The following is a 461373-nucleotide window of genomic DNA, read 5'->3' as shown; positions in this document are numbered from 1 at the left end:
GGGTAGCTCGGGTCCAGTGGCACGTACGCGCCGCCCGCCTTCAGGATGCCCAGCGTCCCCACCACCACGTCCGCCGTGCGCTCCACGCACAGGCCCACTCGTGACTCCGGGCCCACGCCCAGCTTGCGCAGCCGGTGCGCAAGTTGGTTCGCCTTTGCCTCCACCTCCCGGTACGTCAGGTGCTGCTTGCCGCTCACCACCGCCACGGCTTCCGGGGTGCGCTTCACCTGTGCCTCGAAGAGCTGCGGAATCGTCGCTTCGCGCGCGTACTCCACCTGTGACTGATTCCACGTCACCAGCACCTGTTGGCGCTCTGCCTCGGTCAGCAGCGGCAGCCGACCCACTGCTTCCTCCGGCTTCGCCACCACGCCTTCCAGCAGCATGCGCAGGTGCTCCACCATCCGGCGCACCGTCGCCGCTTCGAACAGGTCGGTGCTGTACTCCACCGATCCACTCAACCCCTGCGGCGTCTCCGTGAAGAAGAGGCTCACGTCGAACTTCGACGTGCGGCCCTCGAAGTCCACGGGCTTGAGCACCAGGCCGGGGAGCCTGGACTCTTCAAGCGGCACGTTCTGGAGCGACATCAGCGACTGGAACAGCGGCGTGTGGCTGAGGCTTCGCTCCGGCTGCAGCGCCTCCACCAGCTTCTCGAACGGCACGTCCTGGTGCTCATACGCGCCCAGCACCGTCTCCCGCACCTGGGCGAGCAATGCCCGGAAGGACTGGTCCCCCTCCACCTGCGCGCGCAGCACCAGCGTGTTGACGAAGAAGCCGATGAGGCCCTCCACCTCCGCGCGCGTACGGCCCGCGATGGGCGACCCCACGCTGATGTCCGTCTGCCCCGAGTAGCGCGACAGCAGCACCTGCCAACCCGCCAGCAGCACCATGTACAGCGAGGCGCCTTCACGCTGCGCGAGGCCTCGCAGTCCCTGGGACAGTGACTGCGGCCAGAGGAAGCCCTGGGTCGCACCCGCGTTGCCTCGCACCGCGGGACGCGGACGGTCCGTGGGCAGCTCCAGCATCGGGGGCGCACCGGCCAGCTTCTGCTTCCAGTAGTCCACTTCCCGCTGGAGCGTCGTGCCCTGCAACCAGCCGCGCTGCCACGCCGCATAGTCCGCGTACTGCACTGGCAGTTCCGGCAGCGACGAGGGCAGGCCATGCACGAAGGCTGCGTAGAGCGTACTGACCTCGCGGATCAGCACGCCCAGCGACCATCCGTCCGACACGATGTGGTGCATCGTGACGGCGAGCACATGCTCGCGGGCATCGAGCTTGAGCAGCAGCGCCCGGATCAACGGGCCATGTGCCAGCTCGAAAGGCCGCAGCACCTCGTGCTCCACACGCCGCTGGAGCCCGGCGGTGTTCGACGGCAGGTCGTCCACCACCAGGGTGAAGGCACTACCGGACGCGGCCCGCTGCACCGGCTCCGGGCTCCCCGCCACGAACGTCGTGCGCAGGGCCTCGTGACGGCGCACGACCTCAAGCAGAGCCCGCTCCAGGGCTCCGACGTCCAGGTCGCCCTCCAGCCGCACCGCCACGGGAACGTTGTAGAGCGCCGTCCCCGGCTCCAACTGGTCGATGAACCACAGCCGCTGCTGCGCGAACGACAGCGGCAGCGGTGCTTCCCGTGACACGCGCACGAGGGCCGGTGCCTTCGCGCGTCCGGCGCTCTCCAGCCGGCGAGCGAGGGACTCCACCGTGGGCGCTTCGAACAACGCGCGCAGTGGCAACTCCGCGCCCGTCTCCGCGCGCACCCGTGACACCACCTGCGTCGCCAGCAGCGAGTGGCCACCCAGCGCGAAGAAGTCGTCCTTCACGCCCACCCGTGGGACTCGCAGCACTTCCGCCCAGATGGCCGCCAGCTTCGCTTCCGTCTCCGTGCGCGGCGCTTCGTATGTGCTTCCAGCCTTGGGGGCCTCCGGCTCCGGCAGCGCCTTGCGGTCTACCTTGCCGTTGGAGTTGAGCGGCAGTGCCTCCAGCACCACCACCGCCCCGGGCACCATGTACTCCGGCAGCCGCTGACGCAGGCTGGCCTTCAGGGCCTCTGCCTCCAGCGTCGCGCCTGCCTTTGGCGCCACGTACGCCACGAGCCGCTTCTCCGCGCCCTCCCCCTTCGCTACGACGACGGCTTCCTTCACCGCCTCCTGCTGGCGCAGCGCGGACTCCACTTCGCCCAGCTCGATACGGAAGCCTCGCACCTTCACCTGGAAGTCCACCCGGCCCAGGTACTCCAGCACGCCGTCCGCCCGGTACCGCACCCGGTCTCCCGTGCGGTACATGCGGCTGCCCGCGGGCCCGTAGACTTCCGGCAGGAACTTCTCCGCCGTCAGCTCCGGCCTCAGCAGGTAGCCGCGTGCCTGACCCTCTCCCGCCAGGTACAGCTCTCCCGCTACGCCTACGGGCACGGGCTGGAGATACTTGTCCAGCACGTACGCCCGCGTGTTGGTGAGAGGCCGGCCGATGTTCGGCACCTCTGCGCGTCCCACCAGCGACCATGTCGAGTACGTCGTGTCTTCCGACGGGCCGTACAGGTTGTAGAGCTTCTTCACCGTCGGCACCGCGTACACGGCCTTCGCCAGCGTCTCCGGCAACGCTTCGCCCGCGAGGTTGATGACTTGCACTGACGGCGGCACCGCGCCCAGGCGCACCAGTTGCGCCATCGCCGACGGCACCGTGTTGATGAGCGTCACCTCTGCTTCGGGCTTCTCCTCCGCCAGATGCAGGGCGTTGCGGACCACGACCACGCTGCCGCCTCGCACCAGCGGCGCGAAGAGTTCGAAGACGGAGAGGTCGAAATTCAGGCTCGTCGCCGCGAGCACCGCCTTCGTCTCTTCCTTCGTGAACGTCTCCGTCGCCCACGCGAGGAATGCCACGGCGTTCCGATGCGTCACCGCCACGCCCTTGGGGCGGCCTGTGCTCCCCGACGTGTAGATGAGGTACGCCACGTTCTCCGGGCGCACGTCCGGCGCCACCGGGCAGCATGACTCCTCCGCCCACTCCTCTTCACGGTCCAGGCAGACTGCCTGCGCGGTGAAGGGGGGCAGCGACTCCAGCAGGTGCGAGTGCGCCACCAGCGCTGGGCCCTGGGCGTCTTCCAACAGCCAACCCAGGCGCTCCTTCGGGTAGCTCGGGTCCAGCGGCACGTAAGCGCCGCCTGCCTTCAGGATGCCCAGCGTCCCTACCACCACGTCCGCCGTGCGCTCCACGCACAGGCCCACGCGCGACTCTGGGCCTACTCCCAGCTTGCGCAGCCGGTGCGCCAGCTGGTTCGCCTTTGCCTCCACCTCCCGGTACGTCAGCCGCTGCTTGCCGCTCACCACCGCGACAGCGTTCGGAGTGCGCTTAGCCTGCGCTTCGAAGAGGTGCGGAATCGTCGCGTCGCGCGCGTACTCCGCCTGCGACTGGTTCCACGTCACCAGCACCTGCTGGCGCTCCACGGGTGTGAGCATGGGCAGCCGGCCCACCGCTGTCTCCGGCTTCGCCACCACGCCTTCCAGCAGTACCTTCAAGTGCTCCACCATCCGGCGCACCGTCGCCGCTTCGAACAGGTCGGTGCTGTACTCCACCGATCCACTCAACCCCTGCGGCGTCTCCGTGAAGAAGAGGCTCACATCGAACTTCGACGTGCGGCCCTCCAGGGCCAGGGGCTTGAGTACCAGCCCCGGAAGCTGGGCCTCATCCATCGGCACGTTCTGGAGCGACATCAGCGACTGGAACAGCGGCGTGTGGCTGAGGCTTCGCTCCGGATGGAGCGCCTCCACCAGCTTCTCGAAGGGCACGTCCTGGTGCTCGTATGCGCCCAGCACGGTCTCCCGCACCTGGGCGAGCAACGCCCGGAAGGACAGGTCTCCCTCCACCTGTGCGCGCAGCACCAGCGTGTTGACGAAGAAGCCGATGAGGCCCTCCACTTCCGCGCGCGTGCGGCCCGCGATGGGCGAACCCACGCTGATGTCCGTCTGCCCCGAGTAGCGCGACAGCAGCACCTGCCATCCCGCCAGCAACACCATGAACAGCGACACGCCCTCCTTCTGGGCGAGCGCGCTCAGTCCGTGCGACAGCTCCGGGGACAGCATGAAGCCCAGCGTCGTGCCGGCGTTGGTGCGCACCGCCGGACGCGGGCGGTCCGTGGGCAGCTCCAGCACCGGCGGCGCCCCCGTTAGCGACCGCTTCCAGTAGTCCACTTCGCGCTGAAGCGTCTCATCCCGCAGCCAGTCCCGCTGCCAGGCCGCGTAGTCCGCGTACTGCACCGGCAGCGGAGGCAGGCTCGCCGCCAGCCCCCGTGACAGCGCGACGTACAGCGTGACGAGTTCCCGGAGCAGGACGCCCACGGACCATCCATCGGAGACGGAGTGGTGCATCGTGACGACGAGCACGTGGTCGCGCGCGTCCAGCCGCACCAACAGCGCGCGCAGGAGCGGGCCCCGCATCAGGTCGAAGGGCCGGGCCATCTCCTCCATCACCCGGTGCCGGACCTCCTCCTCCGTTGCCGCGCCAGACGTCCCCAGGTCCACGAGGCGCAGCGGCACGTCCACGGACGCGTGGATGCGCTGGACCGGCTGGCCCGCTTCCTCTTCGAACGTCGTGCGCAGGGCCTCATGGCGGCGCACGATCCCGTGCAGGGCCTGCTCCAGCGCCGAAGCGTCCAGGTCGCCCTCCAGCCGCACCACCGTCGGCACGTTGTAGAGCGGGCTGCCCGGCTCCAACTGGTCGATGAACCACAGCCGCTGCTGCGCGAACGACAACGGCAGCGACGCGGGACGCGCTCCGGCGCTCAGCATCGGCACGCCGGAGCGCCCCAGCTGGGACAGCCGCAGCGCCAGCGCCTCCACCGTGGGCGATTCGAACAACAGACGCAAAGGCATCTCCACGCCCAGCGCCATGCGGATGCGCGACACCACCTGCGTCGCCAGCAGCGAGTGGCCTCCCAGCGCGAAGAAGTTGTCCTTCACGCCCACGCGCTCCAGGCGCAGCACCTCCGCCCAGACGGCCGCGACCTTCGCCTCCGTCACGGTGCGCGGGGCCACGTAGGCGTCGCCCATGCGGGCGGCCTCCAACTCCGGCAGCGCCTTGCGGTCCACCTTGCCGTTCGCGTTGAGCGGCAGGGCGTCCAGCACCCTCAGCGCCGAGGGGACCATGTACTCCGGCAACCGCTGACGCAGGCCCGCGCGCAGCGTGTCCACGTCCAGCGCGTGGCCTTCCTTCGCCACGACGTAGCCCACGAGCCGCTTGTCCGCGCCGTCGCCCCGCACCAGCACCACGGCCTCGCTCACGCCCGGCTGCCGCGCCAGCGCGGTTTCGACCTCGCCCAGCTCGATGCGGAAGCCGCGCACCTTCACCTGTGCGTCGGTGCGGCCGACGAAGTCCAGCTGACCGTCCGCGCGCCAGCGCACGACGTCGCCTGTGCGGTAGAGCCGGGCGCCCTCGACACCCGAGAAGGCGTCCGGCACGAAACGCTCGGCGGTCAGGCCCGGACGTCCCGCGTACCCACGCGCGACGCCCACGCCACCGATGTGCAGCTCACCGCGCACACCCACCGGCACCGGCTGCCCATGCGGATCGAGCACGTAGACGCGCACGTTCGCCAACGGCTTGCCGATGGAGGGCACGCTTCCATCCGCGACCGCCTGTCCGAACGTGGCGATGACGGTGGCTTCCGTGGGCCCGTACGTGTTGATCAGACGCCGCCCCGGAGCCCAGCGCGCGACGACCTCCGCGGGCAGGGCCTCTCCGCCGGAGATGACGGTGCGCACCTCCGGCAGTTCCTCGGAGGACGTGGCCGCGAGCGCAGCGGGCGTGAGGCTGACGACGGAGAGCTGTTGCTCCCGCAGCAGCACCGGCAGGGGCTCGCCCGGCATCAACTTCTCCAGCGGGGCGAGCACCAGCGTGGCGCCGTTGCAGAGCGTGGTGAAGACCTCTTCCACCGACAGGTCGAAGCTGAGGCTCGCGAACTGGAGCACGCGACTGCCGGGCCCGATGCCGTACGCCAGCGCCTCGTGGGTGACGAGGTTGGCGACCCCGCGGTGCTCCACCGCCGTGCCCTTCGGCGTGCCCGTGCTGCCTGATGTGTAGAGCAGGTACGCCATGTTCGCGGGCGTCACGCCCGTCCCGGGCGCGTCCGTCGGCTCCTCCGCGAGAGCGCCGTGCTCGGTGTCCAGGCAGAGCGCATGCTCACGCAGCCCCTCCGGGAAGCGGTCCACCAGCCCCTGCCAGGTGACGAGCACCTGGGCGGCGCTGTCCTCCAGCATGAAGGACAGGCGCTCACGGGGAAGCAGCGGATCCACGGGCACCCAGGCGCCACCGGCCTTCAGGATGCCGAGGAGGCCCACGACGATGTCGAGTGAGCGCTCGACGCTGAGCGCGACGCGGACCTCCGGGCCCACGCCCCGACGGCGCAGGGCATGCGCGAGCTGATTGGCGCGCGCATCCAGCCGCGCATACGTCAGCTGCGTCCCCTCGAAGACCGCGGCCACGGCCTCTGGCGCGCGACGGACCTGGGCCTCGAAGAGCGAATGGATGCACGCCTCGGGGAACGGCGCGCGCGTGGCGTTCCAGTCCACCAGCACTTCGCGGCGCTCGGGGGCGGTCAGCAGGGGCAGGCGGGACACGCGCGTGTCCGGACGCTCCACCGCGCCTTCGAGGAGCGTGAGCCAATGCGTGACCATCCGCTGGACGGTGCCCGCGTCGAACAGCTCCGTGCTGTACTCCAGGGAGCCCGTGAGCCCGCGAGGCCCCTCCATGAGCGTCACGCTCAGGTCGAACTTCGCGATGGGGCTCTCCGCCTCCACCGGCTTGAGGGCCAGGTCCGGCAGCCGCAGCTCGCTCATGGGCACGTTCTGCAGGGCCAGCATCGTCTGGAAGAGCGGCGTGTGGCTGAGGCTGCGCTCCGGCTGCAGCGCCTCCACCAGCTTCTCGAACGGCACCTCCTGGTGTTCGTACGCGTCCAGCACCGTCTCGCGCACCTGGGCGAGCAGCTCGCGGAAGGACAGGCGGCCCTCCACGTTCGCGCGCAGCACCAGCGTGTTGACGAAGAAGCCGATGAGCCCTTCCAGCTCCGCGCGCGTGCGCCCCGCGATGGGCGAGCCCACGCTGATGTCCGTCTGCCCGGAGTAGCGCGCCATCAGCACCTGCCATCCGGCGAGCAGCACCATGTACAGCGACGCGCCCTCACGCTGGGCCAGGGCGCCAAGGCCCTCAGCCAGCCGAGGGGACAGGGTGAAGGCGTGCACCGCCCCCGCGATGCCCCGTTCGGCAGGACGCGGACGGTCCGTGGGCAGCTCCAGCACCGGCGGCGCGCCCGCGAGCTTCTGCTTCCAGTAGTCCACCTGCCGGGCGAGGACGTCGCCCTGGAGCCGGCCGCGCTGCCAGGCGGCGAAGCGCGTGTACTGCACGGGCAGCTCCGGCAGGGGGGACGGCTGCCCCGACGTGAAGGCCGCGTACAGCGCCCCCACTTCGCGGATCAACACGCTCAGCGACCAGCCGTCCGACACGATGTGGTGCATCGTCACCACGAGGACGTGCTCGCGATCCCCGAGTGTGAGCAGCCGGGTGCGGATCAACGGCCCGCGGCCCAGGTCGAACGGACGGAGCATCTCCTGCTCCACCTGCCGGTGGGCCTCCGCCTCGCGGTGGGCGGCGTCGACGGCGCGCAGGTCCATCCGGCCCAGCTCCAGCGACAGGGTGGGATGGATGACCTGGATGGCGTGACCGGCGCGCTCCTCGAAGGTGGTCCGCAGGGAGTCATGCCGGCGGACGACCTCATTCAGGGCCCGCTCCAGGGCCGCGACATCCAGCGCGCCCTCCAGCCGCACCGCCACGGGCAGGTTGTAGAGCGCCGTCCCGGGCTCCAGCTGGTCGATGAACCACAGCCGCTGCTGTGCGAAGGACAGCGGCGGTTGCGTGCCCACGTGCGTGTCGTTCAGGTGGGCGCCCTGGACACGGTTCGCGTTCTCCAGCCGTCGGGCCAGGGCCTCAAGGGTGGGAGCATCGAACAGCGCGCGAAGAGGCAGCTCCGCGCCCGTCTCCGCGCGGATCCGCGACACCACCTGCGTCACCAGCAGCGAGTGGCCACCCAGCGCGAAGAAGTCGTCCTTCACGCCCACTCGTGGGACTCGCAGCACTTCCGTCCAGATGGCCGCCAGCTTCGCTTCCGTCTCCGTGCGTGGTGCTTCGTACGTGCGGGTGGAGGCCGGTGCCTCCGGCTCCGGCAGGGCCTTGCGATCCACCTTGCCGTTGGAGTTGAGCGGCAGTGCCTCCAGCACCACCACTGCCCCGGGCACCATGTACTCCGGAAGCCGCTGACGCAGGCTGGCCCTCAGCGCCTCTGACTCCAGCGTCTTGCCTGCCTTTGGCGCCACGTACGCCACGAGGCGCTTCTCCGCCCCCTCCCCCTTCGCCACGACGACGGCTTCCTTCACCGCCTCCTGCTGGCGCAGGGCTGCTTCGACTTCTCCCAGCTCGATGCGGAAGCCTCGCACCTTCACCTGGAAGTCCACCCGGCCCAGGTACTCCAGCACGCCGTCCGCCCGGTACCGCACCCGGTCCCCCGTGCGGTACATGCGGCTGCCCGCGGGCCCATAGACTTCCGGCAGGAACTTCTCCGCCGTCAGCTCCGGCCTCAGCAGGTAGCCGCGCGCCTGGCCTTCGCCCGCCAGGTACAGCTCTCCCGCCACGCCCACCGGCACTGGCTGGAGATACTTGTCCAACACGTACGCCCGCGTATTCGTCAGCGGCCGGCCGATGTTCGGCACCTCTGCGCGTCCCACCAGCGACCAGGTCGAGTACGTCGTGTCTTCCGACGGGCCGTACAGGTTGTAGAGCTTCTTCACCGTCGGCACCGCGTACACGGCCTTTGCCAACGTCTCCGGCAACGCTTCGCCCGCGAGATTCACCACGCGCACCGACGGCGGTACGGCATTCAGCCGTACCAACTGCGCCATCGCCGATGGCACCGTGTTGATGAGCGTCACCTCCGCATCGGGCTTCTCCTCCGCCAGATGCAGGGCATTGCGCACCACCACCACGCTGCCGCCTCGCACCAGCGGCGCGAAGAGTTCGAAGACGGAGAGGTCGAAGTTCAGGCTCGTCGCCGCGAGTACCGCCTTCGTCTCTTCCTCCGTGAACATCTCCGTCGCCCATGCCAGGAAGGCCACGGCGTTCCGATGCGTCACCGCCACGCCCTTCGGACGCCCCGTGCTCCCAGACGTGTAGATGAGGTACGCCACGTTCTCCGGGCGCACCTCCGACGTCAGCGGGCAGCACGACTCCTCCGCCCACTCCTCTTCACGGTCCAGGCAGACGGCCTGCGCACTGAACGGGGGCAGCGACTCCAGCAGGTGCGAGTGCGCCACCAGCGCAGGGCCCTGCGCGTCCTCCAACAGCCAGCCCAGCCGCTCCTTCGGGTAGCTCGGGTCCAGCGGCACGTATGCGCCGCCCGCCTTCAGGATACCCAACGTCCCCACCACCACGTCCGCCGTGCGCTCCACGCACAGGCCGACTCGCGACTCCGGGCCCACTCCCAGCTTGCGCAGCCGGTGCGCCAGTTGGTTCGCCTTTGCCTCCACCTCCCGATACGTCAACCGCTGCTTGCCGCTCACCACCGCCACGGCTTCCGGGGTGCGCTTCGCCTGCGCCTCGAAGAGCCGCGGAATCGTCGCGTCGCGCGCATACTCCGCCTCCGGCTGATTCCACGTCACCAGCACCTGCTGGCGCTCCGACTCCGTCAGCAGCGGCAGCCGGCCCACTGCTTCCTCCGGCTTCGCCACCACGCCTTCCAGCAGCACTCGCAGGTGCTCCACCATCCGGCGCACCGTCTGTGCTTCGAACAGGTCGGTGCTGTACTCCACCGCGGCGGTCAGTCCGTCCGGCGTCTCCATGAAGAAGAGGCTCAGGTCGAACTTGGACGTCCGGCCTTCGTAGGCCACGGGCTTGAGCGTCAATCCCGGCAGTCGCGTTTCGCTTTCAGGCAGGTTCTGGAGGGCCAGGAACGCCTGGAACAGGGGCGTGTGACGTCGATCACGCTCGGGCTGGAGCGCCTCCACCAGCTTCTCGAACGGAATCTGCTGGTGCTCCTGCGCCTCCAGGACCGTCTCGCGGACCTGGTTCAGGAGGGCGCCGAAGGCAGCACCGCCCGCCACCCGGGCACGCAACACCAGCGTGTTGACGAAGAAGCCGATGAGCCCTTCCACCTCCGCGCGCGTGCGCCCCGCGATGGGCGAGCCCACGCTGATGTCCTCCTGTCCCGAGTAGCGCGACAGCAGCACCTGCCACCCCGCCAGTAGCACCATGTACAGCGACGCACCCTCACGCTTGCCCAGTTCTCGCAGCGCCTGGGCCAATGCTCGAGGCCAGTGGAAGCCCAGCGTCGCTCCGGCGCTACCGCGCACCGGCGGGCGCGGATGGTCCGTGGGCAGCTCCAGCACCGGCGGCGCGCCCGTGAGCTTCCGCTTCCAGTAGTCCACCTCTCGCTGGAGCGTCGCCCCCTGCAACCCGTCGCGCTGCCAGGCCGCGTAGTCCGCGTACTGCACGGGCAGCTCCGGCAGCGGTGACGGACGTCCTTCCGCGAAGGCCGCGTACAACGCGCCCACTTCACGCACGAACACGCCCAACGACCAGCCGTCCGACACGATGTGATGCATCGTGACGACCAGGACGTGCTCCGAGTCCCCCACCTTCAGCAGCAGTGCCCGGAGGAGCGGACCGCGCGACAGTTCGAACGGCTTCAACATCTCCTGCTCGATCCACTGCCGGGCCAGTTCCTCCCGTTGCAGCGCATCCCCCTCGGACAACTCCACCCGCTCCAGGCGCAGGGCCATGTCCGAGTGGATGACCTGGATGGGCTGACCGTCCTGCTCCGCGAACGTCGTCCGCAGCGTCTCATGGCGCCGCACCACTTCGCGCAACGCCCGTTCCAGGATGTCGTGCCGGAGTGTTCCCTCCAGCCGCACCGCCACGGGCATGTTGTAGAGCGCCGTGCCCGGCTCCAACTGGTCGATGAACCACAGCCGCTGCTGCGCGAACGAGAGAGGCCGGGCGGCATTCCCCTGCCTTCGCGCCAGCGTCGTCATGTTCGAGGACGCGGCCTTCTCCAGCTGACGGGCGAGCAACTCCACCGTGCGCGCTTCGAACAACGCGCGCAGCGGCAACTCCGCGCCCGTCTCCGCGCGCACCCGGGACACCACCTGCGTCGCCAGCAGCGAGTGGCCACCCAGCGCGAAGAAGTCGTCCTTCACGCCCACCCGTGGGACTCGCAGCACTTCCGCCCAGATGGCCGCCAGCTTCGCTTCCGTCTCCGTGCGCGGCGCTTCGTATGTGCTTCCAGCCTTGGGGGCCTCCGGCTCCGGCAGCGCCTTGCGGTCCACCTTGCCGTTGGAGTTGAGCGGCAGCGCCTCCAGCACCACCACCGCCCCGGGCACCATGTACTCCGGCAGCCGCTGACGCAGGCTGGCCTTCAGGGCCTCTGCCTCCAGCGTCGCGCCTGCCTTTGGCGCCACGTACGCCACGAGCCGCTTCTCCGCACCCTCACCCTTCGCCACGACGACGGCTTCCTTCACCGCCTCCTGCTGGCGCAGCGCGGACTCCACTTCGCCCAGCTCGATGCGGAAACCCCGCACCTTCACCTGGAAGTCCACCCGACCCAGGTACTCCAGCACGCCGTCCGCCCGGTACCGCACCCGGTCTCCCGTGCGGTACATGCGGCTGCCTGCGGGCCCATAGACTTCCGGCAGGAACTTCTCCGCCGTCAGCTCCGGCCTCAGCAGGTAGCCGCGCGCCTGGCCTTCGCCCGCCAGGTACAGCTCTCCTGCCACGCCTACCGGCACCGGCTGGAGGTAGCGGTCCAGCACGTACGCCCGCGTGTTGGTGAGGGGCCTGCCGATGTTCGGCACCTCTGCGCGCCCCACCAGCGACCACGTCGAGTACGTCGTGTCTTCCGACGGGCCGTACAGGTTGTAGAGCTTCTTCACCGTCGGCACCGCGTACACGGCCTTCGCCAGCGTCTCCGGCAGCGCTTCACCTGCCAGGTTGATGACTTGCACTGACGGCGGCACCGCGCCCAGGCGCACCAACTGCGCCATCGCCGACGGCACCGTGTTGATGAGCGTCACCTCTGCTTCGGGCTTCTCCTCCGCCAGGTGCAGGGCATTGCGCACCACCACCACGCTGCCGCCTCGCACCAGTGGCGCGAAGAGTTCGAAGACGGAGAGGTCGAAGTTCAGGCTCGTCGCCGCGAGCACCGCCTTCGTCTCTTCCTCCGCGAACGTCTCCGTCGCCCACGCGAGGAAGGCCGCCGCGTTCCGGTGCGTCACCGCTACGCCCTTCGGGCGGCCCGTGCTTCCTGACGTGTAGATGAGGTACGCCACGTTCTCCGGACGCAGACCTGCCTCCGGCGCCTCTTTGGGCTCCATGGCCAATGTCGCATCCGTGTCCAGGCACACCGCCTGCGCACTGAAGCGGGGCAGCGACTCCAACAGGTGCGAGTGCGCCACCAGCGCAGGGCCCTGCGCGTCCTCCAACAGCCAACCCAGGCGCTCCTTCGGGTAGCTCGGGTCCAGCGGGACGTACGCGCCACCGGCCTTCAGGATGCCCAGCGTCCCCACCACCACGTCTGCCGTGCGCTCCACGCACAGGCCGACTCGCGACTCTGGGCCCACTCCCAGCTTGCGCAGCCGGTGCGCCAGCTGGTTCGCCTTTGCCTCCACCTCCCGGTACGTCAGCCGCTGCTTGCCGCTCACCACCGCCACGGCTTCCGGGGTGCGCTTTGCCTGTGCCTCGAAGAGCCGCGGAATCGTCGCGTCGCGCGCGTACTCCACCTCCGACTGATTCCACGTCACCAGCACCTGCTGGCGCTCTGCCTCCGTCAGCAGCGGCAGCCGGCCCACTGCTTCCTCCGGCTTCGCCACCACGCCTTCCAGCAGCACTCGCAGGTGCTCCACCATCCGGCGCACGGTCCCTGCTTCGAACAGGTCGGTGCTGTACTCCACCGATCCGCTCAATCCCTGCGGCGTCTCCGTGAAGTAGACGCTCACGTCGAACTTCGACGTGCGGAGCTCCAGCTCCAGTGGCCTCATCGTCAGCCCCGGGAGCCGCGCCTCTCCGTCAGGCGTGTTCTGGAGCGCCAGCATCGTCTGGAAGAGCGGCGTGTGGCTGAGGCTGCGTTCCGGCTGCAGCGCCTCCACCAGCTTCTCGAACGGCACCTCCTGGTGCTCGTAGGCCTCCAACACCGTGCCTCGCACCTGCTTCAGCAGCTCACGGAAGGATGCCTCCCCATCCACCTGCGCGCGCAGCACCAGCGTGTTGACGAAGAAGCCGATGAGTCCCTCCAGCTCCGCCCGCGTGCGCCCCGCGATGGGCGAGCCCACGCTGATGTCCGTCTGCCCCGAGTAGCGCGACAGCAGCGCCTGCCACCCGGCCAGCAGCACCATGTACAGCGACGCACCCTCGCGGTGCGCCAACACGCGCAGCGCCTGGGCCAGCGACGACGGCAGCAGGAAGGAATGCACTGCTCCGGCGTTGCCTCGCACCGCCGGACGCGGACGGTCCGTCGGCAGCTCCAGCACCGGCGGCGCTCCCGCGAGCTTGCCCTTCCAGAAGTCCACTTCCTTCTGGAGCGTCTCTCCCTGCAACCAGCCGCGCTGCCATGCCGCGTACCCTGCGTACTGCAAGGACAGCTCGGGCAGCGGCGACGGACGGCCTTCCGCGAAGGCCGCGTACAGCGCTCCCACTTCGCGGATCAGCACGCCCAGCGACCAGCCGTCCGACACGATGTGGTGCATCGTGATGAGCAGCACGTGCTCGGTGCTCTCCAGCCGCAACAGGCTGGCCCGGATGAGCGGCCCCTTGTTCAGGTCGAAGGGCTCCGCCAGCTCCAACCCGAGCCGGCGCCGGACCTCCTGCTCCCGCTGCTCGCGGGTGAAGCCCTCCAGGTCGACGTCCGCCAACGGCAGGCGCGCATGCGGATGGATGCGCTGCACGGCCTGGCCTTCGTGCGGCTCGAACGTCGTGCGCAGGGATTCGTGGCGGCGGACGACTTCGTTCAGGGCTCGCACCAGCGCGCCCCGCTGCAAGATGCCTTGCAACCGGACCGCCACCGGGACGTTGTAGAGCGCGCTGCCCGGCTCCAACTGGTCGATGAACCACAGGCGCTGCTGCGCGAACGACAGCGGCGGCGCCTCATCCCTTGCGATGGGCTCCAGCGCCGCGGGCAGCGGACGCGTCGCTGTTCCCAGCCGTTCAGCCAGGACTTCCAGGACGGGCGCCTCGAAGAGGACTCGCAGCGAGAGCTCCACTCCGAGCTCCGCGCGAATCCGCGACACCACCTGCGTCGCCAGCAGTGAGTGACCCCCGAGCGAGAAGAAGTTGTCCTTCACGCCCACCCTGGGCACCCGCAGGACCTCCGCCCAGATGGCCGCCAGCTTCCGCTCCGCCTCCGTGCGGGGCGCCTCATAGGCCGTCTCAGCCTCGTGCGCGTCCAGCGCCGCGAGGACCTTGCGGTCCACCTTGCCGTTGGCCGTGAGCGGCAGCGCGTCCAGCACGCCCATGGCCGACGGCACCATGTACTCCGGCAGCCGATGCCGCAGCTCCAACTCCACCGCCTTCGGGTCGATGTTCTGACCCGGCTTCGCCACGAGCCAGGCGATGAGCCGCTTGTCGCCGCCCACCTCCCGCACGATCACCGTGGCCTCCGCGACCCCCTCCTGCCTGAGGAGCGCGGCTTCCACCTCGCCCAGTTCGATGCGGAAGCCGCGCACCTTCACCTGGAAGTCGGTGCGTCCCAGGAACTCCAGCGTGCCGTCCTCCTTCCAGCGCGCCTTGTCGCCCGTGCGGTAGAGGCGTGCACCGGGCTGCGTGCTGAAGGCGTTCGGCACGAAGCGCTCCGCCGTGAGGTCCGCACGGTTGAGGTAGCCCCACGCAAGGCCCGCACCGCCCACGAACAGCTCACCCGGCACGCCCACGCCAGCCACGTCCCCACGCGCATCCAGCACGTACGCCGTCGAGTTCCCAATCGGCTTCCCGATGGGCACCGAGGCGGTGAGCGATGAATCACGCGTCAGCGTGTACGTGGTGGAGAACGTCGTGTTCTCCGTCGGGCCGTAGCCGTTCACCAGCACCGCGCCTTCCGGCAGGTGCTTCAGGTGCTCACGCACGCGCGGGGCCGGCAACACGTCACCGCCCGCCAGCACCTGCGACACGCCGGCCAACGCCTCCACCTGATGCAGCGCCATCTGCTCGTACAGCGCCGCCGTCAGCCACAGCGTGCTGATGCGCTCCTGCTTCAGCAGCGCGCCCAACTCCTCCAGCGTCAGCGCGTGCGGCGGGGCCAGCACCAGCTTCGCCCCGTGCAGCAGCGCACCCCACAGCTCCAGCGTCGAGGCGTCGAAGGCCACCGGCGCCAGTTGCAGCCAGACCTCCTCCGGCCCGAAGCGCAGGAAGCCGTTGCCCACCACCAGCCGGGTGATGCCCCGGTGCGGCACGCTCACGCCCTTCGGACGGCCCGTGCTGCCCGACGTGAACATCACGTACGCCAGGTCCTCCGCGCTCACCTCTCCCTCCGGCGCAGTCTCCGGCTGGCGGGCAAGCTCGCTCCATGCCGTGTCCAGCGTCAGCGCCCGGCCCGCACTCGTCGGCAGCTTCTCCACCAGTGACCGCTGCGTCAGCGTCACCTCGACGCCCGCGTCTCCCAGCAGTAGCGCGATGCGCTCCGCCGGGTAGTTGCGGTCCACCGGGACGTATGCGCCTCCCGCCTTCAGGATGGCGAGCAGCCCCGCCACCATCTCCAACGAGCGCTCCACGAACACGCCCACCCGCGTGCCGCGCTTCACGCCCTGGCTTCGCAGGTGGTGCGCCAGCTGGTTGGCCTTCGCGTCCAGCTCGCCGTACGTCAGCGTCCGCCCGTCCTGCGCCTTGAGCGCCACCGCGCCCGGCGTCTTCCGCGCCTGCTCCGCGAAGAGCACGTGCACCGGCGAGGTGTTCGGGGCCTCCGCGCTCATGCGGTTGCCACCGTCGAGGATCCGCTGCCGCTCCTCCGCGTCCACCATCGGCAGCCGGGACACGGCCTGCTCCGGACGCGTGAGTGCCGCATCCAGCAGGACTCGCAGGTGCTCCACCATCCGGCTCACGGTCGTGGCGTCGAACAGCTCGGTGCTGTACTCGAGCGTGCCCCGCAGCCCTTCGCCCTCCTCCACGAAGAAGACGCTCAGGTCGAACTTCGCGGTGCGGCTCTCCATCATCACCGGCTTGAGCGTCATGCCTGGCAACCCCAGGTCGCCCTGCGGCACGTTCTGGAGCGCCAGCAGCGTCTGGAACAGCGGGGTGTGGCTCAGGCTGCGCTCGGGTTGCAGCGCTTCCACCAGCTTTTCGAACGGTACGTCCTGGTGCTCGTAGGCTTCCAGCACCGTGCCCCGGACCTGCTTCAGCAGCTCACGGAAGGGCGCCTCCGCGTCCACCTGCGCGCGCAGCACCAGCGTGTTGACGAAGAAGCCGATGAGCCCTTCCAGCTCCGCCCGCGTGCGGCCCGCGATGGGCGAGCCCACGCTGATGTCCTGCTGGCCACTGTAGCGCGACAGCAGCACCTGCCAGCCCGCCAGCAACACCATGTACAGCGATGCCCCCTCGCGCTGCGCCAGCGCGCGCAGCCGCTGCGTCATCGAGGGAGACCACTGGAAGAAGTGCATCGCGCCCGCGTTGCCGCGCATCGCCGGACGCGGACGGTCCGTGGGCAGGTCCAGGGCGGCGGGGGCGCCTTCGAGCCGGCCCTTCCAGAAGGCGACCTCGCGTTCAAGCGCGTCCCCCTGAAGCCAGCCGCGCTGCCAGGCCGCGTAATCCGCGTACTGCAAGGGCAGCTCTGGCAGGGACGACGGCTGCCCCTGCACGAACGCCGAATACAGCGCGCCCATCTCCCGCACGAGCACGCCCAACGACCAGCCATCCGAGATGGCGTGGTGCATCGTGAGCGCGAGCAGGTGGTCCTGCGCGTCCAGCGTCACCAGCTGCGCGCGGACCAGCGGCCCGCGCAGCAGGTCAAAGGGCCGCTGCCCCTGCGCCATCACGCGGCGGCGGGCCTCGTCCTCTCGCAGGCCCGCCTCCAGGCCTCGCAGGTCCTCCACCTCCAACGGCATCGCCGACGGCGGATTCACGACCTGCGCCGGGGTGCCTTCGTGCGCGGTGAACGTCGTGCGCAGCGCCTCGTGGCGGCGCACCAGCTCATCGAGCGCCCGCTGGAGCACCGCGACGTCCAACCGCCCCTCCAGCCGGACCGCGAGCGGAACGTTGTAGAGCGCGCTGCCCGGCTCCAGCTGATCGATGAACCACAGGCGCTGCTGCGCGAACGACAACGGCAGGGACTGCTCGCGCGAGACGGGCACCAATGGCGGGACGGCGGAGCGCGTGGCGCGCTCCAGGCGCAGCGCCAGTGCCTCCAGGGTGGCGGACTCGAACAGCTCCCGCAGGGGCAGCTCCACGCCGAACACGGCCCGGATCCGCGAGGCCACCTGCGTCGCCAGCAGCGAGTGACCGCCCAGCTCGAAGAAGTGGTCCTTCACGCCCACCTGGGGCACGCGCAGCACCTGCGCCCAGATGTCCGCCAGCTTCGCTTCCGTCTCCGTGCGGGGCGCCTCGTGGACCTTCTCCGAGCGCGGGGCCTCCGGCTCCGGCAGCGCCTTGCGGTCCACCTTGCCGTTGGCGTTGAGCGGCAACGCGTCCAGCACCACCACGACGGCGGGCACCATGTACTCCGGCAGCCGCTGCCGCAGGTGTCCCCGGAGCTCCGCCACGTCGAGCGTCCGCCCCGGCTTCGGCACTCCGTACCCCACCAACCGCTTGTCCCCGTCCAGACCGCGCACCACCACCGCGGCCTCCGCCACGTCGGGGTGCTGGATGAGGGCAGCTTCGATCTCGCCCAGCTCGATGCGGAAGCCACGCACCTTCACCTGGAAGTCGGTCCGCCCCAGGAACTCCAGCGTGCCGTCCTCCTTCCACCGCGCCTTGTCGCCCGTGCGGTACAGCCGTGCGCCGGGCTGCGTGCTGAAGGCGTTCGGGACGAAGCGCTCCGCCGTGAGGTCCGCGCGGTTGAGGTAGCCCCACGCCAGACCCTCGCCGCCCACGTACAGCTCACCGGGGACGCCCACGCCCGCGGCGGCGCCGTGCGTGTCCAGCACGTACGCCGTCGAGTTCCCGATCGGCTTGCCGATGGGCACCGCGGCGTCGAGCGCCGTCCGCCCCGTCATCGGGTACGTGGTGGAGAAGGTGGTGTTCTCCGTGGGGCCGTACGCGTTCACCAGCACCGCGCCTTCCGGCAGCCGCTTCAGGTGCTCACGGGCTCGCTGCGCCGGCATCACGTCGCCGCCCGTCAGCACCTGCGTCACGCCCGCGAGCGCATCGGCCTGGTGCAGCGCCATCTGCTCGTACAGCGCCGTCGTCAGCCACAGCGTGCTGACGCGCTCCTTCTTCACGAGGCCGCCCAGCTCCTCCAGCGTCAGCGCGTGCGGCGGGGCCAGCACCAGCCTCGCCCCGTGCAGCAGCGCGCCCCACAGCTCCAGTGTCGAGGCGTCGAAGGCCACCGGACCTGTCTGCGACCAGACCGCGTCCGGCCCGAAGCGCATGAAGTCGTTGCCCACCACCAGCCGGGTGATGCCCTGGTGCGGAACGCAGACGCCCTTCGGGCGGCCCGTGCTGCCCGACGTGAAGATGATGTACGCGAGGTCCAGGCCTCCGACCTCCACGTCCGGCGCCGTCTCCGGATGGCGGGTGACTTCGCTCCACACCGTGTCTACGCAGAGCGGTGCCCCCGCGCCGGCCGGCAGCTTCTCCACCAGCGCCTGCTGCGTCAGCGTCACCCCGACGCCCGCATCCTCCAGCAAGAGCGCGATGCGCTCCGCCGGGTAGTTGCGGTCCACCGGCACGTACGCGCCTCCGGCCTTCAGGATGGCGAGCAGCCCCACCACCATCTCCAGCGAGCGCTCCACGTACACGCCCACCCGCGTGCCGCGCTTCACGCCCAGCTCTCGCAGGTGGTGCGCCAACCGGTTCGCCTTCGCGTCCAGCTCGCCGTACGTCAGCGTCCGGCCATCCGCGCCCTGCACCACCGCCGCCCGGTCCGGCGTCTTCCGCGCCTGCTCCGCGAAGAGCGCGTGCACCGGCCGCTCCCGCGGATACGCCGCCTGCGTCCGGTTCCAGTCCTCGGCCAGCAGGCGCTGCTCGGCGGAGCCCAGCATGGGTAGCCGGGCCACGGGCCTGCCGGGGTGGGCCACGGCGGCCTCCAGCAGGCCGCGCAGGTGCTCCACCATCCGCGCGACGGTGGCGGCGTGGAAGAGGTCGGTGTCGTACTCCACGTAGCCGCTCAGGCTCCCGTCCGCCTCCGTGAGCTGGAGGAGCAGGTCGAACTTGGCCGTCCGCGTGTCCACCTCCATCGCGTTCAGCTTCAGGCCCTGCACGGCGACCGGGCCGCGCGGCGCGTTCTGCAGCGCGAACATCACCTGGAAGAACGGCGTGCGCCCCGAGTCGCGGTCCGGCTGGAGCGCCTCCACCAGCCGCTCGAAGGGCAGGTCCTGGTGGTCCGTCGCGCCCACCATCGTCTCGCGCACCTGGCGCAGCAGCCCCCGGAAGGACAGCTCCGGCGTGAAGCGCGCGCGCAGCACCAGCGTGTTGACGAACATGCCGATGAGGCCTTCGAGCTCCGAGCGCGTCCGGCCCGCCATGGGAGAGCCCACGCTCACGTCGTCCTGCCCGGAGTAGCGCGACAGCAGCGACTGCCACCCGGCCAGCAACACCATGAACAGCGTCGCGCCCTCCTGCTGCGCCAGCGCCCTAAGCGCGTCCGTCAGCTCGCGCGACCACTGGATGGGCGTGCGCGCGCCCCGGAAGCCGCGCGCCGCGGGTCGGGGCTTGTCCGTCGTCAGCTCCAGCGCGGGCGGAGCCCCGGAGAGCTGACCGCGCCAGTACGCCAGCTGCTTCTCCAGCGTCGCGCCCTGCAAAGTCTCCCGCTGCCAGGCCGCGTAGTCCGCGTACTGCACCGCCAGCTCCGGCAGCGGCGACGGCTGGCCCTGCAGGAACGTGGCGTAGAGCACCGCCACCTCGCGCACGAGCACGCCCAGCGACCAGCCGTCGGAGACGATGTGGTGCATCGCCACCAGGAGCAGGTGATCCGCGTCCGCCAGCTTCACCAGCACCGCGCGCATCAGCGGGCCCGTGGCGAGGTCGAAGGGACGCAGCGCCCCTTCCCTCACCCGGCGCCAGGCCTCCGCGTCCCGGGCTTCCGGCGCGAGCGCGCTCACGTCCGTCCGCTCCAGCTTCAGCACGGGCGCGTCCGCGAAGTGCTGCACCGGCCCGCGCTCCCCGCCCTGGAAGGTCGTGCGCAGCGCTTCGTGCCGCCGCACCACCTCCCGCAGCGACCGCTCCAGCACCGCCACGTCCAGCGCGCCCTCCAGCCGCACCGCCACGGGCACGTTGTAGAGCGGGCTGCCCGGCGCCAGCTGATCCATGAACCACAGCCGCTGCTGCGCGAAGGACAGCTCCGCCGGCCGCGAGCGATCCCTCAGCGGGAAGGAGGCCCGGTTCGCCGCGCCCGCGACCTGCTTCTGCGCGGCCATCTTCTTCAGCAGCTCCGCGCGCTTTTCCGGAGACAGGTTCGCGATTCGCTTCGACAGATCACCGCTGCTGCTCATCGAATTGACTCCGCACTCTGGACGCGACACGGCCCTGAAGGACGCCCGGAACTCCGGACGCAGGGCCTTCGGGTCAATGTCGCCAAATGTCGATCACGCGCGGCCTGCCGCTCGTCGCGCGAGCAGCGTGGGGGAGGCCATAAAACCTGCTGTTCACATTATTCGGTCGAACAGCGGCCTGCCATGCGTTCCATGCCGCGCGGCCTGCCTGCTCTCCAGCGGGGCTGGAACAGGCACGACACATCCCGCGACAGGGCGAATGAAACAGGTGTTTCAGCCCCGTCCCAGGATGGACGGGGTGGGTTCCACGCAAGCAGGCTCAGTGACCCGCGGAGCCGGGTGGCTCGACGCGCTCCACCTGCTTCTGGACGGCGGCATCCGACGCCACGTCCGCGCCCAGCTGCAGGTACGTCAGCAGATAGGTGCGCCCCGTCGCCGGGCCCTGGGCCGCCGCCGTGCGGGCCAGCGCGTCGCGCCGGGACTCGAAGGAGGTCAGCGTCTCCTGGAGCGAGCGGCGCGTGTCCTCGTTCTGCTCCGCCTTCAGGCGCTCGCGCACCCGCGCGATGTTCGCCTCCACCATGCGCTGGTTCTCCCGGGCACGGTTCGCCTCGGACAGGTCGGTGAAGGGGGCCGTCCCTTCCACGGACACCTCCAGCTTCGCGACCTGGCGGCCCCGCTCTCCGGGCGGAATCAACGTGGACACGCCCTGGCGCTGCGCCATGCCCACGCCCCGGCCGTCGTGCGACTGCACCACGAAGTCCACGCCCTCGGCGCCCTGGGCCAGCTTCACGGCCTCCACGTAGGGCACCGCCGCGAGCAGCACCACCAGCCCCACCTGCTCCTTCTGGCGCAGGCGCTTCACCTCCGCGGCCACCGCGGGTCCCACCGGCAGCCCCCGGACGCCCTCGGGCAGGAAGGCCGTACCGTCCGCGCTCCCGGCCGGAGCCTTGGGGTCCTCGGACGCGGGCGACACGCCGATGACGCCCACCTTCAGCCCGCCCACGGTCGTCACCACCGAGGCGGGAAAGAGCGGCTGCCCCTTCGCGTCCACGAGGTTCGCGGACACGAGCTTCAGCTTCGCGCCCTTCGTCTTCTTCTTCAGGAAGTCCACGCCCAGCACGAGGTCGCGCTGGCCCACGGCCATGGCCGCGTAGCCCTGCGCGTCCAGCTGCTCCAGGAGCAGCTCCGCGCGAGGCTTCGCCGTCGCATCCTGGCCGTCCGCCAGGGTCTTGAAGAGCGCGTTGCCCGCGTCCAGTGCGAGCACCGGCACGCCCTTCGCGCGCTCCTGCGTCAGGACCGTCTTTCGTCTGGCCAGACCGCCAGACGGGTTGTGGCGTCAACCACAGGGGGCGACTTCGCCCCCGTTGTCTCCCGTGAAGAGCAGCACGAGCTTCTTCGGCGCGGCCCCCGCCACGAAGGGCAGCAGCAACAGCAACGCCAGGGCGGCGAGCCGGGGGGCGCGGGGGCTCACTTCTTCCCCTTCTTCGGAGCGGGCGCGGCCTTCTTGTCCAGGTCCGCCAGCTTCGTCTTCGCCGTCTTGGCCGCGTCCGACTTGGGGTAGCTCTTCACCAGCTCCTCCAGCGCCAGCTTCGACTCCTCCTTCATCTTCAGCTTCTGGAAGCAGTCGGAGGAGCGCAGGTACGCGTCCGGCGCGGACGCCGTCTTCGCGAAGTCCTGCACCACCTTGCCGTACTCGAAGAGGGCCTCGCGGCACTTGGACTCGGTGAAGTACGTCTCGCCCAGGCCGAAGTGCGCCTCGCCGACGAGCGCGTCCTTGGGCCACTTCTTCACGAACTCGTTGTAGAGCTGGCGCGCGACCAGCGCGTCGCCGGCCTTCGCCTTCTCCTGCGCGAGCGCGAGGAACTCCTTCTTGTCCGTGGGGCGCTGGAGCTCCTCGGCCTTCTTCTTGGCCTCGGCCTCCTTCACCGCCTCCGTGCCCTGGAGCGCCAGCAGCCGCTGGTTGGTCTCCTCCGTGCTCTTGCCGAGCGCGGACTCCAGTTCGGCGATCTTGTAGAGGTACGTCTCCACCTGGCCGCGCAGCTGCGCCAGGTCCTCCACCGTCTTCTGGAACTGCACGCCGATGTCCGCGTCCTTGCGGCGCGCGGCGGTGTCCAGGCTCTGCAGGGCCTGGGTCACCTGGGCGATCTTCTCGTCGATCTTCGGCTGGGTGGCGGCGAGCTGGTCGCGCGCCTCCTTCAGCTCCGTGGCCATTTTCGCGTTGTCCGCGCCCAGCCGGTCCACCTTGGCTTCAAGGGCACGGCCGCGGTCAGCGGGGTAGAAACAGCCGGGAACGGCGGCGGTCAACAGGGCGAAGAGCACGAGCCTGCGCATGGGCCGGGCATCCTAGGTCCAAAGCGCCCCGCGCGCCGCTCCTGTTTCGCCCATCCGGACGGCAGGACAGGCGGGCGAGCCACCCCCTGCCCCCCTCAGCGCGGCCCCTCGGCCTCCAGCCGCTCCACCGCCCGGGCGCAGGCCACCCGGAGCCGGGGCAGGTTGAGGAAGAAGGGCACGGGCCGCGCACGCCCGGACTCCACCGCCCGCAGGGCCCGGCGGTACGCCTCCAGGGCCGCGCCGGGCTGGCCGCACTGCTCCAGCAGCAGCCCCAGCAGGTAGCGCGCGGCGACGTGGTCCGGATCCAGGTCCAGGCACCGGCGCAGGTCGCGCTCGGAGCGCTCATCCGGGACGCCCGTGGAGGCCCCGTCGAGCACGCACGAGAACAGCCAGTCCGCCTCCGCCCTCGCGGCCTCGTCCGGGGGCACGGGCGCGTCCGGCCTGGGCGCGGCGGGTCCGGCGGCGCTCGGGCCAGCGTCCCGCTTCGCCCGGGGCGCCTCCACGGCCGGGGCGTCCTCGCGCACGTAGAAGAAGGCGTGCTCGCTGGGCAGGAGCCGCAGCTGTGGCGGGACCTGGAGCAGGGGCTCCGCGGCGGACAGCACCAGCACGCCCCCGGGCGCGAGCCTTTCGCTCAGGCTCCGCACGGTGCGCTGGAAGGCATCCGGGGTGAAGTAGATGAGGACGTTGCGGCAGAAGATGACGTCGAACCCGCCGCCCCCGGGGGCCTCCGGGTACGGGGCCTCCATCAGGTTGTGGCGCCGGAACTCCGCCTGCGTGCGCAGCGATTCCACCAGCGCGTGGCGCCGGCCCCGGGGCTCGAAGTAGCGCGCGCGCGGCCCCTCCGGGACGCGCCGGAGCGCCTCCGCCGGGAAGCTCAGCTCGCGCGCCCGGGTGAGCACCTGTTCGGAGATGTCCGTGCCCAGCACGCGGCTGGCCGGGTCCGCGCCCTCCTGCGCCATCAGGAGGAGCAGCGTGGCGACCTCCTCCCCCGCCGCGCAGCCCGCGCTCCACACGCGCAGCGGCGTCCTCGAGCGCTGCACGCGGGGCGACAGCACGTGCGCGCGGAAGGCGGCGAGCTGCACGTCATCCCGGAACACCTCCGACGTGTGCACCGCCACCGCGTCCACCAGCCGGACCAGGTCCGCCGCGCCCGACGGGGAGCGCAGGTGCGCCACCAGCCGCGCCGGGCTTCCACCGTGTCCCAGCGCCTCCAGCCGCGCGTCCAGCCGCCGCCGCTGGGCCCCGCTCAGCGCCATGCCCGTGTGCGCCTGAAGCCAGGCGTGGACGGGAGCCCAGCGCTCGGAGGAGGACGTCATCGCGCGCTATCAGCGGCTGACGGCCAGCGACTCTCCGCGCGCCAGCCGCGCCAGGGTGGCCGCGACGTCATCGCCGTGGATGAGGTGGTCCACCGCCTTGCGCTCCACCGCCGCGCCCGGCATGCCGAACACCACGCAGGACTCCTCGTTCTGCGCCAGCGCCAGCCCACCGCCCTGCTTGATGGCCAAAAGCCCGTCCGCCCCATCCGCGCCCATGCCGGTGAGCACCACGCCCACCGCGCGCCGGCCGTAGGCCTTCGCCACGCTCTCCAGCAGCACGGTGCCGCTGGGCATGTGCCCGTCGCGCTCCACGCCGGCCTTGAGCGCCACGCGCCCGCGCACGGGCACCACCATGTGCTGATCCGGCGGCGCCACCAGCACCAGCCCCGGCGCCAGCGTGTCACCGTCCCCGGCCAGCCGCACCTTCAGCTTGCTCGCGTTGGCCAGCCAGCTGGCCAGCGACTCCGAGAAGGCGGCGTTGATGTGCTGGACGATGACGATGGGCGCCGGGAAGTCCGCCGGCAGCTCCGACAGCATCCGGTAGAGCACCTGCGGACCGCCCGTGCTGGCGGCCACCGCGACGATGCCCATGGAGGCGGCGGGCAGCACCGGGACGGGCGCGTGCGGCATCCCGGGCGCGCCGCGCTTCTGGCCGCGCACGTGGCGGATGACGCGCACGGAGGAGATGAGCTTCACCTCCTTGGTGAGGTTCCACGCGTCCGGCCCCGCGTCGATGGAGGGCTTGATCTGCAGCGCCAGCGCGCCCAGCTCCAGCGCGCGGTACGTGAGCGCGGGGGCCTGCGAGCGCGGATCCCCCGTCAGCACCAGGATGGGGGTGGGGACCTCGGCCATGATGTGCTCCACGGCCGTGAGCCCGTCCATGACGGGCATGTCCACGTCCATGGTGATGACGTGGGGGCGCAGCTCCTTCGTGAGGGCAACGGCCTCCTGGCCGTTCGCGGCGGTGCCGACGACCTGGATGTCCGGGTCGTCGCTCAACGCCGCGCTGATGAGCTGGCGGCAGATGACCGAGTCATCGACCACCAGCACCGACACTTTCTTGCCCATGACCGTTCAATACCCCGTACGCGCCGCGGGAGTATAGCAATGCGAGGGGGGACCGGGCGTCTCCGGGCGTCCACGAGCGTTTGGGGACTTTCAGGCCAGCAGCCGACCCACGACGTCCACCAGGTCCTGCCGGACGAGGTCGCCCTTGGTGATGTAGCCGTCCGCCCCGGCCGCCAGCCCACGCGCCCGGTCCGCCTCCCCTCCCCGGGTGGTGAGGATGACGACGGGCAGGCGGCCCCGGGCCGGGTCGGCCTTCAGGCGCCGGGTGAGCTCCACGCCGTCCATCTCCGGCATCTCCAGGTCGGTGACGACCAGCTCCACGTGCGGGCCCGCCTGGTCCAGCAGGTCCAGCGCCGAGGGGCCGTCCGCCGCCCGGAGGGTGTCGTACCCCACCGCCTCCAGCAGGTTGGCCACCAGCTCGCGGGTGAGCGGCGAGTCATCCACCACGAGGATGCGGCGCCGGCGCGGCGCGGGCCTGCGCACCGGCGGCCGGGCGAGCTTCAGGGGCGTGATGCCGTGCACCCCCGCCGCCAGCGCGGCCGCGGACAGCACCATGGCCAGCCGGCCGTCCGCGAGCGACGTGGCGCCGGTGAGGTGCGTGAAGCGCGCGAGGATGCCCTTCAGCGGGAGGATGGCCTGGACGCGCTCCTCCAGCACCCGGTCCACCGCCAGTGCGGCCTCCATGCCCTGGCCCTTCACCACCAGCACCAGCTCCCCCTCGCGGGCGGGGCGCTCGGTGGCGTGCCCCAGCAGGGACGCCAGCGAGGCGAAGGGAAGGACGCGGCCCTCCATGCGGAGGGTGGGACGGCCGGCGACCTCTCCCACCTCGGAGGCGTCCACCTTGAGGGCGCGGGAGACGTGCACGGCGCTGAGGGCGAGCGTCTCGTCGAAGACCTGGACGAAGAGCAGGGGCGCCACGGTGAGGGACACCGGGACGCGCAGGGTGAAGATGGTGCCCCAGCCGGGCGCGGACTCCACGCCCACGTCGCCGCCCAGGGCCTGGAGGGACGTGCGCACGACGTCCAGTCCCACGCCCCGACCTGACAGGTCGGTGACCACCTCGCGCGAGGTGAAGCCGGGCAGGAAGACGAGGTCGCGCGCGGCGGCGTCGGACAGGGCGTTGGCGGCGGGTTCGTCCAGCATGCCCCGGCGCACGGCCACGCGCCGCAGGAGCGCCGGGTCCATGCCCGCGCCGTCGTCCTCCACGCGCAGGACGATGCGGCTGCCCTCGCGGGCGGCGCGCAGGGTGAGGCAGCCTCGGGGGTGCTTGCCGGAGGCGACGCGGTCCACGCGCGTCTCCAGGCCGTGGTCCAGCGCGTTGCGGACCAGGTGCATGAGGGGTTCGCGCAGGGCCTCCACGACGGAGCGGTCCGCGCGGGTGTCCTCGCCGTCCACGACGAGCTCCACCTCCTTGCCCAGCTCCCGCGCGAGGTCGCGGACCATGCGGGGGTAGGGTTCGAAGAGGACGGAGAGGGGCAGCATGCGCAGGCCCTGGATCTCCTCCGACACCTGGCTCAGGTCGCGCAGCTCCGCGTTGGCGAGCAGCTTGGCCTCGCGGTGCAGGGTGGCGGCGACCTCCTTGGCGCGGCCCAGGCGCTCGGCGAGCGCGACGCCCGCGGGGCCCAGGTCCTCCGCGGCGCGGGCCAATTCGCTCAGCTCGCGCACCAGCTCCAGGCGGCGCGCGGTGGCCAGCTCGCGGCGGCGGGCCACCTGGCCCAGGTTGGTGACCGCGCTGGTGAGCATGTCCAGGCTGGCCACGCCGATGCGCACGGCCGTGTCCATGCGGACGTCGCCGGTGCGCACCGTGCCGGGGCCGGCCTTCGGCGTGGCGCTGGCGGGCGGGCGCGAGCGCGCGGTGTCGGCCAGGCGCGTGCCGGGCGATGGGCTGGGGGACGCGGTGGGGTGCGTGTTCGGAGAGGTGCCCGTCGCCGGGCTCACGAGGTGCGAGCCGCCCGGGCTTCCGGCGGCGCTGCCCGGGTGCGAGCCCGCGCTTCCGGGAGCGGGCGCCACGAGGAGCGAGCCTCCCGAAGCACCCGTGGCGGAGCCCCCCGGGTGAGCACCGAGCGAGCCCGATGCTGCTCCGGTGGCGTGGGGGGAGCTTCCGAGCGCGGCCCCGGCAGCGGCCCCCTCGCCGTGGCCTCCCGCCGAAGTCCCTGACGGCTCCGCGCGGAGGGCCGTCGCGAGGAACTGAGATGCGGTGGCTGCCGGAGACGCGCCTCCCGCGGGTGCTTCCGTGCGCGTGGCCGGCACGCCCCAGTGCGCGGGGACCACCACCGCCCCTGACGGCTCCCGGCGGTCCGTAACGATCAGGTGCGACGCGCCCTGCGTCCCCTCCCCCTTCGCGGCCCGGGCGCCATCGTCCGGACGGGAGGTTCCCGGCGACCGCGCGGACTCCACGACGACCTGCTGCTGCAGCGTCGCCACCAGCGTCTCCACCGCCAGCAGCGGCTCTCCCGCCTGGAGCGCGCCCGACAGCGCCAGCACCGTGTCCGCCGTGGCGAGCAGCGCGTCGGTGGACTCGGACGACAGGCGGTAGCGCTGCGGCTCCGCGCACCGGACCAGCTCCTCCATCTCGTGCGCGAGCGTGTTGATTTCACTGAAGCCCATCATCCGGGCCTCGCCCTTGAGCCCGTGCAGCTCGCGCAGCACCCGCTGCCCGGCCTCCAGGTTGCCCCCGGACTCCAGCTCCATCAGGGAGCGGTTGATGCGCTCCAGACGGACCGTGACCAGGTCGCGGAACTGCTTGAGGAGCCGTTCGCTGGGGTTCACCCGCCGCCCCCCTTGCGCAGGGTCGCCTGGTGGATCTGGAAGCGCTCCACCACCCCACGCAGGTCCTGCGCCAGCCCCAGCAGATCGCCGTTCGCCGCGCCCACCTGCTTCGTCGCGTTGAGGCTCTGCTGGGTGATGCGCAGGATGTCCGCCATCGTGTCCGCGAGCTGATCCGTGCCCGCCTGCTGCTGCTGCGTGGACCGGGAGATGATCCGCACCGCGTCCGACGTCTGCCCCGCCAGGCTGACGATCTGCCGGAGCGACTCCGACACCTGCTCCGCCAGCCCCGTCCCCGTCTCCACCGCGCGCACCCCGCCGCCCGTCACCGTCACCGCCGCGGCGGAGGCCTCCCGCACCTCCTCGATGAGCCCCTCGATCTCCTTCGTGGACTCCAGCACGTTCTCCGCCAGCCGGCGCATCTCCGCCGCCACCAGCGAGAAGCCCCGCCCCACCTCGCCCGCCTTGGTACCCTCCAGCTCCGCGTTGAGCGCCAGCAGGTCGGACTTGTCCGCGACGCCGTTGATGAACTCGACGATCTTCCCAATCTGCTGCACGCGCTTGTTGAGCCGCGCCACCGCCGAGCCAATGGCCTGGTTGTCCTGGCGCATGCGCGACATGGCGCCCAGGAACGACTCCGCGCTGCGCTGTCCGCCCTGGGCGGCCGCCAGCGTGCGCTGGGCGATCTCCGCCACCGAGCTCGCGTTCTCCGCGATCTGCTTCGCCGAGCGCGCCAGCTCCTCCGTGGTGGCGCTCGTCTCATCCAGGCTGCTGGCCTGCTCCGCTGCGCCCGCCTCGTAGCGCCCGGAGGTGCTGAGGATCTCCTCCGTGGTGGCCGAGATCTGCGAACCCGCGCGCTGCAGCTCCGCGAGCACGTCCGCCAGGTGCGTGCGCATCGTGGTGAAGGCCGCGGACACCGCCCACACCTCGTCCTCCGCGGGCACCAGCCGGGGGCTGGCCAGGTCCCCCGCGGCGATGCGACGCGCCTCGCCGGACAGCTCCCGCATGGGCCGCCCCAGCAGCGTCCCGCCCAGGTACGCCGTGGCGAGCGCCAGGCCGAACACCACCGCGCACAGGAGCGCGCTGGACGTGAACGCGTCCAGCCGCAGCGTGTCCACCAGCACGCCCTGCGCGTCCGGACTGCCCGCCTCCAGCAAGCGTGAGAAGAGGCGGTCCGTCAGCGCCGTGACGACCTGCGCGCACATCACCGCGGGCGTCACCACGCAGATGGCGGTGAAGGCCACCAGCCGCGCGCGGATGCGCGAGCGCCGGGGCAGCGCGGCGATGACCTGCGCATGCGTCAGCCCCTGATCCGCCACCCACAGCACGCCGCGCCGCGCCCTCAAGGTCACGAGCCCGTACACGAGCAGCGACGTGAGCGGGCCGAACAGCGCCCCCAGCCCCGCGACCCGCAGGGTGACGCCGCCCGGCAGCTGCATCACCGACCAGAGCGTCATCGCCACCACGCCGGTGGTCAGCCCCCACAACCCCAGCGAGCGGAAGAACGCCTCGCCCGGCGCGCGCGCCACCTCGCCCACGGCCAGCGCCAGGTGCTCGGGCGTGGGCGACAGGGCCCCGCGCTCCAGGGCCCGCAGCCGGGGGAAGCGGCGCAGGGACACGCCCGCGCCCAGGAGCATGTGCAGCGCGCTCACGCCCACCACCAGGCTGACGAGCGCGCCCAGCCGCAGCCGCGGGTCGTCCACCACGAGCGACGCGAAGTGCAGCCCCAGCGTGGAGCCCACCAGGTTCGCCAGCGGCACGGGGAACATCAGCTGCCGGCTGAAGTCGGCCCGGCGGGGGGCCTCCTGTGAAGGCAGCGCCATGTCACGCACCTCCCGTCGCGCCGGACGCGCCGGGAGCCGCGGTGGGCTCGCCACCGGGCACGGGCTCCACGTGGAAGCGCTGCACCACGTGTTGCAGGTCCGCCGCCAGGGCGGACAGGTCCGCGTTGGCCGCCACCATCTGCTTGGTGGCCGCGGCGTTCTGCTCGGTGACGCGCAGGATGTCGCCCATGGCCGCCGCCAGCTGATCCGTGCCCGTCTGCTGCTGGAGCGTCGCCAGCGAGATGCTGCGCACCGCGTGCGACGTCTGCCGCGCCAGCTCCAGGATGAGCCCCAGGCTGTCGTCCACCTGCGCCGCCAGCAGCGTGCCCAGCTCCGTCGTCTTGAGGCCCGCCTCCGTGGCCATCACCGCGCCGTTGGTCGCGTCGCGGATCTCCCCGATGAGGCCTTCAATCTCCTTCGTGGAGCGGATGACGTTCTCCGCCAGCCGACGCATCTCCGCCGCCACCAGGGAGAAGCCCCGCCCCACCTCGCCCGCCTTCGTCCCCTCCAGCTCCGCGTTGAGCGCCAGCAGGTCGGACTTGTCGGCGATCTCGTTGATGAACTCCACCACCTTGCCAATCTGCTGCACGCGCTTGTTGAGGCGCACCACCGCGTCCGCGATGGCCTCGTTGTCCTCCTTCATGCGCTGCATGGCGCCCAGGAAGGCGGTGGCGCCGCGCTGGCCGGACTGCGCCGCGCCGAAGGTCGTCTCCGCGATGGCGGACACGGACTCCGCGTTGTCGGCGATCTGCTGCGCGGACCGGGCCAGCTCCTCCGTGGTGGCGCTGGTGGCGTTGAGCGCGCCGGCCTGCTCGTCCGCGCCCACCTCCTGCTCCGTGCTGGTGGCCACCAGCTGCTCCGTCGTGGAGGAGATTTGGATGCCCGCCCGCTTGAGCTGCGACAGGGCCTGCACCAGCTGCACCTGCATCTGGGTGAAGGCCGCGGAGGTGGCCCACACCTCGTCCTCGGCGTGGATGACGCGCGGAGGCCGCACCTCGCCGCGCGCGATGCGCGTCGCGTCCTCGGTGATGGCGCGCAGGGGCTCCGCCAGCGCCGTGCCCGCGAGCGCCGCGGTGCCCAGGATGAGCAGCGTCACGAGCCCCGCGATGAGTCCCAGCGGCGGCTCCTCTCCCTTGCGCGCCCGCGCAATCACCTCCGCCCGCTCCGTCGGCGTGGTGGCCTGGGCCCACGCGTCCACCACCGTCACCGTGCGCGTGAAGGCCACGTCCAGGATGAAGAGGGACGGCCCCAGGACCGCGATGGCGGTGAACACCACCAGCCGGCGGCGGATGTGCATGCGCCGGGGCGGCAGCGCGGCCAGCACCTCCAGCGGCGACGGCCCCAGCTCCACCAGCCGCTCCAGCGTGGCCCGCGCGCGGCGCACCACCATCAGGTAGACGAGCATCGCGCTCAAGGGGCCGATGGACAGCCCCAGCACCGTCACCCGCAGGCCCTCCGTCCACGGCACGTGCGCGAGCGTGGGGAAGGCCAGCGCCACCGTCAGCGTGCCGCCCAGCCACCCCTGCATCACGAACCAGAAGCTGCGGCCGGGGATGGCCGCCACCTCCTGGACCGCCACCAGCAGGTGCTCCGACGTGACGGGCAGCCGCCCCTCGCCCAGCGCGAACAGCGTGCGCAGGGCCCGCGTGTCGCGCGCGTACCCCACGCTGATGAACAGCGCGAGCGCGCAGAACATCAGCCACGTCAGCGGCGTGCGGCCGGCCTCCGGCAGCGTGTGCGACAGGTGGATGTGCAGGAACGCCACCCCCACGCCCAGGCAGCTGCCCGGGATGCGCGGCCGCGTCGTCCAGCGCCCCAGCGAGCGAAGCTCCGGCGGCGGCGTCATGCGCCCTCCGCGGCCAGGTCCAGCAGGTAGCGCTGGAAGGCCTCCAGGCGCAGCAGCGGCCAGAGCACCCCGCGGGTCAGCACGAAGCCGCGCAGGCTGCCCCCGGAGGCCCCGGCCACCACCGGCGAGGGCGGCAGCACCGACAGCACCTCCGAGTCAATCTCCAGCCCGTCCACGCCCACCGTTCCCCCGGTGGCCGTCACGAGCACGCGCTGGGCGCCGCCGGCGCCCTGGAAGGCCCGGTGGGCGCACACCATGCCCGCGTCCGGCGCGGCGATGGAGGCCACCTCGCCCGCCTCGAAGGCGATGCGGTGCGGCCCCACGTGGCACAGGAGCGTCCCCTCGACCCGGCCCGCGGGAAGCATGGGGCTAGCCGCCCTGGCTGAGGTGGTCGAAGAGGCCTTCCGGGTCGATGACGGCCACGTCGCGCGAGCCGCTCTTCACGGGGCCGCGCAGGTGGACGTGCACGCCGGAAGGGCCCAGGGGCTCCAGCGGTCCCATGAGGGCGGACACGCCGGCGACGTTGCTGGCGGTGAGGGCCAGCGTGCCGCGGGACAGCCGCACCAGGACGGCGCGGCGGGACCCGGCGGTGACCCCGCCCACCAGCAGGCTCATGTCCACGACGGGGATGACTTCACCCCGGTGCGCGAACACTCCCAGCAGGTGGGGCGGGGAACCCGGTACCCGCGTCAGCTCGGGGAAGGTGACGACCTCCGCCGCGGCTTCCGCGGGCACCGCGTACCAACTGCTTCCACACGCGAAGACGAGATAGGACTGGCGTGTTTCCGACTCTAGGGCGGCCATGCGCCCCAGAGCCTACCCCAGAACTAGCGCTGGAACTCCACGCGGCGGTTCTCCGCCCAGCCTTCCTCGGTGGCCGCGCTGGACACCGGGCGGGTCTCACCATAGCCCACCGTGGACAGCCGGTTGCCCGGCACGCCCAGGTCGGTCAGGTAGCGCTTCACGGCCGCGGCGCGGCGGTTGGACAGCTGGAGGTTGTACTCCTCCGTGCCGCGCTCGTCCGCGTGGCCGCCCAGGGTGATCTTGCCCTGGCTGGCCTTGATGCAGGCCGCCAGCTCACCCAGGCGCGACTGCGCGCTGGAGTCCAGGGTGGACTCGTTGAAGCCGAAGCGCACCGGCGAGTAGTCGCACTTGGAGCTGGCGTCCGCCGTCACGCACTTGCCGGACTGGCACTCCTGGCCCTCACCGCAGTCGGTGCTGGCGGTGCAGGTGTCCTTGGGGGCCTGGCAGCGGCCGGCCTGGCACTTGCCACCGTTGCACGCGGAGTCGTCCTTGCACTGGGCCTCGGCGCACTTGCCGGCCTCGCAGATGCGGCCGGTGCCACAGGCCGTGTCCGTGGTGCACTCGGGCGGCTTGGGCGCGCACTTGTTGGCCTGGCAGGTGAAGCCCTCACGGCAGTTCGCGTCCGTCGCGCACTCCTGGCACTGGCCCTGGACGCAGACCTCGCCCTTCTCCTGGCACTGCTCGTCGTTGTTGCACTTGGGGTAGGTGGGCGGGCACCCGGTCAGCACGGCCACGGCGAGGGCCAACCCGGCCCAAAGCGAAATCCGACGCATCATTCCTCCGACAGCAACCACGGGAAAAGAGAGGCCCACAGGGGATGGGCCAGGCTGTCGCGTGTAGTCGGACCCACCGGGGAGAGTCAAAAGATTTGTCTTTTCCTGGCCCCGGGGGGCGGCACGAGACCCTTGAAGCCCCGATTATTTCCGTGAGAGTGTGAGCGGTTTGCCCATGCCCGCCGCCGTCCTCATCGTCGATGACGAGAAGAACATCCTCCTCACCCTGAGCCAGTCCCTGCAGCTGGCGGGCTACCGCACGGAGCTGGCCAGCAGCGGGCAGGTGGCGCTGGACGTGGTGAGCGCGCGCCCCGTGGACGCGGTGTTGATGGACGTGAAGATGCCGGACATGGACGGCCTCACGGTGCTGGCGAAGCTCACGGCCCTCAAGCCGGACCTGCCCGTCATCATGATGTCGGGCCACGGCACCATCGACACCGCGGTGAAGGCGACGCAGCTGGGGGCGCGCGACTTCCTGGAGAAGCCCCTGGCGAGGGACCGGCTGCTGGTGGCGCTGCGCAACGCGCTCAAGCACCAGGCGGCGATGGAGGAGCTGCAGGAGCTGCGCGCGCAGCTGGGCCGCTTCGACATGGTGGGCGGCGGGCCCGCCATGCAGCGCATCTTCTCCCTCATCCAGCGGACGGCGCCCAGCGAGGGGCGCGTGCTCATCACGGGTGAGAACGGCACCGGCAAGGAGCTCATCGCGCGCGCGCTGCACCAGCACTCCCGGCGCAAGGGCGGCCCGTTCGTGAAACTCAACTGCGCCGCGGTGCCGCACGACCTCATCGAGAGCGAGCTGTTCGGCCACGAGAAGGGCGCCTTCACCGGCGCGGTGAGCGTGCGGCGCGGCAAGTTCGAGCTGGCGCACGAGGGCACCCTCTTCCTGGACGAGATCGGCGACATGCCGGCCGCGATGCAGTCGAAGCTGCTGCGCGTGCTCCAGGAGGGAGAGCTGGAGCGCGTGGGCGGCGCGGAGACGCTCAAGGTGGACGTGCGCGTCATCGCCGCGACGAACAAAAATCTAGAGAAGGAGATCGCCGCGGGGCGCTTCCGCGAGGACCTCTACTACCGCATCAACGTCGTGCAGATTCACTCCCCGCCGCTGCGCGAGCGCCGCGAGGACCTGCCGGACCTCATCGACACCTTCCTGCGCGAGGCCTGCGCGAAGAACGGGCGGCGGCCGCTGGCGCTGTCGCCGGACGCGCTGGCGGTGATGAGCGCGTATGACTACCCGGGCAACGTGCGCGAATTGCGCAACCTGGTGGAGCGGCTGGCCATCCTGTGCGAGGGGCCCATCGTCTCGCGCACGGACGCGCTGGAGCTGCTGCCCCGCGGCCGTCCCCTGCCCCCCATGCCCGAGCCCACCGTGGGCGGTGACGTGCCCGCCGCGCCGCTGGCCGCCGCGACCGTCCCCGCCTCCGGGCCCGTCACGGAGCCCGCCGCGGCGAACCCGGGCGGATGGAAGCCGCGCGTGGACCAGACCTTCCGCGAGCAGGTGGAGGACGCGGAGCGGGAGATCATCCAGCGGGTGCTCGCCCACACGCACGACAACGTGACGGAGGCCGCGCGGATCCTCGACCTGGAGCGGGGGCACTTCTACAAGAAGATGAAGGCCCTGGGCCTGCGCCGCGGCCAGTCCGAGGCGTGAGCCCCCCGTTCAGAACTGGCCCATCAGCCCGCCCACGACGGCGCCCTGCTTCGACATGCCAAGCACGGGCGTGACCCGGGCGCCCGGGAGGCTCGGGGTCGAGGGAGGCCACGCGTCCTGCGTGCCACCTCCTTGGGACAGCCCGTAGCCCAGGAACGAGCCCACGAAGGGCATCACCACCAGGCCGATGACGCCCACGGTATGCAGGGCGCTGTCGTCGCTGAGGGTGAGCAGGGCGGAGGGCACCGCGCCCAGGGTGGCCCCCAGCAGGGTGAGGCCGTAGCTCCCCTGCCCTCCCGACATGTTTCCGGCGAAGTAGACGGGAATCGAGGTCCCGATGGCCGCCCCCAGCCCCACGGGGACGAGGCTCATGGCGGAGCCCGGGCACCCCAGCGCATCACACCGACGGTCCAGCCCGATGCCGACGAACAGGCCAGTCAGCGCGCCGCTCACGAACCCGGCGCTCCCCATCAGCGTTCCCAGGGCCAGGTGCTTGCCCACGCGATAGTCCGGCGAAGCCTTCGCGGATGCGGAGACGGACGTGGGGGCGAAGGCTGGCTCCGGCGCCATGCCGGGGGGCGCCAGGAGGTTCAGCGACTCCGGATCTCGTGAAGCAGGGCTGCCCTGGCCTCGTGCGGCTTCGGGTCTGAACGCCAGCCACAGCATCAGCAGGACCCCTGGGTATCGACGCATCACTGCCCCCCTGCGCGGTGGAACCACCCGACAGCCCCGGACGGTATCAGCGCGCGCGCCGCCCCACCGGGCCGCCGGCCACGCCGCGCCTGCCTGCCCTCCAGCACACGCTCGCGTGCGACCCGGGGCCCGTTGCGTGGCGCGTTGACGGCCGCGGGACGCGTCTGGTCTATTCGTCCCACGGGTGCCGAGGGGTGCCCGCCGCCCGGAAAGACGACGTCACCCTCGCCGCACCCGCTGTCGCCAGGCTCCTGATGCAGTCCTTCCACGGTCCCCCAACGGGTGAGGGCCAGCACCGGAGGATTCGTCATGGGAACCGGCAGCACCCTCCCCGTCACGCTTCATGAATACAAGGTCCGCGCGTCCCTGCTCATCAAGGACCTGGACTCGTCCGACACCGCCCGCGCCACGCGCGCCGCGGAGCGGATGCGCGCCCTGCCCTTCTTCGCGGCCCTGTCCCTGGGCGACGTGCTCGCGCGCCGGGACACCGTGCGGCACAAGCACGGGCTGGCCGTCGTCGCGCGGGAAGCCGGCCACGCCACCTGGACCGACCTGAAGCAGGCCCTGGAGGACGGGGCGCGGCGGCTGGACACGCGCGCCTTCTTCCGGAAGGTCCAGGCCGTGTTCCTCAACCGGTGGTTCTCCACCTACGAGGACGCCGCGCGTTCGCTGGAAGCGCAAGGGGGCTTCCTCTTCCCCTTCCGCGCGCAGTGCTTCGTCTGCGAGGCCGACTTCCTCCAGGCGCTGGGTGTCGACCCGAGGGACGCGGACTGGGAGCGGATGGGCCGGGACTGGGTGCGCCCTCGCGACCGCGCCGCGAAGGAGCGGCTGGAGGCGAAGCTCGTCGCGCTGGGCTACGGAGGCCACCATGTCCGGTGAGGACTCGCGCGCGTCCCGCGCCGAACGCAAGCGCGCGTACAAGGAAGCGGACGTGCCCATGGGCATCTACGCCATCCGCTGCCACGCCAACGGCAAGCTCTTCGTGCACCACGCCCTCAACCTGACCGCGATGTTCAACCGCCTCCGGTTCGAGTTCGCCCAGCGCATGCACCGCGTCCCCGAACTGCAGGCGGACTGGGAGCGCTACGGCGAGGCGGCCTTCTCCTTCGAGGTGCTGGACAAGCTGCCGCCCCGCGAGGAGCCCGGCGGGCCTCCGCCCCTGGAGGAGCTGAAGGTGCTGGAGGAGATGTGGCTGGAGCGCCTGAAGCCCTACGGCGACGCCGGCTACAACGCGCCGCCCGGCCCCTGAGGCCCTCGCGCCTCGCGCGGAGCGTCCCGTGACGGAGCCCGAAACAATCCGTCACGGCCGTGTAACGAAGAAGTCACGTCCCCCCTTCAAGGTCCGGAATCGCAGTGCCACGGCGGAGACCCCGCTCCGCCGTGGCCGTGAACCCCCGCACCCGAAAAGGGACCCCCATGGCCTTGCCTCGTCCGCGCCTGTCCGGCGCCTTCGCGTTGTTGGCGTTCGTCCTTGGCGCCTGTGGCAGCGACCGCCCCGACACCTGGACCGACGCCTCGCACGGGAAGCACGCTCCACCGGCCTACGACGTCGTCTTTCCCAAGGGAAAGGTGCAGCGCCTGGACATCGTCGTCACCTCCGAGGACTGGACGACGATGCAGGACGACATGACGTCCATGCTCGGCGAGTTCGGCGCGGGTGGAGGCGTCGGACCCGGTGGGCCTCCGGACGGTGGCATGGGGGGTGGCGGGGGATTCCCCGCGGAGTTCGAGGCCGCGTGCGTGGGCAAGGCGGCCGGTGAGGCCTGCACCGCCACCTTCAACGGCAGCACCTTCACCAGCACCTGCGCCACGTCCCCCATGGGCGGCACGCTGGCGTGCCTGCCGACGATGGGCGGTGGCGGCCCCGGCGGTCGTCCCGACGGCGGAGGGCTGGAGCCGGGCGGCGGTGGCGGGGGCGACATCATCCCCAACACGCCGGTGTACGTGCCCGCGACGGTGAAGTTCGAGGGCAAGGCGTGGCACTCCGTGGGGCTGCGTTACAAGGGCAACTCGTCGCTGTCCCAGGCGTGGCGGAGCGGCGTGGGCAAGATGCCGCTGCGCTTCAACTTCGACAAGTTCGAGGACGCGCACCCTGAAATCGAGGGCCAGCACTTCTACGGCTTCGGCAAGCTGTCGCTGTCCAACGCGGTGGCGGACGCGTCGCTCATCCGCAACAAGGTGGCCACGGACCTGTTCCGCGAGGCGGGCGTCCCGGCCAGCTACACCGCCTTCGCGGCCGTCTACCTGGACCACGGCGACGGGCCCCGGTACTGGGGGCTCTACACGCTGGCGGAGGACCCCGGTGACCCGCTGCTCGAGCGCTCCTTCGGGGACGACAGCGGTCCGCTCTACGAAGCGGACGGCAACGGCGCGCGGCTCCAGAGCTTCGACGAGGCCTCCTTCGAACCGGACAACAAGGCGGCGGAGACGGCGGGCTGGGGCAGCGTGCAGGCGCTCATCACCGCGCTCAACTCGGACCGCGCGGACTCCGTCGCGTGGCGCTCGCGGCTGGAGGCGACGCTGGACGTGGACGGCTTCCTCAAGTGGCTGGCCTACAACACCGTCATCGAGAACTGGGACGCGTACGGGGCCATGTCCCACAACTACCTGCTGTATTCGCACCCCGGGGAGAACGGCCGGCTGCACTGGGTGACGTGGGACCATGACCGCTCGTTCCAGGACGGCCTGCGCGCCACGTCGCTCTCGCAGGAGTCGGTGGACGCGACCTGGCCGCTCATCCGCTACCTGATGGACGACCCCGTCTACCGGCCCGTCTACGAGAAGTACGCGCTGGAGGCAGCGGACGGCCTGCTCGCCCCCGGCCCGCTGGAGGCGCGCTTCCGCGAGGAGCACGCGCTCATCGCCCCGTGGGTGGTGGGGGAGAACGCGGAGCAGCCGGGCTTCACGTTCCTGAGCGGCCCGCAGGCGTTCCAGGACGCGCTCACCGGGCCCAACGGCCTGGTGGACTTCGCGACGAAGCGGCAGGCCGAGGTGCACGCGACCTTCGGTACGAGCCCATGACCGCGACGGCCCGGGTGCAGGACCCGGACCAGCCCGCGCCTTGCGCGGAGCAGGACCGGGAGCGGCGCTTCCAACCGTCGCGAGAGGCGCTGGCGTCCTTCCTGGGCGCCGTCCAGGGCTGGACGTCCCGCCACCTCCACGACCCGGGCCTTCCCGTGGCCTACACGCGCACGACCTACCTGGACACCGACGGCCTGGACTTCCTGGGCTCGTGTCACTCGGGCCAGGCGGAGCGGCTGCGCCTGCGGGAGTACGCGGGCGCGGCCCACCTGGCGGAGGCGCCGGTGCTGACGGGGAAGCGCTTCCTGGAGCTGAAGCGCAACCACGGCGAGCGGCGCACCAAGGTCCGCGTGCCCGTCACGGAGACGGAGGCCCGCGCGGTGCTCACCGGCCAGCCCCTGCCGGTGGAGGGCGGCGCCGCGCGGCTCTTGCGGCAGGCGAGCCTTGCGCCGGTGCGGCCCCGCGTCACCGCGTGGTACCGGCGCACCACGCTGGCCACGGTGTCCTGCGACGTGCGCATCACGCTGGATGAAGGGCTGGTGTTCGCGCTGCCGCCGGACACGCCCGCGGCCGCGGCGCTCGCGGCCCCCACGCGGCTCGTGGGCCGGGCGCCGCCCGCGACCGTCGTGGAGGTGAAGTGGAAGCACGACGCTCCCGCCTGGCTGGAGCAAGCGCTGTGGGGGCTGTCGTCCCATGAGACGGCCGCCTCGAAGTTCGAGCAGGGCATGCGCGCGCTCCTGGAGGACGCGCGCCCCACGAAGTGACTCCCCCCGAAGGAAATCCCCTCAAGTGCCCCCCAGACTCCGCCCCCCTCCTGGCCGTGCCATGCCCGCGCGCGGGCTGCTGCTGACCTGCCTGCTCTGCTGCGCGTCCGCCAACGCGCGGGCGGCTGACGCCTCGCCTTCCACGGGCGCGACGCCAGCTCCCTCCGCGCCGTCGCTGCCAGAGCCTCCTCCCGCCACCGTGGCCCCGCCGCCTCCGCCGGACGACGACACGGGGTCGGGCCTGCCGCCGCCCACCGTGCGGCTCCCCGCGGGCTCCGGGGTCATCGAGGTGGGGGGCCGGCTGTCGGTGCGGGAGACGGTGGACTCGCGCCCGGACAAGGTCTGGTCCGGACGGCTGTCGCTGCCGGCGACGCGCCTGGAGGCCACCTACCGCTTCAAGAAGAAGCTCAAGGCGGTGGTCGAGTTCGACGTGCAGGACGGCCTCAAGGACGCCTACGCCTGGCTGGACCTGCCCCATGGCTTCGCCCTTCGCGCGGGCCAGTTCAAGGTCCCCCTGTCGCTCATCGAGCTGGAGTCGTCCCGGTCGCTGCCGCTCGCGCGACGGGGCCTGCTGCGGGACGTGCTGCGCGACGCGCTGGCGCTCACCGGCCGCAGGCCCGGCGCCCAGCTGGAGTGGAAGTGCAAGGACTGCGCGGTGGACCTGAAGCTGCGCGCGGGCGTGTGGCAGACGGGCAACGACACCGGCAAGGTGGACCTGTCCAAGGGACTGGGCGTGGTGCCCGCCTTCCGGGGCACGCTCACGCTGGGCACCGTGGAGCTGGGCGCGTCCGCGCTCCTCCAGCCCGCGGGCACCATCGACGGCGGCTCGCACACGGGCTGGACGGCGGGGCTGGACGTCCAGCACGCGCTGCCCGTGGGGCACGGCGCGCTGCGCACCTGGGGCGAGGTGCTGGTGGGCCGCACCGAAGTGCTCACCGGCCTGGAGGGCCCCTTCCTCACCGCGCGGGCGCTGACCGGCTGGCGCCTGGGCGGAGGGGCGCAGGGCGCGCTGTTCGTGGAGCCCTTCGTGATGCTGTCCGCGCTGGATCCGGACCGCACGCTCCACCAGGACCTGGTGTGGGAGGGCACCCTGGGCCTGAACGTCGGTCAGTTCCGCCACTGGCGCCTCCAGGCCCAGGCGGAGGTGCGCGAGGCCGGCGCGGCGGTGCCCGCGGTCGTCACGTCCCTGGAGAACAACCTGGCGTCGCGCAAGAGCGTGCTGCTGCAGATGGAGGTCGCCTTCTGATGTTCATCGTGTTCGAGGGAATCGACGGTTCGGGCAAGACGACGCTGTCCAACCGTGTGGCGCGCGAGCTGCGCCGGGCCGGGCTCAGCGTGCGCCACGTGCGCGAGGACGGCCGGCTGGCCTCGCCCGTGTCGGAGGGGCTGCGGCGCTTCACGCGCGACCCGCTGCACCTGGCGCTCACGCCGGTGGCGGAACTGCTGCTGTACGCGGCGCGCGAGGCGCAGCTCCTGGAGGAGGTGACGCGGCCGGCGCTGGCGGAGCATGACGTCGTCATCGCCGACCGCTTCCTCTACACCGCCGAGGTGCTGGCCCGCTTCGGCCGGGGCCTGCCGGAGGCGGAGGTGCGGCCCGTGCTGGACACCTGCCAGCGCGGCCTGCACCCGGACCGCGTCTTCCTCATCGACGTGGACCCCGCCATCGCCCGCGCCCGCCGCCGCGCCTCCAAGCTGCTGGCGAAGGACCGCTCCACGCCGTCGCGCAAGGGGCTCACCGGCGCCGGCCTCCAGGCCCGCCTGCGCGCCGGCTACCGCGCCCTGGCCGCCGCGCACCCGGAGCGCTGGAGCGTCGTGGAGAACACCGACGTCCCCCTGGACGAGCAGGTGACGCGGCTGGTGGAGGACGTGCTGCGCGCGCGCCGCGGTGAAGCCCCCCTCTTCCACGCGGGCCTGACGCGCCCCACCGTCCCGGTGCGCTCGCTGCCGGAGGCTCGCGGCCGGTTCCTGGCCCGGCTGGATGGGTGGACCGTGGACGAGCCGGGCCTCGCCGCGTGGTTCCTCGCGGGAATGGAGGGCCAGGACGTCGAGGCGCGCCGCGCGCTGCTGGCGGAGCGGTGCCCGGAGCTCATCGCCCACGGGCTGGCCGGCCTCACCCACCCCAGGGCGTGGGAATGGCGCCAGCGCCTGGAGGCCGCCGCGCCCGAGCACGTGCTCGCGTCCCTCACCGACGACGCCAGCGACGCGCCGGAGGCCTGGCGCCTGCGCGAGCGCTGGGAGCACCGGGCCCCGGAGGCCGTGGCCACGTCGCTCACGGGCCTGGACTCCGAGCGCGCCTGGCTCATGCGCGACCGGCTGTCACGCGCCGCGCCGGAGCCGGTGATGGAGTCGCTCTCCGGCCTGGACAGCGCGCGGGCCTGGAACGAGCGCTGGCGGTGGTTGTCCTCGCGCGGCGGCGACGCGGCCTTCGCGGACGAGGGCGTGGCCCGGGCGCTGTGCCGGTCGCTGCGGGGCGTGGACAGCGAGCGGGCGTGGGAGTGGCGCGAGCGCGCGATGGCCGTGGCGCCGGACGCCGTGCTGCGCTCGCTGGAGGGCCTGGACAGCCCCCGTGCCTGGGCCCTGCGCGAACAGCACGCGGCGCGCGCGCCCAAGGCGGTCATCGGCTCGCTCATGGGGCTGGACGTGCCCGCCGCGTGGAAGCTGCGCGAGGCGTTCGGCGTGGCGTGCGAGGAGGTGCTGGACTCGCTCACCGGCATGGACGTGCCCGCCGCGTGGAGGTTGCGCGCGGTGCTCGCGGACACCTGGCCCTCCGCCACCGTGAAGAGCCTGGGCCTGCTCGCCGCGACGGCGCGAGGACAGGCCCTCACGCTGGAGCTGCTGGAGCGTCACCCCCACGACTTCGCCCTCCTGCGCCAGGCGGCGCGGACGGTTTCCCAGGTGGAAGAGGAGCCTCGCCATGGCGTCGCATGATGTGTTCAGCGCGGGCGCGCAGGCGCCCGTGCACGGGCTGCCGCTGATGGACGTGCTGGAGCGGCTGGGCTTCGCGCTGGTGCTGGGCGCGCTCCTCGCCTTCCGGCCCTGGCGCCGGTGGATGCCCCGCGCGCCGGTCATGGCGCAGGAGACCATCCACACGCAGCTGCTCATCGCCATCGCCGGGGCGGTGATGACCACGGTGATTGGCGACAGCATGTCGCGCGCCTTCGGGCTCGTGGGGCTGGGCGGTTTCATCCGCTTCCGCTCCGGCATCAAGGACTCGCGCGACGCGGCGGTGATGTTCGTGATGATTGGCGTGGGCATGGCGTGCGGCCTGGGCGCCTTTCCCATCGCCGTGTGCGCCACGCTCTTCTTCGGCGCCGTGCTGCTCGCGCTGGACTCCACCCTCCAGCGACACCCGCAGCGGCTGAAGCTGTCGCTGGACGTGGACGACCTGGGCGCCGCCCTGCCCCCCTTGCGGCTGCTGCACCCGGAGTCCCGGGTGCTCACCCTGGAGCAGTCCTCCGCCACCGCGGGCGGTACCGCCGTGGTGGAGCTGGCCGTCCCCGACCGCACCGACACGTTCCTCCTGCTGGAGAAGCTGCGTGGCGCGCTGCCCGGCGTGCGCGCGGCGTCCATCGACCCCGAGTAGCCCCTCCCTCGCCTGGAGCCCCCATGTTGCAAAGACTGATGCCCCGGTCGGATGGCTTCTTCGACGACTTCGACGCGCAGTGCGCCACCACGCTGGAGGGCACGCGCATGCTGCACGCGCTCCTCAGCGACTACCGGGACGTGGGCAACCGGGTCCGGGCGCTGAAGGCCGTGGGCCATCAGGGCGACGCGGTGGCGAAGGCCGCCTTCACCCGGCTCCACCGCGAGTTCATCACCCCCTTCGAGCGCATCCACATCCACGCGCTGCTGTCGCGCATCGACGAGGTGCTGGACTTCGCGCACGCCACCGCGTCGCGCCTGCATGCCTACGAGCTTCCGGAGTGCCTGCCGGAAGCCACGGAACTGTCGGGGCTGCTCGTGCTGTGCGCGGAGCAGGTCCGCGACGTGGTGACGTGCCTGCGGACCATCAAGCAGCCCGAGCGCATCCTCACGGGGTGTGAAGCCCTCAAGCGACTCCGGGCACAGGCGGACGAGGTGCTGGGCGCGGGCCTGGGCCGCCTCTTCCGGAGCGGCGTGGACCCCCTCACCGTCATGAAGTGGAAGGGCGTCTACGACCTGCTGGAGACCGCGCTGGACCGGTGCGTGGACGTGGCCCACGGCGTGGAGGGCGTCGTCCTGGACCACTCCTGAGCACCTCCTCCCCACCTGGCGGGCCGTGCCGGGTGCCCCGGCGCGGCGGGACGTGCGAGGATGGGGGCCTCTCATGAGCACGAGCGCCGCCCCCATCCTCGGCATCGACTTCGGGACCACCAACACCGCGGCGGCCTTCTTCGACAAGGCGAACAAGCTGCGCGTGGTGCCCATCGCGGAGAAGAGCCTCACGCTGCCCTCCATCGCGTGGTTCCACGCGGGCGACAAGGCCATCGTCGGCCCCGCGGCGCGGCGGCAGATCATCGACGACCCGCGCCACACCATCTTCGGCGCCAAGCGCTTCCTGGGCCGCCGCTTCCAGTCCGAATACGTGGCCCGCCACCGCGACCGCTTCGCCTTCGAACTGGTGGAGGGCGCGGACGGCTACACCGCCGTGCAGGTGTACGGGAAGGTGACGCCACTCATCGACGTGGCGCACTTCATCCTCAAGCACATCCACACCCTGGCCACGCACGCGGCCGGAACCAGGTTCGAGGAGTGCGTGCTCACCGTGCCCGCGCACGCCAACATCCGCCAGCGCGAGGCCATCCGCCGCGCGGCGGAGAAGGCGGGCCTGCGCGTGCGCGCCATCGTCAACGAGCCCACCGCCGCGGCGCTCTACTACGCCAACCTGCGCAACCCCGAGCAGACGGTGATGGTGTTCGACCTGGGCGGCGGCACCTTCGACGTCACGCTCATGTCCGTGCAGAACCGCGTGGTGAAGGTGCTGGCCACCGGCGGCGACGCGTTCCTCGGCGGCGCCAACTTCGACGAGGCCATCGTGGAGGCGCTGGTGGAGGACTTCCGCCAGCAGCAGGGCATCGACCTGCGGGGCAACAAGGTCGTGATGCAGCGGCTGGTCTTCGCCGCCGAGTCCGCGAAGATGGCGCTCTCCAGCGGCACGTCCGTCCCCATCCGCATCCCCTGCATCACGCAGAAGGACGGCGCCTTCGTGGACTTCAACGTCATGCTCACCCGCGAGCGGATGGAGGCCATGGTGTTCCAGCTCATCGAGCGCACCGCCGCCGCGTGCGACGACGTGCTGGAGAAGGCGGGCCTGAAGCCGGACGCCATCGACGAGCTGGTCATGGTGGGCGGCCAGACGCGCATGCCCGCCATCCGCAAGCGCCTCTCCCACTTCAAGAAGCTGTCGTCGGACAAGGAGGTGCACCCGGAGCTGGGCGTCGCCGTGGGCGCGGCCATCCTCGGGCGCAACCTGGCGCGCGGCATCAGTGGCCTGTCGGACGTGGTGCCCATGCCCATTGGCGCCATGGTGCCCGGCGGCGGCCAGCACGAGGTGCTCCCCGCCAACACGCCCGTGCCCGGCACGCGCACCGTGGACCTGGAGCTGCCGCCCTGGCCCGGCCCGGTGCCGGTGGCGCTGTTCGAAGCGCTGGACCGCACCACCGTGGAGCGCGAGCTCTTGGGCACCGTGCGCATCGAACCGGACTGGCGCGTGGCCCACCCGGGCCCCACCACGCTGGAGCTGCGCATGGGGCCGGACTTCGCCCTCACCGCCAGTCTCGTCGCGAAGGACGGGAGCAGGCAGCCGCTCACCATCAGCGACCCGAACGCGCCGCAGCGGGCTTGAGCGACGCTCAGCGCACCGTGCGCTTGAGCTGCTCCAGGAGCTGGCGGCTCTCCTCCAGCGCCTCCTGGCAGTGGGCGACGAGCGGCTCCAGCCCCTCCAGCACCCGGGCGTCCGCGCGCTGCTCGATGTCCCAGCACAGCGACTCCAGCGTGGCCGCCCCGAAGTAGGCCGCGTTGGACTTGAGCGTGTGCGCGGCCCGCGCCAGGTTCTCCAGCTCGCCGCGCGCGAGCGCCCCCCGCGCGTCGTCCATCAGCCGGGGCATGCTCTCCAGCGCGGTGTCCACGAGCTCCGGGAGCATCCGCTCCACCTGCCCGTCCAACGACTGCCACAGCCTGTCCAGCGCGCCCGCCTCCAGCCCCCGGATGCGCGGGACGCCCATGCGCGGGGCCTCCGGGACGTGGGCGATGGGGGCGGCACCGGGCTCGCGCGGCAGGCGCTCCCAGGCGCGGCGCAGCGCGGAGATGAGCTCCTCCACGCGGATGGGCTTGCTGAGGAAGTCGTCCATGCCCGCGTCCAGGCACTCGCGCCGGTCCGCCGTCATCGCGTTGGCCGTCATGGCGATGACCCACGGCTGCTCGCTCATGGGCACGTCCTTGCGCAGCTGGCGCGTCGTCTCCAGGCCGTCCAGCTCCGGCATCTGGACGTCCATCAGCACGACGTCGTAGCGGCTGCGCGCCAGCAGGTGGAGCCCCTCGCGGCCGTTGTTCGCGGTGTCCGCCGGGTAGCCCAGCCGGTCCAGCACCAGCAGCGCCAGCTTCTGGTTGGTGGGGTTGTCCTCCACCAGCAGGATGCGCAGGGGCATCTGCTCGCCGGGGCGCGTGTTGAACACGGAGCGCTCGCGCGTGGCGGGCGCGGGGGCGGGCGGCAGGGGCCGGGCGGAGATGAGGTCCTGGGCCAGGCACGTCATCAGCGCGTCGTGCAGCTGCGACGCCTTCACCGGCCGGGGCAGCACCGCGGTGAAGAGGCCCGGCGGCTGCGCGTCGCGCTGGTCATACGACGTGAGCAGCAACAGGGGCAGCTCGCGCGCGTCGCGCTGCTGGCGGATGTTCGCCGCCAGCGTGGGGCCGTCCATCAGCGGCATGCGGTGGTCCAGGATGGCCAGGTCGAAGCGGGCCCCGGACTCCAGCTTCGCCAGCGCCTCCGCGCCGGAGCCCACCTCCACGATGGCCATGCCCCACGCGGCCAGCTGGCGGCCCAGCAGCTTGCGGTTGATGGCGTTGTCGTCCACCACCAGCACGCGCCGGCCGTGCAGCTTCAGCGCGTCCGGGCGCAGGGCCTCCGCGCTGCGCGGGGCCTCGCGCGCCTGGAAGGTGAAGTGGAACGTGGCGCCCCGGCCCGGGACGCCCTCGCTCTCCATCCACAGCCGCCCGCCCATCGCCTCCACCAGCCGCTTGCTGATGGCGAGCCCCAGGCCCGTGCCGCCGTAGCGGCGCGACACGGATTCGTTCAGCTGGTTGAAGGGCTGGAACAGGCCGCCGCGCGCGGCCTCGGTGATGCCCAGGCCGGTGTCCTGCACCGCGAAGTGCAGCTCGAAGAGGCCGCCCGGCGCCAGCGGCTGGCGCGGGGTGTCCACGGAGATGGACACGCCGCCGCGCTCGGTGAACTTCACCGCGTTGCCTACCAGATTGAGCAGCACCTGCCGCAAACGCGCGCCGTCGCCCACCACGGTGACGGGCGTCTCGTCGGTGACGTGGTAGCCCAGGTCCAGGGACTTCTCGCTCGCGCGCATGGCGAGCAGATCCAGCACGGACTCCACGCACTGGCGCAGGTTGAAGGGCTGCTGCTCCAGTTCGACCCGGCCGGCTTCGATCTTGGAGAAGTCCAGCATGTCGTTGAGCAGCCCCAGCAGCGCGTCGCCGCTCTGGCGGATGGTGGACGCGAAGTCGCGCTGCTCGGGCGTGAGCGCCGTGTCCATCAGGAGCCCCGCCATGCCGATGATGGCGTTCATCGGCGTGCGGATTTCATGGCTCACCGTGGCCAGGAACAGGCTCTTGGCCTGGTTGGCGTGCTCGGCGGCCTGGCGCGCCCGCTGGAGGTCGGTGACGTCGTGGTAGATGGCGATGAAGCCCATGGACTGGCCGGCCACCGTCACCGGCAGGGCGCGCAGCTCCACGTCCACCACCGTGCCGTCCTTGCGCACGCGCTTGGTGACGACGTGCACGCGGTCCTTGCGCAGCACTTCGCGCGACGTCTCCTCGGCCTCCGGACGGATGCCGTCCGCGTTGGCCACCAGCTTGAGGATGTTGCGCCCCAGCGCCTCCTGCGGCGTGTAGCCGAAGAGCCGCTCCGCGGCGGGGTTCCACGTCATCACCTCGAAGGCGCGGCTGATGGTGATGATGGCCACCGGGCTGTGGCGCACCACCGCCTCGAAGAACTCCTTCTGCTGCCGGAGGATGGACTCGGCCGCCTGGGCGGCGTCCATGCCCCGGAGCAGCAGCATCCAGCCTGCGTCCTGCGGCACGGCCAGCACGTGCACCGGGTGCACCGGGCCCACGTGGCACTCGGACTCATGGGGAGCGTCACCCGGCAAGGGGACCTGGGGAGGCGTCCAGCCCGGCAGCAAGGCCTGCACCGGCTGGCCCACCAACAGGTCACGGGGCCCCAGCAGCGCCTCCGCGGCGCGGTTCACGGCCACGACCCGCAGGGTCGGGTCCAGGACGAGCACGCCGTCTCGCGTGTGCTCGAACAAGGCCGGATACGCGCTGGGTGGCAGTTCGGGCAAACTTCCCCCTCCGTTCAAGAACTGTAGGTCAGTCCAGGCGCCAGTTCCATGTCATCCACGGAAAACCGTGGAGGTGGGCAGGCGCAGGCCTTTTGACGGCGCTTCGGGGACGGCGATTCAGGGGGTTGGAGTGCTTGCCTGGCCATGGAGACGGTCGGGATGTTTCGGTTTGTTTTCACCTGGCGGTGGGAGGTCTCCCAGGGCGCTGGCGAGGACGCCCCAGGCGATGCGTGAGCGAAGCCAACGGCCGGGCGGCCCGGGTATCCATGCCACGGAGGAGGCCAGGGTGGACAGGCCCGAAGCAGGGTCGCGCAGCGTCACACTCCGCGTCCGGACCTCGTGCGCGGCGAGCGTGGGGCAGCCGGCCTCCGCCAGGTCGCGGTCGAGCGCGGCGGAGGCCTCTGTCAGGGCCGGGGCCGCGAAGGGCTCCAGCAGCCGCGCGTGGAAGGCGGTCTCAGTGAGGGCGATGCACCGGTTCGGCCCTGTCGCGCAGCGGCGGGCCTGACGGGCCACGTCCGGAGGCGCGGCGAGGCCGGCGAAGCGGGGGCCCGTCTGGAGCAGGGCGCTCATCCGGGCCGTCTGCCCGGCGGGCATGGGCGTCCAGTCCGCGGGGGGTGAGGACATGGCGTCGTGGGCCAGCCGCTCGATGTCGAGCAGGTTGACGGCGAGGGAGCCGCCCGCGAGCGAGTCCGTGCGCAGGCTCAGCCACGCGAGGTGCCGCACCTGCTGCGCGGCCTCCAGCGGGTGGCCCGTCCGCATCCCATGGAGCATGCGGAACTTCGCCCAGCGCTGGAGCAGGAAGAGGTCGGGGACCTCACCGGCGACCCAGTTGAAGCGTCCCTCCGTGCTCAGGGGGCTGCCGTTGAACAGGTCCCACCGGTCATACGCCAGCAGCCGGACCATCCAGTCGAAGTCCAGGCGGGACACGTCGATGTTCGCGGTGAGCCAGCGGCCCTGTCTCAGGTCCAGGGCCTCCTCGCGCAGCGCTTCGGGGAGCACCAGCGGCGAGCCCTCGGGCGGCGCCCGCTTCAGGTCGCGCGACCAGGGCAGCCATGCGTTGAGCAGGAGCCCCGCGTCGCCTTCCGTCCGGCCTTCGTGGAACCAGGGGTCGGCGTCCAGCGCGGCCTCCTGCGCGCAGTAACCCTCCACGTTCGCGGCGAGCGCCTCACGGTGCAGGCGCAGCGGCGCCTCGACCTTGCGCTGGAACCACGCCTCCGCGCCCACCCCGCAGGCGCCGGCCAGCACGAAGAGCCCCGCGAAGGAGGTCCCGGCGATGCGCCGGCCCCTGTTCTGCACGGCCCTGTCGGAGGACTTCATGGCCCGAATCCTAGGAGGCTTTTTCCAGGGGACCCAGGAAGTGTCCGCGGCCGCCGCGCCACTGTTTCAGGGTAGACGGCCAACCAGCCCCCTGCCCTATTGGCAGTGACAGGGACCGCCGACCTGGAATCAATGGCGGACCCTGGGCAGTGCGTCGCCTGGGCGACCTAGCTTTCTTTCGAACACATGGAAGAGAGAGCCGTGCCCGACACGACGACCCCGCCCCTGATTCTCATCATCGATGACGAGCCGGAGCTGGAAGTGATGGCCCGGTACCTCGAGCTCGAAGGCTACTCCGTCCTGACGGCGTCCAATGGCGAGGAGGGACTGCTGGCGCTGGCCTCGTGTCGCAAGCCCTGCATCGTGCTGCTGGATTTGATGATGCCGGTGATGGACGGCTACGGCTTCCTCCGGCGCCTGCACGACGATGCGACCCTCTGCGGCCTGCCGGTCTTCGTGCTCACGGCCAGCTTCCAGACGGAGCGGATGGCCGGCGTCGTCGGGCTCTTGCGCAAACCCCTGCACATGGAGTTGCTGCTGGAGGCGGTCGCGCCGTACTGCCCGCCTCCGGGCGAAAAGGAGACCTCCACGGCGGGTTAGCCGGGCCAGGTCAGGCGGCGATGCGGGCCACGCACTCCGGGCTGTCGTTGGCGGGGGAGTTCACCCCGCGCGCCACCTCGTGGACGTCCAGCGGCGCCTCCGGCGCGGGCACGAGCAGCGGCAGGAGGACGGACGCCTCCTGGGGCTCCGGGCGCAGCCACACCGACTGGCCTTCCGGCGACAGGATGACGGGCATCCGGTCGTGGATGGGCGCCATCAGCGCGTTGGGGCCGGTGGTGATGATGGTGCAGGTGCGCAGCACCTCGCCGGTGTCCGGCGCGGTCCACTCCTCCCAGAGCCCCGCCAGCGCCAGGGGCTTTCCGTCGCGGTGGTGGAAGAAGTACGGCGTCTTGGGCTTCGTGGACTGCTTCCACTCATACCAGCCGTCCACCACCACCAGGCACCGCCTGCGCTTCAACGCGGAACGGAAGCTGGGCTTCTCCGCCACCGTCTCACCGCGCGCGTTGATGAGCTTGTTGCCGATGGACGCGTCCTTCGCCCAGGACGGGATGAGCCCCCAGCGGAACACGTCCAGCAGCCGCGCGCCGTCGTTGGGCACCACGGGCAGCAGCTGCGTGGGACAGAGATTGAAACGCGCGCGCTCCAGCGTCGCGCGCGCGCCCGCGAGCTCCAGCTCGGCGACGAGCTGCGCGGGAGAGGTCCGGACGGTGACTCGGCCACACATGGGCCCAAGCGTAGCGCCCGGCGGCCGGGCCCGCACGTTCCGGACGCCCGGCCGGTGGGGGACCGGGCCCCCTCCTCCGGTCCCCGCGCGGCCTACTGGAACAGCCGCCAGCGGGACTCCTTCGGGGCTCCCGCGGGGAGCACGACGGGGACTTCCCAGGTGATGTGGTACTCGGTGTCCAGCAGGCCCAGCTTGCGCCCCTGGACGCGGGGGTTCCGCGCCCCCACCATGGAGAGCACCTCGCGAAGGACGCCCTCGTGGTACGCGGCCGGCATGAAGTCGCGCCGCATGACGAACAGCGCGTCCCCCGCCCCCTTCCAGTCGACGGAGCGCTCCCCGTAGCTCACCGCCATCTGGTAGCCGGACGGCAGGTTCGTCACGAGCTTGCGCGCGTCCCCCGCGGCCAGCAGCAGGAAGGTGCGCCCCACCGCGGACTCCAGGAAGCTGCGCGTGGCCTGCATGCCCATCTGCCGCAGCGCCTCGTCGAACCCGCCCCACCGTGGCGACAGCAGGCGCGCCGCCACCTGTGACAGCTTGAGGAAGCTGGCCACCGGGTAGTTGAAGAAGCCCACGAAGCGGCGCTCGTCGGTGACGGCCCGGCAGGTGGCCACCGCGTCCTCGCCCACGCCGGTGCGCACCGACTCCAGCACCCCCAGGAAGAACATGCCCCGGGCGGTGTCCAGCTCCGTCGCCGCCATTCGCCGCACCGCCCAGTCCGCTTCCACCGAGCCTGCCTCCGGGAACGGCTTCGCCTGTGCCTGCATGTGCATCCTCCATGTCCGCGTGGGCCCACGCCCCACGGCGATTCGCCAACCTGCCGCTGCACTCTCTTCAGGGATGCGCCACCACCCCGGTCGTATGGAGAGACGCGTCCGGGAAGAGGACTGTGAAGCGCGAGCCATGGCCGAAGTCGCTCTCCGCCTGGATGCGCGCGCCGTGGCCCTGCACCAGGCGCTTCACGATGGCGAGCCCCAGCCCCGTGCCGCGCAGCTTGGTGGTGAACATGGGCTCGAAGATGCGCTCCAGGAGCGGCGCGGGGATGCCCGGCCCGTCGTCCGTCACGCGCAGGCTCCAGCCCCCCTCGCCCCGCGCGTCGGCGTGCACGCAGACCGTCCCGGTGCGCTCCGGCGGGATGGCCTCCACCGCGTTCTGGATGAGGTTGACCAGCACCTGGCGGAACTGCTCGCGGTCCAGGTCCGGCACCGGCAGCCCGTCCGGCACCTGGTTGTTCACGCGCACGCCCTCGCGCCGGGGCACCACGCTGATGGCCTCCTCCACCAGCGGCTTGAGCGGACAGGGCGTGCGGCGCGGAGGCCGGCCCTTCGCGTAGTCCAGCAGGTCGGAGATGATGACCGAGCACGCCTGCAACTCCCGGTCGATGATGTCCAGGAAGCGCGGGATGCGCGGGTCGGACGGATAGGCCTCCGCCTTGCGCAGCCGGCGCAGGACGAACGCGTGCGCGGTGCGCGCGGCCGCCAGCGGGTTGCGAAGCTCGTGGCTGACGCTCGCGGTGAGCTGCCCCAGCGACGCCAGCCGCTCCATCCGCTCCGCGTGGTCGCGGAAGGCGTGCACCTCGCGCACGGCGGCGTCCAGCTGCCCCGCCCGCAGCGCCAGCTCCTCTTCATTGGCGGCCTCCGCCAGGGCCTGGCGCCCGGCCCGCTCCCCCAGCTCGCGCAGCGCGTCCCGGCAGGCGACGAGCAGCACCGCGTCGATGACGGCCACCCAGAAGGCGTGCTCCAGGAAGCGCCACCACTCCGGGTGCAGCTGGCCGTAGACGGACTCCGGCCACAGCGCGCCCCGCATGCAGTGGTCCACGACGATGGCCAGGCTCGCGGTGAGCAGCACCTTCGGGTCCCGGTAGAAGGACAGCACCGCCAGCGACCCGAAGATGTGGAAGTGCGTCTCGATGCGGCCCCCCGTCAGGTGGATGAGCAGCGCGGACCAGAGCATCTGGCTCACCGCCACCACGTGACGCGTCACCGCCTCCCCCGGGCGCAGGCGCGTGAGCATCACCGGGAACACGCTCAACGCCGCGCCCAGCAGCACCGCCGTCTGCACGTGCAGGTGCAGCGCGCGCACCTTGCCCTCCCAGCCATAGGGAGACACGAACACCGCCACCAGCACCGCGGCCACCCACTGCCCCAGCATCAGCCAGGCGAACAGGTCATCCACCCGCTTGCGGGAGTCACGCAGCTGCAATGCCAGAAGCGCCGCCGCCCGTCCTTCCAGACCTGGAGAGACCTTCACCGGAGCATGAAAGGAATAGACTGGCATGGACGAAGTCATCTCTTCACCCGACCGGAATGGTGGCGGAAGCGATTAACCCTGTAAAATATGAACTACACGGAAATCGCTGAACCAACCATGCTGCCCGAGGGCACGAGGAGTGCCCTGGCCTGAACACTGCCGGCTCCCACCCAAGCCGACGGTGTGAGACAGAGCCAGGGTGGCTCCGTCCCGTGCATTCGCAGCCAACAATGACATCCCGGCCATCCCCGCGTCCATGGAACCGGGCGCATCCGGGACCGGAGTACGAGGCCCGCGCTCACGTCCGTCCACTGGGAGCGCCCCGGGTCTCAAGGGGGCACAGGGGCCAGCGGCGTACACGCCCCGCGGGGCAGCTTCAGGAGGCGGCGGCCTGGGGCTGCCGGGGCGCTTCGAGCGTGGCGTCGGTGTCGCCCCGGGGCAGCTCGCGGGCGGCGGGGATGAAGGTCATGGCGCGCTCGGCGAGCGCGGTGATGGTGAGAGAGGGATTGACGCCCGGGTTGGCGGAGATGGCCGCGCCATCCACCACATACAGCCCTTCATAGCCATACAAGCGGTGGCGCGAGTCGATGGCGCCTGTCTTTGGGGAGTCCCCCATGCACGCGCCGCCCAGGATGTGCGCGGTGGTGGGGATGCCCATGAGCGTCTCACTGACCATGGTCATGGGGTAGCCATCCAGCTTGTCCGACACGCGCTTCGCCAGGTCGAAGGCCTCCGGCATGTTCGCGGTGGGCGCGGGGCCCTCCTGCAGGCCGGTGGTGAGGCCGGAGCGGAAGCCGGTGGTGAGCGCGCGGCCGCGGCGCATGCGCAGGTGGCCCTCCATGGTGCGCATGTACAGGAGGATCATCGTGCGGCGCGCGAAGTCCGGGACGAACCACGCCTGGAGGAAGCGCAGGGGCTTTCGCGCGAGCAGCCCCACCAGACGGGCCACGCGCGTCCACGCGGTGGCGCCGGGGACGTGGGGGGCCATGAGCAGGCGGAAGAAGCCGGAGCCCTCCGGGTAGCGCACGGGCTCCAGGTGCGAGTGTTCGTCGGTGTGGAGGATGGAGCCGATGGCGATGCCCCGGGACAGGTCGCGGTCCTTCTGCTTGCCGCCGCTGACGATGCCGATGAGTGCCTCGGAGTTGGTGCGCACGCCGTCGCCCACGCGCTCGGAGAGGTGGGGCAGGCCGTCCTTCGCGTCCTTGAGCTTGAGCAGCAGGTCCAGGGTGCCCAGCACGCCGCCCGCGAAGATGACGTGCTTCGCGGTGAAGCGGCGCGTCTTCCTGAAGAAGCCGGTGCCCTGCTTCGCCGTCACCTCGTAGCCGTCGCCGCCGGGCAGGGGGCGCACCCACGTCACCTCCGTGTCCGCGTGGAGGGTGAGGCCGCGCTTCTCCGCGAAGTAGAGGTAGTTCTTGTCCAGCGTGTTCTTGGCGTTGTTGCGGCAGCCCAGCATGCAGCCGCCGCACGCGTTGCAGCCGGTGCGGTCCGGGCCCTCGCCGTTGAAGTAGGGGTCCTTCACGGTGACGCCGGGCTCGCCGAAGTAGACGGCCACGGTGGTGGGCTGGAAGTCGGTGCGGCCCAGGTCCTGGCCCACCTCCTTGAGCACCTGGTCGGGGAAGGTGTTGAGCGGGTTGACGGTGGCGCCCAGCATGCGGCGCGCGGTCGCGTAGTGCGGCGCGAGCTCCTGCTTCCACGGCGCCAGGTGGCCCCAGGAGGAGGCGTCGAAGAAGTCGTCCTTCGGGATGGGCAGCGTGTTCGCGTAGACGAGCGAGCCGCCGCCCACGCCGACGCCGGACAGCACGGTGACGTGGCGGAAGAAGGTCATCTTGAAGAGGCCGCGCCACCCGAGCTGGGGCATCCACAGCCAGCGCTTCAGGTTCCAGTTGGATTTGGGGAAGTCCTGGCCCTGGAGGCGCCGGCCCTTCTCCAGCATCACCACGCGATAGCCCTTCTCGACGAGCCGCAACGCGCTGACGCTGCCGCCAAACCCCGAGCCGATGATGAGCCAGTCGCAGTCCATGACGTCCTCTCCGTTCCCGGGGCGCGCGAGTCCCGCGCCCGGGAGGTCCGCACTCTATGCCACGAGCGCGGGCCGTCCTCGCGGGACCTGTCGCACGCCCTCAGGAGCGGGAAGACGCGGCCTGGCGCTTCGTGGCCTGCTTCCTCGCCCGGCGTGCGGCGGGCGTGTTGGCGACGAACTGGCGGCCCGCTCGCGAGCCCGCGCGCTTGCGGCGCTCGGTGGCCTTCTTCTGGGCCGGGCTCAGGTGGGCCCAGGCCTTCTTGGGGAGATAACGCGCGGTGGTCTTCCCATGCCGGGCGCGGGTGCCGCCGTCCTGGGTGCCCCACTCCTCCTTCGTCCAGGAGGACAGGTGGCGCTGCGCGGTGCCACGCCCGCCCCGGTAGCCGCCGCCGGCCTTCTTGTACTCGGCGGCGAGGAGCTGGGCCTTGCGCGCGCTCCACTGGCCGGCGCGGCCGCCCTTGTCGCTCTTCAGGATGCGCTTCTTGAGGCGCTCGCGGAGCGCGGGGTTCGTATACCGGCCGCTGGCGCTGGCGGACGCGTGACTCTTGCGGGCCGCGCGCTTCGCGGGCGTGGCGGCGGCGTGCTTGCGGCGGGGCGCGGCGTGGGTCTTCCGACGGCTGGCCATGAGGCCTCCTTTGCTTGGGACAAAGGTACGGATGCCCGCACGGGGTGCCTTTCGAGCCCCGCTGCCTGCTTGCAGACAGGGGCTACGTGGGCGCGGCGCCGGGCTCGCGGGGGCGGAACAGCGTGCACGCGCGCACCGGCTGGGGTGCGTACTTCTGGGGCAGCAGCGGGCACATGATGAAGGTGGAGGTCCGCGTCTCGACGTAGCGGGGCGGCGCGGCGCAGCGATGGCAGAGGCTGTCCGGGAACGGCAGCGGGACCGGGGGCGGCGTCATGGCAGTGCACAGCATCGCACGGGCCCGGGAGGAAAGGCGGGTGCGGGCCACGCGTGCTCCCTAGATTGCGAGGCATGCACGTCACTGACGCCCACGTCGAACCCTCCCGGCTGCGCCTGTCCGGCCGGCACGCCGTCCTGGAGGTGTCGTGTCCGCTGCCCGGGGTGCTGCGGCTGCGGCACGCGCCGGTGTCATCGGAGGTCGGCTTCCTCCATCCCGAGCTGCCCGGCAAGCGTTCCTGGTCCGTCGTCGCGGAAGGAAACCACGCGCTGACGGTGGAGCGCGACGGCGACCGCGTGCGCGTGAAGGCGGAGGGCGTGTCCCTGGAGGTGGACGCGGAGTCGGGGACGTGGCGCTTCCGGGACGCGCAGGGGCGGGAACTGGCGCGCTGCGTGGACGTGTCCGGTGAGGTGCAGGCCGCGTATCCGATGAGCCGGCAGCGCGCGCGGCTGGCGCTGCGGTCGTCTCCGGGAGAGCGCTACATGGGGTTCGGCGAGAAGGTGGGGCCACTGGACAAGCGCGGCATGCACTTCACGTTCTGGAACACGGACGTGGTGCCGCACCACCCGGACACGGATCCGCTCTACCAGTCCATCCCGTTCTTCGTGGGCCTGCGCGACGGCGTGGCGTGGGGCTTCTTCCTGGACGAGTCCTGGCGCTCGGAGGTGGACGTGGCGCTCGCGGACGCGTCACGGGTGGCGTGGGAGTCGTGGGGGCCGGAGCTGGACTGCTACCTGTTCGCGGGGCCCCTGCCCGCGGACGTGGTGAGCCGGTACGCGGCGTTGACGGGGCGGCCTCCCCTGCCCCCGCTGTGGAGCCTGGGCGCGCAGCAGAGCCGCTGGGGCTACGAGAACGCGAACGACATCCGGGGCGTCATCCAGGGCTACCGGCAGCGGGGCCTGCCGCTGGACTGCGTGTATCTCGATATCGACTACATGGATGGGTACAAGGTCTGGACCTGGGACGGGGCGCGCTACCCGGACCCCGCGGGCCTGGCGCGCGAGGCGGCGGCGCAGGGCGTGCGGCTGGTGCCCATCATCGACCCGGCCTTGAAGCTGGAGGCGGGCTGGAGCGTGTACGAGGAGGCGAAGGCGCGCGACTACCTGGTGCGCTACGACCGGGGCGGCGTGCTGGTGGGCGAGGTGTGGCCCCGGCCTGCGGTGTTCCCGGACCTGACGCGGCCGGAGGTGCAGCGCTGGTGGGGCAGCCTGCACCGTGACTTCGTGGCGCTGGGCATGGCGGGGTTCTGGAACGACATGAACGAGCCTTCGTGCTTCGCGGTGCAGCCGGACGTGGGCATCCTCACGCTGTCGAGCGAGCGGTCGGAGGGCGTGGGCAAGGTGGAGGGCAACACGCTGCCGTACGACGCGCGCCACGGGGACAAGCGGCACCTGGAGGTGCACAACGTCTACGCGCTGGGCATGGCGAAGGGCGCGTTCGAATCGCTGCGCGAGCTGCGTCCGGAGGCGCGGCCGTTCCTGCTGACGCGGGCGGGGTTCGCGGGCATCCAACGGTACTCGGCGGTGTGGACGGGGGACAACTCCAGTCACTGGACGCAACTGGAGACGTCGTTGCCCATGTTGATGGGCCTGGGCCTGGCGGCGGTGGCGTTCACGGGGGTGGACATCCCGGGCTTCATCGGCCGGGCGAACGGTGAGCTGCTGGTGCGCTGGATGCAGACGGGAACGTTCTACCCGCTGATGCGCAACCACGCGGGCAAGGGCACGTCGCCGCAGGAGCCGTGGCGGTACGGAGAGCCGTACCTGTCGCTGGCGCGCGCGGCGCTGGAGCGGAGATACCGGCTGTTGCCCACGCTGTACACGCTGATGCACGAGGCGTCGGAGACGGGGATCGCGCCGCTGAGGCCGCTGCTGATGGAGGCACCCGGGGACGCGGAGGCGGCGGGCGCGTTTGATCAGTTCCTGTTCGGGAAGGACCTGCTGGTGGCGCCGGTGGTGCGGCCGGGCCAGACGAAGCGGCTGGCGTATCTGCCGGCGGGTGCGTGGATGGAGTGGCCGGGGCTGGAGTGGACGGGAGCGGTGCGCGAGGGAGGACAGCACGTCATCGCGGACGGGCCCCTGGACACGGTGCCGGTGTGGCTGCGCGCGGGAGGCGCGGTGGCGCTGACACGGCCCGCGATGCACACCACGGACGCGAACTGGAAGCACCTGGAGTGGCACGTGCACGCGGCGCCGGAGGTGCAGGGCCGGCTCTACGAGGACGCGGGAGACGGCTACGGCGAGTCACGGCTCACGGTGCTGCGCGGCGGGGTGACGGGCGGAGTGCTGCGTTTGGAGCGGAGCGAGACGGGAGCGCTGGCGCGTGCGCGGACGGAGGAGACGATCCGTGTGTATGGATTGAAGTCCGTGAAACACGTCACGGGAGCCCGAGCACACCGTTTCGAGAACGGTGTGCTGGAGCTCCAGGTCGCCGCGGACTGGACGCGGCTGGACGTGGAGCCGTAGGTCAGAGGACGGGGAGTTCCTTGAACACGACGCCTTCGAATCCAAGCCGGTTCACGGCGTCCACGAAGCGCTCCGTGGCGATGATGATGGTTGTGTAGTCCGTCAGCCGGAACAGGTCCAGGTCGCCGGTCAGGGTGCGTCCATCGAGGATGGGCGCATCTGGATAGCTGCCGCCCTGTCGCCCGCACCGTTCACAGGGGCGTTCCCGTCCACCCGGGAAACAGCTGTCATGCAGACGGCCCCGGCAATGGATTTCGATCTCTCGTAAATCCACCTCGGTCTTGCCCCGGAAGCGCAGGTCCATCTTGCTGGCGCGAAGGGCGATGCCTGCCCCACGCAGTTGGTCCACGGCCTCACTCCGCATCACCAGGGTCCAAGGACTCGAAAGATCGAGGGCACTCCATTTGCCCGAGGCCTTTCCGCTGAGGGGCCCGAATTCGGAACCTGGACGCAGTGGTGCCTCGAAGGGTACCTGGGCCCTGAGCAGATCACGCAGCCGCTCGTACTCCTCGAGTGATACTTGTCTTGCCTCCTCAAGCTCTCGCCTGAGGCTCCAGCCAGAGAGATCCACGGAGGGATAGGCCTCTCCCAGTCCACCAGGACTGGCCTGACACACCGGACACAGCCCGCCCGGCAATCCCCAGCGGTGCGCTCCATCTATGAAGCTGGTGAAGCGCGGGCCTTCCGCAGCATTCACTTCAAAGAACCTCACGGGTCCTCCCGGCGGCTAGCGAAGCTGGTAGTAGGAGACAATGGGACCCATGATGTTGAAGTCAACGATCATCCGAGCCAGTTGATCCTGGATCTCCTTCGGTGTCGCATTCGCGTTCTTGCGAGCGAAGTCACGCCACGCCTGATTCCATGGACCGCCCCGTCCTCCCGGCCCATGGATTCGCACGTGCTCCGCGCGGGGAATCACCATCGTGAAGTCATGCACGTTGATTCTTCCCTGTCGCCAGAAGAACAGGGCGAGGTCCGCAGCCTGCGGATAGAGGTGATGCTTGACCCATCCGGAGCCCGAGGGCTTCCTGCCATCCGGCGGCGGAGTCGGAGCGGGATGGTTGTACCAACGGATGACGAAGATGGCCTCGCGGTCACCCGGAAGCGACTGCGCACTGCCCCAGTTGCGCCGGGGACCTGAACCGGGCGCCGCTGACGACACGGGAGGCCGGATGCCTCCCCGCGCCAGCAACACACCGGTGTCCTCGCAGCGATAGAGGCCACAGAGGTCATCCGCGCAGACCAGTGCCACGCACCGGTCGTCGCCCTCGCAGGCGTGGTCTTCCTCCGCCGCGCCCCAGTCCTCCAGCGCGGGCAGGGGCGCGGATGCGCAACCTGCCAGCAACACGCACAAGCCGAGCGTGAAGAGCCTCGTCAACGCTCGGCTCACCACAACGGCGCCATGTTCTCCACGTACTTGAAGCCCGTGCCCGTGTTGAACACGACCACGGTCTCTTCCGGCTTCACGTCCCCGGCCGCGTGCAGCTTCTTGAGCGCCGCCACGCACGCGCCACCTTCCGGCGCCACGAACAGCCCTTCCGCCGCGGCGATGTCCTTCGTGCCCTGGACGATCTCCTCCTCCGTCACCGACACCGCCGTGCCGTGGCTGTCCTTCACCGCGCGCAGGATGAGGAAGTCCCCCAGCGCCTTGGGCACCCGCAGGCCGTGCGCATGCGTCGTCGCGCCCTGCCACATGGGCGCGTCCGGCTTGCCCTCCGCGTGCGCCTTCACGATGGGCGCGCACCCTTGCGCCTGCACCGCCACCATGCGCGGCCGCTTCGCGCCGATGAGCCCCATCGCCTCCATCTCCTCGAAGGCCTTCCACATCCCGATGAGCCCCGTGCCTCCGCCCGTCGGATAGAGGATGACGTCCGGCAGCGTCCACCCGAGCTGCTCCGCCAGCTCGTAGCCCATCGTCTTCTTGCCCTCGACGCGGTACGGCTCCTTCAGCGTCGCGCACTCGTACCAGCCGTGCTCCTTCGCCAGCCCCGCGCACACCCGGCCCGCGTCGGAGATGAGCCCGTCCACCGTCTCCACGTGCGCGCCGTACGCCCGCGTCTCCATCAGGAAGAGCGACGCGATGTCCTTCGGCACGAAGACGTGCGCCTCCAGCCCTCCCCGCGCCGCGTACGCCGCCAGCGCGCTGCCCGCGTTCCCCGCGGAAGGCAGACACACCGCCTTCGCGCCCAGCGCCTTCGCCATGGACACCGCGGCGGACAGGCCTCGCGCCTTGAAGGAGCCCGTGGGGTTGCCGCTCTCGTCCTTCACCAGGACCTGCTTCAATCCCAGCCACGACCCCAGCCGGGGCGCGGGGAGCAGCGGCGTGAGGCCCTCGCCCAACGTCAGGCGGTGCGCCGGGTCGTCCACCGGCAGCACCTCGTGGTAGCGCCACATCGAACGCTCACGCCCGGGCAGCGCTTCCTTGCGCAGCGTCTTCGCCGCGCGCTCCAGGTCGTAGCGCGCGAACAACGGCGCCTGACACGCCGTGCACAGGTTCCACACCTTGCCCGGCGCGAACGTCTGGTCACACTTCGTGCATTCAAGTCGGAGGACGGACATGCCTCCGACTCTACTCAGTCCTTCAATTCCAGCCACACCGGCGCGTGGTCCGACGGCTGCTGTCCCTTGCGCTCCTCGCGGTCCACGTCACACGCCGCGAGCCGGGGCACCAGCGGCGCCGTGAGGAACAGGTGGTCGATGCGCACGCCCTTGTTCTTGGGGAACATCAGCATCCGGTAGTCCCACCAGGAGAACTTCTGCACGTCCGGGTGCAGCTTGCGGAACGCATCCGTGAGCCCGAACGCGCACACCTGCTGGAGCGCGTCCCGCTCGCGCACCGTGAAGAGCGTCTGCCCTTCCCACTGCGCCACGTCGTACACGTCGATGGGGTCCGGCGCGATGTTCCAGTCCCCGCCCATCACCACCAGGTCGTCCGGCTTGTGGCGCGTGTCCAGGTAGTTCCGCAGGCGCCGGTACCACTCCAGCTTGTAGACGTACGCGGGCGAGTCCACCTGCTGCCCGTTGGGCGCGTACGCGCTCACCACGCGGATGCCGTTCACCGTCGCGGAGATGAAGCGCGCGTGCGTGTCATCCACCCCGTCCGACAGGCCCCGCACCACGTCCGTGGGCTCCGTCTTCGCCAGGATGGCCACGCCGTTGTACGTCTTCTGCCCGTGCACCGCGGCGAAGTAGCCCGCCTCCTTCACCGCGTCGAAGGGGAAGTCCGCGTCGGTGCACTTGAGCTCCTGAAGGCACAGCACGTCTGGCTGGGCGCTCTTCAGCCAGTTGACCAACCGCTGCTGCCGGGCCCTTACCGAGTTCACGTTCCAGGTCGCGATTCGCATGCGGCGCGGACCGTCGCACGCGGCCCACGCCCCTGCCACGCTTTTCCCCTCCCGCCTGTGGCCCCAGGGACACACCCGCGCGCCTCCCAGAGGGGAAAACCGTTGGCACACCGGTCGCAATAGGAGGTCCCGGGCCGCCACCACCGCGGCCCCGGGCCGCCGCTCCAGGCGCCCGCCGCCGAGCCAGAGCAGCCCCGAGGGGATTGCCATGAACCCGAAGACGCGCACCCGGTCCCGCCACCCCGCCTCCTTCCGGCGCTTCACCGTGCCGCCCGCGCTTCGCAAGGCCCTCGTCCCCGCCGCGCTCGCCGCCCTGGGGCTCGCCGCCTGGGAGGACGTCCCCCTGCCCCGCCTGCTCAAGCCCTGGCTCGCCCACGCCGTGGAGACCCGCTCGGCCCAGGCCCCTGTCGCCGCCGCCCCCACCCTTCCGTTGGAGGCCGCGAGCCACGAGCCCTCGCTGATGGCCGCCCCGCGCCTCGTGGACGAGGCCGCCCCCGCCGAGGCGCGGGTCGACGCTCCGGTCGCCGGTGACGCCCTGGCGTTGCCGCACACGCACGCCCGCCGGGTGGACCACGTGGCCCGCGCCCAGGGCCTGCGCGACCTGGGCGACCTGTCCGGGGCGGTGACGGAGCTGCGCCGCGCGCTGCACGACGACCCGGGCGCCACGGACGCCCTGGCGCAGCTTGGGCGCACGGCGCGGCTGGCCGGGGACACGAAGCTCGCCATCGCCGCGTATGCCCGGCTGGGGCAGGTGGAGGCCTCGGACGCGGGGGCGCTGGTGCAGCAGGCGCGGCTGCTGGTGTCGGAGGGCCGCTTCGCGGAAGGGGTCCACGTGGGAGAGGAGGCGCTCCTGCGCGACCCGGAGGACCCGGAGGTGTACCAGGTGCTCGGCCGCGCCCACCTGGGTGCCAACGAACTGGCCTCCGCCATCCTGCGCTTCCAGCAGGCGGTGCACCTGGACCCCGAGCACGGCCACGCGCTCAACAACCTGGGCTTCGCCTACCTGCGCGCCAACGACAACGCCCGCGCCGTGGAGGTCCTCACCCAGGCCGCCGCCCTGCTGCCCCACGTGGCCTACGTGCAGAACAACCTGGGCGTCGCCTGCGAGCGCCTGGGCCGGCTGGAGGAGGCCCGCGCCGCCTACTCCGCCGCCACCCGGCTGTCGCCCCGCTACGTGCAGGCCCGCGTCAACGCGGAGCGGGTGGGCCGCGTGGCCCGGGCCGACCCCACGGGTCAGGTCCTGCCGGAGCCGCTCCCGCCCGTCGCGCCGTAGGGCGGGCGACCAGGAAACACCGCCAGTCCCGGGGGGAGGGCCCGCATGGGTTCACCCCGCCCGCCCCCCGGTCTAACCTCCAGTCCTTCTCCCCGCCTTCACGAGCGTCATGACTCCGGCCCGACCGATGCCCCCACCTCCCGAGCCCCTCCCCCCGGCCCCGACCGGAGCCCCGCCGCCCCGGAAGGGCGGCTTCGGCGCCGCGCTCTGGCGCTGGACGAAGCGGCTGCTGGTGCTGGGCGTCGTGGGCCTGCTGCTCCTCATCGGCGTGGGCGTGGGCACCTACGTCTACTTCAGCCGCGACCTGCCTTCCGTGGAGTCGCTGCGCAACTACCAGCCGCCACAGGTAACGAAGGTGACGTGCGCGGACGGCTCGCTCTGCGCGGAGTACGCGCTGGAGCGCCGCACGCTCATCCGCATCGAGGACCTGCCCCCGCACGTGCGCAACGCGTTCCTCGCCGCCGAGGACGCGGACTTCTACAAGCACGAGGGCCTGGACCCCTTCGGCATCCTGCGCGCGGGCGTGAAGAACCTCATCCCCGGCAGCCGCAAGTCCGGCGCGTCCACGCTCACGCAGCAGGTGGTGAAGAACATGCTGCTCACGCCCGAGCGCAGCCTGGGCCGGAAGATCCGCGAGTGGATCCTCACCCCGCGCCTGGAGCAGGCGCTCACCAAGGATCAGATCCTCAGCCTCTACATCAACGGCGTGTACTTCGGGCAGCGCCGCTACGGGCTGGAGGAGGCCGCGCTCTTCTACTTCGGCAAGCACGCGAAGGACCTGTCCGTGGGCGAGGCCGCCGTGCTCGCGGGCACCGTGCAGTCTCCCCACCGCATCAACCCGGTGGCGAACATCACCCGCGCCAAGGCGCGCCAGCGCTACGTGCTGGAGCAGATGGCGGGCCAGGGCTTCGTGCCGCGCGCGGTGGTGGACGCGGAGAAGGAGAAGCCCATCGTGCTCGCGCCGCGCAAGCCGGTCAGCGCGGGCGCCTACTACGCGGAGGAGATCCGCCGCACGCTCATCGAACGCTACGGCGAGAAGATGGTGATGGAGGGCGGCCTGCGCGTGGACATCGCGCTCGTGCCCAAGCTCCAGGCCACCGCCGAGCAGGCCGTGCGTGACGGCCTGGAGGCCCTGGACCGCCGCCAGGGCTACCGGGGCGCGCAGGGCAAGCTGGATGAGGCGCAGTGGAAGCGCTACCGCGAGCTCATCGTCCAGCGCATCGAGGAGGCCGGCCGCCGGCAGAAGGACCAGGGATATGTCGCGGACCTGGCCCCGCTCGCCCAGCCGCTCGCGGCTCCGGCGCCCAAGACACCCACCGAGCAGGAGGTGGAAGGCGCCGAGGAGCAGCGCCCCGCCGCCCTCGCCGCGGACACGGACGTGGAGGAAGAGGAGGCCCAGTCGCCGGAGCGCGTGCGCGTGGGCCAGGTCATCCTCAAGCCGATGGAGGAGGGGCTGCGCCTCACCGGCTACGTCACGGAGGTGGACCCGAAGCGCGACGTGGCGCGCGTGGACCTGGTGGGCCGCACCGCGGAGGTGTCCTTCTCCTCCGTCGCCTGGGCGCGGCAGAAGAACAAGAAGGCGCCCAAGGGCATCGCGGACGTGTTCACGCCCGGGGAGCTGGTGTTCGTGCGCGTGCTCAAGGCCCCTCCGGCGCCGGCCTTCGTGGAGGCCACGTTGGATCAGGTGCCCGTGGTGCAGGGCGGGCTCGTGGTCATCAACCCGGCCAACCGCAACGTGGTGGCCATGGTGGGCGGCTACGACGCGGAGCGCTCGTCGTTCAACCGCGCCACGCAGGCGAAGCGGCAGCCGGGGTCGTCCTTCAAGCCCTTCATCTACGGCGCGGCGCTGGCCAGCGGCCGCTTCACGCCGCTCTCCATGGTGAACGACGCGCCGGAGTCCATCCGCGACCCGTACACGGGCAAGACGTGGCGGCCCAAGAACTTCGACGGGCGCTTCGAGGGGCCCATGACGCTGCGCACGGCGCTGAGCAAGTCGAAGAACACCGTGTCCGTGCGGCTCATCGAGGCGATTACCCCCGCGACCGCCATCGACTTCGCGCGCCGGGCGGGCATCCGCTCCGCGATGCCGGAGAACCTCACGCTGGCGCTGGGCACCGGCGAGGTGACGATGCTGGAGGCCGTCAACGCGTACGCCACGCTCCAGGCCAACGGCCGCTACGCGGAGCCGCTGACGCTCCTGCGAGTGCAGGACGCGAAGGGCACGGTGCTGGAGGAGCACCAGCCGGCCTTCGAGGAGACGCTGCCTCCGGCCGTGGCGTACCTCACGACGTCGCTCATGCGCAGCGTGGTGGAGGACGGCTCGGCGCGAGCGGTGCGGGAGCTGAACCGGCCCGCGGCGGGCAAGACGGGCACCACCAACGAGTCCAAGGACACGTGGTTCAACGGCTTCACGACGGACTGGGTGGCCAGCGCGTGGGTGGGCTTCGATGACAACACGCCGCTGGGCAGCAGCGAGACGGGCGGCCGGGCCGCGCTGCCCATCTGGCTCAACTTCATGCGGGTGGCGGAGGAGGGCCTGCCCGCGCGCGACTTCGAGGTGCCTCCGGGCGTCACCCAGGTGCGCATCGACCCGGCGACGGGGCTGCTCGCGGGCAACGCGGTTCCGGGCCGGATGGAGCCCTACCTGGAGGGCACCCAGCCCACCGCGGAGGCGCCGCCGCCCGGACAGGTGACGCCGGACAACTACTTCCTGGAGGAAGGTGGCAAAAGGGGCCTGTGAGTCGCTCGCTCCTTCCGCTGGTCCTCGCGCTCGCGTTCGCCCTGCCCGCTCCCGCGGAGTCGGACGAAGGCGCGCCTCCCGCCTCCGCCCGGCTGGCCCTGGCCGTGGCGGACGCCATTCGCGGTGCGCCCGCTGAAGCGCCCGTGGCCCTCTGCCTGTCCGGAGGCTCCGCCGAGCTGCGCCGGGCGTTCGGGACGCTGCTGGCCGCGCGGCTTTCGGCCATGAACCTGGGGCCGGTGGTGCTGGACGTCCCGCCCGAGCGCGCCGAGGCCGCCGCCCGCGAACAGGGGGCCCGCTCGCTGGCGCGGCTCACGCTGGACGTGGAGGGCGGCGAGCTGGTGGCGCGAGGCGACGTGCTGGGCACGTGGGTGAACTTCTGGTCCGGCCGCACGCCCACGCGCCCACCGAAGCCCGCCGCCGCCGTGGCGGAAGGCGTGGAGGCGGACGCTGCGGTGCTGGCGCTGGCCGCGGTGGGGACGCCGTCGTCGGGAACGCCGGGCCCGGGTCCCCAGCAGCGGCGGCCGGTGCGCCTCTTGGGCGCGGTGTTCGCGCGGCTGGAGACGCCGCTGGGCGCGCTGGCGGCGGGGGACCTGGACGGCGACGGCCGCGACGAGGTGGCCGCGCTCACCGAGCACGAGGTGGTGGTGTTCGGCGCGGACGGCCGGGTGCTCGCGCGGCGGGAGCTGGAAGGAACGCCGGCGGCGGCGACGACGCGTGAAGCCTTCGGAGCGCTGGCGGTGCTGACGGGCCCGCCGAGGCTGGCGGCCTGGAGCACGCGGTACGCGCGCGGCGAGGTGCTGGTGCTGGACAAGGCGAAGGGGACGCTGCGCCCGTCGGGGACGCTGGACGCCGCGCCGCTGGGGACGGCGGAGCGGGGAGCGTTCGTGCCGGGGCAGACGGTGTTCGCGCCGGAGGTGCGGCTGGCGGACGGGAGGACCCTCACGGTGCCCGCGCCCTTCGGCACGGCGAGCTTCGCGTCCCCGCGCATGCTGTTCGTGCATGCGGACGGCACGGCGTCGCTCTACGCGCGTCCCGCGTCCGCGCCGGCGAAGGCGTCCGGGCTGGGAGCAGGCAGCGCGATGGGAGACCTGGATGGCGACGGGATGCCGGAGCTGCTCACCACGTCACCGCAGCTCCAGCCGACACCGGATGTGCTGCGGGTGTTCTCGCTGACGTCCGACGCGCCCCTGGCGCATGAGCCCCTGTGGCAGGGAGCGCTCCCGCCGGGCCGGGCGCTGTACGTGGTGACGGCGGACCTGGATGGCGACAAGCGCCGCGAGGTCCTCGTGGGTTCATGGAAACCGGACGGCACGAGCGAGCTGTTCCTCCTGCGCCAGGGTGCACCGTGATGATCCGCTCCGCCCTCGCGGGCCTCGTGCTTCTTTCCTCCGCGCCCGCTCTGGCGGCCAGCCGTCCCCGCTACGGCGGCGAGCTGCGGGTGGCCCACGCCGGCCCGCCGGAGATCGGTGAGCCCGCGCTCGCCGATACGCCGATGGAGGCCGCGCTGCTGGGCCTGCTGACGCGGCCCGTGTGTCGCGTGGACGCCAACGGGCAGGTGCATGCGACGCTGTCGCGTGAGCTGACCCGGCCCTTGCCGCAGGCCCTGCGCGTGGCGATGCCTTCCGCCGCCAGTGCCACCGCCCTGGCCCGCGCCTGGACGCGGCTGTCGTCCACGGAGTCGCCGTCTCCGTACCGCGCGCTGCTGTATCCGCTGCGCGGTGAGGGTCGGCAGGTGACGTCCACGGGCGCCACGCTGGACCTGGCGCTCGCGTTCCCCTGGCCCGACCTGGAGCGCTCGCTGTGTCACCCTGCCCTCGCGACGCCGCCGTCGCCCGCGTCGGGCCCGTTCAGCGCGGCGGGCAGGGGCGTGCTGGAGGCCCAGTCCACATGGCCCGAAGGTCGGCCGTACCTGGACCGGCTGGCCCTCACCGCCACGGATGAGCGGGGCCTCACGCGGCTGTGGGCCGCGCGGCAGGTGCAGGTGGAGCTGGGCACGCCGCCGGACAACGACACCCTCACGGGCGCCGCGCTGTACGCGACCTATCTGGCGTACTCGCCCCGGAAGGTGCCCGCGGACTTCCGTCAGGCCGTGGAGAGCGCCATCGACCGCGAGGACCTCACGCGGCTGTTCGTGAAGGGGCCCGCCGTGCCCATGGCGAACCTGCTGCCGCCCGCGTTGATGCCCCTGGCCCCCAAGGCCCGGCCCGGAACGCCGCCAGCGGGTGCGACGCGCAAGGTGACGCTCGCCTATGACGCCGCGCTGGCGGATCAGCGCGCCGTGGCCGAGCGCATCCAGGTGAAGCTGCACGACCAGGGCTACACCGTCGCGCTGGAGCCCCAGTCGCGCGCCGCGCTGCGAAGCCGTCAGGCCAGGGGCGACTTCGAGCTGATGCTCAGCGCGTTCCTCCTGCCGCCCATCCCCGGCCCCGCGCTGGCGGTGGTGCTGGAGGCAGGCGGCCGCCGGGACCTGCTCGGCGTGGAGCTGCCGCCCATCGGAGCGCTCACGGACGCCGGAGCCCGCGATGCGCGAAGCCGCGAACGGGCCCTGGCGCTCGCCCCTTCCGTGCCGCTCATCCCGTTGTACGCCCAGGGACTCGCCCTGCGCGCGGCGCCGGAGGTGACCGGGTTGGTGCTGGATGCCCAGGGCCTGCCGGTGCTCGAAGGCGCCTGGCTCGCGCCCGTCGAGGCCACGGGTGGCGGAGGAAGGCCATGAGCCCCTCGCACGCGACGCGGCACGCAGTGGACCCGGTGCCGCACGTACAAGCCAGCCGTGAGCCCCGCCAGCCTGTCGGTATCCGCGGCGGACGTGACTCCAGAAGCCCGGGGTCAGCCTTGATCCTGGCCGACGCGACGCCGCGCGCAGCGGATCCGACGGCCCCCAGGAAGGACCGGCCCGCATGCGGCTGAGGACCCGGCTCGCGCTCGCCTTCGCGCTGCTCGCGCTGGTGCCGCTGGCGATCGTCGTTCCCCTGACGCTGACGCGCCTGCGCGACACGCTGTCGCGCGAGCTGGACGCGCGCATGACGGCCGCCACCACCTCCGCGCAGGAGTCCCTGGAGCGCTCCGCCGCCAACGCGCGCCGCGCCGTCGAGGAGCTGGTGGAGAGCCCCGCCATGGAGGACCTCGTGCGCGAAGCGCGCTCCGCTCCCCTGCGCGCCATCCAGGCCAACACCGCCGAGGGCCTGATGAAGAGCCGCGGCCTCACCGTGCTCACCCTCTTCGACCGCAACGGCACCGTGCTGTCCTCCGGCCACCTGCCCGCCCGGCGCGGAGACCCGGACCCCGTCCTCTTCGCCGTGACGAAGGAGAGGTCCCCCAAGCCCGTCCCCGTGCGCGTGGACGTGCGCGGCGACGCGGGCCTGCGCCAGGTCCCCGCGCTCGTCACCGCGCGTCCCGTGGACTACGGCGACGTGCGCCTGTGGGCCGTGGGCGGCGTGGTGCTGGATGACGGCCTCGCGCAGCACCTGGCCCGCCTCACGCAATCCGACGTGACGCTCCTGTCCGGTGACACGCAGGTCGCGCACGCGGGCAGCGCGGCCCCGCCCACCGTGGAGCAGGTGCTGCCCCTGGGCAACGCGGCCTCCGTGCGCCTCACCTTCAGCCGCGCCGCCGCGCGTGAAGCCGAGGAGGGCGTCATGCGCGCGTTCCTCCTCCTCGCCGGCCTGGGCCTGGGCTTCGCCGCGCTCCTGGGCCTGCTGGTGTCACGCTGGATGACGCGGCCCGTGGAGGCCCTCACCTCCGGCGCGCGCCGCGTGGCCGAGGGCGCACTGGACGTCCAGGTGACGGCCCGGGCCACCGGCGAGGTGGGCGAGCTGGTCCGGACGTTCAACCACATGACGTCCGAGCTGAAGAACACCACCGAGCGCCTGATGGCCACCGAGCGCATCGCCGCGTGGCAGGAGGTCGCGCGGCGGCTGGCGCACGAAATCAAGAACCCCCTCACCCCCATCCGCATGTCGCTGGAGACGCTGATGGCCGCCCACGAGGCGCGCCACCCCAGCTTCCCCACCCTCTTCAAGGAGAGCGCGGGCGTGGTGCTGGAAGAGGTGGAGCGCCTCAGGCGCATCGTGGACGAGTTCAGCCGCTTCGCGCGCCTGCCCAAGCCCCAGCTCGCCCCGGTGGACCTGGGCGAGCTGACCCAGAGCATCCTGTCGCTGTACGCCGCGCCGCCCGAAGGCATCCGGCTGGAGCCCGCGGTCCAGGCCGGCGTGGTGGCCCGCGCGGACCGCGACCAGCTCACGCAGGTGCTCGTCAACCTGGTGAAGAACGCGGAAGAAGCCATGACGGGCAAGGGCGGCGCGCTGCGCGTGCGCGTGAAGGGCACCGACGCGGACGCCATCGTCGAGGTGGAGGACGAAGGCCCCGGCATCCCCCTGGAGCACCGCGCCCGCATCTTCGAGCCCTACTTCACCACCAAGGACGGCGGCACCGGCCTGGGGCTCGCCATCGCCGCGCGCATCCTCCAGGAGCACGGCGGCCGCCTGGAGGTCGGCGGAGAGCCGGGCCAGGGCGCCCGCTTCAGCGTCGTGCTCCCGCGCGCGAGCTGACCGCAAAGACGGCCCCACGTGAAGAAGGCCCGGCACCTCACGAGGAGGTCCCGGGCCTTCGGGCACCGCACGGTGGCGGGGGACGTCAGTCCTTGACGGGCGTCGCCTTGAGGGCGGCCTTGCCCTCCTTCACGTAGACCTGGAAGCGCACCGTCTTGCACGCGTACTTCGTGACGAGCTGCTCCTTGTTCTTGCGCAGCTTCTGCACGAACTTGTCGTACGTCAGGCCATCCGCCTGCTCGCCGCAGCGCTCACGCGTGGTGACGAACTCGCGGAAGACGTCCTGGAAGTGCTGCTCCTCCGACAGGGCCACCGCCGCCGCGCTGTTGACGCCCGGCATGGGCAGCGGCACCGCCTGCGGCGCGTTGGAGCGCGGGGGCGGCATCGGGATGGCCTCCGACGTGGGCCGGGTGCTGGCCTGGAGCAGCTCGCGCGGGATCGCCGCCACGCGCGTCGTCTCCGGGGACTCCGGATCCGAGGTCTGCGCCGCCGCCAGCGCGAACGGATTGGCCGCCTGCTGGAGCGAGTACGCCGCCGTGGGCTGATCCTCGAAGGCGAACGCGCCGTGACGCGGCGCCGCCGGAGCGATGGGCTCCGGGGCCGGGTGCTCGAAGGGCATCGCTCCGCCCTGCGCGTACGCCGGAGGCGGCGTGAACGGCTCCGCGGCCGGCGGCGGGTAGGCCGCGGGCGCCGAGGGGAACGGGAACGACTCCACCCCGGCGAACGGATCCGCCATCGGCGCGGCGGCCTGCGCGGGCGGCATCCCGAACGGATCCGCCATCGGCGCGGCGGCCTGCGGAGGCGGCATCCCGAACGGATCCGCGGCCGGAGCCGGCGACCCCGGGAAGGGGAACGCATCCGGGCCGGAGAACGGATCCGCGGCCGGCGGCGCGGCCGAGGCGAACGGGTTGGACAGGGGCTCCGCGTGCGCGCTCGACCCGAACGGATTGGACGCGGGCTCCGCGTGCACGTTCGACCCGAACGGATCCGCCGCCTGCGCGGCCACCGGCGCCACGGCGGCCGGAGCCGGGGGCGAGGTGGTCACGGGCTGCGCGGCCGGCGCGGTCTGCGCGGCGAGCGCCGCGGACCAGCCCAGCGTGTCCGAGTTGCCCGACACGGCCTCCTCGTCGGAGGACTTCTTGCCCCCACCCATCAGCGCCGTCCAGACGAGGCTCAGCACGAACAGGCCCGCGAGCGCGAGCAGCGCGGTGCTCTGGTACGCGGCCAGCGGGGCCAGCGTCGCCGCCGTGCTCGCGAGGACCACGACTTCATACGGCGTGCCCGTCAGCGCCTGGCGGGAGCCCACGAACAGCGGCGCCTGGCCGCCCATCGCGTCGCCGCTGGTGAAGGCGGGCAGCTGCACCGGCCCCAGCGCCTGGAGCGAACCCGACTCCAGCACCGTGTCCTTCGCACCGGCCGGCAGGCGGGGCAGCGCGCCATCCAGCCGCGCCTTCTCCGCGCCCACTCCCCCCACCACCTTGTCGCCCTGCACGAGCCCCACCGCGGCCGCGCCGGACGCGTCCAGCGCGCCCTGCAGCGCGGCGTCGGCGGCGAGCGGCGCGCCCACCACCAGCGTCACCGCCGGAGCAGGAGTCCCGTCACCGCTCCACGCGAGCGGCACGGACGCGAACACGTGCGGCGCCCCGAAGGCGTCCACCACGGACGTGCCCGCCTTGGCGAGCGCCGCGACGTCCAGCGCCGCGGTGTCGGAGGAAGGCTCGGCGCCCGCGCGCGCATGGAAGCTCGCGTCGCCGGCGACGACCGCGACCACCGCGCCCTGGAGCTCCTTGGGCAGGCCGGCTTCCGCGGCGGTGCGCAGCGCGCCGAAGCGCTCGGCGGTGAGCGGCAGCAACCCGGCCGTCTCCTCCGCGTCACGGTTGGAGCCGCGGTCGCGCGGGGACTTCGCCGCGGGCGCGGGGGACAGCGCGTGCACGGCGGCGGCCACCTGGGGGCTGCCGGCCAGCTTCAGCGCCAGGGACTGGACTTCGGCGCGGCGTGCATCCACGCGACGCGCGACCTCGCCGGTGCCCGACGCGGCCTGGAGCGCCGCACCATCCACCGCGCGCGCACGCTGGGGCGCCGACAGCATCGGGAGGTGAGCGAGGCCCAGTCCGAGGACCAGGAGTGCGAACAGCAGGAACTTGAGGCGGACCATCGCCGTCCTTTAGCCCAAGGGTGAGGGGTCCGCTTATAGCGTCCACCGTTCGACCCCAGCAAGGAACTGGCCCGAAGGAACCCGGGGGCCGGATGCCTGGCTGGCATCCGGAATTCCCGGGCCCTTCGCTCTTTCCCACCGCGCTACAGCTTGATGCCTAGTAGTTCGTCGCGTCCGCGTTCAGGTCGAACGGCATGCCGCTGTTGCCCGCGCCCTGACGACGGCGCTCCACCGCGCGCTTGATGGCCTTCTCCAGCCGATCACGCGTTGCGTCGATGGCCTGGAACAACGTCTCGGACGTCTCCGTCACGTGCACTGCTTCCAATCCAGGCATGCGCACCGTCACCCGGCACTCCTTGTCCACGCCTCCCTTGGGCCCGTTGATGTCCACGAGCGCGATGTCGATTTCCGACGCCTCGTCCTCGGCGAACCTTTCGATGTGGGCCACCAGATGGGTGTCCACGTACTGCTTCAGGTTGTCGTTCAGCCCCAGATGCACTCCACGCAACAGCACCTTCATGGAATCACCTCCGGGCATAAACATGGGCAGTCCCCCGCCCGCCCGTGAGGGGCTGTCGCAAGCCTTCCCGCCTGCCCTCCCCCGAAGCAGCCGGCCGGACGTCACCGCGCCCGGGACGCGTTGGACGAATCCCCCGTGGCACCGGGTTGCTCTAGTCGCATGGATGGCGAGCGAATCAAGGTCCTGCTGGTGGAGGACGACGGGGACAGCCGGGAACTCCTCGCGGAGCTCCTGGAGGACGACTTCGAGGTCACCACCGCGTCCGACGGCGTGGCGGGACTGAAGGCGTTCGAGGCCACGCACCCCGACGTCGTGGTGACGGACGAATCCCTGCCCGGAATGAACGGCACGGAGCTGGCGCAGCAGGTGAAGGAGCGTGAACCCAATGCCCGTGTCGTCCTCGTGTCCGGCTACGCCCAGGTGGAGAACGCGGAGTACTGCGACGCCGTGCTGCGCAAGCCCATCGACGTGGAGCGCCTGAGCCGCATGGTGGGCGAGCTGGGAGACGCGGCACGACACTGACGGAAATTCGCGCGGGGGGCCGCCTGCCATCCGCGCGAGCCGTTCCTAACTTTCCAGCCATCGCCCAGGAGGGCTTCATGAGGTACTGCGCACGGTGTGGCTCGGAGTATCAGGACAGTGTCGTGGACTGCACGGATTGCCCCAACCACCCACCGCTCGTGTCGGCGGAGGAGATGCGCGAGCGCGGGCTGCCCCTGCCCCATGAGCTGGATCAACGCCGCTTCGTGAGGGCGGGCATCGCGGACGACCCCGTGACGGCCCAGGTCTTCGCGGACGTGCTGGAGGAGCACCGCATCCCGCTCATCGTGCGCCCCGGCCGCTCGGGCGTGGTGGACGAGCTGACCACGGGCAACCTGCTGCCCTGGTGGGAGCTGCTGGTGCCGGACACCGCCCAGGCACGCGCCGCCTTGCTGCTGGAGGAGGTGAAGGTCCAGTCGCTCGCCTCCGCGGACGAGGCCGGCCGCGCGGCGGAGGAAGAGGAACTGGAGGACGAGCAGTCGCGCCAGGCCTCGATGGACAGCGCGCCGCCGGCCCTCTAACGGCGCAGCGGCATCAGGGCGCGCCCACGTCCGCGCTGCCCCGGGCGGGCGCGGGCTGGGACGCGACCGTGGGGGGCGGACGCCGGGCCTCGAAGAGGCTCACGCCCGTCACCCTCCACTTGTCGTAGCGCGCGTTGCGGGCGAGGAACGTCTCCAGGTCCTCGTCCACCACGCGGTTGTAGCCGCCCTTGGACGCGTGGCGCAGGTACGTGCGCTTCTTCTTCTGCACCACGAAGCCCAGGTGCGTGATGCGCGTGGCCTTGAGCGGCAGGTCCTCTCGCATCACGACGAGGATGGTGCCGGACGCCACGCCGCGCGCGTGCTCCAGCACCTTCTCCAGCGGAATCATGTCCAGGGTGAAGGTGCCCACGGGCTGACGCTCGCGGGGCAGCTGGAGCGCCATGGAGGACTTCGACTGCCAGGTGCGCGCGGTGAGCGTCTTGGTGACGGTGACGGTGTCCTGCTTCGCGTACTTGCGCGTCACGTCCACCAGCAGGCCCTTCTTGATGTTGTTGGGCAGCCACTGCGCTTCCATCAGGTGGTTGCGGTCCTCGTAGCTGGGCGTGCTCGCGTAGCGGATCCGCTCCAGCAGCGCCGGCACCTCCGGCTCGCCGTGCGCCATGCCCAGCGCCAGCGTCTCCTCCACGAAGGTGAGGCAGTCCACCGCGTCCAGGCGGAAGGTGGGGTCCGGGTCCACGCCCTGGCCCTCGCCCAGGGGCGACAGGACGTAGGGCGTGTTGAGGAACTTCTCGCTCATGCCCAGCAGGCGCTCCGACAGCGGGGACTCGGCCCGGTCCGCGATGAGGGCCGCGCGCTGCTCAGGCGTGAGCGCGCTCCAGCCGTTCTCCCGCAGGGGCTGCGCCGCAGGGGCCGCCGCCGGATGCGCGGGCGCGGTGAGCGACGCGGGCACCGCGCGCGCGGGGGGCACGGCCGGCGCGGCGGCGGGAGCCTTCACCGGGGCCTGGGACAGCAGCGCGAGCGCGCACACTCCCCACAAGCTCACGGCGCCACCCCGGCCTTGCGCAGGATGGCCTTGCGCCGGTCGTCCGCGAGCTGGAGCGTCTCCAGCTCCTTCTCGTAGACGAGCTTCTCCTCGCCCTTGGCGTTCCACGACGCCAGCACCAGCCAGTCCAGAGACGCGGCATCGCCGCCCTGGTACAGCACGCGCGCGGCGGTGGCGGCCAGGGTGCGGTCCGCGTCCTTCAGGAGCGGCGACAGCACGGGGCTGGCCTTCTTGGCCGGCACGCCCTCGAAGAGCACCAGCCCCTGGCGGCGCACGAACTTGTCGCTGTTGCCCAGCAGCTTCTGCGCGAAGGCGAAGCCCTCCGGGGCGCCCAGCCGGCACAGGCCCCGGGCCGCGGCGAAGCGCGTGCTCTCCGAGTCGCTGTCCAGGTACTTCTTGAGCGCGACCTTCTGCTTCGCGTCACCGCAGGCGCCCGCGGCCTCCAGCAGCGCCGCGCGGACCTCCAGGTCCTGCTCGTCCTTCGCGGCGGCCATCAGCGGCTTGCCCATCTTCGGGTTCCTGGAAGCGCCCAGGGCCCGCGCGGCCTCGCGGCGCACGCCGCTGCTCTTGTCCTGGAGCAGCGGCAGCACGGCGCCGGTGTTGCGGCTGCCCAGCCGGGCCAGACCCTGCGCCGCGTACATCCGCACGGTGCTGTCGCCGTCCGACGCCAGCTTCACCAGCGTGGACTCGCCGGTGCGCGCGCCCAGCGACGCCAGGAGCGCCACGAGGTTGCGGCGGGTGCGCTCCTCGTAGGTGGTGCGCAAGAGCGGGCCAATCTCCTCGGCCGCGTAGGCCTCCTGGCGCAGGAAGCGCAGGCGCGACGTGGCGGTGGGGACGGGGGCGCCGTTGGCCACCTGGGCGAGGACGGTGTCCGCCTCCGCGCGGCTCTGGGCCTTCTTGGACGCGGCCCCCGGTCCGGCGAGGCCGGTCAGGGGCAACAGCAGCACGACGAGCAGGGCACGGACGGACGAAGGACGCACAGGGGCGGAACGATGGCAAGCACGGCCCCCGCCGTCAAAGTCCACCCCTCCGCCCGGCCCCCTGCTTCACGCCAACCGCCCGATTCTTGACCCCCCCGGAGGCGATTGATACGACCGGCGACCAGTCTCTCCGCTCTGTTGACCGAGGCCCCAGTGATGACGAAGCAGTCGCTCCTGTTGGCGTTCGCGGGCGTGCTGACCGCATGTGGCCCCGTGAAGTCCACGTCCAACATCCTCGACGCCGAGGTGCAGATCCAGGCCGCGCGCACCGCCGGGGCGGAGAAGGAAGCCCCCTACGAGTGGACGGCCGCCAACCTCTACCTGCAGAAGGCGCGGGAGGAGGTCGGCTATTCGGACTACCAGGCCGGCGTGGACTTCGCCGTGAAGGCCTCGCGCTTCGCCAACGAGGCGCGGGAGAAGGCCATGTCCGCGGCCAACAGCGGCGACTCCCAGGGCCGCCCCCAGAACCCGTGACGCCCGAGCGCTCCCCGATGAAGCGTCTGTCCCAGTCCGCGCTTTTCACCCTGCTGTTCACCTCCCTCGCCTGCGTCAGCGGCAACAAGATCCGCGCTGACACGGAGGTGCTCACCGCCGACGTGGAGCGCGCCCGCCGGGGCGGCGCCCTGCGCTGCGCCCCCGCGGAGCTGGCCGCCGCGGAGGCCAACCTCGACTTCGCCCGCGGAGAGCTCAGCCAGGGCAACAGCAGCCGCGCCGCCCAGCACGTGCGCAACGCCGACACCGCGGTGAAGCGCGCCCTGGAGCTGTCCAAGAACTGCGGCCCGCGCCAGGTGCTGGTGCGCGACCGCCCGGAGACGCCTCAGCAGCCGGAACAGCCCCAGCAGCCCACCCAGCCCCAGCAGCAGGTGGTGGTGAGCATCGAGGAGACGGACAGCGACGGCGACGGCGTGCTCGACAAGGACGACCCCTGCCCCGAGCAGGCCGAGGACGTGGACGGCTTCCAGGACCAGGACGGCTGCCCGGACAACGACAACGACAACGACGGCGTCCTCGACGCGGCGGACAAGTGCCCGCTCATCCCCGGCGTGGCGGAGAACAACGGCTGCCCGCCGGAGGCCCCCAAGGACCGCGACGGCGACGGCGTGCTCGACAACGTCGACAAGTGCCCGGATCAGCCGGAGGACAAGGACGGCTTCCAGGACGACGACGGCTGCCCGGAGATGGACAACGACCTGGACGGCATCGTGGACGGCACGGACAAGTGCCCCAACGAGGCGGGTCCGCTGCAGAACCTGGGCTGCCCCATCGTGGACAAGGACGGGGACGGCATCAACGACGACAAGGACAAGTGCCCGGACGAGCCCGAGGACAAGGACGGCTTCCAGGACGAGGACGGCTGCCCGGACCTGGACAACGACAGCGACGGCGTGCCGGACGCGCAGGACAAGTGCCCGGGTGAGACCGGTCCTCAGGAGAACGGCGGCTGCCCGGATCCGGACCGCGACGGCGACGGCGTGGTGGACCGCCTGGACGCGTGCCCTGACGACCCGGGCGTGAAGGAGGAGCGCGGGTGCGCCAAGCAGTACAAGATGGTCATCGTCAAGAAGGACCGGATTGAGATCAAGAAGCAGATCCTCTTCGGCACCGGCTCCGCGAAGATCATCGGCAAGCAGAGCACCACCATCCTGGACGAGGTGGCGCAGGCGCTGAAGGACGCGCCGTGGATCCGCAAGATGCGCATCGAGGGCCACACGGACTCGATGGGCAACGACACGGCGAACCTGAAGCTGTCCCAGAAGCGCGCGGACGCGGTGATGGCGCAGCTGCTCAAGCGCGGCATCGACCCGGGCCGCATGGAGGCCGTGGGCTTCGGTGAGACCAAGCCCGTGGCGCCGAACAACACCAAGGCGGGCCGCGCGCTCAACCGCCGCACGGAGTTCAACGTCATCCGGCAGTGACGTGACGCCCCACCCCGCTTCCGTCACGACGGAAGCGGGACCCGCGGTCCCTTCGCGCCTCCCGGGCCTCGAGCCCTGGGAGGCGCGGTCGTTTCAGGGGGTGGCTCAGCCGTCCTTGAGCAGTTCGTGCAGCACTTCGGTGGCGTAGGCGCCACGCGGCAGCTCGAACGTGAGCAGCGCGTCCTCGCCGTCCACCGTGAGGTCCGGAGCGCCCAGGCGCACGCGGTACGGACGGCGCGTGCCCTCCGTCTCGTCCCCGCCGCGCTGGAAGTCGCTCAGCGTGACGCCCGCTTCAACGAGCAGCCGCGCTTCCGCCTCCGCCACCTCGCCCTTCGAGGCGGTCATCTTCGGGCCGAACATCGGGCCCGCCGGGCTCACCTCGAACGCGGCGACACGGGGGCCGTCCACGTCCGGCGCCTCGCAGACGAAGAGGCCGCCCGTCTCCTCCTTGCGCAGCACGTCGCCCAGGAGCGCCGTGGCGAAGGTGCCCGCGGTGAGTCGCGCGGCCAGCGCCTGGTTGAAGAGGCGCGACTGGAAGGCGGACAGGTACAGCTTGCGCTGGAAGCGGTCCGGCCGCTTCGGCAGCCGCTGTCCCAGGAGCAGCATCCGGCCCAGGTCCGCGTTGTCGCCGGCCCGTCCGAAGCGCTGCTCCCCGAAGTAGTTGGGCACGCCTTGCGCGGACAGCCGGGAGAAGGACTCCCGCGCCGCGCCCAGGTCCTGCACGCCGCGCAGCCGCAGCCGGAAGCGGTTCCCGCGCAGGTGGCCGGTGCGCAGCTTGTTGCCGTGCCGCTTCACCTCCAGCACGCGGACCCCGTCGAGCGCGAACTCCGGCACGCGGGCTTCCGCGTTCGCGGGCACGGACAGCCACTGCCGCGTCACGGCCTGCCGGTCCTTCATCCCCGCCGAGCCGATGTCGTCCTCGCGCACGCCCAGCGCGGTCGCCAGCGCGCGCACCACCTCGCGCGTGTCCCGGCCACGCTTCTCCACCCAGAGGTACAGGTGCGTGCCCTCGCCGGACGGCAGGTACGCGGGCAGCTCCTCCACCTCGAAGTCCTCGGGCGTGAGCTTGAACGCGCCACCACACCCGGGCACGCCCGCGGTCAGCCTCGGGAAGCCGGTGTCCGTCACGGTGCCTCGAGCGTGGCCAGGAGTTCCTTCACCCGGCGGGCCAGGTCTTCGTCCGCGCGCGACTCCAAGAGCTCCCCCGCCTGGAACAGCAGGAAGAACATCACGTCGCTCAGCGCCTGGCGGAACGAGGCCAGCGGCTCACTGCCCAGGTGGGCGCGGTGCTTGTCGAAGGCCTCCATCAACCGGCCTTCCGGAAGGCTGCCATCCGCCGCGAACGCCAGCCCCTCCAGCACCGGCGACGACGACAGCGCCTGGTTGGCCAGCGCCGCGTTGGCCGCCGCGATGAACTCGCGGTCCATGCCGGAGCGGGCCACCTCGTCGCGGATCTCCCGGAAGATGAAGTTGAAGACGCGCGCCACCGGGCGGGCATCCACCGGAGCCACCGTACGCACCGGAGGACGCACGCGCGGCGTGGCCGCCTTCTCCGGCGCCACGGCGGCGGCCGGAGCCCCCACCGGCTTGTCCGTCAGCCCGGCGAAGCCACCCTCCAGCAGGCGGAAGACGACCTTGGTGACGTCGAACTCGGACAGCCGCGCCGCGTGCCCCAGCTCCAGCACCGTGCGCCGACCGTCCAGCATCGCCAGCACGCGGTCCTCGTCCTCCTCCAGCTTGCCGTCGGACGGACGCTTGCGCGCCACGTACATGCGGCCGTGGGGGATGCGCTTCCGGAAGTGCGCCATCTCGTCGATCTTCCGGATGCTGTCCATCAGCAGGCTCTGCGTGGACAGCTGGAGGGAGTGGCCCGTCTTCTCGTCCAGCGGCTGGTCGATGAGGAAGAACGCCCCCTCGCGGCACAGCACGATGGCGTGGAAGATCTCACTCACCTGGTGGGTGACGCACTTGAACAGGTCGTGCGCCTGCAGCACGCCCTTCTCCACCAGCGCCCGGCCCAGCTTCGAGTGCGACTGCTCGCGCAGCACCGCCTCCACCTGCGCGCGGTCCGCGTAGCCCAGCCGCACCAGCACCTCGCCCAGCCGGTCCGCGGGCTCCTCGGAGGTGGCGCCGCGCACCTCGCCCTCGCGCAGCGTGAGGGAGCGCTCGCCGCCCGGCGTGTGCACGCGGATGACGCCGCTCCAGCGAGACTGGCTGAGGAACGCGATGAGGTCGGACAGCGGGAAGCCGCCCGCGTCCCCCGCCAACACCACGCGCGGCGTGGGGATGGAGCCCCCTTCCGGCGGCGTGCGGGAGAACACGAGCAGGTCGGGCGCGGTGGGCATCAGCGCGTACGTCCCCGACCGTCCCGCGAGCGCGGGGATGCCGGACCGGTCCTCGGGGACCAGCCGCGTGGCGCCATCGATGCGGAAGCGTTGGCTCATCGAAGGGTCAGTCAGCGGCCCACGCGTTGTTGTTCGCGCGCCACTCCACCTCGTCCTCCATGCTGTGCTCGAGCTGACCTTCCTGGAAGCCCAGCTCGTAGGCACGTCCGTTGAAGAACACGGACGGGGTGCTGTTGATGGAGGCCATGCGCCCCTGCGCCTGGAAGCCGTCGATCTCGTCCTTGTACTGGTCCGTCTTCAGCACGGCGGCCAGCTTGTCCCCGTCCAGGCCCACCGACTTCGCCAGCGCGGGCAGCGCCTCCGGCTTGAGGTTCTCCTGCTGGCCGAAGAGGGCGTCGTGCATCTGCCAGAACTTGCCCTGGTCGCGCGCCCACAGCACCGCCTGCGCGGCGGGGATGGCGTTGGCGTGCATGGAGAGCGGGAACGGCAGGTAGCAGAAGCGCACCTCGCTGGGGTGCTTCTTCGCGAAGCCCTCCAGGATGGGCCGGGCCTTGCCGCAGAAGGGGCACTCGAAGTCGGAGAACTCCGTCACCGTCACGGGCGCGTTCGCGTCGCCCTGGCACATGCGCGGATCCACCTTGAGCTGCACGCGCGGCTCGCGGAAGGACGCGTAGTACTTCGACAGCGTGACGATGACCTCGCTCGCGGGGCCGCCCTCCGCCACCAGCCGCGCGGACAGCCGCGCCATCCGCTTCGCGTGCTTGCAGGGCGTGTGCTGCTTGAGGCACGCGCCCAGCGAGTGGGGGCAGCCGCAGTAGCAGAACTCGTCGCTGAACACCGTGGCCAGCTCGCGCTTCGCCGCCGGGGGCAGCGCGGAGAAGTCCATGCCGGGGATGCCCGTCAGCGCCTGGGCCGGATCCGACGACGCGGCCTCCGCGGCGGGGGGCGCGGCTGGAGCAGCGGCCGGGGCCGGGCTGGCGGCCGGCGGCGGGGCCTTGGCGGTGGCCGGGACTTCCGCGCTCTTGGTGCAGCCAGCGCCCATCAGGGTCGCCGCGGCCAGCACGGGAGCAACACGCATCCATCGAGGGAAGAGCACGGCTCCGGGGTTTAGCCATGCGCGCAGGGCTTGTAAAGCAAGGCGGCCTTTGGCAGGGAGGCCCTCGCCCATGCCCAGAGTCCTGCTGCTTCACACCGGAGGCACGCTCGGAATGGCCGGTGGCCGGCCCTCCGCCCTGCGTCCCGCTGCCTTCTTCAAGACGCTCCGCAAGCGAGCCCCGGAGCTGTTCCAGCTGGCCGACATCGAGCTCGAGCTGTTCTCCAACCTGGACAGCTCGGAGATGCAGCCGGAGCTCTGGAGCCGGATGGCCGCCCACCTCCACCGTCGACTGCAGGACTTCGACGGGGCGGTGGTGACCCACGGAACGGACACGCTCGCCTTCACGGCCAGTGCACTGTCCTTCATGTTGCGAAACCCGCCCTGCCCCGTGGTGCTGACGGGCTCGCAGCGTCCGCTGGGGGAGATCCGCTCCGACGCGCGGCTGAACCTCATCGACGCGGTGCTCTCCGCGCTCCAGGGGCCGCGCGAGGTGACCATCTGCTTCGACTCGCACCTGTACCGGGGCAACCGCACGCGCAAGGTGAAGGTGGCCGAGTACGACGCATTCGAAAGCCCCAACTTCCCCGTGCTGGGCACGCTGGGCGTGGACGCCACCTTCGAGAAGGGCCTCGTGTCGCGAGGCCCCTTCCGGCTCCACGAGAAGCTGGATCCGCGCGTCTTCCTCCTCAAGGTGTACCCGGGGCTGGACCCCGCCCTGCCCCTGCAGCTCCTGCCGCACGTGAAGGGGCTGGTGGTGGAGGCGTACGGCGCGGGCAACGTGCCCATCGCGCCGGAGCTGGGCCGCTCGCTGCTGCCGCTCTTCGTCCAGGCCCGGGAGCGGGGAATCCCGGTGTTGGTGGTGAGCCAGGCGTACCGCAACGGGGTGGACCTCACGCTCTATGAGTCCGGGGCCCAGTTGCTGGCGGAGGGGGCGGTCGGCGGTGCGGACATGACCCCGTCGGCGGCGCTGGTGAAGCTGATGCAGGGGCTGGCGGAGCACCCCCGGGGGGGCGAGGCCCTCTCGCGCTTCCTCCGGACGCCCGTGGCGGGCGAGCTGTCCGTCGGGCGGCCGACAGTTCCTCCACCGGAGAAAAAGAGGCGCCGGCCGGCGCGGGTGGGGCGGGTCGGCTGACACCGGGTGCGTGAAAGGAGCGTGGGTGTGCTTGCCGCCGTGAAAAGGCGGCCCGTAAGAAGGGAGGTGCGATGTCCGAGGAGAAAACTTCCGTCCATTCCATTTCGGACCTGCTGGGCAGCGCCCAGCAGCAGAGCGCGTATCTGATCGTCATCAGCGCCAAGTCCGCCGCCGGCATCGGGCGGATGTTCAAGCTGGACCGCTTGGAGGTGGTGCTGGGCCGCAGCTCGGAGGCCCAGTTCCAGGTGGAGGACGACGGCATCTCCCGCAAGCACGCGAAGGTCGTCGCCATTGGAGACGGCCGCTTCCAGCTCGTGGACCTGGGCAGCACCAACGGCACGTACCTGAACGGCCTGAAGGTGAGCGCGGCGCCGCTGTACGACGGCGACAAGATCCAGATCGGGTCCAACACGGTGCTGAAGTTCAGCATCCAGGACGCGCTGGAGGAGCAGTACCAGCGCAGCATCTACGAGTCCGCCACGCGCGACGGCCTCACCCGCGTCTACAACAAGAAGTACTTCATGGAGACGGTGCGCAAGGAGTTCGCGTACTGCCTGCGCCACCGCGTGCCGCTGTCGCTGGTGCTCTTCGACGTGGATCACTTCAAGCGCATCAACGACGTGTACGGCCACCCGGCCGGCGACTTCGTGCTGACGCGCATCGCGCAGCGGGTGGCGGACACGGTGCGCACCGAGGACCTGCTCGCGCGCTACGGCGGCGAGGAGTTCGCGCTGATGCTGCGCGAGTCCGCGGAGGACGCGGCCCTGGCGTGCGCGGAGCGCTGCCGCGTGGCGGTGGACCGCGCGGACTTCATCTTCAGCGGCACGCCCATCAAGGTGACCATCAGCCTGGGCGTGGCGACGCTGCTGGACTCGGACTTCTCCCAGCCGGAGGACCTCATCTCCGCCGCGGACAAGTACCTCTACCGGGCCAAGCACGCGGGCCGTAACCGCGTGGACGCCAAGGCCGTCAGCGGCCCCTGAGCGTCGGCACCGAGGCTCGGCAAGGCTCGGCGACGCTTGGATGGAGGCCTGATCCCCGGGCCTCCCGCCGTCTCCGCGTCCCCCAGCCGTCAGCGCCCGAAGCCCAACCGGCGCAGCCCCTCCTCCGACACGTGCTTCACGTGCGTGTCCGCGTCGTGCGCCGCCGCCTCGCTCAGCGCCGCCACGGCGTGCGGCCCCCCCAGCGCGGACAGCGACCTCGCCGCCGCGACGCGCACGTCCGCCACCGGGTCCCCGCGCAGGCGCTCCGCCAGGACGCGCACGTGCCCAGCGCGGCCCACGAACTCCAGCGCCCGCGCCGCCGCCGCGCGCACCACCGGGTGCTCCGACTCCAGCAGGCCCGCCGCCTCGTCCCCTCGCGACGGCTGCCGGTAGGCGGACAGCACGTCCAGCGCGGCCACCACCACCTCCGGCGCTCCGTCCTCCAGCGCCTTCGCCGCCAGCGACATCGCGTCGCCGTTCCGGGGCAGCGCCCCCAGCGCGCGCACGGCCCCCGCGCGCACCGGCGCCACGGGCGACGCAAGGAAGGGCGCCAGCCGCCGCGTGGGGGGCGGGCCTTCCGCGCAGTCCCCCAGGAGCGCAACCGCCTCCCCCTGTATCTCCGGCGTCCGGGCGTCGCGCCCCTCGGCCACGTCCCGCAGGAAGGCGAAGCACCCCTTCTCGCGCGCCATCGCGCCCAGCCAGGGCCGGGCGGCCTCCGCCGTCTCCGCGTCCTTCACGCCCTGGACCGCCGCGTCCCGCAGGGGCTTCCCGGCCGACTCCGCCAGGCCGCGCGCCGCCAGCTCGCGGATCCGCGCGTCCTCGTCACCCAGCATCCCCTCCAGCTCCCGCTTCGCCAGCGGACCGTACCGGCGCAGGGTGGCCACCGCCGTACGCCGGCGCTGCACGTCACCGGACGCAAGCTCCGGCCGCAGCGCGTCCAGCTCCCGCGAGTACACGGCGAAGAGCCGGTTGATGACGGCCTCGTCCGGGGGCTTCGCCTCCGTCAGGAGCAGCCGGCCCACGGACGCGCGCTGCCGCTCGGCGACGGCGGAGAGGAGCTCCGCCATCACCGCGTCCCCCGCGACGGGCCGCGACGCCACCGCGTCCAGCACCACGCGCGTCGCCGAGCGCCCCTGGAAGGTGGCCAGGTGCAGGAGCGCGGGCAGCCGCACGGACGGCTCCTGCGAGAACATCTCCAGCGACAGCGACTGGCGGACGGCCTCCCGCTTCGCCCACACCCGGGCGGCGGCGGAGGGCCCTCGCGCCCCCGCCTCCCTCAGGAAGTCCGCCGTGGAGCGGCCGGTGTCGGCGGCGGCACGGACGGCGGTGAGGCAGGCCCCCAGGTCCGCGTCCGGCGGGGTGTCCATGATCCAGTCCGCCAGGGCCCGCCGCTCCGTCAGGCCCCGGCTCCGGGCCCCGGCCCGCACCGCGGCCCAGCGCACCCGCCAGCTGCCGTCCGTGAGCGCCGACTCCAGGGCCCGCTGCGCCTCTACCCCGCCCGTCCCCAGGGACGCCACCCAGCTGTCCACCCGGCCCCCGGTGACGCAGGCCCCGCAGGTCCGCGCGCGCAGCGACGGGTCGGCGACGTGGCGGCGGCAGGCGGCCCAGCACTCGGAAGCGACCGTGCCGGCCCGGGAGGGGCTGGCCGCCAGCAGGAGCACCAGGAGGAGGAGACGGGACACGCGCCGGACACTCTAGCCCACCCGGGCCCATCCTTTCCGTGCGGGTCTCCTTGCCTTTTGCGGTCCGCTGCGCCATACCCCCCGACCCTCTGAAGATTTCCAGATTGCATCCAGCTAGGCGGAAGGAGGTGACTGCATGCCCGGTATTCGAGTGAAGGAAGGTGAGTCCATCGAAAGCGCTCTCAAGCGCTTCAAGAAGGCCACCGAGAAGGCCGGAATCCTTTCCGAGATCCGCAAGCGCGAGCACTACGAGAAGCCTTCCGTGAAGCGGAAGAAGAAGGCCCTCGCCGCCAAGAAGCGCGCTGTGAAGAAGGCCCGCAAGTCGTACTAGCGGTCCCGCAGTGAGGAGCCGGGGCGCCTTCAAGCAGTCAGGTGCCCTGGTTCCCGCCGTCCCATCCGCTGGCGCGGCGACCCTTTTCCCCGCCCGTGAGGAATCCCGACATGACCACCCTGAAAGAGCGCCTGACCGCGGACCTGAAGGACGCGATGAAGGCCAAGGACGAGCTGACCCTGAGCGTGGTGCGCATGCTCAAGAGCGCCGTGAAGTACAAGGAGGTCGAGCCGGGCGCCAGCGAGCTGGACGACGCGGGCGTGCTCCAGGTCATCGCCGGCCTCATCAAGCAGCGCCGCGACTCCATCGAGCAGTTCAAGGCCGGTGGTCGCCCGGAGCTGGCGGACAAGGAAGAGCAGGAGATCTCCGTCCTGCAGCGCTACCTGCCCAAGCAGCTCACCCCCGAGGAGCTCACCGCTGCCGTCCAGGCCTCCATCGCCGAGGTCGGCGCCAAGGGCCCCAAGGACATGGGCGCGGTCATGAAGAACGTGAACCCCAAGCTCCAGGGCAAGGCCGAGGGCAAGGCCATCTCCGAAGAAGTGAAGGCCCAGCTGTCCAAGCTGTCCTGAAGCACCGTGGTTTCCCCGGGAAGGGGCGCCGGGAACGTCTCCCAGGTGCCCTTCCCAGCCCGGGCTCGAGCGGATTTTTTGATCCCTCGCCCGCTGGCCATTAAGCGCTGATCCCAAGGCCGTCCGCCCGTCCCCCACCCCGGGAGGCGAGCAGCCGGCCTTCAGGAGTGCGCGCCGTGTCCCAGCCCCCGTCTGTCTCCGCGCCCCGTCCGCGTCCGTTGGCCCTACCTGCCTGGGAGGGCGGGCGGGGAAGCGGCGGTGCGGGCCGCGTCAGACCGGGGCGTCAGGATTGCGGGCGGAAGGCCGCGCTCATGCGGATGGATGGAGGGGCGTCGTGATTCCGGAGCACAAGATCCAGGAGGTCCTCGACCGCGTGGACATCGTGTCGCTGGTGTCCCGTCACGTGGAGCTGAAGAAGGCCGGGCGCGAGTTCAAGGGCCGCTGCCCCTTCCACCAGGAGAAGACGCCTTCGTTCTACGTCGTCCCGGAGAAGCGCTTCTATTTCTGCCATGGCTGCCGGGCGAGCGGCGACGCCGTGTCCTTCATCCAGCGCTACCTGGGCAAGACGTTCCAGGACGCGGTGCGCGACCTGGCCCAGGAGGTGGGCATCGACCTGGAGGCCGCGCAGGACCCGGGCCTCAAGGAGCGTCAGCAGGTCAAGGAGGCCACGGACTTCGCCGCGGAGCACTTCCGCGGCCTGCTCTGGCACGAGGACGAAGGCCGCGCCGCCCGGGCCTACCTGGCCAGCCGCGGCGTGTCCGAAGAGGTGGCCCAGGGCTTCGGCCTGGGGTGGGCGCCCGCGCAGTGGAGCCTCTTGGCGGACCGCTTCCAGAAGAACGGGATGCTGGAGTGGGGCCTCAAGGCGGGCCTCATCACGAAGCGCAACAGCGGCGACGGCTGCATCGACTTCTTCCGCAGCCGCCTGATGGTGCCCATCCGCGCGCCGGAGGGGCGGCCCATCGCCTTCGGCGGCCGGCTGGTCGCGGCGGAGGACGGGCCCAAGTACCTCAACTCGCGCGAGTCCCGGCTCTACAACAAGAGCGAGACGCTCTTCGGCATGGACCAGGCGCGCGATGAGATCCACAAGCGCAAGACGGCCGTGCTCGTGGAGGGCTACTTCGACTGCATCGGCCTGCATCAGGTGGGCGTGCGCCACGCGGTAGCCCTGTGCTCCACCAACCTCACCGCCGGCCACCTCCAGGTGCTCAAGCGCGCGGAGGCCCGCGACCTGGTGCTCCTGCTGGACGGAGACTCCGCGGGCCTGGCCGCCGTGGAACGCCTGGCCGGTCCCCTGCTCGCCGCGGGCGCCCCCACCCGGGTGGCGCTCCTGCCGCAGGGAGATGACCCGGACGTGTTCGCCCGCCGCGAGGGCACCGACGGCGTGGAGCGCCTGTTGGAGGGCGCCCAGCCCCTCACCGCCTACCTCTTCGCCACCCTGCTGCCTTCAGGCAGGCAGGCGAGCTTCGAGGAGAAGATGGCCGCGCTGGAGCGGCTCAGGCCCGTCACCTCCCAGGTGCCTCCGGGCCTGACGCGGTCGACGCTCATCAGCGCGCTGGCCGGGCACTTCGGCTGGATGCCGGCGCAGATTGAGTCGTCGCTCCAGTACAAGCCGCCCCCCACGCCCAAACCCGCCGTCGCGCCCCAGGCGCACGTCGTCCCCGCCCAGGCCGCGCCGCGCCCCGTGCCCAAGCCCCAGGCGGAGCGCCCCCCGCCGGAGGCCGAGGCGCTCTATGTGGCCGCAATCCTTCGGGATTCCCGGCTGCTCGCCCGGGACAGCTTCCGCGTGTGTGATGAGCTGTCGCACATGGGGTTGCGGATGGTGCTGGCGCAGACCACGTCCGGGCAGGGGCTGGAGGAGGCGCTCTTCGAGGCGTCGGAGGTCGTCAAGCGGACGCTCCTGGAGGCCGGCCGCCGGCTCTCGGCGGGGGGAATGGAACTCGAAGCGGAGTTCATCCTCACGTGCCGCGACATCATGAAGAAGCGCATTGACGAGCGGCTCGTTTATATAAAGCGGGCGACGGAACAGACGCAGGGGGCTTTTGATTTGACAGAGGAGACGCGGTTGCTCCTCTCCGAGCGCAAGGAGCTGCTGGCGCTCCGCAAGCGCGTCCTGGATGAGCTGACCCCCGCTTCCTCGGCAACGGGAACAAAGGGACCAATGCAACCGGTTTGAGTTCGCGTTTGTAAGAAAGCTCGACTTTGCGGTAGATCGGCCGGCTCGCCCAGGCCAAAGCACCTGATTTTCTTAAGGAGAAGTACCCGAATGCCGACGCAGAAGCCCCCCAAGGCATCCGTGAAGCCCACCAAGAAGAAGGTGGATCCGGTGATCCGCAAGAAGAAGGCCCCGGACAGCCCTGCGGCGAAGGTCACGAAGGCAGCGGAGCCTGAGGAGAAGGAGCTGCTGGCGAAGGACGCCCCCGCCGAGGCGCCCGAGAAGATCAAGAAGAAGAAGGGCGTCGCCGCCATGGCCGACGACGTGGACCCCGAGGAGGCCGCGGAGGAAGCCGCCGCCGCCGTCCAGGTGGACCCGGACGCCGTGGAAGACGACGTGGAGGAGGATCCCGTCGCCGAGCGCAAGGAGGTCAAGGACCTGCTGGCCGCGGGCCGCGAGAAGGGCTTCCTCACCTATGACGAGGTGAACGACGCCCTCCCCGCCGACATCGTGTCGTCCGATCAGATCGACGACGTGATGAGCATGTTCGGCGACAACGACATCGAGATCGTGGACGCGCAGAAGGCCGCGCAGTCCAACGAGATCAAGCCCACCGTCGCCGTCGAGGAAGAGAAGGAAGACCAGGACGAGGACGAGAAGGACGAGGACGACGAGCCGGGTGGCAAGTCCAATGACCCCGTCCGCCTCTACCTGCGCAAGATGGGCAGCGTCAGCCTCCTCACCCGCGAGGGCGAGGTGGAGATCGCCAAGCGCATCGAGGAGGGTGAGAAGGAGGTCCTGCGCGCCCTGCTCGCCTGCCGCGTCGCGGTGGCGGACATCCTGGACATCAGCAACCGCCTGAAGACGGGCAAGCTGCGCGTGCGCGACGTCATCAAGGACGCGCCCGAAGAGGCCCAGTCGGAGAACGCGGAAGAGCCCGCCGAGGAAGCAGCCGAGGGCGAGGCCCCCGCGCAGCTGGCGCAGAGCGAGCTCAACAAGATCGAGCAGATCTCCAAGCAGATCGAGCGCTTCCGCAAGTTCGCCAAGGACTGCGAGGTCCTGGAGGAGGAGCTCTCCGGGAAGAAGAAGCTCACGGAAGTCCGCAAGAAGGAGCTCAAGCAGGAGGTGAAGGACCTCCGGACCAAGATGATGGAGGTCCTGGAGGAGATGCGGCTGAACAAGAAGCAGGTGGACCGCATCGTCGTGAACCTCAAGGGCCTCATCGAGCGCGTGGAGAAGGCGGAGGAGGAGCTCGGGGACCTGGAGCGTCGCTACCAGGTCAACATGAAGGACCTGCGCCCGCAGCTCAAGGAGTCGCGCGAGAACCCGAACATCGCCAAGAAGCTCCAGAAGCAGCTCAACTTCACGCCCGAGCAGCTGGAGGTCCTGGACCGCGACGTGCGCACGGCGGTGCGGAAGATCAAGCGCGTGGAGGAGGAAGCCAACCTCCCCGTGGACGCCCTGCGCCGCAACTACGACGCCATCCGCCTGGGTGAGAAGCGCGCCGAGCGCGCCAAGAGCGAGCTGGTGGAGGCGAACCTGCGCCTCGTGGTCTCCATCGCGAAGAAGTACACGAACCGCGGCCTGCAGTTCCTGGACCTCATCCAGGAGGGCAACATCGGCCTGATGAAGGCGGTGGACAAGTTCGAGTACAAGCGCGGCTACAAGTTCTCGACGTACGCCACCTGGTGGATCCGTCAGGCCATCACCCGCGCCATCGCGGATCAGGCCCGCACCATCCGCATCCCGGTGCACATGATCGAGACCATCAACAAGCTCATCCGCACGAGCCGCTACCTCGTGCAGGAAATTGGCCGCGAGCCGACGCCGGAGGAGATCGCGGAGAAGATGGAGCTGCCGCTCGACAAGGTGCGCAAGGTCCTGAAGATCGCCAAGGAGCCCATCTCCCTGGAGACGCCCATCGGCGAGGAAGAGGACAGCCACCTGGGCGACTTCATCGAGGACAAGAGCCTGGTGTCGCCCGCGGACGCGGTCATCAACATGAACCTGGCCGAGCAGACCCGGAAGGTGCTGGCCACGCTCACGCCGCGCGAGGAGAAGGTCCTGCGCATGCGCTTCGGCATTGGCGAGAAGAGCGACCACACGCTGGAAGAGGTGGGCCAGGACTTCGAGGTGACGCGCGAGCGCATCCGCCAGATTGAAGCCAAGGCGCTGCGCAAGCTGCGTCACCCCAGCCGCTCCAAGCGCCTGCGCTCCTTCGTGGAGAGCTGAGCCCCGGAGTCCGCTGACCGTTGAGCCCTGAAGGCCTCCGTTCCCTCAAGTGGACCGGGGGCCTTCGTCGTTTCGCCCGTCCCGAGTGAGGTGCGCCGTGGCCGCGAAGAAGCCCGTTGAGAAGCCCCTGCCCTTCTCCGACAACGTGATGAAGCAGGTGCGCTCCATTCCCCGCGGGGAGGTGCGCTCGTACGCGCAGGTGGCCATCTACGCGGGGAGGCCGGGCGCGGCGCGCGGCGTGGGGCGGGAGTTGAAGCACCTGCCGGGGCAGGCCACGCAGGTGCCCTGGTGGCGGGTCATCCGTTCGGACGGGACGCTGGCGCCCCTGGTGGCGCACGAGCAGGCGAAGCGCCTGCGCGCGGAGGGCGTCACGGTGAACGAGAAGGGCCAGGTGTTCCGCGTGGTGAAGAAGGACGGCAAGGCCTGACACGCGGCGGCGCTTGCCAGGCGCGCGCGGGCGGAGAGATAGTCCGCCTCGCGTCTGGCGTCAGAGACATGAGGGCCCTTAGCTCAGCGGTTAGAGCTGTCGGCTCATAACCGATTGGTCCCTGGTTCGAATCCAGGAGGGCCCACTCCCCTCAATCCCTTGCAGCGCCTCTAAAATCATCTCCGAGGCACCGGGGCGAAAATCCGCCTCCGCCGAGTTCCGCACCACCGGCGTACCATGCGGGCCGCCCACGGCCAACGGGAGCACCGCTGCAAGGGGCGCCTCGGCGGTCCGGAAGCTGAGCTGCTCCAGGCCCGCGCGCATGTCCTCGACGTCGAGATGGCCGTAGACTGAGAGCCCCCCACTTCCGTGGACCCCTCACAATGCGGTGGAGGCCCTAGAAATGAGCGGCGAGTTCCCCGAAGATATCGTCCTGTTCTCCTGGGGTTCCCACCGATTGCCTCTGGTCATGTGGGCACTCGGGGGAATGAGGGCCCAAGAGACTCCCATGAAGCGCGCGTGCAAGGGGCGCAAGGGCACAAACAAGACGGCGCGCGGAACCGCGTCAGAGTCCTCCGAGGTCTCCAAGGATGGAAGCCTGCGGGAATCCGCGCCGTCCGCTTCTGAGTCCGCTGACCCGGAGCATCAGAACGGGTGACGCTGACGCGGGACCAATGCGTGTGGATGATCCATTGGTCTCTGCTTCAGGAGCCTAGAAAGCTCCGGGAGCAATGGGTGGATGCCCTGGGATGCGGTTCCCCAGATTCCGCCGGTTTCCCTCAGGCTCAAGGGACGCGCGTCCCGGTGCCCGGCCGAGTCAGCATCTTCGCCCGCAGTTCCTCGATGGTGAGCGTGATCCCGCGCCTTCTGTGAACCATGCAGTGGCAGTTCGCGCAGAGGGGCCTGAGATCCTTCGTGGGGTCCGTGGCGCGCTCTCCGTCAGCGATGGGCAGGAGGTGATGGACCTCGATGAAGCCCGCTCCCCATTCGCCATAGGTATCACCGAAGGAGAACCCGCAGACCACGCAGCGCGCCCCGTGCAACCTGATGGCAGTGGCTCGAAGCGAAGGGTCCCGCTCCGCTACATTCGAGAGGCGGACACGCACTCTGCCCTCGGTGCGAGAGAGGACCGTCACAGGCTCATACCAATCGGGTGCGCCCGGCACCATTGCGCCCGCGCTGCCCCTCGATAGGAACTCCTCGATCTGTTCGAGAGGGACGTTCAGCCCCGAGAAGAACAGTCGAATCTGCCGAATTCCGTTGCTCCTTTGTGCGCGCGAGATGTGCTTCCTCACCTTGTTGGCATCGGCAGTCCGCAGGTCCATTGGGGGCACATCAAGCACCCGATGCTCGCGGCCGGTTTCCAAGTGCACCTCATCAAGCCGAGCCCCCCCGGAACCCAAACGACCGATGAGAACCTCCAACCCAACGTGGTAGTCCGGATTGCGCGCGCCGGGCAGGTCGGATTTCCCACCCCGGCTGTAGAACAGGGTCGTTGTTTTCCCGTCGCGCAACTGGAAGTTGAAAGTTGCTTTGAGTGGCGTGCCGTCGTCTTCAAAGACTTGGGCACGGGAAGCAGACGCGGAGCTTTGGCTCATGCGCGCAGATTACCCAGACCGGCACCGCGCGGCGTCCCCCGGTAGGAGGAAGGACCAGCGACAGGGGCATCGGCGGGGGACAGATGCTGGAGGCTCCAATACGTCCTGCGGTTGTCCCGTGGAGCGTGGCACCCGTTGCCGCCCAGAGGCACTGGAGGCCCCACCTTCATCCCCACTTCAGGCTGTTTCCACCCAGTTTAAGAAGCCTGTGCAGGTGCCATCAGGGCTTCACTGACTTTTGCCCAAACTCGCCAGTTTTTGCGAGGAGCGCAGGAAGAAGAGAAGATACGGGTCGACGATCGTCAACGTCTCGACGCTCGCATTCTCGTCCCACTCGATGATGCGTTGGGCTGGGTAAGCATTAAGAGCGATCGCGCTGATCTGCTTACATGCCTCGGCGTAGCTGCTACCAACCGGGGTTGTCCCACCCGCACAGACATTCTCGATGCGCTTGCTGATCTCGGCCCACGGAAAATCCATCCGAGGAGGATCGTCAGCGAGCGCCAGCAGCACGGCCCTGTAGACGTCGCCTTTCGAGCCGTCCTTGAATATGAACTCCTTCCTCTCGGTGCCGCGCGTCTTCGGCCCTTGATGCATTTGACCAACGAGGGAACTGTAGTCGCACACTGTCGAGGTGGCCTGGAGAATACGGCGCTTCAAACTAGTGTTGAGTGTCAGAGACTCCTGCTTCGCCTGCTCCTCCTCAGTACCGGTGATGAAGCAGGTTTGGAGGCAAAGCGACTGCATGATCTGCGGTGACCCGCACGCCTCGGTAGCGAAGAACGTCGCGTCGGCATCGGTGATCGTCACGTTCAGTTTCTTAAAGCCGACGCGCGCGATTTCAGCTAGCTGGTCCGGCCCCCAGAAAGCAGTGTCAATGTTTGCCGTGCGTCCCCTCAACTCCGGATTTGACCGGACAACGTCATCAGCGCGGTGCGGAACTGACGCAACACAGATCCGCACGCCACGTTCGGCCGCTGCCTTGATCTGCTGGGCAGCTGCGACCTGCACTCCTCGATCCATGTAGTGAAAGTCATCGACAAAGATGACGAACGCACTGGCAGCAATTTCCTTCTCAACTTGCGCCAGTCCCCGGCGCTGTAACGTCGCAGCGGTCGTCTCCGCCTTAGCCTTGGCGTATTGGTACCCGGCCTCACCTGACGCCTCAGTTAGGAACGGAACCCCTGCCTTGCCGCCGCCTCTGACCGAGGCTTGATGCGTCGAGGTTGAACCCGCCTGTGCGACCTCGCTGTGTGGAACCTCCATCCAGTCGAGGACGAGATTCCAGAGGTCATCCGGCTCCTTGATCATCGCTCCAGAGATCTGGATCAGGTTGTCCTTGCCCACGACCTTCTCTACGAGCACGGTTTTCCCAGACTTGGAGGGCCCCGAGAGAGATACCACCTGCTTCGGAGTTGCGAGCGCTCGCCGCAGTTGCCCTTCGAGATCCTCCCCTGCGCGCTGGATGTACGTATGAACAGGGAAGTCGTTGGGCGTGAAGACGTCAGTTGCTTTCAGAGGCATTGCTTACCTCTCCCCACGGAAGGCCAATAAGGGGAGGGAGCATAGGACAGATTGAGGCCCTGTTGAGGAGAGTTGGTGCGGCGCGGTGGAGGGCGATGATGCCGGGGGCGAGCAGGCCGTACGCATAGACGGTGCGGCCCTCTTGGGTAACGAGCCCACGCCCAGCCGCCGTCCCAGCAGGTGGCCCTGGTACTTGCGCGGTTTGGTGGCTACGGCTGGCAGCGCGTGGCTTGCGACAGGGACGGTGCTCGGAAGGTTCCGGTTCCCGCTATAGGGGGGTGGGAACCGGGAACCACCGGCCCGAGCATCAGCGGCGTCCCCCGGGCGAGGAGCGCCTCCAGCGACGCGGCCGAGATGCGGATAGAGCCCCCAACCCACACCCGCTCCAGCGCCCCGCGTTCTAGGAGCGCGTAGACGGTGGCCCGGCACACTACCAGAGCCTCCGCTACCTCGCGCACCGTGAGCATCGGCGGGGCCCCGGCCGCACCACGTTCCGCACCACCGGCGCACCACGGCGAGTCGAAACCGTGGAAGCGGTGCCAACCGGCGCCCCCCCGCGCCCTGGAGAGTCTCAATCCTTTACGCAGGTTGCGAGGCGCTGACAGGGCCTGCGAACCCCTGCCAACCCGCCCCCCGGCTCCTCTACCGTCGCGGCAAAGGCGGGGCTCTCCTACCCTGGCCCTGGCTTCGCCCCGGCTTGAGGGAACGAGCAACGGCACCTGGTCCACGGCCTGCTCGTGCTTCGTCTGCCGCCGGGCCAGCAACCCGTTGAGGAGGGGGACCAAGAGCTGGCTCACCGCGAGCACGATGAGGGCGGTCTCGATCGAGGGGGGCATGCAGAGCGAAAAGGGGCGGCGTTACCCGGAAGCCAGGGACGGGTAGAGTCCCGGGCATGAACCCGAACGACACCACCGCCAAAGCACGAATGGGGTCCGAGTGGATCGAGAACAGTGCTGCCACCGGAGAGGGCACCGCCGGCCGGACCATCTGGAAGGTGGTTGCCTGCACCGGGGCCACTGTCGACATTCCGGAAAAGGACAGAATCCTCACCGTCAAGCTTATGGCTGACGGCTGCAGACCCCGGGTCGTCACGGTGCGTGACTTGATGGCCAAGTACACGCCCTTCAAAGATAAGGACGACGCAGAGAGCTGACCTCGGCGGTGCAGGCGCAGGGCGTAGTCAGCGCCCGCCTCGCCGGGAGGTCCGCGCCGTTGGGGGCGTCAGGGTGCACTCGAAGCGGCCCGGGCGGCCATCCTCGAGGACGCACGTCACCCAACCCAACCTTCAAGCGGGCCGCCGTCGATGACGTCGAGGCAGCCGTTGATGAGGCCGAGCGCGCCCACCGTACAGGAGTCGTCAGCCTCACGCGTGACCTGGACTAAGGGCAGGGCGAGAGGGGCGGCGTTCGCCGAAATACAGGGACGGGTAGAGTTCGGGGCATGAGCTCACTCAACGCAGCCACGCAGGTGTACGTCGGGTCCCGATGGGTCGAGAATTCCGCTCCCGCGGGCGGTCCCTGGACGGTGACGGACGTCGACTTCAAGGGCGTCGATGTGCCCGGCAAGGGAAAAGTCCACCACCTCACGCTCGCGCGCGGACCGGACGAGTTCCGCCGGATCACCACGGCCACCCTGATGGCCAGCTACACGCAGGCGACAGAAGACGCGAAGGCGTGACGCGGCGCCGAACCCCCTTGCCAACGGCAATGCTAATAGGAAGGAGCCAATAGGAAGGATGAGGGCACTGTTGCGGGGAGCGGCGATGCGGCCATCCTCCGCTCGTGACAAACGCTCCAGTGCCAGCGCACCCCGTGCTCCGTAGCGGCATCGCCGCTCCAACCGGAGAATCAGCGCCGCCCTCGGGCAAGGAGCGCCTCCAGCGACGCGGCCGAGATGCGGATAGAGCCCCCAACCCACACCCGCTCCAGTTCCCCGCGTTCAAGGAGCGCGTAGACGGTGGCCCGGCAAACGGCCAACTCCTCCGCCACCTCGCGAACCGTGAGCATCGGCGAGGCCACCGGCCGCACCATGTTCCGCACCACCGGCGCACCACGGCGAGTCGAAACCGTGGAAACGGTGCCAACCGGCGCCGCCCCCGTGCCCTGGGAAGCCTCAGTCCTTTCCGCAGGTTGCGGGCCAGTGCCAGGGCCTGCGAGCCCCTGCCAACCGGCCCCACCCTGGCTCATAACCGATTGGTCCCTGGTTCGAATCCAGGAGGGCCCACTCCCCTCAATCCCTTGCAGCGCCTCGGAAATCTCTCCGGAGGCGTCTGCGCGTGGAGCCGGCTCCGTCAATGTCTGACTGGGTAATACCAGACCTCGCCCAGCGCTGAGTCTTTCCGGAAGACAATGAATTACACGCTTTGAAGTCCGGGCGTTGTCCTTTGTGAAGCCTGGGGGGATGGGATGGCAGGCGCCGCGCCTGTTAGGCTGCTGTTCATCCTCACATGACTACCCTGCTCTTCGCCGCGGCGACGGACCCTGGCCTGCTCCCCGGCAATCTGATCTGGATCCTTCTCCTTCTCTTCGGCCTCTTCAAACACCGCGAGGCACTTCGAGAAGCCTCCACGAACCGCAAGGCGATCTATTCGCTGGTGGTCGTGGAGATCGCCGCGCTGGTGATGCTCGTCTCAAGCTTGATCACGCCCGTGCTCGACTTCCCTTTCCGGGCCGTCCTGGTGCCCCTGGTCACGTTCGTCCTCTTGCTGCTGGGACTGTTCCTCGCCGTCACCAGCCTGCTGGAGCTCCGCTCCGACAAGGAACGGCGGCTGAAGGGACGCACGCACGCGGGGTGGGCCGTCGCGCTCTCGGTCCTCCTCCTCGGCGGCATGGGGTTTGGCTTCTTCAACGCCCTCTCACGGCGGGATGAAATCCCCGCGGATTTCCGGGCGGAGAAGCCCGACGAAGGCATCCGTGACGAGGAGTTCAACTTTGCCTTCCAGCATCCAGGCAGCCCCTGGATAACGATGAACGCCCCACGGCTCAACAAGCTTGCGAAGTTCGCCATGGCGCGCGGTGGCAAGGCCCAGATGTTCTTCATCATCATCCCGGAGAAGTCCGCGGACGGAGAAGCCCCTGGCGGTGAGGACAGCACCGAGCTGATCGCTGACGTGGTGGCCGCCAACCTCGAGAGCGGCCTGGGCGCGGTCGAAAAACTGTCGCGCGAACCCCATGCCGTCGGTGCGCTCAAGGGCATCCGCATGCGCACCCGCGCCCATCACAAGCAGATGCCGCTGACGTACGTGCAGTGGGTCTACTCGCACGAAGGATACGCCTATCAACTCATGGCGTGGGGCAGCACGAAGGACGAGAAGGAGCTCTTCGAGGAGGCGGACCGCCTGTTCTCGCGCTTCTCCATGGTGGATCCCCAGCGCAAGTCCGCCCCCGCCGCGGCCGCAAGCCCCCTGACGGGACAGTCCACGGAGTATGGCTACTCCGTCGAATTGGACGGGCGGCTCTGGGAACGGCCCAACAACCTCGCGACGGAGTTTCCCGAAGCGGACTTCGGCGCGGTTGGAGACAACACCAGCATGCTCGTCGTCCCCATCTGGCTCTTCGGGGAGGAGCCCTCTCCGGACGCCCTGGCCCACGGCCTGCTGAACGTCCTCGCCGTCGACTCTGACGAAGCCACGGTCCGCAATGCCCGCGAGATCACCTCGGACAAGCTCTCGGGCCGGGCCTTCACCTACGAGACCCAGAACGAAGAGGGAGCGGTCGACGAGTACGAGCTGCGCGTGTTCCGGGATGGGGACATGGCGTACCTGCTCGCCGGATGGTGGGCCAAGAACCAGCCCACGCTGGGCACCCGGGTCCGCTCGGCGCTGGATGCCGTCAAGCTCAGCGCCCCTTCGACGGCGCCCCGCTCCGCGGCGGTGGGCAAGGCCTCCGCGACCACTCACGCGAAGGTCTTCGACAGCATCGCGCGGTACTACTCGGACCGGGATGACTTCGCCTCGGCCCTGCCCTGGTTCAAGCGCGCCTTCGAACTGGAGCCCGGAGAGCCGATGCTGCTCGTCAACGCCGTGGCCGCGTACAGCGGCGCAGGGCGGTACGAGGAGGGGCTTACGCTCATCAACGCCCACGCGAAACGGTTCCGGGGGGAGCTGCGGCTGGAGTCCTGGCGGGCCTACCTGCTCGTGCGCAGCGGCCGCGAGGCCGAGGGGTTCCAGGCCTACGCCTCGGTTTTTCCATCCCGCCTCACCAACGAGTCCCACCTGCGTCGGTATCTCTCGCTGCTCGAGGAGAAGGGCCGCGTCGCGCAGGCGCTCCAGGTCATCCAGCAGTACCGGAAGCGAGCCGACTCGACGGGCGCCACGCTCATGCACGCGGACATCCTGCGGCGCAAGGGCGCCCCCGCGCAGGCCGCCGCCCTCCTGGGTCAGCGGCAGAAGCGCGAGGGCTACACGCTGGAGGTCTCCGAAGCCCTGGTGGACACGTGGTTGGAGGCCAGGAAGCCCAAGCTCGCCCTGGAGGTCGCCGAGCAGATGGTGAGCAGGTCGGCGCAGTCCTCCAGGAGCTACCAGGTCCGGGCCCGCGCCGAGTACGCGCTCAAGCGCTATGCGGAGGCCAAGTCCTCCCTGGAGAAGGCGCTCGAGCTGGAGCCCTCCTCCGCGGACACGCGCCAGTTTCTGGAGCATGTGTCCGGCACGCTGGGCCAGGGGGTGAACTCCGTGCTCAAGACGCCCATCGAGGAGGTCGCGCTGCCAGCGGAGCTGCTGGCCCGGAGTGACAAGCCCGCCAAGGCGCCGGGCCACAATGGCCAGTACCTCCTGCGGGCCACCGCCATCTCCTTCGTGAAGGGAAAGGAGCTGCGCACCACCGACCTGCGCCGGGTCCAGGTGCACAACGCGGCGGGCGTGGAGCGCTTCAACACCTTCGAGTTCGAGCTCAACCCGCTGTCCGAGGAGATCTTCGTCAACCGGGTGGAAGTCCGGGATGAGCGGGGCCGCGTGGTGGCCAGGGGCAAGGTGGAGGACTGCTACGTCTCCGACAAGGCCTCCGCGCAGCAGGGCACCCAGCGCCGCACCCTGGTGGTGCCCGTGCCGGGCCTGAAGCCCGGGCACACCGTCGACGTGGTGGTCACCCGGCGCGACCTCACGCCGCCGCGGGCCATGCGCTTCCTCGAACATGACTTCTTCGCGAGCATCCCCACGTCACACGCCGTGCTCTACGTCCGCGGCGACGTGGACGCGATGCAGTGGCGAGCCTCGCCCGGCCTCAAGCCCCTCCAGACGCCCGATGCATGGACCTTTGTCGTCGAGCAGCCCGCCCTCTACCGCGAGGAGGGCATGCAGCCCGACTACCAGGAGTACCTGCCCATGGCGTGGCTCGCCCCCGTCGGCACGACGTGGGAGGCCGAGGGGACCGACTACCTGAAGTCCATCGCCGCGCAGCTCGCGCCCGTGGCCACCGTGAAGGCGCTGGCCGCCAAGGAGGGGGGTACGTCCAAGGATGAGGCGACGCGTGCCGCCGCGCTGGCCCGCTGGGTCCAGAAGAGCCTGACGTACCGGGGCATCCTCTTCGGCGCCCGGGCCCGCATTCCGCACGCCGTGGACGAAATCCTCGGCAACCGCACCGGCGACTGCAAGGACCACTCGCTCCTCTTGCACCAGCTGCTCGGCGCCGCCGGGATTGCCTCGCAGCTGGCGCTCGTGCGGACGGGCGGCCCCGTCGTCGCGGACACGCCCTCGTTGGACCAGTTCGACCACATGGTCGTCTACCTGCCGACGGTGGGCGGGGGCACCTTCGTGGACGTGACGAACAAATCCATCGCGCCCATGAACAGCGCGGAGATTGGATTGGGCGGCCGGGAGGCGTTGGTGCTGGATGGCACGAAGTCCCGGCTCGTGCGCATTCCCGAGCCCTCCCAGAGCCAGGTCCGCGCCGAACGCCATGTCCGCCTCCAGGGGACGACGCTGCACGTGAAGGAGCAGGTGACGCTGACGGGAGGCCTTGCCTCCGCCCTGCGCTACTACCTCTCCAGCGAAGAGCCCTCCGAGCGCGCGGAGCTGATGGCCTCCGTGATGGGAGGCACCCGGGCGGGCGTGAGCGTCACCACCCTGGAGGCCCCCGACCTGGAGGAGCCCGAGCGCCCGCTGGCCTTGAACATCGAATATGTCATGCGCGGCCGCTTCGCCTCCGCGGGCGGCGGCATCGTGGGGCAACTGCCCTCGCCCTGGGAGCACAACTTCCTCAGCCTCCGGGAGACGGAGCGACGCGACTCTCCCTTTGAAATGAGGGCGCCCCTCGTCATCGAGAGCGTGACCCATTTCGAGGTGCCCTCGGGCCAGGACCTCACGGCGCAGGACCTGAAGGAGCGCTCCGGCACCACGGACTACGCGGAGTGGAAGCTGGCGTCCCGGCTGGCGGATGGCGTGCTCACGCAGGACTTCCGCATCCAGCGGGCGAAGGGGCGCTACGAAGCCTCCAGGTACACGGCGTACAAGGACGCCGTGCAGGCCGCGCTCGGGGCCCTGGAGCAACGCGTGTCCCTGCGTGGGCCTACGTCCGCGGCCGTCCAGGAGTAGGCCGACGTGCAAACGGCAGGAAGTCCGAGCCGGATTCCCTGCCCTGCACGCCGGAGACGTCAATCCCTTGCATCCCTCCTGCATCGTTTGCGCGGCCGGGAACTCCTGGAGAAGCCCTCTTCCGGGCGCAGGGAGCCCCTATGCGCAATCCGTCGAAATCCACCGCAGCCGTGGCTGTCCTTCTCGTGGGCCTGCTCCTGGGGGGCCCTGCCGCCGCGCATGATGCGCTGCGCGAGCGGATTGAAGCCTTCGTGCGCGCGGAGCAGAAACGGCAGGGAGTGCCCGGCCTCGCCGTGGGCGTCGTGAGTCACGGGCGGGTCGTGTTGGCGAAAGGGTATGGCTTCGCGAATCTGGAGCACCAGGTCCCCGTGGAGGCGGACACCCTCTTCCAGTCCGGCTCCGTGGGGAAGATGTTCACCGCGATGGCGGTGATGCTCCAGGTGGAGGCCGGCAGGGTGGTGCTGTCCGACAGCATTACCAAGTACTTCCCCGACGCGCCCGCGACGTGGCGGCCCATCACGGTGCGCCACCTGCTGACGCACACCTCCGGCGTCGGCGACATCTACGACGTGCTCGACCTGCGGCAGGACTACACGGACGCGGACTACCGGCAGATTGCCTATGGGCGCCCCCTCCAGTTCCCCGCCGGCCTGCGCTGGAACTACAGCAACACGGGCTACGTCCTGCTGGGCATCCTGGTGAACCAGGTCGCGGGCACCTCCTACGTCAACGTCCTGGGGTCGCAGGTCTTCCGGCCCGCGCACATGTCGACCGCGCGAGGCATCAGCGAAGAGGACGTCATCCCGAACCGAGCGGCCGGCTACAGCGTGGTCGACGGCGTGGTGAAGAACCAGAAGTGGGTTTCGCCGTCGTTGAATCGCAACGCGGACGGTTCGCTCTACTTCTCCTTGAAGGACGTGCTGGCCTGGGACGCCGCCGTGGATCAGCGGGCCATCCTGGGCCGGGGGAGCTGGCAGCAGATCCTGTCACCCGTGAAACTCAACAGCGGGGCCTCCTATCCGTATGGCTTTGGCTGGATGCTCCAGGAGCGCGCGGGCAAGCCGCTGCATCAGCACACCGGTGGTTGGCAGGGCTTCGTCTGCGTCTACTCCCGGTTCCTTGGGGACGAGCTGTCCATCGTGGTGTTGATCAACTCCAACACCGCGAACCCCACGGCGTTCTCGGACGGGATCGCGGCCCTCGTGAACCCCGCGCTCGCGGTGCCGCCCCTGGCGCCCATTCCCGACCAGGAGCCGGCGATGACGGCGCGGTTCACGGCGATGCTCGAACAGCTCCGCAACGGGACGCTGGATCCGGCAGACTTCGCGTACCTGCCGAGCTGGTTCTTCCCGGAGGCCGTGCCTTACTACCAGGACCTGTTGCAGGACCTGGGGCCGACGGGGCCGCTCGTCCTGGTGAAGCGCGAGGTGCTGGGCGATGACCGCGTCTACACGTACCTGGTGAAGTTCGGGACCGCGACCTGGCGCTACAAGGTAAGCATCATCCCGGATGGCCGCGTGACGAACCTCGGCCTGGCTGAGAACTGAACCAACCGGCGGGGCGGCGGCGCATAGGATGCGCCGACATGGACTTCCAGGCGCGACTCGAGGCGCTCACGCACCAGCTCCGGCCCTGGTCCCCGCTCTGGTCCCACTCCATCCTCCAGGGCTGGCCGGGGTCCGGCGCCGCCTATCCCGAGGACTGGCGGGCCTATACCCGGTCGCTCGATGAAGCGGGCGAGCGGCTGCTGGACCAGGGGGTGCTCGTGGGCGTTCCGCCTCCGTCCCTGGACGCGCTCCTGGGCGCGCTCCAGGAGCTGACGACGCTGCCGTGGCACGAGGGCCTTCACCCGCTGACGGTGACGGAGACGCAGGGGCTCAGCGCAAAGAAGACCCACGAGCTAGAGCGGGTGCTCGCCCTGCTCGCGCCGAGAACGCGCTTCGTCCGCCAGGCGGTCGATATCGGCGGGGGCATGGGACATCTGGCCCGCCTCTGTGCGCGGACGTTCGGGTGGACCTTCCACAGCATCGACCGGGACGCCGCGTTGCAGGACAAGGGTCGACGGTGGCTGGCGAGACAGGGCGGGGACACCGTGAGTTTCATCCAGGCCTCCGTCGAGGACGGGCTCCAGCCGGGGATTGATCCGCTCTTCTCAGGCCGGGATCGGGCTTCCATCGGGCTGCACACCTGCGGGCCGCTCGCCCTCACGCAGCTGCGCAAGAGCCAGGAGGCGGGCTTCGTCCTGAACATCGGCTGCTGCTACGACAAGCTGGAGGCCCCGCGGGACTACCCCGTCTCCCGCTTCGGGGGCGCACATCCGCTGCCCTTCACCCCGCATGCCCTGGCGCTGACGACGCGGGGACGGCATCACAAGTCCGAGGCGGAGTTCGCACGGATGAAGCGGGTGTACGCGTGGCGCTTCGCGTTCGATCTCCTGACGAGGCAGCGCTTTCCCGAGCGCGGCTTCGTGCGGGCCGGGGACGCGCCCCGAGCGCTCTATGACGGACCCTTCGCCGTCTACGCGCGCGACCGCCTGGAGCGCCTCGGCCTTGAACCCGGCATGACGGACGCAGAGCTGGAGGACTTCGAGGTGTCCGTTCGCGCCGAGACACGTGACCTCTTGCTCTGCCATCTGCTGCGGGATCGCTTCGCGAGGGCGTTGGAGGTCGTGCTCCTGCTCGATCGCGCGCTCCTCCTGGAGGAACTGGGCTTCCAGGTCGAGCTCCTCCAGCTCTTCGACCCGCGCCTGTCTCCGCGCAACCTCGCGCTCATCGCGTCGCGGAGCGCTTGAGCACGTGCCGGGCCGGTCGCGCCCCCTGCGGAGTCACCCGGTGAAGACGCCCCAGCAGAGGTCGTTCCGCGCCCGCTGGTCTTCCAGGACGAGTTCACGGAGAGAGGTGGGAATCCGCTTCCGCTGCCATCCGATTTCCTTCAGACGGGCCGCTTCCGCGTCACCCTCGGCGACCGACGCGGTGGCGGCCCGGAGGGCGTACGCCGCCGCGCCCAGGTAGTGCGCGGCGACATGGGCAACGGCCACCGCCTGGCCTGCCGCGAGCGCGGCGAATCTGGCCGGGTCAGGCAACCCACGCCCCGCGGCGTTGGCCACGAACGCGGTTCTGTGGGCCTCACGCATCGGCACCTCGCCCCGGATCCACGCCCGTCCCACGGCGATGGCGTCACGGGGGCGCGTGTCCTTGGGGCATGCGTTCTCAAAGAACGGCAGGACGTGCTCCGCGCAGACGGCGGCCCACTCCGCGAGCAGGTGGTGGTCCTCGTCGGTCAGGCTCCCGCCACGACGAATCGTGATCAACCGAGGGTCGCGCTCTTTCGGCAGGATCGGCATGGACAGATTTTCGCTCAGCCTGCTCGCCGGCGCGATGGGATCGTCGATCGACGGCACACGTGGACCTGCGTCGATGCTTGAATATCGAAGCGGGCACGGGGTGACGCCCTCGGCCCATCCCTCCCCTCACCCGCCCCGCTCCGTTCCTATCTTCAAGGCCCAGGGCTCGCGGGTGCCTCCTCCCGGCATCGCGCGGGGCCACCCCGGGCAGGCAAGCCGCGTTACGGTGCGCTGAAGCCTTGAATGGACTCCGGGAGGCCTGTCGCCACGGGAGGCGCGCCATGAGCACCGGAGCATCCATCCCCAAGCCCGCCGACGCGGTCCCCCGCTACGTGCTGCAAGGCCGGGTGGTCACCCTCAACTCCCAGGACGAAGTGCTGGAGCAGGGGCGCGTCCTCGTGCGCGGCAGCCGCATCGTCGCGGTCGAGCCGTCGGGCGGCCCCCTCCCCGAGGCCTTCCGGGACGCGCCCCTCATCGACACCCAGGGGACGCTGTACCCGGGGCTCATCGACCTGCACAACCACTTCGTCTACGACGTGCTGACGCTGTGGCGGGTGCCGAAGCGATACCTCAATCGCACGCAGTGGCCGCGCCACGCGGACTACGCCCCGCTCATCTCCCTGCCGGTCCGCGTGCTCGGCGGGCAGGCGCCTTCGGCCCGCGCCATCGTCCGCTACATCGAAGCCAAGGCGCTGCTGGCTGGGACCACCACCGGCCAGGGGATCCGGACCCGGGTGTCCGGCGGAGAGGCCCTCTTCCGGGGCGCCATGCGCAACATCGAGGAGCCCCGCGACGACCACCTGCCCGCGGGCAGCACCCGCGTGATGGACCTGCATGACGACGCCGAGGACATCGAGTCTTTCCGCGACGCGCTGGACTCCCACGCCGCGTACTTCTACCACCTGGGCGAAGGCGTCGATGACTACGCCCACCGCCGCTACCTGGACCTGGCGGGCCATGACCTCATCCAGCCGTCACTGGTTGGAATCCACAGTCTGGGATTGCAGCGCCCGGAGCTGGACCGGATGGCCGGCAGTGGCGCCAAGGTCGTGTGGTCCCCCTTCAGCAACCTCTTGCTGTATGGGCAGACCTTGCAGGTGTCGGACCTGCTCGGCGCGGGCGTGACGTTCTCGCTCGGCTGTGATTGGTCCCCCACCGGCAGCAAGAACCTCCTCCAGGAGCTGAAGGTCGCCCGCCACGAAGCGGCGCGACAGGGCGCGTCCCTGTCCTCACGGGCCCTGGTGCGCTCGGTGACGGCGGACGCCGCCCGGGTCGCGGGCTGGCAGACCCAGGTGGGCACCCTGCGCGCCAACGCCCTCGCGGACCTGCTGGTCATCGCGGGCACCGGCGGCGACCCCTACGACACGTTGATCTCCGCCACGGAGAAGCAGGTGCGCCTCGTCACCGTGGATGGCGTTGCCCGCTTCGGAGACCGCGCGCTGATGGAGCCGCTCGCCTTCGACCCGACCCATCCCTCCGAGACCTGGACCGTCGACGGCGCCGAGAAGGCCTTCTACCTGTGGGCGGAGGACTCCCCCCTCAACGACCTGGGCTTCGAAGCGGCGCGCGCCCTCCTCGAAGAGGCCATGGCGGACCTGCCGGACTTCCAGCGGCGGATGGAGCTCGCGGAGCGCGAAGGCGTGGGCCCCGCGCCCTTCACGCTCGTGCTCGACAATGAGCCGCAGGACGTCTTCGCCACCGGGCCCGAGTCCTCCGCGTTCGTCACCGACGTCCACCGCGTCGCCGGACGCATCACGCTCGACGCCCCCACCGTGGGCGGGCCGGACTACTGGGAGCTGCTGGCCGCACAGAACAACCTGGATGACACACTCAAACAACAACTGCGGCAGGACTATGCGTGAAGGACGCCCGGAGCGGAGCCCCCTCCCTTCCCGGCCAGGAAATAAATGCCCCTGACGGCGTAACCCCGGTGCGGCGGCGGCACCGGACAGGCCGGAAGGGACATCTCGAATGAATCACAGCGCGCGGAAGGCTGGGTGGGCGGCACTGCTGGCGGGTGCCCTGCTCGTAGGCGGTGGGGCCTGCGGGGGCGACGACGGGCCCTCGGATGGCAACCCATCCCCGGATGGGGGGACGCAGACGGACGCGGGCACGCAATCCGATGCCGGCACGAAGCTCCCCGCCGAGGAAGGCCGGGCGCTCGCGGTGTCCAACGGTGGCCTGGTCGTGGTGGGCTCCACCGAGGCGAACCTGGCCACCACGGGCGTGGACCTGCTCGTGCGGCGCTACACCGCAGCCGGTGAGGTGGACACGACGTTCGGCACGCAGGGTTCCGTGGTGCTCGACTTCGAGGGTCCCGCCAAGGGCCCCATCTCCGGCCAGCGGGAGCAGGATGACCGCGCGGACACGGTGGCGGTGCTCGCGGATGGCAGCCTCCTGGTCGCGGGCTTCGCGCGGGGCGGCAGCGCTTCGGATTCACGCGACTTCGCGGTGGTGAAGCTCAAGGCCAATGGCCAGCTGGACACGGGCTTCAACAAGACGGGCAAGTCACGCCTGCACTTCGGCGAGGAGAACGCCGTCAACTTCGTTGGCACGATCCGCAGCCTCCTGCCTCTGAACGACGGCCGCTTCTACGTCGGCGGCTTCCTGACCAAGTCCGACGGGCTCGACGAGGACTTCGCGCTGATCCGCTACAACGCGGACGGTTCGCTGGACACGACGTTCAAGTCCGCGGGCAGTCCATCCGGCAGCTGGATTGGCGGCGCGTACACGAACGCCGAGTCCGTGCAGGGCATGGTGCTCCAGGGCTCCAACGTCGTCCTGGGTGGGGGTGACGACTTCGCGGCCGTGCGCATCACGTCCAGCGGCAGCCAGGACCTGACGTTCGGCACCTCCGGTCTCGCGAAGAGCGAAGGCGGGCAGGCCCACGCCCTGGTGGCCCGGCCCAATGGCGGCTTCCTGCTCGCGGGCGAGCGGCAGGACGTGCAGGTGGGCGGCACGAAGCACGGCGTGCTCAAGCTCGTGGCGTACACGGCGGACGGCAAGCCGGACGTCACCTTCGGCCCCGGGGGAGTGCGGGAGTTCACCGCGCCCGCGGGCGTGCTCGGCGTGGTGGACGTCAGCGGCCTGCGCGTCCAGGCCGACGGGAAGGTCCTCGTCTACGCGGACGTGTACGCGAAGCCCGTGCTCTTCCGGCTCCAGGCCAACGGCGACCTGGACACGTCCTTCGGCACGGACGGCATGGTGCGCTGGCCCGAGACGCAGGTGCCGGTGCCGCTGTTCATCCGCTCCACCACCGGACCGAAGCTGGCCATCCTGGGCGACAAGGCCTTCGTGACGGACGCGAACATCTACTCGGCCGGGTTCTTCCCCGATGAAGCCCGGGTGCTGTTGAAGAGCACCGGGCTGTAGGCAGCCCAACGCGCCCACCCCGCAGGCGCGCCCGTCTGCCTCAATGCATCCGCACCTTCACGCTCATGCGCCCCCTGGGGATGTTCAGCGTCGACCTTGGCTCCGGGGCTGGGGGCGTCGCCGTGTGGAAGGGGCCCGCCGCGGGAGCCCGGGGCGGAGGCGTGAAGGGAGCGCCCCGGGCATCGTCACGGTGATTGGCGTCGTAGCGCTGGCGCTTCGCCGCGTCACCCAGTTCCTCGTACGCGGCCTGGATGCGCAGGAAGTGCTCCGTGGATTCAGGCCGGGGGTCCAGGTCCGGGTGGTACTGCCGCACCCGTCGCAGGTAGGCGCGCCGGATGTCGCGTGCCTCTGCGGTCGTCTCCACGCCAAGCACCGCATACAGGTCCACCATGGACCGGAACCTGGAGACGGTGCGCGCGCACGGCAAACGGGCCGCGAGGCTCAATCATCCGTCCGGTCCCTCACGTCCGGCGCGTCGATGCGAGCCTGGAGACCGCGTGCGCGCGGGCCCGCCCAGGCCCGCGCGCATCCTTTCAACAGGTGCTTAGCGATCCGGGCGCTGCGTCACCCGGATGGCATTGATGAGCGGCACTCCGAAGCCCTCACGCGGAACCAGCCGCAGGTTGAGCTGGCCGTCGGTGACGGTGAGGAAGAAGCTGTGATCATCCGCCGTCAGCTGCCCCACCTCGTTGGCGATGTCATGCGCCGGCAGCACCAGCTGGGTCTCCGCCACCACGTCGTAGACGCGTCGCAGGCGCGGCTGGTCCTGGATCTCCGCGAAGCGCAGCTCCAGCTGGTACACGCCCGCGGGCAGGTTGTCGAAGCGGTACTCGACGAAGCCCCGCCGTCCACGCTGGTAGAGCGGATCCTCCACCGTTCCAGCGATGGGGCGGTTCGTCGCGACCCGCTCCGAAGGATCCAGGTAGCCCCAACCATTCTGGCGGTAGCGCTGGTCCGCGGCCCACCTGTCCCCGAGCCGGTCGACATACGGGGCGCCGCCCGCGTTCACCGCCTGCTGGTAGGCCGGGACGAGGAGGCTGACCCGGACCTGCAGCAGCGGCTGCCGCCCGCTGTTGGTCCGGACGAACAGCGTGGCCTGGTAGATGCCCGGCGCCAACCCGGTCGTATCGACCGTGACCGCGACGTCCTGATGCTGGCCGGGGGCCAGGGTGCCTCGCTGGGGCCGCTCCGACAGCCAGGGCACGTCCGTGAACGCCGGCACGCCGCTCTCCAGCAGGTACACCTGCCGGGTGCCCTGGGCCACCATCCACAGGTTGCCGTGCTCATCCATCTCCAGGCCTCCACCGTTGAAGCCCGGGGTCGGGTGCGCCAGCGTGTTCAGCACGGTGCAGGTGGCGGGGTTGAGCTCGTAGAGCGTGTCCGTGGGGCTGTTCGTCGCCGCCCAGAGCACTCCGAACGAGCCGTTCCAGGCCAGGCCGGAGATGGCGCTGTCCGGGGGGCTGCACTGCCCGATGACCGCGCCCCGGTCCGGATGGGAGAGGCCCTGGACGTGGTAGATGATGCCTTCGTTCCAGCCACCCACGTAGAAGGTGTCGTCATCCGGGCGGTAGGCCAGGCCCCGCTGGGAGATGCCCGTCCACGGGAACGCGCCGGTGATGGAGTCCATCTCCACGCCCGTGAGCGGGTCCCAGCAGTGGATGCCATTGTCCCCGCCCACGGCCAGCTGGCACATCCATCCACGCGTGGCGTCGTAGGCCATGTCCGCGGGCCACTCGCCCGACCAGGGCGTCGCCCAGGTCAGCCCCGTGGCCGCGCCCGCCACGGTGAACTCGTGGTTGAAGCGCTGGGCCGCATCCGAAACCCAGACGTTCTGCGTGTAGCCCACGCCCCAGGGCACGTCGAGCCCGGTGGCGGGCCAGCTCTTCAGCACGTCCCCGGCCAGGCTCGCGGACCAGCCGGGCGTGGCCGTAAGGCCCAACTGCCGCCGCGCGGTGCGGCCGTTCGGTTCAGCCTTCGCGTCGCGGACCCGCGTGTGCAGCGGCGTGGGCCGCATCTGCTCGCCACCCGCCTCGGCCATCTCCCACCGCAGCGGCGCCGAGCCGGTGTTGCTCAGCGTCAGCGTGCGGACCCGGCGCTGCCCCGGCGGGACGATGAGCTCCAGCACCTGGGGCGAGACCGCGGCGCGGGCGGTGCGCAGCGCCCAGTCGCGGTTCACGACCTCGTCATCCACCAACAGCCTGACGCCGCCGGACTGCGTCTCATAATTGACCGCGGACACCGCGAGCCCGTACGTCCCCAGCGGTAGCTGCATGCGGTAGCGGCCCTGCGCGTTCGTCGTGACGCTCCGGAACACGCTGTTCCCCCGCAGGGCGCGCACGGTGGCGTCCGCGACAGGCAGCCCGTCATTCGCATCCGTCACCACGCCCTGCACGAAGCCGCTGGGCGGCAGGTCGAAGCGGATGGCCCGGTCCGAGCTCAATGAGGGCATGTTGAACGACGTCATGAGCGCGGTGGTGCCGGACTCGTTCTCGATGCCCACCGTCGCCGAGCCGCCCTGCTCCAGCGCGCTGTTGGCGTCGATGTCGCGGTACTGCATGAGCACCGCCCCGTTCTCGGAGAGCACGACCTCGAAGCTCACGCGCTGGCTCTGGTCCGTGAGGAAGGCGACGTTGCGCCACTCGATGACGAACTCGCGGGCGGGCGCCACGCCCCGTTCGAGGATCCGGACGCTGGCCGCCGCGTCCACGTAGAGGTCGTCCCAGAGCGCGTAGATGGCCGCGTTGGGGACCGCGACGTCCGGTATCGGGGTGTTGCTGAAGTACGCGTTGTGCTCGAGGAAGTTCAGCGTGCCATTGGTCGAAACGAAGACCTTGTCGTACGTCTGCCCGTAGAAGGTGAACGGGAAGGGCAGCGGCAGTTCGATGGATGCGTCGTCCCCCGACAGCGGGACGACCGTGGTGGCGTCGACGTAGCTGGGGCTCTGGACGCGGCAGAAGTAGCCGAACGCGTCCGACCGGCCGCTCAGCGCGAAGTCCAGCGTCTCGTCGCCGTCCACGGTCAGCGTGCGCGTCAGCGGCTCGAAGCACCCGCCCGCCTCCACCTGGACGTCATACGTGCCCTCCGGCACCTGTTCGAACCGGTAGCGCCCGTCCGGACCGGTGATGGCGGGCGGCAGCGGCGTGCCCAGCACGGTGACCGTGGCGCCGGGCACCGGCGTGCCCGACGGGTCCGTGACGCGGCCCGCGACGGCGTGCGAGGGCACCTGGGCCAGGGAGAAGTCCTGGGTGACGGTGCCCCCCTCGCTCACCACGACCCCGGTCACGGTGACCGGCGCGCGGCCGAACAGGGTGGCGGACACCGTGTAGGTGCCCACGGGAAGCACGAGGGAGTAGCGCCCCACGTCGTCCGTCACCGTCGTCCTCTCGCTGGGCCCCGTCACGTCGATGCGGACCCCTGGGAGCGCGGCGCCCGTCTCCGGGGCCGTGGCAACGCCCGTGAGCAGCCCCGTCGGTCCGCGCGGAGAGAGCTCGACGGCGCGGAAGGCATCCAGGGTCCCTTCGCCCCAGACGTTGTTGTCGCCGGGCGCGCCCCCGCAGCTGAGGTCTTCCCGGTCCACCGCCGTCGCGTCCAGCAGCGCGCGCGTGGCGGCCACGTCCCCCATCAGCGAGGGGGCCGCCGACCACATCAGTGCGACCGTGGCCGCGACGTGGGGAGCGGCCATGGAGGTGCCGCTCCAGGCCTCGTAGCCCCCACCTGGGACGCTGCTGCGCACGTTCACGCCCGGCGCCGCGACGTCCGGCTTGGTGATGCCGCCAAACGCCGAGGGACCCCGGCCGGAGAACGGCGCGATGGCGTCATTGATGTCGAACGCGCCCACGCTGTAGGACTCCGGATAGGCGCCGGGGATGCCGGAGGTGCCGCACCCCAGCTCGCCCTCATTGCCATTGGAGAAGACCGGAAAGATGCCGGCGGCGATCCAGGTCTGCACGATGGGCTGGAAGACCGGATCCGTGGGCCCGTCCCCCCAGGAGTTGTTGATGATCTGGGGCCGCAGCTCCGGGCGCGGGTTGTTGCCCGTCAGGTCCGTGGGAGCCAGCATCCACTGCGCGGCAGCCAGCAAGGCGGACGTGGAGCAGCTCAAATCCTCGCACCCCTTGGCGGTCATCCACCGCACACCCGGTGCCACGCCAATCTGGTTCTCTCCCGGATCGCCGTCGTCGCCCACCATGGTGCCCATCGTGTGCGTGCCGTGCCCCACGTTGTCACAGGGTGTCAGCGACGGGCTGCCGCACACCTGGGACGGGTCGAACCAGTTGTAGTTGTGGTCCACGGTGCCGTCCGGCAGGCGCCCCCGGTACTGGCGGGCCAGCGCGGGATGGTCGAACTGGGCGCCGGTGTCGATGCTGCCCACGGTGATGCCCTCGCCGCGGGTGCCCAGGGACGCCCAGACCTCCGGGGCCCTGACCCGGGCGATGTTCCACTCGATCGCGGTGGGGTGGACCGTGGGGCCGGGGAGGGGCTTGGGAATCTGGAACCGCACGTCCCGCACCACCCGCTCGACGTCGGGGTGCTGGGACAGCGCCTTGGTGGTGGTGGCGTCCGCGTCCACCCGGATGGCATTGATGATCCAGGCGGACTGGTACTTCAATCCGCGGCGGGTCAGCTCGTTGCGCAGGTTCGTCTGACTGTCCTGGGCCACTGTCTGCAATTGATGGGTGACGAAGCGGCCCCGGGCGGCCCAGTCCTTGATTCCAGGGGCCGCGCTCAGGTCCGCCTTCTGCCGGAGCACCAGCCAGACGGCGTTGCGCTGGCCCGAAGGAGGCTCATGGGCAGACGCCCCCGCTGGCGGCACCTGGGACGAAGGGGCTGCGGCGAGGAGCGGCACCGAGGCGAGCACGACCAGGGCGAGCGCGAGCGCACCCCAGCCCTTGGGGTGTCGAATGAAGGCTTTCATGGCGGGTCCTCAGTCGGCGCCCACGGGCTGGGCAAGCCGGAGCGATTGGGTTGACACTGACGACGCCGTGATTTGCGCTGACAGACGCAGCGCGGCCATTGTTCGTTGGAAGGGCGGATGGACCGACTGGTGAACAGCCCTGGAGTGCGACAGGGATTGCCGAGGGGATGGACCGACGCGCTACAGGATGACGATCTTGTCGTACATGACGTCCGCGCCTGAGTTGCTTCCCATGCTCAACTGGGTGCCATTCCGGTCACGGGTTTCGACGAGTGCCTTTCCCTGGGTGATGTTGTTCAGGTCCCCACCCACGCTCACGTAATCACAGTCCTTCAACTCCTTGGCCAGGAGGTTCTCCTTCTTGTTGAGAAGGTGGGTGAAGGCATGCAACTCGCCGTGAGGGCCATACTTCACGGTGAGGAGGTTCTGCCGGGTGTCCTTGCCCACGCTCAGCAGGCTCGCTTCCAGGCTGACGCCAGGGGCGGGGTTCTGGGTGTTGAGGAAGAGGTACCCCATCAAGGCATGGACGCCCAGGCCCGAGTCGTCGGTCCCGTCGGCCTTCGGCTTGCCCGCATTGACGACCTTCAGGTCGTAATTCAGCGCCTGCGTCTTGGCGCCGTGGACGTTGACGGAGCTTTCGGAGATGCGGCGGATCTGCGTCCAGTCCGTCGGATCCTGCGCGACCTGGAGGACCAGGTCGAGGATGCCCTCGTGGATCGCGAGCGTGCATTCTCCGACGACCACCAGGACGTTGCCCTGCTGCGCGCTGGCGAGCGTCATCAGCGCGTTGAGCTCTCCCGGCAGGTTCTTCAGATAGGCCGCACGGTGGTCGTGGATCGCCAGGGTGGACTTTTCGGGGCTGGTGCCCCCGGTTCCGAAGACGGGCAGGTGAAAGCCCGGCTGGGAGCCGTAATTCCAGGCAGTCCGGGTGGTGGTGTGCTGATTCCCGTGCTCCAGGGAATGATAATAGACAAACAAGGGCGGACAGCCCTTGGTGGAGAAGCTGGCGACGAAGCCCGCGTGATCGCTGAAGACGCTGGTCTCGAACTTCGGCTGGACCTGATACAGCATCTGGATCGTCGTGTCGTCGTCGGTCACATTCCGGGTCACGAGCTGCTTGGAGTTGTTCGTCTGGGTCGTGAAGTCCATCAGGTGACTGAGCGTCTTCTGCTTGTTCCTGTAGACATTCTTCCCCTTCAAGAGCGGGAGCAGGACCTGCTTGGGTGCGAGGCTGTCGAAGTTGCTGACGGCTCCGGTGTTGATGTCGAGCAGGCGCCGGTAGTCGACGTTGTATTTCTTGAAGAGTGCTTCCAGGAGTTGGAGCTTGGTGGGGACGTCGGTGTTCATCCCGATGATGGCGTTCGCAGCGGCGTGAACGACCTGCAGGCTTTCGTCGCGGAGAACGGCGTAGCAGCGCTCGATTTCATCCATGGCCTGCTGGAAGCGCTCGGCCGTCTGCCGGCTCTTCTCGAGCACGCCCTCGAGCTCCGGGCCATAGGGTTCCTCCTCTTCCTTTTCGATGGATTGCGCGGCCTCGAAAAGGGCCCACAGCTGCTGGCTGTAGGACTCGGTGAGGTCCGCCATCTTCAAGCCGATGGCCCTGGGGATCCTCGCGCGCTCCACGAGGAACCCGAGCTTGGGCACGCCGTTCGGGAGGGGGTTGTTCTGCTTGATCTGCTGAGCCTGTTTGTCGAGCCGGTCCTTGAGGATCTTGTAGGAGCTTTCGGTCAGCGGCTTGGTGGACTTCGCGCTCCCTGACATGCCCTTGAGGAAGGTCGCCGTCGGCGCCGACGGGTTCGTGAGGCTGGAGGATTGGGGCAAGGGCTTCACGGGCATCAGGGCCTCCTTCGCGGCTTCAAGAGGAAGAGGGAGCATGACTCTGGCGAAGCACGAGCAACCGGAGTTCCGTCATGTCCTCGATGGCGTACCTTACGCCCTCGCGGCCCAGCCCGGAGCCCTTCACGCCGCCGTAGGGCATGGTGTCCACCCGGAAGCTGGGCACATCACCGACGACGACCCCGCCCACCTCCAGCTCGTCCCAGGCCCGCATCGCGCGTGACAGGTCCTGCGTGAAGAGGCCCGCCTGGAGGCCGTACCGGCTGGCGTTCACCCGGCGCAGCGCCTGGTCGAAGTCGCGGAACGGCTGGAGCAGCACCACGGGACCGAAGGCCTCCTCCGCGCACAGCGCCGCGTCCTCGGGGACGCCCTCCAGCACCGTGGCCTCCAGCAGCGCGCCGCGCCGCCCGCCTCCGGTCAGCACCCGGGCTCCGCGCGCCACGGCCTCTTGAATCCATCCCTCCAGCCGCCGCGCCGCGGGCTCGTCAATCAGCGGTCCGAGCGTGGTGGACTCGTCCCTTGGATTACCCGCGCGCAGGGCCCGCGCCCTCGCAACAATCCGCTCCCGCAGGGCGTCGTACAGCGACTCGTGCGCGAGCACGCGCTGCACCGAGATGCAGCTCTGCCCCGCCTGGAAGAAGGCGCCCTGGGCGATGCGCTCCGCGACGAAGTCCAGGCGCTCCGCCTGGTCCGCGTCCACCACGCAGGCGGCGTTGCCGCCCAGCTCCAGCACTACCTTCTTGCGGCCGGCGCGGGCCTTCAGGTCCCAGCCCACCTTCTCCGAGCCGGTGAACGACAACAGCTTCAACCGGTCGTCCTCGATGAAGGGGCCCACGTCCTCCAGGCACGTGGGCAGCACCGAGAAGGCGCCTTCCGGCAGGGCCGTCTCCGCGAGCACCTCCGCCATGAGCAGCGCGCTCACCGGCGTGCGGTCCGACGGCTTGAGCACGAAGGGGCAGCCCGCGGCGATGGCGGGCGCCACCTTGTGCGCCACCAGGTTGAGCGGGAAGTTGAACGGCGTGATGAACGAGCACGGCCCCACCGGCACGCGCTGCGTGAAGCCCCGGTAGCCCGCCGTGCGCTGTGACACCTCCAGGTTGAGGACCTCGCCACCGCCGCGCACCGCCTCCTCCGCCGCCGCCTTGAAGGTCTCGATGAGCCGGACGACCTCCGCCCGCGCGTCGCGCAGCGGCTTGCCCGCCTCGATGCAGAGCGCGAGCGCGAACTCCTCCGCGCGCTCCTGGAAGCGGCGCACGCAGTGCTCCAGCACCTGCTGCCGCGCGTAGGGCGCCAGCTTGCGCATGGGCTCTGCCGCGCGCACCGCCGCGGCGATGGCCTCCTCCACGGCGGCCGCGTCGGCGACGGCGACGCGCGTGACGACCTCTCCCGAATATTTGTCGGTGACGGCCAGCTCCGCGTTGGGCTGCCTCGGGCGGTTGGCCAGATAGTACGGGTAGCGCTCAGCCAGCATGGGGTGCCTCTCCTTCGCGTGGGTGTCCATGGCTCACGACTCCACCAGTGCGCCGGCACCGAGCGCCTGCGCGGTGTCCGTGTAGTCGATGGGCAGGTCGATGACGTGCACGCCGCCCGACTCCAGGCAGCGGGTGAGCGTGGCGCCGAACTCGGTGGCGCTCGCCGGGCGGTGTCCGCGTGCACCGTAGGCTTCCGCGTAGCGGACGAAGTCCGGGTTGCCCAACGTCATCCCGAAGTCGGGCAGGCCCAGCTCCTCCTGCTTCCAGCGGATCATCCCGTAGCCGTCGTCGCGCACCACGACCACGGTCAGGTCGAGCTTCAGCCGCACCGCCGTCTCCAGCTCCTGCGAGTTCATCATGAACCCGCCGTCACCGCAGACGGCCACGACCTTGCGCCGGGGATGGACGAGCTTCGCGGCGATGGCGGACGGCAGGCCCGCGCCCATCGTCGCGAGCGCGTTGTCGAGCAGGAGCGTGTTGGGCCGGCGGCAGCGGTAGTAGCGGGCGAACCACAGCTTGTACATGCCGTTGTCCAGGCACACGACGCCGTCGTCCGGCATGGCGCGGCGCACCTCCGCGACGAGCCGCGCGGGGTAGATGGGGAAGCGGTCGTCACCGGCGCCGCTCACGAACTGCGCGTCGAGCCCCGCGCGCGAACGCTCGAAGGGCGTGAAGTCCCAGTGCGAGCGCGGGCCCACGCCCTCCGCGATGCGCCACACGGCGTTGGCCAGGTCTCCCGTCACCTGCACCTGCGGGAAGTACACGGGGTCGACCTCCGCGGAGGAGAAGTTCAGGTGGATGACCGTGCGGCGGCCGTCGCGCATGACGAACGGGGGCTTCTCGATGACGTCATGGCCCACGTTGAGGATGCAGTCCGACGCCTCGATGGCGCGGTGGACGAAGTCGCCGTCGGACAGCGCCGCGGTGCCCATCCACAGCGGGTGCGTCTCATCCACCACACCCTTGCCCATCTGCGTGCTGAAGAAGGGCAGGCCCACGCGGTCCACGAACGCGCGGAGCATCTCCGACGTCAGCTTGCGGTTGGCCCCCGCGCCAATCATCAGCAGCGGACGGCGCGCCGACGCGAGCGCCTCCACCGCCTGCGCGATGGCGCCCTCGTCCGCCACGGGCCTTCGCGGGAGGCCCGGCGACAGGGGCACGGCGTCGGTGGACTCGCGCGCCACGTCCTCGGGCAGCTCCAGGTGGGTGGCGCCGGGGCGCTCCTCCTCCGCGCGGCGGAAGGCCTCGCGGACCGCGGAGGGGACGTGCTCCGCGGAGACGAGCGTGCGGGTGGACTTGGTGAGCGGCCGCATCATCCCGACGACGTCGACGATCTGGAAGTGCCCCTGCTTGCCCGCCTTGATGGGCTTCTGCCCGGTGAGCATCACCATGGGCATGGCGCCGAGCTGCGCGTACGCGGCGGCCGTGACGAGGTTGGTGGCTCCCGGCCCCAGCGTCGCCAGACACACGCCCGCGCGTCCGGTGAGCCGTCCTTGCGTGGCGGCCATGAACCCGGCCGCCTGCTCATGGCGCGTGACGACCAGGCGCATGCCCGCGGCGCGCATGGACTCGAGCAGGTCCAGGTTCTCCTCTCCGGGGAGTCCGTAGACACAGCGGACGCCCTCGGCTTCGAGCGCCTTCACGAACAGATCCGATGCCTTCATGGGGTGCCTCTCCTTCGTGGCGAGGAAGATGTACCCGCGGGCCTCGATTCGTACATTCGTCTGTTTTCATCGACCCGATAGATGCCGTCTATGATGTCGCAATGGAGCTCCGACACCTCCGCTACTTCTCCGCCGTCGCCGACACGCTGCACTTCGGGCGCGCCGCGCGGCGGCTGCACGTCTCCCAGCCCACGCTGTCGCACCAGATCCACCAGCTGGAGGAAGAGGTCGGCACGCCGCTCTTCGAGAGGGCGCGGACCGGGGTGCGGCTGACGCAGGCGGGGGAGCTGTTCCGCACCTATGCCTCGCGCGCGCTGGAGGACGTGAACGCGGGCCTGTCCGCGGTGGGCGCGCTGCGGGGGCTCGCCACGGGGGCCCTGCGCGTGGGCTATCCCCCGAGCATGCGCGGCCTCGTGGTGCCGGCGTTGGCGGCGGTGCTCCGCAGGCACCCCGGGCTGGCGTTGAGCGCGCAGGAGGCCGTCGTCCGGAAGCTGGAGCGGCAGCTGGCGGCCGGCAGGCTGGACGTGGGACTGGGCTATGCCCCCGCGCGCCTGGCGGACCTGGATGCGGAGCCCGTCTTCGACAGCCGGCTCACGCTCGTCGTCGCGCGGGGACATGCGCTGGCGGGCGCGGAGTCCGTGGGGATGAAGGCGCTCGCGGAGGAGCCCTTCGCGCTGCTGTCACGCGGCCTGCGGGTGCGCGCCCGGGTGGACGCGCACTTCGCGGCCATGCGGTTCGCGCCCCGCATCGCGCTCGAATCGAACGCGGTGGCCACCGTGCTGGCCATCGTCCGCGCGGGCCTCGCCGTCACGGTGCTTCCCGAGCCACGGCTCGCGGACGCGGAGCGGCTGGTGGTGAAGCGGCTGTCTCCCGCGCCCCGCTCGGAGCTCGCGGCGCTCCTCTGGCGCAAGGGAGCCCCGCGCACGCCCGCGGCGGAGCTGTTCGCGGCGGAGGTCCGGGCACGGGCGAAGGAGGACGCGGGATAGGTGACGGCTTCAGCCCCAGGGCCGCAGCCAGAGCACCCAGCCGGCCAATCCCAGCTGCACGGCCAGCGTCAGCACCGCGCCGGCCGCCTGGATGGGGCTTCCGCGCAGCAGCCCGAAGGCGTGCGCCAGGCGCGCCACCAGCAGCGCTCCACCGAAGACGTGGAGCGCCGTCGAGTTCCCACCGCTCAGCTCCGCCAACAGCAGGAGGATGAGCGCCAGGGGAACCTGCTCGACGTTGTTGCCATGCGCGCGGATGGCGGCCCCGAGTCCGGCATGGCCTCCGTCGCCCCGGAACACATTGTGCTTCGTGCGGACCCGGCTGACGTTGGCGGAGAGCGCCAGCGTGAGGAAGGCGTTGAGCGCGGCGTAGAGCGACGTCACCGGGACCAGGAACAGCGATGTGCCGAGCAAGGGAGTCGTCAAAAGGGAGGCCTCCAACCACGAGAGGCCCGGGACCGTAGCTGTTTCATGACGCCCATGGGTGCCCCTCGCGCTTCGTCGCTGGCGCCAGCAACCTTGCACCGGCGTCCGCGCTCGCCGAGCATCGGCGCGTGTCTCCCCTCCCCTCCGAATCCCCCCATCGCGTCCTGGCTGACGGCTTCGTGCGCACCCGCGCGCAGGAGGGCGCGCTCGTCCTGGGCGCGGCGCTCTGCACCGCGCTGCTCGCCCAGGTCGCCATCCCGGTGCCGGGGTCGAAGGTGCCCATCACGGGACAGACGCTCGCGGTCGTCCTCACGGCGGCCGCGCTCGGGCCCCGACGAGGTCTGGCCGGGCAGTTCGCCTATCTCCTACTGGGGGCAGTGGGACTGCCGTTCTTCGCGAAGGGAGCCAGCGGCTGGGGCGCGCTCGCCGGGCCCACCGGCGGCTTCCTGGTGGCCTTCCTCCCAGCGGCATTCCTCTTGGGTCTCGCGGCGCGCCATGGCTACGACCGGCGGTGGTGGACGGCGGGTCCGCTGTTCCTCGCGGGCCAATTGCTCATCCTGGCCATTGGGGTGTCCTGGCTCCGCGTGAAGGCCGAGCTCGACTTCGCCACGGCCTTCCAGAAGGGCTTCGTTCCCTTCATTCCTGGCGGGCTGCTCAAGGCCGCCATCGCGGGCCTGGTCATGCCGCTGGCCTGGAGGTTCGTCCTGAAGCGGCGCGACTGACTTGTGGAGGCATTGCGGCCACGAGCCCCATGACACCCGCGTCCGCTGGGTGCCTGCGCGCGCGTGCCGGTTCTGGCACGTTCCTCCCCGTCACGAGCGGCGTCACGCGTCCCTCCGTCGCGCAAGCGCCGGAAGTGACTGGGAATCCGGTGCCCTCCGCGCCCTGGCGCAAGGGTTGCTCAAGGGGTGCGCGTCGCGCCGGAAAGGACCGGCGCGCAAGACCCCGAGTGCCATTGCATGCATCGCGCACCCCCGTGGAAGCAGTCGCTCCGTTCCCTTCTCATCGCGCCGCTCGTGGCGGGGCTCGTCCCCGGCTGTGATGGCGGCGAAGCAACGCCACAGCCAGCCCCGTTGGCGAAGGCGCGGGCCACGCCGCTCATGGCGGTCCCCTCGCCCAAGCAGCTCATCCTGGAGCCGGAGGCGGACACCTTCGTCCGGGCCAGTGCCCCGGGAGTGAACTACGGCACCGAGCAGAACCTGTACGTCGACTCCACCAAGGAAGAGACCTACCTGCGCTTCAACCTGAGCGGCATCCCGGCCGGCGCCCACATCGCCTCGGTCATGCTGAAGGCCCTGGCCTACAGCGGCGCCTCCCCCGGAGGTGACGGCAGCGTCTACGCGCAGCTCGTGCCGGACGACACCTGGAGCGAGACAGGCATGACCTGGAACAGCCGGCCCGCGGTGACCGGCGACAGGCTGGGCTCCTGGTGGCTCTGGAACCCCAACACCACGCCCAAACCCTTGCAGGTGGCCGTCAACTTCGACCCGAAGCTCAAGGCGCCCGTGCAGCAGGCGTTGGACTCGGATGGACTCGTCTCCTTCCGGCTGACGTCCCCCGGCTACCAGACGGTGTATCGCTCGCGTGAATACAGCGTCGCCAGCGAGCGGCCCCAGCTCATCATCAACTACTTCGAGCCCGGGGATCCGCAGGTGACCACCGACCTCCAGGTCGTGGCCCTCTACCCGCAGGCGGACGCGCAGGTCCTGGCGAGCAACCCCACCACGAACCAAGGCAAGAGCTCCGTCCTGACCGTGGACCGGACCGCGGCGGAGACCTTCCTGCGCTTCGGCCTGGGCAGCGTCCCGGTCAACGCGCAGGTGGTCGCCGTGTCCCTGGTGGCCACGTCTTATGACGGCTACGCCTATGACAACGCGGACGGCAACGTCTACACGCGCCTGGTCTCCGACAACACCTGGAGCGAGACCGGCATCACCTGGAACACAAAACCCGCTGCCTCCAGTGACGACCTGGGCTCCTGGCTGCTGTGGAACCGCAATGGCCAGTACACGACCCAGGTGGGCATCAACTCCAGCCCGAAGCTGGTCGCGCCCGTGCAGCAGGCGCTGGAGTCGGACGGGATGATCTCCCTGCGGCTGGACTCGCCGGGGTATCGGACGCTGTACCACTCGCGCGAGTACACGAACACGGAGGTCCGCTGGCCCCAGCTCCTCGTCTCCTACTTCGTGCCGCCCCCCTGCCCCACGCCCGAGGAGCTCCCCGCGCCCAAGCAGGTGGTCCTGGAGCCGGAGGCGGACACGTACGTCTGGTCCGAAAACCCGAACACGAGCTACGGCGCCAACCAGAACCTGTGGATCGACGACAAGAAGGGGGAGGCCTACCTGCGCTTCAACCTGGGCAGCCTCCCGGCCGGAGCCCACATCGCCTCGGTCCGCCTGGAGGCGCTCGCCTACGACGGCTACGCCAACGGCGGTGACGGCAGCGTCTACGCGCACCTGGTGCCGGACGACACCTGGAGCGAGACGGCCATGACCTGGAACACCCGCCCCGCGGTGAGCGGGAGCGACCTGGGCTCCTGGTGGCTCTGGTACAACGCCAGCACGCCGAGGCCCCTGCAGCTGGGCGTCAACGCCGACGCGAGGCTCAAGGCGCCCGTGCAGCAGGCGCTGGATTCGGATGGGCTCGTCTCCTTCCGCCTGAAGTCCGCGTACAAGACGGTGTATCGCTCGCGGGAGTACGGCGTCGCCAGCGAGCGGCCCCGGCTGGTCGTCAGCTACTTCGAGCCCGGCGATCCGCGGGTGACCTCGCACCTGGAGGCGGCGTCCTTCTTCCCGGTGGCGGACAGCTCCGTGTGGTGGAGCAACCCGAACGCGAACGCGGGCACGTCCATGGGCCTGACCGTGGACCGGGCCGACGCGGAGACCTTCCTGCGCTTCAACCTCGCGGCCCTCCCGCCTGGCGCCCAGGTGGCCTCCGTCGTCCTCGTGACCACGTCCACGGGCGGCAACGTCACCGCCGGCGCGGACAGCAACGTCTACACGCGGTGGGTGCCCGACAACACGTGGAGCGAGACGGGCATCACCTGGAACACCAAGCCCTCCGTCTTCAGCTGCGAGCTGGGCTCCTGGCAGTTCCCGACCCGGTCCGTGCCGTACACCACGCAGGCGGGCATCAACGCGAGCCCGCTGCTGGTGCCGGTGGTGCAGGAGGTCCTGTCCATGGACGGGCTGCTCTCCTTGCGGCTGGACTCGCCGGGGAGCCGCTCGACGTACGACTCGCGCGAGTACTCGAACACCTGGGCGCGCTGGCCTCGGCTCATCGTCTACTACTCCCTCCCCACGGCCACGCCGTGACGTGAGGACGGCCGGCTGCCACGGTTCATGGGTGGCAGCCGGCTCAGGGCGTCCGTGGCGTGACGGCCACGCGCTGGCCCACGGCGCCGAACTCCAGCTGCGTCACCTTCGCGCGGGGCGGGCCCACCGTGGGCAGGATGAACCACGCCGCGCCCCTCAGGGCCTGCGGATTGCGCAGCGTCGCCCCTGGCTCCAGCACCCGCTCCACGATGCCGTCGGCGCCGTGGAAGGTGATGCGCAGCGTCTGGGGCGGGCCGAGCGCCCGGACGTAGAAGGCGTAACGGTCCCGGTCCGGGCCTGCCTTGCCGGCCGCGAACCCGAGCACCTCCAGGTTCCCCTGTCGTACGGACAGCGGCGTGATGCCGTCGGGCAGCGGCGCGGGCTGGGGCAGCGGCGCCTCCAGGTCATAGGCCCGCAGCGCGGCCTGGGGAGGCACGCCGGGCACGGGGGCGAAGGGCTCCGCGAGGGGCGACACGAGATAGGGGTGGTATCCCCGCTCGCGGGCCAGCGCGACGTCCGGAGCCCGCCGGTACGTCATGCGCCCGCTCCAGAACATGAGGCTCAGGTTCTCGAAGCTGAGCGGCGGGTCTGAGTCCAACGCGGCGAAGACGACGCTGCGCTCCGGCGTGTGCCGGGACAACGCCAGCCCCACCTCGCGCGAATGGCTGACGTACAGCTCGTCGACGTGCTCGTCCTCGTAGCGCGCCCTCTCCACCGGCAGCGTGACGGCCAGGTGCCAGGCGAGCCCCGCCGAGGCCAGGAGCCCCAGCTCCAGGGACATCCACCGGGGCCTGCGCGCCAGCCGGAAGACCACCGCCGTCAGCACCGCCGCGCAGGAGGCCAGCACCAGCCCCTCGGCGAGCCCCGGGAGGGTCCGCGTCTGGTCCCACGATGGGGGCAGCGACTCGCGCAGCCGGGTCAGGACGGGCAGGTGCTCCATGGCCAGCGGCGTGCCGAGCCCCGCCAGCAACATCGCCGCGAGCACCGGATGGCGCCACGCGTCCGAGCCCGCGATGGCGAGCGCGGCGAGGACGGCGGGCACGGCGCCCCAGGCGATGGCCGGGACCTTCACCGTGCCCAGCGACAGGACGAGCCACGTCGCCCCCACCCACAGCGCGAGCCCCACCGTCTCCAGCTCCCGCTTGCGCGCGGCCCGCACCAGCAGCCAGCAGAACGCGAGCAGGGGCAGCACCGTCGGGAGCGGTTGGAAGCTCGTGCGGTTGACCTCGTTGATGACGGCGTCCAGCGGGCGGCGCCAGGGCCCCACGTCCACGGTCGGATCATCGAAGAGGTGCGCGCGCGTGACGCGCGACTCCAGGTCATGCAGCTGGGGCCAGCGCCACGCGGAGTAGAGGCTCCACGGCGCAGCCACCACTCCGGCCGCGGCCACCATGGCCACCACCGTCGCGAGCCTGGGGCCCGGGCAGAAGCGCAGCCGGCTCAAGGCCCACAGCGTCGCGGCCACGCCCAGCGGGGTCAGCGCGAGCCCCGTCTTGCAGAGGAAGCCCAGCCCCACCACCGCGCCCGCCGCCAGTCCCCACCGCCAGGAGTCCTGCCGGGTGGCGTGGAAGAGCAGCGCCACCGCCACGGCGTTGCAGCCCGCCAGCGTGCAGTCCGTCACGTCCCCGAAGAAGCGCCCCTGCACGAGCTGCCAGCCGAAGGGCAGCGCCAGGAAGCCCATCGCCCCCAGCGTGGCCCACGGCCGCCCCGCGGGCCGCCGGGCGATGAGGTAGATGGCGGCCCCCGCGGCCAGGTGGCCCAGGAGCGACGCCAGCCGCAGCGCGAGCGGCGTCACCCCCACGACGTGCATCATCAGCGCCCCGAACCAGAAGGGGCCCGTGGGCTTGTGCATCCAGACGTTCGCGGCCCACCAGTGCCGGATGTCGCTCGGGTAGAGCGGGTCCTTGTAGATGTGCGGCGTGAAGAAGGTGTCGTGCGTGCCGCGCGCGGCGGCCTGATGCATCGCCTCGTCCCAGTTGTAGATGGCGGGATGGGCCAGATGCGGCGCGAGCTGCGCGAGCCCCCACAGGACCAGCGCCACGAGGATCAAGCCGTCGAGCTTCGTCCGTGCGGGGTCAGGGGTAGGGACGGCCTGGAGGGGGGCGCTCATCGGAAGGGGCGGAATTCACCACCCGCGTCCTGGGACCGCAAGCCTACCCGCTGTCCGCCCGGTCTGATTCCGGAGCGGGGCCAGCAGGGGGTGTGAGCCACCGCTTCACCGCCTCCCGGATGGCCTCCGTGGCTTCCGCCCGCTTCGCCTCCCCGTCGGGCACGAAGGGCTGCCGCGCGTGGCCCTTTGCTCGGTAGCGGCCCTTCTCGTCCATCCGCGCCCGCTGCACCGCATCCACCTGCAATCCGAAGTGGGCCAGGAGGTGACTGTGCACCATGCCGGGCAGGCGCGCGTAGTCCACCCACAAGCACCTGGGCCCTTCGTGCTCCCGTGCCTTCCGCGCGTAGCGCGCCAGACACCCCGCGAAGAACGCTTCAGGCGCGTCCGGCTCCTCGCCGGGCCAATCCGGGAAACACGTCTTGAACCACGGCTCCCGGCTCCGGTACCACCGCAACGGCGCGGAGGGGTTGCGGAAGTTGGACGCCATCACCTCCGTCGCGTCCCGCGTCAGGAACACCCAGGGCACCCCTGGCAGGGCGTCGAGGATCCGGTCCAGGAACAGCACGTTCCATGACGAGAACTTGATCACATACCGCCCCCCAGGCCCCGCCCCCCGCCCGAAGGCCTTGATCAACCGGCGGAACGCCTCCGCGTCGAAGGCGCAGGCGCCCTGGGCGCAATGAAGCAGGTAGAGCGACAGCGCCTCCGGTTCGCTCACGCCCCTCACCCCCGGGAGCGTCCCCAGCATCTGGGTCACCAGCGTGCTCCCGCACCTCGACACGTGGAAGATGAGACCCGCCGGCAGTGCGCCCTCCTCCGGCAGGTCCTTCACCGGACACGACACGGCGGAGCGCGCCGCATCCCCTTCCGCCAGGGCCTGGCGCAGGCCGTCTGACAGGAAGGGCGCCTCGTAGACCGAGGCAGGCAGCCGCACCGTCTGGAGCATGGCCTGTCCATCCTGGAGATACAGGCGGGTGGGGACGGGGACGCGTTCCATGTCACCCGACCCCGGAGGCGACGGCCCGGACGTGCGGCCTTTCCATCTGCGCGAAGGACCGCGCCAGCCTGTTGATCCCGGCGGAAGCGCTCCCGTTCGCATGACGGCCCAGGTACTCGTCCACCAGCCCCTCCAGCTTCGCGTCCAACCCCGCCATCACCGCGGCCTTCAGCTGGTCCTTGAACGCAGTCAGTTCCCCCTGCTGCCAGACAGCCAGCGGGACGGTGTTGCGCATGAAGTCCTCCTTTTCGAGCACCTCCACCACCCGCCGGAACAGCGCCTGCCAGGGGCTGGTCAGGAGGCCCACCGTCAGGTGCAGGGAATGCACGTCCGTGGCGGTCACGTCGTGGAAGTGCCCCCGGGGCACGTACAACAGGTCGCCCTTGCGCAGCACCTCGTCGAAAACACAGTTCAACGTGGGGCGGTGCTGCTCCGGGTTCTGCATCGGTTCGCCGTCATAGGGCAGGTGAATGGGCTTGTCATACAGCCGCCAGCGCTTCTCGCCTTCCAGTTGCAGGATGAAGGCATCGTGCGTGTCGTAATGGAGCGTGAAGCCCTGACTGCCCGCGGGCGTCATGTACAGGTTCGCCTGCACCCGCACCCGCCACTCCCGCTCCAGCGTGTCGCAGAACCGCCGGAGGGGGTCCAGGGCCGTCTGCGCCTGATAGACAATCACCGAGTGGCCCTGTTCCAGGAACAGGCGCGACACGCGCTCCCGGTTGATCAGGTGATTGAAGTTGACCCGCGCCTCTTTGTAGGACACGGACGAGGAGAACTCGCTGTACGCCGTCTCACGCCCCTCCTTCACCATCCGCACGTTGGGATAGGCGTTGTTCTCCTTTTGCAGGAACGACAGCATCTCCTCGATGCCGAAGAGCCCTGAGTAATATCCAGCGTCTCCCCGGCGGATCAGCAGACGCTCCCGCTCGAAGTACGTTCGCAGGAACGCTTCCGGGGAGACAGGCTTCAGCAGGTGCTCGGTGTCATATTTCATGGCGTTCCCTCCCCCGGAAGCAAGCACAAGGGCAGCGCACGGGTGTGCGCTGCCCAGGGGCTCCGTCAGTCGTTCAGCGAGCCCTGCTCGTCGTTGGAGATGGCCTGCGTGTACGGCGTGACGCCGTAGCGGGCGCTGATGGTGTTCGCCACCTTGTAGCGCAGGGCCTTGTCGGGGATGAGGTTGATGACGGGCTCCAGCACGAGGGTGTCGATGATGTGCCAGCTCACGTAGTTGCCATTCAAGGACGCGGCCCAGGCCGGGTACTTGCCCATCAGCGAGCCGTCGCCGCCGATGACGTTGATGGTGACGTTCTTGTCCGCTTGCGTGGAGCCGTCGTTCGAGGACGAGCCATGACCGTCACCGCCGCTGCCGCCGCCGGAGATGGGCACGTCCTCCAGCTCCAGGTTGGCCTGGAAGCCCGCGGAGACGCTGTCCGAGAAGCTGTGCCCCTGGCTCATGCTGGTGACCTTCCGGGTGTCCGTGCCGTACAGGAGGCCTCCCAGGTCCAGCTGCTTCACGTAGTAGTGGCCCCACGTGTTCAACACGTTCGTCACGTTGTCGTAGCTGCGAGGGTCATTGACGCCGGGCTCCACGGCCTGCGCCAGTGCCTGGATGAAGTCAGCCGTCAGCGTCATCGCGCCGTCGCTGAAGCCGATCTGCAGCTTGGGGACACGGTACATGCTGGTGACGTAGTAGTCCGTCTCCGAGAACGACTGGTCGTTCGAGTACTGGTGTTCGTGCTGGAAGTTCACGCTGAAGATGCCGGGGATGCCGATGTCCGCCTTCTCCACGTCGTATCCCTGCGAGTGGTAGGTGTGCACCGTCTGGAAGAAGGTCTCCACCGTGTGCAGCTGGGCGGTGATGTTCGGGACGAGCCACTGGAACGTCGCGTGGTTGTCCGGGTGGAGCGGGTCCGGGAGGATGAGATCCCCGGTGAGCTGCAGGCCCTGGTGGATGCTGAAGACGTTGGTGGGATTCTGCTGCTGCGTGATGACCATGGCGTGGAAGAGGCCACGGTCCTCGAACAGGTGGAGCCAGTCCTGGGCGGTGAAGTCATGCGGATCGCTGGGCAGGTCCGCGTTCTTGAGCTTGGGCATTGTCTTTGATTCCTTGCAGGAGTGTCGCTTCTTCGTGAGGACATCAACCCGGCATCGCTAGTCGTTCAGGCCGTCGCCGCCATTCGACTGGAAGAGCTCATAGGTCTGCGTGGTGTAATATTTCTGATTGACCACGAACACGTCGAACACCATGGAGACAGACTGGCTGTCCATCGTGTAGCCCTGGCAACCGCCATACGTTTCGCCAGAGGTGCCCGAGCCGGTGACCGTGCCACCGTGGACGTTGATGCCGCCGCCGTCTCCCGCCGCCATGACGCCTGGCAGCTGCGGCGGGTTCGAGGGGGGATCCAGGTTCGGCCTGTCCACGGAGTACGTGTTGCCGTTGCTGTCGGTCCAGGAGCGCACCGGAGTGCAGGTGATCCGGATCTGGTAGGAGTTGGCCGCTATCTCCTGCCCCAGCGAGTGCGTCCCGAAGTTGTTGTCATAGACATAAATCATGTCGCCGTTGTAGTTGTTGCTGGCGAAGAACGCGTACTGACCCGCGACAGCCCACTGGTTGGTGGACGGGACGGACGCCCGGGGCAGGATCAGGGAGTTGTTGTCCACGATGGCGATGGAGCTCGGGAGGATCTCGATGCCAAAGCCGAACCCCACCTGGCAGCCGAAGCCAATCTGGAAGGCCAGATAGGTGTCCGGGGGGACGATGACGCCCTTTCCATTGTCAACCAGGGAGCCGTTCTTCAGGTTGGTGACGTTCTCCACCATCAGGGGGGTGGAGAGGTCCGGCAGGCCGGAGATGCCCGAGTAGGCGGCGATCTGGCGCTCATTCGCGGCCTTGGCGACGGCGTCGGCCATGTTGTAGGCGACCTTGACGGTCATGATGCCTTGCTGAAAGAGCTGATTCTGCGCATTGCAACTCACGAGTGACATGCGTGCATCCTCACGGCATCCAATGGCTGTTGTGGGCAGGCGAGAGACTTCGTGGCGAAGCGCGCGGCACCCATGCCTTGCTCATGCCAGTCAGGTCTCTCTTCATGCACGACAGGCCTATCGCAAGGGCAATGCCAGCCACCCGAGGCCGCGAAGGCGCTGGAATCACTGCAAATTCCAGCAAGACCAGGATGTCGAGAATGGACCGCTGACGTGTCAAGGCCTGTCCTTGACGCGTCAGCGGCCCCGCGCTCCGGTCACCCGGCTGGCGCTAGAGGCGTCGCAGGCAGCCCAACGTCACCCCGGCCATGAGCGACGCGTAGCCCACCAGCGGCCACGCAGTGTCGCCGTCGAGCAGGACGACCATCAGCGTCCCCAGGACGCCCACGAGGAGGCTCTGGATGCAGAAGTAGAGCGCGACCGCCGTTCCCGCCACGGCGCCAAAGGCCTGGAGCGCGCCATTGGCGGTGACGGACACGGCGAACACGATCCCCGCCGCGATGACCCACATGGGCACGACGAACGTCCAGAAGGACGGCGCCGCGAGGAGCTGCCCCGCCGTCAGCAACCCCGCGCCCAGGAGCAACAGGCCCATGCCTCGGGCAAGGCTTCCCGCGAGCTCCCAGCGGGCCACGAAGCGCTTCGCGAAACGCGTCGTCACCATCATGGCGAGCGCGGCGGTGGCGAAGGCCAGGCTGAAGCCGAACGCGGAGAAGCCGGCCCGCCCCATGAGCACCCGGGGCGCCGTGGAGAAGAACACGAAGAAGGAGCCCATCGCCGCGCTGAAGCCCAGGGTGTACGTCCAGAACGCGGCGCTGCGAAGGATGGGCTGGAGCGCCATCCCCCGACGGGGCTCGCCGGAGGGTCGTGTTTCAGGCCAGCGCGGCAGAGCCTGGAGCATCGCCGCCGTGGCCAGGATGCCGAGCGTGAGGAAGAGGACCCGCCATCCGAGCTGTTTCGCGAGCAGGGCCCCGGCGATGGGGCCGAGCGCCGGAACGAAGGCCAGCATCGCGCTGAACAGGCTGTAGATGACCGCGCCTTCCGGCCGCTCCGCGTAGACATCCCGGACGGTCGCGAACGTGGCGACGAGGGTCGCGGACGCGCCAATGCCTTGCAGCAACCGGAGCCCGACGAACGTCGCGGCCTCCGAGGTGCCCGCGAGCAGGAAGGAACTTGCGGCGAACAGCAGCGCGCCGCCCAGCAGCACCCGGCGCCGTCCGAGGCGGTCCGAGAGCGGGCCGAACACCAGCTGCCCGAGCCCGAGCACGGCCATGTAGAGGCTCAGCGTGAGCTGGACGATGGCCGGAGTGGTGCCGAGGATCCCCGGCATGGCCGGGACCACGGGCAGGTAGATGTCCATGGCCAGCGAGGCCAGGAGGTCGAAGGGGGCCATCAGCAACAGCGCTGCTGGCACGGAGTGATTCCACGACAGGGTCTTCGGGTCAGACATGAAGGCATCCGCGCAAATGAGGAACATCTGGCGGCGATCTGCCTCTCCACGGGGACCGGGATGAGCTGGGGCAGAGGGCCGCGGCAACGGTGGACGTGTCGCCGCGGCTCACTCATCTGCGGAACTGGGGTCTCCCATCCGGTGGGCTCCTGGGTGCGTCAGGTCCGGGCGGGACGAAGACACCGGGCCGTTCCTGACAGGAGCTTTCACGTCGTGGCGCGGCGCAGGGAAGCCCTGCGCCTGGCCCGCCAAACGCGCGACGCGTGACAGCCTCGGGGTTCAGCTCCGCTGCGCGCGATAGGCCGGGAAATAGCCCGTGCCGCTGCCGCCCCCCGAGAGGCGCGCGTACACCGCGGGTTCGCAGATCAGCTCATGGGTGCAGAGGTGCGAGCTGGCGTTCGAGAAGCTCCGCTTGAACTGCTCCAGGCCGTCACCGGGCCGCACGCCGCCCCCCAGATGGAACGGCAGCCCGAGCTGCGTGGCGAGCTCCACCAGCGCCCCGAAGACGGTGTTCTTGGCCGGCGAGCGCGCCAGGTCCGCGTCCGCCGTCCCGCCCAGGTAGTAGTGCAGCACGCCATCGCTGCGGACCCCCACCCCGGAGGAGGCGATGTGGCCGTCCGGCGCGCGCGTCGTCGCGAGCCAGGCTTCCGGCGAGGAGAACATCTCCTCGAAGTACGCATCGGAGAAGAAGTACCGGGCCTGCGCCCTGTCGCGGACCATGGTCTGCCGGTAGACGTCCTTGAAGCCCTCCCGCTCCTCGTGCGTGGCCTCGCGCACCGGGCAGCAGGTGCTCACGAAGCCCAGCCGGGTGTTGCGCCGCATCTGCCGGCGGGCCTCCGGCTGGAACTCGATGGGCAGGCGCGGGTCGATGAAGAACACCTCGTTGCGCTCCGTCCCGCCCACGAAGCAGCGGGGACCCGCGACGCGGTCGCGCACGAAGAGGCTGACCAGCCCCGTCCCCTCCCAATCCACGGCGTCCTTGGGCACCTCGCTCAACCCATCCAGCCGTCCGCCGGGATAACCGTAGGGGGAGATGGCATCGCGGTACGGCGTTCCCTCGATGGGCCGCACGATGAGCGGCACCCGCAGCGCGCGCCCCTCGCCGTCCTCGATGAGCAGCGTGTGCGTCACGCCTTCGGCCCGCAGGTGGTGCGCGGAGCGGAAGTAGTCCTCCGACACGGAGGACCGCCCCTCGTCAGGCACCAGGGCGGCGCGGCAGGGCTTCAGGCCGGGAGACGTGAGCCGCGAGGCTTCGGTGTGGTTCATCATTCGAGCGCATCCTTTCAATGAGCGACGCAACGCCCGCCATCCCCTGCGCCCACGTCGAGCGCACGGAGGCCCTCATGCGATGTGGGAGGGGACCGCTGTCCGAGCCTGGGCCTTCCGCCGCCACTGCCGGAAGGCTCGCAGCGCGGGCTGCTCGACGCGGTAGGTGATGAAGACGGCCAGCAGGAACCCGACCGCGAATGCGATCGCGATGGCCGCCTCGGGACGCCAGCCCGCGGCCTCGAGCCGCCGGATGATGACGTAACCGATGTTCTGGTGGACCAGGTAGAACGGGTAGGAGATGAACCCCATGAAGAGCAGCGGGCGCCAGGTGAGCCAGCGCAGCGCGCCCCGGGACAGCGCCCAGGTGATGCTCAGCACCACCCCGAACACGGGCACGGGCGCCTCGCTCCCGACAAGCACCTCGTGCGCCAGGCTGACGCCCACGAGCGCCAGCGCGGAAGGGAGGGCGACCTCACCGCGGCTTTGCTTGAAGGCCAGCACGCCCAGCGCGAAGTATTGCAGGTGCGGCCGGCTCGCGAGCCGCGAGAGGAAGGTCATGCCCAGCGACTGGGCGGCCAGCTCGGCCAGGGTCTGCACCACGACGAGCACGATGAAGATGGGGATGATTTTCGGGAGCGTCCGCGTGTACGCGAGCACGAACATCAACAGGTAGAAGGACAGCTCGATGGTCAGCGTCCAGTACACGGTGTCCACGTGCGGGACGCGAAGCAGCTCGTGAAACATGGTCAGGTTGATCAGGGCCGTCTGGAAGCTGAACTCACGCTCCGGCAGCCCGAACAGCGTCACCACCGTGAAGGTGAGCGCGACGGCCGTCCAGTAGGACGGGTAGAGCCGGGCCGCGCGGCTCCACACGAAGTCCCGGACCCGTTCGACGCGCTCCAGCGACATCAGGATGACGAAGCCGCTGATGGCGAAGAAGAGCTGGACGCCGTACTTCCCGAAGCGCAGGTCCCAGAGGGGAACGGAGTGCCCGTAGAGGTCGCTGTATTCCGTCGTGAAGTGATACAGCGCGACCGCCAGCGCCGCGAGTCCCCGGAGCGCATCCAGCTCCACCAGGCGTGGTGGGCTGGCATCCGGAGTGGCAGCAATGCTTCTCATCCGAGTTCACCCTTCCTGGCCTTCTCCGGTCAGCATTCGGAGCGAGCCGAACGGTAGGGTTCACCGGGTGTCCTCACCATGCCCCCCGGGGTCCCGGGCGGGTGTCAGGTCCCCCGCATCCAGCGGCCCTCGCGTCGGAGGGACCGCGGGGCGAGGCTCAATGGCGTGGCGCGCGGTAGGCTGGGAAGAAGTCGCCGCTGACGTGGCCTTCCGCCAGCTGGGCGTACACCGCCGGTTCGCAGATCAGCTCATGCGTATGGAGGCGGGAGCTCGCGTTGGCGAGGCTCCGCTTGAACTGCTCCAGGCTGTCACCCGGGCGGACGCCTCCGCCCAGATGGAGCGGAACGCCCAGCTGCGTGCACAGCTCGGCCAGCGTCCCGAAGACATTCTTCGCCGGCGACCGGGGCAGGTGCGCATCCATCGTTCCGCCCAGGTAGTAGTGCAGCATGCCGTCGCTGCTGACGCACAGCGCGGAGGAGGCCACGCCGCCCTCCGGCGCACGGGTCGTCACCAGCCAGGCGCTGGGGGATGAGAACAGCTCCTCGAAGTAGGCGTCTGAGAAGAAGTACCGGGGGCTGGCCCCTTCGCGGACCATGGTCTGACGGTAGGCCGTCAGGAAGCCCTCCCGCTCCTCGCGCGACACCTCGCGCACCGGCCGCGCGGTGCTCACGAAGCCCAGCCGGAGGTTGCGCCGGATGTGCCGGTAATGCATCTCCCGGAACTCCACCGGCAGGCGCGGGTCGATGAAGAACACCTCGTTGCGCTCCGTCCCGCCCGCGAAGCAACGGGGGCCGGAGACCCGGTCGCGCACGAAGATGCTGACGAGCCCCGTCTCCTCCCAGTCCACCGCCTCCTTCGCCACCTCCCGCAGCCCGTCCAGCACGCCTCCGGGAAACCCATACGGTGAGATGGCGTCGCGGTAGGGCGTTCCCTCGATGGGCCGGACGATGAGCGGCACCCGCTGCGCGTGACCCTCGCCGTCCTCGATGACCAGCGTGTGCGTCACACGTTCGGCCCGCAGGTGGTGCGCGGAACGGAAGTAATCCTCCGATAGCGCCATCGCCCCCTCGTCAGGCACGAGCACGGCCCTTGTTCGCATCATCCGCATGTCTGCGCCCCCGGTGCTGCCTGCGTCCGCGACCGGTCCGAGCCGCCATCCCCCGGTGGCTCGGACTGAATCCAGACGAAAACGGCGATTGCCTGCCTGTTTCGCTAAGATGTATTTCCGTTTGTTACCGGCGTTCCCGTTGCAGGGTAGCCTTCAAGCCCTTCCGCTGGAGCCGCCCCCCGGGACATGCCAGCTGTTGGAATCCTGGCGTCGAAGCCCCCTGGCCTCGCCCTGGCGTCGTGGTGACCCAGCGCGACGGCCGGCGTGACGCGCCACACCTGCTGCTACGCTCTCCGGTCCCCTCCCCGGAAGCCCCCGAGCCGATGAAGCGCGTCCTCCTCGTCCTGCCCACCCTCGTGTTGCTCCTCGCGGGCGTCCTCGTCGTCCGCACGCTGCGCTTCACTTCGCGGCAGGTGTCCGCCGAGCCCGCCGAGCCCTTCCCCGTGGATGCCGCCGCCGCGGCGGGCCGCCTCGCCGAGGCGCTGCGCCACCGCACCATCGCCGCGTCCGACGGCATGCGCGCGGACGACGCCGCCTTCCAGGCCCTGCACGCCGCGCTCGTCACCGGGTTTCCCCGCTTGCACGCGCAGCTCGAGCACGAGGCCGTGGGCGCGCACGCACACCTCTACACGTGGAAGGGCACGGAGCCCGACCTGCGGCCCGTGCTGCTGATGGGCCACCTGGACGTGGTGCCCGCGGAGGCGGAGGCCACCTGGAGCCACCCGCCCTTCGGCGGCGTCGTGGCGGACGGCTATATCCATGGGCGCGGGACGCTGGACGACAAGGGCAGCGTGCTCGCCATCCTGGAGGCGGTGGAGGGGCTGCTCGCGCAGGACTACCGCCCCCGCCGCACGGTGCTGCTCGCCTTCGGCGCGGACGAGGAGGTGGGCGGGCACGACGGCGCGGCGCTCGTGGCCCAGCGGCTGCGCGAGCGGGGCGTGCGCCTCGAAGCGGTGCTGGACGAGGGAGGCCCCATCGGCGTGGGGCTGGTGCCTGGCGTGACCGCGCCGGTGGCGCTGGTGGGCGTGGCGGAGAAGGGCTCGGCGCGCGTGGAGTTGAAGGTGCGCAGCGCGGGCGGGCACGCGTCCATGCCGCCGCGCCAGACGGCCGCGAACGTCCTCGCCCGGGCGTTGGTGCGGCTGGAGGAGAGCCCCTTCAAGCCCGAGCTGCGCGGCGGGACGCGGGCGCTGTTCGAGTACGTGGGGCCGGAGATGGGCTTCGGCATGCGCCTGCTCTTCGCCAACACCTGGCTCTTCGCGCCCCTCATCGAGCGGCGGATGGCCGGGGCCCCCTCCACGGACGCCAGCATCCGCACCACGACCGCGGCCACCATGTTGGAGGGCAGCCCCAAGCCCAACGTGCTGCCCGCGCAGGCGCGCGCGGTCCTCAACGTCCGCCTCCTGCCGGGCGACAGCCTGGAGGACGTACGCACCCACGTGCGCAAGGTGGTGGACGACACCCGCGTGGAGGTGGCCGCCGAGGGCGACGAGGCCTCGCCGGTGTCGAGCCTGGACACGGAGGGGTGGCGCCAGTTGCAGCGCAGCATCCGCCAGGAGTTCCCGGACGTGCTGGTGGCGCCCTTCCTCACCGTGGCGGCCACCGACGCCCGCTACTTCCATTCCTTGAGCGACAGCGTGTACCGCTTCGTGCCGGTGCGCATGAACCGCGAGGACCTCACGCGGATGCACGGCCGCGACGAGCGGCTCTCCGTCGACGAGCACGCCGCCGCCATCCGCTTCTACGCGCAGTACCTGCGCAACACCACGCGCTAGACAGCGTCTGACCGAGCGAGCAGCTGTTGGTCCCATGATCGCCCGTCAGCCCCTGCGCATGTCGAGATGCGGGATGCCGTCCTCGTCGTAGATGTCGCTCATGGCCACGAAGCCGAAGCCCTCGTAGAAGCGCTGCAGGTATGCCTGCGCCCCGATGCGCACGGGCGCGCCCGGAAAGCGCTCGGCGAGGAAGCGCAGGCCGTGCTCAACCAGCTCGCGGCCCTGCCGTTGCCCGCGCAGCGCCGGCGCGGTGACGACGCGGCCGAGGCTCGCCTCGGGGAACTTGAGGCCGGGAGGCAGTGCGCGAAGGTAGGCGCCCAGTTGCTCCGTGCCCGGAACGCGCCCGAGCAGGTGGAAGCACGCGGCGTCCAGGCCGTCCGCATCGAGATAGATGCTCTTTTGCTCCACCACGAAGACTTCGGAGCGCAGCGCGAGCAGCCGGTACAGCTCCTCGAGCGTGAGTTCACTGAAGCGCTTCCACTGCCAGTCGAGAGAAGAGGGGGCCATGGTGTGCCGTAACCCTAGCGACAGCGGTACGAGAGGGCTACGCGTTGGGCGCCGGGGAAGCGGGTGAAGGCTTGCCCTACTCGCGCCACCTGCATCCGTCAGACGCGGACTGGCAGGCCCCCGGCGCGGGCGGGCATGCGCACGCGCTGCCCCGGTCTTGGAAGCGCCTACGCCGCGACGGCGCGCAGCAGGTCATCCAGGCGGGTGAAGACAACCGTGGGCGCGCGCGAGCGCAGCAGTGCCTCCGTCGCGTAGCCCCACGTCACCGCGGCGGTGGCGATGCCCTCGGCCGCCGCGGCCTCGATGTCGCGCACCTCGTCGCCCACGGAGAGGGCCTCGGTGGGGCGTACGCCCGCCGCCTTCAGCACCTTCCGGAACTTCGCGCGCTTTCCGAAGAGGCCCGCGCCGCAGGCGTAGTGGCGGATGCGCGCGGACGCCACCGGCCCGAGCACGCGCCGCACATTCTCTTCAGCGTTGGAGCTCACCACGGCGAGGATGATTCCCCGCGCCTGGAGCTGTTCGAGCATGGCCTCCACGCCCGGGAAGAGCGGGATGCGGTGCGCGTCTCGCGCGACGAGCTTGCGCATGTGCGAGGCGATGAAGGGCATCTTCCACATCGGCACGCCGAGCCGCTCGATGATGGCCCGGCTGTCCTGCCCGCGCAGCGACTCCAGTTCCTCCGCGCTGACGGTGCGAAAGCCGTAGCGGAGGGCCACCTCGTTGAAGACGCCGCGAAACCAGTCCGCGCTGTCCGCGAGCGTCCCGTCGAAGTCGAAGATGATCAGCCGGTATCCCATGGGCCTCAGTTCAGCGTCCCGCAGTCGGCGATGCGTTGCACGCGGAGCGCGGCCAGCCGCGCCAGGGGGGCCGCGGCCTCCGGTCCTTCGAGCAGGGCCACCGCGCGGGCGACGGCATCCAGGGTGGACATGCCGGCGGGATGCGAGGGCTCGCGGAGCCGGAGCATCCCGGGCTCCGGCGGCGGCAGCACCAGCCGGGGAAGTGCCCGCAGCTCGGGGAGCCGCTGGGTCATCCGCCGGGCCTGCGACCAGTTCGCGTCCAGCACCACCAGCTGCCTCGGCGCGGGGGCATCCGGTGGCGCGGTGGGCCCGTCGGGGAAGAGCAGCCAGGTCCCCGGTTCGGAGAGTACCTCCATGTCGAAGGTCCCGGCCCTGGCACCGTGGATGAGCAGCCGCGCATTCGCGAGCGCCAGCGCCGCCACGCCCCCGGTGTTGCTCCGCTTCGAGACCTCCATCACGTGCTGGAGGAAGAGGAACCGGGTGCGCGTCTCCACCCGGGGAACCTCCGCGCACAGGCACAGGTGCTTCGCGAGGTTGCAACGCTGGCAGCGGGGTGGGCGGGCGGCGCGGGGAGGCATCCTCTCGTCATCCTGTGCTGGCCTCCACGGGAAGAGAAGCCTTGGTTGCCCCGGGCCGCCAGCCCATGGCTTGGACGGCTCCTGGCTGCCAAGCCCGCCCACGCCCTCCTCACTCCGCCTTGCCCTTCGCGGCCGGCCACCGCTGGGCCGAGGTGTAATTGGTCGGGACCCACCGGTAGCCCTTGCCGTCCGCGGCAAGCCGCCCCAGTCCGGGGAAGGGCATGTGGTCCAGCCCCACCAGGTCGCCGCGCTCCGCGGCCTCCGCGAACACCCGCGCGCGCTGGGTCGCGGCCGCACGGGAGTCCACGTCGTAGGAGACCGTCACCGCGGGCTCGCGCAGCTGGACCGGGCCGAAGTGCATGAGGTCCCCCCACAGGACCAGCCGCTGTCCCTGGCTTTCAACGACGTAGATGGAGTGCCCGGGCGTGTGCCCCGGCGTCGGCACGGCCCGGATGCCCGGGACAAGGACGTCCTTGTCCCCGAACGGCTTCAGCTTCCCCGCGTCCTGGTACGGCCCCACCATCGCCCTCGCTTCCTCGAAGAACCTCCGCGCATCCCCGGCCTTCGCCATGTTCTCCGGGCTGAGCCAGTAGTCCGCCTCCCGGGCGTGCACCCGGAGGACGGCGTTGGGGAACGCGCGGCTCGCGCCCGTCATGAGCCCCCCGGAGTGATCGGAATGGATGTGCGTGAGCAGCACCACGTCGATCTGTTCGGGCTGATAGCCCGCGGCCCGGAGGCTCTGCTGGAGCCGGCCGCCGACGTCAGGACCGAAGAGGTTTCCCACACCCGTGTCCACGAGCACGAGCGACGTGCCGGTGTTGATGAGGAAGGCGTTGATGGACGTCTCCACCGGGTCCTGGAGGTAGTCCCGCGCGAGCAGGGCCGTCACCCGCTCCGGCGTCGTGCGCGTCGCCACCTCGCGGATGGTCTGCGGAACGGTGCCGTCGGAGAGCGCGGTGACCTCGAAGTCACCGAGCATCATCCGGTAGTAGCCAGGAGCCTGGGTGCGCACCTGGGGCGCCGCCGCGTGGACGGCGGACGGAATCAGCGGCGCGACAGCAAGTCCTCCCAGCGCGAGGACGCGAGCGAGGGAAAGGGAGACAACACCACGGCGGAGGAGCGGTCTTTTCATGCGCGAGGAGATAGCGACCGGCCTGCCCTGCGATAAACAGGCGCTCGGCACACACTCCGTTTCACCCCTGAAACAATGAGGTGGAGGATGGACAGGTTCGCGGCGATGGAGGCCTTCGTCCGCGTGGTGGAGAGCGGCACCTTCACCAAGGCGGCGGACGCGCTGGGCCGTCCGAAGGCAGCGGTGACCCGGCTCATCCAGCAACTGGAGGCACAGCTGCGGGTGAAGCTGCTCCACCGCACCACGCGCCGCGTGACGGTCACTCCAGAAGGCATGACCTACTACCAGCAGGCGCTGCGGCTGCTGGGCGAGGTGCGGAACCTCGAAGCCACGCTGACGCAGACGCGGCGCGGCCCACGGGGACGGCTTCGGGTGGAGTCGAGCGGCACCATCTCCCGGCTGCTGCTCGTCCCTGCCCTGCCGTCGTTCTGCGCGCGCTACCCGCAGCTGCAGATCGAGCTGGGGGTGAGCGACCGCGTGGTGGACCTCCTGTCGGACAACGTCGACTGCGCCATCCGGGGCGGCGCCGTGAAGGACGAGTCCCTGGTCGCGAAGCACCTGGGCGACCTGGATTACTGGGCCTGCGCGTCACCGCGCTACCTGGAGCGCCACGGCCCGCCGCACCATCCGCTGGAGCTGGCCGGCGCGTCGCACGCGATGGTGAGCTACTTCGCGTCGCCGAGCGGCAAGCAGCTCCCCTTCACCTTCCAGCGCGGCGCGGAGCGGCTGGAGGTCCAGGGCCGCGGCCCGCTCCTGCTCAACGAGACCAACGCGTACCTGGCCGCGGGGCTCGCCGGCCTGGGCGTCATGATCGCCCCCCGCTTCGTGGTGGAGCCCTACCTGGCCACGGGGGAGCTGGTGCCCGTGCTGGAGGGATGGCAGCCCGAAGCCCGGCCCATCTTCCTGGTCTACCCACCCGCGAGGCAGCGGGACGCCGGCCTGCGGGTGTTCATCGACTGGGTGGTGGAGCTGTTCGCGAGCCGCACGAACGTCTGGCGGCGTGACGGATAGCAGCCGTCACTTCGACCCGGTCGTGCGCTCGACCCGGGACTGATCAAACCCCGGCACGCTGGAGGAGCACCGCGCGCGCATCCACGTTGAGGACCTGGGTTCCGCTCGCGAGCGTGACGAGGGGCACCTCCCAATGACAGTGCCCGCAGATGACGAGGAGCCTGCTCCAGGGCTCCACCGCCTCGCGGATGACGGCGCTGCCGCGCAGCCCCGTTCCCGGCGCGTCCGGGCCTTCGTGGAGGACCAGCACCTCCGGGTCCTGGAGCAACACCGCTTCAATCCGCTCCAACTGGGCGGACTGTTCACGCCGGTTGAGCTTGTCCGGGCGTCCGATGATGTAGCTCACCCCACCCACCGTCAGTCCATCCGGAGCGACGACGCCGCCATCCAGCAGCTCCCGTCCGGGCTCGAGGAAGAAGCGCTCGCGCTCCCGGGCAGGACCGAACGTGTCGTGATTCCCCGCCACGCCGACGACCCAACGGAAGTTCCGGGTGAAGGCACTCCAGACGCTCCGCACGTCCCCTGAAGCGCCCCGCTCATCCGCGGTGGAGTTGGAGAAGAGGTCTCCCGCCAGGACGATGCCGATGCGGCTCGCGGGAGGGAGATCTCCCGCTTCGCCCATCATCGCCAGCTCGTCGGCCACGACTTCGCCCAGGAGCGCCGCGGCTCCGTCCTGCAAGGCATGCGGCGCCATGCCCTGCAGGTCCGAGAGCGCGATGACCGCTTCCAGGTCTCCAGGCAGGGCGTCCACCTGGCCGCGCAGCAGGGGCAGTCGCTCCGCGCGACTGCCGCCACGGGGCGCCGCGTTCAGGTACCACCACTCATGAAGGGGCTTGTCATCCACGGCCAGGATTCGCATGCGCCCCGGACGAGGCCTGTTCGTGGGTCTGACAGGGGCGGGGCTCGAGCCGCTCCGGGCTGAGAGTGACTTGCACGCGGGCCGCCTGGCGCGGGAGCCTTCCGGAATGACCCCTCGGTTCTCCCTCGCGGCCGTCCTCGTGCTCGGTGTGTCGGGCTGTGCTGGCGGCCAGAAGGCGCCTCCTGCTGCTCCTGCCGGTACCGTCCGCTTCACCACGCAGGCGCATTTCAAGGACTGCGACATCGTGGCGACCGCGCGCCCCCTGGCGGACGCCCAGGCGGTGGACTGCGGTGAAGCCCGGGCCAGCGAAGATCGGCTCAAGGCAAAGGCGTGCGTCGAGGCAGCGGAGGCGGCTGGCAAACCCTTCATCGCCATCTTCCACCTGCCCGGCATCGACTCCGCCATCTCCCAGGCCCTGTTCCGCTCCGCGAACGGGGAGCGCTTCCAGCTCTGGTACGACAGCGACTCGAGCGGCGGCAACGGCCGCTTCCGGTCACGCATCAGCCGCAGGGCCTGCGAGCGCTTCGTGCCCGATCCAGAGTTCGAAGAGGATCTGCGCTGCGAGTCACAAGCCGAGGGGACCACCTTGTGCCTTGGCACGGAGTACGACCTGGGTCCTCTTCAGTCCGCCGCAGGCATGATGTGCGTGCCCGACGAGAGATACCGCCCAGGTGTCTTTGACTGCGCATGGATGAAGCCCACCCAGCTCCTGAAGGACCAGGGCATCAAGCCAGTCCCTGCGGACACCCTGCTTGCATGCAAGTCAGAGGGACCGGGCTCCTTCAGTTGCTCCTCCACCTCCCAGACGGACGAAGTGGTGGGTGTCCGCTTCGAACGGGAACCGCCCCCGGACGCGTCTCCGAAGGGCGGTCCCTGAACACAACGGTCCGTCAGGCCTTGGCGCCCTTCGGGGCCTCGTGCTCGTCGCGGCCGTGCGCGGTCGCCACGGGGCTGGTCGCCTCCACGGCGGAGAAGGTCTCCAAGATTTTGTACGTGTGGCTGGCCCCGCGCGGCACGAGCCAGGAGTCGCCGGGGTTGAGCACGAGCACCTGCCCCTCCAGGTGCAGCTCCGCGCGGCCCTTGAGCACGAAGCCCACGGTCTCGTAGTCGCGGGTGCTGGCGGGCTTGGCCTCGGCGGGCGGCTCGTCCTCCCACAGCCGCATGGCCACACGGACGCCGGATGCGAGGTACTTCTGGCCCATCTCCCCCTTGGGGGAATGGCGGCTCTCGACCTTCTTCACGCTGGTGTCGCCCATGTTCGCCTCTCCTTGGGAGGCGGCGTGCGGCGCCGCGCTCCTCCTGGAGAGAAGGTAGGGAAGACCCCGGGCGCTGGCGGATCGCGTCGTGCGGTCGCCTGCCTGCCCTGCGTCCAAAAAGACGAAAGCCCAGCCTCCCTTGGGGAGACTGGGCTTCGATGACTCACCACTGGGGGTGAATCAGAGTTCGGCTAGATCAGGCGGCGCGAACGTTCTGCGCCTGCAGGCCCTTGGGGCCCTTGGTGACTTCGAACTCCACCTTCTGGCCTTCAGCCAGGGTGCGGAAGCCATCCATGTTGATCGCAGTGTGATGGCAGAAAACGTCCTCGCCATTGTCCTGCGCAATGAAGCCGAAACCCTTCGCGTCGTTGAACCACTTCACGGTACCGAATGCCATTGTGAGTCTCTTCTCTTTCTCTGCTCTGTACAGGTGACAGGCTCGCGCCTTCCACCGGTGCTGGAACGAACACCGCCCCGGCACGCCGGGCACTCTACCCACTTCCTGCGGGAACACCACTCCTGAGGGTGGATTCTCGCCGGAAGCCGTCCTTCATCCGACACAGCGGCTGAAGTCGAGGCCCGTTTTTGGAACATCCGGTGCCCCCCGGGGCATTCCGGAGGCCTTCACACTTCTTCACCGCCCCCGGGCGTGGGCTTCACACCCGCCTTCTACCTTGAGCTCCGTCAGAAACGACACGGGCCCCCCTGGTCGGTGCCCGACCTGCCTCCTGGAGCCAAGCACATGTTCGGATTCCTCTTCGGTACCGCCTGCCTCGCCGGTCTCTTCGCCACCCTCCGCCGGGGGCGCTACGGCCATCACCACTCCCACCACGGCGGCCGCTGGAACACCCGTCCCCGGCTGCGCTGGCTCTTCGAGCGGCTGGAGACGTCGCCCGGCCAGGAGAAGGTCATCGTGAAGGCCGTGGAGAGCGTGCGCGAGGCCTTCGCCAAGGTGAAGGACCAGTGGGGCCCCAGCCGCACGTCGCTCGCGGGCTCGCTGCGCGGCGAGCACTTCGACGGCGCGATGCTGCGCGAGCTGTTCAGCCGCCACGACGTGGCGCTGGAGACGCTGCGCAACGCCGTGCAGGACGCCCTGTCCCAGGTGCACGAGGCGCTGGAGCCCAACCAGCGCCGCGAGCTCGCGGACATCATCGAGCACGGCTGGGGCCAAGGCTGGCGCGGCGAGGGCCGGGGCTGGCACGGGCGGCGCTGCGGCGGGTACGGCCGCTGGGGTGGCCGTCCGCACAACGATGACGGCCCCACGTCCTTCGTCTGAGAACCCCTGCCCTCTCTTCCTGGAGACCTCCCATGAGACACCGTCTGCTCGTCGTCCTCCTCGCCGCGGGGACCCTCGGAGGCTACGCCTCCGGCTTCGCCAGCCTCGCCCGCCACCACCGCTCCGCCTGCCACCGGGGCGACTGGGGCGGCCCCTCCTACCGGAACGGGATGCCGCCGTACTGGGACTGGCACGCGCCCAGGCCCCAGGACACGTCCGGACCCGCCGACGCACCGGGAGCGCGTTAGGATTCACCCCCGCCCATGCCCACCCGCGTCCTGCTCATCGATGACGACACCCGGATGTTCGAGTTGCTCGCGGAGTACCTCGGGCAGAACGGCATCACCGTCAGCCACGCGCCCGATGGAGGCCGCGGGCTGGCGGCGCTGGAGGCGAGCGCCTTCGACGCCGTGCTCCTGGACGTGATGATGCCGGGCATGGACGGCCTGGAGGTGTGCAAGCGCATCCGGGCCAAGAGCCGCATCCCGGTGCTGATGCTCACCGCCAAGGGCGACGAGACGGACCGCGTGGTGGGGCTGGAGCTGGGCGCGGACGACTACCTGCCCAAGCCCTTCGGCCCGCGCGAGCTGCTCGCCCGCCTGCGCGCGGTGCTGCGGCGGGCGCAGCCGGCGGCGGTGGCGGACCGGCTCGAGTCGAGCGGCGTCTCCATCGACGTGTCCGGGCGCGAGGTGAAGGTGGAGGGCAAGGCGGTGGAGCTGACGGGCCTGGAGTTCGACCTGCTGCTCGCGCTGGTGCGGCGCGCGGGCCGGGTGATTCCCCGCGACGCGCTCCTGGGCGAGGCCGGCCGCAACGACACGGTGGTGAGCGAGCGCACGGTGGACGTGCACATCTCCCACCTGCGCCAGAAGCTGGGCGACGTGGGCACGCGCCTCATCAAGACGGTGCGCGGCGTGGGCTACGTGTTCGCCAAGGAAGGCACCTGATGGGCTGGGGCCACTGGCATCCCGAGGACGAGCCCTGCATCCCGCGCCCCCCGCGGGGCTTCGGGCGCCACGCTCGCGCGCACCATCACCACCACCGGCGCAGGTTCCACCTGGGCCGGCTGGGGTCCTTCGTGCAGGCGCGGCTGCGGCGCCGGCTGTTCGTCATGTTCGGCATCACCATCCTGGTGACGGTGCTGGTGGTGTCGTGGGTGATGAACCTGACGGGCGGCAACACCTGGCGGCAGGAGACGGAGCGCGCGCGCTCGTTCGTGGGCCACCGCTTCGCGGAGGTCTGGGACGCGCCCGCCGCGCGCGAGTCCCTGGTGCGCGGCATCTCCGACGACCTGGACGTGGACGTCGAGCTGACGGACCTGTCCGGCGCGGTGGTGGCCCGGGGCGGCTCGCCGTGCGCGAAGCCGGACGCGACCATCCCGGTGATGCGGCAGGACACGCAGCTGGGGACGCTGCACGCGTGCTACCTGCAAACGCGCTCGCGGGGCCCCTGGCGCGCCGTGCTGCCGCTGGGCATCGCGGTGCTGGTGCTGTGGACGGCGGCGGGCGGCATCTCGTTCCGGCTGGCGCGGCCGGTGGACACGCTGGTGAAGGCCACGCAGGAGCTGGGCGAGGGCCGGCTCGGCGCGCGGGCGAGCCTGGACCGCCACGCCACCGGGGAGTTCGCGGTGCTCGCCGAGTCCTTCAACGACATGGCCGCGCGCATCGAGAAGCAGCTGGCGGACCAGCGCGAGCTCTTGGCGGCGGTGTCGCACGAGCTGCGCACGCCGCTGGCGCGGCTGCGGGTGCTGACGGAGCTGCTGCGCGACGGCGGGGGCAACCCGCGCACGTTGGATCAGGTGGACCGCGAGGTGGTGGAGCTGGACGCGCTGGTGGGCGAGCTGCTCGCCAGCTCCCGCCTGGACTTCGGGCAGCTGACGCCCAAGGCGCTGGAGGCGGGCGTGCTGGGGGCGCAGGCGCTGGAGCGCGTGGGGCTGTCCGCGACGCTGTTGCAGCCGGAGACGGACGACGTGGCGCTGATGGCGGACGCGACGCTGCTGGGCCGGGCGCTGGTGAACCTGCTCGACAACGCGCGCAAGCACGGGGTGGGCGTGGAGGCGCTCCGGCTGCAGGAGCACGGCAAGGAGCACCTGGCCTTCAGCGTGGAGGACCGGGGCCCGGGGCTGCTGCCCGGCGAGGAGACGCGCATCTTCCAGCCGTTCTACCGCAAGGACCGGGGCGGCGAGGCGCGCGAGGCCGGCTCCCTGGGGCTGGGGCTCGCGCTGGTGCAGCGCATCGCCCGGGCCCACGGCGGAGAGGCCTTCGCGGAGAACCGCCCCGGCGGAGGCGCGCGCGTGGGCTTCACGGTGCGCAAGGCCGGGCCGCCGGGGCCCGCGTCGAACCCGCTGGCCTGACGGCGGCGCAAGGCGTCCATCCCGGACGCCAGCGCCCTCAAGCCGGGACTACTGCTTCGCCTGCGCGTCCGTCGCGGCGAAGGCGAACGTCGCCTCCGCGGGCGCGCCGTCCTTCACGGTGACCTCCGCCGTCTTCGTGCCCAGCGTCTCGTGCCACGCCTCCAGCGTGTACGTGCCCGCGGGCAGGCCCGTCAGCGTGAAGGTGCCGTCCGCGGCGGTGGTGGCGAAGTACGGGTTGGGGTTGCTCACCACGTAGGCGGTCATCCACGGGTGCACGTCGCACTTGAGGCGCAGCACCTCCGCGTCCGACGGCAGCGGCTTCTGCACCGGCGCGCCCGAGGGCGGCTGCGCCACGTTGAACACCGGCCGCGTGCCCACCACGCCGCGCACGTTGTGCAGCGTGCCGTCGCTGTTCTTGAACATCACCTGCTGGCCCGCCACCGCGCCCTGCACGCGCGGCACGTAGGTGCACTTGGACTGGTCCACCACCACCGGCGTGGACGGCGCCGCGGGCGCGCCCGCGACCGGACCCTTCACGCGCACCAGCACGTTCTGCAGCTTGCCGTCCTTCACCAGCACGGCCTGCTCCTTCTCCGGCCGCCCGTCACACGCGGGGTCCGCGCTGGGCGCCAGGTCCGCCATCACCGGCGGCGTGCCGGTGAAGGACACCGTGCCCTTCACCACGCCGTTGCCCGCGGGCGCCGGAGCCGCCGCCTCGCCCGTCCCCGCGCCCGCCGTGGGCGCCGGAGGCACGGCCTGCTGCGTGGGCGTCGCCGGACGCGCGGTGGGCGCCTCGGCGGAGGGCGTGGGCGCCTCCTCCTTCTTGCACGCGGGCAGGGCCAGCAGCCCCGCGACACCGACCATCGACAAGCCAAGCAGACGCAGCTTCATGAGGCGGTCTCCTCCGGAGGATGCTTCGTGATGCGGTGCCCGCCGTCGTAGTGGAAGGCACCGGGCAAGTCCAACAACCCACAGCGCACGGGCTACTCGCGGCGGCTCACGCTGAACGCGGCCAGCCCCACGAACACCGCGGCGAACGCCAGGAGCGCGGGCACCTCCCACCCCACCGTCACCCCACCCTGCGAGCCCACCGCCACCGACGCCTGCGCCCCGTACAGCGCGCGGCGCACGCCCTCCACGGAGAAGCGCATGGGGTTGAGCGTCATCACCCACGACAGCACCGGCCCGGCGCCCTTGACCGGGAACATGGCCCCGGAGAGCACCCACATGGGCAGCATCACCAGGCTCATCACCGCGTGGTAGCCCGCGCTCGACTTCACCCACCACGCGAGCGCCATGCCCATGCCGGTGAGCGCCAGCGCCGACAGCACCATCACCGCCGCGAGGAGCGGGTAGTCCACCGCCTTCACGTCCACGCCCGCCAGCGGCGCGAAGAGCAGGAACAGCGACGCCTGCATGAGCGCGATGGAGGACGACCCCAGCGCCTTGCCCAGCACCACCGCGAGCCGCGACCCCGGCCCCGCCAGCACCGCCTGGAGGAAGCCCTCCTTGCGATCCTCGATGACGGTGATGGTCGCGAAGATGGCGCTGAAGAGCACCACCATGGTGACGACGCCCGGGAAGAAGAACTGCTGGTAGCCCAGCCCCTGCGCGCCCTCCACGCGGAACGACCCCGCGAAGCCGGAGCCGATGACGAACCAGAACAGGATGGGCTGCGCCAGCGCGCCAATCACCCGGCTGGGCTGCCGGAAGAAGCGCACCACGTCGCGCGACAGCAGCACCCGCACGGTGGCCCACTGGAGCGCCAGCGCCCCGGGCTCGCGGCGCGGGGCCTCGACGGCGGGCGCCTCCAGGGAGGAGGACGGAACAGGGATGTCGGCGCTCATCGGCGTTTCCTCGGCGCGGGCGTGGGCGCGGGGGCATCCGCCCCCAGGGCCTTCCCGGTGAGCTGGAGGAACACGTCCGCCAGCGTGGGCCGGCGCAGCGACACGGAGGCGAACCGTCCCGGGGGGAAGGCCTCCACCAGCCGCGGCACCAGCGCGTGTCCCTGCGAAGCCTCCACCTGCACCCGCCCCTCCACCACCTTGGCCGGAAGTCCCAGGCGCTCCGTCACCTGCGCGGCCAGCGCCTCCGGCTCCGGGCCCTCCAGCGTCAGGATGTCGCCGCCCATGCGCGAGGCGAGCGCCCGGGGCGTGTCGCACGCCACCAGCTTCCCGGCGTCCAGCACCGCCAGCCGGTCACACCCTTCGGCTTCATCCGCGCGGTGCGTGGTGAGCAGCACGGTGACGCCCTGCGCGTCGCGCAGCCGCTTGAGGTGCGTCCAGAACGTGCGGAAGGCCGCTTCATCCAGGCCCTGCGTGGGCTCATCCATCAGCACCACGCGCGGCTGGTGCACCAGCGCCCGCGCCAGCTCCAGCCGCCGGCGCATGCCGCCCGACCAGGTGCCCACCTTCTCATCGCCCCGGTCCAGGAGGCCGATGAGCGACAGCATCGTCTCCACGCGCGCCTTCGCGTCCGCGCCGCCCAGCCCGTACAGCCGCGCGCCCAGGAGCAGGTTCTCCCGGGCCGTCAGCAGGTCGTCCAGGCTGCTGCGCTGGAAGATGATCCCCATCTGGCGCCGCAGCGCGGGGTCGCTCAGGGACAGCACCCTGCCGGCGAAGTGCACCTGCCCCGCGTCCGGCGCGAGCAGGCCCGCGAGCAGCTGGAAGGTGGTGGACTTGCCGGCGCCGTTGGGCCCCAGCAGGCCCAGGATTTCGCCCGGCTGCACGGACAGCGACAGCCCGTCCACGGCGGTGCGCCCGCCAAAGCGGCGCGTGAGCCCCTCGATGCGCAACAGCGGCGGGGGCGGGGTCGGAACGGAGGTGTCAGGCATGCGAAAGGCGGCCTCGCGCCTGGACGCCGCGCGAGGGCGCTAGCCGCGGGGGATGCGGTCCAGCGCCATCACGGCGAACAGGCCGGTGAGATACACGAGCGAGTACAAGAACGTCTGGCGCGCCCAGGGCTTCCCCAGGTGCTTGAAGAAGCCCCACGCTCCCAGCCCGAGGAAGCCCAGCCCCAGCACCACCGCCGCCGCCAGGTACCACGTGCCGGCGATGTGCAGCTGGAACGGCAGGAGCGTCATGGGCACCAGCGCCACCAGGTAGAGCACCACCTGCGCGCGGCTGGACTCGTCCCCGCGCTCCAGCGGCACGGACTTGAGGCCCGCGGCGGCGTACTCGTCCTTGCGGAACAGCGCGATGGCGATGAAGTGCGGCATCTGCCAGAGGAACATGATGGCGAACAGCGCGAAGCCGCCCGCGTCCATCTGGTCCGTCACCGCCGTCCAGCCCATCAGGGGCGGCAGCGCGCCGGGAATCGCGCCCACCAGCATGGCCGCGGACGTGCGGGCCTTGAGCGGCGTGTAGGCCAGCACGTAGCTGAGCAGCGCGATGAGCCCCAGCACGCCGGTGAGCAGGTTGGCGCCCATCACCAGCGCGGGCAGCGACACCGCCGTCAGCGACAGGCCGAACCACAGCGCCGTGTTCGGGTCCATGCGCCCGGCGGGCAGCGGCCGGTTGCGCGTGCGCGCCATGAACTGGTCGCTGTGGCGCTCCAGGTAGCAGTTGAACGCGTTCGCCGCGCCCACCGTCCCCGCCGTCGCCAAGAGCGTCACCAGCGCCCGCACCGGCGTGAAGTGCCCCGGAGCCAGGAACATGCCGCCCGCCGCGGTGATGAGCACCAGCGACGACAGCCTCGGCTTGGTGAGGGAGATCAGGTCGGACGCGGTGGAGGACTGGGACAGGGCACGCGCGCTCAAGCGGACTCCAGCAGGAGGCCCCTGGACCGCGGTCGCTACCGGCTACCGGTCAAGGGGGTGTGGGGTGGACCCTCCCATACCGTCACCCGGCAGGGGTGGCAAGGCTCCGGCATCCCGCCACATCAGCCTGCCTTGTCGTCCCCCTTCAAAAACGAAGCGCCGCGAATGCCCGGAAGGGGCACCGCGGCGCTTGAGGGGACAGCGGGAGGCGGGGGTCAGTTCCCCGCGAGCCGCTGCGCGTCGGCGAGGAACTCGCCCTTGGGCTCGCGCCGCACGTACTCCTGGGCCAGCGTCTTGACCTTGCCCGACTGCTTGGCGTCCTTGGAGAGCAGCGACGCGTAGAAGTAGTACACCGGCGAGTAGTTCTCGTCGGCCTGCAGCGCGCGCTGGTAGGTCTCGTCCGCCTTCGCCGTGTCGCCCTTGCCCTGGTAGACGCGGCCCAGCTCCGTGAGCGCGTTGGCGACGCGGTCCGGCTGTCCGAAGAACTCCTGGCTGGCCTTCTCCAGCTGCTCCTTCGCCTTGTCCCACTCCGAGCGCTCCCGGTAGATGGCGCCCATGGCGAGCCGGGCCTCCGGGTTCTTCGCCTTGGGGTCCTTCACCGCGCGCTGGTACTGCGTGAGCGCGTCATCCAGCTTGTTCTGGCGGCGGTAGGCGTTGCCCAGCATCACCACCAGCTTGGGGCTCTCGCCCATCGTCTTGAGCGCGGTGACCAGGGCCTCGGAGGCCTCCTTCTCACCGCCCGGCTTGCCCATGAGGGCCTTGGCCAGCTCGACGTGGAACTGCGCGCGGCTGCCGTCCACGCGGATGGCCTTGCGGATCTCCTCCGCGGCCGCGTCGAAGTTGCCCTCCGCCAGCAGGCGGCGGCCCTTGATGAGGTTCAGCTCCGGGTTCTGCTTGTCCAGCGCGAAGCCGGTCTCCTCCGCCTTCGTGACCTCCTGCTTCGCCTTCGCCGGATCCGCCGGCACGCCCGTCGCTTCCGTCATCTTCTGCTGCATGTCCGGCTTGAGCGTGGGCATGGCCAGCGCCACGCGGGCGATGAGCAGCGAGCGCGCGAGCTGCGCGGCGGCGAGCTGGCGCGGGCTGGGCGGCGGCTCCGCCTCCAGCAGCTTCTTGATGTCCCGGCTGGCCACCGCGTAGTTCGGCTCGTCCTGCTCCAGCATGAGGAGCGAGCGGCCCAGCAGCGACTCCGGGTGGTCCTTCTCGTAGCGCAGGGCGAAGTCGTAGTTCTTCCAGGCGGTGTTGTCCTGGCCCAGCCGGCGGTACACCGCGCCCAGGCCCGCGTAGACGCGCGGATCATCCGGCGCCAGCGCCTGCGCGCGCTCCAGGCTGTCACGCGCGCGCTCCAGGTCACCCGCGTTCATCTGGATGAGGCCCAGCGTGAGGTACAGCAGCGAGGACGCCTTGTTCTGGTCGTTGAGCTCCTTGACCTGCGTCTCCAGCGAGGCCAGCGCGCCCTTGCCGTCGCCGCTGTACGTCTTGATCAGCGCCTGCGCGGCGATGAGGTGGCTGGACAGCTCCTTGCCCTTCTGGGCCGCGGCCAGGTGCTCCTCGGCCTGCCGGCGCGCGTCGTCGCCGCCGCCGTGCTCACCCCAGCGGATGGCGTACGCGTACGCGAGGTAGCCGTGGGCCGCGGTGGAGTCCGGGTCCACCTCCAGCGCCAGGTCCGCCGCCTCGCACGCCTTCTTGTAGCTGGCGAACGAGTCGTGCTTGAGCTGCTCGGTGGCGACGTCCAGGTTCTTCTTGAGCTCGCGCCCGCGCTTCTTGGCCTGCGCCGAGTAGAAGCCGTATCCGCCCGCGAACAGCGGGATGAGGATGAGCAGGACCAGCGACAGCATCTTGCTGCCCTTGCCCTTGGACCCACCCTGGCGGCGCGGCGACGGCTCGTCGTCGTCGTCCTCCACCTCTTCCACCACCACCTGCGGGCGGCGCTGGACGGGGCGCGGGGCGGAGTCGTCGGAGGTCCGCGCCGTGCGGGCCGCCTGCTGCGACGGGGCGTTGATGCGGCCCACCGGCGTGGCGGCCGGCTGCGTGGCGGCGGGCGGGGCCGTCACGGGGACGGTCGCCGCGGCGGGCGCCTCCGCGGCGGCCGGGGGCGGCGCGGCCACGGGCGCGAGCACCGGGACGGGCGCCGCGGGGCGGGGGATCTCCACCTTGTACTGCTGGAGGAGCGTGACGGTCTCCGGATCGCCGGGGTCCGCCTGGTAGGCCTTGAGGAGGTTGCCGCGGCCGACCTCGGCCTCGCCCCCCTTGATCTGCAGCACGCCCGCCATGCGCAGGGCGGCCTTGTCCTCCGGCTGGACCTGGAGCGCGCCCATCACCTCTTCGAGCGCCTTCTTGTCCTTGTTCTGCGCGGCGTAGACACGCGCCAGCAGGAGGCGGGGATCGGCCGCGGTCGGGTGCGCCTTGACGCCCTTCTTGCAGACGACCATCGCCTCCATGAAGCGGCCCAGGTCGAGGTACGCCTCCGCCAGGGGCTTGTAGGCATCCGACGACGGGTCGGAAGCGAACGAATGCTCAAGCTTCGCGAGCTCGGTGGGGCTCAACGTCTTCGATGGGGAGGTGGACATGAACCAGAAGGGGGCCCGGTAATTGGCCGGGAAGGATGCGGTACCGGAAGGCGGTTTTTATGGCATCCACAGTGCGGCACGTCAATCGCAGGGTTGGTGCCGGAAACGAGCTGCTTGACAGCAGGGTGGGGCTCCGGTACTAGCCCACTCACTTCGCGGGACCCAACGCCCGCGAGGCGCAGCAGGCAGCCTGTAGTCCCCATGTGGGGGTGTAGCTCAGTTGGGAGAGCGTCGCGTTCGCAATGCGAAGGTCGTCGGTTCGATCCCGTCCACCTCCACCATGAAGAACCGAAGGGCCTCACGGGAAACCGTGAGGCCCTTTGCATTTCAGGCCATTGGCGAATTGCAAAGGCTTCCGGCTTTGTTATCCGGGGCCGATGACCGACCCGTCCGCCTCCCTGTCGTTCTTCGCCCGCTTCTGGCTCGCCTGGCTGTGCTTCTGGCGCTGCCTCGTGTCCCGCGAATTCGCGCAGGCCGTGCTGCCGACCAGCCGCGCCTATGACGCTGGCCAGCTCAAGGAGCTTCCCTCCGGGGACACGGCGGCCCCACCGCCCGTGAAGACGCCGGCCGTCCAGGCCCCCGTGGCGCCCCCGCCCCTGGCGCCCGAGCGCGAGCACGCCAGCGCCCTGTCGCTGTTGGCCATGCTCCAGCGCGAGGGCCGCTTCCTGGACTTCGTGCAGGAGAACGTCGCGGCCTTCCCGGACGCGGACGTGGGCGCGGCGGCCCGCATCGTCCACGAGGGCTGCCGCAAGGTGGTGCACCAGTACCTGACGCTCCAGCCGGTGCTGCCGCAGGGCGAGGGCGACAAGGTGACGGTGCCGCCAGGCTTCGACGCGCAGCGCATCCGGCTGACCGGCAACGTCGCCGGCCAGCCTCCCTATGGCGGCACCCTGCGGCACCACGGCTGGGTGACCACGGAGGTGAAGTTCCCGTCCGTCAGCCCCGCCATGGAGCCGCGCGTGCTGGCCCCGGCGGAGGTCGAACTGGCCTGACGCCCGCCCGGGCAGCAGGCGGCGCGTCCTTCGAAGTCCCCTTCCCTTCAAGGAACCACAAGGCCCCCCAAAGGGGTTCCTGACCGATATGGCCCGATACGCAATCGGCATCGACCTGGGCACCACGCACTCCGCGGTGTCCTACTTCAACCTCGAAGACGGCAAGCCGCGCGGCCCCTCGCAGTCCATGCTGCCCGTGCCCCAGGTGACGGCGCCCGGCACCGTGGAGGCGCGCCCGCTGCTGCCCTCCTTCCTCTACCTGCCCAGCGCGCAGGAGTTCCCGGAGGGCAGCCTGGCGCTGCCGTGGAGTCAGGAGCCGGGCGTCATCGTGGGTGACTTCGCCCGCGCGCACGGGGCCAAGGTGCCCACGCGGCTGGTGTCGTCCGCGAAGAGCTGGCTGTCGCACCCGGGCGTGGACCGGAGGTCCGCGCTCCTGCCCTGGCAGGCGCCGCCGGAGGTGCAGCGCGTGTCGCCGCTGGATGCGTCCGCGCGCTACCTGCGCCACCTGAAGGAGGCGTGGGACCACACCTTCGCGCGCGCGCAGGAGGAGTCCGGCAACGCGCTGTCCCAGCAGGAGGTCATCGTCACCGTCCCGGCGTCCTTCGACGCGGCGGCGCGCGACCTGACGCTGGAGGCCGCGAAGGCGGCGGGCATCGAGCACATCACCCTCTTGGAGGAGCCGCAGGCCGCGCTGTACGCGTGGCTGGAGGCGATGGGGGAGAACTTCCGCAAGCAGGTGCAGCCCGGGGAGGTGATTCTCGTGGTGGACGTGGGCGGCGGCACGTCCGACTTCTCCGTCATCACCGTGAAGGACCGCGAGGGCGACCTGGAGCTTCTGCGCGTGGCGGTGGGCGACCACATCCTGCTGGGCGGCGACAACATGGACCTCGCCCTGGCGCACACGCTCAACCAGCGGATGGCGGCGGACGGCCGCAAGCTGGACGCGTGGCAGTTCAACGGCCTCACCTACGGGTGCCGTCAGGCGAAGGAGACGCTGTACGCGGACGCGTCCCTGGACCGGGTGCCCATCGCCATTCCGGGCCGGGGCTCGTCGCTCATCGGCGGCACGCTGCGCACGGAGCTGACGCGCGAGGAACTGGACCGCGTCCTCACGGACGGCTTCTTCCCGGTGACGCAGGTGGCGGACCTGCCGCGCACCGCCCGGCGCACGGGCCTGGCGCAGATGGCGCTGCCGTACGCGCAGGACCCGGCGGTGACCAAGCACCTGGCGGCGTTCCTCACCCGGCAGGCGCAGGCGCTGGCGGCCAGCGCGGACTCGCCGGTGGACGTGACGGGCAAGGGCTTCCTGCACCCCACGGCGGTGCTCTTCAACGGCGGCGTCTTCAAGGCCGGGCCGCTGAAGGGCCGCGTGATGGAGGTCCTCAACCAGTGGCTCGCGGCGGAAGGGGCGCCCCCGGCGAAGGAGCTGGAGGGGGCGGACCTGGACCTCGCGGTGGCGCGGGGCGCGGCGTACTACGGCTGGGTGCGCCAGGGGCACGGACTGCGCATCCGCGGCGGCACGGCGCGCGCCTACTACGTGGGCGTGGAGACGGCGATGCCGGCGGTGCCGGGCATGGAGCCGCCGGTGAAGGCGCTGTGCGTCGCGCCCTTCGGCATGGAGGAAGGGACGCAGGCGGACGTGCCGCCGCAGGAGTTCGGGCTCGTCACCGGCGAGCCCACGAGCTTCCGCTTCTTCGCGTCGTCCGTGCGGCGTGACGACCGGGTGGGCGAGATGGTGGAGGACGTGGAGTCGGAGCTGGCGGCGGGGGGGCTGGAGGAGGTGGCGCCCATCGAGACGACGCTGCCCGGACAGGCCACGCCCTTCGGCGACCTGACGCCGGTGAACCTCCAGGCGGCGGTGACGGAGGTGGGCACGCTGGAGCTGCGGTGCCTGGAGAAGAACGGCTCCGGACGCTGGAAGCTGGAGCTCAACGTGCGCATGAAGGAGTAGAAGGGGCCCCGCACACCGGAGGCGTATGCGAATCGTCGGCATCGACCTGGGCACCACCCATTGCGCGGTGGCATCCGTGGATCCAGGCAGGGGCGCGGGGGCACCCGTCGAGGACTTCCCCCTGCCCCAGCTCGTCCGCCAGGGCGAGGTGGCGCCGCGTCCGCTCCTGCCGTCCACCGTCTACGTCCCCGCCGGCCACGAGCTGGCCCCGGAGGTCCTGCGCCTGCCCTGGGGCGACGACGGCGGCCCGTATGTCGTGGGCGAGCTGGCCCGCTGGCAGGGCGCGCGCGTGCCCGGCCGGCTCGTGTCGTCCGCGAAGAGCTGGCTGTGCCACCCGGGCGTGGACCGCTCCGCGCCCATCCTCCCGTGGGGCGCGCCCGCGGACGTCCAGAAGCTGTCCCCGGTGGACGCGTCCGCGCTGCTCCTCACGCACATGGCCCGTGCGTGGGATTACGCCCACCCGGACGAGCCGCTGTCGAAGCAGGAGGTGGTCATCACCGTCCCCGCTTCGTTCGATGAAGCGGCGCGCGCCCTCACGGTGAGCGCGGCGCGCAAGGCGGGGCTGGAGAAGTTCACGCTGCTGGAGGAGCCGCAGGCGGCCTTCTACGACTACACCGCGCGCCACCGCTCCGACCTGGAGCAGACGCTGTCCCAGGTGCGGCTGGTGCTGGTGGTGGACGTGGGCGGCGGCACCACGGACTTCACGCTGGTGCACGCGGGCGTGTCGCCCGAAGGCCCCATGCTGCGGCGCCTGGCGGTGGGTGACCACCTGATGCTGGGTGGCGACAACATGGACGCGGCGCTCGCGCGGCGCATGGAGGAGAAGCTCACCCAGAACGGGCGGCGCCTGTCCGCGACGCAGTGGACGCAGGCCATCCAGGCCGCGCGCACCGCGAAGGAGGAGCTGCTGGGGCACGCACCGCCGGAGAAGTACGGCATGTCGCTCATCGGCGAGGGCAGCCGGCTCCTGGGCGGCACGCTGTCCACGGAGCTGGGCCGCGACGAGGCGCACGCGCTGGTGCTGGACGGCTTCTTCCCCCTGTCCCCTCCCGGGGACCGGCCCCGGCGCTCGGCGCGCATGGCGCTCCAGGAGCTGGGCCTGCCGTACGTGCAGGACCCCGCCGTCACCCGGCACCTGGCGGCCTTCCTCGCGCAGCACGCGGCGGCGGGCTTCGCTGCGCTGGGCGAGACGCCGTCGCACGAAGGCGCCCTGCCCCGCCCGGACGCCATCCTGCTCAACGGCGGCGTCTTCAACTCGCCGCAGATTTCCGCGCGGCTGGTGGACGCGCTGTCCGCGTGGTGGCCGCAGGCGCCGCGCATCCCGCTCCTGAAGCACGAGTCGCTGGAGCTCGCGGTGGCCCGCGGCGCGGCGTACTACGGGCTGGTGCGGCGCGGGCACGGCCTGCGCATCGGCGGCGGCGCGGCGCGCGCGTACTACGTGGGCCTGCAGCGCGGCCCGGACAGCACGGAGCAGCCCACGCTGTGCCTGATTCCTCGCGGCTTCGAGGAGGGCCAGAAGGTGGACCTGGGCGAGCGCCCCTTCACGCTCACCCTGGGCCGGCCGGTGCAGTTCACGCTCTTCTCCACGACGAGCGACCGCATCGACAAGCCGGGGGACCTGGTGCCGCTGGCGGAGGACCTGAAGCCGCTGCCGCCCATCCACACGCTGCTCAAGGGCGCGTCGGGCAAGGTCAGTGAGGTGCCGGTGCACCTGCAGGCGGCGCTCACGGAGATTGGCACGCTGGAGCTGTTCTGCGTGTCGGACGTCGCGGACGAGCGCTGGCGCCTGGAGTTCGAGCTGCGCGGCACCGGCGGCTCGCACGAGCTGACCGTCACCGAGTCCATGCCCGCGCGCTTCGCCGAGGCGAAGGACAACGTGGAGCGCGTCTACGGCAACAAGCCGCTGCCCCTGGGCCCCAAGGACGTGAAGCAGCTGTCGCGCACGCTGGAGAAGGTGCTGGGCCCGCGCGACACGTGGCGCGTGCCGGTGCTGCGCGAGCTGTGGAGCACGCTCTACGCGGGCGCGAGCAAGCGCCGCCGCTCCGACGACCACGAGCGCGTCTTCTACAGCCTCACCGGCTTCTGCCTGCGCCCCGGCTTCGGCTACCCGCTGGACGGCTGGCGCGCGGAGCAGACCTTCAGCCTCTTCGACGCGCTGGTGCAGCACCACCAGGACAAGGCCGTGTGGACGGAGTTCTGGGTGATGTGGCGCCGCATCGCGGGCGGCCTCACGGAAGGACAGCAGCAGAAGCTCTACGGCTACCTCCAGCCGCACCTGTCCCGGCGCGTGCCCCCGGAGGCCCCCACGGGCCCCAAGCTCAAGGGCATCCAGCCGGAGGGGCTGGACGAGATGGTCCGCACCGTCGCCTCGCTGGAGCACCTGGCGCCGGGCGACAAGGCGGAGGTGGGCCGGTGGATCGCCGCGCGCTTGAAGGCCGAGTCCCGCTCCGGTGGCCCGTGGGCCTGGGCCCTGGGCCGGCTGGGCGCGCGCGTGCCGCTGTACGGCAGCAGCCACAAGGTCGTGGACGTGGAGACGGCGGAGGCGTGGCTGGAGCTGCTCTTGTCGCTGGACCTGCGCAAGGTGGACGGCGCGCCCTTCGCCGCCGCCCAGCTCGCGCGCCTCACCGGCGACCGCACGCGCGATCTGGACACCGCGCTGCGCGAGCGCACGGCCCAGGCGCTGGTGGCCGCGAAGGCCGCCGACACCTGGGTGCGGATGGTGCGTGAGGTCGTCGCCCTGGAGGCGGCGGACGAAGCCCGGGCGCTCGGCGACACGCTGCCGGCGGGCCTGCGGCTGTTCTGAGCAGGAGGCGGGCCGCCCGGCGTGCACCGGGCGGATCCATCCCGTGCGGGGCGCGAACCGTGCGCGCCCCAGCAGGGCGGATCATCCCGGGCCGTGGATCAGACCTGGGCGGGGGCCGTCACGTCGACCGCCACCGGGGCGTCGACGAGCGTCGGCGCCACGGGAGCGGCGTCGAGCGGCACGGCGGCGACGACCTGGAGCACGGGTTCCGCGGCGACGGCGGGCACGCTGACGGTCACGGTGACGGTCTGCGACTCATCCTTCTTCGGCTTCTTCGTGCCCGCGCCCGAGCGGCAACCCCGGCACCACGGCTGGTTGCGGATGGCGCCGTCCGCCATCTTCCGCAGCCCGAACTGCGCCAGGGGCTTGAGCGTCTTGCACTTCAGACACATCAGCGAGATCAGCACCTCGTGGCCGTCGGCGTCGTAGACGGAGGACTTGCGCCGCTTGCGCGGCTGGCCCGGCTCCCGCGCCTCTTTCTTCTCGGGCGCAACGGGGACCATCATCGGGGTCACTTTGTAGAGCATCTCTTCTGTCCCTCCCACGCACGGGCTCCAACTTGCTCGCGCTGGCTGGAGGGCCGCGCCTGCAAGGGATCTCGCGTGCCCTAGAGTAGGGAGGTTTCCCTCCGTTGGAAACTGATCCCAGGCCGAAAATTCGGCCCAGGACGCCTTCCGCTGATCTTCCGCTGGGTTGCGCCGCGATCCAGCCCCAGCGGATCAGCACGGAGAGAAAATTTCCAACGGCGGTCGCCCCTTTTTCAGGGCTTCGCGTCCGCGCAGGGCCCCGCCGTCTTCGCCTGATGCACGCGCCCGAGCGCCGGGGGCTTCAGCGCGTTGCCGTGGGCGCGGCCGTACACGGTCAGCACCTCGCGCAGGTCCTGGCCCTGCAACAGGTTGATACGTTCCCGTGGCAGCGTGGACGTCAGCGGCCCCACCCCGTCGCCGCCTCGCAGGAGGAAGTCCGGCACCGCGACCCGGTAGGTCCCCTTCGCCTTCAGCGGCTTGCCTCCCGGCAGCGTCACGCCCTGGAAGCGCTCCGGCCCGGGGCACGCGCCCAGCGTCACCTCCAGCCCGGACACCGCGAAGACGCCCTTGCGGCCGCCGTAGGCCAGCGACAGGAAGCGGCGCAGCTCGTCCGCGCTCAGGTCCAGCACCGCGAGCGTGTTGTCGAAGGGGAGGACTTCGTAGAGCTTCCCGAAGGTGAGCGGCCCCTGCGGCAGGTCCGCCCGGATGCCGCCCGCGTTCATCACCGCCGCGTCGGAGCGGGCCGTCTCCCGCATGGCGTCCGCGATGAGGTTGCCCAGCGCGCTCTCGCCCTCGTACACCTGGGGCATGCGGGCCTGGATCTCCACGCCCACCGGGCGGCGCTGCTCCTCCTCCACGCGCGCCTCCGCGGGGGCCACCAGCGCCTGCACGCTCGCGTCCGGCGTCACCGGCTGGCCCAGGAACGTGGCCGGCACCAGCCGCACGTCCTTCGCGTCCTTGAGCTTCAGCGCGTCGCAGGTCTTCAGCGTGGCGTCCACGGCGCCGCACACCGGGATGGCGGCCTGGATGCGCGTGCGCTCGGGCAGCACGCGGTGGCTCACTGGATCCACGAAGAGGTCCACCACGCCGAACGAGCGCGCCAGGCCCGTCGTCTCGATGACGGGCACGTCGCCGAAGAAGTGCCCCATGGGCTGGTGCGTGTGGCCCGCCACCACCGCGTCCACCGCGCCCTTCGGCAGCGCCTCCAGCACCGCGTAGATTTCCCCGTCGTCGCGCACGCACCCGGACGTGTCGCGCGGGTTCGCCAGGTCCGTGCACTTGCCGCCCGCGTGCGCGATGGCGACCACCACCTCCGCGCCCTGCTCGCGCAGCGACTTCGCGGCCTGCGTCGCGGCGTCGGCCAGGGACTCGAACTTCAGGCTGGCGACGTTCACGGGGTTGGTTGTCTGCGGCGTGGACAGCGTGGTCAGGCCCAGCAGGCCCACCTTCACGCCCTTCACCGTGACGACCGTGGTGCCGTCATTGCCCAGCCACGCCGGGTGGCGGCCGTCCCGCTCGCGCACGTTGGCGGACAGGAAGGGGAACCTCGCCTGCCCCACGCGGGCCTTGAGCGCGCCCAGCGGATCCTCGTCCGGGCGCCGGGCCACGGGCTCCGGGCCCACCGGCCCGTAGTCGAACTCGTGGTTGCCGATGGCGACGGCCGCGTAGCCCAGGTGGTTGTACACGTCGACGACGATGGCGCCTTCCACCAGGTTGGACGCCAGCGTCCCCTGGAACAGGTCCCCGCCGTCCACCAGCAGCACGCCGCCCGGGTTGTCCTCGCGCAGCCGCGCCACGTAGGACGCGAAGAGCGCCGCGCCCCCCTCCTCCACCTTCTGCCCGTCCGGCAGCGTGGCGCGGTGGGGCATCACCCAGCCGTGGAAGTCGTTGGTGCCCACCAGCGTGAGCCGCACGGGCTCGGCGGCGGGAGGCGCGGGGGGCGTGGCGGCGGGAGCGGGCGTCGGGCCGCCCTTGCAGGCGGAGGCGAGCACCGCGAGCGCCAGGGCGGTGGAGCGGAAGGAGCGCATGGGGCGCGCACTTCATCCCGCCCCCCTGTCGCTTTCAACCCGCTTCGCGTCTCAGCTCCGGCGCCGGCGGCCCAGCAACGCCATCGCCAGCAGGCCCAGCGTCGCGACGGCCGGCACCGACGCGCTGGTGCAGCCGCAGCCGCTGTCGTCATCGCCGCCGCCACCACCGCCAATCGGGTTGCCCTCTCCCGGATTGATGATGACGCCGCCACCGCCATCCGTGCCGGTGCCGCCGTCTCCCCCCGTCCCGGCGTCCGCCTGCGGCTGCGCCGCGATGATCAACGGCGGCGAGAACGCCCGGGCCACGTTGCCCCAGGAGGTGAGCTTCAGGTTGTCGCCCAGCGTGCTGCTGCTCATGCCGTCGTGCGCGACGAAGAGCCCTTCCGGAAAGGCCGTGCCCAGCGCGCCGGAGAACGCCACCAGCCCGCGCGACTGCTCCACCGCGTCCGTGCCGCCGTCCTGCACCAGCTGGAACGCCCCCACCCGGCCCAGCGTGCGCCGGTCGAAGACAACGAAGGTGTTCGCGTTCGGGTCGGACGCCACGAGGTAGCCGTCCACGCCGGAGGCCTCGTACAGCGCGATGCGCCCCACGGACGTCAGGCCGCCGTCTCCCAGGCCCACCACCTGCGTGCCCGTCGTCCCGGCGTCCGCGTCCGCGCCGTAGCGGTAGAGCCCCTGCCCCTGCTGCGCCACGTAGAGGGCGCGGTAGGCCGGGTCCACCACCATCCCCAGCGCGGTGCCGGCCGGGATGTCCCGAAGGGGGGTCGCCGTGACGCCGCCGTCGGTGGGCGTCAGCGCGAACTGCCGGATGCCGCCCGCCGCCAGGCCCCCGAAGGCCTGGAGGCTCCCATCCGCCCCGCGGACCAGCCGGACCGTCCCGTAGCTGACGCCCACGTCCAGCGGGGCCGCCGTGGGCGACAGGCGGGTGAGCCCGCCGCCATCCGCCGCGGAATCCATCACGTAGGGCACCAGCCCCGTCAGCGTGGGGTTGGCGCTGAGCACCAGCGCCGCGGACCTGCCGCCCGCGAGCGGGAAGCCGCCCAGCACGTCCACGCTCGCGGACGTGCCCTCGGTGACGGCCTGCACCTCGCCGCCGTCCAGGGCGTAGGTGAACAGGCCGTTGTTCTGGTCCGCCGTGATGAGTCGGCTGGCGGCCGGGTTGGCGGGGTCCACCCACAGGGCCACGTCGTTCACCGTGCCGCCTCCGGAGCGGGCTCCGGGCTGGGTCTGCACGGTGTAGGGCACTGGCACGGGTGCCGTCTGAGCCCCCGCCGCCGTGCTCACGAGCACGGCCGTCAACGCGGGGAGGGAGAGGTTGCGCATGGGCGGCTCCTGGGCAGGTCGCTCCCTACCTAGGCACGGGCCCGTCCCCGTTCAAGTTCCCTGAAACCCTGGGACTGTTGGCAGACGGCGAAAGCCTCGGGTACAACGAACAGCGTCTTCCAGCGAACAGACAAGGGCCATGGCCAAGCGCGCACTCATTACGGGCATCACGGGGCAGGACGGCAGCTACCTTGCGGAGCTGCTGCTCAAGAAGGGCTACGAGGTGCACGGCATGGTGCGCCGCTCCTCCGAGGAGAAGTTCGAGCGCATCGCTCACCTCCAGGGGAAGGTGCAGCTGCACCAGGGCGACCTGCTGGATCAGTTCTCGCTGGCGGCCCTGCTGAACCTCACCCAGCCGGACGAGGTCTACAACCTGGCGGCGCAGTCCTTCGTGCCCACCAGCTGGAACCAGCCGGTGCTCACCGGTGAGTTCACCGCGCTGGGCGTGACGAAGATGCTGGAGGCCATCCGCCACACCCGCCCGCAGGTGCGCTTCTACCAGGCGTCCTCCAGCGAGATGTTCGGCAAGGTGCTGGAGGTGCCGCAGTCGGAGGACACGCCCTTCTACCCGCGCAGCCCGTACGGCGTGGCGAAGGCGTACGGCCACCACATCACCGTGAACTACCGCGAGTCCTTCAAGCTCTTCGCGGTGAGCGGCATCCTCTTCAACCACGAGTCGCCCCGCCGCGGCCTGGAGTTCGTCACGCGCAAGGTCACGTACAACGTGGCGCGCATCAAGATGGGCCTCCAGGACACGCTGCCCATGGGCAACCTGGACGCCAAGCGCGACTGGGGCTTCGCGGGCGACTACGTGGACGCCATGTGGCGCATGCTCCAGCAGGACACGCCGGAGGACTTCGTCGTCGCCACCAACGAGACGCACACCGTGCGGGAGCTGGTGGAGATCGCCTTCGCGCGCGTGGGCCTGGACTACCAGAAGCACGTGAAGATCGACCCCGCGTTCGTGCGCCCCGCGGAGGTGGACCTGCTCATCGGCAAGTACGACAAGGCCAAGGAGAAGCTCGGCTGGGAGCCCACGGTGCGCTTCAAGCAGCTCGTGGAGATGATGGTCGACGCCGACCTGGAACGCGTGAAGGCAGGACAGCGGTAAGATGCGCGTCCTCGTCACGGGAGCGGATGGATTCGTCGGCCGGCATGCCTGCGCAGCCCTTCGGGCGGCCGGCGACGAGGTGGTGGAGGTGCACGGGCCCCGCGGCGAGGGCATCAGCAGCACCGCCCTGCACTTCGACATCGCCGACGAGGCGAAGGTCAAGGCGGCGGTCTCCGAGGTGAAGCCGGAAGCGGTGCTGCACCTGGCCGGCTTCAGCTCGGTGGCCAAGAGCCACCAGAACCCCGCGCGCGTCTTCGCGGTGAACACCATGGGCGTGGTGCACCTGCTCACCGCGCTGCGCGAGAGCGCCCCCAAGGCGCGCGTGCTGCTGGTGAGCTCCGGTGAGGTGTACGGCCCCGTCGCGGAGGGCACCCGCGCGACGGAAGGGCACCCGCACGTGCCGCTCAGCCCCTATGCCGCGTCGAAGTCCGCGGGGGAGCTGGCCGGCGAGCAGTTCTTCCGCAGCTACGGCATGGAGGTCATCCTCGCCCGGCCCTTCAACCACCTGGGCGCGGGGCAGGACCCCACCTTCGTGGTGCCGTCGTTCGCGGCGCAGCTCCGCGCCATCGCGCTGGGCACGGTGGACCCCATCCTGCGCACGGGCAACCTGGACGCCATCCGGGACTTCTCCCACGTGAGGGACGTGGTGGACGCGTACCGGCTGCTGCTGCTCAAGGGCGAGGCGGGGCAGGCCTACAACGTGGGCAGCGGCGAGGGCCGCACCATCCGCAACGTGCTGGAGGAGATGATCAACCTCTCCGGCGTGCAGGCGCGCATCGAGCTGGACCCCGCGCGGCTGCGCCCCTCCGACATCCCCAGCCTCGTGGCGGACACGACGAAGCTGCGCGCGCTGGGCTGGGCCCCGAAGCTCACCGTCGCGGACGCGCTGCGCGACGTGCTGGGCCCCCGGGTGGGCTCGCAGCACTGAAGCGGCGGCTGGCCGCGCCTCACGCGGGGCGCGCCAGCGACTGCCACGCCTCCAGGCGCCGGTCCAACGCGGTGAGGGCCCACAGGTCCGCCGCGTTGCCCGGCTTCACGGCGGCCAGGTCCCGCTGGCAGTACTCGCGGGCCTTCACCTCCCCCCACTCCGACAGGATGCGCAGGGCCATCAGCGACGGCTTGCGCGCGACCAACCGCAGGAGCACGTCCGTCACGCGCGGGCTGCGCTCCGCGTCCGCCAGCCGCTGAACGGCCTCGTGACGGGCCTCCGGCGTGGAGTCCTCCGCCTCCAGGGGCGCGGCCAGCTCCTCGAAGCGCGCCTCGTCCAGCAGGGCCGCGGGCCGCCGGCTCTCCCAGTGCTCCACCGTCACGGTGGTGCGCCCCCGGGCCACGCACTCGCGGCGGATGCCGTCGTTCTTGAGCACGGCCAGCACCCGCTCCGGCGCGGGCGTGCCGCCCTCCACCGTGCGCAGCGCGCGCTGGGACAGCATGGGGGACTGCCCCAAGAGGTGCGTGCGCAGCACCGTGGCCTCCACCGTCTTCTCGTCGCCGGGCGGCACGCGGTCCCACTTGAGGAACACCTCCGCCAGGCCGCGCTCGCGCACGTACCAGCGGTACTCCAGCCACACCGCGCCACCGCGCTCCGCGAAGCGCGGGTCGGACGGCTCGTGCAGGCGGGGCGCGCCCTCCCGCGTGCCGGAAAAACAACGGTCCAACAGCTTCTGGGCGTCTTGAAGTCGCATGGGGAGCGGGCGGCCATTGTAGAGGCCTGCGTCAGGTTCCTCCATCGCCGCACGTTCGTGTCATAACTACACCAAGACTTCTGGAGGCCTGCGATGCCCACGTCTTCGTCGCCGCGGTTCACGTTCTTCTGGAAGGAGGACTCCTTCTTCTCGCAGTGGCACCCGTCCGTGTTCGAGGTGGGCGGCGTGCGCTACACCTGCGCGGAGCAGTACATGATGGCGGGCAAGGCGCGCCTGTTCGGCGACACGCGCGTGCTGGAACAGGTGCTGCGCGCCGCCGCGCCCAAGCAGCACAAGGCGCTGGGCCGCAAGGTGAGCCCGTTCGACCCGGCCCTCTGGGAGCGCGAGCGCGAGCGCATCGTCTACGAGGGCAACCACGCGAAGTTCACGCAGCACCGGCACCTCCTGGAGGCGCTGCTCGCCACCCGGGGCACGGTGCTGGTGGAGGCCAGCCCCCTGGACCGCATCTGGGGCGTGGGGCTGAACGCGGAGGACCCGCGCATCCAGGACCCGGCCACGTGGCGGGGGCTGAACCTGCTGGGCAAGGTGCTGACGCGCCTGCGCGAGGACCTCCTCGCGCAGGGGCAGGCACCGGTCAGAACTTGAAGCGGGCGGACTGCTCCGGCACGCCGTTGAAGTCCAGGTGGAGCGTGGCGTGGTCGCCGTTGCCCTTCTCGCTCCACTCCTGCTGCAGCGTGGACAGGTCGAACGCCAGGTCCTTGTAGACCAGGGCCTTGCAGCGGTCGTTGTTCGCGTCGTGCAGCAGGGTCAGCTCCGCGCGCGGCTCGCCCTCCGCCGTCTTCGTGAAGCGCCCGTCCCACGCCAGGCCGTAGCGGTGCTCCTTGCAGCCGCCGCCGTGGCGGACGTGGAGCGTCAGCACGGTGCCCTTCACGCTCATCGATTCAATGGCGAGCGGGTCGCGGGGCGCGGGCGTCTCCGTGACCTCCAGCGGCATGACGATGGCCGGCTCCTGGTTCTCCGCCTCCGCCGCGGGCGACTGCGCCTGCTTCTCCGGAGGCGTCACGGGGGTGGGCGGCGCCTCCTGCTCCGCGGTGGGGGCGGGCTGCTGGGCCTCGTCCTTGCGCGCCGCGTTCGACCCCGCGCACCCGAGCAGCATTCCGCAGACGATTCCACTCCACACGAGCAGTCGCATGTTCCTCCAGGGGGCCCTTGGCGGGCCGGTTGGCGTGACGCCCCTTCCACCGGAAAATGCCTACCGGTGGCGCAGCGCCGCATCGTAAGCGGCCCGCGTCCCTTCCGCGGTGCGGGCCCAGGTGAACTTCGCGGCCTGACGCTGGCCCGCCTCCGACAGCGCGCGGCGCTCCTCCGGCGAACGCAACAGTCGGTCAATAACTGCCGCCAGCCCTTCCGCGTCGTCCGGATCCACCGCGGGCGCGGCGCTCCCGCACACCTCCGGCAGCGAGCCCGCCGTGGACACCACCGTGGGCGTGCCCAGGCGCATGGCCTCCAGGGGCGGCAGGCCGAAGCCCTCGTAGCGCGAGGGGAAGACGAACAGCGCCGCGCGGCGCATCAGCGCGTAGAAGATGGCCGGGGTCTGGTAGCCCAGCGCCCGCACGTCCAGCCCCTCCGAGCGCAGCCGCGCGATGCGCGTCTCCACCGTCCCGGAGCCGAACCAGCTCTGCCCCGCGAGCACGAGCGAGAAGGGCCGGCCGCGCGCGTGCAGCCGCTCCTGCGCGTCCAGCACCAGGTCCACGTTCTTGCGCACGTCGAGCGAGCCCGCGTACAGCACGTAGTCCTTCGGCAGGTTGAGCGCGTGGAGGAAGTCCTCGTCTGCCGCGTCCAGCGTGGGCGCGTTCACGTGGTCCACGCCGTTGGGCACGACGACCGTGCGCGGCTCCACCTGGGGGAAGCGGCGCACCAGGTCCTGGCGCGTGCACTCGCTGATGCACACCAGCCGGTCCGCGAGCATCAGGCTGCGCGCGAGCCACAGCCGGAACTGCCACCGGAACGGCGTGGACACCGTGTGCGGCAGGTCCAACGGCACCAGGTCGTGCACGGTGAGCACGTACGCGGTGCCCGGCGTGCGCCGCAGCGGCAGGTTGAAGTTGCTGAGCGCGTGGTAGACGGGCGGCGGTGAGGCCTTGAGCAGCTTGGGCAGCGTGGCCAGCGTCCACGGCGTCCGCTTCTGGACGCCTCGCGGGTGCTCACCGGACCTGCGCGCGCCCATCCGGTCCAGGTGGACGCCCTGGGCCTGGAGCGCTTCCGCGAGGCAGCGGGTGTAGAGGCCGATGCCGGTGGTGGGTTCGTCCCACAGGGTGGCGTCGAAGGCGATGGGTCCGGGGGTCGACACGGGCCGCCTCATACCATGCCGTGTGCTACATACGGCCCCCCATGGCGGTCCATCAGTTGATCCCAAGCTTCGGCCCCGGCGACGCCTCCGGTCAGGCCGCGCTGCACCTGCAACTCCTGCTGCGCCGCATGGGGCACGCAGGCGACATCTACGCGGAGGAGGTCGCCGGAGGGCTGCAGGGCCTGGCCCGCCACGTCTTCACGCTGAAGCCGAAGCCGGATGACCTGGTGCTGTACCACCACGGCATCGCGTCGCCCTTGAGCGGACGGCTGATGCACCTGGACTGCAAGCGGGGCGTGGTGTTCCACAACATCAGCCCCGCGCGCTTCTACCGGGACACGCCGCTGGAGCACGCGCTGGTGGCGGGCCGCGCACAGATCGCCGCGATGGCGCCCTTCCTGGACGTGTCCATCGGGGACTCGGACTTCAACGGCGCGGAGCTGCGCGTCGCCGGCCACCGCAACGTGCACACCGTGCAGCTCTTCATCGAGAAGGAGCGCTTCGCCGCGTCCGTGGCGGATGGGAAGAAGCTCGCGGAGCTGTCCGGGCCCGGCCCCACCCTTGTGTCGGTGAGCCGGGTGATGCCGCACAAGCGCTTCGAGGACCTGCTCGCGCTGCACCGCGAATTGCTGCGCATCCGTCCCCAGGCGCGCCTGCTGATTGTCGGCGGCTACGAGCCAGGCAGCCGCTACTTCAAGCTGCTTCAGCGCGAGATGAAGGACCTGAGCGGGGTGCACTTCCTGGGGCGCCTGTCGCATCCGGAGCTGGTGGCGGTGTACCGCTCCGCGTCCGTGTTCGTCTCCATGAGCGAGCACGAGGGCTTCAGCGTCCCCATCATCGAGGCCATGGCCTCCGAAGTGCCCGTGCTCGCGTACGCCGCGGCGGCCGTGCCGGAGACGCTGGGCGGGGCGGGCATCGCGTTCGACCAGAAGCGCTACGCGTTCCTCGCGGAGCTGGCGGTGGACCTGAGCGAGGACCGCGACCTGCGCAAGGCGGTGCTCGAAGGCCAGGCGCGAAGGCTCCAGCACTTCTCCCCCGCCGCCGCGCAGGTGTCGCTGACGCGTGCGCTGGAGGGCGTGGTGGCGCCGCCGCCCCGTCCGCGCAGGGCCCCGGCGAAGCGGCCGCGCGTGGCGCTGGTGGTGCAGCGCTACGGCGAGGTGACGGGCGGCGCGGAGAGCCACGCCGCGCAGGTGGCGGAGCACCTGGCCCCGCACTGGGACGTCACGGTGGTGACGACCTGCGCGAAGAACCACCTGACGTGGGAGAACGCCTTCCCGCCCGGCGAGGACCGGGTGGGCCGCGCGAAGGTGCTGCGCTTCCCGGTGACGCGCACGCGCAACATCCACGCGTTCAACGGCCTGTCTCGGCAGGTGTTCGGCCACGGCAACGAGCGGCTGCGCGAGGAGCAGTGGGTGGCCGAGCAGGGCCCGCTGAGCCCCGGACTGATTGACCATCTGGCCACCACGCAGGACGCGTACGACGGCTACCTGTTCTTCACGTACCTCTACGCGCCCACGGCGTGGGGCCTGCCGCTGGTGGCGGACCGCGCGATGCTGGTGCCCACCGCGCACGACGAGCCGCCCATCCGCTTCGGCGTCTACGCGGACGTGTTCAACCGGCCCCGGGTGTTGATGTGCAACACGCCGGAGGAGGTCGACATGCTCGGGCGCTTCCACCCGGACCATGCGCGGGCGCGCGTGGTGGGCGTGGGCGTGGAGGCGCTGCCGGCGGTGCCCGACCGCTTCCGGGCGAAGTACGGCGTGCACGGCCGCTACCTGCTCTACGTGGGCCGCCTGGAGCCGGGCAAGGGCGTACCGGACCTGCTGACGTTCCACCGCAAGCTGCGGGCGAAGTACCAGGACGCGCCGGAGCTGGTGCTCGCGGGCGAAGCGAACATGGACGTGAGCGGCGAGGGCGTGCGTCACGTGGGGCGCATCTCCGAACAGGACAAGCACGACGCGCTGGCGGGAGCGCTGGCGGTGGTGGTGCCGTCGAAGTTCGAGAGCCTGTCGCTCCTGACGCTGGAGGCGTTCGCGCAGGGGACGCCGGTGCTGGTGAACGGGCACTCGGACGTGCTGGTGGGACAGGTGGAGCGCAGTGGCGCGGGCCGGGTGTACCGGGGGCTGGCGTCGTTCATCGAAGGGCTGCGCGAGGTGGGTGAGTCCCGGGACGTGATGGGCCAGCGGGCCCGCATCTACGCGCAGCGGCACACGTGGCCCCAGGTGGTCACGGCGTACCGGGAAGAGATGGCGCGCATCGTGGAGGAGACACACCGATGAAGCTGCTCGGACGGGACATTCCCACGGGGGCCCTGGTGGCCCGCATCGAGGAGCGGCTGCGCGTGCGCGGGCTGCCCACGTCGGAGCCGGCGGAGGTGCCGGAGGACGGCGTGGAGCCGCGCGTGGATCCGCTGACGTTCAACATGCACGCGCTGGAGGAGAACGCGGACACCACGCGCGCCCTGCCGCTGCACACGCACCGCGCCGGCATGGGCCAGGCGGTGCTGGTGGCCAAGTGGGCCTTCCGCAGGACGTGCCAGGTGTTGATCAACGAGACCCTGGGCCGCCAGCGCGTGTTCAACGGGCTGGTGCGAGACTCCTACGCCCAGCTCTCCGCGGAGGTCCTCCGGCTGCGCCGCGAGGTGGACACGCTGAGGGCGCAGGCCGCGAAGGCACAGCCGCCAGCAGAAGCCCCCAGGCCGCCGAAGCCGCTCCCGCCCGCCGCCTACGGCCGGCCCGCGCCCCGTGCGCCGGCTGACGAGGAAGCGGAAGGCCCACCGCCCAGGACGAGGCCGCTACCGGCCATCGAGTACGGCCGTCCGCCGAAGCCTCCGCATGGCGAGCAAGGCCGTCCGCCGAAGCCGTCACACCCGGAGCAAGGCCGTCCGCCGAAGCCGCCGCGTGACGAGCAGGGCCGTCCGCCGAAGCCGTCACACCCGGAGCACGGCCGTCCGCCAAAGCCTGCTCCTGGAGCGCAGGGCCATCCGCCCAAGCCCCCGCGTAACGAGCAGGGCCGTCCGCCCAAGCCTCCGTCGGCAGTTGCCGCCGAGCGGCCCGCGAACCCGCGGCTTGAGGAGCAGCGTCGTCCGCCGAAGCCGCCATCCGCCTCCGGGCAACAGCGTCCCGTGGAGCCTGCGTCCACGGAACAGGTCCGTCCGCCGTTGCCTCCACGCATCGACCTCAGCGGGTCATCCCGACCGGCGCAGACGGACGAGCGCCGTCGTCCGGCGAAGCCCTCCCGCCCCAAGAATGCACGGCCCGCGAAGCCCTCTCGCGAGCAGACGCCTCGGCCGGAGGGCACGCCTCGTCCCCCTGCGTCACGTGGCTCTCGCCCGAAGCGCGGCGGACCCAAGAAGCCCTGAGCCCGCGGACAGGACACCTCCCGGCGGCGGCGCACCGCGAACTGGTCCGACAGTCGGACCAGTTGGGCGGACCGGCGCCGGCAGAGCCCTCCGCGGCTGTTCCGACAAGCAGACCGGTGGGCGCCGTGTCGGACAGGTGGTGTACAGCGTGGTCGTCCGGGGCCTAGCGTCGCGGTCGGTGCGGTCGCGTACCGCAAGGGGGAACCGCCATGCGTCCATCCATCGTCGTCCTGGGCCTGCTGGCCCTCACCGGGGCCTTCCGCGCTGAAGCCGGGGACAAGCCCGCCGCGCTCATCTGGAAGGGCTCCAAGGACAAGGCCGAAGCGGAGGCGCAGCAGGCCACCTGGCCCGAGCTCGAGAAGCTGCTCGAGAAGACCGGCCTCACCCTTCCCGAAGGCCACCCCAGGCTCGTCGCGAGCAAGACCGTCCCGGGCCTCAAGCCCGGCTTCTGGGTCTGGCTCCTGGGCACCTGCGCGGCTGACGAAGCGGCCCCTGTCCTCGAGCACCTCAAGCTGCTCGCGCCGGGGACGTACTCCCGCGAGGTGAAGCTCCCCGCGAAGAAGCTCGCCTGTCCCAAGGGGCCGGACTCCCCACTGGAGGCCCGGGACGAGGTCCTCAAGATCTCCTCGGACGCGACCCTGCGCGTGTTCACCCAGGAGGAGTCGGAGTCCCCCGACGAGGAGGGACGCGGCAACACCGTCTCCCGGACCCGCTTCCACTTCGTCCTCTTCGGCAAGGACGGCGAGGTCCTCGACACGGCGGACACCGAGGGCGACGAGGACGTCCGCGGAAACGACCCGGGCTCCGGCCCCACCGCCTACCGCTGCACGAACACGCGACTCGAAGCGAAGAAGGGCACCGGCAAGGTGGTCCTCACCCGCAGCTGCGGCGCCAGCGCCTTCGCCGAGTGTGGCGCCATGCTGTCCGCGGACGAGAGCGTCACCGTGACCGTGAGCGACGGCGCCGTGTCCGCGAGCGACGTCCAGCGCGAGAACATCGAGTACGCCGAATGCGAATGACCGCTACCCCTCGGGGAAGCGGTACACGGTGACGTAGCCGTCCTGGTGCACCATCTCTCCTCCCAGCTCGTCCGTGATGAACTGGTGGCGGATGGGGTGGAAGAAGTGCGTCACGTACCACTTGAAGTGGTGCTCCTTCAGGAAGCGCCGCATCTCCTCGCGCTCCTCCGGGGTGACGGTGCCGAACGCGCTGCGCATCCCTTCCGCCGCGCGGATCAACCGCGAGTCCACCAGCGCCGACTCCCGCACCGGCAACCGCGACAGCCGGGCGTAGGACACCGGCTTGCCGTGGAACATCTGCTCCCACTGCCCCTGCACGTTGTCCGTCAGCACCGCCGCGGGCATGGGCGCGTCGCGGATCTCGTCGAACACCGGCGGCAGCCGGGGCACCTGGGGCACCAGCATCTGGAGGCCCCGGTACTCCACGTTCGGCACCAGCGCCACCGCGAGCGCCACCGCCACGCCCAGCCGCGCGTCACGCCGGGACGCCCACGTCCCCGCGTGCGCCGCCGCGAACGCCACCAGCACCGACAGCGACAGGAACGTGAGCAGCACGAAGCGCACCGGCATGCCCCCGCGCGAGAACAGCGGCACCACGTGCTTGAACACCACGTAGGGCATGGGAATCTGCACCTTGAGCGGCACGCCGAACGCCGTCAGCGGCTCCGACAGCGACAGCCACACCGCCAGCGCCAGGAGCAGCAACACGTCCCGCCGCCACACCCGCTCCCGCCACGCGGGCACCAGCGCCACCGCGAGCGCGATGGCGAAGAGCAGCACCACCGGGGACACCCGGTCCTCCAGGCCGATGTTGAGCACCGTGCCCATGGACAGAACCGCGAAGCCCAGCCCCAGCCCCAGCCACCGGCGCCCCTCCGGCACGCCCCGCCACAGCGCGAAGATGGCCAAGAGCGGCGTCAGCCAGCCCAGGAAGTTGCCGGTCTCCTCCGCGTTGGTCGCCATCTTCATGCGCAGGATGTTCAGGGAGAACTCACGCGCGCTCGCCGGCAGCTCCGTCATCCACGCCGAGCGCGTGTCCGGGACGAAGAACGAATACAGGTCCGAGAAGTAGTCCGAGTCGCCGTGGTGGATCTGCAGCGGCGCGGGGAACGCATGCAGCAGCAGTGGCACGATGGGCGGCACGCACGCGAGCCCCGCCGCCACGCCCGCCACCACCGCCCGGCGCACGAGCGGATCCCTCCACGTGTCCACGGAGAGCAGCGGCCCCCGCCTCCACCGCTCCGCCACCACCCACAAGAGCGAGAAGAGCGCGATGTAGACGAGGTAGTAGTAGTCACACAGCAACACGTACAACGCGCACAGCGCCAGCCCCACCAGCCACTTGCGCTTGCCCTCGTCCAGCCAGCGGAAGAAGCACAGCAGGTAGAGCGGCAGCCCCTCCAGCGCGCTGAGGTTCAGGTGCGCCGTCGCGTGGGCCAGGTGGTAGCGCGAGAAGTTGAACACGCACGCGCCCGCCAGCGCCGCCGCCGCCGCGATCCAGGGACCGTGGCCCGCGCGCTCCAGCAGGTAGCGCAGCAGCAGCCACGACGTGTAGCCCGTCAGCACGAACGAGCCGAACAGCACCACGTTGTACGCCGTCTCCACCGGCATGAACGGCAGCAGCACCACGCCCCACAGCGTCTTCGCGGGCGCCAGCGTGTGCCAGTACAGCTCCGCACCGAGCGGCCAGTGGAGGAACGGCGCGAAGAAGGGGTTCTGCGGCTGCACCCAGAGGGCCTGCCGCATCCACCACAGGTGCCACATGTTCATGTAGACGTCTTCGCGGCCGCCCATCACGTGCCCCTTCATCTGGGACACGAGCGGCCAGGTGTGGAACGCCGACAGCGCGAAGAACGTGAGCAGCACCAGCGGGTGCAGCACCCGCCGCATCAAGGGGGACATAGGCGCGGGGGACACCTTCAGCGGGGCCGCTCGGCGGCCATCAACATGTTGTCGCCCAGGTTGAACGGGATGGACCAGCTGGACGGCACACCCCGCCGCGCCAGCTCCAGCACCGGCGCCGCCGGCGTGAAGCTCGCCCCCACCTTCCGCAGCAGGTAGTCCGCGGAGATGATGTGCGTGTACGTCCGGACGTCCGTGACGTGGAAGCCCACCTCCTCCAGCAGCAGCGCCAGGGTGCGGCGGCCGAAGTAGAACAGGTGCATGTCCATCAGCCACGGCCACTGGCCGCCCATCAGCCGCGCCAGCAGGCTGCCCGCGTCGATGGTGGACAGGTAGATGCGGCCGCCGGGGCGCACCAGCTTGAGCGCCGCCTTCAGCTCCTCGCGCGGATCCGCGAAGTGCTCCACCACGTCCCACAGCGTCACCACGTCGTACTGGAGCCCCTTCGCCGCCAGCTCCCGCAGGGAGATGCCGTGCACCGTGAAGCCCAGGCTCCGCGCGTTGCCGGCCGCCCAGCGCGACAGCTCCAGCCCCTCCGGGCGGAAGCCCGCCTCGCGGGCCACGTCCAGGAAGTAGCCGCAGTAGGCCCCCACATCCAGCAGCGTGCGGCCCTGGGCCGGGCCCAGCTCGCGAAGCACGCGGCGGAAGGTGTGGTAGCGGTTGTCCTTCTCCGCGACGTAGAGCGGGTCCTCCACGTCCTGGTACGCCTGGAGCAGCGCGTCCGGGGACTGGAGCGGCCACTGGAACATCATCCCGCAGTCCTCGCAGCCCCAGATGGGCGGGTGGCTGCGGTGGCCGAAGGACGTGCAGTTGTAGGCCGCCGCCCCCTGGGGTTGGGTCGCGCCGCGCGCCCGGTGACGCAGCCGCAGGCGCACTCCCTTGCACAGGTAGCAGGCATCCGGCACGGGGGCCAGGTGCGGTTCGGAGGCGCGACGGGCGGCGGGGTCCATCATGGCGGCGCACCGTAGCCGCTGGGGGCCACCGCCTCAACACGTCGGATGGGACGAGCCTGACGTCGGATGGGACGCGCCTGCCCGCGGGCCTCCCTCACGCCCGGCGGCCTCCAGCGGCCCCAAGCCGCTTGCTTTCCGGGCGACACGCCGCGAAATAGGCCCCCTTCTGGAATCGTTGCTCCAGGTTCACCTCCCCCTGAAGTCCCGTGACATGCGCGCCTTGAACGACCCCGCTTCCGCCCCTGCCCCCACGCTCCAGCTGGGCCTGCCGGGGTTCTCCTTCGAAGACCTGTACCGCCCCAGCGGCCTGCGCCGGCTGGCGGAGCGCTTCGACGCGCAGCTCCAGGGTGACGCGCCCGACCTGTTCCAGGCCTTCGACGCCTACCGCAAGTCCGGCGGCACCAGCCCTTCGGGCCCGGCGGAGTCCGACCTGCTCATCCAGGTGGCCCGCCACGTCTCGCGCTTCGTCGCCACGCTGTTCGGCATCACGCCGGAGGCCGAGCGTCTGGCCCGCCAGCTGCGCGGCGAGCTGCCCCTCTTCGACTTCAAGCGCGAGTTCATCACGCGCCGCGTCTTCAAGAAGGGCGCGCAGGACCGCCCGACGCTCGCGGAGTTCCCGTCGCTGGACGGCCGCATGCGCCTGCTCATGCAGCTGGGCTTCCCGGACGCGCTGGCGCACGGCGACCTGGAGCGCGGCCTGGCGGAGTCCATCCTCACGCTGCTGGACCTGGAGCGGCTCTACTCCGGCAACCTGCCCCCCGCGCACCAGGAGCGCGCCCCCGCCCTGCGCGAGCGCTGGGCCGCCCTGCGCGCCGCGCTCACCGCCACGCCGGAGGGCGCGGACGCGTTCGGCTCCAGCCTGGTGACCAAGGGCGACGACGCGGCGGAGCTCCAGTGCGTGCGCGCGCTCCTGTCGCTGGCGGACCGCTGGACGTACGCCCGCGCGCTGCACCCGGAGACGAAGGCCCTCTTCCACACCTGGCCCACGCTCAGGCTGCCCAAGCCGCTGGTGTTCGATCAGCTGGTGCAGCTGCAGCGCCCGGACGCGCAGTTGGAGGAGAAGACGGAAGGGCTGGAGCACCACCTGCGCCACCGCGACGGCTTCAAGCTCACCGACCGCCGGGGCACCCCGCGCGACGTGATGAACGAGGTGGACTACTGCGTCATCTGCCACGAGCGGCAGAAGGACTCATGCAGCAAGGGCTTCCCCGCGAAGGACCCGGTGGCGGAGGGCCACTCGTTCAAGAAGAACCCCCTCGGCATCCCGCTCACCGGCTGTCCGCTGGACGAGCGCATCTCGGAGGCGCACGCGCTCAAGCGCGAGGGTGACTCCGTGGCCGCGCTGGCCATGGTGACGCTGGACAACCCCATGTGCCCGGGCACCGGCCACCGCATCTGCAACGACTGCATGAAGGCCTGCATCTTCCAGAAGCAGGAGCCGGTGAACATCCCGCTGGCGGAGACGGCCACGCTCACCGACGTGCTGGAGCTGCCGTGGGGCTTTGAAATCTACGGCTTCCTCACGCGCTGGAACCCGCTCAACATCCGCCGCCCGTACGCCCTGCCCTACGTGGGCCGCAACGTGATGGTGGTGGGCATGGGCCCCGCCGGCTACACGCTGTCGCACTACCTGCTCAACGAGGGCTTCGCCGTCACCGGCGTGGACGGCCTCAAGATTGAGCCGTTCCCGGATGAGCTGGTGGGGCGCAACGGCCACACGCTGGCGCCCATCCGCGACTGGCGCGCACTCACGCGTGAGCTGGACGAGCGCGTGCTGGAGGGCTTCGGCGGCGTGTCCGAGTACGGAATCACCGTGCGCTGGGACAAGAACTTCCTCACGCTCATCCACCTGACGCTCGCGCGCCGCGAGGGCCTGCGCATCTACGGCGGCATCCGCTTCGGCGGCACGCTGACGGTGGAGGACGCGTGGGCGCTGGGCTTCGACCACGTGGCCATCGCCGCGGGCGCGGGCCGCCCCACCATCATCGGGATGAAGAACAACCTCATCCGGGGCATCCGCAAGGCGTCCGACTTCCTGATGGCGCTGCAGCTCACGGGCGCCTTCAAGCGTGACTCGATGGCGAACCTCCAGGTGCAGCTGCCCGCCATCGTCATCGGCGGCGGCCTCACCGGCATCGACACCGCCACGGAGCTGATGGCGTACTACCCGGTGCAGGTGGAGAAGACGCTGGAGCGCCACGAGAAGCTGGTGGCGGACCTGGGCGAGGACGGCGTCGTCGCGCGCCTGGACGCCGAGGAGCGCGCCACCTACCAGACCTTCCTGGAGCACGGCCGCGCCGTGCGCGCGGAGCGCCAGAAGGCCCGGGCCGAAGGCCGCTCGCCGGACTTCATCCACCTGGTGCGTTCGTGGGGCGGCGTGAGCCTGGTGTACCGCCGGGGCCTCACGGAGTCCCCCGCCTACCGCCTCAACCACGAAGAGGTGTCCAAGGCGCTGGAGGAGGGCATCCGCTTCATTGAGCGGATGAGCCCCACGGAGGCGCTGCAGGACGACACCGGCGCCGTGCGCGCCATCCGCTTCGAGCGCATGGTGACGGTGGACGGCAAGCTCAAGGGCAGCGGCCAGTTCTTCGAGCTGCCGGCGAAGACGGTGTGCGTGGCGGCGGGCACGTCCCCCAACGTCACCTACGAGAAGGAGTACCCCGGCACCTTCCAGCTGGACGAGGCGAAGGAGTACTTCCAGGGCCACGAGCTGGTGGAGGACGGAAACGGCTTCAAGCTCCAGCCGGTGGAGGCCGCCGAGGACCCCGAGGCGAAGGTGGGCTTCTTCACGTCCTACGCGCAGGACGGCCGCTTCGTGTCCTTCTACGGCGACAACCACCCGACCTACGCGGGCAACGTGGTGAAGGCCATGGCCAGCGCGAAGGACGGCCACCCGGAGGTGGCGCGCCTGTTCGCGAAGGAGGTCGCCGCCATGGACCTCCGCGACACGGCCGCGCAGGAGGCGCGCGAGGCGAAGCGCGCCGCCCACTTCGCGAAGCTGGACGAGGCGTTCCTCGCCACCGTCGTCGCGGTGAACCGGCTCACGCCGACCATCGTGGAGGTGGTGGTGCGCGCGCCCTTCGCCGCGAGCCACTTCTCCCCCGGCCAGTTCTACCGGCTCCAGAACTTCGAGCGGAACGCGCCGCTCGTGGACGGCGTGCGCCTCACCATGGAGGGCCTGGCCCTCACGGGCGCGTGGGTGGACAAGGAGCAGGGCCTGATGGGCACCATCGTGCTGGAGATGGGCTCCTCCTCCCGCCTCTGCGCCGCGCTCAAGCCCGGCGAGCCCGTCGTGCTGATGGGCCCCACGGGGGCGCCCACGGAGATTGGCCACAACGAGACGGTGGTGCTGGTGGGCGGCGGCCTGGGCAACGCGGTGCTCTTCTCCATCGCGCGCTCGCTCAAGGCCGCGGGCTGCCGCGTGGTGTACTTCGCGGGCTACCGGCTGAAGTCGGACTCGTTCAAGCAGGACGAGATTGAAGCCGGCACCGACCAGGTCATCTGGTCCGTGGACTCCGGGGAGACACTGGACGTGCGCCGTCCGCAGGACGCGGCCTTCCGGGGCAACGTGGTGCAGGCCATGGTGGCGTACGCGGAAGGCAAGCTGGGCGTGAAGCCCGTCATCTCGTTGAGCGAGGTGGACCGCATCATCGCCATCGGCTCGGACCGGATGATGCGCGCGGTGGCGGAGGCCCGGCACGGCGTGCTCCAGCCGTTCCTCAAGCCAGGCCACGAGGCCATCGGGTCCATCAACTCCCCCATGCAGTGCATGATGAAGGAGATCTGCGCCCAGTGCCTCCAGCGGCACGTGGACCCGCTCACCGGCAAGGAGACGTGGGTCTTCTCCTGCTACAACCAGGACCAGCGGCTGGACCACGTGGACTTCGTCAACCTGAACCAGCGCCTGCGCGGCAACACGGTGCTGGAGAAGATGGGCGACACCTTCCTCGCGCAGCTGTTGAAGAAGGCGCCGCAGCTCAAGCGCATCTAGCCCTCAGCGCCGCACGCCCGCGAAGGCCTTGAGCATGTCCTGATAGTTCTTCGTCAGGTCGGCTTCGCGGGACAGCACCACGTCCACGTTGGCGTCGCCGAACTCCCGGCGCGCCTCCGGGAGCTTCTGGAAGGCCTCCACCTGCCGCCGCATGGACTCCACCTGCGGCGCCAGCTCCTTCTGCTGCTCCTCCGGCATGCGGGACTGGAGCGCCTCCAGCTTCTTGAGCTCCTCCTCGTACTGGAGCGTCCGGCCCATCTGTCGCTGGCTGATGACGGCGGTGACGACCTCCGCGATGCGGTTCACCTCGTCCGTGGACAGCCCCGCCGCCTGACGCGCGTCGGCCTCCGCCTGCGCCTTGCGCTCGATGAGCTTCAGGCCGCTCCGGGCCTTCTCCAGCGCCTGGGGCGTTCCCGCGTCCATCAGCGGCCCCATGTCCTGCAGGCCCCGCATCAACGACCCGTACACCTCCAGCATCTTGCGCTGGTAGCCCACGTACGCATCCAGCTGGGCCTTCGTCACGGCGTAGGGGCCGTCCGCCGCGGACTCCCCGGCCTCCCCACCTTCCAGGCGGGCGACCGTCTCCCTGGCGTCGCCGCCCCCTTCCGAGCCTTCCGCCGCATCCTTGCGACACGCGGACAGGACCAGGACGACGGCCAGACACCCCCACGACTTGCGCATGCCACCTCCCATAACCGCCAACGGGTGGCCAGTGTATGCTCCGGCTGGCCCCGCGAACGGCGGTTCCCGAACGCCCTTCACGGGCAGGCTGTTCCGGGCACTGAACAATCGATTCATTACCTTTGACCAACCGGGCCACGGTCATGTACGAACCGCGGTCTTGTCGCGAGCGGTGGAGGGACTTTGAGGATTTTCCTGGTAAGGCACGGCGATGCGGACGCAGAGATCCCCGAGGGTCTCGGCGACGAGGCGCGCGCGCTGACCGCGAAGGCCCGTACGAATGTCGCCGCGCACTTCGCGTCGCTGTCCGAGCGCATGGGGCCCATCAGCCTCATCCTCACCAGCCCGCTGGTGCGCACGGTGCAGACGGCGCAGATCCTCTCCAACTCCGTGAAGCATGAAGGCCTCCTGCGCGTGCACCGCTGCCTGCTGCCGGACATGCCGGTGGGCGCGGTGGAGCCCGTGCTCAAGGAGTACTCCGACGAGAACCTCGTCCTGGTGGGCCACCAGCCCTCCATGGGCGCGCTGGCGGCGCACCTCTTGGGGATGCAGTCCTTCCCCAAGCCGGTGAACCCGGGCACGGTCATCGCCATGGAGTGGCCCGACACGCCCACCAGCACGGAGGACCAGGTGCCCGGCGAGAAGGGGGAGAACCCCCCGGCGCAGCACCTGAAGTTCCTGTTCTACGCCGCCCCCGGCCAGCAGGTCCTCGACGTCGTCCAGTGACGTCCGGGAGCGCGGCGCCATGATGGACGAAGCCCGCTACAACTCCCTCGTGGCCGCCGCGTTCAAGCGCATCCTGACGGCGGCGGACGCCTTCGACCCCGACGTGCTGGAAGCCGAAGCCACCGGGGACAAGGTGACGCTCACGGCCGCGGCCGGCGAGAAGTGCATCATCAACACCCAGCGTGCCGTCTGGCAGGTCTGGGTGGCCGGCCAGGGCCAGGGCATCCACTTCAGCTACGACGACGCCTCGCGCACCTGGAAGGACGACAAGGGCAAGGGGCTGGAGCTGTTCGCCTTCGTCGCGGGCGTGGTGAAGCACCTCACCGGCGAAGCGCTCACCTACCCGGCCTGAAGTCCCGCTGAAGCCCGCCTGAATCCCGGAGGAGGCCCGTGGCTGCTGGCCACGAGCCCCCGTGCGACGGGACGGCTCAGACCTTCATCACTTCCTGCTCCTTGGCCGCGAGCATGGTGTCCACCTGCTTGATGCCGGCGTCCGTCTTGTCCTGGACGTCCTTGGTGAGGCGCTTGAGGTCGTCCTCGGTGATCTTCTTGTCCTTCTGCTGCGTCTTGAGCGCCTCGTTCGCGTCGCGGCGGATGTTGCGGATGGCGACCTTGTGCTCCTCGCCCTTCGCCTTCACCTGCTTGACGATGTCCTTGCGGCGCTCCTCGGTGAGGGGCGGGAAGGGCAGGCGGATCATCTCGCCGTCGTTCATCGGGTTGATGCCCAGGTTCGCCTCACGCAGGGCCTTCTCGATGTCCTTCAGCACGCCCTTGTCCCAGGGCTTGATGGTGATGAGGCGGGGCTCCGGCGCGTTGATGCTGGCCACGCCGGCCAGCGGCGTGGGGGTGCCGTACTGGTCCACCTTGATGCCGTCCAGGATGGCGGTGCTCGCACGGCCGGTGCGCACCTTCGCCAGCTCCCGCTTGAGGTCGTCCAGTGACTTGTCGATACGGCTCTTCAGTTCCGCGGCGGCGTCAGCCATTTGAGTCTCCTCTAGAAGTGGGTGTGTCGCAGTCCTGCTTGGGGCTTCAGGCCCAGACCGTCTCGGACGCGCCGACGACGGTGCCGAACTCGCCGTGGCCCGTGACGGCGCGCTGGATGTTCCCGCGCGTGCCCAGGTCGAACACGATGATGGGCAGCTTGTTGTCCATGCACAGCGAGATGGCCGTGGAGTCCATCACGTTGAGGTTCTGCTTGAGGACGTCCATGTACGTGAGCGTCCGGTAGCGCTTCGCGGTGGGGTCCTTCTTCGGGTCCGCGTTGTAGACGCCGTCCACCTTGGTGGCCTTGAGGATGACCTGCGCGTTGATTTCCATCGCGCGCAGCGACGCGGCCGTGTCGGTGGTGAAGTAGGGGTTGCCCGTGCCCGCGGCGAAGATGACGACGCGGCCCTTCTCCAGGTGGCGCACCGCGCGCCGGCGGATGTAGGGCTCCGCGATCTGCTCCATCTTGATGGCGGACTGCACGCGCGTCTTCAGCCCCTGCTTCTCCAGCGCGTCCTGCAGCGCCATGGAGTTGATGCAGGTGGCCAGCATGCCCATGTAGTCCGCGCTCGCGCGGTCCATGCCCTCCGTGGCGCCAGCGACGCCGCGGAAGATGTTGCCCCCGCCGATGACGAGGGCGATTTCGAGCCCCGTCCGCGACAGCTCGGCCACTTCCTCCGCGATGCGCGTGAGGGTGGGCGGGTGGATGCCGTACTTCCCCTCGCCCATCAGGGCTTCGCCCGACAGTTTGAGGAGGATGCGCTTGTAGGGAGAGGTGGATTCGGACATACGCGACCGCTTCTATCCCCCGCCCCGCGCCCAAGCAACGACGGAAGTCGTGACGCGCGCCGCACCGTCCGGTGCCGGGCGGACGGACGCCGCGAGCAGGGGCCTGGAATACCAAGGGCCGCGCCCCCGGCGCCCTTCCCCAGGAGAGGAAGAGCCCCAGGCACGCGGCCCTGGAGGACGGCGGGACGGCGGGAGGCGGCTTAGGCCTGGCCCAGCGTCTTGGCCACTTCGGCGGCCAGGTCGTCCTTCTTCTTCTCGATGCCCTCACCCACCTCGAAGCGGGCGAAGCGGCGCACGGAGACCTTCTCGCCAATCTTGGCGGCGCGCTCGTTGATCATCTCGCCGACCTTCTTCTTGTCGTCCTTCACCCAGAGCTGGTCCACCAGGCAGACGCCCTCGTAGTACTTCTCCATCTTGCCCACGAGGATCTTCTCCAGCATCGCCTCGGGCTTGCCCTGCTGCTTGAGCAGCTCGCGCTGGATCTCCTTCTCCTTGTCCATGGCCTCGGAGGGGACCTCCTCGCGGCGGACGAACTTGGGGTTGGCCGCGGCGATCTGCATGGCCACGTCCTTCACCAGCTCCTGGAAGTCCGGGTTGCGAGCGACGAAGTCCGTCTCGCAGTTGACCTCCACCAGCACGCCGATGCGGCCGCCGTGGACGTAGGTGCCGACGATGCCCTCGGCGGCGACGCGGCCGGCCTTGCCCTCGGCCTTGGAGATGCCCTTCTTGCGCAGCCACTCCTCGGCCTTGGCGAAGTCGCCACCGGACTCGGCCAGCGCCTTCTTGCAGTCCATCATGCCCGCGTTGGTGCGCTCGCGGAGGTCCTTCACCATCTGGGCGGTGATCTCAGCCATGTCGTGTCTCTTTCTTCTTCTGCTCCGAGCCTGGCGGCGTGCGCCGGGGGCGGAGGCCTGAGTTCAAGGGAGGAAAACGCTGGAACGAAAAACGGAGACGGCCGGACAGCGGGCCTTGAGAGGTGCCGCCCGGCCGACTCCGGAAGCTGCGGAAGGAAAGCGATGGGGACGGGCGGTTACTCCGCCGCCGGCGTGCCCTCGCCACCCTCGGGCGCCTGCTCGGTGGCGGCGGGGGCGGCGGACGCGCCACCCTTCATCTCCACGAGGGGCCCACGGCGCTCGCCGCCACGGTCACCACCACCGCGGCGGTCATCGCGGTCGCGGCGGTCGCCACGGCGCGGGCCACGGCGGTCGTCACGGTCGCGGCGGTCGTCACGGCCCTCGCGCTCCTCCTGCTCGTCGCGCTCGGCGGCGCCGGACGCACGGTAGCGCGCCGCACCCTCGAGGCACGCGTCCGCGATCTTCGACGTGAAGAGCTTGATGGAGCGGATGGCGTCGTCGTTGCCCGGGATGACGAAGTCGATGCCGTCCGGATCGCAGTTCGTGTCCACCAGGCCAATCACCGGGATGCCCAGGCGGGTGGCCTCGTGGATGGCGATGTGCTCCTTCTTCGGGTCGATGATGAAGACGCAGCGGGGCAGCTTCGCCATGTCCTTCACGCCGCCCAGGTTCTTCTCCAGCTTCTCGCGCTCGCGGTCGAGCTGGGCGACTTCCTTCTTGGGCAGGCGCTCGAAGGTGCCGTCCTCGGCCATCTTCTCCAGCGTCTTCAGGCGGTCGATGCCCTGCTTGATGGTCTTGAAGTTCGTCAGCGTGCCACCCAGCCAGCGGCTGGTGACGTGGAACTGACCAGCGCGGGCGGCCTCCTCCTGGATGACGTCCTGCGCCTGCTTCTTGGTGCCGACGAACAGCACCGAGCCGCCGCGGGCCGTGATGTCCGCCACGAAGCGGAAGGCCGAGCGGGCCATCGTCACGGTCTTCTGCAGGTCGATGATGTAGATGCCGTTACGGGCGCCGAAGATGTAGGGCTTCATCTTCGGGTTCCAGCGCTTGGTCTGGTGGCCGAAGTGGACGCCGGCCTCGAGGAGCTGGCGCATCGTGATGCCGCTGGCGGCGGCCATCGCCTGGGCCTGCGTCTGCGTATCCTGCTGGGTATCCATGGTGCGTGTACCTTCCGGTTGTTCCGCCACGCGCGTTTAAGACAGCTGCCAGTCCTGGCCCCTCCACCGTGGAGGGGCACCGGAGACCGGTGACACGCGTGTGAGTAGTGGGTGCTGCGGACTGCCTCGGGCGTACGGCCCGGCCCCTCTTCATAACGGGGCGCGGCGTCCTTAGCAGAACGCTCAAGAGGGGCGCAAGCTTCGGCACACCGTCCGTCCGGGTCCCACCCCTCCGGGGCTGCTCCCCTCCCCTCCAGGAAGGCGACCGGCGCGGCCACCGCTCCCCTGGAGGGGGAGGGCAACCGCGCCGGAGGGCACTGCTTTCTGTCAGCTGGCGTCAGGGACTACGGGTTCGCCTCGTTGGCGCCGTGGCACTTCTTGTACTTGCGGCCGCTGCCGCAGGGGCAGGGGTCGTTGCGGCCCACGGTGCGGGCGGGCGCGGCGGCGGCCTCGCGCTGGGCGACCGGGGTGGCGGTGGCCTCCTCGATCTTCCCCTCGGCGTCCGCGCGGCCCTCCACGGCCTTCTTCTGCTGCTGGGCGAGCTGGCGCTGGATGCGGGCCGTCTCCTCCGCGGCGCTGGAGGCGGAGCGGGCCTGGACGCGCATCATCTGGCTGACGAACTGCGTCTTGATGGCGTCCAGCATCTGCATGAAGCCCGTGTAGCCTTCCTTCTTGTACTCCTGCTTCGGGTCCTTCTGGCCGTAGCCGCGCAGGCCGATGCCCTGGCGCAGGTGGTCCATGGCCAGCAGGTGGTCCTTCCACAGCTGGTCGATGGTGGCCAGGTACCGGTACTGCAGGAAGCGCATGAAGTCTTCGCCGAACTCCTGCTCGCGGGCGGTGAAGACCTTCTCCGCCGCGGCGTAGATCTGCTCCTGGAGCTCGTCGCGGTTGCCGACGCCCTCGAAGGTCATCTCCAGGTTGAGCGACTCCTTCACCATGTTGGACAGCGAGGCGATGTCCCAGGTGTCGGAGCTGCGCGTGGGGGCGTAGGTGTCCGTCATGGACACGACGACGTCCTCCACCGCGTCCAGCACCATCTCCCGGAAGTCCGCCCAGGAGATGACGCGCTCGGAGCGCGTCTTCACGCGCGTCTTGAGGTCCTCCTCGTACTCCACGAGGGGGATGCCCGCGCCCGACGCGAGCACCTGGCGGCGCAGCTTGTAGATGGTGCGCCGCTGCTGGTTCATCACGTCGTCGTACTCGAGCAGGTTCTTGCGGATGTCGAAGTTGTGGCCTTCGACCCGCTTCTGCGCGCTCTCGATGGCGCGAGAGAGCCAGATGTGCTCGATGACCTCGCCCTCCTCCATGCCCAGGCGCTCCATCAGCATCTGGATGCGCTCGGACCCGAAGATGCGCATCAGGTCGTCTTCCAGGGACAGGAAGAAGCGGCTGGCGCCCGGGTCACCCTGGCGGCCGGCGCGGCCACGCAGCTGGTTGTCCACGCGGCGGGACTCGTGGCGCTCGGTGCCGATGATGAAGAGGCCGCCGGCGGCCATGACCTCTTCACGCTCGCGCTTGGTGAGCGCCTCGTTGTTCGCCTTCGTCTCCGCGAAGCGCTTCTCGTAGTCCGCGAGCGCCGCCTGGTAGGCGGTGAGGTCCGGGGGCTGACCGTCCACGGCCTCCGGCGGCTCCGGCGGCGGGCCCATCTCACTCTTGGTCATGACCTCCGCGTTGCCGCCCAGGAGGATGTCCGTGCCGCGGCCGGCCATGTTGGTGGAGATGGTGACCGCGCCCTTGCGGCCCGCCTGCGCGACGATGTCCGCCTCACGCTGGTGCGCCTTGGCGTTGAGGACGCTGTGGGGCACGCCGCGCTTCTTGAGGAAGTTGGACACCACCTCGCTCTTGGCGATGGACACCGTGCCCACGAGCACCGGCTGGCCGGCCTTGTGCAGCTCTTCAATCTGCCCGGCGACGGCCTCGAACTTCTCGCGCTCCGTCTTGTAGACCACGTCCTGTTCGTCGCGGCGCTGCGCCTGACGGTTGGTCGGGATGACGCGCACGTCCAGGTTGTAGATCTTCGCGAACTCTTCGGCTTCCGTGTCCGCGGTGCCCGTCATGCCGGACAGCTTGGAGTACATGCGGAAGTAGTTCTGGAACGAGACCGTGGCGAGCGTCTGGTTCTCGTTCTCAATCTTCACGCCCTCCTTGGCCTCGATGGCCTGGTGGAGGCCGTCGGACCAGCGACGGCCCGGCATGAGGCGGCCGGTGAACTCGTCGACGATCTGCACCTCGCCGTCCTTCACCACGTAGTCCTTGTCGCGCTTGTAGAGCGTGTGCGCGCGCAGGGCCTGCTCGACGTGGTGGAGGGTCTCGATTTCGCCGGGGTCGTAGAGGTTGCCGACGTTGAGGCGCTTCTGGAGCTTGTCGATGCCGTCGTCGGTGAGGGCCACCGCGCGGTGCTTCTCATCCAGGGTGTAGTCCTGGTCCGGCACGAGGCCCGGGATGACCTGGTCCACCCGGTAGTACTTGTCGGTGCTGTCCTCGGTGGGGCCGGAGATGATGAGCGGCGTGCGGGCCTCGTCGATGAGGATGGAGTCCACCTCGTCGACGATGGCGTAATTGAGCTCGCGCTGGACGTAGTCCTGCAGACGGAACTTCATGTTGTCGCGCAGGTAGTCGAAGCCGAACTCGTTGTTCTGGCCGTACGTGATGTCCGAGCGGTACGCGTCCTGGCGCTGCTTGTCGGACAGCTCGTGGAGCACGCAGCCCGTCGTCATGCCCAGGAACTTGTAGACCCGGCCCATCCACTCCGCGTCGCGGCGGGCCAGGTAGTCGTTCACGGTGACGACGTGCACGCCACGGCCGGACAGGGCGTTGAGGTAGGAGGGCAGCGTCGCGGTGAGCGTCTTGCCTTCACCGGTGCGCATCTCCGCGATGCAGCCCTCGTGGAGGAACATGCCGCCGATGAGCTGCACGTCGTAGTGGCGCTGGCCGATGACGCGGCTCGCGGCTTCACGGGTGAGGGCGAAGGCCTCGAACAACAGGTCGTCGAGCGGCTTGCCGTTCGCGATCTCCTGCTTCATCCGGGCGGTTTCGCGCGCGAAGTCGTCGTCCTTGAGGGCCTTCATGCGGCCCTCCAGTTCGTTGATGCGGGCGACCTTCAGACGGGCTTTCTTGAGCTCGCGCTCATTCTTGGTCCCGATGAGCTTCTTTAGCGTCCATTCAATCATGTTGGCTCTCTCGCCGGAGGATCCTCGAAGGAGCGCGGCGAGTGAAGGGAATTCCCAGGAGATGTAAGGGAGAACCAGACCAAAACCACGCGCGCCCCCCGAAACTTCCTCTCGGCTGGCCGCCCGGCGCGCGGTGGCCCAGAGTAAAGCGGAACCGAGTCCACGCAATGTCCCCTAAGCAGATTCACCGTCCCCGCGCCGCGAAGACTTCTTCCGGTCGCTCCTCCCCGGGCCCCCGCCGACCAGGCGCCCCCTCCCGTCCCGGCAAGCCTTCGCGCTCGGGGCCTCCCTCTAACGGCAAGGCCGGACCGAAGCCCGGCCCCCGGGCGGCAGGCAAGCCGGGCCCCAGGTCTGGAGGCAAGCCAGGCCCCAAGACCGGGGGCAAGCCGGGCCCCACGCCCCGTGCCGGTGGCCCCGGACGCTCCGCCCCGGCGCCCATCGCCTCGCCCGCGCCGCGCATCCCACCTCGGGCGCGCATACCGCCCATGCCCGCACAGACGCTGGCGGCCCAGCCGGCCCGGTGGCTGTGGACCTGCCGGGAGGGCTTCGAAGGGCACCTGTTCGAGGAGCTGGCCTGGGCGGACGCGGCCCCCCGCCTCCTGGGGCCGGCCCTGGTGGAGTCCCAGCAGCGCCCGGACGTGCCGCCTGCCTTCGGCCGGGCGGTGGAGAAGGTCATCACCACCTGGGCCCCGCCGGGCGGAGCCCAGGTGCCGGTGGAGGACATCGTGGCCGCGATGTCCGGGCTGCCGTCGCGCGTGCCCTGGCTCGTCCGGGCCTACACGCCGGACAGCGCGAAGGGCAACACGCAGGCGGGCCGCGCCGAGGCCCTGGAGGCGGCCGTGCGCGCCGCGCTCCCCCCGGCCCGGTTGCTGGAGGACGATGGCCGGGCCCGCGAGGCGGGGGCCCTGCTGGTGGGCCTGTGCGTCGCGCCGGAGGGGGTGCTGATGCTGGGCGCGGTGAGCGCTCGCGAGGCCCTGTCGCTGGCGCCGGGCGGGCGGCGGCGGATGAAGCGCGCGGGCGAGTCCCCCTCCCGCGCGGCGATGAAGCTGGAGGAGGCGCTGGACGGGCTGGCGCATGAGCCCGGGCGCGGCGACGTCTGCGTGGACCTGGGCGCGGCGCCGGGCGGCTGGACGCAGCGGCTGGTGGCCCGCGGGGCGCGGGTGGTGGCGGTGGACCCGGCGAAGCTGATGCCGGAGCTGGCCAGGAACCCGCGCGTCCAGCACGTGCAGGAGAGCGCCTTCGCCTACGCCCCGGAGGAGCCCGCGGACTGGCTCTTCTGCGACATGGCGTGGCGGCCCCTGGAGGTGGCGCAGCTTTTGGCCAAGTGGGGCCGGCGCCGCTTGGCGCGCAACCTGGTGGCCAACATCAAGCTGCCCATGAAGGACAAGAACCCGCTGCTCCTGCGCGTCCGCCAGACGCTCGTGGAGGACGGGGGCTGGGAGGGCCTCACCGTCCGCCAGCTCTACCATGACCGGGACGAGGTGACCGTCACGGCGCACCGGATGCGCTGAGCGCGACCAGGCGGGCGCGGGGAGAAGCTTTCCTGCGCCCGCGGCCGGTCCGCGCTACACACGCGGGCACGATGCCCTACGCAATCGACGACGCCACCGCTACCGCCCTCGTCGCACTCCATCCCCGGGCCGCGCGTCCCGGGCACGCCCAGGAGGCGCCGCAGGCCGCCGCCCAGGAGCTCATCGCCGCCGAGCAGCGCCGACGAGGCCAGCCGGACGCCACCGGGGCCATGCACGTGCTGGCGCTCACGCAGGGCACGCTCCTCAAGGAGGAGTTCGACCTGTCCACGCACGCGCACCACGACGGCTGGCGCGTGGGCGCGGTGATGGTGGACGTGAAGGAGATGATCCACTTCAACGCGCGCTTCGGCTTCCCCGCCGGGGACGCGCTGCTGAAGGCCACCGTCGCGTCGCTCACCGCGCAGTACCCGGGCGCGCGCATCGTGCGCTTCCAGCCGGATGGCTTCGCGGTGCTGCTGCTGCCCACGTCCCAGCTCACCGTGCGCGAGGACAGCGCGGAAGGGACGCGCGCGAGGCTGGCGGAGGACCTGCGCCCCGCGCTGCCTCCGGGCGCCTCGGCCACCGACGTGCCGGGCTTCACCGTGGCGCTGCTGGAGCTGACGGTGCACCAGCCGTCGCACTGGCAGGTGCTGGGGCCGCTCCTGTGGGCGGAGGTGGAGCGGGCCTACATCATGGAGCGCACCGGGCGGACGCACGGCCTGCAGCGGCGGCGCCTGCGCCTGGACGCGTTCCTCCCGGAGCCGGAAGGAACCTGAGCGTTACTCTTCCAGGATGAACTTGCGCGGGTTCTGCGGCACGCCGTTGACGCGCACCTCGTAGTGCAGGTGCGGGCCGGTGGAGCGGCCCGTGTTGCCCACCGCCGCGATGGGCGAGCCGCGCTTCACCCGGTCCCCGGCCTTCACCAGAATCTTGGACAGGTGGCCGTAGCGCGTCTTGATGCCGTAGCCGTGGTCGATGACGAGCACGTTGCCGTACCCGCCCTCCAGCCCCGCGAACACCACCGTGCCGTCCGACGGCGCGGTGACTTCCTTGCCGTGCGGCGCCGCGATGTCCAGACCCGCGTGCGTCACGCGGTCCGCCGTGTACGGGTCCAGGCGCTGGCCGAAATCGCTGGTCACCCAGCCGCGCGCCGGCCACACCGACGGCGTGGAGGCCAGGAGCGACTTCTGGTCCTGGAAGTAGGCCTGCAGGTCCTGGAGGCTCAGCTCCTGGCGGGTGGCCTCCGCGGACAGCCGATCCAACCGGCCCAGCATCATCTTGGGCGTGTCCGTGGTGGTCAGCTGCGTGAACTGCGTGTCCGTCGCGGGCACCGTGGTGCCGGCCTCCGGCTCCGTGGGGCCCATGGCCAGGTTGCGCTGCGGGTCCGACAGGAGCGTCACCGCGCGCAGCTTCTGGTCGAAGCGCTCCACGCGGTCCAGCGTGGAACCGATGTGCTCGATGCGCTCACGCACCGACTTCAGCTGCGAGCGCAGCGTGAGGTTCTCCTCGCGCAGGATGCGGTTCTCCGACGCGTCCGCCGCCACCTGGAGGTAGTGGATGCTCGCACCGGCGCCCAGGCCCGCCACCAGCATCAGGCCCATGCCCACCTGAACCAACCAGGAGCGCTGGATGGTGTAGCGCTTCACCGGAGCGTCGTGGTCCGGGATGACCATCAGCGTGAAGGACTTTTTGGCCACGGACCACTCCTGGGGAAATCTCTTTCGCTACGTGGGACTTCCGGCGCCAGAAGCTAAGTCGCTCCCCGCGCTCGCAACACCTCCCCCACCCGCCGCCCCTCCCGCACCGTCACCCACTGATGATTCTCAATGGATGGAAAGGTTGGGGCAGCTATCATCCGCGTTTGAAGAGTGTCAAGGTCAACAGACTGCGGGACGCGCCCCAATCGCGCCCCGAGTCCGGGCCCTACCCGCCCTGCATGCGCACCACGATGACGCTGATGTTGTCGTCGCCGCCGCGCTCGTTGGCCAGGTCGATGAGGTGCTTGGGCACCTCGTCCAGGCTCGGGTAGCGCGCGACGGTGTCGTGGATCTCCCGGTCCTCGAGCATGTTCGCGAGGCCGTCAGAGCAGAGCAGGAACACGTCGCCGGGCTCGGACACGAGCCCCATGACGTCCACCTGCACCTCCTCCTCGAAGCCGACGGAGCGGGTGATGATGTTCTTGTACCGGGAGTGCTTGGCCTCTTCCGGTGTGATCATCCCCGCCTTGATCTGCTCGTTGACCAGCGAGTGGTCCTCGGAGATCTGCTGAATGAGGTCCCCGCGGATGAGGTACGCGCGACTGTCACCCACGTGGGCGAAGAAGGCGTGCTCGTCGCGGACCACCAGGGAGATGACTGTCGTGCCCATGCCGGACAGGCGCGCGTCATCCTGGGCGGTGAGGTAGATGGCCTGACAGGCCTTCTCCACCGCGCCCCGGAGCGCTTCCGGAATGGGCGAATCCTGGAGGTTGGGAACGCTGACGAAGGGGTTGTCCCGCCCTTCACGTGCGCGCCTCAGCTCCTTGTCGATGGTCTCGACGGCGATGCGCGACGCGGTTCCACCACCCGCGTGCCCACCCATGCCGTCCGCCACGACGTAGAGCTGGAGCTCATCGTCAATGAGGAAGCTGTCCTCGTTGTGATTGCGCTTGCGCCCGACGTCCGTCAGGCCAGCGGAGATGACTTTATGGCGGGGGGCCGCGGTCTGCCCTGCGGTGCTGGACACGCGCCGGATGCTATGTGAGCCCATTAGTGGGGGCAAGGACGCGCTCGAAAACTCGCGGTGCGTCATGCCCCTCCCCCTGGGTCACCCCTACCTTTTGAGCCGCCACTTCAGGCCGTCCGGCGCAGCCGGCCCCGGGGGCTATTGCCTTCCGGGCCGGATTCGCGGCGTGCGCGGGGGGTGGCCCGGTGGGCCGAACGCACCAGCGCCTCCGCCGCGCCCAGCGCCTCGCGCGTCACCTCCACGCCGGACATCATGCGCGCCAGCTCCTGCGTGCGCTCGGCGCCGGCCGCGAGCGGCAGCACCTGGGACACGGTGCGCTCGCCCTTCACGCTCTTCTTGATGAGCAGGTGCGCGTCCGCGTAGGCCGCCACCTGGGGGAGGTGCGTGATGCACAGCACCTGCCGGTGGGAGCTGACCTCGCGAATCATCCGCCCCACCACGTCCGCGATGGCGCCGCTCACGCCCGCGTCCGCTTCGTCCAGGATGTAGCAGCCGCAGGCGTCGCTGTCCGCCAGTGCACGTTTGAGCGCGAGCAGGAGGCGGCTGGCCTCGCCGCCCGAGGCCACCTTGGCCAGGGGCCGCGCCGGCTCACCCGGGTTGGCGCTGAAGAAGAACTCCACCTCGTCCAGGCCGTCCGGACGCAGCGCCTCCCCGGCGGTGACGCGGACCTCGAAGGCGGCCTTGCCCATGGCCAGCCCGCCCAGGCCCTCGCGCACCTGCTGGGAGAAGGCCCCCGCGGAGGCCTTGCGCGCGCGGGACAGTGCCAGCGCCGCCTTGCGCGCCCGCTCCTCCACGCGTTTGCGCTCCTGGTTCAGCTCCTCCAGGATTTCGCGCCGGTTCTCCAGCGTGCCCAGCTCCGTCTCCAGCTCGCCGCGCTTCTTGAGGACGCCGTCCAGCGTCACGCCGTGCTTGCGGCACAGCCGCTTGAGCGCGTCCAGCCGCTCCTCCACCTCGCCCAGCCGCCCGGGGTCGGACTCCAGCCCCTCCACGTAGCGGTTGAGCCGGCGCGCGGCCTCCTCCAGCTCCGACAGCGCGGTGCTGAGCGACTGCGCCACGGGCGCGAGCGTCGCGTCGAGCTTGACGCCCTCGTGCACGAGCCCCAGCGCGCGCCCGACGATCTCCACCGCGGACGGTGCTTCCCCCGACACCAGCAGTTCGGCCTCCGCGCCGTGGCGCTTGAGCTTCTGGGCGCTGCCCAGCCGCCGGCGCTCCGCGTCCAGCTTCACGTCCTCGCCGGACTCCGGGTCCAGGCGCGTGATTTCGTCCAGCTGGAAGCGCAGGAACTCCGCGCGCTCGCGCACCTTGGCGTCGTCGCCGCCCAGCGCGTCCATGCGGGAGTCCACTTCGCGCAGGTTCGCCCACTCGCGGCCGTACGCGGCCAGGGCTTCCTCCAGGCCGCCGTACTTGTCGAGCAGCACCCGGTGCAGCCCGGAGTCGAAGAGGCTCACGTGCTCATGCTGGCCCGCGATGTCCACCGCGCCCCGGGTGAGCTTCCCCAGCACGCCCAGCGTCACCAGCGCGCCGTTGACGTAGACCTTTCCGCGCCCGGTGCGCCCGAGCACGCGGCGCACGAGCACCTCCTCTCCCAGGTCCGGGAGGCCCAGTTCCTCCAGGCGCGCGGCCAGCACCGGTGTCCGGGCGAACACGCCCTCCACCGCCGCGTCCTCGCAGCCCGCACGGATGACGTCCGCATCCGCCCTGCCCCCGAGCAGGAGGCCCAGCGCGTCCACGAGAATGGACTTGCCGGCCCCCGTCTCACCCGTGAGGACGGTGAGGCCCGCGCCAAACGCGACCTCCACCTCCTCAATCACCGCAACGTTCGAAATCCGAAGACCCAGCAGCACCAGCGCCCTCCGCGGTCCGTACGACGGCCCCAACACCTGAACACCCTAGCAGGTCTTGGTGACACTGCACAGGTGTTCGGGTCGTGCGGACGGTGGGAGGGCGAGTGGGAGGGCGTGGCCTGTTGGCGCCACAACCCTCTCCCACTCACCGGGCGCATCAGATTTCGGTGAACAGCTCCTGGATGTCCTGTTCCGTGAGGTTGCGGCCCATGTCGTCCCCGTCCGTACCCAACACGCCGGCGGCGAGGTCGCGCTTGCGGCGCTGGAGGCTGAGGATCTTCTCCTCCACCGTGCCGCGGGTAATCAGCTTGTAGCTGATGACCGCGCGCGTCTGGCCGATGCGGTGCGTACGGTCCGTGGCCTGGTCCTCCACGGCGGGGTTCCACCACGGGTCGAAGTGGATGACGTAGTCCGCGGCGGTGAGGTTCAAACCGGTGCCGCCCGCCTTGAGGCTGATGAAGAAGAGCGGCGGGCCGTCAGGGCGGTTGTACTCGTCCACCTTGCCCATGCGGTCCTTGGTGCGGCCGTCCAGGTAGAGGTAGCGCAGGCCCTTCTTGTCCGCCTCCTGCTTCAGGAGCTCCAGCATCTCCGTGAACTGGCTGAAGACGAGCGCGCGGTGGCCTTCCGCCACCAGGTCCGCCACCAGTTCCATGAAGCGCTCCAGCTTCGCGCTGGACGGCAGCAGCGTGCCGGGCGGCATCTTGAGCAGGCGCGGATCGCAGCACACCTGACGCAGGCGCATGAGCGCCGCGAGGATGGACACGCGGCTGCGCTTGAAGCCCACCTTCTCGATGGACTCGTGCACCTTGCGGCGGCTCTCCTCCAGCACCTCGCGGTAGAGCGCGGCCTGGCCGGGCTCCATCTCGCACCACGCGACGCTCTCCGTCTTCGGCGGCAGGTCCTTGGCCACCTCCGTCTTGAGCCGGCGCATGATGAAGGGCTGGATGCGGCGGCGCAGCCGGTCCTTCGCGGTGGCGTCGTTGGCCACCTGGATGGGCTGCTCGTAGCGGTCGCTGAAGCCCTCCGCGCTGCCCAGGAAGCCGGGCATCAGGAAGTCGAAGATGCTCCAGAGCTCCGACAGCCGGTTCTCCAGCGGCGTACCGGTGAGCGCGAGGCGCGTCTCGCTGGGCAGCGACTTGCACGCCTGCGCGGTGGCGCTGTCCGCGTTCTTGATGTTCTGCGCCTCGTCCAGGATGACGTAGCGGAAGCCCACCTGGGACAGCTGCTCCAGGTCGCGGCGCACCAGCGCGTACGACGTGAGCACCAGGTCCATCTCCTTCAGGTCTTCCGCGCGCTCGCGGCGGTCCTGCCCGTGCCACACCATGGCCTTGAGGCCCGGCGTGAAGCGCTCCGCCTCGCGCTCCCAGTTGGCGAGCACGCTCGTGGGCGCGACCACCAGGGACGGCTTGCGGCCCTCGTCGTTGGCCACCTTCTGCATCAGGCTCAGGGACTGGATGGTCTTTCCCAGACCCATGTCGTCCGCGAGGATGCCGGACAGCCCGTGGCGACGCAGGAACCAGAGCCAGGACAGGCCCGCCTCCTGGTAGTGGCGCAGGGTGGCCTGAAGGCCCTCCGGCACGGCCACCTTCGGCACGCCGGCGGACTCGCGCAGCGCGAGCATGGCCTGACGGGCCTTGGCCTCCACCTCGGTGAACTCGCCCAGGTCCGCGAGCAGGTCCAACGCCACCGCCTGGTGCAAGGGCAGCCGCGTGCGGGTGCGGCCCGGCATGGCGCCGGCCTCCTCCAGGAGGTCCGCCACGCGCTTGATCTCCGCGACGTCCGCCTCCGCGAAGGAGCCGTCCTTCAGCGGGACGAACTTGCGACCGGAGTCCAGCCACATGCGCACGGCGCCCAGGTCCACGGCCTGGTCGTCGGTGACGAACTCCGCGTCCAGGTCGAACCACTGCACGCCGCTCATGCCCACGCGGATGCGCGGCTTGAGCTTCGGGCGCAGCCGCACCTTGGGCGCCTGCACGCCGTAGCGCTCCCACTCGGCGGGGAGACCCGCGAGGCCCCGTGCCCAGAACTCCAGGGCCACGTCGCCCGTCGCGTCGAACGCCTGCGAGGCCTGGTCGAAGCGCAGGCCCTGGTCGAGCAGCAGCTTGCCCGCAGCGCGCTCCACCTCGTCGCGGCGCCGGTACAGCTTGCGCGCGTCCTCGCCCACGCCGCTGGCGTAGCCCAGGTGCGTGGCCGTGGGGGACACCGCCACCGTCGTCTGGCCGTAACGCGCGGCCAGCTGCACCTTCACGCGCTCGGCGGCGCCCTCCAGCGTGAGGACGAAGCGCGGCTCCACCGACTCGTCGACCTCGATGTCGTCCGCCTTCAGCGACATGCGGAAGCGCGGCAGGTGCGCGGCGAAGAACGTCAGCACCCGGTCCAGCTGTCCGGCCGGGAAGGCCATGGTCGGTTCCAGCAGCCACTTGCGCAGCAGGCGCGGCGGGAAGTCCGGCTCCACCGCGTGGAGGTTCTGCGCCTGGATGACGTAGGTGCGCCGGCCCGCGAGCACGATGACGTCCTTGAGCGGGTAGCCCACGCCGTCCGGGAACAGCAGTTCAATCTGCGCGGTGGCGCCATCCGGACGCGACTCCAGATGGATTTGCGGCCGCACCGGCTGGTCCATGTAGACCAGCGGCGTGCCCCGGTAGATGACCCGGCGCTGGCGCAACAGCTCCAGCACCTCGCACAGGTCCTCGTCGGACAGCACGATGCGCGAGTCGTAGCGATGCTCGTGGCGCGACAGCACCATGAAGATGCGCTCGTCCGCGGGCGCGATGCGGCTGCCCGCCTGGAGCAGCCGCTTCACGTGCACGGGCCCCTTGGTCTGCGCGTCCTGACGGCGCACGTCCACGACCCAGTGGCGGCCGTTGGAGCCACCCGCGCCGGTGTTGGCGGGGGTGAGCCGGTAGAGGAACTCGTAGTCGGGCAGCGACGACAGGCCCAGCCAGCTCTCCACCTTCGCGAGCGCGGGCAGGCTGACGCCTTCCATTCCCGGCGCACCGCCTCCGGGAATCTCCACCTCGTCGTCCGGACCCAGGTCCTCGGGTTCCGGCGGCGGAGGCGGGGGTGCGGCCTTTTGTGGCGGGGGCGGCGGCCGGAAGCGGGCCGCGTAGATGAGTGCCACGGCGACCACGTGCTCGCAATGCGGGCCGTTGGTGTTCCAGACCGGGCAGGTGCAGGAGGAAACGACTTTCCCCTCTCCCGGTATCAGGGCCACGTCATAGCGTTCGCCGGACGGACCCGCGACCTGCGCGCGGATGCGTTCGGGTTCACGCGTGAGGCCGAAGACGCGGCGGCCTTCAGCCACCTCGCGGCCTTTCTTGAACGTGGCGGGCTCGACCTCGGCCTTGAGGGCGCGGAGCCAGAGTCCGTCCTGGGGGGAGAGAGGGTCTCGGGTGTCAGCGGTGGTTTGCACGGCTTGCAAGGGCCCCAGACTCCTTGGTCGGGGGGAACCGCCTCGCTTAACACAGTGAGGGGATCCCCGCGCGCGGGAAAAAATACGGCGTCATCCAGCCGATGCGGTCCGGCGACGCGAAGCTGTGAGATCATCAACGTCCGCCATGTCCCGGTCCCGTCCCAGTCCGCCCGTTTTCCGGCCGTTGGCCCCGGGGCCCTCCGTCCGGGGGCTCACCAGGCTGGCTGTCACCCGGGCCGGGTACGCTTGGGTCCCAGGTCCCCCCAGGTGTCGTCCACCGGGCTGAACGCCGCTGTCCCCCTTCGGAGCCTCCCCCATGTCCCTCGACCCCACGCTCGTCTCCGACCTCCAGGCCGTCCTGCGCGACGTCCCGGACTTCCCCAAGCCCGGCATCGTCTTCAAGGACATCACCCCCATGCTGGCCGACCCCCGCCTCTTCGGCCGGGTGGTCAACGCCATGTCCGCCCCCTTCCGGGGCCAGCACATCACCAAGGTGGTGGGCGTGGAGTCGCGCGGCTTCCTGCTGGGCGCCCCCATCGCGCTGGCGCTGGAGGCGGGCTTCGTCCCGGCGCGCAAGCCCGGCAAGCTCCCCCACAAGCGCATCGTGGAGCGCTACTCGCTGGAGTACGGCGCGGACGGCGTGGAGATGCACGAGGACGCCATCCTCAAGGACGAGCGCATCCTCGTGGTGGATGACGTGCTCGCCACTGGCGGCACCGCCGACGCCACAGGAAGGCTCGTCACCCGGCTGGGCGGGCAGATTGTCGGTTACGCCTTCCTCATCACGCTCGACTTCCTCGAGGGCGCGAAGCGGCTGGGGCCGGACAAGGTGACGTCCCTCCTCACCTTCTAGTCTCCGAGCCTCAACGCGGCGCCTCCGGCCCCACGTCCGGTTGACGTCCGCGCTGGCCCTGTTTATAAGTTGGTCACACAACCTAGAAACAAACCCACGCCATGCCACGACCCTCCAACACCGAAGCGCGCCGGGAGCAGATCGTCGCCGGGCTGCTCAAGGCCATGGCCGAGCGCGGCTATGAAGGCGCGTCCGTGGCCGAGATTGCCCGGGCGGCGGGCCTGAGCGCGGGGCTGGTGCACTACCACTTCGAGGACAAGCAGGAGATCCTCCTGACCCTGGTGCGCTCGCTGGCCTCGCGCGCCCGGCAGCGCTTCGCCACCCGGGCGTCGAAGCTCGCGGCGGACGACGCGCGCGGGCGGGTGGAGGCGTTCGTGGACGCGTTCCTGGCCACCGGGCCGGACGCGGACGTGGCGGCGGTGGCGGGCTGGGTCACCATCAGCGCGGAGGCCATCCGGCAGCCGGAGGTCCGCGTCGCCTACGAAGAGGTGGTGCGCGCGGACCTGGAGCACCTGGAGGCGCTGGTCGCGGCGGCGGTGGGCAAGCGCCGCGCGCGCCCCCTGGCCGCGGGCCTGTTCGCCGCCATCCAGGGCTACTTCGTGCTCTCCGCGAGCGCCCCCGGCCTCGTGCCCCCGGGCTCCGCGGCGGGCACGGTGAAGCGCATGGCGGCGGGCCTGCTGGACGCGGCGACTCTTTCTCCCTCGGACCGAGAGGTGTCGTGATGACCATTGCCATCTACGCAGGCAGCTTCGACCCCGTCACGGCGGGACACCTGTCCGTGGTGCGCCAGGCGGCGCGCCTCTTCAGCCACGTCGTGGTGGTGGTGGCGGTCAACCCGAAGAAGTCCACGCTGCTCACCGCCGAGGAGCGCATGTCTCTCATCCGCGAGGCCGTGGCCCGGCACCCCAACGTCTCCGTCACCTTCACCGAAGGGCTCATCGTGGAGCTGGCGCGGGAGATTGGCGCCAGCGTCCTGCTGCGCGGCGTGCGCGGCGCCACCGATGCGCAGTTCGAGACGGAGCTGGCGCAGATGAACCGCGCGCTCGCGCCGGAGCTGTCCACCCTCTTCCTCCCCGCGGAGGCGCACCTGGCGGAGGTGTCCAGCAGCGCCCTCAAGGAGCGCCTGACGCGCGGCGAGGACGTGTCCGCGTACTGCCCTCCCGCCGTCGCCGCGAAGCTGCGCGAGCGGCTGTCCCCTTCCCTCCGGAGCCATCCATGAGCCTGTCGTTCATCCCCCTCGGCGTCGGTGATGCCTTCTCCGCGCTGCACTACTCGTCGTGCCTCGCGGTGGAGGCGGAAGGGCAGGTGCTGCTTATCGACTGCCCGCACCCCATCCGCAAGATGATGCGCGAGGCGTCCGAGTCCTCCGGCGTGCACCTGGACGTGGAGCGCGTCAGCGCCGTGGCCCTCACGCACCTGCACGCGGACCACGCCTCCGGCCTGGAGAGCCTGGCGTACTTCTCCTTCTTCGTGCTGCAGCGGAAGATGGAGCTGCTCGCGCACCCGAGCGTCACGCGCCGCCTCTGGGAGGGCCACCTCGCGGCGGGCATGGAGTGCCTCATCGAGCAGCACGGCGCGGGGCCCAACGACAAGCACTTCGAGGACTACTTCACGCACACGCCGCTGCACCTGGAGCGCGCGGTGAAGCACGGCCCCTTCGAAATCGAGTGCCGCTTCACCTACCACCACGTGCCCACCACCGCGTTCCGCATCCGCGCCGGGGGCCGGTGCCTGGGCTACAGCGCGGACACCGCGTTCGACGAGGGGCTCATCTCCTGGCTGTCGGAGGCGGACCTGGTCATCCACGAGACGAACTACGGCGTGCACACGCCCTACGAGAAGCTGGCGGCGCTGCCGGAGGCCACCCGCGCGAAGATGCGCCTCATCCACTACCCGGACCTGTTCGACGCGAGTGGCAGCGTGATTGAGCCGCTGGCGCAGGGCCGGCGCTACACCGTCTGAGGGAGGAGCGCGCGGCTGGCCGGATGCCCCTCGTCCCCCGGGAAGAGGGGCCTGGGGCTTGCGCGTTGCGCCATGTCCGGCCCCGCTCGCCTTCATGCGCCGAGTGCGCTACGCCGAGAGGGATTGGCGCTCCCCCGTGCCCCCGCAAGAGAACGACTGTCCGATGACGAAGAAGACCGTGAGCACCTGGGCGGTGCTGCTGCCGCTCGCGCTGGTGCTGGCCACCCGTTCCGCCGGGGCCGCCGGGACCACCGAGCCGGCGCCTCCCGCTGACACCGTCCGCCTCACGATCCTCCACCTCAACGACGTCTATCAATTCCAGCCCACCGCCCAGAACCGGGGCGGCCTGTCGCGCGTGGCGACGCTCAAGCAGCAGGCGCTGAAGGAGTCGCCGCACGTCCTCACGCTGCTGGCGGGCGACACCCTCTCGCCGTCCGTGGAGTCCTCCGCGGAGGTGGCGGGCGAGGCGCTCAAGGGCAAGCAGATGATCGACGCGTGGAACGCGCTCGGGCTGGACTACGCCACGGTGGGCAACCACGAGTTCGACTTCGGGGACGACGTGCTGCGCGCGCGCCTCCAGCAGTCGCGCTTCCCGTGGCTGGGCGCCAACGTGATGAGCGTGAAGTCCGGGCAGGTGTTCGACGGGCTCAAGGCGTGGGACGTGCGCGACGTGGGTGGCGTGAAGGTGGGCATCTTCGGCGTGGTGCTGCCGGAGACGCAGACGTCGTCCAAGCCGGGCAAGGACACGCGCATCACGCCGTTCTGCGAGGCGGCGAAGCGCTCCGTGGAGGAGCTGCGGGCCGCGGGCGCGCAGTTCGTGATGGGGCTCACGCACCTGGCGGTGGCGCAGGACCGCGAGCTGGCGAAGTGCGTGCGCGTGGACCTCATCATCGGCGGGCACGACCACGACCGCGTGGAGGAGACCGTCGCGGGCACGCCCATCTTCAAGCTGGACGAGGACGCCATCGACCTGGGCCGCCTCACGCTGGACCTGGACGCGAAGACGGGCGCGGTGAAGAAGCTGGCGTGGAAGGTCATCCCCATCACGTCGAAGACGCCGGACGACGCGGCGTTCAACGAGCAGATGAAGGCCTATGCGCCGCTGCTGGCCACGCTGGCGGAGCGCGTGGGCCGCTCGCCGGTGGCGCTGGATGCGCGCAGCGCGCAGAACCGGCTGGCGGAAACGAACCTGGGCTCGTTCCTGGCGGACGCATTCCGCGAGGCGACGGGCGCGGACGTGGCGCTCGTCAACGGGGGCGCCATCCGCGCGGACCGGGTGCTGCCCGCCGGGAAGATGACGCGGCGGGAGCTGTACTCGCTCATGCCCTACCGCAACGAGCTGGTGGTGCTGATGGTGAAGGGGGCGGTGCTGCGCGAGGCGCTGGAGAACGGCGTCAGCCTGAGCAGCGTGGACGGCAAGCCGCCCGGCCGCTTCCCACAGGTGTCCGGCCTGCGCTTCACCTACGACCTGCGCAGGGCGCCGGGCGCGCGGGTGACGAAGGTGGAGGTGAAGGGCAAGCCGCTGGACGACGCGGCGGTGTACCGGCTGGCCACGTTGAGCTTCGTGGCGCAGGGCAACGACGGCTACTCCATGTTCAAGGACCTGCCCGCCGTGCCCAGGGGCCTGGAGGTGTCGCCGTGGGAAGCGCTCGGCACCGCGTTCCGCACCGGCAAGCCCGCGCCGCGCGCGAAGCCCCAGGGCCGCATCGCGCTCGTCGGCGCGCCCCCGGGCGGCCTGCACGCGCCGCCGTCGATGAAGTAGCGCGAGGGCCCCGCCGGTCCTACTGTCGGACAGGTTCGCGCCGCATGAGGCCCGAGGCCCCTACCGCCAGGGCGCGGTCCAGCCCCGCAGCCGGTACACGAGCCGCCCCGCCAGTTCGCGCAGCATGTCCGTGCTCTGGTTGAGCGCCCCCGACCGCGGCAGCCAGCTCATCTTCGCGGGCGGCAGCGTCGAGGAGCGGAGGTCCACCGCGAGCGTGTCCGCGCGCACGCCCACCGCCGCGAAGCAGCCGGCCGCGCGGGGCAGGTGCGCGGCGCTCGTCACCAGGAGCAGCGACTTCCAGCCGTGGGCCCGCACCAGCGGTGCTGATTGCAGCGCGTTCTCCCGGGTGTTGCGGCTGCGGCCCTCCTTCACGATGCGCTCGGGAGAGATGCCCCAGTGCTCCAGCTGCGCGGCCAGCACGTCCGCCTCCACCACCGCCTCCGGCCTCGCGTCCAGGTTGCCGGCGGTGATCAGCACCTGCCGCGCCCGGCCGTCATGCAGGAGCTCGAAGGTGCGCATCATCCGCTCCGGCGCGGCGTTGTACTCCGGCTGCCCCGAGCGCTCCGTGGCCGCCGCGTCCAGCCCTCCCCCCAGCAGGATGACCGCGTCGTAGACGGTGTCCGGCCGGTACGTGCTCACCGCGTCCGCCTCCGTCGCCCGCGTCAGCAGCGCCACCGTGGGCTCGATGGAGAAGCCGTACAGCACGCCCAGCGCCGCCAGCTGCGACGCCACCGACAGGCGCTTCCACCGGCGCAGCACCACGCCTCCCACGCCCAGGAGCAGCGCCCAGGTGAGCGGCGACAGCAGCAGATCCAACAGCTTCGACAGGAGGAGGAACATCGCCGTTCGCGGGACTACTACCGGGCCGTCTTCGCGTGAAGGTACTTGCGCGCCTCGGCGGCGGCGAGGCCTCGCGGCCGCAGCTCCAGGTAGCGCTGGTAGCCCTCGCGGGCCATGGCGTCCCGGTCCGTCAGCACGCCCACGCGGCCCAGGCCCAGGTGGCACTCCGCGGCGGTCTCCTTCAGCTCCAGGCACTTCCAGAACTTCTCCCCCGCCGAAAGCGCACTGCCCGCCCCGAGCAGCTCCATGCCCTGCGTGTACGCCACCCCCGCCTCGCTGGACTGCGACATCCAATCCCAGGCCTCGCGCGATTCGCCCCGGGCGTTCACCGGGGGCCGCTTCCGGACTGGCGCTTCCGCCACGGGGTCCTTCACCCGGGCCTCCACCACCGGCTCCGGCGGAGGGGGCGGGGGCGGCAGCCGCTCCAGCGTCACCTGCACGCGCTCCGGCACGGCCGCCTGCGACACGGTGGTCGACCAGGGCTGGTACCCGACGAACCGCAGCTCCAGCGTGTGCGAGTCCTCTCCCGAGGCGACGTTCAGCGCCGTCGGCGTCATCCCGACCTGCTTGCCGTCCCAGCGCACCTCCGCGCCCGGAGGCACGGACACCACCTGGAGCCTGCGCGAGCGGGGCTCCGACACGTCGGGCATCACCGCCCGCCCCACGAAGAAGAGGACCGCCGCCGCGATGACGGCCGCCCAGACCCAGCCCGGCACCCCCGCGCCCATGTCCGCCGCGGGGCTGCCCCCCACCAGCGCCCCGGGCACGTGCTCCTCCGGGAACGCCGTCGCGTGCGCGCGGTGCACCGAGGAGGCCCGCTCCGGCTCGTCCGCTCCGACCGGGCTCCCCTCCCCCGTCCACACCGTCACCTGGCGCAGGAAGGACGCCGGGATGCGGGGCGGCTGGCCCGCGAGCTTCAGCTCCTCCTCGAACAGCCAGGCCATCAGGTGGCGCAGCGTGGACGCGGGGAACAGCGGCGCGCGGTACGCCAGCCACTCCGCCAGCGCGCGTTGGAAGTCCTCCGCGCTCGTGAAGCGATCATCCCGCCGGAGCGCCAGCGCCCGCGACACCAGCGCGCCCAGGGACGGATCCAGGTCCGGCACGTACGCCTGCGTGGGCGTCAGGTCGCCCGTGGCGATGCGCTCCATCACCGAGCCCGGGTCCCCTTCCGTGGGCCTGCGGCCGGTGAGCAGCTCGTAGAGGACCACGCCCGCCGTGTACACGTCCGAGCGCGCGTCCAGCGCCTCCGCCCGCGTCTGCTCCGGGGACAGGTAGAGGTACTTGCCGCGCACCACGCCGGCATCCGTCTCCGGCCGCCCGGCCAGCTGCGCCTTCGCGATGCCGAAGTCGGTGAGCTTCACCTCGGCCTCGTAGCTCACCAGGACGTTGTCCGGCGACACGTCGCGGTGCACCAGCCCCAGCGGGCGGCCCTGCTCGTCGCGGCGCGTGTGCGCGTGGTGCAGGCCCTTGCAGACCTCCACCATCAGCTGCACCGCCAGCGGCGCCGGCAGGTGGGCCATCCCCTTCAGCTTCGAGCGCTTGAGCACCTTGGACAGGGGCTGCCCGTCCACCCACTCCATGGCGAGGAAGTACTCCCCCTCCTCCTGCCCGAAGTCGAAGACCTGGACGATGTTGCCGTGCGACAGCCCCATGGAGATGCGCGCTTCGTTGAGGAACATCCGCACGAAGGCGGGGTCCTGCGCGTAGGGGTCCCTCACGCGTTTGATCACCACGGACCGGGACACGCCCTCCGCCACCGTGAAGCGCGCGCGGTGCACGACGGCCATGCCGCCGGCCCCCAGGCGCTCCAGCAGCTCGTACTTGCCAAAACGCGTCGTGTGCCCACCCGTCGTCACGGGCCGGACGCTACCGCACCCCTCGCACCGGAGGGGAGCCCCACCCCCGGGCCCGGAGGCTCAGCGCTCGCCCCAGTGGAGCTTCTGCCGGAGGATGGTGAAGAAGGCCACGTGCGGGTTGCGCACCAGGCCCACGCGGTTGGGCGAGCGCACCACTTCAATGCAGTCCCCGCCCTGGAGCGAGTGCCCCGTCTGCCCATCCAGCGTGAGGTACGTGTCCGCCGTCTCGCTCTTCAGCGTGACGCGGATGGTGCGGTCCGCCGGCACCACGATGGACCGCTGGGTCAGCGCGTGCGAGCAGATGGGCGACAGGATGGTGCAGTCCACCGACGGGTGCACGATGGGCCCGCCCGCGGACAGCGAGTACGCCGTGGAGCCAGTGGGCGTGGCCAGGATGACGCCGTCCGCCTTGTACGTGGTGATGGGCACCCCGTCGATGGACGTCTCGTGGTCCGCGATGCGCGCGAGCGCGCCCTTGTTGATGACCACGTCGTTGAGGATCTCATCCTCGATGAGGACCTTGCCCCCGCGCAGCAGCCGGCACGACAGCTTCATCCGCGAGTCCACGTGGAAGTTCCCCGCCAGCACGTCGTCCAGCCGGCTGAAGAGCTCCTCCACGGAGATTTCGGTCATGAAGCCCAGGCTGCCCAGGTTGACGCCGATGATGGGCACGTTGCGTCCGCCCAAAAGGCGCGCCGCGTAGATGAGCGTGCCGTCACCGCCCAGCACCACCACCGCGTCCGCGCGGGCCGCCAGCTCCCGGTCCTCGATGCGCGGCCAGTTCAGCGCATGCGCCAGGGCGCGGTCCGCCAGCACCGTCAGGGTCGGGTGGCGCTGTTGGATTTCCGCAGCCAGGACCACGGCCCGCGGGGTGTCTCGCTTCGCGACGATGACCAGGGTCTGCACGCCCCCCGGGTTCTAGTCCAGCCGGCCAACCGTCCTCCCCAGGAAAATGACGCACCTGCCCAGCCCCTGACATCACAAGGGGGCGCCACCGGGCGGCCGGGACGCTAGGTTTGAAGGCCCCATGGACCTCTTCGACCACGCCAGCCAGAAGGAACAGGCCACCCTGGCGCCGCTCGCCGAGCGCATGCGCCCCACCTCGCTCAGCGAGTACCTGGGCCAGGAGCACCTCACCGGCGAGGGCCGCTTCCTGCGCCGCGCCCTGGAGAGCGACCAGGTGCCCAGCCTCATCCTCTGGGGTCCGCCCGGCACCGGCAAGACGACGCTCGCCCAGCTCGTCGCGCGCTCCACGGGCGCCGCCTTCGAGACCATGTCCGCGGTGCTCGCGGGCGTGAAGGACATCCGTGAGACGGTGGCCCGCGCGCAGGACCGCTGGAAGCTGAACCGCCAGCGCACGCTCCTGTTCATCGACGAAATCCACCGCTTCAACAAGTCACAGCAGGACGCGCTGCTGCCCCACGTGGAGAAGGGCACCGTCACGCTGATTGGCGCCACCACGGAGAACCCCTCCTTCGAGGTGAACGCCGCGCTCCTGTCGCGCTGCCGCGTCGTCACGCTGCGCGGGCTGGAGCAGGAGGAGCTCATCGCCGTCATGCGCCACGCGGTGGCGGATCCACGGGGCCTGGGCGGCAAGGTGACGGTGGACGACGCGGCGCTGGAGTTCATCGCGGACGCGGCCGGCGGCGACGCGCGCAAGGCCCTCACCGCGCTGGAGGCCGCGGCGGCGTACGGCGGCAAGGCGGTGGACCGCAAGGTGGCGCAAGAAGCGCTCCAGCAGAAGATGCTGCTCTACGACAAGGGCGGCGAGGAGCACTACAACGTCGTCAGCGCGTTCATCAAATCCATGCGCGGCAGCGACGTGGACGCCGCGCTGTACTGGATGACGCGCATGCTGGAGGCGGGCGAGGACCCCGTCTTCATCTTCCGCCGCATGGTCATCTTCGCGTCGGAGGACGTGGGCAACGCGGACCCGAGAGCGCTGGGCGTGGCGGTGGACGCGCTCAGGGCCTTCCAGCTCATGGGCCTGCCGGAGGGTACCCTGCCCCTCACCCAGGCCGTGACGTACCTGGCGCTCGCGCCCAAGTCGAACGCCGTCATCGCCGCGTACGCGGCCGTGCGCGAGGCCGTGACGAAGGAGGGCGCGCTGCCGGTGCCCATGCACCTGCGCAACGCGCCCACGAAGCTGATGAAGTCGCTGGGCTACGGCGGCGGGTACAAGTACCCGCACAACTTCGAGGGCAACTACGTCCCGGAGGACTACCTGCCGGAGGCCCTGCGCTCGCGCTGCTTCTACACCCCGACGCGCAACGGCTTCGAGGCGGAGCTGTCCGAGCGATATGAATCCATCCAGCAGCAGCTCGCCGCGCGGCGCGGCGAGCGGGAGCCCGGGGAGGACGGCTGAAGCGTCGTCACTCCCCGAAGGGCCCCGTCAGGACACGGCGTTTTCAGGACACCGCTTCGAGGACGGGGCCCGGCCCGCTGTCCGAGTCCGGCCCCTTGGGCGAGCGCGGCTTCATGCTGCGGCCGGCCACCTCGTACTGCTTGAGCAGGCGGCGGAAGTTGGAGCGGTCCACGCCGGCCGCGCGCGCCGCGCTGGACACGTTGTGGTTGTTCTTCTCCAGCAGCGCGGAGAGATAGCGACGCTCGAAGGCGCGCATGGCCAGGCGCTTGGCCTGGGCGTACGGCAGGTGCGCCAGGCTGAACACCTCCACCGCCGAGTCGGCCTGGGGCGCCGCCTGGAAGCCGGGCGGCAGGTCCTCCACGTCGATGGCGTCGTTGGCCGTCAGCACCACCGCGCGCTCGATGACGTTCTCCAGCTCGCGCACGTTGCCCGTCCACCGGTTGCAGGTGAGAGCCTCCATGGCGCGCGGGCTGATGCCGGTGACCTTCTTGTCCGCCTTGCCGGTGTAGACCTTGAGGAAGTGGTGCGCGAGCAGCGGCACGTCCTCCGGGCGGTCGCGCAGGGGCGGCAGGTCGATGGTGATGACGTTGAGGCGATAGAAGAGGTCCTCGCGGAACTTGCCCTGCTCCTTCGCGCGGGACAGGTCCACGTGCGTGGCGGCGATGACGCGCACGTCCACCTTCACGGGCTCGTTGGCGCCCACGCGCTTCACTTCACCCTCCTGGAGGACGCGCAGCAGGCGCACCTGGGTGGCCGGGGGCACGTCGCCAATCTCGTCCAGGAAGATGGTGCCGCCGTCGGCCGCCTCGAAGAGGCCCTTCTTGTTGCCGGTGGCGCCGGTGAAGCTGCCCTTCACGTGGCCGAAGAGCTCGCTCTCCAGCAGCGTCTCCGTCAGCGCCGAACAGTTGACGGCGACGAACGGCTTGTCGCGGCGGGCGCTGCGGTAGTGGATGGCGCGAGCGACCAGCTCCTTGCCCGTGCCGCTCTCACCCTGGATGAGCACCGTGGCGGTGGAGTGGCTGACGGTCTCCACCAGCTTGAACACGGCGCGCATCTGCGAGGACTGACCGATGAGGTCCTCGAACTGGCTGCGCGCGGTGAGCGCCTCCTCCAGCGCGCGGGTGCGGTCCTTCAGCGCCTTGCGCTCGGCGGCCTTGGCCACCGTGAGGCTCACCTCGTCGATGTTCTCGAAGGGCTTGGTGAGGTAGTCGTACGCGCCCGCCTTCACCGCCTCCACCGCCGTCTCCACGGTGGCGAAGGCCGTCATCATGATGACCTCCACGTCCGGGCGGTCCGCCTTGATGGCGCGCAAGAGGTCCATGCCGGACAGGTGCGGCATCTTGATGTCGAGCACCACCACGTCGATGGACGGGTCCTTCGCCGCCGCGAGCCCCTCCACCGCGTCGTCGATGGCCACCACCGGGTGGCCTTCCCGCTGGAGGATCTGGGTGACGGCCTTGAGGACGACGGAGTCGTCATCGACGACGAGGACCTTGGCGCGCTTGACTTGGTTCACGGCAACCTCTCGAGCTGCAGGGGAATGGGCAGGAAGACGGTGAAGCGGGAGCCCTGGCCCACGTGGGTGTCCACCTGGAAGGTGCCCCCGTGGTCCTGGACGATGCGATAGGCGATGGACAAACCCAGGCCGGTGCCCTCGCCGGGCGGCTTGGTGGTGAACGACGGCTCGAAGATGCGCGGCAGGTGCCGCTCTTCAATGCCCGTCCCGGTGTCCGTCACCGCGAAGAAGGTCCGGTCGCCCTCGCGGCCGGTCTCCAGCGACAGGCGCCCTTCCGCCCTGGGCAGCGCCTGGAGGCCGTTCTGCAGCAGGTTGAGCACCACCTGCGCGAGCGTGCCGGGATCCCCGTACACCTTGGGCAGCCCGTCCTTGAGGCCCAGCTTCAGCTCCACCTTGGGCATGGACTTGAGCTGCGCGCGGAAGAGCACCGCGGCGTCCTCCACGCACTTGGACAAATCAAAGAGGCGGCGGTCCTCCACGCGGCTGTGCCGGCTGAACTTCAGCAGGCTCTCCACGATGCGCTTGCAGCGCAGCGCGCTCTCTTCAATCAGCTTCAGCGACTCCAGGTCGCCCTCGCTGCGGCCCGCGTCGCGGGACATCAGCTGCGCGAAGGCGAGGATGCCACCCAGCGGGTTGTTGATTTCGTGCGCCACGCCGCCCGCGAGCTGGCCCACCGCGGCCATCTTCTCCGTCTCGATGAGCCGGCGCGTCATGGCCTGCTCCTCGGTGACGTCGCGGTAGGTGCACACCGCGCGGTCGTCGCCGGCGAACGGATACGCGGCCACCACGTAGCTGCGCCCGCCCTGCTGCACCTCGCCGCGAGCGCCCTTGCCCGTCTCCATGGCGGAGGGCAGCGGGCAGCCCTGGCACGGCGTGTCCCGGCCGAAGAGGTACTGGTGGCACGGGACGTCCGAAGGCACCTCTTCGATGGAGCGGCGGGCCACCTGCGCGTAGGCGACGTTGGCCCGGCGCACCGCGAAGTCCCGCGCGCGCACCACCGCGAGCGGCGTCTCCATGCAGTCGAAGGACAGCTCCCACTCGCGCTTCGCCGTGGACAGCAGGCGCGTGCGCAGGGCGACGCGCTCCTCCAGCTCCGCGTTGAGCTGCTTGAGCTCCGCGTTCTGCTCCTGGGTGACGCGGTAGAGCCGGTCGTTCTCCGTGTGGAGCGCGTACTGCTCGAAGGCGCTCTTCACCGTGAGCACCAGGTGGCTGTCGTTCCAGGGCTTGGAGATGAAGCGGAAGATTTCGGAGCGGTTGATGGCCTCTTCGATGGCCTGCTGATCCGCCTGCCCCGTCAGCATGATGCGCTGGGCGCGCGGCTCCTGGAGCTTCACCTGGGTGAGGAACTCCACCCCGTTCATCCCCGGCATGCGGAAGTCGGAGATGACGACCTCCGGGTGGAAGCGCTCCAGCGTGCGCAGGCCGGCTTCCGCGTCCGTCGCCGTCTCGATGTCCCACTCACCGCGGCGCAGCACCCGCCGGATGGACTTGAGGATGTTCTCCTCGTCGTCCACGAGCAGCAGCCGCCCTCGGGCGACCGGGTCCTGCGCCTGCGCTTGAGCTCCCAGGGTTCCCATGGACTTTCCGGAGTCCGACATTTGCAATGGCCTTGCCAAACCCGAGATTTGGATAAACCCCGGCAATCACGCCCTTTTTCAGAGACATGACAAAAAGGGGCAAGGTCATTGTAGACCCACCGCCCCCAACAGGGTCAAACAGGACCCCGGGTTTTTGACCCCTGGGTCAGCCTGCGCGTGAAGGCGGCGTGGAAAACAGGGGTGCGGGGGGGTGGAGACAGATGCGGTCCCGGCCCTCGCGCTTGGCGCGGTAGAGGGCCTCGTCCGCGGTGAGCAGCAGCTGCTCCGGCGTGAGGATGGCGCGGTGGGGGAAGCTGGAGATGCCCAGGGAGGCGGTGACGCGCAGGGCGCCCTCCGGACCCGCGTGCAACTCGTTGATTCCCTTGCGGATCCGCTCCGCCACGGTGAGGGCGCCGGGCAGGTGGGTGCAGGGCAGGAGGATGGCGAACTCCTCCCCGCCGTAGCGGGCCACGAGGTCCGTCTCCCGGACGCTGTGCTGGAGGGAGGCGGCCACCTCCCGCAGGACGCGGTCCCCGGCGCCGTGGCCGTGGGCGTCGTTGACGTTCTTGAAGTGGTCCAGGTCCACCAGGATGAGCGACAGGCTCTCGTCGTAGCGCTGAGAGCGGCGGAACTCCTCCCGGAGCCGCTCCTGGAAGTAGCGGTGGTTGTGGACCTGGGTGAGCCCGTCCGTCACCGCCAGGCGCCGCAACTCCTCCACCTGGGAGTGAAGCGACTTCAACCGGGAGTGCGCTTCGAGGCTCCGGTAGAGCCTCAAGCGCAGCTCTTCGTCGTCCCAGGGGGTCAGAATCACCTCAGCCCCCCTGCGCAGGGCGGCGAGGCGCAGGGCCCGGTCCTCCGCGGGGGCCAGGACCACCACGGCGGGTCGGGCCGCCGGTGGCGGTGGGGTGAGGGCCTCCAGCAGCCCCCGGGCCTGCGCCTCGTCGGGGCCGCCCGAGCAGAGCAGGACGCCGTCTACCTCCTGGGTCAGCCCCAGCGCCTCCTGTCCGGAGCGCGCCACCCGGAGGGCGAAGTCCTCCGGGCCCAGCGTGCGCACCAGGTGGGGCAGCAACGCCTGCGAATCGTCCACGACCAGAAGCGTGTAGGGCTGGGCTTTCACCGTGTCCCCGTAAAATGATGATTACGCGGTACTATACGGGTTTGTCACGAGAAGGGCCATGACGTTTGCCAGCGCGTTGCCCCTCTGGTAGCGAGCGCCCGTTTCCTTCTGGACGGAACGCGCGCGACATGACGACCGTGGCCAAGTACCCGAGCATCAGCCTCTTCTTCCCTGCCTGGAACGAAGAGGACTACGTGGAGCGCGCCGTGAGCCGCGCCCTGGAAGTCCTGCCGAAGCTCACCGACGACTTCGAAATCATCGTCGTCAATGACGCCTCCACGGACCGGACCCAGGAGGTCTGTGACGCGCTGGCCGCGAAGGTGCCCCAGCTCCGGGTCATCACACACCCGGTGAACCTGAAGCTGGGCGGGGCGATGCGCACGGGGCTGGCGGCGAGCACGAAGGACCTGGTGCTGTACTCGGACATCGACCTGCCGTGGGACATGCGGGAGCTGGAGCGGGCGCTGCACCTGATGGACTACCTGGAGGCGGACATGATCTGCGCCTTCCGGTTCGACCGCACGAGCGAGGGCCCCAAGCGCATCGTGTACTCGTTCGTCTACAACCTGCTCATCCGGGCGCTGTTCGACATCCAGATCAAGGACGTGAACTTCAGCTTCAAGCTGATGCACCGCCGGGTGCTGGAGTCGATGGAGCTCAAGAGCCAGGGCTCGTTCATCGACGCGGAGCTGGTGGTGAAGGCCATCCGCAAGGGCTTCCGCGTGTTCCAGATGGGCGTGGACTACTTCCCGCGCACGCGCGGCATCTCCACGCTGGCTTCGCCGTCGGTCATCCTGAAGATGGTGAAGGAGCTGGTGAACCTGTACCCGGAGACGCGCTCGCCGCCGCCGCCCTCGAAGCCGGTGCGCCTGCCGCCGTCGGTGCAGCAGCTGCGCTCGGTGCCGGGCCATGCGGGGCGCGGGTAGGGCTTCTCATGGCGTCGCGCACGCGCCTCATCGTCAACGCGGACGACCTGGGCCTGCACCCGTCGCTGGACGCGGGCATCCTCAGGGCGCACCGCGAGGGCATCGTGACCAGCGCGACGCTGCTGGCCATGGGGCCCTCCGCGGCGGAGGCCGTGGGCAAGGCGAAGGCGCAGGGGCTGGCGGTGGGCGTGCACCTGGCGCTGTCCACGCGGCTTGCGTGCGCGGCCCCCGCGGAAGCCGTGCGGACGGTGGCGCCGGAGGGGCGGCTTCGGGGCAGCTGGGCGGACTTCGCGAAGGCGTGGCTGACGGGGCGGGTGCGGCGCGAGGAGCTGGAGCGGGAGCTGTCCGCGCAGCTGTCCCGCGCGCGGGAGCTGGGCGCGAAGGTGGACCACCTGGACGGGCACCAGCACCTGCACCTGTTGCCGGGGGTGCGGTCGGTGGTGGAGGGGATCGCCGCGCGCGAGGGCCTGCCCCTGCGGTGGCCGGATGCGCTGCCTCGCGCGTCGTGGCTCCGGGCTCCCGGGCCCGCGTTGAAGACGACGGTGCTGGCGGTGCTGGCGCGCACGGCGCCCCGGGCTCGGCAGGGCGTGCGGCGGGTCAGTGCGGGCGGGGTGTTCGAGGCGGGCCGGCTGGATGAGGCGGCGCTGCTGGGGGTGCTGGATGCGCTGCCAGCGGGGGACTTCGAGCTGGGGTGCCATCCCGGTGAGGGCGCGCCGCATGTGCCGGAGGACCCGGCGTGGAGGTATGGCTGGGACGCGGAGCTGGCGGCGCTGACGAGCCCCCGCGTGAAGGCGAAGCTCGTGGAGCGGGGCATCGCGCTCGCGAACTACGGCGAGCTGGGCTGACGGCTGCTCGGCAGGGCCCGGTCGACCCAGGCTGTGCTCTCAGATGAGAAGGTGAGAGCCCAGTTGGACCTCCCCGGCGGCGGCGCAGCTCACGAACTGGTCCGACTGTCGGACCAGTTGGGACGACCACGGCTGGCTGCCCTGCCCGGCGACCCAGTGCCGCGGAACCTGTCCGACTGTCGGACAGGTTTGGAAACGCGAGCGCCGTCAGCGGGCTTCGGCGTCGTAAAGCAGGTGCGGCGTCGTATAGCCCTCGCCCAGGCCGACCACCTCACGCACCTCGAAGCCCGCGTCCCGGAGCAGCCGCACGCCGTCCACTCGCGGCTTGAGGACCATTCCGCCGCTGGCCTTGGTGCGCCCCAGGAGGGACACCATCACCCACTCCTGTGCGAGCGCCTTGGCGTGCTTCCAGGAGCGGTCGCCCTCCACCTCCTTCAACAGGAAGCGGCCTCCGGGCTTGAGCAGACCGCGCACGGACTGGAGGAAGCCGGGCCACTTCGCCTCCGGCAGCAGGTACAGCACGTCGCAGACCACCACCGCGTCGAGCGTGTGCGGCTGCGTCTTCGCGAGCTGCTCCACCGAGCCCACGTCGAGCGTCACGTTGGGCAACCCGGACAGGGCCTGCCTTGCCCAGTGCACCTTGCGCTCATCCAGGTCCACGCCGAGCACCCGGCGCTCCGGCACCGCGAGCGCCATCACCGCGGACAGCAAGCCGTGCCCACAGCCGATGTCCGCCACTGTTCCGGAAGGCATGCGCGACGCCACCGCGAGCAGTGGGGCCGACGATGCTCGCGCGTGCACGTGGAAGCGCTCGCTCGCGGGCAGGTGCGCGTAGAGCTTCAGCGCCTGGTCCATGAGCCCGCTCATGACGTGGCCTCCACGGTCGGGACCACCGGGTTCGCCTCGCGCGTCAGCGCATGCATCCGTCGCTCGCTCATGACACGTACTCCGCCGCGCCGTACGCGACCGTCAACGCCAGCATCACGCAGGCGAAGCTGGCGAGCACGCCCCACCTCAAACGCGGCTTCTCCCTCAGAAGCAGTGCCAGCGTGAGGAACAGCGGGAAGGCGGCCAGGAGGTAGCGCCCCATGCCCATGAAGTCCTTGCTGGACATGGCGGGCAGTCCCACGATGGCCAGTGTGTACACGCCGTAGCCCCACCCCAGCCGCTTCGCCGTGGGCCACACCAGCGCCAGCGCCCCCACCGTGACGGCCGCGTGCCCGACGAGCCGCAGGCCGTCCGACAGCGACATCTCCCGGCTGAAGCCCTGGAACCACCGCAGCTTCGCCCACGTGCGCCAGCCCGGCTTCTGGTCCCAGCCCGGCGCGGACTGCACCTTCACGAACGCGAACGGTTCACCGAACGCCTTCCACTGGTAGAGCACGTACAGCACGAAGCCCGCCGCCGCGAACACCGGCAGCAGGTCCATCAGGCTCCACTTCTGGCCGCGCTCGTGCTTCCACTCCAGCCGCCGCGCCAGCAGCCCCACCACCAGCGCGGGCGCCACCGGCCGCGCCGCCGTGGCCACCGCCGCGAGCAGCACCGCCCACCCCAGCTGCCCCCGCTCCAGCAGCAGGAACGCGCCGATGATGAGCAAGAGGAACAGCGCGTCCGAGTACATCGCCCCGTAGAGGAAGAACGCGAACGGGTAGAACGCCAGCAGGAGCCCCGCGTTCCGCGCCGCCTCTTCATCCGCTCGCGTGCGCGCCCACAGCGTGAAGACGTACAGCGCGCCCAGGCCGCACAGCATGGTGACGAGCATGCCCGCGATGAACGTGTCCAGGTGCAGCAGGCCCAGGCCGCGCAGCACCAGCGGGTACAGCGGGAAGAACGCCACCGGGCTCTGCTGGCCGGGCGTGTAGCTGTAACCCTCCGTCGCGATGCGCGCGTACCAGCCGGCGTCGAAGTGCGCCCAGCCCAGGAGGACGGGGGCGCCCGGCCACGTCAACCTCGCGGGGCTGTAGCCCTGCGGGAACGCGAGCGCGGACACCGTCACCAGCGCGGTGCACACCACCAGGGCGGCGAGCCCGGCGGTCAGGACAACCCGAGGAGCGGAACGGACCATTCGGGCCATGCCCTTGGTCCAGAACCGCCCCCCGCGTCAAGTCAGGCCCGGAAACGGGGAGAGGACCGTGAGCCGTCCCCTCCCCCGCCCCGGTGCGTCAGGCGGGCTTCAGGCCTCGTGGAAGCCCTTGCCGGCGCGCACCTTCTCCACCAGCAGCGGCGCGGGCGTGAAGCGCTCGCCGTACTTGTCCTGGTAGTGCTCCAGCTTGCGCAGCAGGTTGGCCGGCCCCAGGGCGTCCGCGTACCGGAACGGGCCGCCCAGGAACGGCGGGAAGCCCAGGCCGAAGATGGCGCCCACGTCGCCGTCGCGGGGGCTGCGCAGGATGCCCTCGCCCAGGCAGCGGATGGCCTCGTTCACCATCTGCAGCGCCACGCGCTCCGCCATCTCCGAGGCGTCCAGGGACTTGCGGTCCTTGCCGTGCGGCAGGAGCAGGTAGACCTGCGGGTCCACCTCCTTCTTCTTCCCGTTCTCGTACAGGTAGAAGCCCTTGTTCGTCTTGCGGCCCAGGCGGCCGTCGGACACCACGCCCTCCAGCGCCTTGGGCGCCGCCATGCGCTTGCCGAACGCGGCCTCCATGATGGGGCCCACCTTCTGGGCCACGTCGATGCCCACCTCGTCCAGGAGCGTGATGGGCCCCACCGGAAAGCCGAAGTCCACCAGCGCCTTGTCCAGTTGGACGATGTCCGCACCCTCGGCCAGCAGGTACGCCGCTTCGTTCATGTACGGCGCGAGGATGCGCGACGTGTAGAAGCCCGGCCCGTCGTTGACGACGATGACCGTCTTGCCCTGCTTCTTGCCCACGTCCACGCAGGTCGCCGTCACCCACTCCGCGGTGCCCGGGTGCGTGATGATCTCCAGCAGCGGCATCTTGTGGACCGGGCTGAAGTAATGCATCCCAATCACCTGCGAGGGGCGCTTGCTGCCCTTCGCCAGCTCGCCGATGGGCAGGCTGGAGGTGTTGGACGCGAAGATGGTGTTCTCGCCGGTGACGGCCTCCACCTCCGCGATGACCTGGTGCTTGAGCTTCAGGTCCTCGAAGACGGCCTCGATGATGAGGTCCACCGACTTGAAGCCGCTGTAGTCCGTGCCCGCGGTGATGTTGGACAGCTTCGCGTTCGCCTCGCGATGGGTGAGCGAGCGGCGCTTCACGCGCTCGTCCAGCACGGTCTGCACCTGCTTGAGCGCGCGGCCCGCGCCCGCGTCGTCCCGGTCCTTCACACGCACGGGCACGCCCTGGAGCACGCCGGCCACGTAGGCGATGCCGCCGCCCATGAGGCCGCCGCCCAGCACGCCCACCTTCTTCACCTCGCGCGGCTTCACGCTGGCGTTGGCGGTGCCGTTCTCCTTCTTCAGCGCCGTCGTCGCGAAGAAGATTTCAACGAGCCGCTTCGACACGTCCGTGAACACCAGCTCGCCGAACGCCTTGGCTTCCGCCTCCAGGCCCGCCTTGCGGCCGGACTCCAGGCCCACGCGGATGACCTGCAGCGCCTTCTCCTGCGCGGGGTACTTGCCGCGCGTCTTCTTCAGGAGCGCCTTCTTCGCCTGGTCGAACAGCACCTTGCGGCCAAGGGGGTTGTCCTCCAGCGCGGCCTCCGCCCACAGGTCCTTGCTGATGAGCCCCTGGAAGAGGCCGGCGAGGCCCTTCTTCTTGCCGCTCTGGGCCACGGCCTTGAAGCCCTGGTGCGCGCGCTCCACCTTGAGCGTGCCCGCCGCCAGCTCCGCCGCGCGCTTGAGCGCGAGGTCCTTCAGCATGGGCACGGGCACCACTTCGTCCACGATGCCCAGCTTCTTCGCCTTGGACGGCTTGACGTTCTTGCCGGTGAGGATGAGGTCCAGCGCCGCCTGCGCGCCAATCAGCGCGGGCAGACGCTGCGTGCCGCCGGCGCCGGGGATGAGGCCCAGCTGCGTCTCCGGCAGGCCCACCACCGACTTGGGGCTGTCCGTGACGATGCGGTAGTGGCACGCGAGCACCCACTCCAGCCCGCCGCCCAGGCACGCGCCGTGGATGGCCGCGACCACCGGCTTGGAGAAGGACTCCAGCCGGTCGAACTGCTCGTGCGCGCCGCGGCTGATGGCCTCCACTTCCGCCGGCGTCTTCAGGGTCTGGAGGAAGTCGATGTTCGCGCCAGCGACGAAGTTGTCCTTCTTGCCGGAGATGAAGACGACGGCCTTCACCTCCGGGTCCCGCTCCGCCTGCTGGAGCAGCGTGGTGAACGCGGTGCCCACTTCCGGGGACAGCGTGTTCACCGGCGCGCCCGGCTGGTCCACGGTGATGACCGCGACGCCGTTCGTGACGTCGTAGCTCAAGCCCTGCTTCGCTTCGACTGCCTCTTGCTTGGTCGCCATCACGCACGCTCCAGGATGACCGCGGCGCCCAGCCCGCCCGCGGCGCAGACGGTGCACATCACCGTGTTCTTGTTCCGACGCTTCAGCTCGTTCAGGGCCTGCGTGACGATGCGCGCCCCGGTGGCACCGAACGGGTGCCCCAGGGAGATGGAGCCGCCCGTCACGTTCAGGATGGAGCGGTCCACCTCACCGACCGGCGCGTTGAAGCCCGCCTTCTTCGCGAACTCCTTGGACGCGAGCGCCTGGAGGTTGCTCGCCACCTGCGCGGCGAAGGCCTCGTGCATCTCCACCAGGTCGATGTCCGACAGCTTCATCCCCGCGCGCTTGAGCGCCACGGGCGCCGCGTACGCCGGGCCCTGGAGCAGCTGGTCCCCGGGGTCCGTGGCCGCGAACGCGTGCGCGCGCAGGAAGCCCAGCGGCTCGTAGCCCAGCGCCTTCGCCTTCTCCTCGCTCATGAGCAGGAGCGCCGCAGCGCCGTCCGTCAGCGGGGACGCGTTGCCGGCGGTGACGCTGCCATAGCGGCGGTCGAACACCGGCTTGAGCTTGGAGAGGGCCTCCAGGCTGGTGTCCTCGCGCACGATGTTGTCCTTCGTGGCGGACTGCTCGTACCTGGGCGGCACGAGGACGTGCATCACCTCGTTGTCGAAGCGGCCTTCCTTCCACGCCTTCGCCGCGTTCTGGTGCGAGTTGAACGCGATGAGGTCCTGCTCCTCGCGGGAGATGCCGTTCTCCTTGGCCATCTTCTCCGCGCTCTCGCCCATGGTCTCGCCGGTGGAGTACTCGGCGATGGCGGGGGGCACGGGGATGAGGTCCTTGGCCTTGAGCTTCTGGAAGGGCTTGAGCTTGTCCGGGAGGCTCTTGCCCTTGGACGACGCGGCCAGCGCGTGCGCCAGGGGACGGCTGGTGAAGATGGGCGCGTCGGAGAGGGACTCGGTGCCGCCCGCGATGACGATGTCCGCGTCACCCAGCGCGATGGCGTTGGCGCCCGCCACCATGGACTGGATGGACGTGGCGCAGGCACGCGCCACGGTGAAGGCGTCGATGCGCTTGGGCAGGCCCGCCGCCAGCACGACTTCACGCGCGATGGAGGGCGCGGTCAGCGTGGGGATGACCTGTCCGAAGACGACCTGGTTGATTTCGTTCGGGTCCAGGTCGCTGCGCTGCACCAGCTCCTGGACCACCATCCGGCCCAGGTCCAGCGCCGTCAGGTTCGCGAAGACGGTGCCCGCCTTCGCGAACGGCGTCCGCAGTCCGCGAACGATGGCCACCCGCCGGTGGCCGCTGCGCTTCTCGCTTGCCATGTGTGCCTCACCCTCTGTGAACCGAGTGAGGCGCTTCTAACGGCGGGCAATGCACCGCGTCAACGGCCGATTGATTCTTGAGTCAACTGCTCACCAGAGGGTCGGGCGGGGGCTTGTTCAGCCGAGGGTGCCCTGGCGCAGGGCCGCGCCGTGCTTGTGGACGGCCTCCACGAGGAACTTCGCGGCGTCCGGGTCCGTGGGCGGGAGGATGCCGTGGCCCAGGTTGAAGATGTGCCCGGTGGGGCCGGCGCGGCGGAGGATGTCCTTCACGCGGCCGTCCAGCTCCTCACGCGGCAGGAAGAGGTGGAGCGGATCCAGGTTGCCCTGGGTGGCGACGTCCGGCCCGAGGATGCGGCGGCCCTCGTCCACGGGGCAGCGCCAGTCCAGGCCGATGACGTCCGCGCCGGTGCGCTTCAGCAGCGGCAGGTGCGGGGTCATGTTGACGCCGAAGAGGATGACGGGGACGCCGGTGGCCTTGAGTTCCGTCACCATGCGCGTGAGGTACGGGAGGCTGAAGCGTTCGAAGTCCCAGGGGGACAGCTCGCCGCCCCAGGAGTCGAAGATCTGCACGATGCTGGCGCCGGCCTCCACCTGCATCTTGAGGTACGGGATGAGGGTGTCGGTGAGCTTCTGGAAGAGGCGGTGGGCGACTTCGGGCTGCTCGAAGAGCAGGCGCTTGATCTGGATGTAGCTCTTGGAGCCGCCGCCCTCGACCATGTACGCGGCCAGGGTGAAGGGCGCGCCCGCGAAGCCGATGACGGGCACGGAGTCGTTGAGGGCCTTGCGCGTGCGGCGGATGGCCTCGGCGACGAAGCCGGTGCCCTCCACGGGGTCGGGGACGCCGAGCTTGTCGATGTCCCCGGGGGTGCGCAGCGGGTTGGGGAAGTGCGGGCCCTTGTCCCCGAGCTCCAGGTGGATGCCCATGGCCTCCACGGGGATGAGGATGTCGGAGAAGATGATGGCGGCGTCCACGCCCAGGCGGGTGATGGGCTGGACGGTGACTTCGGCGGCCAGGTCCGGGTCCTTGCAGAGGTCCAGGAACGCGATGTTGCCGCGGATGGCGCGGTACTCGGGCAGGTAGCGGCCCGCCTGACGCATCAGCCACACGGGGGTGGTGTCGGTGGGCTGGCGGCGCGCCGTGCGCAGGAGTCGGTCGTTCACGTCGTCACCTTCGTGGGGTGGGAGGGAGGCGGGAGCTTCACGGCCTGCGGTGTACCCTATCTCCATGACCCGGTTGAACCGCTACGTTCCGGGACGGGTCACGCTTGCATGCATGGCCTGGCACCGCCAATGCCGCTGCCTTCAGCCGCCGTCACGGCCGCCGTGGTCGTCGCCTCCGTCGTCGTCACCACCGCCGTCATCCGTGGGCAGCGTGATGGCTCGCACCTGCTCCTCCCCTTCGCGGACGCAGAGCTCCTCTTCCACGTCCTCCAGGTCGTCGGCCTTCACCTCCAGCTCGTAGCAGCCCGTGGGCAGCGGCCCCAGGCGCGCTTCGCCGACTCCGGCGGGGAGCTTGATGCGGTCCAGCCCCGTGTCCTTCAGCTCCACCTCCACGCCGGATGGAATGCCGCCGTCTTCGGCCGTCACCCTCACCGTGAGGAAGGCCCCGGGCGAAGAGGCGATGTCGCCCACGTCGGTGACCTGGGCGCCCTGGGCAACCACGGACTTCCTCGCCGCGCGCGTCCTCGACGCGACCACGAACAGCTCCAGCGACGTCGCGGGCACTCCGTCCAACTGGAAGCTCCCGTCCGCGGACACCGACGCGCGCAGGTCGGAGCGGCCCATCACGCTCACGCGCGCCACGTCCGCCTCCACGCCGAGGATGCGCCCCTTCACCGTGCCCGTCCGCAGGTCTCCGTTGACGAAGCCGCCACAGCCGGCCATTGCCAGCAACAGGCCCCATCCACATGCCTTGGCTCGCATCAGAAGCGGTACCCTCCGGCCAGCATCAGGCCTCCAAAGCCCACCGTGCGCGTCTGTCCATCCACCGGGACATAGGCCCACAGCAACTGCGTGCGCGCTTCCACGACCCAGACCGGAGTGAAGCGGAACGACACCGCGGCCATCCAGCCCGGCCAGGCCGTGACGTAACGCTCGTCCCGGTCCAGCAGCTCCAACTGGAAGGAGCGTTGCAGCCACAACCCGGCCACTCGCGGTCCCGTTGAAAAGTTCAGCCGGCCCCACGTCCACGTCGGCCCCAGCGCCACACCCAGCAGCAACGTACGGTGCCGCACCGGCACGACGCCGCCCGGATCCAAGCGCAGCGACTGACTCCCCTGCCCCGCCGCCACGTCCACCCAGAGGTCCAGCCTCCCGTCCAGGAGCACGCCCTCCCAGCCCAGCCCCACGCCCGCCAGCGCCGCCGCGGGCAGCACCTGCTCCCGGCTGCGCCCATCCAGGAACCCGAGCATCCCCGCGCCCAACGTCACCGTGCGCTTGGGCCCGTCCACCATGGGACGCAGGAACGCTTCCAGCTCCCGCCGCTCGCCGGAGCGCAGCGCCACGGTGTCCTCCCACAGCACCTGCCCGCCCTTGCGCAGCTCCAGGCGCCTGCGGCCCTCCGGCACCACCACGCCACCGGGCAGCTCTCCCGCTTCCTGGCCGTCCACCTTGAGCGTGAAGCCCTCCAGCCTCGCGCTGTAGGAGAAGACCTCCGGCTGCCCGGGCCGCTCCAGCGTGCCGGACAGCAGCACCGGATCCGCGCCCACTTCGAGAATCTGCGCGCTCGGACGCTGGCGTCCTTCCGTATAGGCCCAGGTGTTGCGGCGGGCCCAGTCGTGCGCCTCCGTCGCGCTCACTGCTCCATCGCGGTTGCGGTCGCCGCGGCCGTCGAGCGCCTGGATGAGGAAGTGCGTGTAGATGTCGTTGGCCAGCGCGTCGTCCTCGCGCGCCGCTTCGCCCCAGTCGCTGGCGGACAGCACCAGCGAGGCGCGGCTCGCGGCCTCCAGGGGCTGCGGCAGGAAGGAGGCCTTGAGGTGCGAGAGTTCGTCGCGCACCTCCGGGGGCAGCAGCGACTTGCCCGTGCCGCTGTGACAGGTGGCCAGCACCAGCACGCGCCGCCGCGACCCCAGCCGCTCCAGGGCCTGCTCCAGCGTGGCCATCTCCAGGCCCGTGCCGGCCACGTCCCGGTAGCGGGTGTCCGACGTCACCAGGTACCGCTGCAACTCACCTCGCGCGTCCCGCGCCAGCGAGCCGTGCCCGGACACGTAGACGACCACCGTGTCCTGGGGCCGCCACGGCCGGGCCTCCAGCGCCTGGAGCGCGGCGAGCACGGACGTGCGCGTCGTCTGCTCGGGCCGCGTGAGCACCGTCACGGAGCGGAAGCCTCCTCGCGCCGGATCCGCCAGCACCCGGCCCAGGTCGTCCGCGTCCTTCGCCGCGTAGCGCAGCCCGTTCCAGGATGGATCCGCGTACGCGGAGATGCCGATGAGCAGCGCGTGCCGTTCGCCCTCCTGCGCCGTGGCCAGCACGCCGTCGTCCAGGCGCACCCGCACCGCGCGGCCCTTCTCCCGCGACTCCACGGAGGCGCACGCGCCGAGCGTCACCAGCGCCAGTACCAGGGGGATGGACAACAGGCGGGACACGCGCGGCTCCTCAGGGAGCAGCATGCCCCGACTCCACCTTCAAGCGAAGGCGGGCCTGGGCCGCGTCGGAGGGCACCTGTCCACTGACACGCGCTGCCTCCAGCGCCGCGGCTCCCTGCCCGTCTTGCGGCCAGGCGACCAGCACCAGCGTCACAGGCCCCTGTTCGTCGTCCAGGGACACGCCCGCCAGGTCCTCGCCGTCCCGCAGGTCATGCGTGCCCGGCGTCAACACATGGCGGCCCAACACCTGCGGCGGCAGGCCGGGAGCTTCGCGCACCAGCAGCGCGTCCGCGGACTCACTGGCGTGGTAGCGCAGGAGCACCACCGCTTCGGGCGGAAGCACCGCGTCCGCGGCCACCGCTCGCACGGTTCCGTCCGGCATCCGTGCCGCGGCCGTCAGCTCCAGCGACAGGGGCGCGGCGCCCTTGATGCGCTGCGAGGGCGATTCCACACGGCCCGGTCCTCCGGTCCCCGGGCGCACCAGGAGGGCCAGGACGACGGCGGCGGCCATGGCCCCCAAGCCTCCCGTCACCCACGCCCGACGGGGCGCCCCCAGCTTCCGGCGCACCCGCGCCCAGCCGACCGCGTCCTCGCGAATGGGGCGGCCCGCGGCCTCGACGAGTGCTTCGTCCGCCAGCGCATCCAGACCGGGGAGTTCACCCGGCTCCGCTTCGTCGCGGACGAGGAACGCTTCGCACGCCTCACAGGGACGCGAGAGGTGCTCGGCGAAGTAGCGCACCGCTTCGGGCTCGCGCTGCTCGAGCCGCTTCGCGGACTCCACATCCAGATGTCTGTCGCTCCCGCTCATGGCTCACCCCACCTCCGCGGCCAGCAGCCGCGCCAGCAGCTCGCGCTTCACCCGGGCGCGGAAGCGCTCCAGGCGCATCGTCACCGCGCTCTTGCCCAGGCCCAGCCGTTCCGCGATCTCCCGCGCGCTCAATTCGCCCTCCAGATAGAAGAGGCGGGCCGTGTCCTTCTCCGGGCCTTCGGGCAGCCCTTCAATGAGGGCGCGCACCACCGCGACCCGGCGCTCCAGCGTGAGCGAGGGCGGCAGCGCGGGCACGGCGGTGTCCGCCTCGCGCGCCAGGTCTTCCTCCACGCGGGCCCGGGCCTTCGCCCCACGGCTGAGCGCATAGGCGTGGTGCCGGGCGATGGTCAGCAGCCAGCCGCTGAACGCGCGCGGGTGCTGGAGCCGGGGCAGTTCGCGGAAGGCCCGCACGAACGTCTCCTGCAACACGTCCTCCACCTCCGCGGCCTCCAGGGTCCCGGAGCCCTGGGCCACGCGGCGCACCGCTCCGTGGAAGCGCTGGTAGAGCTGGCCACACGCGGCCTGTTCACCGCGGGCCGCCCGGCGGATGCAGTCCGCCATCTCCTGCTCCGTCACGCCCCGGCCCTCCCCGCGCACGCGGTCCTCGCGTCGCGGTGACGCCCCCAGGGGCAGGCCGATCCAGGTGTGAAGGTGCAAGCCATGACCTCCATCCACTACTCCGTCCGGAGGGAAGGAGTCACGGGGGGTACTTCCGGCCACGCTCCCCTGTCCGTTGGGGGCGCGGAGCTACCGGGAGTGCGTATCCCACCCTGGAGCGACGCGTGGAAAATCCCCCCTGTGGCCGTTTCTGGCGGCCGTGCTCCTTCTTTTCAACGGGAGGCGCCCCCCATCGCGGGCCGCCGCCCAGAACCAGGAGACACACGTCATGCGTTTCATCGGTCTGTTCGCCTCCGTCCTGTGCCTGTCCGCGTGTGGCAATGGTGCGTCCTCCGTGGGGTTGAGCACGCGCATGGGTTCCGCGGTGTCCGGCGCGGGCCTCCCCGGCCAGGCCGTGCAGCGGCTGGAGACCTCCAATGGCATCACCGTGGAGCGGGTGCGCCTGTCGGTGCGCGAGCTGGAGCTCAAGCGCGAGGGCCACCACGACGACGACGCCACGGAGGACGACGGCGGCACGAGCACGGATGATCACAGCGAGCAGAAGCAGCGCACGGGCGCCTTCCTCATCGACCTGTCGGGCACGGCGCTGGAGGGTCAGGTCGTCCGCCTGCGCGACGTGACGGTGGAGCCGGGCCTCTACGATGAGATCGAGTTCGACATCGGCAAGGTGTCCGCCACCGAGGCGGGCGACAACGCGGCGCTGAAGGAGCTGGCGGACCTGGGGGCCTCGGTCGTCATCGACGGCCACATCGACGGCGCGCCCTTCCAGTTCGTGTCCAGCCTCCGCGTGGAGCAGGAGCGCGAGGCGGACTTCGAGGTCACCGCGGGCGACGACCAGAACGTCACCATCAACATCGACCCCAGCACCTGGTTCACCGGCGAGGGCGGCACGCGGCTGGATCCGCGTGACGAGCACAACCGCTCGCAGCTGGAGAACAACCTGCACAAGTCCATTGACGCCTTCGACGACCACGACCGCAACGGCGGCGAGGACCACGACGACGACAACGGCAGCCACCACGATGGCAAGGACGACTGAGCCCGCCGTCCCGGCCCTGCGTCACTTGAGCACCCGCGCCAGGTACGGCGCGGTGCGGCTCTCCTTCACCTTCGCCACCTGCTCCGGCGTGCCCTGCGCCACCACGCGGCCCCCGGCGTTCCCCGCGCCGGGCCCTACGTCGATGACATGGTCGCTGGCGGCAATGACGCGCAGGTCGTGCTCCACGACGATGACCGTGTTGCCCGCGTCCACCAGTCCCTCCAGCTGCGCCATCAGCTTGTCCACGTCCGCCGGGTGCAGGCCGGTGGTGGGCTCGTCCAGCACGTAGAGCGTGTCGCCGTGCTGGGTGCGCTGGAGCTCCGTGGCCAGCTTGATGCGCTGGGCCTCGCCGCCGGACAGCTCCGTCGCGGGCTGGCCCAGGCGCAGGTAGCCCAGGCCCACGTCGCGCAGCACCTTGAGGGCGCGCTGGAGGGGCGGCTCGGCGGTGAAGAAGTCGAAGGCGCCGTCCACCGTCAGGCCCAGCACCTCCGCGATGTTCTTCTCCCGGTAGCGCACCTCCAGCGTCTTCGCGTTGTAGCGGGTGCCGTGGCACGTGGGGCACGGCGCGTACACGCTGGGCAGGAAGAGCAACTCCACGCTCACGAAGCCCTCGCCCTCGCACGTGTCGCAGCGGCCTCCCGCCGTGTTGAAGGAGAAGCGCCCCGCGCCGTACTTGCGCGACTTCGCCAGCGGGGTCGCCGCGAACAGCTTGCGCACGTGGTCGAAGAGGCCCGTGTACGTCGCCAGGTTGGAGCGCGGCGTGCGGCCGATGGGCTTCTGGTCCACCGTCACCAGCCGGCGGATGGCCTCCATCCCTTCCTTTATATGTCCCTCGCTCGCAACCACCGGCTCGCGGTCCAGCGGCTCGCCCTCCTCCTCTTCCGGCGTCAGCGTCTGGCCCAGCCTCGCCGCCACCAGCTCCACCAGCGCCTGGCTCACGAGGCTGGACTTGCCGGAGCCGGACACGCCCGTCACCGTGGTGAAGACGCCCAGCGGGAAGTCCACGTCCAGCCCGCGCAGGTTGTTGCGCTTCACGCCCTCCAGCCGCAGCCGCCCCGTGGCCTTCCGGGGGGAGCGGCGGCGCAGGGCCTCCTCCTCGAAGAGGTAGCGCCGCGTCCGGGATGCCTCCACCTTGGCCAGGCCCTCCGGCACTCCGCTGTAGAGCACGCGGCCGCCGTGCTCACCGGCGGCGGGCCCCACGTCGATGATCCAGTCCGCGTGGCGGATGACGTCCACCTCGTGCTCCACCACGAACAGCGAGTTGCCCGCCTCCTTCAGCCTGTCCAACGCCGTGAGCAGCGCCTCCGTGTCCGCGGGGTGCAGGCCGGCGGACGGTTCATCCATCACGTACACCACGCCGAAGAGGTTGGAGCGCACCTGCGTGGCCAGCCGCAGCCGCTGCAATTCTCCGGGTGACAGCGTGGGCGTGCTGCGCTCCAGGGACAGGTAGCCCAGGCCCAGGTCCGTCAGCACCTGGATGCGCGCGAGCAGGTCCTTCGTGATGCGCTGGGCAACGATGACCTTCTCGGGGTGCTCGCGGGCCATCGCCTCCGCGTCCTTCCCCTTCCCTTCCGCCGTGGGCTTGATCAGCTCCGCGACCTGCTCCAGCGGCATACGGGACAATTCGCCGATGTCGCGGCCCGCGAACTTCACCGACAGGGACTCGCGCTTCAGGCGCTTGCCTTCACACAGGTCGCAGTCGCTGGCGACCATGTACCGGGCGACGCGCTTCTTCATCATCGCGCTCTGGGTCGTCGCGAAGGTGGTCATCACGTAGCGCTTCGCGCCCGTGAAGGTGCCCATGTAGCTGGGCGTCTCCTTGCGAGCCATGGCCCGCTTCACCTCCGCGGAGGTGAAGCCCGCGTAGACGGGGACGGTGGGCTGCTCGTCGGTGAAGAGGATCCACTGGCGGTCCTTCTTCGGCAGGTCGCGCCAGGGCTTGTCGATGTCGTAGCCGAGCGTCACCAGGATGTCGCGCAGGTTCTGGCCGTGCCACGCGGGCGGCCACGCGGCGACGGCGCGCTCGCGAATGCTCAGGCGGTCATCGGGCACCATCGAGCGCTCGGTCACCTCGAACACGCGGCCGATGCCGTGGCACTTCGGACACGCGCCCGCGGGCGTGTTCGGGGAGAACGCGTCCGAGTCCAGCCGCTCCAGCTTCGGCGGGTACGCGCCCGCGCGCGAGTACAGCATGCGCACGGAGTTGGACAGCGTCGTCACGCTGCCCACCGACGAGCGCGACGTGGGCGCGCCCCGGTGCTGCTGGAGCGCCACCGCCGGGGGCAGCCCGTCGATGGCGTCCACCTCCGGCACGCCCACCTGATCAATCAGGCGCCGGGCGTACGGGGCCACGGATTCGAAGTAGCGGCGCTGCGCCTCCGCGTAGAGCGTCCCGAACGCCAGCGACGACTTGCCGGAGCCCGACACGCCGGTGAAGACCACCAGCGCGTCGCGCGGGATGTCCACGTCCACGTGCTTCAGGTTGTGTTCCCGGGCGCCCCGGACGCGGACGAAGCCGGAGGGGTCGGGGGTCTTGCCGGTACGCGGTGCTTTGGGAGGTGCCATGCCAGGGCGGAAGTTGCCCACTGCCGCGGGCCCGGTCATCCGTGACACGGAGTGCGAGTCAGGATTTGATGGCGCGCATGCCTTCATCGTTCGGCAGAGGACAGCCCGGCCCGCTTCGCCGCTTCACCGTGCTCACGGTCTGTGCGCTCGCAGGCTGGCTTGCTGCCTGCTCAAGTCCGAGCACCTCCCCGCCGGCACCCACGTCTCCCGCTCCCACGGCACCGGCACCTGCCGCCCCGACCTGCAGGGACGACCCCTCGGCATGCTTCGAGGAGGCCCGGAAGGCGGAGCTGGATACCAGCCCCCAGAAGAGCTTCACCCGCCCGGCCGAACTGTACGCGCGCGCCTGCAACAAGGGACACCACGCGGAGGCGTGCTTCCGCGTGGCGACGCTTTCAGCGGAGGTGGGCGGAAAGCTCCACGACAGCCGACGGGCCCGGGAGTTTGGCAAGAAAGGCTGCGAGCTCTCCCACGCCCCCAGCTGCGCCCTGGTCGCGACGCTCTATTTCGAAGGCACCGGCGCCGACAAGAACGACGAGCGCGCGGCGGAGTTCGCCCAGAAGGCCTGCGATGGCGGCAGCGCCTCCGGCTGCGCCACCCTGGGCGTCCTGAAGCTCGGGGGCCACGGGGAGGGGCCGGAAGTGACCGCCGGCGTGAAGCTGCTCGAACGCGCCTGCACGGAAGGGGCGGCCGCCGGTTGCTTCGAGCTCTCCGGCCTCTACGCCCTGGGCCGTGGCGTGAAGCAGGACGACCAGCGCGCCCACCTCCTGAAGCAGCAGGGGTGTGATGGGGGCCACGGCCGGGCCTGCTTCGAGCTGGGCATGGCCTACGACGGAGCCTCCCACGTCGTGAAGCACGACAAGTCGAAGGCGGCCGCGCTGTTCGAGAAGTCCTGCGCGCTCAAGCTGCCGGAAGGATGCCTCACCCTCGCGGAGATGCTCCTGGACGGCGTCGGGATCCAGGCCGACGCTCCCCGGGCCGCCACGCTGCTCGGCCCCCTCTGTGACTCGGGAGACGCCGGGTCCTGCGGCAGGCTTGGCGACCTGTATGAGAAGGGCCGTGGGGTGGAGCGGGACGTGGAACGCGCCAGGGCGTTGAAACAGAAGGCCTGCGAAGGGAGAAGCCTGGACTACTGCGCGCGCCGGTAGCCGCTCGCCCCCGGCCGCTCCAGCCCGAGCGCCGCCGGCAGCACGTACCGTCCAAACAGGACCAGGGGCAGGGCGGAGCCGGCCTCATCATTATAGTGGCTGGCGGTGAAGGCCGCGGTGAGGCCCAGCGAGGGCGCGACGAAGACGTACTGGCCCCCGTTGCCCCGCGCGAAGGACACCTCCACCGGGTTGCCGTTGATGACGAAGCGGGTGCTCCACCACAGGAGCCCGTAGCCGGCGTCGCCCAGCGGCCCCAGCGCCTTGCCGGACTCCGTCACCCACGCCTCGGAGACCCGGCGCTCGCCCTGCCACGCCCCGCCGTCGACCATCAGCTGCCCCACCTTGAGGAAGTCGCGCGGACGCAGGCGCAGGTGGCCGCCCGTGTCGGTGCCCTTCCTACCCGCGGGCTGCCAGGTGAAGTCCTGGACCTTCATGGGCGCGAAGAGCCACTCGCGCGACAGGTCCGCGATGGTCCGGCCGCTGACGTGCTCCAGCACCGCGCCCAGCAGCACCACGCCGCCCGTGCAGTAGCGCGTCACGGTGCCGGGTTCGTCCCGCATGGGGACGTCCACAATGAAGCGGGCCCAGTCGTCCGTGTCGTACATCCGCTCCTCGTTCCCGGGCGACTCCGGGTCCCAGTCGTCGCACGAGAGCCCCGAACGCATCTGGAGCAGGTGGCGCACCGTGATGCGCTCCTTGCGCGGATCCGGGTTCCGGACCGGGGCCAGGTGCGGCAAGAGCGGCAGCACGGGCGCGTCCAGGTCCGGCAGCACGCCGCGCTCGTGCGCCATGCCCACCAGCAGCGACGTGACGCTCTTCGTGGCGGACCGCAGGTCGTGCGCGTCTTCCCGCGTGAAGCCGTTCCAGTAACGCTCGTAGAGGAGCTGGCCGCCGCGCGCGACGAGCACCGCGTCCGGAGTCTCCAAGGTGCCCTCGGACACGTCGTGCTCCAGCGCGTCGAACCAGGGACGCTGGACGCCCGCGTCCTCGAACGAGGCCACGGCCCAGCCGTCGTCGAGCCGGTCCGGCGGCGAGCCCGGTCCCGTGGGCAGCCGCTTCCCTCCGCACGCCGCGAGACACACCACCAGCAACAGCGCCATCCGCTGGAACATCGCTTCACCCGCCTTCGCACCGGCCCTGGAAGCGCGGCAGCGTATGTCACGCGAAGACGGCACGGCGACTAACGGTTCTTCGCGGCCAGCTCGCGCATGCGCTCCTCCTGTGCGCGCAGCTCGGGCGTGAACTCGGCGCCGAAGTCCTCGGCCTCGAAGATCTGCCGCAGCTCCAGCTCCACGTTGCCGCCCGCGTCCAGGGACGGCCAGCGCTTGAGCCACTCCAGGGCCTCTTCCCTCGACTTCACCTGGATGATGCTGAAGCCGGCGATGAGCTCCTTCGTCTCCGTGAAGGGACCGTCGATGATGGTTGGCTTGCCGTTCGTGAACTTCACGCGTGCGCCCTTGCTGGTGGGCTGGAGCCCCTCGCCCTGGAGCATCACGCCGGCCTTCACCATCTCCTCGTTGTAGGCGGTCATGGCGGCCAGCAGTTTCTCGTCTGGGAGGACGCCCGCCTCCGTGTCCTTGTCCGCCCTGCGGATGATCATGAATCGCATGGTCGTGTCTCCTGGTGGCTGCCTTCCCCCAGGCAACGAATGGGGCCGGGGAAAATCGACACGGCCTTTTTATTTTCCGCCGCGCCTTCCAAGTCCTCGCAATGACGGGACTTTCCAGGGGCCCATCGCGGGTGTGACAGTCCCGGGCATGCGCGTGGGCATGACATCCGCCGGGCCCAGGCCCTTTCCGGGCAGCGGCCTGCTGCACCCCTGGGTGCTGGTGTCGGTGTTGCTGCTCGTCCTGAACGACCATGTGTTCAAGGCGCGCTGGCCGTCGTGGTGGACGGGGAAGCTCTCCGACGTCGCCGGGCTCGCGATGTTCCCGGTGCTCCTCCAGGCGCTGTGGGAGCAGGCGTCCCGCCTCCGTGCTCGGGAGTTCCGCCCGTCGTTCGCGGTGCTCGTGGGCGCGGTCGTGCTGACGGGGCTGTGCTTCGCCGCCACGAAGCTTTCACCCGACGCGGGGAATGCGTGGCGCTGGGCGCTGGGCGCGCTGCAGTGGCCCTTCTACGCGCTGCGGGCCTGGCTCGCGGGCGTGCGCATTCCTCCTGTCCGGCCCACGCAGCACACGGTGGACATCACGGATCTGCTCACGCTGCCCTCGCTTTTCATTCCCCTGTGGCTCGGGTGGCGGCGTGCTCGCGAGGCACGCGAACAGGACGCGCGTATTCCCGCGCGCGACGTGTCCTCCCCGCATCTATGATTGCTGCGTGCTGTGTTTGTCACGTCGCGTGACGTGTCAGACCCCACCTGCACATTGCGCCCCGCCAAGCATTGAACCGGCAGGGGCCATCATGTCCGCACATTCATCGCAGCAGAGCGTCACCGCGTCGTCGACCATCCTCGAGCAGGTGCGTCAGTGCGCCGCGTCCGTCACCCGCTATCCGCTCGACATCCTGACGGAGCACGCGCAGCTCGAGGATGAACTGGGCATCGACTCCGTGAAGCTCGCGGAGATCGCGGCCGTCATCGCGCGCGAGTTCCACCTGCCGCCGGACCGGCTGCCGCGCAACGGGAAGGCGCGCACGCTCGGCGCCATCGCGGAGGCGGTGACGGAGGCGCTGGGCACGGCACCGAAGCCGTCGCTCCACGTCGCGCCCGCGCAGCCGCAGGTGACGCCTGTCGCATCCGTGCAGCTGCAGGTGGCGCCCGTCGCTTCCGTGCCCGCTGTCGTGGAAGCGAAGGCGGGCCCTGGCGCCGCGGACCTCCTGCCGCGCGTGCGCGCCGTGTTCGCGCGCGTGACGCGCTATCCGGAAGACCTGCTCACGCCGCACGCGGACCTGGAGGACGAGCTGGGCATCGACTCCGTGAAGCAGGCGGAGGTGATGGCCGTGCTCATGAAGGAACTGGGCCTGGGTGACGCTCCGAAGCCCTCGCAGCGCCTGCGCACGATGGCCGCCATCGCCGACGCGGCCCGCGCGCTGTTGCCGTCCACTCCGTCCACGTCGGCCGTTCCGGAGGTCAAGCCTCGCGCCCCCGTCCACGCCGCGCCGGTCCCGTCGCGCACGGAGCCGACCTTCGCGGGGAAGGTCGCGCTCGTCACGGGTTCGGGGAAGGGCATTGGCCGCGTCATCGCGACGCGGCTGGCGCGCGCGGGGGCGACGGTGGTCGTCAACTCGTTCCACTCCCGCGAGGACGGGGAGAAGACGGCGCGGGACATCGTGGACGCGGGCGGCAAGGCGCTCCACCTGTGGGGCTCCGTCGCGCAGGAGGAGCACCTGGAGCGGATGTTCTCCGCGATCCGCGAGCAGTTGGGCGGGCTCGACCTGCTCGTGTGCAATGCGTCCAACGGGCTCATCGGTCCGTTCGACCGCATCGCGCCCCGGGACTGGGACAAGGCGTTCCGCACCTGCATCACCGGCACGTATGAGTGCGCGATGCGCGCCCGTCCGCTGATGGCCGCGCGCGGGGGCGGGAGCATCGTCACCATGTCCACGTCCATGTCCCAGCGGTACATGCACGACCTGGGTTGCCAGGGCGTGGTGAAGGCGGGCGTGGAGTCGCTCACGCGCTACCTGGCCGCGGAGCTGGCGCCGGAGGGCATCCGCACCAACTGCGTGTCCGCGGGGCCCGTGCACGGGGACCTGCTGGGCATGTTCCCGGACGCACCCGAGCGCGTCGCGCGCTGGGAGTCCGCCACGCCCGGTGGACGGCTGTGCACCGCGGACGACGTCGCGGACGTGACCGAGCTGCTGCTGGGGCCGAAGACCCAGCGCGTGAATGGCGCCATCTGGGTGGTGGACGCCGGCCTCTCCGGGACCGTGGACGGCCTGCTGCCGGCCGCTCGCGCGTCCTGATCCGTTCCTCTTTCCGGAGCCACCACCATGGACTTCTTCGCCGTCCCGTACGACATCCACTTCGATGACACGATGGCCTACGGGAGCCATCACTTCCTCACCAACTTCAAGTTCCAGTGCGCCGGCCGGGAGCACCTGCTCTTCAGCCCGCACGCCTTCGAGGTGCCCGAGTTCCGGCGCGACTTCGACCAGGTGCTGCTGCTCACCTACGAGGGCTATTCGCGCAACCTCGCCCCGGCGGCGCTGGGGGACCGGCTGGTGGTGCTGACGTCGCTGGAGGAGCGGGGCGAGGTGTCCCTGCGCTTCTGCTTCCGCACGTTGAAGAGCGACGGCACGCCGGTGGCCTGCGGCTACCAGACCGTGCTCTGCGCGGACCGGCAGGGCGTGCTGCGCGCCTTCCCGGAGTCCTTCCAGCGAAGCTTCGAATCCCTGGCGGCCCTCCACGAGCCGGCGGGCGCGAAGAGCTTCCGCGACCTCGCCTTGCAGGGAGGCGCGGGCGTCCAGGCGCTGTTCCCGCAAGCCGTGCGTGAGCTGGCGAGGACCCTGCTGGCGGACACCGCTCCGCGCGGGGTCTCCCGCACGGTCCGCCTTCCCGAGCCGGGGCTCGCGTTGCCCACCAACGCCACGGCGTTCCTGTTCGCGGGACAGGGCACGTTCGAGCCGGCCCTCTTCCTCCAGTTGAAGGCGCTCCAGCCGGAGCTGCGGGAGGAGCTGGGGGCGGTGGCGGAGGCGTGCCGTTCCCAGGGCATCGACGTGGCGCCGCTGCTCGCGGCGGAGGACGTCGCCCAGGTGGGCCGGGCGCTGGACGCGTCGCCGCTGTTGGATCAGCTCGGCATCTTCCTGTCCGGAGTGCTGGGGGCGCGGTGGATGGAGCGGCAGGGCACGCGGCCGGACGTGTTCGTGGGGCACAGCTTCGGGGAGATCGCGGCGATGACCGCGGCCGGTGCGCTGGACCTGCGCACGGGCGCGGAGGTGGTGTGCCGCCGCATCCGGGCGCTCCAGACGGTGCGGGACGACCTGGGGACGCTCGCGGCGGTCGCGCTGTCGGAGCCTGAGACCGTGCGGGCCGTGGCGGAGAGTGGCGCGCGGAGCCTGGAGGTCGCGGGCCGCAATCACTCGCGGCAGACCGTGGTCGCGGGGCCTCGTGAGCAGTTGGAGCAGCTGCGCGCGTTCCTGGAACGGCACGGCAAGGGCTTCACCTTCATCTCCAGCCGGTACCCGTTCCACCACCCGAGCCTGGCGCCCGCGGTCGCCGCGTTCCGCGCGAGCCTCGCGGACCTCGACGTTCATCCGGCGCGGGGGCCCATCTATTCGCCCATCGAGCGGAAGGCGTACGGAGGTGGCCGGTCCGAGCTGGCGGGGGCGCTCGCGTCCCACCTGGTGCGTCCCTTCGACTTCCCGGGCGCGGTGGAGGCGCTGGTGGGCGCGGGCTGCACCCGGTTCGTTGACTGCGGCACGGCGGGACGGCTCACGCGCATCGTCCAGCGGATCCTCCCCTCGGACACGTCCGTGGCGCTGACGTCGCTGGACCGTGCGCTGCCCGTGACCCCGCCAGCCGCGTCGCCTGTTGTTCGGGACGCGGAGACCGTGGCTCCGGCCATCGCGGTGGTGTCCCTGGGCTGCATGCTTCCGGGTGGCGCGAAGGATCCGGAGACGTACTGGAGGAACATCCAGCGGGGCATCAGCGGCATCGTCGACACGGGCCTGAGCCACCCCGACCAGGTCGTGGACTTCATGGGTCCGGCGGTGACTCCGGACCGCACGTACACGCTGCTCACCGGGCGGGTCCTGGACACGGACCTCGTCCCGCCCCCGGGCATCCAGCCGGACCGCTTCCAGCGCTATGGGCGCGAGCAGCAACTGCTGGCGATCGCGCTCACCCAGGCGATGGAGTCCCTGCGGTCCAGGGCGCCGCGTGCGCCCGGACGGATCCAGTGTCTGCTCGGCTCCACCGCGGACGGCTCTCCCGAGTACGACGACGCGTTGTGCCTGGAGGCGGGCGAGGCCCTGCTGCGCGCACGAGGTGAGACGGCGCTGGAGTTCTCCGCGCTGATGCGTGAGGCGCTGGGGGTCAGCGCCACGTCCGCCGAGCTCGCGCCGCACCCCACGCTCCAGGCGGTGGTGACGGACGTGGTGGGTGCGGGCGTGTCCACAATGCTGCTGGATGCGGCCTGTGCTTCGTCGCTCTACGCCATCGCGTTGGGGATGAAGGCGCTGGAGCGCGACGAGGCCGACCTGGTGCTCGCGGGTGGAGTGTTCTCTCCGGGCCCGGGCAACAGCTGCCTGTTCTCGCAGTTCAAGGGGCTCTCCGCGACGGGGAGCCGGCCCTTCGATGAGCGCGCGGATGGCGTCATCTTCGGCGAGGGCGCTGGCGTGGTCGGCCTGATGCGCCTGGAGGACGCCGTGTCCAAGGGGCTGCGGGTCCACGCAGTCATCCGGGGCGCGGGGCTCTCCAGCGACGGGCGCAGCAGCTCCGCCAACGTCCCTCGCGCGGAGGGTCAGGTGGCCGCGATGGAGGCGTGCTACGCGGCGGCGGGCGTCGAGCCTTCGTCCATCCAGTACATCGAGGCGCACGGCACGGCCACGCCGGCCGGTGACACTACGGAGTTGCAGTCGATCGGCCGCGTCTTCGGCGGCAAGCGCAAGGGCCTCCAGCTCGCCAGCGTGAAGGCGCTGATCGGCCATGTCGGCTGGGCCGCGGGGGCGGCTTCGGTCATCAAGCTGTGCAAGGCCCTGGAGCACCGGAGCTTCCCGCCGCAGTCCCACTTCGATCGTCCGGGCGCGGGGCTGCGAGCGCTCGGGCCGGACTTCGAGGTGAGCACGCGGGAGCAGCCGTGGCCGGAGAATGGGATGGATCCCCGCCGGGCCGCCACGAATGGCTTCGGCTTTGGCGGCACGAACGCGCACCTGGTGCTGGAGGAGTACCGGGGCGGCACGGTCGCGCCGCGCGCTCGGGCCGTGCCCACGGCGGGTCACGAACTGGTGGTGGTGGCCGCGGAGGGGATGTTCCCGGAGGCGCGCTTCGACGCCCGGGGCCTGCGGCTGCCCGCGTCCGTGCGGCTGTTGCCGGACATCACCGAGGACATGGACCTCACGCAGCACCTGGGGCTCATCGTCGCGAGCGACGTGGTGAAGAAGCTCGGGGCCTTTGATTCGCTGAGGACGGGGACGGCCATCGTCCTGGGGCTGGAGGGAAAGACGCGCCGGGGCGTGGAGGCCACGCAGCGCGTGCTGGCGGACTCCACGCGGCGCAGGTTGCGCGAGCACGTCCAGAGATCGCCGGAGTCCGCACGACTCCTGCCGCTGGTGGACCGACTGCATGCGGCGGTGGGCGCGCTGCGGCCCTCCGGGCCCTACACGCTCCAGGGGATGATGCCCAACGTCACGCCGGGGCGGGTGGCGGGAGCACTGGACACCAAGGGGCCGAACTTCGTGGTGGACGCGGGGGCCCACACGCTGGCCGCGTCACTGCGGGCCTCGCGGGCCCTGCTGGACAGTGGGTTCGAGCTGGTGCTCGTGGGCAGCGCCCACGTGCGGCGCCCGGGAGAAGGCTCCACCGCGGCCATGCCTGAGGAGGGCATGGCGATGCTCGCGGTGACCACGGCCGAGAAGGCGGAAGCGCGGGGCTTGAAGCCGCTGTGCCACTTGCGGATGTCCGAAGAGGCGGGTTCCGGTCCGGGCGTCACGCTGCCGCCCCACTCCGCCCAGGAGGCCCAGGAAGTCCTCCGTGCGGTGCGCGCCGCCTCCGAGGGACTGGCGACCACGCTGCGCTTCCATCCGGAGGCCGCGACCGGCACACGGCTGGTGGTCCAGCTTCGTCCTGGCATCAGTGCCCAGCCGGGTGCACCGGCGGCGGCGCACCTCACGAACCTGTCCGACAGTCGGACAGGTTTGGAGAACCGCAAGCTCCCGCTGACGGTCCCCGTCGGCCCTGCCTCTGCGCCTGCCGTGGCCGGGGGGCTGCCCGTCCTGCCGAGCAATGGGAACTGGTCCGACAGTCGGACCAGTTTGGACGACCACGCCGGACAGGAGGCGGCCGACGGCTTCGACCACTCGGCCCCCATCCGCTACCACGCGCCGGTGCTCGTCGAGCGTCCGGCCCCGGTGACCGGACCGTCGGCGCTGCGCGGCCGGCGGGTGCTGTTCATCGCGCAGGACGAGTCCCTGGCCCGTGAGCTTGCGGCCCAGGCACATGAGGCCTGCGGTCCCGAGTTCCGCATCGTCCACGCGGGTGCCTCGGACGCTGCCTCGCGGATCCACGGCATCGACCTCACGCGGGAGGAGACCGCGGAGTCTGGGCTGGCGGCACTCGGCTTCGAGCCACAGGTCATCGTCTCGGTCTGCCGGATGGCCTTTGACGCCAGCGAGTCCTCCGTGGTCGCGGACACGGCCTTGCGTCACGAGGCGCTGGAGCTGCTCTTCCTGTCCGCCCGCCGTGCCTATGCGGGACTGACCGCGGGCACGGTGACGCTGGCGAGCCTGTGCATCGGCGGTATCGGTCCGCGCCGGACGCTGCACCCCGTCACGGGCCTCTTCGCGGGCCTGCTCAAGTCCCTGGGCCGTGAGGTTCCGGCGCACGGCATCCGGGCCATCGCCACGACCCCGCTCCCGCTCCTCACCGCGCTCGGCCACGTCGCCTCCGAGCTGGGCACAGGCGACGACACCGCTCCCGTCGAGGTCTGCTTCGACGGGTCCGTCCGCTGCGTCCGGCTGCTCCAACCCACGGAGGTCCCGGCACGGCCCGCAACGACGCTCGACTCCCGGTCGGTGGTCCTGCTCACGGGCGGTGGGCGTGGCGTGACCGCCGTCCTCGCCGGAGCTCTGCTCAAGCGGTACGGCTGCAAGGTCGTCCTCCTGGGCCGCAGCGACCCGTCCGACGCCCCCGAGCGCGTGCTCCAGGCGCGCGACGAGGAACTGGGCACCGTGGAGCGCGAGTTCTACGCCTCCGAGCTCGCTCGCGACCCCTCCGTGCGGATGCCCGCGCTGCGAGCGCGCTTCGAGCGCCACCTGGCCGTGCGCGAGCTGCGGGCCACGCTCGACGGACTCACGCGGCTTCCTGGGCAGATGACCTACCGGGCCGCGGACGTCACCCGTCCCGAGGAGGTGGACCGCGTCGTGGAAGCGCTGCTCCGCGAACACGGGCGGCTCGACCTGGTGGTCCACGGCGCCGGCACGCAGGTCTCCAAGAAGCTCCACCGCCGCCGACTCACGGAGCTGCGGAGCACGCTGGACACCAAGCTGCTGGGGCTGCGCAACCTCCGCGAAGCCTGCGCCCGCCGCCTCCCCGCCCCCGTTCCGTTCCACGTCCTGACCTCCGCGTTCAGCTACATCGGCAATGACGGACAGGCGGACTACGGGGCCGCGAACGAGGCGCTGGACCGGCTCTGCGCCTGGGTCAGCGACGCGCGCCAGGACGTGCAGTGGTGCAGCGTGGGCTGGCTCGCCTGGGACGGCATCGGCATGACGCGCGGCTCGGAGTACCGCGTCCTCGGGGCCAGCCGCCGGCTGCGCGGCATCCGCGCCGACGAGGGCGAAGCGCTCTTCCTCCAGCTGGTGGACGGCCAGCCCGTCCAACCCATCAACGTCCAGCTCACCGAGAGCGAGCGCGCCTTCTACGGCCTGGAGGTCCTCGCCCCGCCGCCGCCCACCCCGGAGCCGCCCCGTCCCTCGCGGAGGGAGCTCACGGTCAACGCCGCGAGCATCCCGTGCCTGGAGGACCACCTCGTCCGGGGCACGCCCACCCTGCCCGGCGCCTGGGCCCTGGACCTGATGTTCCAGGCGGCCCTGGACGACGCGCGTCCCGAGCTGCGCACCGTCACCATCGAGGACATCCGGTTCTCACGCTTCATCCGCGTGAAGCCAGGAGGACAGCAGTCCTTGCGCGCCGAGTGCACCCCGCTGACCGACGCCCCGGGCCGGCACAGCGTGCAGGTGAAGCTGACGGGCGACATCGTCCATGCCTCCGGCGTGGTGCTGGAGCGCGACCTCGTCTACGCCGAGGCCCGCTTCACGCTGACGGCGGAGCCGCCGCGAACCTCGCCTCAACTGGAGGCCGCCCGCGCTTCGGGCCATGGCGTGTCCGTGCACGACCCGCACTGCGCCACGGGCTCTCCCATCGAGCTGCGCAGGATGTTCGACTGCCTGGAGGAGATCCGCCTGGAGCAGGACGCCCGCTTCGCGCGGCTCGGACTGCCGGAGGTCTCCCAGCAAGCGGGCCACGGCGTGCCCGCGCTCGTGCTGGACGCGGCCCTGCGGTTGAGCGCGATGCACGTGGCGGGCGTGTCGAACGACGTGTTCGCCCCCGTCGGCGTCCAGCGGGCCACGTTCGACCGGGACCTGGTGTCGCATGACGCCCGAGCCCCCCGCCGCCTCACGCTGAAGGCGCTCGCCCCCCGCGTGGAGGGAGAGCTGCTCCAGTGCGGCACCGTGGCGGCGCATGACGAAGCGGGCCGGCTGCGGATGCTCGTCGAAGGCGGCATCGCCCGCCCCATGGCCTGAAACCCCTTTCCTGAACAGGCACCCGCCATGAACGACTCCTCCCCTTCCCTCCCCCTTCCCCCGGATGAAGCCAAGCGGCTCCGCTCGGAGCTGCGCCGCGTGCTGCCACCGGAGGCCTTCGAACGACAACCCCTGCGCGGCATCGTGGCGCTCTGCCTCGTGCCGGTGGAGGCCGCGCTCATCTGGGTGCTCGGCACCTGGACGCTGCCCCACTGGGCGTGCCTCCTCATCGCGTTCGTCCTGGGCCAGCTCGTCACCGCCGTGGGGCTCGCCGCGCATGAGGCCCTGCACCACTCGGTGTTCCACAGCCGCAGGCTGGAGAGCCTGCTGGGCTGGGTGGGCTTCGCGCCCTTCCTGGTGACGCCGGGCAACTGGAGGGCCTGGCACGTCCAGGCCCACCACAGCGCCGCCAACGTCCACGTGCGCGACCCGGACATCCTGCCGCGCAGGACGGACTGGCACACCCAGGCTTTCGCGAAGCTGTTCCACGCCATGTCCCCCGGCTCCGGGCACTGGCTGAGCTTCATCAGCTTCAGCGTCTTCTTCACCGCGCAGGGCCAGGCCTTCCTCTGGCACCACTGCCGGCTGCCCGGGTTCCAGCACGTGCACATGCACCGCGTCCGGGAGCGCGTGCTCACGCTGCTCGTCACCGCGGGGTGGGTGGCGCTCGGGTGGGTGCTGGGGCCCCGGGCCGCGTTCTACGCGCTGGTGCTCCCGCTGCTCATCGGGAACGTCACGCTGATGATCTACATCGCCACCAACCACTGGATGCAGCCCGCGTCCGAGGAGACGGACAACCCGTTCGTGAACACCGCCAGCGTGGAGACGCACCCGGTGATGAACTGGCTGCACTTCAACTTCAGCTACCACCAGGAGCACCACATCTTCCCGGCGCAGAGCCCGAAGTACGCCCCGCTCCTGCGCAAGCACCTGCGGGAAATCAGCCCCCAGTCCTCCATCGTCTATCCCCACCTGCGCGCCCTGCGCACGCTGTACCGCCGTCCGGCGCTCTACTCCGCGGATGGCCAGACGCTGATGGGCCGGGACGGCACGCCGGAGCTGTCCACCACGGAGCTGCGGCAGCGGCTCGAAGCCACCTGAGCGGATGCGAACGAGGCCCGGAACCGCGCCTGGGTTCCGGGCCCCTCACCTTCCAGAGGCCGCTACTTGCCGGGCCAGTTCAGCGCGCCCCGGCTCGTCACCGTGCCGGCGGGCACGCCCAGCACCTGCGCCACGTCCGCGGGCAGCGGGCTGCCGCTGAGGTACGCGGGGCTGGAGGTGCGCACGGCGTAGTTGCGCAGGGACTGGTTCACGAAGAACGGATCCCCACCCGACGCCAGGTCGTGACCGTGGGCCTCCCAGCCGTGGGCCGCGCGCATCGCGGCCAGCGACGTGTAGTTCACGCCGCCCGTGTCCACCCAGTTGATCAGCGACTTCCCGGTGCCGCCGGAGCGGTAGTAGCTGTTGTAGTCCATGGCCGAGAAGAACGTGTTCGGCCCGGTGTTGGTGAAGTTGTTGTCCGAGCGCGAGGCCTTGAAGGTGGTGATGTTCCCGCCGGACAGGAGGTTGTTCACCACCTGCACGTTCACCGTGTCCGGCCCGATGTCCGAGCCGCGCTTGTCCTGTTCGTTGCGGGAGTCGTCGTAAACCCACAGGTCGATGGCGGCGTTGTCCACGAGGGTGTTGTTGTAGATCTTCGTGTTCGCCGAGCACGTCTGGATGCCCGCGTATGTGTTGTCGTAGATGAGGTTGGACGCGATGATCCCCGTGTCCGATACCTCGTAGAAGATGCCGATCTTGTTGTTGCGGGAGATGTTGTTGACGATGACGCCGCCGCGGCAGTCCTCGTCACACCAGAAGCCCGCGCCGCCCAGGTTGTTCTCGAAGACGTTGTTGCGCACCGTGAAGCCGTTCATGTGGGCAATCTTCACGCCCGCCTGCGCGCACGAGCGCGAGCAGTTGGTGCCGAAGCGCTCCGTGTTGTTCGCATTGACGACGTTCTCCTCCAGCAGCAGCCCGTCCGCGACGACCGTGCCGGAGTTGGTGGAGCCGTTGGAGCCCACGGCGGTGAAGCCGTTGTTCGCGAAGACGGAGCGGCGCACCACGCCGCCCTGGGGCTTGATGCTCAGCGAGCCCGCCGCCATCCGCGTGAAGACGCAGTTCTCCACCAGCGAGTTCGTCGCGCCGATGTACACGGCCGCGCTCGTGGTGCCGCTGTACTCGTTCGTCGCGTACCGCCGGAAGCCCAGGCCCTTCAGCGCGTAGCCGGTGGAGCCCAGCACCAGGGCCACGGGGCGCGCGGCGACCTCCACCGTGTGGCCCGTGGGGTTCGTCGCGATGTAGAGGCGGCGGTTCGTCCAGTCATAGAAGAAGTTGCCCGGGGTGGCCTCCGCGAGCGTCTTCACCTCGTGCACGTAGGCCCCGTCGATGAAGACCATCTGCGGGTCGCCCGCGGCGGGGTTCGCCGGGTCGCCATACATGTCGAAGTGGCTGCACGGTCCGGTGTTCGTCGTCGGCTGGGCGTCGTACTTGTACTGGTAGTAGCCGCCGTTGCAGAAGCTGGGCGTGCTCCAGTCCATGAACCAGTGGCCCGCGCCGTCCGCGGTCCACGCCGAGGCGGGCTTGACGTCCGTGCCGTCGAACCAGACCTGTTCGTGAGGGTAGGCCTGGATCGTCATGGGCTTCGTCGCGACCCGGTAGTTGCCCGCGCCGTTGTTGAGCCAGTCGCGGTACGTGCCACCGCGCACGACGATGGTCCCAGCGGAAGGCACCAGCGCGACGGCGCGGTTGAGCGTGGCCACCGGGGCCGCCTGCGTGCCCGCGTTGCTGTCATTGCCGTTCGTCGCGAGGAAGATGGCGCCCGTGGGGATGGCGTAGTTCGTGTCCGGGATCGTCGCGCCCGTGTTGTCCAGGCCGGAGAGGCCCGGGTTGCCCGCCGGGCCCTGGCCGTCCGGCAGCGCGTAGGTCACGGTCAGCTTCGGGCGGTTCGCGAGCGTCGCGGCCTCCGACGAGTCCAGCTCCAGCCCGTCCAGGTTGGTGGGCGCGTCCAGCACGAAGCCCTGGTTCGTGCCCGCGTTCGCGACCCAGCCCTGCACGGCGGAGATGCCCGCCGCGTTGAGGTCCACGCCGTAGCTGCCCGTGGCCCCCGGCAGCAGCGTGGCGAAGGAGGTGGAGCCCCGGTCCGCCGAGCCGCTCGCGCCCGCGCCGCTCCACGGTGAGCCGGTGGCCGCGAGCGTCCAGGTGGCCTGCCCTTCCGTCCACGCACGGCCCGCGGCGTAGACGAAGTACCCCTCTCCCGTGGTGGAGTTGCGCACGTTGAAGGTCAACCGGACGGCCTGCACCGTCGCGTTCGCGGGGATGGCGCTCACGTCGAAGCGCAGCAGGCCATTCGACGTCTTTCCGGAACCCGTGGGGTAGTCACGGTCCAGGCGGATCAACCCGTCCGTTCCCAGGTTGAGGGTGGGGCTGTTCTCCGACAGCGTGGTGTCCGACGCGCCGGTGTACGCGGCCGACGGCGAGACCTGCTCCTGGAACGACACCGTCACCGGCGCCTCCAGGGCGCTGTCCACGGTGGAGAGGGCGTCCGCATCGGACGAAGGTACGTCGCCGCACGCCACCGCCAGCAGCAGGGGCAAGGATTTCAAGGGAGGAAACGAAGGCATCAGGAGGGGTCCGTTCAGGAAGCGACCTGCACGAGCAAGCCGAGCCAAAAAGAACGGAATTCTCGTAAATGCCTTAAATTTGTTGCGACGGCCGGGCACGGCAGTGGGGCAGACGCCCAGGCGGGCCCCGCTCCGACCGCAGAGGACTCACCCCTCGGCGGAACATTCCGCACCTTCCCTCAACGGAGGAGACGGATGCTCACGGAGTCGGTCACAGGGGGGCCCCGAGTGGAGGTCCCTTCACGAGCAGCAGCCCTTCACGAAGCGAAGGTGGAGGCCATCGCCCGGCAGCTGCGGCAGCGGAAGGGAAAGGGGCCCGCGTCCTTCAAGAAGAAGTCCCCGCCCCACAGCGTCCCCAAGCGGTTCGACTCGCGACGCCGCGATGAGAAGGTGGACCTGAGCGACCTGGATCAGATCCTCGACATCGACACGGTGGGGATGACCTGCACGGCGGAGCCCGCCGTCACCTTCGACGAGGTGGTGCGCGCGACGCTGCCCCACGGGCTCATTCCGTACATCGTGCCGGAGCACAAGACCATCACGCTCGGGGGCGCCATCGCGGGGTGCTCCATCGAGTCCATGTCCTTCCGCCAGGGCGGCTTCCACGACACCTGTCTGGAGTACGAGGTCATCACCGCGAAGGGCGAGGTGCTGCGCTGCTCCCCCCACGAGGATCCGCTCCTCTTCGAGATGATGCACGGCTCGTTCGGGACGCTGGGCATCCTGTCCAAGCTGCGCTTCAAGCTCGTGCGCTGCGCGCCCTACGTGCGGGTGACGAACGAGACGCACACGTCCCTGGAGTCCTTCCAGCAGGGCATCTGGCACCACTTCCAGAATCAGGGAGCGGACTACCTGGACGGGCAGATCTTCTCCCCCACGAAGCACGTGCTGTGCGTGGGCCACTTCGTGGACAAGGCGCCGTACGTGCACCGCTACGACTGGCTCACCGCGTACTGCGAGAGCATCCCGCGCCGCGCCGAGGACTACCTCCCGACGTACGACTATCTCTTCCGCTACAACCGCGGCGTCACGCACGTCAAACCGAAGAACCTTCTGGCGCGAGCGCTCTTCGGGAAGCTCATCCACTCCGACAGCGTGCTGAGGACCGCCAATCGCTTCACGCAGCTGCTGCCGAAGAAGGACCCGCCGGTCATCGTGGACGTGTTCGTCCCCTTCTCGCGCACGGCCGAGTTCATGGACTGGTACCACCGCGAGATGAAGCACTACCCCGTCTGGTGCGTGCCCTTCCGGCGGACGCGCGACTACGAATGGCTGACGCCCCAGTGGTGGTCCGGCATGAAGGACCCGCTGTTCCTGGACCTCGCCGTGTACGGCATGCCGCAGCCGCCGGGCCGCAACATCTACAAGGAGCTGGAGGACGAGCTCCAGCGCGTCAACGGCACCAAGACGCTCATCTCATACAACTACTACGACGAGGCGACGTTCTGGAGCCTCTGGAACAAGGACACGTACCAGGCCGTGAAGCAGCGCACGGACCCGGACAACCTCTTCCGGGACCTGTACACGAAGATGTGCAAGGCGGCGCTCGGCCTGGACTCACCCCCGGCCCACTGAGGCTCAGCTGAGCACGGTGCTCAGGTTCAGCGGACCGGCGGGGACGCCGACGTCATGGAGGGCGGGGTCGTCCTTCTCCGTCTGCCAGGCGTTGGCCTCCGTCACGGTCTTGCCGGTCGCCTCGTTGGTGATGGACATCCTGCCGTTGTGGCCCGCGGGGGCAATCTGGCTGGTGTCGAAGCCGCTCCAGCCGGTGCCGGAGTTCGCGAACGTGGCCTCGCCCCAGGTCTGACCGGAGTTCGCGCCGGGCTTCGCCGAGCCGTCCTTCGACGCGGCCCACGCCACGCTGCTGTTGCTGTCGAACGCCACCACCTGCGACTGGCCGGGCTGGAGCGTGAACGTCTTCGGCGTGCTCTTGTCGAAGTTCTGCCCGTCGTTCGGGTTGCCGTTCTCACCCGTCTTGTTCCAGAGGGTGATGGTCTGCGGCGCGTTCGTCTTGTTGGTGAACGTGTTCGTGTACTTGAACTGGTCCTTCTGGCCCGGGTCGATGAGCTGCATGTTGCTGTTGTAGGGCGACCCGACGTTGTTCTTGGCCAGCCACGGCGCGTTCGCGGGCGCGGGCTCGGTGGAGCCGGCGGACGGAGGGCCGAAGCCGGGGCCCGCGTCGCTGTTGTACGTGGGGTGCGCCGGAGCCGCCGCGCTCGCGGTAGGGGCCGCGCCCTCCGCACCGCCGACCATGGGAGCGGCGACCTGCGCGTCATCGCCCAGGTCACCCAGGGACGGCACCTCCATCGCCTTCACCAACTGCGAGAGCTGGCCCATCACCTGCGCCAGCTGCTTCTCGAAGTCACCGGAGGCACCGCCCACCCGGCCCGGCCCCTGCTCGAAGGAGTCCGTCATGAACATGCGCCGCAGGTCGTTGCGGGGCTGCTGCGCCTGGGTGCCCGCCACGCCCTGCGCCGGAGCGGCGGCGGGGCTCGAGAGGGGCTGGGAGACGGACGCGCGGTTCAGGGAGGAGATGGACATGCCGGGACCCAAGAGCACGGCACATGCCAGCCCCCAGGCCCCGGAGCCCTTCCATGAAATCAGTCACTTGCAGCACGAGCCCCCCGCGACGCGGCGCGTGGCCCGATGACGCGATTCATCACCTGATGTCTCAAGTCATCAGTCCAGACAGGAACGTGACAGCCACGTATTGACGGCTTTCCCAGGAGGCCATACAGCTCTGGCATGAACCTCAAGCGAAGCGCCGTCGTGTTGGGAGTTTCAGGGCTGCTGGCTGTCGTGCCCGGCTGTGGACCGGAAGCGCCGGAGGAGCGCTCCCCGGACGAGGGCCGTGGCAGCGTCACGCAGCAGGTCTACACGGACCACGCCATCGTCACCTGTCAGAGCGCGACGATGTACGGCAACTACTCGACGACGTCGGGGCCGAGGGATCCGATCCGCGTGCTCGGCTACGGCGACAAGGTCGGCATCCGGCAGGACGCGGGCACGGCGTCGTGGGCCGTCATCCTGGACTACGGCCCGGATGACTGGGGCTACCTGCTGCGCTCCTGCATGACCCGGTGCGTGGGCCCCAACAACCCCATCGCGGGCTGCTTCTGAATCCATGCCCGGAACGAGGACGGAAATGACGACGCTCCAGACGAAGCTCGTGCGCGCGGCCCTGGTCGCGCTTTGCGCGGTGGGCGCGTGGCAGGCCTTCCAGGTGAAGCCGGCGTGGGCCAGTTCGCGGCTGACGGTGTGCGCGCAGGACCTGTACGTCCGCGACGCGCCCGCGGGCATCTTCATCGGCACGCTGTACGCGAGGCAGACGATGGAGGTGACGAAGTACTCGCCCAGCGGCGAGTGGGCCTACGGCTTCGCCTATGGCCACGTGAACAAGTGGGGCTGGGTGCAGAACGGCTGGTTCTGCCAGTAGGCCCCGCACCGCAGTCCCGCGCCCAGCTCAGCCGGCGTGGGCCGCGAAGATGTCACGCAACCCCGCGATGAGCGCGTTGCCGGGATACGGCTCGCCCAGCGGTCCCAGCGCGTCGCGCAGCGCCCTGAAGAGCGCGTGGACGTGCCGGGGCTTTTCGCCGTTCCAGTCCAGGTGCCAGGCAAGGTGCTGGCTCTGCGCCCGGAACTTCTCCAGCGCCGCGTCATGGGGCGCCGCCGTAGGGAGGTTGATGCGCAGGAGCAGCGCCAGCAGCGCGAGGACCTCCGCGAAGTCATACCGGTCCGTCTTCGCGTCGTAGAAGGAGTCCTGGGGCACGGCCTCCGGACGGAACCAGTACCCGATATAGGCCGCCGCGTTCTCCTCGGCATGCCCCACGTCCACCTGGAGCTGGGCGTGCAGCTCCGGATCCACGTGCGTCACCAGCGACCTGAGGACCGTGGCCTTGCTCAAGGCCGTGCTGTCGAAGCGCCGCGTCGGCAGCGTGCGCAGCGGCGTTCCCTCGAAGGTGAGCACCTCCAGCTTCGGCAGCCGCGTGAGGACCTCCGGGAAGTCGAACATGAGCCTTACCTGCCGCCAGATCCCGAAGGCCCGCTGGACGTAGGCATGGGGGTTGTTGACCAGATTCACCCGCCGCAGCTCGACGCATCCGGCGAGCGATTCTGCCAGCCGCCAGAGGCAGTTGGACTCCAGGTCCAGGACCCGCAGCTTCTTGAGCTCGCCAATGGACTCGGGCAGTGCCAACAGGCCATTGCCCCGCAGGTCCAGCTCGCGAAGCTCCGTGAGCTGTCCCAGCTCCTCTGGAAGCGTGCGGAGGCTGTTGTGGCGGAGGTTGAGCTTCTCCAGCTTGCGGAACAGGAAGAGCTCCTCCGGCAGGGACGTGAGCCCTTTGTTCTCCAGCGTCAGGCTCTTGACCTTGTCGGGCTCCGCGAGCTTCTTCGCGACGAACTGGCGGAACGCCTCCCGGACGCTGGTGAACACGTCTCGGGCGATGGGCTTGCCCGCCGCCAGCAGGGCCCGCGCCTTCTCCAGCGAGACGCGGCCGTCCCTCTCCACCGCCGGGACGAAGACGCCCTTCGCTTCGTAGAGATTGCGCGTGTCCTCCACCCCGCCGGCCACCGCGAACACCTTCGCGTCCTGGCCCAGGTAGCGGTGCGCGTCGACGGAGCCCGCGACATTGAAGGCGTAATGCGAGGCAATCGTGCGGGCCTTGAGGTTGCCGCCCACGGAGACGCTGCCGTGGTTGTAGACCGCCACCAGGTCTTCAGTCGTCAAGTCGCCGGCGACATGGAGCCGAGCACCACCGATGGCGATGCGCTTCGCGACGAGGTTGCCGTGCACCTGGAGGAACGGCCCGAAGTCGTTCTCCCAGTTGAGCACGCAGCCCTCGACGGTGAGGTCGCCTCGCACGATGAGACCGGTGAACGGAGGCTCATCCTCGTCGTCCTGCGCGAAGATTCCCTGGCGGAAGTCCAGCCCCAGGTCGTAGGGCATGACGACATTCCCGGTGAGGACGAGCACGCGGTCCGTGTCATCCTCGCGATTGCCAGGGGCCTTCACCTCGTCGCGAACCTGGGACCAGGTGAGGATTTCGAACGGCAGGTCGCGTGCGGGAGACGGGGACGCCTTCTTCTTCGGCATGGTCCGTCCTTTACCTCATCCGGTCGGAGGGGGCGCGATGCGAGCGTGGACCGTCATCGCCTCGAATGGCAGGCTCATCCCGCATGGGGACATGGCTCAACGTGGCCTTCATCCAGTGCGCGGAGCCGGCCATCAAGACTGTGTTTGGCGGACCGAACGCCAGGCACTGCGACAACCGCTTCCTCGTGGAGACGCTCGTCCCGCATGCTCCCATGCCCGTGGATGGGTTCGTGCTGTACGCGGAAGCGTCCAACCCGCAGCCGTGAGCCCACTCCCGGGCGGCTGGAATCCGGCGGCCCTGGCGAAGCACTGGGTGTCCGACCCGGCTTGTCTCGGAGTGGACCGGTGCCTCCAGCGGTCCGGCGGGGACGGCGATATGAAGGAACCCGACGCCCGGTCCCTGTAGCGTCCTCCCCTTCTCACAAGGAGGCTCCCCGTGAGCCAGGAAGCATTCATCTTCGACGCGGTCCGTACCCCTCGCGGCAAGGGCAAGAAGGGCGCCCTGCACGGCACCAAGCCCGTGTCGCTGCTCGTCGGTCTGGTGGACGCGCTCAAGCAGCGCCACCCGACCCTGGACCCGAAGTACATCGACGACGTGGTGCTGGGCGTCGTGTCCCCCGTGGGCGACCAGGGCGCGGACATCGCCCGCACGCTGGTGCTGGCGGCCGGCCTGCAGGAGACGACGGGCGGCGTGCAGCTCAACCGCTTCTGCGCCTCCGGCCTGACGGCGGTGAACCTGGCCGCGCAGCAGGTGCGCTCCGGCTGGGAGCACCTGGTCATCGCGGGCGGCGTGGAGAGCATGTCCCGCGTCCCCATGGGCTCCGACGGCGGCGCGTGGGCCATGGACCCCGCCACCAACTACGACACCTACTTCGTGCCTCAGGGCATCTCCGCGGACCTCATCGCCACCATGGAGGGCTTCACCCGCGAGGACGTGGACCGCTACGCGGTGCGCTCCCAGGAGCTGGCCGCGAAGGCCTGGGCCCACGGCTACTTCCAGAAGTCCGTCGTCCCCGTCGTGGACCAGAACGGCCTGGTCGTCCTGGACCGCGACGAGCACATGCGCCCGGACTCCACCGTCGCCTCGCTGGGCCAGCTCAACGCGTCCTTCACGACCATGGGCGAGATGGGCGGCTTCGACGCGGTGGCGCTCCAGAAGTACCACGCGGTGGAGCGCATCAACCATGTGCACACGCCGGGCAACTCCTCCGGCATCGTGGACGGCGCGGCGCTGGTGCTGGTGGGCTCCGAGCAGGTGGGTCGGAAGCTGGGCCTCACGCCGCGCGCGCGCATCGCCGCCGTGGCCACCTCCGGCGCGGAGCCCACCATCATGCTGACGGGGCCGCTGCCGGCCACCCGCAAGCTGCTGGACATCGCGGGCCTGTCGGTGAAGGACATCGACCTCTTCGAGCTCAACGAGGCCTTCGCCTCCGTGGTCCTCAAGTACCAGAAGGACCTGGGCATCCCGGACGAGAAGCTCAACGTCAACGGCGGCGCCATCGCCATGGGCCACCCGCTGGGCGCCACCGGCGCCATGATCCTTGGAACCGTGGTGGACGAGCTGGAGCGGCGCAAGGCGCGCCGCGCGGTCGTCACCCTGTGCGTCGGCGGCGGCATGGGCGTGGCCACCCTCGTCGAGCGCGTCTGAACCCTCCCCCTCCTTTCAAAGACCTCCGAGCAAAGCCATGAGCGAACAGAACACCCTGCGCTGGGAACAGGACGCGGACGGCATCGTCGTCTTGACGCTGGACGACCCCTCCCAGTCCGCCAACACGATGAACGCCGCGTACGTGAAGTCCATGCGCGCGGCCGTGGACCGGCTGGTGAAGGAGAAGGCCACCGTCACCGGCGTCATCATCACCTCCGCGAAGAAGACCTTCTTCGCGGGCGGCGACCTGAACGACCTGCGCCGCGTGAAGAAGGACGAGGCGAAGCAGGTCTTCGAGCTGGGCCAGGAGATCAAGGCGCAGCTGCGCACGCTGGAGACGCTGGGCAAGCCCGTGGTCGCGGCCATCAACGGCGCGGCGCTGGGCGGCGGGCTGGAGATCGCCCTCGCCTGCCACCGCCGCATCATCGCGGACGTGAAGGGCGCGCAGGTGGGCCTGCCGGAGGTGACGCTGGGCCTGCTGCCCGGTGGCGGCGGCGTGGTGCGCACCGTGCGCATGCTGGGCATCACCGACGCCCTGATGAAGGTGCTGCTCCAGGGCCAGCGCTACCGTCCCCAGGAGGCGAAGGACCTGGGGCTGGTGCATGAGGTGGTGCCGTCCGTGGACGCGCTCCTGCCCGCGGCGAAGGCGTGGGTGAAGGCGAACCCGACGGCGCAGCAGCCGTGGGACCAGAAGGGCTACAAGATTCCCGGCGGCACGCCGTCCCACCCGGCGTTCGCGGCCAACCTGCCCGCGTTCCCCGCCAACCTGCGCAAGCAGCTCAAGGGCGCGAACATGCCCGCGCCGCGCGCCATCATGGCGGTGGCGGTGGAGAGCACGCAGGTGGACGTGGACACGGCGTTCACCATCGAGTCGCGCTACTTCACGGAGCTGGTCGTCGGCCAGGTCGCGAAGAACATGATGCAGGCGTTCTTCTTCGACATGCAGCACATCAACTCCGGCGGCGGCCGCCCCAAGGGCTACCCGCAGCACACCGCGAAGAAGGTGGGCGTGCTGGGCGCCGGGATGATGGGCGCGGGCATCGCCTACGTGTGCGCCAAGGCCGGCATCGACGTGGTGCTCAAGGACGTGAGCCTCGCGGCCGCGGAGAAGGGCAAGGGCTACTCCGTCAAGCTGGTGGAGAAGGCCGTCGCCAAGGGCTCCACCACGAAGGAGAAGGGCGACGCGCTCCTCGCGCGCATCACCCCCGCGGAGGACCCGGCCGCGCTCGCGGGCTGCGACCTGGTCATCGAGGCCGTCTTCGAGGACGTGAAGCTCAAGCACAAGGTCTTCCAGGAGATTCAGGGCGTGGTGGCGCAGGACGCGGTGCTGGGGTCCAACACCTCCACCCTGCCCATCACCCTGCTCGCGGAGGGCGTGTCCCGGCCGCCGGACTTCGTGGGCATGCACTTCTTCTCCCCCGTGGACAAGATGCCGCTGCTGGAGCTCATCGCCGGCAAGCAGACGAGCGACGCGACGCTGGCGAAGGCCATCGACATCGCGGTGCAGATTGGCAAGACGCCCATCGTCGTCAATGACAGTCGGGGCTTCTTCACCAGCCGCGTGATTGGCACCTTCCTCAACGAGGCCATCGCCATGGTGGGCGAGGGCATCGCGCCCGCGTCCATCGAGCAGGCGGGCCTCCAGGCGGGCTACCCCGCCGCCCCGCTCCAGCTGGTGGACGAGCTCACGCTGACGCTGCCCCGGAAGATCCGCCAGGAGACGAAGGCGGCCGTGGAGGCCGCGGGCCAGCCGTGGCAGGAACACGGCAGCTACGCGGTGATGGACGCGATGGTTGAGCAGCACGGGCGCAAGGGCCGCTCCACGGGCGGCGGGTTCTACGACTACGCGGACGGCAAGCGCACGGGCCTCTGGGAAGGGCTCACGAAGCACTACACGAAGCCGGGCCACACCATCCCCTTCGAGGACATGAAGGAGCGGATGCTCTTCGCGGAGGCCATCGACACGGTGCGCTGCTTCGACGAGGGCGTCCTGCGCTCGGTCGCGGACGCGAACGTGGGCTCCATCCTGGGCATCGGCTTCCCGCCCTGGACCGGCGGCGTCGTGCAGTACATCAACGGCTACGAGGGCCCGTCCGGCACGGGGCCGCGCGGCTTCGTCACCCGCGCGCGCCAGCTCGCGGAGCGCTACGGGAAGCACTTCCTGCCGCCCGCGTCGCTCGTCGCGAAGGCGGAGCGCGGAGAGCTGCTCGAGTAGCCCCCACAGAGGGGCCGTCCCATGAGGTTCCAGCAGGAGCTTGACGTGAAGGCGCTCGTCGCAAGGCAGCGTGCTTGTTCCGGCCCCCACGTCACGCTCCCGCCGGGGCGCTCAATACGCACCGCGTTAGCGTTGAAGTGACGCCTGGCCATGTGTTGGCTTGTTGCGGGTTTTGCGCTCCTGGCCGGATAGACCTGTCCAGGTCGGTTCAACCCCTCACGTCAGGGTAAAGGCTTGCGGGAGCCACGCTCGTTAGGCTTCGCAGTCGTCGCAATTCCCTGTGGGGGGGATTCACATGAAGACACAGACGTCGAGCATGGGCCGTGCCGTGGCGTGCGTATGCCTGGGGCTGCTTCTGGGCGCGGCGGGTTGCGCCGGGAGCGAACCGGACGCGTCGACGCCCCCGGAATGGGGCGAACTCCCACAAGAGGTCATCGTGGCCAACGGCCTGTCCACCAATGGGCTCTCCACGAATGGCTTGTCCACCAATGGGCTGTCCACGAATGGCCTGTCCACGAATGGGCTCTCCACCAACGGGCTGGCGGCGACCTCATTCACGGCCTGGTTCAATGGCAACGCGTCCGTCAGCTACTCCGACATGGTGATGAAGTACGTCGTCGCGTGCGCCCTGCCCGCCGGCCAGACGCGCGTCTGGACCAACCCCACCACGGGCGTCACCTATACCTGGCCGGGCCGCCTGGGGCTGGCCACCGCCTGGGCGCAGGGCGCCGCCGCCACCGTGGCGGAGCAGCAACGGCTCTCCGCGTGCCTCGCGGCGCACGTCAACAAGCTGGGCGTCTCCGTCCCCATCTCGGTCCGGGGCCGCGACTCCACGGGGGCCGCCATCCCGGTGACGTCCAGCGAGGCCGCGGACTACCCGGAGAAGGAGGCCTGCTTCTTCGGCAACCTGTTCACCGGCGAGGGCATCTACGTCGGCAGCGACCGGACCCTGAAGAAGGATGAGAGCACCACCCGGGGCTGCGCGCTCTCCGCCAAGGGGACCGGTGAGGACACGGGGTGCGCCCCGCTCCAGCACGTGGGCACGTGCGCGAGCGTCTGCACCCGCGATGCGACGCACTCCTTCTGGGAGCGCTGTGCCATCAACGGCGTCTCCTATCAGCCCATCACCACCCAGCTGCGTCCCCAGGACATCTACAGCTGCGGGGATGGCGTCTGCCAGGTCACCGAGTCGTGCGGCACGGGCAAGACCTACGACAGCTGTGCCTTTGATTGCTCGACCTGCGGCACGCGCTCCCGGCATTGACTGGCAGCCGGAAACCTCTGTTTGATTGATGAATGCTCAATCAAACGCCGGAGTACCAGTCCTGTATCCAGAGTTCCGAACGGGTGTCCTGGCGTCTGGATGAGCTGTTGCCCAAGGACACCGTGCTCGACTTCAGCCGCCGGTTCCTCTCGGATGCGCTGACAGGCACGGAGGCCATTCCCTTCCTGAGCGCGGAGGAGCGGCTGATGTTGAATCACATCCGCTCCAACAGCTACGCCCACCTGTTCCTGTTCCTGGAGGAGTACGCCGTCGCGCTGGCCGCCCAGCGCGCCGGCCTGGAGCTGCACGGGAACGCCACGCACATGCGCGCGCTGCTGCGCTTCACGGAGGAGGAGCTGAAGCACCAGCAGCTCTTCGCGCGCTTCACCGACGCGTTCGCGAAGGGGTTCAAGGTCGCCCCGGCCCTGCTCGACAACCAGGTGGAGGTGGCCCGGGCCATCATGGCGAAGTCGAACCTGGGAGTGCTCATCTTCAACCTCCACATGGAGCTGATGACGCAGCAGCACTACCTGGAGACGGTGCGCGGGAACCAGGACGAGACGTTGGATCCGCTGTTCTGCGACCTGCTCAAGCACCACTGGCTGGAGGAGGCGCAGCACACGCGGCTGGACTTCCTGGAGGCCCAGAAGATCCTCGCCAGGGCGCCCGACACCCTGGACGCGGCCCTGACCGAGTACGCGGAGCTGCTCCAGGCGCTGCGGGGGACGCTGAACGCCCAGCTCGCGTTGGACCTCCAGACGCTGGAGAAGGCGGTGGGGCGCACCTTCACGCCCGCGGAACGCCAGCAGCTGTCCGAGTCCCAGGAGCGTTCGTACGTCTGGGGCTTCATTGGAATGGGGATGAAGGCGCCCCTCTTCCTCTCCCGCCTGCGCGCGCTCTCCCCCGTCGCGGAGCAGCGCGTGCTGGAGCTGGCCCCGACGTACTACTGCGCCTGAGCGCCGGGGCCCTGCCCTGCCGTGACGGCCGTCAGAGCACGCCCGCGGACGCCTTCGCCTGCGTCTTGGCGAAGACCTCCCGCAGGCGGGTGGCGACCTTGGGCATCACGTCCTCGAAGGCGAACTCCGCGGACTGGCGCAGGGCCTCCTCTCCCGCGAGCGCCCCGCCCATCCACGCGGTGGCCGCCTTGCTCTTCTGGGACTCCCCTTCGATCAAGTCACTCACCTGGACGGCGTCCTGGCTCCCCCGGGAGCGCACCGTCAGCTTCAGCTGCGACACGAAGCCGCCGCCGTTGACGTCGAAGTACTGGATCTCCGGGACGATGAGCACGTCCGCGTCACCCAGGTCGTCGGGGCTGGAAGCCTCCTGCACGGACTGGAAGACGGTGCCCATCATCTGCGGGAAGCTGCGCGTGAGCGCTTCGCCAATGGTGATGTTCCAGGTGTGCCCGGCGCCCAGGACGAAGTAGCTGTCCGAGTCGATGCGCGCCTTCTGCTCGGGGGAGATGAAGTAGCGCGCGCGCAGCGCCAGCGGCTTCCCCGCGGTGGACATGGGCGCGGGGCTCGGCCGCACCTGGTGGGTACAGCCAACCAACGAGAGCAGCGCGAACAAGGAGACAACCAGGGCTTTGGACATGGCGCCGTCATAGCCCACGCGCCGCACCCACCCCATTGCACGCGGGAACGATGGGGCGCGGGATGTCTGGGTAATCCGCCACCCATGCCCCTGGCGGCCCTGGGTCCAGACAGCCGTCACGCCGCCGTCACGCGCTCCCTGCATGACACGAAACGGCCCGGACCGGGGGTGAGCTGGCATTGGAGCCAGGGAGGAAGAGGATGGTCTTTCAAGAAGCGTTGTTCGAGTCGATGCCCATCCGCGTAGGAGTGGTGGACGGTGAGTCCGAGGCCCAGCGGCACGTGTGGCCGCTCCTGGAGGCCGATGCCGACGTGCGCGTCACGGCGGTCCACGCCACGGGAGGCGCCGCCGTGGAGGCCCTGCGGCGCGAGCCCGTGGACATCCTCTTCCTGGATGCGGCCCTGGCGGACATGGACGGCTTCCAGGTGCTCCACGAAGCGGGGAGCGGCTGCGCCCAGGCCGTGGTCTTCATGGACGCGCGGGAGGAGCACGCGCTGCGCGCCTTCGAGGCCGGCGCGCTGGACTACCTCCTCAAGCCCCTGGTGCCACAGCGCTTCGTCCAGGTGCTGGGCCGCGCGAAGGAGCACGTGCGCCGGGAGCGCATCCAGCACCTCGTCCTCCAGCTCGCGGGCCTGGTGAAGGCGCGCCCGGAGCCGTCCCGTGCGCCGCGCTACCTGGACCGGCTGGCCATCCGCGAGGTGGGCCGGGTGACGCTGCTCTCCGTGGACGACGTGGACTGGATGGCGGCGGAGGACAACTACGTCCAGGTGCACGTGGGCGGGCGCGGCCACCTGCTGCGTCAGCCGCTGCGGGAGCTGGAGGCCCGGTTGGATCCAGAGCGCTTCGTCCGCATCCACCGCTCCACGCTCGTCAACCTCCAGCGGGTCCAGGAGCTGCGCCCGCTGCTCCATGGCGAGTACCAGGTCATCCTGCGCGACCGCACCACGCTGAAGCTCAGCCGGGGCTACCGCGAGCGTCTGGGCCTCCTGATGGCCCAGGGGTGAGGACTCCCGCCGACGCGGACTGGAGCCGGCACCGGGCCTCCGCGGCCCGCGCCCGCACGGCGTCCTCGTGCTGTCCCAGGGACTGCATCAGGGCCGCGGCCCGCGCGTAGTGCTCCGCCGCCAGCTCGGGCGGCAGCACCTGTTCGTCGGAGCGCGCGGACGTCAGCAGGTGCGGCAGCGCGCGCTCGGTCCACCCGGCCTCCAGCCAGTGGTGCGCCAGGAGGATGGAGGGGGCGCCGTCCTCCTCCAGCACCGTGGCGAGCCGGGCGTGCAGCACGCGGTCCTCGCCGGGCCCCATCCCGGCCCGCACCGCCTCCATCACCAGGTCGTGGCTGAAGCGCTCGCCCATCAGGACCTGGGCGGCCTCCAGCTCCGCGAGCGCCTCGTGCGCGTCCGCCGGCTTCACCTGGAGCACCCCGGGCACGAGCGAGGTCCGGAAGAAGGCCCCCGCCAGCGCCGCCAGCCGCGCGCACTGGAGCGCCAGCGGTGACAGCCGCTCCAGCCGCCGCTGGATGAGGGGGCCCACGCGTCCCGGGGGCGGCAGCCGCTGGGGCCATTCCCGCTGCAGCGAGTCCGTCTCCAGCAGGTGCTTCAGGGTCTCCACCACGTACAGCGGGTTGCCGCCCGTGTAGCGGGCCAGGGCCTCCACGTGCGCCTCCGCGCCCCCCAGCCCCATGCCCGCCACCATGCGCCTCACGTCCTCGTCCGTCAGCGCGTCCACTTCCACGATGCGCGCCAGACCCGCCTCGACGAGCCCTGTCACGTGCATCCGCGCGTCGGGCGACAGCTCTCCCCGGCGGTAGCAGTCGATGAAGCGAAGGCTCCGGGCGCCCCGGGGGGCGGCGTCCGCCAGCCGGGAGAACGCGAAGGTGAAGGCCCTGGCGCTGGCCGTGTCCCAGTACTGCACGTCGTCCGCGACGCTGATGTCCTCGTGTTCGTGGAGCAGGTGGAGCGCCGCGACGATGGCGTCGTAGAAGCGCAGCATGCCGGCCTCGGAGGACAGGGGCGGCAGCAGCCGCGGCTCTCCCAGCTCCGGGAGGATGCGCGACAGCTCCGTGCGGACCCAGTCCGGCAGCTTCACGTCCGGCCAGCGCCGCAGCTGCGTGCGGAAGGCGCGCGCCTGGGAGGCGAACGGCACGTCCCGGTCCCCTGCCCGCGCCTCGATGCGTCCCCAGCGGCCCTGCGTGGCCGCGAACTCCTCCGCGAGCCGCGTCTTGCCGCTGCCGGGCTCGCCGGAGATGAACAGCAGCTGGCCCGCCTCCCAGCCGGCCTCCAGCTGCCGCCACGCGGCCTCCCGGCCCACGAGCACTGGCGGGCGCAGCACGGACAGCGGCAACGCGGAGCGCGTGCCCGGCGGGGAGGGAGGGCGAGGCGTGGCCCTCTCCACCTCCCGCACCAGCGCGAGCGTCTCCGGCATGGGGGTGACGCCCAGCTCCCGGTCCAGCACGCCGCGCAGGTGTTCGAAGGCCGCGAGCGCGGCGCCCCGGTCGCCCTGGAGGTAGTGCAGGCGGATGAGGTGGCGGCCCGCCTGCTCGGATTCGGGCTCCTGCCGCGCCCACGCCTGCGCGAGCCCCAGCGCGGCGGTCCAATCCCCCGAGGCGGTGAGCCAGGCGATGCGGGCCTCGCGCGCCTCACGCACCCAGCCGTCGACGCCCGCGCGGGCGCCGTCCAGCCAGCGCGCCAGCTCCGGGCAGTCGTCGAAGTCGAAGCCCGCCAGCAGCGTGCTGCCTTCGGCCCCGACGGCCTCCAGCGCCTCCGCGGGGGCGCGGGCTCCGGCGGCGGCCTTGAGGCACGCGGCGTCCACGGCCGAAGGCGAGACCAAGGCCAGCCGTTCGGTGTCGCCTTCCACCAGGGCCTCGTCCCCCGTGGCCAGCCGCAGGCGGCGCAGCAGCTGCCGCAGGTTGCTGCGCACCGTCGTGGGCGGCGAATCCGGCCACAGCAGGGCCGCGAGTGGGAACTTGGGCGAGGGGCCCTGCAATGACAGCCACGCCAGCAGCGCCGCGGTGCGCCGCTCCAACCGCACCTGTTGACCGTCGGGGCCGCACAGCCGCGCCAGCCCCAGGACCCGCACCCGCCATTCACTGCCAGCCACCGGAGCTCTCCCCAGGCTTCGCGCCGTCATTCGAGCGGCGCACCCTACTACCGGCGTGCCCAAGCCCAGACGGTCATCCCCTCAGCCAACCCCATTCGTTGCACGCGGCAAGCATCCCCGTACGGGAGGACTTCAATCCTCCGCTGTCGCGGTGATGGGCCGTTGGCGCCAGGCGTGGGTGCGGGCCGCCGGCGGGCTCATGCAGCCCGCCCCTCCCGTTGGGGCATGGCGCCATCCTTCACCAGACAAGCCGCTGGGGGCTGGTGGGCCTGGGTAATTGATCAACCGGGACGGGTGGAGCTGTTCACTGTCCGTGCCCATTCATTTCCCATGCTGGGTATTCGACAGTGCGGCCTGGGGTTGTTGTTGTCATTGTCCATGGCCTTGCCGGTGTTCGCGGCCGGCCCCGCGGTGTGGGGCGAGGGGGCGATGGTGAAGGTCCGTCCCGACGACACCGTCCCCGGGAGCAACACCGAGGTGCGGCTCACCGCCGCGCGCAACGAGTTCGCCTCCTTCCAGGTGGCACTGCACGGCGCTGAAGTCGGCCTGCGGGGCGTGCGCGCCCGCCTGCCCGCGCTGGAAGGGCCAGGGGTGATCACGGCGCCGGACGTGACGCTGTACCGGCAGACCTACCTCACGGTGCGGCAGGCGTCCGTGCAGGGGCAGGCGACGGGGCGATGGCCGGACGGGCTGGTGCCTGACACGGACGAGGTCGCCCGGGAGACGCGCAATGCCTTTCCCTTCGACGTGCCCGCGAACGAGGCTCGCGCCCTCTGGGTGGACGTGCACGTGCCGCAGGACGCGCCGCCCGGCGACTACGTGGGCACGGTGACGGTGGAGGCGGACGGAGGCTTCCAGCGGCAGGTGACGGCGAGGCTGACGGTGGTGGACGCGGTGATGCCGGGCACGTCCTCGCTGTCCACCGCGTTCCTGCTGTCGCCGGTGCAGCTGTGCCGCGCGCACATGGGCCGGGACGACTGTTCCTCCGACGAGCTGCAACCCCTGCTCACGCGCTACCAGCAGCTGGCGCTGGAGCACCGCATCACGCTGCCCAGCATCTTCCTGCGCACGCCCTGGCCTCCGCCGTGGGGGGACTTCGACGCGACCTGGGGTCCCTACATGGATGGCACCGCGCCCACGCTGCTGTCCGGCGCGCGGATGACGAGCCTGGAATACGAAGGCCCGCTCGTCGCCGAGGACCTGCAGGACTTCACCGAGCACCTGCGGCAGCGCGGCTGGCTGGACCAGGGCTTCGTCCAGCTTGGCGACGAGCCGCCCTACGGTTCGACGTTCGAGGAGGTGCACGCCGCGGGAGAGCTGGTGCGGCGGGTCGCGCCGGGCCTTCGCACCCTGCTGACGACGAACTCCCTCCAGCTGAAGAACAACAGCCTGTCCCCCCTGGTGGACGTCGTGGTGCCGCTGGTGAACCACCTGGACGGCACGGAGCCCGGCTTCGTGGGGGACCAGGGCGCGACGTACACGGAGTTCCTCTCGCGTCCCGGGACGCAGATGTGGACGTATCAGAGTTGCATGAGCCACGGCTGCGCGCCGGGGACCAGCATGCCGGAGAACCTGCCGGGGGCGGGCTGGCCGTCGTACATGGTGGACCGCTCGGCGGCGAAGGCGCGCGCGATGGAGTGGCTGACCTTCCTGCACGGCGGGAAGGGTGAGCTGTATTACGAAACCGCGGGCATGCTCCACACGGCGTGGACGGACCAGTACCACTTCAATGGCAATGGAGACGGGACGCTGTTCTACCCGGGAACTCCGTCAGTCATTGGCGGGCGGACAAACGTGCCGGTGGCGTCGCTGCGCCTGAAGCTCATCCGCCAGGGCATGCAGGACTACGAGTGGCTCAAGGCGGTGAGCGACGCGGGCGACCCGGACTTCGCGCACCAGGTGGCGCGGGAGCTGATCCCCACCGCGTGGCAGGTCCCGGACGACGGCGCCGCGTTCGATGCCGCGAGGCTGCGGCTCATCCAGCGCTATCAGGAGCTGACCGCGAACAACCCCTCCGCGCCGAGAATGGGCCCGCCGGCTCCGGCTCCGGCTCCGACCCCGGATCCGGCTCCGGGGCTGGTGGAGGCGCCAGCTCCGGACGGGCAGGTGGCGCCGGGCACGCCCGCGGCGGTGGGCGGCTGCGGCGCGGGCCCGGGGGACTCCGCGGCGGTCGCGGGAGGCCTGCTCTGGGCCGCCTGGGTGCTGGGGAGCGCACGCCGGACGCGCAGGCGAGGGTCGTCCCGGAGGCCGTGAGCGGCGAAGCGCTTCGAGCCGCACCGGGACGCCACGCCCCTGGATGATCCACCGGGGCTCCCGGCCTAGACTCGCGGCATGAACCTCGTCCGTGGCATCCCCCTTCTCCCGGCCGCGCTGTCGTTGCTCTGCGGCTGCGCGACGATCGACACGTCGAACCTCACGCCGTCCTGCCGCAGCCAGTACGACGCCTGTCTCAACAGCTGCCAGCGGTCCTCCCCGCCCCCCTCGCGGCAGCCGCCAGACTCCGTGCAGGGCAACGCGGAGCGGCTCACGCCCGACACCCAGACCCCGGCCTGTACCGACTCCTGCAACCAGCAGGCGAAGCGCTGCACCTGAGCCCATGGCCCCGGAGCGCTACGAGACGCTGGACGGCTCGACACCGGACGTCACCCCGCTGGCGGCGGAGGTCGGGCTCAAGCAGCCGTTGAGCGCCTTCACCCTGCTGGAGGGAGGCGACGTCTTCGAGTCGCGCGGAGGCCGTCCTCCCGTCGAAGGCCCCGCGAAGGCCCGCGCCTACGTGAGCGCGAAGCTGGAGCTCAAGCCGTACGGCGCCCCGGCGGCGCAGGTGAAGCGGGTGCAGGAGGAGATCGCGCGGCAGCTCGCCGGGAACCTACAGCTCATCGCCCGGATGGAGGCGGCGCGGCCCCTGACGCTGGAGCTGATTCCCCCCGGGCACACGCTGGCGAAGTATGGCTATCCCCGGGCCGTGTCCCCCCAGGCGGCGGGCCTGTTCTGGGACCACCCGGACTGGCCCCGGGCGCGCATCGCCTTGCGCCAGGACCGGCTGGAGTCGGAGCAGTACCTGGTCTTCCACGAGATGGCGCACGCCATCCAGGGGCTGGCCTTCACGCGGAAGGAGAGCGAGCTCATCTACCGCACGATGCTCCGCACGTACCGCAGCCGCGCGGCGGTGGACGAGGTCTTCGCCATCTACAGCGAGCGCGAGTTCGTCACCGGCGTCTCCGAGCACGACCTGCGCGCACCCGGCGTGTACGGCATGGCCCGCCAGCGGTGGAACGAGGAGCACGTGTTCACGCGCTTCGTGCGCAACCTCTACTTCCCCTACAAGCCCCTGGCGGGCGGCACCGCGGGAATGACTTCGTCCAGCTTCGGTTGAAGCGGCGCCCGGGCGGCGGGCCCGCGCGAGGCGTCCTCGGATTGAAGCCCGATTCCGCCGCATGCTAGGAGGGGGCTGGCCGGTCGCCTCGACGGAACTTCATGGACTCCCCCGGTGCTGGACGGCCTCGTCGGCGGTTGACGCGAATCATCGCGGGCGCGCTCCTGATCATTCTCGCGACGTTCGTGCTCCTGCTGGTCGCGGTCGTGACCGCGTTGCACCACCTCGACCACTCCTGGCTGAAGCCGCGCATCGTGGACCAGGTGGAAGCCGCAACGGGCGTGCGGCTGGACTACCAGACAGCGCGCATCGACGTGCTCTCCGGGCTGCACCTGGAAGGGCTGGTGGTGTGGACCCCTCCGCCGTTCCAGGCCGTCGCGCCGGAGCTGCTGCGTGTCGGCACCCTGGAGGCGTCTTGGTCGCCCGGGGCCCTGCTGAAGGGGCCGGTCCGGGTGGAGCGCGTGGTGGTGCGGGACGCGACCGTCGTCCTGGTGGCGGACGACCAGGGGACCACGTCCCTCACGAACCTGACCGGACCGGCGGAGCCCGAACCGCTCGATGAAGCCTCGCCCGGGACCTCCCGGCAGGTCGCGGATCTCTTCGCCTCCCCGCTCCCCGTCGCGAGCATCGAGCTGTCACGCGTGTCGCTGACGTATGTCCGCGTCCAGCGCGGCGCGGTGGTGGACCGCTGGTCACTGCGCGGGCTCGAGGCCGGAGTCGAAGCGACGCCCCAGGACAAGGGCTGGAAGCTCCTCGTGGACCTGGGCCACACCGGGAAGCCCCTGGCCCTGACGCTGAACCGTGAAGGCCCCGCCGCGCCTTCCGCCGAAGCCCTGCTGGAGCTGGCCCTGGCGGTGGAGGCGGACGCCTCGGCCGCGCACGTGAAGGTGGACCTGGACGTCGCGCGGCAGACCTTCGATTCCCGCTTCGCGCTCCGCTCGCTGCTGCACGGCGCGGTGACGGCGAAGTTCGATGTGACAAAGCAACACACCCTCATCGAGCTGGACCGCACGCAGCTGACGGACAGCGCCGAGGTGCAGGCCCAGGTCGTGCTTCCGGATTCAACGGAGGTCCCGCCCGTCCTGACGCGCGCCCTGGCGGACGTGGACGTGGGACGGCTGCTGCGGTGGATCCCCGCGGACCTGGTGCCGTTCACGCTCGAGAGCGGCAAGGCGCACCTGGAGGCCCGGGAGGTCACGCTCAGCGACGTGCCCCAGCTGGGGGCCCAGGGCCGGTTCGGGCTGGACGTGGACGTGGCGCAGCTCCTCTTCGTCCAGGAGGCGCTCCGGGTGGAGCTTGGCGGTGGACGCGTCTCGCTGACGGCGACCCCGGATGATCCGCGGGGTTTGGCCACCCGGCTCACGTTCGCGCTCCAGGGGCTCGACGTCGGGGGCGCAACCCCGCTCCGCGTTCCGAAGGCCTCCGGCGAGCTGACGGGACGCCAGCTGCGGCCCGACCTCGCCTCGCCCTTCCGGGTGGCGGGAGACGCGGCCCTGTCGGCCAGGGTGGACGCGTTGGACGTCCGTGCCTCCGGGCTCCGTGCGACCGCCGAGCGCCTGGGCCTCCAGCTCCAGGTGCCGCTGACGGCGAAGCCCCCCTTCGCGCTGAAGGCGGACCTGCCCGTGGAGACACTTCGCGTGATCACCCCTGACGGCCGTGAGGTGATGAAGGGCCCCGCGCGCGTGCAGCTCCACGTGACGGAGGCCTTTCCCACCATGGAGGAGCCCCGGCTCAGCAAGGCCCGCGCGCGGCTGGAGCTGGACGTGGGCACGCTGCACGCGTCGCTGGACGCCACGAAGGGGACCGACGACCTGGCGTACACGCTGGACGTGAGGACGCCGGACCTCGTCGCCGCACGGCCCTTCATCCCGGATGACGTCGCCGCGCGGCTGCCCTGGAAGCAGCTGGCCGTGACGCTGGCCTCCAAGGGCAGGCTGATGGCCCTGTTCGCGCCCTCGCCCCGCGTGGAGCACCAGACGGAGCTGAGCCTGCAACGGCCGGGCTGGGACGACGCGTCCGCGGGCAGCGCCGCCCTCGTGTTGAAGTCGCAAGGGGACGACTGGAAGCACAAGGGGGACCTGGACCTGCGGGTCGAAGGGCTTCGCATCGGAGAGACCGACGCGGGCGCCCAACACCAGACGCTGACGTTCGACGTCGACCGCCGGAACCTCTCGCTCCGGTTGGGGCTCACCGGCCACACGGGACTGAAGGTCGCCGCGAACGCGGCGCTGGCCTTCAACCGGAAGGCCCGCGCGCTTCGCGTGGACGTGACGGGTGACTTCCCGCCCCTGGGCCCGCTGTCGCCGCTCCTGGCCAAGGCGCGGGTGCCTCCGGAAGTGGACCCATCGAAGCTCGCGATGACCGGCGAGCTGCACGGCACCCTGACCGGCCTCATCACGCACCTCGGCGCCGACGGCACGGTCCGCCTGGCCCCCATGCCCCCGCGCGCCGCCAGCTTCGAGGGCAAGGCCCAGGTGGACCTGCGCGGCGTGCGCTGGAAGCAGCCGGACCAGACCATCAACATCCCCGCCCTGCGCTGGCAGGGTGAATCCCACGCCGAGGGCGCCAGGCGCACCGTCCACACGACCCTCGCGGTGGAGAAGCTCACCGTCAGCATGAACGAGCGCCGGCTGACGTTCGCGGACCTCTCCAGCGACAGCACCGCCACCTTCACCGACCAATGGGAGCAGGGTGACATCGAGCTGAAGCAGCGCGTGAAGGTCCGCTCACTGGAACAGAAGCCGGCGCTGCCCTACCCCGTCCAGGACGTGGAGGCGGCGTTCTCCGTCCTGCGCACGCCCGCGGGCGTCATCCGCATCCCGGACCTGAGTCTGTCCAATGGGGGCACGCAGACGCAGCTGAAGGTCCAGGGCCGCCTGGACCTGAGCAACGACCAGCAGCGCCTGGGGCTGCGGGGCTCGCTGGAGCAGGACCTGGCCCACCTCGCGCGACCGGGACAGGTGGAGAGCAGCGGCAAGGCCACGGTGGACTTCCGAGTGGCGTCGCCGGACCTGGTGGTCTTCCACACCGTCTCCAACCTCAAGCTCCAGGACGTGAACGTGCGGATGCCCGAGTCCGGCATCGCCGTGGAGACGCTCAACGGCGACGTGCCGCTGACGGAGAACGTGGAGGTCTCCCAGGACGGGGTGCGGCTCTTGAACGACCTGGACGTCAATCCCTACTCGATGCTGCGCTTCGCGGATCAGCACCCGCTGCTCACGCGCAGCGGCTTCCTGTCCGCGGACCGCATCACCACGCCGTGGATGACCATCGCCCCCCTCGCGGGCAACCTGGCCATCAACCAGAACGTGTTCTCCATGAGCCAGCTGGAGATGGGCGTCCGCGGAGGGCGGGTTACAGGCCAGTGCATGCTGAACTATCAGGGCAAGCACTCCACGCTGGAGGCCCACGTGCGGGCGACAGGCGTGAAGTCCTCCCGGGGCGAGCCCTTCGATGGCAACGCCGCCATGGTCATCTCCGCCAGGGACCGCAGCATCAACGGGCGCGCGGAGATCCTGCGCATCGGCAACCGCCACCTGTTGGACCTGCTCGACCTGGAGGACCCGCGCCACGCCGACCCCGCTACCAACCGCGTCCGCTACGCGTTGGGCCTGGGCTATCCGGAGCACGTGCGAGTGAGCTTCAAGCAGGGCTTCGGAAGCCTGCTCATCACCATGGGCGGACTGGCCAGACTGGTCAGCATCGACGAGATCCGGGGCATCCCCCTGGGCCCCATCGTCGACCGCGCCATCACCACCATGTTCCCTCCGGAGGCCCTGCCATGACACGCCGTGGATTGCTGCTCATGGCCGCCCTCGCCGCTCCCGGGTGCATCAGCGCGCCGGAGATCGTCATGGTGGACCGGGCGACGGCGCTCGAGGAGCAGGCCGCCGGCTCGTACAAGGACGTGGAGCAGCGGCTGGCCAGGGCGGGCATGAACCCCACGCCGGTGCCGCTGACGCCCAACCAGCTGGAGGACCTGGGCATCCAGCCCCCGCCGCTGGTGGAGAACCTGGGCAAGACGCAGGCGGACCGCGTGGACGACCTGGTGCGGCGGCACTGCGTGGGCGAGGGCAAGGACGGGCTGCTGGTGGTCACCCGGAAGCAGTGCACGGCCGGACGCGTGTCCGCGGACGACGCCTCCATGGTGGAGCGGGTGAACCGGGCCCGGCGGCAGCTGTGGCAGTGGATGCGGACCGTGCGCCCTGGCGTACCGGAAGAGACGCTGCGCCAGAACTGGCAGCAGGCGCACGCGGAAGGGGTCGTCTGCGGCGGCTGGGTGGAAGCCGCTGACGGCACCTGGGGAGAGAAGAAGTGCTGACGCCCCGAGCCCCGTGGGTCCTGGCCCTCACCGTCCTCGTCGCGAGCGGCGCCTGGGGGCAGGACGACGAGAACGACGGAGGCATGCGCCTGCCCGAGCGGCTCACCGTGGGCATGGGGGATCAGTTCCTGGGGCAGCTGGGGCCTGACGAGAACTCGCTGCTGTTCGTGTCCAACCGGGACATCGCGACGGAGGTCTTCGTCCAGGACGTGGAGAAGGGCCGCGAGCGCCGCCTCTTCGACGAAGGCGCGGACGTGACGTGGCCGCGCATCAGCCCCGACGGCAAGCAGCTGCTCTACATCTCGTTCCGCACCCAGGCCGGCGGCCAGCTCTGCGTGCGCGAGCTGCCGGAGGCGAAGGAGCGCCGCTGCCTGGAGGAGGAGACCAGCGCGCTGCAGGCGGAGTGGATCGACGACACGCACATCGCGCTGGTGAGCCGCGCGACCATCCAGGGTGACCTGCGGCTGTCGAAGGTCGCGCTGGGGGCCGGATGGCACGTGACGCCCCTGCTCGAGCGCAACCTGACCAGCCCCACGTTCTCCCCGGATGGGCGCTGGCTGGTGTACGTCCCCGTCGAACGCTCCGTGCGGCAGGTGGGCCCGGGCTTCGCCGCACGCGCCGCGCCCCACCTGGAGGCGGTCCGGTTGGATGTCCCCGGCGCGGCACCCGTCCCGCTGGCGCTCGACATCCCGGGGCAGACGGGACAGCCGGTGTTCGCGCGCGACGGACGCTCGCTGTACGTGGTGCAGTTCTTCACCGACTCCAACGGGGACGGGGTGATTGACGCAAGCGACAGCGGGGTGCTGTTCCGCGTGTCCTTCTCCTCCGAGCGCGACGACGCGCCCGCGCAGGCCGCCGCCACCAGCCCGGACCAGCTCACCACCGAGGCGTGGAACTGCGAGTACCCCTCCCCCACCGCCGCGTCGCTCATCACGACCTGCTCACGAGGCCAGTCGCTGGACGTGTACCGGCTGCCGCTGGACGGCCAGGTCCCCGGGGAGTGGGACGTGCCCCGCCTCAAGGAAGAGCTGGGCATGGTGGGCAAGCGCGCGGATGAGCTCCTCCTCTACCGCCAGCGCCTGCTGCGCGAGACCCGGCCCAAGCCCCGCCGGTTGTTGATGATGCGCCTGAGCCAGCTCCACCTGGCCTACGGGGACTTCGACGCCGCGGACTTCTACGCCCGTCACATGCAGTCGGTGAGCGACCCCGTCACCGCGGGACTGTCGGAGCCGCTGCGGCTGCTCATCGCCCACCGGCGCGCCCTGAAGGAGCGCGACCGGGGCCGCATGGTGGACGAGCTGCAGGAGGCCGAGCGCCAGCGCATGGCGGCGCTCGACCCCGCCGCCGCGCCCAGCCCGCCCTCCGCCGTCTATCAGCACGTCGTGCGCAGCGAGCTGGCGCAGTCGGCCGGCGACTTCACGCTCGCGCGGCAGGAGCTGGAGGCGGCGCAGCTGACGGACACCACGCCGCGCGCGGTGCTGGAGGCCTGGTACGAGCAGGCGGACGCGCTGTACCGCGAACTGGACGATCGGGATGCGCTGGTCGCCGCGGGCCGCCAGCTCTCCCGGAACAAGGTCTTCAAGGAGGATGATCAGCTCGACTTCGCGCGCGCCGCCGTCCGCGCCCTGTACCGGGGACGCCCCTACGCTGAAGCGGACGCCGCCATGGCCCAGGCGCTCGCGGCGGAGCCCGCGGGGACGCCGTATGCGTTCGCCCTGGAGCTGGGCCGTCACGTCAATGCCTTGCACGAGGAGCGCCCTCCCCGCCCCGTCCGGGACGCGCTGGTCGCCTTCTACAAACAGCAGCAGAACCCGCTTCGCCGCCGCGTGGTGGTGCAGGACACCGCCGAACGCGCCACGAGCCTGGGGGCCGACGGCGTGATGGAGGCCCTGGCGACGCTCTACGTCGACGACGCCCCGGCAGGCACCGAGGAGCGCCGCCGGGCGGAGCGGCTGTTCCGCCGCGCGCTGCTGGGCCGCGCCTACCGCCGCATGGGGCGGGACCGGATGGACGAGGCCCGCGCCGACTTCGACCTGGTGACGCGGCGGACGGGCTCGCTGGAGAGCGCCGTCGAGTCCATGAGCCTGCGTCTGCGCGCGGGCGTGGCCCCGGAGGTGATCATCCGGGAGGTCACCACCGACGTTCCGGCCAAGGCGAAGTCGCTCTCCCACTTCGTGAAGGCCTACGTGACGACGCGCCGGCTGTCCAAGCTGGATGACGCCGCGCACGCGCAGGCGGTGAAGACCGGCCTCGCGGAGCTGCGCGCGGCGTGGCAGGAGCTCAAGAACCAGCGCGAGGTGCAGGCCCTCATGGGGGCCATCCACCACGAGGACTTCCTGCGGGGCCACAACCCCGCCGCCGCCGAGCGCGCCAACCGGCACTACCTGGTCGCCCTGGACCTGGTGCGCAACAACCCGCGCTACAAGGCGATGATCCTCGGCGCGCTGGGACTGCTGCACACGCAGGTGGGCAACCACCACATCGCCCTGGGCTACCTGGACGAACGGGACAAGCTGCCCTACGCGGACAGCGCCGCGGGGCTGTCCGTGGCCCTGGCCCGCGCCCGCGCCCTCCTGCACGTCAACCGCGAGGCGGAGGCCGCGCAATCCGCGGAGAAGGCCCTGGCCATGGTGGAGGCCGCGCCGAAGCTGGCCGCCCGGTTCACCCCGTTGGTGCTGGATCGCGCGGCGCTCTACAACCTGGCCGCGGGCCGGTTCGAGCAGGCGCTGGGGCTCTACGACCGCGCGCTGCCCGGCATCGACGCCAGCGCTCGCGACGCGGAGGGCCTGCGCAACCGGCTGGTGCTGCGGCTGGCCCGCTGCGCCGCGGCGCTGGGCGCGGACAAGCCCCAGCGGGCGCTGGAGGACCTGGACCAGGTGGACCGCGACCTGGCGACGCCCGCCGTGCAGGCCACGCTGAAGCAGGCGCACGCCACGCCCGCGTTCGTCCACCGCGCGTACCGCATCATCGCCGCCGGGCTGCGCGCCAACGCGGAGACCCGGCTCGGGCGCGTGGACGCCGCAGCTCGCGCGCTGGAGCAGCGGCGCGCGTTGTTCCTGGAGCAGTTCGACGAATCGGATCGTGACGAGGACATCCGCGCGGTGACGCTCGCGGAGCTGCGGCTGGCGGAGAACGCCGTGGACCAGCGGGATCCGGCGCGGGCGGCGCAGTGGCTGGGCAAGGCGCTGGAGCACGCGGACTCGCTGATGGCGCGCACCCACGCCCCGGTCGATGCCGGCCAACTGGACGTGCTCTGGTTCGCGGCGCAGCTGCAGTCCGAGGACAGGACGCGGATGCCCTTCGACGTGCCCCAGCGGATGAGCCAGGCGCGGCGCACCCTCATCGAACAGCGCGACCCGGCGTGGCGCGCCTGGCTGGCGTGGTTCAACATCTACGTGGCGCTCAGCGGCACCGGGGGTTCCCTCCCGGTCGCCGCGGAGAAGCCAGACGCGACGAAGGACGCACGGACCGAGGCCGAACACATTCGGTAACGCGCGGGACATTTTCGCGGCACATGGCGGGAGCACCTTGCACCGTGTCAGCCCGGAAGCCCCGGGCCTGAGCGGCACGGGCCTCCGTGGGGGACAAACCCCTCCCAGTCGGTCCCGCACGGTGTCCACGTGCCGTCAGGCCAAAGGCTTCCGGGTGCGGTCATCACGCGCAACCTGGAGGTACGTCACCATGAAGCGCCATCTGTTCATGCTGGGCCTGCTGTTCGCCGTTCCCGCCTTCGCCGGATCCACCACCACCCCCACCCCGCAGGGCGCGCGCCGCCCGCCCCCGTTCGAGCGCAAGTCGCCGGTCCAGGTGCTCATCGACCACCGCCAGGACCTGGCCCTCACCGACGCCCAGGCCTTGAGCCTGGAGAAGATCCAGGCCGCACTCGACGTGAAGAACGCGCCCGTGAGGCAGTCCCTGGAGGCCCTGCGCCCGTCCGCACCACCGGACCGCAACACCCAGGGCACGCCGTCCGCTCAGGACCAGGCCAGGCACGAGCAGGCCCGCGGCCTGTTCGAGCAGCTGCGCACCAACGACATGGCTGCCTACCAGGAAGCAGAGCAGGTGCTGACGGACGCCCAGAAGGCCCAGGCCCGCACCGTCCTGGAGGCCGAGCGGCCCGCCCACGGCCCGGGGCACGGCGGCCGGGGCGGTCCTCCCCGAGGCGAATAGCCCTCCAGGACGGGGCCGGCCAGCCGCCCGCCAGGATGGCCGGAACCCCGGCGGCTTGGAGTGTCGTTTCCTGAAAGTCACGAACTCCCCGTCAGGATGTCAGAGGGACTCCGTATGGTGCGGGGTACCTGGAGGCGAAGATGCAGACGATGTTGGTGTTCGTGCCGGTGGCCCTGTTGCTGGGCGCCGTGTTGATGATTCCCCGCTCCCGCCGCCGCGTGCGCCGGTGGAAGGTGCGGGCCTAGCAGGCGGATCCGCGCCCGTCGGATCCGCCCCTTTCCGAGGGGGCGAAGCCGAATGCAGGGGCCTCGAAAACAGATGCTTGACGGAGGCGGATGGGGACGGTACAAGCCGCCTCACTGAATCACGGCGGGGCCGCGCAGGGCGGATAGCTCAGCGGTAGAGCGGCGCCCTTACAAGGCGATGGTCACAGGTTCAATCCCTGTTCCGCCCATATAGAGTTAGCAGGGTTTGTGGGGAGTTAGTTCAGTTGGTTAGAACGCCGGCCTGTCACGCCGGAGGCCACGGGTTCAAGTCCCGTACTCCTCGCCAATAAGAAGGGCCCGGAACCGAAAGGTTCCGGGCCTTTCTCTTTTCTGGCCATCCCCTCCCCCTGCGTCGCGGAGCCCGTCCGGACACGACGAGCAGCGCAGCTCCATGAGGCCCCGGAGGCCCTGGAGGACGAACGGGCGCTCCCGTGCACGTGGCCGGAGGCGGCGGCGGTGACGAAGGGCGTCTCTCCCAGGGGCCGTCCGGTCGTTTCCCGGGAACTGCGCGACGCTCAAGCAGGCAGCGGTGCCTGCGGTCGGCAGAGGTTTCATGCCCCCTTCAGCTCCGGTTCCCCGCGACGCATGCCCCAGATGGACGGGGCCCTGTTCCTGGTCATGGGCGTCATCGTCTTCGTGATGGTCCTGGCCCAGCGCGCCGTCTCCAAGGACCTGTATGAGCGCCTGCGCACGGGCAGTGGAATCCAGGTGCTCCACGACCGCGATGCCCCCGGCCACAGCTACCCCGAGGGCGAGGGCGGCATCCCCCTGGTGCTCGCCGCACTGGCCTCCATGATGGCCGGAGGCGTCAGCATCACGGGCCTGGTGATGATGCTGAGGAAGGGCACCACGGAAGAGGACTTCCTCGAGTAGAGCCAGGGCAAGGCGGAAGCAAGCCCTGCAATCCTATACAACGCAGGTTTGCGCCGCTGCCTCGATGGAAGGGGGTGAAATCCACCCCGAACTGGCTTCTCGTTCCTGGACCTTCAGACAACTTGCGAAGGCATTGCCGTCAGGCTTTAGACTGCCGCCCGTCACTGCCGGAGCTTCAAAACCAGACGACAGCAGGGGGCGTGGCCGCAAAGGGCCACGGAATACATGAACATGAAGATTGCCAATCGATTGGTTTGGATACTGGCCGCGTGTGCGTGGCTGGCGGCGTGTCAGGGGACGCCCCCGGAGGAAACGACGGGTACCGAGTCCATCCGCATGGAGATCTCCCTGGCGGGAGATGTCTGCGGAGTCACCTCGGCCGACGCCACGGTCTCCGCGCCGGACATGACGACCCTGGGGCCCGTGCCGCTCCAGGTGACGAACACGACCCTCCAGGGCCGCATCTCCCAGGTCCCGGCGGGCACGGCCCGGACGGTGCGGGTGGACGCGTTCAACGCTTCCGGCCTGCTGGTGTACTCGGGGAGCACCGTGGTGGATGTGGTGGCCGGCAGCGTCACCTCGGCCAACATCGTCCTGCGCCGCGACCTGCCGAACTGCCCCAACGCGCCGGGCACGGGTGACATCGACATCACGGGGTCGCTGGAGACGGGCGAGCCGTCCACCGATGGGGGCACGTCCGACGGTGGCTCGCTCCCGGATGGGGGCCTCGTCCTGGACGGCGCGCAGCTCGCCTTCAACCTGGACGACGCCACCCTGACCTCCGGCGGCGTCATCCACTTCTTCGACCGCACCGCGGATCGGGTCCACCGGCTGGACGTGGCCAACCGCCGCTTCCTGAGCTCCTACGCGGGCACGGCGGACGCCGTGTCCATGGCGGTGTCTCCGGACGGGACCACCACGTACCTGGCCTACACCGGCGGGCGCATGGATGCCTTTTCGCAGGACGGCACCGCCCGCTTCTTCGCCGCGGCGCCGGAGACGGTGTCGAGCATGGTGGTGGCCGGCAACTACCTGTTCACCATCGACAGCTCCGGCGCGTGGGATTCGCACTCGCTCTACCAGCGCTCCACCGGTGCGCGCGTCGCCACGGCCGAGTGGCGCTACTCGGCCCGCAGCCTCGTGTTCTCTCCGGTGAACAAGCGCGTCTACCTGCTCAACTCCGGCGTCTCCCCGACGGACGTGACGATGGTGGACGTGGACCCCGTCGCGGGCACGCTGGGCGCGGAGCGGGACTCGCCGTACCACGGTGACTACAACCTGCCCAACCCCCTCCGGCTCCTGCCGGACGAGTCCGGCGTCATGGTGGGCAGCGGCCTGTTCTTCAACGCCGCCGACCTCACCTACCGCACCAGCCTGGGCCTGTCGTTCGTGGACGTCGCCTTCCACAACGGGCGCTACTACCTCATCGACACCGTGGGGAACACGACGCAGCTGCGGGTGCTGAGCAGCACCTTCGACATCCTCTCGGCCAGCTACTACCCCGGCATCGCGAAGCGGGTGTTCGTGCACCGCGGAGAGCTGGTGCTCGTCACGGGGGTGAGCACGGGGCAGCTCCAGGTGCGCATCCTCGCGCTGTAGCCGCGAGGAATTGAAACACAGCCAGAAGCCCAGCAATCCCAACCGGTTGCTGGGCTTTTTGCTTGCCCGCGCTCGGGGCTCCTCCCTGGGCTTCCAGGGCGGACCGTGACTCCCGAGCGGTACCGGGGATTCCAGCTCACGTCCACCCAGAGGTCGCCCGCGACCACAGACCTATTCTTCGTCGCTCTACCTGGGGTGTTCGAGAGCAACTACGTCTGGGTCAACGCGCTTCCATGAGCCGTCCTGGGCAGGACTGCCGGTCTCCGATCATCCCACCCAGTGGACGAAGGCTTTGAGTGACCAGTTGCGGCCGAAACTCGAAGCAGGATTGCTGTCTGCCTGCATGCTTTCGGACTGGAGGGAGTGGAGCACCAGGGAGGGGTCTTGCTCCCGGGCCAATGCCTCAAGCACAGCACTCCCTACCTGGACCGCGGTTCCCAGTCGCACGTTCCAAAGCGGGGCGATGATTCGTCGGGCTCCGCTCGCCAGGAATGCGCCGGCCAATCCCGCCGCGCGGTGGAGCCAGCCGCCTACCTGTCCTGTCTCACAAGAGAGGAGCACCACGGTGGCGCCCGCGATGCGACGAGGATCCGCGCCCACCTGTTCCAATGCCAGTTCCGAGTCCGAGCCTGTCTCGTCGAGGAGCTGGAGCGTTGCCTTGCGAGGACCTTCGACCCCGCCATGGCAGAGGATCACCACCACGTCCGCTTCCGCTAGCTCGCGCAGGACATCCTGCGCCGATGCCGGCCGCTCCACGAGCCCAGGGCACGTCAGTTTGAGCGCGGTCCCGAACTTCGCCCCCTGACTCAGCAACACACGTGGCCTTCCGGAGGAAGCTACGCGGTGGGCGAGGTGTGCACCGAGCTTGACCGCGCTCTTGAGATCTCCCCTGCGGCCGGGCCCGGGGTCCGCGACCGCCAGGAGCGTGCATCGGGGACGGCCCGGAAAGGAGCGTGACTCCAACGCGAGCCGCGTCCCCAGCGAAACAGGCGTGGAGGGCCAGAGGTCCACCGGGGCCAGCAATCGAAGGGGGCCCGCGGGAATCCAGAGCAGGTGCGTCGGGGCAGGTGGAAGCAGCGCCTGGAGGGACGGCAGCAACTGCGTCCGGGCCCAGGCGAGGAGGTCCCGGTAGGGCTGTCCGCTCTCATCCACTCCCATGGCCTGGGCCACCGCGCGCGCCTCCACCGGAATCGCGCCGACCCGGAGTTCCGCCACCCTCACCTGAGGGTGCTCCCGGCTCTCGAGGACTACCACCATCGTTCCCAGGCTTCCGCTGATGAGCGCAACGGCGGCCGAGCCGGGCCGGGCTCGCAACCAGCTCCAGGTCCCGGACAGATCCGGCTCTCCGCGAAGGAAGGCGGGTTCGGTGAGGCGCACCTTCTCCAGGGTCCGCGCCACGACACCAGGCATTCCTCCGCGTATGGCCTCGAGCCATTCCACCCAGTCCCCCGAGGGAACCCGTTCGGGCCGGGACATCCTGCCCGCCAGGGTGCGCTGGAACGCGCCCGATGCCCGCGCGAGCCAGCGAAGGACTCGCTCCGCAGGGGCTCCGGTCAGCACGAAGGAGAGCCCCGCCGTGTCGCCACTGACGGTCCGCTCCTTCAGCGCGCGGGCCAGCACGGTTCCTACGTCGGCGGTGACCTGGGCCTCCTCGAATGCCGACGGCTCGTCCACCAACAGGAAGGGCCGGGCTTCATCAAGTGCGACCCAGGCGCGCTCAGCGGTGGACTCGATGTGCCCGGGCTCCTGGGTCAGGACGGAGAGCCGGAGCAGCCCGAGGGCGGATTGGGCGAGCCGCTCGCCCTTCCCCCATCTCCGGGCCGCCGCGATGGCGCCGTCGAGCGCTTGCGCTCCACGAACCCACAGCTCTTGGGGCCAGGGCTCGGAATCGGGCCAGCATTCCAGGACTCGTATGATGGCCTGCCCCATTTCATCGGTGGTCTCCCAATGGAATCCGGGATGGGCCTCCAGGGTCCGGACCTGAAGCACCTGTTCGCACAGCAGCAGTCCCGCGATGACGGCCTTCGATTCCATGCTTCCCGTGTGGCGGTCCGGCGCCATCAGGTGCATAGCGAGGTTGTGGGCGGTCATGGCCCAGTTGAAAGGCTGGGCCCCGCGGTCCTGTCCCTCCAGGCGTTGACGCCACAGTGAGATGGCCTCGGCGCGCCGCCCTGCTCGGACGGCGAGCTCCGCGAGGCAGAGGGCCTGGTAGTTCTCCACCGAGAACCGTCGCAGGTCGGGGACATCCTCCCATGGCATCGACTCGAAGTACGTCCGCGCTTCGGCAAGCAGCGCGTCACCCTCGGGAGAGCGGCGTCGCGAGCCCAGGCGCGTGAGTTCCACCGCGAGGTTGCCCTTCGCGAGCGCCTGCTCCGAGGCACCGCGAGCCACCGAGACGCGCGCTCGCGCGGCCTTGAGGCCCTCCTCGTACTCGGGCTCGCTGCCTCCTGTTCGGAGCTCCGCCCGGACCTCCGCGAGGTTCGTGCGCATGATGGCTTCGCCGTCCTGCATTCCCAGCTGCTCGTAGCGGCGCCGACACTCCTCGTAGAGCCTTTCGGCCTCGCGCAGGTGGGCATCCCGGTCCCCGTCCGTCCGGTAGCGCGTCGCGCGTGCGAAGCATTGCAGCGCATCAAGGGAAGCGGCTGGGTTCACCGCGGGATCGTCGAGCACCTCGCGACACAACCGTGCTGAGCGGGAGAAGTCATTGATGGGGTGGTCGTGGACATCCAGGGGCGCCCAGACGCGAGCCAGCTCCAGGATGAGGAAGTGGCGCGCCTCCGGACTGGGAATGGCCCGGCTCAGACGCTCGGCCTCTTCGATGGCGGACCACGTCTCCTGAACGCTCGCATGTCCGGGGCCCGCGAGGTGCGTGAGCAGCTTCGCGCGCGCCGCGCAGATCCCCGGGCGCTGCTTGACGTCGCTGACGTGGAGCAGGCGCTCCGCGCGTGCCCGCAGGAAAGAAGGTGTTCGTTCTTCCGGCGCTGACTCCTGGGCCAGGATGGCCTGGGCCTGGGGGCTGGATGGATCCAGTGACATTTCGGCAATGAGGTCCTTCGCCCGCTTCAATGGGCGCGTTTCCCGGATATAGGCGGCGACCGCGGGTTGCTGGACGGAGGCCATTCCGTTGCGCATCCACTCATCCGGAATCGGTCCTTGCTGGCCACGCTTCGCGTGAGCCGCCTTCTCCGCCAACCTCGGGTGAAGCCGGCCGAGTTCATCCAGCCGCCGGTGGAGCGCACCATCTTGCTGCCGATGGGGGATGAGCTGGGCCATGAGGCTGACCAACCGCTCCGCCAGGGCCAGCCGGTTCAGCGCATCCCCGCAGCGCAACGCCTCTTCAAGCCGGGCGATGGCACGCGTCAGGCGCTCCTCTTCTGGACGCTCCGACTGCTCGAGTTCCGCTTCGGCGGCGGACAAGTGGGTCTCGGCCTCGTAGGGTCCCCCTGATCGGAACTTGAGGGCATGCTCCAACAACCGTAGGGCCTGCGCTGCATCGCCCGGGGCCTTGCGCAAGAGCAGAGCATCCGCGTTGACCTTCGAGAGCTTCGCGGCTTCAAGCGGATTGGGAGCCCCCAGGCTCCGAGCCTGCTCGTAGAGGCTCAGGGCGCGCTCGACGTCGCGGGCGGGCCCTTCCCGGAAGGCATTGCCCGTGGTGATGAGGAGCGCGAAGGGAAGGTGACCTGAAACCTGGGCCCGGGTGGTCTCTTCCATCGCCTTGAGGAGGCTCTGGCGTGCCTCCTCCAGGATGCGTCCGCGGCGTTCCGCCAGGGGGTGAAGCACCTGGAGCGCATTCAGTCGTTCGACGCCCTTGAAGTAGCCTGCTTCGAGCCTTTCTTCAGGGGTGCGCGCCGCCGCCAGGAGGGCATCCGCGGCGTGCGAATAGGGCGTTCCCTCTCCCCACGCTTTGGTCTGGGCGAGGAACTGCACCCTCAGGCGAAACAAGGAGAAACTCGGCTCGCGAGCCAGCGCACGCTCGACGCGTTCAAGCAGGCGTGGCCCCACTGCCCCCACCGGCCCAAGCGCCGCGAGGAGGGCCAGCAGTTCGTGACCCGCCGTGGAGGTGCGGGACATGCATTCGAGCAGCCAGTCCAGACACTCCTCCGCGCGATCCGGACGGGCCCTCATGAGTCTGCCCAGGAGTGTCAGCTCCTGCACATCGAAGGAGCTGGCCTCGGAAGGATGCCGCCCTTGGGCAAGCTCGACCACCCATACGGGCACCTCATCAAAGGGACCCCGCGGGGCATCCATAGCCTCCGACGAAGCCTTGTCACTGGAAGCCAAGCTTCGCTGACGGATCCACCGAAGGCGCGCCTGGAGCACCTGCGTTTCCGCGGAGTCATTGACGGTGCCAAGCAAACGCTCGGCGACGCTGAGCGCTCGCGGAAGCGTGAGTGGTCCCGGATGGAGCAGGATGGAGACGGCCTCCGTCCGACGACGGCCCAATTCCTCTACGGGAAGAGGCAGGGCCTGATCGAACCAGAGCGCTAGGGCGATCTGCTCGGGCGTGGACATGGCGGCGCCGGAGGCGAGCTGCGACACGCGGATCGACGCCAGGACCCGTGCGTTGACCTCTCTCGCGGAGGCGCTACTGGCCAGGACCTCCGCCGCATGCTCCGCGTGGCGCCAGGCCCGGTCCAGTACCTTCCTGTCCCCCCTCGCGCTCTTCCAGAGCGCCGCCGCCAGATCCGAACGCATCGACGGATCATCGTCCTCGCCCACCAGCAGCCGCTCCACCATGTCGCAGAGTTGGAGGCGCTCGTCATGGGCCTGCTCGTCGAGAAGGGCCATCAACAGCCCCGCGGTCCTCAGCCGCTCTGGGTGGGTCGTGTCCTTCGACAGCTTCCGCCGCAGCAGCTCCTGTGCTTCGCCCTTTCGTCCCTCGCTTGCGAGGAGCCGTGCACGGACGATGGGCTCGATGTGTGGGCCATTCGCGCCATCCAGCAGTCCACGGCGGAGGTCCCCGGGGAGCTGCTCCGCCTGGTTCATCAGGAGGGTGGCAAGCTGCTGCTCCAGGGGGGCGTTGAGCTGTAGGGTGCCCTGGGCATAGCTCCTCATCACGTCGAGCACCTCCTCCGCCAGTTGCCCGCGGTTGCGGTCGGGCCCCAACCGCAGCAACAGCAGGAGCTTCTCGAAAGGGGTGCCTGCCACCTCCCGTTCCGCGGACCGCAGGCGGTCGTGCCAGCGTTGGACGTCGCCGGACAGCTCTTCCAGTTCGGCCAGGCGCACCGAGGCCAAGGCAAGGTGTCCCTGGAGGCCTACGGCCCGCGCATCCTCGATCGCTCGCGTGAGCTGGGCCGCTGCATCGTCGTGACGCTCAAGGCAGGCATACGCGGTGGCCAACGTCATGCGGGTCTGGACGCGCGATTGGCTGGGGGCGCCGGGCGCGAGCAGCCCCAGGGCCTCTTCCAGATGCCCTACGGCAGGAGCGGCGTCTTCCGATTCCAACAAAGCCTGACCGAGCACGCCATGCGCGCTGGAGCGCTCCTCTGGGAGGGTCCCCACCGGCAGTTCCTGGAGCGCCTCGCGTGCGAGTTGGACGGCTTGCGCCGGCATCCGCTTGTCGAGGAACCCTTTGGCGAGGTCCAGCTTCCTTGTCGCTCCGGCGTCCGTCATGTGCCCCCCGGTGCTGCGATTGGAACCACCAGCTCAGCCCCAGGTGAGAATCCGCGACCCACCTTCCACCGCGGGGTAGGTGGTGGTGAAGCCATGGCGGACCTGAAGGCTCTCGGACTTCCACTGGGAAGCGGAGAGCGACGCGGTGTTGAAGTGCAGGCGAACCCCGCGCTTCGCGGCGACGATGCGTGCGATTGCCTGGGCATCTGGATGTCGGAAGCGCGTGCCATCCGTGGAGATGAGGAAGTCGCTGCACTCCACCAGGTCGAGCCACTCGCGCGTGACATTGCGCTTGCTTCCATGGTGAGGAAGCTTGACCGCGCTCAAGGGCAGCCGGGAAAGCCCCCGCTCCTGGAGCAACCGCTGGAGTGTCTCGGCAAGGACCTGGGGCCAAGCATCCGCGGCGAGCAGACACGCCTGGGTTCCGCTCTCGGCGAGCAGCGCGATGCTGCTGCCATTGGCGGGGGCATCGTCACGCTGCGGGGGCTCCGCAGCCAGCGCCCCCACGTCCAGGGCTCCTCCCAGACGATCCGCCGGGTCCTGCGTCGCCATGAAGGGGCGGGACAACTCCTCATTCACGGACCTGACCTCCCTTGCCCAGACGAGCGCCATCTTCCGGAGCGCGACCGGTGTCGGCGACAGCACCGTCAGCGACAACCCACCGCGCAGCTTGATGCGCGGCAATGCCCCCGTGTCCGGCACGGCAATGGGGCCCCGGCGAAAGGCTTCATTCCAGGGCCCTCCCTGGATGATTGTCGTCAGCGCTTCCCCCTGTCCGGGGCCGAGCCGGTCTTCAGGTGGAGCTTCCGGCGCCGCACCGCCTCCTTCCGCGCCCGTGAGTTCCGCCAGGAAAGACTTCATGTGGTGCTGGCCGTTGAACCAGAGGTCGTCATAAGTGATGCCGACCGCGGGGTCCCGGAGCAACTCCAGGATGCCGCCAATGTGGTCCGCATCGACGTGGGTGACGACAATCAAATCGAAGTGCGACCGCGCATCACGGGAAAGCCGTGCGCGCAGGGCCGGATACGACGCGGGGGTGCCGCCATCAATGAGGACGCGCTCGGAGCGTCCCTCCTGCACATGCTCCAGGATCAGACAGTCACCGCACCCCGCCGGCAGCATCTCCAGTGTCAGCATTGATGTTCCCTCCCAGGCTTGTCGGCGCATCCAGATACCAGTCCACATCGCCGTAGACGGCAAGCCCAAGCATGAGCGGATCTCCCCTGGAAAGGAGTGTGCGCCGCAAGCGGATAAACGCGTCCCCCACGTTGACCTCCCCCTGCCGCACCATTGCTTCCAGCCCTGCGAGCATCGCCGCGGTTGTGGGGCCCGCGTGCCGCCCAAGCATGTCCGCCATGCTGCTGACCACCACTGCGGACCCCTGCCCGGCCCAGAGGAACTGGTTCACCACGTTCTGGAACTTCACCGTGGGAAGCAGGGGACTGCACCCCATCAGCAGGACAAGGACTCCGTCGGCGGAGTTCAGCTTCTTCACGTGGCGCTCATGAAGACGGGAGACGCCGAGCGCATCGGAGGCGATCTCGATGGTCTGCACATCCGTGCCCTCTTCCTGATCCGTGTGGACGAGGAGCACCAATAGGGAAGGAGCATCCCGCTGGATGGCCCTGGCCCACTGTTTCCACTCCTTCACTTCCGTGGTGCGGGCAGGCCACAGCGTCTCGAGGGTGCGCCTCACCCGATCCATGCTGGTAGCGTCGTTCAGGTCCACGCGATGGCTGGCGCCGACGAGGCCTCGGAGCAGCAGCGGGATGGTGCGTCGTTCCCTCCGAGGCATGACCCTCAACCCGACGCCACCTGCCCGTTGCATGGAAGAAGCGCGTTGCCGCTCCAAGACACGGGTGAGTCCCCAAAAGCCAGCGGGGCAAACGAAAGCCTCCGCCTCTTCCTCATCCTGGTGGGAAGTGTGATCACACTCGCCCGTTTCCAGCGCCAGCTGGGCATTGGGACACAACCTGGCACTGGGGTGCGGCGCGGGGAGGTCATAGAAGAACTCCACGGGAATGAAGCTTCCCACCGTGGTCTCCAGGATCTGGATCCGGCGCCCCCGAAGCAGGCTCCGGCCCACGCCGGGCCGCGACACCGCGGCCCTCCAGAAGAGGCTCCCCTGGTTGGCCAAGGCCACGAGAAGCTTCACGAGTCGCGCATCCTCCAACGAGGTGGGCCGTGCCTCCGCCTGGGTCAACAGTTCCAGGCGGGCGCGAATCTGGTGAATGGACTCCTTCAGGTCCGGATGATCGATGTCGAACCAGTGGATGTCGTCGTCCTCCACGACCATGGCATGCGCACCGCCCGAGGCGTCCTCCTGGATCACGAGAGCGGCGTCGAAGGGCGTGCGCTCCTCCAGCGGTTCGTCCAGGGAGAGGGAGGGAAACTCCACCTCCTGCTTCACGCCACGCCCCATGTCGGAACGTGCCTCGCGTGTCATCACGACCGGGGCGGAGAGACGCGCTGTCTGGAGGACCCGGTTGCGGTGCAGAACGGTGATGCGCGCGGAGAAGTCTCTTGCCGCCAATGCCCCCTGGGCGGCCCCTGGAATGGTGACCGAGAAGGCACAGCGGGTACTGTCCCCCTTGGAGCCCAGGACGATGTGCCTGGCTTGTGGTGGAGCCTGCTGGCTGGTGGACTCATCCGAGTAGACGACGGTGAGCGTGTGGCCATCGGGAGAGGGAGGAAGGCTGGCTTCGGGGAACGGCCTCCTCACGAAGCGCGAGCCGGAGCGCACCTCACCGATGTGGATCTCCAACTGGTAGGTCTGGCCGGCCAGGAGTGCCCCAAGCTCCTGCTCCGGCTTCGGCCCCTCCGTGGAGAGGATGTTGGCCTGGAGATGACGGCCCGGCGGCTTCTGGGCAGGCTGTTGCTGCATGGCCCAGGGCGGGGGCGTCTGGAGATTGTGGGACAGCGCCACGTCCAGGGTCTTCTCCGCCGTCCGAACGGCCCGGCGAAGCTGCGAGAGCGCGGCACCCGCGCCAGGTGGGAGCTTGTACCCAGGCTGGGAGAGGCGCTGCTGGAGGGCCGTCGCCAGCTCCGGGGCGGTCCATTCCTTCTGCTCCCATCCCAGCATGCGCGCCAGGAACTCCGGGACCTGGAGGTCCATCAAGTCAAAGCGGGTCCGCAGTGGCGCCACGTATTCAAGCAACCTGCGGGCCACGTCGACTTCCTCCCGGAGGGGCAGTGTGGTGCCGTCCAGGAACGTCCATGAAGAAAGCAGGAATGGGGCCCTGCCCGTCTGGGTCGCCAGCCGCGCCGCTTCATCGAAGGGGACTCCTTTCCCCAGCGCGGCCATGAGCGAGAACCAGAACTCCTCGCGTCTCTTGAGGGGCGCGCGCACCACCAGCACGGCGCCCGTGTCCAACCGGTAACGGAGTTTGAGGCCCAGAGCCATCGCAACGGCGGCGCTGTTGCCCTCGGGCAGAAAGGCGATGGCGATGGCGCTAGCAGGCAGCGCGCCCGCTTCGTGTCCCGGTGCGCCTGGCACGAAGCAGACATCAGCGGGCACCACGAGGATGTGTCCGGCGGCGTTGCCCTCCAGGGGACTCCAGAGTGCCGGTGCCTTTCCCAGGAGGCTGCCGGCTCCCAGCCCCTGGAGGTGTCTCCGCTCCGAAGGCACGGCAACGACGGACAGTGGCCACGAGAGCGTGCGCTGCTGGCGTGGCACACCCGAGCGGAGATGGACCGATGCAGCCCCCACGGACGGGTCCGCGAGCAGTTCCGCGAACAAGGCGAGCACCTGCGGGTCCTCGTCTTCGTGCACGATTTCAATACGAAGAGGGCCCACCTCCGACAGCAGCCATTCCCAGAGCGCGGCCAGCGGCTCGGCTTGCTCGAACCCGCCAAGCCGTAGCTCCTCCAGGACTGCACTGTCGTGGGGGGAGAATCCGAAACGAAGCCGCCTCCCCGCGAAGAGGCTCTTCAGCGAAAGGACTCTTCCCCAGGTACGCGCATTGAGCCCCAACTCCGGATGCGCTGCCAGCGCTCCCAGCATGGCGATGGCCGGAGCACGGACCTCGCCCCGTAGGGGCCGCATGAAACGTTTGAAGAAGTGGATGTCCACGCTACGGAGCGACTCCTGGCCAAGGCTTCACTGGCTGTCCCAACGGGCACGAGCGCCGAAGACGATAGGCGGTTCGCGCTCAGCGAATCCCGGCGAACTGCTGCTCGTACACCTTGCGGTGCGACGTGCCGTTGTGCTCCACGTCCATCCGCGTCTTGGCCAGGTCCAGCCGGTAGGCCTGCTTCGCATCCGCGCCCTTCCCCTCGGTCTCCTTGGCGTATTTCATGTAGTCCATCGTGTAGAACGACCCCAGGTTCTTCAGCTCGCTGTGCTCTGCGTGCGCCAGTTCACGGCCCACCATGCCCGTGTGGAGCATTCCCTCCACCTCGAGCTTCATCTTCTTCTCCGCGTAGTCGGAGGGGGAGGTGACCTTCTTGTTGCGGACGTCATCGTCCAGCGCGTCGAACTGGGGGCGTCGGTGGGCGTTGTTCATCTCGAACATGAACGTGCCCGCCGCGTCCTCCGGCGACTTCTGCTTGAGCGTGGGGTCCATGTACACGGTCACCTTCTGGGTGGACGTGTTCCGCGACGTGTGCGAGCGGCCGTGGATGGCGCCCTCCCTCACCTGCACGCCCGCGGCGGACGTTTCATTGAGCCGCTTCACCGCGGTCGGGCTCTGCGCCAGGAGCTGGGCGGCGTTGCCATATCCCAGCTCCGCGAAGTCCTGGAGCACGCGGTTGGGGAGCGCGTCGATCTCCGGCTGGGTGATGGCCTTGACCTTGTTGGCGGCCGCCGTGTCCACCGGGGCGTCGGCCTGCGGCTTCACGGGCGTCTTGTTCCCCGCGCCGGCCGTGAAGGTGTCCTTGCCCACGGCCGTGTTGGACGGGGTCGCCACGCTGCTGCTGGAGCTGGCCTGGGCCGGGGCCTCCGGGCTCTCCACCCGCTGCTTCTTCACCGACGCCGTCGTGCTGGCCTCGGCATTCGGAGGCGTCGGCGAAGAAGAGCCTGACTTCGAGGGATCCGACAGCCCCGCGTCCGAAGCCTTGCGCTTGTTGCCCGCGACGGGAGGGGGCAGCGGGGGCGGAGGAGTGGGAGAGGATGAGCGGCTCTTGATACCCTTGGGCATGGAAGCTCCTGGCGGGGGAGGCCATAGCCTATCATCCGGTCACGGCGCGGGCGTTCCATGATGGGATGAATGGTTTTGGTTTGGACCGGCCAGGGGCTCCGCTCGGAGTGCCCGCTAGGGCATGGGACGCGAACCGGAGGACGGGGCTTCCGGAACCGCGGGCCAGCCATTGGGCCAGGTGATGGCATCCACGAGCATCACCCGGGCCGTGTGGGCGCTGTTCCAGGCGTGGTAGACCATGACCGTGTCCCCGCCGGGGCCGGTGACCACGGAGTTGTGGCCGGGCCCCACCCAGCCGCTCGCCGTCTTGAGGATGGGGTTGCCCAGCTTCGTATAGGGCCCCAGCGGACTCGTGGCCCGGGCCACGCCCACGGCGTAGGTGCTGTTGGCGTACGAGTTGCCGCTGTAGAAGAGGTAGTAGTAACCGCCCCGCGCGACGACCCACGGCGCCTCCACGACGCCGCCCTCCCAGGAGAGCGTGTTGCTCATGAGCGTGCGCCGCGTTCCGGTGAGCGACAGTCCATCCGCCGACAGTGTCTGGCCATAGATGGGCGTGGACTGGCCCACCGCGTTTCCGTCCGCCTTCCACACCAGGTACGGCACGCCCGCGGTGTCGTAGAAGAACGTGGCGTCAATCATCCCCATGCCCGCGTCATGCACCAGGGGCTGGCCCAGGTCCGTGAAGGGCCCCAGCGCGCTGGTGGCCGTCGCCGCGCCAATGGACAGCTTCCCGTCCTGGTGGCGCGCGGTGAAGTACGCGATGTACCGGGTGCCGACCTTGTGGATCTCCGGCGCCCAGAAGTCCCCCGTGGCCCACGTCGGACGGCGCGTGGAGGGGAAGATGTTGCCCGAGGCCGTCCAGGTGACCAGGTCCTTCGACGTGCGCAGCGGGAACGCGTTGGCCGCGCCCCCCGACGTGCAGGCCGCGACGTACTGCGTGCCGTCGTGGATGACGCCAGGGTCCGCGCAGTCCACGGGCACCACGGGGTTCTGGTAGAGCCCGCCACAGCCCGTGTAGCGCAGCGCGACGCCACACGCGTCGGTGCCGCTGAAGTACGGCGCCCAGTCGTTCGACAGGACCGTGTACGAATTGGGGGACGCATTGGTGCAGCCGCGGTCCCAGGTCACGCGGCCGCCCACGTCATCGTATTGGGCCGCATGCCCCGCGGGATGCAACCACGCCGCGCCGTAGGTGACGCGCGTCGCGCAGCTCGTCGCGCCGGAGCAGTCCGTGTCGAGCGCCATCACGCAGGCGTCGCGCCCGGTGAAGTAGGGCTTCCAGCCGTTCGACAACACGGCGTAGGAATTGGTGCCTTCGTTGACGCAGCTGCCGTCCCAGGTCACCAAGCCGCTCGCGACGTCGTACTGCTCCGGGTGCCCGGGGTGGATCCACCGGTCCCCGTAGGTGATGCGCGTGCTGCACGCGAGCGCCCCGCTGGACGTGCCCACCGGGGCCTCGTCCACCGGCGGGCCTTCGGAGCGCTCCTCACCACAACCCGCCACGAGCGCGGAGAGCGCCCCGGCGAGGACCACGGCGGACAACAACGGGGGGTTCTGCATCGATGGACCTCCAGATGGGTAAAGTCCTGGATAACACATCTATCAGCTATTACCCGTTGAGAGCCATGGAGGTGAGGTACGCTTCAACCCGAAACATCCTCACCGGGAGACACACACATGATGCCGACGTTGAAGAAGGCTGGCCGGGTGCTGTTCGCGATGGGCGCGGGCGCGTTCGTTTCGTTTGGCGCCACGTTGGCGCTGTCCACGCCCACGACCGCGGAAGCCTCGCAGGTGGAGTGCTACGCCGAGGAGTGCAACGCCAGCTGTGTGGCGAAGGGCTTCCGTCTGGGCAAGTGTTACAAGGCGGCCTGCACCTGCTTCTAGTGGCATCCCTGGTGGGGCCCGATGCGAGCGTGGCCGGGCCTCGCCGTCCTCCGTCCGTGTGAGAGGGGTGTGCTACGAGTCACACCCATGAATAGACACCTCGCACTCGTCCTCCTCCCTGTCTTCTCCGCGCTCGCTTGCGTTTCACCCGACATCGAGCCGGAAGGGGTTGGAGCACCTCCCCCTCGTGAGGTGGAACAATCCGCCACGACCCCGCTCCGGGCGAAGGCGCTGGGCCGCATGCGGAACGCGGCGACGTACTTCCATGACAACGTCGCGCGCCACGGCGGCTATGCGTGGCACCACAACGCCACCAACCTGAATGAACGCTGGGGTGACATCCAGCTCGACGCGGATCAGATCATGATCCAGTCGCCCGGCACCTCGGACGTGACGATTGCCTTTGTCGAAGCGGCGCTCGCGGACCCGGCGACTCCGGCGCTCAAGACCTACGCGCTGGACGCGGCGATGGCGCTGCGCCAGGGGCAGGTGAAGTCCGGAGGCTGGCGCCTCTACGCGGACTTCAAGCCGGCGCCGACCCTCCAGGCCTGCTACCTCAACACCACCGCGAACTGCTCCTGTGGCGGTTGCGCGACGTCGACGTACGACGACCAGGTCACCCAGAACGCGCTCATCGCGATGATGCGCACCGACCAGCTCCTCGGGTTCGCGAACACCGCCATCTCCGGCGCCTCCGCGTATGCCCGAGCTCGCGTGGAGACCTCGCAGTTCCCGACGAACGGCGGCTTTCCCCAGGTCTTCGCCGGCCCCGTCGCCGCGCGGCCCGCGCTCTCCGCGAGCTATCCGCCGTCCATCGGGACCTCGTGCGGTCTCGCCAATTGCTACGCCAATTCCTACACGAACGAGTACTGGGACGACCCGACGTTGAATGACAACCTCGCGTCCGCCTTCGTGGAGATGTTGTATTGGGCCCGGGAGGTCTATCCCTCTCAAGCCGCGACGTATCAGTCCATGCGCACCGCGTTCGGTGGCTTCCTTCGCCGTGCGCAGATGCCGCAGCCCCAGCCCGCCTGGGCGCAGCAGTATGACATCCAGATGCAGCCTCGCTGGGCGCGCAGCTGGGAGACTCCGGCGATCGCGGGCCAGGAGAGCCAGGACGTCATGTGGGCGCTCTTGCGCCTCTACCAGCTCGACCCGAGCGTGCCGGCGAACCGCGCCGCGGTCGGCACCGCGCTCGCGTATCTGGAGACGGTGGATTACGCCAATGACACACTCCTCTCCCGCTACATCGAGCTCGACGACACCGCACCGTCGAACATCGGCTTCTACACGGTGAAGCCCGGCGGCTACCCGGTCCGCTTCTCCACCGCGCCGCCGACCTACCAGAACTATGGCTGGGAGGGTCCGTCGCAGCTCGCCGCCATCCGCGCGGAGTACGACCGGCTGGCCACCGACACCACCGCGATGAAGCGCTCCTGCCAGCAGCTCCGCGCCGACACGGCGCAGGCTGTCGACACGGCCGTGAACAACGAGCGGTGGATCACCACGTACAGCCCGGCCGGTCCGCGCAGTGGTGCCACGCCGGGCGACTACCTGGACACGAGCACCTTCGTCCGCAACATGCGCACCCTGGCGGAGTTCGTCACGCGCACGACGACCGACTGCACCGCCTGGAACTACTGAGACGGCGCGGGCGGCGTCGCATCCACTCACGGTGTGACAAACCGCGTGTTTCATCGGGGGCTCACGTGTTTTTCGTGCACCCAGCCCTCGTGCGGCTCGCGTGAAACAGGGCGGGCCGCGTAGCATTCTCGCGCTTTGGACGGATTGACTTGGATGAGGGATGGTGGCAGGGCCCGGCGTTGGTGGCCCTGGGTGCTGGCGGCGGTCGCGGTGGGCGCTTGGGTGCTCCGGGCCTTGCCGTTCTTCCACCGCGCTGGAGCGCTCGGCTACGTCGTGAACTACGACGAGGGCGTCTACGCCGCGGCGTCCACGCTCTTGTGGAAGGGGCTGCTGCCCTACCGCGACTACCTCTTCGTGCACCCGCCGGGCGCGCTGCTGCTGGGCGCTCCGGCCGGGGCGCTGGGCGCCTTCGCGGACCCGGCCACGGGCTTCGCGCTGGCGCGCTGGCTGGCCACCGGGCTGGGCGCCGTCAGCACCGTCCTCGTGGGCAGGCTGGCGATGCGGGCCTGGGGACCGGTGGCGGGCGTCGTGGCCGCGCTGGCCTACGCGGCGCACCCGGAGGTCGTCACCATGGAGCGCGGGCCGTTCCTGGATCCGCTGCTCAACGTGTGCGGCCTGGGGCTCGCGAACCTCTGGCTCCTGCCTTCAGGGCGCGCTCCCCTGCCCCGCCGCGCGGGCCTCGCCGGGGTGCTGGCGGGCGCCATGACGTCGGTGAAGGTGCTGGGCGGCATCTGGGGCGCGGCGGCGCTCGTGGCCCGGGCGCCCGACCTCCGCTGGAGCCTGGCGCGGCGCTTCGTGCTGGCCGCTTCGCTCACGGTGCTGACGCTCGTGGGGCCCCTGGCCCTGATGGCTCCGGGCGCCTTCGCGCGGGACGTGCTGTGGTTCCAGTCCGCCCGGCCCGAGGACGGGGTCACGTCGCGCTGGGAGCGGCTCCTGGAGATGACCCACGAGCGGCGCCGCTACGCCCTGCTGCTCGCGGCGGTGGGCCTGTGCGTCGCGCTGTTCCGGGCCGTGCGGCGGAGCACCCGCGCGGAGGCCGCGCCCGAGCGCTTCGTCGCCACCGCGTACCTGCTCACCGTGGCCGCGTACCTGGCCGCGCACAGCTACTGGTCCAACTACAACGCGCTGCTCGCGGGGCCGGAGGCGCTGCTCGCGGGGCTGGGCGCGGCGGCGCTCGTGGGCTTCGCGGCCGCGCGGGCCCGGCCCGTGGGCGCGGTGGCCTTCGGGCTGGTGCTGCTGGGGCCGCTGTACTCCGTGCGGGAGGCGCTGCGCGGTTCGGAGATCCGCCCTCCGGAGCAGGTCCTCCAGGCCCGCTACGTCCGCGACCAGGTTCCGCCGGACGCGTCGCTGTGCGGCTTCGAGCCGGGCTGGGGGCTGCTGGCCGGAAGGCTGCCGCCGGTGCTCCCGGGACAGGCCGTGCCCGTGGACCCCTACGCGCTGATGCTCCAGGACGCGCTCACGTCCGGAGCCCGCTTCCCGGACGCTGCGGCGGCCTTCGCCAGCGCGGACTCGCAGACGCGCATGCTCGCGCTCCTGGGACAGTGTGACTTCGTGCTCCTGGGCGCTCGCGGCCAGTGGCAGCTGTCCTCCGACAGCCGCCAGTGGTTCGAGGCGCACTACACGCGCGGCGTGTCGCCGGACTCCCCCGCCGTGGAGCTGTGGCGCCGTCACGAGCCGCTGACCGGGGCCACGACCGGCGCGTCGCCGTAAGGAAGCCCCGGGGCACTCCGCTTGACGCCCCGTCCGAATCAGGGGACGAACCGGCCCATGCCCTACACCCCCATCGTCGCCACGCTGGGCTACGTGATGTCGCCGGACGGCCAGCAGGTGCTGCTCATCCACCGGAACGCGCGCCCGGACGACGCCCACTACGGCAAGTACAACGGCCTGGGCGGCAAGATGGACCGCGACGAGGACATCGCCGCGTGCATGCGCCGGGAGATCCGCGAGGAGGCCGGCATCGAGTGCACGCGCATGGTCCTGCGCGGCACCCTGTCCTGGCCCGGCTTCGGCAAGCACGGCGAGGACTGGCTGGGCTTCATCTTCCGCATCGACGCCTTCACGGGCACGCCCCTGGAGAAGAACCCCGAGGGCTCGCTGTCCTGGGTGCCCGTGTCCTCCATCCTGTCCCTGTCGCTGTGGGACGGGGACCGGCACTTCCTGCCGCTCGTGTTCGACGCGGACCCGCGCCCCTTCCACGGCGTCATGCCCTACGAGGGCGGCCGCGCGGTGAGCTGGTCCTTCACCCGACTGTAGGGCCCGCGCCGGCGTCCTGGGACCAACGCTCGCGGGCGCCCGTTCCGGTTTTCCAGCCAGCCCCCCGCCCTGACCGCTACAACCGGCGCCTCTCACTTTCGACACACGTGAAGGAGCGCGGCATGGACCTCATCGGACAGCTCTCGCAGCAGCTCGGGGTGGATGGCACGCAGGCACAGGGGCTCGCGGGTTCGCTCCTGAAGATGGTGCAGGGCACGGTGCAGGAGAAGGTCGGCCCGGACGCGGCCCGGCAGATGGACCAGGCCATCCCGGAGATGCAGGGCTGGCAGCAGCAGGCCCAGGCCCAGGCCCCCGCGGGCGGTGACGGCGGCGGCCTGATGGGCGCCCTGGGCGGCATGCTCGGCGGCGCGGGCGGTGGCGGCGGTGGCGGCCTGATGGGCGCCCTGGGCGGCGCGGCGGCCCACGCGGGCGAGATTGCCGGCGTGGTGGCCATCCTCCAGCGCTTCAACCTGGACGCGGGCAAGGCGACCCTGGTGGCGCCCCTGCTCCTCAACTTCCTCAAGTCCCGCCTGGACCCGGGCCTGGTGGGGAAGATCCTCGCCGTGGCCCCCATGCTCGCGGGCGCCTCCGGCGGCGGCAGCGGCCCCCAGGGCGGTGGCGGGCTGGGCGGGATGCTCGGCGGCATCCTGGGGAAATAGGACCGGGCCGGGCGGCCAACCCCCTGGGATTGCAGGGAGTTTCAGGAAACGCTGGACGGAAATGCAAAACAATTCCGTCCCCGGCGGCTTTAGGGGAACGGCGGGCTCCCACCCGCCCTGGAGCCCCGGTCATGACCTTCCTGTCCCGCATGCAGCCTTCGCCCGTCCCCGTCGCCCCCCGCCGGCCACCGGAGCTCCCGTCACAGGGACCCGCGCGTCCGGCGCAGCGGCCCGCTATCGGGCGTCCGGGAGATGGGTTCGAGGTGCGCGGCGGGCGCGCGGGTCCGGCCGGGGTGGGGGGACACGCGGCTCCGGCCGGAGCTGGAGGCCATGCGGCTCCGGCCGGAGGCCCGGTGGGAATCGCGGAGGGCGGCGCCGAAGCACTGGTGCAGCCGGAGGGCCTCGCCGCGGGCGGCGTGGGGGAAACCGCCGAGCCCCAGGGCGCGCTGACCCAACTGCTGCAGAGCGCTCGCGACAACGTGCCCGGCTTCACCTGGCTGGAGTCCAAGGTGGACGGGGCGCTCAAGGTGCTCGGCGGCGGGGCCGATGTGTCGGGCTCGAAGGCGGACCTCGAGTCCATGAAGCCGGGGGACAAGTACTCCACCTCCGGTGGCTTCGACGGCGGCTTCAAGGTGGGCCGCCTCCAGACGCGCGCCCAGATTGAAGTCAGCTGCGAGGAGGGCATGCGGACCGATGAGAAGGGCAACCGCGTGCCGGGGCCCAACTACCGGCTGAGCATGGACTCGGAGGTCCTGGGCGGCGTGGGCTTCGACAACGGGAAGATCGACGCCAAGCTGCTGGCCGGCGGCGGCGGCAAGGTGGAGTTCAAGTTCGAGACGCCCGATGAGGTGGTCCGCGCCAATCGCATCATGGACCGCCTGAAGACAGGCATGCAGTGCAACATCGCGGGCGCGGCCGACATGCCTCCGCCGGAGGACCTCGCGTGGCTGCGCGGGAAGATGGCCGCGGTGGAGCTCCGGGGCACGGGCGCCGCCCAGGTGGCCGCGGAGTTCCCCGTCCCGGCGGGACCGCTGGCGAACAGCGGGGACGTGAACGCCAAGCTCCGCTCGGACCGGACGGTCCGCATCGAGTTCCCCGAGGGCAAGCCCCCGGAGGTCGTCATCAAGGACTCCGCCCAGGTGGAGGTGGGCGGCGGCCTGGGCCGGAAGCTGGAGGCGAAGAAGACCCTCGTCGGGCCGGACCGGATGAAGCTCCCCCTGGAGGGCGGCGTGAAGGTGGGGGGCTCCATCAAGGGCGGCGGCAAGCTGGAGATTGAAACGCGCTACCCCCTGCCCTCCGGCGTGAGCGTGGACGACGTCATGAAGGATCCGAAGGGCACGCTCGGCCCCGCGATGAAGGAGATGGCGGCGAACCAGAAGAGCAAGGTCACGCTGGCGGTGGAGGGGAACGCCCTGGTCCAGGGCAACGGCAAGGGCACGTCGTACGAGGTCAGCATCGAGGCCAACCCCAGCACGCTCGTGAAGAACGGCACGTTCGACAAGCTGCTGGAGGGAGACGTGCCGGGCGCTTTCAAGACCGCCGGCCAGGACGCGACCGTGGAGTACAAGCAGACGACCTACACGCAGAAAGGCGTCTCCATGTCCCCCGGCTTCAAGGTCGGGCCGGTCAAGGTCGGCTGGGAGCTGGAGGTCGCGCGCCGCACGGTGGACGGGACGCCGACGGCGTGGAAGGGCAACGGCGCGGACGCGGCCCGGTGGATGGAGGAGACCTTCCAGCAGCAGGCCGCCTGAGCGGCTACAGCGCCATCGTCCCGGCGATGATCTCCTTCATCACCTCGGACGTGCCGCCGCCAATGGTGAGCATGCGCACGTCGCGCCACGCCCGCGCGACGTGTGACTCCTCCACGTAGCCCATGCCGCCCAGGAATTGCTGGCAGTCATAGGCCACGCGCTGGGCCAGCTCCGTGGTGAGGAGCTTGGCCATGGCGATCTCCTTCACCGGCTTCTGCTTGCGTTTGCGATTGAAGAGCTGCACCGCCTGATAGGTGAGCTGGCGCGCCGCCTCCACGCGGGTGGCGTGGTCCACGAAGGTGTGGCGCCACACCTGGAAGTCCAGCAGCCGCTTTCCAAACGCGTGACGTTCGCGGCCGTAGCGGATGGCCTCACGCAAGAGGTCGTCCATCACCGCCACCGTGTAGAGCGCCGTCACCAGGCGCTCCGCGTGGAAGCTGTTCATGATGTGGAAGAAGCCGTCGTTCTCCCGGCCCAGCACGTAGCGGGCGGGGATGCGGCAGTCCTCGAAGTAGAGGATGGCCATGTCCGACGAGCGGTGCCCCACCTTCTGGAGCTTCTTCGACACGGCGAAGCCCTTCACGTCCGTGGGCAGCGTCACCAGCGAGATGCCCGGCGCGCCCTCCCCTCCCGTGCGCACCGCCAGCACCAGGAAGTCCGCGCGGGCGCCGTTGGAGATCCACGTCTTGGCGCCCTGGATGACGTAGTCGTCGCCGTCCCTGCGCGCGGTGGTGCGCAGCCGGGCCAGGTCCGAGCCCGCGTCCGGTTCGCTCATCGCCAGCGCCGCGATGCGCTCGCCGGTGAGCGCGGGGGCGAGGAACTCGCGCTTCTGCTCGTCGGTGCCCAGCTCGTTGATGACCGGCGTGGCCATCTGCCCCTGCACCAGCAGCGACATCGCCACGCCGCCGTTGCGCGCCCGCGCCAGCTCCTCCGCGAACGCGGCCACGTACCAGTAGTCCAGCCCGCTGCCGCCGTACGCGGGGTCGTGGCTGATGCCGAAGAAGCCCAGCTCGCCGCAGCGGCGGAAGACGTCGCGAGGGAACTCGCCGGCCTGGTCCCACTCCAGCGCGTGCGGGGCCAGCTCCTTCTCCGCGAACTGACGCACGGTGCGGCGGAACGCCTCATGCTCCGGGGTGAAGCGCTCATCCATGGGGCCGGATGCTGTCAGGGCCCGCCCCGCGCTTTCAAGCCGCGCGGCGCTCAGCGTGCGCGGATGAACGTGAGGGACAGCGGCTGGCCGCTCCGGTGGAGGGCGAGCACCGCGGGGCTGCCCGGCGCGCCCAGCTCCCGCCGCCGCGCCTCGCCCGTGTCCAGCACCACCGCCCCGTCGATGGAGCGCACCACGTCCCCCACCTGGAGGCCCGCGACGTCCGCGCCCTCGGCGATGCCGCTGATGATGACCTCCCGTCCGCTCATGCCGAAGCTCAGGCCCAGCCGGCCCGGCTCCACGCGCTGGAGGCCCAGGCGCCAGTCGCCCAGCTCCTGCGTCTTCCCGGCGGCGAGCGTCACGCGCCGGTCCACCAGCTCCCGCCCCCGGCTCCACGCGGTGAGCCGGTGCGGGCCCGGGGCCAGGTCCTTCAACTCGAAGCGGCCGTCCGCGCCCGTCGTGGGGGACGCGATGCCGTCCGCGTCCACGTACGCGCCCGCCAGCGGCTCGTTCGTGCGCGCGTCCACCAGCCGTCCGGACACACCGCCGCCCGCGTCCACCACCACCTCCACGGCGGCCTCCGCGCCCGACGCGAGCGTCACGTCCACCTTGCCCGCGCGCCCGTCCGCCAGCGTGGCCGTGACGGTGACGAGCGTGGGGAAGACGTCGTCCACCTGAAAGGCGTCCCCGGAGAACTGGCGCTCCACGCGGGAGAGGAAGTCGTCCTCGCCGCGCGCGGCGGTGACGGTCAGCGAGAAGCCTCGCACCTCGCGGCCTCCCGCGGAGCGGACGGTGCCCCTCAGCCGGGCGGCGGGCTTCAACTGGAGCGTGAGCTCCTTCTGGGACGCGGACACACGCGCGACCTCGCCCTGCCGTCCTCCGTTCGTGGACCAGACGCGCCACGCGTCCGACCCCAGGCCGTCCAGCGCCAGCACCGCCTGTCCGGACGCGTCCGTCAGCTCCTCCGCCTGGATGTCCGTGCGGCCCGCCTCCGTGGCCATCACCGTCGCGTGGACGCCAGGCGCGCCGTTGGGCTCCAGCACCGTCACGCGGAGCGGCTTCTTCGGCTCGCCCACGACCAGGTCCACGTGGCGCCGGCCGCCCGCCTCCAGCGCCACCACCTGCTGCTGGTCGCCGTTCTGGAAGCGCAGCTCGGACAGCCACGCACCCAGCTGGTAGCGCCCCGCGCCCACGCGCATCGACCACGTTCCATCCGGCTTCGCGGGCACGTCGACGGACTCGAAGGCCGGGGCGTCCACCCGGTGCGCGGAGACCGTCACCGCCCCCGACGGCCGCCCTCCGTCCTCCTTGCGCACGGTCCCCTCCAGCACGCCCTCGCCCACGAGCTTCAGCCGCGCCGTCGCCGTCTTCCCCGCCTCCACGCGCACGGCCTGGCGCACCTCGTCCTCGCTGTTCGCGCGGCGTGCCACGACGTACACGGTGCCCTCCGGCACGTCCTCCAGCACGAAGCGTCCCTGCGCGTCTGTCATTGAAGGCAGCGCGTCCGGCAGGGGCCGCCACTTGAGTCGTGCCACCACCGTCACGCCGGGGAGCGGCGCCTCCGCGCCATCCACCACCGTGCCCTCGACGCGCCCCGGCACCGCGAGCTCCAGCACCAGGTCGAAGCGCTGCCCCGCGAGCACGCCCAGCCCCCTGCGCATGAGCGGCTGAAAGCCCGGAGCGCTCACCTGCACGTCGTAGGCCCCCGGCGCGAGCCCGCCCACCTCGAAGCGCCCGTCCTCCGCCGAGCGGGCCTGGAGCAGCTCCGCCCGGTCGCCATGCGCGCGTACGCCCACCGTGGCGCCGACAATCGCCTCACCCGAGTCCTTGCGCCGCACCACGCCCACGAGGGACGCCGCGCCGCCAAGGCGGATCCGCACGTCCTTCACCGTCATGCCCGGCCCCACGACGACCGCGCCCCCGGCCGCCCCGGTCTCCTGCGCGTGACGGGCCGTCACCTGGAACGACCCCGGCGGCACGTCCAGGGAGAAGCTGCCCGTGTCCCCGGCCTCCACCTCCACCGCGCCGTCCTCGCCCCAGGCGCTCACGCGTGCGCCCGGCGCGGGCGTTCCATCCGCGCGCGTGACGAAGCCCTCGATGAACGCGGAGCCGTCCAGCGCCACGCGCACGTCCGTCCCCGGGACGTGCACGCGCGCGATGCGGCGGGGTGCGTGGCCCGGGGCCCGCGCCTCCAGCTGGTATTCACCTCGCGCCAGCCCGTGGAACGCGAACGCCCCCCGTGCGTCGCTGAGCGCCTCGTGCCGCGCCTCCTCCGGCACCGACGGGCCCGTCTGGAGGAACACGGGGAGCGCGTCCTCGAAGCCGGTGTGCGGCGTGAGCGTCAGCTCCGCCATCGGGACCGGCGCACCGCCCGCGCGCTCCACCGTCAGGCCCGTCAAGGACACACCGGGTTCCAGCAGCAGCCGGACCGTGGACCGCGCCTCTCCACGCGGCCGCGTCACCTCCGCGCGCGCCAAGGCCAGCCCCTCCGCACGCGCGGTGACGAGATAGGGCCCGGGACGCGCGGGCAGCACGAGCGTCCCCTCGGCGTCCGTGCGGCCCTGCCCCGCCACGCGCCACGAAGGCAGCCGCGAGCCCGGGGCCGCCGGTCCCCGCAGGTACAGCGTCACCTCCGCGCCCGCGAGCGGCCCCGCCGCCGTGACCGTCTCCACGCGCAGCGCACCGTCCGCGTCCCGCATGGGTTGCTCCACGGGCGCGGTCGCCAATCCCCCCTCCTGCCGCGGGGCCCGCGCCTGGGCCGACGTGGGAGGCACGGGGTGCGCCACGGTCACGTCGCGCGCCGCCGCGACCGGCACGGAGGCGCGCTGCCAGAGGAAGACCCAGGCCAGCAGGAGCGCCAGCCCGGCCACGACGACGAACACCTTGCGAGACATGCACCCTCAGGGGAGGTGGGGAGTCGCGCCCCCAGACACCACCCCCGGTCCCCAGGTTCCAGGAAACGTCCCGCTCCTTCCGGCGCTACATGGGGAGCACGGCGAAGCGGATGCCCAGGGTGAACAGCGCGTGGAAGCCGTCATCCACGGGCGTGAGCCCCTGGTCGCGGCTGCCCACGCCGGTGATGTCCACCGTCTGCGTCCCGGTGCGCACCGTGTACTGGCCCACGGACGCGGTGATGATGGGCCCCACCGACAGGGCGCGCGTCACGCGCACGTCGCCGCCCAGCGAGAGCCGCGCGATGGTGGGCCCCCGGTCCGTGACGTGCGTGTCCACGTGCGCGGGGACGAACACACCCGGCGCGGCCTGCACCTGCGTGTCCCCCTCCACGTGGCTCTTGAGGATCTCCAGGCCCACGCCCAGGCCAATCCACGGGTCGAAGCTCGCGCCCGGCCGGATGTGGTAGCGGACCTCCGGCCCCACGCGCCACTGGTAGGTGGCGCAGTCGAAGCCCTCCGGGCACGAGAGGTCGTTTGTCTTGGTCAGCACCGGCTCCCAGCTGCCCCACACGCCCAGGTAGAACCGGGGCGCCACCCGGAAGCCCAGCTCCGCGATGATGGGGAAGGAGACCTTCGCGGAGTCGGTGATCTTCAGGTCCTCCAGGCCGCCGGACGGGGCCTGGCCGTTCGTGTAGACGTAGCCCAGGCCGAAGCCCACGTTGCCGCTCACCGCGAACTCCAGCCCCATGGGCCCCTCGGGCCGCATCGCCCCCGACATCTCCTGCTGGGTCGTCTTCGTGGTGGTGGTGGTGGTCGTTGTCTCCGACTCCGTCTGGGGCTCCGGCTCCTGCGCCCCCGCCGACGTGGCGATTCCCAACGAGGCGGTGAGCGACAGCATCCAGCGGAACGGCGCGTTCTTCGAGGTCATCCGGTGCATCCTCCGTGTTCGGGATGGAGACGGACGGAAGCAAGCCGCGCGGGCCGTTAGAAGCCACCCTCCCCCGGCGCGCGCCGCCATTCGACAGACACCCCGGGTTCGCGACCAGTCGCGGACATCTACCCCACCCCCTGGGGAGGCAACCTGGTGGGGTGGATGGGGAGCCGGTGCGGGAGCGCCCTGGAGCCCATGCGGGCGCGTCAACCGCGATCCTCACCTTAGCAAGACGGCCCGAAAATCCAACGGGTTGACCCAGCGGGGACCAGCGTTCACCTTGCACGGCCACCCACGCCCACGGGCGGAAAGGAAAGACATCATGGCCGGCCAGGAGCTGTCGCCCGAGGCGCTCGCGCTCATCGCCGAGGAAGAAGCCCTGCTGTCCCGCGTCCAGCAGGCGCTCTCCGAAGCGCGCCGCCAGGCCGCGGAGCGCACGCTGGACACCCAGGGGCTGATGGCCCAGCTGGCGGTGCTGCGCGACGACGCCACCACGGCGCACGCCGCGGACCTGCCGCACGTCTTCACCCAGATGAACGAGGTGCGCTCCATGCTGGAGCGGCAGGAGACCGTGCCGCTGCCGGACGCGAACGCGCCATACTTCGCGCACCTGCGGCTGTCCGGCCCCACGGGCGCGCGCGACTACCTGCTCGGCCGCACCAGCTTCGCCAACCTCGCCGCCGGGGTGCGCGTCATCGACTGGAGGTTCGCCCCCGTCGCGCGCGTCTTCTACAACTACGAGGAGGGCGACGCGTTCGAGGAGTATTTCGGCGACCGGCTCTCCGAGGGCGAGGTGGAGGCGCGCCGGCTGGTCATCATCGAGAAGGGCGTCCTCACCCGCATCAGCACCGGCCCGCACCTGCTCCAGCGCGACGCCCAGGGCCGCTGGCACTCGCGCGGGCGCGACGCGGCCTCCGTGCTCGCGGGCGGCAGCGGCACCGCCGCGCGGCCGGGCTTCCTGGGCGTGGGCCGGGGCGCCACGCACGTGGAGGACGCCTTCGGCGTGACGGCGCTCCTGGACGCGGAGCAGTACGCGGCCGTCAGCACCGGCCCGGAGCAGCCCCTGCTGGTGCTGGGCAGCGCGGGCAGCGGCAAGACGACGGTGGCGCTGCACCGGCTGGCCAAGGTCGTCTTCGACGACGCGAAGACCTTCCCGCAGGCGCGCACCAAGGTCGTCGTCCCGGAAGCGGGCCTGGCCCGGCTCACGCGCCGGCTGCTCGAGCCGCTGGGCCTGGGCAAGGTGTCCGTGGAGACGCTGGAGTCCTGGTCGCTGGCCACCGCGCGCTCCGCCTTCAGCCTGCCGGGCATCAAGCTCTCCCCGGAGACGCCCGCGCTCGTGACGCGCTTCAAGCGCCACCCCGCCCTGCGCCGCGCGCTGGCGGGCCGCGTGCCCGTGTTCAAGGGCAAGGCCCTGCCGCCCACGCTGGACCGGCTGCGCCTCAAGCTGGCGGACGCGTACCTGGACCGCGCCTTCCTGGAGGCCGTGGTGGCGGACGCGAAGGGCGAGTTGCCGCGCACCGTGGTGGCGGAGGTGCTGGAGCACACGAAGCAGCAGACCGCCACGCCGCTGGCGCGCCAGTACAAGGGCTACGACGCGGACAGCCTCGTCACCGTGGACGGGCGCGCCATCGAAGCGGACACGCCCGACGCGCTCGCGGGCACGGTGGACGCGGACGACCTGCCCATCCTCATGTTCCTCAAGGCGCAGCGGGGCGCGCTGGGCGCGGAGCGGCTGGCGCACGTGGTGCTGGACGAGGCGGAGGACTTCTCCCTCTTCGAGCTCTTCGTCGTCAGCCAGCTGCTCGGCGACAGCCGCAGCTGCACGCTCGCGGGGGACGAGGTGCAACAGACGACGGCGGGCTTCGCCGGCTGGGACGCGGCCCTGGAGGAGCTGGGCATCCGCGACGCGGCCACTTGCCGGCTCCAGGTGTCCTACCGCTGCCCGCGCCCGGTGGTGGAATTGGCGCAGCACGTGCTGGGCACCCAGTCCCCGGCCAACGCCGCCAGGGCCGGCCGCGAGGGCGCACCGGTGGGCTTCCACCACTTCCCCGACGAGGCCCAGGCGTGGCTCTTCCTGGGGGACGCCCTGCGCGACCTGGTGCTGCGCGAGCCGCACGCGTCCGTGGGCGTCATCGCCAGCAGCCGCGAGGCCGCCCAGTCCTTCCACCGCGTCATCAAGGAGATGCCCTGGGCGCGGCTGGTGCTGGAGGGGGACTTCTCCTTCGAGCCCGGCGTGGACGTGACGGACGTGGACAACGTGAAGGGCCTGGAGTTCGACTACGTCGTCCTGCCGGACGTCACCGCGCGCGCCTACCCCGCGGACGACGAGGCCCGCCGCAGGCTGCACGTCGCCGTCACCCGCTCCTCCCACCAGCTGTGGGTGGCCTCCTCCGCCGTGCGCTCGCCGCTCATCCGGACCTTCCCCGGCGCGGACGGCTCAGCGTAGGGGCGGACGGCTCAGGGCTGACGGCCGCCGCCCGTCCGCCACTCCTTCTGCCGCTGGGCGTGGGCCTCCCGGCGCGCCAGCGCGTCCGACTCCTGGCGCGGGAGCTCCGCCAGCCGCGTGCGGTGCATGTTCACGCTCAACTCCAAGAGGCCCCGGTGCTCCGAGGGCAGCTTGTCGCCGTAGTCCTGGAGCACCGTGGTGGCGAAGGCGATGGCGTCCTCGGACACCTGGCGGCGGTGCTCGTAGTACTGGTGCACCTCCTCCTCCGTGGCCTCGTTGGCCAGCACCTTGCCGTAGAGCGCGTTCCACTTCGCCTTCACCGCGTCGCGGCGGCGCAGCTCCTCCGGGTCCTTCGTGGGCACATCATTCTCCCAGTACAGGTTGCCCGGCAGCTTCGCGCGCAGCGCCTCCAGGTCCACCGGGTAGGGGCCGGCCTCCTCCTCCGGCGCCGCCTGCACCTGGGCCGTCGCCGCGCCCACCAGGTCCAGCCCGCCGTCCTTCGCGCGGGGCACCGCGGGCGTGGACGCGAACACCGGCGGAGGCGGCGCGGAGGCCTGGGCCGCGGGGGGCGCCACGGCCGGAGCGCCGTCCTCCGGCGCCTGTCCGCCAAAGACAAGCCACGCCCCCACCGCCAGGACCAGGACTCCCGCAGTGCCCAGGGGCAGCTTCCATCGCGCGTGCGTGCTCATGCCAAGGCCATACCGCGCGGCCCGCGGCCGCCGCAACCCACGTCAGGCGGCGCCATCGACGCGCTGCGCAATTGATACATTTAAGACATGGCATTGCGCGTCATTTCTCAACCCCTGACTGACGCGAAGCGGCAATCGCAGTCTTCTTCCACGGAATGCTGCACCCAACCTGGAATTCACTATTTTCACCGGTAGCGAAGTTTCCCTGCTTCCGGCTGATAACCAAAAACGTATCATTCGCGGCCGCAACCCCATTCACTCCCCCTTTGGAGGAAGCCGCATGAGAAGTCTTCTCTGGATGAGCCTTCTGGCCCTCACTGCCCCCGTGGGCGCCGCGCGCGCCGAGGTGCTGGTGGAAGGCATCGTCGACGTCCTGGTGGACGGCGGAAACAACTACGCCTGGGAGAAGGTGACGCTGCCCGGCACGAAGTGCGGCAACGGTTCGCAATACAAGTTCTTCGTGCACCGCACGGGTTCGCCCAACCTGCTGTTCATGATGGAAGGTGGCGGCGCGTGCTGGGACTACGATTCCTGTAGCGGCCGCCTGGGCATCCTGGGCGCGGCGAACCCCAACGGCATCTCCGACGACTACATGACGCAGTTCACGGCCAAGTACGTGTCGCCCATCGTCAACGGGGCGGACCCGGGCCTGCCCTTCCGCGACCGCAAGGACATCGTCACGAAGGGCTGGAACATCGTCTACATGCCGTACTGCACGGGCGACGTGCACATCGGCAACAACGCCAAGACGTACGTGGACACCACCGGCGGCCAGGCGCCGCTGACCTGGTACCACTCCGGCTATACCAACACGATTGCCGCGGCGAACTACGCCAAGCAGCAGTTCCCCAGCGTGCAGAAGCTGCTCGTCACGGGCTACAGCGCGGGCGGCACGTCCACCTCCGCCGGCTACTACTTCATCCGCAAGGCCATCAACCCGGCCAAGGGGTACATGATCAACGACTCCGGCCCCATCTTCATGGCGCCGAACGCGAACTCCCTGTCGCGCCCGCTGCACGACAAGATCCGCTCGTCGTGGAACCTGGACTCCGTGTTCAGCCTGCTGCCGGCCAGCTTCAGCATCAGCGACATGGGCACCATCAACCGCATGGTGGCCACGGAGTTCCCGAACGATCAGCTCGCGTACACGGGCTACACGATGGACTACAACTACTCGCGCTATTCGTATGAGCGCTTCAAGACGCCCAACGACGAGGCGTCCGTCCACGCGTACTGGAAGGTGGACCAGGACGCGTTCGTGAACGAGCTGAAGAAGTACAACAACTTCAGCTACTTCATCCCGCACCAGCGCGACATCAACGCCAGCCACTGCAGCACCATCATCACCTTCGTGGGCGCGCACGCCTGCCAGCGGATGGAGAAGAAGTACTGGTACGAGTACGTCTCCAGCCCGTGGCAGTCCTGGGCCTGCCACAGCGAGTTCGTCCCCATGGACGTCTTCCTGGACCGCTTCATCAACGGCAACCAGCGCGTGCGCATCTACGAGCCGGCCAACAACTACAACAAGGAAGACGCGGGCATGAGCATCCTCGCGCCCCTCATCAACGGCGCGCTCGGCGGGTAGTCCCCTCCGTGTCGTCCCTGAAATGAAAACGGGAGCGGGCCCCTGGGGTCCGCTCCCGTTGTCTTTTCAAGCCCGGGTGGAGCTCAGGTGAGGCCGGGCAGCGTGCCCGTGTAGTCCGGGTGGCCGAAGCGATCCACGTTCACGCCGAAGGCCTGGGCAATGGAGGTGAGCAGCTTGTTGTGCTCCACCGCGCCCGGCAGCGGGCTGCCCGGGCCGGGCCACGAGCCCAGCGGGTCCTTGCCGGGGCGCAGGGACAGCATGCGGCCCATGCGGAACTTCCCGCCCGCGCCGCCCGCCAGCACCGTGGGGATGGACACGTTCATGTGGCCGGCGGCGTCCCCCAGCTCGTTCCCCCACAGGATGAGGGTGTTGTCGAGCACCGTGCCGCTGCCCTCCGGGATGGCCTTCAGGCTGTCCATGAGGCGCGCCACCTGTTCGGCGTACCACCGCTGCACCTGCACCATGCGCAGGCGGATCTGGGTGCGCGCCGGCTCGCCCTGCGTGTCCGTGCGGTGGGCGATGTCGTTGTGGATGTCCTCGTCGATGCCAATCCACGGCATGGACGGCCCGGGGATGGTCATGGTCACCACGCGCGTCAAATCACACGCGAACGCGCGGGCGATGAGGTCCATGTGCAGCTCGGTGAGGCCGGGCATGTTGTTGATGTCGCCCAGGTCGCTCAGCGCGTCGGAGGGCGCGTCCGGCCGGGCGCAGTTGAGCGCCCCGGTGTTGGTGAGGCGCCGCTCGATGTCGCGCAGCGCCGCCAGGTGCGTGTCCAGCTTGGTGCCCTCCGTGGCCGCCAGCCGGGACTTCAGCCGGGTGGCGTCCTTGATGAGGTAGTCCAAGAGGCTCTTGCGCTTGGACAGGATGGCCTGCGCCTCCGCGGGAGAGCCGCCCAGGCTGCCGAAGAGGCGCTTGTAGACGTTGGCGGGGTTCAGCTCGAACGGCACGCGCGAGCCGTTCTCCGTGAAGGAGATGCTGTTGTAGACGTGCTGGGCGCCGAACTGCTCGAAGGCGTGCAGCTGCAGCGAGCGGAACTGGGTGGCGCCGCCCACCGCGTTGCCAATCACCTGGTCCAGGGACGGGCCGGACGGCAGCTCGTCACCGCTGGACACCTCCACCTCGCTGCCGGTGAGGAAGGTGACGGGGCCGCCCTCGTGGCCGGTGCGGCCGTGCTCGTAGAGGACGCGGTAGTCCAGGCCGTCCAGCACCAGCAGCTTGTCGCGGTGGCGCTGGAGCGGCTGGAGGACGGAGTTCTCGAAGTCGATGTTGAAGCCCGTGTCACTGCCCTTGGGCGTCCAGTACTCCGGCAGGAAGCCATGGGGGGTGAACAGGGCGATGAAGCGCAGGGGGGCGGCGTCGGCCGCTTCGGCCACGGAGCTGGTGAGCAGGTGCGCGAAGGGCGCCGCCATGGCCGTGCCGGACAGGAGCTTCAGGAGGCTGCGTCGGGAGAAGTCGCGGGGCATGGAAGTCAAAGCTCAACGGGTGGGCAGACGCCGCTGCGTGAAGGAAGCCGAGCGCACCAGGCTGACCAGCGCTTCGGTGATTTTCAGGTGGTCCGTGCGGTAGGGGCCCGAACGCATGGCGGCGAGCAGCTCCGCGTCCGACGCGTGCTGGTCACGCCCCATGGCGTAGCGCACGAACTGGAGCGGCACGCAGTTGGCCAGCTCCTCGCTCTTCGTCAGGTAGCGCGCCAGCTGCGCGCCGCCGGTGAAGCTGCCCAGGTTGGTGGTGCCGTCCGCGGCCATCACCGCGCCGCTGGCGTCCACCCGCTTGCCGTTCTCCTCCGTGCGGTGCTGGCCCAGGCCGTCGAAGTCCTCCATGCCGAAGCCCATGGGGTCGATGATCTTGTGGCAGCCGGCGCAGTTCGGGTTGTTGGTGTGCGCCGCGAAGCGCTCGCGGGTGGTGGCGTTCTCCGACAGGGCCGGGGGGATGGTGGACACGTTCGCCGGCGGCGCGGGCACCGTGCGGCACAGCATGCGCGTGAGCACGAACTTGCCGCGCTTGATGGGCGAGGACGAGTCGAAGTGGGCGTACGTGGACATCACGCCCGCCTGGGTGAGGATGCCCTGGCGCTCCGGGGGCAGCGTCACGCGGCCCAGGCCGGTGTCGTCGTCCACGTTGGTGCGCTCCAGGCCGCCGTAGAAGTTCGCCAGCGTCTCGTCCACGAAGGAGTAGTTGGCGCCCAGCAGCTCCTCCACGGAGCCCGCGTGGTCCTTCACCACGGAGTCGATGAACGCGTCGCGCTCGCGGACCATGGAGTCGCGGAAGTCCACGCTGTAGTCCGGGTACACGAGGTTGTTCTTGTTCACCTTGGCCAGGCCGCCCAGCCCCAGCCACTCGATGAAGAACTGGCGCAGCTTCAGCTGCGCGGCCGGCGTCTTGAGCAGCCGGCGCGCCTGCGCCTCGCGCTCGTCGGGGGACGACAGCGTGCCGGCCTTGGCGGCGGACAGCAGCGTGGCGTCCGGCGGACCGCCGGTGATCATGAAGGACAGCTCGGAGGCGACCTCGTAGGGGGTCAGCTCCACGACCTGGCCCTTGCGCGCGGTGTCCGGGCCCAGCTCCGTGCGGTACAGGAACGACGCGGAGGAGAAGAGGGCCTGGAGCACCAGCTCCGCGCCCGTCTCCATGGTCCCGCCCTGCTTGCCCTGGTTGAAGAGGGCCAGGAGGTCCGTCTCCTCCTCCGCCGTCACCGGCCGGCGGAAGGCGCGCTCTCCCACGCGCTGGATGAAGGACCGCGCGCACTCATCCTGCGTCCTGCCGGAGGGGCACGCGTAGAAGTCACTCAGCTGTGACTTGCCCTGCTCCGCCAGCGTCACCGCGGCGGTGTCGATCTGATCCGCCAAGAGCGACGTCACCTGCAGCCGCTCGTGGGTGGAGAAGCCGAGGATGGTGTCCTCGGCCGCGAAGCCCTGGGCGACGTCGACGGGCGTGCCCAGCACCGCGGAGGCGGACTTGTTGTACTCGTCGCGCGTCAGCCGGCGCACGCGCGCGGGCGCCGCCGCGCTTTCAGGTGCCGCGTCCTGCCCACCGATGTTGCCGGTGCAGGCCGCGGCGGACAGCACGAGAGCGGAGGACAGGTAGAAACGACGCAATGGCATGATGTCTGGCATTCCTCGCACCCGCGCGGCCTGACAGAAGACCGGCGCACAGGCGGACGGCATTGTACTGGTTGCCCCCCACGCGCACAGAGGGGATTTCATTTCCCGGCATTTCAAACTGCCCCGACGAAGAAGCCGTCCTCACGGAGCAGGAAGTGCGAACGCACCTGTCAGGTGCGCACACGGTGCGGAGCGACTCAGGGCGGGACCTCCTCACCCCGCGCCTTCCACCAGTTCTCCCCGTAGCTGATGAAGATCTGCTCCCCGGGGTGGATGTCCCGCAGTGCGTGATAACGGAACACATCGCGGTCCTCGGCTCGGCTATAGGACGCGTTGGGGTCGCTCGCGTGATTGTAGATCATCCCGTAGCCCATCACGAGCGCGACCCAGTCACCCTTGCGAGGCTCCTCGTGGCGGTGCCAGCGGATCTCGAAAACATAGTCGTCGAGTGGTTCGCCCCGGCACTGGCGCTGCGGGACCTTGAGGTAGTGACACTCCTCGATGAGCTCTCCCGCCGCGATGAAGTCGTCGGTGAAGACGCCCATCCCCCACTCGCACGGCCGCACCTTCACGCCGGGATGGAGGAACAGCGCCGGGCCCAGGTTCATGGGTGCTTCTTCTCCGATACCGGTGTCGTCCACGCGGAGCGAACCATCGCGCAAGACGGGCGGCGACGGGAAGCTTCGGTGATGCGCTACGGCCTTCCTCGACTTTCCGGTGCTGTCAGCCTGCCTGCCCTCCGGGCGCGGGGCTGCGGAAGGTGTGGCGCAGCAGGTACAGGCCGGGGAGCAGGGGCAGCCACAGGGTGAAGCCGCGCAGCAGCAGGGTGCCCGCGAGCGCGGCCTCCACCGGGACGCCGAAGAGGTTGAGCATGCCCACGGACGCGGCCTCGTAGGTGCCCACGCCGCCGGGGATGATGGACACCGTCTCCGCCATGGAGGCCACCATGAAGCTGACGAACACGGTGCTCAGCGGGACGTCCTGCCCCATCGCGCGCAACATGGCGCCCAGCGTGGCCGCGTCCAGCACGTAGACGCCCAGTTGAAGGACGACGCCGCGCGCGAGCAGGCCGGGGTTGAGCAGCATGCCGGGCGGCACCTCCGCGATGGCCTTGAGCATGGCGCCCAGCGCCGGGATGCGCCGGGCGAAGCGGCCCGGCGTCCACTCGCGGTGCCGCGTGGCCCAGAGGATGGCCAGGGGGATGATGAGCGCCACCACGCCGAAGGCGGTGACGAGCCATTGGATCCACTCGTTCAGCTCGGACCTGCGCCAGAGCAAGAAGAGGCTCACGCCCACGCCCAGCGCCTGCGCGACGTAGAAGCACAGCACCGTGAGCAGCACCGCGCCCGCGGCGGTCCCGGGGCTGGCGCCCTTGCGGCGCAGCCCGCGTCCGACGAGCAGCGACCCGCCCACCCCGCCGGTGGGAATCACCTGGTCGAACGCGAGCTTCATCAGCGACAGCCGCGCCAGCGACCAGAGCGACGTCTTGACTCGCGCCCGGTGCAGGACCACCCACCAGATGCCGGACACGCACAGGTAGGTGCCCACCTGGCACGCGGCGGCCACCAGCAGCCACGCGGGCCGGGCCTCCCGCACCAGCTCCAGGAAGTGCTGCTCCTCCGAGTGCCGCGTGAGGATGAACGCCAGGAGCGCGACGAGCATCAACACCCCTGGAATCCACCAGCCCCGCCGGCGCTTCGCTGGCACCTCCAGCGGCTCCTCCAGCGTGGGGATGGGTTCGGCGCGCGTGCCCTCCATGCGTCTCCTTCCACGGAATGGGATGGCTTCGGGAAGGATGCGCTTCACCGCCCCATGGGGCAGGTGGCGGAGCACGCCGGCCCGCCTGCCCTCCGGGCGGGGACACAGGCACCCGGCTGACTGTTCGCGAGCGCGGTCTGGTAGAAGCCCGCGCATGTCCGACGACCTCCTCGTGCTGGCGTACGCCGGCTGTGACACCTGCCGGAAGGCCTTGAAGTGGCTGGAGGCGCGGGGCGTCTCCCACCGGGTGCGCCCCATCGTGGACCAGCCCCCCACCGTGGCGGAGCTGCGCCAGTGGATCCCGAAGAGCGGCGTGTCCGTGCGCAAGTGGCTCAACACCAGCGGCCAGAGCTACCGCGCGCTCGGGAAGGCGCAGGTCGACGCGGCCTCCGACGCGGAGCTGATGGAGTGGCTCGCGAAGGACGGGAAGCTGGTGAAGCGGCCCGTGCTCGTCACGAAGGACGCCGTCACCGTGGGCTTCAAGCCGGAGGCCTACGAAGCGCTGTTCCCCCTTCACGCGTCTTGAGGGCAGGCGGGCGGACGGGCCCCTGGCCGACCGTCGTCGCGCGCGGAGCGGGTTGCCACGTTGAGTGGGCATGGAAATCGGATCCAGACGCCCGCTGGGGGAGATCCTCCTGGAGCTGGGAGTGCTCGACAAGGGCCAGCTCCGGTTGGGGCTGGTGCACCACCACGAGGTCCACGTCCCCCTGGGGCGCGCCCTGGTGAGCGAGGGCGTGTGCACGGAGGCGGACGTGCTGCGCGGGCTGGCCGTGCAGTTCGACGTGGACGCCGTGGACCTGGACCGGCACCCGCTCGACCGCTCCCTGACCGCGCTGGTGCCCGCGCGCATCGCCCGGCAGTACGGCGTCGTGCCGCTGGGGCTGGAGACGCGCGAGGACCGCGAGGTGCTCCACCTGGCCGTGCCCGCCCCGCTGTCGCTGGACGCGGTGGATGACGTGCGGGCCGTGTCCGGCAAGGCGCGCGTGGAGCCGCACCTGGCCTCCGACAGCGCCCTGTCCCGCGCGCTCAGCGCCCTCTACGGCATCCGCGAGACGGAGGGCCCCGCGCCCCAGCCGCGCCGGCCGGCCGTGCCCAGCCCGCCGCTGATGCTCTACGGCTGGCCGCCCGTCACCGCGGTGCTCATCTCCCGCACGCTGGCGCGCAACGGCATCACCTCACGCGTCGCCACGCCGCTGGAGGTGCTGCACACGGGTGAGAACGACGTGGTGCTCGCCCCCCTCCAGGCCATGGAGGGGCTGCTGGCGGGCGAGGTCCACATCGGGGCCGCGCTCATCGTGCACGGGACGTCCGACGACGAGGGCTTCGACCGGGCGCGGAAGCTGGAGGCGCGTGGCTTCCTGGCCAACCCGCGCGACGAGGAGCTGCTCCTGCGCGCCGTGCGCAGGCTGCGTCCGGACGCGGGCAGCGAGGACTCCTGGCCGCGCCACTCCTGAGCGCGCGCGGGACTACGGGGCGGCCGGAGGCACTACCGGGGCGGCCGGAGCCGAGGCCTGCAGCGCCGTCTTCACCGGCGGGGCGGCGGGGCGCGAGGTGTGCTGTTCCGCGGGCTCCGGGGTCTCCAGGCCCAGCGCGCCCAGCACCTCCGGGTACACCTTGTTCGCGAAGTAGCGCCCGCCGGCCACGGTGAAGTGGACGCCGTCCGTCATGCGCAGGCGCATGGGCTTGCGGAAGCCCTCCACACGAGCCTGCTTCAGCGCCTTGCCGCGCGCGTCGGTGAAGAAGGGCCGCGTCTCCAGGTGCACGGCGTCCTCGCGTCCGGCGACGACCTCGCGCTGCAGGTCGCGGATCAGCGTGAGCTTCTGCTCGAAGCGGTGGAGGCCCGTGGCGGGCAGCTCCAGCCAGACGATCTTGCGGCCCGGCGCGGAGATGGCGGTCACGAAGTCCGTCAGCCGCTGGCGGTACTCCCCCTGCCAGTCCGGCTTGCCCCAGGCGACGGTGGCGCGCCCCTGCCGCGTGTGCAGGGCCTGCCCGTCGTTGCCGCCCAGGATGACCACCACGACGTCCGGCTGGTGCTGCCGCACCTCCTGCTGACCGACCTCCAGCCAGTCGAAGAAGTCCGGGCGCGCGAGGCCGGTGGACGACTTCGCGCGGCGCTCGCAGCGGATCCGCGGGTGCGCGGCGAGCTGGTTCTGGAGGTACTCGCCGAAGCCCGTGGCGATGAGGCTGTCGCCCAGGAGCAGCACGGTGCGGCGGGGCGCGGGCGCCGGAGCGGCGGCCTGGGCCGGAGCGGTGGGCAGCACGGGCGAGGCGGTCAGCCCGGCAGCGGGTTGCGGCGCGGCCCGGGCCACCGTGGACAGGAACGCCAGGAAGAGGAGCGCGCGAAGAGGACGGGTCGACATCGGCGTAGGCGAAACTACTTCCCGCGCCCGCGTCCGTACACCCCCCCGCCGGGCCGTTGGATCCGTTGGCCGCGCGCGCCCTGTCAAGCCGCGGAGCCCACCTCCGAGGCCGCGAGCGCCGCGAGCCCCGCGGGCGCGAGCGCCTGGAGCCACGGCGTGAGCAGCCGCGCGCACTCCTCCGGGTGCGAGAAATAGGGCACGTGTCCCGCTCCGCGCAGCAGGTGCCGGGGCGTGCCTTCCGGCAGCGACGCGGCCAGCCGCTCCAGCGACGACGGCGGCACCAGCACGTCGCGGTCCCCCTGGATGCACAGGCACGACACCTTCAGCGGCCGCAAGTCCGGCGGCGGCGGCTCCGCGTGGATGGCGAACGCGCGCCGCAGCGTCGTCACGCGCTCCAGCGCCGTGGTGGGCACCACGTCCGCCACCTGCGCGGAGGGCACCGGCCGCCACGCCGCCAGCGACGCCGCGACGCGGCCAGGACGCCCCAGCACCGCGATGGGCCCCATCATCGCGATGAGCCGCCCACGAGGCCCCACCTGCGCCGTGCGCGTGAACGCGCCCAGGAACGCGACGCCGCGCGTCGCACCGCCCGCTGCCAGGTGCGCCGCTACCATGCCGCCAAAGGAGCTGGCCACCACCGCGTCCGAGGGCCCCGTGACGCGCAGCACCTGCTCCGCCAGGGCCCGCGCGCCGCACGCCGCATGCTCGCCCTCCGGGTACTCGACCAGGACAGGGCGCGCGACGTCCGTCAGCCACAGGGCGAGCTCGCGAAAGCCTGATCCACGGGCGCCCAGTCCCGGCAATAGGAGGACGCGAGGCCCCTCGTCATTCCCTCCAATGTCCGTCAGCTCCACCGTGCGGCGCATGGCCCCTGCCTTCCTTCTCAAGACGCGCCGGAGAACAACGCCGCCCCCCTGGGTCTGCCCGCGCCCACCGGGTGGCCCGCACGACCCATGGGCAGGCGCTGATGCCCCCGGTGGCTCGCCTGCCAGAACGGAGAGTGATACATGATTCATCCCACCACCCTTTTCCACCGACACGCTTTGTGGTGTCCGAAAGCCAAGGATTTTCGCGTCCAGCGTTCTGACAGCGTGGGGGCGAAGGGTTAAGAATGGTCACCGTGAATCTGCATGCCTTCGGGGAGTTTGTTCGCAAGCATCGTCCGGCCCTGGAGGTTCGGGCCGCGAAGCTCTGCGCAGGGAGCGCGGTCGACTCCACGGAGCTGGTGGGCGAGACGCTGGAGCGGGCCCTGTCCGTGTTCGAGCGGCTCCAGGACCAGGACACCGCGTCCGTGACGCAGTGGCTGGATGGCGCCATGAGCCGCTGCTTCGCGCGGATGGGCGGGCAGCTGCCGGATTCGCGCGCCGCGGCGCCGGATCTCCAGCAGACGTTCGACCTGCTGCGCGCGCGCTTCCGTGAGGTGTACGGGCAGCCGGCGTTCGGCAAGAGCGCGGGCGTCACCGGCTGGCGGATGTAACAAGTCCCCTGGCGCCCCGCTTCAGGGCGCTGGCGGGCGGTGGCCGGACAGCGTCTCCACGTAGGACGCGGCCACCCGCAGGAAACGGCCCCCCCGCACGCCGGTGAGGTACTGGCGCTTCATCGCGCGGGTGGCCCCCACGTAGAACATCGCGCGGCGGATGCGTTCGTTCTCGCGGTCGTTGCGCTGGCGCGCTCCGGCCATCCACGCCTCGATGGAGTCCAGCGCCTCCAGTCCCGCGAAGAAGACGACGGGGCACTCGTGGCCCTTGCAGGAGAACACCGTGGTGGCGCGCACGTGGTCCACGCCGCTCACCCGGAAGTCCGCCGCGTCCCGTCCGCCCTTGCCGCCGTAGGCCTCCGCGGGCACGCCCGCCTTGCGCAGCGCGTCCGTGAACGACGCGGGCATCACCGGCGCCACCACGAGGATGTCCCCCGGGTGGACGCCCTCCTCGCGCACGAGCCGGGCAATCTCCTTGGCCACCCAGCGCGCCTCGCTGGTGCTGGAGGCGAAGTCCTTCACCTGGGGCAGCACGCCGCCGCGCTCGGTGGACTGCACGCGGTAGAGGCCCTCCAGCGTCTCCTCCGGCAGCCACAGGAGCCGCTCGCGGGCCAGCTCCCCGGCCTTCATGTATTCGCGCATGCCGGGGTCGGTGACGCGGTGCTGGCGCAAGGGGTCCAGCACCACGTTGAAGGCCACGTCGAGGATGTCGCGCGTGGCGCGGAAGGTCTCCTTGAGCACGCGGGTGCGGCCGCGGAAGGACAGCCCTTCGGGGAGCTGCTCCTTCAGGTGGTCGATGGGCACCTGGCCGTAGACGTTCTGCGAGTCGTCCATGAACAGCTGGAAGCAGCGCGACTCGCGCCCTTGCGCGTCCACGCGGGGGCGCACCAGCGCGTGCAGGGAGGCCAGGCCCCTGGCGTCCATGTCCTGCGCCTCGTCCACGAAGACGGCGTCGAAGGCGTGGGGCTCCAGGCGCCGGAGCGCGCCCACGTGCTTCACCGTCACCTGGGCGCGCAGCGGCCGCGCCTGCTCCGGGCCCGCGCGCACGGTGAGCGCCTCCAGGAGCAGCTTGTCCACGAGCGGCGCGAGCGAGCGGTTGTAGAAGGACACCAGCACCCGGGCGCGCGGGTTCTCCAGCAGGTAGCGCGCGGCCCAGTGCGCCAGCACGTACGTCTTCCCGCTGCCGGCCACGCCGCGCACCAGGTGGTGGCCGTCGTCGAAGCGGCGCTCGAAGAGGGACACCTGCTCCTGCGTGAAGAGGGGTCCGGTGTCCTTGCCGCCCGCGATTTCTCCGCCCAGCCCCATGGGCACCAGCGGCGGCGGAGGCGGCGGCGGGGGACGCGGCTGGGTGGCCAGCAGCTCCAGCTTCGGCGGCGTGCCGGCGTGGACGCGCACGCGGGGGAGCAGCGACAGGAAGCGCGCGGGCACCGGGGAGGCGCGGGCCTCCGCGCGCGAGGCGAGCACCAGCAGGTACTCCTTCGCGCGGCTGGCGGCGACGTTGAGGATGGGCACCAGCGTGTGCGGCGGGAACGGCCGGCCGCCGGCCACCGTGTCCACCATCACCACGTCGTACTGGGTGCCCTGCTGGCGGTGGATGGTGGAGGCGCTGAACATGTCGTGGCGCAGCCCCGCCGCGTTGCCCAGCTTGCGCAGGAGCGCCGCCTGCGCGCGGTAGGGCGTCACGCACAGCACGGTGAGGCCCAGGCGCACGGCCTGGCGGGCCAGCGTCACGGCGAGCTCCGCGGACAGCTCGCGCTGGTAGCCGGAGCCCGTCTCCCCGCGGCCGTGCGTGAGGCGGCGGTCGTCGCGGCTCAGGCCGTCCAGCACCAGCCACATCGCGCGGGCCGGGAAGGCGGGCACGGGCGGGGGCTTCAGGGCCCGGTCCTTCACGAGGTCGCCGTCCTCCAGCGCGCCGCCGTAGCAGAAGTGGCTCACCACGCGGGCGATGTCCGGGTGCATGCGGTGCTGGGTGCGCAGGAGCAGCACGTCCGGGCGCTCCGCGTCCTTCACCGCGTCCTCCAGGTGGGACAGGGCGCTGGCGCGAAGCCACAGCTGGGTGCCCTTCCCCGCCCCTTCCGCCGCGCGGCTCACGGGGCCGATCTGCTTGGGGTCCCCCGCGAGCGTCACCTGTCTGGCCAGCGGGGCGAGCAGCGCGGTCGCGGCGCGCGTCACCATGCCGGCCTCGTCCACGACGAGCCGCTGGAAGGTCTCCTCGCCCTCGAGCTCCGACACGAGCCGCAGGGCGCGGTGCACGGTGAGCACCATGAGGGGACTGTCGCCCTTCTCCGCCTCCTTGAACGTGGGGTCCTTCACGCGGCCGCGCAGCGTGCGCAGCTCCGCCTGCATGCGGGCCAACTCCGGCGCGGCGCCGCCCCGGGCGCGCTCCAGGGTGAGCTCGCGCTCGCGCTCCTGGATGGTGTTGAGCAGCTTGCTCGTCTTGGTCTCCTCGAGCGCCACGGTGGGCAGCCTGGAGAGGGCCTCGCTGGCGCCGGTGCCGCCCCGGAAGATGCTGCGGGCCAGGGGGCGGAGCGGGATGGGGTCGCGCTCCAGCAAGGCGCTGACGCGCATGACCAGCTCGTCCGCGGCGCGGTTGGTGGGGGCCACCGCGAGGATGCGCTCGTTGGGGTAGGCGCGCAGGGCGCGGGCGATGAGGTCCGCGACGGCCGTCGTCTTACCGGTGCCGGGAGGCCCCCAGATGCTGCCCCACGGCTGGCGCCACAGCCGGTCCACGGGGATGAGCTCCGCGTCGCGGGGCGAGGGCGTGGACGGGAGGAGCTCGCCCTTCGCGCGTGACAGCGCGGTGGTGAGGGCGGGGACGCGGTCCTCGTAGGCGGAGGCCGCCGCGCAGAGGGCCTCCGCGAAGTCGTAGGGCCGGTAGCACCAGCGCTCGCAGGAGAGGACGCGGCGGTCCAGGTCCTCGCCGGAGTCGGAGGAGGCGAAGACGCGGCCGGATTCGAAGTCCAGATGGACGATGTTCCCGGCGAAGACCAGCTCCTCGCCCAGGAAGCCGAGCAGCGAGCCACCGGACCAGTCCGGATCCGACGCGGGGACGGGCACGAGTCCCAGCACGCCGGGCCCGGCGAAGCCCACCTCACGGGCCTCCTGGAGCCGCTGCGCGCGGTACTGGCTGCGCTCGGCCACCAGCGCGTCGCGCAGGTCTTCGGGGAGATAGGTCGGGGCGACCCACTGCTCCCGGCGGCGCCCGGAGGACACGGCGGCCTGCATGGCCTCGCGCTCCGCGGGGGTGACGTCGCCGGAGGCGGAGACGTCGCGGGCCGGTGCTTCCTCGGGAGGACGCGCGTCGGCCGGATCATCCACGCGGATGAGGTTCGGCGCGGGCGGCTCCGGTGGGCGGACCGGCAGTGCTGCGCCCGAGGGCTCCGGTGCGGGACCTGGGGCTTCGTCACCGGGAACGGCCGGACGCACGGGCAGCGCGCGGTTCACGCGGTGGGAGTTCGGCATGGACGCGAGCGCCGCGGAGTCCAGCGCGCGGAAGGTCAGCGTCTTCGGCCGGGACACGCTCCGGGCCGGCTTCGGCGCGGGCGGTGCGTCCTCCGACTCCGACTCCACCGGGGGCCAGGACGAGCGGACCCGGAGCACGGGCGCGGACTGGCCCGCCTGGACGTCGGTGTCGTACTCCACGCGGAGCACGGGCATGAGGCCATCCGGAGCACGCTCGTCCCGCGGCGCCTCCCCCTGACCCGACTCCTCGTCCGTCCTGCGCATCATACGGGGTGCTCGCGGCACGGGCCCTTCCTCACCTCGGAAGTGGCGCTGCCGGGAAGCCGGCCAAGCTAGGGGAGGCGTCGATCCCCGTCAACGCACGCGCAGGCTCCCTCGCACGCCTGCACCCACGGTGAAGCCCGGGCCGCGCACACTCGCGGACCCGGGCCGTCATCCACCGCTTAAAAGCCCCGCGGGGACTACAGCAGCGGGCAGAGCAGCCCGCCGCCCGTGCCCGCCGGGCAACCCGTGCCCTGGCAGTACGCGGGACCCACGCCCACGGAGAGGACGCCCTGGAGGCTGGGCACCTTCACCTTGCAGCTGCCCAGGGTCGCGTTCCCGGACGCGTCCGCCACCGAGTACACCACCGTGTAGACGCGACCGTTGCCCAGCAGGCTGGACTCCGCGCGCAGCTGCGCGGACTTGCGGTCCGCGCTCAGCACGATGTCCTTGCACTTGAAGAGGGCCAGGCTGAACAGCGCGTCCTCGGTCTCGTCCGACTCCACGCGGACGATGGAGCCCGCCTGCTGCAGGTCCAGCGTCCCGCCGCAGGTGTCCACCGCCGGCTGCGCGCAGTCCGCCAGCGTCACCGTCTTGTAGTCCGCGCCCAGCGAGCGCGGCAGCACCAGGTTCTTGCTCGCCCCGGCCACCGGCGCGGTCGCGTCCACCACCGTCACCGTGGCGGAGCACGAGGCCGAGTCCATCCCGTCCGACACCGTGAGCGTCACCGGCGTCGTGCCCACCGGGTACACGCCCGCGGGGCTGTACGCGAGGCTCAAGGGCTGCGGGAAGCCGTCCGGATCATACGAGCCGTTGTCGATGGACGCCGTCGCGCCGCACGACGCGTCCGCCGTCACGGTCACGTTCTGGCACAGCGCCACCGGCGCCTGGTTCACCAGACAGCCGCCACCGGCCGCCAGCGTCACCGACCCGGTGTTGTTCTCCTCGCTGTCCTCCGGGAAGAAGTTCGCGTGGTCCGCGACCACGAACAGCCGCTGCGCGCCCTCCGGCACCTGCACCGCGACCTCGAACGCGTAGCGCTCCTTGCCCACCAGCCAGGGCACGTTCACCGTCGCCAGCAGCGTGCCGCCCTGGGCCGGGTCCCCGGCGTAGATGCCCGCCACCGACGGGTCGATGCCCGTCGGCGCCTCGTTGACGATCGCCCCCGTCACCGTCGCCACCGTGCCGTCGTTGCACGTCACGCCCAGCCCGGACACCGACAGGTCGATGCCCGTGTGCAACGCCGACCGGGCCTCGGCCACGGCCGCGCCCTCCTCCGCGGACTCGGTACCACAGCCACCCAGCAGCAACAGGGAGGCGAACAGCGAAAGCGGACGGCGCAAGGACATGACTGTCTCCAAGACAGGGCGGTGCCAGATGAGGGGAAGGCGGAACCCGACGCCAGACAATGACAGCCAGGGCCCGTGAACAGTCTTTGCCACGAACGGAGTATTCTAGCAATACGGGCAAAGCTGTACCCAGGTCCAGGTATACACAGACACCCCATTGAAGCTCCAATGACCCTGTCGTCTGCCTTTGCGAGGAGTCGAGAAACAGCGCACGGACCGTCTGGGTTTGGACGGCCTGGCGGGTTGCCGTTCCCCCGGGGGGCAGGAGGGCGGGCGGCCGTCGCAGTGGACAGCGCCCGCCCTGATGGGGTTGGTTGGGCCCTCCCCCGCTGTTGAGGGGCACGCCCATGGCCTCCATCTCCCCGCGCTACGCCCACCCGTTCCTACCCGTGACCCGTGCCGACATGCAGGCCCGGGGGTGGGAGCAATGCGACATCATCATCGTGAGCGGCGACGCCTACGTGGACCACCCGGCCTTCGGCCCGGTGCTCATCGCCCGCTTCCTGGAGGGGCGGGGCTTCAAGGTGGGGCTCATCCCCCAGCCGGACTGGCACTCGGCGGAGCCCTTCAAGGCGCTGGGGCCGCCGCGCCTCTTCTTCGGGGTGGCGGCGGGCAACCTGGACTCGATGCTCAACCGGCTGACGGCCCAGAAGAAGAACCGCTCCGAGGACCAGTACAGCCCGGGCGGACGCACCAACTGCCGGCCGGACCGCGCCTCCATCGTCTACGCGCAGCGCTGCCGCGAGGCCTTCCCGGACGTGCCGGTGGTGCTGGGCGGCATCGAGGCCAGCCTGCGCCGCATCGCGCACTTCGACTACTGGAGCGAGAAGGTGCGCCGCTCCATCCTCTTCGACGCCAAGGCGGACCTGCTGGTGTTCGGCATGGGCGAGCGGCCCATCTGGGAGATCGCCGACCGGCTCCACCGGGGCGAGCGCATCGAGGACCTCACGGACATCCGGGGCACCGCGCGCCTCATCAACGACGCGGCGATGAAGGCCCTGGAGGCGGACCCGGCGAAGCGCGCGGCGGACCGCGACAAGGTGGTGGTGCTGCCCTCCTACGAGGAGGTGGTGGCGGACACGCGCGCCTTCGCGGTGATGAGCCGGGACTTCCAGCTGGAGACCAACCCCGGCAACGCGCGCGCCATCGCGCAGCGCCACGGCAACCGCGCCATCTACATGAACCCGCCCGCCCGGCCGCTGGAGGACGGCGCCGGACAGAAGCCCGGGGACACGTCCACGGTGGCCATGGACGAGTTGTATGACCTCAAGTTCAACCGCGTGCCGCACCCCATGTACAAGGAGCCCATCCCCGCCTACGAGACGGTGAAGCACTCGGTGGTGCTGATGCGCGGGTGCTTTGGCGGCTGCACGTTCTGCTCCATCACGGAGCACGAGGGGCGCGTCATCCAGAGCCGCTCCGCGCAGAGCGTGCTGCGCGAGGTGCGCGAGGTGCGGCGCATGGGGGACTTCCGGGGGACGATCACCGACCTGGGGGGCCCCACGGCGAACATGTACAAGCTCAAGTGCAAGAGCGAGGACATCGAGAGCCGCTGCCGCAAGCTGTCCTGCGTGCACCCGGGCGTGTGCGAGAACCTCCAGACGGACCACGGGCCGCTCATCTCGCTGATGAAGCAGGTGCGCGAGGAGCCGGGCATCAAGCACGTCTTCATCGCGAGCGGCGTGCGGTACGACCTGGCGGAGCGTTCGCCGGAGTACGTGAAGGAGCTGGCGGCGCACCACGTGGGCGGCCAGCTGTCCGTGGCGCCGGAGCACGTGTCGCCGCGCGTGCTGGAGAAGATGAAGAAGCCCGGCATCGAGAGCTTCGAGCGCTTCCAGAACATGTTCGCGTGCGCCAGCGAGGACGCGGGCAAGGAGCAGTACGACATCGCCTACTTCATCAGCGGGCACCCCGGGTCCACGCTGGAGGACATGGTGATGCTGGCGCAGTGGCTGAAGGAGAAGGGCAAGCGCCCCCGCCAGGTGCAGGACTTCATCCCCACGCCCATGTCGGTGGCCACGGCCATGTATTACACGGGCCTGGACCCGCTGAAGATGGAGCCCGTGTACACGGCGAAGGGCCTGCGCGAGAAGCGGCTGCAGAAGGCGCTCTTGCTCTACTGGAACCCGGAGCACTGGCCGCTGGCGCGGGAAGCGCTGCGGCTCGCGGGCCGGGAGGACCTCATCGGCCGGGGGCCCAACGCGCTGGTGCCGCCGGAGTCCGCCGCGGAGGCCGCGCGCCTGCGCCGCGCCGCGAGCGCCGAGCCCCAGCCACAGGAGGGGCTGGCGACGAACGCGTGGCCCCGTCCGGTGCAGCCGCGCCCGTCGGGACGCAACAACGCGGGCCGCACGCCGCGTCCGGGGCCTCGCGGGCGGTAGGGGCCCCTGGCTTTCGCTCCGGGGGCGGGCTCGGGTATAGGGTGCGCCGCCTTTCTTCACGCGGCCACACCGCCGGAGCCACACCGCCATGCCCAGGACTTCCCAGGAGCAGTCGCAGGAGCGTCACGCGTTCCTGCTCGACCTCTTCCGCAACCAGCCCGACCTGAGCCGCCAGGACGCCCTGGACAGCTTCAAGGACCGCTTCGGCGCGACCATCAACCTGCGCACGTTCAACGAGCTGCGCGAACAGGCGAAGAAGGAGCTGGCGTCGCAGCCCGCCGCTCCGGCCGCCCCCAAGGAGGAGCAGGACGTGGACATGCAGGACGAGCGGTCCGAGGTGACGGCGGAGGACGCGGGGACGCTGCTGAAGGCCGCGGCGGCGCCGGAGCTGCACAGCGGTGCGGCGCCCGCGAAGAAGCCGAAGGCGAAGGGCCCGGGCGCGCGCAACGTGTTCGTGGACGCGTCCGCGGAGCAGCTCCAGTTCCTGGAGCGCGTGGTGCAGCAGCTCCAGGAGGCCGGTGCCGCCAACCTGCGCATCGACCACGCCACCGACCGGTGGATGGTGCTGGTGGTGGATTCCAAGTAGTCCTTCGGGCAGTCAATGCCAGACATGAGGCCCGCCTCCCTCACATGGGGAGCGCGGGCCTGCTTGCTTCATGAACGGCGCAAAGACAGACCCGAAGCAGCAACTCAAGACGGGTTTGACATGGACGGCAGGAACGGTGACGTCGAGCGCGGGCCGTCCAGGGGCAATGTCACCGTGAAGGTGGCGCCGCCCCCTGGCGTCTCGGACACGCCGACGCTGCCTCCGTGGGCCTCCACCACCTGCCGGGCGATCCACAACCCCAGGCCCAGGCCTCCGAAGTTGCGCACGGACACCGCGCGCTCGAAGCGCTGCCAGATGCGCTCCCGGTCTTCCGGACGCACGCCCATGCCGTGGTCCACCACCGTCAGGCGCGCGAGCGGGCCGTCCTGCTCCACGAGCACCTCCACCGGCTTGCCCGGCGCGTACTTCATCGCGTTGGACAGCAGGCTGCGCACCACCTGCGCCAGGCGCTCCCGGTCCAGGCGGACCGGCACCGGCCCCTCGCTCCGCAGCGTCAGGACACACCCCGCCCGCGTCAGCTCCTCCTGCTGCCGGGCCACGACGTCCGTCACCAGCGCGCTGAAGTCCTCGTCCTCCACCGTCAGCAGCGGAGGGCCGGCGGTGAGCTGCGACACGTCCAGCAGCGTCTCCACGATGGTGACCAGCCGCTGCACCTGCCGCCGGGTGTCGAGGAAGCGCTCGCGCAGCTCGGCTCGCGCGTTCGCATCCAGACCGCGCTCCAGCCGTTCCAGCTGGAGCCGGAACGCCGCCAGGGGCGTCTTCAATTCGTGGCTCGCGACGGACAGGAAGTCGTCCCGCGCGCGCACCGCCTCCTCCAGCACCACCTCCCGCGCCGCCAGCGCCGCCACGTCCCGGCGCACCCGCGCCATCTCCAGCTGGGTGCGCACCCGCGCGGACAGCTCGCGCGCGGAGAAGGGCTTCACCAGGTAGTCATCCGCGCCCGCCTCCAGCCCCTCCACCGACGCCTCCTCCCCTGCCCGCGCCGACAGCAGGATGAAGGGGATGGCCCGCAGCCGGGGGTCCGCGCGCAGCTCCCGCAGCAGCCCGAACCCACCCAGGCGCGGCATCATCACGTCGCTCAGCACGAGGTCGGGGGGATGCTCGCGGATGGCCTGGAGCGCGGCCATGCCGTCCTCCGCCGTCTCCACCGTCACCACCCCGGCCAGCAGCCCGGTGATGTACGTGCGCAGGTCCGCGTTGTCGTCCACCACCAGCACCCGCGCGGAGGCGTCCGGGAGCAGCGGCGGCGCGGCCCCCCGCGGGCCCTGCGGTCCGGGCTCCGGCGCGACGGGCGGGGGAGGCGTGCGCAGCCACCCGCGGATCTCCTCGACGAAGGGGGAGACGCTCTCCGCGCTGGAGCGCAGGGCCTCCTTGCCCTCGGGGACCACCTGTTCGCGCGGCAGGTGGTGGTGGCCCAGGGGCACCGCGACGCTGAAGGTCGCTCCGCTGCCGGGCTCGCTCGTCACGCCCACGGAGCCGCCGTGCAGCTTCGTCAGCTCCTGCACGAGGCTCAGCCCGATGCCGCTGCCCTCGTGGCTGCGCGACCGGGCGTTCTCCACGCGGTGGAACCGCTCGAAGATGTGCGGCAGCTCCGAGGCTGGGATGCCATTGCCGGTGTCCCGGACCGTCAGCCGCGCGCGGCCCGCGTCCTGGACCAGCCGGACGTGGACGCCTCCCTCGAAGGTGAACTTCATCGCGTTGGAGAGCAGGTTGAAGACAACCTTCTCCCACATCTCGCGGTCCACCCACACCGCTTCCGGCAGGGGCGCCAGGTCCACCGTGAGGACCAGCCCGGCGCGCTTCGCGATGGACTCGAAGTGGCTCACCAGCTCCGCGGTGAAGGCGGACAGGTCCGTGGGCTGGAAGGCCGCGCGCACGCGTCCGGCCTCCGTGCGGGTGAAGTCGAGCAGCGTGTTGACCAGCTTGAGCAGCCGGCTGGCGTTGCGCTGCACCAGGGACAGCCGCTCGGCCTGCCGCGGCCCCAGGGGCTCCGCCGAGTCCGACAGCGCGTCCTCCACGGGCCCGAGCATCAGCGTCAGGGGCGTGCGGAACTCGTGGCTCACGTTGCTGAAGAAGGCCGTCTTGGCCCGGTCCAGGGCCGCGAGCTGCTCCATCCGCTCCTGGGCCTCCTGCCGCGCGCGAGCGCTGGAGGCGGCCGTGGCCAGGGCCCCCGCCACCAGCTCGAGGAAGCCCCTGTATTCCCCCGCGGGGTTCAGGAACGGGCTCAGGCCCGCTACCAGGAAGCCCAGGTCGCGGTCCCCTTCCGCGTGCGGCAGCGGCAGCACCAGGGCGGGCCGGGGCGGCTCCGCGACGTCTGACGGCAGCGGCGCCGCGAGCCACCCATTCACGTCCTCCACCCACGGCGTCTGGCGCGTGCCCGCCGCCGGAGCCAGGAGCGCTCCCGCGAGCCCTCCGTCCCGCGGCGCGCGCAGGTCGATGGACGCGGGCACCGCCGGGCCCCGGGCGCCCATGCCGGTGGAGCCCACGAGCGAGGCCCGCGTCCCTTCCGCGTCCGTGACGTAGAGCCAGGTGAAGGGCAGGTCCGCGGGGTTCTCCGCCAGGGCGTCCAGGCCGGCCCGGCACGCCTCCTCCACGGAGCCCGCGCCGCTGGCGCGCTGGGAGAGGAGGTGCAGCGTGCGCAGGCGCCGCTGCCCCAGGACCTGCCCCGTCGTCTCCAGGGCCGGCGTGTAGAAGCCCACCACCGCGCCGTCGTCGTCCAGCACCGGGGTGTAGGACCAGGTGAAGTAGGCCTCCTCGGCGGAGCCGTTGCGCAGGATGGGCAGCGACTGGCTCTCCGCCCAGTTCGCCTGCCGCGTGCGCTCCAGGTCTTCGAACATGCGCCCCAGGTGGGGCCACAGCTCCGGGAAGACGTCGCGCAGCGGCCCCAGCGCGTGGTGCGGGTGCTTGGCGCCCATGATGGGGATGCCCGCGTCGTTGTAGAGCTGCACGCGCTCCGGTCCCCAGTAGATGAACATGGGGAAGCGCGTCATCAGGCACATGCTCACGAGGGTGCGCAGGGTGGACGGCCACGACGTGATGGGGCCCAGCGGCGTCCCGGACCAGTCCCGCTCCAGGATGAGCCGCCCCATCACGCTGCCGCCGCGCAACACGGCCAGCCATCCTTCGGGACACGGCGCGGCCACGGCGTCTCCCACCGGCTCCGGAGCGTTCTGTTCGTTCGTCGGACGGCTCAGGAGAGGCTCGTGGGTGCGGGACGCGTGGATGAAAAGACCTGGGGTGGACGTAGCGAGCCGTTCCCCCCACTTCAACGCTGGAATCCGACAGGACCGCGCATTCCGTCGCCTACCGAGCAGGGCTTCTCAGCGGGGGCTCCTCGAACCTGCCCACCGCTTCCTCATGGGAGCAGGCGTGTCCGGCAGTGCAAGCGATGGCTTTTCCAGCGGGCAATGCCGACAGGGGCCGGGTGAGATGCCGGAATGACGCGAATCCCTTTCATCCTCGTCCTCGCGCTGTCCCTGGGCTGCGCCAGCCGCCAGCAGCCCTCCCCCACCGCCGCGCGCGAGTGGGCCACGACGCTGCACCGCGATCACCCGCTGGTGGGGCGCATCTGGGACGTGGCGGCGGGCCGCTTCGTGGACGAGAGCGCCCTGCGCGCGGCGGTGGTGCCCGCGCGCTTCGTGCTCATCGGTGAACGGCATGACCACCCGGACCACCACCGGCTCCAGGCGGAGCTGGTGCGCGCGAAGACGGACGCGGGCCAGCGCCCCGCGCTCGCCTTCGAGATGCTGGACGTCACGCAGCAGCCCGCCGTGGACGCGGCGCTGAAGGCCCGGCCGGAGGACGCGGAGGGCCTGGCGAAGGCGGTGGACTGGGCGAACAGCGGCTGGCCCGCCTTCAGCCTCTACGAACCCGTGTTCACCGCGGGCCTCCAGGCGCACCTGCCCATCGTCGCCGCCAACCTCCCCCGCGCGCAGGTGCGGGCGCTGGTGATGAAGGGACCGGAGGCGCTGCCTTCCGACCTGCGCTCGCGCCTGGGGCTGGAGGCGCCCGTGCCCGAGGCGGAGGCGGAGGCGGTGCGCGAGGAGCTGGACCGCTCGCACTGCGGACAGCTCCCTCGGGAGATGCTGGAGCCCATGGCGCTGGCCCAGCGGGCGCGCGACGCGATGATGGCGGACCGGCTGCTGGAGACCGTGCCCGCGGACGGCGCGGTGCTCATCACCGGCAACGGCCACGTGCGCAAGGACCGGGCCGTCCCCGCGCACCTGGAGCGCCGCGCGAAGGACGTCCCGGTGCTGAGCGTGGCGCTGCTGGAGGTGTCGCCGGAGGCGCTGAAGCCCCAGGACTACGCGGCCGCGGCGGACGCCTCCGCCCTGCCCTACGACTACGTCTGGTTCACGCCCGCGGTGCCGGAAGACGACCCGTGCAAGGCGCTGCGCGAGCGCAACACCAGGCCGTAGGTCCCAATGCCTCTCGGGTTCTCATGCCTCGGGACTGCCGCGCGAAGCTCGCGGCGATGTCAGGCCCTGTTGCTATGAGAATTCTTAGCAACAACAACCCTGGAGACACATCATGTTCAAGAAGAAGATTGCCCTTGCGCTGGGTCTGGCCATGCTCGCGGGAAGCAGCACCGCCTGGGCCGGGGGTCAGAGCGCGTACCCCCTCGTCATTGACTCGGCGACCAACAGGATCATGGGAAGCCTCGGGAGCGTCCGCAACAGCGCGAACAGCCTCGAATCCCTCGACATCGTCATCCAGGCCGGAAACGGCTTCACCGTCGCCGTCATCTTCGCGCAGGACTCCACCGCGGCGGTGGCGATCTGCAACACCTCCAACAAGGACATGATCGAGGTCCTCAAGGCCGCTACGTCGGACGCCTTCATCGATGTGACCCACGATGGCTTGGGTACCTGTACCCACGTCGAGGTGCGGAACGCCTCCTTCCTGGAACCCAAGTAGGCCCCTGGGAGAACGGACCATGACGATGGCATCCAGGGGTTTGTACCTGGCGGCGCTCGTGGCGTCCGCGGGCGCCGGCTTCGGCATGGCCCGCTGGACCGAGCCGCCCGCGGTGGCCACCACGGACGCGGAGCTCTCTCGCCGGCTGGAGGGAGTGGAGCGGGAGCTGCGTTTCTTGAGACAAGGCCTGGAGGGCCCTTCCCGCCCGGCGCCAGTGGCCGTGGCGGGGCTGGACGCAAGGGCACTCCAGGAGGACGTGCGCCGGGTGGTGCGGGAGGAGCTCCAGACCGCGAGGGACGACGCCAGGGCGGAGGCCACCTCGGAGCGGCCACGGCAATCCGTGTCCATTCCAGCGGACAACCTGGAGGCCTTCGCGAAGGCCCGCCGCGTCCTGGAGGACAGCATCAAGTCCCGCACCTGGGGCGACCGGGAGCGCGGTGAGTTCGTCGCCCTGCGCGACAAGCTGACCCAGCCCCAGTTCCATGAGCTGTTCCAGAAGCTCGCGGTGGCCATCAACACCCAGCAGGTGCGCGTCACGACGCGCGGCTCCCCGTTCTGAATCCATCCTGAACGCAAGGAATGCGGCGGCAACAGCAGTCCCGCCGCAATGTCGAATCGGATTGCCAATCACAGACGAAATCACCCACCAGCACTTCATCCAGAGCTCCCGGATTGGCTGTTCCCCCCGGGCAGCCTCAAACCCATACATTGAGAGAATGACAATGACGACTCGAAGCCTCGGGTTTCGTGCGTGGCGTTGGAGCGCCGTGCTGAGCATGGCGCTGACGGGCTGTGCCGTGGAGCCGCAGCCGCGGGAGGAGTCCCCCGCGCAGGAGCAGCTGGAGGCGGTCCAGCAGCGGACGCAGGCGCTCACCCCGCCCGCGGGGTGTACGGAGATCACGATGAATGACCTGGCGAACGGCATCCAGCTGACGCCGGTGAAGTATGGCAGTCAGCCGACCTACCAGGGCACGTTCGGGTCCTTCGGGGACCCGGCGGTGGCGGACAGCGCGCTCATCCGGCTGGACGTGAACACGGCGCCGGGCCTGCATGACCTGGCGGCGGGTGGCGGCAACCTCTTCACCTGCGAGCAGTGCGTCTACGGCTACCAGGACGCGGGGACGACCGGCCAGAAGCTGTTCGTGGCGGACTCCGGTTCGCTGCTGCTGGCGCTCAAGGTGTCGCCGCAGCAGACGGTGGGCGCGCTCTACAACGTGACGCTGCGCGAGTCGGTGAACGCGCCGCCGCTCAGCGCCCCCTACAAGGGCAGCGCGGTGGTCCCGGGCGGGGCGTGCAAGTGGATCCGCTACGCGACCTGGAACACCGTGCGCTCGCTGGGTTGTGATCCGCGCCAGGGCTCGCTGACGGCGAACCTGCCGGGTCACACCTGCGTGGCGGACGACTACTTCGCGGATGACGGCACGCTGGAGAAGTCGGAAGGGACGAAGACGCAGGGCGCGGCGTGCACGTCCACGCCCGCCGTGGAGACCCACCACCCGGCGACGACGGACTGCGCGCAGGGCTTCGCGTGCACGGACCTGCTCTCGGACGAACCGCAGTGCCTGAAGACGTGCGACCCGATGGCCGCGGTCCCCGGCTGCCCCAGCGGCACCCTCTGCGGCGTCTACGGCCTGTGCATCGAGCAGTCCGTCCTGGAGCCCATCGGCTTCGCCTTCGACCCCGCGCTGATTGGTGAGACGTGCAGCGGGGGCTTCACGGAGTTCTGCGGCGTCGAGGGCGCCCGCGGCGTCTGCGCGGACGTGACGGGTTCGGGCCAGGCCACCTGCCTGCGCTACGCGCGCGCCCGGTCGGACTGCGGCGCGGGCGAGGAGCTGGGCTTCGTCAACTACCCGCTCTCCGGTGGCGGTTACGACCGCGGCAGCGGCTTCTGCTACCACGACGGCCTGTAGGACGGACGTGGTGGGAGGGCTCCAGACAGCCGCGAGGTGACTGTGTCTCCAGGGCCGGCGTTCCAGGGGTGGGGGGACCTGTATGCTGGTGTCCATGCTCTGCCCTGCCTGTGCGGAACCGCGCGCGACCGACTCCGGGCCCCTGTGCCCGGAGTGCGGCGCCGCCCTCGTGCCCGCCACCGGACGGCACCTGGATGACTTCGTGCTGGCGCGGATGCAGCGGCGGCTGGAGCGCTGGCGCTTCGATGGGTTGTTGGACCCGGCCACGGCGGACCGGCTGGAGGCCTCGCTGCTGGCTCCAGCCGAGGCCGTCGTCATGGTTCCGGAGGTGCCCGAGCCTCCGCCGGTCGCGGTCCCGGAGACACCTTCGGCGGACTCCGCGGCTCGCGTGGAGGCCTGGGCGGATGGCGTCGCGCACTCGCTTCGCCGCGCGGGCGGGTGGCGTCCGGGGTGGCTGGCGTCGCTCGCGCACTCCCTGGACGAGACGGCCCGGGCGGAGCGGGAACAGGCGGCACGGCGGCGCGCGGCGGCCCTGGACGCGGGCGAGTCCTCCAGCGAGGAGGACCTGGGCTCGGCGCTGGGCTCCGGACAGGCGCTGTTCGCCCGGGGGCACCTGGACTCGATGGGGGGCGGCGGACTGGAGGCGGTGCTCGCGCTCGACGAGGGTGACAACCCTCCCCGTCTTCATGAGTACATCTGGTGGTTCCTGGGCGCGGTGCTCGTGCTGGGCGGCTCGCTCATGGGCGTGCGCGAGGCGTGGCGGGCGCTCGGCGGGGTGCCCCGGCAGTTGATCGTCACGGGCGCGCTCCTGGGCTACCACGCGGCCTTCATCGGGCTGGGCACGTTCCTGGCGCGGCGCTCGCGGTCGGCGGGGCGGGTCCTCGCGGCCATTGGCCTTGCCCTGCTGCCGGTGGTGTTCATCGCGCTGTCGGCGCTGGTGGCGCTGGAGCCCGGGCTGGGCGTCCCCACCGCGATTGGCGTCGCCGCTGTCGCGCTCGTTCCGCTGAGGGCCGCCGGGCGGCTGTGGCATGGGACGTCCGCGACGTCCCTCGCGGTGGCGCTGTTCCCCTCGCTCCTGGCGGGGCTCCCGTTGATGGGCTGGGACGACGCGCCGTGGCCGAGGGTGCTGTGCGCGTTCGCGGGCGTGGTGGCGCTCGGGGCTTCGGTGTGGCGGGCGCGGGCGGCGGACGCGGGCAGGGCTTCGTTCGTCGGCGTCGGCGCCGCCTTCTATGGCGCGCTGTGGCTGGCGGTCTTCTGCGTGGCGAGCGGCCCCTCCGGGTTCCAGGCGCTGGAGCCGGGGAGCGCCCTGTTCGCGGGCCTCGTGCTCTGGGCGGTGGCGCTGGGCGCGGTGGTGGCGGTGGCGTCGTCCTCGGAGGCCGTCCGGGCGGCGTATCCCCGCGCGGCCCCGGTGTTCGAGACGCTGGCGCACGCGGTGGTCGCCAGCGGTGCGCTCGCGGGGGCCCTCGGAGCCTTCTCGACCTTCCCGGGCGAGCAGCCCTGGGTGGACGTGGCATCCGTCTGCGCGCCCTTGCTGGCTTCGCTCGTCTTCTTCCTGCTGGAGTTCCGGCGCAGGGCGTTGGTGCATCCGGCCGTCATGGCCGCGCTGCTCGCGGGGGCGCTGGTCGCGCACAACCAGGCGCCTGGCACGCCGGCGTGGTGGTGCTTCGGCGTCGCGGTGGTGGCGTCCGGGCTGCTGCTCCTGGCGCGCATGACGGACTCCGGCGTCCTGCGCAACCGACTGCTCGCGTGGGGCGTCGTCGCCTCCCTGGCGACGATGCCCGCCTTCTCGGTGGTGGCCTGGACGCAGGGCACGGACCTGCCCTGGCCCCGGGCCCTCACGGGTGCGGTCATCGCGGTCGCGGCCCACCTCGCGGGGCGGTGGAGGTGGCGGGGGCTCCACTACCTGGGCGGGGTCGCGCTGCTCTTTGGAGGGCTCGCGGCCGTGGGCGCGCCCCGGTGGCTTGATTCCAGCGCGGCGAGCCTCTGCGTCTTCGCGCTCGCGGCGGTGCTGTACGGCCTGGGTGGGTGGGCGCAGTCCGCGTGGGCGGAGCGCCAGGGCCTGCGTGACGCGCTCCGTCCCCTGGAGGACCTGTCGCTGGGCATCGCCGCGCTCGGGGTGGTGCGGGCCCTGGGTGTCGCGCCCGTGCTGCCGGATGCGCTCGCCCAACTCACGGGGTTCCATGCGGCGCTGCTCGCCTGCGCCCCCACGGCGGTGGCGACCGGCGTGCTGTTGCTCCGCGTCCGGCGCGAGGGCAGCCGGCTCGTGAGCTTCCTCGCGGCCACGGGGCTCGCGCTCACGGTGTCCCAGGCCCTGGGCACGGTCTCCGACTTCGGCTCGGCGCGGGCCGCCCTCGTGTCGTCGGGCCTGGGCTTCGGGTTCGCGCTCCTCGCCCTGCTCCGCGGCCGCGACGTGGAACGGGCGAAGGGCCGGCGGATGCTGGACGTCCTCCCCCTGCCGTTCGGCGCGCGGGGACGTCCGCTCTTCACGGACGGCTTCGCGGGCGCGGCGCTCGTGCAGGCCCTCTTCACGGTCGTCACGCTTCTCAACTGGTCCCTCCTGCCCACCAGCGCCGAGCGGCCCGAGGCCCTGCTCGCTGGAGCCCTGCTCACGGCCGGCGCGCTCCTGGCGTTCGTGTCGCGCGGCTTCGTGGCGTTCGCCCTGCGAGGTTCGGTGGGGACGCTCGCCGCGGGCGGCGCGTTCATCGCGCTCACCGGGGTCGTCAATCGCGCGGGCCGGCCGCTTCCGCCGGACGTGAGCGCCTGGCGCCTGCCGCTCATCGGCATCGCGCTGTGGGCGCTGGCGTTGGTGCTGCGGCGCGTGGGGCCGTGGGTGGGCCAGCGCCTGGAGAAGCCACGGCACGGGCCGCTGTACCACGCGGTGCCGCACCTGGGCGTGGCGGTGCTGGCCGCGCTGCTCCTGCGCTCCGCCTTCATCGTGGGGTTGCCGGGTCCCTCCCGCGCGCTGGGCCTCGTGCCGCCGCTCCTGGTGCTGGGCCCGGCGCTGCTGGCGGTCCTGCTCGCGGCCTCGTTCCGCTCGCGCTTCCTGGCGCACCTGGGCCTTCTGCTGGGGCTTCCCGGCGCCGCGCTCTGGGCCGCGCAGCAGTCGCTGCTCGGAAGCCCGCTGGTGGCCCTGCTGCCTCCGAACGGGCAGTGGATCCGCGCCACGGCGGCGCAGCGGATCAGCCCATCGCTGAGCTGGCTGCACCCGGACGCATGGATGCCCCCCGGCACCACCGAATTCCTCCTGTGGCAGCACGCGTTCGCGGGTGTCGCCGCCGCCGGGCTCGTCTACGCCGGGTTCGCGGTCGCGGTGGCCCGGGTGGACGCGGGACGCGCGTTCTTCCGGCGGCTCCTGTCCCTGCGGCCGGATGAGGGGCCAGGTCCCTTCCTCCAGGCCCTGCGCCGGGAGACCCTCACGGCCGTGGCGCTCGTGGTGGCGGCGGCCTTCTTCCAGCCCGGCCTGACCGCGGCGGAGCTCCTCCTCGCCACCGGTGCCGTGCTGTTCGTGGGCGGTGCGCGCGGGCCCGGGCGCGGCGTCGTGGGCGTGGGCCTGCTGCTGCTCGTCCATGCCCAGGCCCACCTGGCGCCGAGCATCGAGACCTGGCCGGGGCCCACGCTCGCGCTGCTGGGGCTCGCGGTGGTGGTCGTCGCGCCGTGGCTCGCGAAGCGGCGGGGCCATGACGAGGGCCGGACGCGGCTTCGCGCGCACCTGGCCGTGCTGCCCTGCTTCGCGGCGGCGCTGCTGTATGCGCTGGCCGTGACGGGGGACACGTCCTCGACGGTGGCCGTTCCCGTCCTCGTGTGGCGGATGTTCGAGGGCCTGGGCGGGACGTGGATGCTCTCCGCCGCGCTCCCCCTGACGCTCGGGCTCCTCGCGGCTGCACTCCTCGTGGCGGCGTTCCAGTGGCGCGGGGCGCTCGCCGGGGTCATCGCGGGGCTCGGGACGATGGTGGCCGGAGGCGCCGTCGTCGCCACGGGGATGGTGCTCCTGTCGCAAGCCATGGCGCCCGCGTACCGGTCCCTCTTCACCGTATCCGGGGCCATGCTGGCGCTGGCCGCGGCGGGGAGCGCGTTGTCCCTTCACGTCGCCCGCCGCGCGACGTCGCGCCGCCGGAGCGATGTCGCGGGGGGCATGGGCTGGGGCCGCGACCTGTGGCTGGTGGCGAGCGCGGCGCTGCTCGCGGCCGTGGCCCTGGGTGGCCGGGCGTCGGAGGACGTCCTGCCCGTGGCGCTCGCGGCCATCGGGGTGGCGGTGGGCGTGGCCCTGCATGCCGCGTGGCGCGAGCACACGGGCCGCCACGTGTACTTCGTGCAGGTCGCGGTGGTGGGCGTCTACGCGCTGGTGCGCGGGCTGTACGCGCAGGGCCTGCGCCCCGAACATGACGCCCTCTTCGCGCTGTCGCTGGGCTTCGTCCTCGTGGGCGTGACGGTGCTGGCGCGCAGGGCGGGCGTGCGCCCCGTGGAGCAGGCGACCCGGCGGTTCGCGGCGCTGCTGCCCATCGCGGTGGCGCTGGTCCTCCCCGGCGACGCGACGGGCGAGGCCGCCCTGTTCGCGGGAGGCTCCGGCCTGCTGTACGCGGCGCTGGGCGCGGTGGAGCGCAGCCGGATGTTCGGCGCGTTCGCGGCGGCCGCCTGCAACCTGGCGCTGCTGCTCGCCGCGCTCGCGTTCGGCCTGGAGGGGCTGGAGGTGTACCTGGCGCCGCTGGGGCTGCTGCTCCTGATGATGGGACAGCTCTTCACGTCCAGCCTCCCGCACGCGGCGCGCAACGCGGTGCGCATCCTGGGCGGGCTGCTGCTGTACGTGCCCGCGGCGGCGAAGCTGGCGGCCCGGATGGGCGATTCAGCGGATGGGACGTACGCGGTTGTCTTTGGCGCCGTCTGTCTTCTGGGGGTGGCGGTGGGCATGGCCTTGAGGATCCGCGCCTACCTGGCCCTGGGGACGCTGTTCCTCCTGCTGGACGTGGTGGCCAACCTGCTCGACGCGGGGCTCCGGGACCACCGCATCGGCTTCCTGGTGATGACCCTGGCGGGCCTGAGCATCGTCACCGGGCGCGTGATGGCGACCCTCAAGCGGCGGGAGTGGGAGCTGCTGCTGGGGCGCGTGCGCGTCCAGCTGCGTGGGTGGGATTGAGGCCCCGGACCGCCCCCACCGTGGGGCCTCCGGGGCACGGACGGATTCCGTGCATCGTTTCGCTCCCCGGGGGCTCCTGGGAGACGTGAACGCGTCCTTCAAAGCCCTGCCGGTGTGCCTGTTCCTGCTCCTGACCGCGCGTGTCCAGGCCGCACCGCCCGTCGCGCCGAAGCCCGGGCCCGCGCGGTCCGTGAGCGGCCCGTCCGACGCCGAGCGCTACGCGCGCCGCTGCCAGTCCCAGACGGCCCAGCGCATCGCCCGGCCCCAGGGGACGATGCTGTGGGGCACCAAGCGCAGCTGGGACGCGGAGAAGCCGTCGGACGAGCGCACCAGCGTGCTCGTGTCCGTGGCGCTGGACTCCCCCCGGCAGGCGGAGGCCGGGGTGAAGGCCCTGCGCTTCGAGGGTGGCCGACTGTGGGCGGTCCCCGCACCGGAGACCGGGGCGACGGCCAGCGACGTGGTGGGCACCGTGCTCCAGGGCACCGCCAGCGACGGCAAGCCCGTGGAGGTGGCCATCTGCGGCGCGGAGCCCGCGGCGGATGATCCGGGCCGGGTCTTCTACCGCATCGAGGCCTGGAACACGGTGGCGCGCGAGTGGGAGAACCCCTGTGTCGCGCTGGACCGCTCCCCCGCGCCCCGGGCGCTCGCGGTGGGCGGCGTGTGGGACGCGAGCGGGGCCCACGCCGACGCTCCGGACCGCGTCACCTTCGCGTGTGAGAACGGCGCCATCTCCAAGTGCATCCTCTGGGGCTACGCGCCCTGGGCCTCACGCGACGGGCAGTCGCTGGCCGGGCTGCACCAGGCGTGCACCCGGCTGGCCCGCGCGGACTACTGCGGCAACGGCCGCAGCCACACGCGCCAGGACACCACCATCGACATCTATGACCGGATGGGCGTGCTGGAGCGCGCGACCGAGGTGACGCGGGAGTGGGACCCGGCGAAGGGGTCCTTCGAGGCGGCCTGGGCCCCCGACGGCGCCACCTGCCTCTCCCGCACGCGGGATGGCCGCGCGCTGGACCTCATCCTCCAGGAGTGCCCCGGCCGGTTCCAGCCGGACACGGGCAACGCGGGCGAGGCGAGCGAGCACTGCACGGTGCGCCGCGGCGACGTGCAGCCCGGGGCCGCGCTCCTGCGCAACCTGTCCTACGGGCCTGCGAAGGCGGACCCCGCGCGGGAGCGGTAGGTCAGCCCTCGGACGGCGGCTCGCGCTTCTCGTCCAGGAGCTGGCTCAGGGTCAGGTCCAGCTGGCTGTCCACGAAGGCGATGAAGCTCTGGAAGTCCTCCGTGGAGAGGCCCAGCTGTTCCTGGAGGCGGCGCCGGGTCTCCGCGTAGACCTGCTGCTGCACCCGCTTGAGCCAGCGGGAGATGGTGGACTGGTTGACGCGGAAGAGCGGCGCCATCTCATACGTGGAGAGCCGGTCGGCGAAGTGGAGGCGGAGCAGATGGCGATCCTCGGCCGACAGCGTGGAGGCGGCCTCGCGCACGGCCTGGCGGAAGGCCGCGTGGTGGCGGCGCTTCATCACGTCCAGCTCCGGATCCAGGCCCTGCGCGGGCAGCGCCTTGAACAGCTCCTCCGCGTCGTCCTCCGTCGAGGGCTTCTCCTGGCCGCGCAGCTTGTTCGCGATGCGCCCGGCGATGACGACCACCCAGCTCAAGAGGCCGCCCCGCCCGGTGTAGTCCGCGATGGCGGGCGCGTGTCCGGCGTTGGCCACCAGCAGCTTCACGCCCACCCGCTGGCGGACCTCGTCGATCATCGCGTCGGGCTGGCGCAGGCCGCGCAGCCGCTCCGGCAGCCGGGCCAGGTAGTGGCGCTCCAGGGCCTCGTGCGCGGCGGAGTGGCCCTGGAGGCACGCGCACGCGAGGTACAGCTCCGCCAGGGCCAGGCCGGAGACGAGCGGCGCGATGGGGGCGGTGGGGCTCGCCGGGGGGAGCCGCTCCGCGACGTGGGTCACGAAGCTGGCGGCGGGCAGCGCGATCCCGGGCCAGCGGGCCTGCGCGTCCTCCCAGGCGCGCGACAACAGGGCGTCGAGCGCCGCGAGGTCCTCCGGCGAGGGGGGCACGAAACGCGTCTTCGTGTGCGAGAGGAAGGTCGCGGCCAGTGCGGGCACCTGGGACATGCGCAGGGCCATACCATGACACGCCCCCGGCCCGCCCCCCACGCACGCCGCGGGAGGCCGTGTCCGCGGGTGTCATTGAACGCCGCGCGCCCCGTGGCTAGCGTGAAGGCCCGGCCCCCGTGATCGCGACCCCTTCCAGCTGCCTGACCGACGAGGTCCTGGTCCAGCTCCTCGAGGACCAGCTGACGGACGAGGCGCTGGCGCAGGTGCACCGCCACGCCGCCGGGTGCGCCGAGTGCCGGGGAATGCTGGCCACGCTCACGCCCGGCATCCAGCGCTCGGAGGTGGACGACCCTCGCGAGCGGGAGACGGACAGCCTGCCGCCGGAGCCGGTGCCCTGGACGCCGCCGCCCGCGTTCGATGCGTTCCGCCTGGAGCGCCCGCTGGGCCGGGGGGGCATGGGCATCGTCTACCTCGCGCACGACACCTCGCTGGACCGGCGCGTGGCGGTGAAGTTCATGGCGGCGGCGCGGCCGGATGAGCGCTTCCGCGACCTGTTCACCACGGAGGCCCGGGCGCTCGCGCGGCTGCAGCACGCGAACATCGTCAGCGTGTTCAGCGTGGGCGCGGTGGACGGCCATCCGTACATCGTCTCCGAGTACGTCGTCGGGGAGACGCTCGCGGAGCTGCCCCTGCCGGTGCCGTGGCGGCGGGTGCTGTCGCTGGGCGTGGGCCTGGCGCGGGGGCTCGCGGCGGCGCACCGCCAGGGCGTCCTCCACCGCGACCTCAAGCCCTCCAACGCGCTCGTCACGCGCGACGGCGAGGTGAAGCTGCTCGACTTCGGCCTCGCGGAGCGCTTCGAGGTGGGCGCGGAGCTGGCGTCCGGCTCGCCGCTGCTCGTGGGCACGCTGCCGTACATGGCGCCGGAGGTGATTGCCGGAGGTCCCGCGAGCGCCCGCAGCGACCTGTATGCGCTGGGCCTCATCCTCCACGAGCTGTGCACGGGCCAGGTGCCCCGCCGCGCCTCGCGCCGTCCGGAGGACACGCCGCCCCGCGCCGCGCTGGGCCCGGAGGTGGACCCGGACTTCGCCGCCATCATCCTGCGCTGCCTCGCGGTGGATCCGCACGAGCGCTTCGCCTCGGCGGAGGCGCTGAGCGAAGCGCTGGAGCAGCTGGAGCGCTCCATCGCGCCCGCGCCGCTCGGCGCCGGCAATCCCTATCGTGGACTGGCGCCGTTCGCGGCCGAGCACCGGTCGCTCTTCTTCGGGCGCGAGGGCGACATCCGCGCCGTGCTGGAGCGCCTGCGCACGCGCCCGCTGGTCCTCGTCGCGGGCGACTCCGGAACGGGCAAGTCCTCGCTGTGCCGCGCGGGGGTGCTGCCCCGGGTGGCGGCCGGAGACCTGGGAGACGGACGGGAGCCGAACGTCCTCACGCTGTGGCCCGGCCACCGCCCGCTCGAAGCGCTGGCGGCCGCGCTCGCGCCGGTGCTGGGACGAAGGGAAGCGGAGCTCGTCACCGCCCTCACGGACACGCCGGCCTGGCTGGGGCAGGCACTGCGCGAGGCGCATGCGCGCGGGCGGGGACTGCTGCTCTTCATTGATCAACTGGAGGAGCTGCTCACCCTCTCCGACCCGGGACAGGCCGCGCACTTCGCCTGGCTCCTGGGCGAGCTGGCCCTGCCCTCCCCGGGCGTGCACGTCCTGTTGGCGGTGCGCGGCGACTTCCTCACGCGCCTGTGCGCGCTCCCAGGCCTGGGGGACGAGGCGGAGCGGGCGCTCTACATCCTCCGGCCCCTGTCCCCCGACGGCGTGCGCGAGGCCATCATCGGCCCGGCCCGCGCGCGGGGCGTGGCCTTCGAGTCGCCGGAGCTGGTGCAGACGCTCGTCGCGTCCACGGCACATGGCGTGGGCAGCCTGCCGCTCCTCCAGTTCGCGCTCGCGGAGCTGTGGGAGCGCCGCGACTCCGCCGGGGGCCGCATCACGCGCGCGGCGCTGGAGGCGATGGGCGGCGTGGCCGGAGCGCTGTCCCGGCACGCGGACGGCGTGCTCGCGCGCATGAGCCCGGCGGAGCACGCGGCGGCGCGGCGGCTGCTGCTCCAGTTGGTGACGGCGGAGGGCACGCGCATCGAGCGTGGCGCGGAGGACCTCGCGGACGCCTCGGATGACACCTTCCGCGCGGCGCTGCGCGTGCTCGTCGAAGGGCGGCTGCTGCACACGCGCACGGTGAACGGCCTGCCGCGCTGGGAGATCGCCCACGAGTCGCTCATCCGCAGCTGGGGCACGCTGCGCGACTGGCTGGACGACGACATCGGGCACCGCGTGCTGCGCAAGCGCGTGGAGGCGGCCAGCGCGGAGTGGGACCGCCTGCGCCGCGCCAGCGAGGCCCTCTGGGGTCAGCGCCAGCTGGACGAAGTGCGGCTCCTGGAGCCCGCCACCCTGGGCTCCCGGGAGCAGGCCTTCCTGCGCGCGTCCCACCGGGCCGTGCGGCGCGCGCGCTGGGGACGGGGGCTCACCGCACTCGTGCTGGCGCTCGCCGTCCTCGCGTCCTACGGCGGCCTCAAGCTCCAGGCGTACCTGGAGGACGCGCGCTTCATCGCCGCGGAGCTGGGCACCGCGAAGGAGGCGCTGGCCTCGGGCCGCACCTTCGCCGCCCGGGCGCTCGCGAGCCGAGAGGAGGCGCTGGCGATGTTCGACGGCCGGGCGCCCTCCTCGCTGGGCCCGGAGACCGCGACGGACGCCACGGGGCTTCGCAGCGCCGCGGAGAAGCGGTGGACGGAGACGCTCGCGCTGCGCGACCAGGCGGAAGCGGCCTTCACCCGCGCCAGCCGGAGCCTGGAGCGCGGCCTGGACCGGGACCGCCACCACGCCGACACGCGCCGGCTCATCGCGGCGGTCCTGTCCGAGCGGGTGCTGCTGGCGGAGGTCTTCCACCAGCGCCATGAGCGCGACGCCTGGCTGCAACGCCTGGAGCAGGAGGTGGACGCCTCCAGGGAGGGCTCGGCATGGCTGCGGCGGTTCCACGAACCCGCGGAGCTGACATTCGAGAGCCTGCCGTCCGGAGCCCGCGTCTCCCTCTCGCGCGTCATCCGGAGCGATGGGCCGTTCCGCCGCGAGGCCCTGCCGGACACCGGCACCTCGTCGCGCTTCGTCCTGCCGGAAGGCTCCTATCTGGTCCACGTCACGCAGCCCGGGCGCGTGCCCGTGGACGTCCCGGTGTTCCTCACGCACGGCGCCCGGGAGGCGCTGCGCCTGACGCTCCCCACGCAGGTGCCGGAAGGCTACGTCTACATCCCGCCGGGGTGCTTCCTCCTGGGCAGCGCCGAGCCGGAGGTGGTGCGCCGTTTCACCTTCAGCCCGCCGATGCATCGCTACTGCCTCACCGGCGGCTACCTGGTGGGCCGCGACGAGGTGACCTTCGGCGACTGGCTGACCTACCTGGAGGACCTGCCCCCGGACGCGCCCGCGCGGAGGTTCCTGGAGCAGCCGCACTTCGGCGACGGAGGCACCATCACGCTGCGGTGGCGGCGGGGCACGGGCTGGATCTTCACCTTCCACCGCACCCGCGAGGAGTTCCGCACCGCGAAGGAAGGTGAACCCCTGCTCTACGCGGAGCGCACCCGGCACGCGAGCGTGGACTGGAAGCAGCTCCCGCTGTCCGGCGTGTCCGCGCAGGACCTGGAGGGCTACTTCTACTGGCTGCACCGGACGAAGCGGCTGCCGGGAGCGCGCCTGTGCGGCCAGCATGAATGGGAGTACGCGGCACGGGGCGCGGACGGGCGGCGCTATCCCCACGGCGACCAACTCCAGCCGGACGACGCCAACATCGACGCGACGTATGACCGCCGGCCGTTGGCGTTCGGTCCGGACGCGGTGGGGACGCATCCCGCGTCGGTGAGTCCCTTCGGCCTGCACGACATGGCGGGCAATGCCTACGAGCTCACGCGCTCCGTGACGCCGGAGTTTGGCAGCGTCGTGCTGCGGGGAGGCTCCTGGTATTACGACTCGTTCGTCGCGGCGAGCGCCGACCTGTCCCCCGGTGACGCGACCGCGCGGGACGTGCGCAGCGGCGTGCGCGTCTGTGCTTCATTCGACCCGCGGTGAGCCGCGTTCAGCCCGGCACGTACACGCGGTTCTGGATGCCGTCCTCGGTGACGTGGCGGTCCAGCCGCATCCCCAGCCGCTCCGCCACGCGGATGGACGCGACGTTGTTCGGGTGGATGATGGCCACCAGGGGCTCGTGCGGCAGGTGCCGGGCCGCGAGCCCCAGGGCAACCCGGGACGCCTCCGTCGCGAAGCCGGAGCCCCACGTCTGGGGCGCGAAGCGGTAGGCGAGGTTCAGCACGCGCTGTCCCTCCAGCTCCTTGTGGCGCAGGCCACTCAGGCCCACGACGACGCCGGGCGCGTCCAGCCGCTCCACCAGCCAGTAGCCCACGCCGTCGCGCGCCCAGTCCTCCAGCCAGACATCCAGGATGCGCCGCGCGTCCTCCCGCGTCGCCATGTAGCCGCGGCGGCTGAACTGGTTCGTCGTTGGATCCGAGTGGAGGGCGAAGACCGCCTCCAGGTCACCCTCACGGACGGCGCGCAGCAGCAGCCGTTCAGTGGTGTTGCGTTCAAAGTCCTGCTTCATGCCGCGCAGTCTACGTGAGCCAGGCCCACTCCAGGTCGTCCAGGCCGGGGAGCCCGCCGGCCCGCCGGCGCCGGGCGGTGATCTCCTCGCGCCACGTCTCCCGGCCTCCTGGAATCGGCCAGGCGCGCGACACGGTCCCCTTCGGACCGGGAGTGAAGTTGAGCACCAGCATGCGGTTGACGCGGTCGACGGTCTCCGGCGTCGCGCCGGCGCGCAACTGGAAGTCCGCGCTGAACAGGGCGCCCTCCTCGCGGACGGAACTCGCGGGACGCGGCGGGTCGATGAACGGCCACAAGCCCAGCAGTGGAGGCTCCACGCCTTCGACCAGCGCCGCGTGAAGCCGGTCGTGCCCATCCAGCACCAGCCACTTCGCCAGGATGTCCACGTACATCAGCAGCACGGGCGGCAACGTCCCGGCCCTCGCGTGCTTGCGCCAGCTCTTCACGCGCCCGGCCTCGGGGGATGAGGGCCCGCGCAGCCCGAGCACGGCGCCCGGCCGTTGTCCGGGTGCGTTCTCCCACCAGTCCTCCTTCCACACGCAGAGGTACTGCACCACGGCGGCCAGCGAGTGCGGTGGCATGGGGGGCTGGCCGAAGCCCCACTCCATGGGACTGACGGCGTGCCGCTCCGCCTTCTCCGCGGCAATGGCGCGCACGGGGCGCAGACACCAGTGCCCGGCGTGGAGCACCGGCAGCGGAGCCTCCACGAGCGCCCGCGCCACCCGCCAGTTCCACTGCTCCCACCAGGCCTCGGAGCCGGAGGCGGCCTCCACGGTCCGGACCTCGGGCGCGGACAGCCGGGGCAGGACCTCGGGAGGGGGCCGCGTGCCCCGGAGGAAGATGGCGCGGTCCCAGTACGCGTCGATGCGGGTCCACAGCAGCGTCAGGCCCCCGCCGCGCAGGCGGATGCGGTAGTCCGCGAAGGCATCCAGGTGCAGCGCGGGCCGTTGTGCCCAGCGGCCACTCGCGGGCACATGCAGCAGCAGCCCGGGGCCCGGGGTCTCCAGTCCCCAGCTCCGGGTGTCATCCGCGATGATGGAGACACCGGGGTGCATGCGCCGCGCTCCTCGTTGTTGCGCCCGACGTGAAGGGGCTCCTGGAGCGTACTCCGGGTGACGCCCCTCCCGCCGACCGCACGCCTGCCTTGCGGCCATGCAGGGACTGCCCGCTCCCCCCTGCCATCGCAGGACGGCCGCCCCCACCTTGAGGGCAGGAGGTGATGGGACATGGCGGACAGGATTCTCGAGAAGCAGCACGAGCACGAGCGAGAGCAGGAGCGCGAGCGGCTGCGCAAGCTGGAGCAGCAGGACCTGGAGGTGGAGTCGAAGCGCGGCGCCCGTCCCCTGGAGGGTTTCGCGGGAGGCCACACCACGTGGACCGGAGACCAGGACGACCAGGCCGCGGCCCGCGTGCACGCGGGTGACGCCGACGCCGCCCGGGAGGCCAGTGAGCGTCAGGCCCGGCTGGAGCCCGCCGAGCCCCAGTCCGAGGACGAAGACGACTCCGGACTCCGCCGCGAGTAGCGGTCCTCCGCGCGCGTCCATGTCCCAGAGCCGCCGTGCTCAGGGCGCGCAGTAGCGCAGCGACCGCAGCGTGTAGGACCGGGGATTGTCGGTGGCGTTCATCAGGAGCGCCCCCATCCAGGAGCCCGGCAGCTCATGCATCAACACCCACTCGCCCTGGCGATGCAGAGGCATGGGAAGAGCCCCGGGGGTCCAATCCGTCACGACGCCCGACGGGCTCCTGCCCCAGAGCCGTCCCTCGTAATTGAAGAACGTGTCCTGGCCCGGGACCGGTGCGTAGCGCATGGAGAGCCAGGCCACCTGGAGTCCGCGCGATGTCACCGTGGCACCAAGCCATGCGGACTGACTCGGCGTCGTGGGAGTCAACGTCTCCAGGCCACCATTGCTGAACAGGGCTCGCACCTGCTGGAGCAGCGGGTTCGCGCCTCCTACAGCGCGAAGGAGCAGCATCGGCTCGCCCGCGGGGCTTTCCGGCGTAGGGGGCGACAGCAGCAGCATGGGAGTGGACGCATACCCGGCAGTGAGGGTGCGCTCCTCTCCAAGCAGTGAGAGACTTGAGTCATAGCGTCTCAGCCGGATGCGCTCTTCGTCGGCCACGCCCGCGCCCTCCACGGCCAGCACGACGAAGCTTCCGTCCCCCAGGCTCAGGACCTTCGGGCCGAAGAGCGAAGCGCGCGCCTGCTCCGCCTGGAACAGGACCCGGGGTTCGGAGAGGACCTGGCCGTCCGCATCCACCATCATGCCCAGGAGTTCGCGGGCGTCACCGGTGGCGGGCGCGGAGGAAACCCAGGTCACCAGGCCATGACCTCCATCCAGGGAGAAGGCCATGCGGGCCGGTGCGTATTTCGCGGGCTGCTCGAAGATCAAGACTCCCGGCGGCTCGGTGAGCGGGGCTCCCTGCTCATCCAGAGGAAGCAGCCGACCCTGGGTGGAGTCATAGGTCGAACCCTGTATCGAGTAGAAGAGCGCGAGCCCACGCGAAGTGCGCACCAACTGTGCCGCCGTGGCGGGATCGATGCCTGTCGCAACCGGTACGACCGTCGTTCCGACAAGGGACAAGGCCGTGTCCAACCGAAGGAGCTGGAGCTGCCCGGGACGGTCGGAGACGACCACCAGGAAGCCTCCGTCCACCGGGACACTGTCCACCATGCTCGAATACGGAGCCCACTGCATCGGAGCGACGTCGGCCCACGTCGCCGGATCCGTCACCCCATCGCAGTCATTGTCCAAGCCGTCGCAGCGCGTCTCCGCCGCCTCGTAGTCCGCGCCGTACGAACGCGCCGTACAAACAGGCTCATAGGCGCCGTCCACCATGGCCCGCCTGGCTCCCGCGCAGACGCCCTGGGTCTTCTCGCAGGGCAGGGCCTGCGCCACGCCACTGTCGGGCGTCCCGGCATCGTCCGTGACACCGGCATCGTCCGTGACACCGGCATCCCCCTGCGCGCCGGCGTCCGGCACGGGCGTCGGCGGCATGGAAGAGGAATCACAGCCCGCGAGCACCAGAGCCAATGCCAACCATCCCCACGACTTCATCGGTGATTGCATGGTCTTTGGTATCAAGGGGCGCAGTAACGAAGTGAGTGGAAGGTGTAGGACGGAGGGTCGTCCGTGGCGGTCCTCAGGAGCGCTCCCATCCATTGGCCCGGCAGCTCATGCAGCCGCACTGCGGCGCCCTGAAGAGAGATGGACAGGGGCGTGGGGCCCGGAGTCCAATCCGTCATGACGCCAGACGGGCCCAAGCCCCAGAGCCGTCCCTTCCAGGAACTGAGGAGCGCCGCCGGGGGGATATCCGTGAAGGTCGTGGAGAGCCAGGCCAGTTGGAGCCCCCGGGAGGTCACCGTGGCGCCAAGCGCGGAGGACTGACTCCACGTCGTGGGCGTCAGCGTCTCCGACATCTCCGGTTCGAAGAGTGAGCGCAGCTGATGGATCCGGGGCGTGGGTCCATCCGCTTCGCGGTAGAGCAACATCGGCTCCCATCCGCCGCCATCGTCCCTTGGCGCCATCAGCAGCTCGGGAATGGCCATGTACGCCACGGGGAAGATTCGCTCTTCTCCCACGGGGCCCAGCTCGCGGTCCCAACGCCGCATCCGGAACCACGACTTTTCGCGCTCCCCACCATCCTCGTGAATCGTGACCAGGAAGCCCCCATCCTCAAGGCCCAGCACCGCGGGTGAGGAGAAATGGAAGGCGTCCGATTGGAACAACACCCGGGGCTCGGCCAGGACCGCTCCGTTCGCGTCGACGATCATGCCCCGCACCTCACGGTCATCGAGGATGTCCACGGTCCAGACCACGGCAATCCGCGCCCCATCCACGGATACAGCCACGCGCGCCGAGCCCCCCCAGCCCCCCCAATACCGGGCCTGCTCGAACAGAACGATGCCTTCGGGAGGGCCGAGCGGAACGCCCTGCTCATCCAGTTGCACGAGGTGTCCCTGAGCAAAGGCGCCCGACTGGAAATGATGCGCCGTGAAGTAGAGCGCCAGGCCGCGCGAGGTGCGCAGCAACTGGGCCTGAGAGAAGGGCGATGAAGATGCATCCAACGGGATGAGCGATGAGCTTCGCAGGGTCAGGGACTCGTCCAACTGGAGGACTTTGATGCCCTCCGAGCTGTCGACGTAGGTCATCAGGAAGCCCCCGGCCACGGGCAGGCTGTCCACTGAGTCATCGTCGGGAACGAACTTCGTCGGAGTGATGTCCGTCCACGTCGCTGGATCCGTCACCCCGTCACAGTCGTTGTCCAGGCCATCGCAAAGCGTCTCCGTGGCCTCGTAGTCCGCGCCATAGGAGCGCGCGGTGCACACGGGCTCATAGGCTCCGTCCACCATGGCCCGCTTGGCTCCGGCGCAGACGCCATGGGTCTTCTCACAGGGCGGGACTTCCGCCACGCCACTGTCGGGCGTCCCGGCGTCGTCCGTGACGCCGGCGTCCTCGTGCGTACCGGCATCCATCGTCGTGCCGGCATCCACCTGCGTGCCGGCATCCATCGTCGTGCCGGCATCCATCGTCGTGCCGGCATCCACCTGCGTGCCGGCATCCAGCTCCGGACCCGACGGGCTCGTCGAGGATCCGCAGCCCACAAGCCACAAGGCCAGCACCAACGACTTCATCTGCGATTGCATGTTCCCCTCTTCCCCAATGCCCAAACCCTATCACACGCTCAAACGCAGCACCGCCAGGCCGCGCAGGAAGTCCTCGGGCAGCGGCGACTCCACCTGGACGACCTGGCCTGTCGCGGAGGACGGCACCTCCAACCGCCACGCGTGCAGGGCCTGCCGTCCCACCGCGAGCGCCGCCGGGTGCTTGCGCGCCTCCTCCGTGCCGTAGAGCGAATCCCCCAGCACCGGGAACCCTGCCTCCGACAGCTGCACGCGGATTTGATGCGTGCGCCCCGTGTCCAGGTCGATGTCCAGCAGCGCCCCCTCCCGGAAGCGCTCGCGCACCGTGAACGTCAGCGCCGCGCGCCGGGCGGAGGGCACGCGGGTGGTGAAGCGGCGCGGATCCTTCGGGTCCCTCGCGTACGGCCCCTCCAGCCTCCCGGTGTCCGGCGGCCGCCCCAGCACCAGCGTCTGGTAGCGCTTGTCCACGCGCTTCTCCTGGAACGCCTTCAAGAGCGCCGCCACCGCGTCATCCGTCCGCGCCAATGCCAGACAGCCGCTCGTCTCGCGGTCCAACCGGTGCACCACGCCCGGCTGCGCCACGCCCTCCACGTCGAACGGCGGGCACCGCGCCGCGAGCAGCCCCACCACCGACGCCGCCCTCCCTTCCGGCTCCACCACCAACCCCGGTGGCTTGGCCACGATGACGAGCGCCGCGTCGTCGTACAGCACCGGCAGCTCCGGGCCTTCCACCGAGGCATGCGGCGACGGCCGGGGCTCGGGCGTCTCCAGCGTGAGTTCCTCGCCGCCCCACAGCTTGCGCGTCGCCTGCGCCTTCTTGCCCCGGATGCGCACCCGTCCCGCGTCCAGCAGCGCCCGGGCCCGCTCCGGCGTGAGGCCCGGGACGTGCTTCGTGAGGAACCGGTCCAACCGCTCGCCGGCAATCTCCCGGGGAACCACGAGAACCTTGTGCCGCGTCATGCCTTTCCCCGTCTCCCAAGGCAGGCAGGGAGTCAACCCCTGTGTAGGCGTGAACCCACCGAGCACGCGTCAGGGGTGCGCAGTAGAAAGGGGCCCTCCGTGGCCACCTCCCTGTTTTTCCGTTCGGGCTCTGCTCGGGCTCTGTCCCACCGCGACTTCACCCTGCTCTGGCTGGGCACGCTCGTGTCCAACATCGGCACGTGGATGGAGTCCGTCGCGCTGGGGGTCTACGTCACGCAGGTGACGGGCCAGGCCGCCTGGACGGGCGGCGTCGCGGCGCTGACGCACCTGCCCTCGCTGGTGCTCGCGCCCCTGGGTGGCGCGCTCGCGGACCGCTTCGACCGTCGCACCTTCATGGCCGTGTGCGTGTGCGTGCAGGCGCTCCTGGCCGCGTTGCTCACGGTGCTGGCTGGGACGGGGAACCTGTCCGTGCCGTGGGTGGCGGCCATCTCGCTGCTCAACGGCGCCTTCAGCACGCTGGTCATCCCCTGCGCCACGGCGCTCACCGTGGCCGTCGTGCCCAAGGAGGACCTGCACAACGCGCTCAGCCTGGACTCGGCGCAGTTCAACCTGGGCCGCATCATCGGCCCCGTGCTGGCCGCGCTCGTGCTGACGAAGGTGGGCATCGCCGGGGCGCTCTTCGTCAACACCCTGTCCTTCCTCGCCGTGCTGCTGGCGCTCGCGGGCATGCGCGGCGCGGCGGCGAGTGCCGTGCCTCCGAAGGTGGAGGCGCTGTGGGCCGGCATCATGCGGGGCGTGCACCTGGCGTGGACGGACCCGGGCATCGCGCTCGCGCTGGGCTCCGGGGCGCTGGTGGGCCTGCTCATCTCCCCCTTCGTGGGCCTGGTGCCGGTGTTCGCCCTGAAGGTGCTGGGCGGGGACGCGACCACCACGTCCATGCTGCTCACCGCGCAGGGGACGGGCGCGGTCATCGCGGCGTTCGGCTCCGGTGCCCTCGCCGCGCGGATGGGACGGCGGGCCTTCCTGGAGACCGCGCTGCTGCTCGTGGGGCTGTGCTCCGCCGCCTACTGGCTGTCCCCCACGCTGCCGGTCGCCCTGGTGACGCTGTTCATCCTGGGCGCCGTGTACCTCGTCGCCTTCACCGGCCTGAAGACGGTGTGCCAGGCGCGCACGCCTCCTGAGCTCCAGGCCCGCGTGAGCAGCCTGTTCCTGCTGCTGGTGAACGCGGGCTACATCCTGGGCGTCTGGGGCCAGGGCGCGCTGTCGGACCGGGTGGGAGTGCGGCCCATCACCGCGGGCTGCGCCCTGCTCTTCTTCGGCATCGTGGTGGGGATGCGGACCCTGCGCTCCCGGGGCCTGGCCGCGCTGGGCACCTGAGCGCTCAGCTCCCCGGGGGTGCCTTCACCGGCAGGAGCGCCAGCACGCGCGCGAGGATGGCGACGCCCTCCTCGTACTCCGGCAGGTCGATGTGCTCGTTCGGCGTGTGGTCCAGCGCCGCGTCGCCGGGGCCGTAGGCCACCGTGGGCACGCTCCACGCGGAGGCCACGGTGTTCCAGTCGGACGTGCCCGTCTTCAGGCGCAGCGTGGGTTTCACGCCGCGCTCGCGGATGGCCTGCTTGAAGACGCGGGAGAGCGCGTCGTTGCCGTTCGTGGACACCGCGTCCTTGCGCGCCACGGTGCGCACCGTCACGGTGGGCACGGTGGCCAGCGCCGCGAGCAGGGCCCCGGTGTCCGTGGACGGGCCGGTGCGGATGCTCACCGCGGCCGTGGCCCACTCCTCCGTCTCCGTGGCGCCGGTGTGGAAGGCGTTGAGGGAGGGCAGGTTCTGCTCGAAAAGGGACGGCCGCTCGCGGTTCCAGTCGTCACACAGCCGCTTGAGCGCGTTCCACGCGTCGATGACGTGCTCGGCGGCGGCGCGGTAGTCGCGGCTCGCGGTGTGGCGGCGGCTGGCGCGGTGCTCCAGGTCCAGGCGCAACAGCCCCTTGTAGCCGATGGTCACCGCGTGCGCGCCGCTGGGCTCGCCGTTGATGACGAAGTCCGGGGCGTACTGCTCGCGCACGTGCAGGGCGCCGCGCGTGATGGCGACCTCCTCCTCCACGCAGCCCAGCAGCAGGAACTGCTTGCCGGCGCGCTCCGCGTCGTCCAGCAGCTCCACGGCTTCGATGAACGCGCACAGGGGGCCCTTGGCGTCCACCGCGCCCCGGCCGTAGAGCTTCTGGCCCTCCAGCCGGACGGGCACCTCCCCGGGCACGGTGTCGATGTGGCCCAGGAACGCGATGACGGTGTCCCCGTCCCCGTAGCGAGCGACGGCGTTGCCCACGGCGTCGGTGTGCGCCCGCCAGCCGCGCGCGCCCAGTCGCTCCACCAGCGCCGCGGAGAAGGAGGCTTCCTGGTGGCTGGGGCTGTACTGCTCCACCATCCACCGCAACAAGTCGACGCCCGGCTCACGCGCCCGCATCCGCCCCGCCTTTGTCCCGAAGGGTGAACTTCGTGCCGCCCGCCTCCTCCAGCGCGGAGAACACTGGCCGCGCCACGCGCGACGCGCTCACGTACGCGGCAGGGACTCCGCCCTCCAGCGCCCGGCGCACGGCCTCCAGCTTGTAACGCATGCGTCCCCCCGCGAGCGGCATGCAGCCCTCCACGTCGTCGCTCGCACGCACCAGCGTCGCGGGGTCCTTCGGATCCGCGAGCAGCCCCGGCACGTTGGAGAGGATGATCAGGGCCCTGGCGCCCAGCGCCGCCGCGATGGACGACGCCACGTGGTCCGCGTCCACGTTCACGAGCACGCCGTCCTCCGTCACCGCCGGAGGACACACGACGGGCACGTAGCCGCTGTCCAGGAGCGTCCCCAGGAGCGCCGCGTTCACCCCGGAGACCTCACCGGCCAGGTGTTCGCGGTCGATGCGCATCCGCCCGTCGGAGCCCTGCAGCTTGAGCGGCGGGCGCCTGCGCGCGGTGAGCACGCGGCCGTCCGCGCCGCACAGCCCCAGCGCGGTGACGCCCTTCGCGAGCAGCGCCAGCACCACGGCCTTGTTCACCTCACCCACCCAAGCCATGGTGAGCGCGCGCAGCGTGGGCGCGTAGGTGAGGCGCACGACGTTGCCGTTCGCGGTGGTCGCCTCCGGGCGCTCCATGCCCAGCGAACCCAGGAGCCGCTCACCGGCCTCCGAGCCACCGTTGACGACGACGACGCGCTCGCCCTGGCGGACGAGCTCCACCACGTCCGCGCAGACGTTCTCCAGGTCCACACCCGCCGCGCCGCCAATCTTCACGACGACGGGGCGACGGGCGGGGGCGGCGGGGTTCGCGCTCATCCGATGACGCTCGCGCCGCCGTCCACGAGCTGCACGGTGCCGGTGATGAAGGACGCGCGTTCACTGGCGAGGAACACCGCCGCAGCGGCGAACTCCTCGGGAAGGCCCACGCGCTTGAGCGGGATGTGGGCGCCCATGGCGCGAAGCCCCGCCTCCACGTCGCCCGCGTTGCCGGCGGTGCGCTCCACGGGCGGCGTGCGCATGTAGCCCGGCGCCAGCACGTTGACGGTGATGCCGCTGTCGCCCAGCTCCTGCACCAGGGCGGCGGAGAAGCCGATGATGCCCAGGCGGGCGAAGCCGGACAGCGCGAAGCGGGCCACCGGCCGGACCACCGTCTCCGAGGTGATGAACAGCACGCGTCCCCAGCCGGCCTTCTTGAGGTGGGGCAGCGCCGCGAGCGCCAGGGAGATGGGCGGCAGGAGCACCGCGTCCGCCGCGCTCCGGTACGCGTCCACGCCGAAGGTGGAGGCCGGGCCCGGAGGCGGGCCACCGCTATTGGTGACGACGACGTGCAGTGCGCCCAGCCTGGTCGCCACGTCGTCCACCCAGCGGCGCACGTCCGCGTCGTCCTTCACGTCCACGCGCGTCGCCATCACGCGGCCACCGCGGGCCACGGCCTTGAGCCGCGCTTCGGCCTGGGCCAGCCGGTCCGAGTCCCGGGCGCCGATGGCGACATGCGCGCCTTCCTTCGCCAGCTCCTCCGCGACGGCGAGCCCCAGCCCGCTGGAGCCGCCAGCGACGAGCGCGACCTTGTTGGCGAGTCCCAGTTCCATCCGCATCCCTCCAGAAGTTGGCGCCAACCGCGCCCGAGTGAAGCCACCGCCCATCACCGAACCGCGTACTCACGAGTCGCGGAGCTCAAGCCCGGACCCGCCTGACATCCGCTCCGCTGACCATCCCCACGCGCCGGACCCCGCCCGGTGCGGTCCCAACCTGTCCGACCGACATCCGCCACCTGGATGAAACGGCAGCCTCCCGCCGCAGTGCGGCAAAACCTGTCCGACGGCCCAAAAGGCTTCCACTGCTCGACCGGGCCGACGGCCTTCCGGCGCGGTCCTTCAAAACCTGTCCGACTGTCCGACAGGTTTCCGCTACCCGGTCGAGACGACAGCCTCCCGCCCTGGTTCTTCAAACCTGTCCGACTGTCCGACAGGTTTCCGCCGCCCGGATGGAGCGGGGCCTTCCAGCGAGGCCCTCCAAACCTGTCCGACTGTCCGACAGGTTTCTGCGGCTCGGGCGGAGCGGCGGCTCCCCAGCCTCGGTCTTCCCAACGGGTCCGACTGTCGGACCAGTTCCCCGGTTCGGCTGGAACCGCCCTCCTGGGCCTCGGTTCTCCAACTGGTCCGACTGTCGGACCAGTTCCCCGGTTCGGCTGGAACCGCCCTCCCCGGCCTCAGTTCTCCAACTGGTCCGACTGTCGGACCAGTTCGCGCGGTTCGCTCCCGCCGGGGGAGTCCCCACCGGGTTCTCACCTTCTCAACCCTGGGGACAGGCTTCATGGCCGAAGGCTCAGTGCCGGGTCTCCGCGCCCGCCGCGTCCGGCGCGGCCCCTCCGACAGGCGCGCGCCGGGCGCCGCTGAAATACCCGTACTTCGCCATCAGCGGCCACGCGAGCGCAACGGTGAGCGCCTTGGCTCCGGAGGCCAGCTCGCCCCTCCACGCGTCGTCCTCACCGCGCAGGAGCGTGGGGCCGCTGCGGAAGCGGTCCGGGTTGCCGGTGACGGTGTGGTTCTTGCCCAGCACCACCGTGCGGCCCTTCACCGGGTTCTGCGCGCGAGGCACGCCCACCAGGTCCAGCACCGTGTCCACGGCGCGGTCCGGCGCGGCGATGAAGTCCTCGTAGCGCAGGAAGAGCGACTGCCCGGGGAACCTGCGCGTCACCTCCTCCGACGCGGCGTTGAAGCCCAGCCAGTACGCCGTGCTGCGCGCGGCGGACATGGGGACGACGTACTGCTTCGTCTTCGTCCACGAGTGCGTCACCGCGCGCGGGTCCCGCACCAGGTGCAGGTACAGCGGCCGGATGCCCTCCACGCGCGGCAGCAGCGCCGCCTCGGAGGGGAACTTCCCGCTGTCCACCAGCACCGTGCTCCCCGTGGCCCGAGCGATGGTGCGGTACGTGCGCGCGAGGAAGTCCGCGTGCGCCTGGAGCGCCTGCGAATCCCCCGCCTCGTCCAGCACGCGCAGCGTGTGCCGGGTGCGCACGGCGGCCTGCTGCCGCTTCACCACCGCTTCGGCGTGCGCCCGGGGCGTCAGGCCCGCCGGCACGTCGGAGGTCAGCACCGTGTTCCAGATGCCGCAGTCCACCAGCTGCTGGCCGCAGCCGCACAGCGTGTTGGAGCCGTTCCCGTACGCGTTCTTCCACAGGAAGCTCAGCTCCCCCACGTGGAAGAAGCCCGGCACCTCGTTGAGCACGTTGCCCAGGATGGTGCTGCCGCTGCGGCACCAGCCGGTGATGTAGAGGACCGTGAGCCGCGCGCCCTCGCCCTTCGCGCTCGCGGTGGCCATCAGGTCAGCGACGCCACGAAGAAGTGGGTGGGCAGGTGCACCGCGAGCGTCGTGTAGACCTCGCCGTAGGCCGCCAGCCCCTCGCGCGGGAAGATGCCCGGCGGCGGCTCCGCGAACCGGATGACCGACCGCTGGCTGTCATACAGCGTCGCCGCGGCGGTGAAGTCTCCCACGATGATGGTGCCCGGGTTCACCATGCGCGTGCGGCACAGGCGGATGCCCATGGCCGCCAGGTCCGACAGGAGCGACTGCTGGCCCACCAGGTGCTCGTAGAAGTCCAGCGAGTTGATGACGATGCCGTCCGCGGACCCGCCCATCTGCTCCACCTGCGCGCAGGCGTTGAGCAGCGAGGCCACCGCGTTCTTCTTCGCCGGCAGCCGCACGATGCCCGGCGTGTGCAAGAGGCCCCGCACGCCGTCCCCGCCCTTGCCGATGCACAGCGCCTGGTTCTCCGCCGTGTTCAGGCGCACCAGCAGCCGGAAGTCGATGAACTGCGCCAGCGACTGCGAGTCCTCCAGCAGGTTGCGCGGCACCTGGATCCACGCGCGCGTGGGCTTGAGCGCCTGCGTGTCCTGGTGGAACTCAAAGCCCGCTTCCGGCCGCAGCTCCACGTCCTGCACCGGCCCGGTGGGCTTCGCCTGCGGGTGCGTTTCGTACCAGAACGGCACCGGGTCGCGCTCCGCCCTGGCCGTCTTGAACATGCCGCGCACCGCGATGCGCGGACGGCGCTTGAAGCCGGGGAACGCGTCCACGATGGACGTGTCGTAGTCCACGTGCGCCTGCGTGCCGTGCTTCTGGACCGCGGCCGCGAACGCCGCGCCGGGAGACAGCGACGCGTCCGCCTTCGATTTCGTGCTCAGGATGCTCATGGCGTGAGGCCCCTTGGAGTCAATGCTGTCTAGAGCGGATGCAGGCCCCGGAAGCCCAGGCCTTCGGTCTCCGGACGGCCCAGCATCAGGTTCAGCGCATGCACCGCCGTGCCGGCGGCGCCCTTCACCAGGTTGTCGATGGCGGCGTTCACCACGATGCGGCCCCGCTCCGCGTCCACGTCCACCGCCAGGTCGCAGTGGTTCGTGCCCAGCAGCGGCCCCGGCTCCGGGAACGGCGACAGGGAGGCGCTGGGGCGCAACAGCCGCACGAAGGGCTTCTCGCGGTAGCGCGTGGCGATGGCGCGCACCACCTCCGCCTCCTCCACCGGCCGCGCCGCGAAGGCGTGCACCGTCGCCAGGATGCCGCGCACGCCCGGCACCGCCGTGGCGCTGAAGTGGATGGTGGGCTTCTGCCCGGTGACGTGCTCCGCCACGCCCTCCAGCTCCCCCGTGTGCCGGTGGCCCACCGGCTTGTAGCAGCGCAGCGCGTTCGCGCGCTCCGGGTGGTGCGAGGAGCGGTCCGGCGTGGAGCCCCCTCCGGACGACCCTGTCTTCGCGTCCACCACCAGCACGTCCGGGCGCGCGAGCCTCGCGTGCAGGAGCGGCAGCAGCGCCAGCAGCCCCGCGTGCGCCATGCAGCCGGGGATGGCGACGTGACGCGCGTTCGTCAGCGCCTCGCCCATCCACTCCGGCAGGCCATAGACGAACGCGGGCACGTCGTCCGGGCGCGGGTGCTTGCCGTACCAGCGCGAGTGACCCGCGGCGTCCAGGCGGAAGTCCGCGCTCAGGTCCACCACCCGCTCCGCCAGCCGGCACACCTTCTGCCAGCGCAGGAGCAGCTCTCCCTGCGGCAGGCAGCTCACCAGCACGTCGCAGGACTCCAGCGCGTCGTGCGGCGTGTAGCGCAGCGTCCCCACCCCGCGCAGGTGCGGGTGCGGGAAGTCCAGGCGCTTGCCGGCGAACTGGCCGGAGGTGGCCTGCACCACCTCCACGGCCGGGTGCCCCAAGAGCAGGCGCAGGACCTCGCCGCCGGTGTAGCCCGCGGCTCCCAGCACCGCCACGCGCACGCTCATCGCCGGGCTCCGCCAGCACCGGAGGCGACGTACTCCGCGATGAGGTCCGGCAGGGGGACCCCCGTCTCGTCGATGCTGCGCGCGAACTCCACGCAGTGGTTGATTTCGTTGACGTAGATGTCGCCGCCGCGCGTCTCCAGCAGGTCCACCGCCACCATGTCCCCGCCCACCGCGTCCGCCGCGGCCTCCGCCAGCCTCGCGTGCACCACCGGCACCTCGTAGCGCTCCGGCACGGCGCCGCGCGCGGTGTTGGTGATCCAGTGCTCGGAGCGCCGCCGCAGGCCGCCCACCGTGCGTCCGATGACGTAGACGCGCAGGTCGTAGCCCGGCTTGTCCACGTACTCCTGCACCAGCGCCACGTGGTCCTGCGCGCCGCCGGTACCGAAGCGCGTGGACAGCACGCCCTCGGCCGCGGTGCGCGAGTCCAGCCGGGCCACCATCCGGCCCCAGCTCCCGAGCACGGGCTTGGTCACCACCGGGTAGCCCTTCGCATCAATCGCATCCAGGCACGCGTCCTCGTCGAAGGCCACGAACGCCCACGGCATGGGCACGCCCTTCGCGGCCAGCGCCGCGCTGGTGAGCGCCTTGTCCCCGCACAGGGAGATGGTCCGCGCGCTGTTGAGCACGCGCAGCCCCTTCATCTCCAGGAACGTGGCCAGGTAGCGCGCACGCGTGAAGGACATGCTGCGCATCAGCACGGTGTCGGCCTCCGTGACGCGCTGCCGGTCCATCGACAGCACCATCCCGGAGTCCTGCACCAGGTTGACGGCGCAGTCGCGCCTGCGCAGCGCCTCGAGGAGGAGCTTCTCCTCGGTGCGCACGCGCGTATAGACGAGGTCGACCTTGCGCATGGCGCGGGGCTACTCCCCCCAGTCTTCCTCGACCTCGGGTGCTTCCTCGAGCCGAAGGGGGTTCACGCCCACCACCTCCAGTTCGGCGGAACAGCCGTCACAGGAGAGCACCTCGCCCACCAGCCGGTTGCCGCCGGGCACCGGCTGCGCGCACAGAGGGCACTGGTTCGGCGTCACGGACTCCGTCATCGGATTCTGGACCTGCATGTCAGTCCCTCCTCGGTTCGAATCCCACGGCAAACACCGGGGTTCTTGGGAGCACTCCCAGGATGCGCTCGGCCACCTGCCCGCCCTCCAACCCATGGCCCTTGAGCAAGGCCTCGTGCGAACCGGCGCGCGAGTCGTACCGGTCCTGGATGCCCACGCGCAGCACGCGCCGCTGCAGGTCCAGCGAGCACACGGTCTCACACACCGCGCTGCCCAGACCGCCGAGCACGTTGTGCTCCTCCACGGTCACGAGCAGCCGCGTGCGCGACGCCGTCTCGCGCACCGCTTCTTCATCCAGCGGCTTGAGCGTGTGCACGTTGAGCACGCGCGCGGAGACGCCCTGCGCCTCCAGCAGCTTCGCGGCGTCCAGCGCCACGGACACGCCCACCTCGCCGTGCGCGAGCAGCCCCACGTCGTCGCCCTCGCGCAGCAGCGCGGCCCGGCCCAGCTCGAACGGCGGGCGCTGGAGGTCGAGGCGGGTGACGCGGTTGCGGCCCAGCCGCAGGTACACCGGCCCCTCGTGCGCGAGCATCGCGCGCGTGGCCTGCAGCGTCTCCAGGCCGTCCGCGGGCGACACCACCATGAGGTTGGGCATCGCGCGCAGCACGGCCAGGTCTTCAATGGCGTGGTGCGTGGGGCCGAAGAAGGCGCCCGCCACGCCGCCGTAGTCGCACACCAGCTTCACGTTGGCGCGCGCGTAGGCCAGGTTCAGCCGCACCTGCTCGCACGCGCGCATCACGCCGAACGCCGCGAAGCTGTGCGCGATGACGGTGTGCCCGCCGTGCGCCAGGCCACACGCCATGTCCAGCATGGTGGCCTCGCAGATGCCCAGGTTGAAGTAGCGCTGCGGGTGGCGCGCCTCGAACGGGTCCCCTCCGCCGCCCAGGTCCGCCTCCAGGAAGACGACGCGCGCGTCCTCCTCCGCGAAGCGCGCCGCCGCGTGCCGGAACACCAGCCGGCTGGACAGCTCCGGCCGCGCGGCGAGCCACGCCTCCGGCGCCTGGGCCAGGTCCACCGCCGGGGCCAGCGACGCGCTCACTGGCCGTCCTCCCCCATCGACGCGAGCGCCCGGCGCAGGTGGTCCGGGGAGAACACCGCGTAGTGCGGTCCCTTGCCCTTGAGCATCGGCACGCCCGCGCCCTTGCGCGTCCGGGCGACGATGGCGCGCGGACGGCCGCCCACGACGGGCGCCTCCAGCGCGGCGCACAGGGCGGGCAGGTCGTGGCCGTCCACCTCCAGCGACTGGAAGCCGAACGCGTCCAGCCGCTGCACCAGCGCCTCCTGCGACAGGATGGACTCGGTGGGCCCGTCGTTCTGCCCGCCGTTGCGGTCGATGATCAGCGTCAGGCCCGTGAGCTTGCGGTGCGACGCCACCTGGAGCGCTTCCCAGTTGGAGCCCTCGCCCATCTCCCCGTCGCCGCAGACGACGAAGGTGCGGTTGGGCTCGCCGCGCAGCGCGTGGGCCAGCGTCAGCCCCACGCCCAGCCCCAAGCCGTGGCCCAGGCTGCCGGTGGCGAACTCCACGCCCGGCACCGCCGCGTTCACGTGGCCGGTGAAGATGCTGCCATCCGCGTTGTACTCGCGCACCAGCGTCTCCACGTCCACGAAGCCGAACTCCGCCAGCGCCGCGTAGAGCCCCGCCGCCGCGTGCCCCTTGGACAGGATGAGGTGGTCGCGCTCCGGGGCCCTGGGCGCGCGCGGATCCACGCGCATCACCCGGCCCAGCAGCGCCACCAATATCTCCACCATCGACAGCGAGCCGCCCAGGTGACAGCCCGACGGCGTCGCCGCCAGCCGCACGATGGTCTGACGGATGCGCCTGGCCCGCCGGGGCAGGAGCGCCAGCCCCGCGTCCGACGCGGCGCCCGAGGCCCCGTCACCGGGGCGGGCAGGCGTCACCGGGCCGCTGGAGGCCGTGGGTTCATCTGGGGTCCGCGCGTCGTGCGACAGCCCGGGGGTCGTTGGATTCGCCGAGAAAGTCATGCCCGTAGCGTCGCTGTTACAGCCTCGGAATCCGGCTGTTGTGAGACACCCTAGGAAATCGCATCATGCGCCGTCAACGCGGATTTTCTTAAGCTATAGATGCACGAGAAAAAACCGTCTTGCCCGGTAATCTCGCGGTGTTACACGCGCGGTACGGCAGGCATTCCCCGACTTCGCGGCACCTGAGAGGACCTTCAAATGGGGCAGCGCTTCCATAACTCAGCGGCGTTGGAGAAGGGTTCGGAGTACCGCCGAAAGGGTTGGTGGCGTGACACCACGGTGGTTGACGATCTGCGTCGCTGCGTCCAGGCGCACCCGGAGAAGACCGCGATCATCGCCGCACGGTATTTTTCCAAGGACATCACGCGGCTGACGTACGCGGACCTGGCGCGATACATGGATCGTTTCGCGCTGGGCCTGCGCGAGCTGGGCGTGGGGCGCGAGGACATCGTCGCGGTGCAGCTGCCCAACGGGTGGCACTTCACGGCGCTGGCGCTGGCGTGCGCGCGGCTGGGGGCGGTCATCGCGCCCATCCCGCCGGACTACCGGCGGCGCGAGGTGGAGTTCATCCTGGGGCGCACGGAGGCGGCCGTGTACGTGGGGCCCACGTCGTGGACGGGGCACTCGCACCGGGACATGGCGCGCGACGTCGCGGCGGCGCTGCCGTCCCTGCGCCACCGGGTGCTGCTCGGCAGCAACGCCGACCTCCAGGCAGGCGAGCGGGACTTCGAGCGCCACTTCATCGAGCGGGAGTGGGAGAAGGAGGCGTCGCTGGAGGGCGTGGCCCCGGCGGCCGCGGACGACGTGTGCAACATCCTCTACACGTCCGGCACCACGGGCGAGCCGAAGGGCGTGGTGCATTCGCACAACACGAACTACGGCATCACGCGCGCGCTCTGCGACACGCTGGGCATCGACGGCACGGACGTGGTGGCGCTGCCGTCGCTGCTGACGGCCTCCACGGGGTTCACGTACTCGTACCTCATGCCCATGCTGCTGGGGGCCACAGCCATCTACATGGACGTGGGCGACCCGGAGCTGACGCTCAAGCTCTTCGAGGAGCACGGCGTCACGTTCACCTACGGCATCCCCACGTATTTGATGAACCTCATCGCGTTGCAGAAGAAGCGCCAGCGGAACACGTCCTCGCTCCGGCAGCTGGCCACGGGCTCCATCCCGGTGCCGCCGCACCTCATCGCGGCGGTGCGCGAGGTGTTCGGAGTGCGGCTACACACGCTGTGGGGCATGACGGAGAACGGCGCGGTCACCATCACGCGCCATGAGGACCCGCCGGACTGGCCCAGCCAGAGCGACGGGCGGGCGGTGGCGTGGATGGAGACGAAGATCGTCCCCGCGCTCGCGGAGGACGGCACGCCGTATCCGGACGGGACGGGGCGGCTCCTGGTGCGGGGCGCCAGCCAGTGCCTCACCTACTTCAAGCGCGACGACGTGTACGCGGCGGCGGTGGACGCGGAGGGCTGGTTCGACACGGGCGACCTGGCGCGCGACGACGGGCGCGGCGGCATCCGCATCGTGGGGCGGCTGAAGGACGTCATCTTCCGGTACGGGTACAAGATCCCCGTGGTGGAGGTGGAGTCCGCGCTGTACTCGCACCCGAAGGTGAAGGAGGTCGCCGTCGTCGCGCACTCGGACGACAAGATTGGCGGCGAGCGGGTGTGCGCCGTCGTCGTGGTGCGCGAGGGAGAAGCCCCGCCGACGCTCAACGAGCTGCGCGAACACCTCAAGCAGCAGGGCATGTCCAACCAGTACTGGCCGGACCGCCTGGACCTCATCGACGAGATGCCCAAGACGGCCACCGGCAAGGTGCGCAAGTACCTGCTGCGCGAGCGGATGAAGCCCGCGTGAGCGGACGGGAGCAACGGCCTTGAATCAGAGCCCCGAAGAGACCTCCACCCGCGGCACGGAAGCGAAGCTCGCGGCGTGGTGGAAGGAGCTGCTGGGCGTGGAGGTCGTGCGCCCGGAGGACCACTTCCTGGAGATTGGCGGCAACTCCCTGATGGCCACGGTGCTGTCCAATCGCATCGAGAGCGAGCTGGGCGTGGAGGTGTCCATGGTGGAGCTGTTCGACACGCTCCGGGCCGTGGCCACGCTGTGCGACGAGCTGCTCCAGGAGCAGACCGCTTGAGCCGCGCCGCCCCGTGAGGGCGGCCCCTTCCCCGCCTTCCCCCCGAGCGCGACATGACGACCGAGCACCCCGGCCCCCCTTCCGCCCCCGCGCCGAAGTCCCCGGCGAGGTCCCGTCGTCGAGCGCCCCCCGTGGTGCCCGTCTCCCGCGACGCGCTGCTGCCCCTCTCCTTCGGGCAGCAGCGCATGTGGTTCATCGAGCAGCTCACGCCCGGAGGCATCTCCTACAACGTCCCCTACTTCGCGCGGCTCACCGGCGCGCTGGACGTCCCCGCGCTGGAGCGCGCCCTGGCCGTGCTGGTGGAGCGGCACGAAGCGCTGCGCACCACCTTCGCCGTCGTGGACGGCCAGCCGGTGCAGCGCATCGCGCCGTCGCTGTCCCTGCCGCTGAACGTGGAGTCGCTGGAGGCGCTGCCCCCGGCTGAACGGGAGCAGGCCCTGCGGCAGGCCGCGGAGGCGGAGGCGCGCGTGCCCTTCGACCTGGGCGCGGGGCCGCTGGTGCGCGTGCGGCTCCTGCGGCTGGCGGAGACGGAGCACGTGCTGCTCCTGATGCTGCACCACATCAGCTGCGACGGCTGGTCGCTCACGGTGATGGAGCGGGAGCTGCAAGCGCTCTACGCGGCCTTCCGCACAGGCACGACGCCCGCGCTGCCCGCGCTGCCCGTGCAGTACGCGGACCATGCGGTGTGGCAGCGGCAGTGGCTCCAGGGCGAGCACCTGGACCAGCAGCTGGAGTGGTGGCGGGGCCAGCTGTCGGGAGCGCCCCCCGCGCTGGAGCTGCCCACGGACCGGCCCCGGCCCGCCGCGCAGTCCACGCGAGGCGCGGTGCACCGCCACGCGCTCCCGCCGGAGCTGGGGAAGGCGCTGGAGGCGCTGTGCCGCAAGCAGGGCGTGACGCTGTTCATGGCGCTGCTGGGCGGCATGCACCTGCTGCTCTCTCGGCTCAGCGGCCAGGACGACCTCGTCATCGGGTCGCCCATCTCCGGGCGCACGCGCCAGGAGGTGGAGCCCCTCATCGGCTTCTTCATCAACACGCTGCCCCTGCGCGTGCAGGGTGAAGGCTCGCTCGGCTTCGGGGAGCTGCTGCGCCGCGTGCGCAAGACGTGCCTGGACGCGTACGCGCACCAGGAGGTGCCCTTCGAGCAGCTGGTGGACGCGCTCCAGCCCGAGCGCGACCTGAGCCGCCCGCCGCTGTTCCAGGTGTTCTTCACGCTCCAGCACTCGGCCGTGCCCGCGCTGGAGCTGGAGGGCTTGAAGACGTCCGAGCTGGACTTCGAGCCGGGCGTGTCGCGCATGGACCTCACCGTGTTCCTGCGCGAGACGCCGGAGGGGCTCGTGGGGCTCTGGGAGTACAGCACCGACCTCTTCGACGCGGCCACGGTGGCGCGCTTCGCGGAGCACTACACGCGCCTGCTGGAGGCCGCGGTCGCGGAGCCGGAGCGGCCCGTGGCCACGCTGCCGTTGATCAGCGACGCGGAGCGCCGCCGCCTGCTGGAGCTGGGCACGGGAGCCGTCGTCCCCTACCCGCGCGAGGCGTCCCTGCCCGCCCTCTTCGCGGAGCAGACCGCGCGCACGCCCGGCGCGGTCGCCCTGGAGGCCGGAGGTCAGCGGCTCACGTACGCGCAGGTGGAGGCACGCGCCAACCAGCTCGCGCACCACCTGCGGGGCCAGGGCGTGCGCCTGGGGACGCCGGTGGGCCTGTGCGCGAGCCGGTCGCTGGAGATGGTCGTGGCGACGCTCGCCATCCTCAAGGCAGGGGGCGCGTACGTCCCGCTGGATCCGGCCTATCCCGCCGAGCGCCTGGAGCTCATGGCGCGCGACGCCCGCATCCGCGTGCTCGTGGTGGAGCCGGGGCGAGAGGCCGTGCTGGAAAGCCTGGCCGCGCGGGTCGTGGTGCTGGACCCGTCCTGGCGGGCCTTCGCGGGCCACCCGGAGGTCGCGCCCGACGTGCGCATCCCCGCGGATGCGCTCGCGTACGTCATGTACACGTCCGGGAGCACCGGGCGGCCCAAGGGCGTGGGCGTTCCCCACCGGGGCGTGACGCGGCTGGTGAAGGGCGTGTCCTACGTCCGGTTCGACGCGAGTGACGTCGTCCTCCAGCTGGCCACCACGTCGTTCGACGCCGCGACGCTGGAGCTGTGGGGAGCGCTGCTCCACGGCGCGAAGCTGTTCCTCTACCCGCCGGTGACGCCGTCGCTGGAGGAACTGGAAGCGACGCTGGAGCGCGAGCGCATCAGCGTGATGTTCCTCACCACCGCGTTCTTCGAGCAGATGGCGCTGAACCGGCCCGCGGCGCTCGCGCGGGTGGGGCAGGTCCTCACCGGCGGCGACGTCCTGTCCCCGCTGGCCGCGCGCAAGCTGCTGGACGCGGGCCGCGCGGTCGTCAACGGCTATGGCCCCACGGAGAACACCACCTTCTCCGCCACGTATCAGGTGAAGCGGGACCTGGACGCGCGGATGCCCGTGCCCATTGGCCGCGCGCTGGAGAACTCGCAGGCCCTGGTGCTGGACGCGCGCCTGGAGCCGGTGCCGCCCGGCGTGGTGGGCGACCTTTACGTGGGAGGCGATGGCCTGGCGTGGGGCTACCTGGACCGGCCGGAACTCACCGCGGATCGCTTCGTGCCCCACCCCTTCAGCGAGGTCCCCGGCGCCCGGCTGTACCGCACGGGAGACCGCGCGCGGTGGCTGCCTTCCGGCGAGCTTGCGTTCATGGGGCGCGCGGACACGCAGGTGAAGCTGCGCGGCTTCCGCATCGAACTGGGAGAGGTCGAAACCGCGCTGCGCCACCTGCCCGGCGTGGAGGACGCCGTGGCGGAGGTGCGGGAGTACGCCCCCGGCGACAAGCGGCTGGTGGCCTGGGTGGCCGGCACGAACGTGGACGTGAGCGCGCTGCGTCCGAGCCTGGCCGCCCGGCTTCCCGCACCGCTGATTCCCGCCGCCTTCGTGAAGCTGGACCAGCTGCCGCTGACGCCCGTGGGCAAGGTGGACCGCAAGGCGCTCATCACGCCCGTGGGTGACACGCTCACGGAGGACGCCTACTTGGCGCCGGTCACCGCGACGGAGACGGCGGTGGCGGAGGTCTGGGCCGCGCTCCTGGGCCGCACGCGCGTGGGCACGCAGGACTCCTTCTTCGAGCTGGGCGGGCACTCGCTGCTCGCCACGCAGGTGGCCTCCCGGCTGCGCGAGACGTTCCAGGTGGAGCTATCGGTGCGGGCCCTGTTCGAGGCCCCCACCGTCACCAGCCTCGCCGCGCGCATCGATGCGCTGCGGTTGGAGAGCAGCCGGATCCAATCCCTTCCGCTGATTCCCGGCCTCCGGGAGGGCTGGCTGCCGCAGTCGTTCGCGCAGCAGCGGCTGTGGTTCATCTCGCGGCTGGACACGCTGGGCTTCTCCTACAACGTGCCCATGGTCACCCGGCTGCGGGGCGCGCTGGACGCGGACGCGCTGGAGCGGAGCCTCGCGGAGGTCGTCCGGCGTCACGACGTCCTGCGCTCCACGTTCGACGAGGTGGACGGACAGCCCGTGCAGCGCATCGGGCCGGCGTGGGACTTCGCGCTGGCGAGGATGGACGTGGAGGCCGCGAAGCTCCCGGAGCGGCTGACGGAGGAAGCACGGCGCCCGTTCGACCTGCGGCGCGGCCCGCTGATGCGGGGGCTGCTCCTGCGCGTCGCGGACGACGACCACGTGTTGATGATCGTCATCCACCACATCGCCTTCGACGGGTGGTCCATCGACGTGCTCCAGCGCGAGCTGAACGCGCTCTACTCCGCGCGAGGACAGGCCACGCTGCCGCCCCTGCCGCTCCAGTACGTGGACTACGCCCGGTGGCAGCGCGAGTCATTCCAGGCGGACGAGCTGGAGGATCAGCTCACCTGGTGGCGGCAGGAGCTGGCGGGAGCCCCGTCCGTGCTGGACCTGCCCACCGACAAGCCGCGTCCGCCCGTGCAGACCTTCGAGGGCGCGAACTTCGAGCTGCTGCTGCCCCAGTCCCTCCATGGCGCGCTCCAGCGCCTGGGCCAGCGCGAGGGTGCCACGCTGTTCATGACGCTGCTGGCGGGCTTCCAGGCCCTGCTCGCGCGCTACAGCGGCCAGGACGACGTCGTGGTCGGCTCGCCCATCTCCGGCCGCAATCGCCGTGAGGTGGAAGGGCTCATCGGCTTCTTCGTCAACACGCTGGCCCTGCGCGCGGACGTCTCCGGCTCGCGCTCCTTCCGGCAGCTGCTGCGCGGCGTGCGGGAGCGCTGCCTGGGCGCCTTCGCGCACCAGGACCTGCCGTTCGAACAGCTCGTGGACGCGCTCAAGCCGCCGCGCGACCTGAGCCGGACGCCGCTGGTGCAGACGATGTTCGTCCTCCAGCGGGCCGCGACGCCGCTGTCCCTGCCCGGCCTCGCGGTGGAGGACTTCCCGTTCCAGTCGGGCGTCTCCCGCTTCGACCTCATGTTGTTCATGCGGCAGACGCCGCACGGGCTCGTCGCCTACTGGGAGTACAACACCTCCCTCTTCGAGGAGGCGACCGTCGCCCGGATGGCCGGGCACTACGTGCGCTTGCTCGAAGCCGTCACCTCGAACCCCGAGCAGCCCCTGGCGGACCTGCCCCTGCTGTCGCGGGAGGAGCGTGAGCAGGTCCTGGTCGCGTGGAACAGCCGGGAGGAACGGCTCCCCGCCTCCGGGTTGATCCACGTCATGGTGGAGGCACAGGCCGCGCGGACACCGGAGGCGGTCGCGGTCATGAACGGGACGGAGTCGCTGACGTACGCCCAACTGGACGCACGTGCGAACCAGCTCGCGCACCACCTCATCGCCCTGGGCGTCACGCCGGGAAGCTCCGTCGGGCTGTGCCTGGAGCGCTCCAGCCTGGACATGCCCGTCGCCGTCCTCGCCACCCTCAAGGCGGGCGCCGCCTACGTCCCCCTGGATCCGAACTACCCGGCGGAGCGCCTGGCCCTGATGGTGGAGGACACGCGCGCTCCAGTGGTCCTCGCACATGAGGGCTTCGTGCACGCCCTGCCGCCGGACACCTCCGCGCGCATCGTGACGATGGAGACGGAGGCCGCCTCCATCACCTCGCGTCCCACGTCGTCGCCGGACGTGACGCTGTCACCCGAGGCGGTCTGCTACGTCGTCTTCACCTCCGGCAGCACCGGGCGTCCCAAGGGCATCGCCATGTCCCACCGGGGCATCGGCAACATGCTCGCGTGGCAGCTCAAGCGCGCCGTGCGCGCGGAAGCGACGACCCTCCAGTTCGCGTCGCTCAACTTCGATGTCTCCTTCCAGGAGATCTTCGGGACGTGGTGCATCGGCGGCCGGCTGCTGCTCAGCACCGCCGACCTGCGACGGGATCCGCAAGCACTGCTGCGCTACCTCACCCAGCACCGCGTGGAGCGCCTCTTCCTCCCCTTCGTCGCGCTCCAGTCGCTGAGCGAAGCAGCGCGCACCGCGACGGAGCTGCCCCCGCTCAACGAGGTCATCACCGCGGGCGAGCAGCTCCAGGTGCCCCCCGCGCTCGTCTCCTTCTTCAAACGGCTGCCGGGCTGCGTCCTCGAAAACCAGTACGGCCCCTCCGAAACCCATGCGGTCTCCGCGTGGCGCGCGTCCGGACCTCCGAGCACGTGGCCCGCCCTGCCTCCGGTGGGGACACCGCTGCCTTCGGTCCAGGCCTACGTGCTGGATCCGCGCCGCGAGCCCTGCCCTATCGGCGTCCCGGGAGAGGTGTACGTGGGCGGAGACGGACTCGCGCACGGCTACCACGGCCGGCCAGACCTCACCGCGGAGCGCTTCGTCCCCTCGCCCTTCGGCTCCACCCCGGGCGCGCGCCTCTACCGCACGGGCGACAAGGCCCGCTGGCTCGCGGACGGACAGCTGGAGTTCCTGGGCCGTCTGGACGGACAGGTGAAGCTGCGCGGCTTCCGCGTCGAACTGGGCGAAGTGGAGTCCGCCCTGCGCGCCCTGCCGGACGTGCGGGACGTGGCCGCCGTGGTGCGCGAGGACACGCCGGGCTTCAAGCGGCTGGTCGCCTACGTGGTGCAGCCGGAAGCGACCTTCTCGCCGGAGGCACTGAGGCAGGCGCTGGCGCGACGGCTGCCGGAGTACATGGTGCCGTCGGCCCTGGTGCGCATGGACGCGCTCCCGCTGAGCCCCAGCGGCAAGGTGAACCGCAACGGCCTGCCCGTTCCCCCGGAAGAGGCCGCGTCCGAAGTCGGGTTCCAGGCCCCCATGTCCGCGGTGGAGAGGGTGATCGCCGACATCTGGGCGTCCCTGCTCGTGGTGCCGCGCGTGGGCTTGCAGGACCACTTCTTCGAGCTGGGCGGGCACTCGTTGCTCGCCACGCAGGTGGTCTCCCGGCTGCGCGAGGCCTTCCAGGTGGACCTGTCCCTGCGCGTCGTCTTCGAGGCGCCCACCGTCGCGCAGCTCGCCGCGCGGTTGGAGGAACAGCTGCACGGCGCGAACCGGCGGCCCGTCCCGCCGCTGGTGCCCCAGCTTCGCGGCGAGCTCGTTCCCCAGTCGTTCTCCCAGCAGCGGCTGTGGTTCGTCTCGCAGCTCGACACCAGCGCGCACGCCTACAACCTGCCCCTGATCACCCGGCTCCGCGGACGGCTGGACACGCACGCACTGGAAGACGCGCTCAACGCCCTCATCCAGCGTCACGAGGTCCTGCGCACCACGTTCGACGAAGTGGACGGCCAGCCGGTGCAGCGCATCGGCCCAGCCTGGAAGCTCACGCTGAAGCGGGCGGACGTGGATCCGGGCCTTCCCCTCCAGCGTCAGGTGGAGGCCGAAGCGCACGTGCCGTTCGACCTGCGGCGCGGCCCCCTCTTCAGGGCCACGCTGCTCCGGGTGGCGGAGGAGGATCAGGTCCTCGTCCTCAACTTCCATCACAGCGTCTTCGACGGGTGGTCCATCGCCGTGCTCCAGCGGGAGCTGGATGCGCTCTACGTCGCCCGGCTCCAGGGCACCGAGGCCGCGCTCCCGCCCATGACCCTCCAGTACGCGGACCACGCGCTGTGGCAGCGCGCATGGTTGCAGGGGGACGTGCTGGAGGAACAGGTGGCGTGGTGGCGCGAGCAGCTCGCGGGGGCGCCGTCCGTGCTGGACCTGCCCACCGACAAGCCGCGTCCGCCCGTGCAGACCTTCCAGGGCGCGTACTTCCAGGTCCCGCTGCCGGACGCGCTGACCCGCGCCCTCGTCGCCATGGGCCAGCGTGAGGGCACCACGCTGTTCATGACGCTGCTGGCGGGCTTCCAGGCCCTGCTAGCGCGCTACAGCGGCCAGGACGACATCGTCGTCGGCTCGCCCATCTCCGGCCGCAACCGGCGCGAGGTGGAGGGGCTCATCGGCTTCTTCGTCAACACGCTGGCCCTGCGCGCGGACGTCACCGGCTCCCGCTCGTTCCGCCACCTGCTGCGCGGCGTGCGCGAGAGCTGCCTGGGCGCCTTCGCGCACCAGGACCTGCCGTTCGAACAGCTCGTGGACGCGCTCAAGCCACCGCGAGACCTGAGCCGTGCGCCGCTGGTCCAGTCCCTCTTCGTCCTGCAACAGGCGGCCGTCCCTTTCTCGTTGCCGGGCCTCCACGCGGACGACGTCCCGTTCCAGACGGGCGTCTCCCGCTTCGACCTCATGCTCTTCGTGCGCGAGTCGGAGCAGGGCCTGACGGCGTTCTGGGAGTTCAACACCGCCCTCTTAGAGGAGGCGACCGTCGGCCGGATGGCCGGGCACTACGTGCGCCTGCTCGAAGGCGCGGTCCGTCATCCCGAGCAGCCTCTGGCCGCCCTGCCGCTCCTCTCCGATGAGGAGCGGGGTCAGGTCGTCGTGAAGTGGAACGCCGCGAAGGACGCCTCCTTCGAGCCCGGGCTCATGCACCGCTGGGTGGAGGAGCAGGCCGCGCGGACACCGGAGGCGGTCGCGGTCACGAACGGGACGGAGTCCCTGACGTACGCGCAACTGGACGCGCGCGCGAATCAGCTCGCGCACCACCTCATCGCCCTGGGCGTCACGCCGGGAAGCTCCGTGGGGCTGTGCCTGGAGCGCTCCAGCCTGGACATGCCCGTCGCCGTCCTCGCCACCCTCAAGGCGGGCGCCGCCTACGTCCCCCTGGATCCGAACTACCCGGCGGAGCGCCTGGCCCTGATGGTGGAGGACACGCGCGCTCCAGTGGTCCTCGCACATGAGGGCTTCGTGCACGCCCTGCCGCCGGACACCTCCGCGCGCATCGTGACGATGGAGGCCGAGGCCGCTTCAGTGGCCTCGCGTCCCACGTCGTCGCCGGACGTGACGCTGTCACCCGAAGCAGTCTGCTACGTCGTCTTCACCTCTGGCAGCACCGGGCGTCCCAAGGGCATCGCCATGTCCCACCGGGGCGTCGGCAACATGCTCGCGTGGCAGCTCCAGCGCGCGGTGCGCGCGGAAGCGACGACCCTCCAGTTCGCGTCGCTCAACTTCGACGTCTCCTTCCAGGAAATCTTCGGGACGTGGTGCATCGGCGGCCGGCTGCTGCTCAGCACCGCCGACCTGCGACGGGATCCACAAGCACTGCTGCGCTACCTCACTCAGCACCGCGTGGAGCGAATCTTCCTCCCCTTCGTCGCACTCCAATCGCTCAGCGACGCGGCACGCACCGCGACGGAACTGCCCCCGCTCAACGAGGTCATCACCGCGGGCGAACAACTCCAGGTGACGCCCGCGCTCGTCGCCCTCTTCGAGCGGCTGCCGGGCTGCGTCCTCGAAAACCAGTACGGCCCTTCGGAGACACACGCTGTCAGCGCATGGCGCGCGTCCGGACCTCCGAGCAGCTGGCCCGCGCTGCCTCCGGTGGGAACGCCCCTGAACAACGTCCAGGCCTACGTCCTGGATGCACGCGGGAACCCGTGCCCCATTGGCGTCCCGGGAGAGGTGTACGTGGGCGGAGACGGACTCGCGCACGGCTACTACGAGCGAGCGAACCTCACCGCGGAGCGCTTCGTTCCCTCCCCTTTCAGCGCGACACCGGGTGCGCGCCTCTACCGCACGGGCGACAAGGCCCGCTGGCTCGCGGACGGACAGCTGGAGTTCCTGGGCCGCCTGGACGGACAGGTGAAGCTGCGCGGCTTCCGCGTCGAGCTGGGCGAAGTGGAGTCCGCCCTGCGCGCCCTGCCTGACGTGCGGGACGTGGTCGTCATGGTCCGTGAGGACACGCCCGGCTTCAAACGGCTGGTCGCCTACGTGGTGCCGCAACCCGAAGCCACGTTCTTACCCGAAGCGCTGAGGCAAGCCCTGGCGCGACGGCTGCCGGAGTACATGGTGCCGTCGGCCCTGGTGCGCATGGACGCGCTCCCGCTGAGCCCCAGCGGCAAGGTGAACCGCAACGGCCTGCCCGTCCCCACGGAAGAGGCCATCCCCGGCGCGGCCTACGTGGCCCCGGTCTCCGCGGTGGAGAAGCTCATCGCGGACATCTGGGCACCGCTGCTCGGCGTGCCGCGTGTCAGCACGCAGGACCACTTCTTCGAGCTGGGCGGACACTCGCTGCTCGCGACCCAGGTGGCCTCGCGGCTGCGCGAGTCCCTCCAGCTGGAGCTGCCGGTGCGCGTGCTCTTCGAGGCCCCGACGCTCGGGGAGCTGGCCGCGCGCATCGAAGCCCTGCGCCAGGAGGCCCGTCCCCTCCAGGCACCTCCCCTGATGCGCCTGGAGGCCGGAGACTTCGCGCCGCAGTCCTTTCCCCAGCAGCGGCTGTGGTTCATCGACGCGCTCACGCCGGGCGGGTTCGCCTTCAACGTCCCCGTGTTCATCCGGTGCAAGGGGCCGCTCGACGTGGCCGCGCTGAAGCGCTCCCTCGCGGCGCTCATCGACCGCCACGAAGCCCTGCGCACGGTGTTCGCGGAAGCGAACGGCCAGCCCATGCAGCGCGTCCTGCCCTCGGTCCCCTTCGCCCTCGCCTTCGAGCGGCTGGAGGACGTACCGGCCCAGGAGCGCGACACCGTCCTGCGCCAGCGGGCCGAGGAGCGGATGCGCCACGTCTTCGACTTGCGCTCGGGCCCGCTCTTCACGGCGAACCTGCTGCGGCTGGACGCGGAGGACCACGCGCTCTTCCTGCTCATGCACCACATCATCACGGACGGCTGGTCCACCGACGTGCTGGGACGAGAGCTGGGCCTCCTCTACGACGCCTTCACCCGGGACCAGACGCCCCACCTGCCGCCCCTGCCTATCCGCTACACCGACTACGCCCGCTGGCAGCGCGCGACGTTGCAGGGCGAAGCGCTCCAGGCGCAGCTCGCGTGGTGGAAGCGGCACCTGGACGGGGCGCCGCGCGCGCTGGAGCTGCCCACGGACCGGCCGCGTCCGCCCGTGCAGGCCCAGGCGGGCAAGGCCGTCCTCGTGCGAGTCCCCGCCGCGGTGGACGCCGCCGTGCGCGAGCTGTGTCACCAGCAGGGCGTCACGTCCTTCATGGCGCTGCTCGCGGGCTTCCAGGCCCTGATGTCACGCTACAGCGGCCAGGAGGACGTGGTGGTCGGCTCGCCCATCTCCGGCCGCAACCACCGCGAGGTGGAGGGGCTCATCGGCTTCTTCGTCAACGCCCTGCCCCTGCGCGTGAAGGTCTCCGGCGCGGAGTCCTTCCAGGCCCTGCTGGGCCGCGTGCGCGAGACGTGCCTGGGCGCCTACGCGCACCAGGAGGTGCCCTTCGAGCAATTGGTGGACGCGCTCCAGACGCCGCGCGACCTGAGCCGCACGCCGGTGTTCCAGGCTGTGTTCGCGTTCTTCAAGGACTTCCCCGCCATCCCCCTGCGCGGGCTGGACACGGCGCCGGTGCCGTTCGATCCGGGGCTCTCGAAGCACGACCTCACCCTCTTCATGCGCGAATCCGCCACCGGGTTGCTGACGCACTGGGAATACAACACCGCCCTCTTCGACGAGGCGACGGTGGAGCGCATGGCGGGGCACTACCTGCGCCTGCTGGAGCAGGTGACGCGAAGCCCGGAGCGTCCGCTCGCGTCGCTGTCGCTGCTGACGGAGCCGGAGCGCCAGCAGCTCCTCGTCGCCTGGAACGACACCGCGCTCGACGTGCCCCGGGACTTGCGAGTGCCCGCGCGCATCGCGGAGCAGGCGCGGCTGCGGCCGGAGGCGCTGGCGCTCGCGAGCGACGGACAACAACTGACCTTCGGGGAGCTGGAGGCTCAATCGAACCGGCTCGCGCACCTGCTGCGCGCGCAAGGCGTGGGGCCTGAGAACGTCGTCGCGGTGTGCATGGACCGCACGCCCGGCTACGTGTGGGGCGCGCTGGGCGTTCTCAAGGCGGGCGGGGCCTACCTGCCCATGGACCTGACGTGGCCGGAGGCCTGGTGGCGTCACGTGCTCACGGACAGCGGCGCGCGCATCGTCGTCACGCGGCAGTCCTTCGCCGCCCGCTTCGAGGGATGCGGCGTACGCGTGCTCTGCCTGGACGCGGAGCCCGCGCTGGAGGCGCAGCCGGCCACCCCGCCCGGCGTCACGCTGCACGAGGAGGCGCTGGCCTACGTCATCTACACGTCGGGCAGTACCGGCAAGCCCAAGGGCGTCGGGGTGTCGCACGGCACGCTGGCGAACCTCGTCATGGGGCTCGGTACTGCGGCGAGGATTGCTCCGGGAGACCGGGCCACGCTGCTGACGGGGCTCGCGTTCGACGCGACCGTCTTCGAGACCTGGCCGTCGCTCTCGCACGGGGCCAGCCTCCACCTGCCCTCGGACGAGGTACGTGCGGAGCCCGCGCGGCTGGTGCGGTGGCTCGCGGCGGAGGGCATCACGCTCACCACCCTGCCCACGCCCATGGCGGAGGCGGCGCTGGAGCAGCCGTGGCCCTCCGGCATGCCGCTGCGCCGGGTGCACGTGGCCGGAGACGTGCTGCACCGCCGCCCGGGGCCGTCCGTCCCGGGCCAGTGGCTCAACTGCTACGGCCCCACGGAGAACACCGTCATCGCGACCTCCGGCGTCGTGCAGCGCGAAGCGCCCGAGGGCCTGCTGCCGCCCATCGGAAGCCCCGAAGCCAACGTGCGCGTGTACGTGCTGGATGGCACGCGACAGCCCGTGCCGGTGGGGCTGTGGGGCGAGCTGTTCCTGGGAGGCGCGCAGGTGGCTCGCGGCTACCTGGGCCAGCCCGCGCTCACGGCGGAGCGCTTCGGACCGGATCCATTCTCCCGCGAGCCCGGCGCGCGCCTGTACCGCACGGGGGACGTGGTGCGGTGGCTGGCGGACGGCACGCTGGAGTTCCGGGGCCGCGCGGACTCGCAGGTGAAGGTGCGGGGCTTCCGCATCGAACTGGGCGAGGTGGAGGCCGCGCTGCTCGCGCAACCCCAGGTGAAGGAAGCGGTGGCGCTGGTGCGCGAGGACGTGCCGGGCCAGCGGCGGCTGGTCGCGTACCTGGTGCTCCGTGAAGGGGCTTCGTTCACGGTGGACGCGCTGCGGGCCGCGCTGCGCCGGTCGCTCGCGGAGCACGCGGTGCCCTCGGCGTTCGTGGTGCTGGAGCGGCTGCCCCTCACCGCGAACGGCAAGCTGGACCGCAAGGCCCTGCCCGCGCCGGACGTGAACCGGCCCGAACTGAGCGAGGACTACCGCGTCCCCGAGGTCGGGCTGGAGCAGACGCTGGCCACGCTCTGGGCCACGGTCCTGGGAGTGGAGCGCGTGGGCGCGAGCGACAACTTCTTCGACCTGGGCGGCAACTCGCTGCTGCTCCAGTCCGTGCACGCGAAGCTGGAGGCGCTGGTGGGCCGCAAGGTCCCGCTGGTGACGCTCTTCCAGTACCCCACGGTGCGCGCGCTCGCCGGGCACCTGTCACCGCCGAAGGACGCGCCGCCCGTGGCCGCGCCCGCGTCGGCGCAGGACCCGGGCACGCAGCGAAGGGACAACCTGCGGCGCATGGCCCAGCGGCGGGGCCGGCCCGGCTCCAGCTGAGCCGGTCGCTCAGGACAGCTGGAGGAAGGGGAACCAGATCCCCCGCCAGGTGACGACGCCGATGTTGGGACGGATGTGATGGGCCTCGAGCGTGGTCACGTCCACGTCCTCGATGACGCGCGTGAAGGGCGGCAACGGAGTGTCCCGGAAGAGCTGCTCCTGGAGCAGCCCCCGGGCATCCTCCAGGCTGTACGCCGTCACGCCGCAGCCGAGGTTCAGTCCCCTGGAACGCACGAAGGCGTCGTCGGGGAAGTGGATCCAGTAGCGATGGAGCAGCGGCGGCATGCGGGCCTCGCTCATGGCAGGAAGGCCGCGAGCTTCGCGCCCAGGCCTTCAGCGTTCTCCCCCGTGAGCATGGACTGGTGGTCGCCGGGCACGGACTCCACGCGGAGCACCGCGCCGGAGTCCAGCCATTCGAGCTCGACATGCTTCGGCATGTGCTCGATGACGGTCGACGCGCGGAAGAACTGGAGGGTGCCGCCCTCGAAGCGGGGCATGGGGTATTCGCGCAGGGCGTTCATGTTCGCCTCCCAGACGCACACGTAGCGCCGCTGCTGCTCCGGATCCGTGAAGGCGGGCCCCTGCTCGATGCCCACCCCGCCCGCCTGTGCGTGGGCGATGTCCCCGGGTCCCGGCGTGTCGAGCATCGCGCACAGCGGCACCGCCTGGCCCTCCGCCGTCAGCCGCCGGGCCATCTCGTAGGCCACCGCGCCGCCGAACGACGCGCCCACCAGCAGGTACGGGCCCGTGGGCTGCAACGCGCGCACGCCTTCCAGGTAGGCCGTCGCCATCTCATCGACGGACGTGTGCAGGGGCCCGTCAGGCTCCAGGCCCCGGGACTCGAAGGCATAGGCGGTCCGGTCCGCGTCGATGGCGCGCGCCAAGTCCCGGTAGAACACCGCCTGGCCTCCAGCCGCGTGCACGAAGAAGAGGGGCGGACCGCGCGTGCCCTGCTGGAGCAACGCCATGCCCGGAGGCAGGGCGCGGGCCTCCTCCTTGCCTCCCAGCTTGCGCGCGAGCAACTCCACCGTGGGCGCGGTAAGCATCTCCTTCAGAGCGAGCCGCTTGCCGAAGCGCTCGGAGATCATCGCGAGCAGCCGGAGCGCGACCAGCGAGTCACCGCCGAGCGCGAAGAAGTCGTCATGGATGCCCACGTCGTCCAGGCGGAACAGCGTCTGGAAGCACTCGACGAGCGTCCGCTCCGTGGCGTCGCGAGGGGCCACGCGCTCACCGCGACGGACGGCACGGCCCTTCGGCTTCGGGGGCACGATCGCCTTCGCCCGGGCCGCCATGGCGTCGCGGGCGACGGGACCCGGCGCGGCGTCGTCCAGGCTGTAGTGCTCGTGGTCGAAGCTGTAGGTCGGCAGGTCCACGCGCCTGCGCCGCTCGCCGTCCCGGATGCGCTCCCAGTCCACGTCCACGCCCGCGGCCCAGGCCTCCCCCAGCGCGGACAGGGCACTCCCGGGCGCATCGCCCTTCGTCGGCAGGGTGGCCAGCACGGGCTGCGTCTTGCGCGCCGGGTGCTGCCGCGCGAGCGCGGTGAGCGTCGTGCCGGGCCCGACTTCAATCAACGCCCGGTCCCCGGACTCCAGCAGACAGCCCAGCGCATCGGAGAAGCGGACGGTGTGCCGCAGGTGCCGGACCCAGTAGTCCGGTGACGTCGCCTCGCGCTCCTGGAGCCACCGGCCGGTGAGGCTGGACACGACAGGGAGCGAGGGTGCGCGAAGCTTCACGCGGGCCACCTCCCGCGCGAAGCCCTCCAGATACGGCTCCATCATGGACGAGTGCGCGGCGCGCGCGTAGCGCACCCGCTTGTGCTCGATGCCCCGCGCCGTCAGCGCCCGCTCCGCGGCCTCCAGCTCCGGCAACGGTCCGGAGAGGACACAGGTCTCCGGACCGTTGATGGCCGCCACCGACACGGCCGTCCCCACGAGCGCCGTGACCTGCTCCACGGACGCGAGCACGGACACCATTCCCCCCAGCGGCATCGCCTCCATCAGCCGCCCCCGGGCGACGACGAGGCCCAGCGCCTCCTCCAGCGTGAACACGCCCGCGAGGCACGCCGCCACGTATTCGCCCAGCGAGTGCCCCAGCAGCGCCTCCGGCTTCACGCCCCACGACAGCCACAGCTGCGCGAGCGCCCAGTCGCAGACGAACAGCGCGGGCTGCGACCACAGCGGCCGGTCCAGCTCACGGGCCGCCGCGTCGAAGCGCTCCGGCCCCGCGAAGAGGACGTCACGGAGGTCGGCCCCTAGCGGCCCACGAAGCCACTCCGCGCACGTATCGATGGCCTTTCGGAACGCGGGCTCGCGCAGGAACGCCTCGCCCATGTTCACCCGCTGCGCACCGCCACCCGGGAACAGGAAGGCCACGCCGCGAGACTCGCCCTCGTCGAACACGGTGCGGATCCGCGAGGCCGCGTCCTCACCGGGAGGCGACTGCCCATCCAGGAGCGCCGCCACATCCTCACCGTGGCGGACCACGACGAAGCGGCGCCACGGAAAGCGAGCACGCCCCACCTGCAACGTGTGCGCGGCGTCCGCGAGCGAAGCACCCGAGGCGGAGGGCTCGCGTGAAGCGGAGTCCTCATCCACCAGAGCCAGCCCCTTCGTTGCACCCGCTTCCGCACGCGAAGCTGCCTCGACGGTCCCCCCGGAAGCCGCGTGCTCACGCAAGCGCTCCGCGAGCGCCGTGGTCATCCGCTCCAGCGCCCCTTGTGTCTTCGCGGACAGCAGCAGCACCTCTTCCCCGCGCCGGGGCGCATCCGTGTCCGGAAGGACGGGCGCCTCCTGCAACACCACGTGCGCGTTCGTGCCGCCAATCCCCAGCGCCGTCACCCCCGCGCGCAGCGGCAGCGGGCCCTCCCACGCACGCGCGCTCCCCACCACCTGGAAGGGACTGCCCTCCAGCTCCAGCATCGGATGCGGCTTCGTGAAGTTCAGCGTCGGAGGCAGCGTCCGGTGCTCCATCGACAGCACCGTCTTGATGACCCCCGCCACGCCCGCCGCCGCGTCCAGGTGCCCGAAGTTGCTCTTCACCGCCCCCAGCCCACACGCCCCCTCCGGAGCCCCCTGGAACGCCTGCTTGAGCGCCGCGACCTCGATGGGGTCTCCCAAAGCCGTCGCCGTCCCGTGCGCCTCCACATAGGACACGTCCGACGGCGACACGCCCGCCACCGACAGCGCCTCGCGGATCACCGCCGTCTGCCCCTGCACCGAAGGCGCGGAGAACCCCGTCTTCGCTCCGCCGTCGTTGTTCAGCGCCGTGCCCAGCACGAGGGCGCGGATGGAGTCCCCGTCCGCCACCGCGTCCGCCAGCCGCTTGAGCACCAGCACGCCCACGCCGTTGCCCACCACCGTGCCCGCCGCGTGCACGTCGAACGGGCGGCAGCGCCCATCCGGCGCCAGGATGCCGCCCTCCTGGTTGCGGTGCGCGGCCAGCTGCGGCGTGCGGATGGACACGCCCCCCGCGAGCGCCAGGTCGCACTCGCCCGCGAGCAGCGACTGACACGCCAGATGCAACGCCACCAGCGACGTGGAGCACGCCGACTGCACCGTCATCGCCGGGCCCGTCAGGTCCAGCTCGTACGACACGCGCGTGGCGAGGAAGTCCCCCGAAAGCCCCAGCGCGCCCCCCAGCTCCCCGGCCGAGCCCCGCCCCCCGTACGTGGTGAAGCCCGCCCCCGCGTACACCGCCGCCCGCATCGGCCGGCCCCGGGGCGCGTACCCCGCGGACTCCATCGCCGCCCACGCGCACTCCAGGAGCGTCCGGTGCTGCGGATCCATCTGCTCCGCCTCGCTCGGCGAGTACCCGAAGAACGCCGCGTCGAAGCCCTCCGCCTCCTCCAGCACCCCCGCCGCGGTGATCCACGCGTCGCCCTGCGGCAGCCCCAGCCGGGCCCGCCCCGCCGCGTCCAGCCGGGTGATGGAGTCCACCCCGCCCACCAGGTTGCGCCAGTACTGGCGCGCGTCCTCCGCCCCCGGGAAGCGCAGCGCCAGCCCCACCACCGCCACCGCCATGGGCGCGTCCTGCTCCCCGGTGGCCGCTCCGGCCTCGTTCGCGTCGTCCATGGCGCCGGAGCCTGCCAGTTCAGCCTGGAGGCGGGGGAAGGACGAAGCCCGCCTGCTTGCCCTGGCGCTGCCAGACTTGACGCGGTAGTTCTATTTTCCTCAATTTACAGGCGTCCAGCCCCACCCTGAGGAGCCCACCGTGAGCACACAGAGCGCCGTCCCCTCGCCCATGGAGTCGCGGCTGGCCGGGTACTGGCAGGAGCTGCTGGGCGTGGACGCCGTGCGGCCGGAGGACCACTTCCTGGAGGTCGGGGGCAACTCGCTGCTGGCCACGATGCTGGCCAACCGCATCGAGGACGACCTGGGCCTCCAGGTGGGCATGGTGGACCTGTTCAACACGCTGAGCGCGGTGGCGGCCGTCTGCGAGCGGCTCCAGCAGGAGACCCAGGCCGCCGGCTGACGCGGCCGGTGCGTGGCCGCAAGACGACGGGCCGGGCGGGTGGACGGGGCTTGCCTCTTTTCCGCCTGCCCCCGGTTGGGCTAGCAGGGGGGCCATGCCCATCCTCGCCCTCGTCCGTCATGGTCAGTCCCTCTGGAACCACGAGAACCGCTTCACCGGCTTCGTGGACGTGCCCCTCACCGAGCAGGGCCGCAGCGAAGCCCGCAAGGCCGCGGACGCCCTCAAGGGCCTGAAGTTCGACGTCGCGTACACCTCCGCCCTCAGCCGCGCGCAGGAGACGCTCGCCATCCTGCTGGACACGCTGGGCCAGCGCCCGCCCGTCATCCGCGACGCGGCCCTCAACGAGCGCCACTACGGCGACCTGCAGGGCCTCAACAAGGCGGACGCCGCCAAGGAGTTCGGCGAGAAGCAGGTCCACATCTGGCGCCGCTCCTTCGACGTGCCGCCCCCCAACGGCGAGTCCCTGGAGATGACCGCGAAGCGCGTGCTGCCCTTCTTCGACCGCGCCATCGCGGGCGACCTGCGCCAGGGCAAGAACGTGCTCGTCGTGGCGCACGGCAACTCCAACCGCTCGCTGGTGATGCGCCTGGACAAGCTGTCCGGAGAGACCGTGGTGGGCCTGGAGCTCGCCACCGGCGTGCCGCTCGTCTACGAGATTGGCGCCGAAGGCCAGGTCGTCTCCAAGCGCGGCTGACGCTTCGCGGCGGCAGGCGGGGCCTTCATGGGGAAGATGCGAGGGGGCTTGAATGAGCGCCCCTCTGTCCCGTCAGATGGGACGAAGCACGAACACCCCCAAGGATGCACACCATGAAGGCCCTGACCCTCGCCGTCGTCCTGCTCTCCTCCGCCGCCGCCCTGGCCCAGACCACGCCGCGCGCGGAGGAATCGGTCAACGCCGCCGGTACCTCCGAGTTCCGCCGCGCACCGCCCCCGGGCCACGGCACGCCCCGCCCGATGCCCCAGCCGCAGCCGATGCCGCCCCCGCCGCCCGCGCGCAACCTGGCCGTCGTCGACCGTGATCAGGTGGAGCGCCGCATCGACCGGCTGGAGAACGCGCTGCGCGACGCGATGTCCCGGACCAAGGACGCCAAGGGCCGCGAGAGCATCCGCGCCGCCATGGAGCAGTTGGACAAGCTGAGCGAGTACGTGGACGAGGCCGCGCCCTACGGCACGGGCCTGCCGCCCCCGGTGGTCAACCAGCCGGCGCCGATGCCGCCCCCGCCGCCGGTGGTGCGCCCCATCGCGGACGCGCAGTTCCGCGGCATCACCCAGGCGATGCTCCGCGAGGCCTTCCCGCGCGAGAAGCTGCGCATCCTGTCGCAGGTGGCGCCGAACGAGAACTTCCTCGTGACGCACATCATGTCCATGCTGGGGCAGTTCTCCTTCTCCAACGACAAGCTGGAGGTGGTGCGCCTGATGCGGCCCACGCTGCTGGATCCGCAGAACGGCTACCAGCTGTACCAGGCGTTCCCCTTCTCCAGCGACAAGGAGAAGCTCCAGGAGATCCTCGAGGGCGGCGGGCGCTACTAGCCCTCCGGCATCACTTGGAGAGCGCGGACCAGATGGTCCGCGCCTCCGGCGAGTCCGCGTTGGCATGGACGCTGGCCACCACCCGTCCCTGCGCGTCCAGCGCCAGGACGTAGGGGGTGTCGCTGGTATCAATCCCCAGCGCCTTGGCCATGCCGCCGTTCTTGTCCAGCCAGGTGTCCTTCCAGTAGGTCTGGGGCACCTGGCCCTTCGCCTTGCCCCGCGCGGAGCCCTCGCTGACGAAGAACGGCAGCTTGAGGGTGATGATCGACTGGCGGTGCACCGAGTCCTCCATGTGCTTGTCCGCCGCGTCGAACCACCCGCGCATCTTGTCGCCCGCGTCCTTGTCGGTGATGACGACCAGCAGCGTGGGGCGCCCCTTCAGCTCCTTGCTCGCGTGACTGCCGGACGTCAGGTCGCGCGCGGAGAACTCCGGCAGCGGCTGGCCCCGCGAAGGCAGCGCGAACGCGCCCGGGGCAATGAGCAGCCCCAGGGCCAGCGCTGCCACCCCGAGCGTGGAACGTCCCCACCGCGAGTCCTTGGGTTGGCGAGTCATGCAAGGACAGGTGTCCACGCGAATGCCGGTTCCCTATCAGCCGGGATGCCTGCGCACGGCAGGCTGCCTGCCCTGCGTTGGAATCCGGTAGCGTCAGGCCCCCCCTTCTCTCTCGCTCCGGGAGTCCCCCTTGAAAACCGTTTCCCTCGCTCTGCTCCTGCTGCCGCTGACGGGCGGCGCGGCCGTGAAGAGCGTCTCCACCGTGGCCGAACTCCAGACCGCGCTTTCGTCCGCGAAGGCCGGCGACGAGATTGTCCTGGAGGACGGGACGTACACCGTGAACGCGAACCTGAGCTGCACGGCGGAGGGCACGCAGGCCGCGCCCATCACCGTACGCGCGAAGAACCGCCACGCGGCCATCGTGCGCTTCAACGCGCTGGAGGGCTTCAAGGTGTCCGGCCGCTACTGGACCTTCGACGGGCTCACCGTGGAGGGCATCTGCGCGAACGACGAGAGCTGTGAGCACGCCTTCCACGTCACCGGCCACGCGGAGAACTTCGTCCTGCGCAACAGCCGCGTGCGCGACTTCAACGCGCAGCTCAAGGTGAACGCGGCGCAGAACGGCAGCGGCGTCTGGGAGATGCCCCACCGCGGCCTCATCGAGAACAACGAACTCTACGACACGCACGTGCGCACGACGGGCACGCCCGTCACCAAGCTGAACATCGACACGGGCGACGACTGGGTGGTCCGCGACAACGAACTGCACGACTTCGGCAAGCAGGGCAGCATCTCCTACGGCGCCTTCATGAAGAGCGGCGGCAAGCGGGGCCTCTTCGAGCGCAACCGCGTCCTCTGCGCGAAGGACCAGCCCGCCGGGAGTGACACGCGCATCGGCCTGTCCTTTGGCGGAGGCGGGACGGGGAATGCGTACTGCGCGCCGGCCTTCGACCCCACCGTGCCGTGCTCGCCGGAGCACACGGACGGAATCATCCGCAACAACATCGTGGCGAACTGCTCGGACGCCGCCGTGTACCTGAACAAGGCCGCGAACACGCGAGTGCTGTTCAACACGTTCATGAACAACGGGCTGGGCGTGGACTTCCGCTACGCCGCTTCCACCGGCCAGGCCACCGGCAACGTGATGTCGAGCGTCGTCCGCAACCGCGACAGCGCCACCGGCACCTTCAGCGCGAACCGGACGGGCGTGACGAGCAGCGAGTGGGCGGCCTGGTACGTGGCGCCGGCCAAGGGGGACCTGACGCTCAAGGGCGACGTGTCGTCGCTCATCGGCGCTGCCCCGCGCAACGCCCTGGTGCCGGAGGACTTCTGCGTGCGCGCCCGCCCCGCCTCGGCCACGCTGGGCGCCCTGGAGCACTCGCTGGGCAACTGCGCGGCGGGCACCGGTGGCGGCACGGACGGAGGCACCAGCGGCGGCACGGACGCGGGCACCAGCGTGGACGCGGGCACGGGCGGAGGCACGGACGCGGGCACCAGCATGGACGCGGGCACGGGCGGCATCATCCCGGACGCCGGCACGGGGCCCGAGGAGGATCCGCGGGACGACGATGACGGCGGTTGCAGCGCGAGCCCCGGCCTGCTGCCCGCGCTCCTCGCCCTGCTCGCGCCGCTGGCCCTGCGCCGTCGCGCGCGGCGCTGACGGGGAGCCTCACGAGGCGGCTGGAGGCCCCAGCCGCTTCGCTGCCCGCACGCGCTTCAGAACGCGGTGGAGACGAACAGGCCCGGGCGGATGGCCAGGATGCCGCCCGCCACGAGCGCCAGCGACACCAACGTGCCCACCAGCACGGGCACGTAGCCGGGCACGGGGCGCGGCCCGCCGGACGCGGTGGCCTCGCCGCTGGACTTCAGGCGCCGCCGGGTGGCGCCCAGGGGACCCTGGATGGCTCCCACCGCGAGCACCATCATCACCATGTGCCCGATGAGCGCCGGGTAGTACCCGCGCGTCACCAGCACCGCGATGCCCACGAGCACCTGCAGCTGCAGCAGGCCGGAGTAGGACGCGCCGATGATGCGCCCCACCTTGTCGAACGGGCGCTTCGTGGCGACGGCGAACGCGAAGAACGCGAGCGCGATGACGCCGGACAGCAGCACCAGGTAGCGAAGGCCCGAGTGGAGATGGAAGAAGAAGGTCATGGGCGCGAGGGTTTAGCACCCGCCGGGCGGGGCGCGACGTTTCCGAAGCTACGACGGGTCCGGCTTGGGCGTGCGCTTCGTGCTGGGGGGCAGGGGCGGCGCGGAGATGCGCTCGGCGGGGGGCAGCTCCCCGGTGAGGCTCTTGAGGAAGGCCACCAGGTCGTCCACCTCGCCGTCCTTCAGCGTGCGGCCCAGCTGGTAGCGGCCCATCAGGCGCACCATGCTGGGCAGGTCCTTCACGCTGCCGTCGTGCAGGTACGGCCCGGTCATCTCCACGTTGCGCAGCGTGGGCACGCGGAAGTAGCCCCGGTCGTCCTCGTTCTTCGTCGCGTCGAAGCGGCCCGCGTCGGTGAGCGCCGGATACGCCTCCACCAGCCCCAGCTTCTGGAACGACGCGCCGCCCACCGCCGGGCCGTTGTGGCACGTGGTGCAGCCGGTGGTGACGAAGGCCTCCAGGCCGCGCTGCTCCTGCGCGCTCAAGGCCGAGTGCTCGCCCGCGAGGAAGCGGTCGAAGCGCGACGGCGTGGTGAGCGTCCGCTCGAAGGCGGCCAGCGCCCGGGCCGCGTTCGCCAGCGTGACGGGCCTGCCGCCCTTGGGGAAGGCGGCGCGGAAGCGGGTGGCGTACTCGGGCATGGAGGACAGCGTGGCCTCGACGCGCTTCGCGTCCGGCATGGCCATCTCCACCGGGTTCATCATCGGCCCTTCCGCCTGGGCCTCCAGCGTGGCGGCGCGGCCGTCCCAGAACTGCGCGATGTGGTGGGCGGCGTTGTAGACGGTGGGCGAGTTGCGCGTGCCCTTCTGCCCCTTGTGCCCGTCCGACAGCGCCTTGTTGTCCACGCCGAAGGTGGTGAGGCCGTGGCAGCTGTTGCAGGACACGTCGTGGTTCTTCGACAGCCGGGGCTCGTGGAAGAGCATGCGCCCCAGGGCCACCTGCGCCTCGGTGTCCGTGGGCAGCGGCGCCTGGGTGCGAGGCGCCTGGAAGAAGTGTGCCGCCAGCTTCGCCACCGCGTCGGCGTCCGGCGCCGAGGGCTTCGCGGCCGGGGCCTGTGCCGTCACGGGAGCGGGCGCGGCAGGCGCTGCGTCCGGAGCCGTGCCGGTGGAGCGCTCACAGCCCGCGAGCGCGCCCAGCGCCGACAGGGTGAACCCGAGGAGCAGTCGATTTCGCGTCATGAGCAAGGCCTCCCGTCAGCGGCACGGCACGGGGCGCACCGTACCAGCGGTCCAGACGGCTGGCGTCGAGACGGAACGTCGCACCCACCTCCCCGGCTTTCCCATGCCATCAGTCCGGCAGCGCCCGTCCGGACAGCGGCCCGGCGGGCGCGGGACGGGGAAGTGCGGAACAATCCCGGCGCCGCTACCCCTTCTTCTTCAAGGGCCCGGCGGCGTGCCGGGAACGCGGAGCGGCGCATCCGCCTGGAAGCGGGGCGCCACGGAGGACGGATGCGGGACGACGACGCGGGCGGCAAGGGGCGGGAGGTGGACGTGCTCGTCTGCCGCAAGTGCCTGACCAAGAGCGCCCGGAGTGGCGGACAGGACCTGCCGCGCTGGCTCCAGGGGGAGCTCGCCGAGCGGGGCCTCGCCGGGCAGGTGCGCGTCACGCCCACGGGCTGCATGAACCAGTGCCCGCGCCGGCAGGTCACCGTGCTCGTCTCCGACACCGATGATCCCGAAGGCCGCATGCTGCTGGTGGAGCCCCGGTCGCAGCGCGAACTGCTCCTGAAGTTCGTGGAGCGCCGCGCGCGTCCGGACGCGCCCGCCGCTACGCCCGGCGGCGACGCTCCGGGGCGGGGGCAGGAGCACCTCGGTGATGAACCGGTCCACGAGGAACGCGGCCAGTAGCCCCGTGGCGGTGCCGGCGGTGTCCCACGCCAGGTCCTTCACGGAGAAGACGCTGCCGCGAGCGCGGTCGTAGACCTCCTTGCCCAGCCCCACGCCCAATCCCAGCCCCACTCCGGTGAGCGCCCGCGCACCCGTCGAATCGAAGAGGACGGCGCCCGCGCCGTAGCCCACGCCCGTGGCGGCGGCACACGCCGCGAAGTGTCTGGGCTTGTCGCGGCCAAACCAGTCATCGCCGGACTCGGCGCGGGAGGAGGCCGGGATGGCGAGGAGCGCGAGGGCGGCGAGCGCGGCGCGAAGGGACATGCATCCATCCTGTAGCATTCCCCGCACGAGGACGGGACCTGGGCTGAGAGTGAAATCCGGGGGTGTCTCCACGCCTGCCGACCCCCACGGTTGGTGCGTTTTGGAGACGGGGCCCGCGGGTGGGCTTATGCTCGACTGGCTTTGAAAGGCTTCGGTCCCTCGCTCAGCTTCCGGCAGGCCCGTCACCCCGCGCTCGATGGCGCGCGGGGGTTGGCCGTGCTCGCCATGGTGATGGGTCACACGCTGGACGCGCTGCTGGCGCCCGCCTTCCGGGACCATCCGTGGGTCCAGGAGTACTGGAAGCTGCGGGGCATCACCGCGCCGCTGTTCCTGCTGGTGAGCGGCTGGGCGGTGGTGATGGCGCTGGGCACGAAGCCGGGCGCCGCGAAGGACTCCTTCGGCCGCCGGTTCCGCCGCGCGCTGTTGCTGTTGTTCCTGGGCTACCTGTTGCACTGGCCGGGCTGGGGCGCGGTGCGCGAGCTGGGCTTCTCCGACGCCATGCTGCGCAAGGTCTTCCAGTTCGACGCGCTCCAGTGCATCGGCGCGTCGCTGATGCTGGGCGCGATGGCGCTGGTCGTGACGCCGCACCGGGGCGCGCGGGCGCTGCTGCTGGGCGGGCTGGCGGTGGGCATCCCCCTGGCGAGCGCCGGGATGTGGCACGCGGGCGAGCACCTGCCGGTGCCGCTGCAGCAGTTCATCGGCAACGGGGAGGGCAGCCGCTTCCCGTTCTTCCCCTGGGCGGGCTTCTTCTTCGCGGGCGCGTTCGCCGCGCACGTCCTGCACCTCTTGAAGCCGGGCCTGGCGCAGGGCTTCGCGCTGCTCGCGCTGGGCGGAGCGCTGCTGGCGCTCACCCGCTGGCTGCCCATCGAGTGGACGCCCACCAGCCCCACGATGGTGATGTACCGCGTGGCGCAGGGCCTGATGGTGCTGGGCGCCGTGAACCTGCTGCCGCAGCGGCTGAGCGGCATGCTGGCGCCGCTGGGACGGCTGTCGTTGTGGATCTACGTGCTGCACCTGCCGGTGGTGTACGGCTGGGCGGACATCGCGGGCCTCGCGCAGCGCATCGGTCCCCGGCTGGGCATGGCGGCGGCGCTGGGCGTGTCCGTGGCGCTGCTGGTGGGCTGCTACCTCATCGCCCGCTTCGGGCGCTGGGTGCGCGAGCAGGCCCGCCCCTGGCGCGCGGGTTCCACGACGCTGGGCGCCAGCGTCGGCACCGCGCGCCTGGGCCAGTAGCGGGCCTTCAGCCCTCGGAGCCCGTCTTTGGCAGCTTCGCGGGAGGCTCGGTCGCGTTCCCGCGGGCCACCAGCTCGCGCGCCACGGACTCCAGCGCGCTGATGCGGCGGCCCGCGCGGCCCCGGGCCCACGCCGCCACCGCTGGCGCCTTGAGCAGCTCCACGGCCTGCTCCACGCCGCCCGCCTTGCCCTTGAGCGCCCGCGCCGTGGCGAGCCGCACGTTGCGCGCGGACCGGCGCGCGAGGCCGCCATTCCACAGCAGGTCCAGGGCGAAGGTGGTCCACACCGTCAGCTCGTCGTCCGGACGCAGGAACGCCTCGAAGCGGGCCAGCGCCGCCGCGCGCGGCTCACCGGCGCGCAGCTCCTCCTCCGACAGCTCGACGTGCAGGGTCGTGCTGTGCGCCAGCGGCAGCTCCGGCGCGATGACCGCCTCGAAGCGCTCGCCCGTGGTGAGGCGGACCGCCACCAGGTGCACCAGCTCCGGCGGGATGCCCGCCTCCAGCGCGTGCGCGTTGGCCTCCGCGTAGAAGAGGACCAGCCGGTCCGCGGCGTCCGCCAGCGAGCGCAGCTCCAGCGGCGGGCGCCACTCGCCCTTGTAGAGCCGGCGCCGGTTCGGCCCCGTGCGCGTCTCCTGCCGCTCCAGCTGCGTGTCCACCATGTACTCGAACGCGCCCAGCATGCGGTCGAAGTAGTCCGGCTTGCCCTCCAGCTGGCCCAGGATCTCCGCCACCGCCTCGATGGTGGAGACGCAGTGGTCCGCCGGCTCCGCGCGGATGCGGTAGTTGCTCGGGCGGCGCGGCACGAAGCCGATGCGCGGCAGCGCCGCGAGCACCGGGTTGCGCATCACCACCTTCTTCGCCTGCGGCCAGGTGCCGTCCACGACGATGAGCGTCTCCGGCGGGTTCGCCTGGGCCTCCTCCACGGAGATGGCGTCCTCGCCCGGGAAGAGGACCGCGACGCGCTCGGGGTTCTTCGCCAGCTCCTCCAGCCGCGCGTGGCCGGTGAAGTCCACGCCCCGGTGCAGCTCCGAGTTGGGCAGCGACAGGTGCGCCATGCGCGCCGTGCCGATGGCCACGCGCCGCTCCCGGGGATGCTGGAGGAACACCACGCGCGTGCGCGTCTGGAGCTGGGGGACGTGCGCGCAGTAGCACGCGCTTTCAGGACGCAGACACTTGATGCAGAAGGTACGCACGCCCGGCCCTTTATCACGGCCCCGCCCCTGGAGTTCGGAGCCGCCGGAGCCAGGGCACCCTCACACGAAGGGACGCCCCCTCCCCTGCCCGCCCGGGAACGGCTACATGGAGGGGACCGTGAACCTGCTCCTGCTCTTCGACGAGGACTTCCAGCCGGACGGCACCGCCCGGCTCACCGGCCGCCGCGCCCAGCACGCCCGCGAGGTCCTCAAGGCCGAACCCGGCGAATCCCTGCGCGTGGGCCGCCTGAACGGCCTCACCGGCACGGGCGAGGTGCTGGAGAACGCCCCCGGCCTGCTCCACCTGCGCGTCGAGCTGACGGACCCGCCGCCACCCCGGGCCGGCGTGGACCTGCTGCTGGCCATCCCCCGCCCCAAGGCGCTCAAGAAGGTGCTGCCCGCCGTGGCGTCCCTCGGCGTGGACCGCGTGGTGCTGGTGAACGCGGCCCGCGTGGAGAAGAGCTACTTCGACTCCAAGGTCCTCAACGAGGCCTTCGTCCGCGAGTTGCTCCTCCAGGGACTGGAGCAGGCCCGCGACACGCGCATGCCGGAGGTGCTGATCCGCGAGCGCTTCCGCCCCTTCGTTGAAGACGAACTGGACGCTGTCTTCGGCCCAGAGCCGCTGCGCCTGCTCCCCCACCCGCCCGCCAGCCTCTCCCTCCAGGCCCGGGAAATCACGCGCGCCACGCGGGTGGTGCTCGCCATTGGCCCGGACGGAGGCTGGGTGCCCTTCGAGGCCCAGCTGCTGGAAGCCCACGGCTTCCTGCCCTTCTCGCTGGGCCCCCGCATCCTGCGCGTGGAGACGGCGGTGCCGGTGCTGCTGGGTCAGGTGACGCTGCTCAAGGCACCGGCGCCGTAGCCGCCGCGGGCGCCGCCGTCGGCGCGGGAGGCCGGCTCTTCTGCCACGCCTCCAGCGTGATGGGCTTGATGGTCCCGAACACGGACACGTCCACCTTCTGCTTGCGCTCCTCGATGGGCCGCGTGTCCGGCGTGACGGTGAAGTTCAAGCGGTTGATTTCGTGCCCGTCCTCCGTCTCCACCACGACGCGCCAGTCGCCTGGCTTGGGCGGGGTGCCCGGCTTCGCGTAGTAGCGGAAGCCACCCTCGGAGCCATTGGCGCTCACCGAGGCCAGGTGGCCCTTGCCCAACGCCGTCCAGCCCTTCTCCGGATGGTCGTAGAACCACCGCACGCGCACGCGGTAGGGCTCGAAGCCCTTGGGCGCGAAGATGCGGAAGAAGTACATGGGCTCCTCACCGTCGCGAGCCATGAAGTCCTGGTCGCCGTGGTGGAACGCCGTCCAGACCTTCCACCAGGGGTGCTCCTCCGACGTCAGGTGATACACGCCCGAGGTGCCATAGACGTTCTGGGGGACCTTCTCCACCGCGTGGTAGATGCCGCTGTACTGCACCGCCAGGGGCACCGGCGGAATCACGCCCAGGAAGTAGCACCCGAGCAGCAGCGCCTGCGCGCCGAAGCCGGGCACCGCCACCGTGCGCAGCAGCGCCTTCTCATCCGGGCGCCACCGCTTGAGCACGCGCAAGAGCCCGTACACGCTCCCGCATCCCAGCACGACGGACAGCGTGAAGATCCACCACCCCACCCGTCCAAAGAGCACCGGCAGCAGCGACGCGAAGTACAGCGTCACGCACAGGCTGAAGAGGGCCACGCGGATGACCGGACCCAATTGACGGAAGCGCGGCAGCTCGTTCGCCACCAGCAGTGAGAACATGCCCCCGAGGAACACCAGCGGCGTGAAGCCCGACGAGCTCTTGAAGAGGAACAGCGTGAACGCGCTCAAGAGGCTGCCCAGGAAGAAGTGCAGCGCGTCCTCGCGGAAGCGCCACACCTTCATCAGCAGCTTCGGCGGCTCCACCCCTTCCGGGTAGCGCTGCTCCAGCACCAGCAGTCCCGCGAGGATGGCCAGGTAGGCGAAGTTCTGCACCTCCGTGAGCGCGTCGTCGATGGGGCTCAGCGTGAGGACGTCGTAGAGGAAGCCCGCGAAGAAGAAGAGGGCCATCTCCTGCTTCTCGTACTTCGCGCGGAAGGCCTGCACGCGGTCCACCAGCGTGGGCAGCTTCTCCGTGCTGACGAGGTCGTCCGGATCCGCGACGGCGCCACCCGGCGTGGCCACCGCGACGTTCGCCCCGGGCGGCAGGGGTCCTCCCGCCACCGGACTGCCGGGCACTTCGGTGGACGCGTCCTGCGGCTTCGAATCAGGCGGTGTGACGGTGAGCACGGCGGCGAGACCCCTCTTGGCGACCGCCGCCCAGTCTACGCGGGGGACAGGGCCCGGGTCTTCCCCCCGGGCCGTCCCACCCTGGCGCCTACTTGCCGCCGGCGGCGACCAGGTCCTGCAGCTCGCCGCGCTCGGCCAGCTCCATCAGGATGTCGGAGCCGCCCACGAACTTCCCGTGGATGTAGACCTGCGGAATCGTGGGCCAGTTGGAGTAGTCCTTGATGCCCTGGCGCACGTTGGGGTCCGCCAGCACGTCCACCGTGTGCACCGGGCCCAGCGGCTGGAGCAGCTGGAGGGCGCGCGCGGAGAAGCCGCACTGGGGGAACAGGGCGTTGCCCTTCATGAAGAGGACGATGGGGTGCGACTTCACCGTCTCGTCGAAGTGGGCCTTGAGGGTCGGATCCATGAGTCGTTGCTCCTTCTTCAGCGGGGCCCGAGCTTCTTCCACTGCTCGGGCGAATAGGTCTTGAGCGCCAGCGCGTGCAGCTCGCCGGACTTCAGCCACGGCTGCAGCGGCGCGTACACCAGTTGGTGCTGCTCCACCATCGTCTTGCCGGTGAAGGCGGGAGAGACCACGCGCGCCTCGAAGTGGTCCCCCGTCCCTGTCGTGTCGTTCAACTCCACCTCCGAGCCCGGCAGGGCGTCGAGGAGGTAACGGCGAAGCGTCTCGGCGTCGAGCATCAGTTCATCCCCTTTCCCATCACCAACATGGCAGGGTCCACACCCAGCCCACGCAGGGTGGCATCCCACAACTTGGCCGGGTCCTGCCCCAGCACCGCGTCCGCGGTGGCGTCGGCGTACAGCCACGAGCCCGCGGCGATTTCGTTCTCCAGCTGCTTGGGGCCCCAGCCCGCGTACCCCAGGCAGAAGCGCACGCGCGGGTTGGTCCGCTGCAGCAGGGGGCCCAGCGCGTCCAGCGTGACGCTCAGGTAGAGGCCGGGCAGGACGGGGTGCTTCTCCGGGACGGACTCGTCGTCATGCAGGACGAAGCCCCGCTGGGGCTCCACCGGGCCGCCCACGAACACCGGCTGCGACACGCGGTCGGTCGAGATGTCCATCGACTGACCGCGCGCCAGCTCACCGAGCGTCAGGGGCGCTCCCCGGTTCACGACGAGCCCCATGGAGCCCGTCTCCCCGTGTTCGATCATCAGGATGACCGACCGGTAGAAGTTCGGGTCTCCAAGCTGGGGCATGGCCAGCAGGAAGCCTGAGGCGAGGTTCTTCACGTCAGGGAGCATCAACCGTCCGGCGGGGGTGTGCAACCGGAACCCGCTCCCCTGCTGGCCTCAGTGCCAGCTCTGGTGCTTGGACTTCAACGCCTTGGCCAGCTTCTCCGGATCCAACGGCTTGCCGATGAAGAGGTCCGCGCCCAGGCCCTTGCACTTGCGCGCGGTGGCCGCGTCGCTCATGGCGCTGACGCCGATGAGCACCGCCTGCGGGAACTTCTCACGCAGCTTGGACATGAGCGTGGTGCCGCTGCGGCCCGGCAGGAACACGTCCACGATGGCGGCGTCCATGCGCTTGTTGCGCACGGCGAACTCCGCCTCTTCCGCGCTGCCCACGGGCATCGCGTCGTAGCCCCAGCCGCTCACCAGCTCCACCAGCAGCTCGCGGTGCGCGGCGTCGTCTTCCACCACCAGCACCGAACCCCGGACGGTCTCCTTGCGCAGACCGTCGTCACGCGGACGCTCATCACGGGCAGGCGAGAGGGGGATTTCTTCCGTCGGGAGGGACATGGTGTTCACCTGAGGGCAAAGGGTTTCCGTTCGAGTGAAACCTTTGTCCCAATGTGCGGCATTCCTCACACTTCGCGACGACGACCTCCCCCCAAGGCCTGTGAAGCGAGCGAGGCGCCAAGCACCAGCAGGACGAGCAGGCCCCAGGCGGGAATGACGACGCGCCCCCCGCCCTCGTAGATGAGCGCGGCGTAGGACGTGCCCAGGTAGCGGCCCAGGGACATGGGCTCCATGCGGGCGATTCCGAAGAAGCTCACCGTGGACTCGGTGAGGATGGCGTTCGGCAGGCGGCTCAGGAACACGGCCAGCACGAACGGGCGCAGCATGGGCCACAGGTGCACGCGCAGGACGTGCACCCCGCCACCGCCCAACGCCCGCGCGGCGGCCACGTACTCCTGGCCCTCCAGCGTGGCCAGGCGGTCGCGGAACATGCGCGCGGGGCCGGCCCAGCCCACCAGGGCCAGCGACGTCACCATCAAGCCGAAGGGCCCCAGGCCGCGGGTCATGCCCGCGTCCAGGAGGGACTGGCCCGCGAGTTGGAGCACCATCACCACGAGCACGTCCGGCAGCGCGAACACGGCATCCACGGCGCGCAGGAGCACCTGCTCCGTCACGCCGCCCGACAGCCGCGCGAGCGCCGCGACCGCGAGCCCCAGCACGGTGGACAGCGCACCGGCCGCGAGCCCCACGGCCAGGGACACCCAGAGGCCACCGAAGGCCAGCTCGCACACGCTGCGGTCGGGGCGGTTCAGGTCCCAGCCCAGCGGACAGGTGTTCGAGAGGGTTTCCGGGAAGAGGCGTCCGGCCACGAGGCTCAAGCCGCCCAGCCCCACCATGAGGACCAGTCCCACCCAGGCGCGCACGGGGACGCGGTTCAAGCGCGGGCCTCCCGGGCGCGCGGATCCGCGAGCATGCGCAGGAGCTCCACGGTGAGGCTCACGACGACGAGCACGGTGGCGAAGGTGGTGGTGGACACGACGACGACGGCGACCTGCTTGTTGAGCACGGCGAGCACGTAGAGCTGGCCGAAGTACGGCAGGCCGAAGACGCGCTCCGCGGCGAACGAGCCCGCGAGCAGCGCGGTGGCGACGGGCGTGACGGCGTCCAGGAGCGCGGGCCACACGTTGGGGAGGACGTGGCGGCGCAGCACGGTGCCGGGGTCCAGCCCCTTGCTGAGCGCGGTGCGCACGTAGTCGCGGGACAGCTCGGTCTCCAGGGCATCCCCCACGAGCGTGCCCAGGAAGGTCCCGGGCCAGATGGCGATGACGACCGCCGCGCAGAGCTCCGGCAGCAGGTGTCCGCGCTCCACCACGGCGGGGGCCAGGAGCAGCGCGGGGATGAACACCGGCGTCCCGAACGCGATGGCGGGCAGCACGTCACCGAACACGGCGAAGCGTCCCCGCCGCCACCGGGTGCGAAGGAGCGCGAAGCCCACGGCCCAGGCAAGGGCCAGGGGAAGCGCGACCAGGCCCACGCCCACGCTGCCGGAGAGCTTCTGGAGGAGCTCATCGCCGGTGATGCCCTGAGCGCTGGTGCCCAGCCGCTCCCCGGCGAACAGCTTCTGCCACGGCCGCAGGAACCCGAGCGGCTCACCGATGCCCAGGTCGCGCCGGTACGAAGCCGCCAGCTCCGGAGACACCTGCCGCTTGGTGTCGCTCTCCGTGGTGAGCGGCAGCGCGGCCATGAGGAAGTACGAGGCCACCGCCACCACCGGCACGAGCACGAGCTGCCGCACGAGGCGCGTCGCGATGAGGCGCATGCGCTAGGGCCCCTGCCCTTCCGCGCGCGCCGTGGTCGTCCCAGCCGGTCCCAGCCGCAATGCGCGCAGCGCGAGGAAGTTGAATGGATCCACGTCCAGTCCGTGCAGCCGGGCCCGCGCCCGGAAGTAGCGGTCCGGGTGGTACAGCGGCGCGATGACGGCCTGCTCGCCCACCAGCACCTCCTGGGCCTTCGCGTACAACTCGCGCGCGTGCACCGGATCCGGGTCGCCGTCCGCCTCCTCCAGCAGCTGCTCGAAGCGGCGCATCGGCTCCCCCCCGGCCTGCGTCTCCCAGCCCGTCTGGTGGTTGCCCTGGCGCTCGAACAGCGTGAAGAACGTGTTCGGGTGTGCGTAGTCCGCGCCCAGCCGCCGCAGCTGGAGGTCATACGCGCGCGGCCCCTGCGGCGTCCTGCGCGCCACCTCCGCGGAGAAGTCCGAGCGCGAGTCCACCACCACCGTCACGCCCACCCGCGCGAGCTGCACCGCGATGCGCTCCGCCAGCGCCTCTTCCGGCACGAACGAATCCCCCGCCTTCACCACCAGCCGCAGCGGCCGGTCCAGCCCCGTCGCACCCGCCAGCTCCGCCTTCGCCCGCTCCGGCTCGTAGCGCGGCAGCCGCGCGGCCTGCTCGGGCGAGGCCGCGTCTGGCAGCTCCGGCGGCAGCAGCACGTTCGTCGCGCGCGCCGCCGGTAACAGCCCCGCGAGCAGCGCCTCCCGATCCAGCGCACGCGCCAGCGCCCGGCGCACCTCCGGCCGGTCCAACGGCGGACGCTCCGTGTTGAAGGCCAGGAAGTACGTGGACAACAGCGGCTCGCGCTTCAGGTCCGCGGCCCGCATCCCGCGCAGCGCCGCCGCGCTGTCCACGAACACGAAGTCCACGCGGCCCCGCTCATACAGCGCCGGGCCGATCTCCGACTTCATCAGCGTCAGCACCGGCGCCGGAGTCTCCCCCGGCCCCATCGGCGGCGGGAACGCGCTGCGCGGGTTGTAGACCAGCCGCACGCGCTCCCCCGCGCGGTCCCAACGCTCGACGCGATAAGGCCCCACCGCCAGCGGACGACCGTCACGGGGCCGGTCGAAGTAGTCGCGCACCGCCTCGTCCGACTTGCCCTCCAGGTCCGCCGAAGGCGCGGGAAAGAACAGGTACACGTTCGCGAGCCGCGCCAGGAAGTAGCTGCGAGGCCGCGCCAGCGTCACCCGCAGCGTCCGCGCATCCACCGCCTCCACGCCCACGCGCGACAGCGCGGCCTTCACCTCCGCGTCCGGCGCCGCGCGCTCCAGCAGCGCGAGCACCTCCTCCGCGCCCTGGAGGTCCGCCATCTCACCGCGCTCGCGGCCCAGCAGGGCCCGGTGCCACCCGAAGATGAAGTCGCGCGCCGTGACGGGAGACCCGTCCGACCACGTCACGTCCGGCCGCAGGTGGAAGGTGTAGACCTCGTGCCCGGCCGCGTCCGCCTCGCGCTCCCACCGCTCCGCCAGGCCGGCCTGCACCGAGTGGTCCGCCCCCAGCGTGGTGAGCCCCTTCTGCGTGGCCAGCATCACCGGGTAGTTCACCCAGCTCTGCGGATCCGAATGGCTCCAGTCGAGCGTGGTGGGCATCGCGGGCACCACCACCTTCACGCCCGGCTCGGGCTGGAAGCCGCACGGCCCGCAGGCCGCGGCCATCACCAGCACCAGGGAGTAGGACAGGATTCGCGCGCGGGGAGCCACCTCCCGCGTTCTACCCCGACCGGCCCCGGAAAAGAGAGAAGCCAGGAGACCGGCGACTCCTGGTCGGCCGGCATCCTGGCTTCGTCACCACTCATCCCAGGCCCCCTTGAGGGGGCTGGGACTCAAGGCCTCAGGAGGCCGGCGCGGAAGGCGTGGACACCGCCTCCGTCACGGACAGCCCCGTCTTCAGGTTGTCCCCGGCGCCCTTGCGGCCGAACTCCTCCGGCTTCTCCAGCAGCAGCGCCTCACGCAGCACGTCGTCCACGAACTCCACCGGGACGATGCGCAGCGCCTTGCGGATCTTCAGCGGGATGTCCTTCAGGTCCTTCTTGTTCGCCTTCGGGATGAGGACCGTCTTGATGCCCGCGCGGTGCGCCGCCAGCGTCTTCTCCTTCAGGCCACCGATGGGCAGCACGCGGCCGCGCAGCGTGATTTCACCCGTCATCGCCACGTCCCTGCGGACCGGCACGCGCGTGAGCGCGCTCACCAGCGCCGTGGCCATGGTGACGCCCGCGGACGGACCGTCCTTGGGGATGGCGCCCTCCGGCAGGTGGACGTGGATGTCGTAGTTCTCGAACACCTTGCGGTCGATGCCGAAGCGCTCCGCGCGGCTGCGCACGTAGGACATGGCCGCCTGGGCGGACTCCTGCATCACCTCACCCAGCTTGCCGGTGATGATGAGCTTGCCCTTGCCCGGCATGGACGTGGCTTCCGTGGTGAGGATCTCACCGCCCAGCTCCGTCCACGCGAGGCCCGTGACGATGCCCACCTGGTCCTCGCGCTCCGCCACGCCGTAGCGGAAGCGGGGCGTGCCCAGGAACTTCATCGCCTGCTTGCGGTCCACCTCGATGAGGTCCCGCTTGCCGTTCTTCAGCACGTCGCGGGCGATCTTGCGGAACACGCCGCCAATCTCACGCTCCAGCGAACGCACACCCGACTCGCGCGTGTAGCGGTGCACGATGGTCTTCAGCGCGTCGTTGGTGATGTCGATCTTCAGGTCCGCGAGGCCGTTGGCCTCCTGCTCCTTCGGGATCAGGTAGCGCCGCGCGATGGAGAGCTTCTCCGGCTCGGTGTACCCCGCGATGCGAATCACCTCCATGCGGTCCTGCAGCGGACCGGGGATGTTGTGCATCGTGTTCGCGGTGCAGATGAACATCACCTTGGACAGGTCGTAGTCGAGGTCCAGGTAGTGGTCGTTGAAGTTGTGGTTCTGCTCCGGGTCCAGCACCTCCAGCAGCGCCGCGCTCGGGTCGCCACGGAAGTCCGTGGACATCTTGTCGATCTCGTCCAGGAGGAACACGGGGTTGTTGCTGCCCGCCTTCTTCAGGGACTGGATGAGCTTGCCCGGCATCGCGCCGATGTACGTGCGGCGGTGGCCGCGGATCTCCGCCTCGTCACGCACGCCGCCCAAGGACAGGCGCACGAACTTGCGGCCCGTGGCCCGAGCGATGCTGCGCGCCAGCGACGTCTTGCCCACGCCCGGAGGCCCGACGAAGCACAGCACGGGGCCCTTGAGCTTCTTCACCAGCTGCTGCACGGCGAGGTACTCAAGGATGCGCTCCTTCGGCTTCTTCAAGCCGTAGTGGTCCTCGTTAAGCACCCGCTCCGCTTCGGTGACGTCCAGCCGGTCCTGGGTCTCGTCGTACCAGGGCAGGCTGATGATCCAGTCGATGTAGTTGCGGACGACCGTGGCCTCGGCGCTCATCGGGCTCATCATCCGGAGCTTCTTCAGCTCCTTCTTGACCTTGAGCGTGGCCTCCTTGCTCATCCGCTTGTTCTTCAGCTTCTCTTCAATCTCCTGGATCTCGTTCTTGAACTCGTCGCGCTCACCCAGTTCCTTCTGAATGGCCTGCATCTGCTCATTCAGGTAGTACTCCTTCTGGGTCTTCTCCATCTGCTTCTTGACGCGCGTGCGGATCTTCTTCTCCACCTGGAGGATCTCGATCTCGCCCTGCATCAGCTCGTAGAGCTTCTCCAGGCGCTTGGCCGGGGACTCCGTCTCGAGCAGCGCCTGCTTGTCGTTCAGCTTCAGCGACAGGTGCGCGACGATGGTGTCCGCCAGGCGCGCCGGGTCGTCGATGCTGGCGACCTGCATCAGCATCTCCGGCGGGATGCGCTTGTTGAGCTTCACGAAGGCTTCGAAGACGGAGTGGACGGAGCGCACCAGCGCCTCCAGCTCCACGCTCTTCTCCAGCTGCTCTTCGACTTCATCCACCTCGACCATGAAGAACGAGTCGTTGGGGTGGAACTTCTTCACCTTGGCGCGGCGCACGCCCTCCACCAGGACCTTCATCGTGCCGTCGGGCAGCGGGAGGAGCTGGATGAGGTGGCCGATGGTGCCGAAGTGGAAGATGTCGTCGGGCGAGGGGTCGTTCGTCTTGGCCTTCTTCTGGGCGGCCAGCAGGATGACCGCCTTGTCATCCGGCCCCTTGTGGGCCATCGCGTCCTTCAGGGCCGCGATGGACTTCTCCCGGCCGACGAACAGCGGAACCACCATGTGCGGGAACACGATGATGTCCCGAAGGGGCAAGAGCGGGATGGTGAGTCCCCGCTTCTGGGCTTCCTTCTTGTCGTCACGTCCGAAGAACATGTATCCGCCACCCGCTGGCCCACCAGACAGGCGGGCCCTTGAAGAGTTGCCCGCATGCCGCCCAAGCGCGCATGCAGGGTGAAACACCGCTCTATAACACGCCGGTCGCAGGCCCCGTTCCCGTCACAAGATTGGGGGCCTGCACCCTGCCTTCAAGGGAACACCGGCAGGCAGAAGTGTGTGCTGCCCGGATTCTAGCGGCTCTCGGCCGCTACCCCGGCATCCGGCCGTGCAACACCCAGGACCTGGAAGAGGAAGGCGTACATGTCGACGCTGGATTCAATGGCCTTGGCCACCTGGTCCGCCCCTCCGTGGCCCGCGTTCGCTTCGATGCGTAGCAACGTGGGCGCCGAATTGCCCTTCGTGTTCTGCACCGCCGCCACGAACTTGCGCGCGTGCATGGGGTCCACGCGGTCGTCGTGGTCCGAGCTCATCATCAGGAGCGCCGGGTAGCGCACGTCCTGCTGGACGTGGTGGTAGGGCGAATAGGCGTACAGGGTCTTGAACTGCGCGGCGTCCTCCGCCGACCCGTACTCCGGCACCCACGTCCGCCCGCTGCCGAACAGGTGGAAGCGCACCATGTCCAAGAGCGGCACGCCGCACACCACCGCCCCGTACAGCTCCGGGCGCTGCGTCATGGCCGCGCCCACCAGCAGGCCGCCGTTGCTGCCGCCGTAGATGGCCAGCTTCTTCGCCTGCGTGTACTTCTCCTTGGCCAGGTACTCGGCCGCGCCGGCGAAGTCGTCGAAGACGTTCTGCTTGTTCGCGCCCTTGCCCGCGTCATGCCAGGCGGTGCCGTACTCGCCGCCGCCGCGCAGGTTGGCCACCGCGTAGACGCCGCCCGCGTCCAGCCACGGCAGGATGCTCGCGCGGAAGGAGGGCTGCATGCTCACGAAGAAGCCGCCGTACCCGTACAGCAGCGTGGGCGCATTTCCGTCCTTCTTCAGGCCCTTCTTGTAGACGAGGAACATGGGCACCTTCGTGCCGTCCTTCGACGTGTAGAAGACCTGCTCCGTGGTGTACGCGTCAGGGTCCATGGGCACCTCCACCTTCGCCCACAGGTCCACCTTCCCGCTCTTCACGGACGTCCGGTACACCTGCCGGGGCGTGGTGAAGGAGCTGTAGGAGAAGTAGGCGTCGTCCTGGTCCTCCAGGCCCACCAGGTTGCTGGCGGCGCCCACGCCCGGCAGCTGCACGGTGCGCACGGGCTTGCCCTCCAGCGTGGTGATGCGCAGCTCCGTGGTCGCGTCCTTGAGGTACTCCAGCGCCAGGTGGCCGCCCACCAGCGACACGCTCTCCAGCGCGGCCTTGGGGTCCTCCGCCACCACTTCCTTCCAGTTCGCGCGCTCGGACTTCTTCGGGTCCACGGCGAAGACGCGCTGGCGCGGGGCGCCCTCGTCCGTGACGACGTAGAAGCGGTCCTTCCAGGGGATGACGTTGTACTTGGCGCCCTTGCCCTTCACGAGCAGCCGCCAGTCCTTCTCCCCCGGGTGCTTCCAGTAGACGTCGTTCTCGCTCCAGCCGCGCAGGATGGAGGCGAAGAGGTACTTGCCGTCGCGCGACAGGTCGCCCTGGAGGAAGGTGGAGGGGTCGCCGGTGCGCTCGTGCACCACCACGTCGTTCTTCGGGTCCTGGCCCAGCGCGTGGAACTTGAGCGTGGTGTAGCCCGGCCGGGCATCCACGGAGATGGAGGGGTCCGTGGGCAGCCACTCGTAGTAGAAGCCCTTGCCGTCCGGGATCCAGTGCGGCTGCGCGTACTTGGCGCCCTCGATGACGTCCACCTTGGACCACTCACCCGTGGCCACATCCATCACGTGCAGGACGGCCTCGTCCGCGGCGTTGGGCCGCTGCGCGAAGGCCACGCGCTTGCCGTCCCAGGAAGGCGCCCACGTGCCCAGGGACACGGTGCCGTCCTTGCTCCAGGCGTTCGGATCCAGCAGCACCTTCTCCTGGCCGGACTCGCCTTCCTTCCAGTAGACGATGGCCTTCTCCTTGTCCTTGTGGGTGCGCATGAAGAAGTAGCGCGCCCCCCGCTTCGCGGGAGCGGACACGGAGTCCACGTAGAACAGCTCCGTGAAGCGCTTCGCCAGCGCGTCGCGGCCCGGCATCTTCGCCAGCGCGTCGCGGGTGAAGCCGTCCTGCGCCTTCATCCAGGCCTGGACCTCCGGGGCCTTCTCGTCCTCCAGCCAGCGGTACGGGTCCGCCACCTGCTGGCCGTGCAGCGTGTCCACCACCGCTTCGGAACGGGTCGCCGGATAGGCCATGCGGGAAGGGCCCTCCCGGGCCGGAGCGCGGTCGCCGGCCGTCGCCGGGGCTTGCGAGGACGCGGAGGCAGGAGACTCCTCGCGAGTGGCTTCCTTCGAGGAAGTGCAGGCCACGAGCGACAGCAGGGCAGGCATGAGGAGCTTTCTCATGGGGGACAGCAGATACAAGAAGCCCCCGCCCCCGGCCCGGAAAAAGTGCGGCCCGTTCCCCCGCCTGAAGGCCCGCAAGAACAGGGGGCGCGCCCCGGTCCAAGACCGTGACGCGCCCCGTCATCCCCTTCAGGCCCTTGCGAGCCCCTAGAGGATGAGTCCGCTCAGGCGGATTCCTTCTTCGGCTCCGGGGTCTCCTTGTTGTCCTGCGAGTGCAGGACGACGGGCTCGCTCTTCTTGAGGATGACCTCCTCGGAGATGAGCACCTCGCGGGCCGTCTTGCGGGACGGGATTTCGTACATCACGTCCAGCATGGCCGTCTCCAGGATGGAGCGCAGGCCGCGCGCGCCCGCCTTGCGGCGGATGGCCTCCGACGCGATGGCCTTCAGGGCCCCGTCGGTGAACTTCAGCGACACGCCGTCCAGCTCGAAGAGCTTGCGGTACTGCTTGGTGAGCGCGTTCTTGGGCTCGCCCAGGATGTTCACGAGCGCGCCCTCGTCCAGCTCCTCCAGCGCGGTGATGATGGGCAGACGGCCGATGAACTCCGGAATCATGCCGAACTTGAGCAGGTCCTCCGGCTCCACGTGCTTGAGCAGCTCGCTGAGGTTGCGCTGCTTGCGCGACTGGATCTCCGCGCCGAAGCCCAGGCTGCGGCCACCCAGGCGCCGCTCAATCACCTGCTCCAGGCCGCCGAACGCGCCGCCGCAGATGAAGAGGATGTTGGTGGTGTCCACCTGCAGGAACTCCTGCTGCGGGTGCTTGCGGCCACCCTTGGGCGGGACGTTGGCCACCGTGCCTTCGATGATCTTCAGGAGCGCCTGCTGCACGCCCTCGCCGCTCACGTCGCGCGTGATGGAGGGGTTCTCCGACTTGCGGGCGATCTTGTCGATTTCGTCGATGTAGACGATGCCCCGCTGCGCGCGCTCGATGTCGTGGTCCGCGGCCTGGAGCAGGTTGACGATGATGTTCTCCACGTCCTCGCCGACGTAGCCGGCCTCCGTGAGGCACGTGGCGTCCGCGATGGTGAAGGGGACGTTGAGGATGCGCGCCAGGGTCTGCGCGAGCAGCGTCTTGCCGGAGCCGGTGGGGCCGAGCAGCAGGATGTTGCTCTTCTGCAGCTCCACGTCGTCCATCGCGACCTTGGACTCGATGCGCTTGTAGTGGTTGTGCACCGCCACGGAGAGCGTCTTCTTCGCGCGCTCCTGGCCCACCACGTACTCGTCCAGCACGGCCTTGATTTCAGAGGGCCGGGGGATGCGCAGCTTGGTGTCCTTGGTCTCCTCGCGGTCGATCTCCTCCGCGATGATGTCGTTGCACAGCCCGATGCACTCGTCGCAGATGTAGACCGTCGGGCCCGCGATGAGCTTCTTCACCTCCTTCTGCGACTTGCCGCAGAAGGAGCAGCAGAGGGTCTGGTTGTCTCGCTTCTCCACGTTCTTACCCGCCATGAAATCCCTCGCTGCGCCTGAAAGGCCCCAACCCGCTTCGCGTCCGGTCCCCTGCCCTGACGTCCAATCTAGTCAGCCCCCATCCGGAACGTCCACGCACCTTCCGGGTACTTAACAAGGGGAAAATGCCGGTGACGGGAGAAACGAGAAGGCCGGAGGACCGGGAGAAGATTCCCAGCACCCCCGGCCGCCGACCGGGTGCCTGACGCCCCGGCCCGTTCGGATGTCGGTGTGTCTACTTCTTCTCGTCCGGCTTCACGCCCACGACCTTCCGAGGGTCCTGGATGGCGTCGAGGATGCCGTACGCCTTCGCCTCCGCGGCGCCCATGAAGTAGTCGCGGTCCGTGTCCTTCTCCACGCGCTCGATCGTCTGGCCGGTGTGCTTGACGATGAGCTCGTTGAGCTTCGCCTTCATCCGGAGGATCTCGCGCGCCTGGATCTCGATGTCCGTCGCCTGGCCACGCGCGCCACCGAGCGGCTGGTGGATCATGATGCGGCTGGAGGGCAGCGAGTAGCGCTTGCCCTTCGCGCCGGCCAGCAGCAGCACGGCGCCCATGGAGGCCGCCTGCCCCACGCAGATGGTGGAGACGGGCGCCTTGACGTACTGCATCGTGTCGTAGATGGCGAGGCCCGCCGTCACGGAACCACCGGGCGAGTTGATGTAGAGGTTGATGTCCTTGTCCGGGTCTTCCGACTCCAGGAACAGGAGCTGGGCGACGATGGCGTTGGCAACGTCATCGTCGATCTCCGTTCCCAGCATGACGATGCGGTCCTTCAGGAGCCGGCTGTAGATGTCGTACGAGCGCTCACCCCGGTGGGTCTGCTCGATGACGTAGGGGACGGGCATGAAGGGCATGTCGGATGGACCTCTAGAAGGGACTCAGGAACCCTGAAGGAAAAGCCTCAAGAATACTTCGCCCGGCCCTTGAGGAATTCAATCGTCTTTTCCTCGCGAAGTCGCAGAGACAACCCAAGGCGCTCGTCCGGGCCCTTGAAGTACTTCTTCACCTGGGCGACCGGCTGGTTGGCCTCGATGGCCAGGTCCTCGATGCGCTTCTCCACCTCTTCGTCGGACGCCTGGATGTTCTGCTGCTGGGCGATGGCCTCGAACAGGAGCGTGCCCTTCACCTCCAGGGTGGCCTTCTCCCGCATCTCGTCGCGCAGGCGGTTGAAGTCCAGGCCCAGCTGGCGCGGGTCGATGCCCTGGCGCTGCATCTGGCGGAAGGCGCCCTCCATCATGGAGTCGATGGCGCGCTCCACCATGGCGCGGGGCACGTCGAACGGGTTCTTCTCCAGCAGCGCCTTGATGAGCGCGTCGCGCTCGTCCACCGTGGCCTGGTTCTTCTTGGCCTTCTCCATGTCGGAGCGGACCTTCGCGCGCAGCTCGTCCACCGTCTGCGCGACGCCCGTCTCCTTGGCGAAGTCGTCGTTGAGCTCCGGCACCACCGGCTTCTTCAGCTCCTTGACGGTGATGTGGAAGACGGCCGTCTTCCCGCGGACCTCTTCAGCCTGGTAGTCCTGGGAGAAGGTGTACTCGACGTCCTTCGTCTCGCCGACCTTCACGCCCGCCAGCTGCGGGATGTTGCCCTGGATGAGGTCGCCGTCCTGCACGCGCACGCCAATGCCGTCCGCCTTGCTGCCGGGGAACGCATTGCCGTCCACCTTCGCCTCGAAGTCGATGGTGACCTGGTCGCCCTGGGCCGCGGCGTCGCGGTCGGTGACGGGCTCGATGCGGCCCAGGTTCTGGCGCATCTGCTCGATCTGCTGGTTCACCGCGTCGTCGGCGACGGCGGTGTCCACCTTCGTGAGGGACAGGCCTTCGAAGTCCTTGGCCTCCACCTTCGGCTTCACCTCCACGCGCGCCTCGAAGCTGAAGGGGGCGCCGGGCTTGAGGCCGGAGTTGGTCACCTGGGGGGAGGCGACGGCCTCCACCTTGTGCTCGCGCACGGCGTCCAGGTAGGCCTTCTGCACGACGCGCTGGATGACGTCGTCCTCCACCTGCTCGCGGTACTTCTGCTCGAGGATGCGGCGGGGAACCTTGCCCTGACGGAAGCCGGGCAGGCGCACCTGACCGCTGAGCGCGGCGTACGCGCGGTTGAGCTCCTCAGCAACGCGGGCGTTGTCGACCTCGATGGAGAGCTTCTTCTCGATGGGAGAGAGCTCTTCGACCTGGACCTTCATGCGGGCCTCGCTCGCCGCCTCCACGGGCCTTCGCGTCCCGGGGCGGCAACCGGAAAGTGGGACGTGCGGCTTTAGGGGATAGGCACGAACGGGTCAACGCGAAATGGGCGAGGAGGGACTCGAACCCTCACACCTTGCGGTACCAGATCCTAAGTCTGGCGCGTCTACCAGTTTCGCCACCCGCCCGACGCGTCGCGCGACCGCCGTCCTATCCCGAAACGTCCGTGGACGACAGGGGCTTTCCGGCCCGGGCGCCAAGGCCACGGGATGCCGGAAAAGACACAGGGCCCCTTCCGTTTCCAGAAGGGGCCCTGCGAGTGAGAGCGGAGGGAATCGAACCCACAACCTATGGATTAAGAGTCCATTGCTCTGCCAATTGAGCTACGCTCCCGGCTTTGCGTTCGGCCGCGTTGGCTGCGCGACGTCCGAGGTGGCGCGGTGAATACCGGTCGCCGCCCGCTCTGTCAAAACGTTTTTGCATCCCCTCTTCCATTCCCGGCCGCGTGAGCGGACGCCCGGCGTGCGGCCGTCCTGCCAGGGCCCGAGGAACCGATGCGAAGGGTCCGCCCGGCTCGCATGTTGATCCACGCCCCGGTTCGCGCTGCAGGTCTGTAGCAGGGTCCCCTCCAGGCCCCTGCCTCACGGGTCGTGCGCCGTGTCCCCGGGCAACCATGTGGTCGGGCGAGGGTCGTCCGTCCTTTTCGAGCGGTGCTGGAGACACAGTGATGGATGCGAATGTGAAGGCGGATGGAACGACGTCGCCGCAGGGCGCGGCCTGGAACCGGGAGCGGGTGGACCTGGTGAAGCGGACCATCTGCCCCCGGGGAATCAGCGAGGACGAGTTCGCCCTCTTCATCGAGCAGTGCAAGCGCAGCGGGTTGGATCCGCTCCTCAAGGAAGCGTTCTGCGTGGCGCGCCGCCAGAACATCGGCAACCGCGAGCGGCCCAACTGGGTGACGAAGTACGAGTTCCAGCCCTCCGAGGCCGGAATGCTCGCCCGCGCGGAGCGCTTCCCGGACTTCAAGGGCATCCAGGCGAGCGCGGTGTTCGCCGAGGATGAGATCGTCGTGGACCAGGGCAAGGGCGAGGTGGTGCACCGCTTCAACCCGGCCAAGCGCAAGGGCGCCCTGGTGGGTGCCTGGTCGCGCGTGGTGCGCGAGGGGAAGCTGCCGGTCGTCGTGTGGCTGGACTTCTCCGGCTACGTCCAGCAGACGCCGCTGTGGGCCAAGATTCCCACGACGATGATCGAGAAGTGCGCCCGCGTGGCGGCGCTGCGCAAGGCGTACCCGGAGGCCTTCGGCGGACTGTACGTGCGCGAGGAGATGCCGGCGGAGGAGTACGACGCGCATGCCCCCCACGACGAGCCGGCCCCCGCGTCCGGTTCCTACGAGGTGCTGGGCTCGAAGCCCGGCCCGGTGAAGGCGTCCTTCCCCACCCTGGCCCCGGCCCCCGCCCCCGCGGAGGCCCCCAAGGCGCTGGAGACGGCCAGGACTCCGGAGAAGGAGGAGCCGAGGCTCGACGTGGACGTGCCGCTGGCGCCGGTCACGACGGTCGCGGCGGTGCCCGTGGCCCAGACGCCCGAGCGTCCCAAGGCGAGCGCGGTGGTGGTGGCGTTCGGTCCGTACAAGGGCAAGACGACGTCGGAGCTGTCCGACGACGAGCTGAGCGAGACCATCGACCTGGCGCACGAGAAGCTGATGGAGCAGCCGCGCGCCCGTTGGGCGAAGGCCATGCGCGAGAACCTCACCGCGCTGGAGGCGGAGACGGAGCTGCGCTGCCGCGTGCCGTCGTCCAAGGACGGCGCCGGGACGAACCCGGAGGCCTGAGCCGCCGTCGTTCGCTGAAATGAACAACACCCGCGTTCCCATAGGGGGACGCGGGCGTTTCGTCTTCCAGGCGGGACGGGGCTGGGAAAGGGAGTGCGCCCAGAGGGACTTGAACCCCCAACCCTCGGCTTCGAAGGCCGATGCTCTATCCAGTTGAGCTATAGGCGCGGGGCGAAGCGAGAGAAGAAGGGCGAATGACCGGGATCGAACCGGCAACCTCCGGAGTCACAGTCCGGCGCTCTAACCAGTTGAGCTACATTCGCCGTCACTTCACACGTCACGGCTTTGAAAGCGGCGGTCTCCTACCGTGGAAACCGTAGCTGTTCAAGGCCCAAAACCATCTGCCAGCAGATTTGCGCCCCAGGCAGGACTCGAACCTGCGACCCCCGACTTAGAAGGTCGGTGCTCTATCCAGCTGAGCTACTGGAGCTGGCCCGTCCTGACTGCTGAAACATCACGGCACTTCAAGTCGGGGCGAGAGGATTCGAACCTCCGACCCCCTGCGCCCAAGGCAGGTGCGCTACCAGGCTGCGCTACGCCCCGAGAAGTGCCGCATTCTTCGCCTAACGCGGACGGACGCGCAAGCTTGCTGTTCCTGACGCCCGCCCGCCCGGTCAGAGCGCCAACAGATGGCGCCGCATCAGCTGGAAGGCCCGGGCCCGGTGAGACACCCGGGACTTCTCCTCCGGTGCCAGCTCCGCCATGGAGCGCCCGCCCTCCCCCTCCACCTGGAACACGGGGTCGTAGCCAAAGCCGTTCGTCCCCTTCGGCGCGCGCAGGATGACGCCCTCGCAGCGGCCCACCTCCACCCGGGGCTCGGCGCCCTTGCCCGTCACCAGCGCCAGGGCGCAGCGGAAGGACGCGGTGCGCTTCTCGTCCGGCACGCCTGAGAGCTCCGCGAGCAGCTTCTCGTAACGGGCCCGGTCGTCCCCCGGCGCGTACCGCGCGGAGAGCACGCCGGGCTGTCCGTCCAGCGCGTCCACGCACAGCCCTGAGTCGTCCGCCAGCGCGGGCAGTCCGGTGGCCAGGGAGTACTCACGGGCCTTCTTCACCGCGTTCGCCTCGAACGTGGCGCCGTCCTCCACGGGCTCGGGCACGGGGGGCAGGTCCTTGAGGGACACCACCTCCACGGCGTCACCCACGAGCGCGCGCATCTCGCGCAGCTTGCCGGCGTTGCCGGTGGCGAAGAGCAGCTTCGGCTTCATCCCAGCACCTTCGCCTGCGCGACGGTGAGCTGCTGGATGGCGGCCAGGCCTCCGTCCAGCATCGCGTCCATCGACTTGCGGTCGAAGAGCTTGTGCTCGGCGGTGCCCTGCACCTCCACGATGCGGCCGTCACCCGTCGCCACGAGGTTGAGGTCCACCTCCGCGGTGGAGTCCTCGTCGTAGTCCAGGTCCACGCGCACCTCGCCGTTCACCACGCCCACGGACACCGCGGCCAGCGGGGTGAGGCCCTTCAGGAGGCCCGGCTTGTTGAGCGAGCGCATGGCCAGCACCAGCGCCACGTACGCGCCGGTGATGGACGCGGTACGCGTGCCGCCGTCCGCCTGGATGACGTCGCAGTCGAGCGTGAAGGTGCGCACGCCCAGGGCCTGCAGGTCAACGGACGCGCGCAGGGCCCGGCCGATGAGGCGCTGGATCTCCATGGTGCGGCCGGACTGCTTGCCCTTGGCGGCCTCGCGCGAGCCGCGGGTGTGCGTGGCGCGCGGGAGCATGCCGTATTCAGCCGTCACCCAGCCGCTGCCCTTGCCCATCAGGTGCGGCGGGACGCGGTCCTCCACCGAGCAGGTGACGAGCACCTTGGTGTGGCCGAACTCCACCTGCACGGAGCCCTCCGCGTAGCGGTTGACGTTGGGCGTGAGGGTGACAGGCCGAAGGTCCAGCGCACCACGGTTGAAGGAACGCACGGGGGAAAGCTCCTGACGCAAGAGGACTTCAAAAGCCCCCACGCTTTATCAGGGCGCCGTGGATCCAGCCACCGGTTGCGGGGGCGAGGAGTCCCGCCGGCGCGTCTCCCGGAGGAAGGCCTGCACCCCGTCCGCGATGGCCTCCGCCAGGGTCTCCTGGTAGGCCGCCTTCCCCAGCCGGGCCCCCTCCTGGGGGTGGGAGATGAAGCCCACTTCAATCAGCACCGCCGGCGCCTCCACGCCCGTGAGGACGAAGAAGGGCGCCTGTTGCACGCCCCGGTCCGCGGCACCGCTCTTGGACACCAGGCGCGGGTGGATGGCGTAGGCCAGCCGGGACGCGTCCGAGTGCGCCTCCGTGCGCGCCAGGTCATCCAGGATGAAGGCCAGCGTGGAGTGCCCGCGCGCGGAGCGGGCCGTGGGGGCCTCCGCGTTCTCACGGTCCGCCACCGCCCGCGCCGCCTCACCGGAGGCGTTCGCGGAGAGGAAGTACGTCTCGATGCCTTCCGTGCGCTCGCGCAGGCGCTTCGTGGGCATGGAGTTGGCGTGGATGGAGAGGAAGAGGTCCGGCCGCTGGATGTTGGAGAACTCCACCCGCTCCGACAGCGCCATCTGCGCGTCGCGGTCGCGCGTGAGGAACACCTCGCTGCCCGCGGCCTCCAGCTTCTCGCGCAGGCGCTGGGCAATCTGGAGGGCGATCTCCTTCTCCCAGAGCTCGCCGGGCCCCTTCGCGCCCTCCTTCGCCCCGCCATGTCCGGGGTCGATGACGATGCGCGCACCGCGCTCCCCCGCCCCGGCGAGGGCCGGCAGGAGGCACGCGAGCAGGAGGGGGCGGAGGGGGAAGCGGCGCGGCGACATTCGCTCGCGGATGTTAGCGGAGCCCTGGCCCGGAGGCGAAATCCGCTCCCCGGGCCGGCGTGCTTCAGCCGATGACGTCGATGCCGGGACGGCCCGCCTGGACCTCGCCGATGAGGGCCGCGTCCACGCCGGCCTTCTCCAGCGCCTGCACCGCCTTGAGCGCGTGGCGCGCGGGCACGCTGGCCAGCAGGCCGCCGTTGGTCTGCGCGTCCGCGAGCAGCCACTGGATGTGCTCCGGCAGCCCCTCCGGGAACGTCACCTGCTTCTTCACGTGGGCGAGGTTCGTCTTGGTGCCGCCCGGAATCACGCCCTGTTCCGCCAGCGCGGGCACCTCCGCGATGAGCGGGATGCGCTCCAGGTCCACCGCCGCGCGCGTCTTCGCGCCGTTCATCATCTCCAGCAGGTGGCCCAGCAGGCCGAAGCCCGTCACGTCCGTGAGCGCGTTCACCTTGAAGGCGCCCGACGCGAACACCTCACCGGCCGCCTTGTTGAGCGTGGCCATCTGCGCCGTCACGCGCTTCGTGAGCTGCTTGGACGCAAGGCCCCGCTTGATGGCGGTGGTGGCGATGCCCGTGCCCACGGGCTTGGTGAGCAGCAGCACGTCCCCCGGCTTCGCGCCCGCGTTGGTGAGCACCTTCTTCGGGTGCACCACGCCCGTCACGGCCATGCCGAACTTGGGCTCCGGGTCGCGGATGCTGTGGCCGCCCAGGATGGGGATGCCCGCCTCGTCCGCCTTGGACTGGCCGCCCGCCAGAATCTTCTGCAGCGTCTTGAGCGGCAGCTCGTCCGGGAAGCACACCAGGTTGAGCGCGAACAGCGGCTTCGCGCCCATGGCCCAGATGTCCGACAGCGCGTTGGCCGCGGCGATGGCGCCGAACTGGAACGGGTCGTCCACGAGCGGCGGGAAGAAGTCCACCGTCTCCACCACGGCCATGCCCGGCGCCACCTGGTACACGGCGGCGTCGTCGTTCGTGTTGAAGCCCACCAGGGCCCGGGGGTGGGACGCCGCCCCCTTGAGCCCGCCCAGGACCGTCGCCAGGTCCCCCGCCTTGAGCTTCGCCGCGCAGCCCGCGCAGTGGCTCATCTCCGTGAGGCGCTTCTTCGGCGCCACCGGCTTCGCACCCGCCATGATGTTCCCCGCCCTACTCCGCGCGCACGTAGTCGCGCTTCATGAGCTGCACCACCGATTCGGCGGTGAGCACGTCGTCGCCGTCCGAGTGGTCCAGCACGCCGCCCAGCGAGCCGTGGTTGTGCACGAGCTGCAGCACGTCCAGCATCTCCGGCGTCAGTTCCTTCAGGGGCGCTGACAACGGCTGCGCGATGCGCAGCGCCGTGGCCATGGGCGGCAGGTTCGGCTGCAGGCGCTTGAACTCGTCCAGCTGCCGCAGGGCGTCCATCAGGAGCGCTTCGGTGGAGGAGTCCAGCTCCACCATGAACTCCTGCGTGTCCGCGGGGCGCAGCTCGAAGTCACCCTCTTCCCAGGTGACGATGCGGTTGAAGCTCTTCTGCGGGCCCAGGTTGTGGTTGTCGTCGATGACCGCGTAGTACACGCGGCCCTGGCGCAGGTAGATGCGGCCCTCGTGGGCGTTGTTCACCACGAGCACGCCGTTCTTCTTGGACGTGTGGAAGAGCTGGAGCAGGTCCGGGAGGGGGATCTCTTCAATCTTCCCCGTCATGGAGCTGGCCTTGGTGGTCCGCGCGGCCTGGGCGGCGGCGGCCTCCTCCAGCTTCTGCTTCACGACGCTCTCGTCCACGGCGGCGCTCTCCGCGCCCTGGTGCACGAGCTTGAGGATGGAGGTCCCGATGAGGATGCGGTCCCCCTCCTTCAGCTTGGCCTGCTTGACCTTCTCGCCGTTGACGAAGGTGCCGTTGGTGGACCCCAGGTCCTCGATGGTGATGGCTCCGTCGGAGAACAGGATCTTCGCGTGCTTGCGCGAGACCATGTCCTCCACCAGCACCATGTCCAACTCGCTCGACCGTCCGACGACGATCTGCTTGTTGGCCTTCAGCGGGAACTCACCGCCCTGGTACTTCCCGGAGATGAACTTGAGGGCAAAGGACTTCGCCGTACCGCCAGGAGTGCTCACGGTGCCGCGACCTCGATGATGGAAGTTGCCATGGTGCTCAACCCGTCACTTCCGCCTTCCCCGGGTCCTTCACCAGGTTGAGGTACATCTGCGCGCTCTTGTTGCCGGGGCTGCGCACGAGCACGTCTTCCCAGACCTTCACCGCCTCGTCACGGCGTCCCGCCGAGTACAGGGCGATTCCATAATTGATCCGTCCAGGAATGTACGACGGATTCTGCGCGATGACCTGTTCGTACTCCGCCATGGCCGCCGTGTTGTCCCCGGCGTCCCTCAGCGCGTTGCCCAGCTTCAGGCGGATGTCCACGAACTCCGGGAAGTGCGCCAGCGCGCGGCGGTACTCTTCAATGGCCTTCTGCCACACGCCGCTGGAGGCGAACACGTCGCCGATGTCGGCGTACATGTTGGCCACCTTCTTCATGACGTAGGGGTCCAGCTCGCCGGGGGCGCCCTTCTGGCGGGACAAGGCGGCCTGGTAGACCTCCTTCGCCTCCGCGTACTTCCCCATGTCGTTGTAGATGACCGCCAGGTTGAGCGCGGCCTCGGTGTACGCGGGGTTGAGCCGCAGCGCGGACTCGAAGGCCCGCTGCGCCCGGGCGAACTGGCCCTGGTCGTGGTAGATGATGCCGAGCATGTTGTAGACGTCGGCGAAGGTCGGATTCTGCTCGACCACCTTCGTCAAGAACTGCTCGGCCTGCGCGTACTGCTTCTTCTCGAAGGAGCCGCGCCCGAGGGTCAGTAGCTGCTTGAGGGCTTCGTCCATGACTCGGCCCGCGCGGGCCCGTGCCTCCTCGGGTAGCCTACATGAGCCCGGGCGAAAACAAGAATTGATCGCCCTCGCGCACGAGCAAAAACGGACGCTCCCCCCGGGTGTCCACCGGCCGAGCCGGAAGGTCTCCCTCCACCCGGTAGTGCTCCGTCACCACCGCCTCGTCCCGCTCCAGGCGCGCGTACCAGGCCTGGACCGTCAAGCGCCGCCGGGCCAGGGGGGCCATCTCCTCCCACGTCTTCCCCGCCCCGCCGTCCCCTCCCGGGCCCACCAGCCGGGCGAGCGCGTCCGGCCGGCCGTCCGCCAGGGCCCGCCGCCGCGCCTCCAGCGCCGCCACCACCGCCACCAGCCGGGGCGCCAGCGAGGACGCGGGCCTCCAGCGGCCGGACTCGCGGGTGAAGGGCACGACCTCCACGCCCGCGGTGCTGACCGTGGTGGTGCCCAGCACGCCCTCGAAGTCCAGCGTGGCGAAGGCCTCCGCGCGCTGTCCATCCGGCGCCACGGACACCGTGATGCGCGCGTACTGGAGCTTGCGTGACACGAGCGGCACGCTCGCGCCCGGCACGGGGAGCGACACGCCGTCGTGCTCGGCTTCCTTCAGGGCGGTGATGACCTCCGCCTCCGGCCCGGCCGCGACGCCCAGGAGGCGCGGGCCCAGGAACAGGAGGACGCCGGCGACCGCGAGCACGGCGATGCCGATGCCCCCCAGCCGCCCCCAGTCCTCCAGCCGCCTCACGACCCCAGCATCTTCTGGGCGCGCTGGGCGGCGGGCGTGCCCGGCAGGCGCTTGAGGACCTCACGCAGCGTGTTCTGCGCGCGCTCCGTGTCGTTGAGCTTCACGTAGGCGTCGTGCAGGTTGAAGAGGGCCTCCTCTTCCAGCGGCGTGCCCGGGTAGTCCTTGAGCAGCCCCTCCAGCCGCTGGACCACGGCCTTCCAGCGCTCGCGCTTCGCGTAGAAGGACGCGACGTACAGCTCGTGGCGCGCCAGGCGCTGGCGGGCGTCGCCGGCGTGCACCTTCGCGTCCTTCGCGTACTGCGAATCCGGGTACTGGCGCAGGAAGCCGTTCATGGCCCTCAGCGCGTCGTACATGGGCTTCTGCTCCTTCTCGTAGGAAGGCGGCAGGGCGAAGAACTCCGAGGGGAACTCCTCCACGTAGGAGAGCGCCGCGCGGTAGGCGGCGTAGTCCACCTTGGGGTGGGTGGGGTGCAGCTTGATGAAGGAGTCGAACTTGTCGCGCGCCTCCGGGTACATCTCCCGGGCGAAGTCCAGGTCCGCCAGCTTCAGCTCCGCCTCGCGGGCCGCCTCCAGGTAGGGGAACTTGGTGCGGACGTGGTCGAAGTACTTCTCCGCCTTGAGGAAGTCCTTGTCCTCCAGCGCGGCCTCGCCCAGCGCCAGGTTCTCCGCCGCCTGGGTCGCGTAGTCGGGCTCGCCCGCGGGCCCCGCGGAGAGGGCGGCACAGGAGGACATCAGCAGGGCGGTCAGGACGAGGACGGCGGAGCGCATCACGCCCCCAAACTATTCGTCCTGCCCGGAGGGGTCCAGCGAAGGTTCTCCCACCAGCCGGGTCACGATGTCCGGCGCGAACCCCCGGCTGAGCAACAGCCGCCCCGCGCGGGCCTGCTCCTTCGCGTCCAGCGGGCGGCCCGCCAGGCGCCGCTTCTCCAGCACCTGCCGGGCGGCCTCCAGCGCGTCGAAGCCCACCGCGTCCTTCGCCTCCGACAGCGCCCGCCGGGCCTCCGAGCCCTCCAGCCCGTGGGCCTGCAGCCGCTGGAGCACGGCCCGGGGCCCCAGCTTCCCCTTGCCCAGCAGGGCCGCGGCGCGTTCGCGCGCGAACTTCGCGTCGTCCAGGTAGCCCCACTCCGAGAGGCGGGCGAGCACCGCGTCGCGGACGGACGGAGGGAAGCCCTTGCGCTCCAGGGCGAGCGACAGCTCATGCCGGCTCCTGCCGCGGGCCTTGAGCAGGCGCAGGCAGGCGTCGGTGGCGCGCTGGACAGCCTCCGGACCCTCGGGCTCGTCAACCATCGCGGAGTCCCTACCATGTGGTAACAGGCCCCGCCATGCACCCCATCCTCGCCCGCTTCCTCACCGCTGACGCCGCCCGGGAGACGCTCCGCAAGGAGCAGGCGGGTGAACCGCTGACTCCGGAGGAGCAGCACTTCGTGGCCGCCGCGGACGCCAACCCCAAGCAGAAGGGCATGCTGCTGGGCGTGAGCGGCCGCGCGCTGTCCTCCGACGCCCAGGCCGCGCTGGTGCTGCTGGCCGCGCACGCCTCCGCCCGCGCGCTCCGGGAGGACGAGGCCCTCTCCGCCGCGACGCAGAAGGCGCGCGAGGCGCTGAAGGAGGAGGGCGCGAGCGACGAGGAGTCCGACGCCTTCCTCGCGTCCATCCTGCTGGAGGAGGCCTTCGGCTACGAGCAGGACGTGGACAGCTTCGACGCGGACTACGTGAAGGAGTCCCTGGGGGAGGTGCCCGCCCTGGCCGCGCTGTCCAAGGAGTCCGTGGACGCGCTGTTCCTCGCCTTCGCCAAGGCCGCGCCCAACGACGCGGACCGCAAGGCGCGCGAGCACATGGCGCGGGCGCTGTTCGACATCGCGTGGTCGGAGGGGCCCACCTCCATCAACCCGGAGCACCTGGAGACGCTGCTCGACAACGAGGTCGTCCAGGAGTCCGACGAGGCGCAGGACGCGCGCGTGCGCGCCACCGTGTCGCTGCTCCAGACGCTGGCGCACCAGGGGCTCATCGGCCCGATGCGCCTCACCCGGCTGCGCGCGCAGCTGGGGGACGACGACGCCTGAGCGCCGCCCTCCCCTCGCCGCGTTCCTAGAAGCGTTCGATCTGGAAGTCGTCGTCGCCCCCGGCCGCCGGAGCGGGCGCGGCCACCGGGGCGGGCGTGGGCGGACGGGCCGCCACCTGCGGAGGCAGGGGCCGGCCCTGGACGACGCCGGGCGGAGGCGTGGCGGGGCGCGGGGCCGCGACGCCGGGCGGAGGCGTCATGGGACGGGCGGCCATGGGCGCACCGGGACGCGGGGCCTGGGGCACCGGCGCGGGCGTGGGCGCCACGGGGGCCGCCTGGGCGGGCGCGCCCTTCTGCGCGAAGGACGCCGAGCCCGGGATGGGCCGCTCCTCGCCGGCCTTGGCGTCGAAGTTGTCCCACTTCGAGTCGGACGTGCCGCTGATGCCGGAGAAGCGCAGCGCGAAGTCGTCCGGGTTGCTGGCCTGGCGGTGGGCCTCGTCGTAGGTGACCAGGCCGTTGCGCACGAGGCTCATCAGCGACTGGTCGAACGTCTGCATCCCGTAGGAGTCCGTGCCCTGCGAGATGGCGTCGTGGATCTCCTTCGTGCGGTCCTTGTCTTCAATCAGCTCGCGAACGCGCGCGGTGACGCGGAGCACTTCCACCGCGGCCACGCGGCCCTTGCCGTCCGCGCGCGGGACGAGGCGCTGGCTGACCACGCCGCGCAGCACGCTGGAGAGCTGCAGGCGCACCTGCTTCTGCTGGTGCGGGGGGAACGCGGACACGATGCGGTTGATGGTCTCCGTGGCGTCCAGCGTGTGCAGCGTGGACATCACCAGGTGGCCCGTCTCCGCGGCGTGGAGCGCCGTTTCGATGGTCTCGTGGTCGCGCATTTCGCCCACCAGGATGACGTCCGGGTCCTGGCGCAGCGCGCTCTTGAGGGCCTGCGAGAAGCTCATCGTGTCCACACCCACTTCGCGCTGGTTCACGATGGAGCGCTTGTCGCGGATGAGGAACTCGATGGGGTCCTCGATGGTCATGATGTGGTTGGTTTCGTTGGAGTTGATGTAGTCGATCATCGCCGCCAACGTGGTGGACTTGCCGGAGCCCGTGGTGCCCGTCACCAGCACCAGGCCGCGCTCCTCGCCGCACACCTTCTCCAGCACCGTGGGCAACAGCAGGTCCTTCATCGTCATCACCTTGAAGGGGATGACGCGGAGCACGGCGCCCACCGTGCCGCGCTGCTGGAAGACGTTCACGCGGAAGCGGCCCAGGCCCGGCACGCCGTAGGCCAGGTCCACCTCGTTGCTGACCTTGAACTTCTCCTTCTGGAACTCGTTCATGATGCCGAACGCCATGCGCGCCACCTCTTCCGGGGGCAGGCGGCGGCCGTCCTTGAGCGGCACCAGCGAACCGTCCACGCGGAACATGGGCGGCAGACCCGCCTTCAGGTGGATGTCGGAGGCTCCGCCGCGCAGGGCGATCTGCAGGATTTCGTTGAGTTCCATGGGAGGGCCCGGATGGTAGCAGAACGCCCGCGCCCATCGCGACGGGGCTCAAGCCCACCCGCTTGCCCGCAAAGCACGACGGCGGAGGCTTCCCGAAGGAAACCCCCGCCGAAGAGCGGCCGGACAGCTGGCCGGCAAGCGTGTTTAGCGCTTGGAGAACTGGAACCGACGACGGGCGCCGGGCTGGCCGTACTTCTTGCGCTCGACCGCGCGGGCATCGCGGGTGAGGAAGCCGGCCTTCTTCAGCGCCGGACGGAACTCCGGGTTGAAGGCGCACAGCGCGCGCGCGATGCCGTGACGGATGGCACCGGCCTGGCCGGAGAGGCCGCCGCCGCGCACGTTGACCGTGACGTCGAGCTTGCCCTTCTGCTCCAGGATCTCCAGCGGCTGGTTGAGCACCATCTTCGACGTCTCACGGCCGAAGTACTCGTTGATGTCGCGGCCGTTGATGACGACGGCGCCATTGCCGGGGCGCACCCAGACGCGAGCGGTGGCCTCCTTGCGGCGGCCCGTGGCGTAGAAACCGAGTTCAGGATTGATCGCCATGGTTGTTCCTTACGCCTCGACCTTGAACGCCACCGGCTTCTGGGCGGTGTGCGGATGGGTGTCACCAGCATACACCTTGAGCTTCGTCATCATCTGACGGCCCAGGGCATTGCGGGGCAGCATGCGGCGCACGGCGTTGAGGATGACGTCCTCGGGGTGACGCTGGCGCAGCTTCTGGAGGTTGGTGATCTTCAGGGCGCCCGGGAAACCGGCGTACGGGTGACGGTAGTACAGCTTGTCCGTCTCCTTCGTGCCCGTCACCTTCACCTTGTCGGCGTTGATGACGATGACGTGGTCACCCGTGTCGATGGACGGGGTGTACGTGGGCTTGTGCTTGCCCTTCAGGAGGGTGGCGATCTGACTGGCGGCGCGACCAAGCACCTTGTCGGACACGTCGATGACGTGCCACTGGCGCTTGATGTCCCCAGCCTTGGCGCTGTAGGTCTTCTGCGACATTTCGTGCACTCCAGACTTCGGCGCGGCGCCCAGGTGCATGCCAGGGGCCGCGTGCTCGTGCGATACCAACCGCGGGTCCTCCGCCTTGACTCCGACAGAAGCCCGGAAAGGCTGACCCTCCTAGTAGGACGGCGGGATCAAGTCAAGGTTGGGCGTACAGGGGAGGCCGTCAGGGCGCCCGGCCAGGGGTGCCCGGGCCTGGCCCCCCGGCGGCGGGCTTCTTGAAGCGCTCCTTCAGGTTCGCGAAGAAGTTCTTCTCCTTCTCATCCGGAGGCCCCTGACGCGGCGCGTCCATGTCCACGACCTCGAAGGCGTCCGGGGGCAGGTCCTCCAGGAAGCGCGAGGGCGTGCGGGGCACCTCCTTGCCGCGCTTCACGCGCACGGTGGAGCGGGTGAGGTAGAGCAGCTCCTTGGCGCGGGTGATGCCCACGTAGCAGAGGCGGCGCTCCTCCTCGAGGTTCTGCGCCTCGCCCTGCATGCCGCCGTGGGGCATCAGGTCCTCCTCCATGCCGATGAAGAAGACGAGCCGGTACTCCAGGCCCTTGGAGGCGTGCAGGGACATCAGCGTCACGCGCTTGTTCTGCCCGGGGACGTCCTCCTCCTCCTGGCGCGTGTCCAGGCTGAGGCGGTTCAGGTACGTGAGGAGGCTGGCCTTGGGGCCCTCGCGCTTCTCGAACTTCTCCAGCGACGCGAGCACCCCGTCCACGCCCTTGAGCTTCTTGTCCGCGGCGGTGCCGGAGACGGCCTTGGCGCGGGTGGCCTCCCGGAAGCCGATCTCCTCCAGCAGCTTGTGCGTGGCCTCCGACAGGCGGGGCGTCTGGGTGAAGGCTTCGCGGTAGCGCTCCACCATCTCCACGAACTCCAGCACCTTGCCGCCCGCGCCCGCGGGCAGGTCCTCGTAGGTGTCCGCGCGGCGCATCACCGTCCAGAGCGTCACGCCCTCCGCGCGCGAGTGCGCGTGCAGCCGCTCCATGGTCACGTCGCCGATGCCTCGCGAGGGCACGTTGACGATGCGCATGAGGGAGATTTCGTCCAGCTTGTTCGCCAGGACCTTGAAGTACGCGATGACGTCCTTCACCTCGCTGCGGTCGAAGAACTCGCTGCCGCCCACGACTTCGTAGGGGATGTTCTTCTCCCGCAGCATCTCCTCCACCGGGTGGGCCTGGCCGTTGGTGCGGTAGAGCACCGCGATGTCGTCCGCGGGGATGCCCAGCGAGATGTGCTTCTGGATTTCGTGCGCGATGAAGCGCGCCTCCTCCTCGTCATTGGGGCACGCCACCACCTTCACCAGTGGGCCGCCCTTGCGGTCGGTCCACATGCGCTTGTCCTTGCGCTCCGGGTTCTTCGCGATGACGGCGTTGGCCGCGTCCAGCACGCGCTGGGAGGAGCGGTAGTTCTGCTCCAGCCGCACCTCCTTGCCGCCCGGAAAGTGCTTGTCGAAGTCCAGGATGTTGCGCACCTCCGCGCCGCGCCAGGAGTAGATGCACTGGTCGTCGTCGCCCACCGCGCACACGTTCCTGGACGTGCCCGCGAGCAGCTTGAGCAGGTCCAGCTGCGCGTGGTTGGTGTCCTGGAACTCGTCCACCAGGAGGTACTGGAAGCGCGCCGTGTACTTGCGGTGCAGGTCCGGGTGTTCGCGCAGGAGGCGCGCGGGCAGCACCAGCAGGTCGTCGAAGTCCACGGAGCCCTGCGCCTTGAGCGCGAGCTGGTAGTCCGCGAAGACCATGGAGGTGATGAGGTCGTAGTCGTCCCCCATCCCCTCCGGCTTGGGCTGCGGCGTCTCACCGGAGTTCTTCGCCTTGGAGATGAGCGTGAGGACCTTGCGCGCGTCGAAGGCGCGGTCGTCGATGCGCTTCTCGCGCATGGCGCGGCGGATGATGGACAGCTGGTCGCCCATGTCCGCGATGGCGAACTTCTTCGGCCAGCCCAGCCGGTGGATGTCCTCGCGCAACACTTCCGCGCCGAACGCGTGGAAGGTGCACACCAGCACGCCCTGGGCGCGGGGCCCGGCCATGTGGATGAGCCGTTCCTTCATCTCCGTGGCGGCCTTGTTGGTGAAGGTCACCGCCAGGATGTTGCGGGCCATGATGTGGTTCGGCCGCTCGTTGAGCAGGTGGACGATGCGGTGGGTGATGACCCGCGTCTTTCCACTGCCCGCGCCCGCCAGCACGAGCAGCGGGCCCTGGAGCGTCTCGACGGCCTCGCGCTGAGGAGGATTGAGCTTCGAAAGGTCCATTGCGCGCGGGCCAGGGATACCCTTTGATTCGTTCGTGCGCGACTATTTCCTCCGGCTGGCCATCGCATCGCTCGCGCTCGGCGTGGGCGGCGGTTGCCTTGACGACGAACGCACGACATCTCCCACCCCGCGCGACGTGGTGACGACCGCCGCACCGTGCGTGTACTTCAAGGACCTGGCGCCGTTCCTGCCGGAGTCGCTGGAGGGATTCACGGTGGGTTCCACCGCGGGCTCCACGGGGAAGTACGGCGAGGTGTCCGTGTCGGAGGCGGAGCGGACCTACACCCGGGGCGAGGGCCGCGAGGTGAAGGTGCGCATCGTGGACACCACCATGGGGCTGAAGCTGGGGCAGGCCATCCGCGAGGCGGCGCAGAAGGCGCGCGGGCGAGCAGCCAGCGACCCCACCGCGCCCATCCAGTGGAAGGAAGCCGTGGGCTTCGTGCGCTATGACGCGGAGGAGGCCGTCGCGGAGGCGAACCTCCTGGTGGGCGACCGGTTCGTGGTGGCCGTCACCAGCCGCGGCTTCCCCAGCACCGTGGAGGTGCGGCGGGTGGCGCGCGGCATCGACCTGGCCGGGCTCGCCCGGCTGCAGTGACACGAGTCCAAGGAGCGTTTGTGGCGGTGAAGGACAAGGGGCCGCGGCCCCAGACGACCCAGGAGCTGCTGGAGCAGGAGAAGGCGGCGCGCCAGGGCGTGTCGTCCCTGGGCAAGCGCGAGTTCATGGAGCAGTTCCAGAAGCTCTCCAAGAGCTACGCGGTGGACCCGGGCAACCCCGGCTCCTACGCGTGCGAGGGCTGTCAGCGCTGCGCCAACTGCATGTTCTGCAAGGACTGCGACAGCTGCCACCAGTGCACGCACTGCACGCGGTGCGAGCTGTGCACCAACTGCTCGCACTGCGTGGAGTGCAAGAACTGCCACGCGTGCGCCTACTGCGTGCAGAGCGAGAACTGCTCCAGCAGCGCGTACGTGGTGATGAGCAAGAACCTGCAGGACTGCAACTACTGCTTCGGCTGCGTGGGGCTGTCCAAGAAGGACTTCCACATCCTCAACGTGGGCTTTTCCCGCACGGAGTACTTCAAGGTCGTGGGCCGGCTGCGCAAGGAGCTGGGCATCCCGTAGCGGTGCCAGCCCCCTGCCCCACCGCGCCCTGTCCTAGAGGGCGCGGACGTAGAGGGCCTTGAGGTACTCCGTCTCCGCGAGGCCCGCGAGCACCGGGTGGTCCAGGCCGGCGCCGCGCCGCTCCAGAATCTGCACCGGGCGCTTCGCGTCCGCGGCGGCGTCCAGCACCATGGACTCGAAGCCCTGCCGGTCCAGCTTCCCCGAGCACGAGCACGTCACCAGCAGGCCGTCCGGCTTGAGGCAGCGCAGGGCGCGCAGGTTGAGCTCGTGGTAGGCGCGCAGCGCGGTGGCCAGGCCCTCGCGGCGCTTGGCCAGCCCCGGCGGATCCAGGACGATGGTGTCGAAGCGGCGGCCCTCCTGGTCGAAGCGGCGCAGCACGTCGAACGCGTTGCCGTTCTCCACCTTCACGTTGGCGCGGCCGTTGGCCTCCGCGTTGGACTGGATGCGAGAAGCGGCCTTCGCGTCCTGCTCCACCGCGAGCACCGACGTGCAGTGCTTCGCGAGCGCGAGCGCGAAGCCGCCGTGGTAGCTGAAGCAGTCCAGCGCCTCTCCCCGGCCCAGCTCGCCCGCGCGCAGGTGGTTGTCCACCTGGTCCAGGAACGCGCCCGTCTTCATGTCGCCCAGCAGGTCCACGTCGAAGCGGTTGTCGCCCTCGTGGTAGGTGAAGCGCGCGCTGCCCTCGCCGTGCAGCAGGCGCACCTCGCGGGGCAGGCTCTCGAAGTCGCGGCCGGAGGCGTCGTCGCGGCACACCACGTGGCTTGCGCCCGTCCTCTCCACCAGCGCGCGCGCGAGCATCTCCTTGCGCGCGTCCATGCCCTCGGAGAGCGTCTGCACGGTGAGGCCCTGGCCGTAGCGGTCCACGAAGAAGCCGGGCAGGAGGTCCGCCTCCCCGTGCACCAGGCGCAGGCCGTCGCGCCCCGGCAGCACCGCGCGGCGGGCGAGCGCGGCCTCCACGCGGCGGATGAAGAATGCGTCGTCCACCTTCTCCTCGTTGGGGCCCTTGCGCGTGAGCAGCCGCAGCGCGAGCGGGGAGCGGCGGGCGTAGAGCGCCTGGCCGATGGGGTTGCCCTGCGGATCCACCACAGCCACCACCGCGCCCGGCGTGTCGGTGGAAGGGGCTTCAGTGAGCTCCGTGCGGTACACCCAGGGGGTGCCGCGACGCAGCGTCTTGGCGCCCTTGAGGCTGACCCGGGCGGTGGGAAGAGAAGGCATGTGGGGGCTCACTCCAGGCCGCGCGCGGCCAGTTCCTCGTCGTCTTCCCCTCGCAGATGCCCGATTTCATGGAGCAGTGTCACGCGAATCTGTTCGCGCAGCTCCTCGGGCGTGCGCACCGCGCGGGCCAGGTTGCGCCGGTAGAGGGCCACCGAGCGGCAGGGCGTCTCCGAACCGTCGCACGGTTCCTGGAGGGACGGGCCCCGGAACAGGCCCAGGATGGTGGGCGACAGGGGCGGCTGGTTGGCGAGCAGGTCGTCCTCGGAGGGAATCTCCTCCGTGGCCACCGGCACGCCCTCCAGGTCCTTGCGCATGTCCTCGGGCAGGTCCGCCAGCGCGCGCGCCACCTGGGCCTTGAACTCGTCCGCGGACGGCAGGGGCGGCGGGGGGAAGTCCTCGGGCTCCAGCGCGCGGGCCTTCTGGAACTGCTCCTCCGCCTTGGCCCACTGGCCCTCGCGCTCCAGCAGGAGGCCCAGGTGCTGGTGCGCGTGCGCCGCGCGCTCCTTGTCCTTCAGGAGCGACGCGAAGGCCGCCCTGGCCTCGCGGAAGCGGCACAGCTCGAAGAGGGCCAGGGCCTTCTCGTACTTCGCCTCGTGGTTGTCCGGCTCGCGGGCGAGCACGATGGCGGCGCGGTCCAGCGCCTGGTCCGCCTGCCCCAGGTCGTTGAAGGCCATGGCGGCCACCAGCGCCAGCGAGGGCACGAGCTCCGGGGGCGTGGAGGGCTGGGAGAGGCCCCGCTCGGCGTAGAGCGCGCCCAGTTCGTCCCGCTCGCGCGTGGAGGGCAGCTGCACGGCGTACAGGTGCGCGGCGCCCAGCAGCGCGTCCGCGTCCCCCGGGTCGATGGCCAGCGCGCGGGCGTAGGCGAGCTGGGCCTCCGGCTCGCGGTTGAGCGCGGCCAGGGCGGCGCCCCGCTCCGCGTGGGCGGCGGCGAGGTCCGGCTCCAGCGCGGCGGCCTGCGCGGCGCAGGAGAGCGCTTCCTCGTAGTGGCCCGCGTCGTAGTAGTCGCGGGCCGCGTCCAGGGGGGCGCCCTGCTTCGCGTCGCACACCGCCAGCGGATGCACCTCCGCCGCCGCGTCGTCCGGGCGCTTCACGGACGCGCTGGGGCCCGCGTCCTCCGAGGCCCGGGCGAGCGTCCCCGCGTCGGCGCCCGCGTCAGCCCCCACGACGGAGACCGCCGTGCCCGCATCCGTGCCCGCGTCGGCGACCGCCGGAGGGTTGCGTTTGCAGGAGGCGAGCAGGAGGAGACAGACAGCGAGCAGACCGCGCCGCGACATGGGCCGGGAGGCTATGGCATCCGCCCCATGCACAGGAAGCGGGGACGTGCCTGCCCGCCTGAGGGGTCCCCTGCCCTCCCCGGCTGCATTACCCTCCGGCCTCCCATGAGAGAACTCATCCTGGCATCCACCTCCAGCGCGCGACGGGCCCTGATGGACGGGCTGGGCCTGCCCTACCGCACCGAAGCCCCCGGCGTGGACGAACACGTCCCCGCGGACCTGCCCGCCGACGAGGCCGTGCGGATGCTCGCCGTGCGCAAGGCCCGCGCGGTCCAGGAGCGCCACCCGGAGGCCTGGGTCCTGGGCGCGGATCAACTGGTGGAGGTGGGGCAGGACGTGCTGGGCAAACCCCGGGACCGGGACGCGGCGCGCACGCAGCTCCAGCGCCTGCTGGGGAACACCCACGTCATCCACACCGCCGTGTGCCTGCTGGGCCCTGGCGGCCACCACTCGGAGACGGTGGAGGACACGCGCCTCACGTTCTTCCCCGTCCCGCCGGAGGAGCTGGAGCGCTACCTGGACACCGGCGAGTGGGAGGGCTGCGCGGGCAGCTACCGCGTGGAGGGGCGCGGGCAGGCGCTGCTCCAGAAGCTGGAGGGGGACCGCACCAACGTGCAGGGGCTGCCCATGCTGTCCGTGGTGCGGCTGCTCCGGCAGGCGGGCTTCGACCTCTTCGCCCGCCCGTGAGCGCGGAGGCTCACCCCGCGCTGGACAGCTCCGCCAGAATCTCCTGGTACGCGGCGCGGGCCTTGTCGGCCTGGTCCGCCTTGAAGCTCACCGCGGCCACCACCGGGTGGCCGCCCCCGCCATAACGGCCGGCGATGGCGGCCAGGTCGTGCTGGCGCGTCTGGGGCTTCCACGGGTTGGAGCCCAGCGACACCTTGGCACGCGACGCGCCCCTGCCCACCCACAGCGTGTAGCGCGCGTCCGGGTAGAGCGCGTACGCGATGAACTTGTTGAGGCTGTCCACGCCCTCGTCCACCAGGTCGAAGTGGACGACGCCGTTCTCGTACCGGGCCTTCTCGCGCACGAGGTCGATGTTGCGCTGGTGCCGGAAGAGCAGCGGCTCCAGCGGGGCGGCGATGAGCGGCGACGCGGCGATGTCCGCCAGCGAGTCCGTCTGCATGCGCCGGATGACCTCCGGGATGAGCGTGTCGTCCTTGGTGGACTCCAGCACCGTCATGATGCGCAGCGCGGGCTCCTCCAGCGCCACCGCCATCTGGGGGCTGGGGAACTGCGCGCCGTCGATGATCTCCGCCCAGTGCAGCAGGTCCTTCAGCGGGGACGCGTCCCAGCCGAAGCGCTCGCGCGCCACGTCCGCCAGGTACAGCGTGCAGCTCTTGCGATGCGGGTCGTGGAACTTCCGGCCGCTGGTGTCGCGCTGGAAGTGGGGCTCGTCGCCGGGCTGCTGGAAGGCGGAGGCGTGGTGGTCGAACCACCAGGTGAGCCGCGCGTCCTGGCTGTAGCGGAAGTCGACGATGACGTTCTCGTCCCCGGTGAACACCGCCGGGTCGATGCCCTCCGCGCCCGGCTTGTGGGCCAGCCCCCGGTAGCTGAACGTGGCGTCCGCGCGCACGCGCTCCCGGTAGAAGCGGGTGAAGACCGCGGCGCTGGCCGCGCCGTCGAAACAGTTGTCGTGGAAGAGGACCTGGACTCGCATGGGCGTCCGCCCTCTACCCTGAATCCCCGCCGCGCCCCAACCACACCGTGGTTCCCTGGCCGCAGGGAGTGTGGCCAGGGGGTGACACCCGACCCAGCCCTGTCGTGCCATGGCGTTGAACGAGATGCGCGCCATTGAACGATGCGTGGAAAGCACCGCACGGGGTGAACGAAAAACTCGACAGAACGAGGAACCACCCTGAAGGGCTGAAAAAAGGAAGGCCCTCCGGCCCTACGGAAACCCGCTATCCGCAAGGAAAACCCCTGGAAACAGGGACCTGACAGGGAGGCTGAGCCCTGGCACCTCGCCTGCATGGTGTCAGACCGACGAGGTACTCACCCGCGTGGCACGAAGTGGCGGGAGGAACCATGGCGAAGCGGACCGCAGGCAAGGCGAAGGGTGGCACGGTGGTGCGGCGGCAGGGTCGGCGGGTGATGCCCGCGCTGCGGCGCACGGCGAAGCGCGCGCGGGTGGCGGCCCAGAAGGCCCAGCTCACCGTCGGTGAAGTCATCGCGGCGGCGTTCGACACCGCGGGCGGCGAGATGAGCGGCGTGCTGGAGCTCGTCACCTCCCCGGCGATGACCCGCGCGCTGGGCCGCCGCATCGTCGTCGTGGGCTGAGCGCAGCCCGCGTCCCGGCCCGCGAAGCCCAGGCCGTGCTTCCGGCAACGGATGCGCGCGGGCGCGCAAGACCGTCGCGACACGGCTGTCAGCCTTCCTCCACCAGGTGCCGCGTTTCGCGTGAGCGCGGGTGGAGTCCTCCTTCCCCTTCCGGTCGTCCTGGAACCTGGATCCGCTGGACCCGGAAACGGATCCGCGTGCGGGTTCATCCGGACCCGGCCCTGACCGCGTTCGTCACTTCGCGCGGGGTGGGCCGCGCGCTTCGCACTGAAACACGACGGCCCGTGCTCCCCGGTGAAACGGGGAACACGGGCCGGGAAGCCCCGGAGAGCGGGGCTTGGGACACCTGTTACTGGCGGGGCTGCCAGCGCGGGCGGTAGTCGTCACCCTCGCTCGTCAGCACCGTGTACGTGTCCTTCGGGTGGGTGATGAGCGCGCCGGCCGCCGCGCCGGTGGCCGGGTCGATGGGCTGCACGTTGAGCTGACCGCCCAGGATGTAGGCCACGAGCTGGCCGTCCGGGGAGAACGACGGCAGCGTGGCGTTGTCGGCGAGCTTCATCGGGGCGCCTTCCGCCGCGCCCGTGGTGGTGTTCACGCGCTGCAGGAAGATGGCGTTGCCCGGCTTGTCGCCGCACAGCTCCGTGCCGGTGTTGCCGCACAGCGTGGCCGCGCCGGCGATGTTCAGGTAGTAGGCGCGCACGTACGCCACCCAGCTGCCGTCCGGTGCCCAGTTCGGGTTCGCGATGTACGAATCCACGCTGCCGCCCGCGACGGCATCCGAGGTGCGGTCCGCGAGCAGCGTGGGCGTGCCGCCGCCCGTCACCGGCAGCGAGTACAGCCGGAGCACCGGGGTGACGTCCGTGCCGAAGGTCACGGTCATGTTGTCCGGGTTGGCCAGGAACAGCAGCTGCGAGGTGACGCGGTTGTAGTGCGGCTGCTCACCCGTCGTGGGCGAGCCCGCGAGCGGAGCCGGCGCGCCGCCGCCCGTGGACACGAGGATGCCCGTGCCCGCGGCGCTGTACGCGTAGTCCGTGCCGTTGGGCGCCCAGTCCGGGAACGTGCCGTTGACGGTGGCCTGCGTGGGCGTGCCGCCCGTCGCCGCGATGGTGGAGATGCCCGTGTTTCCGCGCACCCAGGCGATGAGGTTGCCCGGCTCCCACTCCATGTAGCGGATGCGCGCGTTGCCGGCGGCCGTGCCCGTGGTCAGCACGGTGGGCTCGGCGGCCGTGAGCGGCACGGGGCGCACGGCGAGCTCCGCCGTGGGGGCGGTGACATCCCCCTGCACGAAGGCCACCTGGGTGCCGCCCGGGCCGAAGCGCGGGTAGGCGCTGGTGCCGCCGTCGGAGCTGAGCGACGTCATGCCCGGCACGTCGTAGGCCGTCACCAGCGCGCGGGGGCCGCCGTCGTTGCCCGTCACGGCGATGAGGAGCGACTGGCAGGTGGCGGCCTCGCAGCGCAGGCCAGCCATGCATTCCGAGGACGCGGTGCACGCGCCGCCCTTGGCCACGTTCATGCCCGCGTCGGTGCCGGCGTCCATCTCCGTGCCCGCGTCCATCTCCGTGCCGGCGTCGGTGCCGGCGTCCATCTCCGTGCCCGCGTCGACCTCCGTGCCCGCGTCGACCTCCGTGCCCGCATCCTCTTCCGGCGGGAGCGTGAGGGTGTGCAGTTCGCACTTGTTGTCCGCGTTGCAGATGTACGCCTGGCCCTCCGGGGGCGTGCCCTTGTCACGGCAGTCGAACTGGTCGACGCACTCGTCGCTACAGCCCGTGGCCAGCATCGTCAGTGCCCCGAACAACGCACCCCACACCACTCGCTTGGTCATTCTCATGGCCTCCAAAGTCAGGGGGCGCGTCATAGCTTCGCGTTCACGGGTGACGGGACGCCCTGAAGGGCCTGTCATCCGGGCTTGTCAGTGATTGAACGGCTCTGGGAAGAAGGGTGCTCAATGATCGACACGCATTGCCATCTGGACGCCTCGCGCTTCGACCCGGACCGAGACAGCGTCGTCACGCGCGCCTGGGCCGCGGGCCTGCACGGCATCCTCATCCCCGCCGTGGGGCCGGAGACGTGGGAGCCGCTGCTGGAGCTGCCACGCAGGGACGCGCGCATCCAGGTGGGGCTGGGCATCCATCCGCAGTTCCTGCCGGACCTGCGGCCGGAGGACGACGGCGCGCACCTGGAGCGGCTGGACGCGCTCCTGGGCCAGGGCGGCGCGATCGCGGTGGGCGAGTGCGGCCTGGATGGCCCGACGCTCCCGGGCGCCCCGCTGGAGCGGCAGCTGGCGGTGCTGCGCGGGCACCTGGCCCTGGCGCGCAAGCACGGGCTGCCGGTGCTGATGCACTGCCACCGGCTGCACCCGGCGCTGATGGAGCTCCTGAAGACGGAAGCCTGGCCGGAGGCGGGCATCCTCATGCACAGCTACAGCGGCGGCGCGGAGCTGGCGCGCTTCTACATCCAGAAGGGCTGTTACTTCTCCTTCGCGGGCCCGGTGACGTGGGCGGAGGCGCGCAAGCCGCTGGACGCCTTGCGCGTGATTCCGGCGGACCGGCTGGTGGCGGAGACGGACTCGCCGGACCAGGCGCCCACGCCCTTCCGGGGGCAGCGCTCCGAGCCGGGCTACCTGCCACACATCCTCGCGGGCATGGCGCAGGCGCTGGGGGAGCCGGCGGAGGTGCTCGCCCAGCGGACGACCGAGAATGCCCGCCGTCTGTTCCGGGAAGCTTTCCCCTCCCCTTCGCGGTAGGCGAGCGTCGCGTGATAGAGGAGCCCTTCATGAACCCGCAGCCCGCCCCCACCCCCGCCGCCGAGCCCGAGGCGCCCCTCGCCTCCCCGGCCGCTTCGAACGCCGTCGTCGAGTCGCCGTCGCTCGCGAAGCCCTTCAAGCTGTCGCGCCGCTTCGACCGCACGGCGCGCCTCCTGGGCGACAACGCCATGGAGCGGCTGGCCAACGCGCACGTGGTGGTGTTCGGCCTGGGCGGCGTGGGCAGCTTCACGGCGGAGGGCCTGGTGCGCAGCGGCGTGGGCCGGCTGACGCTGGTGGACCACGACGACGTGTGCGTCACCAACACCAACCGCCAGCTGCACGCGACGGTGAAGGCGGTGGGCAAGTCCAAGGCGGAGCTGATGGCGCAGCGCTGCCAGGACATCAACCCGCAGGCGAAGGTGGAGGCGCTGCGCGAGTTCTACCGCGAGGAGCTGGCGGAGACGCTGCTGCCCGCGGGGAAGTACGACTTCGTGGTGGACGCCATCGACAACGTGAAGGCGAAGCTGCACCTGCTCCACCGGTGCGTGACGCTGGGCGTGCCGGTGGTCAGCTCCATGGGCGCGGCGGGACGTCTGGACCCCACGGCCATCCGCGTGGAGGACCTGAGCGAGACGCACATGGATCCGTTCGCCAAGGACATCCGCAAGCTGCTCAAGCGCAAGTACGGCGTGGAGACGGAGCGCCACACGGGCATCACCGCCGTGTACTCCATCGAGACGCGCCGCCAGCCGGTGCCGCTCAACTACGACGACGCGACCGACGGCTTCCTGTGCGTCTGCCCGCAGGACAACGAGTTCCACACCTGCGACCACCGCACGCAGATTGACGGCAGCGTGGCCTTCGTCACCTCCGCGTTCGGCATGAACGCCGCGGGCGTGGTGGTGCGCCGGCTGGCGTCGGCGCGGTAGCGCTTCAAGCCACGCGGGGCCGGGCCTGCGTCACCGCGGGCTCCCGGCCGCATGGGCGGCGGAAGACGCAGCGGGCGCAGGCGTCCAGGTTGCCCGTCTGCGGGAAGGCCTCCGCCTCCTTCGGCGTGTTGGTGGCGGCGTCCTTCAACAGCGCGCGCATCCCCTCCACGCTCCGGGCGAAGTGCTGACGGAACGAGTCCATGGCGGACGGGTCCACCGTCACGTCGTGCTCCAGCCCCTCGTTGAGGTACACCAGCGACGCGCGCACCTTCTCCAGCGGATAGCGGTAGCGCTGCGCGATGTAGAGCGCGTAGCCCAGCACCTGCTCGTCGTAGCCCTCGCGCGAGCGGCCCGTCTTCCAGTCCACCACCACGACGGAGCCCTCCGCGTCCACGTAGGCGAAGTCCGGGATGGCGAAGGTCTTCACCCCGTCCAGGACGAAGTGGGCGAAGTCGAAGCCCGCGTCCACCTCCAGCCACTGCGCGGGCTTGAGCCCCTTGGCGATGGTGGGCCAGCGCGACTGGAAGAACCACGCGAGCGCGGAGCGCACCGTTTCGAAGTTCTGCTTCCAGGCCTCGTTGGGGATTTCCTCGCCGTACTCGTGCTCCGCGAGGCCGGTGAAGGGCTTGCGGTACTTCGTCGTCCAGTACGCCTTGGAGCGCGAGTGCCGGAAGTCGTCCTGCATCAGCCGGTGCGTGCGCGCCTCCACCTTCGCGGGGTCCACCTCACGGCCGGCGCGCCAGTCCAGCAGCACGTCCTTGAGGGCCTCGTGCACGATGCTGCCCGCCCAGGTGTAGCGGTTGTGCAGCTTCTTGAGGACGTAGAGCTCGCGCACGTCCCGGGCCGCCTCCGCCTCCCAGCCGCCCCAGGAGCGGTAGTAGTAGAGGTAGTAGGCCCGGAGGCATTCGGAGAACTTCTCGTGGCGGCTCTTGGACCAGGAGAAGTCGTTGGTGATGGGTGGGCGGGCCATGGACGCGGGCATCCTATAGACGATCGCCCGTCCCGCCAGAAGGGGGACGGCCGGCCGGACAACCGCCCCCTGCCGTCGGTAAAAACGCCGGGTGCACCCGACCGTACGGGTATGGTGCCGCGCCTCCCCCGCGAAGAATCACATGAGCCCACGCAAGCGCACCGATTCCGGGACCCTCCCCGCCCCCGTCTCCCCTGAACGCCACGCGGGCCTGCATGGCCCGCTGCTCTCCTGGTACGACCGGAACAAGCGCGACCTGCCCTGGCGCCGCACCCGCGACCCGTACGCCATCTGGCTCAGCGAGGTCATGCTCCAGCAGACGCAGGTGTCCACGGTCATCCCGTACTGGGAGCGTTTCCTCGCGCGCTTTCCCACGGTGAAGGCCCTGGCCTCCGCGCCCCTGGACGACGTGCTCTCCGGGTGGAAGGGGCTGGGCTACTACTCACGCGCGCGCAACCTGCACCGCGCGGCGCAGGAGGTGGTGGAGCGCTTCGGCGGGAAGCTGCCCTCCACGGCGGAGGAGCTGCTCACCCTGCCCGGCTTCGGGCGCTACACCGCGGGGGCCGTGGCCTCCATCGCGTTCGGGGAGGAGGCGCCCATCGTGGACGGCAACGTGGCGCGCGTGCTGTCGCGCCTCTTCGAGGTGGAGGGGCTGCCCGGCGACCGCGACCGCGAGGCCACGCTCTGGGCGCTGGCCTCCGCGCTGGTGAAGGGCGAGCGGCCCGGGGACTTCAACCAGGCGCTGATGGAGCACGGCGCCACGGTGTGCCGGCCGGAGTCCCCGCTGTGCCTCTTGTGCCCCGTGCGCGACGGGTGCATCGCGTTCAAGAAGGGCCGCGTGGACGAGCTGCCGCCGGCCAAGGTGCGCGCCGCGCCCCGCAAGCTGTTCCTGGCGCTGGCCGTGTGGCCGCACGCGGGCACGCTCCTCTTCGCGCGCCGCGCGGACAAGGGCCTCTTCGGCGGCCTGTGGGAGCTGCCCGCCGTGGAGGTGGAGGAGGACACGCCGGAGGCGGAGGCGACGGAGCGGCTGTCCACGACGCTGGGCGCGACGCTCACGTTGGAGGGCACGCTGGACAGCGTGCGCCGGCAGCTCACCCACCGCGACCTCACGCTGCGGCTGCTGCGCGTGACGGGCGACAAGCGCCCCACGAAGTCCGCCGCGTTCCAGGAGCTGCGCTGGTGCACGCCGCAAGAGGCGGAGGCGCTGGGCATGAGCACCGCGATGCAGCGCGCGCTCGACGCGGCGCTGGGGCATGGCGTGATGGGCGGTGAGGCCGTGCCCGCGAAGAAGGCTCCCGGCCGCGTCGCCAGGAAGGCGACCGGGCGCTGAAGCGTCTGGCGGCTTTCAATCCACGGACCATGCGTCCGGGGCCATTCCGCTGATGGATTTTCCGAGCGGGATGGCCCGTTGGTCCCTCAACACTTCGCGACCTGGGATGTCGCTCCGGCAACCCCGCACGCCTTGGGTCTCTTCCGTGATGCAGGGGGCGCGTCCGAAGCTTCAGGCCGCCTTTTCCAGGAGGAAGCCCCATGGCCCGTCAGAACGCGCAGAAGTCGCAACCGAACCCCGCGCCCAAGGCCGCTCCCGAGCGGACCGAAGACAAGAAGCCGGCGGCCACGGCGAGCGCGCCCACGAGCAAGACCGCGGCGCCCACGCAGGAGCAGATCGCCCGCCGCGCCTACGAAATCTTCCAGGCCCGGGGCGGCACGCACGGCAACCCCGAACACGACTGGCACCAGGCCGAGCGCGAGCTGCGGCTCGGCCGCCAGTAGTCCGTCGCGTTACGGCCGCCCGCGTTCTTCAGTGCGCGGGCGGCAGTCCCTGGAGGGCCGGGCGCTCGGACTCGAGTGCCCGCTTCAGCCGGCGCTGCGCCTGCTTCAGCTCCTCCAGGATGCGCTCCGCGTCCATCACCGAGCGCATCGCCAGGCCGCACGCGGGCGTCAGCAGCACCGTGGACAGCGCGCGCGAGAAGCCGATGTCCCCCGGCAGCGCCGCCTTCAACGACGCCTCCACCGAGTCCGCCAGCTCCTCCACCGAATACGTGGACGCCAGGTCCGTGGGGATGACGCCCAGGCTCAGCGTGGCGCCGGAGTCCAGGAAGCGCTTCAGCGCGTCCGTCTCCTCCAGCATCGCGTCCAGCGACAGCCGCACGTCCAGCGAGACGAGATCCGCCTGCGCGTCCAGCAGCACGCCCCAGTCCGTGTTGCCGCAGCAGTGGACGCCCACGAGCGCGCCCTCGCGCTGCAGCGCCACCACCAAGAGCCGCAGCTCCTGCTGCGCCAGCAGGTGCTGGGGGTTCAGCCGCACGTAGGCGTAGAGGCCGGGCTCGTCCAGGTAGAACAGGGGCGTGGTGCCCGTGCGCTTGAGGGCGCGCACCATGGCCAGCGCGCGCACCATCACCAGCCGGTACAGCGCCGCGTCCAGGCCCGGCACCGCCAGCACCGGCTCACCCGTCGCGGTGCGCACCACGGAGCGCACCGTGAAGGGGCCGGACAGCTGCGCCTTCGCGAAGGCGAGCTTGCGGTGCTCCACCTCCCAGAGGAATGGCTTCCACGCGCGGCACGCGTCCGCGGTGGGCTCGAAGGACTCCAGGTCCCCGGAGGTGAGCGCCGCGTCCAGCCGCGCCTCGAAGGCCGCGCGCCCGGCGTTCCACGCGTCCACGTCCACCGTGCAGACGCCGTCCTCGTCGAAGCGCAGGCCCGGCAGGCCCTCCAGCGCGGCGGGGATCATCAGCTCCGACGGGTGCCCCACCGGCAACTGCGGCAGGAACGGGATGTCCATGGCGAGCGCGGCTTGCAGACCCAGTTCCACCTGGGTGTGCGGCAGGCTGCCGATGCCCGTCGTGGCACACGCGGGCAGGAGCTGGACGGCGCGACGGATGGTGGGCGAAGGCATGGCGGCAATCTAACCCGTCCGGCGCGGCAGGGCCCGGGCTTCGGGCCCCAACGCATCAAGTCACCGAGAAATACGTCGCGTTCGGGTGGTGGAAGACGATGGCGGACACGCTTGCCTCGGGCTCCATCATGCAGCCGTCGGTGAGCTGCACGCCGATCTCCTCCGGCTTGAGCGCGGCGAACAGCTTCGTCTGGTCCTCCAGCCGGGGGCACGCCGGGTAGCCGAACGAGTAGCGCTTGCCGGTGTACTCCGCGCGGAAGCGCTCCAGCATCGTCATGTCCGCCCGGTCCGGGAAGCCCCACATGCTGCGCAGCTGCGTGTGCAGCAGCTCCGCGTAGCCCTCCGCCGTCTCCAGCGCCAGGGCCTGCACCGCGTGCATCTTGAGGAACTCGCCCTTCGCCTTGAAGCCGTCCGCCAGCTCGCGGATGCCCGAGCCCGCCGTGGTGACGAACAGCGACAGCGCGTCCACGGGCTTGCCGTTCTGCAGCGGCCGCACGTAGTCCGCCAGGCACAGGCCGTTGTCCTTGTCCTGCCGGGGGAAGTCGAAGGACGTCACCGGCTCGCCCGTGGTGCCGTCGAAGAGGAGCACGCGGTCGCCGTCGCTGGCCGCCTTGAAGAACTGGAACACCGAGCGCGCGTGCATCACGCCGCCGCGCAGGAGCGTCTTCAGCTCCTCCACCGCCTCCTTCAGCGCCAGCGCCTTGCGCCCTTCTTCCGTCTTCGCCAGCTCCGCCTCCGCCGGGGTGCCCAGCGCGCGCGACGACGTGCGCAGGCCCAGGTGGCGGCCGTAGAGCATCACCGGGTTGATGAACTTCCAGATGTGATCCAACGGCGTGTTGGTGAGCACGTGCCGCGCGAAGTCCGGCGCGGGCGGCACCGCGTCCAGCACCGGCACCTCCGTGCTGCGCGAGCGGCGCACCGGGGCGGCGGGCGCGGGGCGGTCCTTCGCCTCCTGCGCCAGCTTCAGCCGCCGCGCGGCCAGGTCGTCCCGCAGCTTCGCGTGCGCGCCCGGCTCGACAATCTGCTTCGCCAGCTCCAGGCCGTTCATCGCGTCCTGCGCGTAGGCCACGGTGCCGCCGCCGTAGGCCGGGGCGATGTTGCGGTCCACGAAGTTGCGGCTGAGCGCGGCGCCGCCCACCAGGATGGGCGTCTCCACGCCCGCGCGCTTCAGGTCCTCCGCGGTGGCCACCATCTGGTGCGCGCTCTTCACCAGCAGGCCGGACAGGCCCAGGATGTCCGGCCGGTGCTCCTTCACCGCCAGCACCAGCTGCTCCGGCGGGACCTTGATGCCCAGGTTCACCACCTGGAAGCCGTTGTTGGCGAGGATGATCTCCACCAGGTTCTTGCCGATGTCGTGCACGTCCCCCTTCACCGTCGCGAGGACGATCTTCCCGCGCGACGCCGCCTGGGTCTTGCTCATGTGCGGCTCCAGGTGGCTCACCGCCGCCTTCATGGACTCCGCGCTCTGGAGCACCTCCGCGACGATGAGCTCGTTGGCGCCGAAGAGGCGGCCCACCTCGTCCATGCCCTTCATCAGCGGCCCGTTGATGATGTCCAGCGGCGCCATCTCCTTCATCGCCAGGTCCAGGTCCGCGGTCAGGCCGTCGCGCGTGCCCTCGACGATGTAGCGCTGCAGCCGCTCGTTCAGCGGCAGGCTGCTCACCTGTGCGCGCGCGGGCTTGCGCTCGCGGAAGTGCGCCGCGAAGGGCGTCACCGGGTCCGTGCCCCGGTTGTAGAGGAGGTCCTCGGACAGCCTGCGCTCCTCCTCGGGCAGCGACGGGTAGCGCTCCAGCTTCTCCGAGTTGACGAGCGCCATGTCCAGGCCCGCCTGCACGCAGTGGTACAGGAACACGGAGTTGAGCACCTCGCGGCCCGCGGTGGGCAGGCCGAAGGACACGTTGCTGATGCCCAGCACCGTGCGGCACTGCGGGAAGCGCTGCTTGATGAGGCGCACGCCTTCAATCGTCTCCACGCCGCTGCCGGTGTACTGCGCGTCGCCGGAGGCGCAGGGGAAGACGAGCGGGTCGAAGTACAGGTCCTCCGGGCGCATGCCGTACTTCTGGGTGAGCAGCTCGTAGCTGCGCTCGGCCACGGCGAGCTTGCGGTCGCGCGTGACGGCCATGCCGACCTCGTCGATGCAGCCCACCACCAGCGCCGCGCCGAACGCCTTCGCCAGGGGGACGACCTTCTCGAAGCGCTCCTCGCCGTCCTCCAGGTTGACGGAGTTGATGATGGCCTTGCCCTGGCAGTACGTGAGCGCCATGGCGATGACCTTCTCGTCCGTCGAGTCGATCATCAGCGGCACGCGCACCTTCTTGACCACCACCTCCAGGAAGTGGCGCATGTCCTCCAGCTCGTCCCGGTCCGGGTTCGCCAGGCAGATGTCGATGACCTGCGCCGCCCGCCGCACCTGGGCGCGGGCAATCTCCGACGCGTCGTCGAACGCACCCGCGACGATGAGCTCCTTGAACTTCTTGCTGCCGATGACGTTCGTGCGCTCGCCCACGATGATGGGGCGCTGCTCGTCCGTCACCTCCAGGTAGTCCACGCCGGACAGCGACGAGCGCGGCTTCGGCACTTCCGTGCGCGGCTTCAAGCCCTTCACCATCGCGGCGAGCGACTCGATGTGGCCCGCGTGCGTGCCGCAACAGCCGCCCACCACGTTGATCCACCCGCTGTCACAGAAGCGCTTGAGCGACCGGGAGATCATCTCCGGCGACTCCAGATACTGACCGTTCTCGTCCGGCAGGCCCGCGTTGGGCACGCACGACACGGGGAACGGGCTCATGGACGACAGCGACCGGATGTGGTCCGTCATGAAGTCCGGACCCGTGGCGCAGTTGAGCCCCAGGTACAAGAGGTCCGTGTGCTCCAGCGACGTGGCCAGACTCTCCACGGACTGGCCCGCGAGCATCGTGCCCATGGGCTCGATCGTGCCGGACACCGCCACCGGCAGCTTCCAGCCCAGCTTCCGGAACGCCCGGTCGATGCCCAGCAGCGCCGCCTTCACGTTGCGCGTGTCCTGCGCCGTCTCCACCAGGAGGTAGTCGGAGCCGCCCACGGCGAGCGCTTCCGCCTGCACGGCGAAGTTGTCCACCAGCTCCTCGAAGGTGATGCCGCCCGTGACGCTGATGGCCTTGGTGGTGGGGCCAATGGAGCCCGCCACCCAGCGCATCCGGCCGTCCTTCGCCTCCGCGGCCTTGGCGGCCTTCAGCGCCAGGCGGGACGCGGCGACGTTGATTTCATGCGCCTTGTGGCCCAGGTCGAACTCCGCCAGCACCACCGGCGTGCCGCCGAAGCTGTCCGTCTCCGTCACGTCCGCGCCCGCGGCGAAGTACTTCGCGTGGATGCCCTCGATGACGTCCGGGCGGGTGAGGACCAGGTGCTCGTTGCAGCCCTCGTACTCCGCGCCGCCGAAGTCCGCCGCCACCAGTTGGTGGTTCTGCAGGAGCGTGCCCATGGCGCCATCCAGCACGAGGATGCGCTCGCGCATCGCGGCCTTCAGCGCCTCCACGCGCTGGCCGTGCTCCCCGGGGGGGAGCGGCAGGGGGTGGGCGATGTGGCTCGTCATGACGGTTTGACTCCGGTCAGCAGGAAGACGCGGAAGGGACTGGCCCCGTCGCGCGCGTGCGTCTCGCGGGTGAACGACGTGAAGCCGGCCTCGCGAAGGGCCGCTTCGAGGACTTCGGGCGAAAAGCCCAGGTGCCGGTGCCCCAGCCGCTCCAGCACCCACTTCTCTTCGTGCGGCAACAGCTCCAGCACCACCAACCGGCCGCCCGGCTTGAGCAGCCGCGCGGCCTCCGCCACCACCGCCGCGGGCGACTCCACGTGGTGGAGGCTCTGCGAAATCACCACCAGGTCCATGCGCCCACCGGCCAGGGACAGCCGGTGCAGGTCCTCGCGCAGGAACGTGATGTTCTTCAGTTCGTCACGCAGGGCCAGAGTTCGAGCCTGGGACAGCGCGTCCTCGCTCTGGTCGATGGCCCACACGTGCCGCGCCCACCGCGCCATGGCCCGGCTGAACACCCCGGTGCCGCAGCCGAAGTCCGCCACGTCCAGGGGCGGCAGCAGCGACGCCAGCGCGCCCGCCCAGAGGAACCACGACTGGCCGGGCTCCAGGAGCCGCTCGTTGAGCGCCTGCCGGTCCTCCCGGGCGCGCAACAGGTCGTTGAGCCGCGCGGAGTCCCCCGCCGCGTCCTCCGCCTCGCGGGCCAGCCGGACGAGCGGCCAGCGCGAGTCATCCGACTCCAGCGCCAGCGAGTAGTACGTGAAGCCCGCCTGCCGCTCCTCCCGGATGAGCCCCAGCCCCTTCAGCTTCGACAGGTGGTGCGACACCGACGACTGGGCCACCCCCACCAGCGACACCAGTTCCGTCACGTTCAGCGGCGCCTGGGCCACCAACCGCAGGATTCGCAGCCGCGTCGTGTCGCCCAGGACACGGAAGGATTGGGAGAGGACGTCCATATCGAGCCATCAACATATATCGATGCTCTGACTCCGACACAATGGCCCCGCCAACGCATTGCGTTGCCTTGGGTTGCACCCATCCCGTAGAAATCCGGTATGGCGCCCTCCTCCACGCTGCACTCCCTGCTCGACGGCAAGCGGTTCGGGCTGGTCCTCTCCGCGGGCTACTTCGGCTTCTACGGCCACGCAGGCTTCCTGAAGGGGCTGCACGGCTCCGGCCTGAAGCCCCACGCGTACGCGGGCACGTCCGCGGGCGGGATGGTGGCGGCGTACGCGGCGGCGGGCATGTCCATGCCGAAGCTGGAGGAGCTGGTGCTGAGCCAGACGCGCGCCAACTTCTGGGACCCGGACCCCATTGGCGCGGTGTTCAACGTGGCGTCGCAGGGGCACGGCTTCACGGGCCTGCTCAAGGGCGAGCGCTTCCGGCGGCTCCTGGAGTCCACGCTGCCGGTGTCCACCTTCGAGGACCTGCCGCACCCGCTGCTGCTCACCGCGGCCAACCTCACCCACGGCACGCACCAGGTGTTCACCACCGGGGAGCTGGCCCCGCGCGTCCACGCCACCTGCGCGTACCCGGGCCTGTTCCGCGCGGTGCCGCTGGACGGACAGCTGTTCTGGGACGGCGGCCTCGTGGACAAGGCGCCCGCGCTGTCGCTCCAGGAGAGCGCCATCGGCAAGGACCTGGACGCCATCCTCGTGCACTTCCTGCCCAGCCGGACGCGCAAGGTGGTGGGCGGCCCCATGGCCTATCCGCAGGGCCTGGCGGCCGGGTCCGCCGCGCTCCGCAGAGACCACTTCCGCCTCCAGCTCACCGTGCTCCAGACGCGCAACGTGCCCGTCTACGTCGTCGTCTCCAACCTGCCGCCGGTGACGCCCACCACCCTGGAGCGCGGCTTCGACGCGCTGGACCAGGCCCGGCTGTCCGCCGAGCGCGCCCTGGCCCGGCCCCCCGTCCCGTTCGAGCAGAGCACCTGAGGGCCTTCGCACGCCCGGCGGGTTCAACGAGGGCTGAATAAATCAATAGGACAGAAATAGCAGAATAGCCTGATTTGAATGACAGACCGGCGTGGCATGGTGGGGATGCTGTCCATCCCGGAGGAAGTCCATGCTGAAGTCGACGCTGTCCCCGCGCCCCCTGCGTGGCGCGGTCATGGCTGTGTCCCTGCTGGCGTTGGCCCCTGCTGCTGGCGCCGCGCCCAGGCTGGCGCCGCGCGCGCTGGTCGCGAAGCCCACCGGGCGCGAGCTGCCCGCGGGGACGTTCGTGGAGCGGCTGGTGGTGAAGTTCCACGAGGGCAGCCACGTGCGCCTGCGCGGCGACGCGCTGCGCGCCCTCGCTTCCGAGCGGAGCGCCAGCGAGCGGGAGCTCTTGTCCGGCCTGCGCCTGGACTCCGCGCGCGTGGAGGCGGACCTGGCGGAGGTGGTGGCGCTGCTGGAGCGTGCGCCGCGCATCGGTTCGCTGGACCGCGTGTTCCAGGCCGAGGAGGCCGCGCTGGACGCGAGCAAGGCGTCCGGTGAGGCGAAGGGCGGCGAGCAGCTGGCGGACCTGAACCTGTACTTCGAAGTACCGCTCTTGCCCGGCACCACCGCGGACACCGTGGCGGACCTGGTGGCGGCGCTCAACCGCGTGTCCAGCGTGGAGACGGCCTACGCGGCGCCGCCCGCGGAGCCGGCGATGGTGAACTTCGCCATGGAGGCGGGGCTGCGCGCGCTGCTGTCGGCCGCGGACCTGCCGCCCACCACGCCGCTGTACCAGGCCAACCAGGGCTACCTCAACGCGGCGCCCTCCGGCGTCAACGCGACGTACGCGTGGACGGTGACGGGCGGCCGGGGCACCAACGTGAAGTTCGTGGACATCGAGGGTGGCTGGCGCACCACGCACGAGGACTTCCCCACGTTCTTCCGCGTGGGCGGCACGCAGTTCAACGACCTGGGCTGGCGCAACCACGGCACCGCGGTGCTGGGGGAAATCATCGGCACCTCCAACGGCTACGGCGTGACGGGCATCGCCAACGCGGCGACGCCGGGCGTGGAGGCCATTGGCGCGCAGAGCACCGCGAGCGCCATCACCAACGCGGCGGCGGCGGTGGGCGCGGGCGGCGTCATCCTCATCGAGCTGCACGCGGGCGGCCCCAACGACGGCACGGCCTGCACGTGCAACACGTCCCAGTGCAACTACATCGCGATGGAGTACTGGCAGGACAACTTCGACGCCATCCGCAACGCCACCGCCAACGGCGTCATCGTGGTGGAGGCGGCGGGCAACGGCAGCGCGAACCTGGACGCGGCGGCCTACGGCGGCCTGTTCAACCCGGCCACGCGTGACTCGGGCGCCATCATCGTGGGCGCCAGCACCGCCACCACGCGCGTGCCCATGTGCTGGACCAACTTCGGCCAGCGCGTGAACGTGCACGGCTGGGGTGAGCAGGTCGTCACCACCGGCTACGGCGACCGCTTCGGCAGCGCCTACGGCGAGGACCAGTACTACACGTCCACCTTCAGCGGCACGTCCAGCGCGTCGCCCATCATCGTGGGCACCGCGGTCAGCGCCCAGGGCGTGGCGAAGGCCAACGGCCGGCTGCTGACGTCCGTGCAGATGCGCGGCCTCTTGCGCAACAACGGCACGGCCCAGGCCGCGGACTCGCGGCAGATTGGCCCGCTGCCGGACCTGCAGAAGGCCCTGCCCAAGGTCATCTCCGGCAACTACTGAGCCTGACGAAAGGCCGCCGCCCTCCACGCGCGGCCACGCGGCCCTCCGTGCCCTTCGGGGTGCGGAGGGCCGTTGTCTTTTCCGGCCGGAGCCGTCAGGGCCGGAGCCGTCAGCGCCCGCTGTAGCGGCGGTGGTCCACCATCAGGCAGCGGTCCTGCACCACGCGGATGCCGGCGGCCGCCAGCTTCTTCGCCGCGTCGTCGTTGCGGATGCCGGACTGGAACCACACCGCCTTGGGCTTCTTCGCGATGATGTCGTCCACGTGCTGGTCGATGTCGCCGGGCCTGCGGAACACGTCCACGACGTCGATGTCGCCCGGGATGTCCACCAGCTTGCGGTACACGGGCTTGCCCAGGATGACCTTCGCGTCCGGGTAGTAGACGGGCACCGGCACCACGTCCACGCCCGCCTTCGCCAGGTACTCCGGCACGTAGTACGCGGGCTGGGCGGAGTGGTCCTCCGTCTTGATGCCCAGCACCGCCACGCGCCTGGCTTCCTGCACCACGCGCTTCACACCCGCGTCGTCCTCGATGAGGTACTCGTCGTGGCTCATGGCCCTTCCTCCTGGAGTGCTTCCGCCTGGGACTCGGTGGTGAGCGTCAGCGTCCCGCCCTTCCCCACCGCCTTCACCTTCAACAGGCGGCGCACCGGGATGAACCGGCCCCACGCCACCACCTGCTCACCTTCACACGTCACGCCCTTCGCCAGCTCCGGCGAACCGGCCTCCGTCCACGCGGCCCGCAGCTCCGCGGGCGCCTTCGCCGGCAGCGTGTCCAGGCACTTGAGCGACAGCACCACCGCGTCGCCGAACGTCGTGGGCCGCGTGCCCTCCACCGTGCGCTCCAGCAGGTAGGCACGCTCCTCGCCGTCCACGGTCACGACGTCCACCGCCCACGTGCGCTGGCCCTCCACCAGGTTGCGCTGCAGCAGGCCCGCGTACTTCGCCTCCCACTCGCGGCGCGCGCGCGTCTCCAGCGCCTCCGGGGTGAAGAAGCGCTCCACCTCCGGCACGCCGGTGCCCTCGGGCGCCACCTGCCGCAGCGCGTCCTGCGCGGCCTCCGGGCCCACCAGCTTCACGAAGGTGCCGTCCGCCGCCAGTTGCATGCGCAGCGTGAAGCGCTCCAGCACGGCGCCGGACAGGGACGGCACGTCCTGTCCGTCATGCACCTGGCGCGGGGTGCGCACGGCCTGGGCCACGCGCCAGCCGCCGTCGGACGGGGTGAAGCGCGTCTCGGTGGTGAACGCGGCCTCGTCGCGCACTTCCGGCTGGCCCTCGCGCTGGAGGGTGCGGGTGGCGCGCACGGATTCGGTGAGGAGGCGGTCCACGGGGGGCTTGAAGTCCAGACGCACCGGCGGCGGCAGCCCCGGCGCGGGGTTGAGCGGCGGATACCGGGACGTGCACCCGGCAGCCAGCGACAGCACGAGACACCACCACGGGAGACCAGGACGCATGCGCTCGCGAACGCTGGCAGAAAGCCAGGGCGCCCGCGAGCGTCTTGCACCGCTTCCGCTGAAGGTGTCACCGCGCGGGCGACACTACGGGTGACGCGTCTCCCCGTTGGAGGCCCCTTCGATGCGGTCGCGCCCGATGTTGCGCCGGTCGCGGTCCACGCCGTCGTCGTCCTTCAGGCCGTTCATCGCGAAGCGGCGCTCGGCCTCCGCCAGGTCGCGCAGCACGTGCTCGCGCAACATGTACTCCTTCTGAGGCAGGGACTTGAGGATGTTGATGATGTCGACCGGGGCCTCGCTGTCCGCGGCGGCCTCGACGAGTTCCTCACGCGTCGCCGGGTACTCCACCCCATCCAGATGCGGGGTGATGGAGCGCGCCGGATCCTCCGCCTTTCCGTAAGCCATCGTGCCTTCCACCTTTCTTGCGCCCGGGCGTCCATGCCCGAGCGTCCATCCAGGGAACAACGTGGGGATGACGCCCGCCCCGGGCCACCCTGGCCCCCGCCTCCTCCTACGACGCCGGGCGGGCGAGGGACCGGCCGCCTTGCCCGCGTCCGCTTCGGGGTAGAGTCTTCCGCCGCGCCAACGCCCGCCGGAGTCCTCCCCCGATGTCCGCCGCCTCCCTGCTCGCCGCCTGGCTCACGCTCGCCAGCCCCCCCGCCGACCCGCCGTCCGCCGTCCCCGCCCCGCCCGCCAGCCAGGCCCCGCGCGACGTCTACGCGCTGGATGACGCGGCCTTCGTCGCCCAGGCCCGCCGCGACCTGGAGATGCTGCGCCAGGGCACCGAGGGGCTGCGCCGCCTGCGGGAGGAGGCCTTCCGCTCCAAGGCGCTGTACCGGCGCGACAAGGACGTGCCGTACACTCCGGACGAGAAGCAGCTGCTGGTGTCTACCTGGGCCGCCTTCTTCGACTGCTTCGTCACCACGGAGGTGGTGCGACAGCGCTACTGGGACTTCCTCAAGGTGCCCGCCCTCACCCAGCCGAAGAAGCACGCCTGGGGCTTCCTCCTCACCCACGCGGCGCTCGCGTCGGAGCTGGCGCAGGGCATGGCCTTCGCGGACCTCGCCGGGGGACAGGCGCAGCTGGAGGTGCTGCTGGACGAGCCTGGCCCCGCGTACGGCCTGCCCGCCAGGGCCTTCAGCCGCTTCAAGGAGAAGGTCGTCCACGTGGGCACCAGCACGCAGCTCTTCACGGGCGACGGCTACCGCGCGACGCTGCACCCGGTGCTGGCGAAGTCCGGCGTGCTGAGCGAGCCCGGCGTCCCCGCGCTCTTCCAGGCGATGCGGGAGGACAGCCGGGCTGCCCGCGCACGCCTCTTGAAGCGCGGCCCGGTGCTCTTCGCCAAGGCCGCCGCGGACCTCACCCAGGACACGACGGCGCGCGCGGTGTTCCCGGTGCAGAAGACGGTGGCCGAGTGGATGGGCGACACGCGCGTGCACCGCTCCGGCCGGCCGCTCATCTCCCGGGAGCAGACGCTGGCGCTGCTGCCGCGCATGGCCCCGGGCGACGTGATGGTCGCGCGGCAGAACTGGTTCCTGTCCAACATCGGCCTGCCGGGCTTCTGGCCGCACGCGGAGCTGTACCTGGGCACCGCGCAGGAGCTGGCCCTGGCGTTCGACACGGACCCGGAGGTGAAGGCCTGGGTGGCCACGCTGCCCGGCCACCCGGAGACGTTCACCGCCCACCTCGCGAAGGCGTTCCCCGCGAAGTGGGCCGAGTACACCGGCAAGGACGCGCACGGAGACCCCGTGCGCATCATCGAATCCATCAGCGAGGGCGTGAGCTTCACCGGCGTGGAGCACGGCATGCACGTGGACTACCTGGGCGTGCTGCGGCCCCGGGTGTCCCAGGTGGACAAGGCCCGCGCCATCCTGCGCGCCTTCACCTTCCAGGGCCGGCCGTACGACTTCAACTTCGACTTCTTCTCCGACCAGTCGCTGGTGTGCACGGAGCTGGTGTGGAAGTCCTACGCCCCGTCGAAGGACATGAAGGGCCTGGACATCCCCCTGGTGAGCGTGGCGGGGCGCAGGACGCTGCCGGCGAACGAGCTCGTGCGCGTGTTCGACGCTGAATATGGCCAGCCCGGCCGGCAGTTCGACTTCGTCGCCTTCCTGGACGGGCGGGAGGCCACGGGGGACGCCATCGAAGCGAACGCCGAGGCCTTCCGTTACACCTACCGACGCATGAAGTGGGACATCGCCCAAGAGTGAGGTTAGAGGCACACACCATGACGGAAGAGACGGCGAACGAGTTCCTGGCCCTGGCCTCTCCCCTCTACGAGCGGATGATTGCCCAGCAGCAGGCGAAGGTGCTGCGGCTGGCGCGCGAGGCGGTGCCCAACATCGGGCCGGAGGAGCTGCGCAACCCGCACGACTTCCCCGAGCTCAAGGAGCACCCCTCCTTCGAGTTCGAGGACGGCATCCTGGCCGGGCTGATTTCCGCGCACATGGCCATCCGGGCGGAAATCAAGGGACGCCTGCCCGCGTCGCCGCCGGGCGCCTGACGCTCGGCCGCCTGCCTTTGCCGTGAGGAGCTTCCGTGGGTTACAGGTGCGCACCGTGAGTTTTCCCTCTGGATTCGGCCCGCCCCTGGCGCGCGAGCGGCTGGTGTCTTCCCTGGCCGCGGACCCGCCCCGGCTGGACCTGGCGGCCCTGGCCATCGCCACGCTGGGCCGTGAGGACCTGGACGCCCCGGCGTGTCTGCACACGCTGGACGCGCTGGCCGCGCGGGTGCAGGTGGAGGCGGAGCGGCTGCGAGAGAAGGGCGAGGCCCTGGCCCCCTTACGCGCCCTGCGCCACGTGCTGGCGGACATCGAGGGCTTCCGGGGCAACGAGGACGACTACCACTCGCCGGACAACAGCTTCCTGGACCGGGTGCTGGAGCGGAAGGTGGGGCTGCCCATCACGCTGTCCGTGCTCTACCTGGAGGTCGCGCGCCGCGCGGGCATCCCGCTGTACGGCGTCCCCTTCCCCGGCCACTTCCTGGTGGCGTGCGACGCGGGCGACCACAAGCTGGTGATGGACCCCTTCCACCACGGCGACATCCTCACGGAGCACGGCTGCGAGGAATTGCTCAAGCGCGTGGCGCCGCAGCTCAAGTTCGACCGGGCGATGCTCGCGCCCGCGCCGGTGGAGCTCATCGCGTACCGCATGCTGTCCAACCTGCGCCGCGTGTACCTGGGGCGCGACGACAGCCAGCAGGGGCTGGCGGTGGTGGACCTGCTGTTGCTCCTGGCCCCGGACCACCCGGGCGAACTGCGCACGCGCGCGTCGCTGCTCACCACGATGGGCGCCTTCCGCGCGGCGCTGAAGGACGTGGAGCGCTGCCTGGAGCTGTCGCCGGACGCGCCGGACCGCGAGCGCCTGGAGCTGTCCGCGCGGGAGCTGCGCGAGCGGGCCGAGCTGCTCAACTGAAAGGGAACCCCCGCATGGCGTCCGCGTCCGAGTCGAAGGTGAAGCCCTGGCCGCGCCTGCGCCGCGGGCTGGTGCACGACTTCACGGTGGTGCAGGTGCGCGAGGACGTGGTGGCCGACCCGCGCACGAACCTGGAGCACGGGCGCGTGCGGCTGGAGTGCGCGGACTGGGTGAACGTCATCGCGGTGACGAAGCAGGACGAGTTGGTGATGGTGCGCCAGTTCCGCTTCGGCATCGACGCGCCGACGCTGGAGGTGCCGGGCGGCGTCATCGACCCTGGAGAGGACCCGGCCACGGCCGCCGTGCGCGAGCTGGAGGAGGAGACGGGCTACCGCGCCGGACGGCTGGAGCCGCTGGGCGACGTGCACCCCAACCCGGCCTTCCAGTCCAACCGCTGCTTCAGCTACCTGGCGCTCGACTGCGAGCGCGTGAGCGACGGGAACCCGGACGACGGCGAGGACATCGCCGTGGAGCTGTACCCGAGAGCGGACCTGCCCCGGCTCATCCTGGAAGGCCACATCACGCACTCGCTGGTGGTGGTGGCCTTCTTCCTGGAGCGGCTGCGCGCGGAAGCGAAGCGCCAGGCCGCGCCCTGAGCCTCAGCGCGCGGCGCGGGGCCGGGACGTCTTGCGGCGGGACTTCGGCGCGGCGGCGGGCCTGGGCGACGCGGCCTTTTCCTCGCGCTCCCACGTGCCGGAGCGGCCGCCGGACTTGTGGTCCAGCTGCACCGCTTCGATGACCATGCCCCGGTCCACGCTCTTGCACATGTCATAGACGGTGAGCGCCGCCGCGCACGCGGCCGTGAGCGCCTCCATCTCCACGCCCGTGCGGTCCACCGTCTTCACCCGCGCGCGGATCTCCAGCCCTTCGTCCACCGGCGCGAGCGTCACGTCCACGCCCGCGAGCGCGATGGGGTGGCACAGGGGCACGAAGTCCGGGGTGCGCTTGGCGGCCATGATGCCGGCGAGCCGCGCCGCCGCGAGCACGTCCCCCTTTTCCACCTTCCCCGCCAGGATGCGCTCACGCGTCGCGGGCAGCATCCTGAGGCGCGCGGTGGCCACCGCCACGCGCTCCGTCTTCGGCTTGTCGCCGACGTCCACCATCTTCACCGGCCGGCCCCCTTCGCCACCGCGGCGAGCAGGTCGTCCGCCACGTCGTCCGGATCCTCCAGCCCCACGGACACGCGGATGAGGCTGTCGCGGATGCCCGCCTGCGCGCGCTCCTGGGGCGTCATCCGGCGGGCGCTGGCGCTGGCCGCGTGCATCACCAGCGTGCCCACGTCTCCCAGTGAAGGCCCGGGCTTGGCCACCCGCAGCGCCTCCAGGAACCGGTCGCCTTCCTTCTGCCCCGCGCCCTTGATTTCAAACGCCACCATGGGCCCGAAGCCGCCCTCCAGCACCCGCGCCGCCACCGCGTGGTCCGGATGGGAAGAGAGGCCCGGGTAGATGACCCGCTCCAGCAGCGGCGAGTCCGACAACCGCTTCGCCACATGGGCGGCGTGCTCGTTGTGGGCCTTCATGCGGACGGGCAGCGTGCGCAGGCCGCGCAGCGTGAGCCACGCCTCGAAGGGGCCCAGCACGTCGCCGGACAGGATGCGCGCCGACCGCAGCGGGTCGATGCGCGCCTTGGAACCGCTCACCGTGCCGCCCAGCGCGTCGCTGTGGCCGTTGAGCCACTTGCTGGTGGACTGCACCGCGTAGTCCGCGCCCAGCTCCAGCGCGCGCTGGCCGAAGGGCGACGGGAACGTCGCGTCCACCGCGAACACCGCCCCCGCGTCCCGGCACGCCTCCGCGAGCGCGCGGATGTCCGGCACGCGCAGCAGCGGATTGGAGATGCTCTCCGCCAGCACCAGGCGCGGGCGCCACTCCCGGATGCGCGCGGGTGCGTCCGCGTCCGTCTGGTTGAGCGGGCCCAGCTCCACGCCCCAGCGGGCGCACAGGTTCTTGTAGAGCGCCCGGGTGACGCCGTAGCCGTCCGTGGGCATCACCAGCACGTCCCCGGCCTTCCACGGCTGCGCGTCGAACAGCGAGCGCAGCGCGGCCATGCCGCTGGCGTAGGCGACGCAGGCCTCCGCGCCCTCCAGCGCCGCCACCGCCTCCTCCAGCAGCGCGGCGTTGGGCGCGCTGATGCGGGCGTAGGCGTAGTCCTTTCCGTCCAGCGCGTCGGACAGGTCGTCGCTGCTGTCGAACCAGTTCACCGCCGCCGGGAAGATGGGCGGGATGACGGGCACGGCCTTGCTCCCGGTGAGCCGGGAGCCCGCGTGCACCGCCACCGTCTTCTGCTTCGTCTTCATGCGCGTGTCGTCTCGCCTAAGGACGGAAAGGAAAAGGAGGGGCCTACTCGCCGTGCTCGATGAGCCAGCGCTCCGCGTCGATGGCGGCCATGCAGCCCGTGCCCGCCGCGGTGATGGCCTGGCGGTAGTAGCTGTCCTGCACGTCGCCGCAGGCGAAGACGCCCTCGATGTTGGTGCGCGTGCTGCCCGGAATCGTCTTCAGGTAGCCGCCCTGGTGCGTCTCCAGGATGCCCTGGAACAGCTCCGTGTTCGGCGTGTGGCCGATGGCGACGAACAGGCCGTGCGCGTTCACGAGCTGGCTATCCCCCGTCTTGAGGTTGCGCACCACGGCGCCCGTCATCCCCTTCGCGTTGCCCACCACCTCCTCCACTGCGGAGTTCCACATGAAGGAGATCTTCGGGTTGTTGAGCGCGCGCTCCTGCATCACCTTGGACGCGCGCAGCGAGTCGCGGCGGTGGATAAGCGTGACGTGGTTGACGATCTTCGCCAGGTACGTGGCCTCTTCCATGGCCGTGTCGCCGCCGCCCACCACCAGCACGTCCTGCTTCTTGTAGAAGGCGCCGTCGCAGGTGGCGCACGCGGACACGCCGCGGTTCTTGTAGGTGTCCTCGCCCTTGACGCCCAGCCACTTGGCCGTGGCGCCCGTGGAGATGATGACCGTCTCCGAGCGCACCTGGATGCCGCTCTCGCTCTCCAGCAGGAAGGGCCGCTGGGAGAAGTCCACCTTGGTGATGTTCTCCATGTGGATGACGGTGTTGAAGCGCTCCGCCTGCTTCTGGAAGCGCTCCATCAGCTCCGGACCGGTGATGCCCTCCGGGAAGCCGGGATAGTTCTCCACGTCGGTGGTGACCATGAGCTGGCCGCCCGGGACGCGCTGGGGGTGCTCCAGGGTGGGGCCGCCAGCGAACACCACGGGCTCCAGGTTGGCGCGCGCCGCGTAGATGGCGGCGGTGTAGCCCGCCGGGCCCGAGCCGATGATGGTGACCTTCTGGATCTTGTCCTGCGACACGGCGCCTCCTGCGCTCATACGTTGACGGGCCCGGACGGTAACAGACGCCGCCGTCCTGGCCATGATACGAACCTGGACCCCATGGATGCCGCTGTCCTCAAGAAGGTTGCGCTCTTCGAGGGATTGACCCAGGGCCAGCTCGCCAAGGTCGCCCGGATTGCCCAGTCCCGGACCCACACCGCCGGGGATTTCATCTTCCGCGAGGGCGACACCGGCCAGGACATGTTCATCCTCGCCGACGGCAAGGTGCGCATTTCCAAATCCGTGCCGGGCATCGGGGAGGAGGCGCTCGCCATCCTCGAACCCGGCCAGTATTTCGGAGAGATGGCGGTCATCGAGGATTCGCCCCGCTCCGCGGACGCCATCGCCCACAGCTCGTGCACGGTGTGGGTCATCGAGCGCGCGAAGCTGGACCAGCTGATGTTCACGGACAAGGACCTGGCCTACGTCCTCCTGTGGACGTTCGTCCGCACGCTGAGCGAGCGGCTTCGAGAGACGAACGAGAAGATCAAGGGCTTCTTCGCCATCTCCCGCTTCTAGCCATCCGCCGCGCTTCTTGGCTCCTCGCACGCCAGGAGTGCGGGTGGAGCATCGCTGTCCGTCCCGCCACCGGGCCGCTTCGCGCGTTGCTGGACGGGCACGTCAACGGTGTCCGGGAGTGAACCCCGAAGGCACGTGCCTTGCTCAAGCCCACGCCGCGTGGAGGGAGGCGGGATGGAACAGGGCGGTGAGGCGTGGGCGGAGCCGGGCGAAGGGGAGGCCACGAATGGCAGGTCGGTGAGGGCGCGCGGCTCGGCGCTGGGGGATGCGCGAGAGCGCCTCTTCCGGCTGGGCGCGGAGGCCCTCACCGACCTGGAGCTCCTGGGGCTCCTGTGGACGGAGGGGTTGGGGGACGCGGCGGACGGCGTGGCGAGGGGCGGGCTCAAGGCGCTGGTGCAGGAGGATCCGCGCGTGCTGTGCGCACGGCGGGGCGTGGGGCCGGCCCGCACGTCCCGGCTGCTGGCGGCGCTGGAGCTGGGACGGCGCGCGCAGCGCTCCGCGGAGAAGCGGCCCCGGCTGCGGAACCCGAAGGAGGTGCACGCGTACCTGGCCCCCACGCTGGGCGCGCTGAGGCGCGAGGTGTTCCACGTGCTGTGCTTCAACCCGCGCAACGTGCTGGTGCACGACGCCCGGGTGGCGGAAGGGACGCTGAGCGCGTGCCCGGTGGATCCGCGCGAGGTGTTCGCCGCGGTGCTCGCCTCGCGGGCCACGGCCATCGTGTTCGCGCACAACCACCCTTCGGGAGACCCGGAGCCCAGCGTCCAGGACGTGGGGCTCACGGAGCACCTGGCGCGGGCCGCGGGGCTCCTGGGCGTGAAGCTCCTGGACCACGTCGTCGTGGGGGACAGCGCGTTCGTGTCGATGCTGGAGCGGGGCATCCTGCCGGACAGCGAGCGGGAGGGACGGCGCAAGTGCGTCACGGGCGGGGGCTGGTGATGGGGGCGGGCGTGCTGCTGGCGCTGGGGACAAGCCCCGTGCGCGTGGAGGTGCTGGAGGACACGCGGGCCCAGGTGGTGCGGGCCGACGGGGGGCAGGCCTGCACGGTGGAGCGCTGGCGGCTGCCGCCGGGGGCGCGCGAGGGGGACGTCGTCGTGGACGGCCGCCTGGACCCGGAGCGGACGGAGGCGCTGCGCCAGGAGGTGGCGCGGAAACGGGCCGCGCTGGCGGTTCCCCTTCCTCCGGGGCTCGAGCTGTGAGGTGGGGGCACCGGTGCCCACGGAGGGGATTGGCGTTGACGGCCGATCCAGGATGGTGAACATGCGCGCGATGACGGAGTCCCTGCCCTTCCTCGAAGATGCCCAGCGGGGACTGGTGCGGCACTTCGGCCTGTCGGAGTTCCGCCCCGGCCAGGCGCCCGTCATCAGCTCCGTCCTCAGCGGCCGCAACACCGTGGTGGTGATGCCCACGGGCGCGGGCAAGTCGCTCTGCTACCAGCTCCCGGCGCTGCTCCTGCCGGGCATCACGCTGGTGGTGTCGCCGCTCATCGCGCTGATGAAGGACCAGGTGGAGCAGCTCACCGCGAAGGGCATCCCGGCCACGTACATCAACTCGTCCCTGTCGGACGTGGAGCGGGCGGACCGCCTGCGCAAGCTGCGCGCCCGCGAGTACAAGCTGCTCTACGTGGCGCCGGAGCGCTTCCGCAGCGGAAGCTTCCTGGAGCTGGTGTCCGGGCTGGGCGTGGAGCTGCTCGCCGTGGACGAGGCGCACTGCATCTCCCAGTGGGGCCACGACTTCCGGCCGGACTACGCGCTGCTGGGACAGGTGCGCAAGCGGCTGCGTCCCCCGCGCACGGTGGCCCTCACCGCCACGGCGACGCCGGAGGTGCGCGAGGACATCGTCCGCGTGCTGTTGATGAAGGACCCGGCGGTGTTCGCCCAGGGGTTCGACCGGCCCAACCTCTTCCTGGACGTGGTGAACGTCAGCGGGGACGAGGAGCGCCGGGACGCGTGCGCGAGCCTGGCGGCCAAGGGCGGCAGCGGCATCATCTACTGCTCCACGCGCAAGGCGGCGGAAGGGATGCACTCCGCGCTCGTCACGCGCAAGCTGAACGCGGTGCTGTACCACGCGGGCATGGAGGACGACGCCCGCCGCCGCGCGCAGGAGGACTTCATGTCCTCGAAGGAGGCGGTGGCGGTGGCCACCAACGCCTTCGGCATGGGCATCGACAAGCCGGACATCCGCTTCGTCGCGCACGCCAACATCCCCCGGGCGGTGGAGGCGTACTACCAGGAGATTGGCCGCGCGGGCCGCGACGGCAACCCCGCCACGGCGGTGCTCCTGTTCAACCACGCGGACGTGTACACGCAGGAGCGCCTCATCGAGAGCAGCCACCCGTCCGAAGCCGTGCTGTCGGACGTGTGGGCGCAGCTGCAGGCCGTGGAGGAGTTCGACCGGGGCGTGCACGCCCTCGCGGGCATGGTGGGCGCCAGCGAGTTCGAGGTCTCCGCCGCCCTCAAGATTTTCGAGCGCGAGGGCAAGCTGGAGCGTGGCGGCCGGGGTGAGGGCGAGTACGGCATCACGTTGACGGACAAGGCCGCCAGCGCCCAGCCGCACGCGGCGGAGTCGCAGCGACTGCTCCGCTCGCTCCTGGAAACCTTCCCCGTGGGGCGGCAGGCCACCACGGAGCTGCCCATCCTCGCGCGGCGCACCGGGCTGACGGAGGACGACGTCCGGCACGCGCTGGGCCTCCTGGAGAAGTCGGGGGTGGTGCGGGTGCGCAGGCCGTTCGCGGGGCGCTCCATCCGCGCGCTGGAGCGCGTGCCGTTCCGCGAGCTGACGGTGGACCTCTCCCGGGTGCGCGAGCAGGAGCGGCTCAACCGGCTGATGCTCAAGCGGATGGCGGACTACGCGTACACGCCGACGTGCCGGCGCGCGTTCATCCTGCGCTACTTCGGGCAGGCGGACGCGGCGGCGGTGTGCGGCACGTGCGACCGGTGCGCGGGCAGCATGATGCCCAAGCCCTCCGGTTCCGCCTCGCGCTCCGCGCCGGCCGCGTCCGGGGCGCCGGTGATGGTGTACAGCGAGCTTGCGTCCACGGAGCTGCGCCGCTGGCGCAAGGACCTGGCCAGGGACCTGGGCATCGCGCCCTTCATCATCTTCAACGACGCGACGCTGCTGGGGCTGGCCGCCGCGCTGCCGGTGGACCGCGAGTCCTTCCTCGCGGTGAAGGGCACCGGGGAAAGCCGCTGGGAGCGCTTCGGCCCCAAGGTGGTGGACATCTGCCTGATGGCGCGCGCGGCGGGCCACGAGCCGCAGGCGGCGCCCGTGGCCCCTCGCATCCGCAAGGCGAAGTCGCGCCGCTAGCCGTGACCCGGCGGAGGGCTGTTCCCACCGCGGCTGGCGCGCAGGAGCGCCCACCGCAGCACGGCCATGATGGCGCCCACCACCAGGGCGAGCAGGAAGATGACCGCCACGGTGACGATGCCGAAGACGACGCGCACGCCCAGGTCGCTGATGCGGCCGGTGAAGTACGCCGCGCGCAGCGGCTCCATCGCGTGCACCAGCTCCAGCGCCCGCGCCGGCAGCGAGTCGAGCGCCATGGAGAGCCGCTCGAAGAAGGGCGCGTGGTACCGCCGCCGGATGGACTCCACGACGATGCCCGTCAGCAGGTAGAGCACCGACAGCAGGAAGGCGTTGCCCCACATGACCTTCAGCAGGGGGGAGGACGGGGGCCGCTGCTCGCTCACGTCCACCACGCTAGCGCGACGCCCGGCGCTTGAGGAGCGGAAGGGCCTTCTTCACCCGGTTTGCCTCCGGCGCCCCCCCGGCGAGCTTCAGGAAGACCTCGTAGGCCTCCACCGCCCGGGGCAGCTCCGAGGACTCGCGCACCAGCACGTCCGCCAGCGCCAGGTGCGCCAGGCCGTCCGTGGGCTCCAGCTCCACGGCCTTGGCCAGCGCCTCGCGAGCGGGGGCCTCCTGCCGCTGCTTGAAGGCCACCAGTCCCAGGGCCAGGTACGCGCGCCCGTTGTAGGGGGCCAGCTTCACGGCCTCGTCCGCCGCCGCGCGGGCCTCCTTCACGGCCCCGGCGCCCAGCAGCACGCGCGCCAGCGTCACCTTGGCGAAAGCCTTGTCCCAGACGGTGGGCGCCTTGTCGGCCAGGTCCTGCAGCGTGCGCGCCGCGCCGCGTCCGCCGCCCGGCAGTTGCGTGTACAGCTCGCCCACGCGGCCGCACGTCGCGTCCGGCCCTTCGCGCCGCGCCGCCGCGAAGGCGGCGTCCGCGCTCTCCACCTGCCCCTGGCGCAGGAACGCCTGGGCGATTTCGCAGAAGGTGTCCGGGTCCTTGGAGTCCAGCTTGTTGGCGCGCTCCAGCGCCGCGAAGCCGCCCCTCGCGTCGCCGTTGGCGAACAGGAGCGCCGCGCGCAGCCGCTGCCCTTCCGCGTCGTCCGGTGCCAGCTTCACCGCGCGGCCGGACGCCCCTTCCGCCTCCTTGCGGCGGCCGGACTGGTACAGCGCCAGCGCGAAGCCCTTGTGCGCGTCCGCGTTGCCCGGGTTGTCCAGCTGCCACGCCTCGAACTGCTTCAGCGCCTCCGGAGTCCGGCCCAGCGCCAGCAGCGTGCGGCCCAGGGCGTCGCGCGCCTCTCCGTGCGCGCCGTTGCGCTCCACCGCCTGCGTCAGCGGCTTGAGCGCCATGTCCGGCAGGCCGCGCGACAGGAGCAGCCGCCCCAGCGAGCACGCGCCCTCGTAGTCGCGCGGGTCCTTCAGCGCCTCGTCGAATTGCGCCTGCGCCTTGTCGAGCGCGCGCTCACGCCAGTACACCTGTCCCAGCGCCACGCGCAGGTCCGTGCGGGGCTTCTTGGCCAGCGCCTTCTCCAGCACGTCGCGGGCCTGGGCGCCGTTGCCCTCGTTCGCGTCCGCCAGCGCGAGCCACGCGACGGCCTCCGGCGGATAGCGGTCGTTCACGCGCGTCTTGCCCAGCTCCACGCGGGCGCGCTTCCAGTCGCCCAGCCGCGCGTAGGCGGCACCGCGCACCAGCGACACCTTGCGGCCGCCGTCCGCCTCCAGCCGCTGCAGCGCTTCCTTCTCGCGGTCGCGGTCCAGCAGCGTGCGCCCCAGGCCCTCCTTCGCGGCCTCGCTCTTGGGCTGCAGCTTCAGCGCGGCCTCGTAGGCCTGCTGCGCGGCCTCCAGCTTGCCCGCCGCGCGGCCCGCGGCCCCGAGCGCCAGCTGGAAGTCCATGGCCAGCGGCCCCTGCGTGCCCTTGGAGAGCATCGCGCGCGCTTCCTCGTACTTGCCCAGCGCGGACAGCAGCTCGCCGTGCACCAGGTGCTGACGGGGCTGGAGCGCGGGGGGCAGCTTCGGGTCCTGCGCGAGCGGCGCCACGTCCGCCAGCGCCGCGTCCAGGTCCTGCTCCAGCGCGAGCCGGCTCTCGGCCATCCCGATGCGGGCGGCCGGGTGCTCCTTGGAGACCTCGCGGGCGCGCTTGAACATCTCCAGCGCCTGCGGGAAGTCCTCGGAGGCGAGGTAGTAGTCGCCCAGCGCCACCAGCGCGCGCACGTTGCCCGGCGACGCCTTGAGCGCGCGGTCGAAGCGGTCCAGGGCCTTCTTCTCGTCCTTGGCGGCGATGAGCAGGCTGCCCGCGAGCGCGTGCACCTCCGTCACGTCGTCCTGCGAGGCGAGCAGCGCGCGGTGCGCGGGTTCGCGGCCCCGGTCGTCGGCGACGAGCGCGTTGGTGGCGAGCACCAGGCCGTTGAAGCCCTCCTTCACGCCCGGCTTCTCCAGCGCCTCCAGCGCCAGCCGGCGGTCGTCGGCGTTGGCGCCGTGGTCCAGGTAGCGCAGCGCGTGCGCGTAGCCCGCGAGCGCCCAGGCTGCCGGGCTCGCCTCGTCCATGTCGCGCGCGCGGTCGAGCTGCCGGAGCGCCTCGTCCAGCGACGCCCCCGTGTCCTGCGCGATGGCGCGCTTCGCGAGCTCCAGCGTCTCCGACAGCGTCTGGCCGCCCTGACGGGAGCGGTAGAGGATGAAGAAGCCGGCGCTCGCGCCCAGGAAGATGAGGGCCACGAAGAGGGCCACGGTCTTCGCGCCGTATCGCTCGATGAGGGACTGCTTCGCCCGCTCCTTGGCGATCTTCTCGTGCATCTCGCGCTCGTACTTCGCCGCGAGCGCCTCCGTGTCCTTGGCGTTGGCCGCCGCCTTGTTGCGCGCCGCGGCCGCCGCCAGCTCCGTCGCATCCGGGATGTCGTCCAGCAGCGAGCGCTTGCCGCCCGCCCCCGACGCCACCGGAGCCGGCGTCACCGGCACCGCCGCGCGAGCCCGCGCCACCTCCGGAGGAGGAAGGTCTCCGAGCAGTCCCCCGCCCTGCGAAGCGGGTTCGTCCGCCGGAGGGGCGTCAGGCAGGTCCGCCAGCATCCCGGACTTGCGCCCACGGCCGGAGGCCGCCCCCGCACCCGCGCTGGCCCCCTGAGCCGGATCCGAAGGCGCACCGGCCGTCGCGTCGCGGCCCTGCTCCGGAGCGCCATCCGGGCCCGCGACCGAAGCGTCACCGCGTGCCGAACCGGGCTCCTGCCCCGCGTCCGAAGCGTCCTGACCCGCCGCGCGCCCCCGCCCCGAACCCGGCTCCTGCCCCGGATCCGACGGACCACCACTGGCCGAACGACCAGGCTCCGCTCCGGAGCCGTTGCCCGGATCCGACGGGCCACCACTTGCCCCACGACCGCGCCCCGCTCCGGAGCCGTTGCCCGGATCCGTTCCGACGCCCGACGCCGCCTGCCCCGGATCCGACACGCCACCGCGCTGCTCACCCGCCGCGGACGAACCACCGGCCTCCACGGAGCCATCGCCCCGCGCGTCCTCCGGCACCGGCGTCCCCAAGGGCGCGGTCGGCCCACCGTGCGCCTCGACGGATCCGACCCTGGCCGCGGCCTGCGCATCCATGCCGCCCGCCGGCGTCTCCGTCCGGGCCGCACGGCGCGGCTCCAGCCCCGCCGCCGCGGCGGCACGCGCCTCGAACGCGGACGCGTGCGCCTCCGCTCCGGGTGCCTCCGGCGCCTCTTCCTCCGCGGGCGCCGCCGGGGTCGCCAGGATGCCCAGGTCCTCGAAGATGGGCGCGGGCCCGCCGGACAGCGCCTGCTGGGCCTGGTCCAGCCACTGCTTCACGCGCCCGTTGTTGGGCTGCAGCGCCACGGCCTTGCGCAGAATGGGCAGCGCGGAGCGGTACAGCCCGCGCTGCAACAGCACGTCGCCAATGAGGTTGTAGGCGTACGGGTTGTCCCGCTCGATGGCGATGGCCTGGTCGAACTGCTCCATCGCCTCCGCGGGCCGCCCCAGCTGGATGAGGGCCTTGCCCCACAGCACCCGCCCCACGGTGGACGTGGGGTGGTGGGAGATGCCCTGCGTACACACCTCGATGGTGCGCGCCGCGTCTCCCTTCTCCAGCAGCGCCTTCGCCAGCTCCACGAAGACGGAAGAGGTCGGGTCCTGCCGGAGGAGCTGCTCGTAACGCTCCACCATCGACTTGGCCATGTTGAGTCGCGACTCCGGTGCGCTTAGCGGGGGAGCGCGGACCATACCACTGCCCTCGTCCGTTCCGCCCAGCGGCTGGTAGCGTCGCGCGCATGAAACGCCTGCCTGCCCTGATGGTTGCCCTGGTCCTCGGTGGGGCCTGTGCCCACACGCCACCCAAGTCGGACCTGGAAGAGCTCCGCCCCGTCGTGGAGGGCTTCCACAAGAACCTGCGCTGGAGGAACTACCGCGCCCTCGCCGGCTTCCTCGTCCCCGAGGAGCGCCAGGACTTCGAACGTCAGCGCCGCGCCCTCCACGACGAGCGCGACCTCACCGTCACCGACTTTGAAATCGAGGACGTGAAGCTCGCCGAAGACGGCCGCCGCGCCACCGTCCACAGCCGCATCCAGTGGATGCGCCTGCCCTCCGTCAGCGAGCAGACCGACTCCGTCACCTCGGAGTTCGTCTTCCGGGACGGCGTCTGGCTGCTGGAGAAGCAGCAGTCGGGCCCCTTCGCGGGCGAGCTGGAGTAGCCGCCCCGTACCCCGCAAAAAAATCGCCCACCGTCTCGGGGCCGGCCGAGACGATGGGCGTCGAGGGTTCCCCAATGGAACCCCCTACCAGGGTGACGATGTCGCGCGGTACTTCCGGCCCGCTGCGACCCCGCCGTGTTGCCTGGTCTCTAGAGCAATGCCGGTGCCAACCCCCGCGCCCCCCTGCCCCACCCCGGGTTCCCACGGGAAATCAGGCACTTATCGGGCCTCACTCCCCGTCGTCACCGTCCCATGCCTGACAGTGCTGTCAGGCCCTCCCTGCCATGCCGCCACGTCCCCCCTGACATGTCTGTCAGGGAACTGACGGCGGGTCCCACGAAAAGCCGCGACCCTCGCGCTACTCGCCGATGACGGAGCGGATGGTGTCGCGCATGGAGTGCTGGGCCTTCCAGCCCACGTCCTGGACCCACCGGTTGCCGTCCACGGCGCAGAGGAACTGGATGTGGTCCAGCTCCGGCGGCGGGAAGTTGGCCAGCCGGTAGCGGAACATCAGGCCCAAGAGCGGCCGGGCCACCGGGTGCGGCACGGGGATGGGGGTGCTGCCCAGTTCGCGCAGCACCGCGGACAGGGGCACCTGGCCGGGGCCGACGACGTTGTAGACGCCCTTGGGCTCCGGCCGCAGGGCCTCCATCATGGCGCGGGCCACGTCCTCCACGTGGATGAGCTGCACCATCGGGTCGAAGCCCGCCATGGTCCACGGGTAGCGCAGGCGCAGGTAGTGGGACGGCGCGTTCTTGATGGTGGGCCCGACGATGTGGACGGGCCGCAGGATGACCGTCTCGATGTCGGGGTGCTTCCAGAAGAAGCTGTGCGCCAGCATGTCCACTTCGATGAGGTCGCGCACGCCGGAGAAGCGGCTCGCGGCCATCAGCGGCGCATCCTCCGTGAGGAAGTTGGAGTTGTCCGGGCTGGGGCCGTAGACGTTGGCCGAGGACAGCACCACCACCTTCTTCACGCCGTACTTCGCGCAGTACTCCAACAGGCGCGTGGTCCCCACGACGTTGAACGAGTGGTGCTCCTCCTCGCTCATGCGCGGGTCATGCATGATGCCCATGTGGATGACGGCGCGGATTTCGTTCTTGCGGAAGACGTCCTCCGCCTTCTTCTTGCGCAGGTCCAGCTGGTGCATCTCGACGTCCTTCGGCTTGCCCACGAAGGGGCGCCGGTCGATGCCGATGATGCGCTCGCGCTTGTGCAGCTGCTTCGCCAGCGTGCGGCCCAGGTTGCCGCTGATGCCGGTGACGACGACGGCCGGGCGCTTGTCCACCGCGCCGGACTCCTTCTCCTCGTTCGTCGCGCTCACCAGAACACGCCCCGGCGTTCCTTGAGACCCTGGTGGAGCATCGCCTGGATGGAGGCCTTCACGGTGCGCACCTTCTTGTCCAGTTCGCTGTCCTCGTCGTCCGCGCGGCCGGTGAAGTGGAGCGCGTCGCCGAAATAGATGCGGTACTTCGTGGGCAGCGGGAAGGGCGTGCCCGTGGGGGTGATGGGGAAGGACGGGAAGCCCAGCAGCTTCGCCACCGGCTTCAGGTTCATCAGCGCGGGGGCCTGCTCCTCCGCGCCCACCACGGCGATGGGCACGATGGGCGTGTTCGTCTCCAGCGCCAGTCGCATGAAGCCCAGGCCGAACTCCTGGAGCTGGTAGCGCTGGGGCCACAGCTTGTTGAGCCCGCGCGTGCCTTCCGGGAACACGAGGATGGCCTCCTCCGCCTCCAGCAGCCGCCGGCAGTTCTCCGGCGTGCCGACAATCTGGCCCACGCGCGCCATGAACGTGGAGACGTACGGCAGGGACGGCACCCACTTCTCCACCATGCTGCGGATGGCGCGCGGCGGGTTGCCCTCCACCATCAGGGCAATGCCAATCATCGCGCCGTCCAGGGGCAGCTGGCCGGAGTGGTTGGACACCAGCAGCACCCTCCCCGCGGGGATGCGGTCCGCGCCGTAGGCCTCCACCCGGAAGTAGTGGCGGTAGAGCCACATGAACGGGGCGATGGCGGCCAGGCTGTAGTCCAGGTTGAACCCGAACGGATCCACCCCGTACTCGTTCTCCGTCCGGGCCAGGGCCTGGAGGTGGTCGGATTGCTGCTCGCCGGCCATGCGCTCTGTCCAGCCGCGCAGGCCCTTCTTCACCTTGTCGCTGAAACGCTCCAGCATGGGCTGGCTCCTTAGCACCCCGGCATGCACACCGGGAGTGCGCTGGACAACCCGCGCCCCCCTTCTGACGATAATCCGCCGGAAGGTCCCCCATGCGCATCCCGCCCAAGCCCTCGCCCCCCTCCCGGACGTCCGCCCCCGGCTCCACCGTCGCCGCCACGGTGCTGACGCTCGCCTCCGGGGTGTCCGCGGGCCGGCTGCCGTCCAACGTCAGCGACTTCCAGCCCCAGGCCACCCCGTCACGGACGGGCAACACCCTGGCGGTGAACACGGCGGTGCCCCAGCGGGCCCGGGCGCCCGGCCTGGAGCGCGAGCCCGCCGGGGCGGTGGCCTTCGTGCGGGACTTCAACGCGCGCCTGGAGCTGCCGCCCGCGCGCCTGAAGGAGAAGCTGGCGCAGATGCGCGAGAGCCCGTCCGCCCTGTTCCGCGCCATGCCCGCCCTGTTCCAGGCGGACCTGCGGGGCCCGTACGCCCGGGAAGCACGGCTGACGGACCGGCCCGCGCCGGACATCCGGGTGGTGGGCGACGCGCACGTGGGCAACCTGGGCACGTTCCGGGGCCCGGAGGGCAAGGCGGTGTGGGGGCTCAACGACTTCGACCAGACGGGCACGGCGTCGCCGGAGGCGGACCTCACGCGCCTGGCCACCAGCGCCGTCCTCACCGCGCGCGAGGCAGGGCTGTCCTCCAGCGAGCAGACCCGGGCGGTGGAGGCGCTCGCGAAGAACTACTTCGAGACGCTGGAGCTGCTGGCGGGCGGTGACGCGAACCCCGGGGCCTTCCTGGACAAGAAGGAGTCCTCCGGCGCGGTGAAGGACCTCATCGGAAAGGCGCGCGACACGTCCACGAAGGACCTGCTGTCCAGGTACGTGAAGCTCGACGGCGCGAAGGGGCCCCACTTCCTCAAGTCGGACACGCTCAAGCCGCTGGACGCGGAGCGCAAGTCGGCGGTGCGCACGGCGCTGGCGTCGTACGAGAAGACGCTGGACGGCACGGAGGGCGTGGCCGTGCCCCTGAAGGTGCTGGACCTGGCCGCGCGGCTGGACGCGGGGGGCAGCAGCTACGGCCTGGAGCGCGACTACGTGCTCGTGGGCGCGGCGGATCCGAAGGCGCCGCCCGTGCTGCTGGAGCTGAAGGAGCTGCTCGCCTCCGGCGTCACGTCGCCGCCGGTGCCCGCGAACGGCGCGGACGTGGTGAAGGCGCAGCAGGAGCTGGGCGGCGCGGTGAACCCGCTCACGGGCGCGGTGAACATGGGCGGCCGGGCCTTCCTCGTGCGCGAGGTGGAGCCGGAGAAGGACAAGCTGGACGACGCCGTGCTCGGGAAGAAGAAGGCCCTGCGCTCCACCTTCGAGCAGGCGGGCGTCGTGCTGGCCCGGGCCCACGGCCACACGCAGGCGCAGGCCGCGCGCCTGGAGGACTGGGTGGGCGGCGACACGAAGGAGGCCACGAAGCGGCTGGTCGCCTTCGCGCAGGCCTACGCGGATCAAGCGGAGGCGGACTGGAAGGCGCTGAAGGCCGCGCGCTGATCAGAGCGACGCGGCCAGCCGCCCCGCCGCGTCGCGCAGGGTGACGACGTCGAAGTCGTCCTTGAGCCACTGGAAGATGTCGCGCAGCCGCTCCACCTTCTTCGCGGCGCTCACGCGCAGGTCGCGCTGCTGGCGCACCAGCTCCGGCGGGATGCCGTCCGTGGCGTCCAGCACGTCGACACCGTGCAGTTCGAAGTTGAAGAAGGCATCCGCCCGGCACGTGCGGTACGCGGCGCGCATCGTGCCGCGAGGCAGCGTCGTCGCGAACGTGCCGATGAACGGGAAGCGCACCACCGGCGTCACCGTCATGGGCAGCTCCAGCACCGGGCCGGAACCGCGACGGTACGGCTGCGCGGGGTCCGGCCGGTACGGCACGCGCGGCGCCAGCAGCACGCGCGGGGTGTCCAGCACGGAGCGCGATGGCCGCCCCAGCGCCGCGAGCGCCCCCATCACCGCCGCCTTCGCCGCGTAGTACGGCGCCGCCGGAAACGCGGAGGAACCATACCGGTACCCCTGTGCCACGGTGGCCGCGTACAGGTCCGCGTTCAGCGTGTAGCCCGGGGCCCGGAAGCCGGAGGGCCGCACGCCCACGGCGTCCAGGATGGCCGCGTCCGCGCGCGCCAGGTCCTGCGCGATGGCGTCCGGTCCCCGCCGGGTGAGCGCGTAGTCATGAGCGTGGCTGTGGCTGGCCACCTCCACGCCCGCCGCGTGGGCGCGCCGCATGCCGTCCGCCGCGCCGGGGTCCGCCTCCAGGTCCTCGCCGATGACGAAGAACGTCCCGGGCACGCCCACCGCCGCGAACAGCTCCAGGAAGCGCGGCACCGCCACGCGGTGGATCAGCGTCCGCGCGCGCTCGTCCAGCAGCGACTCCGGCAGCCCGTGGATCCGGCAGTAGTGCGGCAGCGAATCCAGGTCGACGGAGATGGACGCCAGTCGCGCTGCCGTCATGGGGCCAACCTCCGCTCAGGTCCCGCGGACGCGGATGACGTAGAACAGCTTGCCCACGTTCTTGAGCACGTTGGGCACGCGCTTGAACAGGTGGATGGACGGCTGGCGCTTCTCATGGAGCTGGATGGGGATCTCCATGACATTGAGCCCCTCACGCCACGCGCGGATGACGAACTCGCTGGCGAACACGTCCATGTCCACCACGCACTTCTGGATGACGGGCAGGAGCGCTTCCCGGCGGAACGCCTTCAGGCCGTGCGTGTCCGTGCCCTGGAAGCCCAGCGCCACGCGCAGGAGCTTGTTGTGCACCCGCGTGGCCGCGCGGCGGATGAGGGGACGCTGGTCGCTCGCGCCCTTGGCCGCCTTGGAGCCCACGACCATGTCCGCCTCGCCGCGCTCCAGCCGGGGCAGCGCCGCGTCATAGAAGGTCAGGTCGCACAGGTCGATTTCATCGCAGACCACGTAGGTGCCCCGGGCCTTGAGGATGCCGGCCTTGAGCGCCACGCCGTAGTTGGGCGTCTCCGAGTGGAACCAGCGCAGGCGCGGGTTCTTGGAGCAGAGCTCTTCCAGGAGCCGGGGCGTCGCGTCGCGCGAGCCGTTCTCCGCGAAGATGATTTCGTAGTCGAGCCCGCGAGCATCCAGCCCCTGGCGCAGCTCTTCGGCTGCCTGGGCGATGATGGACTCCTCGTTGTAGACGGGGATGACGACGGAGAGGTGCAGGGCCATGGGTCCGGAGATGCGAAGGGAAGGCCTCGGGGCCTAGCACGGCCCCGGACCACCGTCGACAGGAGACGACTCCCTGCGTCAGCCGTTCAGCGTCCGGGCGCAGGCCCGCCCGCCCAGGATGGCGTCCTCCATGGAGGAGTACTCCCACTTCCCGTAGCGCCCCGCCGTGAGGATGCCCGCGTGCTCCAGGAAACGGTTCACCTCCGCCATCGCGGGGCCGTAGGCGTCGTCGTAGAGGACGTACGCGTTGGGAATCTCGCGCCCCCGGGCGAAGAGGATGTCGTCCGCTGAATGGATCATCCGCGAGCGCACCAGGTCCTCCACCGCGTACTTCTCCGCGTCCGCCACGGACAGCTCGCCGTGGTGGCTGAACTCCACGGAGAAGCTGGCCGTGTCGGCAGGGGCCAGGGGCGCGTACACCGCCGACGGCGCCCCGATGCGGTACGAGTGGAACTCCGGCTCCGGCAGGTAGATCCAGTGCCACGGCTGGCGGTTCGCGCCCCGGGCCCCCACGCACACGTACGTGACGATGAAGGCGCGCAGGCGCTTCGCCGCGGCCCGCACCTCGTCCGGCACGCCGGAGGCGCCCTTCCCGATGAGGTCCACCAGCAGGGGCAGCGCGATGGAGGACACCAGCCCCGAGTACGGCACGGTGCGGCCGTCCGACAGCGCGACCTGCTTCGCCTTCCAGTCGATGGAGACGGGCTCGGTGCGCACGCTCAGCTCGCCGCCCGTCAGGTGCTGCTTCATCGCGCGCGCCAGGCTCTCGATGCCTCCCTCGCGCGGGTAGAGGAACGACGCGTTGTAGCCCAGCTGATCACTGCCCGCGCCGAGCGCCCCGTCCACGACCTCCTTGAGGGTGGGGCGCGGCACGAACCGGCCGACCCACGCGGCGGACATCTCGCGCGGGTGCACGGTCCAGAGCTTCTGGTTGTAGGGCAGCATGAAGTTCTTCGCGAAGCCCTCGCCCATGTAGCGGAGGATGAACTCCTCGAAGTTCACGGGGTCGCGCTCGCGCAGGGCGCGGCCCTTCTCCCCGTAGATGGCCTCCACGTAGCCGACCAGGTTCTCCGCGACGACCTCCGGCGGCAGCCCGTGGGTGTTCACCTGGTAGGGGAAGCGGGTGAAGGTGTCGCGCGAGAACACGGCGGCGCGGCGCTGGATGCGCACCAGCTGGTCCGGGAGCCAGAGCGTATTGACCAGCTCCTGGATCTCCGGGTCGCGCAGGTGGAGCCAGTGGCCGGTGGGGTCGAAGTAACACCCGTCGATGACCTCGGTCTTGATGAGGCCTCCGACCCGGTCGGACTTCTCGATGAGGCGCCAGGGGCGCTTGAGGAAGTGCGCGGTGGACAGGCCCGCCAGGCCCGCTCCGAGGATGACGATGGGATCCATGACCCGCCGGGTCTACCATCACGGGCGGTCCCCTGGAAAAGGGACGCACACTGTTGGTGTTGGCGGGCGCCCGCCCTCCTGCCCGCCTGGGTGACGGCGGTGCGCCTTGGGGTCTCGTTCTTTCCGGGCTTGAAACGGCTCTGCTAGCCTGCACGCGCCGCGCGGACCACCGCACCGCCCCCGTCATTGCGCGTGCGCGCGCCAGCCGGTCTCGTCGAAGGAAAACAATGAAAGTCTCCTGCCCGTCGTGCCAGACGAATTACAACATCGATGACAGGCGGATCCCGCCCGGCGGCGCGAAGCTGAAGTGCGCCCGGTGCCAGACCACGTTCCCCATCAAGGCCGAAGGCGCGGGCGCTGAAGCCCCCGAGGCCGCGCCGCAGCCCGCCGCGATTCCGCTGCCCGGCACCGCCGCGCCTCAGTCCGCCGCGATTCCGCTCCCCGGCACCGCCGCGCCGCAGCCCGCCGCGATTCCGCTCCCCGGCACCGCCGCGCCCCAGTCCGCCGCCATCCCGTTGCCCGGGAGCGCCGCGCCCCAGTCCGCCGCGATTCCGCTGCCTGGGAGTGCCGCGCCCCGCGCCGCCGCGCCGCAGGCCGCCATCCCGCTGCCCGGTAACGCCGCGCCCCCGTCCGCCGCGATTCCACTGCCGGGCCATGCCGCGCCGCAGCCGGCCGCCATCCCGCTGCCCGGAAGCGCCGCGCCCCAGTCCGCCGCCATTCCGCTCCCCGGCACCGCCGCGCCTCGCGCCGCTGCTTCGCCTCCCGGCAATACGGCTCCGCAGTCCGCCGCGATTCCGCTGCCTGGCACCGCCGCGCCCCAGTCCGCCGCCATCCCGCTGCCGGGCAGCGCCGCGCCCGCCGCCATTCCGATGGGTGCCGGTCAGGCCATCCCGCTTCCGGGCACGGCCGCTCCGCGCGCCGCCGCCATCCCGCTGCCGGGTACCGCCTCTCCCGCCTCCGCCGCGATTCCGCTGCCCGGGAGCGCCGCGCCTCAGTCCGCCGCCATCCCGCTGCCGGGTACCGCCGCTCCCGCCGCCGCCGCCATTCCGATGAGCGCGGGCTCCGCGATTCCGCTGCCCGGTGCGGCCGCCCCTCGCGCCGCGGCCATCCCGCTGCCCGGGAGCGCCGCGCCCCAGTCCACCGCCATCCCGCTGCCGGGCACGGCCGCTCCGCGCGCCGCCGCCATCCCGCTGCCGGGCAACGCCGCGCCGCCCGTCCCCGAGGATCCGTTCTCCTTCGACGACGAAATCCCGTCCGCCGCGTTCGCCTCGCCGGGCGTGGCCGCGCCCCGCGCCATCTCGCTCGACTCGGGCCCTGGCGCGCCGATGGCCCTCCCGGACGACTCGTTCAGCTTCGACATGGACGCCGCGCCGCCGGCCCCCGCGCCCATGGCCGCGGAGGACGACTTCTCGGAGGTGGGCAGCGGCGAGTTCTCCTCGCTCGACACCAGCGACTTCTCCGAGCCGCGCGAGGACGTGACCCGCGTCGTCGCCATCCCCGTCCCCACCGACGCCTACCGCGAGCCCGCCGCGCCCGTCGCCTACGGCTCGAACGAGCCCGCCAGCACCGCGCGCGACTTCGACTTCTCCGAAGACCCCATCGCCGCCGCCCCGCCCGCCCCCGAGGCCGACTTCGGCACGCCCGACTTCGACTTCGCGGACGACGGCAACCTGCCCGCCCCCGCGCAGGCCGCGCCCGAGGACGCCTTCACCTTCGACATCAACGACCCGGCCAACGCCCACGGCCCGGCGGCGTCGCGCGCCCATCCGCAGACCTACGGCTACGGCGAGCCCCCGCCGGAGGATCCGTTCGCCCTGGCCCCGCCCTCCGCCGAACCCGAGGCGGATCCGTTCGGCCTCCCGCCGCCCTCCGCCTACGCGGCCCCGGCCCCCGTCGCGGACCCGTTCGCCCTGCCCCCGCCGCCCTCCGCGCCGTCCTACGACCTGGGCGGGCTGCCCTCCGCGAGCGAGGACCCCTTCGCCCTGCCGCCCGCGCCCGGCCTGGACTACTCCGACCTGCCCTCGCCCGCCTCGCCCCAGGCGATGGACTTCTCGGACCTGCCGTCCCCCGCCGCGCCCTCGCCCGTGTCCTTCGACTTCGCGGAGCCGCCCGCCCCCGCGTACGGCCAGGCCCCCGCGTACGGCCAGGCCCCCGTGCCCACGGATGATCCGTTCGCCGTGGACTTCACGTCGCCCCCTCCGGCCGCGCCGCCCGCTCCGGACTTCCAGTTGGACTTCGGCGACCCGGCTCCGGCCGTGCCCCAGGCCCGCGTCAACCCCGCGACGGACTTCGGCGACGTGGACTTCGGCGACCCCTCGCCCGTCCCGGCCTCGGCCGCCACGGGCCTGCCGGACGCGCTGGAGTTCGACCCCACCGCCGCGCCCGTGGATGACCTGGAAGCGGACCTCTCCGCGCCGCTGCCGCCCCCGCCCGCCGCGGGCCCCACGGACGGCCTGGAGATGCTCAGCTTCATCGACGACAGCGCCGGCAAGGAGGCCGGCAGCCGCGCGCCGGTGAAGCGCTTCCACGTGCGCCGCCGCTCCGGGAAGATGTTCGGCCCGTTCGAAGAGGGCGTCATCGTCAAGATGCTCGAGGACGGCCAGCTCCTGGGCAACGAGGACGTCTCGCCAGACTCGGAGGCGTGGTCCGCCATCGGCACGGTGCCCGTCTTCGCCGCCGCCATCCAGCGGCTGATGGAGGGCCCGTCCAAGGCCGTGCCCCTCGCGGCCGCGCCGGGCGCGCCGGCGCCGGAGACGGCGGGCGCCGCGGATCCGGCCAACCCCCAGGCCAGCATGGAGCGGCTGCGCCAGCTCTACGAAGGCCGCATGGCCGCGGTGTCCGTCGTGGACCGCAGCGCCGCCGAGGCCAAGTGGAAGAAGCGCCTGCCCGTCTTCATCGCCGCGGGCGTGTCGGTGCTCGTGCTGGGCACCGGCGCCAGCTTCGAGGCCGGCCGCTACGGCGCCTTCGGCCGCCACAAGTTCTTCCCGGCCCGCGTGTCCGCCGGCTCCTCCGAGGCGAAGCTCGTCGAGGAGGCGCGCAAGGACCTGCTGTCGGACACCTACGCCAGCTACAAGGACGCGCGAAAGAAGAGCGCCCAGGTGCTGGCCTCCAAGGAGTACCCGGAGGTCCGCGCCCTCTGGTGCCAGTCCGTGGCCTACCTGCAGCGCCGCTACGCGGACGGAGACCGCTCCGACCTCACCGCGTGCACCACGCACATGGAGGCCATCGAGCTGCTGGGTGAGAAGAACGTGGAGGTCATCAAGACCGCCGCCGCCATCGCGCTCACCCAGCGCAAGGGCGCGGAGGCGCAGGCCCGCCTGCAGGACGCCTCCACCCGCGAGGACAACCAGGGCGACCTGGAGCTCGCGTTCCTCCTGGCGGAGGCCTACGCGCAGCAGAAGGACATCCCCAACGCCGTCGCCACGCTGACGAAGGTGCTGGAGAAGGACCCCAAGTCCGCCAAGGCCCACCACGCGCTGGGCAACCTGTACCAGGCGCAGGGCAAGGCCGACGAGGCCGCCAAGGCCTACGCGGACGCGCTCGCCGCGGATCCGCAGCACGCCGCCTCCGCGGTGGAGCTGGCCGCGGTGGAGCTGCTCGTGCGCAAGTCGAACATCGAGCAGGGCGCCCAGGCCGTGGAGAGCGCCCTGAAGCTCCAGGACGCGCTGGGGCCCGCCGAGCGCGCCCGCGCCCGCGGCCTCAAGGGCGTGGCCCTCTTCCAGCAGTTCAAGCCCAAGGAAGCGGAAGCCGAGCTGCAGGCGGCCTACAAGGACAACCCGGACTCCGCCTTCATCAAGGCCCAGCTCGCCCAGGTGCTGCGCTCGCAGCGCGCCTACGACGGCGCCCTGCCGCTCTTCGCCTCGCTCGCGACGGAGGACAGCGGCAGCCTGGAGTTCGTGGACGGCCACATCACCGCGCTGGTGATGACGGGCAAGATGCAGGACGCGCTCACCGCCGTGGAGGCCGCCAGCAAGAGCTTCCCCAACGAGGCGCGCATCGCGTACCTCTACGGCCGCATCGAGGACGCGCTCGACAAGCCCGTGGAGGCGGAGGGCCATTTCAAGCGCGCCACCGCCGCCGACCCGAAGCTGGTGGACGCGGGCCTGTACCTGGGCCGCCTGTACCTGCGGCAGCACCGCAACGCGGACGCGCGCGGGCTCCTGGAGGCCGCCGCGCAGCAGGCGCCGGAGCACGCGGGCGTGCACGCGGGCCTGGGTGAGCTGGCGCTCGCGGAGAACAACAGCCTGCTCGCGCAGCAGGAGTTCGACCGCGCCGTGCAGCTGGATCCCAACCTGGCGGACGCCCACCTGGGCCTGTCGCGCGTGTCGCTGCTCAATGGCGACACGGCCCGCGCGGAGACGGAGGCCAACCGCGCCCTGGAGCTGGATCCGCACCTGCTGAAGGACGGCCGGCTGCAGCGCGGGCTCGTGCTGTGGCGGTTGCACCGGCTGGACGAGGCCGTGACGGAGCTGGAGAAGGCCAAGGCGGAGGACCCCCGCTCCACCACCACGCCCATCACCCTGGGCGCGGTGCTCCTGGAGAAGGGCGACCTGGCCGGCGCGGAGAGCAACCTGGGCCTCGCGCTGCGCAACGAGCCGTCCAACCACGAGGCGCTCTACTACCTGGGCCTCGTGCGCGCGAAGCGCTCGGAGTACACCCAGGCGCTCGACAGCATGAAGACCGCCGTGGACCGCGCCCCCAAGCGCGCGGACTACAAGTACGCCTACGGCGTCATCCTGCGCGACGCGAAGCGGCTGCCGGACGCCATCGAGCAGTGGCAGGCCGCCGTGACGCTGGACCCCAACTACGCGGACGCGCACGAGGCCCTGGGCCACGCCTACCTGGAGCGCGCCGACTTCGACAGCGCCATCGCCTCCTTCGAGGCGGCCCTCAAGGCGGATCCGCAGCGCACGCGGGTGATGGGCGCCATGGGTGACGTGCTCTTCAACGCCGCGCGCTGGGACGACGCCGTCCGCCGCTACCAGGCGGCGCTCAAGGCGGATCCGAAGCTCACGTACGTCTACTACAAGGTCGCGCGCGCCTACACGGAGCAGGCCCAGCACGCGAAGGCCATCGACTGGTACAAGAAGGCCACCACCGCCGAGCCGGAGAACCCGCAGCCCTTCTACTACCTGGGCTTCGCCTACAAGGAGCGCAACAAGCGCAAGGACGCCATCACGGCCTTCAAGGAGTACCTGGTGAAGAAGCCGGACGCGGCGGACAAGAAGGACATCGAGGACGAAATCTACGACCTCGAACACTGACCCAACCCCTCCGGGCGTCCGGCCCTGAGCACCCGGCGCGTGGTGAGCCTTGCCGGCCCACGCCCGGGATGACTACAAGGCGTGCCCCTATGCTGGACCTCCGGAACGTTGCGCAGAACTTCGATGCGGTCGTCGCCCGACTGAAGACGCGGGGCGGCAGCCTGGACCTCGGCCCCTTCCAGGCGCTCTTCCTGGAGCGCCGCGACCTCTACGTCTCCATGGAAGCGCTGGCCGCGCGCCGCAACGCCGCCAACGAGGAGATGAAGCGCAAGGCCAAGGAGGACCCGGCCGCCATGGAGAAGCTGCGCGGCGACCTGCGCGGCGTCTCCCAGGAGATCAAGGAGAAGGAGGCCCGCCTCAAGGAAGTGGAGGAGGAGCTCAACCGCATCCTGCTGCTCATCCCCAACGTGCCCCACGAATCCGTCCCGGTGGGCGCGAGCGCGGACGAGAACGTCCAGGTGAAGGCCTGGGGTGAGAAGCCCAACCTGCTCTTCACGCCGAAGCAGCACTTCGAGCTGGGCGAGTCGCTGGGCATGCTCGACTTCGAGCGCGCCGCGAAGGTGTCCGGCAGCCGCTTCACATTCTACAAGGGCGCCCTGGCCCGGCTGGAGCGCGCGCTCGTCACGTTCATGATCGACGTGCACACGTCCAAGGGCTACACGGAGCTGCTGCCGCCCTATCTCGTGCTGCGCGAGACGATGATGGGCACCGGCCAGCTGCCCAAGTTCGAGGACGACGCCTTCAAGACGTCCGGCGAACCCGAGCGCTTCCTCATCCCCACCGCGGAAGTCCCCGTGACGAACTACCACGCGGACGAAATCCTGGAGGGTGAGCAGCTGCCCATCCGCTACTGCGCCTTCAGCCCGTGCTTCCGCGCGGAGGCCGGCGCCGCGGGGCGCGACACGCGCGGCCTCATCCGCCAGCACCAATTCCACAAGGTGGAGCTCGTGAAGTTCGCCCCTCCGGAGAAGAGCCTGGAGGAGCTGGAGGCCATGACGGACGACGCGTGCGACATCCTCCGCCGGCTGGGGCTGCACCACCGCGTGATGCTGCTGTGCACCGGCGACATGGGCTTCGGCGCGCGCAAGACGTACGACATCGAGGTCTGGCTGCCGGGCCAGGGCGCGTACCGGGAGATTTCGTCCTGCTCGGACTGCGGCGACTTCCAGGCCCGCCGCGCGAAGATCCGCTTCCGCGCCCAGAAGGGGGACAAGCCCCAGATGGTGCACACCCTCAACGGCAGCGGGCTGGCCGTGGGGCGCACGAGCATCGCCATCCTGGAGAACTACCAGCGGGAGGACGGAAGCGTCGCCATCCCGGAGGCGTTGGTGCCGTACATGGGCGGGTTGAAGGAACTTCGCCCCCTGTAGTCAGGTGCCGAGGGCCCCTGACGTGAAAAGGGGCCAACAACCCTCTTGCCACAGGGAAGAAATGATGTAGAAGGGCGGCCCCACGGGCGCGGTTGGCCCGCCGGGAACCGAGCGGCACCTGCTGTGGAGGCGTGGCCGAGCGGTTGAAGGCAGCGGTCTTGAAAACCGCAGAAGGTGAAAGCCTTCCGTAGGTTCGAATCCTACCGCCTCCGATTTTGAGCTTGAGTTTCGTGGTTCTTTGACAGAGAAGAGTTGGAGAGATGGCCGAGAGGCTGAAGGCACAGGTTTGCTAAACCTGCATACTCGAAAGGGTATCGAGGGTTCGAATCCCTCTCTCTCCGCCACTTGATGTAAAGCAGCAGCCGGAAGAAATGCTCCCTTAGCTCAGCTGGATAGAGCGTCGGACTACGAATCCGAAGGCCGGAGGTTCGAATCCTCCAGGGAGCGCCACTTCTTCTTTCAGGCGCGCACATCATGAGTGACGACATCGCTTTCATGCAGCAGGCTCTTGAGCTCGCGCGGGAAGCAGCTTCACTCGGGGAAGTACCGGTGGGTGCGGTGGCGGTGCTGGACGGAAACGTCGTGGGCACGGGCTACAACCGCCGCGAATGCGACCGGAACCCCTTCGCCCACGCCGAGATGATTGCCCTGGCCGCCGCCGCCAGAGCGCGTGATGCGTGGCGACTCTCCGGGGTGACCCTCTACGTGACGCTGGAACCGTGCGCGATGTGCGCCGGTGCGCTGGTACAGTCTCGTGTCACCCGACTCGTCTTTGGTACGATGGACCCGAAAGCGGGCGCGGTCGGCTCGCTGTACAACCTGGTGGAAGAGCCCCGGCACAACCACCGGCTCCAGGTGACGAGCGGTATCCTGGCGGAAGACAGTCGCCAGCTTCTCAAGACGTTCTTCGAGCGCTTGCGCGCGAAGCGACGTGAAAACTGAATATTCTGGAGAGCTGGCCGAGTGGTCGAAGGCACCTGACTCGAAATCAGGCGTACCGGCAACGGTACCGTAGGTTCGAATCCTACGCTCTCCGCTCCAAAGTCTCTGGAGAGGTGGCCGAGCGGTTGAAGGCGCACGCCTGGAACGCGTGTATATCTGAAAGGGTATCGTGGGTTCGAATCCCACCCTCTCCGTTGTTATTTTCGCTGTAGCAGCACGGATTTTGTGGTCGGGACAACGTGGGGGCGCGAACCCCGCCAGGTCCGGAAGGAAGCAACGGTAGCGTACTTCCGCGTGTGTCCCGGCCGTTCTGTTTCACCGCAAGCGCCGACATCCCTCCGGGGATGCCGGCGCTTCGGCTTTGCGGGCCATCCCTCCCCTGCCCGGCCGCTTCGGCTTCAGTCGCGGGCGAGGATGGTCTCTCGCCCCACCTGGCGGACAACGCGGAAGCCGGCGGCCTGGAGCTCTTCCAGGGCCCGGCCCTCGAAGGTGACGGCGCGGTTGAAGGCGCGGTCGCGGATGGAGGCCTGGAAGGCCGCGTCCTGGGGCCAGTCGCAGGTGCGCCAGGGGATGTTCCGGCCGATGTAGAAATAGCCCCCGGAGCCCCACAGCCCCTCGTTGACGATGAGCAGCCCCGTCGCGTCCCCCCGCGTGGCCCGGACGATGGCGCGGAACTGGTCCGCGCGGAGGTCGTTGGACGGGAAGCCCTGCCCGTGCACGAAGCCCAGGGACAGCGCGAGCACCGCCCCCGCGCCCCGCAGGCCCGGCCGGGGAAGCGCGGCGATGGACACGGCCAGCTGGGACGCGGCCGCGAGCAGCGCCACCACGAGCCCCGGGTACAGGAAGCGCTCCTCCTTGTGCGGCGTGGTCAGGAGGACGGCCGTGTAGAGGGCCGCGCAGGTGAGCGGCAGGGACAGCGCGCGAAAGCGGAGCAGGGGCACCAGCGACAGCGGCACGGCGGCCCAGGCCCAGAGGGGCACGGCCTGGAGCAGCGGCTCCCAGTAGAA

General features: G+C 70.8%; 342 protein-coding genes, 15 tRNA genes, 1 other RNA gene and 1 pseudogene (2 of these 359 running past the window's edge). 157 read left to right on the top strand and 202 right to left on the bottom strand.

The window, feature by feature from the left end; translation table 11 throughout:
- The 12 genes from AABA78_RS20270 to AABA78_RS20215 all read right to left on the bottom strand — a co-directional run.
- Positions 1 to 20654, bottom strand: partial view of a non-ribosomal peptide synthase/polyketide synthase gene (locus AABA78_RS20270; RefSeq protein WP_338264807.1) — the 5' portion only. It extends 2302 nt beyond the left edge of the window; the window shows 20654 of its 22956 coding nt (coding positions 1–20654); its start codon is at positions 20652 to 20654; its stop codon lies beyond the left edge, outside the window.
- 319 nt (positions 20655 to 20973) lie between these two features.
- Positions 20974 to 21924 carry a bifunctional UDP-sugar hydrolase/5'-nucleotidase gene (locus AABA78_RS20265; protein ID WP_338264806.1) on the bottom strand — a complete coding sequence of 317 codons (951 nt, stop codon included), beginning with the start codon at positions 21922 to 21924 and terminating at the stop codon, positions 20974 to 20976.
- Between the two features lie 66 nt (positions 21925 to 21990).
- Positions 21991 to 22125 (bottom strand): hypothetical protein, encoded by a 135-nt coding sequence (locus AABA78_RS20260; protein WP_338264804.1) that lies wholly within the window; start codon positions 22123 to 22125, stop codon positions 21991 to 21993.
- Positions 22122 to 22985, bottom strand: coding sequence for a tetratricopeptide repeat protein (locus AABA78_RS20255; RefSeq protein ID WP_338264802.1), 864 nt, complete (start codon positions 22983 to 22985; stop codon positions 22122 to 22124). Before AABA78_RS20255 ends, AABA78_RS20260 begins: the two co-directional genes overlap by 4 nt.
- A gap of 95 nt (positions 22986 to 23080) precedes the next feature.
- Complete coding sequence (locus AABA78_RS20250; RefSeq protein WP_338264800.1) at positions 23081 to 24301, bottom strand: CheR family methyltransferase; 1221 nt, start codon at positions 24299 to 24301, stop codon at positions 23081 to 23083.
- Positions 24302 to 24310: 9 nt separating this feature from the next.
- On the bottom strand, positions 24311 to 25369 hold the full coding sequence (cheB, locus tag AABA78_RS20245; RefSeq protein WP_171413266.1) for a chemotaxis-specific protein-glutamate methyltransferase CheB: 1059 nt from the start codon (positions 25367 to 25369) through the stop codon (positions 24311 to 24313).
- Between the two features lie 90 nt (positions 25370 to 25459).
- Complete coding sequence (locus AABA78_RS20240) at positions 25460 to 28138, bottom strand: hybrid sensor histidine kinase/response regulator (protein WP_338264798.1); 2679 nt, start codon at positions 28136 to 28138, stop codon at positions 25460 to 25462.
- Positions 28135 to 29958 carry a methyl-accepting chemotaxis protein gene (locus AABA78_RS20235; RefSeq protein ID WP_338264797.1) on the bottom strand — a complete coding sequence of 608 codons (1824 nt, stop codon included), beginning with the start codon at positions 29956 to 29958 and terminating at the stop codon, positions 28135 to 28137. Before AABA78_RS20235 ends, AABA78_RS20240 begins: the two co-directional genes overlap by 4 nt.
- Before the next feature lies 1 nt (position 29959).
- Entirely contained in the window at positions 29960 to 31804 is a 1845-nt protein-coding gene (locus AABA78_RS20230) for a methyl-accepting chemotaxis protein (protein ID WP_338264795.1), read from the bottom strand.
- The gene (locus AABA78_RS20225; RefSeq protein ID WP_338264794.1) at positions 31801 to 32169 is read right to left on the bottom strand and encodes a protein CrdC; all 369 of its coding nucleotides are present in this window, start codon (positions 32167 to 32169) and stop codon (positions 31801 to 31803) included. The genes AABA78_RS20230 and AABA78_RS20225 overlap by 4 nt, the downstream gene beginning before the upstream one ends.
- A gap of 4 nt (positions 32170 to 32173) precedes the next feature.
- Positions 32174 to 32608, bottom strand: a complete 435-nt coding sequence (locus AABA78_RS20220; RefSeq protein ID WP_171420964.1) for a chemotaxis protein CheW — start codon at positions 32606 to 32608, stop codon at positions 32174 to 32176.
- Positions 32609 to 32631: 23 nt separating this feature from the next.
- Positions 32632 to 33381 (bottom strand): OmpA family protein, encoded by a 750-nt coding sequence (locus AABA78_RS20215; RefSeq protein ID WP_338265137.1) that lies wholly within the window; start codon positions 33379 to 33381, stop codon positions 32632 to 32634.
- 175 nt (positions 33382 to 33556) lie between these two features.
- On the opposite strand from AABA78_RS20215, the gene AABA78_RS20210 reads away from it, so the two are divergent.
- On the top strand, positions 33557 to 35029 hold the full coding sequence (locus tag AABA78_RS20210; protein WP_338264792.1) for a sigma-54-dependent transcriptional regulator: 1473 nt from the start codon (positions 33557 to 33559) through the stop codon (positions 35027 to 35029).
- 9 nt (positions 35030 to 35038) lie between these two features.
- Here AABA78_RS20210 and AABA78_RS20205 read toward each other — a convergent pair whose 3' ends face one another.
- Positions 35039 to 35722 carry a hypothetical protein gene (locus AABA78_RS20205; RefSeq protein WP_338264790.1) on the bottom strand — a complete coding sequence of 228 codons (684 nt, stop codon included), beginning with the start codon at positions 35720 to 35722 and terminating at the stop codon, positions 35039 to 35041.
- Positions 35723 to 36031: 309 nt separating this feature from the next.
- On the opposite strand from AABA78_RS20205, the gene AABA78_RS20200 reads away from it, so the two are divergent.
- The 9 genes from AABA78_RS20200 (at position 36032) to AABA78_RS20160 (ending at position 45331) form a co-directional block, all read left to right on the top strand.
- Positions 36032 to 36601 carry a hypothetical protein gene (locus AABA78_RS20200; protein ID WP_338264788.1) on the top strand — a complete coding sequence of 190 codons (570 nt, stop codon included), beginning with the start codon at positions 36032 to 36034 and terminating at the stop codon, positions 36599 to 36601.
- Positions 36591 to 36971 (top strand): GIY-YIG nuclease family protein, encoded by a 381-nt coding sequence (locus AABA78_RS20195; RefSeq protein WP_338264786.1) that lies wholly within the window; start codon positions 36591 to 36593, stop codon positions 36969 to 36971. The genes AABA78_RS20200 and AABA78_RS20195 overlap by 11 nt, the downstream gene beginning before the upstream one ends.
- Positions 36972 to 37138: 167 nt before the next feature.
- Complete coding sequence (locus tag AABA78_RS20190) at positions 37139 to 38743, top strand: CotH kinase family protein (RefSeq protein WP_338264784.1); 1605 nt, start codon at positions 37139 to 37141, stop codon at positions 38741 to 38743.
- On the top strand, positions 38740 to 39507 hold the full coding sequence (locus tag AABA78_RS20185; RefSeq protein ID WP_338264782.1) for a VTC domain-containing protein: 768 nt from the start codon (positions 38740 to 38742) through the stop codon (positions 39505 to 39507). The genes AABA78_RS20190 and AABA78_RS20185 overlap by 4 nt, the downstream gene beginning before the upstream one ends.
- 61 nt (positions 39508 to 39568) lie before the next feature.
- A complete protein-coding gene (locus AABA78_RS20180; RefSeq protein WP_338264781.1) occupies positions 39569 to 40753 on the top strand; it encodes a porin in 1185 nt (394 codons plus the stop codon).
- Entirely contained in the window at positions 40753 to 42435 is a 1683-nt protein-coding gene (gene tmk, locus AABA78_RS20175; protein WP_338264779.1) for a dTMP kinase, read from the top strand. Before AABA78_RS20180 ends, tmk begins: the two co-directional genes overlap by 1 nt.
- Entirely contained in the window at positions 42422 to 43090 is a 669-nt protein-coding gene (locus AABA78_RS20170) for a DUF4956 domain-containing protein (RefSeq protein WP_338264777.1), read from the top strand. The genes tmk and AABA78_RS20170 overlap by 14 nt, the downstream gene beginning before the upstream one ends.
- A gap of 23 nt (positions 43091 to 43113) precedes the next feature.
- On the top strand, positions 43114 to 43740 hold the full coding sequence (locus AABA78_RS20165; RefSeq protein ID WP_338264775.1) for a DUF47 domain-containing protein: 627 nt from the start codon (positions 43114 to 43116) through the stop codon (positions 43738 to 43740).
- A gap of 73 nt (positions 43741 to 43813) precedes the next feature.
- A complete protein-coding gene (locus AABA78_RS20160; RefSeq protein ID WP_338264773.1) occupies positions 43814 to 45331 on the top strand; it encodes an Hsp70 family protein in 1518 nt (505 codons plus the stop codon).
- Between the two features lie 7 nt (positions 45332 to 45338).
- Here the strand turns inward: AABA78_RS20160 and AABA78_RS20155 are convergent, their stop codons facing one another.
- Both AABA78_RS20155 and AABA78_RS20150 read right to left on the bottom strand, forming a co-directional pair.
- On the bottom strand, positions 45339 to 48053 hold the full coding sequence (locus AABA78_RS20155; protein WP_338264771.1) for a PAS domain-containing hybrid sensor histidine kinase/response regulator: 2715 nt from the start codon (positions 48051 to 48053) through the stop codon (positions 45339 to 45341).
- Between the two features lie 117 nt (positions 48054 to 48170).
- Complete coding sequence (locus AABA78_RS20150; RefSeq protein WP_338264770.1) at positions 48171 to 49370, bottom strand: hypothetical protein; 1200 nt, start codon at positions 49368 to 49370, stop codon at positions 48171 to 48173.
- Positions 49371 to 49571: 201 nt separating this feature from the next.
- On the opposite strand from AABA78_RS20150, the gene AABA78_RS20145 reads away from it, so the two are divergent.
- Positions 49572 to 49970 (top strand): response regulator, encoded by a 399-nt coding sequence (locus tag AABA78_RS20145; protein ID WP_338264768.1) that lies wholly within the window; start codon positions 49572 to 49574, stop codon positions 49968 to 49970.
- A gap of 10 nt (positions 49971 to 49980) precedes the next feature.
- Here the strand turns inward: AABA78_RS20145 and AABA78_RS20140 are convergent, their stop codons facing one another.
- The 6 genes from AABA78_RS20140 to AABA78_RS20115 all read right to left on the bottom strand — a co-directional run bounded on the left by AABA78_RS20140 (position 49981) and on the right by AABA78_RS20115 (position 55821).
- Positions 49981 to 50655, bottom strand: a complete 675-nt coding sequence (locus AABA78_RS20140; protein ID WP_338264766.1) for an SOS response-associated peptidase — start codon at positions 50653 to 50655, stop codon at positions 49981 to 49983.
- 92 nt (positions 50656 to 50747) lie between these two features.
- Positions 50748 to 51419 (bottom strand): DUF2378 family protein, encoded by a 672-nt coding sequence (locus tag AABA78_RS20135; RefSeq protein WP_338264764.1) that lies wholly within the window; start codon positions 51417 to 51419, stop codon positions 50748 to 50750.
- A gap of 67 nt (positions 51420 to 51486) precedes the next feature.
- Positions 51487 to 52929: a sensor histidine kinase gene (locus AABA78_RS20130; protein WP_338264763.1), complete on the bottom strand. Its 1443-nt coding sequence runs from the start codon at positions 52927 to 52929 to the stop codon at positions 51487 to 51489.
- A gap of 349 nt (positions 52930 to 53278) precedes the next feature.
- The gene (locus tag AABA78_RS20125; RefSeq protein WP_338264761.1) at positions 53279 to 54922 is read right to left on the bottom strand and encodes a GMC oxidoreductase; all 1644 of its coding nucleotides are present in this window, start codon (positions 54920 to 54922) and stop codon (positions 53279 to 53281) included.
- Positions 54923 to 55022: 100 nt separating this feature from the next.
- A complete protein-coding gene (locus tag AABA78_RS20120; RefSeq protein WP_338264759.1) occupies positions 55023 to 55547 on the bottom strand; it encodes a hypothetical protein in 525 nt (174 codons plus the stop codon).
- Between the two features lie 82 nt (positions 55548 to 55629).
- Positions 55630 to 55821 (bottom strand): hypothetical protein, encoded by a 192-nt coding sequence (locus AABA78_RS20115; protein ID WP_338264757.1) that lies wholly within the window; start codon positions 55819 to 55821, stop codon positions 55630 to 55632.
- A gap of 74 nt (positions 55822 to 55895) precedes the next feature.
- Between AABA78_RS20115 and AABA78_RS20110 the strand changes: the two genes are divergently transcribed.
- A complete protein-coding gene (locus AABA78_RS20110) occupies positions 55896 to 58286 on the top strand; it encodes a glycoside hydrolase family 31 protein (RefSeq protein ID WP_338264755.1) in 2391 nt (796 codons plus the stop codon).
- 1 nt (position 58287) lies between these two features.
- On the opposite strand, the gene sitI6 is transcribed toward AABA78_RS20110, so the two are convergent.
- From sitI6 to xth, 4 genes are read right to left on the bottom strand one after another with little or no spacing between them, the layout of a single operon-like run.
- On the bottom strand, positions 58288 to 58983 hold the full coding sequence (gene sitI6, locus AABA78_RS20105) for a SitI6 family double-CXXCG motif immunity protein (RefSeq protein ID WP_338265136.1): 696 nt from the start codon (positions 58981 to 58983) through the stop codon (positions 58288 to 58290).
- Between the two features lie 30 nt (positions 58984 to 59013).
- Positions 59014 to 59664, bottom strand: a complete 651-nt coding sequence (gene sitA6 / locus AABA78_RS20100; RefSeq protein WP_338279991.1) for a SitA6 family polymorphic toxin lipoprotein — start codon at positions 59662 to 59664, stop codon at positions 59014 to 59016.
- A gap of 8 nt (positions 59665 to 59672) precedes the next feature.
- Positions 59673 to 60845, bottom strand: a complete 1173-nt coding sequence (locus tag AABA78_RS20095; RefSeq protein ID WP_338264751.1) for a threonine synthase — start codon at positions 60843 to 60845, stop codon at positions 59673 to 59675.
- Positions 60846 to 60859: 14 nt separating this feature from the next.
- Positions 60860 to 61630, bottom strand: coding sequence for an exodeoxyribonuclease III (xth, locus tag AABA78_RS20090; protein WP_338264750.1), 771 nt, complete (start codon positions 61628 to 61630; stop codon positions 60860 to 60862).
- A 208-nt stretch (positions 61631 to 61838) separates the two neighbouring features.
- Here xth and AABA78_RS20085 point away from each other — a divergent pair, with 208 nt between their 5' ends.
- From AABA78_RS20085 to AABA78_RS20065, 5 genes are all read left to right on the top strand, one after another.
- Positions 61839 to 62903 carry a tetratricopeptide repeat protein gene (locus AABA78_RS20085; RefSeq protein ID WP_338264749.1) on the top strand — a complete coding sequence of 355 codons (1065 nt, stop codon included), beginning with the start codon at positions 61839 to 61841 and terminating at the stop codon, positions 62901 to 62903.
- Between the two features lie 127 nt (positions 62904 to 63030).
- The gene (locus AABA78_RS20080; protein WP_338264748.1) at positions 63031 to 65643 is read left to right on the top strand and encodes a penicillin-binding protein 1A; all 2613 of its coding nucleotides are present in this window, start codon (positions 63031 to 63033) and stop codon (positions 65641 to 65643) included.
- The gene (locus tag AABA78_RS20075; protein ID WP_338264747.1) at positions 65640 to 66992 is read left to right on the top strand and encodes an FG-GAP repeat domain-containing protein; all 1353 of its coding nucleotides are present in this window, start codon (positions 65640 to 65642) and stop codon (positions 66990 to 66992) included. Before AABA78_RS20080 ends, AABA78_RS20075 begins: the two co-directional genes overlap by 4 nt.
- Entirely contained in the window at positions 66992 to 68356 is a 1365-nt protein-coding gene (locus AABA78_RS20070; protein ID WP_370469474.1) for an ABC transporter substrate-binding protein, read from the top strand. The genes AABA78_RS20075 and AABA78_RS20070 overlap by 1 nt, the downstream gene beginning before the upstream one ends.
- Before the next feature lie 184 nt (positions 68357 to 68540).
- Positions 68541 to 70190, top strand: a complete 1650-nt coding sequence (locus tag AABA78_RS20065) for an ATP-binding protein (RefSeq protein ID WP_338264745.1) — start codon at positions 68541 to 68543, stop codon at positions 70188 to 70190.
- An 85-nt stretch (positions 70191 to 70275) separates the two neighbouring features.
- Here the strand turns inward: AABA78_RS20065 and AABA78_RS20060 are convergent, their stop codons facing one another.
- Both AABA78_RS20060 and hpf read right to left on the bottom strand, forming a co-directional pair.
- A complete protein-coding gene (locus AABA78_RS20060) occupies positions 70276 to 72345 on the bottom strand; it encodes an MXAN_5187 family protein (protein WP_338264744.1) in 2070 nt (689 codons plus the stop codon).
- Between the two features lie 157 nt (positions 72346 to 72502).
- Complete coding sequence (gene hpf / locus AABA78_RS20055) at positions 72503 to 72865, bottom strand: ribosome hibernation-promoting factor, HPF/YfiA family (protein WP_171417679.1); 363 nt, start codon at positions 72863 to 72865, stop codon at positions 72503 to 72505.
- A gap of 159 nt (positions 72866 to 73024) precedes the next feature.
- On the opposite strand from hpf, the gene AABA78_RS20050 reads away from it, so the two are divergent.
- Together AABA78_RS20050 and AABA78_RS20045 are read left to right on the top strand one after the other, a co-directional pair.
- Positions 73025 to 73387 carry a response regulator gene (locus AABA78_RS20050; RefSeq protein WP_120527307.1) on the top strand — a complete coding sequence of 121 codons (363 nt, stop codon included), beginning with the start codon at positions 73025 to 73027 and terminating at the stop codon, positions 73385 to 73387.
- Positions 73388 to 73464: 77 nt separating this feature from the next.
- Positions 73465 to 73926 carry a putative signal transducing protein gene (locus AABA78_RS20045; RefSeq protein ID WP_338264743.1) on the top strand — a complete coding sequence of 154 codons (462 nt, stop codon included), beginning with the start codon at positions 73465 to 73467 and terminating at the stop codon, positions 73924 to 73926.
- A 13-nt stretch (positions 73927 to 73939) separates the two neighbouring features.
- Here the strand turns inward: AABA78_RS20045 and AABA78_RS20040 are convergent, their stop codons facing one another.
- Together AABA78_RS20040 and AABA78_RS20035 are read right to left on the bottom strand one after the other, a co-directional pair.
- Positions 73940 to 74929, bottom strand: coding sequence for an N-acetylmuramoyl-L-alanine amidase-like domain-containing protein (locus AABA78_RS20040; RefSeq protein ID WP_338264742.1), 990 nt, complete (start codon positions 74927 to 74929; stop codon positions 73940 to 73942).
- A complete protein-coding gene (locus AABA78_RS20035) occupies positions 74926 to 75909 on the bottom strand; it encodes a HEAT repeat domain-containing protein (protein WP_338264741.1) in 984 nt (327 codons plus the stop codon). Before AABA78_RS20035 ends, AABA78_RS20040 begins: the two co-directional genes overlap by 4 nt.
- A 156-nt stretch (positions 75910 to 76065) precedes the next feature.
- Here AABA78_RS20035 and AABA78_RS20030 point away from each other — a divergent pair, with 156 nt between their 5' ends.
- Together AABA78_RS20030 and AABA78_RS20025 are read left to right on the top strand one after the other, a co-directional pair.
- Positions 76066 to 76383, top strand: a complete 318-nt coding sequence (locus tag AABA78_RS20030; protein WP_043321207.1) for a DUF4398 domain-containing protein — start codon at positions 76066 to 76068, stop codon at positions 76381 to 76383.
- A 17-nt stretch (positions 76384 to 76400) separates the two neighbouring features.
- Entirely contained in the window at positions 76401 to 77825 is a 1425-nt protein-coding gene (locus AABA78_RS20025) for an OmpA family protein (RefSeq protein ID WP_338264737.1), read from the top strand.
- A gap of 105 nt (positions 77826 to 77930) precedes the next feature.
- Here AABA78_RS20025 and truD read toward each other — a convergent pair whose 3' ends face one another.
- The 3 genes from truD to AABA78_RS20010 are packed head-to-tail and all read right to left on the bottom strand — an operon-like array spanning position 77931 to position 81248.
- Positions 77931 to 78953, bottom strand: coding sequence for a tRNA pseudouridine(13) synthase TruD (gene truD, locus AABA78_RS20020; protein ID WP_338264735.1), 1023 nt, complete (start codon positions 78951 to 78953; stop codon positions 77931 to 77933).
- Positions 78950 to 80269, bottom strand: coding sequence for a DUF4388 domain-containing protein (locus tag AABA78_RS20015; protein WP_338264733.1), 1320 nt, complete (start codon positions 80267 to 80269; stop codon positions 78950 to 78952). Before AABA78_RS20015 ends, truD begins: the two co-directional genes overlap by 4 nt.
- A gap of 7 nt (positions 80270 to 80276) precedes the next feature.
- Complete coding sequence (locus tag AABA78_RS20010; protein WP_338264731.1) at positions 80277 to 81248, bottom strand: DsbA family protein; 972 nt, start codon at positions 81246 to 81248, stop codon at positions 80277 to 80279.
- A gap of 88 nt (positions 81249 to 81336) precedes the next feature.
- Here AABA78_RS20010 and AABA78_RS20005 point away from each other — a divergent pair, with 88 nt between their 5' ends.
- Together AABA78_RS20005 and AABA78_RS20000 are read left to right on the top strand one after the other, a co-directional pair.
- Complete coding sequence (locus tag AABA78_RS20005; RefSeq protein ID WP_338264730.1) at positions 81337 to 82398, top strand: asparaginase; 1062 nt, start codon at positions 81337 to 81339, stop codon at positions 82396 to 82398.
- Between the two features lie 71 nt (positions 82399 to 82469).
- Entirely contained in the window at positions 82470 to 83381 is a 912-nt protein-coding gene (locus AABA78_RS20000; RefSeq protein ID WP_120580762.1) for a GGDEF domain-containing protein, read from the top strand.
- A gap of 89 nt (positions 83382 to 83470) precedes the next feature.
- On the opposite strand, the gene AABA78_RS19995 is transcribed toward AABA78_RS20000, so the two are convergent.
- Entirely contained in the window at positions 83471 to 85063 is a 1593-nt protein-coding gene (locus AABA78_RS19995) for a HEAT repeat domain-containing protein (protein WP_338264729.1), read from the bottom strand.
- 136 nt (positions 85064 to 85199) lie between these two features.
- Here AABA78_RS19995 and rpsU point away from each other — a divergent pair, with 136 nt between their 5' ends.
- The 6 genes from rpsU to AABA78_RS19965 all read left to right on the top strand — a co-directional run bounded on the left by rpsU (position 85200) and on the right by AABA78_RS19965 (position 90919).
- Entirely contained in the window at positions 85200 to 85394 is a 195-nt protein-coding gene (rpsU, locus tag AABA78_RS19990) for a 30S ribosomal protein S21 (RefSeq protein ID WP_014395136.1), read from the top strand.
- 110 nt (positions 85395 to 85504) lie between these two features.
- A complete protein-coding gene (locus AABA78_RS19985; RefSeq protein WP_338264727.1) occupies positions 85505 to 85963 on the top strand; it encodes a GatB/YqeY domain-containing protein in 459 nt (152 codons plus the stop codon).
- Between the two features lie 334 nt (positions 85964 to 86297).
- Positions 86298 to 88136 (top strand): DNA primase, encoded by a 1839-nt coding sequence (gene dnaG / locus AABA78_RS19980; protein ID WP_338264726.1) that lies wholly within the window; start codon positions 86298 to 86300, stop codon positions 88134 to 88136.
- 90 nt (positions 88137 to 88226) lie between these two features.
- The gene (gene rpoD, locus AABA78_RS19975; RefSeq protein ID WP_120525789.1) at positions 88227 to 90347 is read left to right on the top strand and encodes an RNA polymerase sigma factor RpoD; all 2121 of its coding nucleotides are present in this window, start codon (positions 88227 to 88229) and stop codon (positions 90345 to 90347) included.
- A 97-nt stretch (positions 90348 to 90444) separates the two neighbouring features.
- Positions 90445 to 90774: an MGMT family protein gene (locus AABA78_RS19970; RefSeq protein ID WP_338264725.1), complete on the top strand. Its 330-nt coding sequence runs from the start codon at positions 90445 to 90447 to the stop codon at positions 90772 to 90774.
- A 72-nt stretch (positions 90775 to 90846) separates the two neighbouring features.
- Positions 90847 to 90919 (top strand) — tRNA-Ile (locus AABA78_RS19965).
- A gap of 640 nt (positions 90920 to 91559) precedes the next feature.
- On the opposite strand, the gene AABA78_RS19960 is transcribed toward AABA78_RS19965, so the two are convergent.
- The 3 genes from AABA78_RS19960 to AABA78_RS19950 all read right to left on the bottom strand — a co-directional run bounded on the left by AABA78_RS19960 (position 91560) and on the right by AABA78_RS19950 (position 94363).
- Positions 91560 to 92372 (bottom strand): HNH endonuclease, encoded by an 813-nt coding sequence (locus AABA78_RS19960; protein WP_338264723.1) that lies wholly within the window; start codon positions 92370 to 92372, stop codon positions 91560 to 91562.
- A 228-nt stretch (positions 92373 to 92600) separates the two neighbouring features.
- Positions 92601 to 93896: a hypothetical protein gene (locus AABA78_RS19955; protein ID WP_338264722.1), complete on the bottom strand. Its 1296-nt coding sequence runs from the start codon at positions 93894 to 93896 to the stop codon at positions 92601 to 92603.
- Positions 93897 to 94105: 209 nt separating this feature from the next.
- Complete coding sequence (locus AABA78_RS19950; RefSeq protein ID WP_338264721.1) at positions 94106 to 94363, bottom strand: helix-turn-helix domain-containing protein; 258 nt, start codon at positions 94361 to 94363, stop codon at positions 94106 to 94108.
- Positions 94364 to 94788: 425 nt separating this feature from the next.
- Here AABA78_RS19950 and AABA78_RS19945 point away from each other — a divergent pair, with 425 nt between their 5' ends.
- Together AABA78_RS19945 and AABA78_RS19940 are read left to right on the top strand one after the other, a co-directional pair.
- Positions 94789 to 95049, top strand: a complete 261-nt coding sequence (locus tag AABA78_RS19945; RefSeq protein ID WP_338264720.1) for a hypothetical protein — start codon at positions 94789 to 94791, stop codon at positions 95047 to 95049.
- A 287-nt stretch (positions 95050 to 95336) separates the two neighbouring features.
- Positions 95337 to 95573, top strand: coding sequence for a hypothetical protein (locus AABA78_RS19940; protein ID WP_338264719.1), 237 nt, complete (start codon positions 95337 to 95339; stop codon positions 95571 to 95573).
- Between the two features lie 170 nt (positions 95574 to 95743).
- Here the strand turns inward: AABA78_RS19940 and AABA78_RS19935 are convergent, their stop codons facing one another.
- Positions 95744 to 95902, bottom strand: a complete 159-nt coding sequence (locus tag AABA78_RS19935) for a helix-turn-helix domain-containing protein (RefSeq protein WP_338265133.1) — start codon at positions 95900 to 95902, stop codon at positions 95744 to 95746.
- 440 nt (positions 95903 to 96342) lie between these two features.
- Here AABA78_RS19935 and AABA78_RS19930 point away from each other — a divergent pair, with 440 nt between their 5' ends.
- From AABA78_RS19930 to AABA78_RS19920, 3 genes are all read left to right on the top strand, one after another.
- Complete coding sequence (locus AABA78_RS19930; protein ID WP_338264718.1) at positions 96343 to 100422, top strand: DUF3857 domain-containing protein; 4080 nt, start codon at positions 96343 to 96345, stop codon at positions 100420 to 100422.
- Positions 100423 to 100592: 170 nt separating this feature from the next.
- Entirely contained in the window at positions 100593 to 101969 is a 1377-nt protein-coding gene (locus AABA78_RS19925; RefSeq protein WP_338264717.1) for a serine hydrolase domain-containing protein, read from the top strand.
- Between the two features lie 38 nt (positions 101970 to 102007).
- Positions 102008 to 103213: a methyltransferase gene (locus tag AABA78_RS19920; RefSeq protein WP_171413591.1), complete on the top strand. Its 1206-nt coding sequence runs from the start codon at positions 102008 to 102010 to the stop codon at positions 103211 to 103213.
- 33 nt (positions 103214 to 103246) lie between these two features.
- Here the strand turns inward: AABA78_RS19920 and AABA78_RS19915 are convergent, their stop codons facing one another.
- On the bottom strand, positions 103247 to 103822 hold the full coding sequence (locus AABA78_RS19915) for a putative immunity protein (protein WP_338264714.1): 576 nt from the start codon (positions 103820 to 103822) through the stop codon (positions 103247 to 103249).
- A 224-nt stretch (positions 103823 to 104046) separates the two neighbouring features.
- Between AABA78_RS19915 and AABA78_RS19910 the strand changes: the two genes are divergently transcribed.
- Both AABA78_RS19910 and AABA78_RS19905 read left to right on the top strand, forming a co-directional pair.
- Positions 104047 to 105627, top strand: coding sequence for an amidohydrolase family protein (locus tag AABA78_RS19910; protein WP_338264713.1), 1581 nt, complete (start codon positions 104047 to 104049; stop codon positions 105625 to 105627).
- A 109-nt stretch (positions 105628 to 105736) separates the two neighbouring features.
- Complete coding sequence (locus AABA78_RS19905; RefSeq protein WP_338264712.1) at positions 105737 to 107137, top strand: NHL repeat-containing protein; 1401 nt, start codon at positions 105737 to 105739, stop codon at positions 107135 to 107137.
- Positions 107138 to 107177: 40 nt separating this feature from the next.
- Here the strand turns inward: AABA78_RS19905 and AABA78_RS19900 are convergent, their stop codons facing one another.
- The 5 genes from AABA78_RS19900 to AABA78_RS19880 form a co-directional block, all read right to left on the bottom strand.
- The gene (locus AABA78_RS19900) at positions 107178 to 107528 is read right to left on the bottom strand and encodes a J domain-containing protein (RefSeq protein ID WP_338264710.1); all 351 of its coding nucleotides are present in this window, start codon (positions 107526 to 107528) and stop codon (positions 107178 to 107180) included.
- Positions 107529 to 107681: 153 nt separating this feature from the next.
- On the bottom strand, positions 107682 to 112052 hold the full coding sequence (locus AABA78_RS19895; RefSeq protein ID WP_338264709.1) for a S8 family serine peptidase: 4371 nt from the start codon (positions 112050 to 112052) through the stop codon (positions 107682 to 107684).
- 180 nt (positions 112053 to 112232) lie between these two features.
- Positions 112233 to 113888, bottom strand: a complete 1656-nt coding sequence (locus AABA78_RS19890; protein ID WP_338264708.1) for a hypothetical protein — start codon at positions 113886 to 113888, stop codon at positions 112233 to 112235.
- Positions 113889 to 113907: 19 nt separating this feature from the next.
- On the bottom strand, positions 113908 to 115359 hold the full coding sequence (locus AABA78_RS19885; protein ID WP_338264706.1) for an aldehyde dehydrogenase family protein: 1452 nt from the start codon (positions 115357 to 115359) through the stop codon (positions 113908 to 113910).
- 33 nt (positions 115360 to 115392) lie between these two features.
- Entirely contained in the window at positions 115393 to 117024 is a 1632-nt protein-coding gene (locus AABA78_RS19880; protein ID WP_338264704.1) for an acetolactate synthase large subunit, read from the bottom strand.
- A gap of 101 nt (positions 117025 to 117125) precedes the next feature.
- On the opposite strand from AABA78_RS19880, the gene AABA78_RS19875 reads away from it, so the two are divergent.
- Complete coding sequence (locus AABA78_RS19875; protein ID WP_338264702.1) at positions 117126 to 118010, top strand: LysR substrate-binding domain-containing protein; 885 nt, start codon at positions 117126 to 117128, stop codon at positions 118008 to 118010.
- A gap of 9 nt (positions 118011 to 118019) precedes the next feature.
- On the opposite strand, the gene AABA78_RS19870 is transcribed toward AABA78_RS19875, so the two are convergent.
- Positions 118020 to 118433 (bottom strand): MAPEG family protein, encoded by a 414-nt coding sequence (locus tag AABA78_RS19870; protein WP_338264700.1) that lies wholly within the window; start codon positions 118431 to 118433, stop codon positions 118020 to 118022.
- Positions 118434 to 118612: 179 nt separating this feature from the next.
- Between AABA78_RS19870 and AABA78_RS19865 the strand changes: the two genes are divergently transcribed.
- Positions 118613 to 119155, top strand: a complete 543-nt coding sequence (locus AABA78_RS19865; RefSeq protein ID WP_338264698.1) for a biotin transporter BioY — start codon at positions 118613 to 118615, stop codon at positions 119153 to 119155.
- A gap of 237 nt (positions 119156 to 119392) precedes the next feature.
- Positions 119393 to 121747 (top strand): CBM96 family carbohydrate-binding protein, encoded by a 2355-nt coding sequence (locus AABA78_RS19860; protein ID WP_338264696.1) that lies wholly within the window; start codon positions 119393 to 119395, stop codon positions 121745 to 121747.
- A gap of 43 nt (positions 121748 to 121790) precedes the next feature.
- On the opposite strand, the gene AABA78_RS19855 is transcribed toward AABA78_RS19860, so the two are convergent.
- From AABA78_RS19855 to AABA78_RS19815, 9 genes and pseudogenes are all read right to left on the bottom strand, one after another.
- Positions 121791 to 123857, bottom strand: coding sequence for an ArnT family glycosyltransferase (locus tag AABA78_RS19855; protein ID WP_338264695.1), 2067 nt, complete (start codon positions 123855 to 123857; stop codon positions 121791 to 121793).
- Between the two features lie 43 nt (positions 123858 to 123900).
- A complete protein-coding gene (locus tag AABA78_RS19850) occupies positions 123901 to 124854 on the bottom strand; it encodes a sulfotransferase family protein (protein ID WP_338264693.1) in 954 nt (317 codons plus the stop codon).
- 1 nt (position 124855) lies between these two features.
- Positions 124856 to 125848 (bottom strand): cupin domain-containing protein, encoded by a 993-nt coding sequence (locus AABA78_RS19845; RefSeq protein ID WP_338264691.1) that lies wholly within the window; start codon positions 125846 to 125848, stop codon positions 124856 to 124858.
- Between the two features lie 65 nt (positions 125849 to 125913).
- Entirely contained in the window at positions 125914 to 126948 is a 1035-nt protein-coding gene (locus AABA78_RS19840) for an MAC/perforin domain-containing protein (RefSeq protein WP_338264689.1), read from the bottom strand.
- 57 nt (positions 126949 to 127005) lie between these two features.
- Positions 127006 to 127788 (bottom strand): hypothetical protein, encoded by a 783-nt coding sequence (locus AABA78_RS19835; RefSeq protein WP_338264687.1) that lies wholly within the window; start codon positions 127786 to 127788, stop codon positions 127006 to 127008.
- A 288-nt stretch (positions 127789 to 128076) separates the two neighbouring features.
- A pseudogene (cml, locus tag AABA78_RS19830) lies at positions 128077 to 129289 on the bottom strand (CmlA/FloR family chloramphenicol efflux MFS transporter).
- Between the two features lie 279 nt (positions 129290 to 129568).
- Complete coding sequence (locus AABA78_RS19825) at positions 129569 to 130558, bottom strand: GNAT family N-acetyltransferase (protein WP_338264683.1); 990 nt, start codon at positions 130556 to 130558, stop codon at positions 129569 to 129571.
- A gap of 72 nt (positions 130559 to 130630) precedes the next feature.
- The gene (locus AABA78_RS19820) at positions 130631 to 131677 is read right to left on the bottom strand and encodes an acyltransferase family protein (protein ID WP_338264681.1); all 1047 of its coding nucleotides are present in this window, start codon (positions 131675 to 131677) and stop codon (positions 130631 to 130633) included.
- A gap of 157 nt (positions 131678 to 131834) precedes the next feature.
- Positions 131835 to 132761, bottom strand: coding sequence for a GNAT family N-acetyltransferase (locus tag AABA78_RS19815; RefSeq protein WP_338264680.1), 927 nt, complete (start codon positions 132759 to 132761; stop codon positions 131835 to 131837).
- A gap of 347 nt (positions 132762 to 133108) precedes the next feature.
- Here AABA78_RS19815 and AABA78_RS19810 point away from each other — a divergent pair, with 347 nt between their 5' ends.
- Entirely contained in the window at positions 133109 to 134557 is a 1449-nt protein-coding gene (locus AABA78_RS19810; RefSeq protein WP_338264679.1) for a M20 family peptidase, read from the top strand.
- Between the two features lie 45 nt (positions 134558 to 134602).
- Here AABA78_RS19810 and AABA78_RS19805 read toward each other — a convergent pair whose 3' ends face one another.
- The 4 genes from AABA78_RS19805 to AABA78_RS19790 all read right to left on the bottom strand — a co-directional run bounded on the left by AABA78_RS19805 (position 134603) and on the right by AABA78_RS19790 (position 137571).
- Positions 134603 to 135064, bottom strand: coding sequence for a GNAT family N-acetyltransferase (locus AABA78_RS19805; RefSeq protein ID WP_338264678.1), 462 nt, complete (start codon positions 135062 to 135064; stop codon positions 134603 to 134605).
- A gap of 167 nt (positions 135065 to 135231) precedes the next feature.
- Positions 135232 to 135861, bottom strand: coding sequence for an HAD hydrolase-like protein (locus AABA78_RS19800; protein WP_338264677.1), 630 nt, complete (start codon positions 135859 to 135861; stop codon positions 135232 to 135234).
- 5 nt (positions 135862 to 135866) lie between these two features.
- The gene (locus AABA78_RS19795) at positions 135867 to 136439 is read right to left on the bottom strand and encodes a tRNA-uridine aminocarboxypropyltransferase (RefSeq protein ID WP_338264676.1); all 573 of its coding nucleotides are present in this window, start codon (positions 136437 to 136439) and stop codon (positions 135867 to 135869) included.
- A 109-nt stretch (positions 136440 to 136548) separates the two neighbouring features.
- Positions 136549 to 137571, bottom strand: a complete 1023-nt coding sequence (locus AABA78_RS19790; RefSeq protein ID WP_338264675.1) for an MBL fold metallo-hydrolase — start codon at positions 137569 to 137571, stop codon at positions 136549 to 136551.
- A gap of 87 nt (positions 137572 to 137658) precedes the next feature.
- On the opposite strand from AABA78_RS19790, the gene AABA78_RS19785 reads away from it, so the two are divergent.
- On the top strand, positions 137659 to 138582 hold the full coding sequence (locus AABA78_RS19785; protein WP_338264674.1) for a LysR family transcriptional regulator: 924 nt from the start codon (positions 137659 to 137661) through the stop codon (positions 138580 to 138582).
- A 43-nt stretch (positions 138583 to 138625) separates the two neighbouring features.
- Here the strand turns inward: AABA78_RS19785 and AABA78_RS19780 are convergent, their stop codons facing one another.
- A complete protein-coding gene (locus tag AABA78_RS19780) occupies positions 138626 to 139441 on the bottom strand; it encodes a metallophosphoesterase family protein (RefSeq protein ID WP_338264673.1) in 816 nt (271 codons plus the stop codon).
- Between the two features lie 106 nt (positions 139442 to 139547).
- On the opposite strand from AABA78_RS19780, the gene AABA78_RS19775 reads away from it, so the two are divergent.
- Entirely contained in the window at positions 139548 to 140318 is a 771-nt protein-coding gene (locus AABA78_RS19775; protein WP_338264671.1) for a hypothetical protein, read from the top strand.
- Positions 140319 to 140331: 13 nt separating this feature from the next.
- On the opposite strand, the gene AABA78_RS19770 is transcribed toward AABA78_RS19775, so the two are convergent.
- The gene (locus AABA78_RS19770; protein WP_171421192.1) at positions 140332 to 140697 is read right to left on the bottom strand and encodes a cupin domain-containing protein; all 366 of its coding nucleotides are present in this window, start codon (positions 140695 to 140697) and stop codon (positions 140332 to 140334) included.
- Positions 140698 to 140893: 196 nt separating this feature from the next.
- Positions 140894 to 141094: a cold-shock protein gene (locus AABA78_RS19765; RefSeq protein WP_120529680.1), complete on the bottom strand. Its 201-nt coding sequence runs from the start codon at positions 141092 to 141094 to the stop codon at positions 140894 to 140896.
- A gap of 345 nt (positions 141095 to 141439) precedes the next feature.
- Here AABA78_RS19765 and AABA78_RS19760 point away from each other — a divergent pair, with 345 nt between their 5' ends.
- The 4 genes from AABA78_RS19760 to AABA78_RS19745 are packed head-to-tail and all read left to right on the top strand — an operon-like array spanning position 141440 to position 144323.
- Positions 141440 to 141973: a periplasmic heavy metal sensor gene (locus tag AABA78_RS19760; RefSeq protein ID WP_338264669.1), complete on the top strand. Its 534-nt coding sequence runs from the start codon at positions 141440 to 141442 to the stop codon at positions 141971 to 141973.
- A 32-nt stretch (positions 141974 to 142005) separates the two neighbouring features.
- Positions 142006 to 142221 (top strand): hypothetical protein, encoded by a 216-nt coding sequence (locus tag AABA78_RS19755; RefSeq protein WP_171421187.1) that lies wholly within the window; start codon positions 142006 to 142008, stop codon positions 142219 to 142221.
- A gap of 15 nt (positions 142222 to 142236) precedes the next feature.
- A complete protein-coding gene (locus tag AABA78_RS19750) occupies positions 142237 to 142917 on the top strand; it encodes a response regulator transcription factor (protein ID WP_338264668.1) in 681 nt (226 codons plus the stop codon).
- Complete coding sequence (locus AABA78_RS19745; protein WP_338264666.1) at positions 142917 to 144323, top strand: HAMP domain-containing sensor histidine kinase; 1407 nt, start codon at positions 142917 to 142919, stop codon at positions 144321 to 144323. The genes AABA78_RS19750 and AABA78_RS19745 overlap by 1 nt, the downstream gene beginning before the upstream one ends.
- A gap of 48 nt (positions 144324 to 144371) precedes the next feature.
- On the opposite strand, the gene AABA78_RS19740 is transcribed toward AABA78_RS19745, so the two are convergent.
- The 5 genes from AABA78_RS19740 to AABA78_RS19720 form a co-directional block, all read right to left on the bottom strand.
- Positions 144372 to 145214 carry a beta-sandwich domain-containing protein gene (locus AABA78_RS19740; RefSeq protein ID WP_338264665.1) on the bottom strand — a complete coding sequence of 281 codons (843 nt, stop codon included), beginning with the start codon at positions 145212 to 145214 and terminating at the stop codon, positions 144372 to 144374.
- A 92-nt stretch (positions 145215 to 145306) separates the two neighbouring features.
- Positions 145307 to 146170, bottom strand: coding sequence for an ABC transporter permease (locus AABA78_RS19735; protein ID WP_338264663.1), 864 nt, complete (start codon positions 146168 to 146170; stop codon positions 145307 to 145309).
- Positions 146167 to 147156, bottom strand: coding sequence for an ABC transporter ATP-binding protein (locus tag AABA78_RS19730; protein WP_338264662.1), 990 nt, complete (start codon positions 147154 to 147156; stop codon positions 146167 to 146169). Before AABA78_RS19730 ends, AABA78_RS19735 begins: the two co-directional genes overlap by 4 nt.
- 39 nt (positions 147157 to 147195) lie before the next feature.
- Positions 147196 to 148080 carry a heme o synthase gene (gene cyoE, locus AABA78_RS19725; protein WP_338264661.1) on the bottom strand — a complete coding sequence of 295 codons (885 nt, stop codon included), beginning with the start codon at positions 148078 to 148080 and terminating at the stop codon, positions 147196 to 147198.
- A 215-nt stretch (positions 148081 to 148295) separates the two neighbouring features.
- Positions 148296 to 150647: a tetratricopeptide repeat protein gene (locus tag AABA78_RS19720; protein ID WP_338264659.1), complete on the bottom strand. Its 2352-nt coding sequence runs from the start codon at positions 150645 to 150647 to the stop codon at positions 148296 to 148298.
- 205 nt (positions 150648 to 150852) lie between these two features.
- Between AABA78_RS19720 and AABA78_RS19715 the strand changes: the two genes are divergently transcribed.
- The 4 genes from AABA78_RS19715 to AABA78_RS19700 all read left to right on the top strand — a co-directional run bounded on the left by AABA78_RS19715 (position 150853) and on the right by AABA78_RS19700 (position 156393).
- Positions 150853 to 150928 (top strand) — tRNA-Ala (locus AABA78_RS19715).
- 96 nt (positions 150929 to 151024) lie between these two features.
- On the top strand, positions 151025 to 151639 hold the full coding sequence (locus AABA78_RS19710; RefSeq protein WP_171419729.1) for a DUF2760 domain-containing protein: 615 nt from the start codon (positions 151025 to 151027) through the stop codon (positions 151637 to 151639).
- 88 nt (positions 151640 to 151727) lie between these two features.
- Entirely contained in the window at positions 151728 to 153590 is a 1863-nt protein-coding gene (locus tag AABA78_RS19705; protein ID WP_338264658.1) for an Hsp70 family protein, read from the top strand.
- A 25-nt stretch (positions 153591 to 153615) separates the two neighbouring features.
- The gene (locus AABA78_RS19700; RefSeq protein WP_338264656.1) at positions 153616 to 156393 is read left to right on the top strand and encodes an Hsp70 family protein; all 2778 of its coding nucleotides are present in this window, start codon (positions 153616 to 153618) and stop codon (positions 156391 to 156393) included.
- 98 nt (positions 156394 to 156491) lie between these two features.
- Here the strand turns inward: AABA78_RS19700 and AABA78_RS19695 are convergent, their stop codons facing one another.
- The 3 genes from AABA78_RS19695 to AABA78_RS19685 form a co-directional block, all read right to left on the bottom strand.
- Positions 156492 to 156920 (bottom strand): hypothetical protein, encoded by a 429-nt coding sequence (locus AABA78_RS19695; protein ID WP_338264655.1) that lies wholly within the window; start codon positions 156918 to 156920, stop codon positions 156492 to 156494.
- Positions 156921 to 157153: 233 nt separating this feature from the next.
- Positions 157154 to 158947, bottom strand: coding sequence for a bifunctional metallophosphatase/5'-nucleotidase (locus AABA78_RS19690; RefSeq protein ID WP_338264654.1), 1794 nt, complete (start codon positions 158945 to 158947; stop codon positions 157154 to 157156).
- A 51-nt stretch (positions 158948 to 158998) separates the two neighbouring features.
- The gene (locus AABA78_RS19685; protein WP_338264650.1) at positions 158999 to 160270 is read right to left on the bottom strand and encodes a myxosortase-dependent phytase-like phosphatase; all 1272 of its coding nucleotides are present in this window, start codon (positions 160268 to 160270) and stop codon (positions 158999 to 159001) included.
- A gap of 139 nt (positions 160271 to 160409) precedes the next feature.
- Here AABA78_RS19685 and gmd point away from each other — a divergent pair, with 139 nt between their 5' ends.
- Entirely contained in the window at positions 160410 to 161381 is a 972-nt protein-coding gene (gmd, locus tag AABA78_RS19680) for a GDP-mannose 4,6-dehydratase (RefSeq protein WP_171419741.1), read from the top strand.
- Position 161382: 1 nt separating this feature from the next.
- Positions 161383 to 162309, top strand: a complete 927-nt coding sequence (locus tag AABA78_RS19675; protein WP_338264647.1) for a GDP-mannose 4,6-dehydratase — start codon at positions 161383 to 161385, stop codon at positions 162307 to 162309.
- A gap of 19 nt (positions 162310 to 162328) precedes the next feature.
- Here AABA78_RS19675 and AABA78_RS19670 read toward each other — a convergent pair whose 3' ends face one another.
- Positions 162329 to 163063: a hypothetical protein gene (locus AABA78_RS19670; RefSeq protein WP_253895676.1), complete on the bottom strand. Its 735-nt coding sequence runs from the start codon at positions 163061 to 163063 to the stop codon at positions 162329 to 162331.
- A gap of 93 nt (positions 163064 to 163156) precedes the next feature.
- Here AABA78_RS19670 and ybiA point away from each other — a divergent pair, with 93 nt between their 5' ends.
- On the top strand, positions 163157 to 163669 hold the full coding sequence (ybiA, locus tag AABA78_RS19665; RefSeq protein ID WP_338264644.1) for a riboflavin biosynthesis intermediates N-glycosidase: 513 nt from the start codon (positions 163157 to 163159) through the stop codon (positions 163667 to 163669).
- Here ybiA and AABA78_RS19660 read toward each other — a convergent pair.
- Positions 163659 to 164216: a hypothetical protein gene (locus AABA78_RS19660; protein ID WP_338264643.1), complete on the bottom strand. Its 558-nt coding sequence runs from the start codon at positions 164214 to 164216 to the stop codon at positions 163659 to 163661. The two genes, ybiA and AABA78_RS19660, sit on opposite strands and share 11 nt — an antisense overlap.
- Before the next feature lie 60 nt (positions 164217 to 164276).
- Entirely contained in the window at positions 164277 to 165386 is a 1110-nt protein-coding gene (locus AABA78_RS19655; RefSeq protein ID WP_338264641.1) for a glycosyltransferase family 4 protein, read from the bottom strand.
- A gap of 29 nt (positions 165387 to 165415) precedes the next feature.
- Here AABA78_RS19655 and AABA78_RS19650 point away from each other — a divergent pair, with 29 nt between their 5' ends.
- The 3 genes from AABA78_RS19650 (at position 165416) to AABA78_RS19640 (ending at position 169754) form a co-directional block, all read left to right on the top strand.
- Positions 165416 to 167653 carry a glycosyltransferase family 4 protein gene (locus AABA78_RS19650; protein ID WP_338264639.1) on the top strand — a complete coding sequence of 746 codons (2238 nt, stop codon included), beginning with the start codon at positions 165416 to 165418 and terminating at the stop codon, positions 167651 to 167653.
- Positions 167650 to 168735 carry a hypothetical protein gene (locus tag AABA78_RS19645; protein ID WP_338264637.1) on the top strand — a complete coding sequence of 362 codons (1086 nt, stop codon included), beginning with the start codon at positions 167650 to 167652 and terminating at the stop codon, positions 168733 to 168735. The genes AABA78_RS19650 and AABA78_RS19645 overlap by 4 nt, the downstream gene beginning before the upstream one ends.
- Before the next feature lie 209 nt (positions 168736 to 168944).
- Positions 168945 to 169754 carry a hypothetical protein gene (locus AABA78_RS19640; RefSeq protein WP_338264636.1) on the top strand — a complete coding sequence of 270 codons (810 nt, stop codon included), beginning with the start codon at positions 168945 to 168947 and terminating at the stop codon, positions 169752 to 169754.
- Positions 169755 to 169757: 3 nt separating this feature from the next.
- Here the strand turns inward: AABA78_RS19640 and AABA78_RS19635 are convergent, their stop codons facing one another.
- Together AABA78_RS19635 and AABA78_RS19630 are read right to left on the bottom strand one after the other, a co-directional pair.
- Positions 169758 to 171656, bottom strand: a complete 1899-nt coding sequence (locus AABA78_RS19635; protein WP_338264634.1) for a hypothetical protein — start codon at positions 171654 to 171656, stop codon at positions 169758 to 169760.
- 17 nt (positions 171657 to 171673) lie between these two features.
- Positions 171674 to 172609, bottom strand: coding sequence for a class I SAM-dependent methyltransferase (locus AABA78_RS19630; protein ID WP_338264632.1), 936 nt, complete (start codon positions 172607 to 172609; stop codon positions 171674 to 171676).
- A 211-nt stretch (positions 172610 to 172820) separates the two neighbouring features.
- Here AABA78_RS19630 and AABA78_RS19625 point away from each other — a divergent pair, with 211 nt between their 5' ends.
- Positions 172821 to 176600, top strand: coding sequence for an FAD-dependent oxidoreductase (locus tag AABA78_RS19625; RefSeq protein WP_338264630.1), 3780 nt, complete (start codon positions 172821 to 172823; stop codon positions 176598 to 176600).
- Positions 176601 to 176603: 3 nt separating this feature from the next.
- Here AABA78_RS19625 and AABA78_RS19620 read toward each other — a convergent pair whose 3' ends face one another.
- Positions 176604 to 177281 (bottom strand): hypothetical protein, encoded by a 678-nt coding sequence (locus AABA78_RS19620; RefSeq protein ID WP_171419349.1) that lies wholly within the window; start codon positions 177279 to 177281, stop codon positions 176604 to 176606.
- Positions 177282 to 177464: 183 nt separating this feature from the next.
- Here AABA78_RS19620 and AABA78_RS19615 point away from each other — a divergent pair, with 183 nt between their 5' ends.
- Positions 177465 to 178007, top strand: a complete 543-nt coding sequence (locus tag AABA78_RS19615) for a SixA phosphatase family protein (protein ID WP_171419351.1) — start codon at positions 177465 to 177467, stop codon at positions 178005 to 178007.
- 19 nt (positions 178008 to 178026) lie between these two features.
- Entirely contained in the window at positions 178027 to 178359 is a 333-nt protein-coding gene (gene cyaY / locus AABA78_RS19610; protein ID WP_171419353.1) for an iron donor protein CyaY, read from the top strand.
- Positions 178360 to 178435: 76 nt separating this feature from the next.
- On the opposite strand, the gene frr is transcribed toward cyaY, so the two are convergent.
- From frr to secA, 5 genes are all read right to left on the bottom strand, one after another.
- Positions 178436 to 178990 carry a ribosome recycling factor gene (gene frr, locus AABA78_RS19605; protein ID WP_120559232.1) on the bottom strand — a complete coding sequence of 185 codons (555 nt, stop codon included), beginning with the start codon at positions 178988 to 178990 and terminating at the stop codon, positions 178436 to 178438.
- 46 nt (positions 178991 to 179036) lie between these two features.
- Entirely contained in the window at positions 179037 to 179780 is a 744-nt protein-coding gene (gene pyrH / locus AABA78_RS19600; RefSeq protein ID WP_171419355.1) for a UMP kinase, read from the bottom strand.
- Positions 179781 to 179980: 200 nt separating this feature from the next.
- Entirely contained in the window at positions 179981 to 180634 is a 654-nt protein-coding gene (gene tsf / locus AABA78_RS19595; RefSeq protein WP_120527335.1) for a translation elongation factor Ts, read from the bottom strand.
- A gap of 176 nt (positions 180635 to 180810) precedes the next feature.
- A complete protein-coding gene (gene rpsB / locus AABA78_RS19590) occupies positions 180811 to 181791 on the bottom strand; it encodes a 30S ribosomal protein S2 (protein ID WP_120527334.1) in 981 nt (326 codons plus the stop codon).
- Between the two features lie 344 nt (positions 181792 to 182135).
- Positions 182136 to 184961, bottom strand: a complete 2826-nt coding sequence (gene secA / locus AABA78_RS19585; RefSeq protein ID WP_171419357.1) for a preprotein translocase subunit SecA — start codon at positions 184959 to 184961, stop codon at positions 182136 to 182138.
- Positions 184962 to 185446: 485 nt separating this feature from the next.
- Between secA and AABA78_RS19580 the strand changes: the two genes are divergently transcribed.
- A complete protein-coding gene (locus AABA78_RS19580; RefSeq protein ID WP_338264624.1) occupies positions 185447 to 186472 on the top strand; it encodes a 23S rRNA (cytidine(2498)-2'-O)-methyltransferase RlmM in 1026 nt (341 codons plus the stop codon).
- A 71-nt stretch (positions 186473 to 186543) separates the two neighbouring features.
- On the top strand, positions 186544 to 187248 hold the full coding sequence (locus AABA78_RS19575; protein WP_338264622.1) for a nucleotidyl cyclase domain-containing protein: 705 nt from the start codon (positions 186544 to 186546) through the stop codon (positions 187246 to 187248).
- Positions 187249 to 187251: 3 nt separating this feature from the next.
- On the opposite strand, the gene AABA78_RS19570 is transcribed toward AABA78_RS19575, so the two are convergent.
- The 4 genes from AABA78_RS19570 to AABA78_RS19555 form a co-directional block, all read right to left on the bottom strand.
- Entirely contained in the window at positions 187252 to 188169 is a 918-nt protein-coding gene (locus AABA78_RS19570; RefSeq protein ID WP_120553170.1) for a M23 family metallopeptidase, read from the bottom strand.
- A 226-nt stretch (positions 188170 to 188395) separates the two neighbouring features.
- Positions 188396 to 189196 (bottom strand): Stp1/IreP family PP2C-type Ser/Thr phosphatase, encoded by an 801-nt coding sequence (locus tag AABA78_RS19565; RefSeq protein ID WP_171419838.1) that lies wholly within the window; start codon positions 189194 to 189196, stop codon positions 188396 to 188398.
- A gap of 107 nt (positions 189197 to 189303) precedes the next feature.
- Positions 189304 to 191040, bottom strand: a complete 1737-nt coding sequence (gene recN / locus AABA78_RS19560; protein ID WP_171419835.1) for a DNA repair protein RecN — start codon at positions 191038 to 191040, stop codon at positions 189304 to 189306.
- Positions 191041 to 191197: 157 nt separating this feature from the next.
- Positions 191198 to 194461, bottom strand: coding sequence for a DEAD/DEAH box helicase (locus tag AABA78_RS19555; protein ID WP_338264616.1), 3264 nt, complete (start codon positions 194459 to 194461; stop codon positions 191198 to 191200).
- 307 nt (positions 194462 to 194768) lie between these two features.
- Between AABA78_RS19555 and AABA78_RS19550 the strand changes: the two genes are divergently transcribed.
- The 5 genes from AABA78_RS19550 to AABA78_RS19530 all read left to right on the top strand — a co-directional run bounded on the left by AABA78_RS19550 (position 194769) and on the right by AABA78_RS19530 (position 199029).
- On the top strand, positions 194769 to 195305 hold the full coding sequence (locus tag AABA78_RS19550) for an adenine phosphoribosyltransferase (RefSeq protein ID WP_338264614.1): 537 nt from the start codon (positions 194769 to 194771) through the stop codon (positions 195303 to 195305).
- Positions 195306 to 195406: 101 nt separating this feature from the next.
- Positions 195407 to 196027 carry a TetR/AcrR family transcriptional regulator gene (locus AABA78_RS19545; protein WP_338264612.1) on the top strand — a complete coding sequence of 207 codons (621 nt, stop codon included), beginning with the start codon at positions 195407 to 195409 and terminating at the stop codon, positions 196025 to 196027.
- Positions 196027 to 196524, top strand: a complete 498-nt coding sequence (coaD, locus tag AABA78_RS19540) for a pantetheine-phosphate adenylyltransferase (RefSeq protein ID WP_338264610.1) — start codon at positions 196027 to 196029, stop codon at positions 196522 to 196524. The genes AABA78_RS19545 and coaD overlap by 1 nt, the downstream gene beginning before the upstream one ends.
- Positions 196521 to 197267, top strand: a complete 747-nt coding sequence (locus tag AABA78_RS19535; protein WP_338264608.1) for an MBL fold metallo-hydrolase — start codon at positions 196521 to 196523, stop codon at positions 197265 to 197267. The genes coaD and AABA78_RS19535 overlap by 4 nt, the downstream gene beginning before the upstream one ends.
- A gap of 163 nt (positions 197268 to 197430) precedes the next feature.
- Positions 197431 to 199029: a bifunctional metallophosphatase/5'-nucleotidase gene (locus AABA78_RS19530; protein ID WP_338264607.1), complete on the top strand. Its 1599-nt coding sequence runs from the start codon at positions 197431 to 197433 to the stop codon at positions 199027 to 199029.
- 60 nt (positions 199030 to 199089) lie between these two features.
- Here AABA78_RS19530 and AABA78_RS19525 read toward each other — a convergent pair whose 3' ends face one another.
- The 3 genes from AABA78_RS19525 to AABA78_RS19515 are packed head-to-tail and all read right to left on the bottom strand — an operon-like array spanning position 199090 to position 202631.
- A complete protein-coding gene (locus tag AABA78_RS19525) occupies positions 199090 to 199869 on the bottom strand; it encodes a YdcF family protein (RefSeq protein ID WP_338264605.1) in 780 nt (259 codons plus the stop codon).
- Between the two features lie 17 nt (positions 199870 to 199886).
- Positions 199887 to 201725, bottom strand: a complete 1839-nt coding sequence (locus AABA78_RS19520) for a serine/threonine-protein kinase (RefSeq protein WP_338264603.1) — start codon at positions 201723 to 201725, stop codon at positions 199887 to 199889.
- Positions 201726 to 201785: 60 nt separating this feature from the next.
- A complete protein-coding gene (locus AABA78_RS19515) occupies positions 201786 to 202631 on the bottom strand; it encodes an NAD(+)/NADH kinase (protein ID WP_338264601.1) in 846 nt (281 codons plus the stop codon).
- 121 nt (positions 202632 to 202752) lie between these two features.
- Between AABA78_RS19515 and AABA78_RS19510 the strand changes: the two genes are divergently transcribed.
- Positions 202753 to 204090: a replication-associated recombination protein A gene (locus AABA78_RS19510; protein WP_338264600.1), complete on the top strand. Its 1338-nt coding sequence runs from the start codon at positions 202753 to 202755 to the stop codon at positions 204088 to 204090.
- A 43-nt stretch (positions 204091 to 204133) separates the two neighbouring features.
- On the opposite strand, the gene AABA78_RS19505 is transcribed toward AABA78_RS19510, so the two are convergent.
- The 3 genes from AABA78_RS19505 to AABA78_RS19495 all read right to left on the bottom strand — a co-directional run bounded on the left by AABA78_RS19505 (position 204134) and on the right by AABA78_RS19495 (position 208300).
- Positions 204134 to 205606, bottom strand: a complete 1473-nt coding sequence (locus AABA78_RS19505) for a sigma-54-dependent transcriptional regulator (protein WP_120579725.1) — start codon at positions 205604 to 205606, stop codon at positions 204134 to 204136.
- The gene (locus AABA78_RS19500) at positions 205603 to 207183 is read right to left on the bottom strand and encodes an ATP-binding protein (RefSeq protein ID WP_338264596.1); all 1581 of its coding nucleotides are present in this window, start codon (positions 207181 to 207183) and stop codon (positions 205603 to 205605) included. The genes AABA78_RS19505 and AABA78_RS19500 overlap by 4 nt, the downstream gene beginning before the upstream one ends.
- A 166-nt stretch (positions 207184 to 207349) precedes the next feature.
- On the bottom strand, positions 207350 to 208300 hold the full coding sequence (locus AABA78_RS19495) for a diguanylate cyclase (protein WP_338264594.1): 951 nt from the start codon (positions 208298 to 208300) through the stop codon (positions 207350 to 207352).
- A gap of 137 nt (positions 208301 to 208437) precedes the next feature.
- Between AABA78_RS19495 and AABA78_RS19490 the strand changes: the two genes are divergently transcribed.
- Together AABA78_RS19490 and AABA78_RS19485 are read left to right on the top strand one after the other, a co-directional pair.
- Complete coding sequence (locus AABA78_RS19490) at positions 208438 to 209226, top strand: glycosyltransferase (protein ID WP_171420844.1); 789 nt, start codon at positions 208438 to 208440, stop codon at positions 209224 to 209226.
- An 8-nt stretch (positions 209227 to 209234) separates the two neighbouring features.
- Positions 209235 to 210071 carry a ChbG/HpnK family deacetylase gene (locus AABA78_RS19485; RefSeq protein WP_338264593.1) on the top strand — a complete coding sequence of 279 codons (837 nt, stop codon included), beginning with the start codon at positions 209235 to 209237 and terminating at the stop codon, positions 210069 to 210071.
- A 207-nt stretch (positions 210072 to 210278) separates the two neighbouring features.
- On the opposite strand, the gene AABA78_RS19480 is transcribed toward AABA78_RS19485, so the two are convergent.
- The 9 genes from AABA78_RS19480 to AABA78_RS19440 all read right to left on the bottom strand — a co-directional run bounded on the left by AABA78_RS19480 (position 210279) and on the right by AABA78_RS19440 (position 220832).
- Complete coding sequence (locus AABA78_RS19480; protein ID WP_338264591.1) at positions 210279 to 210938, bottom strand: class I SAM-dependent methyltransferase; 660 nt, start codon at positions 210936 to 210938, stop codon at positions 210279 to 210281.
- A 67-nt stretch (positions 210939 to 211005) separates the two neighbouring features.
- Positions 211006 to 212145 carry a mannosyltransferase family protein gene (locus AABA78_RS19475; protein WP_370469473.1) on the bottom strand — a complete coding sequence of 380 codons (1140 nt, stop codon included), beginning with the start codon at positions 212143 to 212145 and terminating at the stop codon, positions 211006 to 211008.
- A 99-nt stretch (positions 212146 to 212244) separates the two neighbouring features.
- A complete protein-coding gene (gene fadJ / locus AABA78_RS19470) occupies positions 212245 to 214482 on the bottom strand; it encodes a fatty acid oxidation complex subunit alpha FadJ (RefSeq protein ID WP_338264589.1) in 2238 nt (745 codons plus the stop codon).
- Positions 214482 to 215783 carry an acetyl-CoA C-acyltransferase FadI gene (gene fadI / locus AABA78_RS19465; RefSeq protein ID WP_338264587.1) on the bottom strand — a complete coding sequence of 434 codons (1302 nt, stop codon included), beginning with the start codon at positions 215781 to 215783 and terminating at the stop codon, positions 214482 to 214484. Before fadI ends, fadJ begins: the two co-directional genes overlap by 1 nt.
- Positions 215784 to 215900: 117 nt before the next feature.
- Complete coding sequence (gene hemE / locus AABA78_RS19460) at positions 215901 to 216944, bottom strand: uroporphyrinogen decarboxylase (protein ID WP_338264586.1); 1044 nt, start codon at positions 216942 to 216944, stop codon at positions 215901 to 215903.
- Between the two features lie 141 nt (positions 216945 to 217085).
- Complete coding sequence (locus tag AABA78_RS19455) at positions 217086 to 217706, bottom strand: carboxypeptidase regulatory-like domain-containing protein (RefSeq protein WP_338264585.1); 621 nt, start codon at positions 217704 to 217706, stop codon at positions 217086 to 217088.
- The gene (locus tag AABA78_RS19450; protein ID WP_338264583.1) at positions 217706 to 219391 is read right to left on the bottom strand and encodes a caspase family protein; all 1686 of its coding nucleotides are present in this window, start codon (positions 219389 to 219391) and stop codon (positions 217706 to 217708) included. The genes AABA78_RS19455 and AABA78_RS19450 overlap by 1 nt, the downstream gene beginning before the upstream one ends.
- Positions 219378 to 220175, bottom strand: coding sequence for a hypothetical protein (locus AABA78_RS19445; protein ID WP_338264581.1), 798 nt, complete (start codon positions 220173 to 220175; stop codon positions 219378 to 219380). Before AABA78_RS19445 ends, AABA78_RS19450 begins: the two co-directional genes overlap by 14 nt.
- A 3-nt stretch (positions 220176 to 220178) precedes the next feature.
- Entirely contained in the window at positions 220179 to 220832 is a 654-nt protein-coding gene (locus AABA78_RS19440; RefSeq protein WP_338264579.1) for an RNA polymerase sigma factor, read from the bottom strand.
- Positions 220833 to 221061: 229 nt separating this feature from the next.
- On the opposite strand from AABA78_RS19440, the gene AABA78_RS19435 reads away from it, so the two are divergent.
- A complete protein-coding gene (locus AABA78_RS19435; RefSeq protein WP_338264577.1) occupies positions 221062 to 221832 on the top strand; it encodes a hypothetical protein in 771 nt (256 codons plus the stop codon).
- 21 nt (positions 221833 to 221853) lie between these two features.
- Here the strand turns inward: AABA78_RS19435 and uvrA are convergent, their stop codons facing one another.
- On the bottom strand, positions 221854 to 224397 hold the full coding sequence (gene uvrA, locus AABA78_RS19430) for an excinuclease ABC subunit UvrA (protein WP_338264575.1): 2544 nt from the start codon (positions 224395 to 224397) through the stop codon (positions 221854 to 221856).
- Positions 224398 to 224780: 383 nt separating this feature from the next.
- Here uvrA and AABA78_RS19425 point away from each other — a divergent pair, with 383 nt between their 5' ends.
- Positions 224781 to 225545: a tetratricopeptide repeat protein gene (locus tag AABA78_RS19425; RefSeq protein ID WP_338264573.1), complete on the top strand. Its 765-nt coding sequence runs from the start codon at positions 224781 to 224783 to the stop codon at positions 225543 to 225545.
- Here AABA78_RS19425 and AABA78_RS19420 read toward each other — a convergent pair.
- On the bottom strand, positions 225527 to 226657 hold the full coding sequence (locus AABA78_RS19420) for a serine hydrolase domain-containing protein (protein WP_338264572.1): 1131 nt from the start codon (positions 226655 to 226657) through the stop codon (positions 225527 to 225529). The two genes, AABA78_RS19425 and AABA78_RS19420, sit on opposite strands and share 19 nt — an antisense overlap.
- A 68-nt stretch (positions 226658 to 226725) precedes the next feature.
- Entirely contained in the window at positions 226726 to 227154 is a 429-nt protein-coding gene (locus tag AABA78_RS19415; protein WP_338264570.1) for a YciI family protein, read from the bottom strand.
- A gap of 160 nt (positions 227155 to 227314) precedes the next feature.
- Here AABA78_RS19415 and AABA78_RS19410 point away from each other — a divergent pair, with 160 nt between their 5' ends.
- The 4 genes from AABA78_RS19410 to AABA78_RS19395 all read left to right on the top strand — a co-directional run bounded on the left by AABA78_RS19410 (position 227315) and on the right by AABA78_RS19395 (position 237047).
- Positions 227315 to 227854: a hypothetical protein gene (locus AABA78_RS19410; RefSeq protein ID WP_338264568.1), complete on the top strand. Its 540-nt coding sequence runs from the start codon at positions 227315 to 227317 to the stop codon at positions 227852 to 227854.
- Between the two features lie 91 nt (positions 227855 to 227945).
- Positions 227946 to 229448 (top strand): SDR family oxidoreductase, encoded by a 1503-nt coding sequence (locus tag AABA78_RS19405; protein ID WP_338264567.1) that lies wholly within the window; start codon positions 227946 to 227948, stop codon positions 229446 to 229448.
- Between the two features lie 27 nt (positions 229449 to 229475).
- Positions 229476 to 235946 (top strand): SDR family NAD(P)-dependent oxidoreductase, encoded by a 6471-nt coding sequence (locus AABA78_RS19400; protein WP_338264565.1) that lies wholly within the window; start codon positions 229476 to 229478, stop codon positions 235944 to 235946.
- A 27-nt stretch (positions 235947 to 235973) separates the two neighbouring features.
- Complete coding sequence (locus AABA78_RS19395; protein ID WP_338264563.1) at positions 235974 to 237047, top strand: fatty acid desaturase family protein; 1074 nt, start codon at positions 235974 to 235976, stop codon at positions 237045 to 237047.
- A 62-nt stretch (positions 237048 to 237109) separates the two neighbouring features.
- Here the strand turns inward: AABA78_RS19395 and AABA78_RS19390 are convergent, their stop codons facing one another.
- Positions 237110 to 239590, bottom strand: coding sequence for a DNRLRE domain-containing protein (locus AABA78_RS19390; protein WP_338264561.1), 2481 nt, complete (start codon positions 239588 to 239590; stop codon positions 237110 to 237112).
- A 246-nt stretch (positions 239591 to 239836) separates the two neighbouring features.
- Here AABA78_RS19390 and AABA78_RS19385 point away from each other — a divergent pair, with 246 nt between their 5' ends.
- Complete coding sequence (locus AABA78_RS19385; protein ID WP_338264559.1) at positions 239837 to 241183, top strand: FAD-binding protein; 1347 nt, start codon at positions 239837 to 239839, stop codon at positions 241181 to 241183.
- 3 nt (positions 241184 to 241186) lie between these two features.
- On the opposite strand, the gene AABA78_RS19380 is transcribed toward AABA78_RS19385, so the two are convergent.
- A complete protein-coding gene (locus AABA78_RS19380; RefSeq protein WP_338264558.1) occupies positions 241187 to 242149 on the bottom strand; it encodes a hypothetical protein in 963 nt (320 codons plus the stop codon).
- Between the two features lie 204 nt (positions 242150 to 242353).
- Here AABA78_RS19380 and AABA78_RS19375 point away from each other — a divergent pair, with 204 nt between their 5' ends.
- Together AABA78_RS19375 and AABA78_RS19370 are read left to right on the top strand one after the other, a co-directional pair.
- Entirely contained in the window at positions 242354 to 242728 is a 375-nt protein-coding gene (locus tag AABA78_RS19375) for a hypothetical protein (protein ID WP_338264556.1), read from the top strand.
- 25 nt (positions 242729 to 242753) lie between these two features.
- Complete coding sequence (locus AABA78_RS19370) at positions 242754 to 243044, top strand: hypothetical protein (protein ID WP_338264554.1); 291 nt, start codon at positions 242754 to 242756, stop codon at positions 243042 to 243044.
- A gap of 27 nt (positions 243045 to 243071) precedes the next feature.
- Here AABA78_RS19370 and AABA78_RS19365 read toward each other — a convergent pair whose 3' ends face one another.
- Entirely contained in the window at positions 243072 to 244700 is a 1629-nt protein-coding gene (locus AABA78_RS19365) for a leucine-rich repeat domain-containing protein (protein WP_338264552.1), read from the bottom strand.
- Between the two features lie 83 nt (positions 244701 to 244783).
- Here AABA78_RS19365 and AABA78_RS19360 point away from each other — a divergent pair, with 83 nt between their 5' ends.
- From AABA78_RS19360 to AABA78_RS19340, 5 genes are all read left to right on the top strand, one after another.
- Entirely contained in the window at positions 244784 to 244966 is a 183-nt protein-coding gene (locus AABA78_RS19360) for a hypothetical protein (RefSeq protein WP_338264550.1), read from the top strand.
- A gap of 170 nt (positions 244967 to 245136) precedes the next feature.
- Entirely contained in the window at positions 245137 to 246348 is a 1212-nt protein-coding gene (locus AABA78_RS19355) for an acetyl-CoA C-acetyltransferase (RefSeq protein WP_338264549.1), read from the top strand.
- Positions 246349 to 246385: 37 nt separating this feature from the next.
- Complete coding sequence (locus tag AABA78_RS19350; protein ID WP_338264547.1) at positions 246386 to 248563, top strand: 3-hydroxyacyl-CoA dehydrogenase NAD-binding domain-containing protein; 2178 nt, start codon at positions 246386 to 246388, stop codon at positions 248561 to 248563.
- A gap of 295 nt (positions 248564 to 248858) precedes the next feature.
- Positions 248859 to 249827: a hypothetical protein gene (locus AABA78_RS19345; RefSeq protein ID WP_338264545.1), complete on the top strand. Its 969-nt coding sequence runs from the start codon at positions 248859 to 248861 to the stop codon at positions 249825 to 249827.
- A 32-nt stretch (positions 249828 to 249859) separates the two neighbouring features.
- On the top strand, positions 249860 to 250783 hold the full coding sequence (locus AABA78_RS19340; protein WP_338264543.1) for a diiron oxygenase: 924 nt from the start codon (positions 249860 to 249862) through the stop codon (positions 250781 to 250783).
- 31 nt (positions 250784 to 250814) lie between these two features.
- Here the strand turns inward: AABA78_RS19340 and AABA78_RS19335 are convergent, their stop codons facing one another.
- Complete coding sequence (locus AABA78_RS19335; protein WP_338264540.1) at positions 250815 to 251420, bottom strand: hypothetical protein; 606 nt, start codon at positions 251418 to 251420, stop codon at positions 250815 to 250817.
- 200 nt (positions 251421 to 251620) lie between these two features.
- Here AABA78_RS19335 and AABA78_RS19330 point away from each other — a divergent pair, with 200 nt between their 5' ends.
- Positions 251621 to 252424, top strand: coding sequence for a LytR/AlgR family response regulator transcription factor (locus AABA78_RS19330; protein ID WP_338264538.1), 804 nt, complete (start codon positions 251621 to 251623; stop codon positions 252422 to 252424).
- Here the strand turns inward: AABA78_RS19330 and AABA78_RS19325 are convergent.
- Positions 252375 to 254516, bottom strand: coding sequence for an ATP-binding protein (locus tag AABA78_RS19325; RefSeq protein WP_338264536.1), 2142 nt, complete (start codon positions 254514 to 254516; stop codon positions 252375 to 252377). The two genes, AABA78_RS19330 and AABA78_RS19325, sit on opposite strands and share 50 nt — an antisense overlap.
- Positions 254517 to 254846: 330 nt before the next feature.
- Here AABA78_RS19325 and AABA78_RS19320 point away from each other — a divergent pair, with 330 nt between their 5' ends.
- The 11 genes from AABA78_RS19320 to AABA78_RS19270 all read left to right on the top strand — a co-directional run bounded on the left by AABA78_RS19320 (position 254847) and on the right by AABA78_RS19270 (position 269118).
- The gene (locus tag AABA78_RS19320; protein ID WP_338264535.1) at positions 254847 to 256769 is read left to right on the top strand and encodes a DUF4091 domain-containing protein; all 1923 of its coding nucleotides are present in this window, start codon (positions 254847 to 254849) and stop codon (positions 256767 to 256769) included.
- A gap of 78 nt (positions 256770 to 256847) precedes the next feature.
- Positions 256848 to 257108: a hypothetical protein gene (locus AABA78_RS19315; RefSeq protein ID WP_171412345.1), complete on the top strand. Its 261-nt coding sequence runs from the start codon at positions 256848 to 256850 to the stop codon at positions 257106 to 257108.
- A 4-nt stretch (positions 257109 to 257112) separates the two neighbouring features.
- The gene (locus tag AABA78_RS19310) at positions 257113 to 257889 is read left to right on the top strand and encodes a hypothetical protein (RefSeq protein ID WP_338264533.1); all 777 of its coding nucleotides are present in this window, start codon (positions 257113 to 257115) and stop codon (positions 257887 to 257889) included.
- A gap of 101 nt (positions 257890 to 257990) precedes the next feature.
- Positions 257991 to 261674, top strand: coding sequence for an AsmA family protein (locus AABA78_RS19305; protein ID WP_338264532.1), 3684 nt, complete (start codon positions 257991 to 257993; stop codon positions 261672 to 261674).
- Complete coding sequence (locus tag AABA78_RS19300) at positions 261671 to 262210, top strand: DUF1318 domain-containing protein (RefSeq protein WP_338264530.1); 540 nt, start codon at positions 261671 to 261673, stop codon at positions 262208 to 262210. The genes AABA78_RS19305 and AABA78_RS19300 overlap by 4 nt, the downstream gene beginning before the upstream one ends.
- The gene (locus tag AABA78_RS19295; RefSeq protein WP_338264528.1) at positions 262204 to 265701 is read left to right on the top strand and encodes a hypothetical protein; all 3498 of its coding nucleotides are present in this window, start codon (positions 262204 to 262206) and stop codon (positions 265699 to 265701) included. The genes AABA78_RS19300 and AABA78_RS19295 overlap by 7 nt, the downstream gene beginning before the upstream one ends.
- A 190-nt stretch (positions 265702 to 265891) precedes the next feature.
- On the top strand, positions 265892 to 266380 hold the full coding sequence (locus AABA78_RS19290; RefSeq protein ID WP_338264527.1) for a Spy/CpxP family protein refolding chaperone: 489 nt from the start codon (positions 265892 to 265894) through the stop codon (positions 266378 to 266380).
- A gap of 382 nt (positions 266381 to 266762) precedes the next feature.
- Positions 266763 to 266834: transfer RNA gene (locus AABA78_RS19285), tRNA-Val, on the top strand.
- Positions 266835 to 266855: 21 nt separating this feature from the next.
- Positions 266856 to 266932, top strand: a tRNA-Asp gene (locus AABA78_RS19280).
- A gap of 299 nt (positions 266933 to 267231) precedes the next feature.
- Positions 267232 to 267519: a hypothetical protein gene (locus AABA78_RS19275; RefSeq protein WP_338264525.1), complete on the top strand. Its 288-nt coding sequence runs from the start codon at positions 267232 to 267234 to the stop codon at positions 267517 to 267519.
- A 225-nt stretch (positions 267520 to 267744) separates the two neighbouring features.
- Positions 267745 to 269118, top strand: coding sequence for a WD40 repeat domain-containing protein (locus tag AABA78_RS19270; protein ID WP_338264523.1), 1374 nt, complete (start codon positions 267745 to 267747; stop codon positions 269116 to 269118).
- 267 nt (positions 269119 to 269385) lie between these two features.
- Here AABA78_RS19270 and AABA78_RS19265 read toward each other — a convergent pair whose 3' ends face one another.
- The 5 genes from AABA78_RS19265 to AABA78_RS19245 all read right to left on the bottom strand — a co-directional run bounded on the left by AABA78_RS19265 (position 269386) and on the right by AABA78_RS19245 (position 281429).
- The gene (locus AABA78_RS19265) at positions 269386 to 274731 is read right to left on the bottom strand and encodes a CHAT domain-containing protein (RefSeq protein ID WP_338264521.1); all 5346 of its coding nucleotides are present in this window, start codon (positions 274729 to 274731) and stop codon (positions 269386 to 269388) included.
- Positions 274732 to 274764: 33 nt separating this feature from the next.
- Complete coding sequence (locus AABA78_RS19260) at positions 274765 to 275868, bottom strand: ComEC/Rec2 family competence protein (protein ID WP_338264519.1); 1104 nt, start codon at positions 275866 to 275868, stop codon at positions 274765 to 274767.
- Positions 275831 to 278803: a hypothetical protein gene (locus tag AABA78_RS19255; RefSeq protein ID WP_338264517.1), complete on the bottom strand. Its 2973-nt coding sequence runs from the start codon at positions 278801 to 278803 to the stop codon at positions 275831 to 275833. The genes AABA78_RS19260 and AABA78_RS19255 overlap by 38 nt, the downstream gene beginning before the upstream one ends.
- A 79-nt stretch (positions 278804 to 278882) precedes the next feature.
- Positions 278883 to 279869 carry a hypothetical protein gene (locus AABA78_RS19250; protein WP_338264515.1) on the bottom strand — a complete coding sequence of 329 codons (987 nt, stop codon included), beginning with the start codon at positions 279867 to 279869 and terminating at the stop codon, positions 278883 to 278885.
- 114 nt (positions 279870 to 279983) lie between these two features.
- Positions 279984 to 281429 (bottom strand): glycoside hydrolase family 43 protein, encoded by a 1446-nt coding sequence (locus AABA78_RS19245; protein WP_338264514.1) that lies wholly within the window; start codon positions 281427 to 281429, stop codon positions 279984 to 279986.
- Positions 281430 to 281546: 117 nt separating this feature from the next.
- Between AABA78_RS19245 and AABA78_RS19240 the strand changes: the two genes are divergently transcribed.
- The 6 genes from AABA78_RS19240 to AABA78_RS19215 all read left to right on the top strand — a co-directional run bounded on the left by AABA78_RS19240 (position 281547) and on the right by AABA78_RS19215 (position 288066).
- Positions 281547 to 281756 carry a hypothetical protein gene (locus AABA78_RS19240; RefSeq protein WP_171413259.1) on the top strand — a complete coding sequence of 70 codons (210 nt, stop codon included), beginning with the start codon at positions 281547 to 281549 and terminating at the stop codon, positions 281754 to 281756.
- An 87-nt stretch (positions 281757 to 281843) separates the two neighbouring features.
- Entirely contained in the window at positions 281844 to 283400 is a 1557-nt protein-coding gene (locus AABA78_RS19235) for a hypothetical protein (RefSeq protein ID WP_338264511.1), read from the top strand.
- Positions 283401 to 283553: 153 nt separating this feature from the next.
- Positions 283554 to 285110 (top strand): ArnT family glycosyltransferase, encoded by a 1557-nt coding sequence (locus AABA78_RS19230; protein ID WP_338264510.1) that lies wholly within the window; start codon positions 283554 to 283556, stop codon positions 285108 to 285110.
- A 57-nt stretch (positions 285111 to 285167) separates the two neighbouring features.
- The gene (locus AABA78_RS19225; RefSeq protein ID WP_171413256.1) at positions 285168 to 285656 is read left to right on the top strand and encodes an NUDIX hydrolase; all 489 of its coding nucleotides are present in this window, start codon (positions 285168 to 285170) and stop codon (positions 285654 to 285656) included.
- Entirely contained in the window at positions 285539 to 286315 is a 777-nt protein-coding gene (locus tag AABA78_RS19220) for a DUF2780 domain-containing protein (protein WP_338264507.1), read from the top strand. Before AABA78_RS19225 ends, AABA78_RS19220 begins: the two co-directional genes overlap by 118 nt.
- Positions 286316 to 286668: 353 nt before the next feature.
- Entirely contained in the window at positions 286669 to 288066 is a 1398-nt protein-coding gene (locus tag AABA78_RS19215; protein WP_338264503.1) for a hypothetical protein, read from the top strand.
- A gap of 4 nt (positions 288067 to 288070) precedes the next feature.
- Here AABA78_RS19215 and AABA78_RS19210 read toward each other — a convergent pair whose 3' ends face one another.
- The 3 genes from AABA78_RS19210 to AABA78_RS19200 all read right to left on the bottom strand — a co-directional run bounded on the left by AABA78_RS19210 (position 288071) and on the right by AABA78_RS19200 (position 293035).
- Complete coding sequence (locus AABA78_RS19210) at positions 288071 to 289216, bottom strand: acyl-CoA dehydrogenase family protein (RefSeq protein ID WP_338264501.1); 1146 nt, start codon at positions 289214 to 289216, stop codon at positions 288071 to 288073.
- A gap of 50 nt (positions 289217 to 289266) precedes the next feature.
- Positions 289267 to 292107 (bottom strand): carboxypeptidase regulatory-like domain-containing protein, encoded by a 2841-nt coding sequence (locus AABA78_RS19205; protein WP_338264499.1) that lies wholly within the window; start codon positions 292105 to 292107, stop codon positions 289267 to 289269.
- A gap of 85 nt (positions 292108 to 292192) precedes the next feature.
- Positions 292193 to 293035, bottom strand: a complete 843-nt coding sequence (locus AABA78_RS19200) for a hypothetical protein (protein ID WP_338264497.1) — start codon at positions 293033 to 293035, stop codon at positions 292193 to 292195.
- Positions 293036 to 293360: 325 nt separating this feature from the next.
- Here AABA78_RS19200 and AABA78_RS19195 point away from each other — a divergent pair, with 325 nt between their 5' ends.
- A complete protein-coding gene (locus AABA78_RS19195) occupies positions 293361 to 295484 on the top strand; it encodes an ATP-binding domain-containing protein (RefSeq protein ID WP_338264495.1) in 2124 nt (707 codons plus the stop codon).
- Positions 295485 to 295495: 11 nt separating this feature from the next.
- On the opposite strand, the gene AABA78_RS19190 is transcribed toward AABA78_RS19195, so the two are convergent.
- On the bottom strand, positions 295496 to 296173 hold the full coding sequence (locus AABA78_RS19190) for a hypothetical protein (protein WP_338264493.1): 678 nt from the start codon (positions 296171 to 296173) through the stop codon (positions 295496 to 295498).
- A gap of 298 nt (positions 296174 to 296471) precedes the next feature.
- Here AABA78_RS19190 and AABA78_RS19185 point away from each other — a divergent pair, with 298 nt between their 5' ends.
- Positions 296472 to 297758 (top strand): pectin acetylesterase-family hydrolase, encoded by a 1287-nt coding sequence (locus tag AABA78_RS19185; protein ID WP_370469472.1) that lies wholly within the window; start codon positions 296472 to 296474, stop codon positions 297756 to 297758.
- An 83-nt stretch (positions 297759 to 297841) separates the two neighbouring features.
- On the opposite strand, the gene AABA78_RS19180 is transcribed toward AABA78_RS19185, so the two are convergent.
- From AABA78_RS19180 to AABA78_RS19165, 4 genes are all read right to left on the bottom strand, one after another.
- Positions 297842 to 299224: a DUF1552 domain-containing protein gene (locus AABA78_RS19180; RefSeq protein WP_338264489.1), complete on the bottom strand. Its 1383-nt coding sequence runs from the start codon at positions 299222 to 299224 to the stop codon at positions 297842 to 297844.
- Positions 299225 to 299236: 12 nt separating this feature from the next.
- The gene (locus AABA78_RS19175) at positions 299237 to 300859 is read right to left on the bottom strand and encodes a DUF1592 domain-containing protein (RefSeq protein WP_338264487.1); all 1623 of its coding nucleotides are present in this window, start codon (positions 300857 to 300859) and stop codon (positions 299237 to 299239) included.
- Positions 300860 to 301056: 197 nt separating this feature from the next.
- Positions 301057 to 301467 (bottom strand): SET domain-containing protein, encoded by a 411-nt coding sequence (locus AABA78_RS19170; protein WP_171413246.1) that lies wholly within the window; start codon positions 301465 to 301467, stop codon positions 301057 to 301059.
- A gap of 115 nt (positions 301468 to 301582) precedes the next feature.
- The gene (locus AABA78_RS19165; RefSeq protein WP_338264484.1) at positions 301583 to 302617 is read right to left on the bottom strand and encodes a lysylphosphatidylglycerol synthase transmembrane domain-containing protein; all 1035 of its coding nucleotides are present in this window, start codon (positions 302615 to 302617) and stop codon (positions 301583 to 301585) included.
- A 154-nt stretch (positions 302618 to 302771) separates the two neighbouring features.
- On the opposite strand from AABA78_RS19165, the gene AABA78_RS19160 reads away from it, so the two are divergent.
- Together AABA78_RS19160 and AABA78_RS19155 are read left to right on the top strand one after the other, a co-directional pair.
- Positions 302772 to 303143, top strand: coding sequence for a Spx/MgsR family RNA polymerase-binding regulatory protein (locus tag AABA78_RS19160; RefSeq protein WP_171413244.1), 372 nt, complete (start codon positions 302772 to 302774; stop codon positions 303141 to 303143).
- 70 nt (positions 303144 to 303213) lie between these two features.
- Positions 303214 to 304071: a GspE/PulE/PilB domain-containing protein gene (locus tag AABA78_RS19155; RefSeq protein WP_338264482.1), complete on the top strand. Its 858-nt coding sequence runs from the start codon at positions 303214 to 303216 to the stop codon at positions 304069 to 304071.
- Between the two features lie 12 nt (positions 304072 to 304083).
- Here AABA78_RS19155 and AABA78_RS19150 read toward each other — a convergent pair whose 3' ends face one another.
- Positions 304084 to 304977, bottom strand: a complete 894-nt coding sequence (locus AABA78_RS19150) for an SGNH/GDSL hydrolase family protein (RefSeq protein WP_338264480.1) — start codon at positions 304975 to 304977, stop codon at positions 304084 to 304086.
- 83 nt (positions 304978 to 305060) lie between these two features.
- Positions 305061 to 305843 (bottom strand): alpha/beta fold hydrolase, encoded by a 783-nt coding sequence (locus AABA78_RS19145; RefSeq protein ID WP_338264478.1) that lies wholly within the window; start codon positions 305841 to 305843, stop codon positions 305061 to 305063.
- Positions 305844 to 306088: 245 nt separating this feature from the next.
- Here AABA78_RS19145 and AABA78_RS19140 point away from each other — a divergent pair, with 245 nt between their 5' ends.
- Positions 306089 to 306454, top strand: coding sequence for an RNA polymerase sigma factor (locus AABA78_RS19140; RefSeq protein ID WP_207055503.1), 366 nt, complete (start codon positions 306089 to 306091; stop codon positions 306452 to 306454).
- Positions 306455 to 306475: 21 nt separating this feature from the next.
- Here the strand turns inward: AABA78_RS19140 and AABA78_RS19135 are convergent, their stop codons facing one another.
- Both AABA78_RS19135 and AABA78_RS19130 read right to left on the bottom strand, forming a co-directional pair.
- Positions 306476 to 310183: an AAA family ATPase gene (locus AABA78_RS19135; protein WP_338264475.1), complete on the bottom strand. Its 3708-nt coding sequence runs from the start codon at positions 310181 to 310183 to the stop codon at positions 306476 to 306478.
- 194 nt (positions 310184 to 310377) lie between these two features.
- Positions 310378 to 311526 carry a hypothetical protein gene (locus AABA78_RS19130; protein ID WP_338264473.1) on the bottom strand — a complete coding sequence of 383 codons (1149 nt, stop codon included), beginning with the start codon at positions 311524 to 311526 and terminating at the stop codon, positions 310378 to 310380.
- Positions 311527 to 311873: 347 nt separating this feature from the next.
- Here AABA78_RS19130 and AABA78_RS19125 point away from each other — a divergent pair, with 347 nt between their 5' ends.
- Entirely contained in the window at positions 311874 to 313904 is a 2031-nt protein-coding gene (locus AABA78_RS19125) for a YgiQ family radical SAM protein (protein ID WP_338264471.1), read from the top strand.
- Positions 313905 to 313992: 88 nt separating this feature from the next.
- Positions 313993 to 314490 carry a hypothetical protein gene (locus tag AABA78_RS19120; RefSeq protein ID WP_338264470.1) on the top strand — a complete coding sequence of 166 codons (498 nt, stop codon included), beginning with the start codon at positions 313993 to 313995 and terminating at the stop codon, positions 314488 to 314490.
- Between the two features lie 104 nt (positions 314491 to 314594).
- On the opposite strand, the gene AABA78_RS19115 is transcribed toward AABA78_RS19120, so the two are convergent.
- Positions 314595 to 317654 carry a hybrid sensor histidine kinase/response regulator gene (locus AABA78_RS19115; protein WP_338264468.1) on the bottom strand — a complete coding sequence of 1020 codons (3060 nt, stop codon included), beginning with the start codon at positions 317652 to 317654 and terminating at the stop codon, positions 314595 to 314597.
- A gap of 294 nt (positions 317655 to 317948) precedes the next feature.
- On the opposite strand from AABA78_RS19115, the gene AABA78_RS19110 reads away from it, so the two are divergent.
- The 6 genes from AABA78_RS19110 (at position 317949) to AABA78_RS19085 (ending at position 327652) form a co-directional block, all read left to right on the top strand.
- Positions 317949 to 318929, top strand: a complete 981-nt coding sequence (locus tag AABA78_RS19110; protein ID WP_338264466.1) for a ChaN family lipoprotein — start codon at positions 317949 to 317951, stop codon at positions 318927 to 318929.
- A 112-nt stretch (positions 318930 to 319041) separates the two neighbouring features.
- On the top strand, positions 319042 to 319428 hold the full coding sequence (locus AABA78_RS19105) for a hypothetical protein (RefSeq protein ID WP_338264464.1): 387 nt from the start codon (positions 319042 to 319044) through the stop codon (positions 319426 to 319428).
- A gap of 19 nt (positions 319429 to 319447) precedes the next feature.
- Positions 319448 to 319987, top strand: coding sequence for a hypothetical protein (locus AABA78_RS19100; RefSeq protein WP_338264462.1), 540 nt, complete (start codon positions 319448 to 319450; stop codon positions 319985 to 319987).
- A gap of 163 nt (positions 319988 to 320150) precedes the next feature.
- Complete coding sequence (locus AABA78_RS19095; RefSeq protein WP_338264461.1) at positions 320151 to 321338, top strand: hypothetical protein; 1188 nt, start codon at positions 320151 to 320153, stop codon at positions 321336 to 321338.
- A gap of 169 nt (positions 321339 to 321507) precedes the next feature.
- The gene (locus AABA78_RS19090) at positions 321508 to 326469 is read left to right on the top strand and encodes a hypothetical protein (RefSeq protein ID WP_338264459.1); all 4962 of its coding nucleotides are present in this window, start codon (positions 321508 to 321510) and stop codon (positions 326467 to 326469) included.
- Between the two features lie 49 nt (positions 326470 to 326518).
- A complete protein-coding gene (locus AABA78_RS19085; RefSeq protein ID WP_338264457.1) occupies positions 326519 to 327652 on the top strand; it encodes an ADYC domain-containing protein in 1134 nt (377 codons plus the stop codon).
- Between the two features lies 1 nt (position 327653).
- On the opposite strand, the gene AABA78_RS19080 is transcribed toward AABA78_RS19085, so the two are convergent.
- Positions 327654 to 328598: a sigma-70 family RNA polymerase sigma factor gene (locus tag AABA78_RS19080; RefSeq protein ID WP_338264456.1), complete on the bottom strand. Its 945-nt coding sequence runs from the start codon at positions 328596 to 328598 to the stop codon at positions 327654 to 327656.
- Positions 328599 to 328705: 107 nt separating this feature from the next.
- Here AABA78_RS19080 and AABA78_RS19075 point away from each other — a divergent pair, with 107 nt between their 5' ends.
- Positions 328706 to 332626, top strand: coding sequence for a bifunctional serine/threonine-protein kinase/formylglycine-generating enzyme family protein (locus tag AABA78_RS19075; RefSeq protein WP_338264455.1), 3921 nt, complete (start codon positions 328706 to 328708; stop codon positions 332624 to 332626).
- 7 nt (positions 332627 to 332633) lie between these two features.
- Here the strand turns inward: AABA78_RS19075 and AABA78_RS19070 are convergent, their stop codons facing one another.
- Both AABA78_RS19070 and AABA78_RS19065 read right to left on the bottom strand, forming a co-directional pair.
- Positions 332634 to 333152 (bottom strand): GNAT family N-acetyltransferase, encoded by a 519-nt coding sequence (locus AABA78_RS19070; RefSeq protein WP_338264454.1) that lies wholly within the window; start codon positions 333150 to 333152, stop codon positions 332634 to 332636.
- Positions 333153 to 333162: 10 nt separating this feature from the next.
- On the bottom strand, positions 333163 to 334206 hold the full coding sequence (locus AABA78_RS19065; protein ID WP_338264452.1) for a hypothetical protein: 1044 nt from the start codon (positions 334204 to 334206) through the stop codon (positions 333163 to 333165).
- A 171-nt stretch (positions 334207 to 334377) separates the two neighbouring features.
- Here AABA78_RS19065 and AABA78_RS19060 point away from each other — a divergent pair, with 171 nt between their 5' ends.
- A complete protein-coding gene (locus AABA78_RS19060) occupies positions 334378 to 334674 on the top strand; it encodes a hypothetical protein (protein ID WP_338264449.1) in 297 nt (98 codons plus the stop codon).
- 39 nt (positions 334675 to 334713) lie between these two features.
- On the opposite strand, the gene AABA78_RS19055 is transcribed toward AABA78_RS19060, so the two are convergent.
- Genes AABA78_RS19055 through AABA78_RS19045 form a run of 3 tightly spaced genes read right to left on the bottom strand, consistent with a single transcriptional unit; the run spans position 334714 to position 338753 of the window.
- A complete protein-coding gene (locus AABA78_RS19055; protein ID WP_338264447.1) occupies positions 334714 to 336189 on the bottom strand; it encodes a putative metal-binding motif-containing protein in 1476 nt (491 codons plus the stop codon).
- A 41-nt stretch (positions 336190 to 336230) separates the two neighbouring features.
- On the bottom strand, positions 336231 to 337796 hold the full coding sequence (locus tag AABA78_RS19050) for a putative metal-binding motif-containing protein (RefSeq protein ID WP_338264445.1): 1566 nt from the start codon (positions 337794 to 337796) through the stop codon (positions 336231 to 336233).
- Positions 337797 to 337826: 30 nt separating this feature from the next.
- Complete coding sequence (locus AABA78_RS19045) at positions 337827 to 338753, bottom strand: RluA family pseudouridine synthase (protein WP_338264444.1); 927 nt, start codon at positions 338751 to 338753, stop codon at positions 337827 to 337829.
- A 99-nt stretch (positions 338754 to 338852) separates the two neighbouring features.
- Here AABA78_RS19045 and AABA78_RS19040 point away from each other — a divergent pair, with 99 nt between their 5' ends.
- Positions 338853 to 340091, top strand: coding sequence for an MFS transporter (locus tag AABA78_RS19040; RefSeq protein WP_338264443.1), 1239 nt, complete (start codon positions 338853 to 338855; stop codon positions 340089 to 340091).
- Between the two features lie 4 nt (positions 340092 to 340095).
- Here AABA78_RS19040 and AABA78_RS19035 read toward each other — a convergent pair whose 3' ends face one another.
- From AABA78_RS19035 to AABA78_RS18990, 10 genes are all read right to left on the bottom strand, one after another.
- Positions 340096 to 341172, bottom strand: coding sequence for a M20/M25/M40 family metallo-hydrolase (locus tag AABA78_RS19035; RefSeq protein ID WP_338264441.1), 1077 nt, complete (start codon positions 341170 to 341172; stop codon positions 340096 to 340098).
- Positions 341159 to 342028, bottom strand: coding sequence for a [LysW]-aminoadipate kinase (locus AABA78_RS19030; RefSeq protein ID WP_338264439.1), 870 nt, complete (start codon positions 342026 to 342028; stop codon positions 341159 to 341161). Before AABA78_RS19030 ends, AABA78_RS19035 begins: the two co-directional genes overlap by 14 nt.
- Positions 342025 to 342801 (bottom strand): SDR family NAD(P)-dependent oxidoreductase, encoded by a 777-nt coding sequence (locus tag AABA78_RS19025; protein WP_338264437.1) that lies wholly within the window; start codon positions 342799 to 342801, stop codon positions 342025 to 342027. Before AABA78_RS19025 ends, AABA78_RS19030 begins: the two co-directional genes overlap by 4 nt.
- Positions 342802 to 343537: 736 nt before the next feature.
- Positions 343538 to 344533: a sulfotransferase gene (locus AABA78_RS19020; RefSeq protein WP_171418528.1), complete on the bottom strand. Its 996-nt coding sequence runs from the start codon at positions 344531 to 344533 to the stop codon at positions 343538 to 343540.
- Positions 344533 to 345402, bottom strand: coding sequence for a family 3 encapsulin nanocompartment shell protein (locus AABA78_RS19015; protein WP_171418530.1), 870 nt, complete (start codon positions 345400 to 345402; stop codon positions 344533 to 344535). The genes AABA78_RS19020 and AABA78_RS19015 overlap by 1 nt, the downstream gene beginning before the upstream one ends.
- Positions 345403 to 345431: 29 nt before the next feature.
- On the bottom strand, positions 345432 to 346475 hold the full coding sequence (gene argC, locus AABA78_RS19010) for an N-acetyl-gamma-glutamyl-phosphate reductase (RefSeq protein ID WP_338264432.1): 1044 nt from the start codon (positions 346473 to 346475) through the stop codon (positions 345432 to 345434).
- Complete coding sequence (locus AABA78_RS19005) at positions 346472 to 347326, bottom strand: RimK family alpha-L-glutamate ligase (protein ID WP_171418534.1); 855 nt, start codon at positions 347324 to 347326, stop codon at positions 346472 to 346474. Before AABA78_RS19005 ends, argC begins: the two co-directional genes overlap by 4 nt.
- Positions 347327 to 347335: 9 nt before the next feature.
- The gene (gene lysW, locus AABA78_RS19000; protein ID WP_120526648.1) at positions 347336 to 347533 is read right to left on the bottom strand and encodes a lysine biosynthesis protein LysW; all 198 of its coding nucleotides are present in this window, start codon (positions 347531 to 347533) and stop codon (positions 347336 to 347338) included.
- 1 nt (position 347534) lies between these two features.
- Positions 347535 to 348572 (bottom strand): transketolase family protein, encoded by a 1038-nt coding sequence (locus AABA78_RS18995; protein ID WP_338264428.1) that lies wholly within the window; start codon positions 348570 to 348572, stop codon positions 347535 to 347537.
- Complete coding sequence (locus AABA78_RS18990; protein WP_338264426.1) at positions 348569 to 349516, bottom strand: thiamine pyrophosphate-binding protein; 948 nt, start codon at positions 349514 to 349516, stop codon at positions 348569 to 348571. The genes AABA78_RS18995 and AABA78_RS18990 overlap by 4 nt, the downstream gene beginning before the upstream one ends.
- Before the next feature lie 279 nt (positions 349517 to 349795).
- Here AABA78_RS18990 and AABA78_RS18985 point away from each other — a divergent pair, with 279 nt between their 5' ends.
- From AABA78_RS18985 to AABA78_RS18975, 3 genes are read left to right on the top strand one after another with little or no spacing between them, the layout of a single operon-like run.
- Positions 349796 to 351382 carry an AMP-binding protein gene (locus AABA78_RS18985; protein ID WP_338264424.1) on the top strand — a complete coding sequence of 529 codons (1587 nt, stop codon included), beginning with the start codon at positions 349796 to 349798 and terminating at the stop codon, positions 351380 to 351382.
- Positions 351383 to 351401: 19 nt separating this feature from the next.
- Positions 351402 to 351662 carry a phosphopantetheine-binding protein gene (locus tag AABA78_RS18980; RefSeq protein WP_338264422.1) on the top strand — a complete coding sequence of 87 codons (261 nt, stop codon included), beginning with the start codon at positions 351402 to 351404 and terminating at the stop codon, positions 351660 to 351662.
- Between the two features lie 53 nt (positions 351663 to 351715).
- Positions 351716 to 364555, top strand: a complete 12840-nt coding sequence (locus AABA78_RS18975) for a non-ribosomal peptide synthase/polyketide synthase (protein ID WP_338264420.1) — start codon at positions 351716 to 351718, stop codon at positions 364553 to 364555.
- Positions 364556 to 364564: 9 nt separating this feature from the next.
- Here AABA78_RS18975 and AABA78_RS18970 read toward each other — a convergent pair whose 3' ends face one another.
- Positions 364565 to 364855, bottom strand: coding sequence for a hypothetical protein (locus tag AABA78_RS18970; protein WP_338264419.1), 291 nt, complete (start codon positions 364853 to 364855; stop codon positions 364565 to 364567).
- The gene (locus AABA78_RS18965; protein WP_338264418.1) at positions 364852 to 368625 is read right to left on the bottom strand and encodes a type I polyketide synthase; all 3774 of its coding nucleotides are present in this window, start codon (positions 368623 to 368625) and stop codon (positions 364852 to 364854) included. Before AABA78_RS18965 ends, AABA78_RS18970 begins: the two co-directional genes overlap by 4 nt.
- 139 nt (positions 368626 to 368764) lie before the next feature.
- Between AABA78_RS18965 and AABA78_RS18960 the strand changes: the two genes are divergently transcribed.
- The 3 genes from AABA78_RS18960 (at position 368765) to AABA78_RS18950 (ending at position 370555) form a co-directional block, all read left to right on the top strand.
- Entirely contained in the window at positions 368765 to 369025 is a 261-nt protein-coding gene (locus AABA78_RS18960; protein ID WP_338264416.1) for a phosphopantetheine-binding protein, read from the top strand.
- 94 nt (positions 369026 to 369119) lie between these two features.
- Positions 369120 to 369719: a 2,3-bisphosphoglycerate-dependent phosphoglycerate mutase gene (locus AABA78_RS18955; protein WP_338264414.1), complete on the top strand. Its 600-nt coding sequence runs from the start codon at positions 369120 to 369122 to the stop codon at positions 369717 to 369719.
- A gap of 113 nt (positions 369720 to 369832) precedes the next feature.
- Positions 369833 to 370555: a proline and serine-rich protein 1 family protein gene (locus AABA78_RS18950; protein ID WP_338264412.1), complete on the top strand. Its 723-nt coding sequence runs from the start codon at positions 369833 to 369835 to the stop codon at positions 370553 to 370555.
- 10 nt (positions 370556 to 370565) lie between these two features.
- Here the strand turns inward: AABA78_RS18950 and AABA78_RS18945 are convergent, their stop codons facing one another.
- Positions 370566 to 371108, bottom strand: coding sequence for a hypothetical protein (locus tag AABA78_RS18945; RefSeq protein WP_338264410.1), 543 nt, complete (start codon positions 371106 to 371108; stop codon positions 370566 to 370568).
- Between the two features lie 130 nt (positions 371109 to 371238).
- Between AABA78_RS18945 and AABA78_RS18940 the strand changes: the two genes are divergently transcribed.
- The gene (locus AABA78_RS18940; RefSeq protein ID WP_338264409.1) at positions 371239 to 372708 is read left to right on the top strand and encodes a right-handed parallel beta-helix repeat-containing protein; all 1470 of its coding nucleotides are present in this window, start codon (positions 371239 to 371241) and stop codon (positions 372706 to 372708) included.
- A gap of 56 nt (positions 372709 to 372764) precedes the next feature.
- On the opposite strand, the gene AABA78_RS18935 is transcribed toward AABA78_RS18940, so the two are convergent.
- The 3 genes from AABA78_RS18935 to AABA78_RS18925 all read right to left on the bottom strand — a co-directional run bounded on the left by AABA78_RS18935 (position 372765) and on the right by AABA78_RS18925 (position 375344).
- Positions 372765 to 373202, bottom strand: a complete 438-nt coding sequence (locus tag AABA78_RS18935) for a hypothetical protein (RefSeq protein ID WP_338264408.1) — start codon at positions 373200 to 373202, stop codon at positions 372765 to 372767.
- A gap of 48 nt (positions 373203 to 373250) precedes the next feature.
- Complete coding sequence (locus AABA78_RS18930) at positions 373251 to 374372, bottom strand: cytochrome-c peroxidase (RefSeq protein WP_338264407.1); 1122 nt, start codon at positions 374370 to 374372, stop codon at positions 373251 to 373253.
- Between the two features lie 198 nt (positions 374373 to 374570).
- Entirely contained in the window at positions 374571 to 375344 is a 774-nt protein-coding gene (locus tag AABA78_RS18925) for a hypothetical protein (protein ID WP_338264406.1), read from the bottom strand.
- A 93-nt stretch (positions 375345 to 375437) separates the two neighbouring features.
- On the opposite strand from AABA78_RS18925, the gene AABA78_RS18920 reads away from it, so the two are divergent.
- Positions 375438 to 376577: an acyltransferase family protein gene (locus AABA78_RS18920; protein WP_338265128.1), complete on the top strand. Its 1140-nt coding sequence runs from the start codon at positions 375438 to 375440 to the stop codon at positions 376575 to 376577.
- A 7-nt stretch (positions 376578 to 376584) separates the two neighbouring features.
- Here AABA78_RS18920 and AABA78_RS18915 read toward each other — a convergent pair whose 3' ends face one another.
- The gene (locus tag AABA78_RS18915) at positions 376585 to 377769 is read right to left on the bottom strand and encodes a tRNA-uridine aminocarboxypropyltransferase (protein WP_338264404.1); all 1185 of its coding nucleotides are present in this window, start codon (positions 377767 to 377769) and stop codon (positions 376585 to 376587) included.
- Positions 377770 to 377887: 118 nt separating this feature from the next.
- On the opposite strand from AABA78_RS18915, the gene AABA78_RS18910 reads away from it, so the two are divergent.
- Complete coding sequence (locus AABA78_RS18910) at positions 377888 to 378628, top strand: 16S rRNA (uracil(1498)-N(3))-methyltransferase (RefSeq protein ID WP_338264402.1); 741 nt, start codon at positions 377888 to 377890, stop codon at positions 378626 to 378628.
- On the opposite strand, the gene AABA78_RS18905 is transcribed toward AABA78_RS18910, so the two are convergent.
- The 15 genes from AABA78_RS18905 to AABA78_RS18835 all read right to left on the bottom strand — a co-directional run bounded on the left by AABA78_RS18905 (position 378609) and on the right by AABA78_RS18835 (position 394235).
- A complete protein-coding gene (locus AABA78_RS18905) occupies positions 378609 to 380006 on the bottom strand; it encodes a DUF2914 domain-containing protein (RefSeq protein WP_338264400.1) in 1398 nt (465 codons plus the stop codon). The genes AABA78_RS18910 and AABA78_RS18905 overlap by 20 nt on opposite strands.
- Before the next feature lie 88 nt (positions 380007 to 380094).
- Positions 380095 to 380412, bottom strand: a complete 318-nt coding sequence (gene grxD / locus AABA78_RS18900; protein WP_171420248.1) for a Grx4 family monothiol glutaredoxin — start codon at positions 380410 to 380412, stop codon at positions 380095 to 380097.
- Between the two features lie 17 nt (positions 380413 to 380429).
- The gene (locus tag AABA78_RS18895; protein WP_143909262.1) at positions 380430 to 380687 is read right to left on the bottom strand and encodes a BolA family protein; all 258 of its coding nucleotides are present in this window, start codon (positions 380685 to 380687) and stop codon (positions 380430 to 380432) included.
- Positions 380687 to 381232, bottom strand: a complete 546-nt coding sequence (locus AABA78_RS18890) for a YqgE/AlgH family protein (RefSeq protein ID WP_171420247.1) — start codon at positions 381230 to 381232, stop codon at positions 380687 to 380689. The genes AABA78_RS18895 and AABA78_RS18890 overlap by 1 nt, the downstream gene beginning before the upstream one ends.
- Positions 381233 to 381292: 60 nt before the next feature.
- On the bottom strand, positions 381293 to 381742 hold the full coding sequence (locus AABA78_RS18885) for a response regulator (protein ID WP_171420246.1): 450 nt from the start codon (positions 381740 to 381742) through the stop codon (positions 381293 to 381295).
- 65 nt (positions 381743 to 381807) lie between these two features.
- Positions 381808 to 382620: an ABC transporter permease subunit gene (locus tag AABA78_RS18880; protein WP_338264396.1), complete on the bottom strand. Its 813-nt coding sequence runs from the start codon at positions 382618 to 382620 to the stop codon at positions 381808 to 381810.
- Complete coding sequence (locus tag AABA78_RS18875) at positions 382617 to 383501, bottom strand: ABC transporter permease subunit (RefSeq protein WP_338264394.1); 885 nt, start codon at positions 383499 to 383501, stop codon at positions 382617 to 382619. Before AABA78_RS18875 ends, AABA78_RS18880 begins: the two co-directional genes overlap by 4 nt.
- A 3-nt stretch (positions 383502 to 383504) precedes the next feature.
- Positions 383505 to 385166: a peptide ABC transporter substrate-binding protein gene (locus AABA78_RS18870; protein WP_338265126.1), complete on the bottom strand. Its 1662-nt coding sequence runs from the start codon at positions 385164 to 385166 to the stop codon at positions 383505 to 383507.
- Between the two features lie 175 nt (positions 385167 to 385341).
- Complete coding sequence (lon, locus tag AABA78_RS18865) at positions 385342 to 387801, bottom strand: endopeptidase La (RefSeq protein WP_171420243.1); 2460 nt, start codon at positions 387799 to 387801, stop codon at positions 385342 to 385344.
- Positions 387802 to 387995: 194 nt separating this feature from the next.
- Complete coding sequence (locus tag AABA78_RS18860; protein ID WP_338264392.1) at positions 387996 to 390200, bottom strand: prolyl oligopeptidase family serine peptidase; 2205 nt, start codon at positions 390198 to 390200, stop codon at positions 387996 to 387998.
- Between the two features lie 179 nt (positions 390201 to 390379).
- On the bottom strand, positions 390380 to 391663 hold the full coding sequence (clpX, locus tag AABA78_RS18855; protein ID WP_014394869.1) for an ATP-dependent Clp protease ATP-binding subunit ClpX: 1284 nt from the start codon (positions 391661 to 391663) through the stop codon (positions 390380 to 390382).
- A gap of 235 nt (positions 391664 to 391898) precedes the next feature.
- Entirely contained in the window at positions 391899 to 392519 is a 621-nt protein-coding gene (gene clpP, locus AABA78_RS18850) for an ATP-dependent Clp endopeptidase proteolytic subunit ClpP (protein WP_338264390.1), read from the bottom strand.
- A 47-nt stretch (positions 392520 to 392566) separates the two neighbouring features.
- Entirely contained in the window at positions 392567 to 393844 is a 1278-nt protein-coding gene (tig, locus tag AABA78_RS18845) for a trigger factor (protein WP_120527436.1), read from the bottom strand.
- Positions 393845 to 393948: 104 nt separating this feature from the next.
- Positions 393949 to 394030, bottom strand: a tRNA-Leu gene (locus tag AABA78_RS18840).
- A 132-nt stretch (positions 394031 to 394162) separates the two neighbouring features.
- Positions 394163 to 394235, bottom strand: a tRNA-Lys gene (locus tag AABA78_RS18835).
- 280 nt (positions 394236 to 394515) lie between these two features.
- Here AABA78_RS18835 and bet point away from each other — a divergent pair.
- On the top strand, positions 394516 to 395670 hold the full coding sequence (bet, locus tag AABA78_RS18830) for a phage recombination protein Bet (RefSeq protein WP_502260921.1): 1155 nt from the start codon (positions 394516 to 394518) through the stop codon (positions 395668 to 395670).
- Here the strand turns inward: bet and AABA78_RS39195 are convergent.
- The 14 genes from AABA78_RS39195 to AABA78_RS18765 form a co-directional block, all read right to left on the bottom strand.
- Positions 395588 to 395791 carry a DUF4124 domain-containing protein gene (locus AABA78_RS39195; protein WP_353544918.1) on the bottom strand — a complete coding sequence of 68 codons (204 nt, stop codon included), beginning with the start codon at positions 395789 to 395791 and terminating at the stop codon, positions 395588 to 395590. The two genes, bet and AABA78_RS39195, sit on opposite strands and share 83 nt — an antisense overlap.
- Positions 395765 to 395838: transfer RNA gene (locus tag AABA78_RS18825), tRNA-Arg, on the bottom strand. The genes AABA78_RS39195 and AABA78_RS18825 overlap by 27 nt, the downstream gene beginning before the upstream one ends.
- 21 nt (positions 395839 to 395859) lie before the next feature.
- A tRNA-His gene (locus AABA78_RS18820) sits at positions 395860 to 395933 on the bottom strand.
- A 93-nt stretch (positions 395934 to 396026) separates the two neighbouring features.
- A tRNA-Arg gene (locus tag AABA78_RS18815) sits at positions 396027 to 396100 on the bottom strand.
- Positions 396101 to 396139: 39 nt separating this feature from the next.
- A tRNA-Pro gene (locus AABA78_RS18810) sits at positions 396140 to 396213 on the bottom strand.
- A 71-nt stretch (positions 396214 to 396284) separates the two neighbouring features.
- Complete coding sequence (gene rdgB, locus AABA78_RS18805) at positions 396285 to 396875, bottom strand: RdgB/HAM1 family non-canonical purine NTP pyrophosphatase (RefSeq protein WP_338264387.1); 591 nt, start codon at positions 396873 to 396875, stop codon at positions 396285 to 396287.
- Positions 396872 to 397576, bottom strand: a complete 705-nt coding sequence (gene rph, locus AABA78_RS18800; protein ID WP_171421565.1) for a ribonuclease PH — start codon at positions 397574 to 397576, stop codon at positions 396872 to 396874. Before rph ends, rdgB begins: the two co-directional genes overlap by 4 nt.
- 48 nt (positions 397577 to 397624) lie before the next feature.
- Complete coding sequence (locus AABA78_RS18795) at positions 397625 to 398431, bottom strand: N-acetylmuramoyl-L-alanine amidase family protein (RefSeq protein WP_338264386.1); 807 nt, start codon at positions 398429 to 398431, stop codon at positions 397625 to 397627.
- A 64-nt stretch (positions 398432 to 398495) separates the two neighbouring features.
- Entirely contained in the window at positions 398496 to 399560 is a 1065-nt protein-coding gene (gene selD / locus AABA78_RS18790; RefSeq protein WP_338264385.1) for a selenide, water dikinase SelD, read from the bottom strand.
- A 13-nt stretch (positions 399561 to 399573) separates the two neighbouring features.
- The gene (locus AABA78_RS18785; RefSeq protein WP_171421568.1) at positions 399574 to 400518 is read right to left on the bottom strand and encodes a DUF4388 domain-containing protein; all 945 of its coding nucleotides are present in this window, start codon (positions 400516 to 400518) and stop codon (positions 399574 to 399576) included.
- Positions 400519 to 400555: 37 nt separating this feature from the next.
- The gene (locus tag AABA78_RS18780) at positions 400556 to 401278 is read right to left on the bottom strand and encodes a tetratricopeptide repeat protein (protein WP_338264384.1); all 723 of its coding nucleotides are present in this window, start codon (positions 401276 to 401278) and stop codon (positions 400556 to 400558) included.
- Positions 401279 to 401315: 37 nt separating this feature from the next.
- On the bottom strand, positions 401316 to 402020 hold the full coding sequence (locus tag AABA78_RS18775) for a hypothetical protein (protein ID WP_338264383.1): 705 nt from the start codon (positions 402018 to 402020) through the stop codon (positions 401316 to 401318).
- On the bottom strand, positions 402017 to 402787 hold the full coding sequence (locus tag AABA78_RS18770) for an outer membrane protein assembly factor BamD (RefSeq protein ID WP_338264382.1): 771 nt from the start codon (positions 402785 to 402787) through the stop codon (positions 402017 to 402019). The genes AABA78_RS18775 and AABA78_RS18770 overlap by 4 nt, the downstream gene beginning before the upstream one ends.
- 12 nt (positions 402788 to 402799) lie before the next feature.
- The gene (locus AABA78_RS18765) at positions 402800 to 403306 is read right to left on the bottom strand and encodes a regulatory protein RecX (RefSeq protein ID WP_338264381.1); all 507 of its coding nucleotides are present in this window, start codon (positions 403304 to 403306) and stop codon (positions 402800 to 402802) included.
- 35 nt (positions 403307 to 403341) lie between these two features.
- On the opposite strand from AABA78_RS18765, the gene AABA78_RS18760 reads away from it, so the two are divergent.
- Positions 403342 to 404079, top strand: coding sequence for a hypothetical protein (locus tag AABA78_RS18760; protein ID WP_338264380.1), 738 nt, complete (start codon positions 403342 to 403344; stop codon positions 404077 to 404079).
- A gap of 25 nt (positions 404080 to 404104) precedes the next feature.
- Here the strand turns inward: AABA78_RS18760 and AABA78_RS18755 are convergent, their stop codons facing one another.
- The 4 genes from AABA78_RS18755 to AABA78_RS18740 all read right to left on the bottom strand — a co-directional run bounded on the left by AABA78_RS18755 (position 404105) and on the right by AABA78_RS18740 (position 408761).
- On the bottom strand, positions 404105 to 405523 hold the full coding sequence (locus AABA78_RS18755) for a type IV pilus twitching motility protein PilT (RefSeq protein WP_338264379.1): 1419 nt from the start codon (positions 405521 to 405523) through the stop codon (positions 404105 to 404107).
- Positions 405524 to 405667: 144 nt separating this feature from the next.
- Positions 405668 to 406069, bottom strand: a complete 402-nt coding sequence (gene rpsI, locus AABA78_RS18750; protein ID WP_120526842.1) for a 30S ribosomal protein S9 — start codon at positions 406067 to 406069, stop codon at positions 405668 to 405670.
- Positions 406070 to 406078: 9 nt separating this feature from the next.
- Positions 406079 to 406525: a 50S ribosomal protein L13 gene (gene rplM / locus AABA78_RS18745; RefSeq protein ID WP_171418646.1), complete on the bottom strand. Its 447-nt coding sequence runs from the start codon at positions 406523 to 406525 to the stop codon at positions 406079 to 406081.
- A gap of 169 nt (positions 406526 to 406694) precedes the next feature.
- Positions 406695 to 408761, bottom strand: coding sequence for an ATP-dependent helicase (locus tag AABA78_RS18740; protein WP_338264378.1), 2067 nt, complete (start codon positions 408759 to 408761; stop codon positions 406695 to 406697).
- A 34-nt stretch (positions 408762 to 408795) separates the two neighbouring features.
- Between AABA78_RS18740 and AABA78_RS18735 the strand changes: the two genes are divergently transcribed.
- Both AABA78_RS18735 and AABA78_RS18730 read left to right on the top strand, forming a co-directional pair.
- Entirely contained in the window at positions 408796 to 409356 is a 561-nt protein-coding gene (locus AABA78_RS18735; protein WP_338264377.1) for a hypothetical protein, read from the top strand.
- A gap of 26 nt (positions 409357 to 409382) precedes the next feature.
- Positions 409383 to 409880 carry a caib/baif family protein gene (locus tag AABA78_RS18730; RefSeq protein ID WP_338264376.1) on the top strand — a complete coding sequence of 166 codons (498 nt, stop codon included), beginning with the start codon at positions 409383 to 409385 and terminating at the stop codon, positions 409878 to 409880.
- 33 nt (positions 409881 to 409913) lie between these two features.
- Here AABA78_RS18730 and AABA78_RS18725 read toward each other — a convergent pair whose 3' ends face one another.
- Entirely contained in the window at positions 409914 to 411092 is a 1179-nt protein-coding gene (locus AABA78_RS18725; protein ID WP_338264375.1) for a class I SAM-dependent rRNA methyltransferase, read from the bottom strand.
- Between the two features lie 8 nt (positions 411093 to 411100).
- Positions 411101 to 412366, bottom strand: coding sequence for a metallopeptidase family protein (locus tag AABA78_RS18720; protein ID WP_338264374.1), 1266 nt, complete (start codon positions 412364 to 412366; stop codon positions 411101 to 411103).
- Between the two features lie 105 nt (positions 412367 to 412471).
- On the opposite strand from AABA78_RS18720, the gene AABA78_RS18715 reads away from it, so the two are divergent.
- Entirely contained in the window at positions 412472 to 413053 is a 582-nt protein-coding gene (locus AABA78_RS18715; protein ID WP_338264373.1) for a Maf family protein, read from the top strand.
- A gap of 10 nt (positions 413054 to 413063) precedes the next feature.
- Here AABA78_RS18715 and AABA78_RS18710 read toward each other — a convergent pair whose 3' ends face one another.
- A complete protein-coding gene (locus AABA78_RS18710) occupies positions 413064 to 414026 on the bottom strand; it encodes a hypothetical protein (RefSeq protein ID WP_338264372.1) in 963 nt (320 codons plus the stop codon).
- 368 nt (positions 414027 to 414394) lie between these two features.
- On the opposite strand from AABA78_RS18710, the gene AABA78_RS18705 reads away from it, so the two are divergent.
- The gene (locus AABA78_RS18705; RefSeq protein WP_171418662.1) at positions 414395 to 414646 is read left to right on the top strand and encodes a hypothetical protein; all 252 of its coding nucleotides are present in this window, start codon (positions 414395 to 414397) and stop codon (positions 414644 to 414646) included.
- A 349-nt stretch (positions 414647 to 414995) separates the two neighbouring features.
- Here the strand turns inward: AABA78_RS18705 and AABA78_RS18700 are convergent, their stop codons facing one another.
- Positions 414996 to 416468, bottom strand: coding sequence for a TolB-like translocation protein (locus AABA78_RS18700; protein ID WP_338264371.1), 1473 nt, complete (start codon positions 416466 to 416468; stop codon positions 414996 to 414998).
- Between the two features lie 123 nt (positions 416469 to 416591).
- Here AABA78_RS18700 and AABA78_RS18695 point away from each other — a divergent pair, with 123 nt between their 5' ends.
- A complete protein-coding gene (locus AABA78_RS18695; RefSeq protein WP_338264370.1) occupies positions 416592 to 417389 on the top strand; it encodes a TatD family hydrolase in 798 nt (265 codons plus the stop codon).
- Positions 417390 to 417418: 29 nt separating this feature from the next.
- Positions 417419 to 418318, top strand: coding sequence for a tRNA threonylcarbamoyladenosine dehydratase (locus AABA78_RS18690; RefSeq protein ID WP_338264369.1), 900 nt, complete (start codon positions 417419 to 417421; stop codon positions 418316 to 418318).
- Positions 418319 to 418322: 4 nt separating this feature from the next.
- Here AABA78_RS18690 and AABA78_RS18685 read toward each other — a convergent pair whose 3' ends face one another.
- Positions 418323 to 419288 carry a PD-(D/E)XK nuclease family protein gene (locus tag AABA78_RS18685; protein ID WP_370469471.1) on the bottom strand — a complete coding sequence of 322 codons (966 nt, stop codon included), beginning with the start codon at positions 419286 to 419288 and terminating at the stop codon, positions 418323 to 418325.
- Positions 419289 to 419430: 142 nt separating this feature from the next.
- Between AABA78_RS18685 and mutY the strand changes: the two genes are divergently transcribed.
- Together mutY and AABA78_RS18675 are read left to right on the top strand one after the other, a co-directional pair.
- Complete coding sequence (gene mutY / locus AABA78_RS18680) at positions 419431 to 420618, top strand: A/G-specific adenine glycosylase (RefSeq protein ID WP_338264367.1); 1188 nt, start codon at positions 419431 to 419433, stop codon at positions 420616 to 420618.
- 200 nt (positions 420619 to 420818) lie between these two features.
- Positions 420819 to 421061, top strand: a complete 243-nt coding sequence (locus AABA78_RS18675) for a DUF2934 domain-containing protein (protein WP_171420470.1) — start codon at positions 420819 to 420821, stop codon at positions 421059 to 421061.
- Between the two features lie 28 nt (positions 421062 to 421089).
- Here AABA78_RS18675 and AABA78_RS18670 read toward each other — a convergent pair whose 3' ends face one another.
- The 3 genes from AABA78_RS18670 to AABA78_RS18660 are packed head-to-tail and all read right to left on the bottom strand — an operon-like array spanning position 421090 to position 426648.
- Positions 421090 to 422184: a uroporphyrinogen decarboxylase/cobalamine-independent methonine synthase family protein gene (locus AABA78_RS18670; protein ID WP_338264366.1), complete on the bottom strand. Its 1095-nt coding sequence runs from the start codon at positions 422182 to 422184 to the stop codon at positions 421090 to 421092.
- 55 nt (positions 422185 to 422239) lie between these two features.
- A complete protein-coding gene (gene metH / locus AABA78_RS18665) occupies positions 422240 to 425755 on the bottom strand; it encodes a methionine synthase (RefSeq protein ID WP_338264365.1) in 3516 nt (1171 codons plus the stop codon).
- Positions 425752 to 426648 carry an ArsR/SmtB family transcription factor gene (locus AABA78_RS18660; RefSeq protein WP_171420467.1) on the bottom strand — a complete coding sequence of 299 codons (897 nt, stop codon included), beginning with the start codon at positions 426646 to 426648 and terminating at the stop codon, positions 425752 to 425754. The genes metH and AABA78_RS18660 overlap by 4 nt, the downstream gene beginning before the upstream one ends.
- A 99-nt stretch (positions 426649 to 426747) precedes the next feature.
- Here AABA78_RS18660 and AABA78_RS18655 point away from each other — a divergent pair, with 99 nt between their 5' ends.
- Positions 426748 to 427626, top strand: a complete 879-nt coding sequence (locus AABA78_RS18655; RefSeq protein WP_338264364.1) for a patatin-like phospholipase family protein — start codon at positions 426748 to 426750, stop codon at positions 427624 to 427626.
- A 130-nt stretch (positions 427627 to 427756) separates the two neighbouring features.
- On the top strand, positions 427757 to 429358 hold the full coding sequence (locus AABA78_RS18650; RefSeq protein WP_338264363.1) for a S8 family serine peptidase: 1602 nt from the start codon (positions 427757 to 427759) through the stop codon (positions 429356 to 429358).
- 109 nt (positions 429359 to 429467) lie between these two features.
- Here AABA78_RS18650 and AABA78_RS18645 read toward each other — a convergent pair whose 3' ends face one another.
- The 3 genes from AABA78_RS18645 to AABA78_RS18635 all read right to left on the bottom strand — a co-directional run bounded on the left by AABA78_RS18645 (position 429468) and on the right by AABA78_RS18635 (position 431212).
- Positions 429468 to 429911 carry a CoA-binding protein gene (locus tag AABA78_RS18645; RefSeq protein ID WP_338264362.1) on the bottom strand — a complete coding sequence of 148 codons (444 nt, stop codon included), beginning with the start codon at positions 429909 to 429911 and terminating at the stop codon, positions 429468 to 429470.
- A complete protein-coding gene (locus AABA78_RS18640) occupies positions 429908 to 430780 on the bottom strand; it encodes a hypothetical protein (RefSeq protein WP_338264361.1) in 873 nt (290 codons plus the stop codon). The genes AABA78_RS18645 and AABA78_RS18640 overlap by 4 nt, the downstream gene beginning before the upstream one ends.
- Before the next feature lie 114 nt (positions 430781 to 430894).
- Complete coding sequence (locus AABA78_RS18635) at positions 430895 to 431212, bottom strand: DUF2795 domain-containing protein (protein ID WP_171420462.1); 318 nt, start codon at positions 431210 to 431212, stop codon at positions 430895 to 430897.
- Between the two features lie 203 nt (positions 431213 to 431415).
- Between AABA78_RS18635 and AABA78_RS18630 the strand changes: the two genes are divergently transcribed.
- The 4 genes from AABA78_RS18630 (at position 431416) to AABA78_RS18615 (ending at position 434816) form a co-directional block, all read left to right on the top strand.
- Complete coding sequence (locus AABA78_RS18630) at positions 431416 to 433017, top strand: YiiX/YebB-like N1pC/P60 family cysteine hydrolase (protein WP_338264360.1); 1602 nt, start codon at positions 431416 to 431418, stop codon at positions 433015 to 433017.
- A gap of 17 nt (positions 433018 to 433034) precedes the next feature.
- A complete protein-coding gene (locus AABA78_RS18625; RefSeq protein ID WP_171421303.1) occupies positions 433035 to 433310 on the top strand; it encodes a hypothetical protein in 276 nt (91 codons plus the stop codon).
- 85 nt (positions 433311 to 433395) lie between these two features.
- Positions 433396 to 434220: a SirB1 family protein gene (locus tag AABA78_RS18620; RefSeq protein ID WP_171421309.1), complete on the top strand. Its 825-nt coding sequence runs from the start codon at positions 433396 to 433398 to the stop codon at positions 434218 to 434220.
- A 14-nt stretch (positions 434221 to 434234) separates the two neighbouring features.
- Positions 434235 to 434816, top strand: a complete 582-nt coding sequence (locus AABA78_RS18615; protein WP_171421304.1) for an NUDIX hydrolase — start codon at positions 434235 to 434237, stop codon at positions 434814 to 434816.
- A 3-nt stretch (positions 434817 to 434819) separates the two neighbouring features.
- Here AABA78_RS18615 and moaC read toward each other — a convergent pair whose 3' ends face one another.
- Genes moaC through trxB form a run of 3 tightly spaced genes read right to left on the bottom strand, consistent with a single transcriptional unit; the run spans position 434820 to position 437540 of the window.
- Complete coding sequence (gene moaC, locus AABA78_RS18610) at positions 434820 to 435329, bottom strand: cyclic pyranopterin monophosphate synthase MoaC (protein WP_338264359.1); 510 nt, start codon at positions 435327 to 435329, stop codon at positions 434820 to 434822.
- On the bottom strand, positions 435326 to 436513 hold the full coding sequence (locus tag AABA78_RS18605) for a trans-sulfuration enzyme family protein (RefSeq protein ID WP_338264358.1): 1188 nt from the start codon (positions 436511 to 436513) through the stop codon (positions 435326 to 435328). The genes moaC and AABA78_RS18605 overlap by 4 nt, the downstream gene beginning before the upstream one ends.
- Before the next feature lie 43 nt (positions 436514 to 436556).
- A complete protein-coding gene (gene trxB, locus AABA78_RS18600; RefSeq protein ID WP_216623431.1) occupies positions 436557 to 437540 on the bottom strand; it encodes a thioredoxin-disulfide reductase in 984 nt (327 codons plus the stop codon).
- Positions 437541 to 437603: 63 nt separating this feature from the next.
- Between trxB and AABA78_RS18595 the strand changes: the two genes are divergently transcribed.
- From AABA78_RS18595 to AABA78_RS18580, 4 genes are all read left to right on the top strand, one after another.
- Positions 437604 to 438062, top strand: a complete 459-nt coding sequence (locus AABA78_RS18595) for a Crp/Fnr family transcriptional regulator (protein WP_171421307.1) — start codon at positions 437604 to 437606, stop codon at positions 438060 to 438062.
- 174 nt (positions 438063 to 438236) lie between these two features.
- A complete protein-coding gene (gene radC, locus AABA78_RS18590) occupies positions 438237 to 438998 on the top strand; it encodes a RadC family protein (RefSeq protein WP_338264357.1) in 762 nt (253 codons plus the stop codon).
- Positions 438998 to 439258, top strand: a complete 261-nt coding sequence (locus AABA78_RS18585; protein ID WP_338265124.1) for a DUF3006 family protein — start codon at positions 438998 to 439000, stop codon at positions 439256 to 439258. Before radC ends, AABA78_RS18585 begins: the two co-directional genes overlap by 1 nt.
- Before the next feature lie 52 nt (positions 439259 to 439310).
- Complete coding sequence (locus tag AABA78_RS18580; protein WP_338264356.1) at positions 439311 to 441365, top strand: RecQ family ATP-dependent DNA helicase; 2055 nt, start codon at positions 439311 to 439313, stop codon at positions 441363 to 441365.
- On the opposite strand, the gene AABA78_RS18575 is transcribed toward AABA78_RS18580, so the two are convergent.
- Both AABA78_RS18575 and AABA78_RS18570 read right to left on the bottom strand, forming a co-directional pair.
- Positions 441362 to 441706: a hypothetical protein gene (locus tag AABA78_RS18575; protein ID WP_338265122.1), complete on the bottom strand. Its 345-nt coding sequence runs from the start codon at positions 441704 to 441706 to the stop codon at positions 441362 to 441364. The two genes, AABA78_RS18580 and AABA78_RS18575, sit on opposite strands and share 4 nt — an antisense overlap.
- 52 nt (positions 441707 to 441758) lie before the next feature.
- Positions 441759 to 445514, bottom strand: a complete 3756-nt coding sequence (locus tag AABA78_RS18570; protein ID WP_338264355.1) for a tetratricopeptide repeat protein — start codon at positions 445512 to 445514, stop codon at positions 441759 to 441761.
- Positions 445515 to 445606: 92 nt separating this feature from the next.
- Here AABA78_RS18570 and AABA78_RS18565 point away from each other — a divergent pair, with 92 nt between their 5' ends.
- Positions 445607 to 446026, top strand: a complete 420-nt coding sequence (locus AABA78_RS18565; protein WP_338264354.1) for a hypothetical protein — start codon at positions 445607 to 445609, stop codon at positions 446024 to 446026.
- 358 nt (positions 446027 to 446384) lie between these two features.
- Here AABA78_RS18565 and AABA78_RS18560 read toward each other — a convergent pair whose 3' ends face one another.
- Both AABA78_RS18560 and AABA78_RS18555 read right to left on the bottom strand, forming a co-directional pair.
- Complete coding sequence (locus AABA78_RS18560; protein ID WP_171422180.1) at positions 446385 to 447350, bottom strand: NAD-dependent epimerase/dehydratase family protein; 966 nt, start codon at positions 447348 to 447350, stop codon at positions 446385 to 446387.
- Entirely contained in the window at positions 447347 to 448201 is an 855-nt protein-coding gene (locus AABA78_RS18555) for a lysophospholipid acyltransferase family protein (RefSeq protein WP_338264353.1), read from the bottom strand. Before AABA78_RS18555 ends, AABA78_RS18560 begins: the two co-directional genes overlap by 4 nt.
- A gap of 92 nt (positions 448202 to 448293) precedes the next feature.
- Between AABA78_RS18555 and AABA78_RS18550 the strand changes: the two genes are divergently transcribed.
- Positions 448294 to 449724 carry a DUF2252 family protein gene (locus tag AABA78_RS18550; protein WP_338264352.1) on the top strand — a complete coding sequence of 477 codons (1431 nt, stop codon included), beginning with the start codon at positions 448294 to 448296 and terminating at the stop codon, positions 449722 to 449724.
- On the opposite strand, the gene AABA78_RS18545 is transcribed toward AABA78_RS18550, so the two are convergent.
- The 3 genes from AABA78_RS18545 to AABA78_RS18535 all read right to left on the bottom strand — a co-directional run bounded on the left by AABA78_RS18545 (position 449725) and on the right by AABA78_RS18535 (position 452790).
- Complete coding sequence (locus AABA78_RS18545; protein ID WP_338264351.1) at positions 449725 to 450672, bottom strand: polysaccharide deacetylase family protein; 948 nt, start codon at positions 450670 to 450672, stop codon at positions 449725 to 449727.
- 15 nt (positions 450673 to 450687) lie between these two features.
- A complete protein-coding gene (locus AABA78_RS18540) occupies positions 450688 to 451398 on the bottom strand; it encodes a glycosyltransferase family 2 protein (protein WP_338264350.1) in 711 nt (236 codons plus the stop codon).
- A 78-nt stretch (positions 451399 to 451476) separates the two neighbouring features.
- Positions 451477 to 452790 (bottom strand): protoporphyrinogen/coproporphyrinogen oxidase, encoded by a 1314-nt coding sequence (locus tag AABA78_RS18535; protein WP_338264349.1) that lies wholly within the window; start codon positions 452788 to 452790, stop codon positions 451477 to 451479.
- 227 nt (positions 452791 to 453017) lie between these two features.
- Between AABA78_RS18535 and AABA78_RS18530 the strand changes: the two genes are divergently transcribed.
- The 9 genes from AABA78_RS18530 (at position 453018) to ffs (ending at position 460681) form a co-directional block, all read left to right on the top strand.
- A complete protein-coding gene (locus tag AABA78_RS18530) occupies positions 453018 to 458054 on the top strand; it encodes a tetratricopeptide repeat protein (RefSeq protein ID WP_338264348.1) in 5037 nt (1678 codons plus the stop codon).
- 89 nt (positions 458055 to 458143) lie between these two features.
- Complete coding sequence (gene serS / locus AABA78_RS18525; RefSeq protein WP_338264347.1) at positions 458144 to 459424, top strand: serine--tRNA ligase; 1281 nt, start codon at positions 458144 to 458146, stop codon at positions 459422 to 459424.
- A 125-nt stretch (positions 459425 to 459549) separates the two neighbouring features.
- Positions 459550 to 459636 (top strand) — tRNA-Ser (locus tag AABA78_RS18520).
- A 42-nt stretch (positions 459637 to 459678) separates the two neighbouring features.
- Positions 459679 to 459768, top strand: a tRNA-Ser gene (locus AABA78_RS18515).
- Between the two features lie 29 nt (positions 459769 to 459797).
- Positions 459798 to 459874 (top strand) — tRNA-Arg (locus tag AABA78_RS18510).
- 24 nt (positions 459875 to 459898) lie between these two features.
- A complete protein-coding gene (gene tadA / locus AABA78_RS18505) occupies positions 459899 to 460366 on the top strand; it encodes a tRNA adenosine(34) deaminase TadA (RefSeq protein WP_338264346.1) in 468 nt (155 codons plus the stop codon).
- A gap of 7 nt (positions 460367 to 460373) precedes the next feature.
- A tRNA-Ser gene (locus AABA78_RS18500) sits at positions 460374 to 460460 on the top strand.
- A gap of 13 nt (positions 460461 to 460473) precedes the next feature.
- Positions 460474 to 460560: transfer RNA gene (locus AABA78_RS18495), tRNA-Ser, on the top strand.
- A 28-nt stretch (positions 460561 to 460588) separates the two neighbouring features.
- Positions 460589 to 460681, top strand: an RNA gene (ffs, locus tag AABA78_RS18490) — signal recognition particle sRNA small type.
- A gap of 83 nt (positions 460682 to 460764) precedes the next feature.
- On the opposite strand, the gene AABA78_RS18485 is transcribed toward ffs, so the two are convergent.
- A protein-coding gene (locus AABA78_RS18485) for a glycosyltransferase family 39 protein (RefSeq protein WP_338264345.1) crosses the window boundary here: on the bottom strand, positions 460765 to 461373 show its end. Its footprint extends 861 nt past the window's final position; 609 of the gene's 1470 nt are visible here — the last part of the coding sequence; its start codon lies off the right edge, out of view — the gene reads right to left on this strand; its stop codon occupies positions 460765 to 460767.

The sequence above is a fragment of the Corallococcus caeni genome (assembly GCF_036245865.1).
In the GTDB taxonomy this organism is placed as follows: Bacteria; Myxococcota; Myxococcia; order Myxococcales; family Myxococcaceae; genus Corallococcus; species Corallococcus caeni.
The sequence above is the reverse complement of the archived record's forward strand: the minus strand, read 5'-3'. Positions and strand labels throughout refer to the sequence as shown.

What these genes read in the sequence shown, in the direction of transcription:
- AABA78_RS19945 (WP_338264720.1), top strand. Translation starts at nt 94,789, where the DNA reads ATGAACCCGAACGACACCACCGCCAAAGCACGAATGGGGTCCGAGTGG.
- AABA78_RS19375 (WP_338264556.1), top strand. Translation starts at nt 242,354, where the DNA reads ATGAACCTCAAGCGAAGCGCCGTCGTGTTGGGAGTTTCAGGGCTGCTG.
- AABA78_RS19640 (WP_338264636.1), top strand. Translation starts at nt 168,945, where the DNA reads ATGCGTCCATCCATCGTCGTCCTGGGCCTGCTGGCCCTCACCGGGGCC.
- AABA78_RS20045 (WP_338264743.1), top strand. Translation starts at nt 73,465, where the DNA reads ATGAGGTACTGCGCACGGTGTGGCTCGGAGTATCAGGACAGTGTCGTG.
- xth (WP_338264750.1), bottom strand. Translation starts at nt 61,630, where the DNA reads ATGCGAATCGCGACCTGGAACGTGAACTCGGTAAGGGCCCGGCAGCAG.
- AABA78_RS19405 (WP_338264567.1), top strand. Translation starts at nt 227,946, where the DNA reads ATGTCCGCACATTCATCGCAGCAGAGCGTCACCGCGTCGTCGACCATC.
- AABA78_RS19985 (WP_338264727.1), top strand. Translation starts at nt 85,505, where the DNA reads ATGACCACCCTGAAAGAGCGCCTGACCGCGGACCTGAAGGACGCGATG.
- AABA78_RS20200 (WP_338264788.1), top strand. Translation starts at nt 36,032, where the DNA reads ATGGGAACCGGCAGCACCCTCCCCGTCACGCTTCATGAATACAAGGTC.
- AABA78_RS20190 (WP_338264784.1), top strand. Translation starts at nt 37,139, where the DNA reads ATGGCCTTGCCTCGTCCGCGCCTGTCCGGCGCCTTCGCGTTGTTGGCG.
- AABA78_RS20110 (WP_338264755.1), top strand. Translation starts at nt 55,896, where the DNA reads ATGCACGTCACTGACGCCCACGTCGAACCCTCCCGGCTGCGCCTGTCC.
- AABA78_RS19545 (WP_338264612.1), top strand. Translation starts at nt 195,407, where the DNA reads ATGCCACGACCCTCCAACACCGAAGCGCGCCGGGAGCAGATCGTCGCC.
- bet (WP_502260921.1), top strand. Translation starts at nt 394,516, where the DNA reads ATGTGGTCGGGCGAGGGTCGTCCGTCCTTTTCGAGCGGTGCTGGAGAC.
- radC (WP_338264357.1), top strand. Translation starts at nt 438,237, where the DNA reads ATGGAACAGGGCGGTGAGGCGTGGGCGGAGCCGGGCGAAGGGGAGGCC.
- AABA78_RS19940 (WP_338264719.1), top strand. Translation starts at nt 95,337, where the DNA reads ATGAGCTCACTCAACGCAGCCACGCAGGTGTACGTCGGGTCCCGATGG.
- AABA78_RS20015 (WP_338264733.1), bottom strand. Translation starts at nt 80,269, where the DNA reads ATGAGCCAACGCTTCCGCATCGATGGCGCCACGCGGCTGGTCCCCGAG.
- AABA78_RS19265 (WP_338264521.1), bottom strand. Translation starts at nt 274,731, where the DNA reads ATGACGGACGCCGGAGCGACAAGGAAGCTGGACCTCGCCAAAGGGTTC.
- AABA78_RS18585 (WP_338265124.1), top strand. Translation starts at nt 438,998, where the DNA reads ATGGGGGCGGGCGTGCTGCTGGCGCTGGGGACAAGCCCCGTGCGCGTG.
- AABA78_RS19170 (WP_171413246.1), bottom strand. Translation starts at nt 301,467, where the DNA reads ATGAACCTGGGCCCGGCGCTGTTCCTCCATCCCGGCGTGAAGGTGCGG.
- AABA78_RS18550 (WP_338264352.1), top strand. Translation starts at nt 448,294, where the DNA reads ATGCGCATCCCGCCCAAGCCCTCGCCCCCCTCCCGGACGTCCGCCCCC.
- AABA78_RS19165 (WP_338264484.1), bottom strand. Translation starts at nt 302,617, where the DNA reads ATGGAGGGCACGCGCGCCGAACCCATCCCCACGCTGGAGGAGCCGCTG.
- AABA78_RS20070 (WP_370469474.1), top strand. Translation starts at nt 66,992, where the DNA reads ATGATCCGCTCCGCCCTCGCGGGCCTCGTGCTTCTTTCCTCCGCGCCC.
- AABA78_RS19290 (WP_338264527.1), top strand. Translation starts at nt 265,892, where the DNA reads ATGAAGCGCCATCTGTTCATGCTGGGCCTGCTGTTCGCCGTTCCCGCC.
- AABA78_RS19315 (WP_171412345.1), top strand. Translation starts at nt 256,848, where the DNA reads ATGAACCTCGTCCGTGGCATCCCCCTTCTCCCGGCCGCGCTGTCGTTG.
- AABA78_RS19630 (WP_338264632.1), bottom strand. Translation starts at nt 172,609, where the DNA reads ATGATGGACCCCGCCGCCCGTCGCGCCTCCGAACCGCACCTGGCCCCC.
- AABA78_RS19685 (WP_338264650.1), bottom strand. Translation starts at nt 160,270, where the DNA reads ATGCGCAACCTCTCCCTCCCCGCGTTGACGGCCGTGCTCGTGAGCACG.
- AABA78_RS20000 (WP_120580762.1), top strand. Translation starts at nt 82,470, where the DNA reads ATGTCCGAGGAGAAAACTTCCGTCCATTCCATTTCGGACCTGCTGGGC.
- AABA78_RS19065 (WP_338264452.1), bottom strand. Translation starts at nt 334,206, where the DNA reads ATGCACCCCGGTGTCTCCATCATCGCGGATGACACCCGGAGCTGGGGA.
- AABA78_RS19705 (WP_338264658.1), top strand. Translation starts at nt 151,728, where the DNA reads ATGGCCCGATACGCAATCGGCATCGACCTGGGCACCACGCACTCCGCG.
- AABA78_RS18875 (WP_338264394.1), bottom strand. Translation starts at nt 383,501, where the DNA reads ATGCGCCTCATCGCGACGCGCCTCGTGCGGCAGCTCGTGCTCGTGCCG.
- AABA78_RS20050 (WP_120527307.1), top strand. Translation starts at nt 73,025, where the DNA reads ATGGATGGCGAGCGAATCAAGGTCCTGCTGGTGGAGGACGACGGGGAC.
- AABA78_RS19335 (WP_338264540.1), bottom strand. Translation starts at nt 251,420, where the DNA reads ATGTCCAAAGCCCTGGTTGTCTCCTTGTTCGCGCTGCTCTCGTTGGTT.
- AABA78_RS19810 (WP_338264679.1), top strand. Translation starts at nt 133,109, where the DNA reads ATGAAGCGCGTCCTCCTCGTCCTGCCCACCCTCGTGTTGCTCCTCGCG.
- AABA78_RS19380 (WP_338264558.1), bottom strand. Translation starts at nt 242,149, where the DNA reads ATGTCCATCTCCTCCCTGAACCGCGCGTCCGTCTCCCAGCCCCTCTCG.
- AABA78_RS19550 (WP_338264614.1), top strand. Translation starts at nt 194,769, where the DNA reads ATGTCCCTCGACCCCACGCTCGTCTCCGACCTCCAGGCCGTCCTGCGC.
- AABA78_RS19270 (WP_338264523.1), top strand. Translation starts at nt 267,745, where the DNA reads ATGAACATGAAGATTGCCAATCGATTGGTTTGGATACTGGCCGCGTGT.
- AABA78_RS20185 (WP_338264782.1), top strand. Translation starts at nt 38,740, where the DNA reads ATGACCGCGACGGCCCGGGTGCAGGACCCGGACCAGCCCGCGCCTTGC.
- AABA78_RS20160 (WP_338264773.1), top strand. Translation starts at nt 43,814, where the DNA reads ATGAGCACGAGCGCCGCCCCCATCCTCGGCATCGACTTCGGGACCACC.
- rpsU (WP_014395136.1), top strand. Translation starts at nt 85,200, where the DNA reads ATGCCCGGTATTCGAGTGAAGGAAGGTGAGTCCATCGAAAGCGCTCTC.
- AABA78_RS18625 (WP_171421303.1), top strand. Translation starts at nt 433,035, where the DNA reads ATGACGGAAGAGACGGCGAACGAGTTCCTGGCCCTGGCCTCTCCCCTC.
- AABA78_RS18605 (WP_338264358.1), bottom strand. Translation starts at nt 436,513, where the DNA reads ATGAAGACGAAGCAGAAGACGGTGGCGGTGCACGCGGGCTCCCGGCTC.
- AABA78_RS18595 (WP_171421307.1), top strand. Translation starts at nt 437,604, where the DNA reads ATGGATGCCGCTGTCCTCAAGAAGGTTGCGCTCTTCGAGGGATTGACC.
- AABA78_RS19575 (WP_338264622.1), top strand. Translation starts at nt 186,544, where the DNA reads ATGCCCTACGCAATCGACGACGCCACCGCTACCGCCCTCGTCGCACTC.
- AABA78_RS19175 (WP_338264487.1), bottom strand. Translation starts at nt 300,859, where the DNA reads ATGCCATTGCGTCGTTTCTACCTGTCCTCCGCTCTCGTGCTGTCCGCC.
- AABA78_RS20235 (WP_338264797.1), bottom strand. Translation starts at nt 29,958, where the DNA reads ATGGCGCTGCCTTCACAGGAGGCCCCCCGCCGGGCCGACTTCAGCCGG.
- AABA78_RS20255 (WP_338264802.1), bottom strand. Translation starts at nt 22,985, where the DNA reads ATGCGCAGGCTCGTGCTCTTCGCCCTGTTGACCGCCGCCGTTCCCGGC.
- AABA78_RS19765 (WP_120529680.1), bottom strand. Translation starts at nt 141,094, where the DNA reads ATGGCATTCGGTACCGTGAAGTGGTTCAACGACGCGAAGGGTTTCGGC.
- AABA78_RS18780 (WP_338264384.1), bottom strand. Translation starts at nt 401,278, where the DNA reads ATGGACGAAGCCCTCAAGCAGCTACTGACCCTCGGGCGCGGCTCCTTC.
- AABA78_RS18930 (WP_338264407.1), bottom strand. Translation starts at nt 374,372, where the DNA reads ATGACGCGAAATCGACTGCTCCTCGGGTTCACCCTGTCGGCGCTGGGC.
- AABA78_RS19755 (WP_171421187.1), top strand. Translation starts at nt 142,006, where the DNA reads ATGAGACACCGTCTGCTCGTCGTCCTCCTCGCCGCGGGGACCCTCGGA.
- AABA78_RS19415 (WP_338264570.1), bottom strand. Translation starts at nt 227,154, where the DNA reads ATGCGATTCATGATCATCCGCAGGGCGGACAAGGACACGGAGGCGGGC.
- AABA78_RS19410 (WP_338264568.1), top strand. Translation starts at nt 227,315, where the DNA reads ATGACATCCGCCGGGCCCAGGCCCTTTCCGGGCAGCGGCCTGCTGCAC.
- AABA78_RS19475 (WP_370469473.1), bottom strand. Translation starts at nt 212,145, where the DNA reads ATGGCCCGAATGGTCCGTTCCGCTCCTCGGGTTGTCCTGACCGCCGGG.
- AABA78_RS20150 (WP_338264770.1), bottom strand. Translation starts at nt 49,370, where the DNA reads ATGAAGTCCTCCGACAGGGCCGTGCAGAACAGGGGCCGGCGCATCGCC.
- serS (WP_338264347.1), top strand. Translation starts at nt 458,144, where the DNA reads ATGCTGGACCTCCGGAACGTTGCGCAGAACTTCGATGCGGTCGTCGCC.
- AABA78_RS19455 (WP_338264585.1), bottom strand. Translation starts at nt 217,706, where the DNA reads ATGCGAGCCAAGGCATGTGGATGGGGCCTGTTGCTGGCAATGGCCGGC.
- AABA78_RS19760 (WP_338264669.1), top strand. Translation starts at nt 141,440, where the DNA reads ATGTTCGGATTCCTCTTCGGTACCGCCTGCCTCGCCGGTCTCTTCGCC.
- AABA78_RS19305 (WP_338264532.1), top strand. Translation starts at nt 257,991, where the DNA reads ATGGACTCCCCCGGTGCTGGACGGCCTCGTCGGCGGTTGACGCGAATC.
- AABA78_RS19750 (WP_338264668.1), top strand. Translation starts at nt 142,237, where the DNA reads ATGCCCACCCGCGTCCTGCTCATCGATGACGACACCCGGATGTTCGAG.
- lon (WP_171420243.1), bottom strand. Translation starts at nt 387,801, where the DNA reads ATGTTCTTCGGACGTGACGACAAGAAGGAAGCCCAGAAGCGGGGACTC.
- AABA78_RS18545 (WP_338264351.1), bottom strand. Translation starts at nt 450,672, where the DNA reads ATGACGGCAGCGCGACTGGCGTCCATCTCCGTCGACCTGGATTCGCTG.
- AABA78_RS19135 (WP_338264475.1), bottom strand. Translation starts at nt 310,183, where the DNA reads ATGATGCGCAGGACGGACGAGGAGTCGGGTCAGGGGGAGGCGCCGCGG.
- AABA78_RS19905 (WP_338264712.1), top strand. Translation starts at nt 105,737, where the DNA reads ATGAATCACAGCGCGCGGAAGGCTGGGTGGGCGGCACTGCTGGCGGGT.
- AABA78_RS19695 (WP_338264655.1), bottom strand. Translation starts at nt 156,920, where the DNA reads ATGCTCTACAAAGTGACCCCGATGATGGTCCCCGTTGCGCCCGAGAAG.
- AABA78_RS18555 (WP_338264353.1), bottom strand. Translation starts at nt 448,201, where the DNA reads ATGCTGGAGCGTTTCAGCGACAAGGTGAAGAAGGGCCTGCGCGGCTGG.
- ybiA (WP_338264644.1), top strand. Translation starts at nt 163,157, where the DNA reads ATGCCCACGTCTTCGTCGCCGCGGTTCACGTTCTTCTGGAAGGAGGAC.
- AABA78_RS18685 (WP_370469471.1), bottom strand. Translation starts at nt 419,288, where the DNA reads ATGGCCCGCCCACCCATCACCAACGACTTCTCCTGGTCCAAGAGCCGC.
- AABA78_RS19670 (WP_253895676.1), bottom strand. Translation starts at nt 163,063, where the DNA reads ATGCGACTTCAAGACGCCCAGAAGCTGTTGGACCGTTGTTTTTCCGGC.
- AABA78_RS19125 (WP_338264471.1), top strand. Translation starts at nt 311,874, where the DNA reads ATGGCCTCCATCTCCCCGCGCTACGCCCACCCGTTCCTACCCGTGACC.
- AABA78_RS19690 (WP_338264654.1), bottom strand. Translation starts at nt 158,947, where the DNA reads ATGCGCTCCTTCCGCTCCACCGCCCTGGCGCTCGCGGTGCTCGCCTCC.
- gmd (WP_171419741.1), top strand. Translation starts at nt 160,410, where the DNA reads ATGGCCAAGCGCGCACTCATTACGGGCATCACGGGGCAGGACGGCAGC.
- AABA78_RS20180 (WP_338264781.1), top strand. Translation starts at nt 39,569, where the DNA reads ATGCCCGCGCGCGGGCTGCTGCTGACCTGCCTGCTCTGCTGCGCGTCC.
- AABA78_RS20215 (WP_338265137.1), bottom strand. Translation starts at nt 33,381, where the DNA reads ATGCGTCGGATTTCGCTTTGGGCCGGGTTGGCCCTCGCCGTGGCCGTG.
- AABA78_RS20095 (WP_338264751.1), bottom strand. Translation starts at nt 60,845, where the DNA reads ATGTCCGTCCTCCGACTTGAATGCACGAAGTGTGACCAGACGTTCGCG.
- AABA78_RS19790 (WP_338264675.1), bottom strand. Translation starts at nt 137,571, where the DNA reads ATGAAAAGACCGCTCCTCCGCCGTGGTGTTGTCTCCCTTTCCCTCGCT.
- AABA78_RS18655 (WP_338264364.1), top strand. Translation starts at nt 426,748, where the DNA reads ATGGCGCCCTCCTCCACGCTGCACTCCCTGCTCGACGGCAAGCGGTTC.
- AABA78_RS19675 (WP_338264647.1), top strand. Translation starts at nt 161,383, where the DNA reads ATGCGCGTCCTCGTCACGGGAGCGGATGGATTCGTCGGCCGGCATGCC.
- AABA78_RS20010 (WP_338264731.1), bottom strand. Translation starts at nt 81,248, where the DNA reads ATGCGTGTTGCTCCCGTGCTGGCCGCGGCGACCCTGATGGGCGCTGGC.
- lysW (WP_120526648.1), bottom strand. Translation starts at nt 347,533, where the DNA reads ATGCAGGTCCAGAATCCGATGACGGAGTCCGTGACGCCGAACCAGTGC.
- AABA78_RS19620 (WP_171419349.1), bottom strand. Translation starts at nt 177,281, where the DNA reads ATGCGCAAGTCGTGGGGGTGTCTGGCCGTCGTCCTGGTCCTGTCCGCG.
- AABA78_RS18870 (WP_338265126.1), bottom strand. Translation starts at nt 385,166, where the DNA reads ATGGCCGCGGCCTGCGGGCCGTGCGGCTTCCAGCCCGAGCCGGGCGTG.
- AABA78_RS18720 (WP_338264374.1), bottom strand. Translation starts at nt 412,366, where the DNA reads ATGTCGCGGCGCGGTCTGCTCGCTGTCTGTCTCCTCCTGCTCGCCTCC.
- AABA78_RS19395 (WP_338264563.1), top strand. Translation starts at nt 235,974, where the DNA reads ATGAACGACTCCTCCCCTTCCCTCCCCCTTCCCCCGGATGAAGCCAAG.
- rplM (WP_171418646.1), bottom strand. Translation starts at nt 406,525, where the DNA reads ATGTCGCAGAAGACCTACAGCGCCAAGGCTGGGGACATCAAGCGCCAG.
- selD (WP_338264385.1), bottom strand. Translation starts at nt 399,560, where the DNA reads ATGGCGGGTGCGAAGCCGGTGGCGCCGAAGAAGCGCCTCACGGAGATG.
- fadJ (WP_338264589.1), bottom strand. Translation starts at nt 214,482, where the DNA reads ATGGCGACCAAGCAAGAGGCAGTCGAAGCGAAGCAGGGCTTGAGCTAC.
- AABA78_RS19310 (WP_338264533.1), top strand. Translation starts at nt 257,113, where the DNA reads ATGGCCCCGGAGCGCTACGAGACGCTGGACGGCTCGACACCGGACGTC.
- AABA78_RS19070 (WP_338264454.1), bottom strand. Translation starts at nt 333,152, where the DNA reads ATGAAGCAGGACTTTGAACGCAACACCACTGAACGGCTGCTGCTGCGC.
- AABA78_RS19645 (WP_338264637.1), top strand. Translation starts at nt 167,650, where the DNA reads ATGAAGCTGCTCGGACGGGACATTCCCACGGGGGCCCTGGTGGCCCGC.
- AABA78_RS19130 (WP_338264473.1), bottom strand. Translation starts at nt 311,526, where the DNA reads ATGTCCTTGCGCCGTCCGCTTTCGCTGTTCGCCTCCCTGTTGCTGCTG.
- AABA78_RS19900 (WP_338264710.1), bottom strand. Translation starts at nt 107,528, where the DNA reads ATGGTGGACCTGTATGCGGTGCTTGGCGTGGAGACGACCGCAGAGGCA.
- frr (WP_120559232.1), bottom strand. Translation starts at nt 178,990, where the DNA reads ATGGCTGACGCCGCCGCGGAACTGAAGAGCCGTATCGACAAGTCACTG.
- AABA78_RS19935 (WP_338265133.1), bottom strand. Translation starts at nt 95,902, where the DNA reads ATGCTCACGGTTCGCGAGGTGGCGGAGGAGTTGGCCGTTTGCCGGGCC.
- AABA78_RS19485 (WP_338264593.1), top strand. Translation starts at nt 209,235, where the DNA reads ATGGCGTCGCGCACGCGCCTCATCGTCAACGCGGACGACCTGGGCCTG.
- AABA78_RS18630 (WP_338264360.1), top strand. Translation starts at nt 431,416, where the DNA reads ATGTCCGCCGCCTCCCTGCTCGCCGCCTGGCTCACGCTCGCCAGCCCC.
- AABA78_RS19930 (WP_338264718.1), top strand. Translation starts at nt 96,343, where the DNA reads ATGACTACCCTGCTCTTCGCCGCGGCGACGGACCCTGGCCTGCTCCCC.
- AABA78_RS20080 (WP_338264748.1), top strand. Translation starts at nt 63,031, where the DNA reads ATGCCCCCACCTCCCGAGCCCCTCCCCCCGGCCCCGACCGGAGCCCCG.
- argC (WP_338264432.1), bottom strand. Translation starts at nt 346,475, where the DNA reads ATGAGCGTGCGCGTGGCGGTGCTGGGAGCCGCGGGCTACACCGGCGGC.
- AABA78_RS18935 (WP_338264408.1), bottom strand. Translation starts at nt 373,202, where the DNA reads ATGACCTTCTTCTTCCATCTCCACTCGGGCCTTCGCTACCTGGTGCTG.
- AABA78_RS19025 (WP_338264437.1), bottom strand. Translation starts at nt 342,801, where the DNA reads ATGGAACTGGGACTCGCCAACAAGGTCGCGCTCGTCGCTGGCGGCTCC.
- rpsB (WP_120527334.1), bottom strand. Translation starts at nt 181,791, where the DNA reads ATGGATACCCAGCAGGATACGCAGACGCAGGCCCAGGCGATGGCCGCC.
- AABA78_RS20170 (WP_338264777.1), top strand. Translation starts at nt 42,422, where the DNA reads ATGGCGTCGCATGATGTGTTCAGCGCGGGCGCGCAGGCGCCCGTGCAC.
- AABA78_RS19095 (WP_338264461.1), top strand. Translation starts at nt 320,151, where the DNA reads ATGACGACTCGAAGCCTCGGGTTTCGTGCGTGGCGTTGGAGCGCCGTG.
- rdgB (WP_338264387.1), bottom strand. Translation starts at nt 396,875, where the DNA reads ATGAAGCCGAAGCTGCTCTTCGCCACCGGCAACGCCGGCAAGCTGCGC.
- AABA78_RS19785 (WP_338264674.1), top strand. Translation starts at nt 137,659, where the DNA reads ATGGACAGGTTCGCGGCGATGGAGGCCTTCGTCCGCGTGGTGGAGAGC.
- trxB (WP_216623431.1), bottom strand. Translation starts at nt 437,540, where the DNA reads ATGAGCGCAGGAGGCGCCGTGTCGCAGGACAAGATCCAGAAGGTCACC.
- AABA78_RS19005 (WP_171418534.1), bottom strand. Translation starts at nt 347,326, where the DNA reads ATGCGCAAGGTCGACCTCGTCTATACGCGCGTGCGCACCGAGGAGAAG.
- AABA78_RS19120 (WP_338264470.1), top strand. Translation starts at nt 313,993, where the DNA reads ATGCCCAGGACTTCCCAGGAGCAGTCGCAGGAGCGTCACGCGTTCCTG.
- AABA78_RS19735 (WP_338264663.1), bottom strand. Translation starts at nt 146,170, where the DNA reads ATGAGCGCCGACATCCCTGTTCCGTCCTCCTCCCTGGAGGCGCCCGCC.
- AABA78_RS20135 (WP_338264764.1), bottom strand. Translation starts at nt 51,419, where the DNA reads ATGCAGGCACAGGCGAAGCCGTTCCCGGAGGCAGGCTCGGTGGAAGCG.
- AABA78_RS19950 (WP_338264721.1), bottom strand. Translation starts at nt 94,363, where the DNA reads ATGCTCACGGTGCGCGAGGTAGCGGAGGCTCTGGTAGTGTGCCGGGCC.
- AABA78_RS20165 (WP_338264775.1), top strand. Translation starts at nt 43,114, where the DNA reads ATGTTGCAAAGACTGATGCCCCGGTCGGATGGCTTCTTCGACGACTTC.
- AABA78_RS18860 (WP_338264392.1), bottom strand. Translation starts at nt 390,200, where the DNA reads ATGCCTGCCCTGCTGTCGCTCGTGGCCTGCACTTCCTCGAAGGAAGCC.
- AABA78_RS19745 (WP_338264666.1), top strand. Translation starts at nt 142,917, where the DNA reads ATGGGCTGGGGCCACTGGCATCCCGAGGACGAGCCCTGCATCCCGCGC.
- AABA78_RS19180 (WP_338264489.1), bottom strand. Translation starts at nt 299,224, where the DNA reads ATGCCCCGCGACTTCTCCCGACGCAGCCTCCTGAAGCTCCTGTCCGGC.
- AABA78_RS19880 (WP_338264704.1), bottom strand. Translation starts at nt 117,024, where the DNA reads ATGAAGGCATCGGATCTGTTCGTGAAGGCGCTCGAAGCCGAGGGCGTC.
- tig (WP_120527436.1), bottom strand. Translation starts at nt 393,844, where the DNA reads ATGAAGGTCCAGGTCGAAGAGCTCTCTCCCATCGAGAAGAAGCTCTCC.
- metH (WP_338264365.1), bottom strand. Translation starts at nt 425,755, where the DNA reads ATGACGAGCCACATCGCCCACCCCCTGCCGCTCCCCCCCGGGGAGCAC.
- AABA78_RS18635 (WP_171420462.1), bottom strand. Translation starts at nt 431,212, where the DNA reads ATGGCTTACGGAAAGGCGGAGGATCCGGCGCGCTCCATCACCCCGCAT.
- AABA78_RS19770 (WP_171421192.1), bottom strand. Translation starts at nt 140,697, where the DNA reads ATGGGCGACACCAGCGTGAAGAAGGTCGAGAGCCGCCATTCCCCCAAG.
- AABA78_RS18725 (WP_338264375.1), bottom strand. Translation starts at nt 411,092, where the DNA reads ATGCCTTCTCTTCCCACCGCCCGGGTCAGCCTCAAGGGCGCCAAGACG.
- AABA78_RS19480 (WP_338264591.1), bottom strand. Translation starts at nt 210,938, where the DNA reads ATGAGCGGGCTCATGGACCAGGCGCTGAAGCTCTACGCGCACCTGCCC.
- AABA78_RS19860 (WP_338264696.1), top strand. Translation starts at nt 119,393, where the DNA reads ATGCATCGCGCACCCCCGTGGAAGCAGTCGCTCCGTTCCCTTCTCATC.
- AABA78_RS19150 (WP_338264480.1), bottom strand. Translation starts at nt 304,977, where the DNA reads ATGTCGACCCGTCCTCTTCGCGCGCTCCTCTTCCTGGCGTTCCTGTCC.
- AABA78_RS19345 (WP_338264545.1), top strand. Translation starts at nt 248,859, where the DNA reads ATGAAGACACAGACGTCGAGCATGGGCCGTGCCGTGGCGTGCGTATGC.
- AABA78_RS18770 (WP_338264382.1), bottom strand. Translation starts at nt 402,787, where the DNA reads ATGCGCTCCGCCGTCCTCGTCCTGACCGCCCTGCTGATGTCCTCCTGT.
- AABA78_RS19350 (WP_338264547.1), top strand. Translation starts at nt 246,386, where the DNA reads ATGAGCGAACAGAACACCCTGCGCTGGGAACAGGACGCGGACGGCATC.
- AABA78_RS18760 (WP_338264380.1), top strand. Translation starts at nt 403,342, where the DNA reads ATGCACCCCATCCTCGCCCGCTTCCTCACCGCTGACGCCGCCCGGGAG.
- AABA78_RS19955 (WP_338264722.1), bottom strand. Translation starts at nt 93,896, where the DNA reads ATGCCTCTGAAAGCAACTGACGTCTTCACGCCCAACGACTTCCCTGTT.
- pyrH (WP_171419355.1), bottom strand. Translation starts at nt 179,780, where the DNA reads ATGTCCGAATCCACCTCTCCCTACAAGCGCATCCTCCTCAAACTGTCG.
- AABA78_RS18955 (WP_338264414.1), top strand. Translation starts at nt 369,120, where the DNA reads ATGCCCATCCTCGCCCTCGTCCGTCATGGTCAGTCCCTCTGGAACCAC.
- AABA78_RS18615 (WP_171421304.1), top strand. Translation starts at nt 434,235, where the DNA reads ATGGCGTCCGCGTCCGAGTCGAAGGTGAAGCCCTGGCCGCGCCTGCGC.
- AABA78_RS19890 (WP_338264708.1), bottom strand. Translation starts at nt 113,888, where the DNA reads ATGCCCGTGAAGCCCTTGCCCCAATCCTCCAGCCTCACGAACCCGTCG.
- AABA78_RS20230 (WP_338264795.1), bottom strand. Translation starts at nt 31,804, where the DNA reads ATGACGCCGCCGCCGGAGCTTCGCTCGCTGGGGCGCTGGACGACGCGG.
- AABA78_RS19330 (WP_338264538.1), top strand. Translation starts at nt 251,621, where the DNA reads ATGGTCTTTCAAGAAGCGTTGTTCGAGTCGATGCCCATCCGCGTAGGA.
- AABA78_RS19960 (WP_338264723.1), bottom strand. Translation starts at nt 92,372, where the DNA reads ATGAGCCAAAGCTCCGCGTCTGCTTCCCGTGCCCAAGTCTTTGAAGAC.
- AABA78_RS18565 (WP_338264354.1), top strand. Translation starts at nt 445,607, where the DNA reads ATGAAACGCCTGCCTGCCCTGATGGTTGCCCTGGTCCTCGGTGGGGCC.
- cheB (WP_171413266.1), bottom strand. Translation starts at nt 25,369, where the DNA reads ATGGGCAAGAAAGTGTCGGTGCTGGTGGTCGATGACTCGGTCATCTGC.
- AABA78_RS19300 (WP_338264530.1), top strand. Translation starts at nt 261,671, where the DNA reads ATGACACGCCGTGGATTGCTGCTCATGGCCGCCCTCGCCGCTCCCGGG.
- AABA78_RS19275 (WP_338264525.1), top strand. Translation starts at nt 267,232, where the DNA reads ATGCCCCAGATGGACGGGGCCCTGTTCCTGGTCATGGGCGTCATCGTC.
- AABA78_RS18660 (WP_171420467.1), bottom strand. Translation starts at nt 426,648, where the DNA reads ATGGACGTCCTCTCCCAATCCTTCCGTGTCCTGGGCGACACGACGCGG.
- AABA78_RS20210 (WP_338264792.1), top strand. Translation starts at nt 33,557, where the DNA reads ATGCCCGCCGCCGTCCTCATCGTCGATGACGAGAAGAACATCCTCCTC.
- AABA78_RS19360 (WP_338264550.1), top strand. Translation starts at nt 244,784, where the DNA reads ATGGGGACATGGCTCAACGTGGCCTTCATCCAGTGCGCGGAGCCGGCC.
- AABA78_RS19435 (WP_338264577.1), top strand. Translation starts at nt 221,062, where the DNA reads ATGCGTTTCATCGGTCTGTTCGCCTCCGTCCTGTGCCTGTCCGCGTGT.
- AABA78_RS19850 (WP_338264693.1), bottom strand. Translation starts at nt 124,854, where the DNA reads ATGGAACGCGTCCCCGTCCCCACCCGCCTGTATCTCCAGGATGGACAG.
- AABA78_RS19510 (WP_338264600.1), top strand. Translation starts at nt 202,753, where the DNA reads ATGGACCTCTTCGACCACGCCAGCCAGAAGGAACAGGCCACCCTGGCG.
- AABA78_RS18645 (WP_338264362.1), bottom strand. Translation starts at nt 429,911, where the DNA reads ATGAGCCACGACGAGTACCTCATCGAGGACGACGCGGGTGTGAAGCGC.
- AABA78_RS19185 (WP_370469472.1), top strand. Translation starts at nt 296,472, where the DNA reads ATGAGCCTTCTGGCCCTCACTGCCCCCGTGGGCGCCGCGCGCGCCGAG.
- AABA78_RS19875 (WP_338264702.1), top strand. Translation starts at nt 117,126, where the DNA reads ATGGAGCTCCGACACCTCCGCTACTTCTCCGCCGTCGCCGACACGCTG.
- AABA78_RS19885 (WP_338264706.1), bottom strand. Translation starts at nt 115,359, where the DNA reads ATGCTGGCTGAGCGCTACCCGTACTATCTGGCCAACCGCCCGAGGCAG.
- AABA78_RS19195 (WP_338264495.1), top strand. Translation starts at nt 293,361, where the DNA reads ATGGCCGGCCAGGAGCTGTCGCCCGAGGCGCTCGCGCTCATCGCCGAG.
- AABA78_RS19240 (WP_171413259.1), top strand. Translation starts at nt 281,547, where the DNA reads ATGATGCCGACGTTGAAGAAGGCTGGCCGGGTGCTGTTCGCGATGGGC.
- AABA78_RS18695 (WP_338264370.1), top strand. Translation starts at nt 416,592, where the DNA reads ATGATCGACACGCATTGCCATCTGGACGCCTCGCGCTTCGACCCGGAC.
- AABA78_RS20060 (WP_338264744.1), bottom strand. Translation starts at nt 72,345, where the DNA reads ATGGTCCGCCTCAAGTTCCTGCTGTTCGCACTCCTGGTCCTCGGACTG.
- AABA78_RS20220 (WP_171420964.1), bottom strand. Translation starts at nt 32,608, where the DNA reads ATGGCCGCCCTAGAGTCGGAAACACGCCAGTCCTATCTCGTCTTCGCG.
- tadA (WP_338264346.1), top strand. Translation starts at nt 459,899, where the DNA reads ATGAGTGACGACATCGCTTTCATGCAGCAGGCTCTTGAGCTCGCGCGG.
- AABA78_RS19340 (WP_338264543.1), top strand. Translation starts at nt 249,860, where the DNA reads ATGCTCAATCAAACGCCGGAGTACCAGTCCTGTATCCAGAGTTCCGAA.
- AABA78_RS18965 (WP_338264418.1), bottom strand. Translation starts at nt 368,625, where the DNA reads ATGGACGACGCGAACGAGGCCGGAGCGGCCACCGGGGAGCAGGACGCG.
- AABA78_RS19655 (WP_338264641.1), bottom strand. Translation starts at nt 165,386, where the DNA reads ATGAGGCGGCCCGTGTCGACCCCCGGACCCATCGCCTTCGACGCCACC.
- fadI (WP_338264587.1), bottom strand. Translation starts at nt 215,783, where the DNA reads ATGGCAAGCGAGAAGCGCAGCGGCCACCGGCGGGTGGCCATCGTTCGC.
- clpP (WP_338264390.1), bottom strand. Translation starts at nt 392,519, where the DNA reads ATGCCCTTCATGCCCGTCCCCTACGTCATCGAGCAGACCCACCGGGGT.
- AABA78_RS19855 (WP_338264695.1), bottom strand. Translation starts at nt 123,857, where the DNA reads ATGAGCGCCCCCCTCCAGGCCGTCCCTACCCCTGACCCCGCACGGACG.
- AABA78_RS19200 (WP_338264497.1), bottom strand. Translation starts at nt 293,035, where the DNA reads ATGACCTCGAAGAACGCGCCGTTCCGCTGGATGCTGTCGCTCACCGCC.
- AABA78_RS20125 (WP_338264761.1), bottom strand. Translation starts at nt 54,922, where the DNA reads ATGGACTGCGACTGGCTCATCATCGGCTCGGGGTTTGGCGGCAGCGTC.
- AABA78_RS19080 (WP_338264456.1), bottom strand. Translation starts at nt 328,598, where the DNA reads ATGGCCCTGCGCATGTCCCAGGTGCCCGCACTGGCCGCGACCTTCCTC.
- rpoD (WP_120525789.1), top strand. Translation starts at nt 88,227, where the DNA reads ATGCCGACGCAGAAGCCCCCCAAGGCATCCGTGAAGCCCACCAAGAAG.
- AABA78_RS19730 (WP_338264662.1), bottom strand. Translation starts at nt 147,156, where the DNA reads ATGCCTGACACCTCCGTTCCGACCCCGCCCCCGCCGCTGTTGCGCATC.
- AABA78_RS19530 (WP_338264607.1), top strand. Translation starts at nt 197,431, where the DNA reads ATGACGAAGAAGACCGTGAGCACCTGGGCGGTGCTGCTGCCGCTCGCG.
- AABA78_RS19320 (WP_338264535.1), top strand. Translation starts at nt 254,847, where the DNA reads ATGCTGGGTATTCGACAGTGCGGCCTGGGGTTGTTGTTGTCATTGTCC.
- AABA78_RS19660 (WP_338264643.1), bottom strand. Translation starts at nt 164,216, where the DNA reads ATGCGACTGCTCGTGTGGAGTGGAATCGTCTGCGGAATGCTGCTCGGG.
- clpX (WP_014394869.1), bottom strand. Translation starts at nt 391,663, where the DNA reads ATGGCGGGTAAGAACGTGGAGAAGCGAGACAACCAGACCCTCTGCTGC.
- AABA78_RS19145 (WP_338264478.1), bottom strand. Translation starts at nt 305,843, where the DNA reads ATGCGCCGCACGGTGGAGCTGACGGACATTGGAGGGAATGACGAGGGG.
- AABA78_RS19245 (WP_338264514.1), bottom strand. Translation starts at nt 281,429, where the DNA reads ATGCAGAACCCCCCGTTGTTGTCCGCCGTGGTCCTCGCCGGGGCGCTC.
- AABA78_RS18755 (WP_338264379.1), bottom strand. Translation starts at nt 405,523, where the DNA reads ATGGAACTCAACGAAATCCTGCAGATCGCCCTGCGCGGCGGAGCCTCC.
- AABA78_RS19015 (WP_171418530.1), bottom strand. Translation starts at nt 345,402, where the DNA reads ATGAGCATCCTGAGCACGAAATCGAAGGCGGACGCGTCGCTGTCTCCC.
- AABA78_RS19060 (WP_338264449.1), top strand. Translation starts at nt 334,378, where the DNA reads ATGGCGGACAGGATTCTCGAGAAGCAGCACGAGCACGAGCGAGAGCAG.
- rpsI (WP_120526842.1), bottom strand. Translation starts at nt 406,069, where the DNA reads ATGGCGATCAATCCTGAACTCGGTTTCTACGCCACGGGCCGCCGCAAG.
- AABA78_RS18700 (WP_338264371.1), bottom strand. Translation starts at nt 416,468, where the DNA reads ATGACCAAGCGAGTGGTGTGGGGTGCGTTGTTCGGGGCACTGACGATG.
- AABA78_RS19700 (WP_338264656.1), top strand. Translation starts at nt 153,616, where the DNA reads ATGCGAATCGTCGGCATCGACCTGGGCACCACCCATTGCGCGGTGGCA.
- coaD (WP_338264610.1), top strand. Translation starts at nt 196,027, where the DNA reads ATGACCATTGCCATCTACGCAGGCAGCTTCGACCCCGTCACGGCGGGA.
- AABA78_RS19035 (WP_338264441.1), bottom strand. Translation starts at nt 341,172, where the DNA reads ATGCGGGCGCGTGAGCCGGGCGTCGACTTGTTGCGGTGGATGGTGGAG.
- AABA78_RS19365 (WP_338264552.1), bottom strand. Translation starts at nt 244,700, where the DNA reads ATGCCGAAGAAGAAGGCGTCCCCGTCTCCCGCACGCGACCTGCCGTTC.
- AABA78_RS20130 (WP_338264763.1), bottom strand. Translation starts at nt 52,929, where the DNA reads ATGCCAGTCTATTCCTTTCATGCTCCGGTGAAGGTCTCTCCAGGTCTG.
- tmk (WP_338264779.1), top strand. Translation starts at nt 40,753, where the DNA reads ATGTTCATCGTGTTCGAGGGAATCGACGGTTCGGGCAAGACGACGCTG.
- grxD (WP_171420248.1), bottom strand. Translation starts at nt 380,412, where the DNA reads ATGGATCCGACCCTCAAGGCCCACTTCGACGAGACGGTGAAGTCGCAC.
- AABA78_RS19635 (WP_338264634.1), bottom strand. Translation starts at nt 171,656, where the DNA reads ATGTCCCCCTTGATGCGGCGGGTGCTGCACCCGCTGGTGCTGCTCACG.
- AABA78_RS20085 (WP_338264749.1), top strand. Translation starts at nt 61,839, where the DNA reads ATGAACCCGAAGACGCGCACCCGGTCCCGCCACCCCGCCTCCTTCCGG.
- AABA78_RS18530 (WP_338264348.1), top strand. Translation starts at nt 453,018, where the DNA reads ATGAAAGTCTCCTGCCCGTCGTGCCAGACGAATTACAACATCGATGAC.
- AABA78_RS18715 (WP_338264373.1), top strand. Translation starts at nt 412,472, where the DNA reads ATGAGAGAACTCATCCTGGCATCCACCTCCAGCGCGCGACGGGCCCTG.
- AABA78_RS19580 (WP_338264624.1), top strand. Translation starts at nt 185,447, where the DNA reads ATGCCCGCACAGACGCTGGCGGCCCAGCCGGCCCGGTGGCTGTGGACC.
- AABA78_RS18570 (WP_338264355.1), bottom strand. Translation starts at nt 445,514, where the DNA reads ATGGCCAAGTCGATGGTGGAGCGTTACGAGCAGCTCCTCCGGCAGGAC.
- AABA78_RS18710 (WP_338264372.1), bottom strand. Translation starts at nt 414,026, where the DNA reads ATGCGAGTCCAGGTCCTCTTCCACGACAACTGTTTCGACGGCGCGGCC.
- AABA78_RS19105 (WP_338264464.1), top strand. Translation starts at nt 319,042, where the DNA reads ATGTTCAAGAAGAAGATTGCCCTTGCGCTGGGTCTGGCCATGCTCGCG.
- AABA78_RS19840 (WP_338264689.1), bottom strand. Translation starts at nt 126,948, where the DNA reads ATGCCCAAGCTCAAGAACGCGGACCTGCCCAGCGATCCGCATGACTTC.
- secA (WP_171419357.1), bottom strand. Translation starts at nt 184,961, where the DNA reads ATGATTGAATGGACGCTAAAGAAGCTCATCGGGACCAAGAATGAGCGC.
- AABA78_RS20005 (WP_338264730.1), top strand. Translation starts at nt 81,337, where the DNA reads ATGCCCAGAGTCCTGCTGCTTCACACCGGAGGCACGCTCGGAATGGCC.
- AABA78_RS20205 (WP_338264790.1), bottom strand. Translation starts at nt 35,722, where the DNA reads ATGCGTCGATACCCAGGGGTCCTGCTGATGCTGTGGCTGGCGTTCAGA.
- AABA78_RS20030 (WP_043321207.1), top strand. Translation starts at nt 76,066, where the DNA reads ATGACGAAGCAGTCGCTCCTGTTGGCGTTCGCGGGCGTGCTGACCGCA.
- AABA78_RS19775 (WP_338264671.1), top strand. Translation starts at nt 139,548, where the DNA reads ATGACCCCTCGGTTCTCCCTCGCGGCCGTCCTCGTGCTCGGTGTGTCG.
- AABA78_RS18990 (WP_338264426.1), bottom strand. Translation starts at nt 349,516, where the DNA reads ATGACTTTCTCGGCGAATCCAACGACCCCCGGGCTGTCGCACGACGCG.
- AABA78_RS19820 (WP_338264681.1), bottom strand. Translation starts at nt 131,677, where the DNA reads ATGAGAAGCATTGCTGCCACTCCGGATGCCAGCCCACCACGCCTGGTG.
- AABA78_RS19190 (WP_338264493.1), bottom strand. Translation starts at nt 296,173, where the DNA reads ATGAGCACGCACGCGCGATGGAAGCTGCCCCTGGGCACTGCGGGAGTC.
- AABA78_RS20120 (WP_338264759.1), bottom strand. Translation starts at nt 55,547, where the DNA reads ATGGCCAGCCGTCGGAAGACCCACGCCGCGCCCCGCCGCAAGCACGCC.
- AABA78_RS18675 (WP_171420470.1), top strand. Translation starts at nt 420,819, where the DNA reads ATGGCCCGTCAGAACGCGCAGAAGTCGCAACCGAACCCCGCGCCCAAG.
- AABA78_RS19210 (WP_338264501.1), bottom strand. Translation starts at nt 289,216, where the DNA reads ATGGATGAGCGCTTCACCCCGGAGCATGAGGCGTTCCGCCGCACCGTG.
- AABA78_RS18975 (WP_338264420.1), top strand. Translation starts at nt 351,716, where the DNA reads ATGACGACCGAGCACCCCGGCCCCCCTTCCGCCCCCGCGCCGAAGTCC.
- AABA78_RS18945 (WP_338264410.1), bottom strand. Translation starts at nt 371,108, where the DNA reads ATGACTCGCCAACCCAAGGACTCGCGGTGGGGACGTTCCACGCTCGGG.
- cyaY (WP_171419353.1), top strand. Translation starts at nt 178,027, where the DNA reads ATGATGGACGAAGCCCGCTACAACTCCCTCGTGGCCGCCGCGTTCAAG.
- AABA78_RS19140 (WP_207055503.1), top strand. Translation starts at nt 306,089, where the DNA reads ATGGTCACCGTGAATCTGCATGCCTTCGGGGAGTTTGTTCGCAAGCAT.
- AABA78_RS19650 (WP_338264639.1), top strand. Translation starts at nt 165,416, where the DNA reads ATGGCGGTCCATCAGTTGATCCCAAGCTTCGGCCCCGGCGACGCCTCC.
- AABA78_RS19740 (WP_338264665.1), bottom strand. Translation starts at nt 145,214, where the DNA reads ATGAAGCTGCGTCTGCTTGGCTTGTCGATGGTCGGTGTCGCGGGGCTG.
- AABA78_RS20140 (WP_338264766.1), bottom strand. Translation starts at nt 50,655, where the DNA reads ATGTGTGGCCGAGTCACCGTCCGGACCTCTCCCGCGCAGCTCGTCGCC.
- uvrA (WP_338264575.1), bottom strand. Translation starts at nt 224,397, where the DNA reads ATGGCACCTCCCAAAGCACCGCGTACCGGCAAGACCCCCGACCCCTCC.
- AABA78_RS18540 (WP_338264350.1), bottom strand. Translation starts at nt 451,398, where the DNA reads ATGGCCCTGCACCTCTCCGTCGTCATCCCCGTCTACAACGAGGAGTCC.
- AABA78_RS19535 (WP_338264608.1), top strand. Translation starts at nt 196,521, where the DNA reads ATGAGCCTGTCGTTCATCCCCCTCGGCGTCGGTGATGCCTTCTCCGCG.
- AABA78_RS18970 (WP_338264419.1), bottom strand. Translation starts at nt 364,855, where the DNA reads ATGAGCGAGGCCCGCATGCCGCCGCTGCTCCATCGCTACTGGATCCAC.
- AABA78_RS18535 (WP_338264349.1), bottom strand. Translation starts at nt 452,790, where the DNA reads ATGGATCCCATCGTCATCCTCGGAGCGGGCCTGGCGGGCCTGTCCACC.
- AABA78_RS19895 (WP_338264709.1), bottom strand. Translation starts at nt 112,052, where the DNA reads ATGAAAGCCTTCATTCGACACCCCAAGGGCTGGGGTGCGCTCGCGCTC.
- AABA78_RS19225 (WP_171413256.1), top strand. Translation starts at nt 285,168, where the DNA reads ATGCCCTACACCCCCATCGTCGCCACGCTGGGCTACGTGATGTCGCCG.
- AABA78_RS19100 (WP_338264462.1), top strand. Translation starts at nt 319,448, where the DNA reads ATGACGATGGCATCCAGGGGTTTGTACCTGGCGGCGCTCGTGGCGTCC.
- AABA78_RS19160 (WP_171413244.1), top strand. Translation starts at nt 302,772, where the DNA reads ATGTCCGACGACCTCCTCGTGCTGGCGTACGCCGGCTGTGACACCTGC.
- AABA78_RS19825 (WP_338264683.1), bottom strand. Translation starts at nt 130,558, where the DNA reads ATGATGAACCACACCGAAGCCTCGCGGCTCACGTCTCCCGGCCTGAAG.
- AABA78_RS19420 (WP_338264572.1), bottom strand. Translation starts at nt 226,657, where the DNA reads ATGTTCCAGCGGATGGCGCTGTTGCTGGTGGTGTGTCTCGCGGCGTGC.
- AABA78_RS18795 (WP_338264386.1), bottom strand. Translation starts at nt 398,431, where the DNA reads ATGTCGCCGCGCCGCTTCCCCCTCCGCCCCCTCCTGCTCGCGTGCCTC.
- AABA78_RS20025 (WP_338264737.1), top strand. Translation starts at nt 76,401, where the DNA reads ATGAAGCGTCTGTCCCAGTCCGCGCTTTTCACCCTGCTGTTCACCTCC.
- AABA78_RS18895 (WP_143909262.1), bottom strand. Translation starts at nt 380,687, where the DNA reads ATGCTCGACGCCGAGACGCTTCGCCGTTACCTCCTCGACGCCCTGCCG.
- mutY (WP_338264367.1), top strand. Translation starts at nt 419,431, where the DNA reads ATGAGCCCACGCAAGCGCACCGATTCCGGGACCCTCCCCGCCCCCGTC.
- AABA78_RS19445 (WP_338264581.1), bottom strand. Translation starts at nt 220,175, where the DNA reads ATGAGCGGGAGCGACAGACATCTGGATGTGGAGTCCGCGAAGCGGCTC.
- hpf (WP_171417679.1), bottom strand. Translation starts at nt 72,865, where the DNA reads ATGAAGGTGCTGTTGCGTGGAGTGCATCTGGGGCTGAACGACAACCTG.
- AABA78_RS18575 (WP_338265122.1), bottom strand. Translation starts at nt 441,706, where the DNA reads ATGTGGGGCAACGCCTTCCTGCTGTCGGTGCTCTACCTGCTGACGGGC.
- AABA78_RS19920 (WP_171413591.1), top strand. Translation starts at nt 102,008, where the DNA reads ATGGACTTCCAGGCGCGACTCGAGGCGCTCACGCACCAGCTCCGGCCC.
- AABA78_RS19155 (WP_338264482.1), top strand. Translation starts at nt 303,214, where the DNA reads ATGGAAATCGGATCCAGACGCCCGCTGGGGGAGATCCTCCTGGAGCTG.
- AABA78_RS19030 (WP_338264439.1), bottom strand. Translation starts at nt 342,028, where the DNA reads ATGAGCGCGAACCCCGCCGCCCCCGCCCGTCGCCCCGTCGTCGTGAAG.
- AABA78_RS18670 (WP_338264366.1), bottom strand. Translation starts at nt 422,184, where the DNA reads ATGCCTTCGCCCACCATCCGTCGCGCCGTCCAGCTCCTGCCCGCGTGT.
- AABA78_RS19525 (WP_338264605.1), bottom strand. Translation starts at nt 199,869, where the DNA reads ATGTTCCTCCTCCTGTCGAAGCTGTTGGATCTGCTGCTGTCGCCGCTC.
- AABA78_RS19800 (WP_338264677.1), bottom strand. Translation starts at nt 135,861, where the DNA reads ATGGGATACCGGCTGATCATCTTCGACTTCGACGGGACGCTCGCGGAC.
- AABA78_RS18885 (WP_171420246.1), bottom strand. Translation starts at nt 381,742, where the DNA reads ATGTCCCTCCCGACGGAAGAAATCCCCCTCTCGCCTGCCCGTGATGAG.
- AABA78_RS19045 (WP_338264444.1), bottom strand. Translation starts at nt 338,753, where the DNA reads ATGACGCGGCACAAGGTTCTCGTGGTTCCCCGGGAGATTGCCGGCGAG.
- AABA78_RS19500 (WP_338264596.1), bottom strand. Translation starts at nt 207,183, where the DNA reads ATGGGAACCCTGGGAGCTCAAGCGCAGGCGCAGGACCCGGTCGCCCGA.
- AABA78_RS19835 (WP_338264687.1), bottom strand. Translation starts at nt 127,788, where the DNA reads ATGACCGTCAAGGTCGCCTACAACATGGCCGACGCCGTCGCCAAGGCC.
- AABA78_RS19780 (WP_338264673.1), bottom strand. Translation starts at nt 139,441, where the DNA reads ATGCGAATCCTGGCCGTGGATGACAAGCCCCTTCATGAGTGGTGGTAC.
- AABA78_RS19710 (WP_171419729.1), top strand. Translation starts at nt 151,025, where the DNA reads ATGACCGACCCGTCCGCCTCCCTGTCGTTCTTCGCCCGCTTCTGGCTC.
- AABA78_RS19795 (WP_338264676.1), bottom strand. Translation starts at nt 136,439, where the DNA reads ATGCCTCCCCGCGCCGCCCGCCCACCCCGCTGCCAGCGTTGCAACCTC.
- AABA78_RS19235 (WP_338264511.1), top strand. Translation starts at nt 281,844, where the DNA reads ATGAATAGACACCTCGCACTCGTCCTCCTCCCTGTCTTCTCCGCGCTC.
- AABA78_RS19625 (WP_338264630.1), top strand. Translation starts at nt 172,821, where the DNA reads ATGCGCGCCTTGAACGACCCCGCTTCCGCCCCTGCCCCCACGCTCCAG.
- AABA78_RS19230 (WP_338264510.1), top strand. Translation starts at nt 283,554, where the DNA reads ATGAGGGATGGTGGCAGGGCCCGGCGTTGGTGGCCCTGGGTGCTGGCG.
- AABA78_RS18580 (WP_338264356.1), top strand. Translation starts at nt 439,311, where the DNA reads ATGGTGAACATGCGCGCGATGACGGAGTCCCTGCCCTTCCTCGAAGAT.
- AABA78_RS20115 (WP_338264757.1), bottom strand. Translation starts at nt 55,821, where the DNA reads ATGACGCCGCCCCCGGTCCCGCTGCCGTTCCCGGACAGCCTCTGCCAT.
- AABA78_RS20225 (WP_338264794.1), bottom strand. Translation starts at nt 32,169, where the DNA reads ATGCTTCCCGCGGGCCGGGTCGAGGGGACGCTCCTGTGCCACGTGGGG.
- AABA78_RS19450 (WP_338264583.1), bottom strand. Translation starts at nt 219,391, where the DNA reads ATGCTGCTCCCTGAGGAGCCGCGCGTGTCCCGCCTGTTGTCCATCCCC.
- AABA78_RS18705 (WP_171418662.1), top strand. Translation starts at nt 414,395, where the DNA reads ATGGCGAAGCGGACCGCAGGCAAGGCGAAGGGTGGCACGGTGGTGCGG.
- AABA78_RS18740 (WP_338264378.1), bottom strand. Translation starts at nt 408,761, where the DNA reads ATGGACCTTTCGAAGCTCAATCCTCCTCAGCGCGAGGCCGTCGAGACG.
- AABA78_RS19370 (WP_338264554.1), top strand. Translation starts at nt 242,754, where the DNA reads ATGACGACGCTCCAGACGAAGCTCGTGCGCGCGGCCCTGGTCGCGCTT.
- AABA78_RS19250 (WP_338264515.1), bottom strand. Translation starts at nt 279,869, where the DNA reads ATGCCCAAGGGTATCAAGAGCCGCTCATCCTCTCCCACTCCTCCGCCC.
- AABA78_RS19020 (WP_171418528.1), bottom strand. Translation starts at nt 344,533, where the DNA reads ATGGCCACCGCGAGCGCGAAGGGCGAGGGCGCGCGGCTCACGGTCCTC.
- AABA78_RS19845 (WP_338264691.1), bottom strand. Translation starts at nt 125,848, where the DNA reads ATGAAATATGACACCGAGCACCTGCTGAAGCCTGTCTCCCCGGAAGCG.
- AABA78_RS19910 (WP_338264713.1), top strand. Translation starts at nt 104,047, where the DNA reads ATGAGCACCGGAGCATCCATCCCCAAGCCCGCCGACGCGGTCCCCCGC.
- AABA78_RS18925 (WP_338264406.1), bottom strand. Translation starts at nt 375,344, where the DNA reads ATGTCCCTTCGCGCCGCGCTCGCCGCCCTCGCGCTCCTCGCCATCCCG.
- AABA78_RS19720 (WP_338264659.1), bottom strand. Translation starts at nt 150,647, where the DNA reads ATGTCCACCTCCCCATCGAAGACGTTGAGCCCCACCGAGCTCGCGAAG.
- AABA78_RS18765 (WP_338264381.1), bottom strand. Translation starts at nt 403,306, where the DNA reads ATGGTTGACGAGCCCGAGGGTCCGGAGGCTGTCCAGCGCGCCACCGAC.
- AABA78_RS20195 (WP_338264786.1), top strand. Translation starts at nt 36,591, where the DNA reads ATGTCCGGTGAGGACTCGCGCGCGTCCCGCGCCGAACGCAAGCGCGCG.
- AABA78_RS20250 (WP_338264800.1), bottom strand. Translation starts at nt 24,301, where the DNA reads ATGACGTCCTCCTCCGAGCGCTGGGCTCCCGTCCACGCCTGGCTTCAG.
- AABA78_RS19205 (WP_338264499.1), bottom strand. Translation starts at nt 292,107, where the DNA reads ATGTCTCGCAAGGTGTTCGTCGTCGTGGCCGGGCTGGCGCTCCTGCTG.
- AABA78_RS18690 (WP_338264369.1), top strand. Translation starts at nt 417,419, where the DNA reads ATGAACCCGCAGCCCGCCCCCACCCCCGCCGCCGAGCCCGAGGCGCCC.
- AABA78_RS19110 (WP_338264466.1), top strand. Translation starts at nt 317,949, where the DNA reads ATGACGCGAATCCCTTTCATCCTCGTCCTCGCGCTGTCCCTGGGCTGC.
- AABA78_RS18650 (WP_338264363.1), top strand. Translation starts at nt 427,757, where the DNA reads ATGCTGAAGTCGACGCTGTCCCCGCGCCCCCTGCGTGGCGCGGTCATG.
- AABA78_RS19805 (WP_338264678.1), bottom strand. Translation starts at nt 135,064, where the DNA reads ATGGCCCCCTCTTCTCTCGACTGGCAGTGGAAGCGCTTCAGTGAACTC.
- AABA78_RS18950 (WP_338264412.1), top strand. Translation starts at nt 369,833, where the DNA reads ATGAAGGCCCTGACCCTCGCCGTCGTCCTGCTCTCCTCCGCCGCCGCC.
- AABA78_RS19400 (WP_338264565.1), top strand. Translation starts at nt 229,476, where the DNA reads ATGGACTTCTTCGCCGTCCCGTACGACATCCACTTCGATGACACGATG.
- tsf (WP_120527335.1), bottom strand. Translation starts at nt 180,634, where the DNA reads ATGGCTGAGATCACCGCCCAGATGGTGAAGGACCTCCGCGAGCGCACC.
- AABA78_RS19260 (WP_338264519.1), bottom strand. Translation starts at nt 275,868, where the DNA reads ATGCTGACACTGGAGATGCTGCCGGCGGGGTGCGGTGACTGTCTGATC.
- AABA78_RS20065 (WP_338264745.1), top strand. Translation starts at nt 68,541, where the DNA reads ATGCGGCTGAGGACCCGGCTCGCGCTCGCCTTCGCGCTGCTCGCGCTG.
- AABA78_RS19050 (WP_338264445.1), bottom strand. Translation starts at nt 337,796, where the DNA reads ATGCAATCGCAGATGAAGTCGTTGGTGCTGGCCTTGTGGCTTGTGGGC.